The organism is Streptomyces sp. NPDC026377, from assembly GCF_055567715.1.
Genome location: NZ_JBVHPV010000002.1, coordinates 1 through 455,258 on the forward strand (window position 1 = coordinate 1; position 455,258 = coordinate 455,258).

Consider the following 455,258-nt stretch of genomic DNA (forward strand, 5'->3'; position numbering starts at 1 on the left):
GGGGGGTCGAGTTGGTGGTCCATCGCTTCCTGCGATGCCTCAACTCTCGTCTCCCAGGGGCCTCCGCGACATCGGGAGAGTGCCCCATCCCCACGGACGCGGGACCTTAGACGTGCGGCGGGCGGCCATGCGCGCGAACGGGGCCTAAGGCAGCGGGCTTAGTGGGCCGCTGCCGCCCGGTGGATGCCATGAGGGGCGCACCGGTGGAAGAGTGGGCCGCACCCAGCGACCCCAAGGAGCAGAGATGACCCAGCCGTCCCCGCACCTGCCCTACGGCACCCCCGACGCCCCCCGGATCGCGGTCCGGGGCGAGGCCGAGCTCGATGTCGACCCGGAGATCGCCGGGCTCTCGGTGACGGTCACCGCGCGCGGCACCGACCGGCGTACCGCCCTGGAGGACCTCACCCGCCGCAACGCGGCCGTTCTGGACCTCGTGAAGTCGTACGGGGATGCGGTGGAGAAACTGGAGACGGGCTCGTTCTCGGTCGGCCCCGAACTGGGCAGGCACGGCCGGGGCGAGCGCGTGCGCGCCTACCGCGGGCAGGTGCGGGTGACGGTGGAGCTCGGTGACTTCACGGTGCTCGGCGAGCTGGCCGCGCGCCTCGCCGACCTGGAGCTGACGCAGGTCTCGGGCCCCTGGTGGGCCCTGCGCCCGGCCTCACCGGCGTACGGAAGGGCCCGCCGCCGGGCCGTCGAGCAGGCGGTGGAACGCGCCCGCGAGTACGCGGCGGCGCTCGGAACCGAGCTGGTGGCGCTGCTCGAACTGGCCGACGAGGACGCCGGGGAGGCGCGGCCGTACGGGATGGCGGCGCCGGGAATGATGCGCGGGGCGGGGTACGGCGGCGGCGCCCCGGAGAGCGTCCCCGAGCTCGATCTGGCGCCTCAGCGCCAGACCGTGACCGCCACCGTGCTGGCCCGCTTCACGATGGCGCCCCCGGCGCTCTGAGCCCCGGGAGGCGCTGCGGGCCTTCTGGCCCCGGGCCCGGGCCCCCGGTACCCGTGGGCTCAGGTCGCGGCGCGCGCCCGCCACTCGGGGGCCAGCAGCGACCACACCTCGGTGTCCTGGCGCTCGCCCCGGTAGGGGTAGTTCTCCCGCAGCACCCCGTCCCGTGTCATCCCCAGCCGCTTGGCCACGTTGATGCTGGCGGTGTTGCCGGAGGCGGCGAGCCACTCCACGCGGTGGATCCCGCGCTCGTGGACGGCCCAGTCGATCAGCACCCGGACCGCACGGGTGACGAGTCCGCGCCCGACCGCCGCCTCCTCCAGCCAGCAGCCGGCCTCGGCGGTGCCGAGCCGGGCGTCGAACGTGCGGAACAGGACACCCCCGACCAGCGTCCCGTCGGACCAGATGCCGTAGAGGCGTCCGGTGTCGGCCGCCGCCTTGTCCGCGTACGACTGGAGGAAGGCCCGCGCCCCTTCGAGGTCCTTGCTGACCTCGGCGAGCATGATGAACCGCCCGATGAAGTCACGCCCCCGGTCGATGTGCGCGAGGTACTCCTCGGCGTGGTACGGCTCCAGGGGCCGCAGCTCGGCGCCGTCGTCCCCCAGCGATATCGCGAACATCGCGCTCCTTCACGTCTGTTGCGTCGCGCCTGTGCCCGCTACGGGTGGCCGACGGGTTCCTCGGCCCGCTCGGGCGCGCGCCGCGGCAGAATCGTCGCACGGCGGCACTCGGGCGGTTCGATGCTGATCCGGGGAAGCCGCCGGTCCAGCCAGCCGGGCAGCCACCAGTTGGCGCCGCCGAGCAGATGCATCAGGGCGGGCACCAGCAGGGTGCGCAGGACGAACGCGTCGAGGGCGACGGCTGAGGCGAGGGCGATGCCGAACATGGCGATCACCCGCTCGCCGCTCAGCACGAAGGCCAGGAAGACCGAAATCATGATCACGGCGGCCGAGTTGATCACGCGGCTGGTCTCGGCGAGGCCCACCCGGACTGCCCGCCGGTTGTCGCCGGTCTCCCGCCACTCCTCGTACATCCGGCTGACCAGGAACACCTGGTAGTCCATGGAGAGCCCGAAGAGGACCGAGACCATGATCACGGGCAGGAAGGGCTCGATGGGACCGGCCCGGCCCAGGCCCAGCAGCTCGCTGCCCCACCCCCACTGGAAGACGGCGACGACGATCCCGAACGCGGAGGCCACCGCCATCACGTTCATCGCGGCCGCCTTGAGCGGTATGCCCAGGGAGCGGAAGGCCAGGAGCAGCAGGACGCAGCCGAGGGTGATCACCACGCCGACGAAGAGCGGCAGCTTCCCGATGATCACCTGGGCGAAGTCGTCGTAGCTCGCGGTCACCCCGCCCACCCGGACGTCGAGCGAGGTGCCCCGCTCCGCGGCCGGCAGCACCTCCTCGCGCAGCCGGTCGACGAGGGCGCTGGTCTCCCGGGACTGCGGCGACGAGCCCGGCACCACGGTGAGCACGGCGGTGTCCCCGCTCGCGTTGTACGTCACCGGGCCCACCGAGGCGACGCCCTCACCGGCGCGCAACAGGGCGGGCAGCCGGTCCATGGCGAGCCGGTCGTCGGCGCCGTCGAGTTTCGCGGCGAGGGTGAGCGGCCCGTTGACGCCGGGGCCGAACCCGTCGGCGAGCAGGTCGTAGGCGGTGCGGGTGGTCGACTTCGCGGGGTTGTTGCCCTGGTCGGAGGTGCCCAGCTGGAGGGAGAGCGTGGGCAGGGCGAGCAGCAGCATCACCGAGGCGGCGAGGGCGCCGAGCAGCTTGGGACGGCGCTCGACGAACGCGGACCAGCGGGCGGCGAAGCCGGTGGGCGGCTGCGGCTGGGGCCCGTGTTCGGCGAGCCGGCGGCGCTCGCGGCGGCTGAGCGCCCGCGTGCCGATCAGGGAGAGCAGGGCGGGCAGCAGGGTCACGGAAGCGGCGACGGTGAGCACGACGGTCAGCGAGGCGGCGACGGCGACCCCGTTGAGGAAGCCCAGGCGCAGGACGAACATGCCCAGCAGCGCGACGCAGACGGTCGCCCCCGCGAACACCACCGCCCGCCCGGTGGTCGCCACCGCCCGGGTCGCGGCCTCGTCGGCGCCGAGCCCCTGGCGCAGGCCCCCGCGGTGGCGGGTGACGATGAACAGGGCGTAGTCGATGCCGACGCCGAGGCCGATGAGCAGACCGAGCATGGGGGCGAAGTCGGCGACGGCCATGGCGTGCCCGAGCAGCCCGATGCCCGCGTAGGCGGTCCCGACGGAGACCGCGGCGGTGACGAGGGGCAGGGCGCTGGCGGCGAGCGAGCCGAAGGCGAGGAAGAGGACCACGGCCGCGACGCCCACGCCGACGAGTTCGCTCAGGTGCGCGGAGCCGGTCTCGGTGAGCGCGGCGGCGCTGCCGCCGACCGCGACCCGCAGGTGGTCGTCCGAGGCGGCCCTGACCGTGTCGACGACGGCCCTCGCCTGGGCCTCGGGGAGTCTCTCGGCGGCGCGGTCGAAGGTGAGAAGGGCGTACGCGGTGTGCCCGTCGGCGCTGATCCGCGCGCCGCCGTCGCGTCCGTACGGACCGGTCACGGAGGCCACGCCGGGGAGTTCGGCGACCGCGCCGAGGGCCCGGGACATGCGCTGCTGGACGTCGGGGGCGCGCACCGAGCCGGTGGCGGTGTGCCAGACGACGGTGTCGGTGTCGCCGCCGCGGCCGCCGTGGAACCCGGCGTCGAGCAGGGCGGTGGCGCGCCCGGACTCGGTGCCGGGGACTTCGTAGTCGTTGGAGTACGCGGTGCCGGCGACGGCCGTGGCGGCGGTGGCGCCGCCGAGGGCGAGGAGCCAGAGCAGGAGGGTGACGGAGCGGTGGCGGACACACCACCGGGCTATGGCTGCCAACGCGAGTGCTCCCTGGATGCTTCGTGGATCTGTGCCCGGGAAGCCGGTACGGCTACCTGTGCGCGGGTGTCACTCTGGCAGCGAATAGTGATCGTTTGCCCGTTTCGTGGGCTTACTCACAGGGATAGGAGGGATTACGCGTACGCACGCGCGGGCAGCGACGGCGCCCGGCCGGTGGCTCGGCGGCGCCTACTTGCGGCGGGTGCAGGTGACGAGCAGGTCGTCCGCCCCGTCGCCCCTGAAGGCGAGGGTCAGGACGCCCTTGCTGTACCCGGCCTCGACGGCGGTGCCGATGCTGGACCAGCCGCCGGAGAGCGTGAAGAGCTCGGAGAACGACCGGGAGACCTTCTCCGGCATGCTCGTCAGGGTGAACGCCTCCTGCTCCTCGGACTCCGCGTCCCCGGTGGGCGCGTCGGTGCTCACCGAGAGCACGGCGCCGTCGAGCATCCACTGGCCGGACATTCCACCCCATTGAGTGACAGACCAGTGCCCCTCGGGATTGACCGTGAGGACGCCCTGGTGGCTCCGGTTCGAGCGGTAGGCCCACTCGCCCTTCACGAACGCCTTCAGCGCCTGCTTGCGGGGCCCCTCCGCCGCCCCGGCGCCGGTGCACGCCGCCACCGCGCTGGCCGCCGTGCCCAGCGCCAGATACCTCAGCGCCGTACGCCGTCCCAGCACTCTTACCGCTTCTCGCCCGTCCACGCTCGGCACCCTATAGACGTTCCGGAGCGAGGTCACCCGGCGGGAGGGTTTGATTCCGCGTCGCCGCGGAACATGCCCCGGCCCCCGTATCGACGTGGATACGGGGGCCGGGCCGGTCACGTCCAACGGACGCGGGAGGCGGGAGGCGGGGCTCAGCCCTCGACGCCCAGCTTCTCCAGGATGAGTTCCTTGACGCGGGCCGCGTCCGCCTGGCCGCGCGTGGTCTTCATGACCGCGCCGACCAGCGCGCCGACGGCCTGCACCTTGCCGCCGCGGATCTTGTCCGCGATGGCCGCGTTGCCCGCGATGGCCTCGTCCACGGCCGCGCCGAGCGCGCCCTCGTCCGAGACGACCTTCAGACCGCGCTTCTCGACGACCGTGTCCGGGTCGCCCTCGCCCGCGAGGACGCCCTCGATGACCTGGCGCGCCAGCTTGTCGTTGAGGTCGCCGGAGGCCACAAGCGCCGCCACCCGGGCCACCTGGGCCGGGGTCACGGGCAGCTCGTCCAGGGCGACGCCCTGCTCGTTGGCGTTGCGGGCCAGTTCGCCCATCCACCACTTGCGGGCCGCCGCGGCGTCCGCGCCCGCCTCGATCGTGGCGACGATCGCCTCGACCGCGCCCGCGTTGAGGATGGACTGCATGTCGTGCTCGGAGACACCCCACTCCTCGCGCAGCCGGTTGCGGCGCACGCGCGGCAGCTCGGGCAGCCCCTTGCGCAGCTCCTCGACCCACTCACGGGCCGGGGCGACGGGCACCAGGTCCGGCTCCGGGAAGTACCGGTAGTCCTCGGCGTTGTCCTTGATGCGGCCCGAGGTGGTGGAGCCGTCGTCCTCGTGGAAGTGACGGGTCTCCTGCACGATGGTGCCGCCGGAGGACAGCACCGCGGCGTGGCGCTGGATCTCGAAGCGGGCCGCGCGCTCCACGGAGCGCAGCGAGTTGACGTTCTTGGTCTCCGAGCGCGTACCGAACTTCTCGACGCCGTGCGGGCGCAGCGACAGGTTCACGTCGCAGCGCATCTGGCCCTTGTCCATCCGGGCCTCGGAGACGCCGAGCGCCCTGATGAGCTCGCGCAGCTCGGCGACGTACGCCTTGGCGACCTCGGGGGCCCGCTCGCCCGCGCCCTCGATCGGCTTGGTGACGATCTCGATGAGCGGGATGCCGGCCCGGTTGTAGTCGAGCAGCGAGTGCGAGGCGCCGTGGATGCGGCCGGTGGCACCGCCGACGTGGGTCGACTTGCCGGTGTCCTCCTCCATGTGGGCGCGCTCGATCTCCACGCGGAAGATCTCGCCGTCCTCCAGCTGGACGTCCAGATAGCCGTTGTAGGCGATCGGCTCGTCGTACTGCGAGGTCTGGAAGTTCTTCGGCATGTCCGGATAGAAGTAGTTCTTCCGGGCGAAGCGGCACCACTCGGCGATCTCGCAGTTGAGCGCGAGGCCGATCTTGACGGCCGACTCGACGCCGATCGCGTTGACGACCGGGAGCGAACCGGGAAGGCCCAGGCAGGTGGGGCAGGTCTGCGAGTTGGGCTCGGCGCCCAGCTCGGTAGAACAGCCGCAGAACATCTTGGTCTTCGTACCGAGCTCGACATGGACCTCAAGGCCCATGACGGGGTCGTACGACGCGAGGGCGTCCTCGTACGAGACCAGATCAGTGACGGTCACGGTGAAACAATCCCTCTCAGCCCAGCAGGACGTCGTCGTCACCCATGCGCTTGAGCTCGCGCAGCAGGATGGCGACGCCGGTGGCGATGGCGGCGGCGGAGACGACGGCGTCGAGCAGCTGGAGCTTGTCCTGCTCGGTGCGGGCCTTCCTGGCCTGCTTGAGCACGCTGATCGCGCCGAAGGCGGTGGTGCCGATGGACAGGTACGTACCGGCCTTGGACTTCTTGAATCCCTTGGCCTTGGTCAGTGCACTCACAGCGACGGAGCCTCCTCGAGCAGCGGGTGGCCCCACTTTTCCACGAAGGCGGCCTCGACGGCGGCACCCACCTTGTACAGGCGGTCGTCCTTCAGGGCGGGGGCGATGATCTGGAGCCCGACCGGCAGGCCGTCCTCCGGCGCGAGGCCGCAGGGCAGCGACATGGCGGCGTTGCCCGCCATGTTGGTCGGGATGGTGCACAGGTCGGCGAGGTACATCGCCATCGGGTCGTCGGCACGCTCGCCGATCGGGAAGGCGGTGGTGGGCGTGGTCGGCGAGACGATCACGTCGACCTGCTCGAAGGCCTTCTCGAAGTCGCGCGTGATGAGCGTGCGGACCTTCTGGGCGCTGCCGTAGTACGCGTCGTAGTAGCCGGAGCTCAGCGCGTACGTACCGAGGATGATGCGGCGCTTGACCTCGTCGCCGAAGCCCGCCTCGCGGGTGAGCGCGGTGACGTCCTCGGCGGACTTCGTGCCGTCGTCGCCGACCCGCAGGCCGTAGCGCATGGCGTCGAAGCGGGCCAGGTTGGAGGAGCACTCGGACGGCGCGATCAGGTAGTACGCCGACAGGGCCAGGTCGAAGGACGGGCAGTCCAGCTCGACGATCTCGGCGCCTAGCGACTTCAGCAGCTCGACCGACTCGTTGAAGCGCTGGACGACGCCGGCCTGGTAGCCCTCGCCGGAGAACTGCTTGACGACGCCCACGCGCATCCCGGCCACCGAGCCGTTGCGGGCGGCCTCGACGACCGGCGGGACCGGCGCGTCGATGGAGGTCGAGTCGAGCGGGTCGTGTCCGGCGATGACCTCGTGCAGCAGCGCCGCGTCCAGGACCGTACGGGCGCAGGGGCCGCCCTGGTCGAGGCTGCTGCTGAACGCCACCATGCCGTAGCGCGAGACCGCGCCGTAGGTCGGCTTGACGCCTACGGTGCCGGTGACGGCGGCGGGCTGGCGGATGGAGCCGCCGGTGTCCGTGCCGATGGCGAGCGGGGCCTCGTAGGAGGCGAGGGCGGCGGAGGAGCCACCGCCGGAACCGCCGGGGATGCGGGTGAGGTCCCAGGGGTTGCCGGTCGGCCCGTACGCGCTGTTCTCCGTCGAGGACCCCATGGCGAACTCGTCCATGTTGGTCTTGCCGAGGATGACGACGTCGGCGGCCTTGAGGCGCTTGGTGAGCGTCGCGTCGTACGGCGGGATCCAGCCTTCGAGGATCTTGGAGCCGACCGTGGTCGGGATGCCCTCGGTGGTGAAGATGTCCTTCAGGGCGAGGGGCACACCGGCCAGCGGGCCGAGCTTCTCGCCCCGCGCGCGCTTGGCGTCGACGGCGCGGGCCTGCGCGAGCGCGCCCTCGCGGTCGACGTGCAGGAAGGCGTGCACCTTCTCGTCGACGGCCTCGATCCGGGCCAGATGAGCCTCGGTGACCTCGACGGCCGTGAGCTCGCCGGACGCGATCTTCTCGGCGATCTCGGCGGCGGTGAGCTTGATGATGTCCGTCATGGTGATTAGTCCTCCCCCAGGATCTGCGGCACCTTGAAACGCTGCTGCTCCTGGGCCGGGGCGCCGGAGAGCGCCTGCGCGGGGGTGAGCGACGGACGGACCTCGTCCGCGCGCATGACATTGGTCAGCGGCAGCGGGTGGGAGGTCGGGGGCACGTCTTGGTCGGCGACCTCGGAGACGCGGGCGACCGCGCCGATGATGTCGTCGAGCTGTCCGGCGAAGTGGTCGAGCTCTTCGCCCTTCAGCTCCAGACGCGCCAGCCGGGCGAGGTGGGCGACCTCCTCGCGCGTAATGCCAGGCATGCAGCGATCCTCAGGGGTGAGTGTGGGTGGTGTGGGGCCGGGGCCGGTGGTCCCGCGCCCGCCGTCCGCCCGGGGGCGGGCCGCGCGGCGTCCGGTACGTGCGATCGCAGGGCGCCGGAGCGTCCTCGTGACAAGGCCACGTGGACGGTTCGGCGACGCGGCGAGCGTGCGTGCCGGGCGCCGCGCGACAGACGGGCACGGGACCACCGGTCCCAATCCTATGGGGCCGGTACGCCACTCGACTAAACGGTTTGTACGGGGGCCGCTGATCGGGGGCGGACGGGGCCCGATCCCGGCGCCCGGCCGGGTCGGCGTCCCGGTCCCGGGCTGCGGGAGGCAGGGGGCCTCACCGGTCCCCGGCTGCGGGAGACCGGGGTCCCCACCGGCCCGGGGCGCGGGAAGCCCGGGGTCCGTACGCGTCCCGGGCGGGGGCCGGGGCTCGTCGCCGGGCGGCTCCCGAGCGCTCCGGCCCACCGGGAGGGGCCTGCCGGAACCGCCGTGTGCCGTACCTCCGTCGCGAGGTCACGGTGCCACCGGGCGCGGGCGGACTCCCGCCCCGGTCACTGGACCGGAGTTCCGGACGGCTCCTCGGCCGCGGCGGCGATCCTGGCCGCCGCCTCCAGGTCGGCGGGGCGCTGCCAGCCGTTGGAGCCGCGGGCGAGCAGCCAGGCGGTGGCCTCGGCGGGCGGCATCGCGGCCGCGACCAGCCAGCCCTGGACGGCGTCGCACCCGAGGTCGCGCAGCCGCTCCCAGGTCTCGTCGTCCTCCACGCCCTCGGCGACGACGAGCAGGCCGAGGGAGTGGGCCAGGTCGAGGGTGCAGCGGACGATCTCGGCGTCCTCGTTGTCGACGGCGAGCCGGGCCACGAAGGAGCGGTCGATCTTGAGCTCGCTGACGGGCAGCCGGCGCAGGTGCACCAGGGACGAGTACCCGGTGCCGAAGTCGTCCAGGGACATCTTCACCCCGTGCCCGGTCAGCCCCGCCAGGGTGTCGGCGGCGCGCTGGGGGTCCTCCAGCAGGACGTGCTCGGTTATCTCCAGCTGGAGGGCGCCCGCCGGGACGCCGTGCCTGGCCAGCCGGGCCGCGACCGCTCCGGCGAAGCCGGGGGTGTGGACGTCGCGCGGTGAGACGTTGACGGCGACCGGGACCGTGAGCCCCTGCGCCCGCCAGCGGGCGACCTGGGCGAGCGCCGTCTCCAGGACGTACTCGGTCAGATGGGGCATCAGCCCCGAGGACTCCGCGATGGCGATGAACTCGTCGGGAGGGACCCGGCCGCGCTCGGGGTGCACCCAGCGCACCAGGGCCTCCAGCCCGGCCACCTGGCCGTCGAAGCGGACCTTGGGCTGGTAGTGGAGCTCCACGTCGCCCGCGTCCAGCGCCCGCCGCAGATCGCCCAGCAGGCCGAGCCGGTCAGGGGTGTTGGAGTCCCGCTTGGACTCGTACACCTCCACGCCCGTGCGGTCCCGCTTGGCCTGGTACATCGCCACGTCCGCCCGGCGCAGCAGCCCCTCCGCGTCCAGCGCGTGGTCGGGGTAGACCGCGACGCCCGCGCTGGCCTCCAGGACCAGGGTGAGCCCGTCGAGGTCGAGGGGCGAGGAGAGCTCGGCGACCAGGCCGCGGGCTATGCGCATGGTGCTGGTGGCGGAGTCGGCCACGGGCAGCAGCACCGCGAACTCGTCGCCGCCGAGCCGGGCCGCCTCGGCGCCGCGCGGCAGGGCGAGCCGCAGCCGCTCCGCTATCTGCAGGAGCAGCCGGTCACCGGCGAGGTGTCCGAGGGTGTCGTTGACCGAGCGGAAGCGGTCCATGTCGATCAGGACGAGGGCGGCCCGGTTGCCGGGGCCCTCGGCCTCCTCCAGGGCGGCCCAGGTGCGCTCCAGGAGCCAGAGGCGGTTGGGCAGACCGGTGAGCGGGTCGCGCAGCTGCTCCTCCGCGCGGGCGCGGGCGATCCACAGGGTGGAGTCGAGGGCGATCAGCGGCACCGCGAACAGCGGCAGCAGGATCGGCAGGGCCATCGCGACCACGCAGATCAGCGGGGCGATGCCGAGCAGGGCGACGGCGACGAGCCCCTGGCGCAGCAGGGCGGTCCTGGCGACCGTGGGCAGGCCGCCGCCGCGCGGCGCCAGCGCGTACCAGAGGAGTATCCGGGTGACCGCCAGGTATGTCGCGGCGGCCAGGACGACCACGGGGGCCGAGGAGACCGTCCAGTCGGTGGGCCACCAGGGTGAACGGACGCTGGGGTGGTGGCCGAAGAGGGCGAGCACGAGCGCCGCGGCGCCGATGCCGAGGACGTCGACCGCGCCGTGCAGCACACCCTGGCGCCAGCGGTGCCGACGGGCGGCGCCCACCAGCACCACGACCGCCATGGAGACGAGCCCGGCGGGCACCCAGCCGTACAGCAGGAGCACGGCGAGGGTGAGGGCGGCGCCGGAGCCGGTGCCGCCCCACCAGCGGTCGCGCCCGAGCGCGACCAGGTGGCCGACGATGATGCCGGTGAGCACGGCCAGCGCCCAGCCCCGGGTGGAGCCGGGGAAGAGGGCGTCGCCGGTGTCGAGGGCCCGGTAGAACCCCAGGGCCAGGGCGAGGGCGGCGGTCCCCAGGACGCCGGCGGTCAGGCCGGAGGAGAAGCCCGCGAACCCGCGCAGCCGTACGGCCGGGGCGGCGCTCTCGGTCGGTTTCATTCCCGTCCCTCTCACAGCCGGCGGTGCCGATGCCACGCGATGGCCCCGTCGTCATGCCACCACGACACGGGAGAGCTCCCCCGAGCTCCCGTTTCAGCCGTGCACGACTGGCGCTCATCACAACAGTAGGCCGCGGAGGGCTCCGACGGGCAGCGGTCTCCCTCTCTTGCCCGAATGCGAACTGACCACCAAGAGCCGTCTGCTATGAGCCGAACGGGTGATGGCGGGCCGCCCGGGAGGAGCCCTCCACTCCTGTTATGCCCCTTCCTGTGCGCTCGGCACAGCGGCTTCGCGAGCGGCCTCCGGGCCCTGTTCCAGCAGGACAGCGAACCCGTCCTCGTCGAGAACCGGAACCTTCAGCTGCATCGCCTTGTCGTACTTCGAACCAGGGCTGTCACCGACGACGACGAACGACGTCTTCTTGGAAACGGAACCGGTTACCTTCGCCCCACGGCTCTGGAGCGCTTCTTTCGCGCCATCTCTGGTGTGGTGGGCGAGAGTTCCGGTCACGACCACCGTGAGCCCCTCCAGGGGGCGCGGTCCCTCGTCCTCGCCGGAGCGCTCGTCCTCCATACGGACGCCCGCGGCCTTCCACTTGCGCAGGATCTCGCGGTGCCACTCCTCCTCGAACCACTGCTTGAGCGAGGTCGCGATGATCCCGCCGACGCCGTCGACCGCCGCCAGCTCCGCCTCGGTGGCCTGTTCGATGCGCTCGATGGAGCGGAACTCGCGCGCCAGTGCCTCGGCGGCGACGGGGCCGACGTGACGGATCGACAGGCCGGTGAGGAACCGGGCCAGCGGGCGCTCCTTGGCGGCCGCGATGTTCTCCAGCATCGCGACCGCGTTCTTGCGCGGCTCGCCGTTCATGTTGGCGAAGACCAGCGCGGTCTTCTCCTCGCCGGTCTTGGGGTCGCGCTTGGGCAGCCCGCTGTCCTGGTCGCGCACGTACGCCTTGATGGGCAGCAACTGCTCCATCGTCAGGTCGAAGAGGTCGCCCTCGTCGAGCAGCGGCGGCTCGGCCGGCTCCAGGGGCTTGGTGAGGGCCGCGGCGGCGACATAGCCGAAGTTCTCGATGTCGAGGCTCTTGCGACCCGCCAGGTAGAACAGCCGCTCGCGCAACTGGGCGGGGCACGACCGCGCGTTGGGGCAGCGCAGGTCGATGTCGCCCTCCTTCATGGGGCGCAGCGCGGTGCCGCACTCGGGGCACTCGGCGGGCATCACGAACTCCCGCTCGGTGCCGTCCCGCAGATCCGTGACGGGGCCCAGGATCTCCGGGATGACGTCACCGGCCTTGCGCAGCACCACCGTGTCCCCGATGAGGACGCCCTTGGCCTTGACCACCTCCTGGTTGTGCAGGGTGGCGAACTCGACCTCGGAGCCCGCCACCGTCACCGGTTCCACCTGCGCGTACGGCGTGACGCGGCCGGTGCGGCCGACGCCGACGCGGATGTTGAGGAGCTTGGTATTGACCTCCTCCGGTGCGTACTTCCAGGCGATCGCCCAGCGCGGGGCGCGCGCGGTGGAGCCGAGGCGGCCCTGGAGGGGGATCTCGTCGAGCTTGACGACGACGCCGTCGATCTCGTGCTCCACCGAGTGGCGGTTCTCTCCGAAGTACGCGATGAAGTCCCGCACCTCGTCCATCGAGCCGACCACCTTGTTGTGCTGGGCGGTGGGCAGGCCCCACTCGCGCAGCAACCCGTACGCCTGCGAGAGGCGGTCGATGGTGAAGCCCTCGCGCGCGCCGATGCCGTGCACCACCATGTGGAGCGGGCGGGTGGCGGTGACCTTCGGGTCCTTCTGGCGCAGTGAACCGGCCGCCGCGTTGCGCGGGTTGGCGAACGGCTTGTCGCCCGCCTCCACCAGACGCTTGTTCAGCCCCTCGAACGCCTCCATCGGGAAGTAGACCTCGCCCCGGATCTCGACCAGGTCCGGGACGCGGTCGCCCTTGAGGCGGTCGGGGATGTCCGCGATGGTGCGGACGTTGGGGGTGATGTCCTCGCCGGTGCGGCCGTCGCCGCGGGTGGCGGCGCGGGTCAGCCGCCCGTGCTCGTACGTCAGGTTGACCGCGAGGCCGTCGACCTTCAGCTCGCACAGGTAGTGGTAGCGGGCGGTGCCGATGTCCTTGGCGACGCGGTCCGCCCAGGCGGCCAGCTCCTCGTCGTCGAAGGCGTTGTCCAGCGACAGCATCCGCTCGCGGTGCTCCACCGCGGTGAAGTCCGTCTCGTACGCGCCCGCCACCTTCTGGGTCGGGGAGTCCGGGGTGCGCAGCTCCGGATACTCCTCCTCCAGGGCCTCCAGTCCGCGCAGCAGCTTGTCGAACTCGCCGTCGCTGACGACCGGCTGGTCCTTCACGTAGTACCGGAACCGGTGCTCCTCGACCTGCTCGGCGAGGAGCGCGTGCTTCTCCCGTGCGTCCGCGGGCACCACGTCGTTCTGTTCGCCAGCCACTGTCATGTCCTCCCGTTTCCCGTCTTCCCCGTCACTCAGGGTTGTCCGCGAGCGATCTCGCCGCCCGGACGCAGTGGGCGAGCGCCGCGCGGGCATACGCCGGCGACGCGCCCGCGAGCCCGCACGCCGGGGTGATCACGACGGACTCGGCGAGAGTCCCCGGATGCAGCCCCAACCTGCGCCACAACGTCCTGACACCCATGACGCTACCGGCAGGGTCCGACAATGGGCCGTCGGTGCCACCGACCACTCCGGCGAACAGCCGGGTGCCGCTCTCCACCGCCTCGCCGATCACCTCGTCGTCACGCTCGGTGAGCAGGGAGAAATCGAACGAGACGGCGGCCGCGCCGGCCCGGCGCAGTAGGGCGAACGGCACGTCGGGCGCGCAGGAGTGGACGACGACCGGGCCGTCGTGCACCGCCACGACGTCCCGCAGCGCGGACTCGACGACCTGGCGGTCGACGGCCCGGTGGGTGCGGTAGCCGCTGGCGGTCCTGATCTGACCGCGCAGGACGGCGGTGAGCGAGGGCTCGTCGAGCTGGAGCAGGATCCGCGCGCCCGGCACCCGGCGGCGCACGTCCGCCAGGTGCTCGCGCAGGCCCTCCGCGAGCGACCCGGCCAGGTCGCGGCAGGCGCCGGGGTCACCGAGCGCGGCCTCGCCGCCGCGCAGCTCCAGGGCGGCGGCGAGCGTCCACGGCCCGACCGCCTGGACTTTGAGCGGCCCCTGGTACCCCTGGGTGAACTCCTCCAGGGCGTCCAGGTCCTCGCCCAGCCAGGAGCGGGCCCGGCGGGTGTCGCGGCCCGGCCGGTCGCCGAGCCGCCAGCCGCTGGGCTCCACGCGCGCGTACATCTCGACGAGCAGCCCGGCGGTGCGCCCGATCATGTCGGCGCCGGGGCCGCGTGCGGGCAGTTCGGCCAGGAAGGGGAAGTCGCCGGTCGATCCGTCGGCGCCGATGAGGGAGCCGGTGACGGTCTTGGCGGCCTCGCGCGCGTCGCCGCCCGGCAGGGAGCCGACGCCGGTGGCGGAGCCCCAGGGGAAGTCGCTGACGGTGTCGCTCATCGGCCCGGCCGCACCGTCAGGTCGTTGACCTCGGCGTCGCGCGGCAGATCGATCGCCATCAGGATCGTGGTCGCCACCGACTCGGGGTCGATGTACTTCGCCGGGTCGTACTCCCTGCCCTCCTGCGAGTGCACCTTGGCCTGCATGGGGCTGGCGGTGCGCCCCGGATAGACGGAGGTGACGCGCACGCCGCCCGCGTGCTCCTCCTGGCGCAGCGAGTCGGCGAGCGCCTTGAGACCGTGCTTGGAGGCGGCATACGCGCTCCACTCGGCGTGGGCGTTGAGCCCGGCGCCGGAGTTGACGAACAGCACGTGTCCGCGGGCAGCGCGCAGCTGCGGGAGGAAGAGGCGGGTGAGCTCGGCGGGCGAGATCAGGTTCGCGTTGAGCTGCTGGTGCCAGGTCCTGGGGCGGAGATCGCCGACCGGGCCGAGGTCGACGACGCCCGCGATGTGCAGGAGGGAGTCGAGGTGGTCCGGCATCGGCTGCATGCCGAGCGACTTGGAGATGCGGTCCGGGTCGGCGAGGTCGGCGACGAGCGTGCGGGCGCCGGGGAAGAGGCCCGCGAGTTCCTTGGCGCGCCCGGCGTCGCGGGCGAGCAGGACGAGTTCGTCGCCCCGTTCGTGCAGCCGACGCGCCACCGCCGCGCCGATGCCGGAGCCTGCCCCAGTGATCAGGTGTGTAGCCATACCCGCCATGCTCGCACTACTGGACCCCTGCCGACTCCTCCAGGTAGGCGAGGGCCGCGACGCCGTCCTCCGCGAAGAAGACCAGGTCAGTGAGGGGCATCGGCAGGAAGCCCTCGTTCTCCATGCGGCGGAACTGCTCCTTGAGGCCGTCGTAGAACCCCGCGGTGTTCAGCAGCACCACCGGCTTGGTGTGCTTGCCGTGCTTCTTCAGCTCCAGGATCTCGGTGGCCTCGTCGAGGGTCCCGGTGCCGCCGACCATGATCACAACGGCGTCGGCCTTCTCCAGCAACAGCGCCTTGCGCTCGGCGAGGTCCCTGGCGAAGAGCATCTCGTCGGCGTTCTCGCGGGCCGAGACGGCGAGGAAGTCGACGGAGACCCCGACGAGCCGCCCGCCCGCCTCCTGCACCCCGTCCGCGACCACCTTCATCAGCCCGCGGTCCGAGCCGCCCCACACCAGCGTGTGGCCGCCCTTGCCGAGCAGCTCCGCGAAGTCACGGGCGGGGCCGGTGTAGCGGTCGTCGAGGTCGGCGGCGGAGAGGAAGACGCAGATGTTCATGGCTCAACCGTACGCCGGGCAACCTCGGCCACTCGAACGGGTGAACAGTGGCCCGAACGGCGAATCGGGGGAACAAGCGCCGGGCGACGGGCCGTTGACCGGGCATGACGACGACGCACATGACGCACACGATTCTCGCCGAGCCCACCGGCGCCGCGACGCCCCCGCCGGGCCCCCCGCCGCCCTACGACCCGGACCACCTCGTCACGGCCGAGGCCGCCGAGGAGCGCGAGCTGCGCGTCCGCGTGCTGTGGGAGGGGCAGGTGCTCGCCGACAGCACCCGCCCGCTGCTGGTGCGCGAGGACGGTCTGCCCGTCCGCTATTACCTGCCGCCCGAGGACGTCCGCACGGACCTGCTGACCCCGTCGGACACCCGAACCACGTGCCCGTACAAGGGAGTAGCGGCGTACTGGTCGCTGCCGGACGCGCCGGACATAGCCTGGGCGTACCACGAGCCGCTGGCGGCGGTGGCGCTGATCAAGGACCATCTGTGCTTCGTCGGCACGGCGACCGACGCCGCCCAGGAGGGCCCGGCCTAGCCCGGCGGAGGACTCGGCCCAGCCCGGCGGTGGACTGGGTCTCACTTGGTCCGGGCCGGGCCGTGCCGGACCACCCGGCTCCGCTCAGGCCAGTGCCTCGGCGCGGCGCGTGGTCGTGGCGATCGTCGCCGAGCCCACCACCCGCGTGCCGTCGTACAGCACGATCGCCTGGCCGGGTGCGACGCCGCGCACCGGCTCGGCGAAGCTCACCACCAGCTCGTCGCCCACCGGCTCCGCCGTCACCGTCGTCTCGCCGCCATGGGCGCGCAACTGCGCGGTGTACGTACCGGGACCGGCCGGGGCCTCACCGCACCAGCGCGGCCTGATCGCGGTCAGCCCGGTGACGTCCAGGGCCTCGACGGGTCCGACGGTGACCGTGTTGTTCACCGGGGAGATGTCCAGGACGTAGCGGGGCTTGCCGTCGGCGGCCGGGTGGCCGATGCGCAGACCCTTGCGCTGGCCGATGGTGAAGCCGAAGGCGCCCTCGTGGGTGCCGACCTTGGTGCCGGACTCGTCGACGATGTCACCCTCGGCCTTGCCCAGCCGCTGGGCGAGGAAGCCCTGGGTGTCGCCGTCGGCGATGAAACAGATGTCGTGGCTGTCGGGCTTCTTCGCGACGGCCAGGCCCCGGCGCTCGGCCTCGGCGCGGATCTCGTCCTTGGTGGTGAGGGTGTCACCGAGCGGGAACATCGCATGGGCGAGCTGCTTCTCGTCCAGGACACCGAGGACGTAGGACTGGTCCTTGGCCATGTCGCTGGCGCGGTGGAGTTCGCGGCTGCCGTCCTCGTTCAGGACGACCGTGGCGTAGTGGCCGGTGCACACGGCGTCGAAGCCCAGGGCGAGGGCCTTGTCGAGCAGCGCGGCGAACTTGATCTTCTCATTGCAGCGCAGACACGGATTGGGGGTGCGGCCCGCCTCGTACTCGGCGACGAAGTCCTCGACCACGTCCTCGCGGAAGCGCTCCGCCAGGTCCCAGACGTAGAAGGGAATGCCGATGACGTCGGCGGCACGACGGGCGTCGCGGGAGTCCTCGATGGTGCAACAGCCGCGCGCGCCGGTCCGGAAGGACTGCGGGTTCGCGGAGAGGGCGAGGTGGACGCCGGTGACGTCGTGGCCCGCCTCGACGGCTCGGGCGGCGGCGACGGCCGAGTCGACGCCACCGGACATGGCGGCGAGCACACGGAGGGGGCGCGGGGGTGTCTTCGTCATAGCACCCACCAGGGTACGTGGCGTGCGGGGCGCCCGGCTCCCGAGTATCCCGGCGCGGGGGTGCGGGCCGGGCCCGCTTCCCCCTCCCCGGCCGGCGTCAGGTCAGCCCCGCCGTCCTCGCCCGCTCCACCGCCGGGCCGATCGCGGCCGCCACGGCCTGCACGTCGGCCTCGGTGGAGGTGTGGCCGAGGGAGAAGCGCAGGGTGCCCCTGGCCAGGTCGGGGGGTGTGCCCGTGGCGAGCAGGACGTGGCTGGGCTGGGCCACGCCCGCCGTGCAGGCCGAGCCGGTGGAGCACTCGATGCCCTGGGCGTCCAGGAGCAGCAGCAGGGAGTCGCCCTCGCAGCCGGGGAAGGTGAAGTGCGCGTTCGCGGGGAGGCGGCCGCCGGGGGCCGGGTCGCCGCCCAGGATGGCCTCCGGGACCGCCGCGCGGACCGCGTCGACGAGCCGGTCGCGCAGGGCGCCGACCTCGTGCGCGAAGTCGGCGCGGCGCTCGGCGGCCAGCCGCCCGGCCACGGCGAACGCGGCGATGGCGGGGACGTCCAGCGTGCCGGAGCGCACATGGCGCTCCTGGCCGCCGCCGTGCAGCACGGGAACGGGGGTGTACTCACGGCCGAGCAGCAGCGCCCCGATGCCGTAGGGGCCGCCGATCTTGTGGCCCGATACGGTCATCGCGGCGAGGCCGGAGGCGGCGAAGTCCACGTCGAGCTGGCCCACCGCCTGGACCGCGTCGGCGTGCAGCGGGACCTCGAACTCGCGCGCGACGGCTGCGAGTTCGGCCACCGGCAGGACCGTGCCGATCTCGTTGTTGGCCCACATGACGGTGGCCAGGGCCACGTCGGAGGGGTCGCGCGCGATCGCCTCCCGCAGGGAGTCGGGGTGCACCCGCCCGTGGCGGTCGACGGGGAGGTATTCGACGGTCGCGCCCTCGTGCTCGGCGAGCCAGTGCACCGCGTCGAGCACGGCGTGGTGCTCGACGGGGCTGGCCAGGACCCGGACCCGGCGGGGGTCGGCGTCGCGGCGGGCCCAGTACAGGCCCTTGACGGCGAGGTTGTCGGCCTCGGTGCCGCCGGCCGTGAAGACGACTTCGCTGGGCCGGGCGCCGAGTGCCTCGGCGAGCTCCTCGCGGGCCTCCTCGGCGGTGCGGCGGGCCCGGCGTCCGGCGGCGTGCAGCGAGGACGCGTTGCCGGTGGCGGTGAGCTGGGCGGTCATCGCCTGGACCGCCTCCGGGAGCATCGGAGTGGTCGCGGCGTGGTCGAGGTAAGCCATGGTGGGCCCGATTCTACGAGCCACCGGGACCGGCCTCAGGCGCCGAGGCCCCAGGAGACGGTTCCGTCGGCCATGACCAGGGCCGCGAGCACCACGAGGTCGGCGAGGCCGAGGGCGAGTCCCAGCCAGGCGCGGCCCCGGCGGACGGTGCCGTACCGCAGGGCGAGGCCGGCCAGCACGATGGCCATCGGGCCGAGTACGACGTTCATGACCAGCAGGCCGAGCAGTCCGAGGACGAAGGAGGCGACGGCCATGCCGTCGGCGTCCTTGTCACGGGCACGGCGGCGGTTCAGGACGAGATCCATGGTCAGGCCCTTCGGTGCGACGAGAAGCGTTCACGTACGGCGAAGACGATCAGCCAGAGCCCGATGGCGCCGGCGACGGCCAGGGTGACCGGGAGCGGAAGGTGCGCCGCTGAGCCCAGCACGACCCCCAGCAGGAGGAGGGCTGCGACGAGGAAGAGCATGAGTGCCTCTCAAGTCGATTTCGGAGTACGACTGTTAACTGACTACCCAGCCTAGCCTTTTCAAAATCAGCGAACGGTTGTTTACTGAGTGGAATGAGCCACACTCTCGGGATCCGGCAGGCCCAGAAGCAGAAGACGCGCCAGGCACTCCTGGACGCGGCCCTCGTCCTGCTGGAGCACCAGAGCCTCAGCAGCCTGGGACTTCGTGAGGTCACCCGGGCCGTGGGGGTCTCCCCCGCCGCGTTCTACCGCCACTTCAGGGACACGGCCGACCTCGGGGTGGCGCTGGTCGAGGGAGCACTGGGGAGTCTGCACGCGACGATCCGGGCGGTGATGGTGACCACCGGGGAGAGCGAGGAGCGCATCGACCGGGCGGTGTCGCTGATCGCCGCGCATGTGCGGGCGCATCCGGCGCACGTCCGCTTCATCGCGCGCGAGCGGCACGGCGGGGTGGCGCCGGTGCGGGAGGCCATCGCCGTCCAGCTGCGCCGGTTCGCCGACGAGGTGGCGGCGGCGCTGGGGGCGGACCCGGAGTCGCGCGGCTGGAGCGCGGAGGATCTGCTGATGCTGGCGGGGGTGTACGTGGATCACATGGTGATGACGGCCTCGGCGATCCTGGAGGCGGGGGCGGAGGCGGCGTGCGACGGGGAGGAGGCGGCTCTGCGCGCCGAGGAGGCGGTCATCGCCACGGCCCGGCGGCAGCTGCGACTGGTGACGCTGGGGCGGCGCCACTGGCTGGATTGACGGGGGCCGGGCGTTCGTCTGCGGGTGCGTGGGGCCGATGGGGGGCCGGGCGTTCGTCTGCGGGTGCGTGGGGGCTGGTCGCGCAGTTCCCCGCGCCCCTCAAAGTGACCCGGCACGGCAACACCGACAAGCGCCCGCGCCCCGACTACCAAGGGGCGCGGGGAACTGCGCGACCAGCCCCCACCGCCCGCGGACGAAGACCGGGTGCCAGAGCTACCGCTGGGCCCGGGCCAGTTGGCGGGACTGGGCCACCAAGCGGTCCGCGCTGTCCCAGACCTCCGCGTCCTCCTCCAGGAAACCCCCCGCCAGGTTGCGCGTGGTGATGGAGACCCGCAGCGGCCCCGGGGCCGGACGGCAGCGGATGTGGACGGTGAGCTCGACCGTCGGCGTCCAGCCGGTCAGGCCCATCTCGAACGCGGTCGGCGGCAGCGCGTCGACCGCGAGCAGCAGCGAGTACGGGTCGGCGTCGCGCCCGTCGGCCAGGCCGAACCAGCCGCGCATCTCGCCCTTGCCGGAGGGCGCCCCGACCGCCCAGCCGAGCGTGGTCGGGTCCAGCTTCAGCATCAGCCGGTCGGTGATGGCCGAGCTGCCCGGGATCGGCGCGGGGCCGTCCTCGGGGCCGAGGCAGTGCTCGATCGGCGGGATCACGGGCGGCTTGGCGGTGGTGCGCACATCGTCCGGGAGCGCGTCCAGGTCGCCGTAGGAGGCGAGGACGCGGATGCGCTCGACCTCGGCGCCGTTCTCGTCGTACTGGAAGAGCGAGGCCTGGCCGGTGGAGAGCGTGCGGCCGGTGCGTACCCGCTGGGTGCGGACGACGGCCGGGCCCGGGACCGAGGGCGTGAGGTAATGGGCCGTCACGCTGAACGGGTCCGCGTGCGGGAGCGCCCGACCGAGTGTGCGGCCGAGGAGGGCGAGGAGGTAACCGCCGTTCACGGCGTGGATGATCGTCCATCCGGCCGAGAGATGGGCGTCGTAGACGCCGTCTTCGTCTGCGCGCGGGGTGACGGCGGTGTCGCGGTCGAACTCGCTGTCCCCGATGGTTGCCTGTGCCATGCGGACACCGTACACGGGGACGTTACTGAGCGGTAGCTTTTTTTCTGGGACGTAACGGCGGCGGACAGGCGCCTACTCCTCCGCCGCCGCGCTCCTCCTGTTCCACGCCCTCGGGGCGCGCCAGTGGTAGTGCATCGCCGCCAGGCGCAGCAGGAACGCGGCGACGACGGCGAAACCGCTGGTCAGAGCATTGAGGGTGTCGAAGCGGATACAGAGGGCCACGATCGTGGCGCCCACGATCGCCGGCACCGCGTAGAGGTCGCGGTCCCAGCGGAGCAGGGACGGCACCTCGTTGGCCAGGACATCGCGCAGCACGCCGCCGCCGACCGCCGTGGCCAGGCCCAGGGTGGCGGAGGAGGTGAGGCCGAGCCCGTAGTCGTACGCCTTCGTCGTGCCCGTGACGCAGAACAGGCCGAGGCCCGCCGCGTCGAAGACGTTCACCGCGCGCTGGGTCCGCTCGACCTGGGGGTGGAGGAAGAAGACCAGGACGGCGGCGAACAGCGGGGTGAGGAAGTAGCCGAGATCGCTGAACGCGGCGGGCGGCACCGCGCCGATGATCAGATCCCGGAACAGCCCTCCGCCCAGCGCGGTGACCTCGGCCAGGACCGCGATGCCGAACACGTCGAAGTTCTTGCGTACGGCGAGCAGCGCGCCGGAGATCGCGAAGACGAAGATCCCGGCGAGATCCAGCGAATGCTGGACGGAAGGGGTGAACAGTTCGTGGAGCACCCGACATTTTTACCCCGGCGCCTGTTCGGCGCCCGAACGCGCCGGGTGCTCCCGCCCGGCTACCGGGCCCGCTCTCCTACCAGGAAGGCTTTCCGGTCGTGTGGATCCACGTCTGGAAGAGGTCGTCCAGCTGCTGTCCCGAGATCCTCTCGGCCAGCGCGACGAACTGGGCGGTGTCGGCGTTGCCGTACCGGTGCAGCCTGGTCCACGTCGGCAGCAGCTTGAAGAACGCGGCGTCCCCGATGCGCTCGCGCAGCACCTGGAGCGTCAGCGCGCCGCGCCGGTATACCGCTCCGGCGAACATCGTGTCGCGCTGCGGGTCGGCGACCTCGCGCTGCCAGAACGGGTCGGTGGCGGGCACCCGGTTGTAGTAGGCGCGGGCCAGGTCGTGCGCGGTGCCGCGTCCCTTGTGCTCCTCCCACAACCACTGCGCGTAGCTGGCGAAGCCCTCGTTGAGCCAGATGTCCTTCCACTGCGCCACCGAGACCGAGTCCCCGAACCACTGGTGGGCGAGCTCGTGGACGATCGTGGTCTCGGTGCGCACCGCCGAGTACGCGGGCTTGGACTGCACTTCGAGCGAGAACCCCGCCTGCGGCATGTCGTCGACGATCGCACCCGTCTCCTCGAACGGGTACGGGCCGAAGACCTGGGACCAGTAGTCGGTGGCCTCGGCGGTGACCGCGTACACGTCGACCTGGTTCTGGTTCCTCAGGACGGGGTCGACGGCCACGTAGATCGGCGTCCCGGCCGGGGTCCTGCCGCGCTTCACGTCGAACACGCCGATGGTCGCCGTGGCCAGGTAGGTCGCCATCGGCCGGTTCTCGCGCCAGTGGGCGTACGAGCGGCCGCCCCGGTCGTACGAGGAGACCAGGCGGCCGTTGGAGACGCCGGTCAGGCCCTTGGGCGCGTCGATGCGGATGTCGTAGGTGGCCTTGTCGGCGGGGTGGTCGCTGGAGGGGAACCAGGTGGAGGCGGCGTTGGGCTCGCAGGCGACGAAGACACCGTCCTTGGTCTTCATCCAGCCGTAGTCGGACCCGAAGACGATGGGGCCGTTCAGGGCGAGGGGCACTCCGCCGTAGACGACGGTGACCTCGAACTCGCTCCCCTTGCGCAGCTTGTGACGGGGCGTCACGACGATCTCGTCGCCGTCACGGGTGAAGTCGGCGGCTCTGCCGTTCACCCGTATCGCGTCGACGGACAGCTTCTGCAGGTCCAGGTCGAAGCGGGTGAGGGTCTGGGTGGCGCGGGCGGTGATGGTGGTACGCCCGTCGAGCCGGCCGGACTCCGGGTGGTAGCTGACGCCGAGGTCGTAGTGGAGGGCGTCGAAGCCGCCGTTGCCGAGGTCGGGGAAGTACGGGTCGCCGATCCCGGCGGCGCCGGGCGAGCCGCCGCCGGGTGCGGCGGCGATGGTGAAGGCCGAGGCCGCCGCGGTGGCGAGGGCGAGCAGCCGTGAGGTGCGACGTGCCGAACGGGAGAGTGCCATGAGTCTGCCCTTCGAACGCGTTTCCGTGCGTACGGACAGGCAGACTCTGCACTCTCCCGTTTCGGCGTGAACATGACTTTACCGAACCGTCATGCGTTACTTGTCGGTTGACTCCTGAACCGGGGCATCCGGTCCGGCCGCGTCCGGTCCGCCCGCGTCCGGTGTCTCGGCGGGCCCCGCGGGCGTGGCCCCGGTGGTCCCGGCGCCCTTCGCGGTCGCCGTGGCCTCGGGGGTCGCCGTCGCCTCGGGCGTCACCGCGGTCTCGCCGGTCGGCGCCGCCTCGGCGGTCGCCACGGCCGCGGCCGCGGCCTCGACCCTCGCCGTCGCCTCAGCCGCGGCCTCGGCCCCGGCCTCCGCCTCGGTCGTCGCCTCGGCTTCCGGTTCGGCCGTCGTCTCGGCCGCCGCGGCCTCCGCGGCCCCGCCCTTGGTCACCGACAGCTCGACCGCCTGCCGCGCCTGCGGCAGCACCGCCTCGCCCGGGACCTGGTCCGGGGCGTTCTCCGGGTGGTGGCAGGCCACCTGGTGGCCGGTCTTCAGGGCGATCAGCGGCGGCTCCTGCGTCTTGCAGACCTCCGTCGCCTTCCAGCAGCGGGTGTGGAAGCGGCAGCCGCTCGGCGGCGAGATGGGCGAGGGGACGTCGCCCTTGAGCAGGATGCGCTCGCTCTTGACGCCCTTGCGCTTGGGGTCCGGCACCGGCACGGCGGAGAGCAGCGCCTTGGTGTACGGGTGCATGGGCGCGGCGTACAGCGACTTGCGGTCGGCGATCTCCACGATCTTGCCGAGGTACATCACCGCGATCCGGTCCGAGACGTGCCGGATGACCGAGAGGTCGTGGGCGATGATCACGTACGTGAGGCCCAGCTCGCTCTGGAGGTCGTCCAGCAGGTTGACCACCTGCGCCTGGATCGACACGTCGAGCGCCGAGACCGGCTCGTCCGCCACGACCAGTTTCGGGTTGAGCGCGAGCGCGCGGGCGATGCCGATGCGCTGGCGCTGGCCGCCGGAGAACTCGTGCGGATAGCGGTTGTAGTGCTCGGGATTGAGGCCCACCAGCGCCATCAGCCGCTGGACCTCCTTCTTCACCCCGCCCTCGGGCGTGACGCCCTGGAGCCGGAACGGGGTGGAGACGATCCCGCCGATGGTGTGGCGCGGGTTCAGCGAGCCGTACGGGTCCTGGAAGATCATCTGCATGTCGCGCCGGAGCGGACGCATCTTCCCGGCCGACAGGTGCGTGATGTCGTGGCCCTCGAACTCGACCTTGCCACCGGTGGGTTCGAGCAGCCGGGTGATCAGCCGGCCCATCGTCGACTTGCCGCAGCCCGACTCGCCCACCACGCCGAGGGTCTCACCCGCCCGGACGTCGAAGGAGACGCCGTCGACCGCCTTGACCGCGCCGCTCTGCCGCCCGAGCAGCCCCTTCTTGATGGGGAAGTGCTTGGTCAGCCCCTCCACCCTGAGAAGCGGCTCGGGCGAGGCGGCCGACTGCTCCGGGATCGCCTGCTCGGTACCCTCGGTGCCCGGGGTGGGCTTCTTCTCGCTCTCGCTCACAGCTTCGGCGCAATCTCTTCGGTCCAGATACGGGTCCGCTCCTCCTGCGACATGTGGCAGGCCGAGAAGTGCCCTTCGGCGTCGTCCCACTGCTTGAGCTCGGGACGCACGGTGCGCGTGACGTTGTCCTTGGGGAGGTCCGCGTACGGGCAGCGCGGGTTGAAGGCGCAGCCGGACGGCACGTTGATCAGCGACGGCGGGGAGCCCTTGACGGGGATCAGCCGGTCGGTCTCCTCGCGGTCGATGCGCGGCATCGACCCCAACAGGCCCCAGGTGTAGGGGTGCTGGGGCTCGTAGAAGACCTTCTCGGCGGGTCCGCGCTCGATGCACCGGCCGCCGTACATCACCAGGAGGTCGTCCGCCATCTCCGCGACCACGCCGAGGTCGTGCGTGATCATGATGACCGCGGAGCCGAACTCCTTCTGCAGGTCCCGGATGAGGTCCAGGATCTGCGCCTGCACGGTGACGTCCAGGGCGGTGGTCGGCTCGTCAGCGATCAGCAGCTCCGGGTTGTTGACCAGCGCCATCGCGATCATCGCGCGCTGGCGCATACCGCCGGAGAACTCGTGCGGGTAGGAGTCCACGCGCTTGCCGGGCTCGGGGATGCCGACGCGGTCCAGCATCTCCACGGCCCGCTTCCTGGCGACCTTCTTGGAGACCTCGTTGTGGACCCGGTAGGCCTCCACGATCTGCGCGCCGACCGTGTAGTACGGGTGCATCGCCGAGAGCGGGTCCTGGAAGATCATCGCCATCTTCCGGCCGCGCAGCCGCCGCACGTGGTCGGGGTCGGCGCCGATCAGCTCCTCGCCGTCCAGCCACACCTCGCCGGAGATCTTCGCGTTGGCGCTGCGGTGCAGCCCCATCACACCGAGCGAGGTCACCGACTTGCCGGAGCCGGACTCGCCCACGATGCCGAGGGTCTGGCCGGGCTTGATGTCGAAGCTGACCCCGTCGACGGACTTGACCAGGCCGTCGTCGGTGTTGAAGTGGATGCGCAGGTCCCGTACGGAGAGGAAGGCCTCCCCGGCGTCGGCGGGACGCTCGGCCACCGGCTCGCCGACGGCCGCGCCGGTCTTGTTCAGGTCGCTCACGAGAGCCTCACCCTGGGGTCGATCGCGGCGTACACCAGGTCCACCAGCAGATTGCAGAGAACGATGAAGAAGGCGGCGACCAGGGTCACGCCCATGACGACCGGGAGGTCGTTGTTGCGGACGCCGTCGACCGCGTAGAAGCCGAGGCCCGGAAAGGAGAAGACCTGTTCGGTGATGACCGCTCCGCCGATCAGCAGACCGAAGTCCATGCCGAAGATGGTGACGATCGGGGTGAGCGCGGCACGCAGGCCGTGCTTGCCGACGACGGTCCGCTCCCGCAGGCCCTTGGCGCGGGCGGTGCGGATGTAGTCCTCCCCCATGGTCTCCAGCATTCCGGCCCGGGTGAGCCGGGCATAGAGCGCGGAGTAGAGGAAGGCGAGGCTGCACCACGGGATGATCAGGTTCCAGGCCCACTCGGCTGGATTGTCCATGAACGGCACGTAGTGCACACCGGACCAGATGGGCCATTGGACGGTGAACAGTCCCTGGCCCAGCATCCCGGTGAAGAAGATCGGGAGGGAGACGCCGGCGAGGGCGATCGCCATGAAGAAGCGGTCCATGAACGATCCCCGCTTCAGGGCGGAGACGACGCCGACCGCCACACCGGAGGTCAGCCAGATGACTGCCGCACCGATGGCGAGGGAGAAGGTGACCGGGATGCGGTCGGTCAGCTGCGGCCAGACCTCGACGTGGTTCTTGAACGAGTAGCCGAAGCAGGGGGCGTTGCAGACCGAGGCGTCGGGGCCGAACTGGTAGGTGGCGCCGACGAAGATCTGCTTGATGAAGTGCCAGTACTGCTCGTAGAGCGGTTGATCGAACCCGAGGTTCTTCTTCACCGCGGCGATCGCACCGGCGTTGGCGTCCTTGCCCACGTACTGGGCGGCCAACTGGTCCATCGTCTGGCCGGCGAGCCGGGGCACCAGGAAGTAAATCGCGAAGGTGACCGCGCTGACGATCAGCAGCAGGACCACCGCGCCGAAAGCGCGTCGGATGATGTACGCAGCCACAGCTGTCCGGCAGCCGGTGCCCGCCAGGCCGGGGGTCTTCCCGACCCGGCGGGCACCGGAGCCTTCACCTGCCTTTCAAAGAACTCGGGGGCTCAGCCGCTTACTTGGAGGAACCCATCAGCAGGTAGTCGTACATACCGAGGTACGCCTGGGTGACCGTGACGTTCGTCGCGGACGTCGGGCGGAACAGCAGGTTCTTGCGGTAGATCAGCGGAACGGCGGAGGCGTTCTCGGCGACCATCTTGTCGATGTCGCCCCAGGCCTTCTCACGGGCGGTCTTGTCCGTGTTGGCGATGGCGTCGTTCAGCGCCTTGTTGATCGCCGGGTCGTTCAGCTCCTGGACGTTGTTGCCACCGGACGGCTTGATGGCCGCGCCGTTGATGATCTGGTCCAGGAAGCCGAAGCCGGTCGGCCAGTCGGCACCCCACGCGGTCATGATCATGCCGAGCTTGTGGTCGTGCACGTACTGCGGGTTGCCGGCGAAGTTCTGGAAGTACTTACCCGCCGGGAAGGACTTGATCTCGGCGTTGATGTTGAGCTTCTTCAGCGACGCCTGGACCGCGGTGGCCATGGCCATCTCGGAGGGGCGGTCGGAGCGGGCCGTCAGGTTGGTCGAGAAGCCGTTCGGCTGACCGCACTGCTTGAGCTCGTCCTTGGCCTTGGCCTCGTCGCCCTTGTCGCCCGGGGTCTCGTACAGGTTGAACTTGGCGTAACCGTTGACCGACGGCGGCAGCAGCGTCGAGGCGACGTCACCCTTGGGCGCGCCACCCGCGGCGGCCTGGATCGACGCCTTGTCGATGCCCCACTGGACGGCCTTGCGGCAGTGGATGTTGTCGAACGGGGCGACGTTCACGTTCAGACCGATGTACGAGGTCGCGCCGGCGTACGAACCGTCGGTCTGCGACTTGTACTTCGGGCTGGTGAGGACCTTCGGCTGCGTCTGCGGGGAGACACCGGTGCCGGCCGCGTCGACCGTCAGGTTGTCGGCGAGCAGGTCGTTGTCGACCGTGACCGCGTTGACCTTGAACCGGATGCTGATCTTGTCCGGCAGGGCCGGGCGGTTCGGGTCGGTCTTCGGGTCCCACTGCGTGTTGCGGACGAGGGTGGCGCCCTTGCCCTCCTCGTACGACTCGAACTTGTACGGGCCGGAGGAGACGATGTGCTGGACGTAGGTCGCGCCCTTGTCCTTGTCCCTCGGCACCGGCGCCGTCTGCGAGAACGTCGCGAGGTAGTCGAAGTCCGCGAAGGCGTCCTTCAGCTTGAAGACGATGGTGGAGTCGTCCGGGGTCTCGATGGACGCGATGCCCTTGGGGTCCTTGTTCTTGTACGGACCCTCGTACTTGTCGCCGCCCTCCAGGTGCGACTTGAAGTACGTCGGGCCGTTGGACAGGGCCTCGGGGGCGAAGTTCGAGCGCTCGACGGCGTACTTGATGTCCTTCGAGGTGATCGGCGTGCCGTCCTCGAACTTCAGCCCCTTCTTCAGGGTGTACGTCCAGGTCTTCGCGTCGGGGCTGGCCTTGCCGAGCGACTCCGCGAGGTCCGGGACCACGGTCAGGCCGTCCTTGCCGGCGGCCGGCTTGAACGTGGTGAGCGTACGGCCGTACAGACGGGAGAAGTTCTGCACCCAGCCGTAGTACGTGTTGCCCGGGTCCAGGGAGTCCGGAACGTCCGACATGGCGTAGGTGGCGGTGCCACCCTTCTTGTCGGACTTGTTCACGATCTGGCTGAGCGCGGCGTCGGTGACCGACTTACCGCCCTTCTTGCCCCCGTCGTCGTCCTTGGAGTCGTTGCACGCGGTGGCCCCCAGTGTCAGCGCCACGGCGGTAGCGATCAGAACGGTCGCTTTTCTCGTCTTCACCTGAGGAATGCCCCCTCTATGGATGGTTGCGGCAGATGTGTCGTGTGTGGCAGGTGCCGCGTGCTTACTTGCCTCGCGGGTCGAGGGCGTCTCGCAGCCCGTCGCCCAGCAGGTTGAACGCCAGGACCGTGATGAAGATGGCCAGGCCCGGCACGATCATGTACTGCGGGTCCGCCTCGTAGAGGTCGGTCGCGGTGGAGAGCATTCCGCCCCACGATGCCTGCGGCGGCGAGATGCCGACGCCGAGGAAGCTGAGTCCGGCCTCGAACAGGATGTTCGTGGGGATCAGGAGCGTGGCGTAGACCAGGATCGGCGCCACCAGGTTCGGCAGCAGTTCCCTGATCAGGATGAACGGGCCACGGGCGCCGAGGCTCTTGGCGGCCTCGACGAACTCGCGCTCGCGCAGGCTGAGCGTCTGGGCCCGGACGATACGGCCCATGTACGGCCAGCTGAAGAAGCCGATCACGAAGATCAGCACGCTGATCCTCAGGGGAAGTCCGGTCATGCCGAACGCCCCGTCCTGGAGCGACGCGGAGATCGAGATGGCGAAGAGCAGCAGCGGGAACGCCAGGAAGACGTCCATCGCGCGGCTGATCAGGGTGTCCGCCCAGCCGCCGTAGAACCCTGCCGTGACGCCCATGATCACGCCGATGACGACCGAGAGCAGCGTGGCGCCGCCCGCGACGAGCAGCGACACCCAGGAGCCCTCGATGATGCGGGACAGGATGTCGCGCCCGTACTGCGGGTCGACCCCCAGCGGGTGCTCCCAGCTCATCCCGCCCCAGGCTCCCTTGGGTGCCAGCAGAGCCGGGTCGATCAGATCCTGGTGGAACTCGTTCGGGTCGAGCCCGAACGCCCACTGGATGGGCTTGGAGAGAACGGCGAGCAGGACGAGCAGGACGACGACGACGCCACCGGCGACCGCGAGTTTGTCGCGCTTGAAGCGCGTCCAGGCGATCTGTCCGAGTGAACGGCCCTCGATCTGGCTCTGCTTGGCCCCCGTGAGTACTGCCTCCGGCGGCACCTCGGCAGCCGATCCGGTGGTCTCGAGCGGTGCGGTCACAGTGCCTCTGACCCCTCCCGGCCGGCGGTTGGCCGGCCCGTACCAGCCGCTGTGGCGGCTTGTTCCATCAGGTGGTGCGGTGATCTGCGACGGGCCAACCGGCCCTTGTTAGCCGGGAGTCTTCAACGCGTTCGCGATCACCCGCCAGACCTGACGGTGAATGGTTGCCTAAACGTGATGCGGTCAGATGACTTCCGTTATGCGGACGTCGTGATCGTCTGAGCGGACCAGTCAGGCACTAACCGACCAGATCGGTCATGTCGCCCAACTGCCCTGATGAACTGGCGAATTGGGTGGACCAGTCGGTGACAACCGGGACAGGGCCGGCGGTTGGGTACGGGTGGGGCGTGTGCGGCTTGTGCGACTTGCGGGGGCGCGGTCAGTAGGCGCGCGGGGCGGCCGGCGGATAGCCGTAGCCGCTCGCCGGGGCCGCCGGGGCGGCGTGCGCCTCGCGGTCGTAGAAGGGCCGCCCCTTGGCGCGCAGCCACATCCCGACCGGGTCGTACTCGTCGGAGAGGGCGACCGTGGAGACCGGCAGGCCCTCGGGGACGGCGGCGACCGACTGCTGCATCATCGCGCGCACCGCGTCGACGGAGTGCGGCCCGGTGTCGTAGAGGTCGAGGCCGATGGCGAGGTAGGGGGTGCCGAGCGCGGGCTGCACCCAGGCGCGGCGCAGCGCCCGCACGGCCGGGGTGCGGTGCGCGTGCTGCGTGAGCAGGGCGTAGAACTGCGGGATCTCCACGGCCGGTTCGGTGATCCGCAGCGGGCCCGCGGGCATCCGGTCCAGGCCCGTGGCGATCCGGCGCAGGTCGGGCCACGGGATGCCGACCCCGCCGCCGGGGGCGTGCGGGTTGAGCCAGATCCCGTACCGGTCGGGGTAGAGGGCGCGCGCGATGTCCCGGCCGGTGACCACCTCGTGGGCCCGGTTCCAGCCACTGGCGGAGAGCTCCTGGGCGGAGGTCACACAGGGTGCGTACGCCACCCCGTCGATCTCCATGTTCCCGTACTGCGCGTCGGGGGCGCCGGGGCCGCCGTGCCACAGCAGCATCCACAGCCGGCCGGAGGAGGGATCGGCGAGGGCGTGCAGCAGCGCCTCGTACGCGTCGTAGCGCCCGGGGGCCACCTGGCGCAGCATGTGCTCGACCTGCCCGGCCGCCGCGGTGCCTGACGCACTCACCCTGGGTCCCGCCCCTCTTCGGTCCCCCGCGGCGCCGGTGCACAGGCGGGCGGCCGTGGGGGTTCTACGGATTATGGAACCAGCTTATGCGGGAGGGCGGCGCGGCGGCCCGCGCGTGGGCGGACTAGAGGGCGGGGCGCGTGTAGAAGGGGCGCACCCGGTCCCGCATCCAGTCCCCCACCGGGTCCTGGGCGACGTCGAGCAGCACCAGGTTCACCGGCCAGCCCACCGGGACGCGGCCCAGCGCCCGGCCGAGCGCCTCCATGGGGGCGTTGCGCCCGGCCCCGTCCCAGGTGGAGAACTCCACCCCGATGAAGAGCGTGGGCTCGTCCCCTTCGATGGAGGCGAGCGCGCGGCGGGCGGTGCGCACCACGCCGATGGCTTCGAACTCGGCGGAGGCGGCGGCCAGGAAGTCCACCGGGTCCTCCTGCCAGTCGGGCTCGAAGAGCCGCACCCGGGCGCCGGTGGCGGGGCCGTCCAGGGCGGTGCGCCCGGTCCGGCACAGCTCGGCCACGGCGGGCGGCGGCAGCGGTACGCCGACCGCGCCCTCGGGGTTCAGCGCGATGCCCAGCTGCGGCGGCAGACCCCGGGCGAACTCCACGGCCGGCGCGATCGCGAACGACATGTGCGGGCCGACGCACTGGAGGAACTGCTGCTCGGAGCTGTAGACCGGGACGTACGGCGCGCCGTCGATCTCCATGGTGGGCAGATCGAGGTCCCGGCTGTCCTGGCCGCCGCCGTTGGGGAGCGGCACCCAGACGGGGTTGCGGCCCATCACCTCTATCAGGCGGGGGCCCGCCGTGGGGTTGCCCAGCGCCGCCGCCAGGGCCTCCTCCAGCTCGTTGCCCGGCCAGCCGCCGCCGCCCTGCGGGAGCGGGTGCGGGAAGTTCATATGCCGTCCTTCATCTGCGGGTGACTGCGGGCCGTACGGGGCCGCTCGCGCGTGCCCCGCGCGGAAACCGTCCCCGCGCGGAAACTCTAGCCCCGGCCGGGGGGCTCGCCGAAAGCGATGCGGTCCACCGTCCTCGCCGCCTCCCGGTCCAGCAGGACCGCCGACGCGACCCCCCTGGGGAGGCGGCCCGCCGCGACCGCCGCGATCAGGCGCGGCACCGCCCGGCAGTGGCGGGCGAAGGCGTACGCGGAGACCCTGCGGCCGCGCGCGGCCTGGCCCGCGAGCGCCACCTCGGGCGAGACGTCGAGCAGCACCAGATGGAGGGCGCGCCCCCGCCGGGCCGCCCGCCGCGCCAACGACCAGCGCACCCAGGCGTGGGTGCCGCAGTCGTGCACGACCAGGCCCTCGCCCGCCCGCAGGGCCCGGTGCATCCGCAGGAAGTGGGCGACGCGGGCCACCGGGCGGTACAGCGCGTACGGCACCCCGGGCAGCCGGGCCTCCCAGGCCCTGCGGGTGTCCTGGGAGTCGATGCCGAGACCGGGCGCCGCCTGCCGCAGCAGGGTCGTCTTGCCGCTGCCCGGCAGCCCGGAGACCACCACCACGTCGCCCGCCGCGAACCGAAGCGTGCGCGGGGCACGTCCGGCGCGCCCGCGCAGGTCCCGCACCACGGGCGCCGCACCGGGCGCCGTGGCGCGCTGCGCGGGCACCGCCGAGCGGGCCTTCGCCGCCGTGTGCCTGTGCACCGTCATCGGTCCCCCCTTGCCGGGTCGTGCGACCCTTCCCCAATGTACGTAAAGAGATGGTAATGAGAGCTGAGTGATGTGCCGTTCCGCGGACCCGTGCAATGATGTGCCCGCCAACTGCATACCGGCCGCTTGAATCCACGCGGGAGAGTCCCCGGCAGTTCCCCACGGCCCGAAAGGGCCGGGCGGATCGCGGGGCGCCGAAGGAGCAAGTCCCTCCCTTGAATCTCTCAGGCCCCGTACCGCGTGGATGAGGCAGATCTGAAAAGCGGGTCGCGCGTTCCCGGACGGCGCGGCTCCACCCAAGGTGCAAGCCGGGTCTCCCGGCGAACCTCTCAGGTTCCGATGACAGATGGGGAGGATCGTCCTCGCCGTCATGCCCTGGGAGCCACACCCTCATGAGCAACCCCCGTCTCACCGCCCTTGACGCGACGCACCGTTCGCTGGGCGCGACCATGACCGACTTCGCCGGCTGGGACATGCCGCTGCGCTACGGCAGCGAGCGCGACGAGCACAACGCCGTCCGCACCAGGGCCGGTCTCTTCGACCTCTCCCACATGGGCGAGATCACCGTCACCGGCCCGGAGGCCGTCAAGGCCCTGGACCACGCGCTCGTCGGCAACATCGCCACCATCGGCGTGGGCCGCGCCCGCTACACGATGATCTGCCAGGAGGACGGCGGCATCGTCGACGACCTGATCGTCTACCGCCTCGGCGAGAGCGAGTACATGGTCGTCGCCAACGCGGGCAACGCCCAGGTCGTCCTGGACGCGATCACCGAGCGCGCGGCCGGTTTCGACGCCGAGGTCCGCGACGACCGCGACGCCTACGCGCTGCTCGCCGTCCAGGGCCCCGAGTCCCCGGGCATCGTCCAGTCGCTCACCGACGCCGACCTGGACGGCCTGAAGTACTACGCGGGCCTGCCCGGCACCGTGGCCGGCGTCCCGGCGCTGATCGCCCGTACGGGTTACACCGGCGAGGACGGCTTCGAGCTCTTCGTGGCCCCGGCCGACGCCGAGAAGCTGTGGCAGGCGCTGACCGAGGCGGGCAAGGCCGCGGGCCTGGTGCCGTGCGGTCTGTCCTGCCGCGACACCCTGCGCCTGGAGGCGGGCATGCCGCTGTACGGGCACGAGCTGACCACCGGGCTCACCCCGTTCGACGCGGGGCTCGGCCGGGTCGTGAAGTTCGAGAAGGAGGGCGACTTCGTGGGGCGCGCGGCCCTGGAGGCCGCCGCCGAGCGCGCCGCCGCCAAGGCGCCGCGCAAGCTGGTCGGCCTGGTGGCACAGGGCCGCCGGGTGCCGCGCGCCGGGTTCTCCGTGGTCGCGAACGGGGAGGTCGTGGGCGAGGTGACCTCGGGCGCCCCGTCCCCGACGCTGGGCAAGCCGATCGCCATGGCGTACGTGGACGCCGAGCACGCCGCACCGGGCACCTCCGGTGTCGGCGTGGACATTCGCGGTACGCATGAGCCGTACGAGGTCGTGGCGCTGCCGTTCTACAAGCGCCAGAAGTGACCCCTCGCACACGCCCCGCATGACTTTTCCGTTCACCACCACTCCCCCTCGTACAGGAGAATTCAGCTCATGAGCAACCCCCAGCAGCTGCGCTACAGCAAGGAGCACGAGTGGCTGTCGGACGCCGAGGGCGGCGTCTCGACGGTCGGCATCACGGAGCACGCGGCCAACGCGCTCGGTGACGTGGTGTTCGTCCAGCTCCCGGCGGTCGGTGACACGGTGACCGCGGGCGAGACCTGCGGTGAGCTGGAGTCGACCAAGTCGGTCAGCGACCTGTACTCCCCGGTGACGGGCGAGGTGGTCGAGGCCAACCAGGAGGTCGTCGACGACCCGTCGCTGGTCAACTCCGCCCCGTTCGAGGGCGGCTGGCTGTTCAAGGTGCGCGTCGAGGGCGAGCCGGACGACCTGCTCTCCGCCGACGAGTACACCGCGTTCGCAGGCAGCTGACCTTCCGGCGTAAGGACTGATCTTCCGATGTCGCTTCTGAACACCCCCCTCCACGAGCTGGACCCGGACGTCGCCGCCGCCGTCGACGCCGAGCTCCACCGTCAGCAGTCCACCCTCGAAATGATCGCCTCGGAGAACTTCGCTCCGGTCGCGGTCATGGAGGCCCAGGGCACGGTCCTCACCAACAAGTACGCCGAGGGCTACCCGGGGCGCCGCTACTACGGCGGCTGCGAGCACGTGGACGTGACCGAGCAGATCGCGATCGACCGGGTCAAGGACCTGTTCGGCGCGGAGTACGCCAACGTCCAGCCGCACTCCGGCGCCTCCGCCAACCAGGCCGCCCTGTTCGCGATCGCCCAGCCCGGCGACACGATCCTCGGCCTGGACCTGGCGCACGGCGGCCACCTCACCCACGGCATGCGCCTGAACTTCTCCGGCAAGCAGTTCAACGTGGTCCCGTACCACGTTGACGAGGCCGGTCTGGTGGACATGGCCGAGGTCGAGCGCCTGGCCAAGGAGCACCGCCCCAAGGTGATCATCGCGGGCTGGTCCGCGTACCCGCGCCAGCTGGACTTCGCCGAGTTCCGCCGCATCGCGGACGAGGTCGGGGCCCTGCTGTGGGTCGACATGGCGCACTTCGCGGGTCTGGTCGCGGCCGGGCTGCACCCGAACCCGGTGCCGTTCGCGGACGTGGTCACCTCCACCACGCACAAGACGCTCGGCGGTCCGCGCGGCGGCATCATCCTGGCCCGGAACAAGGACTTCGCGAAGAAGCTGAACTCCGCGGTCTTCCCCGGCTTCCAGGGCGGCCCCCTGGAGCACGTGATCGCCGCCAAGGCGGTCTCGTTCAAGGTCGCGGCCTCGGCGGAGTTCAAGGAGCGCCAGCAGCGCACCCTGGACGGCGCCCGGATCCTCGCCGAGCGCCTGGTCCAGGACGACGTCACCGCGCACGGCGTCTCGGTCCTGTCCGGCGGCACGGACGTGCACCTGGTCCTGGTGGACCTGCGCGACTCCGAGCTCGACGGCCAGCAGGCCGAGGACCGCCTCCACGAGGTCGGCATCACGGTCAACCGCAACGCCGTCCCGAACGACCCGCGGCCCCCGATGGTCACCTCGGGCCTGCGGATCGGCACGCCGGCGCTGGCCACCCGCGGTTTCGGCGCGGACGACTTCCGTGAGGTCGCCGACATCATCGCCGAGACCCTGAAGCCGGACTTCGACAAGGACGCCCTCGCCGCCCGGGTCTCCGCCCTGGCCGCCAAGCACCCCCTGTATCCCGGCCTGAAGTAGTTTCGTACCCTTTTGTTCGTACGAACCTTCGGGGCATCGCGCACACTGGACAGTGAGTGCGGTGCCCCGAACCCTTGCACCGCCCGTTCCACCTGCTCGTTCTGCACCACCCGGCAGACAACGGCGTCTACCTCACCAAGGAGTTTTTCCGTGGCCATCTCGGTCTTCGACCTGTTCTCGATCGGCATCGGCCCGTCCAGCTCCCACACGGTCGGCCCGATGCGCGCGGCCCGGATGTTCGCGCGCCGCCTGAAGAACGAGGGCCTGCTGGCCCACACCGCCTCGATACGGGCCGAGCTGTACGGCTCGCTGGGCGCCACCGGCCACGGCCACGGCACCCCCAAGGCGGTCCTGCTGGGCCTGGAGGGCAACTCGCCGCGCACGGTCGACGTGGAGAGCGCCGACGACGAGGTGGAGCGGATCAAGTCCAGCGGGCGGATCAACCTGCTCGGCGCGCACGAGATCCCCTTCGACTTCGACGAGGACCTGATCCTGCACCGCCGCAAGGCGCTGCCGTACCACGCCAACGGCATGACGGTCTTCGCGTACGACAGTGAGGGCGCCCTGCTCCTGGAGAAGACGTACTACTCGGTCGGTGGCGGCTTCGTGGTCGACGAGTCCGCCCTGGACAAGGAGGGGGCCGCCGGGGAGAACCCGATCGTCCCCGACGACACCGTCCTGAAGTACCCCTTCCGCACCGGCGACGAGCTGCTGCGCCTGGCGCGCGAGACGGGTCTGTCGATCTCCGCCATGATGCTGGAGAACGAGAAGGCCTGGCGCACCGAGGACGAGATCCGCGCCGGGCTCCTGGAGATCTGGCGCGTGATGCAGGCGTGCGTCTCGCGCGGCATGTCCCGCGAGGGCATCCTGCCGGGCGGTCTCAAGGTCCGCCGCCGGGCCGCCACCACCGCCCGCCAGCTGCGCGCCGAGGGCAACCCGGACGCGCACGCGATGGAGTGGGCGACGCTGTACGCCATGGCGGTGAACGAGGAGAACGCGGCGGGCGGCCGGGTGGTCACCGCCCCCACCAACGGCGCCGCGGGCATCATCCCGGCCGTGCTGCACTACTACATGAACTTCGTGCCCGGCGCGGACGACGAGGGCGTGGTCCGCTTCCTGCTGGCCGCCGGTGCGATCGGCATGCTCTTCAAGGAGAACGCCTCGATCTCGGGCGCCGAAGTCGGCTGCCAGGGCGAGGTCGGCTCGGCCTGCTCGATGGCCGCGGGCGCCCTGGCCGAGGTCCTCGGCGGCACCCCCGAGCAGGTGGAGAACGCCGCGGAGATCGGCATGGAGCACAACCTCGGCCTGACCTGCGACCCGGTGGGCGGCCTGGTCCAGATCCCCTGCATCGAGCGCAACGGCATGGCGGCCGTGAAGGCCGTGACGGCGGCGAAGATGGCGATGCGCGGCGACGGCAGCCACAAGGTCTCCCTGGACAAGGTCATCAAGACCATGAAGGAGACGGGCGCCGACATGTCGGTGAAGTACAAGGAGACCGCGCGCGGCGGCCTGGCCGTCAACATCATCGAGTGCTGACGGCGGTGAGCGCACCCGACGTCCCCTGACAGCGCCCCGGCTGTCCGCGAAGGCGGTGGCGAGGACCCCTGTGGTCTCCTCGCCGCCGCCTTTCGCCATGCAAGAAAGGAGACGGATTCCGCTTCCCGAACGAAAGGGCGACCCCCGCCCGGCTGCTCGGAATGGCCGATCACCCATTGATCGGAACCCGCCGGTTCAGTTTGGCCAATTACCGTACTCCGCTTGCACGTTACGGACGACTACAGTACGTTATCGCCGTCTTTCCGGCCTTCGTCCGAGGACTCACCTGCTCCACAAGCCGAGGAGTGGAACATGCCGCGCGGGATCGAGTGCGCCGGATCCGACCTCTGCGAAGAACTCGCGGGAGCCCAGGACACGACGTTCTCGATGGTGTACGAGGGCGAGCCACCGAGCCGCATCATCCGCGCGACCGAGAATTTTCGGCTGATGGCCGATCTGTCACCGATGACGCTCGGCCATCTCCTTCTCCTGCCGGTGGATCACTATTTCAGCTTCGCGCAGCTGATAAAGGACTTCGGCGAAGAACTCCGCGGATTCATGGGAACGCTCGAACCGGCGTACCGGGAAACCTTCGGGGCTTTTACGGTACTGGAACACGGGTCGTGCCCCGGCATGGAGTCGAGCGCCTGCATATCCCACGCCCACTGGCACATCCTGCCGGTCGACGGACGGCGCGTGAACGAGCTCATCCTGGCCGACGGGCTCGCGTCCACCGCCCTCACCGACCTGGACCAGCTCGCCGAGTTCGACGACGTCCCGTACTTCATGTGCCGGAACGACGAGGAAGCGCGGGTCTACCGGCCGCGGCGCGGCATGCCCCGCCAGTACCTCCGCTCCAGGGTCGCGAGGACCGTCGGCATCGCGGATCCCCTGTGGGACTACGCCCTCGTCGTCCGCAAGGAACTCTTCCGTGAAACCGTCGCGCTCACCTCGGCCTGGCGCGTGAAAACGGATCCCCACTCGAACTGAACGCAGCCCGGAGGAACCCGCATGTCCGGTGTATCCATTTCCATCGACGGCCCGACCGCCAGCGGCAAGACCACCCTGGCCACCGGCCTCGCGGAGGAACTGGGGCTGGCATTCCTGGATACCGGCGTCACGTATCGCAGTCTGGCTTATGCCCTGAACCACGAACCCGTCGAAAGACTGAGGCGAGAACTGGGATCTCTCCTCGTCCACCAGCCGGAGGTCCACCACCGGGGGCGCGGCGGGGGAATCTGCCAGCACCATCGCGTTCTTTTTCAGGGGGAGGACATCACCGACCGGATCTGGAACGCGTCACTCGACACGAACCTGAAATCGATTGCCCAGGACGAGGGCTGCCGCCGGGAAATCCTCCTGATGCACCGGGACATCGTGGAGAAGTACGAGAACATCGTCGCGGTCGGCCGTGACGTCGCCGTCACCCTGCTCCCCCGGGCCTCGCTCCACATGTATCTCACCGCGGACCTGGCCGTTCGCAGGGAGCGGCGCCGGGCCCAGTACCGGGACCTCAAGGACCGCTCCACGGCCGTCGGTCCCGCGACCGAACGCGACCTGGAGAACCGCGACGCCATCCGGGCCATGCCGAACGCCCTGGAGATCGACTCCACCTACAGTCCCGCCCCGGCCGTCTTCAAGGCCGCTCTGCACGGGCTGCGGCGGTACTCCTCGTGAACGCCCGGGAGGAACGGCCGGCGTACTCCGACGAACCGACCCGGGTGCAGCAGCTCATCAGCACCTTCCTCACCGGCCAGTCGGGAACGAGCCTCGACACGGACGGACTCCACATCCGGCTGACCGCGGGAGCGGACGCCAAGGACGACTGCGCCGTCTACGACCTGAGCTCGCCCATGAGCCTGGTCGTCGGCTCCGACTACGTCCGCGGCCCCAAGTTCGTCCTCTACGAGATGGGCCTGCTCTCGGGGTTCGACATCGGCTACTACCTGGCCGTCGCCAACGTCAGCGACATCGCCGCCATGGGAGCCACCCCGATCGGTCTGCTGAGTGTGGTGCGCTATCCCCACGAGGTGGACGACGCGGAGTTCCGGCAGGTGATGGCGGGCATCCACCAGGGGTGCACGGACTGCGGAACACTGAACGTCGGCGGCGACATCGGCAACGCCGAACGGCTCATCCTCTCCGCGACCGCGTTCGGCGTCTGCCGACCGGGGGCCGCGCTGATGCGCGGCGGCGCCCGCCCGGGTGACCTGCTGTGCGTCACGGGGCCCTGCGGGCTCCTGGGCGCGGCCGTCGCCTACTTCCCCCGTCGGAGCACGTTCGGGAAGGCCCTTCCCGAGGAGGTCGAGCACCGGCTGCTTCAGGCCTGGAAGCGCCCGCGGGCGCGCGTCGCCGAGGGGCGGCTGCTCGGCGCGAAGTCGTATGCGACGGCCTGCCAGGACACCTCGGACGGCCTCAAGGCGACCGTCGAGCAGATCATGCGGGCGAGCGGTGTGGGGTTCCGCGTCATCGAGGAGGACGTTCCCCTGGACCCCGCCGTGGGCATGGTCGCCGACCTCATGGGCGTCGAGCCGCTGGCGCTGGCGATGAGCGCGTCCTCGGACTTCCAGCTCGCCTTCACCCTCGGCGCGGGTGACCTCGACACCTGTCGCTCGGAGTTCGACCTGGCCGGGCTGGACTTCCATGTCGTCGGCGGGGCGACGGATACCGGAAGAGCCGAGTCCGTCAACCGCGCGGGGGTCGCACGTCCGCTTCCGGGAGTCGCCTGGAAGCACCAGAAGGCGGATGTCAGCCTCCTCGCCGCCGGGCCCGTGGAGGATTAGCGCGGGAGTCGCGAAGAAGTGCGGTACCGGTCGGTGCCGCGACCGGGAATCGACCCTACAATCAAGAAATGAGGTCCTTGTCGGCCAAGCTTCTGGATCGCTTGATCCTGCTCGCGGCCAGTGTCTGCATGGTGGCCCGTCAGTACGATTTCCCCGAGCGTAAATTCTGGGCCGAATTAACGGGCGGTCGCCCGTACCTCATAGTGATCCTGATCTGCACGATCGGAATATTCGGAGCCTTCACCCCGTTCCAGGCGCTGTCCGAACGCAATAGGGTCGAGCGCAGGTCGGCCATTCGCCAGGAGGTTCTCACCCACTACGGAAAGATGGTGGGGATCGCCATCCGCGCGCATCCGCCGATCGAATTGCAGGATCTGGGACTCCACGTCTGGCGCGTTCGCAGATCACTCCGCCACCCGCTGCACGGATATCTCCAGCGCGTCGCCACCTATCGGCTCGGCAGCACCCCGGCCACCCGGACTTTCGCGCCTCCCCGCGGCGTGGGCGTGGTCGGTCTCTGCTGGGAGCGCAATACGGAGGTGTCGGTCGACGTGGAGGAACTGGCCGCCGCCCTCACCGACCGGGAGAGGTTCGAGGCTCATCGGGCCGCGCACGGACCCGAGTCCGTCATGAGGCTCAGCTGGGAGGAGTTCCAGCGCGTCCGGCACCGCGGCGCGGTCTTCGCCAGCCCCATCCGGGGCGCGACCGGCGCCTTTCGCGGGTGCGTCAGTGTGGACGCCGGCCGCGGGCACGACGGCCTGGACGTCCCGGACCTGTGGCACGAGGTCAACTCCCTCTGCTCACGCCTCGGTCACGGCGGTCTCGACGACATCTAGGGCCGGACAGGGGGAGGCGGGCTACCTCCGGCCCCGGTGCGCGCCCGCGAGGCCCTCGGCCGCGTCGTCCGCGGAGCACGGCTCACCCGTCCAGGAGTCCGGCTCGCAGTTCGGCACCGCCCGGCGGATCCCGCCCCGCGGATCGTCCACATCTCCGTAATGCCGGGGAATCAGATGGATATGGAGATGGTCGACGGTCCGGCCGGCGGCCCGGCCTTCGTTGACCCCGATGGTGTATCCGTCCGGATGGTGCCGGCCGTCGATGTTCTCCTGCGCGGACCGGATCAGGGAATAGGCGTCCCTGAGCTCCCTCGCCGTCAGATCGAAGAAGGACTCGACATGCCGCTTGGGTACGATCTCGACATGTCCCTCCGCGGCCGGGAAGTTGTCATACCGGACGAAGAACGTCTTGTTCTCCCGCATGATGCGGTTGAACTCCGGCTGATCCCGTCGGCAGAAGATGCACTTCTCGTCCTGCGCATTCCCAGAGCCGGCCGAACGCCGCCCCCTGCTGCCGTCCTGCCCGGCCCAGCAAAAAATATGAGGTACGAAACGACCCCACCCTGCCGCCGGACCCAGTGATAATGAGAAAGGCACCGCCCACTCCTTTTCCTCTTTATTCACTTCATCCCACCGAGCGAGCGCGAAAGCCGACCGGCGAGTAACGTGTCAGAACGGTAGCGAAGTCCTCAGGGAAACGCTAGCGGGTGAGGCGATCGCGAGCTTGTGAAATCGAGGGACCCGACTCATGTTGGGACAGTTCTGTCCCGTTCATTTTTGAGTCGTTTCCTATAATGTCGCGTGCGGGACTCTTGTTGGTCCGGTCGCACGATCGATCATGGTGAAATCGCAGCGGGGGCGGCGCATCGCGAGCGGGCGGAGCCGCGCGGCCCGGCGGAGAACGTCACCGGCCGGCCCGCGTCGAGGCGGGCCGGCCGGCGGGGTCGGGGGTCACTTGTCGAGGGACGCCCAGAACTCCTCGAAGGAGAGCTTGCCGTCGCCGTTGGCGTCCTTGGCCCTGATGATCGCCTGGGCCACGGTCTCGGTGACGTGGAAGTCGCCCAGCTGAGCCATGACCTGCTTGTACTCGGTCGCCGTGATCTCGCCGTTGCCGTCGACGTCGAGCCGCGCGAACGCCTTGCGGGCCTCTTCGATGTCCGCCACTGGGTCCACCCCTATCTTGGTGCGTTTTTGACGGGGGTCAGACTAACCGGCCCGCCGCCCCGCCCCGTACGGCGGTGGGACCCGGCGGACGGCCGATGACGAAGCCGATGACGGGGCGGATGATGGGTGCGAGAGAAGGCAGGGACATGGAACAGGAACTGAGCGGACTGAGCGGACTGAGCGGCATCCTGGCCGCCGCCGCGCGCGGGCACTTCCCGCCCGCCGACGGGACGACGACCGTCGTTCCCCAGCCGAACCCGCGCGACGCGGGCGTGCTGGCGTTCACCGCGCACTCGGTGGTCTTCCTGGACGAGGACCCCACGTGGGTGCGGGACACGCTCGCCGCCACCGACGCCGATCCGCTCGGCGCCTCGATGAACCCGGGGTTCCTGGCCGCGCTGATGGCCCGAACCGGGCGCCGGATGAACTGCGTCGACCTCCTCACCTGCGCGTCCGCCCTGCCCGGCGAGCCGCCGCTCGCCCTGACCGAGCTGCACGATCCGGACCACCCCCGGGTGGCGCGGGCCCACAAGTTCCGCGACGACGTGCGGGTGTGGGCGGCGGACGGCGGGGTGCTGGTGCTCGGGCGGGGTGTGGCCGGGCGCTGGGAGGCGGCGATCGAGGTGGACGAGCGCGCCCGGGGGCGCGGGCTCGGCGTACGGCTCGCGCTGGCGGCGCGGCATCTGGCGCCCGAGGAGGTCGTCTGGGCGCAGCAGTCTCCGGGCAACGCCCGCAGCGTACGGACGTTCCAGGCGGCCGGGTACCGCCCCGTCGGCTCGGAGGCCCTGCTCGTGGCGCACTGACCGCACGGCAATGGCAACGGCAACGGCAACGGCAAACATCGCCCACGGCATGTCGGCGGGGCGAGTTCTCGCCAAAAGTCCGGGACCCCCTTCCCTACGCTCCGCCACCGGGCGATAACTTCTTGCTGTCGCCGCCACACCAGGAGCACAGGGCTCCCAGGGACTCGCGGCGCTGGGGCGATTCAGGAGTGACTGCCACCACTGAAGCAACCACCACCTTCACCTTCCAGCCGTTCACCCGCAGCTGCCGGCTCATCTGGGACGAGGGCGACCACGTCCTCATCGGGGTGAGCCCGGGAAACAGCTACTTCAGCGCCGACCGCATCGCCGGTCTCGTCCGCTGGGCCCGAGCCCGCTTCGACCGGGTCGACCTCGTCTACGCCGACCGCCATGTGGACCGGATGTTCACCACGCTCGGCTACGACGACGAGCACGCGCGCCGCCGGGCCGACAAGGAGCTCAAGGCGGTCCGCAGAAGGATCGTGCGGGGCGTCGAGGAGGCCGGCGGCGCCGGGCTCCCGGTCGGGGTCCACGCCCTCTCGGAGTTCGAGGGGAACCCGGTGTACGACCTGCTCCACCGCCGGGTGCGGCACTTCCTCGCGACCGACCGCGAGTTCCGCGCCGGCTGCGAGGACATGGCCGCCGCGTTCCTGGCCGGAAAGGCCGGCGGACGGCCGAGCCGGGCGCAGACCGCCGCCTGCCTCGACTACATCGCCGCCGAGCTGCCGTTCTTCCTCGACACCCCGGGCATCCTCCAGGTCCCCTCCTCGGTGTCCTGCTACCACGCGCTGATCCCGCTCACCGAGCTCCTCTACGCCAGGGGCGGCGGCCTGCGCGCCTCCCGCAACCAGGCGTACGCCGTCGTGCGCCCGCAGCTGCCGAACCCGCGAGGAGTCGCCGCGTGAGCGCCACCGGCACGGACACCACCACCCGCACGCTCCCCGCCTTCCCGCTCGGCCGGCGCGGCGACGTGCTCCCCGCGGAGTGCGCCGCGCTGCGCGCCGAGACGCCGGTGGCCCGGGTGCGCACCATGACCGGGGACACCGCCTGGCTGGTGAGCAGCTACGCGCTGGCCAGAAGCGTCCTGGAGGACGACCGGTTCAGCCTCAAGGACACCGCCTCCCCGGGCGCCCCGCGCCAGTACGCGCTGACGATCCCCCCGGAGGTCGTCAACAACATGGGGAACATCAACAGCGCGGGGCTGCGCGGCGCCGTGATGCGGGCGCTCAACCCGCGTACCGACGGGCTGCGCCAGTGGCTGCGGGAGCGGGCGGACGAGTTCGTCGACGACCTGCTCGCCGAGGGGCCGCCGGTGGACTTCCGGGCGGGGTTCGCCGACCCCTTCTCGGCGGCCCTGCACTGCAAGGTGATCGGGGTGCCGTTCGCGGACCGGCGGCGGCTCATGAGCGGTCTGGACATCGCGTTCATGACCAGCCCGCACGCCTTCGAGGGCTCCCGCCTCAACTGGTACAAGGACCTCGGCTACATGGTCGACCGGCTCAACGCGCCCGAGGACCGGCGCACCGGTCTGCTGGGCCGTCTCGCGGAGCTGCGTACGCAGGAGGAGTCGGCACACCTCACCGACGAGATGCTGGCGACGGTCGCGGTCTCGCTCTTCGGCGCGGGCGCCGTCTCGACCTCCGCGTTCCTGGTCCTCGCGGTGCTCGCGCTGCTCCAGCACCCGGAGCTGATCGAGTATCTGCGGGCGCACCCGGAGCGGATGGGCCGGGCTGTGGAGGAGCTGCTGCGCTGGAACCTGTCCATCGGGGACGGTCTGCCGAGGCTGGCCACCGAGGACGTGCGCCTCGGTGACGTCCTGGTCAGGAAGGGCGAGCTGGTGCTCGTCCTGGTCGAGGGCGCCAACTTCGACCCGGCGGTCTTCACCGACCCCGAACGGCTCGACCTGGACCGCGAGGTGAACCCGCACCTCTCCTTCGGCGCGGGCCGCCACTTCTGCCCGGCCACGGGCCTGGGCCGGGCCCACGCGGAGATCGCGCTCGGTGTCCTGGTGGAGCGGCTGCCGGGGCTGCGCCTCGCGATCCCGCCCGAACAGCTGGTGTGGCGCACCGGTTTCATCAAGCGCCTGCCCGAACGGCTCCCGGTCCTCTGGTGAGACGCGGCCGCCCCCGGGAGGACATCCCGGGGGCGGCCGTCGGTCCGTACGCGACCGGCCGGCTCAGCGGAAGATGCCGGTGTGGCCCAGCGAGTACCGGCCCGGCTGCGGGTAGACCGCGAGGCCGTGCGGGCCCGAGCCGACCGGGATACGGGCGATCTCCTGCCCGTTGGTGGTGTCGATGGCGTACACCTCGGCGTCGTAACGGCCCGACAGCCACAGCACCTTGCCGTCGGCCGAGACCCCGCCCATGTCGGGGCTGCCGCCGCCGGGCAGCCGCCACTTCTTCGTCAGCTTGTTCCGGGTGAAGTCGAAGATGGAGATCGTGCCCTCGCCCCGGTTGGAGATGTACATCTCCTTGGAGTCGCGGCTGACGTAGAGGCCGTGGCAGCCCTTGCCGGTGGGCAGCAGGGTCGGCGTGCTGAACCGGTCGCCGTCCATGACCCACATGCCGTGCGCCATCATGTCGGCGACGTAGAAGGTCTTCCCGTCCGGGGACATCTTCACGTCCTGCGGCATCGCCCCCTCGAACGGCAGCTTCTGGTGCGCGATGACCTGCATCTTCTCCGTGTCGACCTTGAGCAGTTCGCCGGAGAACTCGCAGGAGACGATGAAGTAGCGCCCGTCCATGGAGAAGTCCGCGTGGTTGACGCCCGCGCAGTGGACCGGGACGGTCTTGACCCGGTTCATGTTGACCGGCTCGCGGAACACCAGCTCGCGGTCCATCGACGCCATCACGACCGCGTACTTGCCGTTGGGCGTGAAGTAGAGGTTGTACGGGTCGGAGACCTGGACCGTGCGGCCCGCCTTGCCGGTCGCCGGGTCGATGGCGGTCAGGCTGTCGCCCAGGTCGTTGTTGACCCACAGGGTCTTCATGTCCCAGGAGGGCACCACGTGCTGGGGCTGGTGCCCGACCGGGATGGTCTCGATGACCTTGTACGTCTTGGGGTCGATCACCGAGACGGTGTTGGAGTTGGTGTTGGGCACGTAGACGCGTTCGAGGAAGTTCTTCACGGCCGGCTGGAGGGCGTTCGGGCGGTCCGCGGCGTAGGCGTCCTTGGGGTCAAGGACCGGCGGCATCCCGGGCAGGCCCTGGGGAACGGCCTGCTTCGGCACGGGCTGGGCGGCGCCCTTGGTGCCCAGGGCCTCGTTCCCGCCCTTGTCCGCGGACGAGGAGCAGCCGGCGAGCGCGGCGAGCAGCAGGCCGCACAGCAGCGCGGCGGTCCTCTTGGTGGGGGTCGGCATCAGGTCAGCAACTCCGTGGTGGTCACCGCGCGCAGTCCGCGGCGGTCGAGGTCGGCGAGGAGGGCCGGCAGCGCGGCGAGCGTGTCCGCGTAGCCGAAGTGCAGGCTCACCACGGATCCGTTGCGGATCCGCCCGGTGACGTTGCGCGTCACGGCCGGGGCGCCGGGCGAGGTGAAGTCGAGCGAGTCGACGTCGTAACCGAGCACGTGCGGGTATCCGGCGCGCCGGGCCAGTCGCTGGACGAGCGGGGTCGCGTACTGGGCACGGGAGGGCCGGAACCAGGTCCCGATGGAGCCGGTGAGCCGGCGCAGCCGGTCCGCGCAGCCGGTGATCTCGGCGTACGCCTCCCGCTCCGGGAGCGCGCAGATGTCGATGTGACGCTGGGTGTGGTTGCCGAGGTCGTGGCCGCCGTCGAGGATGCGGCGGGCCATCGTGGGGTGCTCGTCGAGCCAGCTGCCGACGGCCAGGACGGTGACCCGGGCGCCGGCCCGTTCGGCCTCGGCGAGCACGGCGGTGGCCTCCTCGGGGTCGCCCTGGCCGTGGAAGGTGAGTGCCACCTTCGGCCGGTCGCGGGGGCCGTGGGTGACCTCGGGGGGCTGGGCCGGAAAGGCGCGGGGGGCGGGAGCGGCGCGGACGGTACCGGGGCGGGCGGAGGCGGGGGACGCGGGGGGCGTCGCGGCGGCGGACGGTCCGGCGCCGCCCTCGTCGTGCGTGCAGCCGGCCGCGAAGGCCCCCGCGGCGGCGGCCCCCGCCCCGGCTCGCAGGGCGCTGCGGCGGTCGACTTCACGGGGAGATGGATTGAGCACATGGACATTTAAGTGCGCCGAAGGGCGGAAGGTAATGATTGACCCATTTCAGGACCTTTACGGGTCGCCCGGACACGCCACCGCATCAGGCACCCCATTCGATGAATCACTCAGCGATCCTCATACCTATTCAGTGTTTGGAAGGTGCGTGCCCTAGCTCACCTACGATTCATAGCTAAACTGTCAGGGTATGGGGAAGTTTGTCCGAGTAAGGACTTTTGGCGTGAAGGCCCCCCGTCTGCCATAGTCGGAGACACGACCCCTCATTGACCCGAGCTCGGTCGTCCTCAGTCGCCGTGGATCACACCCCCTCCGGTCCGCGGCGGCGCTCCGCAGAAGCCCCCGCGGGCAGGCCGTATCCGGCCGGCACGGGGGCTTCGGCGCGTTCGGGGACGCTCAGCGGTCGGCGACGCGCATCTCGAACCAGGTGGTCTTGCCGCGCGGCAGCAGATCCACCCCCCAGCGGTCGGAGAGCTTGTCGACGAGGAAGAGGCCGCGCCCGCTGGTGTCCATCTCGTGGACCGGCATCAGACAGGGCAGCCCGCGCGAGGGGTCACGCACCTCGATCCTGATCCAGCCGCGCCGCCGCAGCATCCGCAGCCCGAAGGCCCGGGCGCCGGTGTGGCGCACGGCGTTGCCGACCAGTTCGGAGACGAGCAGGATCGCCTGCTCGGCGAGGGCCGGGGAGAGCGCCCACTGGCGGAGTATCACGCACTGGGTGAGCCGGCGCGCGGTCGCCGCGGACTCGGGCCGGGACGGCAGCCGCACTTCTTCGTCCGTCGGGTTGCCGAACAACTCCAGTGCTTTCAGCGCCCGTTCGTCCTCGACGGCAGGCGACCACCGAGCCGCGGTCGCGCCGCCGCGCTGCCGCGGTTGTTCCACACCCTCCAGCCCCGCCATGCCCCCATCATGGCCGCCCGGAGCCGCCTCCGGGGCCGTTCCTGGGGAAAACGGCCCCCGGAACCAGAGGTTCCGGGGGGCCCGTTCAGCATGCGCCGAGGGCGGTGGATCATGCCCGTACCGCCCGCGAGCTGCGATGACGGCCCGCGATCAACTGATCACCAAGCGTTCACCGACCGCCGCGCTTAAGGCTGGCTTAAGGCCACGCTAATCCACCCGCAGGGTGTACGGCCGGTCCGCCCGACCGGAAGCCGGTCAGAGGAACTTGGCCTTGCCGGGGCCCTCCTCGACGAAGCTGCGCATCCCGCGCTCGCGGTCCTCGGTCGCGAACAGCCCGGCGAACCAGTTGCGTTCGACGGTGAGACCGGTCTCGATGTCCGTCTCCAGACCCGCGTCGACGCACTCCTTGGCGGCGCGCAGCGCGAGCGCCGGTCCCTGGGCGAGCTTCGCCGCCCAGGCGCGCGCCTCCTCGTACACCTGGTCCGCCGCGACCACGCGGTCCACCAGCCCCAGCGCCAGGGCCTCGTCGGCCTTGACCATCCGGCCGGTGAAGATGAGGTCCTTGGCCTTCGACGGGCCGATCAGGCGGGACAGCCGCTGGGTGCCGCCCGCGCCCGGGATCAGGCCGAGCAGGATCTCGGGCTGGCCCAGCTTGGCGTTGTCGGCGGCGATACGGAAGTCGGCGCAGAGCGCCAGCTCGCAGCCGCCGCCCAGCGCGTACCCGGTGACGGCGGCGACGACGGGCTTGGGGATGCGCGCGACGGCGGTGAACGACTCCTGGAGGGCGCGGGAGCGCACCACCATGGCGGCGTGGTCCATCGCCTGCATCTCCTTGATGTCCGCGCCCGCCGCGAACACCTTCTCACCGCCGTAGATCACCACGGCGCGTACGTCGTCACGGCGGCCCGCCTCCTCGGCGAGCTCGCGCAGCCGGTCCTGGATCGCGATGTCCAGGGCGTTCATCGGAGGGCGGTCCAGGCGGAGGGTGCCGACGCCTTCAAGGACTTCGAGGGTCACAGTCATGGCAGCAGGTTAGTGGCCGTTAACGACGGCGGACCCGGTGCCGTTGGTCACAGCACCGGGTCCGTCGCGGGTCGCGCGGGGTCCTACTTCGTCCACTCCGCCCAGGACAGGTTCCAGCCGTTGAGGCCGTTGTCCGGCTGGATCTGCTTGTCCTTGGAGTTCTTCACGACGACCACGTCGCCGATGAGCGAACGGTCGTAGAACCAGGCCGCCGGGGTGGAGGAGTCGCCCGCGCCGCGCGCGTCGCGCAGACCCACACAGCCGTGGCTGGTGTTGGTGTTGCCGAACACCGAGGGGTCGCCCCAGTAGTTGCCGTGGATGAAGGTGCCCGAGCTCGACAGGCGCATCGCGTGCGGCACGTCCTTGATGTCGTACTCGCCGCCGAAGCCCACGGTGGCGCCGTTCATCCGGGTCACCTGGTACTTCTCGCTGATCACCATCTGGCCGTTGTACGTGGTGTTGGCCGGGGAGCCGGCGCTGATCGGGATGGTGCGCAGAACCTTGCCGTCGCGCACGACGGTCATGGTGTGGGCGGCGGCGTCCACCGTGGAGACCTGCGAGCGGCCGACGGTGAACCTCACCGTACGGGTCTGCTTGCCGTAGACGCCGGGGCGGCCCTCGACGCCGTCCAGGTTGAACTTGACGGTCACCTTGGTGCCCGCGGCCCAGTACTTCTCCGGGCGGAAGTCCAGGCGGTCGTTGCCGAACCAGTGGCCCTCGACGGGCACCGAAGGCTCGGCCGTCACCTTGATGGCCTTCTCGACGGCCTGCGGGTTGGTGATGCCGCGGCTGAAGTTGATGGACACCGGCATGCCGACGCCGACGGTGTCGCCGTCCTCGGGGGCGTAGGTGCCGATGAAGGTGTTCTTCGGGACGAGCGTGGTGAAGGTGGTGTCCTTGGCGGACTCGCGGCCCTCGTCGTCCTTGGCGACCGCGTGCACCTTGTACTTGGTGGCGGAGGCGAGGTGCTGGTCCGGGGTCCAGGCGCTGCCGTCGGCGGAGATCTTCCCGGCCACCGCGTTGCCCTTGGTGTCCGCGACCGCGACCGCGGTGAGCCTGCCCTGCGAAGCGGAGACCTTCAGCGCGCCGCTGGTCGCCACGTCGGCGGAGCCGTCCTTGGGCGCCACGGTCACCACCGCGGCCGAGGCCTTGGTGTCCTCGGCCGCCTTGCCGGCACCGGCCTTGCCCTTGCCGTCCCCGCCACCGGAGTCGTCCCCACCGCACGCCGAGACCAGCAGGAGCAGCGCCCCCAGCAGCAGAGCCAGCAGACCGGGCGTGCCGCGCCGCCGTCCCGCCGCTCTGGTCGGAGCCCCCGATATGTGCTGCCCGTTCACGACAGTTCTCTCCCCTCGCACGGCCGGGATCGCGCCACGGCCCGCACTGAAAAACACCCCCGTGCGCGTCCTCGCGCGCACACGATTGCTTAGGTAATCACACCGGACGCGCACGGGACGCCACGCGAATGTCACCGTTCAGTCCCAATGATCCCGTGCGTTCGCCGGACGACATCACGACGTCACCGGGGGTGTGTACGGGTCGGGCCCGGCCGGCGGGGAGAGGGCCGGAGCGCCGGGCCGCCCGTGGCGGAAGGGTCAGAGCGCCGAGCCCGCCCTCCACTTCGCCCAGGGCAGGTTCCAGCCACCGAGGCCGTTGTCGGGCGCGACCGTCCTGTCCCGGGAGTTGACGACCTCCACCACGTCCCCGACCAGCGTGCGGTCGAAGAACCAGCCCGCCGGGGTGTCGGGGCTGCCGCCCTTCACATCGCGCAGGCCCACACAGCCGTGGCTGGTGTTGCTGGAGCCGAAGGTGCCCGAGGGGGCCCAGTAGTTGCCGTGCAGGAAGGTGCCGGAGGCGGTCAGCCGGATGGCGTGCGGCACGTCCGGGATGTCGTACTCCCCGCCGAAGCCGACCGTGCGGCTGTTCATCCGCGTCACGTCGAACATCTCGGTGACCACCATCTTGCCGTTGTACGTGGGGTTCTTGGGCGACCCCGCCGAGACCGGGACCGTACTGACCAGTTCGCCGCCGCGACGCACCTCCATCGTGTGCGCCTCGGCGTCCACCAGGGACTCCTGGTCGCGCCCGATGGTGAAGCCGATCCGCTTCTCCTGGACGCCGTAGACGCCCGGGGCGCCGGGGACGTCACGCAGCCGCATGTCGACCGTGACCCGGGTGCCCGGCTTCCAGTACTCCTGGGGCCGGAAGTCGAGCCGCTCCTTACCGAACCAGTGGCCCACCACCGGCACCGGCGGGCGTGCGGTGACCTTGATGGCGCGCTCCACGGCCGCCCGGTTCTCGATGGGCTGGTTGAAGCTGAACGAGACGATCATGCCGACGCCGACCGTGGAGCGGTTCTCCGGTTTGAAGTAGCCGATGAACCGGTGCTCGGGCACCAGCGTGGTGAAGCTGGTGTGCCGCGCCTGGCGGTGGCCGTGGCCGTCCAGCGCGACCGCGTCCACCGTGTACTTGGCGGCCAGTTCCAGCCGTCCCGCCGCCTTCCCGGCCGGCTCCCACGAGAGGCCGTCCTCGCTGATCCGGCCCGGCACCTCCTCGGGCTGCGCGTCCTCGGCCTTCATGACCCGGACCCGCTCCAGGCGCCCGTCGGGCACCCGCACCACGATCCTCCCGTCCGCCTTGACGCCCTTGGCCCCGTCGTCCGGGGTCACCCGGATGGTGTCCCGGGGCGCGGGCGCCTTGCCCGCCACGACGTCCCTGACCCCGTCGACGCCGGCGATGTCCACATGGCTCCCGCTGCACCCGGCCGCCCCGGCGACCAGCGCCGCCGTCAGTCCCACCCACGCCAGGGCGGCCGCGGTGCTCGCCCCTGCCCGCTTCAGTACGAATCTCACGACCGGTCAACGACTGCGCCCCGCCCGGGGAAACGTGAGTACGAGCCGGGTAACGGGAAGAACACCTGCGAGGACACGCGTGGAGAGCCGCGGCCGGGACGCCGCGCTCCGTCCAGGCGCCGAGCCGCGGGAGGCCGAGGGGTGTCGAGCGCAGCCGAGCAGGAGGCAGAGCGGGGGGTGGGGCGAGTCGCTCCACGCGAGGAAGGGCGCCGGGAACTGAACGGGCACCGCGACCGCCGACTCGGCTCCACCGGGCCACCGCCACCGGTCTGGCCGGGCACACCGACCCCGTTGGGGGCCCGGTTCCGGGTGGGGCCGGACGGGGTGGCGGGCACCAACTTCGCGCTCTGGGCGGGCGGGGCGGAGGCGGTGGAGCTGTGCCTGTTCGACGCGGCGGGCAACGAGACCCGGCTCCCGCTGGTCGAGCTCACCCATGAGATCTGGCACGGCTTCGTCCCGGGCGTGCGGCCGGGCCGGCGGTACGGCTACCGGGTGCACGGCCGCTGGGACCCCTGGACCGGGGCCCGCTGGAACCCGTCGAAGCTCCTGCTCGATCCGTACGCGCGCGCGGTCGACGGCGACTTCGCGCTGCCGCCGCAGGTGTACGGGCACGTACGGGACTGGCCTCAGCAGCACGTGGCCGACACGGTCCGCGACGACCGGGACTCGGCGCCGTACGTCCCCAAGGGGGTCGTCGTCCATGACGACGACGACTGGGCCGACGACCGCCGCCCCAAGACGCCGTGGGCGGACTCGGTCATCTACGAACTGCATGTGCGCGGCTTCACCAAGCGGCACCCGGGGATTCCCGAGGAGCTGCGCGGTACGTACGCCGGTCTGGCGCACCCGGCGGCGCTCGACCACCTCACCGGCCTCGGGGTGACGGCGGTCGAGCTGCTGCCGGTGCACCAGTTCGCCCACGAGGACCATCTGCTGCGCCGGGGCCTGCGCAACTACTGGGGCTACAACTCGGTCGGCTACTTCGCGCCGCACGCGGCCTACTCGGCGTCCGGCACGGCCGGGCAGCAGGTCGGCGAGTTCAAGCGGATGGTGCGGGCGCTGCACGCGGCGGGCATCGAGGTCATCCTCGACGTCGTCTACAACCACACGGCCGAGGCGGGCGAGCGCGGCCCGACGCTGTCGCTGCGCGGGATCGACAACAAGGGCTACTACCGGCTCCAGCCGGACGCCCGCCGGTACGCGGACTACACGGGCTGCGGCAACACCCTGCACGTGGTGCAGCCCCAGGTGCTGCGGCTGATCACGGACTCGCTGCGGTACTGGGTGACGGAGATGGGGGTGGACGGCTTCCGCTTCGACCTCGCGGCGGCGCTCGCCCGCTCGATGCACGACGTCGACATGCTCTCCCCGTTCCTGGCCGTCATCGCCCAGGACCCGGTGCTGCGCCGGGTGAAGCTGATCGCGGAGCCCTGGGACGTGGGGCGCGGCGGGTACCAGGTCGGGGCCTTCCCGCCGCTGTGGACGGAGTGGAACGACCGCTACCGGGACGCGGTGCGGGACTTCTGGCGGGGCGCGCTGCCGGACGTCCGCGATCTGGGCTACCGCCTTTCGGGGTCGAGCGACCTGTACGCCTGGGGCGGGCGCCGCCCGTACGCCTCGATCAACTTCATCACCGCGCACGACGGCTTCACCCTGCGCGACCTGGTGTCGTACGAACACAAGCACAACGAGGCGAACGGGGAGGGCAACCGGGACGGCACCGACGACAACCGGTCCTGGAACTGCGGGGTGGAGGGCGAGACCGACGACGCGGCCGTCAACGCCCTGCGCCGCCGCCAGCTCCGCAACCTCCTGACCACCCTCCTGGTCTCCACGGGGGTGCCGATGCTGGTCGCCGGGGACGAGATGGGGCGGACGCAGGGGGGCAACAACAACGCCTACTGCCAGGACGGGGAGGTGGGGTGGGTCGACTGGTCCCTGCTCGACGAGCCGGGGCCGCGCGGCCTGCTCGCGCTCGCCCGCCGCCTCCTGGCGCTGCGCCACCGCCACCCCGTGCTGCGCCGGCGGGCGTTCTTCTCCGGCCGGGCGCAGGGAGCGGACGGGCTGCGGGACCTGGCGTGGTTCACCGCGCGCGGGGAGGAGATGACGGAGCGGGACTGGTACGCGCCGACGGCCACGCTCGGGCTGTACCTCTCGGGGCGCGACATCCCAGGCCGCGACGCCCGGGGCGCTCCGGTGGTGGACGACAGTTTCCTGATCGTTCTGCACGCGGGCGCCCGCCCGGCGGGTTTCGTGGTGCCGGGCCCGCCGTGGGGCGAGGGCTACGAGGTCGTGGTGGACACGGCGTCGGAGGACCAGTCGCGGGCGCCGGGGCGGGCCCACCGGGGCGGGGCGGAGGTGGCGGTGGGGGCGCGGTCGGTGCAGGTGCTGCGTGTGACGGGCTGACGTCCCCGGGCCGCGCCGACGCCGCTCTCCAGCCAAAAAGCCGGTGGGCGTTGTCGGTGGTGAAGTTTAGGCTCGTTGGTTGATGCCAGACACATATGAACCCCAAGAAGCCCTCACCGGGAACCGGTCGACGGTCCGTACGCTGCTGCGGCTCTGGCCGTACGTACGTCCCGTGCGGGCGCGGCTCTTCAGCGCCGCGTCCGTCGCGGTCGTCGCGTCCTGCCTCGGTCTGGTGATCCCGCTCGTCCTGAAGTGGATCGTCGACGGCCCGGTGAGCGACGGCGACCCCGGCGGGGTCTGGCTGGGCGCGCTCGTCCTGCTGCTGCTCGGGGTGGCGGAGGCGCTCCTCTTCGGCCTGCGGCGGTGGCTGGTGGCGCGGCCGCTGGCCGGCGTCGAGGCGGCGATGCGGGCGGACTTGTACCAGCACGTGCAACGGCTGCCGGTCTCCTTCCACGACCGGTGGCCCTCGGGCCAGTTGCTGTCGCGGGGGACGACGGATCTGAGTCTGGTACGGATGTTCCTGGCGTTCCCGCTGACCTTCCTGCTGGTCAACGGGGTGACCATCCTGGTCGGGTTCGTGATCCTGCTGTCGCAGGAGTGGACGCTGGGTCTGGTGCTGATCATCCCCGTGGTGCCGCTGGTGGCGCTGTGCTCGCTGTTCGAGACGCGGTACTCGCTGGCGGCGCGGCGGGCGCAAGACCAGGTGGGCGATCTGACGACGGTCGTCGAGGAGAGCGTGCTCGGCATCCGGATCATCAAGGGGTTCGGCCGCCATCGCGCCCAGGCGCGGGCGTTCGGGGAGCTGGCGCGCGGGCTGCGCGGCACCGAACTGCACAAGGCGCGGCTGCTCGCGGCGCTGTGGGGCGTGATCACGGCGATCCCCGAGCTGGCGATCGGGGCGGCGCTGGTGCTGGGGACGGTGCGGGTGGCGGACGGAGGCCTGTCGGCGGGGACGCTGGTGGCGTTCCTGTCCACGGCGTTGGCGCTGCGGTGGCCGGTGGACTCGATCGGGTTCCTGCTGGCGATGAGCCAGGAGGCGGGGACGGCGACGGAGCGGTTCTTCGAGGTCCTGGATGAGCCAGTCCCTCCGGCGGCAAAGCCCGCCACCACCCCGGGGGCCACGCCCCCGGACCCCGAGCGGCCGACCCCGCCGGCGGACAAGCCCGCCGTCCCCGGGGCCACGCCCCCGGACCCGGAGCGGGACCTGCGGTCCCCGGCCCCTGGTGCGCGTTCTGTCTGCGGGCCCGTGGGGGCCGGTCGCGCAGTTCCCCGCGCCCCTGAGGCCACTTCCCTGGACCCCGGTGCGCGTCCCGTCTGCGAGCCCGTGGGGGCTGGTCGCGCAGTTGTCCGCGCCCCCGGGGGGACGGGGCCTGCGGACCCTGGCCCGGACGGGGCGCCGCAGGTGCCTTCAGGGGCGCGGGGAACCGCGCGAGCAACCCCCACCGGCCCGCGGACGAACGCCGGGCCGGAAAGGTTCGCGGGGAACCGCGCGACCAGCCACCCGCCGGCCCGTGGACAAAGCCCGGGCCAAGACCTCGGCATCCACTTCCACCGGGTCTCCTTCCGCTACCCCGACGCGCCCCCGGACTCCCCGCCCCTCCTGACCGAGGTCGACCTGCACATCCGCAGCGGGGAGACCATGGCCGTCGTCGGCGGGACGGGGTCGGGAAAGACCACCCTGACCGCCCTCGTCCCCCGGCTGTACGAGGCCACGGGAGGGCGGATCACCCTCGACGGGGTCGACATCGCGGGCATGGCGCGTGAGGAACTGCGCGCCCTCGTCGCCGTGGCCTTCGAGGAGCCGACCCTCTTCTCCGCCTCCGTGGGCGAGAACGTCCTCATGGGCGGCGGCGGCCTGGAGGACCTCGACCGCGCGCTGGACGTCGCGCAGGCAGGTTTCGTACGGGAGCTGCCGCGCGGCGTCGACACCCAGGTCGGCGAGCAGGGCCTCAGCCTCTCCGGCGGGCAGCGCCAGCGGCTCGCGCTCGCGCGGGCGGTCGTCGGGCGGCCCAGGTTCCTGGTCCTGGACGACCCGCTCTCCGCGCTCGACGTGCACACCGAGGCCAGGGTCGAGGCGGCCCTGCGCGACGTGCTGCGCGAGACCACCGCGCTGGTCGTCGCCCACCGCCCGTCGACCGTGATGCTCGCCGACCGGGTCGCGCTGCTGTCCGCCGGGCGCGTCGCCGCGGTCGGCACCCATCAGGAGCTGCTGCGGTCCAACGCGGAGTACGCCTGGCTGATGTCCGGTACCGGGGACGAGGGGGAGAAGCGATGACCACCACCATCAAGGCGGAGCGGCAGGCCGAGCCGGAGGAGCCCGAGGAGCCGGCGGGCCCGGCCGGGGGGCGGTCCGGGGCGGACCCCTTCGACCGCGACGCCCTCCCCTCCGCGCCCGGCGCCACCCGCGCCCTCCTGCTCGACCTGCTGCGGCCCATGCGCCGGCGCGTCGTCGTCACCGCGCTGCTCATCCTGGCGCAGCAGGCCGCCGTGCAGGCCGGGCCGCTGCTGGTCGCCTACGCCATCGACCGGGGCGTCCCGGCCTACCGGGCGCACGACTACGGACCGCTGATCGCCGTCGGCACCGGCTACCTCGTCTGCGCCCTGGGCGCCGGACTGCTCCAGTACGCGTTCATCAGCGCCTCCACCCGCGTCGGCCAGGACGTCCTGCTCGATCTGCGCGGACGGATCTTCCGGCACGCGCAGGCGCTGAGCGTGGACTTCCACGAGCGCTACACCTCGGGCCGGCTCATCTCCCGCTCCACCTCCGACGTGGAGTCGCTGCGCGAGCTCTTCGATGAGGGCCTCCAGGAGCTGATCGGCGTCGTCCTGTCCGCCGTGTACATCTGTGTGACGCTGCTCTGGCTGGACTGGGGCACCGGCGCCCTCGCGGTGGCCTCGTACGCACCGCTGCACCTGCTGATCCGCCGCTACCGGCGCCGCGCGTCGGTGGCCTTCGACGCGCGCTCCACCGCCATCGCGGCCGTGATCGTCAAGTTCGCGGAGACCCTCAACGGCATCCGCCCGGTCCAGGCGTTCCGCCGCGAGCGCGCCAACGACGAGGAGTTCCGGCGGCTCAACCACCACCACGAGCGCACCAACGGCGACGCCATCCTGGAGATGGCCCAGTACGTGGTGGGCTCGCGCCTGGTGGCCAACACGGCCGTGGCCGCGATGGTGCTGTGGGGCGCCTACCGGGTGGCCGACGGCACCATGGCGCTCGGTGTGCTGGCGGCCGCCGTGCTGTACCTGCGACGGCTGTACGACCCGATCGACCGGCTGGGGATGTTCCTCAACTCCTACGAGGCCGCCGTCTCCTCCCTCGGGAAGATCGCGGGGCTGCTCGCGCAGAAGCCGACCGTGCCCGAGCCCGAGCGGCCGGTGCCGCTGCCGGAGCGGTCGGGCGAACTGCCGGGCCGTGAGGTCGTGTTCGAAGGGGTGAGCTTCTCGTACCGTACGGGCGGCGAGGTGCTGCCCCGCTTCGACCTGACGATCCCGGCCGGGCAGACCGTGGCCGTGGTCGGCTCGACGGGCGCCGGCAAGTCCACCCTCGCCAAGCTCCTCGCCCGCTTCTACGACCCTTCCCCGGACCCCGCGACCGGTTCCGGGCAGGGGGCGCCCCGGCCGGGCCGGGTGCTGCTCGACGGCACGGACCTGCGCGACCTCGCCATGCCCGACCTGCGGCGCGGGGTGGTGATGGTGACCCAGGAGGCGTTCCTCTTCTCCGGGACGGTCGCCGACAACATCGCCATCGGCCGCCCCGAGGCGACCCGCGAGGAGATCGAGCGGGCGGCGAAGGCGATCGGCGCGCACGACTTCATCGTCCAGCTGCCCGACGGCTACGACACGGACGTGCGCAAGCGCGGCGGGCGCATCTCGGCGGGCCAGCGCCAGCTGGTGGCCTTCGCCCGGGCGCTCCTCGCGGATCCGGCGGTGCTGATCCTGGACGAGGCGACCTCGTCCCTGGACATCCCGGGCGAACGGGCGGTGCAGCGCGCGATGCACACCGTGCTGCACGGCCGTACCGCCGTCGTCATCGCCCACCGGCTGTCGACCGTGGAGATCGCGGACCGGGTGCTGGTGATGGACCGGGGCCGGATCGTCGAGGACGGCTCCCCCGCCGCACTCGTCGCGGGGACGGGCCGGTTCGCCGAGCTGCACCGGGCCTGGCGCGAGAGCCTGGCGTAGCCGAAAGGGGCGCGGCGGGGGAACCGGTTCGCCGCCGCGTCCGTCACACCTCATCGCCGTGCGCGTCGCACCGTCCGCCTGACGGACACCGGGCGGGGGTGGCGCGGGCAACCGCGAAGGCGCATTGCGGCCATTGTGGAGAGGGGCCCGCGCGATCGCCTCGGGCACCCTTCGCGCTGGTGGGGCGGGGCGCGTATCCGGACACTCCCGTCGATCGCGGCGCACCCGACTCCCCACTGGACACACGGTGTTGACAAAGGAAACGTCCGCTTAACGAACGTCGTCTTTCGTACAACGAACGATTTCCAGCCATCTTCTTGACGCGCTCCTGACAGCGACAGGCCACTCCTGGCACTCTCTCCCCGATCCACGATTCACCGCTCCGCATGCTCCGCCCGGCCGGCCCTACCCAGCCGCCGGTACCCCCCTCGCAGAAGGAGTTCGCGTGAGATCCACGCACCGTCGTCGTGCCACCGCCACCGCCGCCCTGCTCTCCGCAGCCGCCATGCTCACCGTCGGAGTCCAGGCCACCAGTGCCAGCGCACGCCCCGACGACTCCGCGTCCGCAAGCGCCCTCAAGGCGCAGGCCGTACGCAACCCGGGCGCTCTGCCCGCCAAGCTCACGCCCTCACAGCGGGCCGAGCTCATACGCCAGGCCGGCGACAAGACGGCGGAAACCGCCAAGAACCTCGGCCTCGGCGCCCAGGAGAAGCTCGTCGTCCGCGACGTGACCAAGGACCAGAACGGCACGACGCACACGCGGTACGAGCGCACCTACGCCGGTCTGCCGGTCCTCGGCGGCGACCTCGTCGTCGACACGACCGCGAGCGGCCGGACGCAGGGTGTCGTCAAGGCCTCCGCCGCCGAGCTGAAGAACGTCGCAACCACCGCCAAGCAGGGCCCGGCCGGCGCGCAGAAGCAGGCCCTCGCGGCCGCCGCCGACAAGGGCGCCAAGAAGGCCACCGCCGACCGCGCCCCGCGCAAGGTCGTCTGGATGGCCAAGGGCACGCCGACCCTCGCGTACGAGACGGTCGTCGGCGGGCTCCAGGAGGACGGCACGCCGAACCAGCTGCACGTCATCACCGACGCGTCCACCGGCGCCAAGCTGTACCAGTGGCAGGGCATCGAGACCGGTGTCGGCAACACCCACTACAGCGGCCAGGTCACCCTCGGCACCACGCAGTCGGGTTCGACGTACACGCTGACCGACGCCGGGCGCGGCGGCCACAAGACGTACAACCTCAACCACGGCTCCTCCGGCACCGGCACGCTGTTCTCGCAGTCCAGCGACACCTGGGGCGACGGCACCAACTCCAACCCCGCCACCGCGGGCGCCGACGCCGCCTACGGCGCCGGCCAGACGTGGGACTTCTACAAGAACGTCTTCGGCCGCAGCGGCATCCGCGGCGACGGCGTCGGCGCGTACTCCCGCGTCCACTACGGCAACGCGTACGTCAACGCGTTCTGGGACGACAGCTGCTTCTGCATGACGTACGGCGACGGCTCGGGCAACAACGACCCGCTGACCTCGCTGGACGTGGCCGGCCACGAGATGACGCACGGCGTCACCTCCAACACGGCGGGCCTGAACTACAGCGGTGAGTCCGGCGGCCTCAACGAGGCGACCTCGGACATCTTCGGCACCGCGGTGGAGTTCTACTCCAACAACTCCTCCGACGTCGGCGACTACCTCATCGGCGAGAAGATCGACATCAACGGCGACGGCACCCCGCTGCGCTACATGGACAAGCCGAGCAAGGACGGCGGCTCCAAGGACAGCTGGTACTCCGGCATCGGCAACCTGGACGTCCACTACTCCTCGGGCCCGGCCAACCACTGGTTCTACCTGGCCTCCGAGGGCAGCGGCACCAAGGTCATCAACGGCGTGACCTACAACTCGCCGACCGCCGACGGCCTGCCGGTCACCGGCATCGGCCGCGACAAGGCCCAGCTGATCTGGTACAAGGCGCTCACCACGAAGTTCAGCTCCACCACGAACTACGCGGGCGCACGCACCGGCACCATCGCCGCGGCGACCGAGCTGTACGGCGCGGGCAGCGCCGAGGTCAACAACATCACCGACGCCTGGGCGGCCATCGCGGTCGGCGCCCGGCACGGCGGCACCGACCCGGGCGGCAAGGTCTTCGAGAACGGCACCAACGTCAACATCCCGGACTCCCCCGGAGCGGCGGTCACCTCGTCGGTCACCGTCTCGGGCGTCACGGGCAACGCGCCCAGCACCCTCAAGGTCGGCGTCAAGATCGTCCACACCTACATCGGCGACCTCCAGATCGACCTGGTGGCGCCCGACGGCTCGGTGTACGCGCTGAAGGCCACCGGCACGGGCGGCTCGACGGACAACATCGACACCACGTACACGGTGAACGCCTCCTCGGAGGTCGCCAACGGCACGTGGAAGCTGCGGGTGCAGGACAAGGCGTCGTACGACACGGGCTACATCGACAACTTCAAGCTCACGTTCTGAGCCTTCGGGCTGTCCTCACGGTCAGGCGGCTGACCGGGACGTGAAGGCAAAGGTGCCCGGACCCCTGTGGGGTCCGGGCACCATTCGTTGTTGCGCGAGCCGTTCAGTCCGCCATCACAGGATGATTTCCCGACGGCGCAGATCGAGCAGGTCGGGATCCTGGCGGACCAGCTCCTGCTCGAACTCCTGCCAGCCCTTCTCCTTGACGAAGGCCGCCTCCGAAGGGCCGATCGGCACCAGCCACACCACGGAGACCGTGGTGCCGTTCTCCACGACGACCTCGGCGAAGTCGTCGTCGAAGTACACCGGAGAGGACGCGTACAGGGAGCTCAGGACACTGCCCGGGGCCAGCGGCATCGGCAGGGAGATCACGTCCCCGCGCAGAACCGCGTCGCCGCTGGTGACAAGGCGCTCCGACACGTACTCCAGGACTCCCGCGAACGGGCCGTACTCGTCACCCGCGAGCGGCCGGTTGCACCCCAGCAGCTCCAGGTGCTGATGACGGCCCGAGGTGCGGGAGACCAGCGGTGTGCTGAAGAGCCCGACGGTGGCGAAGGACTGGACGCCCTCCAGGGCACCCCCGGTGAAGTATCCGACCTGGGGGGTGCCCGGAGGGGACTGCTCGGCCGCCGACCACGCCCCGGCCATCCGGCCGAGGCGTGCTTCCAAGTGGTTGACGAGAGCAGCCATGGCGATCAGCTAACCGTCCTGTCTGTTTCCGGCTGCGCGATTGCACGGCCTGCATTCGAGCTGGACATCGGTGTTGTAGTTGTCCAGGACTTCTTCACGCGTGACGTTCGGAGGGAACTTGCGGTTGCTCCACGACTCCGGGAAGTGCCCGCCGTCCCACATGCGGGGTCCACCGTTCGGGTCGTACGGATCGTCGTAGACCACACCCTCGCAGCTCGGGCCACCGCGGGAGCAGACTCTACCCTGCGACCCGTGCGGCCCCGGTGCGACCTCGGCGTCGTCCCACATCTGCCGCACGGTGGGGGTACGGAACGAGGGCCGGCTGGTGACGTGCCCGGACTCGTTGGTCCCCCGCAGCATGCCGTCGGGGTGCACCTGACCGGGCTTGATGCGGTCCGGGTTGGCCGCGAACCGGCCTCCGTGGCGCCACTGGCCGTTCCCGTCGGGCGCCGGTCCGCCGGTCGGGCAGACGTCGTCGGCGTTGTGGACCAGGACCTGCGAGTCGCCCGCCGCCACGAAGTACGTGTGCAGGCCCTCAACGCTCAGGTCGTAGGTGATCCGCGCGGCCTTGTAGGACCGTACGTCGAGGATCGGGGTCCGTCCGCCGTCCGCGCCCTGAAGGACATGCTGCTTCTTCAGGTCGGCCGCCTGGGTCCAGGCGTTCGCCGTGGCGTCGTAGAACTGGTGGTGAGCGGTGGTCTGAATCGTCTTGGGACCGGACTTCGAACCCACGACGACGTCGACGTAGTCGCGGTCGGTCTTGGTGACGATGACCGCCTTGACCCGGTGTCTCTCCTTTTTGTCCTTGCCCGGCTCGGCGGTCAGTACGTAGTCACCGACCCGGATCTGCGAGATGGCCTTGGTGGCGGTGGTCGACACCAGCACCGGCGTGTTGCGGGTGAAACTGTGCGGGGTGCACCCCTTGCGGCCGTACTTGCTGAGCGCGGCGCCGAAGATACCGCCGAGCGCGGCACCGGTCACCGTCGCCTTGGCAGCGCCACTGGCACTACAGCCCTCCCGGCTGCTGGAGCAGGAGACGCCGTACGTGGCGGCGCTCTCCGCGGCACCACTGGCCGCGCCTGTCACCGCACCCCGGGTCACGGCGCTGACCGCCGTGCTCAGGGCCCGTCCGGCGACCGCACCCGCGCCCATACCGATCAGGCCGGTGGCCGCGCCGACCGCGGCGGCGCCGAGGAAACCGCTCAGCGTGTGCGGACCGTCACTCATCGCGTAGCCGAGTGAGTTGATCAGCGCACCCGCGCCGACCGCACAGGCCACCGCACCGACACCTGCCGTGGCCGCCGTACAGACGACGGCGGCCGCGATGCCCGCCACGATGGGGACGATGGTCGCCGCGTGCTGCTTCACATAGTTGGCCGTGGCTTTCGCTGCCTTCTTGACCGCTCTGCCGACTTTCTTGGCCGCCTTGACGACCTTGTGCGCGACGCTCTTGACCACCTTGGCCGCGTGCTTCACCGCGCGCTTGACGGTCCTGACCACCTTGTGGACGTAGTGCTTGACGCGTTTGTACGTCCGCTTGACGTATCTCTTGACCCTCTTGACGGCATCATGCACGTAGTGCACGGCCTTGCGGACCGCGTGCTTGACCCGCTTGACCGCCTTCTTGACCGCGTGCTTGATCTTCTTCGCGGCCTTCTTGACCACCTTGGCGACGTGCTTGACGGCCTTCTTGGTCTTGTGCCAGGCGGACTTGGCGGTGTGCTTGACCTTCTTCTTGAACTTCTTCCAGGCACCGCCGATGCTCCAGTGACCGGTGGGGTCGGTCATCGTCATCGGGTTGGCGTCGGCGTAGGCGAACTTGTTGGCGCCGATCGAGGCCGGCAGGCCGTCCACGTCCGCCGTGTCCCGGCTGTTGAACTGGCCGGTCTGCGGCGAGTACCAGCGAGCCGCCATGTTGACCTTGGCCGTCTCGGGGTCGGTCCAACCCGACTGGTAGCCGAGCTGTCCCAGCATGGTGGCGGTCTGGTTGACCTTGCCGAACGGCGAGTAGGTGGTCGACCCCGACAGCGCCTCGCCGCCCGCCGTGAACTGCGCGATCACATCGCTGTGGACATCAGTCATCGCCAGCACCGAACTGGTGCCCGACTTGATGCCGAGCAACCCGCCGTCGGCGTTGCGGCTGTAGACCGACGAGCCGTCGGAGGCCACGTCGTTGCCCAGGCCGCTGTACTGGAAGGTGAACATCGGGCCGGTGCCGGGGTCGCTGGCGGTGAGTACCCGGTCCAGACCGTCGTACGCGTACGTACGGTCGCCCTCGTTGATCACCCGATTGAACGCGTCCGCCTTGATGACGTTGACCTTGTTGCCGTCGTCGGTCATCGAACTCATCGTGCCGCGGGCGGTGTACGCGTACGCGTTGTGCCCGTCCGAGGTGAGCTGGTTGCGGGCGTCGTAGGTGTAGGTGTCGCCGCCCACGCGCGTCCGGTTCCCGGAGGCGTCGTAGCCGTAGTTTTCGGTAGTGCTCCCGTTGTTCCAGGACGTCAGGCGGTTGGCCCAGTCATAGGTGTAGGTGTTGGCGGACGCGCCCGCGACCCCGGTCGTCGTCTTCGACGTCTCGTTGCCGTTCTCGTCGTACCCATAGCTCACCGAGGCCAGCGTCTTGCCGGTCGGGGAGGTCAGGGTGTCCGACTTGAGCCGTTCCAGGGCGTCGTAACCGAAGGCGCGCTTGGCCTTGCCGGTGCCGTAGTCAATCGACTTGACGTTGCTGTTGACGTCGTAGCCGTAGGTCAGCGTCGAGCCGGTGGCGCCGTCGTTGACCGTGGACAGCCGTCCCGCGGTGTCATAGCCGTAGGTGGAGGTACCGGACGCGTCCGTGCGCGTGGTCATCCTGCCGTCGCCGTTGTAGGCGAAGGAGGAGGAACCCGACGCGCCGCTGGCCGACAGGAGCTGGCCCCGGTCGTCGTAGCTGAACGTGTCCTTGCCGGTGTCGGCGTCGGTACCGGTGACCGAGACGATCCGGTCGTCGGCGTCATAGCCGTAGGTGTGGTCGGCCGTGGCCGCCTCGGCACCGGTACCGGTCTGCCTGGTCAGTCGTCCCTTCGCGTCGTAGTCGTCGACGACCTTCACGCCACCGGGCGAACGCTCCTCCTTCACCCGCCCATTGGCGTCGTAGATCGTGGTGAAGGTGCGGTCGGCCGCGTTGGGATAAGCGGGCGTGGCCGGCTCGATCGTCGACTCCGGGCTGCCCCACGAGTTGTACGTCGTGAGGAAGGCGTTGTTGCGGCCGTCGGTGAACCGCGTCCTGTTGCCCGCCGCGTCGTACCCGAAGGTCGCGGTGATCGTCTCGGTCGCGGAAACAGGCTGCACAGCCTTGGTGATCATTCCGGTCGCGTCCACCGTGAAGTCGGTGGTGTGCCCGCGGAAGTCGGTCACAGAGGACTGCCGCCCCATCCGGTCGTACGTCGAGCGCGTGGTCCGCAGCACGTTGCCGGTCGCGTCCAGGTCGCTCATCGAGACCAGCTGGCCGAACCCGTCGTAGGTGTTCTTGGTGCTCGTCCCGTCCGGGTCCGTGGACGTGAGCATCTGCCCGTCCATGTCGTACGTGTACCGCGTGGTGTTACCGGCCCCGTCCGTACTGGACGTGATCTCTCCCAACGCGTTGTACCCGTAGGACTGGCTCACCCCGGCCGGGCTGAGCACCCGCGACAGCTGCTGCCCCGGCGCGTCGTAGTAGTTGATCGCCGTGTACGCCCGCTGGGTCGGCTGGCGCACGATGTCCGTGCTGGTGACCTCGCGGCCCAGGTAGTCGTAGGTCGACTCCTGGCGCGCCCCGTTCGGGCGCGTCGCCGAGAGCTGGTCGCCGTTCGTGTCGTACGTGTACTTCGTGGTGTCGCCGCCCGGCTCCTTCACCGAGGCCAGGTCGCCCAGCTGGGTGTAGGTGTACTCGGTGCGGTTGCCCAGCGGGTCGACCTCCGCGGAGACCTGGCCGAGGTGGTTGTACTCGTTCCAGGACACCGCCTTGATCGGCGCCGAGGCACCCGGCGGGGTGTAGTCGGGCAGCGTCGTGGACGCCTCCTGGCCCTCCCCGTCGTAGGCGGTCACCGTGACGTTGCCGAGCGGGTCCGAGGACTCCGTCTGCTCGCCGAAGGTGTTGTAGCCGGTGAGCGAGACCGGGCGGACCGACGACGGGGTGCCGCCGTTCTGCTCGGCGTTCACGGCCGGCTCGGTGACGCTGGTCTGCTGGCCCGACTCGTCGTAGCCGTAGTCGGTGACCGCGCCGTTGGCGTCCGTCATCGACACCGGCATGCCGCGCTGGTCCAGCTTCCAGCTCGTGGTGCGCACCGAGCTGCCGGCCGCCGGGAGGGTCTTGCCGTACACCGCGGAGACCTGCGTCGCCGTCAGCGCCTCGCCGTAGACCTGGATGTCCGCGAGGGAGCCCTTGTGGTACTCGCCCTGCGTGCCGGCCGACATGCGGCGGCCGATCTGGAGCGGTCCCGTGGCCTCCCACGACCCGCTGTACGGGGTCGTCGCCTTCAGCGCGCCGTTGACGTAGAGGCGGATCTCGCCCGCCGCCGCGTCGTAGACGCCCGTCAGATGCGTCCAGGTGTTGGCCGTCACCGCCGCCGTGCCGGAGGTGGCACGCGCCAGGGTCGGGCTCGCCACGTCACCGGAGCTGCGGTTGAAGGACCAGCCGTACGCCGTGGAGTAGTACAGCTGGAAGCCGTGGTCCGCGGTGCCGTCCTGGGAGACGAAGGTGTGGTTGGCGGTGGTGTCGGCCAGCTTCACCCAGGTGGAGACGGTGAAGCCGCCGTTGGTGTTCACGGCCGGGCCGGTGCCCTGGCCGTAGGCGTTCGCGGTGCCGTCGAAGACGGCGCTGCCGCCCTGCTCGGTGGAGCGGGTGACCCCGCTGCCGAGCGTCACCTTGTTGTTGCCGCCCGAGGAGTCGGCGGCGAGCGTGCCGCTGGTCTCGTTCAGCTTCCAGCGGCCCACCGGCGCGGTGGTGCCGTCGTGGACGGTGTTGCCGGTGACGTTGCCGAGCGCGTCGTAGCGCGTGTCGGTGGTGCTGGTGTCGCCGGTCGGGTCGTAGTCCGTCTCGGACACGACGTTGTCGTCCGGGTCGTAGGAGACCTTGCTGGTCCGCGCGAGCCCGCCCGGGTCCATCGTGGTCGACGTCGTGCGGTCGGCCGCGTCCACCGTGAACGAGGTGGTCGTGGCGCCGTCGTTGGTCACCTGCTTGATCAGGTTCCCGGCCGCGTCATAGGTGTTCGCCTGCTCGGTGAACGCCTTGTTGTTCTGCGGGTCCTTGCGCACCACCGTCGCCGAGAGACCGTCGTCGGTGTAGGTGTACTCGGTCACCCAGCCCATCGCGTCGGTGATCGACGCCAGGCGCCCGGCCGGGTCGTACGCCCGGGACTCCTGCACCAGCTTCGTCGGCGCCGACGGGCTGTTGGGGTCGCCGGTGTAGTTGAGCAGGCTGGTGGTGAGGGGACGGCCCTCGGCGTCGAAGGTGTACTCGTTGACGTTCCCGGCCGGGTCCGTCTCCTTGACCTTGTTGCCGTAGACGTCGTACTCGAACGACGTGGTGTCGCCGCCGGGGTCGGTCCGGGTCGCGACCCGGTTGTAGGCGTCGTAGGTCAGCGACGTGACGCGCGCGGTGTCACCGCCGCTCGCGTCCGCGACCGTCTGCGACTGGACGTTGCCGTCCGGGTCGTACACGGTCGTCGACTTCGCCTGGTGCACCGCGCCGGTGACCCGGTTGGTGACCTTGGGGCTGATCTCCGAGACGACCTGGTCGTCCTTGTCGTACGCCAGCGTGGTCGTCAGACCCGCCGGGTAGGAGTCGGAGACCTCCGTCTTGGTGATCTGGCGGCCCAGGTTGTCGTACGTGTACTTCACCGAGGCGCCATTGGCGTCGGTGACCTGCGCCAGGTCACCGTTCTTGAAGTACGTGTACGAGGTGGTGCGGCCACCGGGAGTGCGCACCGAGGCCACCAGGCCCGCGGGGGTGTAGTTGGTGCCGCCTTCGGCCGCCACCGTCGTCGCGGTGGTGTACGTGGTGGAGGCGGTGCGCCCGCTCGGCGAACCGGGGACCGGCGGGGTGGTCACCGAGGTGACGTTTCCGGCCGTGTCATAGGTGTAGCTGGTGAGGTAGGTGTTGTCGGTGGGCCCGGAGGAACGGCCGTCGCGCTCGGTGAGCATCAGGTCGTTGCGCGCGTCCATCGCCGGGAAGAGCGTGGTCGCGTCCGGGTAGTACGTGTAGTACTCCGTCGCGCACTGGTTGGCGGCCGTGTTCTGGCAGGTGGTCGTGGAGACCGTGTTGCCGCGCACGTCGTGGCCGGTCACCGAGCGGTTGCCGTTGGCGTCCGTCACCGTGTGCAGGAAGCCGGAGGTGTCGTAGCCGTAGGTGGTGCGCTGCCCCCGGGTGTCGATCGCCGCGAGCAGGCGGTTGCCGAGCTCCGCGTCGTAGACGTAGGTCAGCGTCTTGTCGGTCGGGTCGGTCAGCTTCACCGTGCGGACCGGGGCCACGCCCGACGACGACTTGGCGGCCGCGTAGTGCCGGTCGACCTCGTCCTCGCCCAGCGGCGCGTCGTAGAACGCGACCTCGGCGATCGAGCCGTCGAAGTGGCTGACGTCGGAGGGCGAGCTGAACCAGCCCTTGGTGAAGCCGCCGCCGATGAAGGTGCGGCCGGTCGCCTGGGCGCCGGGGGCGCCGGTGAAGTCGGCCTGCTTCGCCCCGTCCAGATACAGCGTCTGGGTGGTACCGGAGGCCGAGAGGACCGCGTGGTGCCAGGCGTTGTCGGTCACCGTGGACTTCGAGCCGAAGTCCTGCGCGCCGTCGGAGCCCGAGCTCCACCAGTGGCCGCGCAGCTTGCCGTCGGCGCCGACGTAGAGCAGCGGCGAGTACGCGCCGCCCACGCCCGCCGGGTCGTTGGGCACCCGCGCCTGGTCGGCCGCGATCACGCCGGGCTTGGCGGTGCGGAACCACAGCTCGATCGCCCGGTTCCCGGAGCGGTGCAGCGGGGCGTAGGGCAGCTCGGCGAACGAGGTGGAGCCGTCGAAGTCCACCGCGGTGGCGTCGTCGGGCCCGAACGGACCCTCCGCACCCTGGGTGACCGTGTTGTACGTGCCGAGGCCGGTGTGCACCTCGTTGGCGGCCTGGGCCGCGCCCTGGACGTCACCGAGACGCCAGTACCCGGAGGGGGCGGAGCCCATCACCGAGGAGCGGTAGACCTGCGAGGAGCCGGTGACGGTGGCGGGGTTGAGCTTCCAGGTGCCGCCGTCGCCGTCGACGGCCTGGGTGACCGTGTCGTCGGCGGTGGAGTAGGTGACGGCGCTCTGGACCTTGCCGTTCGGCGTGGTGATCTTGTTCAGCAGTCCGGCCGGACGGGTCGCCGCCTGGTACTGCGCGGTGATGACGTCCTGGCTCAGCGGCTCGGAGTAGATCGCCGCCTCGGCGAGCTGGCCGCTGAAGTGGCCGAGCGGGTCGGCCGCGTTCATGTTCGGCCAGCCGTCGGTGTTCACCCCGGCGCCGAGGGTGAGGTAGGGCTGGGCCCAGTCGTTGATGGTGCCGGACTTGGTGCCCTGGGCGACGCCGTCGAGGTAGAGCGACATGGTGGTGGCGGCGCCGGTGAGGACGGCCTGGTGCCACTTGTTGTCGTTGACGGCGGCGGCGGAGACGATCGTGGTGTTGCAGCCGGGCGACGAGGCGAAGCAGCCGTGCAGCTTGCCGTCGGTGCCGACGTAGACCGCCGGGGTGTTGTGGGTGGTGTTGCCCACCGGGTCGGGGTCGCTCAGCGGCTTGTCGCCGTAGTAGAAGAGGACACCGCCCGCCTGGGAGGTCTTGAACCAGAGCGAGACCGTCGCGTACGAGGGGGTCGCGCCCGGGGCGCTGGGTATCTCCACATAGCTGCTGGTGCCGTTGAACGACGCCGTCGGCTGGGTGGACCCGGCGAGCACGGCCGTGCCGCCGGTGGTCACGTTGTGGTAGATGCCGTTGTACTTGCCCTGGTTGAGGTCGACGGCGTCCTTGGCGACCGGGTCGCCGGCCGCCTCACCGAGCCGCCAGTACGCGAACGGGTCCTCGTCCAGGACCGTGGTGCGGTAGTGGTTGCCGGTGGCGTAGCCGTAGGTGATGCACTTGGACCAGTCGGCGGGCGGGCACACCGAGGTGAGCTTGTCACCGGTGTAGCCGTACTTCCACGTCTGGGCGGTGCCGGCGTCGCTCGGGACGGACGGGTCGGTGGCGACCGTGGCGACGTGCGCGGCGGTGGCCCCGGCCGGGGTCTGCCAGGCGAGGGTCAGCGAACGGTTGGACGTGGTGTTCGTGATCTTCGTCAGCTGGTTGTTGGTGTAGAAGAACGTTTCACCACGGTTCGCGAAGTCCGTGATCGTCTTGATCGCGTACACCCCCGCCCGGGCCGTGGCCTGGGTGAAGCTGTAGGTGGTGAAGTCCTTGTCGACCAGGGTGTAGCCGCCGGTGACCGCCTGGAAACGGGCGTAGCGGCCCAGCGGCGGCACGAAGGTGCCGTCGCTGTTGCGGCCGAAGGCGACCTGCTCGCCGCCGGGGTAGGTGATGACCACGCTGGTGACCGTGCCGGAGCCGTCCTTGACCTCGGCGGCCTTCATGTCCGCGATCGTCGACCAGCCCGCGCCGAAGGCGCTGTCCTGACGCGGGTCGAGGCTGTTGTAGGAGCGCTCGATGGAGAGTGAGGGCCCGGTGACCTCGACGTCCGCGTCGGTGTCGTCGGTGGTGTAGTTGCCGTCGCTGGGGTCGAACTCGTGGCCGTCGGTGTTCTGGGTGAGGCCCGAGGTGACCGGCGGCTGCGGCACCGCGGTGGTGAACCGGCTGTCGTAGGTGACCGCGTTGGTGCCGTCGCTGACCGTGGCGAACCAGAGGTAGTTCTTGCTCCACTTCAGCTTGCCGGCCGGGATCGCCCAGGCGCCCTTGGCCAAGGTGCCGGAGCTGACCACCGGGGTCTGGCTGGTGGAGTCCGCGTCGAAGACGTCGAAGGAGTACGACAGCGGGTTCGGGCCCTTGTCGGCGTCGGTCGCGTAGACCGTCAGCTCCGGGCGGAGCGTGTTGGCCTGGTAGTTGGCCGGCGGGTACTGGGAGTTGACCTGTGGGGCCACATTGGCGGTGTAGGTCAGGTCCAGCGCCGGGCGGAAGCCGGCGGTGGTGGAGTTGTCCGAGTGGAACTTCTTCCAGTGCAGCCCGTCACTGGTGATCGCGGTCATGGCGAGGCCGTAGTTGGCGCCGCCGCCCGCGATGTCGTTGAACCAGGTGGTGTTGAGCGGGACGGGCATCTTCACGCCGACGCTCGTGGAGCTGGAGGAGTTGGAGCAGGACGCGCCGGGCGCCGGCGTCGCCGAGCCGATGGCCGCGCCGTAGGTCGGGCCGGGGTAGCTGGTGACCGTGGAGGGCGTCCAGGCCTTGGTGACCGGGTGGACGTTGAACGGCTCGGCGGTGCAGGTCGCCGACCAGATCGCGTACACGTTGAGGGTCGCCGCGGTGACCTTCTGGCCCGCCAGCGTGGTGCCGAGCGAGGAGAACTGCAGGAACGAGTTGGCCTTGTTGGTGCCCGAGTCGTAGGACCCCACCTTGATCATGTTCTCGGTGGAGTGGTCCCCGGAGATCGTGTTCTGGGTGTAGGTCGAGTTGCTGGCCGCCACCGTCGGGTCGACGGTGACCGGGAAGACGCGCTTGGGGTCGTCCAGCCACGCGCGGTCGGCGGTCATCCGCAGCGCGGGGGCGCCGTCCAGGGTGGTGAGCTCATAGCTGACCGCTCGCGACTGGGCGGCGTCGCCCGAGCGCGGGTCGATCTTCGAGTCCTCCATGAAGGCGTGCGGCACGGTCGCCGTCACCTTGCCGTCGGCGTCGGTGAACACCACGTCGCCGTTCTCGGCGAGCCTGGGGTTGAGCCCCTTGACCTTGAGCGGGAAGACCCAGGTGTTGGGCGCCGCCTTGGAGCGCAGGACGATCCGCTCCTTGAAGCCTTCGGTCAGCGGGGACAGCTTCAGGTCGGTGTCCTTGAGGACGTCCTTGTACGTGGCGGTGGAGTCGCCGTCGACCACCGGCTCGCTCCTGGCGGCGCCGTGCAGTCCGTACGCCAGCGCGCGCCCGGAGCCGAAGTCGACCGAGGCGAGGTCGGGGGTGACGGCGTCGGGCGCGAAGGTGACGGCGAGCGAGTTGGCGTTCTCCGCAAGCCGCCCGTTCTTCTCCTCGCGCAGCGTGGTGTCGATCTTCTTCCAGGCGCCGTCGGCGGCCTTGAAGTTGGAGCGCCCGGCGTAGTGGCGCACCGTCGTGGAGCCGTCGGCGTTGGTGAAGAAGTCCGAGGTCGCCGTCGACTTCCTGGCGTCGCGCTTGCTGGTGCGCGCGTCGAAGCTCTTGGCGCCCCCGACCGCCTTGCCGGTCTTCGTCAGCTCGGGTCTGTCCTCGGGCCGCCGGTACTCGGCGAGCTCGCCCTTGCCCTTGCCGGGCTTGTGGCCGTTGCCGCCCTTGGCGCGGGTCTGCTTGGCGGCGGCGGTGTGGCTCTTGCCCCTGGCCGTACCGCTCTGCTGGTCCGGGGTGTCGAGCGGGGACTTGTTCGCCCACTCCCACAGACCCGACAGGGACCATTTGGGCATCGACAGCCGGGGCAGGGTGGCCCCGGTCGCCTCCGCCGTCTCCGTGGTGAGCATGAAGGAGAAAGCCAGCAGGACCAGAAGGGCGATCCTTCTGGTCCTGCGGCGCCCGGTACCACCGGGTGGGAACAACAGACGGGACGTTCGAGCCCATCGAGCGCGCATTGAGGCAGCCTTTACTTACACGAGGCTTACAGAAGACAAAGCCTCGTGATCGTGCCTCACGCGTTTTCAGGGGTTGCTTCCACCCCCTGATCTTTTAGCTGTTCTTTGCCATGCTCCGGCGGGTCGGACCGTCAAATTCCGGGCTAACCGGGTGTATTAACGCCCCGCTCGACGGCCCGGGCCACCTCGGCCTTCACTCCGTCACCCGGCTTCACGACCGTCACATTGGCCGCCGCAGCCTGACCGCCGACCACCACGAACCGCACCTTGGGCTGGGTCTTGGCCGCCGCCTCGGCCGCCGCCACCGGGGCCTTGCCGACCGCCACGATCACGTCGCAGGAGCGCTGGAGGAGGCTGTTGACGAACGGGGTGGCGTTGGCCTGCGTCTGCTCGCCCGTCACCGGGACGAAGTTGACCCGGGCGCGCGTGGCCTTCGAGGCGTCCTGCATCCCGGCCCAGGCCGGCGCGCCCTCGGTGCCCTCGGTGACGCCCTTGTCCCCGGTGAGCAGACAGGCGTCGACGTTCTTGTACTGCCGCGCCCGCGGATCCGGCGGGCCCGGCTTGTCGTCCTTGTCCAGCACGGCGTACAGGACCGCGCCGAGGACGACGGCCGCCACCACGCCCGCGGCGATCCACACCCGGCGCCGGTGCGCCCGGGCCAGGGCGGTCAGACGCGCGAACCGCAGCCGGTAGCGCGCGTATCTGCTCTGCTTGTCCTGCTCCTGGCGGGCGGCCTTCGCCGCCTGCGCCTGACGTACCTGCTTGACCTGCTTCACTGCTGTTCACCTTGCGATCGCGGTCCGATGTGCCCCTCTGCCTGCCGGGCCGCCGGCCACGCCCGCCAGGCGTGCACGGCCGCCCCGGCCGTGGACAGCCCGATGAGCAGCACGTCGGCCGCGAACCGCGTGCCATGCGTGGTGTCCGGGGTGGTCGCCAGCTGGAGCACCCAGGACACCCACACCGCGCAGAAGACCGCGAAGGCCACCCAGTCCGCGCCCCGGTGCCGCCGCAGGGCGATCACCAGCGACGGCACCGGGCAGAGCAGCCCCAGCGTGGCGAAGGGGAGCAGCGCGAGGCCCGCTCGCGCCGCCCAGGTCCCATACGGGCGTAGAGGACGAGGCGCGGCGTTCTCGGCAGGGTTCACAATCGGACCTCGCAGTTCCGTACGGGGTGCATGGCAGCGGCCGACGTACGGTACAACCCCTTCGCGCTCAGCGCATCAGCACCCCCGCCCCCTCCCCCGTCGCCTCGGTCGGCAGCGCGACCAGCGCGAGATCGGCGTTGTCGGGGATGAGGCGGTGGGCCGGCAGGACGCGGACCGTGTAGCCGTACGGGCCGGTGCGGTCCAGGGCGAGCGGGCCCTCGTACACCCAGCGCCCCTCCAGGTCCGGGCCGCCCGCGGGCTTCAGCGCGACCGTACGGGCCTCCGCGAGCGTGTCCGCCGCGTCCACCCGCCCCGCGACCGCCTGCACCTCCACGTCGTCCGGCAGAAGCCCGCCGAGGCCGACGCGCACCCGCAGGGCGAGCGTGGAGCCGAGCTCCGCGTGTCCGTTCACGGCCGTCGCGGAGACCGCCTCCACATGGTCGACGGCCACCTGCGGCCAGGCCGCCCGCACCCGGGCCTTCCACTGGGCCAGCTCCCGGGCGGTGTCCGGCGCCAGCTCGCGGTGGGCCCGGGCGGCCGGCGCGTACAGCCGGTCCACGTACTCGCGCACCATCCGCCCGGCCAGCACCTTGGGGCCGAGGGAGGAGAGGGTCTCGCGGACCATCTCGATCCAGCGGCCGGGCAGCCCGTCCGCGCCCCGGTCGTAGAAGCGCGGCGCCACCCGGTCCTCGATCAGGTCGTACAGGGCGGTCGCCTCCAGCTCGTCCCTGCGGTCCTCGTCGGTGGCCGAGCCGTCGGCGGTGGGGATGGCCCAGCCGAAGTCCGGCGCGAACCACTCGTCCCACCAGCCGTCCAGGACCGAGAGGTTCAGGCAGCCGTTGAGCGCCGCCTTCATCCCGCTGGTGCCGCACGCCTCCAGGGGCCGCAGCGGGTTGTTGAGCCACACGTCGCAGCCGGGGTAGAGCTTCTTGGCCATCGCCATCCCGTAGTCGGGCAGGAAGACGATGCGGTGGCGCACCCGGGGGTCGTCGGCGAACCGGACCAGCTCCTGGACCAGCCGCTTGCCGCTGTCGTCGGCCGGGTGCGCCTTGCCGGCCACCACGATCTGCACCGGGCGGGTCGGGTGGAGCAGCAGCTCCATCAGCCGGTCCCGGTCGCGCAGCATCAGGGTCAGCCGCTTGTAGGAGGGGACCCGGCGGGCGAAGCCGATGGTCAGGACGTCGGGGTCGAGCACCCCGTCCACCCAGCCGAGCTCCGCCGTCCCGGCCCCGCGGGTGCGCCAGGACGCGTACAGCCGCTCGCGGACCTCCACGACCAGTTGCTCGCGCAGCTCGCGCCTGAGCTCCCAGATCTCGGCGGCGGGGATGTCGGCGACCGCGTCCCAGCGCGGCGAGCCGCCCACGGTCAGCGCGTCCTCGGCGCGCCCGGCGCCGATCTGCCGGGCGCCGAGCCGGTAGACCTCGGGCGCCACCCAGGTCGGCGCGTGCACCCCGTTGGTGACGGAGGTGATCGGCACCTCCGAGGGGTCGAAGCCGGGCCACAGGCCCGCGAACATCTCCCGGCTGACCTCCCCGTGCAGGGTGGAGACGCCGTTGGCGCGCTGGGCCAGGCGCAGCCCCATCACGGCCATGTTGAAGAGGTTGGGCTCGCCGCCCGGGTAGGTCTCCATGCCGAGCTGGAGGATCCGGGAGACGTCGACGCCCGGCAGTTCGCCGTCGTCGCCGAGGTGGTGGGCGACCAGCTCGCGGTCGAAGCGGTCGATGCCCGCGGGGACCGGGGTGTGGGTGGTGAAGACGGTCCCGGCGCGCACCGACTCCAGGGCCGCGTCGAACTCCAGTCCCTCCCCGGCGAGTTCGCGGATGCGCTCCAGGCCGAGGAAGCCCGCGTGGCCCTCGTTGGTGTGGAAGACCTCGGGCGCGGGGTGCCCGGTGATCCGGCAGTACGCGCGCACCGCCCGCACCCCGCCGATGCCGAGCAGCATCTCCTGGAGGAGCCGGTGCTCGCTGCCGCCCCCGTACAGCCGGTCGGTGACGTCGCGTTCGCCGGGGCCGTTCTCCTCCACGTCGGAGTCGAGCATCAGCAGCGGGACCCGGCCGACCTGGGCGACCCAGACCACCGCGTGCAGGGCGCGCCCGCCGGGCAGCCGCAGCACGGCCTTGGCGGGTTCGCCGCCGGGCTCGCGCAGCAGCGTGAGGGGCAGTTCGTTGGGGTCGAGGACGGGATAGTGCTCCTGCTGCCAGCCGTCGCGCGAGAGGGACTGGCGGAAGTAGCCGTGCCGGTAGAGGAGGCCGACCCCGATCAGCGGTACGCCGAGGTCGCTCGCGCTCTTCAGATGGTCGCCGGCGAGGATGCCGAGCCCGCCCGAGTACTGCGGCAGGGCGGCGGTGATCCCGAACTCCGGCGAGAAGTATCCGACCGCTTGCGGCAGCCCTTCGGGCTGCTCCTGGTACCAGCGCCGGCCGCCGAGGTAGTCGGCGAGGTCGTCGGCGCAGGCGGTCAGGGAACGGACGAAGCGGCGGTCCTCGGCCAGCGCGGCGAGCCGGGCGGCGGAGACCGACCCCAGCAGGCGGACGGGGTCCTCTCCGGCCGCCCGCCATCCCTCGGGGTCGACGGACCGGAACAGTTCTCTGGTCTCCAGATGCCAGGACCAGCGCAGATTGCGGGCCAGCTCGCTCAGGGGCCGCAAGGGCTCGGGGAGGACGGGGCGGACGGTGAACCGACGGATTGCCTTCACGTGTTCCACCTTCGCAGGGGAGGTACGTAACAGGAGGGACGTACAGCTCTGTTCGACCCTCCTTCACCCCCGACGGTAGTGGGAGGGCGCCTCGCACTACCACGGCGCACGGAGGCGACCGCCCCCCTCGGCGCGCTCCCAGGGGGCTCTCCAGGGGGCGGCCGTCCCACGCGGCACGGGGGTGCGGGCCCCGCGCGCCGGGTGTGGACACCCCTTCGGCGTGGAACACGGAACCCATGGCGTACCGGACCGGTTCGGGCACGTCGATGGCCGCCCCGTACGGGCCGCCACCGCGGGGCTCCCCCGCGCCGGGCCGGGTCAGCCCGGCCGGCCGCGGCGGGCGGACGGCCATCGGCGCGCCAACTGAACTTGTGGGTAGGCAAATTCTGGCGCGGTCCCGCCGAAAGACGGGGCCGTTTCCTTGTCCGGAGCGTTACGCCCAGGTAGTTACGAACCACCGGAATGCGCACTCGCCCCGCGTGGAAGGCTCCACCGGTAGGACGCCGTCCGTGCAACCGCTGACCGCCACCCGAGTGAACGCGGACAGGAGCGGCCATGCCCGCAGCCCGTCAAACGCCGACGGAGCAGTTACAAAGAGCAGACCCCGCCACGCCCCGTACCCACCAGCCACCAGGTGAGCCCGTGAATCTGCCCATCGGCCGTATCCCCGTCCTGGACGTCCGCCCCGCCGTCGACTGCGGCAGAAGGCCGGCGAAGGCGGTGGCGGGAGAGACCTTCATGGTCACCGCCACCGTCTTCCGAGAAGGCCACGACGCGGTCGCCGCCAATGTGGTCCTGCGCGACCCCCGCGGGCGCTCCGGCCCCTGGACGCCGATGCGTGAACTCGAACCCGGCACCGACCGCTGGGGAGCCGAGGTCACTCCGACGGCCGAAGGGCACTGGTCGTATACGGTCGAGGCGTGGAGCGACCCGGTGGCCACCTGGCGCCGGCACGCCTCGATCAAGATCCCCGCGGGCCTGGACACCGAGCTGGTCCTGGCGGAGGGCGCCGCGCTGTACGAGCGGGCGGCGCGCGGGGTGCCGAAGACCAAGGGGCGCGAGGCGGTCCTTGCCGCCCTGGACGCGCTGCGCGACGAGGGCCGTCCGGCCCCCGACCGGCTCGCCGCGGCCCTGACCCCCGAGGCGGACGCCGCCCTGGCCCGCTATCCGCTGCGCGAACTGGTCAGCGCCAGCGCGCCGTTGCCGCTCCTTGTCGAGCGCGAGCGGGCACTGTACGGGTCGTGGTACGAGCTGTTCCCGCGCTCCGAGGGCGCGGTCGTCGAGGCCGGGAAGCCCCCGGTGAGCGGCACCTTCCGGACCGCCGCCGAGCGGCTGCCCGCCGTCGCCGCGATGGGCTTCGACGTGGTCTATCTGCCACCCGTGCACCCCATCGGCACCACCTTCCGCAAGGGCCCCAACAACAGCCTCACGGCCGCGCCCGGTGACGTGGGCGTGCCCTGGGCCATCGGGTCGCCGGACGGCGGCCACGACGCCGTCCACCCTGACCTCGGCACCCTCGACGACTTCGACCACTTCGTGCGCACGGCGCGCGACCTGCGGATGGAGGTCGCCCTCGACTTCGCGCTCCAGTGCTCACCGGACCACCCCTGGGTGGACAAGCACCCCGAGTGGTTCCACCACCGGGCCGACGGCACCATCGCGTACGCCGAGAACCCTCCCAAGAAGTACCAGGACATCTATCCCATCGCCTTCGACCGGGACATGCCGGGCCTGGTCGCCGAGACCGTGCGGATCCTGCGGTTCTGGATGGACCACGGGGTGCGGATCTTCCGCGTCGACAACCCGCACACCAAGCCGGTGGTCTTCTGGGAACAGGTGCTGGCGGAGGTCAACGGCAGCGACCCGGACGTGGTCTTCCTGGCCGAGGCGTTCACCCGGCCCGCGATGATGCACACGCTGGCCCGTATCGGCTTCCAGCAGTCCTACACGTACTTCACCTGGCGCAACACCAAGCAGGAGCTGACCGAGTACCTGACGGAGCTGACCGGTGAGGCCGCCTCGTACATGCGGCCCAACTTCTTCGTGAACACCCCCGACATCCTGCACGCCTACCTCCAGCACGGCGGGCGCCCCGCCTTCGAGGTGCGCGCGGTGCTCGCCGCGACGCTCTCGCCCAGCTGGGGGGTGTACGCGGGCTACGAGCTGTGCGAGAACACCGCGCTGCACGACGGCAGCGAGGAGTACCTGAACTCGGAGAAGTACGAGCTGCGGCCGCGCGACTGGGAGGCGGCCGAGCGCGAGGGCCGCTCGCTGGCCCCGCTGCTGACCACGCTCAACCGGATCCGCAGGCGCCATCCCGCGCTGCGGCAGCTGCGCGGCCTGCGCTTCCACCACACCGACAACGACGCGGTGCTCGCGTACAGCAAGCGCTCGGGGTCGAACACCGTTCTGGTGGTCGCCAACCTCGACCCCCACCACACCCAGGAGGCCACGGTCTCGTTGGACATGCCGGAGCTCGGCCTCGCATGGCACGAGCCCGTCCCGGTGCGCGACGAGCTCACCGGTGAGACCTACCACTGGGGCAGGGCCAACTACGTGCGTCTGGAGCCGGGCCGTGTTCCCGCGCACATCCTGGTCCTGCGACCGTCCCCGCCGATCGGAGGGTCACCCACACCATGATCGTCAACGAGCCCGTCCACGACACCTTCGAGGACACTCCCGCCAAGGACCGCGATCCCGAGTGGTTCAAGCGGGCCGTCTTCTACGAGGTGCTCGTGCGGTCCTTCCAGGACAGCAACGGCGACGGCGTAGGGGATCTGAAGGGCATCACCGCCAAGCTCGACTACCTGCAGTGGCTGGGGGTCGACTGCCTCTGGCTGCCGCCCTTCTTCAAGTCGCCGCTGCGGGACGGCGGTTACGACGTCTCGGACTACACCGCGGTGCTCCCCGAGTTCGGCGACCTCGCCGACTTCGTGGAGTTCGTGGACGCCGCCCACCAGCGCGGCATGCGCGTGATCATCGACTTCGTGATGAACCACACCAGCGACCAGCACCCGTGGTTCCAGGAGTCGCGGAAAGACCCCGCGGGCCCGTACGGCGACTACTACGTCTGGGCCGACAACGACAAGCAGTACCAGGACGCCCGGATCATCTTCGTCGACACCGAGACCTCCAACTGGACCTTCGACCCCGTCCGCAAGCAGTACTACTGGCACCGCTTCTTCTCCCACCAGCCCGACCTCAACTACGAGAACCCGGCCGTCCAGGACGAGATCCTGGCCGCGCTGCGGTTCTGGCTGGACCTGGGCATCGACGGCTTCCGCCTCGACGCCGTCCCCTACCTCTACCAGGAGGAGGGCACCAACTGCGAGAACCTGCCCGCCACCCACCAGTTCCTCAAGCGGGTGCGCGCGGAGATCGACGCGAGCTACCCCGACACCGTGCTGCTGGCCGAGGCCAACCAGTGGCCCGAGGACGTCGTCGACTACTTCGGCGACTACGCGGCGGGCGGCGACGAGTGCCACATGGCGTTCCACTTCCCCGTGATGCCGCGCATCTTCATGGCCGTGCGCCGCGAGAGCCGCTACCCGGTCTCCGAGGTGCTCGCCAAGACCCCGGCCATCCCCAAGACCTGCCAGTGGGGCATCTTCCTGCGCAACCACGACGAGCTGACCCTCGAAATGGTGACGGACGAAGAGCGCGACTACATGTACGCGGAGTACGCCAAGGACCCCCGGATGCGCGCCAACATCGGCATCCGGCGCCGGCTCGCGTCCCTGCTGGACAACGACCGCAACCAGATCGAGCTGTTCACGGCCCTGCTGCTCTCCCTGCCCGGCTCACCCATCCTCTACTACGGGGACGAGATCGGCATGGGCGACAACATCTGGCTGGGCGACCGGGACGCGGTACGCACCCCCATGCAGTGGACGCCCGACCGCAACGCGGGCTTCTCCTCCTGCGACCCGGGCCGCCTCTTCCTCCCGACGATCATGGACCCCGTCTACGGCTACCAGGTCACCAATGTCGAGGCGGCGATGGCCTCGCCCTCGTCGCTGCTGCACTGGACCCGCCGGATGATCGAGATCCGCAAGCAGAACCCCGCTTTCGGCCTCGGTTCGTACACCGAACTGCCCTCCTCCAATCCGGCGGTCCTGGCGTTCCTGCGGGAGCACAACGACGACCTGGTGCTGTGCGTGAACAACTTCTCGCGGTTCGCCCAGCCCACCGAACTCGATCTGCGGGCCTTCGCCGGGTGCCATCCGGTGGAGCTGATCGGCGGGGTGCGCTTCCCGGCCATCGGCCAGTGGCCCTATCTGCTCACCCTCGCGGGGCACGGCTTCTACTGGTTCCGGCTGCGCAAGGACAGCGTCGTGATCGGCTGAGCCCGCCCGGCTGAGGAGTGCTTCCGGGCGGGCCCGGACGGGCCGGTTTCCTCCGGCCCGCCCGGGGCACTCTCCTCAGCAACGCTCCGGACCGCTTTCAGTGGCACACCGGAGGCTCCGCGCGCCGCCGGACAGCCAATGCCGCAATCCGGGACACTCTGCGCACATCCTGCTGTGAGCCCGGGGAAAGGACGCGCTGCCATGCCCAAGGCCGCACCCACCCTGACTCCTGTCGCGCTGCTGCCCTCACTGGCGCCCCTGCTGCACGAATGGCTCCCCAGACAGCGGTGGTTCGCCGGGAAGGGCCGCCCGGTCACCGGCTTCCAGCTGGTTTCGGTCACCGAGCTGCTGCCCGGCTGTCTGCATCTGCTCGTCCGGGCCGAGCAACCCGGCACCGCCCCCGAGCCGCCGGACGTCTACCAGCTGCTGCTCGGCGTACGGGAGGTGCTGCCGCCGCCGCTCGCGCCCGCGCTCGTCGGCCATGCCACCGACGGGCCGCTGACCGGTCTGACCGTCTACGACGCCCTCCAGGACCCGCAGGTCGCCGCGCTGCTCCTGGAACGGCTGCGCACCCCGGGCCGGCTCGGCCCGCTGCGCTTCGGCTGCGACGCGGAGCTCCCCGTCCCGGCCGGTCTCACCCCCCGCCTCCTCGCCGCCGAGCAGTCCAACTCCTCGCTGGTGTACGGAGATACGTTCATCCTCAAGGTATTCCGTCGTATCCACTTCGGGATCAACCCGGACCTGGAGCTTCCGCTGGTCCTGGCCCGGCGCGGGTGCGCCCGGGTGCCCGCGCCGGCCGCCTGGATCCAGACCGACCGGCCCGAGGACGCCACGCTCGCCGTGCTCCAGCCCTATCTGCGCGACTCCCGGGACGGCTGGCAGCTGGCGCTGCGCGCGCTCGCCGACGGGCGCGACTTCACCCGGGAGGCCCAAGCGCTGGGCCGGGCCACCGCCGAGGTCCACACCGCGCTCGCCGACGCGCTGCCGGTGGTCACCCTCGGCCGCGCCCAGACCGAGCTGCTCGCCACCGCGATGCGCGAGCGCCTGGAGGCGGCGGCGCAGGCGGTCCCGGCGCTGCTGCCGCACGTGCCGGGGCTGCGCGCCGCGTTCGACGCGGTGACGCGGGTGTCCGGGCCCCGGCCCGCCCAGCGCGTCCACGGCGATCTGCACCTGGGGCAGACCCTGCGGACCGGTGACGGCGAGTGGGCGGTCATCGACTTCGAGGGCGAGCCCGCCCGCCCGCTGGCCGAGCGCCGCCGCCCGCAGCCACCGGTCCGGGACGTGGCCGGAATGCTGCGCTCCTTCGACTACGCCGCCCGCACCCAGCAGCCCTGGCGCCCCGAGTGGGCCGAGGCCTGCCGGGACGCGTTCTGCTCGGGCTACGCGGCGGCGGCCGGCACCGACCCGCGCGACGAACCCGAGCTGCTGCGCGCGTACGAGACCGACAAGGCGGTGTACGAGGTGCTGTACGAGGCCCGCCACCGCCCCGACTGGCTCGCCGTCCCGATGGCGGCGGTCCGCCGACTGGCCCAGGACTGACCCCCGACCCCGCTCCACCCCCGAGGAGGCCGTACCCGTGACCGCCCGCCCGAAGAAAACCGACCCCGCCCGGTCCGGCCGCGCCACCCCAGCCAAGACACCCAAGACACCCAAGACAGCGAATACGCCGAAGACGCCGGCCGCGGACGCCCCGCCGAAGGCGAAGACGGCGAAGCCGTCGACGGCCGACGCGCCGCCGGAGCCGAAGACGGTGAAGGCGGCGAAGACCGCGACGCCGAAGACGGTGAAGGCCGACGCGCCGCCGAAGGCGAAGCGCGGCGGGGGCCAGGGCGTCCCGGCCGTACGGCCGCTCGCCGCCGAGGACCGCGCCCGGCTGCTCGCCGGGGCACACCACGACCCGCACGGACTGCTGGGCGCCCACCGGGTGCGCGGCGGGGTCGCCTTCCGGGTGCTGCGCCCGTACGCGCAGGCCGTGACCGTCCTGGCCGAGGGGGTCCGCAGCGAGCTCCGCGACGAGGGCGACGGCCTCTTCGCCGGGGTGCTGCCGCTGCGGGAGGTCCCCGTGTACTCGCTGCTCGTCACCTACGACGACAACGAGGTGGCGGCCGAGGACCCGTACCGCTTCCTGCCCGCGCTCGGCGAGCTCGATCTGCACCTCATCGGCGAGGGCCGCCACGAGGAGCTGTGGACGGCGCTGGGGGCCCGCCCGATGGTCCACCAGGGCGTGGCGGGCACCCGGTTCACCGTCTGGGCCCCCAACGCCCTCGGCGTCCGCGTCACCGGCGACTTCTGCTATTGGGACGGCACCGCGTACCCGATGCGCTCGCTCGGCTCCACCGGTGTGTGGGAGCTGTTCCTGCCCGGCGTCGGTGAGGGCGCGCTCTACAAGTTCGACATCACCCGGCCCGACGGCTCGCACACCCTGCGGGCCGACCCGATGGCCCGGCGCACCGAGGTGCCGCCCGCGACCGCCTCCATCGTGACCGAGTCGCACCACGTGTGGCAGGACGACCTGTGGATGGCGGCCCGCGGCGACCGGCCGGTCCACGAGTCCCCGCTCTCCGTCTACGAGGTGCACCTGCCGTCCTGGCGGCCGCGGCTGACCTACCGCCAGCTGGCCGAGCAGCTCCCGGCGTACGTACGCGACCTGGGCTTCACCCATGTGGAGTTCCTTCCCGTGGCCGAGCACCCCTTCGGCGGCTCCTGGGGCTACCAGGTCACCGGTTTCTACGCCCCCACCGCCCGGATGGGCACCCCGGACGACTTCCGCTTCCTGGTGGACGCGCTGCACCGGGCCGGGATCGGGGTGATCGTCGACTGGGTGCCCGCGCACTTCCCGAAGGACGACTGGGCGCTGGCCAACTTCGACGGGCGCACGCTCTACGAGCACGAGGACCCCTCCCGCTCCGAGCACCCCGACTGGGGCACCCTGGAGTTCGACTACGGCCGCAAGGAGGTCCGCAACTTCCTGGTGGCCAACGCCACCTACTGGTGCGAGGAGTTCCACATCGACGGGCTGCGGGTGGACGCGGTCGCCTCGATGCTCTATCTGGACTACTCGCGCGAGGCGGGCCAGTGGTCGCCCAACGAGCACGGCGGCCGGGAGAACCTGGACGCGGTGGCCTTCCTCCAGGAGATGAACGCCACCGTCTACCGCCGCTGCCCGGGTGTGATCACCATCGCCGAGGAGTCCACGGCATGGGACGGCGTCACCCGCGCCACCCACCATGTGGGACCCGGCGGCTTCGGCGGCCTCGGCTTCGGGCTGAAGTGGAACATGGGCTGGATGCACGACTCGCTGGACTACGTGGCCCACGAGCCGGTCCACCGCAAGTACCACCACCACGAGATGACCTTCTCGATGGTCTACGCGTACAGCGAGAACTACGTCCTGCCGATCTCCCACGACGAGGTCGTCCACGGCAAGGGCTCACTGGTCTCCAAGATGCCCGGCGACTGGTGGCAGCGGCGCGCCACCCACCGCGCCTATCTGGGCTTCATGTGGGCACACCCGGGCAAGCAACTCCTGTTCATGGGGCAGGAGTTCGCCCAGGGCGCGGAGTGGTCGGAGACCACAGGACCCGACTGGTGGCTGCTCGACCCCTCGTACTCGGCCGAGCCCGACCACCGGGGCGTACGGGACCTGGTCCGCGACCTGAACACGGTCTACCGCGACACGCCCCCGCTGTGGCAGTGCGACACCGACCCGGCCGGCTTCGCGTGGGTCGCGGGTGACGCGGCGGAGGACAACGTCTTCGCCTTCCTGCGCCACGACGCCTCCGGCGCCCCGCTGCTGGCCGTCTCGCACTTCTCGCCGGTGGTCCGCCACGACTACCGGCTCGGCGTCCCCGACACCGTCTCCGCCTGGACGGAGGTCCTCAACACGGACGCCGGGCGCTACGGCGGCGGCGACATCCGCAACGAGGACCCCCTCAAGCCGGACTCGGTGCCCAGCCACGGCCGGCCGGTCAGCATCCAGCTCACCCTGCCGCCGCTGGCGACGGTGTGGCTGCGGCCGGCGTGAGCGCGTCCGCCAGCGCCGGGGGCAGCGGCTCGCCGTGCAGCACGCCGAGCCGCTGGGTGGCCCGGGTCAGCGCCACGTACAGGTCGCTGACCCCGTACGCGGCGGGCTCCACCACCAGGACCGTGTCGAACTCCAGGCCCTTGGCCTGACGCGGGTCGAGCAGGACCACCGGGCGGGTCAGATCGGGCTCGCCCGGCGGGACGTCCGGGAGCGCGGCGCGCAGGGCCGGGTGCAGGGTGCGGGGCGCGATCACGGCGAGGCGCCCCGCATGGGGCGTCTCCCGCTCAACCGCCTCCGCGACGGCTCCGGCCAGCGCGTGCGGGGCCGCCCGGCGCGCCCAGGGCCGCACGCCCGTGGCCCGCACCGAACTCGGCGGCTCGAAGGAGGGGTCCACCGCGCGGCAGACCCGCGCCGCCACCTCCATGATCTCGGCGGGCGTACGGTAGTTGACCCCCAGGCGCACATGCTCCCAGCGGTCCTCCACGTACGGCTGGAGGATCCGCTGCCAGGAGCCGACGCCCGCCGCCTCGGCGGTCTGGGCGGGGTCCCCGACCAGGGTGAGCGAGCGGGTCGGGCAGCGGCGCATCAGCAGCCGCCAGGCCATCGCGGACAGCTCCTGCGCCTCGTCCACGATGATGTGGCCGAAGGCCCAGGTGCGGTCGGCGGCGGCTCGTTCGGCGGCGCTGCGGTGGTCGGCCTCCTCGTGGCGGTCGGCGAACCGCTCGGCGTCGATGATGTCGTGCGCGGCGAGCACCTCGGACTCCTCGTCCTCGAACTCGAAGCTCTCCGAGCCCGCGGAGAGGTCGAGGACGCCCTGCGCGTACGCGATCCGGTCCTGGCGGGCGGCCTCGGCGGCGGCGCGGGCCGCGGAGTCGTCCTCGCCGAGGAGTTCGGCGGCCTCGTCGAGCAGCGGCACGTCGGCCGCCGTCCAGGCGCCGCCCTCGCGGCGGATCAGCTCGGCGTCGTCCCGGTCCAGGTGGACGGGGTCGGCCAGGAAGTCCGCGACGAACCGCTCGGGGGTGAGCGCGGGCCAGAACGTGTCGATGGCGGCGTGGACCTCGTGGCTGGTGGCGATCTCCTTGCCGAGCTGGGCGAGGTCGTCGGGGCCGAGCAGGTTCTCGCCGCCGAGCGGGTCGGCGCCGATCCGCTCGGCGAGCTGCGCGGTGAGCGCGTCGATGATGTGGAAGGCGAAGTACGGGCGGGCCAGGTTGTGCGGCAGCCCGGACTCGCGGGCCCGCCAGCGGGCGTCCTCGGCCATGGCCCGGTCCAGGCTGAGCGTCCCGTATCCCTCGTGCTCGATCTCGGCGGCGGTGTGCGGCACGGTCTGCCGGTCGCGCACGGCCCGGGCGAGGACCCCGGCCATCTCGGCGCGGCCCTTGACCTCGGCGGCGGCCGGGGTGTCGGTGCCCTCCGCGCGCACTCCCGGGAAGAGCTCGCCCACGGTGGCGAGCAGCACCCCGGTCTCGCCGAGCGCGGGCAGCACCTCACCGATGTAGCCGAGGAACGCGGGGTTGGGGCCGACGATCAGCACGGCGCGCCGGGCCAGCTGCTCGCGGTACGCGTAGAGCAGATAGGCCGCCCGGTGCAGGGCGACCGCCGTCTTGCCGGTGCCGGGCCCGCCCTCGACGACGAGCACGCCGCGCTGCGGGGCCCGGATGATCCGGTCCTGCTCGGCCTGGATGGTCCGCACGATGTCGTGCATCCGGCCGGTGCGGGCCGCGTCCAGCGCCGCGAGCAGCACGGCGTCGGCGTCCGCGCCCTCGTGCCCGGTGCGGGCCGCGTCGGTGAGGTCGAGGATCTCGTCGTGGAGCGCGGTGACCGTGCGCCCCTGGGTGCTCAGGTGCCTACGGCGGCGCAGCCCCATCGGGGTGTGTCCGGTCGCGAGGTAGAACGGGCGCGCCACTTCGGCCCGCCAGTCGATCACCAGCGGTGTGCGTTCGGTGTCGTCGCGGCGGATTCCGATGCGGCCGATGTGGTGGGAGCGGCCGTCGGAGAAGTCGAGCCGGCCGAAACAGAGCCCGTTCTCACCGCCGTCGAGCGCGCTGAGCAACCCGGACTGCTCGGCCACCAGCACATCGCGCTCCAGCCGCGCCTGGAGCCCGGTCCCGGCCTGCGCCAGGGCGCGCCGCACCGAGTCCTCGGCCTGGGCGCGCAGGGCTTCGAGGCGCGCGTAGAGGCCGTCGATGAATTGCTGTTCTTTCCGAATTTCCTCGGTTGACAATTCCGCTCCTGACGCGATACAGTGCTTTTCGTGAGGGCTTTACGTGTGTTTCTCCTCAGGAGGCACACGAAGAACCCAATATACGCAGAGAAAAACCCCGGCCGCAATATCGGACCGGGGCTTTTTGTTTCTCGGGGCACTTTCTCCGGCCTGGGGACCGGGCCCCTACAGGACGTCTTCGAGCTCCTGCATCAGACGGCGCTTGGGGCGGGCGCCCACCATCGACTTCACGGGCTCGCCCGCGCGGAAGACCATCAGCGTCGGCATCGACAGCACGCCGTACTTCACGGTCGTCTCCGGGTCCTTGTCCACGTCCAGCTGCACCACCTTGAGCCGGTCGCCCTCCTCGAAGGCGATCTGGCTCAGCACCGGCGCGAGCTGGCGGCACGGGCCGCACCACTCGGCGGTGAACTCCACGAGCACCGGCAGATCCGCCGCCAGCACCTCCTGCTCGAAGGTCGCGTCCGTCACCACGTCCACGCCCGCTGCCTGCACTGTCATACCAACCCCTCCGTCACACCCGTCAGTTCGCACCCGGGGGCCCCGGGCGCGGGCGAACCGGCCTCCAGCTCGGCGCGGGCTGCCTCCGCCCTCGCCAGCTGGGAGCCGACCTGGTCGCGTACGGACCGGAGCTGCCCGATGAGCCCGTCGAGCTCGGCCAGCTTGCGCCGGTACACGGCGAGCGAGGCGGGGCAGGTGTCGCCGGACTCGTGGCCCGCCCGCAGGCACTCCACGAAGGGCCGGGTCTCCTCCAGCTCGAACCCGAAGTCCTGAAGGGTCCTTATCTGCCGCAGCAGCCGCAAGTCGTCCTCGTCGTACGACCGGTACCCGTTCTCCGACCGGCGCGCGGTGAGGAGGCCGCGCGATTCGTAGTAGCGCAGCGCGCGGGTGGTGGTGCCGGCGCGTGCGGCCAGTTCGCCGATTCGCATGGGGTGACGGTAATCCTTGACGCCGGGGTCAAGGCAAGGATGCCCCCACCCCGCCCGTTCCCTCAACCCTCCGGGGGTGGGGGTGGGTCTCTCCCGGGGGCCACGCCCCCGCCCCCGCAAGGGGCTCCGCCCTGGCGGGGCCCGCACCCCACTACGGGGCTGCGCCCCAAACCCCTTCTTTCGTCTGCGGACCGTGCCGGGTTGCTCGCGCAGTTCCCCGCGCCCCTGGGTAGTCAGGGGCGCGGGGAACTGCGCGCTCAGCCACAGACAACCCGCAGACGACCACCGGCCCCCGAAGGGGCGCGAGGAACGGCGCGAGCAACCACCCACCGCCCCGCAGACGACCACCGGGCCCCGAAGGGGCGCGGGGAACTGCGCGGGCGACCCACCACCGGGCCGCAGACAAAGACCGGGCGCACACCTCAGCCCCGAGGCAACAACCCCTTCCCCCCCACCGGGGAAGACAGCACGATCGACGTCGTCGTCCGGCCCAGCGCCGACACCTCCTCCAGCACCTCCTCCAGGTGCCCCGTGTCCGCGACCGCGACCTTGATGATCCAGCAGTCCTCACCCACCACGTGGTGCACCTCCCGTATCTCCTGGCGCTCCATCAGCTCCAGCGTCCTGGGGTGCTTCAGGGTGTAGCCGCCGTGCGGGTTGACCCGGATGAACGCCTGAATGCCGTAGCCCAGCCGGGCCGGGTCGACCCGCGCCCCGTACCCCGTGATCACCCCGGCCCCCTCCAGCCGCCGCAGGCGTTCCGTGACCGCCGCGGGGCTCAGCCGCACCCTGCGGCCCAGCTCGCTCAGCTTGATCCGGCCCTCCGCCTGGACCAGTTCGAGGAGCCGGCGGTCCACCTGGTCGAAGGCCGGTGAGGAATCGTGGGCCGACGCCCTCGAACTCCGTGGTTCCTTCGGTGCGGCAGCCAGTTCTCCCACGATTCCCCCTTCAGTCGCCAGGGCGTCAACGTAACACTGTGTGCATGACATCCCCCACCGCGGGCACCGCCCGCCACGTGCTCGTCATCGGCGGCAACCGCTACTTCGGCAAGCGCCTCATCGAGCGCCTCGTCACCGCCGGTGACCACGTCACCGTACTGAACCGGGGCTCCTCCCCACCCCCGCCCGGCGTCGTCCACCTCGTCGCCGACCGCGACGACGAGGCCGCCCTCGAAGCCGCCCTCGGGGAGCGGACGTTCGACGTCGTCCTCGACCAGGTCTGCTACACCCCGCGCCAGGCCGCCATCGCCCGCCGCGTCTTCGCCCACCGCACCCGCCGGTATGTGATGACCTCGACCGTGGAGGTGTACGAGTACGAGGACTCGGCCACGCCGGTCGCGGAGAACGCCGTCGATCCGCGTCTCGTCGACGTCGATCTCGAACTGCCGTGGGAGGACCCGGAGTTCCTCGACTCCCACTACGGCGAGGGCAAGCGCCAGGCCGAGGCCGTGCTCGCCGCCGCGCCCGACTTCCCGTACGTCTGCGTCCGCGTCGCCCATGTCCTCGGCGGCGCCGACGACTTCACCGGACGCGTCACCCACTACGCCGACCGGCTGCGCGCGGGCGAGCCCATCGCCGTCCCCGCGCCCAACCACCCGGCCACCTACATCAACGTCGACGAGATCGCCGACTTCCTCTTCTGGGCCGCCGGAGCGGACTTCACCGGACCCGTCAACGCCGCCTCGCACGGCCCGCTCACCACCGACGCCCTCGTGACCGCGATCGGCGGCGGGCCCGCGCGCTACCGGACCGTGGAGGTCGGGGAGGTCTCGCCGTTCGCCTTCCGGCGCTCGTACGGCATGGACACCACCCGCGCCCAACAGCTCGGCTTCACCTTCTCGCACACCGGGGAGTGGCTCGCGGACGCCATCGCACAGACGCTCTCGGCCGCCGGGAAGGAGAACTGACATGCTGCATCGCGCACTCGGCCGGCTCGAAGTCGGCGCCATCGGATACGGCGCCATGCCGCTCTCCATCGAAGGGCGCCCCGACGAGGCCCGTGCCCTCGCCACCGTCCACACCGCGCTCGACGCGGGCATCACCCTGCTCGACACCGCCGACTCGTACTACGCCCCCGGCGGCGAACCGGGTCACAACGAACTGCTCCTGGCCCGCGCCCTCGCCTCCTACGGCGCCCCCACCGACCACGTCCTCGTCGCCACCAAGGGCGGGCGCGGGCGGACCGACGACGGGGACTGGAGCGTCGACGGGCGGCCGGAGCACCTCAAGCGCGCCGCGAAGGAGTCACTGCGAAGGCTCGGCACCGAGGCGATCGGCCTCTACCAGCTGCACAAGCCGGACCCGGCCGTCCCGTACGCGGACTCCCTCGGCGCGCTGCGCGACCTGCTCGACGACGGTACGGTCCGGCTCGCCGGGATCTCCAACGCCGACGCCGGACAGATCCGGCTCGCCCGCGAGATCCTCGGGGAGCGGCTGGTGTCCGTGCAGAACCGCTACTCCCCCGCCGTCCGCGACGCCGAGCCCGAGCTGCGGCTCACCGCGGAGCTGGGGCTGGCGTTCCTGCCGTGGAGTCCGCTCGGCGGCATCTCGCGCAGCTCCCTCGACGGGTCCTCGGCCGTGGCCGCGGACCCCGCGTTCGACGGCTTCCACCGGGTGGCCCGCGAGCGCGGGGTCAGCCCGCAGCGCGTCGCGCTCGCCTGGCTGCTGTCGCTGGGGCCGCATGTGCTGCCGATCCCGGGCGGCAGCCGGCCCGAGTCCGTACGGGACTCGGCGGCCGCCGCCGATCTGGTCCTCGGCGAGGAGGAGCGGGCGCTGCTGCCCTGAGCCGCCCCGCCCCCCGTCCGCCGCCGCCTCCGCGTCAGTGCCGCGTTCGCCGGTTGCGGATCTTGCGGACGATCATCCAGATCACCAGGACGATCAGCGCCAGGAAGAGCAGGAAGATCACCAGCAGGAAGATGCCCAGCTTCTTGAAGAAGCCCTTCTTCTTTTTCTTCTTCTTGGGCTTGGCGAGCGTCACGTGCGAGGCGTCACCGGCCGCCTGGTGCGCGGTCGCCGCCGCCGGCGCCGCGGCCGGTGCCAGCGCGTCGGACGCGGGCTGCGCCGCGACCGTCCGCACCACCGCGCTCGGCGCGGCCTCGGCCGCCGCCGGCGCCACCAGGGCGGTGCCCAGGAGCAGGGCCAGTACCGTTGTGAACTTCTTGATCATCCGGGTTCCCTTCACGTCGTCCCCAGGCGAGGCCCGCCGTCGCCTCGACTTCCCTCAGCGACGCGCTGTGCCTCTCCGCCTCAGAGGCTGCCCGCCCTCCCGCAGAGCGAACAGGCGCTTGGTGAGCAGGATGTCAGGGCGCGGGACGTCCAGTCCTCGTCGAAGAGCCCGCGCGCCGCGTCCTGGCTGTCGCCGACCTTCCACGCCGCGGGCGCCACCGGGACGATGTCACCGCTTCCGGACGGACGCCCCGCACGATGGTGGGCCCCTGTCCCCACGCGCTCAGGGGGTGGCGGGTTCCTTCGGCTCGGGCCGGGGCCGGGCAGCGGTTTCCTTGGTGAGCACGACCTCCCGCTCGCGCGGCGGGTCCGCCGGGCCGTGGGCGTCGTCCACCTCGAAGGTCGTCTCGTCGAACGGGACGCGCCCGGCGAGGACCTCCTCCGCCCGTACCGTGTCGATCTCCTTGGTCCAGGTGCCCACCAGGACCGTGGCGACCGCGTTGCCCGCGAAGTTGGTCAGCGCCCGTGCCTCGCTCATGAAACGGTCGATGCCGACGATCAGGCCGACGCCGTCGACCAGTTCGGGGCGGTGCGACTGGAGGCCGCCGGCCAGGGTGGCCAGGCCCGCACCGGTGACCCCGGCCGCCCCCTTGGAGGCGACGATCATGAACAGGAGCAGGGAGATCTGCTGTCCGGCGCTGAGCGGGTCGCCCATCGCGTTGGCGATGAAGAGCGAGGACATCGTCAGGTAGATCGCGGTGCCGTCCAGGTTGAACGAGTAGCCGGTGGGCACGGTGATGCCCGCCACCGCCCGGCTCACGCCCAGGTGCTCCATCTTGGCGATCAGCCGGGGCAGCGCCGTCTCGGAGGAGGAGGTGGAGAGGATCAGCAGGAACTCGCGGCCCAGGTACTTCAGCAGCCGGAAGATGTTCACCCCGGCCAGCAGACGCAGCAGCGTACCGAGGACGACGAAGACGAAGAGGGCGCAGGTGAGGTAGAAGCCGACCATGATGACGGCCAGCGACTTCAGCGCGTCCGTGCCGGTCTCGCCGACCACCGCCGCGATGGCGCCGAACGCGCCGAGCGGCGCCGCCCACATCACCATCGACAGGACGCGGAAGACCAGCTTCTGGATGTGGCCGATCCCGCGCAGCACGGGTTCGCCCGCCGCGCCCATCGCCTGGAGCGCGAAGCCCACGAGCAGGGCGATCAGCAGGGTTTGCAGGACCTGGCCCTCGGTGAAGGCCGAGACCATCGTCTTCGGGATGATCCCGAGCAGGAAGTCGGCGGTCGACTCGCCGGTGCCGGCCGCCTGCTTGGCGCCCGCGTGCCTGGTCGCCTCGGTGATGTGCAGGCCCGAGCCGGGCTCCAGGACGTTGCCGACGACCAGGCCGATGGCGAGCGCCACGGTCGACATCACCAGGAAGTAGCCGAGCGCGAGGCCGCCGACCACGCCGACCTTGGCGGCCTTGCGCACCGATCCCACGCCGAGCACGATCGAGCAGAAGATGATCGGCGAGATCATCATCTTGATCAGGTTCACGAAGCCGGTGCCGATCGGCTTGAGCTCGACGGCCACCCCGGGGGCGGCGAAGCCGACAGTGATGCCGATGAGCACCGCGGCTATCACCGCGGGATACAGATAGTGCGTGCGGGTGCCTCCCCGGCCCTTGAGGTCTTGGGGGCGGTCCCGGCGGGCGGCTGCTGGGGTCACGGGGTCTCCTCCTGCTTCACGTACGCGTCCCGCGTACGTGTGTCTGTGTCCCGATGGCTCGACGGCCCGATGGCTCGACGGCTCGACGGCTCGACGGCTCGACGGATCTCCGCGACTATCGCCCACGCTGTGACGCCGGTCACCCTTGCGTGCATTTCGTTCACACGGCTTGTCCTCACCGTGACGCGCGCGGGTGCACACTGTCCGGCATGCGCATACCCCGACCCCGCAGCCTCGCGGGCCAGCTCTTCGCCATGCAGGTGGTGCTGGTCGCGGCGATCGTGGCGGGCTGCGCGCTGTATTCGTACGTCCACGACCGGACCCAGGCCGAGGAGACCGCCCGGCGCCAGACCACCGCGATCGCGACCGCCGTGGCCACCTCGCCCGCGGTGGCCGAGGCGGTCCGCTCGAAGGATCCGACGGCGGCCCTCCAGCCGTACACCGAGACCCTGCGGCACACCGCCGGGGTCGACTTCGTGGTGGTCCTGGCCCCGGACGGGACCCGCTGGACGCATCCGGTGCCGGGCGAGATCGGCCGCAAGTACCTCGGCGACATCCGGCCCGCGCTGCGCGGCGAGACCTTCAGCGAAACGCACATGGGCGTGCTCGGGCCGTCCGTGCGGGTCGTCGCCCCGGTCCGCGACCACGGCCGGATCACCGCCCTGGTCAGCGCGGGCATCACCGTCGACACGATCAGCGCGCAGGTGCGCGAGCAGATGGCGGCGCTGCTGGTGGTCGCCTCCGGGGTGCTGGCGTTCGGCGGGCTCGGCACCTATGTGATCAACGCGCGGCTGCGGCGGCACACCCACGGCATGAACGCGGCCGAGCTGAGCCGGATGCACGACTACCACCAGGCCGCGCTGCACGCGGTGCGCGAGGGGCTGCTGATGCTGGACGGGCAGCGCAGGATCGCGCTCGTCAACGACGGCGGCCGGGAGCTGCTCGGGCTCGGCGAGGACGCGGTGGGCCGCTCGGTGGCCGAGCTGGGGCTGCCCGCGCCGCTCGCCGGGGCCCTGCTCGCGAGCGAGCCGAGGGCGGACGAGGTCCATATGACGGCCGACCGGATCGTGGTGGTCAACACCCGGCCGGTCTCCAGCGGCGGCCGCCGGGGCACCGTGGTGACCCTGCGCGACCACACCGAACTCCAGGCGCTCTCCGGCGAGCTGGACTCCGAGCGCGGGTTCACCCAGGCGCTGCGGGCACAGGCGCACGAGGCGGCGAACCGGCTGCACGCGGTGGTCTCACTGATCGAGCTGGGCCGCGTCGAGGAGGCCGTGGAGTTCGCCACGGCGGAGCTGGAGCTGGCCCAGGCCCTCACCGACCAGGTGGTCACGGCCGTGGGCGAGCCGGTGATCGCCGCGCTGCTGCTCGGCAAGGCGGCCCAGGCCCATGAGCACGGCGTGGCGCTGGCGCTCACCGAGGGCAGCGCCATCGAGGACGGGCTGCTGCCGCCCACCCTGCCCTCCCGCGACCTGGTCACGGTCCTGGGCAACCTGGTGGACAACGCGGTCGAGGCGGCCCGGGGCAGTACGGGCGCCCGGGTCGCGGTCACCCTCGCCACCGAGGAAGAGGAGCTGGTCGTCCGGGTCGCGGACAGCGGCCACGGGGTCGACCCGGCCGCCGCGGACGCGGTCTTCGAGCGCGGCTGGTCCACCAAGAGCCCGGGGCGCGGCATCGGTCTGGCGCTGGTGCGGATGACGGTGGCCCGGCACGGCGGAAGCGTGGCGCTGGCCGAGGGGCCGTACGGGGGCGCGGAGTTCACCGTACGGCTGCCGCTGCGCCGGGAGGCGGTGCCGGCGTGAGCGCCACCCAGGGGCCCACCGGCGAGCCCATCAGAGTGCTGGTCGTCGAGGACGACCCGGTCGCCGCCGACGCGCACCGGCTGTACGTCGGCCGGGTGCCGGGCTTCGCGGTGGCCGGGGCCGCGCACTCACGGGCCGAGGCGCTGCGGGTGCTGGACCGCGTCGAGGTCGACCTGCTGCTGCTCGACCTCTATCTGCCGGACGGGCACGGCCTCCAGCTGGTGCGCTCGCTGCGGGCCGCCGGGCACGGCGCGGACGTCATCGCGGTGACCTCGGCGCGCGATCTGACGATGGTGCGCGAGGGGGTCTCGCTGGGGGTGGTGCAGTACGTCCTGAAGCCCTTCACCTTCGCCACCCTGCGCGACCGGCTGGTCCGGTACGCCGAGTTCCGCGCGACCGCCGGGGAGGCCAGCGGGCAGGAGGAGGTCGACCGGGCCCTGTCCACCCTGCGCGTCCCGCAGCCCGCGGCCCTGCCGAAGGGGCTGAGCGCGCCCACGCTCCAGGCGGTGACCCGCACCCTGCGGTCCTCGGCGAGCGGGGTCACCGCGTCGGAGGCCGCCGAGGCGGTCGGCATCTCGCGCATCACCGCACGGCGCTACCTGGAGCACCTGGTCACCACCGGCCGCGCCGAGCGGACCCCGCAGTACGGCCAGATCGGGCGCCCGGAACTCCAGTACCGATGGGTCGACTCCCGCCGCTGACACGCCACTTGACGAACCGTCAGGCGATCGCGGCAGCCGACGGGCCCCATTGACCATGGACCGGGGCGGCTTTACGTTCACCGGGCAGCCACTCGTGGCCCGAGGAGGTCGTGCCGTGCGCTCCACCGCCCTAGCCCCCCTGGTCCTCGCCACCGCGCTCGCCGCCGGTTCGCTCACCGCCTGTGGTGGCTCCGGCGGCGGTGCGGACACCGTCAAGGTCGTCTACAACCGTTCCACCGACCACACCGTGCGCTTCAAGGACGACTTCCTGGAGGCGGTCAAGCGGCAGTTCGAGAAGGACCACCCCGGCAAGAGGGTCAAGCTCGTCCCCGTCCAGGCCCCGGACAACGACTACGCCACCAAGGCCCAGCAGATGATGCGCTCGGGCAAGACCGCGCCGGACCTGGTCTACGAGGACACCTTCCGCATCAACTCCGACATCAAGGCCGGCTATCTGAGCCCCCTCGACGACCGGCTGGCCTCCTGGGACGCCTGGAGCCGCTTCGTCCCCACGGCGAAGACGGCCGCCAGGGCCGAGGACGGCAGGACGTACGGCGTTCCGGACGGCACCGACACCCGGGGCCTGTGGTTCAACAAGCGGCTGTTCGCGAAGGCGGGGCTGCCCGAGGACTGGCAGCCCCGGAACTGGACGGACATCCTCGGCGCCGCCCGCACGATCAAGAAGAAGGTCCCCGGCGTCATCCCGCTCAACGTCCTGACCGGCAAGGCGGTCGGCGAGGCCGCGGTGATGCAGGGCTTCGAGATGCTGCTGTACGGCACCGGAGACAACCCCCTCTACGACCCCGCCGCCAAGAAGTGGGTCACCGGCTCCCAGGGCTTCAAGGACGCGCTCGACTTCGTCCGTACGGTGTACGGGGAGAAGCTCGGCCCCCCTGTCTCCGACGCGCTCGACCCGAACGTGAACACCCGCGTCGCCACCGAGTGGATGCCCGAGGGCAAGCTCGCGATCGCGCTGGACGGCTCGTGGCTGGGCCAGTTCTGGAGCGGCAAGGGCACCCGCGACTGGCCGCAGTGGTCGAGCGTGCTGGGACAGGCCGCGATGCCCACCAAGGACGGGCAGGCGCCCGGCCGGGTCTCTCTGTCCGGCGGCTGGACCTGGGCGATCCCGCGCAAGGCCAAGAACCCGTCACTGGCCTGGGAGTTCCTCCAGCAGATGCAGACGCCCGCGAACGCGGTGAAGTGGGCCGTGGCGGACGCGCAGATCGCGGTCCGCGACGACGTGGCGGCCGACCCGGCGTATCTGCGCTCGACCCCCGGCATCTCCTTCTTCACCGGCCTGGTCAAGTACACCCACTACCGTCCGGCGCTCCCCGTCTACCCGCGGGTGTCGACGGCGATCGGCGAGGCGATGGAGGCGGTGACGACGGGTGACTCCGCCACGGCGGAGGCGGCGAGGGCATACGACGAACAACTGGCCACGATCACCGGCGGCGCGGTGACGAAGCGGTGAGGGGGGTGGGGCGGGGGCGCGGCGCGGGGGATGCGGGCGCGGGAAGGGCGGGCCGCGCAGAGGACGCGGGCACGGATCGGGCGAGCCGCGCAGGACCCGCGAGGGCGGGCCGGGTGCGCGGTGGGGGTTCGGGGAGACGCACGGGCCGCGCGGCAGCGCTGCGCTGGCTCCCGCTCGCCCCCGCCACCCTCCTCCTGCTCCTCTTCCTCGCCGGACCCATCGGCTACTGCGTCTACATCGCCTTCACCGACATGCAGCTGACCGGCTCCTCCGGAACCGGCTTCGTCGGGTTCGCCAACTTCCGGCGGGCGTTCGCCGACCCGGGCTTCCGCAACGCCGTGTGGCTGACGCTGGTGTTCACCGTGGTCTCCGCGATCGCCGGGCAGAACACCCTCGGCCTCGCGCTCGCCGCCCTGATGCGGCGGGCCTCCCGGCCGGTGCGCACCCTGACGGGGACGCTGGTGATCGCGGCCTGGGTGCTGCCGGAGATCGTCGCCGCGTTCCTGCTGTACGCCTTCTTCCGCCGCGAGGGCACCCTCAACGCGCTCCTCGCCTGGCTCCACCTCCCCACCCAGAACTGGCTCTACGGCCTGCCCATCCTGGCCGTCTCCTTCGCCAACGTCTGGCGCGGCACCGCCTTCTCCATGCTGATCTACTCGGCCGCGCTCTCCGAGATCCCGCAGGAGATCACCGAGGCGGCCGAGGTGGACGGCGCGAGCGGGCCGCGCCGGCTCTGGCACATCACCCTGCCGATGATCCGCCGCTCCATCGGCACCAACCTGATGCTCAACACCCTTCAGACCCTCTCCGTGTTCGGACTGATCTGGGCGATGACCCGGGGCGGCCCGGGCCGGCGCAGTCAGACGCTCCCGGTGTTCATGTACGACCAGGCGTTCGTGAAGAGCCTGATCGGTTACGGGACGGCCGTGGCGCTGCTGCTGCTCCTGGTGGGAGCCCTGTTCTCGGTGGTGTACCTGCGGCTGATGCGCGTGGAGGTGTGAGCGTGCCCCGACGCGCGAGCCGGCCCGCGCCCCGACACGTCCCCCGTCGCCGGGCCCGGGAGCGGCTGGCCGCCGACGCGGCGCTGCTGGCGGTCGCGGCGGCGTTCGCACTGCCGCTGCTGTGGCTGGTGCTCTCCTCGCTGGACGCGGACGCGGACCTGCGGGTGCGGGTGCCGGGCTCCCCGACGCTGGAGAACTTCTCCGCCGTCTGGACGGACGAGGTCACCTTCACGCCCATGCTCAACAGCCTGGTGCTGTGCGGGGGCGCGACCGTCCTGACGGTGGTGTGCGCGGTGCTCGCCGCCTATCCGCTCTCGCGCTACCGCTCGCGCCTGACCCGTCCGTACCTCCTGACGGTCCTGTTCACCACGTGTCTGCCGATCACGGCGGTGATGGTCCCGGTGTACGGACTATTCGTGCGGGTGGACCTGATCGACACGGTGTACGGCACGGCCCTGTTCCTGGCGACCGCGCAACTCCCCTTCGCCATCTGGCTGATGAAGAACTTCATGGACGGGGTGCCCCGGGTCCTGGAGGAGGCGGCGTGGACGGACGGCGCGTCGATGCCGCAGACGCTGTGGCGCGTGATCCTGCCGCTGATGGGGCCGGGCGTGACGGTGGTGACGATCTACACCTTCATCATGCTGTGGGGAAACTTCTTCGTCCCCTTCATGCTCCTGCTCTCCCCGGACCGCCTCCCCGCCTCCGTCTCGATCTTCACCTTCTTCGGCAACTACGGCTCGGTGGTCTACGGCGAACTGGCCGCGTTCTCGATCCTCTATTCGACCCCGGTGCTCCTCCTCTACGTGGTGATCGCGCGACGCCTGGGCGGCGGTTTCGCGCTGGGCGGGGCGGTCAAGGGGTGACGGGCGGGTCGTGACGCATCCGATAAGTGGAGCCGTACCTTCCTACGGACTGACAGATTTGGGTGAACACACCGTGGTCAGCCGTCACCCTGTGCACCTACGGTGTGCGCGTGCACCCCACCCCCCCGTTCAACGCCCCCGCCATGCGCCGACTGCGCGAGGCGCTGGGTATGGCGCCCGGCCACGTCTCCTACGGTCTGTACGCCCAGTACGGGCTGCGGGTCTCCCCCGAGACCGTCTCCTCCTGGGAACGCGGCTTCGCCACCCCCGACTCGCGTGAGCTGACCGCGCTGGCGGGGGTGCTGTGGTGCTCCCCGGGCGATCTGATGGCCGCGGCGGCCACGCTCCGCGAGCACCGCATGGCCCGCGGCCTCAGCCCCGAGGACCTGGCCCGGCGGGTGGGGCTCGACGTCGGGGCGTACCTCCGGATGGAGGAGTCGGGCCGCTGGCGCGGCAACGAGCGGCAGTCGGAGGCGCTGACGCGGGTGCTGAACCTGTCGCTGCGGGAGTACGTCACGGCGACGGGCCAGCACGAGGACCTCGCGGAGCTCCTGCGCAGCGCGGTGACCACCCGCTGGCAGGCCTACGTCCGTCCCGCGGCCAAACTCCTCCCCCTCCCCCGCCACCACCTCCAGGACATCCTGGAACAACTGCACACGGACTACCAGGGCCGCATGGTGTCGACGATGAGCTGGGGAACGAGCGGGGCTGCGGCGGAGCCGACGGCGGGGGATGCGGGGCGGGAGTTCCTGGACCGCATAGTGGACCACTTCTGGGCCCTGGCCCAGGGGTAGCGCCCCGATGTGCCCGGCCTTCGTCTGCGGCTGAGAGATGGGTTGCCCGCGCAGTTCCCCGCGCCCCTAAATGCCTGTGGCTGAGCCGAGCATTCTGGGGGCGGCGGGCCCCTTCAGGGGCGCGGGGAACTGCGCGAGCAACCCACCACGGTCCGCAGACGAAAACGCCCCCGGGGCGCAGCCCATTGCGGGGGCCCGGGGGCCCGGGAAAACCCTCAGAACACCGACTCCGCCTCAAACATCCGCCCCACCGGCACCGTCTTCAACTCCGTCACCGCAGACGCCAAAGGCGCCATCACCACATCCGTCCCCCGCAACGCCGTCATGTTCCCGAAGTCCCCCCGGTGCACCGCCTCCACCGCATGCCATCCGAACCGCGTCGCCAGCACCCGGTCGTACGCGGTCGGCACCCCGCCCCGCTGGACGTGCCCGAGGATCACCGGCCGCGCCTCCTTGCCCAGGCGCCGCTCCAGCTCGATGGCCAGCCGGTTGCCGATCCCGGCGAACCGCTCGTGCCCGTACTGGTCGATCGCGCCCTTCTCGTACGGCATGGCCCCCTCCGCGGGATGCGCACCCTCCGCGACGCAGATCACCGCGAACTTCTTGCCGCGCGCGAACCGCTCCTCGACCATCTTGACCAGGTCGTCGACCTCGAAGGGCCGCTCGGGCAGGCAGATGCCGTGGGCGCCGCCCGCCATACCGGACTCCAGCGCGATCCACCCCGCGTGGCGCCCCATGACCTCGACGACCATCACGCGCTGGTGCGACTCGGCGGTGGTCTTCAGCCGGTCGATCGCCTCGGTCGCGACCATGACGGCCGTGTCGAAGCCGAAGGTGCGGTCGGTCGAGGAGATGTCGTTGTCGATGGTCTTCGGCACGCCGACGACCGGCATCCCGGCGTCGGAGAGCATCCGGGCCGCCGTCAGCGTGCCCTCGCCGCCGATCGGGATGAGCGCGTCGATGCCGTACCGGCGGGCCAGCTCCGCACAGTTCTCGGCGGCCTCGCGCAGCCGGGCGCGCTCCAGGCGGGCCGAACCGAGGATGGTGCCGCCGCGCGCCAGGATGCCGCTGACGGAGTCCAGGTCGAGGGGGCGGAAGTGGCCGTCGAGCAGGCCCTTGAACCCGTCCTCGAAGCCGATGACCTCGTCGCCGTGGCCGGTCAGGGCGCGGTGCACGACCGACCGGATCACTGCGTTCAGGCCGGGGCAGTCGCCGCCCGCGGTGAGGACTCCGATGCGCATCGTGACTCAGTCTCCTGCTCTGTGGTGCCGTGCCCGTCGGCCGCGAGGAACCGGGCCGACGAACCGATTGTCACACGCACCTCACGGGCCCCGCCCGCCCGGCGCGGCCGTACCCCCGCCCCCACCGGCCTTCCGCCCCCGGGTCCGGGACCTTCCTCCCCGGCGACCCGGGACCTTCGTCCCCCACCTCCGCCCGGCGGGCGCTTTAACCACCCGGAGAGGTATTGTCAAGAGGGCGAGGCCACCCGCCCCGATTTTTTTCGCCCGCGGGAACGGGGGGAAGGACCAGGGGAAGGACCAGCCAGACAGCCCGCCACAACCGCCCGACCCCCCGCCGGCCCCGCCGGGCCCACCGCCCCACCCCTCACCAGTACGACGACGCAGACAGAACGGGAGAGCACGCGTGACGCGCAGCGTGTACGTGACCGGGATCGACCGGGGAGACGGCCGCCAGGTCGTCGAGCTGGGAGTCATGGAGCTCCTGACGCGCCAAGTGGACCGGGTGGGCGTCTTCCGCCCCCTCGTGCACGACGGCCCCGACCGGCTCTTCGACCTGCTCCGCGCCCGCTACCGGCTGTCCCAGGACGAGGCGACGGTGTACGGGATGGACTACCAGGAGGCCTCCGCGCTCCAGGCCGAGCGCGGCACCGACGAGCTGGTCTCCCAGCTCGTCGAGCGCTTCCACAAGGTCGCCCGCGCCTATGAGGTGGTCCTGGTCCTCGGCACCGACTTCGCCGCCACCCAGCTCCCGGACGAGCTGTCGCTGAACGCGCGCCTGGCCAACGAGTTCGGCGCCTCCGTCATCCCGGTGGTCGGCGGCAAGGGCCAGCCGGCCGAGTCGGTGCGGGCCGAGGCGCGCAACGCCCACCGCGCGTACGAGGCGCTGGGCTGCGACGTACTGGCGATGGTCGTCAACCGGGTGGCCCCGCAGGACCGCGAGGCCATCGCGGACGGGCTGAAGACCCAGCTGCCGGTGCCCTGCTACGTCCTGCCCGACGAGCCCGCGCTGGCCGCGCCGACCGTCGCCCAGATCACCGCGGCACTCGGCGGTACGGTCCTGCTCGGCGACGACGCCGGGCTCGCCCGGGACGCGCTGGACTTCGTCTTCGGCGGGGCGATGCTGCCGAACTTCCTCAACGCCCTGACCCCGGGCTGCCTGGTCGTGACCCCGGGCGACCGGGCCGACCTGGTGGTGGGCTCGCTGGCCGCGCACAGCGCCGGGACGCCCCCGATAGCCGGCGTCCTGCTGACCCTGGACGAGCGGCCGGGCGAGGCCATCCTCAAGCTCGCCGACCGCCTCGCGCCCGGCACCCCGGTGGTCGCCGTCACCGGCGGTTCCTTCCCCACGGCCGGTGAACTCTTCGCCCTCGAAGGCAAGCTGAACGCCTCCACCCCGCGCAAGGCGGAGACCGCGCTCGGCCTCTTCGAGCGCCACACCGACACCGCCGACCTGCTGGCCCGGATGTCGGTGGCCCGCAGCGGCCGGGTCACCCCGATGATGTTCGAGCACGAGCTGCTGGAACAGGCCCGCGCGGACCGGCGCCGGGTGGTGCTGCCCGAGGGCGCCGAGGAGCGTGTGCTGCGCGCCGCCGACGTCCTGCTCCGCCGCGACGTCTGCGACCTCACCCTGCTCGGCGACGTGGAGGCCATCCGCAAGAAGGCCGCCGACCTCGGCATCGACGTCACCCGGTGCGAGATCGTCGACCCGCACACCTCCGAGCTGCGCCAGGGCTTCGCCGAGCGGTACGCGCAGTTGCGCGCGCACAAGGGCGTGACGGTGGAGCTGGCGTACGACGTGGTCGCGGACGTCAACTACTTCGGCACCCTGATGGTCCAGGAGGGCCTGGCCGACGGCATGGTCTCCGGCTCGGTGCACTCCACCGCCGCCACCATCCGCCCGGCCTTCGAGATCATCAAGACGAAGCCCGGGGGCACCTCCCAGGCCCTCTCAGGCTCTGGGGGAGCCTCGATCGTGTCGTCCGTCTTCTTCATGTGCCTGGCCGACAAGGTGCTCGTGTACGGCGACTGCGCGGTCAACCCGGACCCGAACGCCGAGCAGCTGGCCGACATCGCGGTCCAGGCGGCGGCCACCGCGGCCCGCTTCGGCGTGGACCCCCGGATCGCGATGCTCTCGTACTCGACCGGCACCTCCGGCTCGGGCGCCGACGTCGACAAGGTCCGCGAGGCCACCAAGCTGGTCCGCGAGGCCCGCCCGGACCTGCGGATCGAGGGGCCGATCCAGTACGACGCGGCCGTGGAGCCCACGGTGGCCGCGACCAAGCTGCCGGGTTCGGAGGTGGCGGGGCAGGCCACCGTCCTGATCTTCCCGGACCTCAACACGGGCAACAACACCTACAAGGCCGTGCAGCGCTCGGCCGGCGCCGTGGCCGTGGGCCCGGTGCTCCAGGGTCTGCGCAAGCCGGTCAACGACCTCTCGCGCGGCGCCCTCGTCCAGGACATCGTCAACACCGTCGCCATCACGGCCATCCAGGCCCAGGCGCAGGCAAAGGGGCAGGAGACCTCCGCATGACCAGCACCGACCCGACCCCGTCGCGCGTCCTCGTACTCAACTCCGGCTCGTCGTCGGTGAAGTACCAGCTGCTCGACATGGCCGGCCCCACGCGACTCGCGGCGGGCCTGGTCGAGCGGATCGGCGAGGAGACTTCCCGTCTGGTGCACACCCCGCTGACCGGCGGCGACCGGCGCGAGGTCAATGGCCCCATCGCCGACCACGGGGCCGCTCTGAAGGCGGTCTCCGAGCAGCTCGCCCAGGACGGCCTGGGCCTGGATTCGCCCGAACTCGCCGCGATCGGCCACCGGGTGGTGCACGGCGGCCTGAAGTTCAGCGCCCCGACCGTGATCACCGAGGAGGTCATGGCGGAGATCGAGCGCCTGGTCCCGGTCGCGCCGCTGCACAACCCGGCGAACATCACCGGCATCCGCACCGCCCAGGCCCTGCGCCCGGACCTGCCGCAGGTGGCCGTCTTCGACACCGCCTTCCACACCACGATGCCGGAGCACGCGGCCCGGTACGCCATCGACGTGGAGACCGCCGACGCGCACCGCATCCGCCGCTACGGCTTCCACGGCACCTCGCACGCGTACGTCTCGCGCAAGACCGCCGAACTCCTCGGCAAGGACCCCTCCGAGATCAACGTGATCGTGCTGCACCTGGGCAACGGGGCCTCCGCCTCGGCCGTGCGCGGCGGGATGTGCGTGGACACCTCGATGGGGCTCACGCCGCTGGAGGGCCTGGTCATGGGCACCCGCTCGGGCGACATCGACCCGGCGGTGACCTTCCACCTGGAGCGGGTCGCCGGGATGTCGACGGACGAGATCGACGTGCTGCTCAACAAGAAGAGCGGTCTGGTCGGGCTCTGCGGCGACAACGACATGCGCGAGATCCGCCGCCGGATCGAGGCGGGCGACCAGCGCGCCGCGCTCGCGTTCGACATCTACATCCACCGGCTGAAGAAGTACATCGGCGCCTACTACGCGGTGCTCGGCAAGGTCGACGCGGTCGTCTTCACCGCCGGGGTGGGCGAGAACGCGGCCCCGGTGCGCGAGGCCGCCGTGCTGGGTCTGGAGGAGCTGGGGCTGGCGGTCGACGGCGAGCTCAACGCCGTACGGTCCGACGCGCCGAGGCTCATCTCACCGGAATACGCGCGCGTGGCCGTGGCAGTGGTACCCACGGACGAAGAGCTGGAGATCGCGACGCAGACGTACGCGCTGGTCCGGTCCGGAGCCTGAGAGGGACCGGTCCGCAGGCCACGCCTGAGCGCGCCTCCGCCCATTTGTACATTCCACCAGACGGAATATTCCGGAGCGAAACAAACCGATAGGATCGCCTCATGCGCCGTTCCAAAATCGTCTGCACACTGGGCCCCGCCGTCGACTCCTACGAGCAGCTCACTGCTCTGATCGAGGCCGGTATGAACGTGGCCCGCTTCAACTTCAGCCACGGGACCCAGGCAGAGCACCAGGAACGGTACGACCGTGTCCGCAGGGCCGCCGAGGACACCGGCCGCGCGGTGGGCGTGCTCGCCGACCTCCAGGGCCCCAAGATCCGCCTGGAGACCTTCGCCGAGGGCCCCGTCGAGCTGGTGCGCGGTGACGAGTTCGTCATCACCACCGAGGACGTCCCGGGCGACAAGTCGATCTGCGGCACCACCTACAAGGGCCTGCCGGGCGACGTCTCCAAGGGCGACCCGATCCTGATCAACGACGGCAACGTCGAGCTCAAGGTGACCGAGGTCGTCGGCCCCCGGGTCAAGACCATCGTCATCGAGGGTGGTGTCATCTCCGACCACAAGGGCATCAACCTGCCCGGCGCGGCGGTGAACGTCCCGGCCCTGTCCGAGAAGGACATCGAGGACCTGCGCTTCGCCCTGAAGATGGGCTGCGACCTGGTCGCCCTCTCCTTCGTCCGCGACGCCGACGACGTCAAGGACGTCCACAAGGTCATGGACGAGGTCGGCCGCCGCGTGCCGGTCATCGCCAAGGTGGAGAAGCCGCAGGCCGTCGAGCACATGGAGGGCGTCGTCATGGCGTTCGACGGTGTGATGGTGGCCCGTGGCGACCTCGCCGTCGAGTACCCGCTGGAGCGGGTCCCGATGGTGCAGAAGCGCCTCATCGAGCTGTGCCGCCGCAACGCCAAGCCGGTGATCGTGGCGACCCAGATGATGGAATCCATGATCACCAACTCGCGTCCGACCCGCGCGGAGGCCTCCGACGTGGCCAACGCGATCCTGGACGGCGCGGACGCGGTCATGCTCTCCGCCGAGTCCTCGGTCGGCGCCTACCCGATCGAGACGGTCAAGACGATGTCCCGCATCGTCGAGGCCGCCGAGGAGGAGCTCCTCTCCAAGGGCCTGCAGCCCCTGGTCCCGGGCAAGAAGCCGCGCACGCAGGGCGGTTCGGTCGCCCGCGCCGCCTGCGAGATCGCGGACTTCCTCGACGGCAAGGCGCTGGTGGCCTTCACCAAGTCGGGTGACACGGCCCGCCGTCTGTCGCGCTACCGCGCGGCCCAGCCGATCATGGCCTTCACCACGGACGCAGGCACCCGCAACCAGCTCGCGCTGAGCTGGGGCGTCGAGTCCTTCGTCGTCCCGCACGTGGACAACACGGACGCCATGGTGGACCTCGTCGACGCGGAGCTGCTCAAGCTCAAGCGGCACAACGAGGGCGACACGATGGTCATCACGGCGGGTTCGCCCCCCGGGGTCCCCGGCACCACCAACATGGTCCGCGTCCACCACTTGGGCGACGGCCGCCAGGGCTGATTCGTCCGGGACCCGGCCGGGCCCCGGCGGGGTCGGCCCCGGACTCACGGTACGAAACGAAGGGCGGCGCCACGGAGTTTTCCGGGGCGCCGCCCTCGCGCATACACCGCCGACGGCGTCTTCGCGCGCCGTTGCCCAGTCGCGGAGTGCCCGCAACAGGATCTACACATTCCGTGGGGTACGTTCGCGTTCATGCGTGCCCCGATAACTGTGCAGTTCAGCCGCCCGCTGGCCATCACGGCCCTCACCGCGGCGGCGGTGGTCTGCGGCGCCGCCCCGGCGGCGGCCCACCCGGTGAAGCCGGGCACGGCCTCGCCCGCGAAGCCGAGTCCCGGGGCGCCGCGCGCCGGATCCCCCAAGCAGCCCCCCGCTGCCATGTCCACCGTCGGCGGAGCGCAGTTGGGCCTCCCGGGCCCCCAGACGGGCGAGGGCGCCCCCGCACTGCCGGCCGGCCTCTCGGCCCTGTCCTGGATGGTCTCGGACGCCGACACCGGCCAGGTACTGGCCGCCAGCAACGCCCACTGGCCGCTGCCGCCCGCCTCCACGCTCAAGATGCTCTTCGCGGACACGGTGCTGCCCGCGGTGCCGGGCACGGCGAGCCACAAGGTGGAGCCGGCGGAGCTCACCGGCGTGGGCGGCGGCAGCAGCGCGGTCGGCATCGTCCCGGGCCAGACGTACCAGGGCGCCGACCTCTGGCGCGGGGTGTTCCTGCGCTCGGGCAACGACGCGGTGCACGTGCTCGCGTCGATGAACGGCGGCGTCCCCAAGACGGTGTCGGACATGCAGGCGAGGGCGGACTCGCTGGGCGCCAAGGACACCCACGTCCTCAGCCCCGACGGCTACGACGCGGAGGGCCAGGTCTCCTCGGCGTACGACCTGACGCTGTTCCTGCGCTCGGGCCTGCGCAACAAGGACTTCAAGGAGTACTGCTCGACGGCGGACGCGAAGTTCCCGGGCGGCCCGAACACCAAGGGCAAGCCGTTCGCGATCTCCAACACCAACCGCATGCTCTCCGGCATCGGCGGGGTGGCGAAGTACCCGGGCCTGATCGGCGGCAAGAACGGCTACACGTCCCACGCCGGCAACACCCTCGCGGAGGCCGCGACCCGCGACGGCCGCACGATCCTGGTGACGGTGATGAACCCCCAGGAGAAGAAGCACGACAAGGTGTACACGGAGACGCGGGCGCTGCTGGACTGGGGCTTCACGGCAGCGGGCAGGGCCAAACCGATCGGCACCCTGGACCCGGCGAAGCCCTCCGCTGCCGCCAGGCCCGCGGCCGCGGCGGCGACGAAGACGGACTCGTCGGGGATGGGCGTCCTGGGGTGGACGGGGCTGGGGGCGGGGGCGGCTGTGGCGGCGGGGGTGGCGTATTGGGTGCTCAGGCGGAGGCCGGTGCGGGCGCGGCGGAGGGGGTAGGGGCAGGGGCGCCCCGCGCACGCGGCCGGACGGCACGACCGGCCGTCGGGTCGGCGCGGCTCCTGCCGAGGACGTCGATGAGCCGACGTCATACGTCGACGTCAATGAATCGACCGTGGCCCGCACCGGAATCGGTGCGGGCCACGGTCGACTGCGGCTCCCGGATGGGCCTTTCGCGGCTGCGTGTTACTCGGGGCTGCCGTCCGTGAGGTAGTTCTGAAGTCCCGGGACCGTCAGCGTGCCGCCGAACTGGCCGGCCTGGCGCACCGTCGCGTTGGTGAAGATGGCGAGCGGGACGTTCAGGGGCGGCGGCGTCTCGGGACTGAAGGTGACCGGGATGAGGCCGAAGAGGTTGCCCTTCAGCTCTTCCGTGTACATCGTCACCTTGCCGTCGCGGATCTCCGACGTGGAGCCCGCGCGCGCCTTGACGTGGGCGGTGGTCGGCTTGCCGTTCACCTCCGGCCCGTACACCAGCTGGTGCAGGTTGTCGATGCCGACGTACGTCGCCGTGAACTTCAGGACCTTCTTGATCTTGCCGCTGCCCGTCTTGACCTCGACGATGCCCTCGTAGTTCAGGCCGGTCAGGGTCAGCTTGGAGGTCTTGAGGATCCACGGCTTGTCCGGCAGCAGCGGGACGCCCGCGTCCAGCTTGGCGTTGGCGAGGGCCTTCGGGTCCGGCGTGGGGCACGGGAAGGGCGGCTTGGCGCCGTCGGGGACGTCGGTGTCCTTCTTGGCGTCCAGGCCCTTGACGCCGTCCGCCAGGTCCTCGACCTTCTGGCCGGCCCGCGCGGCCGCCTCGCGGATCGCGGCGGCGGTCTTGTCCGTTTCGTCAACGGTCTTCGTCACCGGCTTGGTGGCGGGCTTCGTCGCCGGCTTGCTCGGCGTGGTCTTCGGCGCCGGAGCCGTGGTCGTCGGCTTCGTCGTCGGCGCGGAGGTCGCGGTCGTCGACGGCTTCGGGGTCACCGGCGCGGACGACTTGCTCGGGTGTACGCCCAGGATGTCGCCCAGGACGTCTCCCAGGCCCAGCGGGTCCAGCGGGTTGGTGGACTTGGTGGGCGCGGGCGTCGTGGACGGCTCGGTGGCCGGTGCCTTCGTCGGGGCGGACGTCTTCGTCGGAGCGGACGTCTTCTGCTGGACCTTCTCCGCCGACGGGGTGGCCGTCGGGGCAGGCTCCTTGGCCTTGTCCTTCTCCGTGTCCTTGGCGTCCGCCTTGTCCGGGGACGAGGACGAGGCGGAGGACGAGGGGTCCGGGGCCGGCTTCGTCGACTTGCTCGACGACGGGCTCGGCGACTCGCCCGGCTCGTCGGAGCGCGTCACACAGGGGCCCGGCGCGAACGGGATGTCCGGGTTGTCGTCCGCCATCGCGAGCTTGGGCGTGAGGCTCATCCCGACGAACATGGCCGTCGGCATGGCGGCCAGCGCCATCGCCTTGCCCGCGGGCATGTGCAGCTTCGTCAGCAGAGACTTCCGCGGAGCCGCGTGACGCGGCCCGCCTCTCTCACGGGATTTGTCGCCGCCTCCGGTCGAGTCCAGCTGCGTCTCGTCACCCCGCACTGTTCCTCCCGCCATTGGCGTCGACTGTCGTTTCGGTGACGGCGGTTCCGTACTCTCCCTCGCGCGGACCGGGAACGGTTCCCTCTTCGGGCAGTGCGTCCGGTTCGTCGCCCGAAGGCTCGTCGGCCTTGGCGCTCCGGTCACGTCGCCTCGGCTTGGCAGGCACCCAAGAAACAGCGAGCGCGCCTCCGAACATGGCCAGGAGGAAGCCGATGACGAATCCGCCGAAGTTCGCGACGGGCAGGGAAATCAGCGCCAGCAGGATGGACGCGATACCGGCGAACACCCGTACGACGTGGTGGAACCACATGGTCAGGCCCAGCGTGACCAGGAGGACACCGATGATGAGGGAGCCCGCGCCCGCCGTGGTGGACATGGCCAACGTGATGTTGCCGAGGTGCATGTTGGCGTACGGGAAGTACATGATGGGCACGCCGCCCGCGATGGTGAACAGTCCTGCCCAGAACGGCCTGTTACCCCGCCAGGCCCGGTAACGCAGCCGCCAGTAGGTGAACCCGCGGGAACCTTTGGTCTCGGCGCTCATGGAAAACAGCTCCCTGGTACCGCTGTTGCTGTAAGAAGAAAGAGTTCCCCGGCGGCCGAGAGAGCCATACTCCGTCGGCCACCGGGTGAGGTGCCTGCTAGTGCTTCAACTCGCACTCGTTGGCGCCACCGGACAGCCGCAGCTTGAGGCCGTTGAGCTTGAAGCTGGCCGCTGTGGTTGCCCACGCACGCTGCTGCACCTTGGCCAGAACGACCTCGTCAGCGCGCTGCGCGAAGCCGTACGGGCTGGGGTTCTCCCCCGGAGTGCCGGCCTTGCCCTTCTGGATCCCTACGGCTCGGCCGCCGTCAGGGTCGGCCTTGCCCTCGCCTGCCGCGACACCGATGTCGATGTTCTTGAACGTCGCATCGGTGTCGAGCTGGGTCACATCAAGGTAGATGTTGTCCGCTACGACCGGCTTGCCCGCCTGCGTGCCCGCCTCGATCTTCATCGTGACGGCCTTGCCGATGCCCGGGATGTCGAACGGGAGCGGCGTCACGACGGACTGGCACATGTTGGTGATCTCGGCGTGGTTGAAGCCGGACACGACCACCGGGTGGTTCTTGCCCGCGCCGCTGTCGATCGACCCGTACTGAAGCATGTTGTGGCCGACCAGCTCATCCGCCGTGACCTTGAAGTCAACGCCGGAAACACTGAACGACGCCGCCAGCGCACCCTGGGCGAGCCCGATGCCTATCGCCGCCGTGGCAGCCACGCTGGGCACCATGACCAGCGCGAACCGCTTCCATCTGGTCCCGCCACGAACTTGGGACTCCATGACTTTCCTCCTTCTCGGACGTACATCTCCGGGACGGACCCTCGCAGGCTGTCCAGGGATGGGAGAAGTGCTACGTCCTCGGGAAGGAGCGCCCGAGCCTCAGGCGCGTACCGCGTCCGAATCACCGGCGATCACCCCCGAGCGACAACCACTGGTCGCGCCTGACGCATCACGCACAACCTGCTGGACAGGCCCCGCCGGTAGAGCGGAGACCCCCCTGTCCACGGCCGGCACCACTGCCGCCGGCCGGCTCGGTGGGGACCCAGGAAACGCCCCGCCCCACAGGGCTGTCGGGCTGGTGCGTTATTGGACCGAGCGTGGCCGATCGTGGTCCATTCGGGGGAGGGGCGCAAGGGGGTTCGTTACTTGCCAGTAACGGAGGGATAACCGTGGCGCGACAGCCCGGCATCGGGCCACCACACTTCGTACCCTCCAGTCACCAGACAGAAGGGGAAATAGACGTCTCAATACGGACGTAAGAAGCGGTTCAATTTACTGCCAGTAACAGCGACCGCGTTTACCAAGTTTTGGTAAAGCGCGGTCGCCGCTTGTCTCCGTGTCGCCAAATCGTCAGCGCCGCACAGGCACGCGATGACAGCTCAGCGCCCCTGAAGGGGCCCGGAGGCGGCCCGGAATCCGGGCCTTGGTTCAGTAAAGAACTCGCGCCAGCGCGCCCCGCGCCTTGGTCACCCGCGGGTCGTCGGGGCCGACCACTTCGAAGAGTTCCAGCAGTCGCCGCCGCGCCGCGTCGCGGTCGTCGCCCGCGGTGACGCGGGCGGCCTCGACGAGACGGCCGAAGGCGTCCTCGACATGGCCGCCGACCAGGTCCAGGTCCGCCGCCGCGATCTGCGCGGTGACGTCGGCCGGCTTCTCGGCCGCGTCCTTGCGGACCTGCTGCGGGTCCATGTCCTGGACGCGGCGCAGCAGTTCGGCCTGGGCGAGGCCGAGCTTGGCCTCGGGGTGGCCGGGGTCGTCGGCGAGGACGTTCTTGTACGCCTGGACCGCGCCGGCGAGGTCGCCGGAGTCCAGGGCCGTCACGGCCGCTTCGAGCAGGGCGTCGTACGGACCGGCCATCGGCGCGGGGGCCTGCGAGGAGGGCGCGCCCGCGTCGACGGCGATGCCGGTGAGACCGAAGCGCTCCTCGGCCACCTGGATCAGCTGGTCGAGGGTCTCGCGGATCTGGGCCTCGGGGGCCGCGCCCTGGAAGAGGGGCAGCGCCTGTCCGGCGACCACGGCGAACACCGCGGGGATGCCTTGGATCCCGAACTGCTGCATCAGCATCTGGTTGGCGTCGACGTCGATCTTGGCCAGAAGGAAGCGGCCGTTGTACTCGGCGGCCAGCCGCTCCAGGAGCGGGCCGAGCTGCTTGCACGGCTCGCACCACTCGGCCCAGAAGTCGATGACGACCGGCACCTCGGCGGAGCGCTGGAGGATGTCGCGCTCGAACCCGGCCTCGTCGACATCGATCACGAGGGCGGACGGCGCCACCGCCGCGCCCCCACCCTGGCGGGCGGCCTCGGCTCGGGCCTGCTCCGCCTTGGCCTTGGCCTCACCGGCCGCCTTCACCGCGGCGAGGTCGACGACGCCGCTCATGGACATGTTCCTAGGCTGCATGCGTACATCCTCCCCCTTCCGCGCGCGTGTGTGGTCAATCCGTGGCAGGATCCCGGCGCACCTGGGTCCCCACCCGGCGCCTGCGCCCTGCGGTACTGCTGTCGCGGCGTCATGCCGCGTCGTGTGCCGCGTGGTCGTGCTGTGGTCTGTTCTGTGGTCGTCGCTCAGGGCCGCTGGAGCCTTTCGCTACGAGTCGTAGCGTAACTGGAGTCGGTACGGGAGCGCCCTTCCGGGGCCGTGATCTCCCCCACAGCGTGTTCCCCGGCGCATTCCTTACCGGCCGGTATGGTCGTACGTCATGTGTGCCGAACCCAGCCCCGCCAGAGCCGTCCGCGGCCGGCCTCGCAGTGCCGAGGCGGACGCGGCGATCCTGCTGGCGACCCGGCAAGCACTGGTGGAACTGGGGTGGTCGAAGTTGACGCTGGGGGACGTGGCGACGCGGGCCGGTGTCGCCAAGACGACGCTGTACCGGCGCTGGGCGGGCAAGAACGAGCTGGTCGTGGACGCGGTCGCGGTCCTCTTCGACGAGCTCGAACTCCCCGACCTCGGGAGCCTCGCGGCGGACGTGGAGGGCGTGGTGCTCCAGTTCGCCTCCATCCTGGAGCGGCCCGAGACGAAGACGGCGCTGATGGCGGTGGTCGCGGAGTCCACGCGCGACGACGCGCTGCGCGGGCGGATCCGCTCGGCGATCGTGGACCGTCAGAAACGGCTCGTACTGATCGGCCGTGAGCGGGCGCAGGTGCGGGGCGAGCTGCCGTACGAGGACGACCCGGTCGCCTCCGCCCGGCACGCGGACCTCATCTTCGACGTGGTGGCGGGGGCGGTGGTGCATCGGGCTCTGGTGAGTGCGGAGCCGGTGGACCGGGAGTGGGCGCGGGAGTTCGCGGTCCTGATCTGCATGGGCTTGCAGTCGGCCGCCTGATCCCCCCTCGGTGGCCGCGCCCCCGAACCCCCTTTCTTCCCCACCCACCCGCCCTTGCCTTTCCGTTCGCCCACGGGTGGGTGGTGGGCGAAAGATGGGGCCAAGGGGCGAAGCCCCGTAGGCCTTCAGGGGCGCGGGGAACTGCGCGGCCAGCCCACCACCGGGCCGCAGATGGACCCCTGGCCGCCCGGGGCCCCGTTCCCCGGAGGGTTCAGGGAAGGGGCGGGGTGGGGGCTACACCGCGTACCCGGTACCGAGCCCCCGCCCCCGCACCCACTCCGAAGTCCGCCTCAACCCCTCCCCCAGCGACACCTCCGGCCCCCACCCCGCCCACTCCCGCGCCCGCGAGTTGTCCGACAGCAGCCGCTCCACCTCGCTCCCGGACGGCCGCAGGCGCGCGGGATCGGTCACGATCCGCGCCTCACGGCCCGAGGCCGAGATCAGCGCGGCGGCCAGATCACCGATCGCGATCTCGCGGCCCGAGCCGAGGTTCACCACCTCCCCCACCGCCCGCTCGCACTCCGCCACCGCCAGGAACCCCCGCGCGGTGTCCGTCACGTACGTGAAGTCACGCGTGGGAGTGAGCGAGCCGAGCCGTATCTCGCGTACCCCCGCGTGGAGTTGGGACAGGATCGCCGGGATCACGGCCCGCGCCGACTGCCGCGGCCCGTAGGTGTTGAACGGCCGCACCACCGTCACCGGCAGCTCGAAGGCGTGCCAGTGCGACAGCGCCAGCATGTCCGCGCCGATCTTCGAGGCGGAGTAGGGCGACTGCGGCTGGAGCGGGTGGGATTCGGCGATCGGGACCGTCCGCGCCGTCCCGTACACCTCGCTCGTGGACGTGTGCACCAGCCGCCGCACCGAGTGCCGCCGGCACGCCTCGGCGACGTTCTCCGTGCCGACCACGTTCGTCTGCACGTACGCGCCCGGGGAGTCGTAGCTGTACGGAATGCCGATCAGCGCGGCGAGGTGGAAGACGGTGTCGCACCCGGCGACCGCGTCCGACACCCGCCCGGCGTCGCGTACGTCGCCGGCGATCATCTCGACGGACGGGTGGCCGAGCAGATGCGCGAGGTGGCCCTTCTCCGCGTACGGCTTGTAGTGCACCAGGGCCCGCACCCGCGCGCCCCGCTCCACCAGCAGGTCCACCAAAGTCGAACCGATGAAGCCCTCGGCCCCGGTGACCAGGACGGTCCTGTTCTGCCAGCTGTTCATGCGGTGTGCTCCTCGCTGTACGCGTACGAAGGGGTGTGGGGGGTGGGGCGGCCGGCGAGTTCCAGAACCTTCGCCGCCAGCAGGTCCGCCGCGCGGGCGTGCGGTCCGGGGTCGGCCGCGCCCGTCATCGAGGCGAGCCGCGCGGGGTCGGACAGGAGCGGCTCGACCAGCCCGGCCAGCCGCTCCGCGGTGGCCTCGGCGTCGGGCAGCAGCAGCCCCGCCCCGGCATCGACGAGCACCCGCGCGTTGTGCGTCTGGTGGTCGCCGGGCGCGTGCGGATACGGGACGAGGACCGCGGGCAGCCCGGTGCTGGCGAGCTCCGCGACGGTCGCCGAGCCCGCCCGGCACACCACCAGATCGGCGGCCGCGTAGGCGAGGTCCATCCGGTCCAGGTACGGCACGGCCCGCGCGCCCCACAGCCCGGTCAGCCGCCGCCGGGTCTCCTCCAGGGCGGCGGGACCGGTCTTGATCAGCAGCTGGACGTCGGCGCGCCCCTGCCAGCGGCGGGCGAGGCCGACCGCCGCCCCGGTGAGCCGGGCCGCGCCGAGGCTGCCGCCGTTGACGAGCACCAGGCGCGCCCCGGGCGGCACGTCCAGCGCCCGCCGCGCCTCGGCCCGCAGCGTCGGCCGGTCGAGCCGGGCCAGGGCGGCGGAGATGGGCATGCCGGTGGTGACGGCGTCGGCGCCGCCCGCCAGATGTGCCCGGCTGCGGTCGAAGGCCACCGCGATGTTCCTGGTGAGCCGGGCCGCGAACTGGTTGGCCCGGCCCGGCACCGCGTTGGACTCGTGGATGAGGCTGGGCAGCCCGGCGAGTCTGGCCCCGACGATGACGGGCGCGCTGGGATAGCCGCCCATCCCCACGGCCACCTGCGCGCCCTGGGCCCGCAGGATCGCCCGGCACTGCGCGCCGGACCTCAGCAGGGCGGCGGGCAGCAGATAGCGACGGGCGCCGAGCGCCGGGTCGAAGGGGATCATGTCGACGGTGTGCAGCCGGTACCCGGCGGCCGGGATCAGCTCGCCCTCCAGGCCCCGTTCCGTACCGACGAACGAGATCACCGCGTCCGGGACGGCCCGGCGCAGCGCCTCGGCGAGTGCGAGCCCGGGGTAGATGTGGCCGCCGGTGCCGCCCGCACCGATCACGACAGACAGTGGTGTGCGCATGCCCCGAACGGTCGCGGGGTGGCTTAAGAGGCTTCTAAGAGCGGCGTTTGGCACTCTTTGCCCATGAGCACCAGCGCACACGCCCGGCCCCCGGCCCGCATCCTCGTCGTCGACGACGAGCCGGAGGTGCGGGCCGCCGTGGAGGACGGTCTGTCCGTGGAGGGGTACGAGGTGCGGGGCGCCGCCGACGGGCTGGCGGCGCTCACCTCGATCGCCGCCTGGCAGCCGGACGCGGTGGTCCTGGACGTGATGATGCCGGTCCTGGACGGGCTGGCCGTCTGCCGCCGGCTGCGGGCGCTCGGCGACCGCACCCCGATCCTGGTCCTGACCGCGCTGGACTCGGTGAGCGAGCGCGTCGACGGCCTGGAGGCGGGGGCCGACGACTACCTCGTCAAGCCCTTCGCCCTGGACGAACTCGTCGCACGCGTACGGGCGCTGCTGCGCCGGGCCGCGCCGGAGGAGCCGGACCCGGAGCGGCTGGTCTTCGCGGACCTGGTCCTCGACCCGGCCACCCGCTCCGGCCACCGCGCGGGACGCCCCCTGGAGTTCAGCCGCACCGAGTCCGCCCTCCTGGAACTGCTGATGCGCCACCCGGGACAGGTCCTGCCGCGCGAGATGATCCTGGAGCTCGTCTGGGGCCGCGACTTCGGGCCGGACTCCAACTCGCTGGCGGTGTACGTGGGTTATCTGCGGCGCAAGCTGGAGGCGGACGGCGAGCCCCGGCTCGTCCACACCGTCCACGGCGTCGGCTACCGGCTGGACACCGCGTGAGTACTGGACACCGCGTGAGCGCGCGCCGCCGCCTCGGCGCCCGCAGCCCCGGCACCCGTCGGCTCGGCACCCGCTGGCGGCGCCACCGGCCGCTGCGCACCCGGCTGGCGCTGGCCGCGTCGGCGGCGGTGGCGCTGGTCGCGCTGGGCGTCTGCGCGGCCGCGTACTTCGTGATCCGCTACGAGCTGTTCCACCAGCTCGACCTGAACCTGACCCAGTCCGCGACGCTGGCCGCCCAGCAGAACCGGGGCGAGGCCCCCGGGGTGCTGAGCGGGGAGTGCCGCTTCCTCGCCGCCCCTGCCTGCGCCCAGATCGTCCCCCGGAGCCCGGCGGACGACCCGGCCGAGCCGTATCTGCTGCCCGTGCCGCCGCAGGCCCGCGAGGTCGCGGCCGGGCAGCGCCGTCCGTACTTCACCAACCTCCGGCTCTCCGGCCACCCGGCGCGGATGCTCACCACCACGCTGCCGCACGGCGAGGCGCTCCAGGTCGCGCTGCGCGCGGACACAGTCGAGCAGGGCGTACGGCAGGCGGCCTGGTGGCTCGGCGGTGTCGGCGCGGCCGGGGTGCTGCTCGCCGCCGGACTGGGCTACGGGGTCTCCCGCGCCGGCCTCGCGCCGGTCGCCCGGCTCACCGCGACCGCCGAGCACATCGCGGCCACCCGCGACCCCGGCCACCGCATCGAGCTGCCGCCGGGCCCGGCCTACAAGGAGGACGAGGTGACGCGGCTCGCCGTGTCCTTCAACACCATGCTGGGCGAGCTGGAGCAGTCGGTGACCGCCCAGCGCCGGCTGGTCGCGGACGCCTCCCACGAGCTGCGCACCCCGCTCACCGCCCTGCGTACCAACGCCGAACTCCTGGCCCGGGCCGACCGGCTGACCGAGGCCCAGCGCACCCGGGCGTCCTCGGCGCTGGGGCGGCAGATCCGGGAGGTGACGGTGATGGTGAACGACCTGATCGACCTGGCCAGGGACGAGGAGCCCACCCCGCTCCTGGAGGAGGTGCGGCTGGCGCCCCTGGTCGCCCACACCGTGGACACGGCCCGTGCGCACTGGCCCGCCACGCCCTTCCGCCTCGACCTGGCGGACGCCTCCGCCACGCTCCCCGGCGTCCCGGCCCGGCTCGCCCGGCTGCTGTCCAATCTCCTGGACAACGCGGCGAAGTTCAGTCCACCGGGCGCGGAGGTGGAGGTGGCCCTGTCGGGCGGGGCGCTGACGGTACGGGACCACGGGCCCGGTATCGCCCCGGAGGACCTGCCGTACGTCTTCGACCGCTTCTACCGGGCCGACCGGGCTCGGGCGCTGCCCGGGTCCGGCCTGGGCCTGGCGATGGCGCGCCAGATCGCTCGGGCGCACGGGGCGGAGCTGAGTGTGCGGAATGCGGCGGGTGGGGGTGCGGAGTTCCGGGTGAGGTGGCCCGGGTAACCCCGTGCGGGGGTCCCCTTTCCCCTGCGGCCCGGTGGAGGGTTGCTCGCGCCCCTGTTCGGCCGGGGGTTCGTCTGCGGGTGAGTGGTGGGTTGCTCGCGCCGTTCCCCGCGCCCCTGTTCTGCCCGGGGTTCGTCTGCGGGTGAGTGGACGGTTGCTCGCGCAGTTCCCCGCGCCCCTCAACCCGCCCTCGCCCGCGACCCGGTGGACGGTTGCCCGCGCCGGTCCCCGCGTCCCTGAACCCGCCTTCGCCTGCGGACAGTGGACGGTTGCTCGCGCAGTTCTCCGCGCCCCTCAACCCGCCTTCGCCTGCGGGCAGTGGATGGTTGCTCGCGCAGTTCCTCGCGCCCCTCAACCCCGCCCTCGTCTGCGGGCAGTGGACTGTTGCCCGCGCAGTTCCTCGCGCCCCTCAACCCGCCCTCGCCCGCTACCCGGTGGACGGTTGCCCGCGCCGTTCCCCGCGCCCCTTCAGGGGGCTGTGGCTGACGGCTGTGTTCCGGGGGCGGACGTTCCGTCTTTGGGGGCGCGGGGAACTGCGCGAGCAACCCAGCACGGTCCGCAGACGAAAACGGGGCCCGGGGCGCAGCCCCGCAGCGGGTGTGCGGGCCGCAGGCCCGCGGCGGGTACGGGGCCGCGGCGGGTACGGGGCCCCGCACGTCCGGGGTGCGGTGGACCCCCTGGGGGGCGCGGGGAACTGCGCGATCAGCCACACTCCACCCGCACCCGGAAGACGCCCCCCGCACCCCTCAGAACCCCGCCGGCTCCGTATACACCCCCCACTCCTCACGAAGCACCCCGCAGATCTCCCCGAGGGTCGCCTCCGCGCGGACCGCGTCCAGCATCGGGACGATCATGTTCGAGCCGTCGCGCGCGGCGGCCAGCATCGCGTCCAGGGACGCCCGCACCCGCGCCTCGTCCCGCGCCGCCCTGCGGTCCGCCAGGGCCCGCACCTGCTCCCGCTCCACCTCGTGGCTGACTCGCAGGATCTCCAGGTCACCGGTGACCGACCCGTGGTGCACGTTGACGCCCACGACCCGCTTCTCGCCCTTCTCCAGGGCCTGCTGGTACTGGAAGGCGGACTCGGCGATCTCGCCGGTGAACCAGCCGTCCTCGATACCGCGCAGGATCCCCGAGGTCATGGGGCCGATCGGGTGCTGCCCGTCGGGGTGCGCCCGCCGCCCGCGCTCCTTTATCTGGTCGAAGATCTTCTCCGCGTCCGCCTCGATGCGGTCGGTGAGCTGCTCCACGTACCAGGCGCCGCCGAGCGGGTCGGCCACGTTGGCCACGCCCGTCTCCTCCATGATCACCTGCTGGGTCCGCAGGGCGATCTCGGCGGCCTGCTCGCTGGGCAGGGCGAGCGTCTCGTCCAGGGCGTTGGTGTGCAGCGAGTTGGTGCCGCCGAGGATCGCCGAGAGCGCCTCCACCGCCGTCCGTACGACGTTGTTGTACGGCTGCTGGGCGGTCAGGGAGACCCCGGCCGTCTGGGTGTGGAAGCGCAGCCACTGCGCCTTGTCGGACTTCGCCCCGTACACCTCCTTCATCCAGCGGGCCCAGATCCGGCGCGCGGCGCGGAACTTCGCGATCTCCTCGAAGAAGTCGAGGTGGGCGTCGAAGAAGAAGGACAGGCCGGGCGCGAAGACGTCGACGTCCAGACCGCGGCTGAGGCCGAGCTCGACGTATCCGAAGCCGTCCGCCAGCGTGTACGCCAGCTCCTGCGCGGCCGTCGCCCCGGCCTCGCGGATGTGGTACCCGGAGACGGAGAGCGGCTTGTACGCGGGGATGCCGGCCGCGCAGTGCTCCATCAGGTCACCGATGAGGCGCAGGTGCGGCTCGGGCTGGAAGAGCCACTCCTTCTGGGCGATGTACTCCTTGAAGATGTCGGTCTGGAGCGTGCCGTTGAGGATGCCGGGGTCCACCCCCTGGCGCTCGGCGGCGACCAGGTACATGCAGAAGACCGGCACGGCGGGGCCGCTGATCGTCATCGACGTGGTGACGTCGCCGAGCGGGATGTCCTTGAAGAGGACCTCCATGTCGGCGGCCGAGTCGATGGCGACCCCGCAGTGGCCCACCTCGCCCAGCGCGCGCGGGTCGTCGGAGTCGCGGCCCATCAGGGTCGGCATGTCGAAGGCGACGGACAGGCCGCCGCCGCCCGCCTTGAGGATCATCTTGTAGCGCTCGTTGGTCTGCTCGGCGTTGCCGAATCCCGCGAACTGGCGGATGGTCCAGGTCCGGCCCCGGTAGCCGGTCGCGTGGAGTCCGCGCGTGTACGGGTACTCGCCGGGCCAGCCGATCCGCTCGAAGCCCTCGTAGGTGTCGCCGGGGCGGGGCCCGTAGACCGGGTCGACCGGGTCCCCGGAGAGCGTGGTGAAGTCCGCGTCCCGCTTGCGGGCCTTGTCGTAACGGGCCTGCCAGCGTCGGCGGCCCTCCTCGATGGCGTCAGCGTCCATACCCCCGAATTTACTAGGACGTCCAAGTAAATGTCGATGGCCGACCGCCCGCGGTTCTTCGCGGGCGGTGGGGTTAGGCCTGGGCCGTGACCGGCGCCGGGTCCGTGACCAGCGGCTCCACCGCGCGGGAGACCTTGCGCTCGACGAAGAAGGCGGCGGTGGGAATGGTGCCCGCGATGAGCACCCACAGCTGCTTGCCGACCGGCCACTTCGCCTTGGAGCCGAGGTCGAAGGCGCAGACGAGGTACAGGACGTACAGCCAGCCGTGCGCGATGCCCACGATCTTGGTGAAGTCGGCCGCGCCGTCCATGTCCAGCAGGTACTTGGCGATGACGCCGAGGGTCAGCAGGACGAGGAGGACGCCGGTGACGTAGGCCATCACGCGGTAGCGGGTCAGCACGCTCTTTTTCATGCCTACGAGCGTAACGGCCGCGAACCCGCGATCTTGCCCGGGCCCGCCCCCGTCACCCGCCCCGGTCAAGGGGGCGGCGGTCCGCGCCCTACTCGTCCTCGAAGTCGCGCGCGGCCACCCGAAGCGGCCGCAGCAGTGCGAAGATCTCCCCGCACTCCTCCGCGTCGTAGACGCCGAGCCCGAAGTCCATCTCCATCAGGTCCCGGGTCGCGTTCTCCACGACTTCGCGCCCCTTGTCCGTGATGGAGGCGAGGGTGCCGCGCCCGTCGTTGGGGTTGGGCCGCTTGTCGACCAGACCCGACCGCACCAGGCGGTCCACCGTGTTCGTCACCGACGTGGGGTGGACCATCAGCCGCTCGCCGATCTTGGACATCGGCAGCTCACCGGCCTTGGAGAAGGTGAGCAGCACCAGCGCCTCGTACCGCGCGAAGGTCAGCCCGTACGGCTTGACCACCGCGTCGACCTCGGCGAGCAGGATCTGGTGGGCGCGCATGATCGAGGTGATCGCCCCCATGGAGGGGACCGGCCCCCAGCGCTGCTGCCAGAGTTCGTCGGCGCGGGCGATGGGGTCGAACGGGAGGCTGAGGGGCTTCGGCACGCGTCGACCTTACCCACTGGTCACATGGCGGTCAGCACCGTCTCACACTTCGGCCGGCACATCCGCTCCCGGCCGGTCCGTGGCGCTCCCTCGCGCAAGGTGACCGATATGTCACGATTGCCCGCGTCCTGTGTACGCCCGTGACCCCAGGGAGCCGCATGTCCCGGCACGGCAAGGCCCGGCCCGCCCACGCCCGGCACCGCCTCCTGTTCGCCGCCGCCCTGCTCACCCTGGCCGTCGGCTGCTCCGGCTCCCACGAGGACGCAACCTCGGCCTCCGCCTCCGCCCAGCGCCACTCCACCGGCGGCGGCGCCGAGCCGGCCCCCGGCGGGCCCTTCTGGGTCGACCCGGAGAGCAACGCCGCCCGGCAGATCAAGGTCTGGCAGGCGCAGGGCCGCACCGCCGACGCCGAGGCGCTGCGGCGGATCGCGGACCGGCCCGTGGGCGACTGGCCCTCCGGGGACGACCCGGGGCCGGGAATCCGCCGGGCCGTGGCGGGCGCCGCGAAGGACCGGCGCACGGTCCTGCTCGTCGCGTACAACATCCCCCACCGCGACTGCGGCGGGCACTCGGCGGGCGGCGCCGCGGACGCGGCCGCGTACCGCGCCTGGTACGGCAGGTTCGCCGAAGCGATCGGCAACGCGAAGGCGATCGTGGTCCTGGAGCCGGACGCGGTGGCCCACATGGTCGACGGCTGCACCACGCCCGAGCACCAGGACGAGCGGTACCAGCTGCTCAACGAGGCGATCGAGCACTTCAAGAAGCTGCCGGAGACCAAGGTCTACCTGGACGCGGGCAACCCGGCCTGGGTGCCCGACCCGGCCCGGCTGGTCGAGCCGCTGACCCGGGCCGGGGTCGCCCGCGCGGACGGGTTCGCGCTGAACGTCTCCAATTTCCAGACGGACGAGTCCGTGCGCGCCTACGGGGCCAGGGTCTCCCAGGGCCTCGGCGGCAAGCACTTCGTGGTCGACTCCAGCCGCAACGGGGCCGGGCCGCTCCTGGAGGACCCCGCCCAGGCCTGGTGCAACCCGCCCGGCCGGGCGCTGGGCACGCCGCCGACCACCAGCACCGAGGACCCGCTGCTGGACGCGTATCTGTGGATCAAGCGGCCCGGCGACTCGGACGGGACCTGCCGGGGCGGGCCCGCGGCGGGCGCCTGGTGGCCCGAGTACGCACTGGACCTGGCCCGCCGCTCCAAGGCCTGAGCCACCGCCCGGCGCCGCCGTTCGGGATATCGGGCATTCAGTCGATCAGCAGCCACTTCGCCTCGGACGGGGTGCCTTCGGCGTCCGTGACGAAGAGCATGTACCAGCCGGGCGGCACGAGCGCCTTGTCGCTCGGCACCTCCACGGTCACCGAGTTCGCGTCCTTGGTCAGGCGCACGTCGATCGAGCGCTGCTCGACGTCGGTGGTGTGAGTGACGGCGCTGGGCCGCATCAGCCGGGCCCTGGCGATCCGCTCGGGGTGGGCGGCGGGGAAGGTGGCGCGGCGGTCCTGGCCGACCGCCTGCGGGCCGTCCCCGAGCGCCGGGCGCTTGTCCTTGTCGCGGTAGAGGTAGGGCGGGGTGTAGATCTCCATGCGCTGCTCGAACTTGCCGAGCTTGGTGTTGTTCTTGTCGCCGAAGAGCGAGTCGGAGCCGAAGGTGGCGACCCGGCCGTCGGGCAGCAGCAGCGCCTCCGAGTGGTAGTTGCGCCCGACCGTGGGGTCGGCGGCCTCGCGGAAGGCGTTGGCGGCGGGGACGTAGAACTGGGCCTTGAGGATGTTGCTGGAGCCGCGGCCCCGGTAGTCCTCGGAGCCGCCGCTGGTGAAGACGGAGTCGTCGGGCAGGATCACGCTGTTGAGGTAGCGGGTGCCCTGCGGGAGCGCGGGGCCGGCCTGGAAGACGGGGCTGGCCTGCGCGAGGTCGACCAGGGCGGTGCGGGGCGTGGACTTCTTGGACTCGCCGACCCCGCCGCCGCCCAGCAGCATGAACCGCTGCGCCTGGGCCGGCGGGAGCAGCAGCGAGCTGGCCGTCTCCAGCTGGTCGCCGTCGCCGAGCCCGCCGATCTTCTGGAAGGTGTTGGCCGTCAGATCCCACAGGCCCGGCTCGCGGCCCTTGTCGGCGGGCCCGTAGCCCGCGTTGGCGCCGGAGTAGAAGAGCTTGCCGCTCTTGGTGAGGAAGAGCGAGGGGTAGGTCGGGAAGTACCGGAACGGTCCCGTGGACCACTTCTTGGTCCTCGGGTCGTAGATCTCGTTGTCGCCCGCGAGGATCGTGCCCACGTCGTCCAGTCCGGAGACGGCGAGCACCCGGCCGTCCTTCAGGGTGGTGAGCGTCGGATACCAGCGGGCCTCGCGCATGGGGGCGACGGGGACGTACTTCTCCGCCTTCGGGTCGAACTCGTACGCCGAGCGGATCCCCTGGAAGTCCTGCTTGTCCATGGTGATCTTCTCGGCGAGGCCGTAGGTGTTCCCGGCGTCCTCGCCGGAGAGTCCCTCGATCGCGTACTGCGCCTGCCCGGCGGCCACGGACCTGGGCCCCTCGGTGGCGGCCTCCACGAAGACCCGGGCCTCGGCCGCGGTGACCTTGGTCTTCCACGGCCTCATCCGGCCGCTCGCGTAGTAGCCGATCTCGAACTCGCGCTTGGCCGGGGGCACGGTCACGTCGAACCGCGACACGTACACGACGCCCGAGGGGGAGCGGAAGCGGGTGCCCTTCTTGAGGGTGACGGCCTTGTCCGGGTTCTCGTTCTTGACCCGCATCCCCCCGCCCGCCCGCTTGACCTGGTCGTCCAGCACCTCGTAGCGGGCGGTGCCGCCGGCCACCAGGAGGCGGCCGTCGGGAAGCTGGGCGTGACCGGAGCAGAAGAAGTCCTCGGGGGTGGGGACCTTCTTGAAGGTGTTGTCCTTGGGGTTCCACAGCACGGTGTCGAAGGAGCCCGCGTCGAACTTGTCCTGCTTGTTGCCGGACCCGGCGATGATCAGGACCTTGCCGGTGTGCAGCAGGGCGGCGTGGATCGCGTTGGTGCGGTACTCCGCGGGGATGTCGACGGTGTTCCAGGCGCCGTACTTGCGCATGTACTCGGGCCGGCTGATCTTGTACGCGTGGTACTGCTCCTCGGCGAAGGAGAGCGCGGCCGGGGCGTTGAGCCCGGCGAGCAGCAGGACGGCGCCGCCGCCCAGGAGCGTCTTCTTGGTGCGCGCGGAGGGCCGGTGGTCCATGGGTCAGTTCCCTCCGGTCGTCGAGGCAGCCGGTGCGGTGGCGAGCGCGGCCTCCGTCTCGGCGGGCTCGGCCGGCCCTGCCAGGGCGTGGCGGCGGTCGGCCGCGCGCTCGCGCCGGGCGCAGAAGGCCCAGACGGCGACGGGGGCGAGCGCGATGGCGAGGGCGAGCACCGCCCAGGTCCGCATCGCCGCGTGGGTGTGGCCGTAGTGGACCGAGGCACCGAGCGAGGCGGCGAGCACCGCGGCCCAGAAGAGGTGGATGCGGAAGGTCCACAGCCGGTCGGGGCTGGCCGCGCCGCCCTTGGGGGTGACGACGAAACCGCCGCGGGTGCGCAGCACCGCCGAGAGGAAGGACTTGAGGTAGATGGGCGCGCAGAGCGCGGACATCCCCATGCCGGCGAGACCGCCCGAGCCCTCGGGTTCGTGGGGCGAGACGTTGTGGCGGCGGTTCCAGAGGTAGAGCCCGATCTGGAGGGCGGCGGCGTCGCTGTAGAGCATCAGCCAGACGGAGGCGGAGACCTGGGTGCCGGAGGCCCCGAACCAGAGGAACAGGACGCAGCTGACGATGCCGAGCAGCCAGTTGACGGCGGTCATCGGGTAGTAGACGAGCATCAGGGTGTACGAGAGGAGCCGCCCGGGCGGGACCCGGAACAGCGCCTTCCAGTACTGCTTGAACAGCGTCTCGTACGTACCGCGCGACCAGCGCGTCTGCTGGGTGAAGAAGTCGGTCCAGGATTCGGGGCCCTCGCCGACGGCGAGCACGTCCGGGGTGTAGACGGACCTCCAGAAGCGGCCGGTCCTGGGGTTGCGGCGGCGGTGCAGCTCGAAGCCGGTGGCCATGTCCTCGGTGATCGAGTCGTAGAGCCCGCCGACCTGGCGCAGCGCGCTGATCCTGACGATGTTGTTGGTGCCGACGAACATCGGGGCGCGGTAGCGGTTGCCGGCCCGCTGGATCAGCGCGTGGAAGAGGAACTGCTGGGACTCGGCGGCCTTGGTGACGGGCGAGTCGTAGTTGCCGTAGACCTGGGGGCCGACCACGAAGGCGACGTCCGGGTCGCGGAAGTAGCCCATCATCCGCTCCAGGAAGTTCGGCAGCGGTACGTGGTCGGTGTCGACGGAGGCGAAGAAGTCGTAGTCGGCGCCGTGCATGGCGAGCCAGGCGTTGTAGTTGCCGTGCTTGGTGCGGGCCTTGTGCGGGCCCTTCTTCCGGTTCCACTCCGGGACGCCGCTGCGGGTGAAGTGGTGCACCCCCAGCTCCTCGCAGAGCGCCTTGGCCCGGTCGTCGTCGCCCTCGTCCAGGAGCCAGATGTCGAGGGGGCCCACGTGGTGCAGGCGGACCGCGCCCTCAAGGGTGGCCCGGACCATGGCCATCGGCTCCTTGCCGGGCACCCAGGTGGTGAGGAAGGCAACCCGGGTGCCGGGCTCGGGGTACACCGGGACGGGGTCCTGGGCGACCATCGTGGCGTGGGCGATCGAGACGACGTTGACGACCATGAACAGCTCGATCAGACCGATCGCGACGAGCATCGCGATGTCCAGGCCCACCAGCCACTCGTCACCGCCCTCGCGCTCCACCCAGTGGGTGGGCCACACCAGGTAGACGAGGAGGGCCGCGGTGAGCAGGGGCGCCAGGGTCATCAGGAGTACGGCGCGTATTCGGCGGGGTTCGGCGGCGAGGAGGCTCCGGTACCGCACCCGGTAGCCCGTCCTGTCCGGTTCCGTGAGCGGTCCGGCGAGCCGGCTGTGGGCCTCGTAGTCGTAACGCTCCGACGGACTCTCCGACCGCACTGTGCCCTCCAGCTGATCGAGACAGGTAGATATCCCCACAAAAGTGGAGATTCCTCGGCGTGTCGACTGGAGTACTCCGAGTGAGCGGTTCTTGTTTCGACGTGGTGGGCGGCGGTTTCACCGGTCCGCGGCACGGCAGAGCCCCCGGTGCCGGGCGGGCGGCCGGGGGCCCAGGAGGGCACGGGTCAGGCGGAGAGGTGGCGTTCGACCGTCTCCACCTTGGAGGTGAGCCCGTCGGTGACACCGGGCCGGATGTCGGCCTTCAGGACGAGCGAGACGCGCGGGGCACGGGCCTCGACGGCGGCGACGGCCCGCCCGACCACGTCCATGACCTCGTCCCAGTCGCCCTCGACCGAGGTGAACATGGCGTCGGTCCGGTTCGGCAGACCGGACTCGCGGACGACGCGCACGGCGTCGGCGACGTACTCCCCCACGTCCTCGCCGACGCCGAGCGGGGTGACCGAGAAGGCGACGATCACGCTCCGACCACGCCTTCCTTGCGGGCGCGCGCGGCGATCAGGGCGTCCTCGGCCTGGCGCTTGAGCCTGCGCTCGGCCACGAAGCCGCCGAAGGGCAGCACGGACAGGACGAAGTACAGGGCGGCGGTCTTCACCGGCCACTTCGCCTTGTTCCAGGCGTCGGCCCAGAAGATCACGTACAGGATGAAGAGGATGCCGTGGATCGCGCCCATCACCGGGACGGCGTTGACGTCGGTGGTCCGCTTCAGCACCGAGCACACGAGCAGCAGCAGGAAGGAGACGGCCTCCGGGGCGGAGACCAGCCGGAGACGGTGGAGAGCGGATGCGGTCTTGATGTCCACGGGGGCACCTTCGGTGGGAGGGTCGGAGGGTGTTGCTTGTGAACGCAAGCACAAACGTTCCCCATTGTGACACCGGTGGCGCCCGGACCGTGGCGGGGGTCCCCGCGGACGACCGCGATCGGGGGCCCGGGGGCCGGAAGCCTGGCCGGGGCCGCGGCCGGGCGGCTAACGTCAGCGCGTGGCAACGTTCCGACTCCAGGGCAGCAAAGTGCTGGCCGTCGACATGACCGGCGACGCCGTCAAGGCGAAGAACGGCTCGATGGTCGCCTACGACGGCCAGATGGCCTTCAAGAAGATGTCCGGCGGCGGTGAGGGCATCCGCGGCATGGTGACCCGCCGCCTCACCGGCGAATCCATGACCGTGATGGAGGTGAAGGGCAACGGCACCTGCTACTTCGCGGACCGGGCCTGCGAGATCAACCTGGTCTCGCTCCAGGGCGACAGGCTCTGGGTGGAGGCGAGCAACCTGCTGGCCACCGACGCGGGGCTGCGCACCGGCACCACCTTCACCGGGCTGCGCGGGGCGACCCAGGGCAACGGCCTGTTCACGACCACCGTCGAGGGCCACGGCCAGGCGGCGATCATGTCGGACGGGCCCGCGGTGGTGCTGCGCGTCTCCGCGCAGTACCCGCTCACGGTCGACCCCGGCGCCTACATCGCCCACCAGGGCGACCTCCAGCAGCACTTCCAGTCCGGGGTGACCTTCCGCACCCTGCTGGGCGAGGGCTCGGGCGAGGCGTTCCAGATCCGCTTCGAGGGCGAGGGACTGGTGTACGTGCAGCCCAGCGAGCGCAACACGATCGGCGGGGACGTCTGATGCCCTTCCGTGAGATCAACTCCAAGATGGTCGAGGCCACGGTGGCGCCCGGCCAGAAGATGTTCAGCCAGCGCGGCGCGATGCTCGCGTACAAGGGCGAGGTGTCGTTCACGCCCAACGTGCAGGGCGGCCAGGGCGGGCTGATGTCGATGATCGGCCGACGGGTGGCCAACGAGGCGACCCCGCTGATGACGGTGGAGGGCAGCGGGACGGTGATGTTCGGCCACGGCGGCCACCACATCCAGGTCATCAACCTCGCCGGGGACACCCTCTACGTGGAGGCGGACCGGCTGCTCGCCTTCGACGGCACCCTGGAGCAGGGCACGATGTTCATGGGCTCGCAGGGCGGGGTCATGGGCATGGTCCGGGGCCAGGTGACCGGGCAGGGCCTGTTCACCACCACGCTCAAGGGCCACGGCGCGGTCGCGGTGATGGCGCACGGCGGGGTCGTCGAGCTGCCGATCACCCCGCAGCGCCCGGTGCACGTCGACCCGCAGGCGTACGTGGCCCACCACGGCGACGTACGCAACAAGCTGTCCACGGCGCTGGGCTGGCGGGACATGGTGGGCCGGGGCTCGGGAGAGGCCTTCCAGCTCGAACTGTCCGGCAGCGGCGCGGTGTACGTCCAGGCCTCGGAGGAGAAGCTGTGAGCACCCCCCAGCCCGGCGGGCCGGCGGTCTTCGACCCGCACTCGCTGCCCGCCGACGACAACGTCAACAAGTACACCTTCTGCGTGGAGCTCAAGTCGAGCCAGTGGTTCCTCCAGAAGGGCAAGATGATCGCCTACTACGGGCGCATCGACTTCAACGGCATCGGCCACGGCCGCCTGGACCGGCTGCTGCGCACCAGCTTCCACTCGCCGCTGCACGCGAGCGACTGGGTGGTGGCGGAGGGTTCCGGCAAGATGCTGCTGGCGGACCGGGCGTTCGACGTCAACTCCTACGACCTGGACGAGGGCAACCTGACGATCCGGGCCGGGAACCTGCTGGCCTACCAGCCCACGCTCGCCCTGAAGCAGTCGATCGTGCCGGGATTCCTCACCCTGATCGGAACCGGGAAGTTCGTGGCGGCGTCCAACGGACCGGTGGTGTTCATGGAGCCGCCGATCCGGGTGGACCCGCAGGCGCTGGTCGGCTGGGCCGACTGCCCGTCGCCCTGCCACCACTACGATCACGGCTACATGACGGGCGTACTGGGCGGAATCCGGTCACTGACGGGGCTCGGCGGGACGTCCGGCGAGGAGCACCAGTTCGAGTTCGTGGGCGCGGGCACGGTGCTGCTCCAGTCCACCGAGGTGCTGATGGCCGAGCAGGCGACCGGGCAGGTGCCCGCGGAGCCGGGGGTTCCGGGTGGCGGGGCGACGGGTGGGGCGCATGGTCCGGCGGGTTCGGCACCGCGCCTTCCCGGCCAGCTCGGGGACCTCCAGCGTCGCTTCGGCCTGTGAGCGGTAGTCTGCGGAGTGTGACGTCGAACGCGTGCACCCCTGCCGGGCGCTGACCACGACCCTTGTGCCGGTGCGTGCGGGGCGTCACACTCCGACGTTTCGTTCAGTATTCAACTTCTTAGGTAGAATCCACATATGGAGACCGAAACGGCCACCCATTGGCTGACCGATAGCGAGCAGTGCGCCTGGCGTACCTATCTGGACGTCAACAGGATGCTGACGCACCAGATGGAAAAGGACCTGCAGCCGTTCGGCCTGACCAACAACGACTACGAGATCCTGGTCAACCTCTCGGAGGCCGAGGGGCAGCGGCTGCGCATGAGCGATCTCGCCGCCGCGACCCTTCAGTCCAAGAGCCGGCTGTCGCACCAGATCACGCGGATGGAGAACGCGGGGCTTGTGCGGCGGGAGAACTGCGAGTCCGACCGGCGGGGGTTGTTCGCGGTGTTGACGGAGGCGGGGGTGGAGACGATGGAGAAGGTGGCGCCGCATCATGTGGCGTCGGTGCGCAAGCACTTCATCGACTTGCTGTCGAGTGAGGCGCTGGTGGAGCTGCGGGCCTCTTTGACGCCGGTGGCGGAGCATCTGCGGGGGCATCGGGGCAAGCTCTGAGTTGCCCCGCCCCGCCCCTTCCCCCATCCCTCCGGGGGCGGGCGGGGGAGGTCCCTCTTGCCGGGCCCCGGCCCCGCGCCCCTTCAGGGCCGGGACTTCTGCTGCGGACCGTGGGTGGCTGAGCGCGCAGTTCCCCGCGCCCCTGGGGGGTGCCGCTGAGCCGATTTCTCCGGCTGCGGGAAACCTCCTGGGGGCGCGGGGAACTGCGCGAGCAACCCCCACAGGCCCGCAGCCGAAAGCCCGGCCGAAACGAAGTCCTCAGGAGCCCGTCAGGCCCTGGACCAGTTCGTCCGCCGCCGCGTACGGGTCCAGTTCGCCCCCGACGATCCGGGACGCCAGCGCGTCCAGGCGTCGGTCGCCCCGCAGGTCCCCGATCCGCTCCCGCAGCGCCGTCACCGCGATCGTCTCCACCTCGCGGGCCGCGCGGGCCAGGCGGCGCTCCGCCAGGACGCCCCGCTCCTCCATCCACGCCCGGTGCTTCTCCAGCGCCTCCACCAGCTCCTCGATCCCCTCGGAGCGGGCCGCCACCGTCTTCACGATGGGCGGGCGCCAGTCGCCGGGGCCCCGGGACTCCCCCAGGCCCAGCATGTGGTTCAGCTCACGGGCCGTGGCGTCCGCGCCGTCCCGGTCCGCCTTGTTCACCACGTACACATCGCCGATCTCCAGGATCCCGGCCTTCGCCGCCTGGATGCCGTCGCCCATGCCGGGCGCCAGCAGCACCACCGAGGTGTCCGCCTGGGAGGCGATCTCCACCTCGGACTGGCCGACCCCGACCGTCTCCACCAGGATCACCTCGCAGCCCGCCGCGTCCAGGACGCGGATCGCCTGCGGGGCCGACCAGGCGAGGCCGCCCAGGTGGCCCCGGGTCGCCATGGAGCGGATGTAGACGCCGGGGTCGGAGGCGTGGTCCGACATGCGGACGCGGTCGCCCAGCAACGCGCCCCCGGAGAACGGCGAGGACGGGTCCACGGCAAGGACACCGACCCGCTTGCCCGCCCGCCGGTACGCCGTCACCAGCGCCGACGTCGATGTCGACTTGCCGACACCCGGCGAGCCGGTAAGACCCACCACGTACGCCCCGCCCGTCAGCGGAGCCAACTGCGCCATCACCTCGCGCAGTTGCGGGGACGCCCCCTCGACCAGCGAGATCAGCCGGGCCACGGCCCGCGGCCGGCCCTCCCTCGCCTGCGCCACCAGCTCGGGGACGTCCACCATTGCCGCTCCGTTCGGTTCAGGGTCGTTGCGTACGTACAGCGCGAGCGGCCTCTACTTGCCGGGGACCTTGATGATCAGGGCGTCGCCCTGGCCGCCGCCGCCGCACAGGGCCGCCGCGCCCGTACCGCCGCCGCGCCGCTTGAGCTCCAGCGCCAGGTGGAGCACCACGCGCGCGCCCGACATGCCGATGGGGTGGCCCAGGGCGATCGCGCCGCCGTTGACGTTCACCTTTTCCGGGGAGACGCCGAGGTCCTTCATTGACTGCACGGCGACCGCCGCGAACGCCTCGTTGATCTCGATGAGGTCGAGGTCCTCGATGCCGATGCCCTCCTTGGACAGGGCATGCCTGATCGCGTTGGACGGCTGTGACTGGAGCGAGTTGTCGGGGCCCGCCACATTGCCGTGCGCGCCGATCTCCGCGATCCACTCCAGGCCCAGCTCCTCGGCCTTGGCCTTGGACATGACCACGACCGCGGCCGCGCCGTCGGAGATCTGCGAGGAGGTGCCCGCCGTGATGGTGCCGTCCTTGGCGAAGGCCGGACGCAGCTTGCCGAGGGACTCGGCGGTCGTCTCCGCGCGGATGCCCTCGTCCTTGGCGAAGACCACCGGCTCGCCCTTGCGCTGCGGGATCTCCACCGGGGTGATCTCGGCCTCGAAGAGCCCGTTCTTCTGGGCGGCGGCGGCGCGCTGGTGGGAGGCGGCCGCGAACTCGTCCTGCGGGGCGCGCTCGATGCCCAGGCGGGTGTTGTGCTTCTCCGTGGACTCGCCCATGGCGATGTTCTCGAAGGCGTCGGTCAGACCGTCGTACGCCATCGCGTCGAGCATCTCGATCGCGCCGTACTTGTAGCCCTCGCGGGACTTCGGCAGCAGGTGCGGGGCGTTGGTCATCGACTCCTGGCCGCCCGCGACCACCACGTCGAACTCGCCGGCGCGGATCAGCTGGTCCGCCAGCGCGATCGCGTCGAGACCGGAGAGGCAGACCTTGTTGATCGTGAGCGCGGGCACGTTCATCGGGATGCCGGCCTTGACGGCGGCCTGGCGGGCGGGGATCTGGCCCGCGCCGGCCTGGAGCACCTGGCCCATGATCACGTACTGCACCTGGTCGCCGCCGATGCCGGCCCGGTCGAGCGCGGCCTTGATGGCCACGCCGCCGAGGTCGGCGCCGGAGAAGGACTTGAGGGAGCCGAGCAGTCGGCCCATGGGCGTGCGGGCGCCCGCGACGATCACTGAGGTGGTACCGGTCGTTCCAGACATGAGGCACGGCCCCTTGGGGATGAGGAGTGAACGAGGGTTTACATGAATGTACTGAGCGGTACGCGGGGCGTCACCGGGCAGCCGGTGTGATCGCGCGCACGTTGCGTAACCACCTCCCGGAGCGGTGCACTGGTCCCATGCTGACGCGCATCGACCACATCGGGATCGCCTGTTTCGACCTCGACAAGACCGTCGAGTTCTATCGTGCTACGTACGGATTCGAGGTGTATCACTCCGAGATCAACGAGGAGCAGGGCGTACGGGAGGCCATGCTCAAGATCAACGATACGTCCGACGGCGGCGCCTCCTACCTCCAGCTCCTGGAGCCCACCCGGGAGGACTCCGCGGTGGGCAAGTGGCTGGCCAAGAACGGCGAGGGCGTGCACCACATCGCCTTCGGCACGGCCGATGTCGACGGGGACGCCGAGGCCATCCGCGGCAAGGGCGTCCGGGTCCTCTACGACGAGCCGCGCATCGGCTCGATGGGCTCCCGCATCACGTTCCTGCACCCCAAGGACTGCCACGGCGTACTGACCGAACTGGTCACCTCGGCGGACGAGCACTGACCCCGGGATTCCGGGGCCGGTACAGTGGGCCCTTCCGGGCCGGGGTCGGGTCGGGGCCTGGGACCCACGCCCCCTTGTCGATCTGACACCATTCACCGGGGGCCCGTCCGTCGTCGGACGGTGCTCGTACGGGCAGTGTTCGCGACCAGGGGACGGATGGGACCGCGCAGTGCGGGGCTACGAACGCCAGGACAGCCACCGGCCTGACGACCACCTCTCGCGGTTCGAGGCCGAGATGGACCGGCTGAAGACCGAGCGGGAGAAGGCCGTCCAGCACGCCGAGGACCTCGGCTACCAGGTCGAGGTGCTGCGCGCCAAGCTGCACGAGGCGCGCCGCAACCTCGCGACGCGTCCTGCCTATGACGCCGCGGACATCGGCTACCAGGCCGAACAGCTGCTGCGCAACGCGCAGATGCAGGCCGAGCAGGTGCGCAACGACGCCGAGCGCGAGCTGCGCGAGGCCCGGGCCCAGACCCAGCGCATCCTCCAGGAGCACGCCGAGCACCAGGCCCGGCTCCAGGCCGAGCTGCACGCGGAGGCGGTCAACCGCCGCCAGCGGCTCGACCAGGAGCTGGCCGAGCGGCGCGCGACCGTGGAGTCGCACGTCAACGAGAACGTGGCGTGGGCCGAGCAGTTGCGGGCGCGGACCGAGTCGCAGGCCCGGCGCCTGCTGGAGGAGTCCCGCGCCGAGAGCGAGGCGGCGCTCGCCGCCGCCCGCGCGGAAGCCGCGCGGCTGGCCGAGGAGACACGTCAACGCCTGGGCGCCGAGGCCGAGTCGGCCCGCGCCGAAGCCGAAGCGATCCTGCTGCGGGCCCGCAGGGACGCCGAGCGACTGCTCACCGCCGCCTCCACACAGGCCCAGGAGGCCACCTCCCACGCCGAGCAGTTGCGCTCGTCGACGACGGCCGAGTCCGACCAGGCGCGCCAGCAGGCGGCCGAGTTGAGCCGGGCCGCCGAGCAGCGGATGCAGGAGGCCGAGTCGGCGCTGCGCGAGGCGCGCGCCGAGGCCGAGAAGGTGCTGGCCGAGGCGAAGGAGTCGGCGGCCAGGCAGCTCGCGGGCGCCGAGTCCGCCAACGAGCAGCGCACCCGTACCGCCAAGACCGAGATCGCCCGGCTGGTGGCCGAGGCGACCAAGGAGTCCGAGGCGCTCAAGACGGAGGCCGAGCAGGCGCTCGCCGACGCCCGCGCCGAGGCCGAGCGGCTTCTCGCCGAGGCCGCCGAGAAGGCCCGTACCAGCGCGGCCGAGGACACCGCCGCCCAGCTCGCCAAGGCCGCCAGGACCGCCGAGGAGGTGCTCTCCAAGGCCTCCGCGGACGCCCAGGAGACCACCCGCAAGGCGTCCGAGGAGGCCGAGCGGATCCGCCGCGAGGCCGATGCCGAGGCGGAGCGGCTGCGCGCCCAGGCCGAGGAGCGGGCCGACCAGCTCAAGGGCGCGGCCAAGGACGACACCAAGGAGTACCGCGCCAGGACGGTCGAGCTCCAGGAGGAGGCGCGCCGGCTGCGCGGCGAGGCCGAGCAGCTGCGGGCCGAGGCGGTCGCCGAGGGCGAGCGCATCCGGGGCGAGGCGCGTCGCGAGGGCGTCCAGCAGATCGAGGAGGCGGCCAGGACCGCCGAGGAGCTGCTGACCAAGGCGAAGGCCGACGCGGAGGAGCTGCGCACCTCGGCGGGCGCCGAGTCGGAGCGGGTCCGCGGCGAGGCCATGGAGCGCGCCACGACCCTGCGCAAGCAGGCCGAGGAGACCCTGGAGCGCACCCGCGCCGAGGCCGAGCGGATGCGCGCGGAGGCCGAGGAGCAGGCCGAGGCCGTCCGGGCGGCCGCCGAGCAGGCCGCGGCCGTGCTGCGCGAGGAGACCGAGCGGGCGGTCGCCGCCCGCCAGGCCGACGCCGCCGCGGAGTTGACGCGGCTGCACACCGAGGCCGAGCAGCGCCACGCCTCGGCCGAGCAGGCGCTGGCCGAGGCGCGCGGCGCGAGCGAGCGGATCCGGCGCGAGGCCGCCGAGGAGACCGAGCGGCTGCGCGCCGAGGCCGCCGAGCGCGTCCGTACCCTCCAGGCGCAGGCCGAGCAGGAGGCCGAGCGGCTGCGCACCGAGGCCGCCGCCGACGCCGCGACCGCCCGCGCCGAGGCCGAGGGCGCAGCCGTACGGCTGCGGTCGGAGGCGGCGGCGGAGGCCGAGCGTCTGAAGTCCGAGGCGCAGGAGACCGCCGACCGGATGCGCGCGGAGGCCGCGGCCGCCGCCGAGCGGGTCGGCGCGGAGGCCGCCGAGGCGCTCGCCGCCGCCCAGGAGGAGGCCGCGCGCCGCCGCCGCGAGGCGGAGGAGACGCTGGACTCGGCGCGCAGCGAGGCCGATTCGGAGCGGGCGCAGGCCCGCGAGCAGAGCGAGGAGCTGCTGGCCTCCGCCCGCAAGCGGGTGGAGGAGGCGCAGGCCGAGGCGCAGCGGCTCGCCGAGGAGGCCGACCGGCGCGCCACCGAGCTGGTGGCCGCCGCCGAGCAGACCGCCCAGCAGGTCAGGGACTCCGTCGCCGGGCTGCGCGAGGAGGCCGAGCAGGAGATCGCCGGGCTGCGCTCGACCGCCGAGCACGTGGCGGAGCGTACGAAGACGGAGGCGCAGCAGGAGGCGGACCGGGTCCGCGCCGACGCGCACGCCGAGCGCGAGCGCGCAGCCGAGGACGCCCAGCGGCTGCGCGCCCGGGCGCAGGAGGAGACCGAGGCCGCCAGGGAGCTCGCCGAGCGGACCGTCGCGGACGCCATCGCGGAGGCGGAGAAGGCGCGTTCGGACGCCTCCGAGTACGCGCAGCGGATGCGTACCGAGGCCTCCGACGCGCTGGCCTCCTCCGAGCAGGACGCCGCCCGCACCCGGGCGGACGCCCGCGAGGACGCCAACCGCATCCGGGGCGACGCCGCGAGCCAGGCCGACCGCCTGGTCACCGAGGCGACCTCGGAGGCCGAGCGGCTGGCCGCCGAGTCGACGGCGACCGCCGAGCAACTGGTGGCTCAGGCTCAGCAGCTGCGCGACGAGGGCCAGTCGGAGCACGACCGGCTGCTGGCGGAGGCCACCGCCCACGCCGAGCGCACCACCTCCGAGGCCGACACCTATGCCGAGCTGGTCACCACCGAGGCGCGGGCGGACGCGGGCGCGGTCCTGGCCGCCGCGTCGGCCGAGGCCGAGCAGACGGTCGCCGACGCCCGCGAGCAGGGTGAACTGCTCCTGGGCGAGGCGCGTACGGAGGCGGAACGGCTGCTGGACGAGGCTCGCAAGGCCGCCGACAAGCGGCGCGCGGACGCGGCGGCCCAGGCGGACCAGCTCGTCGCGGAGGCGACCGGCGAGGCCGAGCGGATGCTTGCGGAGGCGAACGCGGAGGCGGAGCGGCTGCGCGCCGAGGCCGCCGAGACCGTGGGCTCGGCGCAGCAGGCCTCGGAGCGGATCCGCGCGGAGGCCGAGAAGAGCCGCGCCCGGATCGAGGAGGCGGCCGAGAAGACCCGTGCCGAGGCCCGCGAGGAGGCCGACCGGCTGCTCGACGAGGCGCGTACCGCCGCGGCCAAGCGCCGTGCGGACGCCGCCGAGCAGGCGGACCAGCTCATGGCGAAGGCCCAGGAGGAGGCACTGCTCGCCGCCACGCAGGCCGAGGAGCAGGCCGACACGATGGTGGGCGCGGCCCGCAAGGAGGCCGAGCGGATCGTCGCGGAGGCGACCGTGGAGGGCAACTCGCTGGTGGAGAAGGCCCGTACGGACGCCGACGAGCTGCTCGCCGGAGCGCGCGCGGACGCGACGGCCATAAGGGAGCGCACCGAGGAGATGCGTGCCCGGACCGAGTCGGAGATCGAGGAGCTGCACGAGCGTGCCCGGCGCGAGAGCGCCGAGCAGATGAAGACGGCGGGCGAGCGCGTCGACAAGCTGGTCAAGGCCGCCACCGAGCAGACGGAGCAGGCCGAGGCGAAGGCCAAGGAGCTGCTCTCGGACGCCGGATCCGAGGCGAGCAAGGTGCGGATCGCGGCGGTGAAGAAGGCCGAGGCGCTGCTCAAGGAGGCGGAGACCAAGAAGGCCGAGCTGATCCGCGAGGCGACCAGACTGCGCGACGAGGCGGCGGCCGAGGCCCGGCGCACGGTCGACGAGGGCAAGCGCGAGCTGGACGTGCTGGTCCGGCGCCGGGCGGACATCAACGCGGAGATCTCCCGTGTCCAGGACGTCCTGGAGGCGTTGGAGTCTTTCGAGGCCCCGGCCTCCGGCGGCAAGGAGGCGGCCAAGGCGGGGGCAGCGGCCGGAGGCACCCGTTCGAGTGGCAAGGCTTCGGAGGGGTAGCCACTCAAAAGGCTGGACATTCTCCAGATCAAACGGGCATACGCTCGATGCCACGCCGCCTGGGCCCCTAGGATTCCCCCTATCACCTCACCGGTCTCATTCGACAGGAACCCCATGAGCGACACTTCCTCCCCCTTCGGCTTCGAGCTCGTGCGGCGTGGTTACGACCGCGGTCAGGTGGACGACCGCATTACCAAGCTCGTCGCCGACCGTGACAGCGCTCTGGCACGGATCACTTCTCTGGAAAAGCGCATCGAGGAACTGCATCTCGAAACGCAGAACGCCCAGGCCCAGGTGAACGACGCGGAGCCGTCGTACGCGGGCCTCGGCGCGCGGGTCGAGAAGATCCTGCGTCTCGCCGAGGAAGAGGCGAAGGACCTGCGCGAGGAGGCGCGCCGCGCCGCCGAACAGCACCGTGAGCTGGCCGAGTCGGCCGCCCAGCAGGTGCGCAACGACGCCGAGTCGTTCGCCGCCGAGCGCAAGGCGAAGGCGGAGGACGAGGGCGTCCGGATCGTCGAGAAGGCGAAGGGTGACGCCTCCACGCTGCGCTCCGAGGCGCAGAAGGACGCGCAGTCCAAGCGCGAGGAGGCGGACGCCCTCTTCGAGGAGACCCGCGCCAAGGCCGCGCAGGCGGCGGCCGACTTCGAGACGAACCTCGCCAAGCGCCGTGAGCAGTCCGAGCGCGATCTGGCCTCGCGTCAGGCGAAGGCGGAGAAGCGTCTCGCCGAGATCGAGCACCGCGCCGAGCAGCTCCGCCTGGAGGCCGAGAAGCTGCGTACGGACGCGGAGCGCCGGGCCCGTCAGACGGTCGAGACGGCCCAGCGCCAGGCCGAGGACATCGTGGCGGACGCCAACGCCAAGGCCGACCGCATCCGTTCGGAATCGGAGCGCGAGCTGGCGGCGCTCACCAACCGCCGCGACTCGATCAACGCGCAGCTGACCAACGTCCGCGAGATGCTGGCGACCCTCACGGGCGCGGCGGTCGCGGCGGCCGGCTCCCCGGTCGACGACGAGCCCGTCTCGCGCGGCGTCCCGGCGCAGCAGTCCCGCTAGTCCCGTCCGTGCCGCAGCCCCTCCCCCGTGGGCTGCGTCGGTGACGCAGAGAGCCCCTCGCCACTGCGGTGGCGGGGGGCTTTGTCCGCCCCTATCGTGGCCGCATGATCGAGCTGGCCGGTCTCACCAAGCGCTTCGGTTCCAAGACCGCGGTCGACGACCTGTCGTTCCAGGTGCGCCCGGGCGTGGTGACCGGCTTCCTGGGCCCCAACGGCGCCGGCAAGTCCACCACCATGCGGATGATGCTCGATCTCGACAACCCGACCAGCGGTACGGTGCGCATCGACGGGCGGCACTACCGTGAGCTGGACGAGCCGCTGAAGTACATCGGCGCGCTCCTCGACGCCAAGTCGATGCACGGCGGCCGCAGCGCGTACAACAACCTGCTGTGCCTGGCGCAGTCGAACCGGATCCCCGAGCGCCGGGTCGCGGAGGTCCTGGACACGGTCGGGCTGACGGCGGTGGCGAAGAAGAAGTCCAAGGGGTTCTCGCTCGGCATGGGCCAGCGGCTGGGAATCGCCTCCGCGCTGCTGGGCGACCCCGAGATCCTGATGTTCGACGAACCCGTCAATGGTCTGGACCCCGAGGGAATTCACTGGATCCGCAATCTGATGAAAGCCCTCGCGGCGGAGGGCAGAACGATCTTCGTCTCGTCTCACCTGATGAGCGAAATGGCGTTGACGGCGGATCATTTGATCGTCATCGGTCAGGGCCGACTGCTCGCCGATACATCGATGGCGGATTTCATTCGGCAGAATTCACGGAGTTTCGTCCGGCTGCGCTCGCCCCAATGGGAACACCTGCTCGATGTGCTGGCCCGGACCGGGATCACCGCCGTCCAGACCCCGGACGGCGCCCTGGAGATCGACAACGGCAGGATCGAGCGGCTCGGCGAGCTGGCCGCGGAGCACCGGATCGTGCTGCACGAGCTGTCGGGCCAGCAGGCCTCGCTGGAGGAGGCGTTCATGCGGATGACGGCGGGTTCGGTGGAGTACCACGCGCACTCCGACAGTGCCCACGGCCCGGCCCCGGCGGCGCCCGCGCCGAAGTGGGGCGAGGGCTACCGGGCCCGGACCCGGGGCGGCCCGGCCGGCGACGCCCCGGACCAGGAGGTCTGAGCCATGGCGGCGGTACCCGCGGTCCTCAGGTCGGAGTGGACCAAGATCCGTACGGTCTCCTCCACGTCCTGGACGCTCATCTGCGCCTTCGCCGTCACCGTGGCGGTGAGCGCGGCCCTGTGCGCGCTGATGAAGTCGCAGTTCGACGACCTGAAGCCGGCCGAACGGATGACCTTCGACGCGACCTACATCAGCTTCTCCGGGATGGTCCTCGGCCAGCTGGCGATGGTGGTGTTCGGCGTCCTGGTGGTCGGCACCGAGTACAGCTCGGGCATGATCCGCACCTCGCTGGCCGCCGTGCCGCAGCGGGCCACCTTCCTCTTCGCCAAACTTCTGGTCGCCACGGCGCTCGCCCTGGTCGTGGGCATGGCGACCAGCTTCCTCTCCTTCTTCCTCGGCCAGGCGCTGCTCGGCCCGCACCGCACCACCATCGGTGAGCCGAACGTGCTGCGGGCGGTCTTCGGGGCGGGCCTCTACATGGCGCTGATCGCGCTCTTCTCGATGGGCGTGGCCACGATGCTGCGCAGCTCGATGCTCTCGCTCGGCATCCTGATGCCGTTCTTCTTCCTGATCTCCCAGATCCTGTCGGCGGTGCCGGGCGCCAAGAAGGTGGCCCGCTACTTCCCCGACCAGGCGGGCTCCAAGATCATGCAGGTGGTGCCGAACGCGATGAACAGCGAGCCGCCGCCGTACGGGCCGTGGGCCGGGCTGGGGATCATGGCGCTGTGGGTGGCGGCGGCGCTCGCGGGCGGCTACCTCGTCCTGAAGAGGCGCGACGCCTGAGCCCGCGGCGGGGCCGACGGCCGCCGAAAGGGACCGGCGACCGACCTCCGAGGGGGGGGCCGCGTGTCCTCCGGAGAGGGGCCGGGTGACCTCCGGAAAGTTTGAGGACATAACGGGCGAATGTCGACGTAACCCAACTGTCATCGCTTCGGCGGAACCGTAAAGTCCTCGATAAGCTCCTCACTCATACGGGGGCACCCTGGCGTTCGGCCACCGCCCCGACGACCCACACCGTCGATGGGGCTGGAGAATGATCGAGGCAGTCGGCCTGACGAAGCGCTACGGCGCCAAGACAGCCGTGTACAACCTTTCCTTCCAGGTGAGGCCGGGCGCCGTCACCGGCTTCCTGGGGCCCAACGGCTCCGGCAAGTCGACGACCATGCGCATGATCCTCGGCCTGGACCAGCCCACTTCCGGCCATGTGACCATCGGCGGCCACCCCTTCCGCTCGCTGCCCAACGCGCCCCGCCAGGTCGGCGCGCTGCTCGACGCCAAGGCCGTGCACGGCGGCCGCAGCGCCCGCAACCACCTGCTCTCGCTCGCCCAGCTCTCCGGCATCCCGGCCCGCCGGGTCGACGAGGTGCTCGGGGTCGTCGGGCTCCAGGAGGTGGCGGGCAAGCGCTCCAAGGGGTTCTCGCTCGGCATGGGCCAGCGCCTGGGCATCGCCGCGGCCCTGCTCGGCGACCCCCAGGTGCTGCTCTTCGACGAGCCGGTCAACGGCCTCGACCCCGAGGGCATCCTGTGGGTGCGCAACCTCATGAAGCGGCTCGCCGCCGAGGGCCGTACCGTCTTCGTCTCCTCGCACCTGATGAGCGAGATGGCGCTGACCGCCGACCACCTCATCGTGATCGGCCGCGGGCAGCTCCTCGCCGACATGAGCGTCAAGGACTTCATCTCCCACAACTCCGCCGACTTCGCGCGCGTGCGCACCCCCGAGGCCACCGGCCGGGAGAAGCTGACGGCCACGCTGACCGAGGCCGGCGGCCAGGTCATGCCGGAGCCGGACGGCGCCCTGCGGGTGACCGGCCTGGCGCTGCCGCGCATCAGCGACCTCGCCCACGAGGCGGACGTACGGCTGTGGGAGCTCTCGCCGCACCAGGCCTCGCTGGAGGAGGCGTACATGCGGATGACGCAGGGCGCGGTGGACTACCGCTCCACGGCCGACCAGAAGGCCGGTCTGATGCAGCCGGTGCCCCCCGGCCACCAGCCGCCGCCGGTGATCCCCGAGGTGCCGACGCAGGGCTGGTACGCCCCGCCGCCGCCCGGGCAGAACCCGTACGCGGCCCCGCACGCCCCCGCGCAGGCCCCGGCGGCGCCCCCGGGTGCCCCGGCCGCCCCGGCGCAGGCCCCCGTGCCGCAGGCGCCCGCCGCGGCCCCGCAGCGGCCCGCTCCGGCCGCCCCCGCCACCGCCCCCTCCCTGACCAAGCCCGAGGACGCCCGATGACCACCCCCTACCAGCAGCAGGCACCGGGTGCGCCCCTGGGGACGTACACCTCGCCGATCCCGGTGCGGCCCGCATCCCTCGGCGACGCCATCGCCTCGGAGTGGACGAAGATCCGCTCGGTGCGCTCCACGATGTGGACCCTGGGCGTGCTGATCGTGCTCGTGATCGGCATCGGACTGCTCGCTGCGGTCGCGGTCAACGCCTCCGGCTCGGACATGGGTGACACCCCGCTGCTCGCCCTGGGGTTCTACGGCGTCCTGCTCGGCTCGATCTGCGTGATCACGCTCGGCGTGCTGACCATCGCCTCCGAGTACGGCACGGGCATGATCCGCACCACGCTGACGGCGTGCCCCAGCCGGGCCCGGATCCTCGCCGCCAAGTCGATCGTCTTCTTCCTGCTGTCCTTCGTCATCGTCACGCTCACCACCGGTCTGGTGGCGATGATGCAGATGGGGATGGTGGACGCCATCAGCCGGCCGACCGGCTCCGAGCTGTTCAAGGCGACCGTCGGGGTCGGCCTCTACATCTCCACGCTCGGCCTGCTCTCGCTCGCGGTCGGCGCGCTGATCCGGCACTCGGCCGGCGCGATCACGGTCATGATCGGCCTGGTGCTGCTGCCGCTGGTGCTCGGCCTGTTCATGTTCTCGCCCTCGCTGGAGTCGGTGCGCGACGCCCTGTTCGAGTACTCGATCCCCAGCCAGCTGGCCGTCTTCTACGGCTCCACGGTGAGCGACTCCGGCCCCACCGGCTGGACCCCGCTGCTGATCCTGGGCGCCGTCACCGCCGCGGCGCTCGGCGGCGCCTTCGCGGCACTGACCAGCCGGGACGTGTGAGGCCGCCGCTAGTATCTGGGCGCGTTCCTGGACCGCTGCACCCTGGTGGTGCGGCGGTCCTTCGCGTTCCAGCAGGCCTTGTGCCAGTGGCGGCGGTCGTCGACGCCGCCGTACTCGGGCCAGGCCACCACGTGCGGGACGCCGGAGGGGATCTCCTGGTCACAGCCGGGGCAGCGGTAGCGCTTGCCCTGGGCGCTCGCCCCGCTGACGTGCCGGACGAACCACTCCTCGCCCCGGTACGTCTCGGTGCGCTCCACACCGAAGCGGTCCCCCGGCCCGCCGGTCGGTGCGGTCGGCTGGTCGCCGCCCTTGGGGCGGTTGCGGCGCGGGGACACGGAAAACACCTCACGGGGCCGGGCGGACGGACTGCCTCCAGCGTAGAGGTACTTGCCCCGGGTACCCGGGCCGCACAGAAAGGGCACGGTAACTCGTACGGGGGACACTTACCGGACTATCGCAAGAAGTTCGCGCCCGGCCGTGCCCTTGGCACTTGTCAGACGTTGTTGCCGGTAAGAGGGGGAGCCGCGTCGGCCGCGAGGAGGCATGAAGGCGATGCGTGTCGGAACTTTTGTACTGGCCGCCCAATTCCCGGGCCAGGGCCAGGGGGAGGTGCTGCACCGGGCGGTGCGGTCCGCCGAGGTGGCCGAGGAGGCGGGCCTGGACTCGGTGTGGCTCGCCGAGCACCACTTCGTTCCGTACGGGGTGTGTCCGTCGGCGGTGACGCTGGCGGCCCTGCTGCTCGGGCGCACCCACCGGATCCGCGTCGGGACGGCGGTCAGCGTCCTGCCGAGCGCGCACCCGGTGGCGCTGGGCGAGCAGGCGGCGCTGCTGCACCTGACGTCCGGCGGCCGTTTCTCGCTGGGGGTCGGCCGGGGCGGCCCCTGGGTCGACCTGGAGGTCTTCGGCGCGGGCCTGCGGGCGTACGAGGAGGGCTTCCCGGACTCGCTCGACCTGCTGCTGCGCTGGCTGTCCCAGCCCCGGGTGTCCTCGGTGGGCGAACGTTTCACCTTCCGGGAGGTCCCGGTGGTGCCGAGGCCCGACGAGTCGCTCACGGACGGTCCGGCGGGCCCCGAGGTCATCGTGGCGTGCACCTCGCCGAAGAGCGTGCGGCTGGCGGCCGAGCGCGGCCTGCCGATGCTGCTCGGGATGCACTGCGGCGACGAGGAGAAGGCGGAGATGGTCGCGCTGTGGCGGTCGCACGCGCTGGCGTCCGGGGTCGCACCGGAGACGGTGGCCGCCGCGCCGCACGTGTCGGCCGGGGTGGCCCAGATCGAGGACGACAGCGCCCGGGCCGCCGAGACCCTGCTGAAGGCGATGCCCGGCTGGCTGAAGCAGGGGTTGGACGCGCATGTGACGGTCGACGGCCGCCACCGGGCCATGCGCGACCCTGTGCAGTACACGGAACTGCTCTGCGACCTCCACCCGGTCGGCACCCCACGGCTGGCGGCGGACCGCATCGCGGCGACGGCCGAGAAGACGGGCATCACGCGCTTCGCCTTCCTGGTGGAGGGATCGGGGGACCTGGCGGCGACGGAGGAGAACGTACGGAGGCTGGGCGCGGACGTGCTGCCGCTGCTGGGGTGAGGGGCCCGAGGGGGACGGCGCCCCGAGGGGGCGCGAGGGCGGAGACCGCGAAGGGCCCCCGCTCCGCATCAATTGCACCTCCCGCGATGCGGAGCGGCGGCGAAGGCGTCAGCAGTCCCTCAACTCCGGGGACTGGTTGAGCAGTTGCCCGCGGATGGACGTGAAGCGGGCGAGCCGCTCGTCGACCGACGGGTCCAGCGGGAACACCGCGACGCGATGGCAGTTCTGGAACGCCAGGCGGACACCGAAATGCCGCTGCAGCGCACCGCGGATGGCGTCACTCGCGAGCGCGCGAAGAAGCTGGCCGCGCGCCTGCTCGTCCGGCGGGGGCGTCTGGTTGTCGGCGAACTCGCCACCGTCCACCTTCAGCTGGGCCACCAGAGAACTGATCATCTCCCATGCGTACGGCAGGGAGGTCCGGACGCAGTCGACGAAATCGGCTTCGTCGACCTCGCCTCGCTCGGCCTGTTCGAGTAGGGCCGGTGAGACGTCGAGCGACATGGTTTCTCCTCTCGCGACCCCGGGGAGCGGGGTCTTACGGCCAGGGAAAGGAACGAAGTCGGCCACGCTGTGTGCCTGGCCGACGACCTCCCGCTTACACGGTAGGGGCGCCATGGTGGCTGCGACAGGTACTTGGCACGTAACCGGCCAATAACGAACAGTGCTTTGCCGGGCGAATCGCGTTCGGCGGGGGGATTCGAGTAGCGTTGCCGACCATGCGTCTCGTCATCGCCCGCTGCTCCGTCGACTACGCGGGCCGCCTCACCGCCCATCTGCCCTCCGCCACCAGGCTGATCCTGGTGAAGGCGGACAACAGCGTCTCCATCCACGCGGACGACCGGGCGTACAAGCCCCTCAACTGGATGTCTCCGCCCTGCACCCTCAAGGAGGGGACGGGGGACGGTGTCGACGTCTGGACCGTGGTGAACAAGGCGGGCGAGAAGCTCATCATCACGATGGAGGAGATCCTGCACGACTCCTCCCACGAGCTGGGCGTGGACCCGGGCCTCATCAAGGACGGCGTGGAAGCGCACCTGCAGGAGCTGCTCGCGGACCGGATCGAGACGCTGGGCGAGGGGTACACCCTGATCCGCCGCGAGTACCCGACGGCGATCGGCCCCGTCGACATCCTGTGCCGGGACGCGTCCGGCGGGACGGTGGCGGTGGAGATCAAGCGGCGCGGTGAGATCGACGGGGTGGAGCAGCTCACGCGCTACCTGGAGCTGCTGAACCGCGACCCGCACCTGGCTCCCGTACGGGGGGTGTTCGCGGCGCAGGAGATCAAGCCGCAGGCACGGGTGCTGGCGACGGACCGGGAGATCGGGTGCGTGGTGCTGGACTATGACGCGCTGCGCGGCATCGAGGACGACAAGCTCCGCCTGTTCTGACCCCCGCCCCCCTCGGCGGACCCGGCGAGGCCTGATCGCGCAGTTCCCCGCGCCCCTGAAGCCCGGGGCTGCGCCCTGAGCCCAACGGCCACGGCGACCGGAGTCCCCCCAGGGGCACGGCGAACTGCGCGATCAGCCCCCACGGTCCCGCATACGGCCGACAACCGCCGGAGGCTTTCGGGAAGGGGCGGGGCGGGGGAACCTACGCCGAAGGCGATGCCGCCGGGACGGACGCGCTGCCGCTCGGGGTCGTCCCCCCGGACGAGGTCGCCCCGGACGACGTCGACCCGGACGAGGCCGACCCGGTCGTCGCACCCGTAGCCCCGTCCGTCCCCCCGGTCCCGGACCCACCCGTCGTGGTCTCCCCGCCGGTGCTCGACCCTCCGGTCGTGGTCGAGCCGCCGGTGGTGCCGCCTTCCGAGGTGCCACCGCCCGTCGTCGTCTCACCGCCCGTCGACGACGTACCCCCGGTCGACCCCGTCGTGGTCCCCGTGGACCCCGTGGACCCACCCGTCGACGTACCCCCCGTACTCGTGGTCCCCCCCGTCGTGGACGACCCCCCGCTCGTGGACGCTCCACCGGTCGTCGACGGCTTGCCGCTCGGCTTCGACGGCGACCCCGACGGCGCGGACGGCTGCCCCGAGGGAGTCGACGGCGACGAGGGGACCGAGGACGGAGACGTCCCGGGCACGCCGTGGTGGACCGGGGACGAGGACGGCGGTGTCACGGATCCGCCCCCGGACCGGGGGCGCGCCGTCGCGGGCGGCGTCGGGGTGTCCGCCGGAAGACCCGCCTCCCCGCCGTCCCCCTCGTCCACCGACCGCGGCTGCTGCTCCACCTTGTCGTCGGGCGCGTCCGAACCGGACGTGGCGCCCAGCGTCACCACCGTGCCCAGGACCACCGCCAGCACCGCCCCCGCGCCCGCCGCCACCAGGTTGCGGCGCGTACCGGTGAACAGCGTCCACTTCCCCGCCCGGGGCGTCGCCGCACCGGGGATCAGCACGGTCGGCACGGCCTGCGGGGGCGGCGCCGGGGCCAGGGCGAGGGCCGGGAACGGCACCGGGGCCGGGACGCCCGCGGGCGGCGACTGGGACTCCTCGTGGCGCGCCGCCGGGACCTCGTCGCCGGACGGGGTGCGCCCGCCCGAGACCACCGGACGGCCGGAACGGTCCTCGACCAGGGTCAGCGCGCGGCGGCCCGCGACCGTGCCCCGCTTGTCGGAGAGCGCGCCCTTGAGCCCGATGGACGCCTCCAGTTCGGCCCGGGCGCGGTCGACGTTGCCGGCGCAGAGCGCGAGGACACCGAGCTCATGGTGGAAGTACGCCTCGTCGGCCACGTCACCGGTGAGCCGGGCCGCGGCCGAGCCGATCCGCAGCGAACGCTCCCACGCCCCCCAGTGCAGCCCCGCCGCGAAGGCGGGCGCCGCGCTGCGGGCCAGCCGTACGGCCGTGGCGGGGTGCTCGGCGTCCTCGCCGGGCACCAGGGCGCCCAGGGCCGCGAGCACCGCGTCCGCCTCGGCAGCCGCGCGCTCGGGCGTCACCGAGGGGTGGCCGGTCCACCAGGCGTAGTGCCGGGCGGCGGTGTGCGCCCGCTCCGCGGTGCCCTCCTCGGACTCCCCGTACCCGGCGGCCTCCAGCTGGGTGAGCACGCCCGCCGCGAGCCGGTAGCGCGTACCGACCGGGGAGAGCAGCCCGCAGCCCAGCAGTTCGCCGAGGGCGGCGTCCGCGTGGGTGTCGCCGACGAGCGCGGGCAGATGCGCCTGGTGCGGCACCTCGCCGCCGAGCGCGACGGCGAACCGCAGGGTCTCCCGGGCGGCCTGGCCGAGCCGGGCCGCCAGCGGCGCGGCGGGCGCGGCGCCCTCGCCCAGCGACGGCAGCGGCATCTCGCGGCCCTCGGCGGAGAAGACGGACAGGTCCTCGGGTCCTTCGACCGGCAGCCCGAACTCGTCGAGCGGGGCGCCCTCGCCGCGCAGCCCGTCCCGCTGCCGCAGCAGCGCGCCCGCCTGCACGAACCGCAGGGGCAGGCCCTCCGACTCGAACCAGAGGTCGCCCGCCCAGTTGGCCTCGTCGTCGGTGAGCGGCCGGTCCACGGCCTGTTCCAGGAGTTCCAGGGAGGCGGCGCGCCCGAGGCCGCTCAGCGCGAGCTCTTCGAGCGAGGACTCGGCGAGCGGCGCCACGACATCGGGCGTGGCGGCGAGCAGGAAGGCGCATTCGGGGGCCGCGGCGAGCAGTTCCTCCAGGGCGGCGCCGCCGAACTCCAGGTCGTCGACGACGACGATCGCCCCGATCTCGCGGACCCGGTCGTGGAGCCCGGCCCGGTCGGGCCGGTGCAGCGGGGAGCGGTAGACCGTCGCGTACAGCTCGTGCAGGAGTTCCTGGGGGGTGCGGCGGTGGCCGCTGAGGCGGATCACGCCGTCGGGCGCGAGGCGGGCGCAGTCGCCGGCCACCGCGTCGAGCAGGGCGGTGCGCCCGGAGCCGGCGGGGCCGGTGAGCCGGACCGAGCGGCCCCGGCCGAGCAGGCGCACCAGCCGCTCGCGCTCCTCGTCGCGCTCCAGCAGGACCGGCGCGGGCGCCGCGGGACCGGCGGGCACCGGGGGCTTGAGCGCCCGTTCCCGCTCGGTGCGTTCGGCGGCGGACCGGCGTTCGGGGCGGCCGGGTATCTCGCCCGGCGGGCAGGCTTCGATCTCGCTGCCGTCGACGGGGTTGACGGTGACCAGGAAGTCGCCCGAGACGAGCCGGACCGTGCGCGCGAGGGAGGCGGCGCGGGTGCCGAGCTCGGGGGTGACGGCGGCGCGGTCGCGCTCCTTGCGCACGGCGGCGCCCCGGCCCGGTCCGTCCTGCTCGTCGTCGAACTCGTCCGGTCCCCGGGTGTCCATCGGGTTCATGGTGAAAGCCCCCCAGATACGCCTGCGCAACCTGCCCCACCCGGCCGCTACGCACTGCGCTGTCGCTCTGGTCCGGTCCCCGCCGCAGGGATGTCGACCGGCGGGAGACCGCACCCTAAACCTTCGCCCAGTATCGCCGAACGGGCGGGGTACCGACCCGCCCAGAGCGTCACGGTCCGGTGAGGATTGCGTGCGGAGGACCGGCTTCCACATGATCTGCACCAGTGCCGCACAGACCACGCACAGCGGGGCCGCGGAAGGACGGGCGGTACGGAGGGAGGGGGACGGCGGGGGCGCCGCGCGCGCTCACACGCGCGGCAGCGCCTCCGCGGCGATGCCGCCCTCGATGGCGAGGATGCGGTGCAGCCGGGTCGCCACCAGCAGGCGCTGCATCTGGGGCGGGACGCCCCGCAGCACCAGCCGCCGGCCGCAGCGGCCGGCCCGCCGGTGGGCCCCCATGATCACCCCGAGGCCGGTGGCGTCCCAGGAGTCCAGCTCGGTCAGGTCGAGCACCAGGTCGCCGGCTCCGTCGTCGACGGCCGAGTGCAGGACCGTACGGGCGTCCGCCGCGCTGCGGACGTCGAGGCGGCCCCCGACGACCAGCTCGACGTGGTCGCCCCTGATGTGCATATGAACTCCCCGGAGTGCTCCGTATGCCTGTCTGCCTGTCGTCTCTTACTGCACCAACTGACTGCACAGACCGCAGGGAAGTTGCCGTCTGTAAGCGAACCGATACCTAATTCACCCCATGGAGTGATTTTGGGGCAAGGGGAGGTGAGGGCGCGTCAATCAGTGCTTGTAGAAGCCCTGCCCGCTCTTGCGACCGATGTCACCGGCGTCAACCATCCGGCGCATCAGCTCCGGCGGTGCGAACTTCTCGTCCTGCGACTCGGTGTAGATGTTGCTGGTGGCGTGGAGCAGGATGTCCACGCCGGTGAGGTCCGCGGTGGCCAGCGGGCCCATCGCGTGGCCGAAGCCGAGCTTGCACGCGAGGTCGATGTCCTCGGCGGTGGCCACGCCCGACTCGTACAGCTTCGCCGCCTCGACGACGAGCGCCGAGATCAGCCGGGTGGTGACGAAACCGGCGACGTCGCGGTTGACGACGATGCAGGTCTTGCCGACGGACTCGGCGAACTCCCGGGCGGCCGCCAGGGTTTCGTCGCTCGTCTTGTAGCCGCGTACCAGCTCGCAGAGCTGCATCATCGGGACCGGCGAGAAGAAGTGCACACCGACCACCCGCTCGGGGTTCTCGGTGGCCGCCGCGATCTTGGTGATCGGGATGGCGGAGGTGTTGGAGGCGAGCACGGTGTCCGCGCGCACGATCTTGTCGAGCGTACGGAAGATGTCGTGCTTGACCTCCAGCTTCTCGAAGACGGCCTCGACGACGATGTCGGCGTCGGCGGCGGCGTCCAGGTCGGTGGTGGTGGTGATGCGGCCGAGCGCGGCCTCCGCGTCCTCGGCGGCCAGCTTGCCCTTGCTCACGAACTTGTCGTACGAGGCCTTGATGCCGTCGGTGCCCCGGGCCAGCGCCTCGTCGGTGACGTCACGCAGCACGACGTCCCAGCCCGCCTGGGCCGAGACCTGCGCGATGCCCGAACCCATGAGTCCGGCCCCGATGACGGCGAGCTTCCTGGCCACTTCACACCCCTTTGACGGCTTACTGATACGGCTCTCCGGCGGAGGCTATCGGCCGTGAGGCGTCTTGGGAGCCGTAAGAGATGCGCGTCACGTCTCGGATGACGGACATCACACCAGGACGGGTGAGCGGCGTCTCACCGGCCGCCCCCGGAACCCCACCGCTCGTCCCGTACCGCGTACTTGGGCGGGGAATGTCCGCGGTACCCGGGCGCGCCGTGACGGTCGGCACACCGGCGTGGCGGCGGGCCCCCGCGTAACTAGGCTGACCCCATGGTCAATCTGACGCGCATCTACACCCGCACCGGCGACACGGGCACGACGGCCCTGGGCGACATGAGCCGTACCGCCAAGACGGATCTGCGGATCTCGGCGTACGCGGACGCCAACGAGGCGAACGCGGTGATCGGCACGGCGATCGCGCTCGGCGGTCTCGCCGAGGAGGTCGTCCAGGTCCTCACCCGCGTGCAGAACGACCTGTTCGACGTGGGCGCCGACCTGTCCACGCCCGTGGTCGAGGAGCCGAAGTACCCGCCGCTGCGGGTGGAGCAGTTCTACGTGGACCGGCTGGAGGCGGACTGCGACCGGTTCAACGAGCGGCTGGAGAAGCTGCGCAGCTTCATCCTGCCGGGCGGCACCCCGGGCGCCGCGCTGCTGCACCAGGCGTGCACCGTGGTGCGCCGCGCCGAGCGCTCCACCTGGGCGGCGCTGGAGGCGCACGGCGAGACGATGAACCCGCTGACCGCCACGTACCTCAACCGCCTCTCGGACCTGCTGTTCATCCTCGCGAGGACGGCGAACAAGGAGACGGGCGACGTGCTGTGGGTGCCGGGCGGCGAGCGGTAGGGCGTCGCGGGGAGGCGGCGTCCGGTCCGCCGGTCGGCCGGGAGAGTGGCGTCGGGGCCGCCGGTCAGCGGCGCGGGCGGGCCGGTTCCGCCTTCTTCGGGAACAGCGTGTAGCTGAGCGCGATGAGCACGTTGATGCCGATCAGCCAGAGCATCCGCTGCTGCCACATCCGCAGGGAGTCCACGTTCCCCTCGCCCCCCACGTACCAGATCCCGCCCTGGAGCAGGGCGATGGCGAGGACGGCGGCGAGCGTCCAGCGGGCGGCGGTCCGCCACTCGTGGACCGCGCGGGCCGTGCCGCCCGCCGGTGCCTTGGCGGGGCGCGGCCCGCCCGCGAAGCGGTGGGCGAACCAGGCGTCGCACCGCTTCACCACGTGGTGGCCCATCGCCACCGAGAAGCCGAGGTACACGGCGGCGAGGCCGTGCTTGAAGTCCGGCTCGGCGCCGTTCCTGAGGTCGATCACGGTGACCGCGAGGAGCAGCGCTTCGAGGAGCGGCTCGCAGAGCAGCACCGCCACCGAGGTCCTGGGCATCTTCGCGAAGTAGCGCAGCGCCAGACCGCCCGTGAGCAGCACCCAGAAGCCCACCTCGCAGACGACGATCAGTGTGACGATCACGGCGTTCTCCTTGCTCGGCTCCCTTGTCCCTGCTCCCTCCAGCGTCGGCCCGCGATCGCGCCCGCTCGTCGTCGGCAGTGAGGAGTCGGCACTGCATCCTTCGGTGTACCCGAGGGAGCGGCGGCTCGGCCGGTGCGGGGAGGTCCGGGGCCGTGGCCACGTGTTTCATGGGTACGTGAACCGCTTCCCCCGCCCGCACCGCCATGACGTCCTGATCGCCGCCGTGGGGCTGGCGGGCGGGCTGGTGCTGTGGGCGCTCGGGCTGTTCTCCGGGGGCAGCGGACTGCTGGGCCGGGGCTGGACGCTGGTGCCGCTGGCGGTGACGGCGGCGCTGGAACTGGTGCGCCGCACCCGGCCGCAGACCGCCCTCCTCTGCGGCACGGCCGCGGTCGTCGGCGACCAGTTCACCTCGGGCAGCCTGGCGACGGTCCTGATGTTCACCGACCTCGTCTACGCCGCTGTTCTCTACGGCACCCCGGCCGCGGCCCGCCGCATCCCGGTGACCACCGGTCTGATCACCGTGGCGACGACCCTCGCCCACCTCGCCTGGTTCCGCACCCCGCAGGCCCTGCTCCTCGGCATCGTCACCGGTCTCGTCTGCTTCGCGCCCGCCACCACCGGCGCCCTGGTGCGCAACCACCGCGACACGGCGGAGGCGGCCACCCTGCGCGCCGAGCAGACCGCGCTGCTCGCCGAGATGGACCGCGCGCAGGCGGTGGTGGCCGAGCGCGCCCGGATGGCCCGTGAGCTGCACGACCTCGTCGCGGGCCACCTTTCGGCGATCGCCATCCACTCCACGGCGGCGCTCTCGCTCGACGAGCCGGCCACCACGCGCCGGGCGCTCACGGTGATCCGTGAGAACAGCGTGGACGGGCTCGCCGAGATGCGGCGCCTCATCGGGCTGCTGCGCGACAGCGGCCCCGCCGAGGAGCCCGCCGCCGCGCCGACGCTGGCCGGGCTGGACGCGCTGGTCGCCCAGGCCCGCACCAACGGCGCCTCCAGCGGGCTCGCCTTCACGCTCGCGGACGACCGGCCGGCCGGGGCCGCGCTGCCCGCGCCGGTCGAGCTCGCCGCGTACCGGATCGTCCAGGAGTCGCTGACCAACGCCCTCAAGCACGCCTCCCCCGGCACGGTCATCGCCTCGCTCGCGCACACCGGGCGGGCGCTGACCGTCGAGGTGAGCAGCCCCTACGGTGAGGGACGGCGTCCGGGGCCGCGGGCGCCCGGGTCGGGGGCGGGTCTTGTGGGGATGCGGGAGCGGGCGGTGCTGCTCGGCGGGGCCTTCGCTTCGGGGCCCGAGCCGGCGGCGGACGGCCGCGAGATCTGGCGGGTACGGGCCGAACTGCCCCTTCAGGAAGGCGAGTCGAGTCAATGACGATCCGGGTGCTGGTGGCGGAGGACCAGGCGGCGGTACGGGCCGGTCTGGTGCTGATCCTGGGCAGCGCCCCGGACATCGAGGTGGCCGGGGAGGCCGCGGACGGCGAGGAGGCGGTGCGCCTGGCCCGGGAGCTGCGGCCCGACCTGGTCCTGATGGATGTGCAGATGCCTCGGCTCGACGGGGTCTCGGCGACCCGTCAGGTGGTCGCGGAGCGGCTCGCGGACGTGCTCGTGCTGACGACGTTCGACCTCGACGAGTACGTGTTCGGGGCGCTGCGGGCGGGCGCCTCGGGGTTCCTGCTGAAGAACGCGGAAGCCCGGGACCTGATCGAGGCGGTACGGACGGTGGCGCGCGGGGAGGGCATGATCGCGCCCGCGGTGACCCGGCGGCTGATCGCGGAGTTCGCGGCCCCCTCCTCGGCCCGGCATCCGGCCGAGCGCCCGGCGGCGCTGGACACGCTCACCCGGCGCGAGAGCGAGGTGCTGTCCTGTCTGGGCGAGGGTCTGTCGAACGCGGAGATCGCCGCGCGGCTGGCGATGGCGGAGGCCACCGTGAAGACGCACGTCAGCCGGTTGCTGGGCAAGCTGGAGCTGCGCAGCCGGGTCCAGGCGGCGGTGCTGGCGCAGGAGTTGGGCCTCTGAGGACGGCTTCCGGCCGTTGGTCTGGACCTCTTGACGCTTGGTACAGACCTTTCTACGCTCACGGCACTGCTGCGTGAGCGTGCCCACACCGTGGCCGTGCGCTCACCGGGCGGAGCAAGGTCCCACCCCCACACCCGTCGGACCTCACTCGAGGAGCTTCCTTGAGCACTCCCACGCGCATCCGCACCCGCAACCGCTTCAGAACCCGCGCCGCCGCCACCCTCACCGCGCTGGCCCTTCCCCTGGCCGCGCTCGTCGGCCTGGCCGGCGCCTCCCCCGCCGCGGCAGCCGCCTCCGCGACCGCCACCTACACCAAGACCCAGGACTGGGGCTCGGGCTTCGGCGCCCAGTGGACGGTGAAGAACACCGGCACCGCGGCGCTGAGCTCCTGGACCGTGGAGTGGGACTACCCCTCGGGTACGTCCGTGACCTCGTCCTGGGACGCGGACGTCACCCACGACGCCAACCACTGGACCGCCAAGAACAAGGCGTACAACGGCACACTCGCGCCCGGCGCCAGCGTCACCTTCGGCTTCAACGGCGCGGGCTCCGGCTCCCCCTCGGGCTGCAAGCTCAATGGGGGCCCCTGCGACGGGAGTACGACCCCGCCCGGCGACAGCCCGCCGTCCGCGCCCGGCACCCCGAGGGCGAGCGGCGTCACCAACACCTCCGTGAGCCTGGCGTGGACCGCCGCCACCGACGACAAGGGCGTCAAGAACTACGACGTCTACCGGGGCTCCGCGAAGATCGCCACGGTGACCGGGACCACGTACGCCGACTCCGGCCTGACCGCCGGGACGGCCTATACCTACAGCGTCACCGCGCGCGACACCGCCGACCAGACCGGCCCGGCCTCCGGCTCGGTCACCGTCACCACCACGGGGGGCGGCGGCAACCCGGGCCCCGGATCCACGGTCAAGCTCGGCTACTTCACCGACTGGGGCGTCTACCAGCGCAACTACCACGTCAAGAACATCGTCACCTCGGGCTCGGCGGCCAAGCTGACGCACATCAACTACGCCTTCGGTAACGTCACCGGCGGCCAGTGCGCCATCGGTGACGCCTACGCGGACTACCAGAAGACGTACGACGCCTCCTCCAGCGTCGACGGCACCGCGGACACCTGGGACCAGCCGGTCGCGGGCAACATCAACCAGCTGCGCGAGCTGAAGAAGAAGTACCCGAACATCAAGGTGCTGTGGTCGTTCGGCGGCTGGACCTGGTCGGGCGGCTTCGGCGCGGCGGCGGCCAACCCCACCGCCTTCGCCAACTCCTGCTACAACCTGGTCGAGGACCCGCGCTGGGCCGACGTCTTCGACGGCATCGACATCGACTGGGAGTACCCCAACGCCTGCGGGCTCTCCTGCGACACCAGCGGCCCGGCCGCGCTGAAGAACCTGCTGGCTGCGCTGCGCGCCAAGTTCGGCGCCTCGAACCTGGTGACGGCGGCGGTCACCGCCGACGGCTCCGCGGGCGGCAAGATGGACCAGGCCGACTACGCCGGGGCGGCGAGCCACGTCGACTGGTACAACGTGATGACGTACGACTTCTTCGGCGCCTGGGACGCGAAGGGCCCCACGGCCCCGCACTCCCCGCTCACCTCGTACAACGGGATCCCGATCGCCGGATTCAACACCGACGCGGCGATCCAGAAGTACCTGGGCAAGGGCATCCCCGCGAGCAAGCTCAACCTGGGGATCGGGTTCTACGGCCGCGGCTGGACCGGCGTCACCCAGGACGCCCCGGGCGGCACGGCGACGGGCCCGGCGCCCGGTACGTACGAGCAGGGCATCGAGGACTACAAGATCCTCAAGAACACCTGCCCCGTCACGGGCACGGTCGCGGGCACCGCGTACGCCCACTGCGGCTCCAACTGGTGGAGCTACGACACGCCGTCCACGATCGCGGGGAAGATGGCGTACGCGAAGTCCCAGGGGCTCAGGGGGGCGTTCTTCTGGGAGTTCAGCGGGGACACATCCGGGGGTGAGCTGATCTCGGCGATCGATTCCGGGTTGCGGTAACCGCTCCGGTACGGCACCGGGCGGCCGGCCCGTCCCCGTCCCCCGGTGTCACCCCTTCGCCTGCGGACCGTAGGTGGCTGATCGCGCAGTTGCCCGCGCCCCCAGGAGCGCCCCGCAGGGGCGCATACAAGGGGCGCGGGGAACTGCGCGGCCAGCCGACCACGGCCCGCGGACGCAACGAAACAGGGGTCCGGGGCGAAGCCCCGGCTAAGCCACGTTGACCCGTTGCCCCGGCGGCGCCGCCTCCAGCCACGCCAGGAAACCCGTCAGCGCGTCCTCGCTCATCGCCAGCTCCAGACGCACACCCCGGTGCGTACACCCGAGCACGATCGCGTCGGACAGGAGCGCCAGCTCCTCCTCCCCCGCCGGCTTGCGCCGCGACACGACCTCGATCGCGGAGCGCTCCAGGAGCCGCCGCGGCCGGGGCGCGTAGGAGAAGACCCGGAACCACTCGATCCGGTCACCGCTGTACCGCGCGACTCCGTACACCCAGCCCTTGCCGCCGGGATCGCCGCCCTCGGGCACGTCCCAGCGCAGACTGCAGTCGAAGGTCCCGCCGGAACGCTGGATCAGCCGCCGGCGCAGACCGAAGACGAAGAGTCCCACCAGTACCAGCGCGACGACCAGGCCGCCCACAAGCAGAACGAGGGTCATCTACACCGACCTCCTCGCTCCATTCGGGGCCGGGGGATCGCCCCGGTCACTTGTGCCTGCATCGACCTCAGCCGCGGCCGGGTCCGGAAGATTCCAGACCCGTGACCGCGGCTGAGGGCAAAACTCCTCGGCGGGGTGCTAGCGCACCGACACCGTACGCAGCCGGACCTCGGCGCGGCGCTCGGCGGCGCCGTCCTCGGCCGACTTGGCGCTCTCCAGCGCCCGCTCGGCGCGCTGGACATCGATCTCGTCCGCGAGCTCCGCGATCTCCGCGAGCAGGGAGAGCTTGTTGTCCGCGAACGAGATGAACCCGCCGTGCACAGCGGCGACGACGGTGCCGCCCTCGCTCGTACGGATGGTCACCGGGCCGGACTCCAGCACTCCGAGGAGCGGCTGGTGACCGGGCATGACGCCGATGTCGCCGGACGCGGTACGCGCGACGACCAGGGTGGCCTCGCCGGACCAGACACTGCGGTCCGCGGCGACGAGCTCGACGTGCAGCTCAGCAGCCAAGGTGGGCTCCTCGGGTCACCACCCGGCGGTTGCTGCCGGGTGTTGGGTCAAAGTCTAGTGGGCGTGAGCGAGGGGACGGGACGCACCCGCCCCCTCGTCGTCACGGAAACCGGCTCGGGTCAGGAGACGCCGAGCTCCTTGGCGTTGGCCTTCAGGTCCTCGATGCCACCGCACATGAAGAACGCCTGCTCGGGGAAGTGGTCGTACTCGCCGTCGCAGATCGCGTTGAACGCGGTGATCGACTCGTCGAGCGGCACGTCCGAACCGTCCACGCCGGTGAACTGCTTGGCGACGTGGGTGTTCTGCGACAGGAAGCGCTCGACACGGCGGGCACGGTGGACAACGAGCTTGTCCTCCTCGCCCAGCTCGTCGATACCGAGGATCGCGATGATGTCCTGGAGGTCCTTGTACTTCTGGAGGATCCCCTTGACACGCATGGCGGCCGCGTAGTGGTCCGCCGCGATGTACCGCGGGTCGAGGATGCGGGACGTCGAGTCCAGCGGGTCCACGGCCGGGTAGATGCCCTTCTCGGAGATCGGACGGGAGAGAACCGTCGTCGCGTCGAGGTGGGCGAAGGTGGTGGCCGGGGCCGGGTCGGTCAGGTCGTCCGCGGGGACGTAGATCGCCTGCATCGAGGTGATCGAGTGACCACGGGTCGAGGTGATGCGCTCCTGGAGGAGACCCATCTCGTCGGCCAGGTTCGGCTGGTAGCCCACCGCGGAGGGCATACGGCCGAGCAGGGTCGACACCTCGGAACCCGCCTGGGTGTACCGGAAGATGTTGTCGATGAAGAAGAGGACGTCCTGCTTCTGGACGTCACGGAAGTACTCCGCCATCGTCAGACCGGCCAGCGCGACCCGCAGACGGGTGCCCGGGGGCTCGTCCATCTGACCGAAGACCAGGGCGGTCTTGTCGATGACGCCCGAGTCGCCCATCTCCTCGATGAGGTCGTTGCCCTCACGGGTACGCTCACCGACGCCCGCGAACACCGACACACCGTCGTGGTTGTTGGCGACGCGGTAGATCATTTCCTGGATCAGCACGGTCTTGCCGACACCGGCACCACCGAACAGACCGATCTTTCCACCCTTGACGTACGGGGTGAGGAGGTCGATGACCTTGACGCCGGTCTCGAACATCTCGGTCTTCGACTCGAGCTCGTCGAAGGACGGCGCCTTGCGGTGGATCGGCCAGCGCTCGGTGACCTCGGCGTTGGTCTCCGGGTAGTTCAGCACCTCGCCCAGGGTGTTGAACACCTTGCCCTTGGTGAAGTCACCGACGGGCACGGTGATGCCCTCGCCCGTGTCGGTCACCGGGGCCTGGCGGACCAGACCGTCGGTGGGCTGCATCGAGATGGTGCGGACCAGGCCGTCACCCAGGTGCTGGGCGACTTCCAGGGTCAGCGTCTTGAGCTTGCCGTCCTCGGCCGGGTCGGCGACCTGGACCTTGAGGGCGTTGTAGATCTCCGGCATCGCGTCGACGGGGAACTCCACGTCGACGACCGGGCCGATGACCCGGGCGACGCGGCCCGTGGCGGCGGCCGTCTCAACAGTGGTCGTCATTACTTGTCACTCCCCGCGGTCGCGTCGGCCATGGCGCTCGCGCCACCGACGATCTCGCTGATTTCCTGGGTGATTTCGGCCTGGCGGGCCGCGTTGGCAAGCCGGGAGAGGCTCTTGATGAGGTCCCCGGCGTTGTCGGTCGCCGACTTCATCGCGCGACGGCGGGCGGCGTGCTCGGAGGCGGCCGACTGCAGCAGTGCGTTGTAGATACGGCTCTCGACGTAGCGCGGCAGCAGGGCGTCGAGGACGTCCTCCGCCGACGGCTCGAAGTCGAACAGCGGAAGGATCTCGCCCTTCGCGCCGGTCTCCTCCTCGGGCTTGTCGAGGCTGAGCGGCAGCATCCGGCCGTCGACCGCGTTCTGCGTCATCATCGACACGAACTCCGTGTAGACGATGTGCAGCTCGTCGACGCCACCCTCGGCCGTGTCCGTCTGGATGGCCTCGATCAGCGGCGCCGCGACGCGCTTGGCGTCCGCGTAGGCCGGGCTGTCGGTGAAGCCGGTCCACGAGTCCGTGATCTTGCGCTCACGGAAGCCGTAGTACGCCACACCCTTGCGGCCGACGATGTACGCGTCGACCTCCTTGCCCTCGCCGCGCAGCCGCTCGGTGAGCCGCTCCGCCTGCTTGATGGCGTTCGAGGAGTACCCGCCGGCCAGACCGCGGTCGCTCGTGATGAGCAGGACCGCGGCCCGGGTCGGCGTCTCGACCTCGGTGGTCAGGGCGTGGCTGGTGTTCGAGCCGGTCGCCACCGCCGTCACCGCGCGGGTGAGCTCGGTCGCGTACGGCATCGACGCCGCCACCTTGCGCTGCGCCTTGACGATGCGCGAGGCGGCGATCATCTCCATCGCCTTGGTGATCTTCTTGGTCGCCGTGACGGCACGGATGCGACGCTTGTAGACCCGGAGCTGCGCTCCCATGAGTCAGGTCCCTTCCGTCGTCACTTGGAGACGTTGACGGCCGGCGCGTCGTCGCCCAGGAGCTTGCCGTCCGAGGTCTCGAACTGCCGCTTGAAGGCCGTGATGGCGTCGGCGATCGACTGCAGGGTGTCGTCCGACATCTTGCCGCCCTCGGCGATGGAGGTGAGGAGCTCCTTGCGCTCGCGGCGCAGGTGCTCCAGCAGCTCCGACTCGAAGCGGCGGATGTCGTTGACCGGGACGTCGTCCATCTTGCCGGTGGTACCGGCCCAGACGGAGACGACCTGCTCCTCGACCGGCATCGGCTGGTACTGGCCCTGCTTCAGCAGCTCGACCATGCGCTTGCCGCGCTCCAGCGAGGCCTTCGAGGCCGCGTCCAGGTCGGAACCGAAGGCGGCGAACGCCTCCAGCTCGCGGTACTGGGCGAGGTCCACGCGAAGCCGGCCGGAGACCTGCTTCATGGCCTTGTGCTGGGCCGAGCCACCGACGCGGGAGACCGAGATACCGACGTTCAGGGCCGGGCGCTGGCCGGCGTTGAACAGGTCGGACTCCAGGAAGCACTGGCCGTCGGTGATGGAGATGACGTTGGTCGGGATGAACGCCGACACGTCGTTCGCCTTGGTCTCGACGATCGGCAGACCGGTCATCGAACCGGCGCCCATGTCGTCGGAGAGCTTGGCGCAGCGCTCCAGCAGACGCGAGTGCAGGTAGAAGACGTCGCCCGGGTAGGCCTCGCGGCCCGGCGGGCGGCGCAGCAGCAGCGACACGGCGCGGTAGGCGTCGGCCTGCTTCGACAGGTCGTCGAAGATGATCAGGACGTGCTTGCCGGCGTACATCCAGTGCTGGCCGATGGCGGAACCGGTGTACGGCGCCAGGTACTTGAAGCCGGCCGGGTCGGACGCCGGGGCGGCGACGATCGTCGTGTACTCGAGCGCGCCGGCCTCTTCCAGGGCGCCGCGAACGGACGCGATGGTCGAGCCCTTCTGGCCGATGGCGACGTAGATGCAGCGGACCTGCTTGTTCACGTCGCCCGAGCGCCAGTTGTCGCGCTGGTTGATGATCGTGTCGACGGCCAGCGCGGTCTTGCCGGTCTGGCGGTCGCCGATGATCAGCTGACGCTGGCCGCGGCCGATCGGCACCATGGCGTCGACGGCCTTGTAGCCGGTCTGCATCGGCTCGTGGACCGACTTGCGGACCATGACGCCCGGGGCCTGCAGTTCGAGGGCGCGGCGGCCCTCGGTCGCGATCTCGCCGAGACCGTCGATCGGGTTGCCGAGCGGGTCGACAACGCGGCCGAGGTAGCCCTCGCCGACGCCCACCGAGAGGACCTCGCCGGTGCGCTGCACCGGCTGACCCTCCTCGATGCCGTTGAATTCGCCGAGGACGATCGCACCGATCTCGCGCTCCTCGAGGTTGAGGGCGAGACCGAGGGTGCCGTCCTCGAACTTCAGCAGCTCGTTCGCCATGGCGGAGGGCAGACCCTCCACCTTCGCGATGCCGTCGCCGGCAACGCTGACCGTTCCGACCTCCTCGCGCGAGGCCGCGTCCGGCTGGTACGACTGGACGAAGTTCTCCAGTGCGTCCCGGATCTCCTCCGGCCGGATCGTGAGCTCCGCCATCTGGGTTCCCTGCTCTCCTTGTTGGGCCTGAAGCTTCTTAGGGGGTCTGGGGGCGACCCCCAGGAATCTTCTGCAAGTTCTGCACGGCCCAACCGGGCCGCTGTGTTGCCTGTGTGGTTGGTGACGCTGCCGAGGCAGGTCAGCCGGCCAGTCGCCGGCTCGCCTCGTCGAGACGCTGCGCGATGGTGCCGTCGATGACCTCGTCGCCGACCCGCACCGAGATCCCGCCGAGGACCGTCGGGTCCACGTCGAGGTTCAGGTGCATCTGGCGGCCGTACACCTTCGCCAGAGCGGCGCCGAGGCGCTGCTTCTGTACGTCGGTCAGCGGCACCGCCGAGGTGACCACGGCGACCATCCGCTGCCGGCGCTCCGCGGCGAGCTTGGAGAGGGACTCCAGTCCCGCTTCCAGGCTACGTCCACGCGGCTTGGTCACCAGACGGGTGACGAGCCGCTCGGTGACCGGGTTGGCCTTGCCGCCGAGCAGGCTGCGCAGCAGCTCGCCCTTGGCGGCCTCGGTGGCGCCGCGGTGGGTCAGCGCGGAGCGCAGGTCGGCGTTGGAGGTGACGATCCGGCCGAACCGGAACAGCTCGTCCTCCACGTCGTCCAGCGCGCCCGCCTGCTGCGCCGCGGTGAGGTCGGCGGTGCTCGCCAGGTCCTCCAGCGCGTCCACCAGGTCGCGAGAGCGCGACCAGCGGGCGCGGACCATGCCGCTCACCAGGTCGGTGCTCTCGCCGCCGACCTGGCCGGCGAGGAGGCGTCCGGCCAGCTCGGCCTTGGCCTCGGCGGGCTGCGACGGGTCGGTGAGGACCCGGCGCAGCGACACCTCGCGGTCGAGCAGCGCGGTGACGGCCGCCAGCTCCCCGGCGAGCTTCGCCGCGTCGACGGACGTGTGGTCCATCAGCGCGTCGAGACGCTCGCGCGCGGCAGCCAGTGCCTCGCGGCTCGCTCCGTTCATCGCGTGGCCTCGGCCTTCGAAGCGCTGTCCTCAAGACCCTCGAGGAAGCGGTCGATGGTGCGGCTCTGCCGGGCGTGGTCCTCCAGGGACTCGCCGACGAGCTTGCCGGCCAAGTCGGTGGCGAGCTTGCCGACGTCCTGGCGGAGCGCGTGCGCGGCAGCCTTGCGGTCGGCCTCGATCTGAGCGTGACCGGCAGCGATGATCTCCTCACGCTGCCGCTGGCCTTCCGCCCTCATCTCCTGGATGAGCGCGGTGCCCTGCTCGGTCGCCTCCTGGCGCAGGCGGGCGGCCTCGTGGCGGGCCTCGGCGAGCTGGGCCTTGTACTGCTCCAGCACGCTCTGAGCCTCGGTCTGCGCGGCCTCGGCCTTCTCGATACCGCCCTCGATGGCTTCGCGGCGCTCCTCCAGCGTCTTGTTGATACGCGGAAGCAGCTTCGTGGCGAAGACGAAGAAGACGATGGCGAAGGCGATGGCGCCGACGAGCAGCTCGGGGCCCGCGGGTACGAGCGGGTTCTGCTCTTCCTCGGCCGCGAGTGCAGCCAGGTTGGCGATCACATCAGTGCCTTTCGTCGATGCGTGTCAGTAATCGGTGCTTACTTACCGAACACGAACGGCATAACGATGCCGATGAGGGCGAGCGCCTCACAGAAGGCGAAGCCCAGGATCTGGTTGGCGCGGATCAGACCGGCGGCCTCGGGCTGACGAGCCATGGCCTGGGTGCCGTTACCGAAGATGATGCCGACGCCGACGCCGGGGCCGATCGCGGCGAGGCCGTAGCCGATCGAGCCGAGCGAGCCGGTGACTTCGGAAGCAGCGAGGATCTGGGACATGCCAGTTCTTCCTTCTCTTTCATGGACCGGTGGGGGTTGGCCACCGGACGACTGGGGGGTTGCGGGGCGGACCAGGGCTCAGTGGTGCTCGGCCAGAGCGCCCTGGAGGTACGAGCAGGCCAGCAGCACGAAGACGTACGCCTGGACGGCCTGCACGAAAAGCTCGAAGAGGATCATGACGATGGTCATGACGAACGAGACACCGGCGGCCGGGATCATGTAGCTGTTCATCAGGTACCAGGAGGCGACCGTGAACATGACCAGCATCAGGTGACCGGCGAACATGTTGGCGAACAGTCGCACCGCGTGCGTGAACGGCCGGACGAACAGGTTCGAGAGGAACTCGATGGTCATGACGAGCGGCAGCACGCCGCCGAGCGACTTGTCGTACCCGGTGATGTTCTTCAGGCCGCCGACGAAGCCGTGACGCTTGAACGTCACGCTCACCCAGAGGACCCACACGAGGGCGGCGAGCACCATCGGGAAGGCGATGACCGAGGACACCGGGAACTGCGCCAGCGGAATCACGGACCAGATGTTCATGATCCAGATGAAGAAGAACAGCGAGACCATCAGGGGGACGTACTTCTCGCCCTCCCGCTTGCCGAGCGTCTCGTACACGATGTTGCGGCGTACGAAGTCGTAGCCGGCCTCGCCGACCATCTGGAGCTTGCCCGGGACCACCTTGGCCTTGCCGAAGGCCGCCCAGAAGAAGCTGCTGATGAGCACCGTGGTGATGAGCGCGAGCAGCATCACCTTGTTGAACTCGTAGCCGCTGACGGTGAAGAGCGGCTTGAAGAGGAAGGAGTGCAGGCCCGGAGCCGGAAAGCCACAGCCGTTGTCGGACAGGATGCGGCAGTTCCAGTCGAAGGCGAGCTGGGTCTGGTCAGCACTCACCGCGGGCTCCTTCAGCGTGGCGCATAGGTACGGCAACCTCGTTGTGTCGGCGCGGCGCGCAGCCGCGGTTCGGCACTGGACTGGTGTTACGGATGATGGGGCGGCGGTCGGGCATCATGCCTCGCGTTCGAGCAGGCGTCAGCTCAGATGCCCGCGCCCGCAGTGCCGCAGTTGGCACCGGACGATAGCAGGGTCTCGAACTCGCATTTATTCCGCCCCTACCTTTCACGACGAAGACCCGGATTTCTGGGGCTTCTGAGCCTCCGAATCCGGCTCGACGTAAAGGATCTTGGCCTTCATGTGCGCACGTGCCTGCATGCCGATCCAGACGAGGGTCAGCGCGACGAGGGTGGCGGCGAATGCCTTGGGGTTGAACAGCGTCGTGTCCTTGAAGACCGCGACGAAGATGAAGAGCAACAGCAGTTGGGCCGTGTACAGCATCAACCCCATGGCCTGGAACAGGTGGGGCAGGTTCTTCGCCGTACGTTCCAGGACGAGCAGCCCGACGCCCATGAAGCCGATGACCACGACCGTCGCGAGTGCGGCGCCCACGGCCCCCTTGCCACCCGCGACCCCGGCGCTGACGGCGACGGCGATCGCGCCGGCGGCAGCGGTGGGCAGGGCGGTCCGAAGGAGGGTGCGGGCGTCGTTGGACGGCATGGCGGCAGCTCCGCTTACTGGTGGGGGCAGGGTGTCGTCATGGACGAGCGTAGGCCCCGGCCGAGGGTGTCCCTCGGGCCAATGGGCCGTCGCACTACGGTCCTTCGGCTCTGTTGCCGGGTCTCGTGAACGGTATCACAAACTATTTGATGAGGTCTTTACCAAGATGGTGTGCTGCCCGTCACACATGAGAGTGAACGCGCGCGCATGTGCAAGAATGACGGCGACTTGTCTGGTATTGGGATCCGATGCGGCAATTCGTCAGCGCGAGGCGCCGGTCTTCCGCCGGTCGGGGAAGCGCGAACGGGGGCCGACGGCGGTCGCCCCGTTGACGCCGGAGACGCCCGCGACGACGGGAGCGCGCTTCCCGTCCTCGCCGTCCGCTCCCCCGTCGGCCCCACCCGCCTCATCGGCCTCCCCGGCCACCACCGCCCCGGCGGGCCGCCCGCGGCGCCGGTAGCGCGGCGGGACGAACGCCTCGGCCCAGCGCGGGGCGCGCGGGGTGAACCGCGGGAGCAGCAGCAGGACCAGACCGACCGCGCTCAGCGCCACGATCACGAAGACGATCCACATCGACGCCGAGTGCACCGAGTACGCCAGCGTCCCGAAGGCGATCAGCGCCGCCCAGAAATACATGATCAGCACCGCGCGGCTGTGGCTGTGGCCGATCTCCAGGAGCCGGTGGTGCAGATGGCCGCGGTCGGCGGCGAACGGCGACTGGCCCTTCCAGGTGCGCCGCACGATCGCGAGCACCAGGTCGGCCATCGGGATGGCGATGATGGTCAGCGGCATCAGCAGCGGGATGAAGACCGGGAGCATCGCGTGGGTCGCCTCGCGCTCACTGCCGCTGAGGCTGAGGTTCATCCGCAGCGCGTCCGGGTCGACCTGCCCGGTGATGGAGATCGCCCCGGCGGCGAGGACGAGCCCGATGAGCATCGAGCCCGAGTCGCCCATGAAGATCCGCGCGGGGTGCATGTTGTGCGGCAGGAAGCCCAGGCACATCCCCATCAGGATGGCGGCGAAGAGGGTGGCCGGGGCCGCGGCCTCGATGCCGTACCCGAACCAGATCCGGTACGCGTACATGAAGAACGCCGCGGCGGCGATGCACACCATGCCGGCGGCGAGCCCGTCCAGGCCGTCCACGAAGTTCACCGCGTTGATGGTGATCACCACCAGGGCGACCGTGAGCAGCGTGCCCTGCCAGGAGGTGAGCGAGACCGCGCCGACGCCCGGGATGGGCAGCCACAGGATCGTCAGACCCTGGACGACCATCACACCGGCGGCGATCATCTGGCCGCCGAGCTTGATCAGGGCGTCGATCTCGAACTTGTCGTCCAGGACGCCGATGATCCAGATCAGCGCGGCGCCGGAGAGCAGCGCGCGCGGTTCGTTGGAGCGCTCGAAGACGCCGTTGAGGCTGTCGAGGTGGTCGGCGACGAGCAGGCCCGCGCACAATCCGCCGAACAGGGCGATACCGCCGAGCCGCGGCGTCGGTTCGCGGTGCACGTCCCGGGCGCGGATCGCCGGCATCGCGCCGGCCGCGATGGCGAACTTCCGCACCGGCCCGGTCAGCAGGTAGGTCACCGCGGCCGTGACGCAGAGCGTCAGCAGGTATTCACGCACGGGCTGCCCCAGAGGTATCGCTGGCCATCTCAGCCCCACACACTAGCTTCGCGCTTCCATGGTTGAGGACACGCGGGTACACGAGATGGTTGCAGACGACCCCCTCTAGTGGGGATAGGGGGGAAATCTCCCTGCCAGCTCCCGCACTTCGGCCCGCACCCCGGCGAGGCCGTCGGCGCCGGTGTCCTCGCGCAGCGCCGCGGAGAAGAGCACCGCGAGCCGGGCCATCTCCGCCTCGCCCATCCCCTGGGTGGTCACCGCGGCCGTTCCGAGCCGGATGCCGCGCGCTCCGTCGTAGGGCAGGGCGCAGGCGTCCAGGACGATCCCCGCGCCCGCCAGACGGCCCCTGGCGGCCCGTCCGTCCATCCCCAGGGGGCCCGGGTCGGCCAGGACGATGTGGGTGTCGGTGCCGCCGGTGACGACGGAGAACCCCTCGGCGGCGAGCCCGGCCGCGAGCACGCGCGCGTTGGCGACCACCTGATGGGCATACCCCGTGAACGCGGGAGCGGCCGCCTCCCCGAACGCGACCGCCTTCGCGGCGATGGTGTGCATCTGGGCGCCGCCCTGGGTGAACGGGAAGACCGCCCGGTCGATGCGGGACGCCAGCTCCGCGCCGCACAGCAGCATTCCGCCGCGCGGCCCGCGCAGCACCTTGTGGGTGGTCGCGCACACCACGTCCGCGTACGGGACGGGGCTGGGCGCCGCTCCCCCGGCCACCAGGCCCATGGGGTGCGCCGCGTCCGCGACGAGGTGGGCGCCCACCGAGTCCGCGATCTCGCGGAAGGCCGCGTAGTCGGGGTGGCGCGGGTAGCAGATCGAGCCGCAGACGATCGCCTTGGGGCGGTGGCGCTCGGCCAGCGCCGCGACCTCCTCGTAGTCGATGAGGCCGGTCTCCGCGTCGACGCCGTAGCCCACGAAGTCGAACCACCGGCCGGAGAAGTTGGCGGGCGAGCCGTGGGTGAGGTGTCCCCCGTACGGGAGACCCATGGCGAGCACGGTGTCACCCGGGCGCAGGAGCGCCGCGTAGGCCGCGAGCACCGCCGAGGACCCGGAGTGCGGCTGTACGTTGGCGTGCTCGGCCCCGAAGAGCGCTCTGGCCCGGTCCACGGCGATCCGCTCGGCCACGTCGACGAGTTCGCAGCCGCCGTGGTGGCGGGCGCCGGGGTAGCCCTCGGCGTACTTGTTGCCGAGCGGGGAGCCGAGGGCGGCGAGCACGGCGGGCGAGGCGAAGTTCTCGGCGGCGATGAGCTGGAGCGAGGTGGCCTGCCGCCGCACCTCGCCGAGCAGGACGTCGGCGATCTCGGGGTCCTGCCTCCGCAGGGCGTCGAGCGCCCTCTCGGGGGCGGCCGCGCGGGCGGCGGACACGGCTGCGGTGGTGACCGTCATCGGGGTCTCCGGGCCTGACAGGGAGTGGTTGTGAGGCGTCAGATCCAATGTAGGCCGACGCGCCCCCCGGCGCCCGGCGGATTCCCGTCAGCCCTGGTGGCCCGCCGGGGCCGTCAGTGCGGCGCGGCCACGCCCGTCAGGGCCGTCACCACCGGCTCCAGGGCCGTGTTGATCTCGTCCCCGATCGAGCGGAAGAAGGTGATCGGGGCTCCGTAGGGGTCGTTGACCTCGTCCGCCTCCGCGCTCGGCGCCAGCAGCCAGCCGCGCAGGGCCGCGGCAGCGCGGACCAGGGCGCGGGCGCGCTCGACCATGCCGGCCTCGTCGGGGTCCGGCAGGGTCGTGGGGTCTATGGCGCGCACCAGCCGGGTGAACTCCTTCAGCGTGAAGGTGCGCAGCCCCGCCGAATGGCCCATGGAGATGACCTGGGCGCGGTGGTCGCGGGTGGCCGTGAGGACCAGGTCCGCGGTGATGACGTGCTCGTCCAGGAGTTCGCGCCCGGTGAAGCCCGAGGCGTCCGCGCCGAAGTCCGCGAGGACGGCCGCCGCGTTGGCCTCCATCGGGGCGCCCTCGTGGCCCCAGGTGCCCGCGCTCTCCACGATCAGGCCGCCGGTGTACGGGTCGCGCAGACGGTCGTACAGGGCATGCCGGGTCAGCCGCTCGGTGATGGGCGAGCGGCACACGTTGCCGGTGCTGACGTGGAGGATGCGGAAAGTGGTGCCGGTGAGCCCGGTGCCTATGCCACGCCCCGTCTCCGGGGCTGTCAATTCGCCACCTCGAGGTCGGGTACCACCTTGCGCAGCTCGTCGGCGTCGAGCGCGCCCGCGCGCAGCAGCACCGGCACCTTCCCCGTGACGTCGACGATCGACGACGGGACGATGCCCGGCGTGGGGCCGCCGTCCAGGTACACCGAGACGGAGTCGCCCAGCATCTCCTGCGCGGCGTCGCAGTCCTCGGGCGAGGGGTGCCCGGTGAGGTTGGCGGAGGAGACGGCCATCGGGCCGACCTCGGTGAGCAGCTCGATGGCGACCGGGTGCAGCGGCATCCGGATGGCGACCGTGCCCCGGGTGTCGCCGAGGTCCCACTGGAGCGAGGGCTGGTGCTTGGCGACGATCGTCAGGGCGCCCGGCCAGAACGCGTCGACAAGCTCCCACGCCTGCTCGGAGAAGTCCGTGACCAGCCCGTGCAGCGTGTTCGGCGACCCGATCAGGACGGGGGTGGGCATGTTGCGCCCGCGGCCCTTGGCGTCCAGCAGGGAGGCGACGGCCTCGGCGCTGAACGCGTCGGCGCCGATGCCGTAGACGGTGTCCGTCGGCAGGACGACGAGTTCGCCGCGGCGTACCGCGGAGGCGGCCTCGCGCAGACCGGTCGTGCGGTCGGTCGCGTCGTTGCAGTCGTATCGCCGAGCCATTTAACGGGCCTCCTCGTACACGTACGCGGTCATGGAGCGGTAAGGGGTCGAGACGGTCACGGCAGCGCCTTGCGGGCCGTGGCGAAGCGCGGACGGTTGTTCAGGTCCGGGTGGTCGGCCGCGTCCGCCCAGCCGGCCTCCTCGTTGAAGATCCACGGCACCTGGCCGCCCTGGGTGTCGGCGTGCTCGACGACGACGAGGCCGCCGGGCCGCAGCAGCCGGTGGGCGGTGCGCTCGATGCCCCGGATCGTGTCGAGGCCGTCCTCGCCGGAGAAGAGGGCGAGCTCGGGGTCGTGGTCCCGGGCCTCGGGGGCGACATACTCCCACTCGGTGAGCGGGATGTACGGCGGGTTGGAGATGACCAGGTCGACCTGGCCGTCCAGCTCGGGCAGCGCGGTCAGGGCGTCGCCCTGGTGCAGCACGACGCGCGAGCCCTCCACGTTCTTGCGGGTCCAGGTCAGGGCGTCCTCGGACAGCTCCACGGCGTGCACCCGCGAGCGGGGCACCTCCTGGGCCATGGCCAGCGCGATCGCTCCGGAGCCGGTGCACAGGTCGACGATGAGCGGCTCGACCACGTCCATGGCCCGCACGGCGTCTATGGCCCAGCCGACGACCGACTCGGTCTCGGGGCGCGGCACGAAGACGCCGGGGCCGACCTGGAGCTCCAGATAGCGGAAGAACGCCCGCCCGGTGATGTGCTGGAGCGGCTCGCGCGCCTCACGGCGGGCGATGGCCTCCCAGTAGCGGGCGTCGAAGTCGGCGTCCTTGACCAGGTGCAGCTCGCCCCGCTTCACGCCGTGGATGTGCGCGGCGAGCTCCTCCGCGTCGAAGCGCGGCGAGGGCACGCCGGCGTCGGCCAGCCGCTGGGTGGCCTGGGCCACCTCCGCGAGCAGCACACTGCGGGGGCCTGGGGTTCGCCCCCCAGAATGTTGCGGCACGCTGGTCCTCCGGGCTGCAATGGGCCTCCCCCGCCCGGCGGTCGCGGCGGGGGAAGTACCGGGTGTCTTACGGGTGTCAGCTCGCCGCGGCGAGCTTGGCTGCGGAGTCGGCGTCGACGCACGCCTGGATCATCGCGTCCAGGTCGCCGTCGAGCACCTGGTCCAAGTTGTACGCCTTGAAGCCGACGCGGTGGTCCGAGATGCGGTTCTCGGGATAGTTGTACGTGCGGATCTTCTCGGAGCGGTCCACGGTACGCACCTGGCTGCGCCGGACGTCGGCGGCCTCGGCCTCGGCCTTCTCCTGGGCCGCGGCCAGCAGCCGGGAGCGCAGGATGCGCATGGCCTGCTCCTTGTTCTGGAGCTGGCTCTTCTCGTTCTGGCAGGAGGCGACGACACCGGTCGGCAGGTGCGTGATGCGCACGGCGGAGTCGGTGGTGTTGACGGACTGGCCGCCGGGGCCGGACGAGCGGTACACGTCGATGCGCAGGTCGTTCATGTTGATCTCGACGTCCACCTCCTCGGCCTCGGGCGTGACGAGCACACCGGCGGCGGAGGTGTGGATGCGGCCCTGCGACTCGGTGGCGGGCACGCGCTGCACGCGGTGCACCCCGCCCTCGTACTTCAGCCGCGCCCAGACGCCCTGGCCGGGCTCGGTGGCGCCGTTGCCGCCCTTGGTCTTCACCGCGACCTGGACGTCCTTGTAGCCGCCCTGGTCGGACTCGGTGGCGTCGATGATCTCGGTCTTCCAGCCCACGCGCTCGGCGTAGCGCAGATACATCCGCAGCAGGTCGCCGGCGAACAGGGCCGACTCGTCGCCGCCCGCGCCCGCCTTGATCTCCAGCAGGACGTCCTTGTCGTCGCTGGGGTCGCGCGGGACCAGGAGCAGGCGCAGCCGCTCCGTCAGCTCCTCGCGCTGCTTCTCCAGCTCCTTGACCTCGGCCGCGAAGTCGGGGTCGTCGACCGCGAACTCCTTGGCCGTCTCGATGTCCTCGCCCGCCTGCTTCCAGGAGCGGTAGGTCCCGACGATCGGCGTCAGTTCGGCGTAGCGCTTGTTGAGCTTGCGCGCGTTCGCCTGGTCGGCGTGGACCGAAGGGTCGGCGAGCTTCTTCTCCAGATCGGCGTGCTCGCCGATCAGTTCCTCGACCGCCTCGAACATCGGGGGCTCCTGGGTATACGTGAAAAGGGGCTGCGGGCAACGGCAAAACGCCGGTCCCAGCCGCCCCCTCGGGGGCGGCCGAAGACCGGCGCAGTGGCTCGCTACTTCTTGGCGGCAGCAGCCTTGCCGAAGCGGGCCTCGAAGCGGGCCACGCGGCCACCGGTGTCGAGGATCTTCTGCTTGCCCGTGTAGAACGGGTGGCACTCGGAGCAGACCTCGGCACGGATGGTGCCCTCGGCCAGGGTGCTACGGGTGGTGAACGACGCGCCACAGGTGCAGCTGACCTGCGTCTCGACGTACTCGGGGTGGATGTCGCGCTTCAAGGTGTCTCCTATGTTCATGGAGGGCACCGGGTCGTCCGCGCGGGGATGCGCGCACGTGAACCGGGGCCGACGTACCAGTCTGCCAGGACTGGGCACATCTCCCAAAACCGGGGTGGCCCCCGATCTATTCCACGCCCCGGCCGACCGGACGAAAGCGCAGGTCAGCCGGTTTTGACCACGCCGCCGACGTCACCCTTGTCACCCGCGGAGTCCCGGGTGGCGGAGGCCGGGACCGGCTGGTCCCGCAGCAGGGCGTCCCAGACCTCCTTGGAGTGGGCCTCCTGCGGCAGTACGCGGTTGAGGTCGGCCGGGTCGTACATCACCGGCAGGGTGATCATGTGGACGTCGTCGGCGCCCAGGCCCTTGAGACCGTTGCCGAAGCCGATCAGCTTGTTGATCGAGTTCAGGTCGGAGTCGGTGGTGATGGCCTTGGTGGCGGCGTCCGCGAGCCCGTAGAGCTTGGTGGGGCTGGTGAAGACGCCGACGCCCTTGACGCGCTCGATCAGCGCCTTGATGAAGGCCTGCTGGAGCTGGATGCGGCCGAGGTCGGAGCCGTCGCCCACGCCGTGCCGGGTGCGCACCAGGCCGAGCGCCTGCTCGCCGTCGAGGGTGTGCCGGCCGGGCGGCAGGTCCAGATGGCTCTTGCTGTCCTTGATCGGCTTCGCGGTGGTGACGGGCACCCCGCCGAGCTCGTCGATGAGCTTCTTGAAGCCGGTGAAGTCGACCTCGATGTAGTGGTCCATCCGGATGCCGGACATCTGCTCGACGGTCTTGACCGCACAGGCCGGGCCGCCGACCTCGTACGCGGTGTTGAACATCCGGCGCTTGCCGCCGGGGTCGTCCTTGCCGTCCGTGGTGGCGCAGGAGGGCCGCGTGACGAGGGTGTCACGGGGGATGGAGACGACACTGGCCGTCTTGTGGCCCTCGTAGACGTGGACGACCATCGCGGTGTCGGAGCGGGCTCCGCCGTCGTCCTGGCCGTAACTCTTGTTGGCCCCGGCCCGGGAGTCGGAGCCGAGGACGAGGATGTCCATGGATCCGTTGTCCACGTCCTGGGGGCGGTCGGTGCCGAGCTGGGCGTTGATGTCGACGCCCTTGATGTTGCCGTTCAGCTTGAAGTACACGTAGCCGACGCCGGCTCCGCCGACCAGGACCACGCCCGCCGCGGACCAGGCCGCGATCTTCACCGCGCGGCGGCGCGGGGCCGGGCGCTTGCGGCGCCGGCCGCGGCCACCGCCGGATATTCGGGCGCTGCCGCTCTCGCTCTGGTCGGCCATGGTCTCCTCAGTCCTCGTCGCTGCTCCTGGTGCCCCCCGCCGTGTCTGTCAGGCACGGTTTGTCGACACTTGTCATGACGGAGAAGCACCACGAAGGGTTGCACAGGGTTCTAAGAACCTCTTGAGAACGCCCGGCGCCTGTGGCGAAGCTCTCCGCGCCCCGGATACGCGAAAACGCCCCCGGCACCGAGGTGCCGGGGGCGTTCGCGCAGGTCGCGGCGGTGACGTCAGTCGTTGCCGTTGCCCGGGGTGGTCTTCTGGATCTGGAGCAGGAACTCGGCGTTCGACTTCGTCTGCTTCATCTTGTCCAGGAGCAGCTCGATCGCCTGCTGCTGATCGAGCGCGTGCAGCACCCGGCGCAGCTTCCAGACGACCGCGAGCTCGTCGCTGCCGAGCAGGATCTCTTCCTTGCGGGTGCCGGACGCGTCCACGTCCACCGCCGGGAAGATGCGCTTGTCGGCGAGCTTGCGGTCGAGCTTGAGCTCCATGTTGCCGGTGCCCTTGAACTCCTCGAAGATCACCTCGTCCATGCGCGAGCCGGTCTCCACGAGCGCGGTGGCGAGGATGGTCAGCGAGCCGCCGTCCTCGATGTTGCGCGCGGCGCCGAAGAAGCGCTTGGGCGGGTAGAGCGCCGTCGAGTCGACACCACCGGACAGGATGCGGCCGGAGGCCGGGGCCGCCAGGTTGTACGCACGGCCCAGACGGGTGATCGAGTCGAGCAGCACGACCACGTCGTGGCCGAGCTCCACGAGGCGCTTGGCGCGCTCGATGGCGAGCTCGGCGACCGTGGTGTGGTCCTCGGCCGGACGGTCGAAGGTCGAGGAGATGACCTCGCCCTTGACCGACCGCTGCATGTCGGTGACCTCTTCCGGACGCTCGTCGACCAGGACGACCATCAGGTGGCACTCGGGGTTGTTGTGGGTGATCGCGTTGGCGACCGCCTGCATGATCATGGTCTTGCCGGTCTTCGGCGGGGCCACGATCAGACCGCGCTGGCCCTTGCCGATCGGCGACACGAGGTCGATGATCCGCGTGGTCAGGATGCCCGGGTCGGTCTCCAGACGGAGCCGGTCCTGCGGGTAGAGCGGGGTGAGCTTGTTGAACTCGGGACGGCCGCGGCCGGAGTCGGCCGCCATGCCGTTGGCGGAGTCCAGGCGGACCAGCGCGTTGAACTTCTCGCGGCGCTCGCCGTCCTTGGGCTGACGCACGGCGCCGGTGACGTGGTCACCCTTGCGCAGGCCGTTCTTGCGGACCTGGGCGAGCGAGACGTACACGTCGTTCGGGCCCGGCAGGTAGCCGGAGGTCCGGATGAAGGCGTAGTTGTCGAGGATGTCCAGGATGCCCGCCACGGGGATCAGCACATCGTCGTCGTTGACCTGCGGCTCGGCGCCGAACTCCTCGCGCCCGCCACGACGGCCCCGGCGGTCGCGGTAGCGGCCGCGGCGGCCGCGGCGGCCCTCGTCGTCGAAGTCGTCCTGCGGGCCGTTGTTCTGCTGGCCCTGGTTGCCCTGGCGCTGCTGGCGCTGGCCGCCCTGGCCCTGCTGGTCGTCGCCCTTGCCCCGGCGGTCACCACGGTCGCCCCGGTCGCCCCGGTCCCCGCGCTCGCCCCGGTCACGGTCGCGCTGGCGGCCCTGGCGGTCGCCGCGCTCACCGCGGTCGCGGCGCTCGCGCCGGCCCTCGGCGCCGTCCACGGCCTCGGTGGCCTTGGCCTCGGGCTGGGCGTCCGTCTTCTGCTCGGCGCGGGTGTCCGTCTTGGCCTCGGCCTTGGCGGTCTGCGGCTCGGCGGCGGACTCCGGGGAACCGGCGGCCGCGGTGGCGCGCCGGCGGCGGCGCTCGCCCGCGGGCTGCTCGTCTCCCCCGCCCTCCCGGCCGCGCTCGGCCTGGGGGGCGTCCCCGGCGGGCTGGCCCGGGATCTCGATCTGCTGCTGGGCGGCGGGCTTGCCGTCGGCGTCGTCACCCGTACGGGCCTTGGAGGTGGCGCGGCGCTTGGGCTTGCTCTCGGCCGCGTCGGCGCCCTTGGCCGGGGCGGCGGAGCCGGAACCGGCCTGCGCCTCCTTGATGACCTCGATCAGCTGGCTCTTGCGCATCCGCGCGGTGCCCCTGATGCCGAGGCCGGACGCGACCTGCTGCAGCTCGGCCAGGACCATGCCGTCGAGGCCGGTGCCGGAGCGGCGGCGCCGTGCGGTGGTGCCAGAGGCAGCACCTGCGGCGGGCGCGGCGTCGTCGACAGAAGTGTCGGCTGTCACGCCCATCAGATCGGTGGTGTCGCTCACGAAGGGTCCTTCCCTGGAGCGGACGTCGGCCTGTCTGGCTCGGCGACCGGTTGTGCTGTCCGAACATGGCCCGTGACCTGGGGTCACTGACCGTGCCGGGGCGGTGGTCCGCCGCGTACGGCGGAGAGGTAAACGTGCGTGGGGTCCGGCCCGAGTTCCCCTACTCGGCCCCCTGAGGAAAAGCGGGGGGTGTCGTGCCGGTTCCGGAGCGTGCTCGGAAACTGCTCATGCAGGCTGCGCAGGCGGTTTGGGAGGCTCCCGGAAGAAAGGCGGTCCCTGAAGGGACGAAGCAGCACCGCGCCACCATGACGGCCGATGCAGACTTGAGGTTAACACTACCGGATCCAACAAACATTCCCCCTCTCGTTCACCGGCAAGCCGCGCGTCCCGGCCGGACGGTCCCGGGCCCCGACGGCCTAGGACCCCAGTGGCAGAACACTCGCGCCCGAGGCGTCGAGGCGGAGCCGGTTCGCGGCCCACCCGTCGCCCGCCAGCCGTGCGACCTTGTCGGCCGCACCGTCCTCGACCAGCGCCAGGACCGTGGGTCCCGCGCCGGAGATGACCGCGGGGACGCCGTCCGCGCGCAGCCGGTTGACCAGGGCCACGCTCTCGGGCATGGCCGGTGCCCGGTACTCCTGGTGGAGCCGGTCCTCGGTGGCCGGGAGCAGCAGCTCGGGGCGCCTGGTCAGCGCCTCCACGAGCAGGGCCGCCCGTCCGGCGTTGGCCGCCGCGTCCCCGTGCGGGACGGTGCGCGGCAGCAGCCCCCGCGCGGTCTCCGTCAGCACCGGCCGGCCGGGCACGAAGACCACCGGAACGACGGAGCCGGCGGGGTCCATCCTGATGGCCCGCGCCGCTCCCCCCTCCATCCAGGAGAGCGTGAACCCGCCGAGCAGACAGGCCGCGACGTTGTCCGGGTGGCCCTCGATCTCGGTGGCCAGCTCCAGCAGCGCGGCGTCGTCGAGCCGGGCGTCGCCGCCTATGGTCACCGCGCGCGCGGCGACGATCCCGGCGCAGATGGCGGCCGACGAGGAGCCCAGGCCCCGGCCGTGCGGGATGCGGTTGGCGCAGACGACCTCCAGGCCGCGCGGCTGCCCGCCGAGGAGGTCGAAGGCGGTGCGCAGCGACCGTACGAGGAGGTGGCTCTCGTCGCGGGGCAGCGTGCCCGCGCCCTCGCCCGCGATGTCGATGTGCAGGCCGGAGTCGGCGACGCGGACCACCACGTCGTCGTAGAGCCCCAGTGACAGGCCCAGGGAGTCGAAGCCCGGGCCGAGATTGGCACTGGTGGCGGGGACGCGCACCCGTACGGCGGCGGCGCGGAATGCGGGACCGGCCATCGCTCTGACGACTCTCCTTGTGAGACTGCTGCGGGATGTTCGAAGAGGTACCCAGGAACCCGACGGCCACCGGGGCAACTGCACCGCGGCATATGCGGCGGGGCGGGTTGGGTACAGCCTATCGAAGGAAGGTTCAGTGGCGACATAGGGCGCACAGGAGGCGCACGATGCGTGTCGCGAGCCCCCTGCGCCCCTACGTGCCGAGTCACCCGGGGTTGTACGTGTTTGGCCTAGGCGAGACCGAGGCGCTGGGCCGCGACCGCCGCGTCCACCGGCACCGTGACCGGCTGCGGAGCACCCGCGACGGCCCAGTCCGGGTCCTTGAGGCCGTTGCCGGTGACCGTGCAGACGATCTTCTGGCCCGGGTCCACCAGGCCCTGCTCGGCCGCCTTCAGCAGCCCCGCGACCGAGGCGGCCGACGCGGGCTCCACGAAGACGCCCTCCTGGGCGGCGAGCAGCCGGTAGGCCCGCAGGATCTCACGGTCCGTCACCTCGTCGATGAGACCGCCCGATTCGTCGCGCGCGGCCTCGGCGAACTGCCAGGACGCGGGGTTGCCGATGCGGATCGCGGTGGCGATCGTCGAGGGGTCCTTGACCACCTCACCGCGCACGATCGGCGCCGAACCGGAGGCCTGGAAACCCCACATGCGCGGAGTGCGGCCGGCGATCCCGTCCGCCGCGTACTCCCGGTACCCGCGCCAGTACGCCGTGATGTTGCCGGCGTTGCCGACCGGCAGCACATGGATGTCGGGCGCGTCGCCGAGCATGTCCACGATCTCGAACGCGGCCGTCTTCTGGCCCTCGATACGGACCGGGTTGACCGAATTGACCAGCGCCACGGGGTAGTTGTCGGAGAGGCCGCGCGCCAGGGTCAGGCAGTCGTCGAAGTTCCCGTCCACCTGGAGGATCTTCGCCCCGTGGACCAGCGCCTGGCCCATCTTGCCCAGCGCGATCTTGCCCTGCGGCACCAGGACGGCGCAGACCATGCCGGCCCGCACCGCGTAGGCGGCGGCCGAGGCGGAGGTGTTGCCGGTGGAGGCGCAGATGACGGCCCGCGCGCCCTCCTCCTTCGCCCGGGTGATCGCCATCGTCATCCCGCGGTCCTTGAAGGACCCGGTGGGGTTGGCGCCCTCGACCTTGAGGTGGACCTCGCAGCCGGTGCGCTCGGAGAGCACCTGCGCGGGCACGAGCGGGGTGCCGCCCTCGCGGAGGGTGACGACCGGGGTCGTAGCGGAGACGGGGAGCCGGTCCCGGTACTCCTCGATGATGCCGCGCCACTGGTGGGTCATTGCTCGTTACTCCCCTTCCACACGCATGATGCTGGCGACGCCCCGCACGGTGTCGAGCTCCCGCAGGACGTCCACGGTCCCGGTGAGGGCCGCGTCGGCCGCGCGGTGGGTGACGACGACGAGGGAGGCCTCGCCGTCCTTGCCCGACTGCCGCACGGTGTCGATGGAGACGCCGTGCTCGGCGAAGACGGTGGCCACCTGGGCGAGCACACCGGGCTTGTCGGCCACGTCGAGGCTGATGTGATACCGCGTCACCACGTCGCCCATGGGGCTCACGGGCAGCTGGGTGTACGCCGACTCACCCGGTCCGGTGGACTCGGCGAGCTTGTTGCGGCAGACCGCGACCAGGTCGCCCAGGACCGCGGAGGCGGTGGGCGCGCCGCCCGCGCCGGGCCCGTAGAACATCAGCTGGCCGGCGGCCTCGGCCTCGACGAAGACGGCGTTGTACGCGCCGCGCACGGAGGCCAGCGGGTGGTCCAGCGGGATCATCGCCGGGTGGACGCGCGCGGTGACGGACCCGCCGTCGGCGGCGCGCTCGCAGATGGCGAGCAGCTTGATGGTGCAGCCCATCTCCTTCGCGGAGGCGAAGTCGGCGGCGGTCACCTCGGTCATGCCCTCGCGGTAGACGTCGTCGAGGCGGACCCGGGTGTGGAAGGCGATCCCGGCGAGGATGGCGGCCTTGGCGGCGGCGTCGAAGCCCTCCACGTCGGCGGTGGGGTCGGCCTCGGCGTACCCGAGGGCGGTGGCCTCGTCGAGGGCCTCCTGGTATCCGGCGCCCGTCGAGTCCATCTTGTCGAGGATGAAGTTGGTCGTGCCGTTGACGATGCCGAGCACCCGGTTGACCTTGTCCCCGGCGAGGGACTCGCGCAGCGGCCGGATGAGCGGGATGGCCCCGGCGACGGCCGCCTCGTAGTACAGGTCCCGCCCGTGCTCGACGGCGGCGGCGTGCAGCGCGGCCCCGTCCTGCGCGAGCAGCGCCTTGTTGGCGGAGACGACGGAGGCACCGTGGGCGAAGGCGGTGGTGATGAGGGTGCGGGCGGGCTCGATGCCGCCGATGACCTCGACCACCACGTCGATGTCGCCGCGTTTGACGAGGGCGGTGGCGTCGGTGGTGACGAGGGCGGGGTCGATGCCCTCGCGCACCTTCGAGGGCCGGCGTACGGCGACACCGGCGAGCTCCACGGGCGCGCCGATGCGCGCCGTGAGGTCGTCGGCGTGCGTCGTCATGATGCGCGCCACCTCTGAGCCGACCACTCCACAGCCCAGCAGCGCCACCTTCAGCGGACGCGTACGCATCATCCGACCTCGTCTCCTTCTACCAGCTTGAATGCCGACCAGTCTCACTCACCGGACGGGGGTTTCCGTCCCCCGTCCGGATTCTGAGACACATATTCCACTATGGGTGCATCGTTCTCTTCAGTTGTCCGTCATCCCACGTCGAGCCGCAGGAGATCTTCCTGCGTCTCCCGCCGGACGATGACCCGCGCCTCGCCGTCGCGGACCGCCACGACGGGCGGGCGCAGGGCGTGGTTGTAGTTGCTGGCCATGGAGCGGCAGTACGCCCCAGTGGCCGGCACCGCGATGAGGTCGCCGGGCGCCAGGTCGGCGGGGAGGAAGGCGTCCCGGACGACGATGTCGCCGCTCTCGCAGTGCTTGCCCACGACCCGTACCAGCATCGGCTCCGCGTCGGAGGTGCGCGAGACGAGCGCGACGGAGTACTCGGCGTCGTAGAGGGCCGTACGGATGTTGTCGGACATGCCCCCGTCGACGCTCACATACGTCCGCAGCCCCTCCAGCGGCTTGATCGTCCCGACCTCGTACAGCGTGAACGCGCTGGGCCCGACGATCGCGCGCCCCGGCTCCACGGAGATGCGCGGCGTACGCAGCCCGGCGGCCTCGCACTCGCGGGTGACGATCTCGTTGAGGGCCTTGGCGATCTCGTGGGGCTCGCTGGGGTCGTCGTCGGAGGTGTACGCGATGCCGAGGCCGCCGCCGAGGTCGATCTCGGGCAGCTCGACCCCGTGCTCGTCCCGCACCTCGGCGAGGAGCTGGACGACCCGCCGGGCGGAGACCTCGAACCCGGCCATGTCGAAGATCTGCGAGCCGATGTGCGAATGGATCCCGATGAGTTCGAGCCCATCGAGCTTCAGCGCCCGCCGGACGGCCTCGGCGGCCTGCCCCCCGGCGAGGGCGATCCCGAACTTCTGGTCCTCGTGGGCGGTGGCGATGAACTCGTGGGTGTGCGCCTCGACGCCGACGGTGACCCGGATCTGGACACGCTGGCGCCTGCCGAGGCCCTGGGCGATGTGGGCGACCCGGACGATCTCCTGGAAGGAGTCGAGCACGATGCGCCCCACCCCGGCCTCGACGGCCCGCCGGATCTCGTCCTCGGACTTGTTGTTGCCGTGGAAGGCGATGCGCTCGGCGGGCATTCCGGCCGAGAGGGCGGTGGCGAGCTCGATGCCGGAGCAGACGTCGAGGTTGAGCCCCTCCTCGTGCAGCCAGCGCACGATGGCGCGCGACAGGAAGGCCTTCCCCGCGTAGAAGACGTCGGCGTCCTTGCCGAAGGCCTCGGCCCAGGCGCGGCAGCGGGAGCGGAAGTCGCTCTCGTCGAGGAAGTACGCGGGGGTGCCGAACTCCTCGGCGAGCGCGGCCACGTCGAGCCCGCCGACGTGCACGACACCGTCGTCGTCGCGCCCTACGGTCTGCGACCACACCTTCGGGTCAAGGGCGTTGAGGTCGGCGGGCGGCGCGGAGTAGTGCCCCTCGGGCAGGACGTCGGCGTGCCTGGGTCCGGCGGGATGTGCGGAACGGCTCATGCGGTCACTCTCACAACTCTCACGACTCGTACGGCTCGCACGAGTTCACAGGAATTCAGGGGCGGCGATGCCGAACAGGGACAGGCCACCGGCGAGCACCGCCCCGGCGGCTTCGGCGAGCGCGAGCCGGGCACGGTGGGCGGCCGAGGGTTTCTCGTCCCCGAGCGGCAGCACCCGGTGCTGGAAGTCGAGCAGCGCGTCCGCGACCGCTTCGAGCTGCCGCGCGACCCGGTCGGGGGCACGGAGCTCGGCGGCGCGCAGGAGGGTGGGGGGGTGGTCGGCGAGGAGGGTGAGGAGGGGGGTGGTGGCGGTGTCGTTCTGGTGCGGACCGAGGGCGGCGGGGGTGCTCGCGGGAGGGCGTCCGGCGGTGTCGCGCGGGAGGTCCAGGTCGCCGGGGGCACTGGTGAAGCCGAGGGCGTGGGCGGTACGGGTGAGGGCGCGGGCGCGGGTGTGGGCGTACCGCACGCGGAAGTACGGATTGCTCTCGCGCTGGGCGAGGAGCTCGGCGGCCGGGGCGGGCCGGTCGTGGGCGGCGGCGCGCAGATGGGCCCAGCGGGCGGCGTCCGGGCCGACCAGTTCGGCCAGCGGGGCTACGGCCCGTGGCTCGGGCAGCACGTGCAGCCGCTCACTCCCGTACGGCCCGATCTCGGCGGCGGCCCCCTGCGAGCGCAGGAGCGCGACGACGGCGGAGGTGACGGCGAGGGCGCGGGGCTCGTCGACGGGGGCGAAGGAGAGGTGCTGCCCGGCGAGGGCGTCGCCGCACCCGTAGCGCGGCCCGAGGGCGAGCACCCGGCGTACGAGCTCGGCGTGGCCGGTATCCGCGTCCAGGGTGAAGTTGAGGAACCCGGGCCCGGTGATGTCGACGCGCGCGAGCCCGGGCGCACCGGCGAGCCGCCCGCGCAGGGCCTCGGCGACGGTACGGGGGGCGAGCCCGGAGGCGGCGGCGAGCTGGAGGGCGACGGCACTGGCGTAGTCCCCGCCCCCGCCCGGCCGGGGCCGCTCGACCTTGACGTCCCGGGGCACGTCCACAGCGAGCACACCCTCGTCGACGACGCTGCGCACGGCGCGCGCGACGGTACGGGAGAGCTCTGCGGGGGTCACGGGACCAGCGTATGGGAGAGGGGGGGTGGGGCGGGTAATCGGTTTCGGGATGCGGGATGGGGGGTGCCGGGGGGGCTGGGGCGGCCCGGGAGTGGGGGGGCCGGGGACTCAGCGGTCAGCTCTCCGGGCTCATCCGCACCGGCACACACATCCGCATCCACATCCGCGGGAGGTACGGGAAGTAACAGCGGCTCTCACATGCGGGGGGCGTCTCTCACCCACGGGAGGTTCCGGCGGCCCGCCCGGCGCGTCCGGGGTGCCTGTTGCCGTCGGCGGACGGCGGGGCCTCCCGATGCATCAGCTGCCGTACGACCTTGACCAGCTCGGCCGGCTCGAAGGGCTTGGCCAGGAACGCGTCCACACCGGCCGCGAGCCCGGTCTCGACCTCGTACTGCGTACAGGCACTGATGATCGCGAGCGGCAGACGGCGGGTCCGGGGGTCCGCCCGCAGCCGTGTGGCCGTATGCAGCCCGTCGAGCCGGGGCATCACGACGTCCAGGGTGATCACATCAGGACAGACCTGATGGACCACTTCCAGACACTCGGCACCATCGGCCGCGGTCACGACCTCGAAGCCCTCCAGCTCGAGGTTGACCCTGATCAGCTGCCGGATGACCTTGTTGTCGTCGACAACAAGCACCCGACCGGACGCGCCTGGCACATCTCGAGGTTAGGTCCGCGACCACCGCCGCGTCCGGGTTTTCCCCACTTCCGCCCCCTGCGGGGGACCCCGCCCCCGCCCACCACGGGAAATACCTGTTCACAGCCACCCCACGGGAGCTGGTAGGGTTCTACCCGTCGCCGCCAAGCGCGGCGGACGCCCCCGTAGCTCAGGGGATAGAGCAACGGCCTCCGGAGCCGTGTGCGCAGGTTCGAATCCTGCCGGGGGCACCTTGCACGAGGTGCCCGAAGACCCCGCCACCAGCGCTTTCGCTGAGGACGGGGTCTTGGCGTATACGCAGGCAGATGCAGCCCGAAGCGGCCGTGTGTCGGCGTCTGTGGACGAGGCGTGGACGGGATCTTGGAGCATCGTCGCAGGTCGCCGAACGCTCTCCGACGACAGGGCGACTGGCACGCCCCCGGCCGTGACGTCTGCTGCGGCCGACTGCTTAGATCGCCGGCATGACGGACTGGTCGCAGCTCAACCACGCCTACGGCACGGCAGAAGACATTCCCGGTCTGCTCGACGCGGTGTGCCAAGCCCCGAACGATTCAGACTGGACCGAGCTCTGGTCCCGACTGTGCCATCAGGGCACCGTTTACTCAGCAAGCCACGCGGCCTTGCCGGCCCTACGAGACCTGGCGCGCCAGTGGTCGCCTGCGGACAGACAGCAACCACTCTTGCTGGCCGGCGCCATCGCGGCCAGTACTGACCAGCCATATGGCGAGCAGGATCCCCACGTGGCCTACGCCTCGGAGATGTCCGACCTGCTGCAACTGACGGAGGAAGCTCTTCAGGATCCGAGCCTCAGCGATGACCCCGGAACTTACGTTTACTTGCTCGCCGCACTCCTCGGCTTCGAAGATGTCGCGGTTTGGGGCGAACAACTCGACGGCCTGAACGACGACGAATACGAAGTGCCCTGTCCTGCATGTAGCGCCGAGAACTTCATAGCCTTCGGTGAGTACGGCTTCTTCTCGACCACAGACAGCATGTACATGAACGGGACCGCGGCAAAGAAGATCCCTCTTCAGCCTGCAGACTCCTCAGCGCTGGAGGGGCTTGCCCAAAAACTGCACAGTCGGGCGCTAGCCGACAACCAGGCCCATGTCGCGGACAAGTTGACCTATCTTTTCGGTAAGGCGCAATGCGCCGAGTGCGACGCTGTCTTCAGCGTCGCGGATGCCATTGCAACCCGCTGAAACGGGTGAACACTTCCGGCAGGGAAGACTGACCTCGCGCTGGAACGGGATGGCTCAGACCTGGCTCCAAGCCTGTCGGTGGCGAGCGACGCTGTACACCTGCTCGACCTGCTCGGTCGTCAGCACCCCTGAGAGCGGCGCCAGTGCCGCCACCTGACGCTCCTGATACACGCGCACGCTGAGCTGGGTGGCGACCACTTTCAGATCGGTGATGCCGACGAAGACGAGCACCGGCTCCACCGGTACGGGGAAGCCGCAGTAATGCTCAAGCACTCGGGCCACTCGCTTGGCCTCTGCCCGGCTCTTGCGTGCGTAGGGTGCCGGCTTTCCGTGGTCGACCTTCACGGAGTCGTCGCCGACCCATACGGCCCTTCTGTGGTGGTGCTTTGTGTTGATGCTGAACACCCCGCCCGGCCCAATCAGCAAGTGATCGACATCCACCTTGTCAGCCAGGGGAAGGGAATGCAGGACCCGCCAGCCATGGCGTGCCAAACGGTTCAGCTCGGCGCCCACCCTCTTCTCCCCCGCTAGTCCCTTGCGCCAGGAGTCCCACTCTGTGCGACGACGCAAGAGCTGTGAGACGAGCCGCTCGATCAGACCCACCCCGGATTTGTCGAGCAGGTCCCGGAGGGACTCTCCAGGGCGGTTGGTGGACAGGTCATCGGCCGACGTCAAAGGCGGCAGCATGGGGCGCGATTCAGCCTCAGGTGCCCCCTGCGGCATAACCGACTCGGAGTCGTTCCGTAAGTGGCGTGTTAGCACGGCAATCACATCGTCGCGATACTCGGCGACCAGGACCGTAATGTTCCCTGTCCTGACGTCCGCCCAGGCGACCGCGGTGCCATCCGGCAGGTTCGCGTACAGACGATCCTGTCCGTACCGCTTCCAGCGCGTCACCCTCAGCTCCACGAGCCCCCCTCGTCCGCTCTCGGCTCGAAGCATCGCAGCAGGTAGCGCTCAAAACGAGAGAGGCCCCGGACAAGATGCCCGGGGCATTGGTGGGTGCAGGGTCTCTCACTCGTATTCGCGCAGGAGGTCCTCGATACGCCGGTTGGCGACGTCCTGCCGTCCATCGAGACACTTCGCGTAGCGGGTCAGCAGGACCTCGACGCTGTTGCCGGCGCGCTCGGCGACCTCGGTCGGGTCGACCCCCGCATTGAGCCACGTTGACAGCGCCGAGTGCCGCAGGTCGTACGGGCGGCTCGCGAGCGGCGAGGCCGCGGCGGACGGCGGGAGCGCGATGAGACGAGCCTCCTGCCACACGCGGTAGTACGTCGAGGACGGAACGACCGAGCCCTTCTCGCTGAAGAAGAGCCGTCCATCGTCCGCCGTGCCGAACGTCGCCAGGTGCTCGCGGAATGCGGCGACGAGGTGGGGCGGGATCGGCACCCGCCTGACGTCCTCAACCGGCCGGTTCTTCAGACCGCGGTCGCCGTGGGTCTCCCCCGAATCGGTCCACTGCTTGCCGACCGACGGACGAGTCCGGTGAAGCAGCGCCGATCCCCACCCCTGTTCGGGCAGGTTCAGGTCCGTCTCGACGAGGCCGATTGCTTCAGCTGGCCGGAGACCCCCGAAATACATCGCAGCGAAGAGACCCACCAGACGCCGACCACGGGCCCGCCGGTAGCCGCCCACGTAGGAGACAGCCGCCAGAAGATTCCGGGCCTGCTCGGGGTTCGCGACAACGCGAGGGTCAACCTGGTTGGAGACCTTCGGCTTCTGCCAACGGACAGCGGTGATCGGGTTTTCACGCAGCTCCCCTAGGTCGACCGCATAGTTGGCAGCGTTGACGAGGGTCCGCCTCTTACGCCGCACGGTCTCGGCTACCGCGGCCGTGCCGTCGAGCTTGAGCTTCAGCGAGTCCAGCACCGCGCGCGCCGTGGCAGGTTCGGCGAGATCAACCAGTGGTCGCGATGCCTTCGACACCCAGTGGAGGACGTTCCGCACGTCGTCCGGGACGTCCCGGTCATCAGGCCCCGGCAGGACGAAGGCCCAGTTGCGGAGCGCCTGGCGGATGGCCTGATCGGACGGCCGTCCAGCCCGCTCGTCGAGGAGCTCCACGGTCACGCTGGTGAGCGATTCATTGATGCCGTTGCGCGTATTGGGCGCAGCGTGGGGCCATTTCATGGCGAGGTACCGGAGTGCGAAGTCGTACCAGGACACAGCCGACTTCTTCGGTTCCATCGAGTCCGGAAGCCCGGACGCCCTGTCGAACTCCTCGCCGTCGCGCATCGCCCGCATGAGCTTCGAGCGGTAGTGGTCGGCGAGTGCCTTCGTGCGGAACGAGTCGGAGAAGACGTTGCCCGCCACAGACCACCGCACGCCGTACGAGGGCGTTTTCGTATCCCGCTTCCGTACGGCCCAGACCTTCACGTCGAGAGACTTCACGCCGCGGTCTCCAGCTCTCGCAGCCACGTGGAGAAGTCACTCCGCCACACCCGGAGCTCCCCGTTGGGCAGCTTGAACGCGGCCGGCCCGTGCCCCAGCTCACGCCAGCGGTAGAACGTCCGGCGGGAGACCCCACCAGCTCGTTCAGGACCTGGCGCACGGTCATCGGCTCATCGCGCTGTGGGTTCACGTCGGTTCTCCTTCCGTGCCGAGGGCGGGTTCGAGGGATGCGGCGAGCCAGGCTTCGGCGGAGGACAGACCGATTCCGGCGAAGACCCAGTGCGAAAGGACGAGGGTCGTGTCCGGCTCGTCCTCGGTGATCACTGCGGCTTGGGCGCGGCGCCACTCGGCGCGGGCGGTGCGGAGGGCACCGAGGGTGGTCGAGTAGCGGCGGGACTTGGTGGAGGAGTGGCCGCGGAAGCCGAGCATGTGGGCCCAGGCCCGGAGCCGGAGATCTTCTAACTCCTTGCGAGCACCGAGCGTCCAGGCCGTTCGGATCAGCCGACGGGCGTGGTCGCTGATGTCGAGCTGGGCGAGTTCGGCGAGGAACTTCAGCGGGCGGTCGAGAGCTCCCGTCGCGGTCTCGGCGCCCTTGGTGGCGTACTTCGCGATGTAAGAGGCCACGGCCCGCTCGGTCAGCTCCTGGCCACCGTCGAAGTCGGCGGAGCGAATTGCACGCACGTCGATCTGCTTGCCGAAGGCGAACACGTGCGGGTGTCCGTCGACAACGGGGCCATCGACTCGGGAGTGAGCAGTAGCGGCGCCGATCGCGTCCGTGAGCAGCTCGGCAGTAGCCCAGTCCGGAGGCGGGGTGTCACCACCCTCGGGACCGTCGATGCGGATGACGGCGTGGAAGTGGACGGCTCCGCGCTTCTGGTACTCGGCGACCTTGGCGAAGGAGACCCGGGCGAAGTCGGCGAAGTCCCGCTGGGTGAGGCCGGCCCGCTTGGCTATCTCCCGGCGGAGGTAGATGGAGAAGCGCCGCCAGAGCATTCCGGCGTGCGCGTTCCACAGGACGGCACCCTCGTAGTCGTACGTCACGGGGTCCAGGGGGGTGCCGAGCGATTCGTCCTCGGCGTCGTGCAGGAGTCCACAGCGGCAGGCGCGGACGGTGCCGCGGCGGTCCGTGGGCCGGTTGTGGACGGGACCGAAGCTGGGGGCGGTGAAGGTGGCGAACACCTTCGGGTGCCGGGTGACACCGGCGGGAGTGCCCTTGCCGCCCCGCAGCCCGGCGGTGATCAGGTGGAAGGTGTCCCGGCGGTAGGTCTCCGCGCAGGCCGGGCAGCGGGTCGCCCGGCGGTTGTTGCAGCGTACGAGGAGGTTGCCGGCCGGGAGCGAGGCCGAGTCGAGACGGTGGAGGACACGGCCGATCTCGCCGGTTCGGGTGTCGACCGCGTGCTCGACGCGGTGGCCGTCCAAGCGCACAGGCTGCGTACAACCGTCGATGCCACGGAGTTGTTTGACGAGGGTGGGCATGCCGCCCAGGGAGACGAGCGCGCCCAGTTCTTCGACTGGGGGCGGGACGCGTCCGGTAGTAATGGGAACTGTCCTTTCGGTTTCGGTCGGGAGGTCCGCGCCTGCCGGGGCGGCGGGATGCTTGGCGGTATCGAGGCCGCCCCGGCAGGCTGGTCAGCGCTTGGGCGCGCTGTTGAGCAGGGAACGCAGCACCAGGGCCGCGATGGAGACGGAGACGGCCGTGATGGCGACCGTGGCCAGGAGCGCGGTCAGCACGATGCCGACGACGAGGACCGCAGCGACAGCACTCGCCCCACGGCCGACGAGGGGCGAGACCGGGCGACCGGCGGACGCCATCGGGGCGTTGGCGCAGGAGCAGGCCGCCGGGGCGTGGTGGTGCTCGGCCGGTCGAGCCGGCGTCTGTGCGATCGGCAGCGGAGCGGCGTCGGGCATCTTCGGGCGCAGCAGCATGGGGTTCTCCTTTCAGTGACGGGTGCCGTCGACGACGTCGACCCCGGAACGGGTGCCGGATTCGATGGCCGGGGCGAGGAAGGTCTGAGAGAGCAGGAAGCCGAACAGGGCGATCACGACGGCCACCCACATCCGGACGCCGAGGAACTTGATCGCGGCCCAGGTGATGACGCCGAGGACGAGGACGAGAGGCAGGCTGAGGGTCACGGCGGTGTCCTCAGCGGCCCGAGCAGCGGTGGGTGCGGGCCGCCAGTTCGGCGGCGGCGCGGCTGTTGTAGTCGGTCGAGATGCCGCAGCGCGGTGCCGTGCAGGCGGCGGTGTGCTTCTCGCGGCCCCGGCCGTTGTAGTACGTGGCGACCTGGACGGGGCCGATGCGGATCACTCGGCGGAAGCGGGGGTTGTCGGGCATCAGGGCAGCTCCTTCGGGTTCTCGTGGTTCTCGCCGGTGAAGTCGGCGACGTGGCCGAGCAGCCACCGCCGGATCTCCCCGCCCTCGATGTCGTCGGCGACGAGGATCACGGGTTCGGCGATGAGCATTGCTTCGGTGAGGCGGTTCTGACGGGTCAGCTCGGCGGCGCGGTTGAGCGCGCGGAGCGTGGACGGGCGCATGGGCGGAAGTTCTCCAGGGGTCAGGTGAGTTGGGTGGCGATGGCTTCGGCGAGCGGTCCCGGGACGCCGAGGCGGGCTCGCAGGGTGTCGGTGTCGTTGGGCGCGCCGGTTCGGGTGCGGTGCTCGGCGGCGACCTTTCGCGCGTGGTCGACGAGCGCGGCCGGAAGCCGGTCTGTCGGCGGAGCACCGAGCGCGGGCCGCGGAACAGCGGGGGCAGGCCGGGATACAGCGGCTGGGACCGGCCCCTGTTGCGCCGCATCGGCCGTCCACGCGTCGTGCGGTTCCGGCGTGTCCGGAGTCGGATTGATGGGGCCGTGCGCGAGGAGCGTGCCGCCAAGGAAGGCGACCGCCGGCCATCCGGCCACGGCGATCCGGAGCCATGAGGGAACGTGGTCGAGGTCGAGGAGCCCGGCTGTGGCGATGTTGGCGCCGAGGCTGGCGGCGAGCGCGACGAGGAACCAGGCCCACCCAGAGACTTTGGCGACACCGGTTCGCAGTCGCTTCCAGGCCGCCACCAACAGCAGGTCCACGCTCACCGGGTAGGCCCACGCCTTCCAGCCGTCCTGTCCTGCGGCGACCGCCAGGTCATGGAGGTGGGCGAAGGACAGGGCCGCGGCGATGAGCGCTTGGATCAGTACGGCGTCCACGCGGGCCGCAAGGGTGCGCGACGAGGAGTGCTCGGCCACCCTGATCACGTCCTCTCTTTCGGTTTCGGGCATGGCGGGGGTAGGGACCTGGCACGAGTCGGTCGCGCCGACCGTTGGGGCAGGCGAGTCAGCCGGTCGCCGGACGCGGTTCGGTCACCGCGATCGGAGAGGGGGCGGACGAGGTGAGAGCGCGCGGACGGAACGGAGACAGGACCGGTACGTCGGGTACGAGGTCGGCCGCCTCGCGGCAGATGGCCGCGGCGTCGGACAGCGACAGATAGGGGGTGCGCATGCGCGCCCATCCGCCGGAGGTGTCACCGGCCACGGACAGGCCGGGCCGTTCCGCCGGCATGGTGGAAGCGACGCCGACCGCCTCGGGGGCGATGTCGCCGAGGGCCATCTTCGCCGAGGCTTCGTCGTTGACGCGGTGGCAGACGCGTCCGCTGAGTTGGGCGCGCAGCATGGTCGCGCCCTTGCCCAGCTCGGCGCCGAACCGCTGTCCGCAGATCTCCAGGTAGATGCCCGCGGCCCGCCCGAGCTGGGCGAGTCGGATCAACTGGGTCACCATCTCGTCGCGCCGTTCCTCGTCCTTGCGGCTCGTCACGAGGAAGAGTTCGGCCACCGCGTCGACGAACAGCACGATGGCCGGCGGCCGTTCATCGTCCGGCAGCCCCCACACGTCGGAGGTGAGCTCCTCGTCCGGCGTGCCGGGCGCGATGCCCTGCCGGGCCTTGATCAGGTCGTAGCGGTCCTCCATTTCCTTGACGAGGACGGGCAGCAGCTCGGCGGCCTCGTCGGAGTCGGTGGCCAACGCCGACAGCCTCGGAGCGAACGGCGCGAGCTCCACGCCCCGCTTGCAGTCGATGCCGACCAACGCGACCGGTTGAACGGCGAGTCCCGTCAGCAGATTGCGGAGGAACATCGATTTCCCCGACAGAGTGGCGCCGAGGGCGAGTTCGTGAGGAACGGACCGGTAGTCGCGGACGAACACGGTCGCGTCCTCCCGCAGAGCCACCGGCACGGCGAGAAGGTCACCTCCCGCCCGGCGCGGCATCCTCACGTCGCGCAGCACGTCGAACCCGACCAACCGCAGCTCGACCACACCGGGCTTGATCTCGCGGACGTGGACCGCGTGAACGCCCCAGGCGTGCCGCAGCCGCTCGGACGAAGCAGCCACGTCCGCCGGCTCCTGGCCGGGAGCGAGCCGAAGCCGGACCCGCAACCCCGTGGAAGTGGGACGGATCAGCCCCCGGCGCGGCGGCACCGGCCGAACCTCACGGCGCGTGGTGGCCCGCACAGCCAGCGCCCGCAGCCGGGACGGCTGAACCGTCAGCCCGCACGCGTCCATGGTCGAGCTGTACGAGCCGACCAGCCGGGCCACCGACGAGGGCAGCCCGACCGTGGCCCAGTAGACCGACGGGTGGGCCTTCCTGGCGTAGACCGCCCCGCCCAATAAGGCGAGGGGTCCACCCAGCTCGGCCAGCGTCATCAGCTCGGACACGAGATCAGTTCTCCTGTCCGACGGGGAAAACGCCCGGGACCACCGCGGCCGCCCGGTAGGCGATGCCGTGGCGGGCCTGGCCGCTGAATACGCTCTCCCAGGGACGGGCGACGAGGCCGGGCAGGGAGACCGGAGCTCCGACGGTCAGGCCGTCCGTGATCCCGCTCTCCGGGACGGTCACCGCGATGACCGACGACTCCCCCTCGTCGATGTAGACGACGCCGACCTTCATCAGCGCCTCCCCGCTCACCGCGTCCTTGGCGATCTCGCCCGTCTGCCGGTCCTTGACCTTCGGCTCAGGCGCCTCGGTCAGCAGAATCGTCGCGGATGAGGTCTCAACTCGGATTGCACGCAAAGAACTTCTCCTTCGTAGACACCCGCCAGACGGCCTGACAGGTTGACTTAGCAAGTTCGAAGTTGGAGACGCCAGGTTGACTTGTCAAGTGACTCGAGTGACCTACCACCCAGAGTCGCGGAGCAGCAAGAGCCCCACCCTTGGGGCTAGTTGGACTCAGGCGAGCCGGTATGTGTCTTCAAGCTCCTGCCGATCGGCAGGAAGGAGGACATCCGTGACCTGCAAAGCCTGCCCGGCAACATCACACGCAACGACCAACACACTGAGCACCGGCACCTCTTGAGGCATCGCCAAGAGGTCAGCTTCTTCCTGGCTAGGCAGCCGGGCCGAGACCCGTTCGGTTACGTGGTCGAAGCGCACTTTCTTGCGCGCTTCCAGGTGAGCGCGCTGCCCCTCACGCAGTGGAGACGGGACAGAAAGTTCGGTCCCTTCGGCCAGGCCGGCTGAGAAGTAGGACGAGGAGAGCTCGACCGGCTCGCCGTCCTGCTCCACGAGAAGCCGCCGAACCAAGACCCTTGTCTGCTTGGGGACGCCAAGGAGGGACGCGACCCGCGACGGCGCAGAGACCTGCTCGACTTGGACAAGCCGACCTTGAATCGAGGATTCGTCGCGCTCTAGCGCGTCACGTCCCCGTCGATCCTTCTGCTCGACGACTTCCGGCCGCCCGCGGACGATGGTGCCGAACCCTTGTCGGGATTCAAGCCAGCCATCCCGCTTCAACAGCTCCAACGCGCGGACGACAGTGGGCCGGGACATCCCGAAAGCCTGGACCAGTTGATTTTCACTCGGGACCCGGCTCCCCGGCGGGTACGTACCCTCCTCGATACGCCCTTGGAGCGTCTGCGCCAGCCGCACATACTTGGGTGCAGCCACCTCGTACGCCATAGCCCCGCCTAGTGAGAATCCGCCAAGTCAACCAGCCTACTCACGTGAGTGGGTACTGAACAGCCACGGACTCGCAGACGCCACAGGCCAGGATCGACTTCATGGCTTCCACGCTTCGTCGATCTGGAACCACACGACCGTTCCGCCGAAGCGACTGGGGCCGGCGGCCCAAGAGTCCGCTAGCGCGTTCACCAGGCAGAGCCCGCGGCCGTGCGCATCGCTGGCTTTGGGGCTGCGGAGCCGGACGTCTGCCGGGAAGCCCGGGTTGTGGACGTCGACCCGCAGGGATTCCCCCGAGCGCGACCACTCGACTCGGACCCGCCAGGGTTCTTCCGCCTCCCCGTAGAGGATCGCGTTCGTCACCAGCTCGGAGAGCATCAGTACGCAATCGTCGATAGGGCAGGCCAGGTTGTACGGGGCGGTGAACTTTCGGAACCATCGCCTGGCCCGAGCCACGGACTCGGGCACGGGATAGAGGGTCATACCCCCGATCGGCGTCGGTCCGGCAACCGCGGCTTCGGATTCTTCACGCGCATCCGCCATGAGCACCACTACTCCCTACCGGTGCCGTCACAGTCGAGACAGCGCCGCTTGGACGTAGCACGGACGCGAGTATCAGCGGCGGAGAGAGCCAGGCCGGAGCGGGAGCCAACGTGCTTCCACACCCTCGCCCTCGGCATCCACGGCAGACCGCTTCCCGCGAGACGTGCCGTAACTCCCCGCACTCCTGGCTCACGTCCGTGCCCCCTTCCGGTCAAGTGGCCTTAGCCACTTACTGGATAGTGGCATTAGCCACTCGGAGTCACAAGCGGTTCTCAGAGAGAAGGCCGATTTCTAGCCGATCGGGTAGCCCTGCTCGAACGCCCAACGCCCAGGCGGATACGTGGCCTCGGCGAACTCAAGAGGCCGATCCTGCATGTCGTACACCACATGATGGATAATCAAGACAGCTGCCCCGGGCGCAAGTTCAAGGTCCTCAGCCTCGTCCTCGGTCGCCAGCCGGGCGCACATCCGGTCTTCGGCATAACTGCCCTGCCGACCCGTGACGCTCTCGACGTACATGAGCGTCCCCTCCTGGATCCGATCAGGGTCACAGAGCTTCGGCGCTCGCTCGCCGACATCGGTACCGAACCACGAGGTGGAAATGGTGATGGGGCCGGACTCGTTCTTGGTGACGCGGCGACGGTGAACAGCCCTGGTTCCAACCGCCAGACTCAGCGCCTCGGCCACGTAGTCGGGGGCTTCCAACCAGCCGGCGGAGGTGATGACCGCATACTCGCCCGGCGTGTAGATCTTGCCGGTCTGTTTGGCGCGGCCATAGAGCTCCCGAGCACGCCGATTGACCGCGAGGCCGCGCACGTAAGTACCAGACCCCTGACGCTTCTCCACCAGGCCTTGATGGCTCAGAGCCTCCAGCGACCGAGCCGCCGTAGGCCGGGAAACGCTCCAGTCTGCCGCCAGTTGCCGCTCTGACGGGACCTCGTCGCCAGGCCTCAAGTCGCCTCGCAGGATCTGATCGCGGATGTGGTGCGCGATCTGGAGGTACTTGGGCTGGGTCTCTTCGATCTGTGGCATCGGAGTCCCTCCCTAAGTGGCTATGACCAGTAGCCACTATAGGGTGAGTGGCCAGCAGGCAACCCCGTACGCTGCGAGGGTGACCCGGTTGATCGTGGCAGCAGGAGGAGGGGGCGACGCAGTCGCCGCCGCAATGCTCGACGCGGCCCTCTACGGGGGTGACGACAGTCCGGCAGTGATCCTCACGTACGCCTGGGACCGTCTCCTGATTGACCCGGTGCCGGGCCCCCGAGGGCCGGAGAACTTCACGGGCCTACGTCCCCTCACGAAAAGCGTCTGGACCGTCCCGGCCGACGCGAAGCCCATCGCCCCCGCGGGCTCGACGCTTCCTCGCCTGGCAGCCGAACTCCCCCACACCCTCGCTCTGATCGACCCCGCACACGGCGCCGAGGGCATCACCCGCCAGCTCGAAGAGCTCATCGAGCACCTGACCCCCGAGTCCATCGACCTCCTGGACGTGGGCGGCGACATCCTCGCCAAAGGCGACGAACCCACTCTGCGCAGCCCACTCGGCGACGCCCTCACGCTGGCCGCGTGCTGCCAAGTCAACGCGCCCGTGCGGCTCCTGGTCGCCGGCCCCGGCTTGGACGGAGAGCTCCCAGCCGGGCTTCTGGCCAGCCGAATGGGTCCGCCAACGCTGACACTCACGGCTGAGCACGTCGAACCGATCAGTTCGGTCCTGGAGTGGCACCCGTCCGAGGCGACGGCAATGTTGGCGGCCACAGCTCGCGGGGTACGCGGCCTCTGCGAAGTCAGAGGCGCCGGCCTGCCAGTCCCGCTCACCGACAATGGTCCCGCCATCCACGAAGCAGACCTGGATGACGTCCTCAACCGCAACGAGCTCGCACGCGCCATCCTCGCAACGGAGACCCTCGTCGAGGCGGAGCAATACAGCCGCGAGATCTGCGGCTACTCGGAGATCGACTACGAGCGCAACAAGGCCAGTTGGCTCGGCAGCCAGCCGGAACAGAAGCTCGACCCGGAAGCCGCGCTCCGCCAGCTCGACCAGTTCGAGGCCCAGGCCCGCGACCGCGGCATCACCCACACGACGTTCCGCAGGATCACCGAAGCCCTCGGCCTCAACGGCAAACAGCGCCAGGACCTCAGAGCCCTACTACTCAGCAGCCGCCCAGAGCAGTACGAAGCACCGCTGTGGCGCATCCCCGCCGAGTCCTGAGTAACAACCTTCTTTACTAGTTCAAGGCGGCTCGCTCCGCTCCCCGCGCGCGGCCCGGCCCCCGGCCGGGCCTGCGCTGCTGTCTCCGCCCCGCTCCAGCCCGGCCGGCGCCCGGGCCGCGATCTACAGCGATCAGCCGCTTGAAGTCAGAGAAGGGGTACATCGTGGCTGGGGGGGGGTCGGCTCCACGGCTTTAGGCAGCCACTTTGGCGCGAGCCTCGAAGATCATGGCCCCAACGTCGTGCTTTACCGGGCAGGTCCACAGACTGCCCGACGCGCCGCAAGCTTACGGGGCCATGATCACTCGCGCCAAAGCAGCTCCCGCCCAAAGCCGCTACGCCGACCTGGACGCTTCTGCAGCTGATTGTGCATCCAGACCTAAGAACCGAACGCGCAGTCGTCAGCCACTGCCGCTTCTACCCTCAGCCAGACCTTCTGGTATTCAGCTCGAAGGTTCGCAAATAGTCGCTGTAAAGCTGGGAAACTGACAAAGAAGGATCAAGTCGAGAAGCCACTTGCTGGAATTCTGCGTTTGAATCAGTGACAACGAAGACATGAGTCACCTCCTGCGCACGCGCATCCCGTTTGGCGAGGGAATCAATCATCGCAGACGCCTTGGCAACATCATACAGAACGGCGTAATTGGCCTCATCAGGAGCTGCCCAACCACTCTCGCCATCGATCCGCTCGATACGGCTGCCTTTGGCGCCCGCTTTGAACCACAGAAGAGGGGCGATTGCCTCGAATCTACGGCCAAGCGAGATAAGAGCGGGATCTTCGTACGTGAGATCAAAGAATTCTACATTTTCTGCGAACCCCTCAGCCATCGGAGAGACCTTCGTGAACTTATACTCTCCATTTACCGGCTTGCCTGCAGAATTACTACCCGTGATCGCTGCAGTGATCCTGGGAATGGTTATGTACTTACAGATCCCCATAGCTTCCCACTCATCGTCGCCGGGCTTAAACCCTTGCTTACGCAGTGCGGTAGCTTCACTGGGTGAAACCTCGTTGTTAGTGACGATGATGCTCCGCCTATGTCCGCCGTCTTGATCGTTCAGACGAGCGACGGCGTGTGCCGTGGTACCTGAGCCACCGAAGAAGTCCAGGACAACAGCGTCGGGCTTGTCTCCCACGTAGAAGCGAAGCGCATCCTCAACGGCGTACAGCGACTTAGGGAAAGGAAACTTACGCCCAGGCAAAAGAGCATTAAGCATGATGGACCCATGCGAAGTAGCATTGTAAGCAGGGTTAGTCCATAGAGTACGCCCTACTTGACTACGCTTTCTGCCGTCAGCGTTCTTCACAATCAGAGAACCCTTATCGTCGCGTCCATCAACGACGAGTTCCCCTCGTTCAATAGCCGCCATGTGGCCCGAGGTTAGGAAGTAGAGACCCCACCGACCGGTTGTTTTATTCTTATTTCCGATCCGGATGCGCCCTTCCTCCAGGTACTTCCGGAAGGTAACGTCTGAGAGCTGCCAGCAAGCTTCAGAACCGTCTCGTTTGATCGGCCACTGCGCAATACAACCGTCGGGAGCCGGAGGCGCAGTATGACGGTCGACACCTTCCGGCAGCGCATCGCCGCAGCCGACAACCTTGCCAGCGACCTCGTCGATGTAGACCGGAAAAAACTTGACCTTGGTGTCTTGACGTCGCGAATTTCCGCCTCGCCGCTGGAACGACTCCCAAACGAAAGGCTTTTGATTTCCCTCGGAATCGGCAAGCGTAGAGACGCCCGGAGTTGTGTCAATCACTGTCTTCGCCGGCCGAGCAGCTCCCACATGTACGAACAGCAGGTGCTCGTCCATACGAGCGAACTGATCAATAATGGAGGCTCCAGATGGGTTGATCAGTACGGTCACCATCTGAAGTTTACTTGCGGGGAAGATCTGCTCGATAAGCAGGGACAGTCTGTGCAATTCATTTTCATCGATTGCACAGATGAGTACGGAGTTCGCAGGATTGAGCAGCCGCTTGGCTAGGCGTAGCCTTCGATCCATGAACGACAACCACTTGCTGTGGCGATATGGATCCTTCTCGTCAATGTAGTTGTTGTTGTACTTCCAGTCCCGGGCGCCGCTATTGTAGGGCGGATCGATATAGATCGCGTCGGTGGTCCCTTCGTATGGATACAGAAGGGCCTCGAGCGCATGATGGTTTTCGGCATTGATCACCGCGTGGAAGGGCTTCGCTCCTGGGTCTCCATCCCTTCCTCCACCTCGAATGATCTTCCCCGTCGAGCGAAGACCGGGGTAAATTGGATCTCCGAACTCCCTCGTCGCCACCGCTCGATCTAGGGCGACTTCAAGTCGGGTTCCCTCGTTGTCGGAAAGAAGGGCGCGACCTTGAGCCTTGTCTATGCCGCGTACAAGCCAAACTCCGGTTCCATCCACTTCGCGAGGATCATCGCTGCCCTCGATACGTACCTGAACCTTGTCACCAACCCTAACCGTCACCTCGGGAAGGATGACACTCTCCGGCTGGTGTCGATCGAAAACTAGCCCGAGCTGTCTATGCTTGGAAATTTTCGCATATTCACCACGGATCGCCTCGCGCAATTCTGGATCTTTGATCGCAGAGATTAGATTATCAATGTGTGCCACGTCATCAGCCCTCAGTAGTCGGTTCCATGGCTTCGGAATAGATCAGCTGCGTCCTGCGTCTCCGCGGCGAGGATCGCTTCACGTACTTCCTTGTCACGGTGGTTCAGCATTCGATAGACGGTGCCGATTTTCGCGACAGACTGGATCCGATGATACCTAGAGGAATGCTTCGCTGCGTAAGTCGCCAGACCCTTCAGTTTGGGCACAGCATCTGCCAGGTGTGTTCCGTGCGGATCAATCAACGATGCGACGAGTTCACCACCTACTTGATGAACAAAAATGAAGTCGGGGGCGAGTCCTGCGATGCCTTGAGAGGTCGTATATGGAATCTGCAGCGAATGCCGACCGGATTGAGGGTTCCGGTACCAGGCCTCGGCCCCTGCAGCAAGTTCGGTGCGCAAGACGTGTTCTTCCCAGTCTCTCAACGCCACGTGAAAAAGGCCGGCATCATCAGAAATCAGATGCCTTTCCCATGCCTTTCCCGTTGCATCGTCGATTCGCCTAGTGGGGATGGTGATGGTTGTTGGTAGTGGCCGATCCGACTCACGCTTGATGCGATCAAAACGCTCCTGCTCGACTGCCGGCTGTCGCGTGATCGCCGACCCATAACGGTTGAACCAGTCTTCCACTAGCTGTGACGCTCGTATGTCAATTTCGCTACGAAGAGTGGGTTCACCGGCCAGGGCGATCGTCGTGATCATCGCTTCCAACACGTCATCATCGGTTGTCGCGATCTTATTAACGTATGCGTTGGCCAACCCCTCCGGCAAAATAGCTCGCGCGCGATCCATCAGAATTCTGATTCCGCGAGCATCTAGCTGGATAATAGTGTCGGTATCCACCGCTTCCTTCGCATCCTGGCCGAGGAAGACTGAACGCTCGTAGAGGCGAGTGGACCGGGCACGCTGGATGGCCTCTTCCATCTTCCCAGCTTCGGCCAAGTCAGCTCGCATGGTCTCGAGCACTGCTAGAAGCTGGTTTCGGGCCTTTGTAGGTGCCTGTTCTTCGATACCAGTATTAGCGAGAAGAAGCGCCAAGCTTGTGAGCCTGGTAACGGGGGACCTAAGCGCTCGGCGAGGAATCGTGTAAGAGGGTAGCGATGCCACTAGATCGAAGACATTAGACGGCCCAGATGAACTCAGCTGTTGGACAGGCTCCGCCTTCGCGAACAGCCCCTCGTCCTCTACGTTCGAGACGCTGTCCTGGTCCTCTGATTGATCAGACGAGTTCGCAGGCGCAGGCCGTCCCTCACTGCGTTCCGATCCGTCGTCAGCGGCCAGCTTCATGAAATTCTCATGTGCTGATGACGCAGGCCCATCTGTGCTGACGGTCGTCGGCTCCGTCTGCGACTTAGTCAGCTCAAGCTGAGGATTTCGGGCGAGTTGCACCGGCTCGGTGACAATCTGAGTTCCCCCAGTCAGCGTGTCGTCATCACCCGCTCGAAACTTGGCGGCGATAGCGTCGACGGCGCTCTGGTCGAATTTCGGGAGGATGCAATGGACCGCATTCAAGTCCTCAGCGGAATGGATGCGACGTGCTAGAGGCGTCCGAACCATACGGCCCATCACCTGGGTGATCAGGTCAATGTCCTTGGCGACCCGGAGTGACACTAGCACTTCCGCCCGCGGGCAGTCCCACCCGGTCGTGATGGCAGTCTTGCAGAGAACGACCCGGACTTCGGATCGATCCTGAATGTCTTCCGGGGGACACCAGGAGATTCGAGATTCACCGATCTTTAGATCGGCGTGCTCTCCGAAGACATGCACGATATTGCCGTGATGCACCTCTGGCCACTCATCAAGCACCGTGCCGATTAGGTCGGCCAGCTCCTTCTCCGTAGGTTTATCTGCTACTTGAATAACGAGAGCTGGATGAACGTGAGGCTCATCGCTGGAGTCTGTATAGGAAGCCCAATTCTGCTCGTACTCCCGGACCCTCCGAACAGCGTGTCGCACCAAGGTGGACTCGGCAGCGTCAACGCCGGCCGTATGACCTAGGACAATCTGGTCTTTCAGTAGCCCGGAGGCGCGTACGTCGTCGACTCGGATCGAATGCGTTTTGACAGTACGGCCCAGATCCGTCATAGCCGTGACGAACTTCCGCGGGGTAGCCGAGATGCCCCAAACGACCGGCACAGCCGGCCGTCCCGTGGAACCGCCACCGATAATCTGAGAGACGATCGTGTCCCGCGCCCTGCGGACGGAACTCGTCGCTCCCATTCCGCGGTGAGCTTCATCCACAACGACAGAAAAATCACAAGGCTGCTGCGTTATGGTGTTGGCGATCGTCTCCCACAGGGAGTAGCTCCGCCCATCGACTTGAGACTTGGAAAGAGATGCTTTAGCTGACAGTTTTTGAATGTTGAGGAAGTATACTTTCCCCGGTTCAAATACTTCTGCATCAAAGTCGTTCTCGATAGTTACAAGACGATTGGGCGCCAAGCTTGAGGAGGCAGCCATCATCTTGTGCAGCGTTTGCCGATTCAAGCTCGGATCGTCAGTAACCCAGAGAAAAGTACTTGCCCGCTCACTGCCGACCTTCTCGGGCTCATCAAGCAAAGCCTCTACTACTGCCGTGGCAATCACGGTCTTTCCCGCACCGGTCGGAGCGGCCAAAATCACGGCAGCTTGCTCAGTCGGATCCTCGGCATAGTTCCGAAGTGCTCGCGCAAGGTGCTTGGTGACGCTGCTAGCCGCCTCGGCCTGATAGTCAAACAGCTCAAACTGCACGAGTCGTCCTTCGGTCTAGCTGGGTCTACAGCCTGAGGTTACCTAGTGACAGGGGTGACAGGTGGCTACTTGGTAGTCACCCCTGAGGGTGTTGCCACAGGCTGACCTCCCGAAGCCGCGCCGCTTGGCGGTCAAATTGGGACATATGGTTACCAGCTTCCAGTGCCACGTACCTGTCGGCTAGTGACCCATCTCTGCCAGTACCGAGTGTCGTGCGATGCTCCCGCCGTCCTCGGCGAACCTCACGCGACTGGGGCACGATGCCGTGGACTATCTGTGGACGAGGATCCAGACACCGACGCAACGCGCACCGCCGACCTCGTAGAACCAGGAGCGGTGCAGCCCCCTCCGGAGCCGTGTGTGCAGGTTCGAATCCTGCCGGGGGCACCTGTTAGTAGGTGCCTAAAGACCCCGCCACCAGCCGCTTCGCTGGGTGCGGGGTCTTCTTGCGTGGGGGGGCAGGTGCACGGAAGCCGCTGCATGACAGTGATCACGTAATGACGACGTAATGACCTTGGCAGGTCTCTGGCCAGCTCAGAGCACTCTCCCTTGCCAAGCCCATGAGCCAACGTGCGGCCGAGGTCGCCGGCTCTGGGAGGGCCTCCGTTGATCGAGGCGTTTGAAGTCCACGTGCGCGGGCAGGCGGACGGCCTCGTACGGGTCTGCCTCACGGCGTACTGAGCGGCCCCCGCTGCGAAACCGCCCCCGCCGCGAAGCGGGCCCCGCCGCCGTCGGCGTTCCGACCGCCCAGCCGCGCGACGCGGCAACGCCCCCTCACCCCTCCGCCGACCAGAACTCCGACCGCTCAGTGGGCCGCAGCTCCTCCCCCTTCGGCCCCCCGGGCTTCCCCGGCGTCCCCTTCGGATACGTCATCTCCGCATCCTCCGCGCACGCGAAACTCGCGCTGAGGAAGACATTGCCCACGCTTCCCACCTGCAAGGACACGCTGAAGCCGTCCTCCCGGCTCGCCCGTACCCACGGCATCGACTCGTCGTTCCGCACGCTCGTCACCTTGAAGCCCGCCGCCTCCCAGTGGCGCTGGACCACGCCCAGGAGGCTCCCTCGGCGGTGGGGGGAGACGATCGTCAGGATGTTGCGGCTGCGGGTGACCGTCGTTTTGCCCGTCGGCTCGTTCAGGTCCGTGCTGCATGCCTCCTGCATGGGGGCTCCGTACGCCCACTTCACCGGTGGCTGGATCGCCGCCAGCGTGGCGTCCAGGATCTTCTCCGAGCCCTCGCCCGCCTGCTGCATGTTCATCGCTCGTACCTTCTGCGTCTGCCGTACCTGCTGGTGGTCGTCCTTCGTCTGCCCGCACGCCGTCAGGGCCATCAGCGCCGCCAGCAGGACCACCGGGCCCGCGCCCCGCCTCATCGCGGCCTCGTCGCCGTGATCCGGTCGCCGTGGCCCGTGACCACGCTCGCGATGTTGGGGAGGGAGTCGCCGCCCGCGTCGGGGTCGAAGTAGATCGAGTGTGCGGGCAGGTCGCCCGTCGCCAGGCCGGGCAGGCCGGTGTCCTTCCCCGGGGCCACGGCGAAGTGGTGGCCGCCGAAGTGGTTGTCCGCCGGGTCCGTGCCGAACCAGTTCTTCTTGGGGCCGTATTCGCTTCCCGGTGCCACGTACTCCAGCAGGTTGGGCGAGGGCAAGTACGTCACCTGGTCGTTCTCCGCCGCGCCTATGTAGACGTGGTCCGCCCCGACCCCCAGGTCCGACGCCTTGTTCACCCCCACGCCGGGGCTGCCGACCAGGACCACGTCGTCCGCCGGGATGCCGCCGGGCTGCTGGGTCGCCTGGCCGACCGTGAGCGAGCCGTAGGAATGGCCGATGGCCGTGACGTGCGGGGAGCCGGACTCGTGGGTGGCCCTGATGCCGCTCAGGAACCTGTCGTACGCCGGCGCTCCTGCCTGGGCGTCGTCCTTGCTCATCACGTCCGTCGCCGACCACTTGAAGCCGTCCAGCTGCGGGCAGTCGTAGCCGAGCCAGACCACCGAGGCGGTCGTGGTGTCGGGGTACATCTTGTTCGCCATGGTCGCCACGTTCCGGGCCCGGTCCACGTCCGAGGACGCGAAGTGGCCGCTGAGCTTGGTGTTGAGGCCGGGCACGTAGGCGGAGACGTTCTTCGACGTGTCCGGGTTGCCGAAGGAGACTATGGCGCGGCCCTTGCCCTCCGAGCCGATGCCCAGCAGGTACGGGCGCGGCTCGCCCTCCGTCGCCAGCTGCTTCTGGATGCCCTTGAGACCCTCGATCTTGTCCTTGAGGGCCTTCGCCTTGTCGCCGTCGGCTCCCTCGTACTCCGACTGGAGGCTGTCGAGCAGCATCGGCAGATACGTCCGGTTGGCGCGGTCGCGGTCGGTGGCCGGTATGCCGTCGCTGTTGCCGATCTGCTGCGGGTAGTCCTGGATCAGCTCGGCCTGCAGGCTCGGGGAGAGCTGCGCCCACCACGCCTGCACGTCGGCGGGGGAGCCGTTCTTGCCGGGCATGCCGAGTTCGTGCAGCAGCTCGCGGTTGAGCTCGTCCGCCTTCCCCATCTCCGCGAAGTTGGTGCTCCAGTCGCCCCTGCCGCAGCGGTTGGCCGCTTCGGTGAAGAGCTTGATCGCCGCCGCGTACTCCTTGTCGGCCTTCTGCGCCGCCGCCAGCGCGTCGCCGATCCGGTCGGCGTAGCCCTGGGCGCGGGTGGTCTGGTCGCGCTGCATCATCGCCACGTCGCCGGGCTTCATCCCGCCGGTGTCGACGCTCGGCGCGGTGACCTTGCCGTCGTCCGCGACGTGGTACCCGGCGCCGGTCGCGTCCGCGAGGGCGTGCGCCAGCTTGCCCTGCTGGAGGGAGAGCTCCTCGCCGCAGGCCCGCAACACCGTTCCCACGGCGTCGAGTTCCTGCTTGGCCACCAGCAGGTCGCGCTGCATCCGGGCGAGCCGGTCGGCGGCGGACTCGGCGGCGATCCCGCCCCAGTTGCCCTGCTGGAGGGGCCGGTGCAGGTATTTGCCGCAGTCGGTGGTGTGGGTGGCGAACGTCTGCGCCAGCTTGTCCCACGCGTCGCCCGCGTCCGTCAGCAGGAGCGGCTTGGCGTCGCGCAGTTGCGAGACCCGCATCGGTCAGTGTCCTCCGTCGGACGCCGGGGGAAGGGTCACTCCCGGGGCTTGAGGGGCGTAGGGGATCTGAGGGGCGTACGGGGCGTACGGGGCGTAGGGGGCGTTCGGTGCGTACGGGGGGTGCACTCCCGGGGCCGAGACGCCCGGCGCGTACGGCGTGGACGGGCCGAAGCCGAGGAACGACTGTCCGCGCGCGTGGTCCTCGCGGACAAAGCTCGTACTGGACGAGCCGACCGCGTCGGCCGCCCCCTCCACCATGCCCGCCAGCGAGCGCAGCGTCTTCGCCCACGCCTCCAGGCACTCGTCGATGGCCTTGGCGGTCTCGAAACCGGCCAGCCCCGCCACCGCCGTGTCGGTCGGCTTGTACAGGGTCTTGATCTCGTCCGGGATGTCCTTGGCCACCTTGCGGGCCGAGTCGCCGGCCTTCTGCACTTCGCCCGGCGTGATCCAGAAGCCCCGTGTGGGACCACCGATCGGTGTGGACATGCCGTACGCCCCTCCCGCTTGCTGATCTTCTTTCCGGCAGGGTACTGGGCGAGTTCAGGCCAGCCATGAGTACGGGTACTCAGTCCGCTCCGGGCCGGAGCCGTACTAGCCGCCCGGCAGCGGGCTCCCGATGTCCTCCCACCACAGCCCCGGCCGCTCCGCGACGAACTCCCCCAGCAGCGCCCGGCATTCGGCGTCGTCCAGCACCACGACCTCCACCCCGTGCCCGGCCAGCCACTCCTGTCCGCCGTCGAAGGTCCGCGTCTCCCCGATCACCACGCGGGAGATGCCGAACTGCCGGATCAGGCCACTGCAGTACCAGCAGGGGGCGAGGGTGGTGACCATGGCCGTACCGGCGTACGTGGTCCGGCGCCCGGCCGCCCGGAAGGCGGCCGTCTCGGCGTGCGCGGACGGGTCGCCGTCCTGGACGCGGCGGTTGCGGCCGCGCCCGAGGAGGGTGCCGGACGCGTCGTAGAGCGCCGCGCCGATGGGGATCCCGCCCTCGGTCCGTCCGGCGCGGGCCTCTTCGAGGGCGACGGGGAGCAGGGCGCGTGCCGCTTCCAGGTCCATGGGGACAGTGTGGGACACGCCGTCGGCCCCGGTCCCGCGCCACGACTGGCGGCGGGAGCCGGGGCCGGGGGCGCCCGGGGGCTCAGGTGTTGGGGCGCTTTCCGTGGTTTGCGCCCTTCTTCTTCCGTGCGCGCCGCTTGTTGCCTCGCTTGGACATGGACCGCATCTCCCTCACCAGTACGAAAAGGGGCATATCGTCCACGTCAGTCTATGAGCGGCCCCTCCCGCCCGCATCGCGGCCACCGTCCAGGGACCGGGAACGGCGGCCCGGCGGCCCCTCCCCCGGGTCCCCCGGGCCCGCTCTCCCGGCTCGGTCACCTCCCCACGAGCTCCCGCAGCGCGATGTTCAGCTTCAGCACGTTGACCCGGGGCTCGCCGATGAAGCCCAGGAGGCGGCCCGTGGTGTGCTCGGCGACCAGCTGATCCACCCGCGCCACCGCCAGCCCGTTGCGCTGCGCCACCCGGTGGACCTGGAGCCGCGCGTACGCCGGGGAGATGTCGGGGTCCAGACCCGAGCCGGAGGAGGTGACCGCGTCGGCGGGGACGTCCTCGGGGTCCACCTTGTACGTGGGCGTGGAGTTGTCCTCCACCACCGCCGCCCTGGCGGCCTCGACCCGCCGGACCAGCTCCTCGCTGTCGCCCGCGAGGTTGGTCGCGCCGGACACCAGCAGCCGGTGGCGGGTGTTGAGGGTGTTGGTGCCCAGGCCGCCGGAGGGGCGCGGCTGGAACCAGCGCAGGTCGGGACGGGCCGCCTCCCGCGGATCGGACGGGTCCTTCTTGGGGAGGTCGTACCGCTGGCCGATCAGCTCCGAACCGACCACCCTCCCCCGCGAGGTGACCTCCGAACCGTTCGCCCGGTCCCCAAGGGCCAGTTGGGCGACGCCGGTGACGGCGAGCGGGTAGAGCACCCCGCACACCAGGGTCAGTACGAGCAGGGCCCGCAGGGCGGCGCCGGTCAGCCGGGCGGCGGAGGTTGCCGAGTTGTTCATGGTGATCAGCCGATTCCGGGGATGAGGGAGACGAGGAGGTCGATGAGCTTGATGCCGACGAAGGGGGCGACCAGACCGCCCAGGCCGTAGATCCCCAGGTTGCGGCGGAGCAGCCGGTCGGCCCCGGCCGGCCGGTACCGGACGCCCCTGAGGGCCAGCGGTACGAGCGCGACGATGACCAGGGCGTTGAAGACGACCGCGGACAGGATCGCGGACTGGGAGCTGTGCAGGCCCATGATGTTGAGCCTGTCCAGGCCCGGGTGGACCGCGGCGAACATCGCCGGGATGATCGCGAAGTACTTCGCCACGTCGTTGGCGATGGAGAACGTCGTGAGCGCGCCCCGGGTGATCAGGAGCTGCTTGCCGATCTCGACGATCTCGATCAGCTTGGTCGGGTCGGAGTCGAGGTCGACCATGTTGCCGGCCTCCTTGGCGGCCGACGTGCCGGTGTTCATCGCCACGCCCACGTCCGCCTGGGCCAGCGCGGGGGCGTCGTTGGTGCCGTCGCCCGTCATCGCGACCAGCTTGCCGCCGGCCTGCTCGCGCTTGATCAGCGCCATCTTGTCCTCGGGGGTGGCCTCGGCGAGGAAGTCGTCCACGCCCGCCTCCTCGGCGATGGCCTTGGCGGTCAGCGGGTTGTCGCCCGTGATCATGACCGTCCTGATGCCCATCCGGCGCAGCTCGTCGAACCGCTCCCGCATGCCCTCCTTGACCACGTCCTTGAGGTGGACGACGCCCAGGACACGAGCCCCCTCCGCGTCTTCCACAGCCACCAGCAGCGGCGTGCCGCCGGCCTGGGCAATCCCGTCCGTGAGCCGCTGCGCGTCCCGCGCGACACTTCCGCCCCGCTCCTTCACCCAGGCCACGACCGAGCCGGCCGCGCCCTTGCGTACCTTGCGTCCGGCCACGTCCACACCCGACATCCGGGTCTGGGCGGTGAAGGCGATCCACTGAGCGCCCGCCAGGTCCTCCCGGCGGCGCTCGCGCAGCCCGTACCGCTCCTGGGCCAGGACCACGACGGAACGGCCCTCGGGGGTCTCGTCGGCGAGCGAGGAGAGCTGGGCGGCGTCCGCCACCTCGGCCTCGGCCGTGCCCCGTACGGGGACGAACTCGGCGGCCCGGCGGTTGCCCAGGGTGATGGTGCCGGTCTTGTCCAGGAGCAGTGTCGACACGTCTCCCGCCGCCTCCACGGCACGGCCGGACAGGGCCAGGACGTTGCGCTGGACCAGGCGGTCCATGCCCGCGATGCCGATGGCGGAGAGCAGGGCGCCGATCGTCGTCGGGATGAGGCAGACCAGCAGGGCCGCGAGGACGACCATCGGCTGCTCGGCGCCCGCGTACCGCGCGAACGGCTGGAGGGTGACCACCGCCAGCAGGAACACGATGGTCAGCGAGGCGAGCAGGATGTTCAGGGCGATCTCGTTGGGCGTCTTCTGCCGGGCCGCGCCCTCGACCAGGCCGATCATCCGGTCGATGAAGGTCTCGCCCGGCTTCGTCGTGATCTTGATGACGACCCGGTCGGAGAGCACCTTCGTACCGCCGGTGACGGCCGAGCGGTCGCCGCCGGACTCGCGGATCACCGGCGCGGACTCACCCGTGATCGCCGACTCGTCCACCGAGGCGACGCCCTCGACCACATCGCCGTCGCCCGGGACCACGTCGCCCGCCTCGCAGACGACCAGGTCGCCGACGCGCAGCTCGGTGCCGGGCACCAGCTCCTCGCCGGAGCCGTCGAGCCGGCGGGCGACGGTGTCCGTCCTGGCCCGGCGCAGGGTGTCGGCCTGCGCCTTGCCCCGGCCCTCGGCGACCGCCTCCGCGAGGTTGGCGAAGAGGGTGGTCAGCCAGAGCCAGCCCGCGATCGCCCAGCCGAACCAGTCGCCGGGGTCCTTGAGCGCGAGGAGCGTGGTGAGGACGGACCCGATCTCGACGACGAACATCACGGGGGAGGCGACCATCACCCGGGGGTCGAGCTTCCTGACCGCCTCGGGGAAGGAGGTGAGCAGCTGCCCGGGGTCGAACAGGCCGCTCCCGGCCCGGCCGGGCCGGCCGGTGGGGGCGGTGTCGTGCGGGGCGCGGGCGGCGGTGGCGGTGGCGGTGGCGGTGGGCATGGAGCCGGGCTCCTCGGACTTCAGATGCGTGGTCATGCCGCCAGCCCCTCGGCCAGCGGCCCCAGCGCGAGGGCGGGGAAGTAGGTCAGACCGGTGACGATCAGGATCGTGCCGGCCAGCAGACCGGTGAACAGGGGCTTGTTGGTGCGCAGGGTGCCCGCGGTCTCCGGGACGGCCCGCTGCTCGGCGAGCGCCCCGGCGAGCGCCAGGACGAACACCATCGGCAGGAACCGGCCGAGCAGCATCACCAGGCCGAGGGAGGTGTTGAACCAGGGTGTGTCGGCGCTCAGGCCCGCGAAGGCGGAGCCGTTGTTGTTGGCGGCGGAGGTGTAGGCGTAGAGCACCTCGGAGAAGCCGTGCGCACCGGAGTTGGCCATCGCGTCACGGGCCGAGGGCAGGGACATCGCGACCGCCGTGGACACCAGGACCAGCGCGGGGGTGATCAGGAGGTAGCAGGCCGCGCACTTGATCTCGCGGGTGCCGATCTTCTTGCCCAGGTACTCCGGGGTGCGCCCGACCATCAGGCCCGCCAGGAACACCGCGATGACCGCCATGACCAGCATGCCGTAGAGACCGGAGCCGGTGCCGCCGGGCGCGATCTCGCCGAGCTGCATGCCCAGCAGGGTGATACCGCCGCCGAAGCCGGTGAGCGAGGAGTGGAAGCCGTCCACGGCGCCGGTGGAGGTGAGGGTGGTGGCGACCGCGAAGACGGAGGTGCCGCCGATGCCGAAGCGGGTCTCCTTGCCCTCCATCGCTCCGCGCGCCACGTCGAACGCCGGTCCGTGGTGGGCGGACTCGGTCCACAGCATCAGGGCGGTGAAGGCCACCCAGATGGTGACCATGGTCGCCAGGACCGCGTAGCCCTGCCGGACGCTTCCGACCATCCGTCCGAAGGTCCGGGTGAGCGCGAACGGGATGAGCAGGATCAGATAGACCTCGAACAGGTTGGAGAAGCCACCGGGGTTCTCGAAGGGGTGGGCGGAGTTGGCGTTGAAGTAGCCGCCGCCGTTCGTGCCCAGCTCCTTGATGGCCTCCTGCGAGGCGACCGCGCCACCGTTCCACTGCTGGGGGCCGCCCGTGAACTGGCCGACCTCGTGGATGCCGGCGAAGTTCTGCAGGGCACCGCAGGCGACGAGGACGAGCGCGCCTGCCACGGAGAGGGGCAGCAGGACGCGCACGGTGCCGCGTACCAGGTCGGACCAGAAGTTGCCGAGCTCACCGGTGCGCGCGCAGGCGAAGCCGCGGACCAGGGCGACCGCGACCGCGATGCCCACCGAGGCCGAGAGGAAGTTCTGCACGGCCAGACCGCCGGTCTGCACGACATGGCCCATGGCCTGCTCGCCCGCGTACGACTGCCAGTTGGTGTTCGTCACGAACGAGGCCGCCGTGTTGAACGCCTGGTCGGCGGGGATCGACGCGAAGCCGAGCGAGCCCGGCAGCTGCCCCTGGAGGCGCTGGAGCAGATAGAGCAGGAGGACGCCTGCGACGGAGAAGGCGAGCACGCCCCGCAGATAGGCGGGCCAGCGCATCCGGGCGGACGGGTCCGCGCCGATGGCCCGGTAGATCCACTTCTCGACGCGCAGATGGCGGTCGCCGCAGTAGACGCGGGCCAGGTAGTCGCCCAGCGGCCGGCAGGAGAGCGCCAGGGCCGCGGCGAGCGCGGCGAACTGGAGCACCCCGGAAAGGACGGATGACATCGCGGGGCTCAGAACCTCTCCGGGTACACAAGGGCGAGGACGAGATATCCCAGCAGGGCGGCGGCCACGACAAGACCGACGACGTTCTCGGTGGTCACAGCTTCGCCACCCCCTTGGCTATGAGCGCCACCAGGGCGAATACCGCGACGGTGGTGGCGACGAAGGCCACATCGGCCATCGTGAACTCCAGGACTCGAAGAGGCTCGCGAACGAGCGGGACGGGTACGGACCTCTTGAGCAAACCCGCCCCCGGGGGCCGCGCCGGTTTCGTTGACGGGCCCCTGACGGTCACCGGCGTCTCTTTGACGCTTTCCCTACGCCGCGCCGCCCGCGCGACGGCGGTACGGCGGCGCCGGTGGGGTCCGTACCGGTCCGCGGGCGGCCCGTGGGGCGCTTCGTCACACTTCGGGGCCCGGCTTCGTCAATTCCATGACAGTCGGAGCCCAGGCCACCCAGTGGGTGGCAGCCAGGAGAACAGTCATGGAAGCACGGATGCCGAGCCCGGCGACGCTCGTCCCGGGGGCGATGGAGGCCGTACGGGGACTCCAGAAGGCGACCCACGGCGCCGGAGTGCCCGCCACCACGATGCACCTCGTCCATCTGCGCGCCAGCCAGATCAACGGATGCAGCGCCTGCGTGGACTCCGGCACCCGGTACGCGATGAAGGGCGGCGAGAGCGCGGAGCGCCTGTTCGCGGTGGCCGCCTGGCGGGAGACGCCGTACTTCACGGACGCCGAGCGGGCCGCGCTGGCCCTCACCGAGGCCGTGACCCGGCTGAACGACCGCGAGGAGCCGGTCCCCGACGCGGTGTGGGCCGAGGCCGCCCGGCACTACGAGGAGAAGCCCCTCGCGGCCCTGGTGCTGTGGATAGGCGTCAGCAACTTCTACAACCGCCTCAACGCGGCCACCCGCCAGCAGGGCGGCCAGACCTGGTGAACCCCAACTGGCGCATCCACCAGGGCATCTGACGCTCCGTTCGCCCTGTTCGACCTTGGCACCCGTGACCGCGTGGGGCATGCTCGCCGAGATCGACTCGTACGACATCCACGCACGACGCCGAGGTGGCACCCATGGCAACCGAGACAACCACCTGCTGCATAGTCGGAGGCGGCCCGGCCGGCGCGATGCTGGGGCTGCTGCTCGCCCGGGCCGGCATCGAGGTCACCGTCCTGGAGAAGCACCGGGACTTCCTGCGGGACTTCCGCGGCGACACGATCCACCCCTCCACCCTGGACGTGCTCGCCGAGCTGGGCCTGGCCGAGCGCTTCCTGGAGCTGCCGCACCGCACCACGCCGGGGATCAACATGGTCACCGACACCCGTGATGTGCTCGTCGCCGACCAGCGGCTGCTGTCCGGCACCTACCCGTACATCGCCTTTGTCCCGCAGTGGGACTTCCTCAACCTGCTCGCCGCCGAGGCCGCCAAGTACCCCACCTTCCACCTGCGGATGGGAGCGGAGGTGCACGGTCTGATCCGGGAGGGCGACCGGGCCCGGGGGGTGCGCTTCCGGGACGCCGAGGGCGAGCACGAGCTGCGCGCGCACCTCACCGTGGCCGCCGACGGCCGCGACTCGGTGCTGCGCCGCCCCGCCGGGCTCGTCCCGCAGGGCTTCGGGGCGCCCATGGACGACCTGTGGTTCCGCATCCCCCGCGAGGAGAGCGACCCGCCGGACACCTTCATCCGCATGGGGCAGCAGGGCCTGCTCATCGGCATCTGCCGGGACACGTACTGGCAGTTCGCGTACGTCATCCCCAAGGGCCGGTACGCCGAGCTCCAGGCCGAGGGCATCGAGTCGCTGCGGGCGAGCGTGCGGGCGCTGCTGCCGTGGATGGGCGAGCGGCCGGACAAGATCGAGTTCTCCGACGCCCGGATGCTGGAGGTCCGGGTCGAGCGGCTCAGGCGCTGGTACCGGCCGGGGCTGCTCTTCATCGGGGACGCGGCGCACGCCATGTCGCCGGTCGGCGGCTTCGGCATCAACGTGGCCGTGCAGGACGCGGTGGCCACCGCCAACCTGCTGGCCGAGCCGCTGCGGCGGGGCGCGGTGGGCACCGAGGACCTGGCGGCCGTGCAGCGGCGGCGGCTGCCCGCGGTGGTCGCCATCCAGCGTATGCAGATCCTGCTCCAGAACCAGCTGATCGCGCCGACGCTGCACGGCACCCGCGAGTCCAAGCCACCGCGGTTCCTGGCGGTGGCGGAGCACGTGCGGCCGATGCGACAGCTGATCGCGCGGATGATCGGGTACGGGCCGCGGCCCGAGCACGTCCGGATCCCCGAGCGGGTCTGAGAAGCCTGCCGCCGACGGGCGGGTGCCGGCGCTCACCGAGCCGGCACCCGCCCGTCGGCGTTTCGGGAAACCCCCGTTTCCGAAGCCGTGAATTCCGGGAATTTCGTCGGCGGAATACCCGGACCCGAATCCCGCGGCTTGTCCACCGGTGTTCAACTGCGGAAATCCCGCGGTCGCACAGAGTCCTGCCGGAGCCGGCCGCCGGGGACCTGAGCGCCGCTGGAGCCGCGCCGGACGGGCAAGTTGAGCGCTGCTTGACCCGCCCCTGCGGCCCCGTGCTAAACCCGTATCCACGTGCGGGAAATCAAGCCAGAGAGGGATTCATGACGACCATCATCCACCCCGAGGACCGTCCTGCCGGCCGCCGCGGGTTTGAAATCGTCCTGCCGAGCGGTGCCACGGATGGCGCCGCCGCCCTCGTGGAAGGTGAGATAGCCGCCGCCACTCCCGGACCGCCGCTCCACACCCACGCCGAGTCCGACGAGACGTACTTCGTCCTGGAGGGCTCCCTGGTCATGTACATCGACGGCGAGGTGACCACGCTCGGCCCCGGCGGCATGGCGCACATCTCCAAGGGCACCGAGCACACCTGGTCGACCACGGTCGAGGGCGGCTGCCACTTCCTGACGCTGCATCTGCCGGGCGGTTACGAGCTCTACCACCCGACCGCGCTCGCGGCCGAGCACGAGAAGGGCGGCCCGCTGATCCAGTCCGACCTCTTCGAGCTGGCGGCGAAGTTCGACTGGCGGATGGCGGGCAGCGAGCCGATGCGGCTCACGCCCGAGGGCGTCCTCGTCCCGGCGGGCGAGGCGGACGAGGAGGCCCGGCGCCTGCTCGCCGAACACGGCACGGGGCAGCCGGTCGCCTGAGCGCGCCCCCGGGGGGCGTGGCGGCACGGGCCGCGCGGACGGCCCCGGCCGGGCCGCCTCACCGAGCGGGTGGGCGCCCCTTCAGCGGTGATGTCGTCCTGTCATGGACTTGACATCACCTGCGGGAGAGGCGCTCGCCATGCGCTCTCCCCGCTCCTCCGCGCCGCCGCCCCGCGGACTCGCCCACGCGGTCCGCGGGGCCTTTTTCCTGTGCGGCCGTATCAGGGGTGTGCCCCGCGAACCAGGGGTGTGACCTGCGAAAAGTCACACGCCCGGCTCCTATGTCGTCATCTGAGTGAGGAACCTTTTCCTGCCGCGACGGCAAGGAGACCGCACGCATGGCACGAGTCGCACGTCTCTCAGCACGCTCCATCCGTCACGACCGGGCTCGGACGGCCTCGGTCACCACGATCGGCCAGAGGTAGAAACGCCATGACTCACGACACCCACGCCGGAGCCGACCTGCCCGGCGGAAGCCGCGCGGGAGCAGCGCCCGGTGAAGCGCCGGCGCTCGATCCGCGCCGCTGGCTCGCCCTGATCATCGTCCTGGTGGCCGGGTTCATGGACATGCTCGACGTGACGATCGTCAACGTCGTCATCCCGAGCATCCAGAAGGACCTGCACGCCGACTACACCCAGATCGAGTGGGTCGTGGCCGGCTATGTCCTGGGCTTCGCCGCCCTGCTGATCACCGGCGGCCGGCTCGGCGACATCTACGGCCGCAAGAAGATGTTCCTGATCGGCGTGGCGGGCTTCACGGTCGCCTCGGCCCTCTGCGGTGTGGCCAGTGGTCCCGGCATGCTCATCGGCGCGCGCTTCTTCCAGGGCGCCATGGCCGGTCTGATGGTCCCGCAGATCCTGGCGATCATCCATGTCACGTTCCCGTCCGAGGAGCGCGGCAAGGTGCTCGGCATCTGGGGCGGTGTGCTCGGCTCCGCGTCGGTGGCCGGTCTGATCGTCGGCGGCGTGCTGGTCGACGCGAACATCGCGGACCTGGAGTGGCGTCCGATCTTCCTGGTCAACATCCCGGTGGGCATCGGCGCCTTGATCGCCGCCTGGTTCTTCGTCCGCGAATCCAAGTCGCCCGCCGCGCCCAAGCTCGACCCGATCGGCGTGGTCATCGCCGTGACCGGCATCCTGATGCTGGTCTATCCGCTCGCCGAGGGCCGCACGCTCGGCTGGCCGCTGTGGACGTATCTGCTGATGGCGGGCTCGGTCGTGGTCTTCGGCATCCTGGTCGTCTTCGAGCGCCACCGCACCCGGACCGTGGGCTCGCCGCTGGTGGTGCTCAGCCTCTTCAAGGAGCGGGCGTTCACCGCGGGCATGCTGGTGTGGACGCTGTTCTGGATCGCGCTCGGCGGCTTCTTCCTGGTGTGGACGCTGTACATGCAGCTGGGGCTCGGCTGGTCGCCCATGCGCGCCGGTCTGACCGGCGCGGCCTTCGCGGTCGGCGCGGCCGCGGGCTCCGGTCTCGCGGTGGAGGTGTTCACCCCGCGCATCGGCCGCCTCACCCTCATCGGGGGCGCGCTCCTGAACGCGCTGGGCTTCGCCGCGTACATCTTCGTCGCCCACCACTACGGCCCGGACATCCCGTCCTGGCAGATGATCGCGCCGCTGGTCGTCACCGGCTTCGGCTTCGGTCTGGTGGTGGCCCCGATGATCGACGCGATCCTCACCAAGGTGCCCGCCAAGGACGCCGGTTCCGCCTCCGGTCTGCTCGGCACCACCCAGCAGGTCGGCATGGCGCTCGGTGTGGCGCTGGTCGGTGTGCTCTTCTTCGGCCACCTCTCCAGCGACTCCGACCACGGCGTCGACAAGGTCACCCCGGCCCTGCGCCAGGAGCTGGTCGCCGCCGGGGTCCCGGCGAGCGGCGTCGACGGCATCGTCGACGGCTTCCGGGCGTGTGTGCACGACCGGTCGGCCGAGTCGGACCCGACGAAGGTCCCGGCGAGCTGCCGGCCGTCCTCGGTGCCCGGCGCCGACAAGGTCCAGCCGATCCTGACCAAGCACGGCCAGGAGGCCGTCAGCCACAACTTCGTCAAGAGCTTCGACCTCAGCCTCTGGTACGGGGTGGGCATCCTGGTGCTCGTGGCGCTCGGCATGTTCGCGCTGCCCAGGCAGGTGCGGGCGCGTGACCTGGACGCGGAGCTGGAGGCGCTGGGCGAGCCGGTCGCCCGGGGGGTGTGACGCCCCGGCGCTGACGCGCTCCCGTCTCTTGGCTCCCGGCTCCCCGCGGGCGTACGCCGGTCGCTCAGGCCGACGCGCGCTTGCGGGGAGCCGTCTTCTTCGCGGCCGGCTTCCCGGCCGCCGTCGAGGTGGACTTCTTGGCCCCCGCCGAGGAGGACTTGGGGGACTCGGCCGTCTTCTTGGCGGTCTTCGCACTCGACTTGGTGGCCGTCGCCCTGGTGGCCGCCGGCTTCGAGGAGGTGGACTTGGCGGAGGCAGGCTTCGCCGAGGCCGACCTGGTCGAGGCCGCGCCGGCGGTCTTCGCGGTGGCCCGGCCCGTGCTCTTGGCGGTCTTCTTCGCCGCGGCCGTCCCTCGGGCGGCCGTCTTGCGCGGTTTCAGCTCGGTGACCTCGGCCTCGGCCGGCTCCTCGCCTCCGGCGTCCTCACCGCGCGCCTCCTTCGCGGCGCGCACACTGTTCTCCAGCGCCGCCATCAGGTCGATGACCTTGCCGCCGCGCGGGGACTCGGGCGCCTCGGACGGGGGCAGCGCGCCGCCCGCCTTGGAGGCGATCAGCGCTTCCACGGCCTCCCGGTAGTCGTCGTGCAGGGTGTCCACGTCGACCTCGCCGAGGGTGTCCATCAGGGCGTCGGCCAGATCGAGCTCCGCGTCGCGGACCTTGACGTCACTGTCCGGGGCGACGCCCTCGGGGGCGCGGATCTCGTCCGGCCACAGCAGCCCGTGCATGGCGATGACGTCATCCACGACCCGCAGCATCCCCAGCCGCTCGCGGCCGCGCAGCGCGAACTTGGCGATGGCCACCTTGCGGCTGCGCTTGAGCGCCTCCCTGAGCAGGGTGTACGGCTTGGCCGCCGGGACACCGCTGGCGCTCAGGTAGTACGCCGTGTCGATCTGGAGCGGGTCGATGGAGTCGGACGGCACGAACGCGACGATCTCGATGGTCCTGGCGGTCGGCAGCGGCAGCGCGGCGAGGTCGTCGTCGCTGATGGGCACCAACGACCCGTCGGCGTCCTCGTACGCCTTGCCGATCTCCGAGGCGTCCAGCTCCTCGCCGTCCAGCTCGCACACCTTGCGGTAGCGGACCCGTCCGCCGTCCTCCGTGTGGATCTGCCGGAAGGAGATCGAATGGCTCTCGGTGGCGTTGTAGAGCTTGATCGGAATACTGACCAGCCCGAATGAGATCGCACCGTTCCATATGGATCGCACTATTCGTCCTCTTTGCCGGGATTAGTGGGATTCTCATCCTATGACGCCGATCACATGGGTGGAGGGGCGACGGGTCGCGCTCTCCCGCCTGGAGAAGGTGCTGTACCCGGCGACCGGCACCACCAAGGGCGAGGTGCTGCACTACTACGCGTCCGTCGCGGGCGCGCTCCTGGCCCATCTGCACAACCGGCCGGTGTCGTTCCTGCGCTACCCGGACGGCCCCGACGGCCAGCTCTTCTTCACCAAGAATCCCCCGCCCGGCACACCCTCCTGGGTGAAGACCGCGCCGGTCCCGCGCTCCGAGGACAGCGGCGCGCGCCAGGTGACGGTCCCGGACCTGTCGACCCTGATGTGGGCGGCGAACCTGGTGGTGGAGTTCCACACCCCCCAGTGGCAGGCGGACGCGCCCGCGCGGGCCGACCGGATGGTCTTCGACCTGGACCCGGGGGCGCCGGCGACGGTGGTGGAGTGCTGCGCGGTGGCGCGGTGGCTGCGCGAGCGCCTGGCGGCGGACGCCCTGCACGCGTACGCCAAGACCTCCGGCTCCAAGGGCCTGCACCTGCTGGTCCCGCTGGAGCCGACCGCCTCCGAGCACGTCTCGCGGTACGCCAAGGGGCTGGCCCAGGAGGCGGAGGCGGCCCTCCCCGGCCTGGTCACGCACCGGATGGCGAAGGCGCTGCGCCCGGGGAAGGTGTTCGTCGACCACAGCCAGAACGCGGCGGCGAAGACGACGGCGGCGCCCTACACGCTCCGGGCGCGCGAGCGGCCCACGGTGTCGGCGCCGGTGACGTGGGAGGAGGTGGAGTCCTGCCGCGCGCCGCAGGACCTGGTCTTCCTCCTGGGGGACATCGAACCGCGCCTGGCGGCGGACGGAGACCTCCTCGGCCCCCTGATCAACCTCAACCGGGCGGGGCGGGTGCCGTGAGCGCACCGCGGCCGCCGGTACGGGTGGCGCTGGCCCGGTCGGTACGGGAGCTGCCGCGCGGGCCGGGCTGGTGGTACGAGCCCAAGTTCGACGGCCACCGGATGGTGGTGTTCCGGGAGGCGTCCGGGGTGGTGCTCCAGGCCCGGTCGGGCCGGATCGTCACGGCCGCGTTCCCCGATCTGGTGGCGGCGGCGCTCCGGATGCCGGCGGGGTGCGTGCTCGACGGTGAGGTGGTGGTGTGGACGGGGGGCCGGACGGACTTCGCGGCCGTGCAGCGCCGGGCGGCGGCCACGCCCGCGCGCGCCACGCAGCTCGCGGCGCGGCTGCCGGCGTCGTACGCGGCGTTCGACGTCCTCGCCGACGGGGGCGAGGACGTACGCCGTCTGCCGTACGGGGAGCGCCGGGCCCGCCTCGTGGCCCTGCTGGCCCCGCTGGGCCCCCCGCTCCAGCCCGTCCCGGCGACCCCCGACGTGGACACGGCCCTGACCTGGTACGAGACGCTCCCCGCGAGCGGCATCGAGGGCCTGGTGGCCAAACGGGACGACTCCGCGTACCGGGGCGGGACGCGGACGTGGCGGAAGGTGCGGCACACCGAGACGTGGGAGGGGGTGGTGGTCGGGTACGTGGGCCCGGCGCGGCGCCCCAGCGCGCTGGTGCTGGTGCTGCCGGGCGACGACGAGGTCACGGTCTCGACGCCGCTGTCGTCGGCGCTGCGGGCGGAGGCGGGGCGGGCCGCCCTGCCACCGGGCCCGCCGACGCGGACGGCGGTCGCTCCCGGGTGGGGGGAGGTGGGGTACACCGAGGTGGGGGCGGGGGCTTTGCTGGCGGAGGTGGAACGGGGGTCCGCGCGGCTCGGGGTGACGACGGTCCTGCGCCTGCGCCCCTCCCCCGCTCCGCCCGTTGCCTGAGCCGTCGGGGCGGGGTCGGATGCTTATGCCCTCAGCCATGTGCGGCGGTCCCGTGCCCGCCAGTACAGCCCCTCCACATCCGCCGGCTTCAGCACGCCCCCCGCCCGCGCCAGCCCGCCCACCTCCGAGTCCCGCAGGACGCGGACGTCCCGTGGCGGGGCCGCGATGTCGAGCCGGGACGCGTCCGAGACGACCAGGACTCCGCGCACCCCGACCACCAGCCCCAGCGACACCCGCTCCGCGTCCCGCCGGACCCACCGCAGCACCGGCGACGGAGCGGAACGCCCCACCCCCACCAGGGGGTCGGTGATCCGCACCCGGCGCCGGGCCGCCGCGACCGTACGGAACGTCAGCACTCCGGCCGGTCCGATCGCGAGGTGGTCGAGGAGCCCGCCCCCGGGCAGCGGTACCGAGTGCAGCACCCGCCACCCCGCCCCCTCCAGCGCGTCCAGCCCCGCCCCCACCCGCTCCTGGGCCGCGAGCAGCCCCCGCCGGGGGTCCTGGCGGAAGCGGCGCGGCGGGCCGTGGCCCTCGAGTTCGCCCAGGAGCGCCTCGCCGGGGCGGTTGGGCGCCAGGTCGTCGTCGGGGTGCAGGGTCAGCCGGGCCAGGTCGTCCGAGGTGGGCACGGGCGGCGGACCCACCGTCAGCTCGCCCGTCACAAAGGGCGCCAGTGCCGCGAGGACCGCCTCGCGGCACTCCTCCAGAAGGAGGCTGACGCGTCCGCTGTCCCTGTCGTACCAGGCGGCGTTCCTGCCGTCCGGGAGGCTGACGTACAGCCGTGCCCGTCCGTTCCGGTGCACCGGAACCACCCGCAGTGCCGACATCCCGCATCACCCCCACGCCCATGGGAACAGCACCGGCGGCGCAGGGCAATATCGCGGCTCGTATAGTGCGAGCGCCACCGCGCGCGCCGCGCGCCGCTTCACCTCGGGAGGGGACGTCCAATGCTCATTTGGGGCACCAAGGGATATCTGTACCAGCTCGCCATGATGACGCTCGTCTGCGGGAACTGCGGCAATCCGGCCGCCCACGGCCTGCGCAAGCACGTCACCAAGTTCACGTTCTTCTTCATCCCGCTCTTCCCGGTCTCCACCAAGTACCGCACCCAGTGCACCTTCTGCGGAATGGAGCAGCAGATCGCCAAGGAGCAGGCCGAGCAGCTCCTCGCGATGGCCGCCGGGCCGCAGCCGGGCCACCAGCCGCAGCAGCAGGACCAGATGCAGGGACAGGCGCCGGGGGCCGCGGGAACGCCGGGGCAGAACCCGTACCAGCAGTAACCGAAGTCCTGCCCGGTCATGGCGAGTTGTGACAAACCCGGGAAGGCTCCGCGACACGGCCCTCCTACGGTGGTGGCCATGACCACGCCCACACCCTCCCGCCTCCGCCCCCGCCGCACGGCCCGGCTCGTGGCCGCCGCCGCGCTCGCCCTCACCGCGGGCGGCGGGCTCGCGGCCTGCGGCTCGGGCCCGTCCGGGACCGAGGCCACGGCCAAGGCGCCCGACGTCTCCGTGCGCAGCACCGCCACCACCCGGGCCCGCCAGCAGGTCGGCCCGCTGAAGGCGGCCGAGCCGACCCGGGTGGTCATACCGTCGGCCGGGGTCGACGCGAGCCCGGTGCTGCGGCTCGGCCTGGACGAGAAGCAGGAGCTTCAGGTGCCGCCGGTCGACAAGGCGGAGCTGGCGGGCTGGTACACGGGCAGTGTCACCCCCGGCGAGACGGGCGCGTCCGTGATCGTCGCGCACTATGACACGGCGAAGGGGCCCGCGCTCCTGCGTGACGTGAAGAAGATGCACGTCGGGGACGTGATCAGGGTCGGCAGGGCGGACCACTCCACCGCCGTCTTCACGATCCGCGAGACCCAGCAAGTGGACAAAAAAGACTTCCCTACGAATAAGGTCTATGGGAAGACCGACCGTCCGGAACTCCGCCTCATCACCTGCGGCGGCCCGATCAAGAACGGCCACCGCTCGGCCAACATCATCTTCTACGCCGACCTGGTGAAGGTGGAGTAGCCCGGGGCGGTGCCGCTCGCGGTGCCGCCCGCCGCACGACAGGAGCACCTTGACCCGCCACCGCCGCCCCCTCGGCGCAGCGCTCCCGCTGCTCGCCGCCGGCGCCGCAGCCCTGCTGCTCTCCGGCTGCGGCAACGCGGGCAGCCTGGAGGGCGCGGGCGCGACCCCCACGGCGGTCGGCCCGGTCCACCTCTGGCCGGACCTGCCCAAGCCCACGACGACGCCGCAGGACTACGGCGAGGGCCAGACGGAACGGGTGCCCGGCATCAGGGTCCCGGGCGGCGACGTCCGCGCCCTGGACCCGGTCGCGGTCGTCCAGGCGGAGGTGCGCGCCCACCCGGACCAGTACACCGGCGCCGACGGGCTCTACGAAGAAACGGTTCGTCAGCTCAACAGGTGCCGCCAGAAGCCGAAGGCCTGCCCGGTGCTGCGCGCGTACTACCGCGATCTGACCGGCGACGGCAGGGACGAGCTGATCCTCGGCATCAAGATGCCCGAGCAGCAGCTCGCGGTGCGCTGCTACATGCCCGACCGCGGCGCCCTGACCCGGATCATGTCCACCTCGGACCAGCTGATCGGCGTGGAGCTGGCCGGGCGGGACGTCATCCTGCACTCGGTCTCGGCGGGCATCCCTGGGTACGAGTACCGCACCGCGTGGTCGTGGGACGACCACCAGCGCGCGATGCTGCCCACCCGCGACGAGATCATCCGGGTCGAGCCGCAGCACTCCCCGGGGGCCCGCCCCAAGAGCCCGGACCCGTCCGCCGCCCGTTCGCCCCGCGCCACCGCGAGCGAGCGGTGAGGGGACTCCGGCTGCCGGCCTGGACGGCGACGCTCACCTGGAAGGCCGCGGTCTTCATCACCGTGATGTGCTGCGCGCTCGCGGCGCTGCTCGGTGTGCTCGTCCATGTCTCGGTGACCCGGCAGACGGTCGGCCAGGCCCGCGACAAGGCGCTGGACAAGCTGGAGGAGGTCTCGCGCGCGTACGAGGCGGGCGAGCCGCTGCCGCCGGGTTCGGGCCTGGACCCGCAGGACCTGCCCGCCTCCCTGCGCGCCCTCGCCCTCTCCGGCAGGCGCGGCACGGTCGTGGCCGACGACCGGGGCCGGCCCACCATGTGGGCGGCGGGTCCCGCCGACGGCCGGGCGATCGCCGCCTCGATCGACTACAGCCAGAGCGCCCGCACCATCACCGGCCTCGACCAGGCGATCCTCGGATCCTCGATCCTCGCGATCGGCGCCACCCTGCTGGTCGGCGTCTTCGGCGTCACCCGGGTCACCCGCCGGCTGCACCAGACGGCGACGGTGGCGCGCCGGATCGGCGCGGGCGACCTCGACGCCCGGGTCGACGACCCCCGGACGAAGAACCCCTCCCGGCCCCAGGACGAGGTGGCCACGGTGGCCGGGGCGCTGGACACCATGGCCGGGACGCTCCAGAACAAGCTGCTGAGCGAGCAGCGGTTCACCGCGGACGTGGCCCACGAGCTGCGCACCCCGCTGACCGGGCTGCACGCGGCGGCCGAACTGCTGCCCGAGGGGCGCCCCGCCGAGCTGGTACGGGACCGGGTGCGCGCGATGCGCTCGCTCACCGAGGACCTCCTGGAGATCTCCCGTCTGGAGGCGGGCAGCGAGCGCGTCGAGCTCGACCTGGAGCAACTGGGGCCGCTGGTGGAGCGCGTGGTGCGGATGGCGGGGACGGAGACGGACCTCACCGTGGTCCGGGACGCCTTCGTGGAGACCGACAAGCGCCGCCTGGAGCGGGTCCTGGCCAACCTCCTGGGCAACGCCCACAAGCACGGGGCGCCGCCGGTGGAGCTGACGGTGGACGGGCCGGTGGTGACGGTGCGGGACCACGGCGCCGGCTATCCCGCCTACCTCCTCGACCACGGCCCGCAGCGCTTCAGGACCGAGGGCGGCAACAAGGGGCACGGGCTCGGCCTGACCATCGCGGTCGGCCAGGCCGCGGTCCTCGGGGCTCGGCTGCGCTTCGGCAACGCCCCGGACGGCGGCGCGCTGGCGCGGCTGACCCTGCCGGAGTACGTGGACCCGGACGGCGGTCCGCCGGGCCCCGGGCACCCGGACGGGCAGGCGGGGACGGGTGGCGCGGGAGGGCCGCGTACCCCGTCCGGCGGTCCCCGCACCCCTGAGCGCTTTGCGGGCGGCAACGAGCGAACCTAACGTGAGCGGGGCGAGCCAAGGAGCCGCGGTGCGCGGCCCTCCCCTTTCCAGGAGGCACTGTGTCCCCATATAACCCGCTTGCCCTGCTCGGCCTGACCCTCGCCACCGGAGCGGCCGCCGTCCTCGCCGCCGCCGCTCCCGCCGCCGCCGGCGAATCCGCGCCCACCGCAGTCCACAAGGGCCGGGTGACCGCCTCGTCCGGCCTCTACCTGCGGGACAAGCCGACCCGCAGCAGCAGGGTGGTGGCGTTCGCGCCGTACGGGGCGATCGTCCACCTCTTCTGCAAGACCCGCGGCAGCAGCGTCCACGGCAACGGCGTCTGGTACCTGCTCCAGGACGGCACCTGGGCCTGGGGCTCGGCGTACTACATCGCCAACATCGGCTCGGCGCCCCGCTGGTGCTGAGCCCGGCTCACCGTCCGAGCAGGCGTGCCTTCGCGGCCGTGAACTCCTCGGAGGTGAGCACTCCCTGCTGGGCCAGCTCTCCCAGGCGGCTCAGCAGGTCCACCAGGGCGGCGGAATCGGGGGCGGGCGCACCGGGGCCGGGTGCGGACTCCCCCGAGCCGGGGCCGGACTCGCCGGGGTCAGGGGCGGGCGCACCCGAGCCGGGGGTGGCGCGCGCCGGGCGGGGGCCGCCCACCAGGAGTCCGCGCAGCAGCGGGGCGCCCGCCGGGCGCTCGACCGGTCGTACCGCCGCTCGGGCGGGGCGGATGAACATGGCTCAGCCTTCCTCTCGTACGGTCCCCGCCCGCGCGGCCGCGGCCGCCCTGACCTCCTCCAGGCGCTCCGGCGGGATGCGCACCGACCCGGCGACGTACCCGCCCGCGGCCCGCACCCCCCGGGCGGCCTCCTCGGCCCACAGGTGCTCGATCAGGACGACCAGGGCGCAACTGCCCGGGGCGAGCAGGGCCGCGGCCTCCTCGACGTCCTCCGGACCGATCAGCCGCTCCGCCCCCTGCCCGGCCAGCACCCCGGCCAGCTCCTCGAACGCGTCGAGCTCGGCGGCGGACACCTCGCCCGCGGCGGTCCTGGTGACGACCAGCGCGTCGACCATCCGTACCGCACGGGATCTGCGCACCCCCACGAGCGCGTCGACGGCCCGGACCCGCAGCCGCTCCTCGGGGAAGGCGAGGACGATGAACTCCACAGGCCCCATGGCCGTACTCCTCCGTGACGGTCCGTCAAAAGTCCCACTCCTCGGCACACTATGACATAAGGGGACAGAGGGGCCCCGGCTTGCTACGTTGCCCGACATGACCGCACCGACGGCGGCGGACGCGCCCCCGCCCGCCCCGCCCCCCGCCGGACGCCGGGGCGTCGAGCTCTCTCTGCTGGTCTGCGCCGTCCTCACCCCGGTCTACGGATACGCCGGCGTCGGCCTCGCCAGGAGCGGCGCCGTCCCGCCCGACGCGGTCCGCTACGGCGCGGGGCTCGGGCTGCTGGCCCTCCTCGCCCACCTCGCCGTGCGCTGGCGGGCCCCGTACGCCGACCCGCTGCTGCTCCCCATCGCGGTGCTGCTCAACGGGCTCGGGCTGGTCCTGATCTACCGCCTGGACCTGGAGACCCCGCACAGCACGGCCGTGTCCTCCCAGCTCGTCTGGTCGACGGTCGGCGTCGGGCTCTTCACCGCGGTCGTCCTCCTCCTGCGCGACCACCGCGTCCTGACGCGCTACGCCTATCTCTCGGCCGCCTCCGCGCTGGTGCTGATGGTGGCGCCGATCCCGTTCCCGGCGGTCAACGGCGCCAAGATCTGGGTGCGCCTGGGCGGACTCTCCTTCCAGCCGGGCGAGTTCGCCAAGATCCTCTTCGCGGTCTTCTTCGCCGGGTATCTCGCCGCCAACCGCCACGCGCTCGCGTACACCGGCCGCCGCATCCGGCGGCTCCAGCTGCCCACCGGCCGGGTGCTCGGCCCGATCGTGGCGATCTGGCTGCTCAGCGTGGTCGTCCTGGTCCTGGAGCGGGACCTGGGCACCTCGCTGCTCTTCTTCGGCCTCTTCGTGATCATGCTGTACGTGGCGACCGGCCGCACCGGCTGGATCGCGGTCGGGCTGCTGCTGGCGGCCGTCGGCGCGGCGGCCGTCGGCTCCCTGGAACCGCACGTCCACAGCCGGGTGCAGGACTGGCTCCACCCCTTCGCCTCCATCGAGGCCGGACAGGGCCCCGGCCAGCTCGCCCAGTCGCTCTTCGCCTTCGCGGCGGGCGGGATGCTCGGCACGGGCCTGGGCGCCGGGCACTCCGTCCTGATCGGGTTCGCCGCGAAGTCCGACTTCATCCTGGCGACGGCGGGCGAGGAGCTGGGCCTGGCCGGGCTGTCGGCGGTGTTCCTGCTGTACGGGCTGCTCGTCGCCCGGGGCTACCGGGCCGCGCTGACCCTGAGCGACCCGTTCGGGCGGTTGCTCGCGGTCGGGCTCGCCTCGATCCTCGCCCTCCAGGTCTTCGTGATCGCGGGCGGGGTGACGGGGCTGATCCCGCTCACCGGCATGGCGATGCCGTTCCTGGCCCAGGGCGGCTCCTCGGTCGTCACCAACTGGGTGATCGTGGCGCTCCTCATCCGGGTCAGCGACCGCGCCCGCACCCCGCGCCCGGCCGCCGCCGGTGCGCCCGCCCCCGTCCGGACGGGAAGCCGATGACCGGCCACATCCGGCGGGCCGCCGCCTGCTGCCTGGTCCTGCTGGTGGCGCTGCTGGTGAACGCGGCCCGCGTCCAGGTCTTCCAGGCCGATACGCTCGACGCCGATCCCGCCAACCGCCGTGTCCCGATGGCCCGTTACGGCCAGCCGCGCGGGAACGTCCTGGTGGACGGCGACGCGGTCACCGGTTCCAAGGACACCCGCCAGCCGCTGCGCTACGAGCGCACGTACACCGACGGGCCGCTGTACGCGCCGGTCACCGGATACTCCTCGCAGATGTACGGCACGACGCTCGTCGAGGCAGCCGAGGACCCGGTGCTCTCCGGCACCTCCCCGCTGCTCCGGCCGCTGTGGGGCGGCCTCACCCGCAAGCGGCCGGCGGGCGGGCACGCGGTCACCACCATCAGGGCCGCCGTGCAGCGGGCCGCCTTCCAGGGGCTGGCGGGCCGGCGTGGCGCGGTCGCGGCCGTGGAGCCGGCCACCGGCCGGATCCTCGCGCTGGTCAGCAGTCCCAGTTACGACCCGGGGCGGCTGTCGGGGACCGGGCGGGCGGTCAGGAGCGCCTGGGCCGCGCTGAACGCCGACCCCGGCCGGCCGATGCTCAACCGGGCGATCCGGCAGACCTATCCGCCCGGCTCCGCCTTCAAGATCGTGACGGCCGCGGCGGCGCTGGACGCGGGCGCCGTCACCGACGTGGACGCCCCGACCACCACGCCCGACCCCTACGTCCTGCCCGGCACCAGCACCACCCTGCCCAACGAGGCCGAGGGGTGCGGCCGGGCCTCGCTCGCGTACGCCGTGCTGGTCTCCTGCAACACGGTGATGGCGCATCTGGGGGTGAAGGTGGGGCTGGCGGGGATGCTGGAGGCGGTGGGGCGGTTCGGCTTCAACGACACCGGGCTGCGGATCCCCTCGCCGGTGGCCGCGTCCAACTTCGACCGGAAGATGGGCCCGGACCAGCTGGCGCTCTCCTCCATCGGCCAGTTCGACACCACGGCGACACCGCTCCAGATGGCGATGGTCGCGGCGGCGGTGGCCAACGGCGGGGAGCTCCGGCGCCCCTACCTGGTGGAGCGGACGACGACCGCGCGCGGCACCCCGGTCGCCCTGAACGGCCCGCGCGTCCACCGCCAGGCGATGACCCCGGCCACCGCCCTGCGGCTCCAGCAGCTGATGGTGGACGTGGTGGAGAAGGGCACCGGCACCAACGCGGCGATCCCCGGCGCGCGGGTGGGCGGCAAGACCGGCACCGCGCAGAACGGCGTGGGCAACCGGGGCCACCCGTACGCCTGGTTCATCTCCTGGGCGCGGGCCCACGACGCGGCCCAGCCGGCGGTGGCGGTGGCCGTGGTGGTCGAGGACGCGGAGGCCGACCGCGCGGACATCAGCGGCGGCGGGGACGCGGCGCCGGTCGCGAAGGCGGTGATGGAGGCGGCGCTGACCGGATGAGCGCCGCCTCCCCCGAAGCGTCCACCCGGGGTCCGCCAAGACGTCCACCGCTCCCGCGAGGCGTCCGCCGGGTCCCCGCCAGGGGCGGGCGCGGGTCAGCCCGTGGCGCCGCCCTGGGCGATCGCCTCCTCGACCTCGGCGACCCGCGCCATCTCCTCCCGGCCGAACCGCTCGGCGTCCAGGCGTTCGGCGATCTCCTCGTCCTCGGCCATCAGCAGGTCGAGGTTGGAGTCGCCCATCTCCAGCACGCCCATGTCCACGTACGCCTGCTGGAGGCGCTTGCCCCACAGGCCGATGTCCTTGACGCAGGGGACGATGCGGCTGAAGAGAAGCCTGCGGAACAGGTGCAGGAACTCGTTCTGCTCCGAGAACCGCTCGGCCTCCGCCTTGGGGATGCCGAAGTTCTCCAGGACCTCGACCCCGCGCAGCCGGTCGCGCATCAGATAGCAGCCCTCGATGACGAACTCCTCGCGCTCGCGCAGCTCCGCGTCGCCGAGCTGCCGGTAGTAGTCGCGCAGGGCCATCCGTCCGAACGCCACGTGGCGGGCCTCGTCCTGCATCACGTACGCCAGGATCTGCTTGGGCAGCGGCTTGTCGGTGGTGTCGCGGAGCATGCCGAACGCGGCGAGCGCGAGGCCCTCGATCAGGACCTGCATCCCGAGGTAGGGCATGTCCCAGCGGGAGTCGCGCAAGGTGTCGCCGAGCAGGCCCTGGAGGTTGTCGTTGACCGGGTAGAGCATCCCGATCTTCTCGTGCAGGAACCGGCCGTAGATCTCGGCGTGCCGGGCCTCGTCCATGGTCTGGGTGGCGGAGTAGAACTTGGCGTCCAGATCCGGTACCGACTCCACGATCCTGGCCGCGCACACCATCGCGCCCTGCTCGCCGTGGAGGAACTGGCTGAACTGCCAGGAGGTGTAGTGCCGGCGCAGCTCGCCCTTGTCCTTGTCGGTCAGCTTGGACCAGTAGCGGGTGCCGTAGAGGGTCATCGCCTCGTCGGGGGTGCCCAGCGGGTCGTACGGATCGACCTCGATGTCCCAGTCGATGCGCTTGGCGCCGTCCCACTGCTTGTCCTTGCCCTTCTGGTACAGGGCGAGGAGGCGCTCGCGGCCGGCGCCGTTTTCCTGGCCGGGGTACATGGCCTCCCAGCTGAAGCGGGCCGCCCCCGAGGCGGGGACCTCCCAGAGGGGGTCCTGCGGGCCGTTCACATACAGGTCGTGCGTCGACACGTGCGGCTCCTTCGCGTCGCGGGTTTCCCTGACCGACCGTTACACGCGGGTCCACGGGCAGGCTCACACGGTGGTAGACGCCGGGTCAACAAGTCGGCCCCAAGGGATTGACGAGCTTGCTGACAGGCAGTCTCATAAGAGTTGACCGCCGGTAACCCCCTTCGAGGCCGACTCACCGAGGTGCCCCAGCCATGACGACCGTGACGACAAGCGAAGTGCTCCGCGACGCGCTCGGACTGCTCCGGGACCGCGAGGAGGTCGCCGAGCGGCTCCTCGCCTCGTCCGCCAAGCACTCCTTCGACCCCGACAAGGAACTCGACTGGAGTGCGCCGTTCGAGGACGGCAAGTGGTTCTGGCCGCCGGAGCTGCTCTCCCTCTACGACACCCCGATCTGGCGGAAGATGTCCGAGGAGCAGCGCCAGGAGCTCTCCCGCCACGAGGCCGCCTCGCTCGGCTCGCTCGGCATCTGGTTCGAGATCATCCTGATGCAGCTCCTGGTGCGCCACATCTACGACAAGCCGGTGACCAGCAACCACGTCCGCTACGCCCTCACCGAGATAGCCGACGAGTGCCGGCACTCGATGATGTTCGCGCGCATGATCCAGAAGAGCGGGTCGCCCACCTACCCGGTCCCCCGGCTCTACCACAACCTCGCGCGCGTCCTGAAGACCGTCTCCACCACCCCCGGCTCCTTCGCGGCCACCCTGCTCGGCGAGGAGATCCTCGACTGGATGCAGCGGCTGACCTTCCCGGACGAGCGGGTGCAGAGCCTGATGCGCGGGGTGACCCGGATCCACGTGGTGGAGGAGGCCCGCCATGTCCGGTACGCCCGCGAGGAGCTGCGGCGCCAGATGGTCACCGCGCCCGCCTGGGAGCGGGAGCTGACCCGGGTGAGCTGCGGCGAGGCGGCCCGCGTCTTCTCCACCTGCTTCGTCAACCCCCAGGTGTACGAGAACGTCGGCCTGGACCGCCGCGAGGCCGTCGCCCAGGTGAGGGCGAGCGGGCACCGGCGCGAGGTCATGCAGAACGGCGCCAGGCGGCTCACCGACTTCCTCGACGACATCGGTGTGCTGCGCGGGGTCGGCCGCCGGCTGTGGCAGAGCTCGGGCCTGCTGGCCTGAGCGGCCCGGATGCCCTTCGCTCCCGGCCAACCGCGCGCGAGCACCGGCGTCAAGCCGGGACACGGGGATTACGCTGCCCGTATGACCTCACCGGCCGCCACCCCCGCGTACCGCAGGCTCAGCGTCGAGGAGCGCCGTACCCAGCTCCTCGGCGCCGCGCTCACGCTCTTCGCGCACCGGGCCCCGGAGGACGTCTCGCTCGACGACGTCGCCGAGGCCGCCGGGGTCTCGCGCCCGCTGGTCTACCGGTACTTCCCCGGTGGCAAGCAGCAGCTGTACGAGGCGGCGCTGCGCTCGGCCGCCGACGAGCTCGAACTCTGCTTCGCCCAGGCCCAGAGCGGCCCGCTCACCCGGCGCCTGGCCCACGCCCTCGACCGCTATCTGGCCTTCGTCGACGAGCACGACGCCGGGTTCTCCGCGCTGCTCCAGGGCGGCAGCGTCGCCGAGACCTCACGGACCACCGCGATCGTGGACGAGGTGCGCCGGGCCGCCGCCGAGCAGATCCTCCTCCACCTGGGGGTGGAGAATCCGGGTGCGCGGCTGCGGATGATGGTGCGCACCTGGATAGCGGCGGTCGAGGCCGCCTCCCTCATCTGGCTCGACGAGGAGAAGCAGCCGCCGCTCGTGGAGCTGCGCGACTGGCTGGTGGACCATCTGGTGGCCCTGCTCACCGTGACCGCCGCCACCGACCCCCAGGCCGCCACCGTCGTCCGGGCGGCCCTCGCCCTGGAGTCGGGCGACGGCGCGGCCGGAGTGCTGGCCCGCCGGGTGATCCCCGTCCTCTCCGACGCCACCCACCTGCTCTGACGCGCGCGGCGCGGGCCGTGCGGGTGTGACACTTGAGGCGTGCAGAGCGAGAACACCCTCTTTGTGGGCGGCCCCCTGGACGGGCGCGTGCTGCCCGTCCTGCTCGGCCCCACCGGCAAGCCGCCCCAGTGGTACGAGATCCCGGTCCCGGACGGCGGCGACGGACCGCCGGCCGTCCACGCGTACCGGCTCGAACCCGCCGGGCACAGCCGGCGGCTCGGGCTGCCGCGCGGCTGGAAGTACACCTACGTTCCCGAGGGGCGCGAGCCGCGCCGCTGGCCCTGGAGCAGGCCCAAGCCCCGCGCCTAGGGCGTGCTCACGGTGTCCGTGGGGCGCGATAGGCTCGCTGGTCCACGCCGTGCCGCAGGGGGAGTTGAACCATGGAGGCGCTGACCGCCGAGGAACCGCGCGAGCTCGGTCCGTACCGGATGCGGGCCAGACTGCGCGAGACCGGCACCGCCCGGGTCTACCTCGCCCACGGGGCGGACGGACGCGGGGTCTGCGTCACCGCCGCCCGCCCGGACCTGGCCGCGCTGCCCGCCTTCCGCAGCCGCTTCCGCGCCGAGGCGCGGGCCGCCGAACGGCTCGCCGGACCCTGGGTGCCGCCGGTCCTCGCGACCGGCCCCGAGGAGTGGCTGCCGTGGCTGGCCACCCCGTTCACCGCCGCGCTCACCCTCGCGGAGGCGGTGGCGCTCGCCGGACCGCTGCCCGAACCGGCCGTGCGCACCCTGGGCGCGGCGCTGGCCGCCACCCTGGAGCGGGCGCACGCGGTGACCGGCGAGGCCTTCCAGGGCCTGGGCCCGGACGTCGTGCTGCTCACCGCCGAGGGACCGCTGGTCACCGCCTTCGGCGTGCTCGGCGGCGCCAGTGCGGCGAGCGCCGGGGAGGGCGGCAGGCTCGGGGTCACGGTCGGCTATCTGACGCCGGAGCAGGTTGCCGGGGAGCAGCCGGGCCCGGCGGCCGACGTCTTCATGCTGGGCATGCTTCTCGCGTACGCGGCGGGGGGCGCGGGGCCGTTCGACTCCGGCCCCGCCGACGCGGCCGCCCACCGCATCGCACACGCCGTCCCCGACCTCACGCCGGTCCCGGCCGCCCTGCGCCCGCTGCTCGGGCGCTGTCTGGCCAAGGCGCCCGGGGCGCGTCCGGCCCCGGCCGAGGTGGCCGCCGAGCTCGCCCCCGGCGGGGCCGCCCCGCTGCCGGGCGCCGGGTGGCTGCCCCCGCGTCTGACCGCCGCGATCGCCGAACGGGCCGCGCAGGCCGGCGAGTTGCCCGGTCCGGTGGTCGCGGACCGGGTGCCGCCCGCCGTCGTACCGCCGCTGCCCGCCCCCGGGGCCGACGGCCACCCGGCCGCTCCCCCGCAGCCGCCCGCCCGGGCCCCGCAGCCCCTGCCCGCGCCCGCACCGCCGGAGCGGGCCACGGCGGCGGCCGGGACCGCCGGGGGCGTCCTGTCCCGGCTCACCGGCGACCGGCGCTCGCTGCTGACGGCCGGGCTCGCGGCGGCGGCCGGCCTCGCGGTCGGCGCGGCCGGGGTGCTGGCCTTCGACGGCGACGGCACGGACACCGAGGTCCCCGCCGCCGACAGCAAGCCCGCCGCCCTCCCGAAGCCGGTGCCCGGGGCTCCCCCGGCCGCCCGCTGGGGATACGCGGTGCCGGGCGGCAAGCTCCTGGGCACCCCGCTCGTGCAGGGCGCGGTCCTGGTCGTGCCGGGTACCGCGCTCACCGGCGTCGACCTGCGCACCGGCCGCCAGCTGTGGCACCGCCCCGAACTGGCCGGTGTCGCCCAGCTCCAGCCGGCGGGCGCGGACCCGGCGGTGGCGTTCGGCGTCGGCCCCACCGAGTTCACCTGGTTCGCGGTGGCGGACGGCGCGGTCCGCCAGAAGGTGGCGTACGCCCGGCTCGCGCCCGGCATGGGCACCCCCGAGGTGCGCGCGCACGACGGCACGACGCTCTGGTTCACCGCCACGGCCGGCAGGGACACCGCGCTCTACGCGTACGACATCGCCACCCGCACCACGCTGTGGCGGCGCCCGCTGGGCCGGGGCGAGACGTTCGCGTGGGCGGAGGTGGTCGGCGGCCGGCTGATCGCGCGACGCCCGGCGGCGAGCCCGCCCAAGGGTGCCAAGCAGGTGCTCGCGGAGTTCTTCGCGGTCGACCCGAAGACGGGCAAGGACCTGTGGTCGCGGTCGTACGGCACGGTGCTGCCCACCGACACGGCGGTGCTCTCGCCCGACGGCGTACTGCTCACCACGGCCGGCGGCGGCCTCCAGGCGTTCGACCTGGAGACGGGGAAGCAGCGCTGGCAGCGTGCCAGGGGCACGACGCTCTACGGAACGCCCCTGCTGGACAAGGGAGTCGTCTACGCGCCCGACAACGGCACGAGGGTCGCCGCCGTCGCGGCGGCGGACGGCCGGGAGGTGTGGGTCGGGTCCACGGACCTGGCACCCGCCGGTGCGGTGGAGACCCGCGCGGTGGCGAGCGCCTCCGGCCGTACGGTCCTGGCACTCGACCCGTTCCAGGTGACCGCGCTGGACGCGGCGAGCGGCGAACGGCTGTGGAAGTTCCAGGACGCGGGCACCAGGGAGCAGTCGGCGGACCGGGGAGGCTACCGGGCGGTGGCGGCGGGCGCGGACACGGCGGTGGTGTGGCACGGGGCGACGCTGTACGCGCTGCCGGTGCGGTAGCCGTCTGCCACAGCCGTATCCGTCGACCGCCGCTGTCGGCAAGTGTCCGCGCCGGGGTACGGCCGGACGGGGGAGTTATTCGCATCATTCGCCCGGCTCGACGCGCACCGCCCCGGATCAACGTGCCACCATCCGACCGGAGGTGAGCACGTGTCAATGAGATCCCTGCGTACGGTGTGCACGGCGGCGGCCGTCACGGCGGCGCTCGTGTCCGCGGTCCCCACGGCGCAGGCCGCACCCACGCCGCCCCGGAGCCCGGTGGCCGGTCTGCTGACGCAGTTGCAGACGCTGTACCGGCAGGCCGAGGAGGCGTCCGAGACGTACAACGCGGCCGAGGAGCGGCTCAGACTGCGCGCGGCGGACGAGAAGAAGGTGGCGGCCGGGCTGACGCGGGCGCGGACCGCCCTGGCCCACGCCCGCGAGGCGGCGGGGCGGCTGGCCCGGGAGCAGTACCAGGGCCGCAGCGACCTCTCCACGTACATGCGGCTGCTGCTGGCGCGCGATCCGCAGGGGGCCCTCGACCAGGGCCATCTGATGCGGCGCGCCACGGACGAGCACCGTGTCTCGCTGGCGCGGCTGGCGCGCACGGAGAAGCAGGCGGACGCGCTGGCCCGCGAGGCGCGCAAGGCGCTGGACGAGCAGGCGGCGCTGGCCGCGCGCCAGCGGCAGGCGCGGGACGAGGTGCGGGCGCGGCTGAAGGACGTGGAGGGCCTGCTGGCGTCGCTGAGCGAGGAGGAGCTGGCCGAGCTCGCCGCGCTGGAGCGGGAGGGCACGGCGAAGGCGCAGCGGGACCTGCTGCCGACGGGGGCGCTGAGCGGGGTGCGGGCGCCGTCTCCGGAGGGGGAGGAGGCGGTGCGGTACGCGGTGGGGCAGGTGGGCAAGCCGTATGTGTGGGGGGCGGAGGGGCCGTCCTCGTACGACTGCTCCGGTCTGACCTCGCAGGCGTGGGCGCACGCGGGGCGTGCGATCCCGCGCACCTCGCAGGAGCAGTGGGCGTCGCTGCGGCGGGTGCCGCTGCGGGCGCTGCGGCCCGGGGACCTGGTGGTGTACTACCCCGGGGCGACGCATGTGGCGCTGTACGTGGGGGACGGGATGGTGGTGCAGGCGCCTCGGCCCGGGGCGCGGGTGAAGGTGTCGCCGATCGCGTCGAACCCTCTGCTGGGGGCGGTGCGGCCGGATCCTGGGGTGGGGGGTGTGCGGGGGTACCGGCCCCTGCGGGTGTCTTTGGGGGAGGGGACGGACGAGGGGTACGGGGAGGACACTCCTCCGGAGGAGTAGCCCCCACCCCGCCCCTTCCCCAAACCCTCCGGGGGTGGGGGCCGGGGGGCAGGTGTTTCCTCCGCGGGCCGGTGGTGGGGGCTGGACGGGACCGGTTCTTCCTCCGCGGGCCGGTGGTGGGCTGGTCGCGCAGTTCCCCGCGCCCCTGAAAACCTCGGCTACGCCCTCGCGTTCCCCCGCAGCCCACAAGGGGCGCGGGGAACTGCGCGACCGGCCACAGACAACCCGCAGACACACACCGGCCCGACAAGGGGCGCGGGGAACTGCGCGACCAGCCCACCGCCGGGCCGCAGACAAACACCGACCCCACAAGGGGCGCGGGGAACTGCGCGACCAGCCCACCGCCGGGCCGCAGACAAACACCGACCCCACAAGGGGCGCGGGGAACTGCGCGAGCGACCCACCGCCGGGCCGCAGACACACACCAGGCCCGGTAGGGGCGCGGGCAACACCATCCACCCGCACCCACCCCCGGGCAGCACCCCTACGCCCCCGACACCTCCGCCAGGTACGCCCCCGCCTTCCCCTCCTCGAAGAAGAAGTTCTCGAAGTCCGACGGGTCGTCGAAGCCGTTCGCGAAGCGGTCGGCCACGGGCTGGAGTTCGGACGCCGCGCCGATGAGCTGGAGGACGTGCTCCGGCGGCACCCCCAGCATCGCGTTCGTCCACTTCACCACATGCCGAGCGGTCGCCCAGTACCGCTCGAACGTCTCCCGCATCCACGCCTCGTCGAACGCCTCCTCCCCCCGCTCCACGATGGACGCGAGGTAGGACGCGGCGCACTTGGACGCCGAGTTGGAGCCCTGACCGGTGATGGGGTCGTTGGCGACGACCACGTCGGCCACGCCCAGGACCAGGCCGCCGCCGGGCAGCCTGCCGACGGGGTTGCGCACGGTCGGGGCGTACCGTCCCGCCAGCGTGCCCCCGGCGTCGGTCAGTTCGACCTTCGTCGCCCGCGCGTACTCCCACGGGGTGAAGCGTTCCATCAGCTCCAGCGTCAGCGAGAGGTGCTCACCCGGGTCCGTGACCCCCTGGAAGACGTCCAGCGGACCGCCGGGGATGCCCTCCCAGAAGAGGATGTCGGCGCGGCCGGACGTGGTCAGCGTCGGCATCACGAAGAGCTCGCCCACCCCGGGCACCAGGTTGCACCGGACCGCGTCGAAGTCGGGGTGCTCGGGGCGCGGGCCGAGCCCGTGCACATAGCTGACCGCCAGCGCCCGCTGCGGCTCGGTGAACGGCGAGCGCGAGGCGTCGCGGCCGAACATCGACACCAGCTCGCCCTTGCCCGCCGACACCAGCACCAGGTCATAGGTACGGGCGAAGAAGTCCAGGTCGGAGACGGCCGCTCCGTGGATCACCAGCTGGCCGCCGCGCTGCGCGAACGTCTCCATCCAGCCCGCCATCTTGACCCGCTGATCGACCGACTGCGCGTAGCCGTCGAGGCGGCCGACCCAGTCGATCGGCCGGGAGGCGTCGGGGGCGGCCACCGAGACGCCGAGGCCCTCGATGCGCGGGGCCTGGGACTCCCAGAAGTTCAGGCCGAGGTCCCGCTCGTGCTGGAGCGCCGTGTGGAACATGCACTGCGTCGACATGACCCGCCCGGAACGGATCTCGTCGGCCGTGCGGTTGGACATCAGGGTGACCTCGTACCCCTTCGACTGGAGTCCGAGGGCCAGCTGGAGTCCGGACTGGCCGGCCCCGACTATCAGGATTCTCCGCATGCGAATGTGCTCCGATACTCAGCAGATAGAGAAGCAGATACAGGAAAGGGGGAGGGGAGGGAGGCCGCGCCCCGGACGAGCCGCGCCCCGGACGGACCGCGCCCCGAGGACACCGCCCCCCCACGGGACCGCGTCCCGCTACTCCGGCAGCTCGTCCAGCGCGTGCGCCACCAGCCCCAGCAGTGACTCGATCACCGTGACCCGGTCGCGCGCGTCCATGATCACGACGGGAATGTGCGGCGGCACCGTCAGCGCCTCCCGGACGTCCTCCGGCTCGAAGGACTCCGTGCCCTCGAAGTGGTTGACCGCCACGATGTACGGCAGGCCGCAGCTCTCGAAGTAGTCCAGCGCCGGGAAGCAGTCGGAGAGCCGGCGGGTGTCGGCGAGCACCACCGCCCCGATCGCCCCGCGCACGATGTCGTCCCACATGAACCAGAAGCGCTGCTGCCCCGGGGTGCCGAACACGTACAGGACGAGGTCGTCGTCGAGCGTGACCCGGCCGAAGTCCATGGCCACCGTCGTGGTGGTCTTCTCCGGGGTCGACGACAGGTCGTCCGTGTCCTCGCTCGCCCGGGTCATCACCGCCTCCGTCTGGAGCGGGGTGATCTCCGAGACGGACGACACGAACGTCGTCTTGCCCACGCCGAAGCCGCCCGCCACGACCACCTTGGTGGCGATGGGCGCCCGGGTGCGGTCCTGCTGCCAGGGCCGCAGCTCCTCCTCGGCGGGCGGCGCGGGCGCCGGGGGCGCGTCCGGCACCAGGAGTTCAGAGGCGGCGGAGTCCACTCATGACCCTTTCGAGCAGCGCGCGGTCGGGCCGCCCGGAGCCGTGCCCGGTCCCGTACACACGAATTCTTCCCTGGTCGGCCAGGTCGCTCAGCAGCACCCGGACGACACCCAGCGGCATGCGCAGCAGTGCCGAGATCTCCGCGACCGTACGCATCGCACGGCAGATCTCCACGATCGCCCGCATCTCCGGCATCATCCGCAGCGGCGAGCCGCCCAGCGCCCTGCGCTCCTCGGGCGCCTCGATGGCCGCCACGAACGTCTCCACGAGCAGGACGTGACCGAAGCGGGTACGGCCGCCGGTCAGGCTGTACGGGCGGACCCGCGCCGGTTTGCGGCCGGCGCCTCGTATCGGCAGTTTGGGGGCGGACGAGGTCACTGGACGGCCTCCATCGACTGGCGCAGCTCGCTGCGGAGTTCGGGGGTGAGCACATGTCCGGCGCGGCCGACGAAGAGGGCCATGTGGTACGCGACGACGCTCACGTCGCAGTCCGGGGTGGCGTGCACCCCCAGCAGCGAGCCGTCGCTGATCGACATGACGAAGACGCTGCCCTCCTCCATCGCGACCACGGTCTGCTTGACGCCGCCGCCGTCCATGAGCCGCGCGGCCCCGTGGGTGAGGCTGCCGATGCCGGAGACGATGGTGGCGAGGTCGGCGCTGGAGCCGCGCGGGCCCTCGGGGCGGGGCTCGGTGCGGGGCTGCCGCTGGTCCGGGTCGGACGAGAGCAGGAGCAGGCCGTCGGAGGAGACGACCGCCACCGACAGCAGGCCCGGCACCTCCTCGACCAGGTTCCGCAGCAGCCAGTGCAGATTGCGGGCCTCGCTGCTCAGTCCGAACGTGCCGGTGCCGGTCGCGGTCAACTGCGTGCCTCCTCGACTGTCTCCCCCGTCTGTGGCCTCTGGTTCTTCTGCTCTTCTTCGCTCGGTGTACGCGGGACTTCCTGGATCTCGGTCTCGGCGTGCCGGCGGCCCTCCAGGGCGCCCTGCTGGAATCCGCCGAGCCGCCGCCGCAGCGCGTCGGCCATCTCCGCGCCGCCCTTGCGCGGGGCGGGGGCGGCGGGACCGGACTTGACCACCTTCGGGGTGCGCTTGGGCAGCCCCTTGTCGGTGACGCGCTGGGCCGGGACGGTGGAGGCGGGCCCGGCCTCGGGCTCCGGTGCCGTTCCCGGGGCAGCGTTCGTTGCCGGTTCCGGGGCCGCCTGCGGTTCCGGTGCCCTCTCCTCGGGTGACGGTGCCGGAAGCCGCATCTCGAACGTCGGCTCGTCGACCCGCTGGTGCGCTTCCGCCCCCGCTTCCGCTTCCGCTTCCGTTGCCGCGTCGGCCGGGGCCGGGGCCTGCGCCGGTGCGGGAGTCTGCTGCGGAAGCGGGATCCGCGCGGTGCGCTCGGCCCGCTCGGGCAGCACGTTGGAGTTGGCCTCCGCCAGCGCGCCGGGCAGCGTGAAGCGCGGGGCGTCGTCCTGCGCCGGGACCACGTGCGGCGCCGCCGGGGGTGTCTTAGGCAGGATCGCCTCGGGCAGCACGACCACCGCCGCGAGCCCGCCCTGCTTCTGCTCGCGCAGCTCGATCCGCACGCCGTGGCGCCGGGCGAGGAGCGCGGCGACGTGCAGTCCGAGCCCACCGCTCTCGGTGCCGGGTTCGCCCGGCTCGTGCGAGGAGGGGTCCGCCAGGCGCATGTTCAGCTCGGTGCGGCGGGCGGGGCTCACGCCGATGCCCTCGTCCTGGACCGAGAGCATGACCTCGCCGCTCTCCAGCTGCCAGCCCGAGAGCTGGACCTGCGCGTCCGGCGGGGAGAAGGAGGTGGCGTTCTCCAGGAGCTCGGCGACCAGGTGGCTGAGGTCGTCGGCGGCGAACCCGGCCACCTGGGCGTGCGGGGGCAGGGCCTGGATGACGACCCGCTCGTACCGCTCGATCTCGCTGACGGCGGCCCGCAGCACGTCGACGAGCGGGACCGGGCCCGGATGGTTGTGGTGGTGCTCGGCGCCCGCGAGGACCAGCAGGTTCTCGCCGTGGCGGCGGATGACCGTGGCCATGTGGTCGAGCTTGAAGAGCGTGGCGAGCTGGTCCGGGTCCTGCTCGCGCTCCTCCAGGCCCTCGATGATGCCGAGTTGGCGCTCGACCAGGCCGAGGCTGCGCAGGCCCAGGTTGACGAAGGTGTGCTGCACGGTCCCGCGTGCCCGCTCGACCTGGGCGGTCAGCTCCCGTACGGACTCGGCCAGTTCGGCGCGTTCGGCGGCCAGGGCCGTGCGGTCCTCGCGGGCCTCGTCCAGCTGCGCGGCGAGGGTGTCGGCGCGGCCCGCGTGCTCGCGCAGCCGGTCGTGGAGGGTGTTGAGGGAGCGGACGACCTGGGCGAACTCGTCGTTGCGGCCGGTGAAGCGGACCGGCTCCTCCGTCTCGGGGGCGCTCGCGAGCCGCGCCGCGCCGCGCCGGAGCACCGCGAGCGGCCGGGTCAGGCCGCGGGCACTGGCGGAGGAGATGCCGACGGCGAGCAGCAGCAGCGCGCCGACCAGCGCGACCCGCAGCTCCAGGCCGGTCACGTCGTCGTCGCGCAGCGACGCGAACCGCTTCACCTCGGCGGCGGCCAGCGCCGACTCGGTACCGCGCATCCGGTCGATCCGCGCGGTGAGCGCGGCGGCCACCTTGTCGGCGCCCAGCCTGCGGTCGGCGGAGCCGAGTTGGGGCTGGTCGGTGAGGCGGGCGAGATAGCGCTCGGCCGCGTCCACGTCGGGGCCGGTGACGGTGGTGGAGAGCTTTTCGCGGGCGGCGGCGGGGGCGGCCTGGTCGAAATCGGCGAGCGCGGACTGCTCGCGCACCCGTGCCTGCTGCCCGGCGGCGCTCAGGGCGTCCCGGGTGCGCCCCTCCTCGCCGTCGCCCGTGTCCTTCTGGACGTACCGCCCGGTGATCGGGTCGTAGACCGGGATGGTGGGCTTCTGCGGCACCGAGAGCGCGGCGACCAGCAGGCCCCGGGCGGCGGAGGCCTGTTCGACGGCGCGGCCGAGGTCGGCCGGGGCGCGGGAGGCCCCGGCGGCGCGCGGGGGCGTGCGGGCCGCCAGCTCGTCGGCGAGGCCGAGCAGCTTGCCGATCACGTCGGAGTAGGTGCGGTGCGCCTCCAGGGCCGTGCCCTTGCCGGTCAGCGCGGTGCGGCGCAGCGAGGGCACGGTGGCCAGGTCGCGGCCGAGGGCGGCGGGGGCGGTGGCGCGGATCTCGTCGACGCGCCGGTCGACGCGAGTGGCGCGGTCCTTGAGGGCGGCGTCCTTGCGCGGGTCGCGGCCGCCCGCGATGTACGCGGTGAGGTCGTCGCGTTCGTCGGCGAGGGCGTGGGCCAGGGTGACGGCCTGCTGGTTGAGCTCGGCCAGGGTGACCAGGCGCTGGGACTCGTTGAGGTCCGAGGAGGCGGTGAGCAGCGCGGGGGTGCCCGCGCCCAGGACGGTGAGGGAGACCAGGGCGACCGAGGTGACCAGCCGGGTCCGTACGCGCACGGGACGCGTGGCGCCCGCGGCGCCCTTGACGGTCTCGCCGTCCTTGCCCCGAGGCCGCTTGTTCTGCACCGGTGCTCTCAATCTTGACTCGTCCACCATGAAGCCGAGGTGACGACCGGTCACGCGTCTCTTGCGTCGTGTGCGACGCGTTCCCACCCCTGCACGGCTTCCGACCATTCCAGTGGTTTTGGGAAGGAGGCATGCAACATCCACTCCGCCACCCGAACGAGTGAACAACACTCGGGAGTTGGCGTTCAACTCCCGCGGAATGGCCGCCCCCGCTCTTGTGGGAGGCCGGTTGGAACTTCCGCGCGGGCTTTGGCAGGATGCCCGCCCACAGCTTTCCGGAGGGCCGCCGGCCAGGGCCGCGGCGCCCGGCCCGCCCAACTGGTCCAGGCCAATTGGGTGTCCAGGGGGCGGGCCGGAGCCGTCGTGCAGACTGGCCGCATGCGCATCGAGCTCGCCACGGCCCCCGGAGACCCCGCACGCCCCAACGAGGACTGGGCCGCCACCGCGCTGCCCGCCGCCGGGCGGGGCGGGGTGCTGGTGGTGCTCGACGGGGTGACCCCGCCCCCGGACAACGGCGGCTGCGTGCACGACGTGCCCTGGTTCACCGCCCGGCTCGGCGGCGCGCTGACCGAACTGTCCGGTTCGCGGCGCGACATGCCGCTGGCCGGGATCCTCGCGGAGTCCATCGGGCGCACCGCCGACGCCCACCGGGGCACCTGTGACCTTTCTCACCCGCGTACTCCTCAGGCAACCGTCGTCCTGGCGCGTTGGGACGAGGAGGCGGTGGAGCATCTGGTGCTCTCCGACTCCGCGCTGCTCCTGGAGTCCCCGGACGGCGTGGTCCGGGCGGTCCTGGACGACCGGCTGGAGCGGCTGCCGGGCGATCTGCTCATCTCGGACGAGGTGGCCGACGCCCGCGCCCGCAACAAGGAGGGAGGCTTCTTCACCGCCGCCGCGGACCCCTCGGTGGCCGACCGCGCGGTCACGGGGCGCACCCCGGTACGGGACGTACGCGCGCTGGCCGCGCTGACCGACGGCGCGACGCGGTGGGTGGAGACCTTCCGCGAGGGCGACTGGGCGGGGTGCCTGGCACTGGTGGCCAAGGCGGGCCCGCGGGGGCTGATCGACCGGGTGCGGGAGCTGGAGCGCGCGGACGCCGGCGCGGGCCGTACGTATCTGCGCGGCGGCAAGACGCACGACGACGCCACCGCCGTGTACGTGGAGCTGTGAGGCCGGACCGCCGGGCCGCCGACGGGGTCCGTCGCGCCCACGGGCGCGGCCGCGCGGGGGGCGGCTGCGCGCCGCTGGGACCCGTCGGACAGGCCCTAGGGACGCGGGGCGCCCGGCTCCTGCATGTCCGCCCTGGCGTTCAGCTGGTGCAGCAGCCGCGCCAGCTCCGCGATCTCCCCTCGGTCCCAGTCGGCCAGCTTGGTGACGTACTGGGCGCGGCGGGCGTCGCGGACCCGGCGGAAGCGGTCCAGGCCCTCCTCCGTGAGGCGCACCAGCGAGGCGCGCCCGTCGGCCGGGTCCGGCTCGCGCGCCACCAGGCCCAGGTCCTCCAGGGCGCGCAGCTGGCGGCTCATGGTCGCCTTGCCCACACCGAAGTACGCGGCGAGTTCGGTGGCCCGCTGCGGGCCGCCCTCCTCCAGGCGCACGAAGAGCCCGTAGGCCGCGGCCTCCAGTTCGGGATGGACCGCGCGGGCCATCTCGCCGGAGGATGCCCTGGCACGCCTGAGGAACACCGCCAGCTCGCGTTCGAGTGCGAGAAACTCCTGGTCCGGACCGTGCACATCAGCTCCCATCCCATGCTGCCTGGACGGCACAGTATTTCCCAGTCCCCCGGGGCCGGGGCCCCCGGCGTCGAGCGCCGGGGGCCCTTTGGCTCAATCACGTGTCACGCGTCACGCGCGGAGCGCGTTCAGCAGGTGCCGGCCGGGCGTTCCCGGGTGACCAGGTCCGTCCAGCCGGTGGTGCCGTCCAGCCACACGACCCGGCGGCCGCCCGCGGCGGACGGGTAGAGCTGCTCGCCGCGGTTGCAGGACAGGCGCTCCTTGCGGGTGCCGTCGGCGCTGAACTGCCAGAGCTTGGGCAGCGTCTCGTTGCGGTACTGGGTGTCCGGCAGCGTGGTGTTCACCGTGACCGCCTCGTCCGAGGCCGTCAGGTCGAACGGGATCAGCGCACCGGGCCCGGCCTCGGGGCTGAGGTCCACCGCGCCGGAGCCGTCGAGCTGCGAGCGGCGCACCGCCAGCTGCCCCTGGTCGGCGATGTTCTCGTCGACCAGCCAGAACACGTTCCTGCCGGTGATGCCGGTCTGGCCGATCCCCTGCGGCTCACCGAGCTGCTGGACGAGCCTGGTGGCGCCGGTGGCGAGTTCGTACGTCTCCACGCCCAGCTTGTGGTCGTCGCCGCTGCGGTAGAGCTTGGCGTACGCGATCCTGCCGTCGCGCAGCGAGGGCAGCGCGCTGCCGGTTTCGTACCCGCCGCCGTCCACGAGGGTGGGCTCGCGGTCACCGGGCCTGAGGAAGCCGACGTGCCGCCCGCCGAAGGTGTCGAACATCTCGAAGACCACCGTGCCGTGCTCCACGCGCAGGTTCTGGACGGTGGTGGAGGAGGTGTAGAGCGTCTTGACGGGGCCGCCGGTGAGCGGCCGGGAGAGGATGTCGACGCCGGTGGCGCCGAACGCGGCCCACACCACCGTGCTGCCGTCGGTGGCCGGATACACGTGGTAGCGCCCGTCGTTGGGGCTGATCAGCTTGGGCGTGCCCCTGCCGTCGACGCGTCCGGCGTAGACCGAGTAGGCCTCGGTGCCGTCGTCGTTGGACTGGGAGGTGGCCCACCGGCCGCCGCCCGCGGCCGTGCCCGTCCCGGTGGTGTTGACCTTGCCGAAGAGGCGGTCGGAGTCGATGCCGAGGGCGTTCTCCCAGCCGGGCACGACGCCGTGGGCGCTGAACGACCGCTTGACCGTGTTCTGCTGCCGGGCGGAGAGCCCCATGTCCTTGGCGGCCGCGACCACGGCGTCGCGGGCCTCGGTGTAGCCGTCCAGCGGGGTCAGGTACGTGGAGAGCGCCTTGTAGACGAGCCGGTCCGCGAGGAAGGGGTCCTTCGGGTCGAGGTCCTGGCGGATGTCCCACAGGGCGCCGGAGAAGATCGTCGAGTTGAGGTGGACGCCGCCGTTGTCGGTGGAGAAGGTGACGCCGAGGTAGTCCTTGGACGTGGTGCGGCCGTCGTTGAGGTCCCGGAAGGCGCAGTCGCGGGGCTTGGCGGTGCGGCACAGGTCCTCGCCGAGGAGCCCGGAGTCCGGGTCGTCCATCCCCGTACCGCTCGCGGTGGTGTCGATGGCGTTGCCGAAGTAGTCCGCGAGCGCCTCGTTGAGGGCGCCGGACTGGCCCGCGTAGACGAGGTTCGCGGTGTTCTCGACCACCCCGTGGGTCATCTCGTGGCCGACGACGTCGAGGTCGGCGGAGAGCGTCCGGTACTGCTCGTCGCCCGCGCCGTACACCATCTTGCGGCCGTCCCAGAAGGCGTTGACGAACGGGCCGCCCGCGTAGGTGACGCCCACCAGCGAGTCGATGGCCATGCCGCGCCCGTCGAGGCTGTCGCGGCCGTGCACCTTCTTGTAGTAGTCGTAGACCTGCCCGGCCGCCCAGTGGGCGTCGACCGCGCCCGACTCGGTCGCGTCGCCGCTGTAGTGGGGGGACGGGTTGGTGAAGTCCTTGAGCCCGTCCGGCCAGCGGCCCGAGGCGTCGTCGACGTCGACCGCGCGGGCGTCCCAGGTGTGCAGGGTGTTCTTGCTGGTGGCCGCCATGCGCGCGCGGTCGACGAGGCTGTACTGCCGGGCCGCCCCGTCGTAGGCCACCTCCAGCGGGACGTGGTCGCCGTTGGAGCGGACGCCGCTGCCGCTGCCGCCGGGGCCGGGCTTGCCGGTGGACGCCCGCGGTACGGCGTTCGCCCCCGCCGCCGGGGGCTTGGCCGAGGGCCGGTCCGCGGTGAGGGTCCTGATCAGGCTGTACTGGAGCACCGGGAAGCCCGCGCGGGCGTCGACGTACACGTCCTTCAGGACCGGCCCTCCGGTGGCGGGGTCGGTGCCGCGCACGGTGACGCGGTAGGTGAGGACGCCGGCGCCCCTGGGGACGACGACCAGGCCCTGGGCCCGTCCGGTGAGCGCGGCCGCCGCGGCGGTCTTCGCGCCCTCGGAGGACCGGACGTCCTTCTTGCCGAGGGTGGCGCCGCCGAGGCGGGCGGCGACCGAGGAGACGGCCCGGCGCACCGCGAGGTCCTCGGTGACCGTCGCCGTCGTGGCGGCGGTCAGCCCGGTGAAGTACTTGCCGGAGGTGCCGGTGACGACGCGTCTGCCGTCCTTCTTCTCCATCCGCACCACGTACTGGCCGCCGAGCACCTCCACACCGTGGTGCTTCTGCTGGAGCCGTACGGTCTCGTCCGCGCCCTGGCGCAGGGTCTGGACGGGGGTGAGGTCGCGGCCGGGGTCGGCTATCCGGTAGCGGCTCTCCTCGGCGGCGAGGTGGCCGCGGGCCGCGTCGGCGGGCGCCGCCTTCGCGTCGGCGCTCTCGTGGAGCCCGTCCACGAGAGCGGGCGTCGCGGTGCCGGTGCCGGGCACCACGTCGGCGGCCTGCGCCCGCGGCGCGGGGGCGGCATGGGCCGCCGGTACGGCGGTGGCGAGGAGGGCGGCGGCGCCGAGGAGGGCGGCGGCCCCCGCGCCCCGGGCCGGTGAGCCGGCCGTCCTGTTCCCCCGGTCGGTGCCTGCTCCGGCTCTGCCTGCTCTGGGCTTGTGCAAGGTCGTTCCTCCACGGGCCGTTGCGGGGTGCCCCCCGCGGACGGCGTCGGCCGCGCGGGAGGCCGGTGGCGCCGGTGGGCGCCGACTGGTCATGGTCATGCAAGCCCGTGGGGCCCGGACTCCTCAATGGGGCCTCGGGGCCGGCAGGGGCGCTTTGGCGTGAACGCGACCCGGGCCATCCGCCGGGAGCCGGGCGGCACGGCCGGGCGCGCGGCCGGGCGGCACCGCCCGGCGGTCAACCGCCCACGGCTGAAAGTTGGTTGCGGCCGCGGGCGGTCGGCCCAGCTCGCACCCGCCCCGGCCACCCCGCCACAGGCCTGGGCCAATGACAGTCCGGCAAGCTCTTTCGCGTCACGGTCTACGTGCGTAGCTTTTTCCGTATGACATGTCCACAACGACATGTCGATCCCCCCGCACGTCCCCCCACCCTCGCCTTTCGGAGGCACGCAATGCCCGTGCACAGACCCGGAACGGCCCGTCGCGGCCCCCTCGCCGCGGCCGGAATCCTCCTCCTCTCCCTCGCCCTCCTCCTGACCGCGCCCGGCACCTCGAACGCGGCCCGGACCCCCGCCCGCGGCTCCGCCACCATGGGCATGGGCGTCGCCGCCCACGACGGCACCGGCGGCCTCCCGCGCGACACCCGGACCGTCCAGACGGAGGGCGTCGACACCAGCAGCCACAACGGGAACGTGGCCTGGAGCACCCTGTGGAACAGCGGGGTGAAGTGGGCCTACGTCAAGGCCACCGAGGGCACGTACTACACCAACCCGTACTTCGCCCAGCAGTACAACGGCTCGTACAACGTCGGCATGATCCGGGGCGCGTACCACTTCGCCACGCCCGACACCACGAGCGGCGCCGCCCAGGCCGACTACTTCGTGGACCACGGCGGCGGCTGGTCGCGCGACGGCCGGACGCTGCCCGGCGCGCTCGACATCGAGTGGAACCCCTACGGCGCCGCCTGCTACGGCAAGTCCGCCGCCGGGATGGTCAGCTGGATCCGCGACTTCGTCGACCGGTACCGAGCCCGCACCGGCCGTGACGCGGTCATCTACACCGCCACCAGCTGGTGGACCCAGTGCACCGGCAACTCCGGCGCCTTCGGCTCCACCAACCCGCTGTGGATCGCCCGCTACAACACCGACCCGGGCGCCCTGCCGGCCGGCTGGGGCTACTACACGATGTGGCAGTACACCTCGTCGGGCCCGACGGTGGGCGACCACTCCCGGTTCAACGGGGCGTACGACCGGCTCCAGGCCCTGGCCAACGGCTAGCGCGGGACTGGCCCGTGGCCCCCGGTGCGCTCGACGCGCGCCGGGGGCCTGCCCCTGCCGCGTCCCGTCATACGACAAGATGGTCACCATGCGCGTGCTGCGAACGGTCGGGCGGGTGTCGGCTGCCGGGGTCCTCGCCCTGGTCACGGGGTGCGGCGGGCCGGCCGCTTCGGCGCCCCAGCAGGACCGGCCCGACGAGGTGCCGCCCGCGCCCGCCCCGCAGTCCTCCGCCGCCGCCACCGCCGGACTGCCGTCCGTGGGCGTCCTGGTCGACGGCGACAAGCACTGGTGCACCGCCAGCGTCGTCGCCAGCCCCAGGGGCAACGTCGTCGCCACCGCCGCGCACTGCGCGGACGCCGGCTCGGCGGGCTCGATGGAGTTCGCGCCCGGCTTCTCCGGCGCGGCCGAGAACTCCTTCCCGTACGGGACCTGGAAGGTCAGGGCCGTGCGGACCGACGAGCGCTGGTCCGACCACGGCGACGACTCCTTCGACTACGCCTTCCTGACCGTGGAGCCGGACGCCCGGGGCCGCAGCGTCCAGAGCGTGGTGGGGGCCGCCCAGCCCGACTGGGGCTCGGGGCCTCGGCGCCGGGTCACCGTCTTCGGTTATCCGGACGAGGACCACAACCCGGAGAACCGGCCCATCGCCTGCACCACCGACACCCGCCCGGACCCCGAACTGCCGAGCGACGTACGGATCGACTGCGCCGGGTTCTGGACGGGCACCAGCGGCAGTCCGTGGCTGGCGGACCACCGGGGGCCGGACCACCTGGGCCGTCTCATCGGCGTGCTGAGCGGCGGCGACACCGATGTGGCCTCCACGGCCGTGCTCTTCGACGCGAACGCCCGGCGGCTGTACGAGAAGGCCGCGCGGGCGTAGCGCCCGCGCGGCCTTCTCACACCCCCCCGCTCACACCGCGACCGGCACCGGCACCCGCGCCGGGGACAGCGCGATCCGAAGGACCTGGCGGACGTCGCTGACCGGGTGGACCTCCAGCTTCTCCAGGACCTCCGCCGGGACGTCGTCCAGATCCGGCTCGTTGCGCTTGGGGATCACCACCGTGGTGATTCCCGCGCGGTGCGCGGCGAGCAGCTTCTGCTTCAGGCCGCCGATCGGCAGCACCCGGCCGGTGAGCGAGACCTCACCGGTCATCGCCACGTCGGTGCGCACCAGCCGTCCGCTGAGCAGCGAGGAAAGGGCGGTGACCAGGGTGATGCCCGCGCTCGGGCCGTCCTTGGGGACCGCGCCCGCAGGGAAGTGGACGTGCACACCCCGGTCCTTGAGGTCGGCCACCGGCAGCTCCAGCTCGGCGCCGTGCGAGCGCAGGAAGCTCAGCGCGATCTGCGCCGACTCCTTCATCACGTCGCCCAGCTGGCCGGTGAGGGTCAGGCCCGCCGCCCCCGTCTCGGGGTCGGCCAGCGACGCCTCGACGAACAGGACGTCGCCGCCCGCGCCGGTGACGGCGAGGCCGGTGGCCACCCCGGGCACCGAGGTGCGCCGCTCCGACGGGTCCTGGGCGGACTCCGGGACGTGGTGCGGGCGGCCGATCAGCGCGCGCAGGTCCTCGGGCGTGACCGTGAAGGGCAGGTCGCGCTCGCCGGTCTCGTGCTGGGCGGCGACCTTGCGCAGCAGCCGGGCGAGCGAGCGCTCCAGGTTCCGCACGCCCGCCTCGCGGGTGTACTCCCCGGCGAGCTTGCGCAGCGCGCTCTCCTCCAGGACGACCTCGCCGCCGTCGAGCCCGGCCCGCTCCAACTGGCGCGGGAGCAGGTGGTCGCGGGCGATGACGACCTTCTCGTCCTCGGTGTAGCCGTCGAGGCGGACGAGCTCCATCCGGTCGAGCAGCGCCTCCGGGATGGCCTCCAGGACGTTGGCCGTGGCCAGGAAGACGACGTCGCTCAGGTCGAGCTCGACCTCCAGGTAGTGGTCGCGGAAGGTGTGGTTCTGCGCCGGGTCGAGGACTTCCAGCAGGGCCGCGGCCGGGTCGCCGCGGAAGTCGGAGCCGAGCTTGTCGACCTCGTCGAGCAGCACCACCGGGTTCATCGACCCGGCCTCCTTGACCGCCCGCACGATCCGGCCGGGCAGGGCGCCCACGTACGTACGCCGGTGGCCGCGGATCTCGGCCTCGTCGCGGACGCCGCCGAGGGCGACGCGGACGAACTTGCGGCCCATGGCGTGGGCCACGCTCTCCGCGACACTCGTCTTTCCGACACCGGGCGGGCCCACGAGCGCGAGGACCGCGCCCCCGCGCCGGCCGCCGACCACGCCCAGGCCCCGGTCGGCACGGCGCTTGCGGACCGCCAGGTACTCGGTGATGCGCTCCTTCACGTCCTCCAGGCCCGCGTGCTCGGCGTCCAGGACCGCGCGGGCGCCGCTGATGTCGTAGACGTCCTCCGTCCGCTCCTGCCAGGGCAGTTCCAGGACGGTGTCCAGCCAGGTGCGGATCCAGGAGCCCTCGGGGGACTGGTCGCTGGAGCGCTCCAGCTTCTCGACCTCCTTGAGGGCCGCCTCGCGGACCTTCCCGGGCAGGTCGGCGGCCTCCACCCGGGCCCGGTAGTCGTCGGACTCCTCGCCCTCGGACTCGCCGTTGAGCTCGCGCAGCTCCTTGCGGACGGCGTCGAGCTGGCGGCGCAGCAGGAACTCGCGCTGCTGCTTGTCGACGCCCTCCTGGACGTCCTTGGCGATGGCCTCGGCCACGTCCTGCTCGGCGAGGTGCTCGCGCAGGTGCTCGGTGGCGAGCCTGAGCCGGGCGACCGGGTCGGCGGTCTCCAGGAGCTCGACCTTCTGGGCGGTGGTGAGGAACGGCGAGTAGCCGGAGTTGTCGGCGAGGGCCGAGACGCCCTCGATCTGCTGGACGCGGTCGACGACCTGCCAGGCACCGCGCTTCTTCAGCCACTCGGTGGCGAGCGCCTTGTACTCCTTGACCAGTTCGTTGACCTGGCCGGGCAGGGGGTCGGGGACGGTCTCCTCGACCTGGGCGCCCTCGACCCACAGGGCGCCGCCCGGGCCGGTGGTCCCGGCGCCGATGCGGACCCGGGCCACGCCGCGGATGAGCGCCCCGGGGTCGCCGTCGGAGAGCCGGCCGACCTGCTCCACGGTGCCGAGCACGCCGGTCGCGGCGTAGGCCCCGTCGATACGCGGGACGAGCAGCACCCGGGGCTTGCCCGCCGAGGGGGCGTCGGCCCGGACCGCCGCCTGGGCGGCTTCCACGGCGGCGCGCACCTCGGTGTCGGACAGGTCCAGCGGCACGACCATCCCGGGCAGCACGACCTCGTCGTCGAGCGGCAGCACAGGCAGGGTGAGCGGTGCGGACGAGTGAGCCATGATCTCCCCTTCGGCAGTCAAGTTGAGCTATGCCGACTCAATGCAGGTGAGCCCGGGAATGTTCCCCCCGGCCTGTTCGCTCTGAGCGATCATCTCTTGTAAGAGTCACATAACAGAAAGGACTATTACCACCTCGTACGTTCGCAAGGGGGCGGTCATGGAGTCGGTACCGGAACTCGTCGAGGCCTGGACCAAGGGGTGGGCCGTCTCACGCGGCGCGGCGGCGCCGGTCGCCGGGCCCTGGGGCTGGAGCATCGACGTCGGCCAGGTCACGCAGGTCTGCCGGTACGTCCTGCCCGAGCCCGACGAGGCCTCGGTGCGCAAGCTGGCGGACACGGCGGCCGCGCCCGGCACCTGGCTGAAGCTCTTCGCGGACGACGACACGGTCCGGCCGTGGCTCGGCCCCGGCTGGGAGTACGACCGGCCCGGCTTCCTGATGACGGTGCCCCTGGCCCCCGGCGAGGCGCCGGTCCCGGCCGGCTACACGCTCACCCGCTGGACCACCGGCGGCGTCCTGCGCGTCCTGGTACGCACCGAGGACGGCCACTTCGCCGCCCGCGGCCAGATCGCCCCCACCGGCGCGACCGCCGTCGCCGACCAGATCGAGACGGCACCCGCCCACCGGCGCCGGGGCCTGGGCAGCGTCGTCATGCGCACACTCCAGAGCGGCGCGTACGCGGCGGGGGCCACCACCGGCGTCCTGGTCGGCACCCCCGAGGGCCGGGACCTGTACGGATCGCTCGGCTGGACGACGCGCTCGCCCATGGCCGGCCTGTACTTCGCTCCCACCGATCCGGCATCCTCGGCTGCATGAGCCTCATGGGCAGGACCACCACCACCGCAGCGCTGCTGCTCGCCACCCTGCTCGCGGCGACGGCCTGCGACTCCGCCGACTCGACGGCGGACGGCGCCTCCAAGTCGCCCAGCCCGGCGCCGAGCACGACCCTGAGCGCCCAGCCGCCGACGACCGCGCCGACGCCGGGCACCTCCCCGACGGGCACCTCCCCGGCGGGCACGGCCACGCCGCCCGCCCGCCAGGGACAGTTGCTCCGCCTCGTGGTGAGCGGCGGGTTCGCGGGGGTGCACAACGAGCTGGTGGTCAAGGAGGACGGCTCGTACACCTCCACGCGCCGGGACGGCCAGAAGACTTCGGGCACCCTGGCGCCGGAGGCCCTGGCCAAGCTGCGCACGGCCCTCGCGGACGCGGACTTCGCGCATCTGCCGCCGCGCCCGACCGGGCGCCCCATCGCCGACGCGCTGATGTACCAGTTCACGTACGAGGGACACGTCGTCCTCACCGACGACGTGCACCAGACCCCGGCGCTACGGGCCGTGCGGGCCCAGCTTCCCGTCGGCTACCGCTGAGGGCCCGCCGCCGGTCCGGGCGGCCCGGCGCAGCACCGGCCAGCAGGCGACGCCGACGAGCAGCGCGGTCGGATGGCCCCAGCTGGCCAGCGGGTCGGCCATGTCCAGCAGGTCCTGGGTCAGGAGCACGGCCATCACCCCGAGCACCGGCCACCTCAGCAGCGGGGGCAGCAGCCCGGCGAGCGCGCCCACGCTCGCCATCAGCCCGAAGCTGATGCCGTAGTCCAGGCGGTGCAACGAGGAGTCCGGCAGTTGTCCCGCCGCGACAGAGACGCCCACCGGCACCTCGGTGACCAGCGTCGCCACCACATGGCCGAGCAGGAACACCCCGGCCGTGCGCAGCCCGCCGACGCGCCGCTCCAGGGCGGTGAGGATGAAGACGAAGCCGACGGCCCACGGCGAGGAGATGCCACCCGCGATCCACAGCGCGCTGGCCACCAGCACGAGCACCGGGGTACGCGTGAGGTGCTGCACATCGGTGCTGGAGCTCTCCAGCAGCGTACGGACCGTGTCCGGGTCGCCGAACTCCATGTAGAGCGAGGTCAGGAGCAGCAGCGCGGTGTACACGAAGGTGAAGGGCGTACCGGCCGGGGTCGGTACGAGACGGGCCGCCCGGCGCGGCCAGGCGCGCGCCCCGGGGCCGGCGGGCGCCCCGCGGTCCTCGGCGGCCGCCACCGGGGTCCGTGGGGCGTCGCCGCCCTCCGGTGCCGCGCCGGCCGTCTTCTCCACGTCCGTGGGCCGCTGCCGCGGGATGCCGTCGAGCAGGTCCGTCTGTTCGCGCGTTCTCTCGGGGTGCACCGGTGAGGCCCCTTCCACCGGGTGTCCCGCTCGCACCCGGAACCACAAGCCACGCCGGTGATCGTCCGGCCTTGCCGCCTACGCTTGTACAACGCTCACCCTCTGCGAACGCTCCCGTCCGCGTCTATGACTTGTGCCACACCGGACAACCTTCGACGCAGGCCGTGCGTCGGCCCGTGAGCCGTTCGCTCCGCATTCGAGGAGGTTCTCCGATGTCCATCGCCGACCCGATCGCCGCCCCGGTCGTCCTCGACCGGCGCGAGGGGCCGTACGGGGAGGTGGTCCTGCGCCGGCGCGGCCCGCACTTCGAGATCATCGCCAACGGCACCTTCCTGATGGACACCTCCGACGGGCGCTCCGAGCGGCTGCTGGTGGACGCCGCGTACGAGGCGCTGGCGGACCGCCGCGAGCGGCCCTCGGTGCTCATCGGCGGGCTCGGCGTCGGCTTCTCGCTGGCGCACGCCGCCGCGAGCCGGCGGTGGGGCCGGATCGCCGTGGTGGAGCGCGAGTTGGCCGTCATCGACTGGCACCGCTCGGGCCCCCTCGCACCCCTCTCCGAAGCCGCCCTCACCGACCCGCGCACCGAGGTCCTGCACACCGATCTGGTCGCCTATGTGAGAAGCGCTCCGGACACCTTCGACGCGCTCTGCCTGGACATCGACAACGGGCCCGACTGGACCGTGACCGAGGGCAACGACAGCCTCTACTCCCCCGCCGGCCTCGCGGCCTGCCGGGACCGACTCACCCCCGGCGGAGTGCTCGCCGTCTGGTCGGCGCAGCCCTCGCCCGCCTTCGAGGAAGCTCTCCGTAATGCCGGATTCCACGGGGTTAGGACCGAAGAGATCACAGTTGCCCGGGGCGTCCCTGACGTGGTCCATCTCGCCGTTCGCCCTGCGTAGCCGGGACGCGGCCGGTGCCTCTAGTCTCTGACCGACACAGGGGATCACCCCACGGATCCCCGGAAGCAATATCAGGGCGGGGCGATGGAGCAGGCACACACCACCCACAACGGCGTAGCGGCCACCCCCGGCGCCCAGCGCCGGGTGCTGGTCGTCGAGGACGACACGACGATCGTCGACGCCATCGCGGCACGGCTGAGGGCCGAGGGCTTCCAGGTCCAGACCGCCCTCGACGGCCCCGCGGCCGTCGACACCGCCGAGGCGTGGCAGCCGGACCTGATGGTCCTGGACATCATGCTGCCGGGCTTCGACGGCCTGGAGGTGTGCCGCCGGGTGCAGGCCCGCCGGCCGGTCCCGGTGCTCATGCTGACGGCCCGCGACGACGAGACGGACATGCTGGTCGGGCTCGGTGTCGGCGCGGACGACTACATGACCAAGCCGTTCTCGATGCGGGAGCTGGCGGCCCGGGTGCACGTGCTGCTGCGACGGGTCGAGCGGGCCACGCTGGCCGCGGCCACCCCGCGCACCGGCATCCTGCGCCTGGGCGAGCTGGAGATCGACCACGCGCAGCGCCGGGTCCGGGTGCGCGGCGAGGACGTCCACCTCACGCCGACCGAGTTCGACCTGCTGAGCTGTCTGGCGAACACCCCGCGCGCGGTGCTCTCGCGCGAGCAGCTGCTCGCCGAGGTCTGGGACTGGGCGGACGCCTCCGGCACCCGGACCGTGGACAGCCACATCAAGGCGCTGCGCCGGAAGATCGGGGCCGAGCGCATCCGCACGGTCCACGGCGTGGGGTACGCGCTGGAGACCCCGGCGCCATGAGCCGGGCGGCGGCCGGGGCGGTGCGGGCCCGGCGGGACGGGCCCCGCGCCCGGGCCCGCGACCGGGTGCGCGAGCGGCTGAAGGGCGGGCTGCGGGAGGTCTCCATCTCCATCAAGACCAAGCTCGGCTCGCTCGTCGTGGTCTCGGTCTTCATCACCACCGGGCTGCTGATGGTGGCCGTGCAGACCCGTACCGAGCTGCGGTTCATCACCGTCTTCTCGGTGATCGCCACCCTGCTGATCACGCAGTTCGTGGCGCACGGCCTGACCGCGCCGCTGGACGAGATGAACACGGTCGCCCGGGCGATCTCGCACGGCGACTACACCCGGCGGGTGCGCGGCGCCGACCGCCGCGACGAGCTCGGCGACCTCGCCTCCACGATCAACCGCATGGCGGACGACCTGGAGGCCGTGGACCGCCACCGCAAGGAGCTCGTGGCGAACGTCTCCCACGAGCTGCGCACCCCGATCGCGGCGCTGCGGGCGGTCCTGGAGAACGTGGTGGACGGCGTCTCGGCCGCCGACCCCGAGACGATGCGCACGGCCCTGAAGCAGACCGAACGCCTGGGGCGCCTGGTGGAGACCCTGCTGGACCTCTCCCGCCTGGACAACGGCGTCGTGCCGCTGCGGGCGCACCGCTTCGAGGTCTGGCCCTATCTGTCGGGGGTGCTCAAGGAGGCCAACCTGGCCGCCTCCCGGCGCGGGCTCTCCTCCGGCTCCGGCAACCACACCCGTACCGACGTCCATCTGCACCTGGACGTCTCACCGCCCGAGCTGACCGCGTACGCGGACCGGGAGCGGCTGCACCAGGTGGTGGCCAACCTCATCGACAACGCGGTCAAGCACTCGCCGCCGCACGGCCGCGTCACCGTACGGGCCCGGCGCGGCCCGCAGCCGGAGTCGCTGGACCTGGAGGTCCTGGACGAGGGCCCGGGCATCCCGAAGTCCGAGTGGCACCGGGTCTTCGAGCGGTTCAACCGGGGCGACGCCTCGGCGCCGCACGGGCCGGGCAGCGACGGCGGCACGGGTCTGGGGCTGGCGATCGCCCGCTGGGCGGTGGATCTGCACGGCGGCCGGATCGGCGTGGCCGAATCGGCGCGCGGATGCCGCATCCAGGTCACCCTTCCGGGAGCACCCCGGGCGACGAATTGACGTAGGGTTCGAACCGGAAGCACACGTTCTGCGTGTGGGTGGGTACGAGCACATGGTCTTCGGGCCGCGGGGCACACGGTCCTCGGGGTCGTGGCCGCTGCGAGGCGTACCCATAGGAAGCAGAACCTGATCTGTTTCCCGCCAAATCCTGCCCTGAAACTCGCTTTCCGGTGTGACTTACGCGACTGTGGCACGCCCGGTCTGCACCTCCAGGCCAGGGAGGCGTAGCCTTGATTCCCGCTGTCCATCACCTTGTGAAGCGGAAGAGGGCGGTTGCCGCCGTGTCGTCTCAGTCCCCCAGTAATTCGAGCGTCTCGACCGACCAAGACGGGCAGGGCAAGAACCCTGCAGCCGGTTTTGGTGCCAATGAGTGGCTCGTCGACGAGATCTACCAGCAGTACCTCCAGGACCCCAATTCGGTCGACCGTGCCTGGTGGGACTTCTTCGCCGACTACAAGCCGGGTACCTCCGGCGCGGCGGACAAGCCTGTCGAGGGCGCTCCCGCCGCAGCCGCGGGGGCTGCGGTGAACGCCCCCGCCGCGCAGGCTCCGGCCGCCCCGGCCCCGGCCCCCGCCACCCAGGCTCCGGCCGCGCCCGCGCAGCCCGCGCCCGCCGCCCCGGCCCAGGCTCAGGCGCAGACCCCGGCTCCGGCGCAGACCCCGGCTCCCGCGAAGGCCGCTCCGGCGCCCGCCGCGAAGCCCGCCGCCGCTGCCGCCAAGGCGGCCCCGGCGACCGAGGCCCCGGCCGGCCCGGAGTACGTCACCCTGCGCGGCCCCGCCGCCGCCGTGGCGAAGAACATGCACGCCTCCATCGACGTCCCGACCGCCACCTCGGTGCGCGCGGTGCCGGTGAAGCTGCTGTTCGACAACCGGATCGTCATCAACAACCACCTCAAGCGCGCCCGGGGCGGGAAGATCTCCTTCACCCACCTCATCGGGTACGCGATGGTGCAGGCCATCAAGGCCATGCCGTCGATGAACCACTCCTTCACGGAGAAGGACGGCAAGCCCACCCTGGTCAAGCCGGAGCACATCAACTTCGGTCTCGCCATCGACCTGGTGAAGCCCAACGGCGACCGCCAGCTGGTCGTCGCGGGCATCAAGAAGGCCGAGACGCTCAACTTCTTCGAGTTCTGGCAGGCGTACGAGGACATCGTCAAGCGCGCCCGCCAGGGCAAGCTCACGATGGACGACTTCTCGGGCGTGACGGTTTCCCTCACCAACCCGGGCGGCCTCGGCACCGTCCACTCCGTGCCGCGTCTGATGCCCGGTCAGTCGGTCATCATGGGCGTCGGCTCGATGGACTACCCGGCCGAGTTCCAGGGCACCTCCCAGGACACCCTGAACAAGCTGGGCATCTCCAAGGTGATGACCCTCACCTCGACCTACGACCACCGGGTCATCCAGGGCGCCGCCTCGGGTGAGTTCCTGCGGATCGTCGCCAACCTCCTCCTCGGCGAGGACGGCTTCTACGACGGCATCTTCGAGTCGCTGCGCATCCCCTACGAGCCGGTCCGCTGGCTCAAGGACATCGACGCCAGCCACGACGACGACGTCACCAAGGCCGCGCGCGTCTTCGAGCTGATCCACTCCTACCGGGTCCGCGGCCACGTCATGGCCGACACCGACCCGCTGGAGTACCGCCAGCGCAAGCACCCCGACCTGGACATCACCGAGCACGGGCTCACCCTGTGGGACCTGGAGCGCGAGTTCGCGGTCGGCGGTTTCGCGGGCAAGTCCCTGATGAAGCTGCGCGACGTCCTCGGCGTGCTGCGCGACTCGTACTGCCGCACCACCGGCATCGAGTTCATGCACATCCAGGACCCCAAGCAGCGCAAGTGGATCCAGGACCGGGTGGAGCGCTCGCACTCCAAGCCGGAGCGCGAGGAGCAGCTGCGCATCCTGCGCCGTCTGAACGCGGCCGAGGCGTTCGAGACGTTCCTCCAGACCAAGTACGTCGGCCAGAAGCGCTTCTCGCTGGAAGGCGGCGAGTCGGTCATCCCGCTGCTCGACGCGGTCATCGACAGCGCGGCCGAGTCGCGTCTGGACGAGGTCGTCATCGGCATGGCCCACCGCGGCCGGCTGAACGTCCTGGCCAACATCGTCGGCAAGTCGTACGCGCAGATCTTCCGGGAGTTCGAGGGCAACCTCGACCCGAAGTCGATGCACGGCTCCGGCGACGTCAAGTACCACCTGGGCGCCGAGGGCACCTTCACCGGCCTGGACGGCGAGCAGATCAAGGTCTCGCTGGTCGCCAACCCCTCGCACCTGGAGGCGGTGGACCCGGTCCTGGAGGGCGTCGTCCGCGCCAAGCAGGACGTCATCAACAAGGGCGGCACGGACTTCACCGTCCTGCCCGTCGCCCTGCACGGCGACGCGGCCTTCGCGGGCCAGGGCGTGGTGGCCGAGACGCTCAACATGTCGCAGCTGCGCGGCTACCGCACCGGCGGCACGGTCCACATCGTCATCAACAACCAGGTCGGCTTCACCGCCGCCCCGGAGTCGTCGCGCTCCTCCATGTACGCCACGGACGTGGCCCGCATGATCGAGGCGCCGATCATCCACGTGAACGGCGACGACCCGGAGGCCGTGGTCCGCGTCGCGCGGCTGGCCTTCGAGTTCCGCCAGACGTTCAACAAGGACGTCGTGATCGACCTCATCTGCTACCGCCGCCGCGGTCACAACGAGGGCGACAACCCGCAGTTCACCAACCCGCAGATGTACAACCTGATCGACAAGAAGCGCTCGGTGCGCAAGCTGTACACCGAGTCGCTGATCGGTCGCGGCGACATCACCCTGGAAGAGGCGGAGCAGGCGCTCCAGGACTTCCAGGGCCAGCTGGAGAAGGTCTTCGCCGAGGTCCGCGAGGCCACCTCGCAGGCGGGCGAGATCCAGTCCCCGGAGCCGCAGGCCGAGTTCCCGGCGGCGGTGAGCACCGCGGTCTCCCAGGAGGTCGTCAAGCGCATCGCCGAGTCGCAGGTGAACATCCCCGACCGGATCAAGGTCCACCCGCGGCTGATGCCGCAGCTCCAGCGCCGCGCCGCCTCGGTCGAGGACGGCACGATCGACTGGGGCATGGGCGAGACCCTGGCCATCGGCTCGCTCCTCATGGAGGGCACTCCGGTGCGCCTCTCCGGCCAGGACACCCGCCGCGGCACCTTCGGCCAGCGCCACGCGGTCCTGGTCGACCAGGAGACCGGCGAGGACTACACCCCGCTGATGTACCTCACCGAGGAGCAGGCGCGGTACAACGTCTACGACTCGCTGCTCTCCGAGTACGCGGCGATGGGCTTCGAGTACGGCTACTCGCTGGCCCGTCCCGAGTCCCTGGTGATGTGGGAGGCGCAGTTCGGCGACTTCGTCAACGGCGCGCAGACGGTCGTCGACGAGTTCATCTCTTCGGCCGAGCAGAAGTGGAACCAGACGTCCGGCGTCACGCTGCTGCTGCCGCACGGCTACGAGGGCCAGGGCCCGGACCACTCGTCCGCCCGCCCCGAGCGCTTCCTCCAGATGTGCGCGCAGAACAACATGACGGTCGCGATGCCGACGCTCCCGTCGAACTACTTCCACCTCCTGCGCTGGCAGGTGCACAACCCGCACCACAAGCCGCTCATCGTCTTCACCCCGAAGTCGATGCTGCGTCTGAAGGCGGCGGCCTCCAAGGTGGAGGAGTTCACCACGGGCGGCTTCCGGCCGGTGATCGGTGACGAGTTCGTCGACGCCAACGCGGTCCGCAAGGTCGTCTTCTGCGCGGGCAAGGTCTACTACGACCTGAAGGCCGAGCGCGAGAAGCGCGGCGCGACGGACACGGCGCTGATCCGTCTGGAGCGCCTGTACCCCCTGCCGGGTGCGGAGCTCCAGGCCGAGATCGCCAAGTACCCGAACGCCGAGAAGTACCTGTGGGCGCAGGAGGAGCCGGCGAACCAGGGTGCCTGGCCGTTCATCGCGCTCAACCTGATCGACCACCTGGACCTGGCGGTCGGCGCGGACGTCCCGCACGGCGAGCGCCTGCGCCGCATCTCGCGCCCGCACTCCTCGTCGCCCGCGGTGGGCTCGAAGAAGCGGCACGAGCAGGAGCAGGAGCAGCTCTGCGCGGAGGTCTTCGACGCGTAGCCGTCGCCCGCCGCCGAGCCGGGCGGCTGTGCGCCGAGGCTGTACGCAGGGCCCGGCACCCCGGGGAACCGGGGTGCCGGGCCCTGCGGCGTACGCGCGTCCGCCGGGGCGTGCCGGTCAGCGCCCCTCCTGGCGCAGGGGGGCGGGTGACATGACCCGGCGGCTCGACCCTCGGCGTGGTGACCCCGGCGGGGACCATGGGGCCCGCCCTGGGGGGCCCGCCTAGGCGCCGCCGCCCCGCCCTTCGGCCTCGGTCTCGCCGTCGCCCCCGGTCTCTTCGGGCCTGCCCGGCAGCCGTATGGTGACGGCCCCGCTGGCCAGGTCTATGGGGCCCCGCCCGGGGTCGGCGTCCCCGACCTCGTCGAGCGTGATCTCCAGACGCCGCCGCTCCTCCTCCTCGTGCCGCTTGCCAGGCGCGAAGAGCTCGTTCATGGCCGATCCGAACACGAGCGGTCACCTCCGGTATGTGGTCCCGTACCCACATAACGCCGTGCGGGGGCTGTCAGATCCCGATCATGGCGGGCAATACCGTCCGCCTCACCGTCTCCACCGCGTGCACGGCCGGGCCCCGGGCGCGCCCCCGTCTACAGCAGCCCCAGCGCCTTCTTGCTCTCCACGTACATCTGCACCAGCTGCGGCCGGTGGGAGCGGAACGGGAGCGGGAAGCTCGCGAGGATCTCGTCGTAGCCCTCGGCCTCCCGCGGGTCCTCCAGGAGGCCGAAGACCAGGTGGCCGCCGGACTTGGGGCTGCCCTCGGTGATCGCCGTGCGGAGGCGGTCGACCTCGTCGGCGGGGACGCCGGGGAAGAGGTCGCGGACGACCGGCTCCTCGGTCTCCAGGTGCCCGGCCAGGATGTCGCGGACCTTGCGGGCCGCCGCCGTGCCCGCCTCGGCCGCCCGCGTCACCGCGGCCGACCCCGCCTCCTCGCCCGCCTCGTTGGCCGCCGACAGCAGCTCCACCGCCCGGCTCAGACCGCCCAGCTCCCGGTCCAGCTCCGCGTGCTCGTCGTTGAGGGTGTCGAACGCCGCCACCGACTCGGGGTGGAGCCGGTGCAGGACGGGCCAGAACAGCTCGTCCTCCGACTCGTGGTGGTGGTGGGTGAAGTCGATGAGCCACTGCGTCGTGTCGATCAGTTCCTTGACGCTGACCTGGTCGCCCTCGCCCAGGCGCTCGAACGCGTTCGCCACCAGTTCCGTTCCCCGCCGCAGGATCGCGTGCACGGCGAGGAACTCCTGATACATACGGGCGCCGGGGTTGTCTGTCGCGGCGGTCATGTCGGGTGTCCCCCAGTTATTGGACGCTAATGGACCGATCACTGCCGCGAGGGTACGCAAAGGCGCCGCGCGCCCCATAGGGGTGTTCGACTGCGATCACCCCGCAGTTGAACGCACGCGGTCTCCGTCGCTTTCTTCCGAAAGACGACCGTGTTTCCACCGTACCTATTTTTCCATTTCTTCCACAGAGCCGGGCTCTGTGCAATTCTTGATCCAAGCCGGGAGAAAGTCCGGTGCATTCGAGACGCGCACAAGTGACGCTCTAGTGAAACTCCATTTCGCTGGAATTGGGAAGGACGACATTCGATGACTCGGCCCGTCGTGGCGGTGACCGCCGACCTGACAACGGTGAATTGGAACATCTGGGGAGAGGTACGGGTGGCCCTTCTCCCCTGGGAGTACATGGAGAAGGTGCACGAGGCCGGCGGAGCCCCGGTCCTGGTGCCGCCGATTCCGGACGCGGTCGACGAGGTGATGGCGCGCGCCGACGCCCTGCTGATGAGCGGCGGGGCCGACATCGATCCGGCTCTGTACGGTGCCGAGCGCGAGAAGTTCACGTTCCCGCCGCACGAGGCCCGGGACACCGCCGAACTCGCGGCGCTCGCGGTCGCCGAGCGGCGCGGGATTCCGGTGCTCGGGGTCTGCCGCGGTCTGCAGCTGATCTCCATCATCCGGGGCGGCACCCTCGACCAGCACCTGCCCGAGCATTCTCCGGCCGTGCCCGGGAAGTACGAGCCGCGGGAGATCCAGGTGAAGCCGGACTCCCTGCTCGGCAGCGCCCTCGGGCCGACCGCCACCGTCTACTGCCACCACCACCAGGGCATCGACAAGCTCGGCGCCGGCCTGGTCGCCACCGCCTGGTCGGACGACGGGGTCATCGAGGGCGCCGAGGCCGAGGACCCCTCCGCCCCGTTCCTCGCCGGGCTCCAGGCCCACGGCGAGCTCGGCAGCGACACCCTCCCCCTCTTCGAAGCCTTCGTCGAGGCCGCGAGGAAGCGGCAGAGGTAGGGCGGACAGGGGGAGGGTCCCGCGGCTTCAGCCCCGGGACCCTCCCCCTCTCCCGCGCGCAGGCGGCTCCCCACAGAGGCGCCGCACACACAAAAACGGCCCGTTCACCGCAACGTCCTTGCGGTGAACGGGCCGTCCGCCGTCGAGCCGTCCGCCCGACCGCCGGCCGTCGGGGGTGTCGGCCGGCACCAGCAGCTGTACGGGGGTGATCAGCTGTTGGGGTCGGCAACCTGGCCGATGGCCACGTGCAGACGGTTCCACAGGTTCGCGGTGGCGACCGAGAGGACGATCGCCGCGAGCTGCTGCTCGTTGAAGTGCTTCGCCGCGTCGTTCCACACCTCGTCCGAGACCGCGTCCTCACGGTCCGCGAGGCGGGTCACGGCCTCGGCGAGCGCCAGGGCCGCGCGCTCGGCGTCCGTGAAGTAGGGGGTGTTGCGCCAGGCGGCCACGGCGAACAGGCGCTCGTCCGAGGTCTCCCCCGCCGCCTTCGCCAGACGCGGGTGACGGTCCGCGTTGGCGCCGTCGCCGTTGATCTGGCTCGCCCGCAGATGCAGCAGCTCAAGCAGCTTCACATCGACGCCGGGAACTTCCTTGCTGGCCTTTCCGAGCGCCACCAGAGCGTCAATGGCACCGGGAACGACAAAAGCAGGGTGCTTGGCCCGAGCGGTCATGGTTTGCTCTCCTCAAAAAGATTCACGTAAACGCCGAACACTTCGTACGGGAAACCGCGACGCCGGACGCCGACCGGCCCTGCCAGAACATCCACACCGGTCGGCTTCCTCCGTCACACCTATGACGAAACGTGGCTCGTGAATGTGACGGGAGTCAGGTGTGACCCACGCCACATCCGCACGGCGCGGGCGTCTGTGCGCTGGGCGCTTGCCTAAAGGCGGCGTAAGATCGGGATGCCGGGGCACCAGAGGTACGGGGTGGACACGGGAGCGGGAGCAGGGCGGGGGCGGGGCGCAGAGCCCGGAAAATCCGCCACATCCGGCGGTTCTTTACCCAGAGTCGAGCGGCTTCAATCCGAGCAGAATTCGCTATTGCTACAGGATTTTGACACCGCGGTCAGTTCTTTGACAGGTACGTCAGAGCAGCCACAGACGGGCTTGCCGCGACGGGTGGGTTCGAGCACATGATCAAGCGGGTTGCCGCCGAGGGCCTGCCAGCCGTGCGGACACTTCCGACCCCAATACCCTGACCCCCCGTATTTCCCGACTCTGGGGAGAAACATGGACATCGAAGTGCTGGGTGCACTGTCGGTGCGGAAGAACGGGTTGTCGATCGCGCCCACTGCCCCGAAGCCGCGGCAGGTGCTGGCCCTCCTCGCGCTCCACTGTGACCAGGTGGTGCCGCTGGCGACGCTGGCAGAAGAGCTCTGGGACGACACCCCGCCGCGCAGTGCCCGTACCACCGTGCAGACGTATGTGATGCAGCTCCGCGAGCTCATCGGCGAGGCGCTGGCCCGCCGGGAGGGCGAGCCCCGTACCGCCAAGGACGTCCTGGTCACCCTGCCCGGCGGTTACCGCCTGGAGACCGAGGACGGCGAAGGCACCGTGGACTTCCGCGAGTTCGAGCGGCGCGCCACGGCCGGCCACCGCGCCATGGATGTCGGCGACCACGAGGGCGCCGCCCGGCTGCTGCGCGAGGCGCTCGCCCTGTGGACCGGGCCGGCCCTGACCGGTGTCCACCAGGGCAGCCGGCTCCGCACCGAGGCCGAGCGGCTCGAAGAGGCCCGGCTCGCCGCCCTCGACCGGCGCATCGAGGCCGATCTGCGCCTGGGCCGCCACCGCGAACTGCTCTCCGAGCTGACCGTCCTGGTCAGCCGCTATCCGATGCACGAGGCGCTGCACGGCCAGTACATGCTGGCGCTGCACCGCTCCGGGCGGCGCAGCGAGGCGCTGGGCGCCTACCAGCGGCTGCGCGCGACCCTGGTCGCCCGGGCGGGGATCGAGCCCTCGGCCGCCATCGGCCGGCTCCAGATGGCCATCCTCGCCGCCCGGCCCGGCTCCCCCGTGCCCGGCGGCGCCCCCGCCGCGGAACGGCTCGCCGCCCGCGCGAGCTGACCCCCGCACGCACCCCTCCCCCGGCGGCCCGGCCCCGGGGGGAGACAACGATGTCCCGGCGCACCCCCGCCTTTTACCCGAGAGGAAGCCGTGAAGATCCAGGTCCTGGGCCCCTTGAGTGCCGAAGTGAACAGAGTCTCCGTCGTCCCCACGGCGGGCAAGCCCCGTCAGATCCTCGCGCTGCTCGCCCTGTACCCCGGGCGCGTCATCCCCGTACCGACGCTGATGGAGGAGATCTGGGGCACCGAGCTGCCGCAGAGCGCGCTCACCACCCTCCAGACGTACATCCTCCAGCTGCGACGGCGGCTGGCCGGGGCCATGGGGCCCGATGCGCAACTTTCGGCCAAGGATGTTCTGGCCACCCGCTACGGCGGCTATCTGCTCCAGATCCCCTCCGAGGCGGTCGACGTGCACGCCTACGAGCAGTTGGCGGCACAGGGCCAGCTCGCCTTCGACGAGGGCCACAACGAGCGGGCGGCGGACTGCTTCCGGCGCGCGCTCGACCTGTGGGAGGGCCCCGCGCTGGTGGACGTGCGGGTGGGCCCGATCCTCGACATCGAGGTGATGCGCCTGGAGGAGAGCAGGCTGGTGGTGCGCGAACGCCGGATCGACGCCGACTTACGCCTCGGCCGGCACGCCGAACTCACCGCCGAGCTGACCGACCTGATTGCCCGTCACCCCCAGCACGAGGGGCTGCACTCGCAGGCCATGGTGGCCCTCTACCGCTCCGGACGCCAGGCCACCGCACTCGATGTCTACCGCAAGCTGCGCGGGCGGCTCATCGAGGACCTCGGTGTGGAGCCCTCGCCGCAGCTCCAGCGGCTGCACCAGGCGATCCTCGCCGTCGACCCCCAGCTCGACGTCGTCGCGGGTCCGCGCCGTACCTCCACCTTCGATCTGTACGCGGCCTGAACCCGGCCGTGTGCAACCCGGGCGGCTCGCCGTGCCGCCCCCGCACGGCCATGCTCGAACAGCCCGTGCTCGTATCCATGCGAAGGGGGAGCAGATGTACGAGAACAGGGAAGACCGGGAAGATCACGAGTTTCGGCCGGGTGACCTCGCCGCCGTCGCTCCTCCGCTCCGGCTCGCCGGGGCGGAGGAGGACGGTGACGAGCTGAACATCATCCGGGGGATCGACTGACCGCCCCGTCCGCGACGGGCACGGCCGCCCGCTCATCGGGCGCGACGGCCGTCCCGTACGGCACCACCGGCCGCGAGTGCCGCGGCGAACGACGCCCCCCGCCGACAGGGGGCGCCTTCGTCCGTCCGGCCGCGGGGGCGCTCCGGCCCCCGGGCGGCCCCGGCTAGTTCTCCGTGCCGAACCAGCGCTCCAGCGCCTCGCGGAGCTTGCCGCCGTCGGGCGCGGTCCAGGCCACGTGCCCGTCCGGGCGCAGCAGGACGGCCTCGGGGTCGCCGTCCGCGGCCTTCTCCGCCGGGACCCAGCTGCCGGTGACCACGTCGACCCGGTCCGCCCAGCCCTCGGCCAGTTCGGCGGCCTCGCGGGAGTCGCCGGTGGTGATGAGGACACCGCGCGCGCCGTGCAGCAGCTCCGCGATCCGGACCCGGCCGCCTCCGGCGAGCTCGACCTCGCGGTCCGGCGAGAAGCGCAGGCCCAGCAGGGGGTGGCCGGTGGCGCCCATGTCGTACCGCACGTCCAGGCCGCTGACCTGCCCGGCCAGATGGCGGGCGACGTCCGGGGACTGCACCAGCTCGCGCATCACCGCGCGCAGCGGCTCCATCTCGTCGCCGGTGAGGTAGAGGCGGGTCTGCGCCCGGGTGTTGCGCATCAGCTTCTCGCCGACCGGGTGGCGCTCGGACTCGAAGGTGTCGAGCAGGCCCTCCGGTGCCCAGCCGTTGATGGCCGCGGCCAGCTTCCAGCCCAGGTTCACCGCGTCCTGGACGCCGACGCTCATGCCCTGCGCACCGGCCGGCATATGGATGTGGGTGGCGTCGCCGACCAGGAAGACGCGGCCCTTGCGGTACTGGGAGGCCTGACGGGTGGTGTCGGTGAAGGCGCTGATCCAGCGGACCTCGGCATGGTGCAGGGACTCCCCCGTCATCCGCTGCCAGGCGTCGGCGACGACCTCGAAGGTGAGCTGGCTCTTGTCCTCGTGCGGGCGGAGCTTCTCGTCGTGGATGACGATCCGGTCGACGCCGTTCTCCAGGTTGAACGCCATCACCATGCCGCCGGGCACCTGCTCCCCGATGGGCCGCTGGCGCACCCCGGCGCCGACCAGGTCGGCCATGTACATGCCCCGGGTGGCCTCCCAGCCGGGGAAGTCGATGCCCGCGGTCTTGCGGATCACCGAGCGCGCCCCGTCGCAGCCGACGAGGTACCGGGCCTCCTCCTCGCCCGGCCCGTCGGGGCCCTCGAAGGAGACGACGACACCGTCCTCGGTCTCCCGGAACCCCGTCACCTCGTGGTTGCGGTGGACGGTGACCCCGAGCTCCCCCAGCCACGCCTCCAAAATCTCCTCGGTACGGAACTGGGGGACGCCCCGGACGCTGAAGTGGTTGTCCTCCAGCTGGGAGAAGTCGATGCGCACCCCGCCGAAGTGACCCTGGGCCCACTCGACGTCCCCGAAGCGGGCGAGCAGACCGCGCTGGTCGAAGACCTCCGCGGCGCGGCGGGTGAAGCCGACGCCCCGGGACTCGCCGCTCGGCGCGGGCAGCCGGTCGTACACGGCCACGTCCACGCCGCCGAGCCTGAGTTCACCGGCGAGCATCAAACCGACCGGTCCGGCCCCGACGATGATTGCGCCCTGAGTCATGTCACTCTCCTCGTACACATGTTGAACAGGCCATGGGATAGGTGCCGTTGACCGGTCCGCCCCGGATCGGGCCGGTCAGGCGAGGAACGTGAGCAGCTCGCGGGTGAGCAGCTCGGGCTGCTCCTCGGGGATGTAGTGGATGGACCGGTCCGCGTGGACCACGCGGACGTCCGGCGCCAGCGTCGGCAGGACCTGCCGGAACTGGCCGTAGGTGAGCTGGGAGCCGATGCCGAGCACGGGCGCGGTGACCTTGCCGTAGGTCTTCAGATCCGCGATGTCCTGGTGGGCGGCCTTGTACCAGGCGGTCCCGGCCCGTACGGCGTCGGGCGCGTCGTAGCGCTGGGCGTAGACGGCGCGGTCGAAGTCGGGGACGAGGCTCTGGTCGGCGAGGGAGTGGGCGAAGAGCCAGTCGACGATGTGCCGCATCCGGCCGGCGGCCAGCTGCTCGGGCAGCCCCTGCACCTGGTTGAACGCCCACCACCAGAGGTTGAAGCCCTGGCCGGGGCGGGGCAGCAGCGGGATGTCGTACTGGGTCTCGTCGACGTGCAGGGTGTCGACGAGCGCGAGCCTGCGGGTGGCCGCCGGGTGGTTGGCGGCGAAGCTGTACGCCACCATCGCGCCCATGTCGTGGCCGACGACGTTCACCCGGCTGTGGCCGAGCGAGCGCACCAGCTCGTACACGTCGCGGGCCATCGTCTTCTTGTCGTAGCCGCCCTGCGGCTTGTCGGAGCCGCCCATGCCGCGGATGTCGACCGCGATCACGCGGTGGCCGGCGCGGGCCAGCTCCGGCATGACGTGCCGCCAGGCCCACCAGGTCTGGGGCCAGCCCGCGAGCAGGACCACCGGTTCGCCCGAACCTCCGGCGACGTAGTGCAGCCGTACGCCGCCCCCGTACCCGTGGTGGCTGCGGAAACCGCCGGGCAGGGACCTGGCCAGGGCGGCGTCCGTGGGGACGCGGTGCCTCGGGGCGGCCCCGGCGGGTTCGGCGGCGGCGACCCCGCCGGCCATCGCGAGGGCGGCGGACCCGGCGCCCAGGCTGATCATCTTTCTGCGGTCCAGCGACATGCTGCGTCCTACCTGTCCTACGTGTGCCTGCATGGGGGGACTTGCCGTTGCCTGTGGGGGGTGGCAGGTGCGGGGGCCCGGGGGCCGTCAGCCGCGGAAGGGGCCCGCGTACTCCTCGGCCCACTCGGAGAAGGGCCGCGCGGGGTGGCCGGTCAGCTTCTCGACGTCATCGGTGAGCGGGACGGGAGAGGAGCTGGCCGCCCACAGGTCGAGCAGCGCGTCCGCGATGTCGCCCGGCATGAAGTCGGGCTTGTTCGCGCGCCACACCGCCGGGGGGACCTCGGCGACCGGGATGGACCGGCCCGCGGCGGCCTCGATGGCCGCGATGTGCTGGGTGAAGGTGAGCGCCTCGGGGCCGGTGAGGTGGTACGAACGGCCGCGCAGCGAGGGGTCGGTGAGCACGGCGAGCGCCGCCTCGGCGACGTCCCGCTCGTTGACCGGGTCGGCGTAGCTGTTGGGGTAGGGCAGGCCGACCGTGCCGCGCGCCTTGAGCTGCCAGGCCCACGGCATGGCGTTGCTGGCGAGGGCGCCGCAGTTCAGCGGGGTCGAGGTGATCGAGGAAGCGGCGAGCGCCTGCTCGACGGCGAGGTGGGGCGCGGCGATCGGGTTGACGGCGGCGTCGGGGCGCAGCACCGCGTCGGCGGACATGATGACGACGTGCTCGACACCCGCCTGTTCGGCCCGCTCGACGAACTCGCCGATCGCGGCGGCCTCGCAGTACAGGAACACCGAGGTGACCCCGGCGAGGGCTGCGGGGAAGTCGGCGGGCTCGTCGAGCGCCAGCTTCACGGCCTCGACGCCCTCGGGCAGCGTGAGCTTCTCGGGGCTGCGCGAGCCGGCGCGTACGGCGACGCCCCGCGCGGCCAGCAGCCTCACGAGATGCGAGCCGACTTTGCCGCTGCTGCCGGTGACGAGGACGGTCATGGTGGGGTTCCCTTTCGGACGGTGCTGGGGGTGGGCGTGCGGCCAGGGCCTGTCCGGCGGGTAGGCGCCGGACAGGCCCTCGGCAGGGTGGCGGCCGGTGATGCGCCTTCAGCTTCTATCCGGCCACTTGAGCCGCGCCGAACCACCGCTCAAGCGCGTCCCGGAGCTTGCCGCCGTCGGGCGCGGCCCAGACGATGTGTCCGTCGGGGCGGACGAGCACGGCCTCGGGGTCCTGGTCGGCGGCGGCCGCGGAGGGCACCCAGGCGCCGGTGACCACATCGACGCGGTCCGCCCAGCCCGCGGCGAGCTCGGCGGCCTCGTACGAGTCACCGGTGGTGATCAGGACACCGCGCGCGCTGTGCAGCAGCTCGGCGACCCGGACCCGGCCTCCCTCGGCGAGCTCGACCTCGCGGCCCGGGGCCAGGCGCAGCCCGAGGAGCGGGTGGCCGGTGCCGTCGGTGTCGACGTCGTACCGGACGTCCAGGCCGCTGACCAGTCCGGCCAGATGGCGGGCGGCGTCCGGGATCTGCACCAGCTCGCGCAGCACGGCGCGCAGCGGCTCCATCTCCTCGCCGCTGAGGTAGATCAGGGACTGGGCGAGCGTGTTGCGCAGCAGTTGCTCGCCGACCGGGTGCCGCTCGGAGTGGTAGGTGTCGAGCAGGTCGTCGGGGGCCTGGCCCTTGATGGCCGCGGCCAGCTTCCAGCCGAGGTTGACGGCGTCCTGGAGGCCGACGCTGACGCCCTGGGCGCCCAGCGGCGCGTGGTCGTGGGCGGCGTCACCGGCGAGGAAGACCCGGCCCTTGCGGTAGTCGGTGGCCTGGCCGGTGGCGTTGGTCAGCGCGCACATCCAGCGGGCGCTCGCGCCGTGGATGTCCTCGCCGGTCATGCGCTCCCAGGCGTCCGCGAGCTCGGAGAACTTCAGCTCGCCCTCGCCGTGGTGCGGGCGCACCCCGGGCTCGTGGATGACGATGCGGTCGACGCCCGGCTCCAGGGTGACCGAGAGGACCATGCCGCCGCCCTCGATGCGCTCGCCGATGGGACGCATCCGCAGCCCGGCGCCGACCACGTCGGCCAGGTACATCCCGCGGGTGGCGGGCTCACCGGGGAAGTCGATGCCGGCGAGGCGGCGTATCGTGGAGCGGCCGCCGTCGGTGCCGACGAGGTACTGGGCCGCCTCCTCGCCGGGCCCGTCGGGGCCCTCGTACACGACGACGACGCCGTCCTCGGTCTCCCGGTAGCCGGTGACCTCGTATCCGCGCCGGACGGTGACGCCCAGCTCCTCGACCCAGGCGCCGAGGGTCTCCTCGGTGCGGGACTGGGCCAGGCCCATGATGCCGTAGTGGCTCTCGTCCAGCTCATCGAAGTTGATGCGGACGCCGCCGAAGTGGCCCTGCTTGCCCCAGCGGATGTCGCCGAGCTTCGTCAGCAGGCCGCGCTGGTCGAGGACTTCGGCCGTACGGCCGGTGAATCCGAGTCCGCGCGATTCTCCGCTGGGGGCCGGAAGCTTGTCGTAGAGGGCGACCTCCACACCGGCAAGGCGGAGTTCTCCGGCGAGCATGAGTCCTACCGGACCGGCCCCGACAACAATTGCGCCCTGGGTCATGTGCGCACTCCTCGTGCAGTGGATGACATGGTTCAGCCGATATGGCCGATGCTGGCAGCCACTACCTGAGTACGACTCAAGTCGCTTATGGGGCGCGGGGGTTGTTCCGTAAAAAGGGGAGACGAACAGAAAACGCGGCACCACCGGATTCATCGTCCGGGGGTGCCGCGTTCGCGGAACGTGCGGGGAATTACGGGAGGGGCCTCATGTATTGAGGTTCATGACCCGGTCGACGGCGATCTCCAGAACCACCCGGCCGGGCGGATTCGGCGGCGCCGACCAATAGCGTCTGGCATAGCGCTTCACTCCCTCGGCCACCCGCTCCGGGTCGTCCGAGACCGTGGCCGTGCCCTCCAGGGCGACCCAGGCGAACCCCTCCACCTGGCACAGGACGGCCCGGCCGCCCGGGGCGGCCAGCACGTTGCGGGCCTTGCGCGAGGTGGCCACCGTCATGACCCGCGCGAGCCCCGACGCCGCGTCCCAGGTGAACCGGACGGGCGCCACGTGCGGCGAGCCGTCGGGCCGCAGGGTGGTCAGCGTGGCGACGAGCGGTTCGGCGAGGAACGCCTCCACCGAGGCGGAGACCTTCACAGCGCTCGTGCGCCCCGGGGGCAGCGACATCGCGGACACGTCCTTCCAGGCGTTCCTCGCCGGGCGCGGCCCCGGACGGACCGGCCCCTCAACCGACCGACGGCGCTCCCCCGCGGACAGCGGAGGAGCGCCACGGCCTGCCCGGCCCTATGCGGCGAGCGGGCGGTTCACAGGGGTCATCACTTCTCGACGCCAGCGGCCTCGGGCGTGCCCGCGGCCTCCGGGTCGCCGGTGCCGTGCGCGTGCGCCGAGCTCATCGACTGGGCGCCCTTCGGCATGAAGAACAGCGCGACCAGCAGGGCGCTGAAGCAGAGGATCGCGGCGGCCAGGAAGGCGTGGTGGTTGGCCGTCGCCTGGATGTCGTGGATCTTGCCGGCGTCACCGCCGGTCTTGGCGAGCTTGTCCTCCAGGCCGTTGTACGCGATGGTCGCGATCACGGCGAGACCGAGGGCGCCACCGGCCTCCTGGCTGGTGTTGATGAGACCGGCGCCGACACCCGCCTCCTCGTCCGGGATACCGACGAAGGCGGCGATCTGCAGGGTCACGAAGACCATGCCGCAGCCGAGGCCGAGCAGGATGAACGCGGGGAGCAGGTCGACCACGTAGGAGCCGTCGGCCGGGGCGCGCCACAGCAGGAGCAGACCGCTGGTGGTGAGGGTCAGACCGACGGCGAGCACCGGGCGGGCCGCCACCTTGGCGATGATGCCGGAGGCGGCACCGGCGCCGAAGGCCACCGAGACGGCGAGCGGCACATAGGCGAAGCCGGCCTTCATCGGGGAGTACCCGAACGCCTGCTGCATGAAGAGGCTGGCGAAGAAGAACAGCGCGCCGAACGTACCGAAGACGAGGATCGCGGAGATGTTGGCGACGCGCATCGTCTTGAGGCGGAAGATGCGCAGCGGCATCATCGGCGCCTCGACCTTGGTCTCGATGACGATGAAGGCGGCGAGCAGGACGGCGACGCCGACCAGGCTGCCGATCGTGCGGGTGGTGCCCCAGCCGACGTTGATGGCCTCACCGAGGGTGAAGATCAGGAGCAGCAGACCGGCGGTGAGCGTCCCGGCGCCCGCGAAGTCGAAGCGCTGGCGCGGGGCGTCGGACTTCGACTCGGGGACGATCTTCGGGGCGAGGATGGCCAGCACCACGCCGATCGGCACGTTGATCCAGAAGATCCACTCCCAGCCGGGGCCGTCGGCGAGGACGCCGCCGAGGATCACACCGAGGATGGAGGCGATACCGGCGAGCGAACCCCACACACCGAGCGCCTTGTTGCGCTCGGCGCCCTCGGGGAAGGTGTTGGTCAGGATCGACAGCGCCGCGGGGGCGATCATCGCGGAGCCCAGGCCCTGGAAGCCGCGGGAGGTGATCAGCATGGCGGCGTTCTGCGCCAGACCCGAGGTGAGCGAGGCGAGGGCGAAGATCAGGAAGCCGCTCATGAGGAACTTGCGCCGGCCGAAGGTGTCGGCGAGCCGTCCGCCGAGCAGCAGGAAGCCGCCGAGCACGGTCGAGTAGGCGGTGACGATGTAGTTCAGACTGACATCGGACATGTCGAGGCCGTCCTGGATGGACGGCAGGGCGAGGTTCACGATCGACACGTCGATGAAGACCATGAACTGGCCCAGGCACACAAACGCCAGGATCGCACCGGGCTTGAAACCAGCCCCGGGTCCCGACCGCGCGAGTGAGTCGGCGGCAGCCATTACGAGACTCCTAAACTATGCAGGATCGAGTAGGTGAGAGCGCCCCCGGCGATGCCGGGTGGCTGCCGGACACAACCGCGGTCGGGTACCGAACGCCGCCCGAGAGTTCTGTTCCGGACGCGGGACGAACGTGTCAAAGGCCGCTCTCCATCGGGGGCTTGTCGTACGGGCGCCCCCGAACGAGGGCGACGGAGGCCCCGCCGGCGCTGCCCCCCTCGGCTCACCGGCCCGGACTCGTCCGTCACTGATATGACGGATCGCGCACGACGAATGTGACCGCTGGACGAAAAATAGTTTTAGAACAGCATCTGACCTGCGGCGATGCCTCCCTGGACGGACGAAGGCCCGGGTCCGCCGCAGCGGTCCCGGGCCGTTCCCGCCCGCGTACGCCCTCAGGGGGCGCGGGCTCAGGACTCCAGCAGGACCAGGTCCAGCGCGTCCAGGCGCGCCGGGTCGGTGATGACCTCGATCTCGGTGATCACCGAGTCGGCGAAGCAGAAGCCCATCACCCGGAAGGTCGGCTTGCCGCGGTCGGCCACCACGCCCGGCGAGCCGTCCACCAGGGCGGGCTCGGCGGACTTGGCGAACTGGGCGAAGGTGAGGGCCTGCCGGGCCACCGAGGCGGCGCCGCGCAGCACCGTGCCGCCGGGGCGGTCCGCCGCGTACGAACGGGCCACGACATCGGGGTCGAGCACGGCGACCAGAGCATCGAAGTCGCCGCCGCGGGCGGCGGTGAGGAACGCCTCGACGACCTCGCGCTGGCGGGTGAGGTCGGGGGCGGGCGGGGTGTTCACGCCCTGGACGCGGCGGCGGGCCCGGCTGGCCAGCTGCCGGGCGGCCGCGGGGCTGCGGTCCACGATGGGCGCGATCTCCTCGAAGGGCACCGCGAACATGTCGTGCAGGACGAACGCGAGGCGCTCGGCGGGGTCGAGCGTCTCCAGGACGACCAGCAGGGCCAGGCCCACCGAGTCGGCCAGGAGCGCCTGGTGCTCGGGGTCGGCGCCGTCCTCCGGATCCAGGGCGGGCTCGGTGACCTGTGCCTCCAGCGGGTCCTCGCGCCGGGCCCGGCGCGAGCGCAGCATGTCCAGGCAGACCCGGCCCACGATCGTGGTCAGCCAGCCGACCAGGTTCTCGATGTCGTCCGTCTCGGCGCGGCTGAGCCTCAGCCACGCCTCCTGAACGGCGTCGTCGGCCTCGCTCAGCGAGCCGAGCATCCGGTAGGCCACCGCTCTCAGATGGCTCCGGTTCTCCTCGAATCGCTGCGCCAGCCACTCGCGCTCGTCCATCGGTCACATCCTTCTGGTTCGCGTTCCGTCAATCCCCTGACGAACCGACCCCGGCAAATGTGACAACGTCCGCCGCCGGCGGGCTCGTTCGCCGGTCCCTGCGCCGGCCAACTCCCGCACACCGCCGGGGACATGGACCCCGGCGGTGTGCGCGGCCGCTACCAGGCCTGGCCCGCCTGCTGGTGGGTGGCGGCGTTGAGGCGGTTGAAGAGGTTGACCACACCGATCTGGAGGACCAGGGCGGCCAGCTGCTGCTCGTCGTAGTGCGCCGCGGCCTCGTTCCACACGGCGTCCGGCACGGCGTCCTCGCGGTCGGCGAGCCGGGTGACGTGCTCGGTGAGCGCCAGCGCCGCACGCTCGGCGTCGCTGTAGAACGGCGTCTCGCGCCAGGCGCCCACCGAGAAGATGCGCTCCTCGGAGACGCCCGCCTTCTGCGCGGCCTTCGCCGACGCGTCCAGGCAGGGGCCGCAGCCGTTGATCTGGCTGGCGCGCAGGTGGACCAGTTCGAGGGTGGCGTCCTCGACACCGGCCTTACGGATCGACTTGATCAGGCCCAGGATGGCCGTCATCGCGTCGGGCAGCACCTGCGCCGGGTTCTTCATCCGGGGAGTGGACATCGTTGGTCTTCCTTCAGCAGTACGGGTGGGGAGAAGTGGGGGGAGTCGGGGGGAAAGCCCCTACCAGGGCAGGGCGCCCTGGTCCTGGACGAACGTGGCGGTGGGGCCGTCCGCGTCCAGGGTGGCGAGCTTCACGGCGATCGCCGCGCCCTGTTCGGCCGACTTGTAGCCCTCGCCGCCGGTGATGTCGGTGCGGCACCAGCCCGGGTCGACCGCGTTGACCTTGATCGGGGTGTCCCACAGCTCCTTGGCGTAGGACACCGTGATCATGTTCAGCGCGGTCTTGGAGGAGTTGTACGGCAGGTTGTTCACGTGCCAGATCGGGTGGTCCTGGTCGAGCACGTTGGTGAGCGAGCCCATCTCGCTGGACTGGTTGACGATCCGGCCCGCCGGCGACTTGCGCAGCAGCGGCAGGAAGGCGTTGGTCACCGCGACCACACCGAAGACGTTCGTCTCGTAGACCGAGCGCATCGTCTCCAGCGAGGTGACGCTGGGCTTTCCGTCCTCGTGGGAGACGGTGATGCCGGCGTTGTTCACCAGGATGTCGAGCTTGCCGTAGGCCAGGTCGATATAGGTGGCGGCCTTCTTGATGCTCTCCGGGTCGGTCACATCGATGCGCACGAACGGCTGACCGAGCTCCTCGGCGGCGGCCCTGCCCAGCTTTTCGTCGCGTGCGCCCACGATCGCGGTGATTCCCAGCTCGCCGAGCTGGCGCGCGATCTCGAATCCGATTCCTTTGTTGGCACCTGTGATGAGCGCGATGGTCTTCATGGGGGGAATCCTTACAGTCGAATCTTGAACTCCACTTGAATGCAAGTGGTTCGGAGCGGGTCAGCTCGCCGCGGCCTTGGGGTGCCGGGGCTTTGACCAGTTACGGGTGATGGGGCGCTCGACGAGTGCGTACAGCGCCCAGGAGGCGAGCAGGGCGATCGTGAATTCCACGAGGACGATGCCGATGGTCTGCGGCACCGAGTACAGGTCGTGACCGAGCCACTTGCGCACATAGGCGAGGACGACGAAGTGGACGAGGTAGAAGGCGAACGACACTTCTCCCAGCCAGATCATCACGCGATTGCGGAAGGGTGTGAATTGTTCCCTGGAGTCGGCGATGGCGGCGGCGGCGATCAGGAAGATGATCGGGATGATGGTCATGGACCGCTGCGAGTACAGGAACGGCACATGGGAGCACCACACATAGCTGCCGGCCAGCAGCACGGTCGACCAGGTCATGCCGATGTTCCACCAGCGGCCGTTGAGGACCGCCTGAGCGACGAGCATGCCCAGCGCGAAGTCGAGCAGGCGCACGGGCGGGAAGTTGTAGGCGAACCAGTACTGGTCGGTGGAGGCGCGGGCGCCGAGCGCGAGACCGCCGGGGAAGTTCGGGTCGTCGGGCAGCAGGAGGTAGGTGAAGAACGGCGTCGCGATGATGGCCGCCGTGACCCCGGATATCCAGTACTTGAGGTGCCCGGCCCGGATGCGGCGGAATACCTTGTGCAGCAGCGGGAAGGAGAGATAGAAGAGCAATTCGCATCCCAGCGACCAGCTCGGCTGGTTCACACTGGAGATCACGTCGAATTTAGGGACCCAGACGTGGACCATGAGCAGGTTCAGGATCGCGGTGCGCGTCGGCGTATAGGCGGAGGCGAAGAGGACCATCGCCAGCAGCCAGGTGATCGCGTAGTTCGGGTAGATCTTCACGAGTCGGCGGCGCCAGAAGGCGCGGGTGGTGTCCGTTTCCCGGACGGCCCAGGTGAGCACGAATCCGCTGAGGACGAAGAAGAACGTGACGCCGAGGGCGCCCGCGTTGCGGGTGACGTCGAACCAGTCCATCGCCGCGTCGTCGTCCTTGACCAGGCGCAGGAACGGGAACGGCAGTCCGGTGTGGTTGAGGAAGACCAGGAGGGCCGCGGGGAAGCGCAGTCCCGTCAGGGAGGGCAGCCGGCTCGCCTCGGGGCGCAGCCAGCCGTCGCGGGTGGCGACCGTGCGTAACCCGGTCGCCTTCCCCAGGCGTCCGGTCCGCGCCCGGCTGGGCGCTCCCGCCGCCGCGGCCGGCGGCCCGGCGCCGATCGTGTCGCCTTGAGTCATGGCAAACCCTCCTGGAGGCATGAGGAGTTGGCCTCTCGCCCCGGCAGGAGAGAGGTCCGGCACGTCGAATCGTCGCCCACCGCAAGGGAGCGGCCCTTGAGCGGTGTCCCGGGCCTCATCAAGGATCTTGATGATCGTGCTCCGCTTCAAGACGGGGCCGTGCGCGGCAGCGCGGAGTTCGGCCACGAAGCACAGGAACTGCCCGTCCAGGTACAGGAATCGGCAGCTCCACGTCAGCGGAGTGTCAGAGAAACGTCAAATCCCGGCCAAGGGTGGCCTTGCTCACACTCAGGACGCCCCCGACGGACGGCCGCCCGGCGCCGCCGCCCGGCGCCGGTCACCTCACACCGGCATCGGCTCGAAGTCCCAGTACGGCCGGGCCCCGCTCCTCATGTACGCGCTCTGGCGGTGGTTCTCCCCCAGAGCCGCCGTCAGGGTCGTCACCGCGTCCCGGAGCAGCTCGGCGGCCTGGGCCCGGCGGCCGAGCGCCCGCAGGTCCTGGGCGAGGCCCGCCTGGAGGTTGACCGCGAGGACATGTGTCTGGCCGACCGAGGTGACCGCCCGCACCAGCGCGGAGCGCCCGAGGTCGGCCGCGCCCGGCAGGTCGCCGTCGGCGGCCCGCGCGGACGCGGTGTTCAGGGCGCACCCCAGCGTCCAGGGGTGGACATGGCCCAGGGCCCGGGTGAAGGCCCGCAGATTCCGCTCGGCCAGTTCGCGCGCCGGGCCGTGCTCGCCCATCTCGCGCAGCACCAGGGCCACGTTGTCGTACGCGCCGATCGTGTACGGGTGTTCCGGGCCCAGCAGCCGTTCGTACCCGGCGGCCGCCTCCGAGGCAAGCCGGTGCGCCTCGTCGTGGCGGCCGAGCTCGCGCAGGAGCATGGCGTAGTCGCAGGTGTACGCGGTCGCCTCGGCCCGCCGCAGCATCGCCTCGCGGGCCTCCTGGAGCAGCCCCCTGGCCCGCTCGGGCTCACCGTCGCGGCGCAGGCACAGGGCCAGGTTGTGCTGGGCCATCAGGGTCTGCGGATGGTCGGCGCCCAGCACCTGGCGGTGCAGGCGGTGGTTGTACTCCTGGATGGTCAGCGCCTCCCCGTACCGCCCCATCAGGCGGAGCATCTGGGCGGTGAAGGAGCCGCACTGGAGGGTGAGGTGGTCCTTGCCGCCCAGGACGGAGATGCACTCCTCCAGGACCTCCTCGTGGCGCGAGAGCGACTTGGCGTAGTGCCCCTGGAGGGCCAGGGTGACCGCAAGGTTGTGGCGGATCGCCAGGAGCCGGGGCACCTTCCAGTCGCCCAGCAGGGCCGCGGTCTCCCCCGCCGCCTCCTCGAACAGGGCGCGCGCCTCGGCGTACTTGCCGAGCACCATCAGCGTGCCGCCCAGGCCGTTCTTGGCGCGGACCACCTCGATGCCGCCGCGGCCCTCGGCCATCAGCCGCCGGAGCGTGTCGCGGCCCAGCTCCTCGGCGCGCCCGTACTCGCCCAGCTGGCGGTAGTTGTGCGCGAGCTGGTGGGTGGCGACCAGGACCAGACCGTCGGTGGGGCCCGACACGGGCCGCCAGGACTCCACCGCGAGGCCGCTGAGCCGGCGCCCCTCGCGGAACTCGCCGCGCACCCGCAGGTACTCGACGCAGTTCAGAACCAGGCGGCGCACGTCCGGGTCGGTGGAGGTAAGCGCGCCGGAGGGCTCCAGGTGCGGGATGAGCTCGGCGTAGCGCGGCCAGTTGTGCGAGCCCGCCGGGTCGCGCGGATCGGCGGCGACCAGCACCCGGCAGGCGGTGGCGGTGGCCCGCTCGTGCTCCTGCTCGGGCAGGCTGGCCCGTACGAAGCGGTGCAGCAGCCGGTGGATGCGCAGGGAGCCGACGGTACGGGTGCCGAGCCGGCCGGGGTCGTCGTACTCCAGCGGTGTGGAGGTGACCCGGGAGAGCGTGCGCAGCGCCGAGTTCCAGCTGCTGGGGTCGGTGACCAGGGCGGCGAGGTGCTGGGGCAGATCGCTGACCCGGGCGTTCTGGAGCAGGCGCAGGGGGACGGAGTCCGGGGAGAAGTGGGCGAGGAGCTTGAGCAGCTCCCACGCCTCCGCGGAGGTCTCGTTGAGGCTGTTGAGCGTCCTGGACCAGGCGGCCTGGAAGCTCGCCGGATACTCGCGCGAGGGCATGGTGGAGACGGTGTGCGGGTCGTCCTGGCTGATCCCGCGCACATAGTCGTCGATGGAGGCCGCCGGGTTGTTGGCGATCCAGGTGGCGGTCTGATCGAGCAGCAGCGGCAGGTCCTGGACGGCCTCCGCGAGCCGGTCCGCCTCCTGCTCGCCCAGCCGCTCGGCGCGCCGCCGGGCGAAGGCGACGCTCTCCTCCCGGTCGAAGGGCGGCAGCTGCACCAGCTGGGCGCCCAGGCCCGGCCACTCCGGCGAGTTGGCGGTGACCAGGACGTGCCCGGGGCCCTCGGGGACCAGCTCCGCGACCGCCTCCGGGCTCTCGACGCCGTCGAAGACCACCAGCCAGCGGCGGCAGGACGCCTCCAGCGCGCCGCGCACGGCCGTGATGACCTCGCCCAGCCGGCTGCCCTGGGACAGGCCGAGGGCCGGGGCGAGCGCCGCGAAGCCCTCGCGGGCGCCGGCCTTGGCGGCGGCGCCGACCCACCAGACGATGTCGTACTCGCCGGCGAACCGGTGCACGTACTCCATCGCCGTCTGTGTCTTGCCGACCCCGCTCAGCCCGTGCACCACCACCCGGCCGCCGTCCTCGCCGGCGGCGGCCAGGATGTCGTGGATGCGCTCGAAGGCGTCCTCGCGGCCGGTGAACTGGCGGTTGCGACGCGGCGCGTTCCAGATCGCCGGGCGGTCGTCGGGGAAGCGGATGGGCCGCTCCAGGACCACTCCGTCGGGGCGGGCGGCCGGACCCGCGCACTCCAGGACCCGGCGGCGCGCCTCGTCGGGGCCGACCCCGCGCAGCGCCGTCGGGCGCAGGGTGGCGGCGGCGGGCGGCAGCGGTCTGGCGGTGACGCTGACGGCGGCGACGCGGTCGCGGTGCCGGGGCAGGGTGTCGCGCAGCAGCCGGGCCCAGCCCTGGTACTTCTCCGAGTCGAACCGCAGGTACCAGTCGTCCAGGACGACCAGGATGCGGCCGGGCGGCTCCAGCAGGTCGGCCAGGGCGGAGTCGGCGGGCTTGAGGTGCAGCGGATCCCATCTGATGAGCACGGCGGGGTGCCCCGCCCGCTCCAGCTGCTGGCCGATCCAGTCGGCCCAGGCCTGGCTCTGCCCGGCGAAGAGCACCGTGACGCGGGGTGATTCCTCGGCCGGCTCGGGCGGCGTGGGCTCCACGGCACCCTCGTGGTCGGACATGCGGCGGACTCCCTCGGCTCGGGCCGGAAGCTGCTGGATGTGCGCGCACCTTCAATTGTGCGTCACGCTGCGTCCTCCCGGGGGACAACCCCCGGACCCCCAGCCGGACAAGCGGGAGGGCCGGGCGCCCGGTAGGGCTCTGCCGGGCACATCGGGGTAAGGACGGCTGAGTCGCGTATCACGTGTCGGTGAGCGGGAGTTGACGGTCACGGGCCTCCCCGCCGGGGTCCGTCGGCTTCCGCGAGCCGGGCCGCGATGTGACGGATGAGGCGCTCCAGGTCGGCGCAGTAGACGCTGGGGTGGAGGAATCCGCTGTACGGGGCGTATCGGTGCGCGTAGTTGCCGCCCCCGCACACCTCCCGTACCGGGCACACCGCGCAGTCTTGGGAGAGCCCGGCGGTCCCCGACTGGCGGGCGGCGAGGCCGGGGTGGCGCAGTGCCCGGTCGAAGGAGTGACGGAAGACGTCGAGTCCGGTCGCGGAGGCGCCCTCGTACGCGGAGCGCAGCGCGCCCGTCTGCTCGATCGCGCCGTCGGTCTCCACCACCACCGCCACCATCGGGGAGAGCCCCACCGACTCGACCGTGCTCGCCGCGCCGAGGAGCAGCGCCACGACCTCCTGGAAGAGGCGCACCCCGGTCCGCATCCGGTCGTCGTCCCACCACAGGTCGAAGACCCGCACCAGCCAGTCCCCGTACGGGGTGGGGCGCTGGCGCCGCCCGGGCACCGGGGCCGGGTCGATTCCCGGGGGCGGGGCGGCCCAGTTGCCGTGCGGCAGGAGCAGGTCGATGCCGGGCGGGCGCAGCGCCAGCAGCGAGCGGTAGACGTCCCCCGGGTCGGCGGCGAGGTCGACGGTGCACAGGATGCCCGCGTACGCGCCGGGGCGCCGGGCCAGCAGCCGGGCCGCCTCGGCGACGGCGGGCCAGGAGGGGCGGCCGCGGCGGTCGGTGCGGCGGGTGTTGAGCCGGGCCGCTCCCCCGTCCAGGCTCAGCCCGACCCGGACGCGGGCGGCGGTGAGGCGGTCCAGGGTGCGGGGGGTGAGCAGGGTGCCGTTGGTCTGCACGGTCGCGGTGACCTCGCAGCCGCCGGGCACGACGCCCCGGACCGCCTCGCGCACGGCCCGGCGCACCTCCGCCGTGTACGCCAGGACGGGTCCGGCGCCGCCGAGCAGCGGCTCGCCGCCGTGCAGGTCGATACGGAGCGCGGTGAGGCGGTGGGCGGCGGCGTGCTCGGCGATGCGCCGGGCGGTGCGGCGCACGGTCGCCTCCGGGACCCGGGCCGGGCGCTCGCGCCAGCTCGCGTCCTGGCCGCGGTAGATGTAGCAGTAGTCGCAGGCGAGGTTGCACCGGCTGTGGACCTTCAGGACGAACTGGCGCAGCGGGACGGGCCGCACGGTCTCCGGGTCGAGTTCGCGGTGCGGCCAGCGGGGCTCCCCGGCGGTGGTCACGGCGCCCTCCCGGAACCGTCGCCGGGGCCGTCGACGGGGCGGGCCGAGGGCGTGTCCGCGAAGTACGCCCCCGCCTCGTTGGGGGACGCCCCGGCCGCCGGGGCGTCGCTGAAGTAGGCCCCGGCGCGCCCGCCGGGTGCGGGCCGCCCCCGCAGACCGGCGAGGACGGCGGCCAGGACGGGGTGGGCGCACTCGTCCGGGGCGCGGGCCGCCAGGGGGCGCAGGGCCGGCAGCGCCGCGGGGTCCGGCCGCGCCCTTCCCCCGCCGGTCGCGGTCGCCGTCACGACGCTCCCAGCTCGCCGTCGAGCCGGTCGGTCTCCGCCCGGCTCAACGCCTCGGCCTTGTCGCGCGCCGCCCCCGGGGGCGCGGCGGACAGGACGCGCAGAACCTCGCGGTACTCCTCCCGTGCCCGGGCCGGGCCCGCCGTGCGCTCCAGGAGCAGCGCCCGCGTCCGGCGCGCCTCGGCCTCGGTCAGGGGCTCCCCGGCCGCGTGGCTCTCCTGGGCGGCGCGCAGCGCGTGGTCGGCCGCCTCGCCGAGCCGGGCGGGCGAGCCGGTCCGCTCGGACAGCAGCCGCAGCACCTCGGCGCGCAGCAGCCAGATCCGGGCGAGGACCGCGGGGCGGTCGGTCGCCCGGGCCGCGGCGCCCAGGATCCAGTGGGCCTCGTGCAGATCGGAGAGGACCTCCTCGGCGTGGAAGCGCCCGACGTGGGCCGCGCCCAGCAGATAGCGGCGGCGGGCCAGTTCGGGGTCGGACTCGGAGGTCTCGTCGAGCGCCCGGCGCAGCGCGCGCACCGCGCCCCGGGCGTCCTCGACGGAGTCCGTGTCGCGGGCGCGGGCGGTGAGCGCGTCGCCGAGCTCGGCGCAGGCGGCGGCGCGGCGCGGGTCGTCCGGGCCCATCAGCTCCAGCGCCTCCGACCAGGCCACCACGGCCGAGTCGAGGTGGACGCGGCTGCGGGTCGTCCCGTACCGCTCGCGCAGTACCTTCGCCATCCGCAGCAGGCACACGGTCTGGGCCTCGCGGTCGGGGCCCGCGTAGCGGCGGGCCTGGTCGAGGGCTTCGAGGACGGTGAGCCGGGCGGCGTCGTCGGAGTCGGTCCGGGAGAGCTCCACGGCGTCGGCGACGTCCAGCCAGGCGCGGCTGACCTCGGCGTCGCCCACCGAGCCCGGCGCCAGGGTCTCGAACCCGGCGTAGAGGTCGGCGGCGGCGCGCTCGGCGTACGCGCGGGCGGTGAGCGCGGCTCCCTCGCCCCCGCCCGCGGCGGCGCGGCGGGCGAGGGCGAGCAGCAGCGCCCCGCGCAGCAGCAGGACGTCGGCGGTGCGGCCCTCCTCCAGGAGCGCGTCGGTCACCTGGACCGCGTTGTCCAGGCAGCCGCCCGCCCACGCCGGCTCCAGCTCCGCGAGGCGGCGCAGCACCCGCACCCGGGCCAGCGAGGCGGCCCGCCAGTCGGCACGCTGGGCGGCGGAGGCCGGGGGGATGCCGCTGACGATCGCGAGACTGCTGTGGGCGCGGTTGAGCAGATGCACGGCGACCTCGTGGGGCGAGCGCGCCTGCCGGGGCCGCGGTTCGGCGGCGGTCGCCGCGACGGTCGTGGGCGTCTCGGGGGCCGTGGGCGTCTCGGGGGCCGTGGGGGCCGTGGGGGCCGTGGGCAGCCGCCAGGTCTCGCCCGGCCGTCCCGGCGGCCCCTGGGGCCCGGTCAGCGCCCGTAGCCACCAGGCCTCGTCCGCCCTCGCCCGGCCCGACTCCGCCTCGTCCGCCATCGCCTCCAGGACGCGGGCGAGGGTGAGGTGGGCGCGACGCTCGTAGGGCAGGGCGTTCTCCACCGCCGACAGGGCCTCGCCCAGGTCCTCGCCCAGGCGCCGCAGCTCCCAGCGCAGCAGCAGGGCCCGCGCCAACTCGCCGTACAGGTAGGCCCGTTCGGCGACGCGCTCCTCGGCGCGCACGGCGGCGCTCAGCAGTTGGACGCCCATGTCGAGGTCGCGGACCGTGCCGTACGCGCGGAAGCGGTCGAGGCAGTCGCGGGCCCGGTCGGACAGCTCGCGCGGCCCGGCACCGCCGCCGCCCGGCTGAACGAACTGGTCGGGCCGGCCGAAGCGGCGCAGCACCTGCGCCGAGACCCGGGCGAAGACCCGCAGCCGGGAGTCGTCGGCGGGGCCGGCGGGCGCGCTGCCGCCGGGGTCGACCGAGCCGGCGAGGACGGCCGCGGCCAGGGCGGGGAAGTTGCGCACGGTCCGCCCGTAGCGCCGCTCCACGTACTCCGAGCAGTGCTTGAGGACGAGGATCGCGCTTCCGGCGCCGAGCAGTTCCAGCAGCTCCTCGCGCACCCCTTCCAGGAAGGCGTAGCCGGGCAGGCCCGGCCCGCTCTCCTCCTCGTCGGTCCGCAGCAGCCCGCTGAGCAGCACCTCCGCCAGCACCTCGGGGCCGCTGTCGACCAGCATCGCCCGCTGGACCAGCTGCATCACCGGCAGCACCAGCGGCGCCGCCGACAGGCACGCGGCGAGCTGGGCGGCGTCGGGCGAGGCGGTGGCGCAGAACGCGGCGACCCGCTCGCCGGGCGTGAGGTCCTGCTCGGCGCGGGCGCTCCCGGCGGCGGGGGCGTGGTCGGCGCGGACCCGGCCGACGGCCGCCTCCATGGTCTGCTCGGCGGAGCCGCTCACCAGCCGCGCCCAGGCGCCGAACGACGACTGGCGCAGGGCGAGCACCGGGACCGGCAGCCCGCGGGCGTCACGGCCCCGCTCGGGCCTGCGCGCCTGGAACTCCAGCCGCCCGGCCGGGCCCTCGCGGCGCCGCAGCACCCCTTGCCGGGTGGGCAGATGGGTGGAGCGCCACATCCGCTGCGGCAGGGGCTGGACCACCGCGAGCGGGGCCGTGTGCGCCCAGCCGTACAGCAGCCGCTGGAGCCGGCCGCTGCGCCACATCGGGCCCGCGCAGTCGCTGAGCAGCAGCGTGAGCCGGCGTCCGCCCGGGTCCCAGAACTGGGAGGGGTCCACGAGGTGGCCCCCGTCGACGACGCCGGTGCCCACGCGCGGCCCCCCGTCCTCACCCTGGTGCAGAAAGTGCGTGCGCACCTCGCGGAAGGCCCCGGCCCGTTCGCACACCTGGCGCAGCTCGTCGAGGGTCTGCTCCCACACCACGGTCGAGGAGGAGACGTCCATCACCAGGGCGAGCCGTGCCTGGCGGCGGCGGTCGGGCCGCAGCACCGGCAGGATCAGCCCGGTCTCCGCCGCCCGGTCGGCGGTGGCCTGCTCGTCCAGACGGCGGCCGGTGGTGCGGGCGGGCGGGCGGTAGTGCTGGAGGGGACGTAACGCCCGTTGCAGGGCGAGCGGTTCGGGCAGGGTGGCCGCGGCGGGGGCCGCCACCCGCACCCCGCCCGGGCCGGCCGCCGGGTGCGCGCCCCCGGCGCCCCGGCCGGGGCCGGTGCCGGTGCCGGGCCCGGGAGTGAACAGCTCGGCCTGGCCCCCGTGTCCGGGTGTCGTGGAGCGGCCGGGAACGCCCTGGTCGGGGAGGTGTTCGGCGGGAGCGGGGTCCGCCCCGTCGAGGGGGTCGGGCGGTTTGACGCCGGGGCCGCCCGCGACCGGCGGCACCGACTCGGTCGCCTGGGGCCGGGGCCGGGCGAGCGGCCCGGCGAACTCCGCCAGCCACAGCGCGTCCGCCAGCTCCTGGGCCGTCGGCTGGATCTCCGCCTCCCGAAGGCGCGCCACCAGGGCCGTGAGGGTGGAGCTCACGGCGCTCTGGGGAGGGCGCGGGTCCCGGGCGGCGGTCATCGGGGTCACCGCTGCCTGGTGTCCAGCGGGCGCAGCAGCAGCTCGGCCATCTCCTCGCGCCGCTCCGGCCCCTCCTCGCCCACCTGCTGGGTGAGGAAGATGGCGTTCAGGAGCTGGTCGGTGGGGCGCAGCTCGCCGTCGCCGTCATCGCGGGTGAAGCGGCTGACCAGATCGACGTTGCGCTCGTCGGCGCCGGCCCCGAAGTGGGCCTGGACGAAGGCCGCGAGGCGCTCCTCGCGGGGCGGGTCGAGGTGCAGATGGATGCAGCGGCGCAGCAGCGGCGCCGGGAAGTCGCGCTCGCCGTTGCTGGTCAGGACGGCGACGGGAAAGGCCCGGCAGCGGATCCGGCCGCCCGCCACCGCCACCCGCAGACCGTCGTCGGTGAGGACCTCCACCACGTCGCGGCCGGGCCGGTCGGCGATCCGCTCCAGCTCGGGGACGGGGAACTCGCCCTCCTCCAGCACGTTCAGCAGGTCGTTGGGCAGGTCGATGTCGCTCTTGTCGAGCTCGTCGATGAGCAGGACGCGCGGGCGCGCGGCGGGCAGCAGCGCGGTGCCGAGCGGGCCGAGGCGGACGTAGCGGCCGATGTCGTCGGCCTGGCCGTCGGCGAGCTGCGCGTCGTGCAGCCGCCCGATGGCGTCGTAGGTGTAGAGCCCGTCCTTGAGCTCGGCGCGGCTGGTGATGGGCCATTGCAGGACGCGGCCGAGCCCCAGTTCGTACGCGATCGAGTGCGCCAGTGTCGACTTGCCCGAGCCCGGCTCCCCGGTGATCAGCAGCGGGCGGCGCAGATAGAGCGCCGCGTTGATCAGCTGGAGGGTCTCGGTGTCGTGCGCGGACAGCTCCGAGACGCGGTCGCCGAGCCTGCGCCGGGAGGCGATGTCGATGTCCGGCACCGTGTACGGGCGCGGCTCGCCGTCGAAGGTGCGCCAGCGGGGCGGCGGGGGCAGGGCGCGGATCCGCTCGGGATCCGGTGCCCCGCACCCTCGGTAGATCAGCCAGTCGTCCATCGCTCGCTCCTCGTCGACGGTCGGCGGGGCACCACTTCTTGGCCACGTGTCGTTGCGGGTCGAAGTCTCGTTGCGAGTCGAGGTCCAGTCGGAACGTACCCACTCACGGGCCGCCGAAAGGCGTTCGCCGCTCCCGGTCCGGGCGGGCGGACGCACAGGCGGTCACAGCGGCGCTTGGCCGGGCGCACGGCGGCGCGCGGCGTGCCCGTCGCGGGCACGCCGTCACGGCGTATCACGGCGCGTCCAGCCGCTGGAGGTCCGGCAGCGGCCGGTCCGGGTCGTCGTAGAGCATCGCCACACCCTCCGCCCAGTGCTGGGCATCCTTGGAATCGCTGATCTCCTCCCTGATACGGCGCAGCCGGTCCGGGAGCTCAGTGGGGTCCTTCGCCTGGCCGAGCAGGTCGGCCGCCCCGGCCCGCACGGCCACGCACAGGTCGTGGCAGCCCTGTTCGGGGTGGGCGTCGCTGTGCCAGAGCGCCACCCCGTGGCCGGCCTCCAGCGCCATCCGCATGGCCGCGCCGCCGACCCCGCGCCCGGCGGGCCGGCACAGCACCGGCACCGCGCCCGGCTCCATCTCGGCGAAGTGGTGCGGCCGGGGCGCCCTGCCCGGCTGCGGCGCGGCCACCGCGGTCAGCTCCTCGGCGGCCATCAGCGCGTCCCAGCGCATCCGCCACTCCGGGTCGGGCCCGCCGCGCCGGTCGAGGTCGCGCAGCACCACCCGCCGCTGCACCCCGAGGTAGGGCGGCCGGTACAGGCGTCCGATCTCGGTGAGCTGCCAGCGGTGCACGGCGGTGTCGAAGTGGTCGGCGGGCAGGGCGACTTCGAGGGGGGCCGGGCAGTCGTCGGTGTCGACGCTCTGGAACGCGGTGACCAGCGGCCGGCGCAGCCGCCGGATGAGCTCGCCGGGGGCCACCCCGTCGCCGCGGCACTCCTCGGCCACGGGTCTGGAGCCCTCCCGGTCGCCGTCGTGCACCCGGATGCGCCAGTAGAACCGGTCGGGCGCGTCGGAGAGCGGCTCCAGCTCGACGGTGACGACGGCGCCGCCGCGCTCGCGTGTGGGGTACGGCAGGACGGTCAGGATCTCCTCGGGCGCCCCGGGCCCGAGCACCGGCAGCAGCCCCTCGGGCAGCCGCGCCTCGGTGACCACGGTGTGCACCACCGGCGGGATGCCGCGCAGCCGCTCGTTCACCCAGGCGGCGAGCTGCGCCGGGTCGCCGCCGCGCCCGCGCTCGTACTCCACGACGAGCTTGAGGTAGTGCAGGAAGGCGATGGCGGGCATCGGGCGGTGCGCCTCGTAGAGCAGGCCGTGGCCGTCGCGCCAGGTGCGCGGGTCGGGCAGGCTCGCGGGCGGCGCGATCCCACCGCGGGCCTTGCGGGCCAGCTTCGCGACCGGCGGCACCCCGCCGGGCCCCGGCACGGAGGCGAGCAGGCGCAGGGCCGCGCGCCGGTCGTACGGACTCCACTGCTCGGGGGTGCGGTGCAGCCCGGCGGCGGGCAACTGCTGCTGCCGGTCGACCCAGGTGTTGTAGCCGCTGAGCCGGGGCTCGCCGCCGTGCCAGCGGTCGTGCTCGGCGAGCACCGTGCGGTAGAGGTCGCCGAAACGGCGCAGCGCGGGGAGCGCGATGGCCCGTCCGCCGCCGCGTTCGACCTGGCGCGACTTCATCACGGCGACGACGGCGCCGGTGTGGGGATCGACCACGGGCCCGCCGGAGACCCCTTTGGGGAACTCGGTGGTGTGGAAGCGGAACCCGTAACTGCCGTCGTACGTACGGATGTCGATGGCGGTCTGCCAGCGCTGCGGGCCCTGCTCGGGCCGGAAGGCGTAGACCACGGCGCCGGTGGCGCCGGGCGGGTCGGCGCAGTCGCTGAGCCAGACGCACTCGTGCTCCACGTCCTCCTCGACGAGGCGGACCAGCGCCAGGTCCTGCTCGACGGGCACGGTGTCGCCGCGCAGGTCGTCGTCGACCAGCCAGGCCGCGAGCCGGGCGGGCAGCGGGTCCTCGCCGAGCCGGTCGCCGCCGACGTAGAAGAGGCGCTCGCGGTCCCCGGCCAGATGCGGGCGCAGAACGTGCGCGCAGGTCAGCACCCAGCCGGGGGCGACGAAGAAGCCGCTGCCCCACATCGTGCCGCCGGCGCCCGGGAGCAGGTGAACGGTGGCCGAGCGCGCCAGGTCGTCGATGAAGGGGTCGTGCGCGTGCTCAGGCATCGGCCGGGCCGCCGGGGGCCGGGGGCACGTGCGGCGGGCCGGGCGGCGGTGGGGGGACCGGGGGCGCCGGCTGGTCCTCCCGCCGCCACACCAGCGTGACCTGAAGGGACGTCGTGGCCTCCCCGTCGGCGAGGATGGCGACGGCCGCCCCCGCCCGGACGGCCAGCTCGACGCCGAAGCTGACGCTCGCCTCGTCGGGCCGCGCGGCGGCGGCCGCGTCCAGCACGGACCGCCCGACCCCGGCGATCAGCTCGCCCAGCCGCTCCACGCGGGCCACGGCGTTCTCGATCACGCCGACGTCGTCGTCGTCCGCCGCGTACCCCCCGGCGGCGGAGACCCGGGCGAGCACCACGGCCCCGCCCGGCAGCTCGATCTCCCGTACATGCGCCATGGCCGCCCCCTGAACCAGTCGCAAGCTCCCCTGACTTGAGATGACGAGGGTAATCGGCCCGACGGTTGCAGGGGACCCCTTCGAAAGCGGCGGATACCCTGGAGGGGAACATTCCCGTACGTTCAGGAGCACGTTGTGTACTTCACCGACCGCGGCATCGAGGAGCTGGCGAAGCGGCGCGGCGAGGAGGAGGTCACCTTCGAGTGGCTTGCCGACCAGCTGCGCACGTTCGTCGACCTGAACCCCGATTTCGAGGTCCCGGTCGAGCGCCTCGCCACGTGGCTGGCGCGCCTCGACGACGAGGACGAGTAGCCCGACCCCCTCGGCCGCGCCCTCCCTCGGACCCCGGCCCCCCACGGGCCCGCGGCGCCACCCCGGCGGCGGCCCCGCCGGACCCGTCCGGTGGGCGCGCTCGTCCGCACGTTCTGCGGGGCCGTGGCTGGGGGCTTACGCAGTTCCCCGCGCCCCTGGGGGGTTGCCTTATCTGCGGACCGTGGTGGGTTGCTCGCGCGGTTCCCCCCACCCCTGGGGGGTTGCCCGTTCTGCGGGGCCGTGGCCGGGGGCTTGCGCAGTTCCCCGCCCCCCTAGGAGGTCGCCTGTCTGCGGACCGTAGGGGGATGCTCGCGCGGTTCCCCGCACCCCTGGGGGGGGTTGCCTTATCTGCGGACCGTCTTGGGTTGCGCCCCTTGCGGGGTCGCCGCGACCGGACTGGTTGGCTCAGCCACCGGCTTTTAGGGGCGCGGGGAACTGCGCGACCAGCCACCCACCACCCGCACCCGCAAACCGACCGGCGAAGCCGGAACCAAGGGGGGCGCAGCCCCGTAGGGGTGCGGGGAACTGCGCGAGCAACCCCCCACCCACCGCCCGCAGCCCGCCCCGCGAGGTTGACTTCCCCCACCCGCGATATATCGTGTCTCCCCAGCAGACGCGATATGTTGCGTATGACCGCGCCCAGGGAGGGCAGAGCCATGGCCGAGTCGACGTGGACCGTTTCCGAGCCGCGCACACTCACCTTCGACGCCCCGGTGACCACGCTCAGCGTGCGGGTCGTCAACGGAACCGTGAACGTCGTGGGGACCGAGGAAGGTTCCGCGCGCCTGGAGGTGTCGGCCCTCGACGGTCCGCCGCTGATCGTCACCCAGGACGGCCCGACCCTCACGGTCGCCTACGAGGACCTGCCCTGGAAGGGCTTCCTGAAGTGGTTCGACCGCAAGGGCTGGCGGCGCAGCGCCGTCGTCTCGCTCGCGGTGCCGTCCGGCTGCGGGGTCGAGGTCGGCGTGGTCGGCGCGGGCGCGGTGGTCTCCGGGATCCGCGGCCGCACCGAGGTACGCGGCGTCACCGGCGACACCACGCTGGTCGGCCTCTCCGGAGAGGTCCGCGCCGAGACCGTGTCCGGGAACGTGGAGGCGCAGGCCGTCACTGGCGACCTCCGCTTCCAGTCGGTCTCCGGGGACCTCACGGTGATCGAGGGCGCGGCCGCCTCCGTCAAGGCGGAGTCGGTCAGCGGCGACATGGTGCTCGACCTGGACCCCTCGGGGAAGCCCGCCGACGTCCGGCTGACCACGGTGTCCGGTGAGATCGCCATCCGTCTGGAGCACCCGGCCGCGGACGCCAGGGTCGAGGCGAACACCACCAGCGGCACGGTCTCCAACGCCTTCGACGACCTTCGGGTCACCGGGCAGTGGGGCGCCAAGAAGATCACCGGCACGCTCGGGGCGGGCACCGGCACCCTGCGGGCCACCACCGTCTCGGGCTCGATCGCCCTGCTGCGCCGCCCCGAGCCGCACGACCTGGCGGGCCCGGCCGCCCCGACCCCCGAGAAGGTGCTCTGACATGCCCCCCGTCTTCGCCCACGGCCGCCTGCGCCTCTACCTCCTCAAGCTGCTCGACGAGGCCCCGCGCCACGGGTACGAGGTGATCCGCCTGCTGGAGGAGCGCTTCCAGGGCCTGTACGCCCCGAGCGCCGGCACGGTCTACCCGCGGCTGGCCAAGCTGGAGGCGGAAGGCCTGGTCACCCACACCACCGAGGGCGGCCGCAAGGTGTACTCGATCACCGACGCGGGCCGCGCCGAGCTGGCGGGCCGCAGCGGTGAACTGGCCGACCTGGAGCTGGAGATCCGCGACTCGGTCTCCGAACTCGCCGCCGAGATCCGCGCCGACGTCCGGGGCGCCGCGGGCGACCTGCGCGACGACGTGCGCCGCCAGGCGCGCGAGGCGCGCGCGTCCGGCCCGGCGGAGAGCGATTCCTGGCTCCAGACCAAGGAGGAGTTCAAGCGGGCCAAGCAGGAGTGGAAGGAGCAGGCCCGCCGCGCCAAGGACGAGTCGCGCCGCGCCCGCGAGGACGCCCAGCAGGCGCGCCGCCAGGCCACGGAGGCCCAGGAGAAGGCGCGCGAGCAGATGCAGCGGGTGGCGGAGCAGGTGCAGGACCACTTCGCGCGCGGTGACTGGCCGACGGGCCTACGGGAGGGCCTGGCCGAGATCACCAAGGAGCTCGGCCGCTTCACCCGCCCCCAGCCGAAGGAGCCCGCCGACCCCGCCCGGACCGCCGACCCCGAGCCCGCGCCCCCGGCCTGGGCCGACGCCCCGGCGACGGGCAACCCGGCCCGCGACCTCGACCGCCTCCTGGACCGCTTCCGCGACGACATCCGCGACGCGGCCCGCGACCACGGCGTCACCGAGACCCAGCTCCGCGAGACCAGGCGCCACCTGTCGACGGCGGCGGCCCACATCGGAGCGATCCTGCGGGGCGGGACGGGATAGGGGGCCCGGTGTCCGCCCACGGCCGGTGGGGGCTGGCCACGCAGTCCTGCGCACCCCTGAAGGTCCCGGGGCCGAGCCGGGCACTCCGGCCGCGACCAACCGCCTGAGGGGCGCGGGGAACTGCGCGCCCAGCTCCCACCGGAGCGGCAGACAAACCAAGGGGGGTCCGGGGACACCCCCCCCGCAGCGCCCTCAACTGGCCGCCCGCCAGAGGGGCTTTCGGGAAGGGGCGGGGAGGGGGCCTCCCAGGCGGCCGGCCATCCACCCGCAGACGTACACCCGCCCCCCTCACACAGGCACACTGAAGCCGTGATCGACTTCCTCGGCACCTCCCCCGCCCCCGGCACCCTGCCCGCCCACTGGCACGCCGGCTGGCCCTCCCCCAAGCACGACCCCGCCCCCGAGATCCAGATCCACGCGTACACCGAGCACACCGTGCTCCTGCGGCAGAACATGTCCGTCCACTTCGAGGCGCCCTTCCTCTTCCTCCTCTTCGGCAACGAGCGCGCCCTGCTCCTCGACACCGGGGCCAGCCCCGACCCGGCCCACTTACCGTTGCGCGCCACCGTGGACGCCCTGATCGAGGAGTGGCTGGGCCGCCACCCCCGTACCGGGTACGAGCTGCTGGTCGCCCACACCCACGGCCACGGTGACCACATCGCCGCCGACGCGCAGTTCGCGGACCGGTCCGGCACCACCGTCGTCCCGCCCGGACTCGACGACGTGACCGGCCACTTCGGGTTCACCGACTGGCCGCACCGCGCCACCTCGCTCGACCTCGGCGGGAGAGTGCTCGACCTGGTGCCGGGCCCGGGCCACCACCCGGCCGCCGTCGTCTTCTACGACCGGCACACCGGGCTCCTGCTGACCGGTGACTCGCTCTACCCGGGGCGGCTGTACGTCGACGACGCCGCCGCGTACGCCGAGACCGCCGACCGGCTGATCGACTTCTGCGCCCCCCGGCCGGTCAGCCATGTCCTGGGCTGCCACATCGAGATGACCACCACCCCGGACGAGGACTACCCGCGCGGCACCACCCACCAGCCGGACGAGCCGCCGCTCCAGCTCACCGTCGCGCATCTGCACACCCTGCGCCGTGCGCTCGCCGAGACCGGTGGTCGTCCCGGGGCGCACCCGTACGGGGACTTCGTCCTCGTCCACCGGGGGTAGCGGCCGTCAGGGGCGGGGCGCGACCGTCACGGTCACGGCCGCGCCCGCCCCCGCCCGCACGTCGAGGCCCCGCGCCCGCGCTCCGGTGGCGGTGATCCGCCACCGCCGCGCGTCCGTCGGCAGCGACAGCCGGGTGACGCCGCCGTCGGCGACGTAGCGGAGCCGGTACGTCCGCGTCGCCGGGTCGTACGTCTCGGTGCGCACCCGCCCCGCGACCGCGCGCGCGTACGGCGTGGCCATGAGCCTCTTGTTGCCCCGCAGGCCGCCGCGCTCGTCGGCCGCGCAGTAGCCGCCGCCATAGCACCACACATAGCCCGCCCACCCCGAGGTGTAGCGGGCCAGCGAGGCCAGCGCGTCGGTGTAGAACCGCGCCATGTTCGGCAGTTCGCCGTTGAGCGGCCCCCACTCCCCGACCACCACCGGCACCCGGTACCTCTTCGGATACGCGGTCACGGCCGCCTCGTACGCCTCGATCCACCCCGCCGACGGGTCGTAGTCCGCGCCCGCCTCCATGGCGGTGTTGTAGAAGTGCGGCGCGTACACCGTCCGGGGGTCCTTGATCCGGCCCAGGCCCGTCGGGACACCCTCCCCCACCGCCGGGGTCGGCTCCACGAAGAGCCAGTGCCGCCGGTCCGCCGCGCGCACCGCCCGTGCGAGGCGGTTGTACATCGGGGTGAGCTGCTCGGCCTCGATCCGGCGTGCCGCCGTCGGCGGGTCCTCGCCCGCCCGGAACTCACCCATCGGCTCGTTGATCAGGTCGTAGCCCAGGACCGCCGGGTGGTGGGCGAACCGCCCGGCGAGCACCCGCCACATCCCCGCCTGCGCCCGCCGCAGGTCCTCGTCCTCGTACAGATGGGTGAAGGCCCGCTGCACGGCGGGCTCGTAGTACTCGGAGAACCAGTCGTCCGGGTGCGGGGTGAAGGGCAGTCCGTCCGTCCGCGTCGCCCACGCGGGGATGCCCCGGTGCCCGAACGCGGGGCCGAAGACGTCCTGGTGGGCGTCGATCAGCACCCGGACGTCGTAGCGGTGCGCCCAGTCCAGGACCCGTTCGATCTTGCGGAGGTACGCCCGGCTGTACTGCCCGCGCACCGGCTCCAGGTCGTCCCAGAAGACCAGCAGCCGGGCGAAGCCGAAGCCGTGGGCGCGCAGGTCGCGGAAGGTCCGCTCGGTGATCGCGGAGAGCGCCTGGTCGCCCCGGTGCGTCTTGTCCTCCACATTCCAGCCGCGCAGGGTGAGCGTGCGTCCCTGCTCGTCGGTGAGCCGGGGAACGGGCGGCGTGGCGGGCGCGTCATGGGCGCGGGCGGCGGGGGCGACGGTCGCCCCGGCCGCGAGGACCGCGCAACACCCCGCCGTCACCAGGAACTTGGCCGTACGCATGGGACACCTCCGGCATGTCGTCGGTGAGCATGCCGGATATCGGATCACCAGGACTGACGAACCATCAAGGGGCAGTCGCGAGGTCGTGGCCGGCCCATCGACGGTCCATGACCGGCGGACGCCTAACGGGTCGTCAGGACGATCTTCCCGAAGACGTCCCCCGAAGCGATCTTCTCGAAGCCCTCGCGCGCCCGGTCCAGCGGCAGCACCTCGTCGATCACCGGCCGCACCCCGGTGGCCGCGCAGAACGCGAGCAGGTCCTCCAGCTCCTCCTTGGTGCCCATGGTCGAGCCGACCACCTTCAGCTCCAGGAAGAAGATCCGGGTCAGCTCGGCGTGCGCGGGCCGGTCGCCGCTGGTGGCGCCCGAGATCACCAGCGTGCCGCCGGGCCTGAGCGACTTGACCGAGTGCGACCAGGTGGCGGCGCCGACGGTCTCGATCACCGCGTCCACCCGCTGCGGCAGCCGCGCGCCCGGCTCGTACGCCTCCAGGGCGCCCAGCTCGATGGCCCGCTTGCGCTTGGCCTCGTCCCGGCTGGTCGCGAAGACCCGCAGCCCGGCAGCCTTGCCGAGCACGATCGCGGCGGTCGCGACGCCGCCGCCCGCGCCCTGCACGAGGACGGAGTCGCCGGGCCGCACGCCCGCGTTGGTGAAGAGCATCCGGTACGCCGTGAGCCAGGCGGTCGGCAGGCAGGCGGCCTCGGCGAAGCTGAGCTCCTTGGGCTTGGGCAGCACGTTCCAGGTCGGCACGGCGACCTGCTCGGCGAAGGTGCCCTGGTACTTCTCCGTGAGGATGGAGCGGCCCTCGGCGGGCCCCACGCCGTGGCCGGTCTGACCGATGACGGAGTGCAGGACGACCTCGTTGCCGTCCCTGTCGACGCCGGCCGCGTCGCAGCCCAGGATCATCGGCAGCTTGTCCTCACCGAGACCGACCCCGCGCAGCGACCACAGGTCGTGGTGGTTGAGCGAGGCGGCCCGTACGTCGATGAGGGACCAGCCCGGACGTACCTCGGGGGCGGGCCGCTCCCCCAACTCCAGACCGGAGAGCGGCTGGTCACGGTCGATGCGTGCGGCATAGGCGGCGAACATGCCCCGACGATAGGGGCGCCCGCGCCCCGCCCGGAACCGCCACCGGGTGTGACACGCCGCACCTTGCCCAGCGGGCGGCGGATCACTCGGAGGCTGCCCGCGCCCCTGGGGGCTGTGCGACTGCGGACCGGGGAGCGTACTCGTCTGCGGACCGTGGTGGGTCGCTCGCGCAGTTCCCCGCGCCCCCTGGGCAGACCGTCCGGCTCCCGGAGTGCGGCTCGGCCCGGGGCCTGTCTTAGTCTGCAAACCGTGGTGGGTTGCTCGCGCAGTTCCCCGCGCCCCTTAAGTAGTCCGCCCGCCTCCAAAAAGCCCTGCTCAGCCCCCACCCGCTTGCAGATCACGCGAAGCGCAGTACACGGGCCGCAGGCCGCTTCCCGGGCACCGCGAGTTGCCTACAGGGGCGCGGGGAACTGCGCGACCAGCCACCCACGGTCCGCAGACGCAGGCCGACCGGCAGGGCCGGGGCCGAAGGCCGGGCGCAGCCCGGCGGGGGCGGGGCGTAGCCCGGCGGGGGCGGTACCGGCGTCGGTCAGGGGCGTTGCTGCGGGCCGCACGGGGCCCGCAGCAATCGCTTCCCGGGCCGTCAGCGCCGAGCCACACCCTCAGCCCGCGCCGCCCCCGCCACCGCCGCGGTGACGGCCGGCGCGACCCGCTCGTCGAACGGCGACGGAATCACGTAATCCGCGGCCAGATCGTCACCGACCACATCCGCCAGCGCGTTCGCCGCCGCGATCTTCATCCCCTCCGTGATCCGGGAGGCCCGCACCTGAAGGGCGCCCGCGAAGATCCCGGGGAACGCCAGCACGTTGTTGATCTGGTTCGGGTAGTCCGAACGGCCCGTGGCGACCACCGACGCGTACTTGTGCGCGATGTCCGGGTGGACCTCCGGGTTCGGGTTGGCCATGGCGAACACGAACGCACCCGGCGCCATCGAGGCCACCGCGGCCTCCGGGACCGTACCGCCGGAGACGCCGATGAAGACGTCCGCCCCGGCCAGCGCGGTCTCCAGGGAGCCGGACAGACCCGCCTTGTTGGTGATCGAGGCGAGCTCGCGCTTGACGTCGGTCAGGTCCGTACGGTCCCGGCTGACGATGCCCTTGCGGTCCGCGACCGCCACGTCGCCGAGCCCCGCCTCCAGGAGGAACTTGGCGATGGCCACGCCCGCCGCGCCGGCGCCCGAGATCACGCCCCGCAGCTCCCCGAGCGTGCGCCCGGTGAGTTTCGCCGCGTTGCGCAGCGCCGCGAGGGTGACCACGGCGGTGCCGTGCTGGTCGTCGTGGAAGACCGGGATGTCCAGGGCTTCCTGGAGCCGCCGCTCGATCTCGAAGCAGCGCGGCGCGGAGATGTCCTCGAGGTTCACTCCGCCGAAGGACGGCGCCAGGCGCACGACCGTCTCGATGATCTCGTCCGTGTCGGTGGTCGCGAGCGCGATGGGCACCGCGTCGACCCCGCCGAACTGCTTGAAGAGGATGGCCTTGCCCTCCATCACGGGGAGGGACGCCTCGGGGCCGATGTCACCCAGCCCGAGCACGGCCGTACCGTCCGTGACCACGGCGACGACCTGGGACTTCCAGGTGTAGTCGTGGACCAGTTCCGGGTTCTCGGCGATCGCGGTGCACACCTTCGCCACGCCCGGCGTGTAGGCCAGGGACAGGTCGTCCCGGTCCCGGATGGGCACGGTGGCCCGCACGGCCATCTTGCCGCCCCGGTGCAGGGCGAAGGCCGGATCGAAGGGCTCCTCCGAAGAGGCTCCGTCGGTACTGCTGTCGCTGCGAGGATTGACGATCTCCGCTGCCATGTGATTTGACCCCTTAAGTCTTCATCAGTTGAGGGTGGCCACTCCTTGTTGAGGAGGGGTGGGTGGGCACCACGTACGTGCCCCGCGGGAGGCGGTTGGCCCGCCCCGCGGGGAGGAGGTACGTACGCGCGGGCACGCCGCACAACGCGCCCTGAGCCCCGGATGAGGGGTGTAAGGATCCTTCTTACCGGACGGAGGGGTGCGCCGAGTAGTCCATTTCGACTGCGGAACGCCGTGGTGACACGACTCATAGCGGCATGTCGGGACAAGTGAGCTATGCGGCGTGAAACATGTCCACAACGCGAGATGAACCGCAGATTTTCCGGCCCGTCAAAGGGAAACCCGCACATGGTCCGGCCTTGGCGCACCGGCCCGTTCGGGTTCGGGGGTGACCCGTTATCCGATTTTGACATGCGTGCCCCCCTGAATCCGCAGGTCCGAATGGCAAGATGCCGACACAACACGGTCGTGTCGCCCAAGGACGGGCACCACGGACCGCTGTTCACTCACTGGCCACTCCATCACCCGCCGGAGGAACCCGACCATGACCGCAAGCACCACCCGTCGTACGACCGCCGCCTCGTCCCGGATTGCCGCGGTCGGCGCGATCGCGGTCGCCGGCGCCCTGCTGCTCACCGGCTGCGGAGACCAGACGAAGAGCAAGGACAGCGGCGGTGCCAGCTCCGCCGGCACCAGCAAGGCCCCCCTCTTCTCGAAGCTGCCCAAGGCCATTCAGGACAAGGGCGTCATCAAGGTCGGCTCGGACATCGCGTACGCGCCGGTCGAATTCAAGGACAAGGACGGCAAGACCGCCGGTATCGACCCGGACCTCGCCGACGCCATGGGCAAGCAGCTGGGCGTGAAGTTCCAGTTCGAGAACGGCACCTTCGACACCCTGGTCACCGGTCTGCGCGCCAAGCGGTACGACATGGCCATGTCGGCCATGACGGACACCAAGGACCGCCAGAACGGCGTCGACTCGGAGACGAAGAAGAAGGTCGGCGAGGGCGCCGACTTCGTGGACTACTTCACCGCCGGTGTGTCGATCTACACAGCGAAGGGCAAGGACCAGGGCATCAAGACCTGGGACGACCTCTGTGGCAAGAAGATCGTGGTGCAGCGCGGCACGGTCTCCGAGGACCTCGCCAAGAAGCAGTCCGAGAAGTGCGGCGACAAGGGCAAGATCTCGATCGAGGCCTTCGACACCGACCAGCAGGCCCAGACCCGGCTGCGCTCCGGCGGCGCCGACGCCGGCTCCTCCGACTTCCCCGTCGCCGCGTACGCGGTGAAGACCTCGGGCGGCGGCAAGGACTTCCAGATCGTCGGCGAGCAGGTCGAGGCCGCTCCGTACGGCATCGCGGTCGCCAAGAACAACAGCCAGCTGCGCGACGCCCTCAAGGAGGCGCTCGACGCGATCATCAAGAACGGCGACTACGACAAGGTCGTCGCGAAGTGGGGCGTCGAGGCCGGCGCCGTGAAGGAAGCCAAGATCAACGGCGGCGTCTGAACCTCCCCGCTCCAGGCGCGCTCCGCCCCGTCCCCGGGCGGAGGGCCTGAAGGCTTCTGAAAGGCAACACCCGTGACTGTTGACGTCAACAAGTCGGAGCCGGCGGACACCCCGCCCCCCGCCGCTCCGGAGACCATCAAAGCGATCCCGGTCCGCCATTACGGCCGGTATGTCTCCGCCGTGATCGCGATCGCCCTGCTCGTCGCGATCGTGTACGCGTTCGCCCAGGGCAAGATCAACTGGGGTGCCATCCCGGACTACTTCTTCGACGACCGCATCCTCGACGGCGTCGGCCAGACCCTGCTGCTGACCGTCCTGTCCATGGCGATCGGCATCGTGGGCGGCATCCTGCTCGCCGTGATGCGCCTGTCGAAGAACCCGGTGACGTCCTCCATCGCCTGGTTCTACATCTGGTTCTTCCGGGGCACCCCGGTCCTGGTCCAGCTGATGGTCTGGTTCAACCTGGGCCTGGTCTTCGAGTACATCAACCTCGGCCCGATCTACAAGGACTACTGGTCCTCGTTCATGACGCCGCTGCTCACGGCGCTGCTCGGGCTCGGCCTGAACGAGGCCGCGTACATGGCGGAGATCTGCCGGGCCGGTCTGCTCGCGGTCGACGAGGGCCAGACCGAGGCCGCCCACGCGCTGGGCATGAGCCACGGCAGGACGCTGCGGCGGATCGTGATCCCGCAGGCGATGCGCGTGATCGTGCCGCCGACGGGCAACGAGGTCATCAACATGCTGAAGACCACCTCGCTGGTCTCGGCGGTGCAGTTCTACGAGCTGCTGCGGCAGGCCCAGGACATCGGCCAGACCTCCGGCGCCTCGGTCGAGATGCTGTTCCTGGCCGCCACCTGGTACCTGATCCTGACCACGATCTTCTCGATCGGCCAGTACTACCTGGAGCGCTACTACGCCCGCGGCTCCAGCCGCTCGCTCCCGCCCACCCCGTTCCAGCGAGTGAAGGCCAACCTGGTCTCGCTCCGCAGCACCCCCAAGGTGGTGAGCTGATGACCGCCATGGTGAAGTCCGAAGGCGTGCACAAGTCCTTCGGCGCGACCGAGGTCCTCAAGGGCATCGACCTGGAGGTGGCCGAGGGCGAGGTGTTCTGCCTGATCGGCCCGTCCGGCTCCGGCAAGTCGACCTTCCTGCGGTGCATCAACCACCTGGAGAAGATCAACGGCGGCCGGCTGTACGTGGACGGCGAGCTCGTCGGCTACCGCCAGAAGGGCGACAAGCTCTACGAGCTGAAGGACAGCGAGGTCGCGCTCAAGCGCCGTGACATCGGCATGGTCTTCCAGCGCTTCAACCTGTTCCCGCACATGACGGCCCTGGAGAACGTCATGGAGGCACCGATCCAGGTCAGGGGCGAGAGCAAGGCCGTGGTGCGTGAGCGGGCGGAGAAGCTGCTCGACCGGGTCGGCCTGGCCGACAAGGCGCGCAACTACCCCTCGCAGCTCTCCGGCGGCCAGCAGCAGCGCGTGGCGATCGCCCGTGCGCTGGCCATGGAGCCGAAGCTGATGCTCTTCGACGAGCCGACGTCGGCGCTCGACCCGGAGCTGGTGGGTGACGTCCTGGACGTCATGCGCGGACTGGCCGAGGACGGCATGACCATGATCGTGGTGACCCATGAGATGGGCTTCGCGCGCGAGGTCGGCGACTCGCTGGTCTTCATGGACGGCGGTGTGGTGGTCGAGTCCGGCAACCCGCGGGACGTCCTGACCAACCCGCAGCACGACCGGACGAAGTCGTTCCTGTCGAAGGTGCTGTAGCCGGCGGAGCCGGAGGTACGGGAAGGGGCGGTACGGGCCGAGCGGCCGGTACCGCCCCTTCCGGCGTACCGGGCCACCCGGCGCTGCCGGGATCCGTCCCCGCCGGGCCCCCGTACGTAATACCCTCGGACAGCGCCTAGCCGTTACTGCCCGCCGTAAGGATCACACGTGGAACTGGCCTATTACTCGGACTACGCCGTGCGCCTGGTCAACACCGAGGAGCCGGCCCGTAACAAGGACTCCCTGACGTCCGTCGAGGTGATCCGCGAGCTCTTCACGTCCGAGTCGACGACGGCCCGCCGGGCGACCGAGGCCGACGTGCCCCGGCTGCGGGCGGTACGGGCGCGGCTGCGGGCGGTGTTCGAGGCGGCGGACGCGGGCGAGGAGGTACGGGCGGTGGACCTGCTCAACTCGCTGCTCCTGGAGTTCCCCGTGAGCCCGCAGATCTCCGGGCACGACCACCGGGACGAGGACGGCAGCCCGCTGTGGCACCTGCACCTCGCGGACCACACCTCGAACGCCACGGCGGGTTACGCGGCGCTCGCGTCCATGGGGCTGGCGTTCCATCTGACCGAGTACGGCGTGGACCGCCTCGGCCTGTGCCAGGCGGCCCCGTGCCGCAACGCCTATCTGGACACCTCCACCAACCGCTCCCGGCGCTACTGCTCCGACCGGTGCGCGACCCGGGCGAACGTGGCCGCCTACCGGGCGCGCAAGCGCCTGGAGACCGACCGGTCCGCGAACACCGGCCGCAGCGCCGACACCGCCCAGGACAGCAGCACCCCCACCGAGCGCTGACGCCCGCGCGTCAGCGGCCGGTAGCGGGCGCGCACCCGCCCGAGCACCAGCTCGCACGGCACGGCCCCGAAGGCCCGGCTGTCGACGACCTCGTCGTCCGGGTTGTCCCCGAGCACCCACCAGCCGCCCTCCCGCAGCTCGATCAGCCGTTTGACGATGAGCAGATCCTGCTGGAGCGGATGCCGCAGCACCGCGATGTCCCCCGCCCGCAACTCGCTCCCGTAGTGCACGAGCAGCTGATCCCCGTGGAGCAGCGTGGGCACCATGGAGGTCCCGGTCACCTCCGCGATCCCCAACGGCACCCTCGGCTCCCGCCCCTGATCCGTCATCCGCCACCCACCTCCCGGTACCCGGTCCACTCCCACGGTACGTTCCGCCACGAGTCCCATGGTGACCCTGGACTTTTGTCCTAAGCCCCCGGGGGCACTCGCGAAAACGGGCCTTCCACCGAGTAATGTCCCACCTGAGAAGACGATCACGAGGAAGGACAGCTCAATGCTTTCCCGCCTGTTTGCCCCCAAGGTGAAGGTCAGCGCCCACTGCGACCTCCCCTGCGGCGTGTACGACCCGGCCCAGGCCCGTATCGAGGCCGAGTCGGTCAAGGCCGTGCAGGAGAAGTTCCAGGCCAACGAGGACCCGCACTTCCGTGCGCGTGCCGTGGTCATCAAGGAGCAGCGCGCGGAGCTCGCCAAGCACCACGTCTCGGTGCTCTGGAGCGACTACTTCAAGCCCCCGCACTTCGAGAAGTACCCCCAGCTGCACCAGCTGGTCAACGACACCCTGAAGGCCCTCTCGGCCGCCAAGGCGTCGACGGACCCGAAGACGGGCGAGAAGGCGCTGGAGCTCATCGCCGAGATCGACCGGATCTTCTGGGAGACCAAGAAGGCCTGAACCAGGCTGGTTTCGTTGCGGTTTTCGCGGGTTCGTTCCCGCGTGCCGACGGCGAAGAAGAGGCCCGACCGGGGTTCCCCGGGCGGGCCTCTTCCCGTTCCGCCGCAACGGCACCCGAGCACCTGCCCGGAAACGCCCCCCTCCCGGCCGATACGCGAGGACACTGGGTCCGGGAAGCCGGACGGGCCGGACGACCGGCTGGGACACAGGTGTCATGAGCTACTGGGACGCGGGCGCGCAGCGCTGGGTGGCGGGGCCTTCGGGCGGTGGGGGTGCCTGGGGGCCGCAACCGCCGCCTCGGGGCGGCGGGCCGCGGCGGATGGTGATCGTGGTGTGCGTCGCCGTGTTGCTGGCCGCGGCGGCCGTCACCGGCGTCTGGTGGTTCGCCCACGACCACGGGGGCGGGCCGCGCTCGGCGGGGCCACTCCTGCCGCCTCCGGCGTTCTCGGCGCCGACATCCGCGGTACCGGACGCGACGGACACCGCGGAACCGGTGTCCCCCGGCATCACCGAGCCGGACGCGACCGGGGCGACGAGCACGGCCGGCCCGGCCGAGTCCGGTCGACCTGCCGCCGGGGCAACCCCGTCCACCCCGTCCGCCCCGCCCAACCCCTCCACCGCGGCCCCCCTCGGCCCCGAATCCACCGTGGCCACCTACTACGACGCCCTCAACAGCGGGGACTACCGGACCGCCTGGGACCTCGGCGGGCGGAATCTGGCCACGAGTTACACCGAGTACGTCGACGGCTTCTCCGACACCCGGCGGACCGGTGTCACGGTCCTGTCCACCACGGGCGACACCGCCCGCGTGGACATCACCTCCTACCAGCGGGACGGCACCCGGCGGAGGTACTCCGGCACGTACACCGTGCGCCAAGGCGTGATCACCGAGGCCCGGGTCCGTCGGACGGGTTGAGGCCGCGCGGTAGATTCGCGGCATGTCACCTCTCGAACCCCCTTACACACGGCTCCTGGTGGAGCGTTACGAGCCGACCTTCCGCTTCTACACGGCCGTCCTGCCCAAGCTGACCGGGTGCTCGCTGGCGCGCGGCACCGAGGCGTCGGGGTACGCCAGCTGGGACGACTGCGAGGGGCGCACCGCGTTCGCGGTGTTCTCGCGGGCCGCGATGACCGCGGCCGTCGGGGAGGAGAACGTGCCGGTGGGGGCCTCCGTCGTCATCCGGGTGGACGGGCCCGAGGCGCTCGACGCCGCTGTCGACCTCTGTGAGTCCGCCGGTGCCACGGTGATCGCCCCGGCGCAGGACCGGCCGCAGTGGGGCCCGACGATGCGGGCCGCCCATCTGCACGACCCGGACGGCAACCTGGTGGAGCTGCAGACGTACTGAACCGGGTCAGCGCAGGCCGGTGCGGACCAGGTCGACCAGCTCGTCCTCCGACAGGCCCAGCCTGCGCGCCTCCTCGGCCAGTTCCCGTACCCGCACCAGCAGCCCGGCACGGGCGCGGGAGGACGTCGTGTCGACGACCACCGCGCCCCGGCCCCGCCGCAGCTCGATCAGGCCCTCCTCGCGCAGGCACTGGTAGCCGCGCAGAACGGTGTGGACGTTGACGCCCAGCGAGTCGGCGAGGACCCGGGCCGCGGGCAGCCGTTCGCCCGGCTCCACCGCGCCCTCGGCGATGGCGCGCCGCACGGACGCGGCGATCTGCTCGCCCAGGGCCACCGGCGACCCCGGGTCCACCCGGAACAGCATCAGCGCACCGCCGCCCGCTCGGCCAGCGTGTTGAGCAGGGCCGCGGCCGTCGCGGAGCCGGCCACCGTCACCGCGAACTCGCGTCCGCCCGTACGCCGCACCACGATCGCCTCGCCCGAGCGCAGGATCAGGCCCGAGCGCCCGGACCGCACCCGGTAGCCCCAGCCTCCGTACTCCGCCAGCGCCTTCACCTCCCGGCTCACCGCCCGGTCCACGTCCCCGAGTGGTATCCGCACGCGCGGCCAGGGCAGCACGGTCGGGCGGACGGTCAGACCGCGCCGGTCCACGGTCACGTACGGACAGGAGCAGCCGAGGATGAGCAGCCCGCATACCAGGGGCGCGGCGGCGCTCCCCCAGTCGTCCACGTACGCCAGCGCTCCCCCGAAGACGAGCAGTGCCGCGCCGGCCGCGCAGAGCGGCCGCGAGGGGGCGCGGCGCGCCCAGCCCGCCACCTCCCCCGGCGCCAGGTCGAGCCGCTCGACCGTGCCGGGGCCGGCAGGCGCGGTGACCGGGGGAAGAGCGAGATACCGCACCAGCAGCGCACCCGCCCCGGCGGCGAGCGCGGCCACCCCGAGACCCGCCGCGAGCTGCCACAGCGGCAGCCGGACCTCGCTGCCGTCCTCCGCGTCGAGGTTCGCGCACAGCGCGGCGGCCATCACGTAGCCGGTGAGGCCCGCGGTCGCGTAACCCAGGGCGAGCATCCCGCGCATCGCGCGCACCGCGAAGTCGCCGGTGGCCACGACGAGCGCCCAGACGGCTGCGAGGCCGCCCGCGAGGCCGATGTTCACGACCACGTAGGCATTCCGGTCCGCGTAGCCGTCGGCCGCGCCGCTGCCCGAGAAGTGGGTGGCCAGCCGCGTCGGGAGCCGGTCGCGCAGGGCGGCGAAGAGGAGCAGGTCGACGGCGAGCGCCAGCAGAAACGGCAGCACGGCGACAGCCACCAGGCGGTCAGGGCGTCGTGCACGGTTCCTCAGAAGCTCCATTGTTCTCATAGTAGTAGAACAATCGGGAGACGAGAGGAAAGACCGCAGGTCGTCACCGAGGCAACTCGCCTTCCCGCACGGCTCGCTGACGCCCGGCCGGGGAAGGGGGCGCGGCCGGTGGACGGCCGCGCCCGGGTCAGATGCTTTCGAGGACGGACGGCTGGAGGCTCGCCCCGGACGGGAGTTGACGGCGGATGTCGTCGAGCACCGAGGCGAAGTCCAGCTCGGCGCGCCCGGAGGCGTACACCGCTCCCCCCAGGTGCAGCGCGAGCCCCAGGTCGGGCTCGGGCGGCTTGAGGGAGAGCAGGCAGCTCAAGGTCGCCTGGTGGAGGGCGCCGTCGGGAGAGGCGACCGGAACCGGCATGTCCCATTCCAGGACGAAGTCACGCAGGGTACCGCCGTCGAGCGCGAACGAGCCCTCCGTCGGTATGCCCGGGACCGGGCCGAGCGAGTCGAACCCCGTCCCGGCGAAGTCGACTCCCCTGATACGCGTGTGCAGTTGGGTCCCGTCGGCGGTGATCGTCAGCGCTTCGGATCCATGGCGGTCTCGGTACCAGCCCGCCCAGGACTGTGTGGTCATGGGCGGGAGATTAGCGGCGCTCCCTGCCGTTCGTCACAGGGCGTGACCGAAATGGGAGTTAGCGCTTCCTTGTGCAAGTGGTGACGACTGTACCGTTTTCGAAGAAACGGCTGTCCGCCGACACGAAGGAGCGGGGCGCGAACTCCGCCCGGAGCACAGGGATTCCGGTGCCCCCGCCACGATCGGACAGCTCATGATGACGAGTTTGTCGATCTCCTCGATGAGCTGCGGCTGAACCCCGGTCCCCCGCCGCGGTGGACCGTTCAGCCGCGCGGCTCGCGCCACATCGGGTACATCAGCGGCCCGTCCGGCAGCCGCAGCGGCTCCCCGAGGTGTGCGAAGCCGAGCCGTTCGTAGAGCACGGAGCTGCGCGCGCTGCTGGCCTCCAGATAGGCGGGCAGGCCCTCACGGTCGCAGCGCTCCAGGACGGGTGCGACGAGCGCGGCCCCCGCCCCCTGCCCCTGGCACTCTGGGGCGACCGCGATCAGCAGCAGGTACCGGTGCGCCCGGCCGTGCGGGTGGACCGACGCGGTGAGCCGGCCGATCAGCTCCACCCGCTCGTTCTCCGGGTCGACGGCGGCCCGCAGCTGCGCCGGGCCCTCCTCCCCGTCGTCTTCCGCCTCGGCGGGGACGTCGAGCCACAGGGCGGTCGCCGTGCCGTCCTCGGTGAGGTCGGCATGCCCCTCGTCGAGCGCGAGCTCCAGGAAGGCGCGCATGAGGTGGGGGTGCTTCTCGCGGCGGTGTGCCGGGTCCGGAAAGACCCAGCTGCTCACCGGGTCGTCCTGGAACGCCTCGTCGAGCAGGCGTACCGCCGTCTGAACCGCCTTCTCGTCGTCCCGCTCGACCCGCCGTATGCCCGTGCCCGGTCCGGTACCCATGTCGCCGCCCTTGTCGCGTTCCGTCGATCCTCGACTGACCGCGACGATCCTAGGGTTGGCTCTCCCCGAGTCAGGGCGCGAGGGGCCCCCGGAGGCAGCCCCGGGGCCCCTCGGCCAGCCCCCCTCGGGCCGCTGTCAGTGGGAGCGCCGGGTCACGTACTCCGCCAGGGCCAGCAGGTCGCCCGCCGCCGCGAGGTCCGGGACCGCCCGGGAGAGCTCGCCGACCGCCCGGGCCATCCGGTCGGCCGCGTGGATCTGCGCCCAGTCGCGGCCGCCCGCCCGGTCCACCGCCTCCGCCGCCCGCCGCACCGCGGCCGCCCCCATCGGGCCCCGGTACAGCTCGGCGAGTTCGGCCGCCGCCGGGGTGGCCGAGGTCAGGGCGGCCACCACCGGCAGCGACTTCTTGTGCGAGGCGAGGTCGGCCCCGGCGGGTTTGCCGGTACGGCCGGGATCGCCCCAGATGCCGATCAGATCGTCGATGAGCTGGAAGGCGAGCCCCGCCTCGCGGCCGAAGGCGTCGAGCGCGGACACCTCCTCGGGCCCGCTTCCCGCGTACAGCGCGCCCAGCGAACAGGCGCAGCCCAGCAGTGCCCCGGTCTTGGCCATCGCCATGTCCAGGCACTCCTGAAGGGAGACCTCCTGGGGGCCGCGCTGCTCGAAGGCGCAGTCGGCCTGCTGGCCGGCGCAGAGCTCGATGACGCAGGAGGCGAGCCGGGCGGAGGCGGCCGGGGCCGCCGGGTGGGTGTCCTCGGCCAGCAGCCGCAGCGCCAGGGCGAGCAGCGCGTCCCCGACGACGATCGCGTCGGGGGTGCCGAACACGGTCCAGGCGGTGGGCCGGTGGTGCCGGGTCGCGTCCTCGTCGATCACGTCGTCGTGCAGCAGGGTGAAGTTGTGGACGAGCTCGACGGCCGCGGCGGCCCGCAGCGCCCGCCCGGGATCGCCGCCCAGCGCCCCGGTGGCCGCGAGGACGAGCGCGGGCCGGATCGCCTTGCCCGCCTGCCCGGCGGCCGGGGTGCCGTCGGCCTGCTCCCAGCCGAAGTGGTACATCGCGACCCGTCGTATCGAGCCGGGCAGCGACTCCACGGTGTCCCGCAGCAACGGGTTCACCGCGATCCGGGTCCGTTCCAGCAGGCCCACGGCCTCGCGTCCCTCGACGGCTTCCCCCATGACCAACTCGACACTCCTCTCGCCGTGTCCGACTGCGCGGCCCTTCCCGCGTCGCGGCCGGTGCGCGCGTCCACCGCCGCGCGCGGTGGGGGTCTTTCCGGGCGGGCGGCCGGGGGACCTCCCCGACCGCCGGCCGCCCGCCCGGGGCCGGGGGATCAGCGCCAGCGGCTGACTTCCACGTTCTCCAGGACACCGAGGGCGTCGGGGACGAGGATCGCGGCCGAGTAGTAGGCGGTGACGAGGTAGGAGATGATCGCCTGCTCGTCGATACCCATGAACCGCACGGACAGGCTCGGTTCGATCTCGTCGGGGATGCCGCTCTGCCGGAGCCCGATGACACCCTGCTCGTCCTCGCCCGTACGCATACAGAGAATTGAGGACGTACGGGCGTCGCTGACCGGGATCTTGTTGCACGGGAAGATCGGCACCCCGCGCCAGGTCGAGATGCGGTTGCCGCCGATGTCGATGCTCTCGGGGACCAGGCCGCGCCTGTTGCACTCGCGGCCGAAGGCGGCGATGGCGCGCGGGTGGGCGAGGAAGAGCTTGCTGCCGCGGCGGCGCGCGAGCAGTTCGTCCATGTCGTCGGGGCTGGGGACGCCGTCGTGGGGCTGGAGGCGCTGGTCGTAGTCGCAGTTGGCGAGCAGTCCGAACTCGCGGTTGTTGATGAGTTCGTCCTCCTGGCGCTCGCGCAGCGCCTCGACGGTGAGCCGCAACTGCTGCTCGGTCTGGTTCATCGGCTGGTTGTAGAGGTCGGCGACCCGGCTGTGGACCTTCAGCACGGTCTGGGCGACGGAGAGTTCGTACTCGCGGGGCGCGCTCTCGTAGTCCACGTACGTGTGCGGGATGACCGGCTCGCCGACATGGCCGGAGGCCAGGTCGATGGCCGCTTCGCCGTACTTGTTGGTGCGCTGCTCCGGGATCGCGGCGTAGGCGGTCAGATGGTCGCCCAGGGAGGTGGCGCGCTCGGCGAGGTTGAGCACGTCCGCGCGCCTGAGCGCGAGGACGGTGCAGGCGGTGGCGGCCCGGGCGGTGTCGTCCCAGGTGGCGTCGGACGAGACGAGCGCCTGTTCGCCCAGGTGCGCCCCGTCGGCCAGGACGCCGAGCACCGCCTCGTCGCCGTAGGGCCCGGTGCCGATGCGCTCGACGCGGCCGTGGGCCAGCAGATAGACCGTGTCCACGATGTCCCCGGCGGTGGCGATGACCTCTCCGGCGGCGAACTCGCGCTGCTCGCAGCGGTTCGCCAGCTCGCTCAGCGCCGACTCGTCCTCGAAGCCGCGCAGCGCGGGCAGCTCTCCCAGCTCGGCTGGGATCACGGTGACCCGCTCACCGGTCTGCACGAACGTGATCTTCCCGTCGCCGACCGCGTAGCTCAGTCGCCGGTTGACCCGGTACGTACCACCCTTGACCTGCACCCACGGCAGCATGCGCAGCAGCCACCGGGAGGTGATCTCCTGCATCTGCGGGGCGGACTTGGTGGTGGTCGCCAGATTCCGCGCGGCTGCGGTGCCAAGACTCTGCTGCGCGCGGTTCTCGGGCCCTGCCTCGACCGACATGTGTTTCCCTCTCGATCTTCCGATCATGAGCTGACCTGCGCGAGAAGCCTTCCAGCACGGACCGTGCGTGCGCCATTACACAAATGAGTGGGACTAGAACCCGTTCCGGCGGGGCAGGTTGCGCCCTCCCCAGGAGGGACCCCCCACTTCCGGCCACACATACGCCGAGGGCGTCGCGCCCGTCGGCATCCACGGCGCGGTGCCCGGGCCCGGCCTCCGTCTCGCGCAGGACCGGCCCTCGGTGGGCGGACTGTCCGGGTCGGCTCGCACGCCGCCCGAACAGATCGCCCATAGTGGGAAGTTCCGGTAGAAGCGGGTAGAGCACATTCCGGCTCAACCGCACCAGGTACCGCAAAACGGGGTACCGCTCACCGAAGGAGTCGGCCATGGCCCCACCCATGTCGGCTGACCAGTTCCTCTCCGCCCTGCGCGCCGAGGGCCTCCACGTCGTCGAGGTCGACGGCTGGCGCACCCACAACCGGGCCGGGCACGGCGCCTGGGGGCCGCTCAACGGGGTGATGATCCACCACACGGTGACCCGGGGCGCGAACGCGACCGTTCGCATCTGCTACGACGGCTATGCCGCCCTGCCCGGTCCGCTCTGCCACGGCGTGATCACCAAGGACGGGACCGTCCACATGGTCGGCAACGGCCGCGCCAACCACGCCGGCGCGGGCGACGGCGACGTGCTCCGCGCGGTCGTCGCGGAAAAACGCCTGCCGCCGTGCCACAAGGCCGACACCGACGGCAACCCGCGGTTCTACGGGTTCGAGTGCGAGAACCTCGGCGACGGCGAGGACCCCTGGCCACCGGCCCAGCTCCTGGCGATCGAGAAGGCCGCGGCGGCCGTCTGCCGGCACTACGGCTGGACCGAGCGGTCGGTGATCGGCCACCGGGAGTGGCAGCCGGGCAAGGTCGATCCGCGCGGCTTCGGCATGGACTGGCTGCGGGAGCGGGTCCACGAGCGGCTGAAGTGACGGCCCCGGTCACAATGGACAGGTGACCGAAGAAGCGCTCGACCCCGCCACCGTCCTGCGGCCGCGTATCCCTTCGCCTCTGCAACCGGTCGAGGACGAGCGCTTCGCCCGCCACGGCGTCCGGCTGCTGCTCAAGCGGGACGATCTGATCCACCCGGCCCTGCCGGGCAACAAGTGGCGCAAACTGGCGCTCAATCTGCGCGAGGCGGCCGGGCGCCCGGTGCTGACCTTCGGCGGCGCCTACTCCAACCATCTGCGCGCCACCGCCGCGGCCGGCCGCCTCCTGGGCTTTCCCACCATCGGCCTGGTCCGCGGCGACGAACTCGCCCACCGGCCCCTGAACGCCTCGCTCGCCCGGTGCGCCGCGGACGGCATGCGGCTGCACTTCGTGGACCGCGCGACCTACCGGCGCAAGGCCGAGCCGGAGGTGCTGGCCGCGCTGCGCGAGCGCTTCGGTCCCGGCGCCTACGTCGTCCCCGAGGGCGGCAGCAACGTCCTGGCCGTGCGCGGCTGCGCGGAGCTCGGGCGCGAGCTGGACGGCCGCGCCGACGTGGTGGCGGTGGCCTGCGGGACCGGCGGCACCCTGGCCGGGCTCGCCGCCGGGCTGACGCGGCCCCGGCGCGCGCTCGGCTTCCCGGTGCTGCGGGGCGGCTTCCTCGCGCGCGAGATACGGCGGTCGCAGGAGGAGGCCTTCGGCGCGGCCGGGGACAACTGGTCCCTGGACGAGCGCTTCCACTGCGGCGGTTACGCCCGTACCACCCCCGAACTCACCGCCTTCGCGGACGACTTCGAGGCCCGCCACGGGCTGCCGCTGGAGCGCCTGTATGTCGCCAAGATGCTGTACGGGCTGGTGACGCTCGCCGGGGAGGGGGCGTTCCCCGAGGGGAGTTCGGTCGCCGCCGTGGTCACCGGGCCGCCGCTCCGGCCGTAGCAGCGCTTCCGCCCCGGGGGCCGCCTACGGCTCGGGAGCCGCTCACACCTCGGGAGCCGCTCACACCTCGGGAGCCGCTCGCGCCCCGGGGGCCGCTCACGACTCGCTCTCGCGGTACGCCGCCGCCTCCTCCAGGTCCAGCCGGCGCAGCAGCGTGCGCAGCATCTCGTCGTCGATCCGGCGCGCGTCCCGCAGCTGGACGAACACCTCGCGCTCGGCGCCGATCATCTCGCGCGAGAGCCTGCGGTAGGTGGCGTCGGCCGACTCCCCGGTCACCGCGTTCACCCCGCCCAGCCGCTCCCACGGGGAGTTGCGGCGGCGCTCCAGGACCGTGCGCAGCCGGTCTACCAGCGGCTGCGGCAGCGCGTTCGCCTCGTCCGCGAGCAGCTCCTCCAGACGGCGCTCCGCGGCCAGCGAGGCGTCGCTCTGGGCCTGCGCCTCGGCCAGCGTCGCCGCCCGCGCGTCGCGGCCGGGCAGCTTCAGCGCCCGGATCAGCGGCGGCAGGGTCAGCCCCTGCACCACCAGGGTGGCGATGACCGTGGTGAAGGTCAGGAACAGCACGAGGTTGCGGGCCGGGAAGGGATGGCCGTCGTGCGTGGTGAGCGGGATCGAGAAGGCGATGGCGAGCGAGACCACCCCGCGCATCCCGGCCCATCCCACGATCACCGGCGCCGTCCAGTCCGTGTCCGGCTCGCGGGTGCGGATCCGCTCCGACAGGACGCGGGGAAGGAAGGTCGCGGGGAAGACCCAGACGAACCGCATCGCGACGACCGCGGCGAAGACCCCGGTGGCGTACAGCAGCGCCTCCCCCACCCGGTACTCCCCGAGCCCCCTCAGCACCACCGGGAGCTGGAGTCCGATCAGCGCGAACACCGACGACTCCAGGACGAAGGCGACCATCTTCCAGACCGCCGCCTCCTGGAGCCGGGTCGCGAAGTCCACCTGCCAGGAGCGGTGGCCCAGATGGAGCGCGACGACCACCACGGCGAGCACCCCGGACGCCCCGACGCCCTCGGCCGCCGCGTACGCGAGGAACGGGATGAGCAGCGAGAGGGTGTTCTGGAGCAGCGCCTCCGTCAGCCGGGTGCGCAGCCAGTGGATCGGCACCATCAGCACCAGCCCGATCCCCACCCCGCCGAGCGAGGCCAGCGCGAACTCCCCGATCCCGCCCGCCCAGGTCGCTCCCTCCCCCACCGCGGCCGCCAGCGCCACCTTGTAGGCGGTGATGGCGGTCGCGTCGTTCACCAGGGACTCGCCCTGGAGGATGGTGGTGATCCGGCCCGGCAGGCCGAGGCGCCGGGCGATCGCGGTGGCCGCGACCGCGTCCGGCGGCGCGACCACCGCACCGAGCACCAGCGCGGCCGTGAGCGGCAGATCGGGCACCAGCAGATAGGCGAGCCAGCCGACGGCCACCGTCGCGAACAGGACGTACCCGACCGAGAGCAGCGCGACGGGCCGCAGATTGGCCCGCAGATCGAGGTACGAACTGTCCACGGCGGCCGTGTACAGCAGCGGCGGCAGCAGCAGGGGCAGCACGATGTGCGGGTCGAGCGTGTAGTCCGGAACCCCCGGCACATAGGCGGCGGCGAGCCCCGCCGCGACCAGCAGCAGCGGGGCCGGCACCGGGGTGCGGCGGGCGGCCCCCGCCACCACGGCACTCCCCGCGACCAGTGCCACCAGCGGCAACGCGTCCATCCCAGCCACCTCACAGCCCGACCGTCGTAACCTGGCAATCATGAGCGAGTGCCCCCACGTTGCCGAACTGCCGCGCCCCGAGCCCCCCGCGCTGACGGACACCTGCCCGCAGTGCCTGGCCGCGGGCACCCATCACGTACAGCTGCGGCTCTGTCTGGTGTGCGGCTATGTGGGCTGCTGCGACTCCTCGCCGATGCGGCACGCGACCTCCCACCACCTCGCCACCGGGCATCCGGTGATGCGCACCCTGGAGCCGGGCGAGGACTGGCGCTGGTGCTTCGTGGACAACGCACTGGTGTGAGGCGGGAAGCCGGGAGAATCCGGACGGTTCGACACCCTCCGCCCTGGGTACGTCAACCCGGCGCCGGTTCACAGCAATTGGGCACCGCACACCTCTAGCCACTGTCCGTGCTCATATGCTTACCATGAGTGACACCTGCCGGGAGGGGTCCCGGCGACACGGCACCATGGATCGCGATAGCGTCGCCCTTCCGAGCACCACGATCGCGTGGACGACGCACGATCACCGCATTTCGTACCGCATGGCCCCGGAGGCGTCCCCTCCGCCGGGGCCCGAGAGAGCTTGTGCACCTTGGAGGTGAGGGTGTCCCAGATCGCAGGCGAGCCCGGGAACCAGGACTTCGTGGAAGTCCGGCTGCCGGCCGCGGGTGCCTACCTGTCGGTGCTGCGTACGGCCACGGCCGGTCTCGCGGCACGTTTGGACTTCACCCTCGACGAGATCGAGGATCTGCGTATCGCGGTCGACGAGGCCTGCGCGATCCTGCTCCAGCAGGCCGTCCCCGGCTCCGTGCTGAGCTGTGTCTTCCGTCTCGTCGACGACTCCCTGGAGGTCACGGTCTCGGCGCCGACCACGGACGGCCGGGCGCCCGAGCGCGACACCTTCGCCTGGACGGTGCTCTCGGCACTCGCCGGCAAGGTCGACTCCTCGGTCGCCGACGACCGCACGGTCTCCATCAGCCTGTACAAACAGCGCGGCGCGGGACCCGGACCGGCGTGAGCGGGGACGGTCCGGTGCGGGACGACAGGCGCATCCCCGAGTCGCACTCGGAGGAGCCGCTCTCCATCGGTGTCCCGGAGCAGCAGGCCCGGCCGCACCCGGTGGACGGACTTGACGGCCTTGAGGCCGTGGCGGAGCAGACGCGGCAGGCAGAGCGGGCGGCCCACATGAGCGAGCACATCGAGCACACGCACCACCAGCACGATCCGCAGGACCGCAGCGGGGCGCGGGCGATGTTCATCGAGCTGCGCAAGCTCCCGGACGGTTCGCCGGAGAAGGCCGAGCTGCGCAACCGGCTCGTCCGGATGCACCTTCCGCTGGTCGAGCACCTGGCCCGGCGGTTCCGCAACCGCGGCGAGCCGCTGGACGACCTGACCCAGGTCGCCACCATCGGCCTGATCAAGTCGGTCGACCGGTTCGATCCGGAGCGCGGGGTCGAGTTCTCGACGTACGCGACGCCCACGGTCGTCGGCGAGATCAAGCGGCACTTCCGCGACAAGGGCTGGGCGGTCCGGGTGCCGCGGCGCCTGCAGGAGCTGCGCCTGGCCCTCACCACGGCCACGGCCGAGCTCTCCCAGCAGCACGGCCGCTCGCCCACGGTGCACGAGCTGGCGGAGCGCCTGGGCATCTCCGAGGAGGAGGTCCTGGAGGGCCTGGAGTCGGCCAACGCCTACTCGACGCTCTCGCTGGACGTCCCGGACACCGACGACGAGTCACCGGCGGTCGCGGACACCCTGGGCGCGGAGGACGAGGCGCTGGAGGGCGTGGAGTACCGGGAGTCGCTCAAGCCGCTCCTGGAGGACCTGCCGCCGCGCGAGAAGCGGATCCTGCTGCTGCGCTTCTTCGGGAACATGACCCAGTCGCAGATCGCGCAGGAGGTCGGCATCTCGCAGATGCACGTCTCGCGCCTGCTGGCCAGGACCCTGGCGCAGCTGCGGGAGAAGTTGCTGGTGGAGGAGTAGAGGGGGAGGGCCCGCCCCGGGCCGGGTGCCCGGCCGGGTCCGCGGGTGTCCGGGTCCGGTGTGCGCACTTCGCAGCTCGCGGGCTCCGGTCCTGCCACGGGGGCGCGGCGGCCGGGCGGGCGCCGCTACGTACGGCCGCAAGGCGAGGACGGGCGGCGACGGCAGTGCAGTCGGCCGCTCACATCACCGCGGACGGGCGTCGGCCGGTCACATCACCGCAAGGCGGGCGTGGCCGCCTCCCCGCACTGCGCACGGCCCGCCTACGGCTGCCGGGTCCCACCCGCTCCGCTCACGCCGAGTGCCTCGGCCGTGGCCGGGTTGACCAGCTGGACCAGTCCCGTCACCGCGAGCACGGCCGTCACGATCCCCACCGGGATGGCCGGGCCGTCGGAGGTCAGGAACATCCAGGCCACCGGAAGCGCCAGGATCTGGGTGATCAGCGCGGGCCCCCGGCTCCAGCGGCGCCGCAACAGCAGCCCGCGCGCGGCGACCAGCGGGATGAGCCCGAGGACGATCAGCGTCACCCCGCCCGTCACGGCCTGCCGGGGCTGGTCGGGCTTGCCCACCAGGCCCATCACGAGCATGAAGAGGCCGCCGCCGACCAGGGCCAGACCCTCGATCGCGGCGATCGCGGCGGCCGTCGTCAGCCGCCGGGGACGCGGCCCCTCGGGGGCTCCGGTGCCGGTCTCGCTGTCAGGGTGCTGCTCAGTACTCACCCCAGCAGGGTAGCCCTCGCCCCCGCCCGCCGCCCGGGCCCGGGGGGCCGCGGCGAGGGGGCTGGACTGTGCCCGGTACCACCCGGTAGGTACTCTGGCGACCATGCGTGCACTTCTCGTGGTCAACCCGGCGGCTACCACCACCAGTGCCCGCACCCGTGATGTCCTCATCCACGCGCTGGCCAGCGAGATGAAGCTGGAGGCCGTGACCACGGAGTACCGGGGGCACGCCCGCGACCTCGGGCGGCGGGCGGCGGAGAGCAGTGACATCGACCTCGTCGTGGCGCTCGGCGGTGACGGCACGGTCAACGAGGTCGTCAACGGACTGCTGCACAACGGCCCCGACCCGGAGAACCTGCCGAGCTTCGCGGCGGTCCCCGGCGGCTCCACCAATGTCTTCGCCCGCGCGATCGGGCTGCCGAACGAGCCCGTGGAGGCGACCGGCATACTGCTCGACGCCCTGCGCGAGGGGCGCGGGCGCACGGTGAGCCTGGGGCTGGCGGCCGGCACACCGGGCACCGAGGACGAGGGCGTCCCGGACCGCTGGTTCACTTTCTGTGCCGGACTCGGGTTCGACGCGGGTGTCGTCGGCCGGGTCGAACAGCAGCGCGAGCGCGGCAGACGCTCCACCCACAGTCTGTACCTGCGCCAGGTGGCCCGGCAGTTCTTCGCCGAGCGGCACCGGCGGCACGGCACGATCACCCTGGAGCGGCCCGGGCAGGACCCGGTCGAGGACCTGGTGATGTCCATAGTCTGCAACACCTCCCCCTGGACCTACCTGGGCAATCGGCCGGTGTACGCGACCCCGGAGGCGTCCTTCGAGACGGCCCTCGACGTGCTCTCGCTCTCCAGACTCTCGACCTCCTCGGCGGCCCGCTACGCCACCCAGCTGCTGACCTCGACCCCCGAGAAGGGTCCCCACGGCAAACACGCGGTTTCACTGCATGACCTCACGGCCTTCACCTTGCATTCCAAGGCCCCGCTGCCCTTCCAGATGGACGGCGACCACCTGGGTCTGCGTACGAGCGTGACGTTCACAGGCGTACGCCGTGCACTGCGTGTGATTGTGTGAGTGGAAGGGCCGAAAGTCCTTTAACTCGAACGTTTGGGCTGGGCCCCACCCCATAGAAGTACGACTGTGACTCAGTCGACACCAAGGAATCAAAAAAAACTTTCCGGAAGGGGTTGTATCCGCCGCCGAGGTTTGCGAATCTCTACATGGCGATCGGGACGGCCCGCAACACCAGCCTCCGTGAGAGCCAGAACCCCTCCTCAAACTCCGGACCCACAACCAGTCCAACTGGAAGTCGGCCCTTCCCTTGCGGAGGGATTCGTGAAAGCGTTCACATTCACAAGCACCCATACGTACCACCAAGAGAGGTAGCAGCCATGGACTGGCGTCACAACGCCGTTTGTCGTGAGGAAGACCCCGAGCTGTTCTTCCCCATCGGCAACACCGGTCCTGCGCTGCTGCAGATCGAGGAAGCCAAGGCCGTCTGCCGCCGCTGCCCCGTCATGGAGCAGTGCCTGCAGTGGGCGCTCGAGTCCGGCCAGGACTCCGGCGTCTGGGGTGGCCTCAGCGAGGACGAGCGCCGCGCGATGAAGCGCCGTGCCGCTCGCAACCGGGCGCGCAACGCGACCGCCTGATCCCCCCTCCTGCCTAGGCCCGCGCGGCGCGTACAGCGAGTACGCACTTACCGCCCCCCGAGCCGCAGCGCGCAGCAGAAGTAACCCACAGCATTCGAGCCCCGGACCGTTCTCGGTCCGGGGCTCGCTGCTCTGTGCGGCGCGCTTCGCGCGTTACTTGTCGGCCCGCACCGGTACGTCGAGCACCACCTGGGTGCCCCGCTCCGGCGCCGCCACCATGTCGAACGCGCCGCCGAGCTCGCCCTCGACCAGGGTGCGGACGATCTGGAGGCCGAGGTTCCCGGCCGTCTGGGGGTCGAAGCCCTCCGGCAGCCCCCGCCCGTCGTCGCGCACGGTGATCAGCAGCCGGGCGTCCTCACGGGTGCCGCCGCGCACCGCCGCGACCTCCACCGTGCCCTGCTCCCCCTGGGCGAAGGCGTGTTCCAGGGCGTTCTGGAGGATCTCGGTGAGGACCATCGCGAGCGGGGTGGCGACCTCGGCGTCCAGGATGCCGAAGCGTCCCGTACGGCGGCAGGCGACCTTGCCCGGGGAGATCTCCGCCACCATCGCGAGCACCCGGTCGGCGATCTCGTCGAACTCGACGCGCTCGTCCAGGTTCTGCGAGAGCGTCTCGTGCACGATCGCGATGGAGCCGACCCGCCGTACCGCCTCGTTCAGCGCCTCGCGCCCCTGGGCGGAGTCGATCCGCCGGGCCTGGAGGCGCAGCAGGGCCGCCACCGTCTGGAGGTTGTTCTTCACCCGGTGGTGGATCTCCCGGATGGTGGCGTCCTTGGTGATCAACTCTCGCTCGCGGCGGCGCAGTTCGGTCACGTCCCGCAGCAGCACCAGCGAACCGATCCGGGTGCCCTTGGGCTTGAGCGGGATGGCGCGCAGCTGGATGACCCCGCCGCTGCCCTCGACCTCGGTCTCGCGCGGAGCGTAGCCGCTGGCCAGTTTGGCGATCGCCTCGTCCACCGGGCCGCGCGAGGGGGCGAGTTGGGCGGTGAGCTCGCCCAGGTGCTGGCCGACCAGGTCGGAGGCGAGCCCCAGGCGGTGGTAGGCGGAGAGCGCGTTGGGCGAGGCGTACTGGACGATGCCGTCCGCGTCCAGCCGGATCAGCCCGTCCCCGGCGCGCGGGGAGGCGTCCATGTCGACCTGCTGCCCGGGGAAGGGGAAGGAGCCGGCGGCGATCATCTGCGCGAGGTCGGAGGCGGACTGGAGATAGGTGAGCTCCAGGCGCGAGGGTGTACGCACGGTGAGCAGATTGGTGTTGCGCGCGATCACTCCGAGGACGCGTCCTTCCCTCCGTACGGGGATGGACTCGACCCGCACCGGCACCTCCTCGCGCCACTCCGGGTCGCCCTCGCGCACGATCCGGCCCTCGTCCAGGGCGGCGTCGAGCAGCGGGCGCCGGCCGCGCGGGACGAGGTGGCCGACCATGTCGTCCTGGTAGGAGGTGGGGCCGGTGTTGGGCCGCATCTGCGCCACGGAGACGTACCGGGTGCCGTCCAGGGTGGGCACCCACAGCACGAGGTCGGCGAAGGAGAGGTCGGAGAGCAGCTGCCACTCCGAGACCAGCAGATGGAGCCACTCCAGGTCGGATTCACTGAGAGCGGTGTGCTGGCGTACGAGGTCGTTCATGGAGGGCACGTCAGCGAGGGTACCCGCGCGGGCTACGGCGCCGGGGCGGGACCCTCGGCCCGTCCGGCACCGCAGCCCGGAACTGCCGGCCGACGGGTGTGCGGTGCCCCTCGGCCTTACGGGAGGTCCTCGGCGCTGTCAGGGCAGAGAGCGCCGGGTTCCTCGGTCCGGCCTCCTGTGCGGGGAGGCCGGGGGCCTGCTGGGGCCATTGTGGACTAGACCATTCTCGCTGTCCATCCGTTTGACGGCCCCGCCCAGGCGGTACGAGCCTGCCACGCGCGGGGCGTTACGCCTAGTCCGTTCCACTCCTCGGCCCGTTCCGGCCGGTCAGCGGGTCTCCGTCACCTTCGCCAGGGCGCGGGGGGCGTCCGGGTCCTGGCCCCGGGCGATGGTCACCTCGTACGCGAGGAGTTGCAGCGGAAGGATCTCCAGGACCGGCTGGAGCTCCTCGGGGACGCCCTCGACCGGCAGCACGAACCCGGCCGAGGCCGCCTCCACCTGCGGCTGGGGGCCGACGACGAAGAGGTCGGCGCCCCGGCCGCGCAGCCGGTCGAGCACCGGCTGGAGCGCCTGGCCGCCACGGCCGTCGGTGACGACCGCGATCACCGGCGAGATGTTGTCGACCATGGCGAGCGGGCCGTGCAGCAGATCGGCCCCGGAGTACGCCAGGGCCGGGATGTAGCTGGTCTCCATCAGCTTGAGGGCGGCCTCCTTGGCCGTGGGGTAGCCGTAGCCGCGCGAGGTGATGACCATGCGCTCGGCGAAGCGGTAGCGGGAGGCGAGCCGGCGCACCTCGCTCTGGCGCGCCAGGACCCGGTCCGCGAGCCCGGGCAGCGCTTCGGCCGCCGAGACGTCGCCGCCGCGCAGCCCCTCCACGAAGAGGTAGAGGGCGAGCAGCGAGGCGGTGTACGTCTTGGTCGCGGGCAGCGCCTTCTCCGGCCCCGCCAGGATGTCGATGTGGTACTCGGAGACGGCGGCGAGCGGCGAGTCGGCGTTGTTGGTGACGGCCAGGGTGATCGCGCCCGCGCGCCGGGCGGCCCGGGTGGAGTCGACGAGGTCGGGCGAGCCGCCGGACTGGCTGACGGTGATGACGAGGACGTCGCCGAGGTCGGGGCGGGCGCCGTACGCGGTGGTGGTGGACATCGAGGTGAGCCCGCAGGGCATCCCGAGCCGGATCTCCAGCAGGTACTTGGCGTACAGGGCGGCGTTGTCGGAGGTGCCTCGGGCGGTCAGCAGGACGAAGCGGGGGGCGCGCGCGGCGATCGCGGCGGCCACCTCGCGGATGCGCGGGGCCCCCTCGGCGAGGATGCGGCGCAGTACGGCCGGCTGCTCGGCCATCTCCCCGCGCATGATCCGGCCGGGCTGCTCGCTGTGGGGTGCTCCGGTCTGTGTCGACGCCATACGGAATGCCTCCCAGGGGCGGTCTCTGTACGCGGTGCCGCAACCCTTCAAGTCGACCATGGCAGCCGGTGCGACCGCCAGCGGGAGCGGTGCCCGCTCTGCTAGATTGGTCTATACCACCCTGATCAGTCACGTCCTCTCCAGATCGGCAGGCCCACGTGGAAGTTGTCATCGTCCCGGACGCCAAGGCGGGCGGCGAGCTCATCGCGGAATCCATCGCGGCGCTGTGGCGGCGCAAGCCCGACGCCCTGCTCGGCGTGGCCACCGGCTCGACCCCGCTGCCCATCTACGACGCGCTGACGGCGAAGGTCGCGGCGGGCGCGGTGGATGTCTCGCGGGCGCGGGTGTGCCAGCTCGACGAGTACGTCGGGCTGCCGACCGGGCACCCCGAGTCCTACCGCGCGACCGTGATCCGCCAGGTCGTGGAGCCGCTCGGACTCGGCCCCGACTCGTTCATCGGGCCGGACGGCTCGGCGGCGGACGTCCAGGCGGCGTGCGAGGCGTACGACCGGGCGCTGGTGGCGGCCGGGGGCGTGGACCTCCAGATCCTCGGGATCGGCACCGACGGGCACATCGGTTTCAACGAGCCGTGCTCGTCGCTCGCCTCCCGTACCCGGATCAAGACGCTGACGGAGCAGACGCGGGTGGACAACGCGCGCTTCTTCGACGACGACATCGCGCAGGTGCCGCACCACGTGATCACGCAGGGGATCGGCACGATCCTGGAGGCGCGGCACCTGGTGCTGCTCGCCACGGGCGAGGGCAAGGCGGAGGCGGTGGCCCAGACCGTGGAGGGGCCGGTGGCGTCCGTGGTGCCGGCGTCGGCGCTTCAGTTGCATCCGCATGCGACGGTTGTGGTGGATGAGGGGGCGGCGTCGAAGTTGAAGCTGGCGGACTATTTCCGCCACACATACGCGAACAAGCCGTCCTGGCAGGGGCTGTAGCCCCTACCGCACCCCGCACAGGGGGACGGGGCTGCGCCCCGCTCCCCCGCCCCCTTCACCTGCGGGCCGGTGGGTCTGCTCGCGCAGTTCCCCGCGCCCCCGAACCCTCTTTCGCCCGCGGGCCGGTGGAGGGCTGGTCGCGCAGTTCCCCGCGCCCCTGACCCCGTGCTCTTCTGCGGGTCGTGGTCGGCCGGTCGCGCCGTTCCCCGCGCCCCCAAACCCTCCTTCGGCTGCGGACCGTGCTGGGTTGCTCGCGCGCAGGAGCACTCCCGCCCCGAAAGGGGCGCGGGGAACCGCGCGAGCGACCCTCCACCGGCCCGCAGACGAGCACCCGCCCCGGCAAGGGCCCCCCGCCCGAGGGGTTCAGGAGACGGGCGGGGTGGGGGAAAGAACCTCGGCCGCCGCCCGGCCGCACACCCTCGCCGCCCCATGCGTAGCCACATGCACCGCCCCCCGCGCCACAGCCTGCGGCACCCCCATCTCGACCACCACCGTGTCCGGCCGCGCCGACAACAGCGCGTCCAGGACCGCCCCCATCCACGGATGCCGGTGCTCGTCGCGTACCACCGCCACGATCCGGCGGGACCCGGCCGCGGCCAGCACCGAGGACGGGTCCACGGACGGGCCGTAGGTGCCCGTCGACGTCCCCGGCAGCAGCGCCGCGAGTTCCGCCGCCACCCCCCACGGCGTCTCGTCCCCGACCGCGATGTTCGCGACGGGGGTGAGGGCGGCCACATGGGGCGGCGCGGCCAGCGGCAGCCCGTCCCCGGTGACCCGCAGCGCCCGCCGCGCAGCGACCAGACCGATGTCGGACCCGCCGCCGGTGGCGCATCCGTAACCAGTACCGCTACCAGAGCCCGTACCGGAGCCGTAACCAGTACCGGAGCCGGAGCGAGTACCGGTACCGGAGCCGGGCGCGGTCCCCTCCTGTGGCTCCGCGCCCGGCCCCGCCGCATCCCCCCTCGCCCGCCGGGTCCAGGACGCCAGCGCGCGCACCCGCTCGGCCGCGTCGGCCAGGCGTGACTCGGGCAGCTCCCCGCCGCGTACCGCCGCGACCAGGGCGTCGCGCAGCCGCAGCACGGTGTCCTCGTCCGCCAGGCCGCCGCCGACGCACAGCGCGTCCGCGCCGGCCGCGATCGCGAGGACCGAGCCGCGCTCGATTCCGTACGTCGAGGCGATGGCCTGCATCTCCACCGCGTCGGTGACGATCAGCCCGTCGTAGCCGAGTTCCTCGCGCAGCAGTCCGGTCAGGACGCGCGGGCTCAGCGTCGCCGGGCGGGCGGGGTCGAGCGCGGGAAGCAGGATATGCGCACTCATGACCGACTTGGAACCCGCGGCGATCGCCGCGCGGAACGGCACCAGCTCACGGGCGTGCAGGGTCTCGAGGTCCACGTCGATGCGGGGCAGCGCGTGGTGCGAGTCGACCGCCGTGTCGCCGTGGCCGGGGAAGTGCTTGGTGCAGGCGGCGACCCCGGCGGACTGGAGGCCCTCGATGTACGCGGCGGTGTGCCGCGCCACCAGCTGCGAGTCGGCGCCGAACGACCGTACCCCGATGACCGGATTGCCCGGGTTGGAGTTGACGTCGGCGGAGGGGGCCCAGTTGAGGTCCACCCCGCAGACCGCGAGGCGGCGGCCGAGCTCGTGCGCCACCGCCCGGGTCAGCTCCGTGTCGTCGACCGACCCGAGCGCCAGGTTGCCGGGGAAGGACGAGCCCGTACGGACCTCCAGACGGGTGACGTCGCCGCCCTCCTCGTCGATGGCCACCAGGACGTCGTCCCGCTCGGACCGCAACTGGGACGTCAGGGCGGCCAGTTGGTCCGCCGTGGCGATGTTCCGGCCGAACAGGCCCACCGAGGTGAGGCCTTCGCCGATCCGGCGCAGCAGCCAGCCGGGGGCGGTCGTGCCGACGAAGCCGGGCTGCAGGACGGTGAGGGCGTCGCGCGTGAGTGTGTCGGTGCTGCGTGCGATCGTCGTCATGGGGCGGCGTTATCCCTTCACTGCGCCGGCCGTCAGACCCGCGGCCATCTTGCGCTGGACGAGGAGGAAGAGAGCCACGATGGGGACGGCCATCATGGTGGAGCCGGCCATCATGGGGGCGAACTCGGTGCCGTGCTGGGTGGTGAAGTTGGACAGCCACACGGTGGCGGTCTGGTGGTTCTGGCTCATCAGCATGAGGGCGTAGAGGTATTCGTTCCACGCCTGGATGAAGCCGTAAACCGAGGTGGCCACCATGCCGGGGGCCAGCAGCGGGAAGACCACGCGGACGAACGCGCCGGTACGGCTACACCCGTCGACCATCGCCGCCTCCTCCAGCTCCTTGGGGACGTTGACGATGAAGCCGCGCAGCGTCCAGACCGTGAAGGGCAGGATGAAGGTCAGATAGGTGAGGATCAGACCGGAGAGCTTGTCGTACTGGCCCAGGTCGTTGAGGAGCAGGAAGACCGGGATGATCATCGCGACCAGCGGGACCATCTGGACGGCCAGGATGCCGATGATCACGATCTTCCGGCCCCGGAAGGCGAACCGCGAGATGGCGAGCGCCGCCAGCAGTCCGACCGCGATGCCGATCACCACGACCACGACGGAGACGATCAGCGACCGGCCGATCGAGCCCCAGAAGTCCCCGATGTCCAGCGCGCGGCGGAAGTTCTCGGTGGTCAGCGTGCGGGGGAAGAAGTGCGGGTCCGGGTCGATCGCGTCCTTGGCGGGCTTGAGCGCCGTGTTGAGCATCCAGTAGACGGGGAAGCCGGCGGTGGCGAAGACCAGCAGCCCGAGCAGGTTCCAGCCGAGCTTGGACTTCTTCTTGCGGGGGCGCGCGAGCGCCTGGGCCGAGGAGGCCATGGGTGCCCCGTCCTTTCCGATCACCGCGCTCACTCGACGTCCCCGATCTTCAGCATCTGCCGCATGTACACCGCGATCACACCGAGCAGCAGCAGCACGGTCAGCAGCGCGATCGCCGAGCCCTGCGAGTAGTCGTTGACCACGAACGCCTTGTCGTACGAGTACGTGGTGAGCAGCTGGAACTCCGGCTCGGGGTGGTTGCCGCGCATCACGAAGACCTGCGGGAAGACCCCCATGTCCCAGATGACCGAGAGGGTCGCCAGCATCACGATGATGGGCTTGAGGATCGGCAGGGTCACGTGCCGGAACACGCCCCACGAGCCCGCGCCGTCGAGCCGGGCGGCCTCCTCCAGCTCCTTGGGGACCTGGGTGAGACCGGCGCTCAGGGTGATGACCACGAACGGCACCGCCCCCCAGACCACGAGCAGCATGATCACGGCGAGGCCCTGGGTGCCGCTGGCGAACCAGTTGTGGCCGATCATGTCGACCCCGGGCACCTGGCTGAGCAGCCAGTTCAGTACGCCGAAGTCGCTGTCGAACATCCACTTGAAGATGGTGATGGCGACGACGATCGGCATGCCCCAGCTCGCCACCAGGGCGATGTTGACCAGGGTCTTGACCCAGCCGGAGACCCGCTGGAGCAGCAGGGCGATCAGCATGCCCAGCACCATGGTCAGCACGACCGCGGTGAAGGCGAACAGGACGGTCCGCACGACGACGGTCCAGAACTCGCTGTCGCCCAGGACGTTGGTGAAGTTGTCGAAGCCGGCCGACTCCGGGTCCTTGAAGCCCCACAGCTGAGGCTGGCCGAACTTCTGGAACGACAGGGTGACCAGGCGTACCAGCGGATAGCCGAGGACCAGGGCCAGGGCCAGGAGGCACGGGGCGAGCAGCGCCCAGGGCACCGCCGCCTGTCCCGCTCCGCGTTTGCTGGCCGGCCTCTTCGGCTTCCCGGATTCCCCACCCGGTAGTGGGTCGCGCCGCGCCGGCGGCACCTTGGCGGTGGTTGTCTCTGCGGCACTCATCGCGCGCTCCTAGCGGTCCCTCTTTCGGTACTGGCCGGGCGGGGGCCCCGTCGTTGACCGACGACGGGGCCCCCGCCCACAGGTCACTTGGTGTTGATGACCTTGTCGATCGCGGCGTCCGCGTCCTTCGCGGCCTGCTCGACCGACTTCTTGCCGGTGCCGATGGCCTGGAGCATGTCCTGGAGGACCTTGGCCTTCTCGACCTGGCCCCAGCCCGGGGCCATGGGCACGAACCAGCTGGACTCGGCCGCGGTGGCCGCGACGGCCGTCTTCGGGTCCGACTTCAGCGGGGCGAGGGCCGTCTTGTTGTTGGGCAGGTTCTGCTTGGCGACCAGGCCCTTCTGGCCCTGGGTGCCGGTGAAGGCGTTGATCCACTCGGCGGCGAGCGCCTGCGCCTTGGACTTGACCGGGACGGCGAGGTCGGAGCCGCCGAGGAAGACCGGCATGGCCTTGCCGGACGGGCCGGGCATCACGAACGACTCCAGCTTGTCGGCGAGCTTGCCGACCTTGTCGTTCTCGGGCAGCGCGGCGTTGGCGCCCTCCCACGCGGGGCTGAAGACGAGCGCGGACTTGCCCTGGCCGTAGACGATCGGCCGGTCGGCCTCGTCCTTGGTCTTGTCGCCGTGCATGTACTTGCCGAGGATGTTCTTGTACTCGTTCAGCCCCTTGAGGGACTCCGGCGAGGACAGGTTCCCCTTGAACTTCCCGCCGTCCTCCTTGGCGATGGAGCCGCCGGCGTCGTACACGTACGACATGGCCGCGTACCAGTCGCGGGTCGGCTGGTACCAGGCGCTGAACTTGTCGCCCTTCTTCGCCTGGATCTTGTCCAGGTCGGCGGTCAGCTCGGTGTACGTCTTCGGGGTGGCGGTGACGCCGGCCTCGGCGGCGACGTCCTTGCGCCAGGTCGCCGTGCGGCCACCGGCGTAGTAGGGGACGCCGTAGGTCTTGCCGTCGTAGGTGACCGACGCCTTGAGGCCGTCGAGCCAGGCGGAGGAGTTGTCGAACTTCGACGGGTCGATCTCCGCGAAGGCGCCCTTGACCGAGTAGGCGAGCATCTCGGTGTTGCCCATCTCGACCACGTCGGGGGCCTTGTCGGTGGCGAGCACCGCGTCGAGCTTGGCGTTCTTGTCCGGCCAGCCGTAGTACTCGTGGTTGATCTTCAGGCCCGGGTGCTTGGCGACGATCGCGTCGTCGGCGGCCTTGACCAGGTCCGGCCAGTTCTTCTGCGCGTCGACCGTCAGCCAGACCGTCAGCTGCTTGGCGTCCCCGCCCTCGGCCCCGTCCTTCTTGTCGTCGGAGCCACACGCCGCGATGCTGACCAACATGCCCGCGACGCCGATCGCCGCGATGAGCTTGCGCTTCACGCCACCCTCCTCAGGGATGCTGCAACCCCCCGCCCACCGCGAAGACATACGACGTGTACTGCCTGTGGGGCTGGGACCTGGTCTTTAATGGTTTAGACCAGTACCCGGAGCTTGGCCTAGACCTTTAGGGGTGTCAAGGGTGTATAAGAAGGGCTGTCGCGTCCGTTATCGGACCGACACCTGAGGGAGGGCGACGACCCGTGACCGGTCCGTGCCACCATGTGAGCCGCGACAGACGGAGGAGCCGGTGACGGCAGCAGCGCAGCACTCGGGAAGGCGGGCCATGGCCACCGACGGGAGCGGTACGGAGACAGAGGCGGGCCCCGGCGCCCGGACCGCTCGCGTGCCCAAGTACTACCGCCTCAAGCGGCATCTGCTCGACATGACGGAGACCCTGCCGCCGGGGACCCCGGTGCCGCCCGAGCGCACGCTGGCCGCCGAGTTCGACACCTCCCGCACCACCGTGCGCCAGGCCCTCCAGGAGCTGGTGGTCGAGGGGCGCCTGGAGCGCATCCAGGGCAAGGGCACCTTCGTCGCCAAGCCCAAGGTCTCCCAGGCCCTGCAACTGACCTCCTACACCGAGGACATGCGCGCCCAGGGCCTGGAGCCCACCTCGCAGCTCCTGGACATCGGCTATGTGACGGCCGACGACACGCTCGCCGGGCTGCTCGACATCGCCGCGGGCGGCAGGGTGCTGCGCATCGAGCGGCTGCGCCTGGCGAGCGGCGAGCCGATGGCGATCGAGACCACCCACCTGTCGGCCAAGCGCTTCCCCGCGCTGCGCCGCTCGCTCGTCAAGTACACCTCTCTCTACACCGCCCTCAACGAGGTGTACGGAGTGCGGCTCGCCGAGGCCGAGGAGACCATCGAGACGTCGCTGGCCACCCCGCGCGAGGCCGGACTGCTCGGCACGGACGTGGGCCTGCCGATGCTGATGCTCTCCCGGCACTCCCTGGACGGCGACGGCGAGCCGGTGGAGTGGGTGCGCTCGGTCTACCGCGGCGACCGCTACAAGTTCGTCGCGCGACTGAAGCGCCCGACGGACTGAGGCGGCCCGGCCCGCGACCGGCTGGGGGTCCGGGGGTTACCCCCGGGACAACACAGCGTGGCCCGCCTCAAGCGGCCCACGGACCGACCCTCCTCACCGGCTGACGTCCGGTATCCGGTACAGGTCTTCCATGGCGGGATTCCGTCCCCTAGATTTCGTGCGCATTGCAACAGGTGAGCACTGCGAGGGGACGAAAGCCACCATGCCGGAAACAACGCAAACGCCGAGAGCGGTGATCACGCCGGTGCGCGTGGTCATCGCGCTCTGCCTGATCGCGCCCTTCGTGGCGATGCTGTGGGTCGGTTCGTACGCGAAGGCCGACCCGGCACTCGCCGGGATCCCCTTCTTCTACTGGTACCAGATGCTGTGGGTGGTCATCTCCACCGCGCTCACGATGCTCGCGTACAAGCTGTGGCAGCGCGACCAGCAGGGCCGCAAGGCGGGTGAGGGCAAGTGACTCTCGCAGCAGGCGACGGGGTGAACGGCGTCGCGCTCGGCGTCTTCATCTTCTTCTTCCTCGCCGTCACGGTCCTCGGCTTCATGGCCGCCCGCTGGCGCCGCGCCGAGAACGAGCACAGCCTCGACGAATGGGGCCTGGGCGGCCGCTCCTTCGGCACCTGGGTCACCTGGTTCCTGCTCGGCGGCGACCTCTACACGGCGTACACCTTCGTCGCGGTCCCGGCGGCGGTGTACGCGGCGGGCGCGGCCGGGTTCTTCGCGGTGCCGTACACGATCCTGGTCTATCCGCTCATCTTCACCTTCCTGCCGCGGCTGTGGTCGGTCTCGCACAAGCACGGCTATGTGACGACCTCGGACTTCGTCCGCGGCCGGTTCGGCTCCAAGAGCCTCTCGCTCGCGGTCGCGGTCACCGGCATCCTCGCCACGATGCCCTACATCGCGCTCCAGCTCGTCGGCATCCAGGCGGTGCTCGACGTGATGGGCGTCGGCGGTTCCGGCAACTGGTTCGTCAAGGACCTGCCGCTGCTGATCGCGTTCGCGGTGCTCGCCGCGTACACCTACTCCTCGGGTCTGCGCGCCCCCGCGCTGATCGCGTTCGTGAAGGACACGCTGATCTACATCGTCATCCTGGTGGCGATCATCTACATCCCGGTCAAGCTCGGCGGCTTCGACGACATCTTCGCGGCGGCCCGGCACAAGTTCGAGACGCCCAACGCGGCCGGCAAGCCCACGGGCGCGCTGGTCCCCGGCGACGCGGGCCAGTGGACCTACGCCACGCTGGCCCTCGGCTCGGCGCTGGCGCTCTTCATGTACCCGCACTCCATCACGGCGACCCTCTCCTCCCGCAGCCGCGAGGTGATCCGCCGCAACACCACGATCCTGCCGCTCTACTCGCTGATGCTGGGGCTGCTCGCGCTGCTCGGCTTCATGGCGATCGCCGCCGGGGTCAAGGTCAAGAACGGCCAGCTGGCCATCCCGCAGCTCTTCGAGGACATGTTCCCGGACTGGTTCGCGGGCGTGGCGTTCGCGGCCATCGGCATCGGCGCCCTCGTCCCCGCGGCGATCATGTCGATCGCGGCCGCGAACCTGTTCACCCGCAACATCTACCGGGACTTCATCAAGCCGGACGCCACGCCGAAGCAGGAGGCGCAGGTCTCCAAGATCGTCTCGCTCCTGGTGAAGGTGGGCGCGCTGGTCTTCGTCCTGACCATGGACAAGACGGTCGCGATCAACTTCCAGCTGCTCGGCGGCATCTGGATCCTCCAGACCTTCCCCGCGCTGGTGGGCGGACTGTTCACGCGCTGGTTCCACCGCTGGGCGCTGCTCGCGGGCTGGGCCGCCGGCATGGTGTACGGCACGCTCGCCGCGTACGGGGTCGCCTCCCCCACCCAGAAGCACTTCGGCGGCAGCTCCAAGGAGATCCCCGCCATCGGTGAGATCGGCTACATCGGCCTCACCGCCTTCGTCCTGAACGTGGCGGTGACGGTGGTTCTCACGCTCGTCCTGCGGGCCGTGAAGGCCCCCGACGGGGTCGACGAGACGTCCCCGCGGGACTACACGGCGGACGCGGGCGACCCGGGCGTGGAGGTCGAACTGCCCCCGGCGACGGCGGGCTCGACGCACTGAGCCGAACGACGTTGGACGGGCCGCCGGGGAAACCCGGCGGCCCGTTTTCGTGGCTCCGGGGAATGCCCACGACCGCCTCGCGGTTCCGGCCTACGGCATCCGCAGCTCCCCTCAGGGGCGCGGGGAACCGCGCGACAGGCCCCGGCCGGCCCGCGGTGAAGCAACTACCCAGCACACACACTCCGGTACGGATGCGACACAACATGTGGGGGCACCACGACAGCCCGGCACAAGATGTATGCTCATGCTCGCTGTCGCCGCAGGGGAATCCGGTGCAAATCCGGAACTGTCCCGCAACGGTGTACTGGTACGCATTTGCGTACTTGGTCAGTCCGAGGACCTGCCGACAGCGCACCCTGGCCGTCCGGCCCGGGTGCCAGACGTCCAGGGCCTCGCGGAATGGGCAAGTGGACGCGGCGTACCCCCGAAGGGGTGTGTCCGCGTGCCCGCACGCTCCCCGAGGCCCCGTGCCGAGCGAGGAGTGCCCCCACGTGACCATCGCCCCTGCGGATCCCGCTTCAGCGATCGCCGAGGAGTCGGCCGATGCCCCCGGGACCGCCCTGCTGCGGACCCTGACCGACCTCACCGCCGACCTGCCGGACACCGACCCCGGCCGTGTCGCCGCCGCCGCGCTGCGCGGCCGCAACGCGCGCTCGGACGAGGCGGAGCTGCGTGGGCTCGCCACCGAGGCCGCCGCTGGTCTGATCTCCGAGGACCCGGCGTACTCCCGCCTCGCCGCCCGGCTGCTGACGCTCACGATCGCCGAGGAGGCCGCGGGTCAGGGCTCGGTCTCGTTCTCCGACTCCGTCGAGGTCGGCCACCGCGAGGGGCTGATCGCGGACCGCACCGCCGACTTCGTGCGGCTGCACGCGGCCCGCCTCGACGCGCTGGTCGCGACCTCCCTCGCGGACGGCGCCGACGACCGCTTCGGCTACTTCGGCCTGCGCACGCTCTACTCGCGCTATCTGCTGCGGCACCCGATCACCCGCCAGGTCATCGAGACCCCCCAGCACTTCATGCTCCGGGTCGCGGCCGGTCTGGCCGAGAACGACTCGGTGCGCGCGCTGGACGAGGTCGCCTCGCTGTACGGGCTGATGAGCCGGCTCGACTACCTGCCGTCCTCCCCCACCCTCTTCAACTCCGGCACCCGCCACCCGCAGATGTCCAGCTGCTATCTGCTGGACTCCCCGCTGGACGAGCTGGACTCGATCTACGACCGCTACCACCAGGTGGCGCGCCTGTCCAAGCACGCGGGCGGCATCGGCCTCTCGTACTCCCGCATCCGTTCGCGCGGCTCGCTCATCCGGGGCACCAACGGCCACTCCAACGGCATCGTGCCGTTCCTGAAGACGCTGGACGCCTCGGTGGCGGCGGTCAACCAGGGCGGGCGGCGCAAGGGCGCGGCGGCGGTCTACCTGGAGACCTGGCACTCCGACATCGAGGAGTTCCTGGAGCTGCGCGACAACACCGGCGAGGACGCCCGGCGCACGCACAACCTGAACCTGGCGCACTGGATCCCGGACGAGTTCATGCGCCGGGTGGACGCGGACGGCACCTGGTCGCTGTTCTCCCCCGCCGACGTGCCCGAGCTGGTCGACCTGTGGGGCGAGGAGTTCGACGCCGCCTACCGCAGGGCCGAGGCCGCGGGTCTGGCCCAGAAGACGATCCCGGCGCGGGACCTGTACGGCCGGATGATGCGCACCCTGGCGCAGACCGGCAACGGCTGGATGACCTTCAAGGACGCCTCCAACCGGACCGCCAACCAGACGGCGGAGCCCGGCCACACGGTCCACTCCTCGAACCTCTGCACCGAGATCCTGGAGGTCACCGACGACGGCGAGACGGCCGTCTGCAACCTCGGCTCGGTCAACCTCGGCGCCTTCGTGCTGGCCTCCGGCGAGATCGACTGGGAGCGGCTGGACGGGGCCGTCCGCACCGCCGTGACCTTCCTCGACCGGGTCGTCGACATCAACTTCTACCCGACCGAGCAGGCCGGCCGCTCCAACGCCAAGTGGCGTCCGGTGGGCCTGGGCGCGATGGGCCTGCAGGACGTCTTCTTCAAGCTGCGCCTGCCCTTCGACTCCCCCGAGGCGAAGGCCCTGTCGACGAAGCTCGCCGAGCGCATCATGCTCACGGCGTACGAGGCGTCCTGCGACCTGGCCGAGCGGTCGGGCCCGCTGCCCGCCTGGGAGAAGACCCGTACGGCGCGCGGTGTGCTGCACCCGGACCACTACGACGTCGAGCTGAACTGGCCGGAGCGCTGGGCGGCGCTGCGCGAGCGGATCGCCGCGGTGGGCATGCGCAACTCGCTGCTCCTCGCGATCGCCCCGACCGCGACCATCGCCTCCATCGCCGGTGTGTACGAGTGCATCGAGCCGCAGGTCTCCAACCTCTTCAAGCGCGAGACGCTCTCGGGTGAGTTCCTCCAGGTCAACGCCTACCTGGTGGAGGACCTGAAGAGGCTCGGCGTGTGGGACGCGCAGTCCCGCGAGGCGCTGCGCGAGGCGAGCGGCTCGGTCCAGGACTTCAGCTGGATCCCCGCCGACGTGCGCGCGCTCTACCGCACGGCGTGGGAGATCCCGCAGCGCGGCCTGATCGACATGGCCGCGGCCCGCACCCCGTTCCTGGACCAGTCGCAGTCGCTGAACCTGTTCCTGGAGACGCCCACCATCGGCAAGCTGTCGTCGATGTACGCGTACGCCTGGAAGCAGGGGCTGAAGACGACGTACTACCTGCGCTCGCGCCCGGCCACGCGCATCGCCCGCGCCGCGCAGGCCAGCGCCCCCATCCCCGTCCAGCAGGCGGCCCCCGACGCCGACGCGGTCGCCTGCTCCCTTGAGAACCCCGAGTCCTGCGAGGCCTGCCAGTAATGAGCTCCACCGACAAGAACCTGCTCGACCCGGGCTTCGAGCTGACCCTGCGTCCGATGCGCTACCCGGACTTCTACGAGCGCTACCGGGACGCGATCAAGAACACCTGGACGGTGGAGGAGGTCGACCTCCACTCCGACGTCGCCGACCTCGCCAAGCTCTCGCCGGGCGAGCAGCACATGATCGGGCGGCTGGTGGCGTTCTTCGCCACGGGCGACTCGATCGTGGCGAACAACCTGGTCCTGACGCTGTACAAGCACATCAACTCCCCCGAGGCGCGGCTGTATCTGAGCCGTCAGCTCTTCGAGGAGGCCGTGCACGTCCAGTTCTATCTGACGCTGCTCGACACCTACCTGCCCGATCCGGACGACCGCTCGGCCGCGTTCGACGCGGTGGAGAACATCCCCTCCATCCGCGAGAAGGCCCAGTTCTGCTTCAAGTGGATGGACTCGGTCGAAAAGATCGAGCGGCTTGAGACCCGGGCCGACCGCCGCCGCTTCCTGCTGAACCTGATCTGCTTCGCGGCGTGCATCGAGGGCCTGTTCTTCTACGGCGCCTTCGCGTACGTGTACTGGTTCCGCTCGCGCGGTCTGCTGCACGGCCTCGCCACCGGCACCAACTGGGTGTTCCGCGACGAGACGATGCACATGAACTTCGCCTTCGAGGTCGTGGACACCGTCCGCAAGGAGGAGCCGGACCTCTTCGACGACGCGCTCCAGCAGCAGGTCACCGACATGATCAAGGAGGCCGTCGAGGCGGAGCTGCAGTTCGGGCGCGACCTGTGCGGCGAGGGTCTGCCGGGCATGAACACCGAGTCGATGCGCGAGTACCTCCAGTGCGTCGCCGACCAGCGCCTGACGCGCCTCGGCTTCGCGCCGGTGTACGGCTCCTCGAACCCGTTCTCGTTCATGGAGCTCCAGGGCGTCCAGGAGCTCACGAACTTCTTCGAGCGCCGCCCGTCCGCCTACCAGGTGGCGGTCGAGGGCTCGGTGGGCTTCGACGAGGAGTTCTAGGCTCCGGATACGGCGAAGGGGCCCGCACCGTCGGTGGCGCGGGCCCCTTCGCCGTACGTATGGACGACTAGTCGTTCGGGACGACCTCGTACCGGGGCGTGTTCTCCGCCATCTGCCGCAGCGCGTCCTTGCGGTCGCGCTTGGAGAGGCGGTCGATGTACAGGTAGCCGTACAGGTGGTCCGTCTCGTGCTGGAGGCAGCGGGCGAAGTAGCCGGTGCCGCGCACCCGGATCGGGTTGCCCTCGGCGTCCTGGCCGCGCACCACCGCGTAGTCGGGGCGGGCCAGCTCCGCGTAGGCGGTCGGGACCGACAGGCAGCCCTCGTTGGACTCGTCCAGGACCCGGCGGTCGGCGGGGAGCTCCTCTAGGACCGGGTTGCACACGACGCCGACGTGGCGCACGCCCTCGTCGTCCATGCAGTCGTAGACGAAGACCTTCAGGTCCACGCCGATCTGGTTGGCGGCCAGGCCCACGCCCTCGGCGGTGCGCTGGCTGGCGAACATGTCGTCGATCAGCGCGGCGAGCTTGGCGTCGAACTCGGTGACGTCCTTGCACTCCTTGTGCAGCACCGGGTTGCCGACGACCGTGATGGGCCGGGACGTGCCCCGGGCGCGGTACGCCTGCTCGCGCTCCTCGCAGTCCTCCGTGTCGACGACGAACCCGTCGTTCTCGACCTGCTGGTCCGTCTCCTGCTGCGACATGTCCGCCGTACGCCTTCCTCAAAAACCCGATTCCGAACCCGTACAGCCTACGGGGGCGGTCAGCAGACTTCCTCCAGATCCCGCCACTCGCGGCTGTCGGGGCTGTCCGCGACCCATCCGTCCAGCAGCCCGCGCACCAGCCCCGGCGGCGCCGCGATCCCGCACTCGCGCTCGGGCACCCACAGGTCACCGGCCGTGCGGTGGCCCAGCGGCCCCGGGTGGCCCGGCTCGCTGTGGTCGTGCGGGTCCAGGTGCTCGCCGTCGCCCTCGTCGCTGGGCATCGTCGACTCCGAGCAGGCCCGGCACAGCAGCCGCACCGACGACGACCAGTCCTCGGCGGCGAAGCCCGCGTCGGCCGCGAGGCGCTCCAGGGCGTCCCGGTCGGCCTCGGTGGCGGCCTCCAGGAGCACCACCCAGGTGGGCACCGGCGAGGGCGCCCACAGCTCGATCTCGTCGAAGACGGGGAAGGAGGACCCGGCCGCGACCGTGCGCTCGCCGTGCGGCACCCCGTCGTGCAGGACCACCTCGCCCCAGCGCCGCCCGGAGGACGGCAGCGGGATCGACAGGACCTCGATCCGCGCCGGGTCCAGCCGGCGGCCCCACACCACCTCGGCCTCGCCCTCGGGCGAGAGCCGTACGGCCGCGCTGCCCAGCTCCATTCCCAGCGGCTCACCGGTGCCGGTGGCGCTCTCCTGGTAGCCGCGCACCTTCAGTCCGTACGCCTGCCAGGCCCGCCGCGCCAGCGGCCAGTCCTGGAGCGCCGTGGCGGCGATCCCGACGTTCCACCAGTCGGGGGCGCCCGTCTCCTTGTCCAGCAGCGCCACGGCCCGCAGGCCCGCGGCGCGCGCCTGCTCCCAGTCGTGCCGGAACTTGTGGAGCAGCGCCAGGTTGAACCAGGACTCGGAGAGCCACGGTTCCAGATCCGCCGCGCGCGTCAGCAGCGCGCCGGCGTCCTCGTACCTGCCGTCGCCGATCAGCGTGAACGCACGGTCCGTGGCCTGCCGCCACGAGGCGGAGGGCCGGTGCCGTCCCTTGCCGAAGATCCTCACGATTCCCGCCTGCCCAGACCGACCTGCCTCCGAGCCGGTCTTCGGTCTCCCAGTTTTCTGGGTTCTTTCGCATCCAACCATGCCCGGCCGGAAGGCCGCTCATTACTCCTGGGTTACCCAGGTGCCGCCAGGGTCAGACAGCCCCTGGCCAGGACGCGTGCCAGGGATTCCACGACCTCGGGCTGATGGTCCCGTCCGGTGCCCAGCCGCAGCTGCTCCAGGGCGCTCAGGGAGCTCCCCGGACCGCCCGGGGAGCCCGCGAGGTCGTCGTAGGCGTTGACCGTTCGCACGATCCGGGCGGGCAGCGGCTGCTCGCGGTACGGGTCGGCCTGCCGCTCCACGATCACCGCGACCTCGGCGGGCACCCCCGTCTGGCGCACCACGGCCCCGCCGAGGAGCGCTATCCGGCGCTGCTCGGCGGCGGGCAGGGGGGCGGTGGCCCCGGCGGGCACCGGGTCGACCAGCGAGAGCTGGCCGATGTCGTGCATCAGCGCCGCGTACTCCAGGACGGTCAGCTCGGACTCGGAGAGCCCCAGCTCGCGCCCGACGGCCCGGCTGAGCGCCGCGACCCGGCGGGCGTGGCCGGGCTGGGTGTAGCCGGCGATCTCGGTGGCGCGGGCGAGCGAGGTGATGGTCTGCCGGTAGGTGGTGCGCACCGCCGCGTACCGGCGGAACGCGAGCTGGGTCAGGAGCAGCGGCACACAGAACACCGGCAGCGCCCACAGCCCCGCCACGGCGACCGCGAGGGCGATGACGGCGCCGGTGGCGCAGACCGCCGAGCCGATGCCGAGCAGCGCCCGCAGCTCGTCGCGCAGGAGCGGGCCGTACGGGAAGGAGGTGCGGGCCCGCAGCAGCGCGGCGGCGACGACAGCGTCGCACAGGGCGGTGAGCACCAGGACGAGCAGCAGGAAGAGCGCGTAGTACGGGCCGTGCCCGACCCACAGCTCCAGCGCGCCCGAGTTGTACAGCGGCTGGAAGCAGGCGGCGGCGAAGGCGACGGTCAGCACCCGCCGGGCCATCTGGTCCGGGCTGGGGCCCCGGCCACGCGCCACGTGCGGCACCGCGCCCACCAGGGCGGCGGCCAGCACCACGGCGACGGACTGCGGGACGCCGTGGTGGGTGGCGTGCCCGGCGTTCTGGCCGAGCAGGGCGTAGGCGAGGGCGCCCGCCGAGCCGAGCGGCGCGCACTCGCGGACGGTGTCCCCGTCGGCCCCGTCCGTGCCGTCTGTGCCGTTCCCCCAGCGGGCCAGTTCCCCGACGGTGACCAGGGTCCCGAAGGCGAGGGCGACCCCGGGTTCCTCGACCCCGGACCAGAAGGTGGCGGCCAGCGCCCAGGCGGCGAGGGCGGCCGCGGCCCCGTAGACCACGGCGACGGTGGAGGGCACCGCCCGCGCCCGCGCCGGGCTCATGGGCGCCCGGCCGGGGCGGCGTCGCACGCCGGGACGTTTCCGCGCGCCCCTCCCGCGCCCCGGTCCGGCTCGTCGGCGGTCACCGCGGGGTGCCAGCCGTGCCGGTCGAGGGCGCGTACCAGGGCCCGTACCATCGCGGGGTCGAACTGGCGTCCGGCACACCGCTGGAGCTCCTCGACCGCCGCCCGCACCGGCCGGGCGCGGCTGTAGGAGCGGGTCGAGGTCATCGCGTCGAAGGCGTCGGCGACGGCGACCACGCGGGCGAACTCGGGGATCTGCGGTCCGGCGAGGCCATAGGGGTAGCCGCTGCCGTCGAGCCGTTCGTGGTGGTGCAGGATCGCGGCGCGCGCCTCGCCGAGGAAGCCGATCCCGCGGACCATCTCGTGGCCGTACTCGGGGTGCAGCTCGATCACCGCGCGCTCCTGCGGGGTGAGCGGCCCGTCCTTGCGCAGCAGCCGGGTGGGCACGCCCAGCTTGCCCACGTCGTGCAGGATCCCGGCGAACCGCAGCACCTCCAGGCGGCTCTCGTCCATGCCGAGCTCCCGGGCGATCAGCACGGAGGCGAGGCCCACGCGCTCGCTGTGGCCGCGCGTGTAGGTGTCCTTGATGTCGACGGCCTGCACCAGCGCGCGGATGGTGGCCTGGTGGGCGGCGTGCTCGCGGTGGTACTGCGCGAAGACCCAGCACGAGACGTACATCGGGAGCAGCACCAGCAGGGCGGCGGGCGGGCCGTACGGGCTGCGCCAGAGCACCGCCATCATCAGCCCGGCGAGGCCGTGGACGCAGTACGGGCCCAGGGAGCGCAGCAGCAGCCCGCGCCAGGCGGTCCGGGCGGGCAGCCGCTCGGCGGTCCACAGGATCAGCCCGTCGAGGGCGGCCAGGACCGCGCAGAAGACCAGCGCGGCGGCCCCGGCGGGCAGCAGGACGTACGGGAAGTCGGGGGCCGGGGCCGCCGGGGCGCCGCCGAGCGGGGGGCGTCCGCCGAGCCGTGCGTGCGCCTCGGCCGCGGCGCACACGGCGAGCGCCAGCTGGGCGGCGCGCCACAGGCGGCGCAAGGACCGGGGCTCCTGTTCGGCCCTGGTGAGCAGCGCGCCCGGGACCGCGACCAGCGCGGCCGCGGCGGGCGGCAGCAGGAACGCGGCGGCGAGCAGCACGGGGAAGAAGGAACCGGAGGCGGTCGGGACGGTCACCCTCCCGGCAAGGAAGGGGCAGCGCGCGGGCCATTCGCACAGCGCGTACAGCCCGGCGAGCAGGCCCAGCGCGCCCCAGGGGACGTCCGTGCGCGCCACGGGTGAGGCACACGCTCCGGCGCCCACCACCGCGCCCAGGAGAACGACACGCGCCCCCCAGGGCAGGGTCCGCCACCGCGGTCGGTCCATGGCGCGCCTCCCTCCTGCTCCGGATCGGGAGGATAGGCCCGCGCGGGACGGCGGGTAGGCGCATTGTCGGATTGAACCGTTTAGGTCCCCGCGGATTAGCACCTTCGGGTGACAGAGACGCGGGACAGGCATGCGCGGAACCGGTCCGGAAGGACGGGCGGGACGGGTGCGGCACGGGAGAACGAAAAAGGGCCGCGCCCGTGGCAGCGGCCCTTCCTTCCGCGGGAACCGTGGACGGTCCCCCGGCTCAGCCCTCGGTGACGATGTCCTGGTCCGGCACGGCCTGGCCGGAGCGGATCAGGTCGATCCGGCCCATGACCTTGGAGCGCAGGTCGGCGGGGACGTCGTCAGACCCGCAGCACCGCTTCACCAGCTTCTTCACGGCCTGTTCGAGGCCGTACTTCTCCAGGCACGGCGAGCACTCCTCGAAGTGCACCTCGAACTTGTTGCAGTCACTGTCGGGCATCTCGTGGTCGAGGAACTCGTAGAGATGGTCCAGGACCTCAGAGCAGTCCGTCTCGTGCGGCTCTCCGCAGCTCATGAGCCCGAGCCTTTCGCTTCGTCCGACTCGCCGGCGCCGGCCGGGACGAGCCCGCGGTCACGGGCGTAGTCCTCCAGCATTCCGCGCAGTTGGCGGCGGCCCCGGTGCAGCCGGGACATCACCGTACCGATGGGTGTACCCATGATGTCCGCGATCTCCTTGTACGCAAAGCCCTCCACGTCCGCCAGATACACGGCGATGCGGAACTCCTCGGGGATCGCCTGGAGGGCTTCCTTCACGTCGGAGTCGGGCAGGTGGTCCAGCGCCTGCGACTCGGCCGACCGCAGACCGGTCGACATGTGCGACTCGGCGCGCGCGAGCTGCCAGTCCTCGATCTCCTCGGCGGCGCTGCGCTGGGGTTCACGCTGCTTCTTGCGGTACGAGTTGATGAAGGTGTTGGTGAGAATCCGGTAGAGCCAAGCCTTGAGGTTCGTCCCCTCCCGGAACTGGTGGAAGGATCCGTATGCCTTCGCGTAGGTCTCCTGCACCAGGTCCTCGGCGTCCGCGGGGTTGCGCGTCATGCGCAGCGCGGCCGAGTACATCTGGTCGAGGTAGCCGAGGGCATCCCGCTCGAAGCGCGCGTTGCGCTCGGCGGTCGACTCTTCCACGTGGCCGTCGTCGGTCCCTGTGACCGGACCCACCTCCTCGAACGGTGTGACGAGTCCGAAACCGGACCCGCTCGAATCGGAGAATAGACGACGATCCGGTCCGGCCGCCGCTCGAATAGGAGCGGTCTTGCCTGCCGACAGCACCGTCCTCCCCCAGCTACCGCTGGGAGGTGCCCCCGCGAGATCAGCGGCGCGCGAGCGGCTGGGGCAGATGGTCGAACCCATGCGAAGGACTCCCTGTCCACGAAATACCGGCCCTGCGAATGTTTACGTCCCTGACAACAGCGGGCCGGTACGTGTCATTCCCGCAGCGCGGCCACCCACGGGCCGACGCCTTCGGTGATGACGGCCAGGGCCTCGTCCTGCGTGAGGGGGCCCCGCTTGGGCACGGCGAACCCGTGGTCCCCGGAGGGCACTTCCACGAGCCGGCGGCCCCCTGCGGGGGCCTGCGCGGTGAACTCCCCGGGGAACTCCTGGGGCCGCCCGAAGGGGTCGTTGCCGCCCTGGACGACGAGGGTGGGCACTCCGGTGCCGAGCAGTTCCTCGGCACGGGACTTCTCGGGCCTGCCCGGCGGGTGCAGCGGGAAGCTCAGCGCGAGCACGGCGTGCGCGCCGAGCTCGCGCGCGGTCCGGCAGGCGACCCGGGCCCCGGCGCTGCGGCCGCCGGAGACGACGGGGACCCCGGCTGCGGCGAGGGCGGGCCACACCGCCCGCCACCCCGTGTCGAGGGTCTTGGGGGCGGGGGCCACCTTCTTCCCGGCGACTCGCCAGGGCTGCTCCACCAGGGCGACGGTGACGCCGAGCGGGGGGAGGGCGGCGGCGAGCGCGACGAGGTCGCGTGCCTCGATGCCGCCGCCGGCGCCGTGGCCGAGGGCGAGGGTCAGGTGCGGGTCCTTGGCGTGGTGCCAGGTGATCCGGGCATCCCCGGCGGAAGTCTCGATGAGATCGCTGTGGCTCACACCCCCATCCTGCCGCGCTGAACTCCGCGGGCGGGGCACCCCTGAAGGGCCCGACCTCGTCTGCGGGCCCGGTGGGGGTTGCCCGCGCGGTTCCCCGCGCCCCTGAGGCAGTCCCCCGCAGCCGGAGAACTCAGCTCAGCCATCAACTTCCAGGGGCGCGGGGAACTGCGCGAGCAACCCACCACGCCCGGCGGACAAACGCGAAGCGGGCGGCCGGGGGCGCAGCCCCGTCGGGGTGCAGGGGCGCAGCCCCGTCGGGGTGCAGGGGCGCAGCCCCGCTACCAGCAGGTCCGGCGCCCCCACCCCCGGGGTCCGGCGCCCCCACCCCCGGAGGGTTTGGGGAAGGGGCGGGGAGGGGCTCAAAACAGGGTTCCCTCCTCCGGCCCCGCCAGCTCCTTCAACAACTCCGGCCCGTTGTTCCGCACATTGCTCACCGCCGTCGACACCGCATACGCCCGCATCAACCCCTCCGGCGGAGGCCCCAGCAACCCCCGCACCTCCTCCACAGCCGTCGACGACGGATCCAACCACGCGTCCCACCGCGACCGCGGCAGCATCAACGGCATCCGGGGATGGATCGCGTACAGGGTGGACGGCCCCTCCGGGGGCGCCACCCCCAGCGGCCCCTTCTCCGCCTCCGTCGTGATCACCGAGCACGTCGCCCACCAGGCCGCCGGATGATCGTCCGGCAGCGTACGGTCGCGCCAGAACTCGTACAGCCCGGCCATGGCGAACACCGACCCGTCCGCCGGGGAGATGAAGTACGGCTGCTTGCGCGGCCGCTTCCGCTTCCCCTCGACCTCCAGCTCGCGCTCCTCCGCCCCGGTGACCCACTCGTAGTAGCCGTCCGCCGGAATGATGCAGCGGCGGGCCGCGAAGGGCCGGCGGAAGGACGGCTTCTCGTGCACCGTCTCCGCCCGTGCGTTGATCATCCGGGCAGCCCCGTCCGGTGAGCTCGCCCAGGACGGCACAAGCCCCCACCGGAGCTTGCGCAGCTGGCGAACCGGACGCGGGTCGTCCGCGTCTTTCAGTGGACGCTCCAGGACCGCGTAGACCTCTTTGGTCGGGGCCACGTTCCAGTCGGGCGCCAGCGTCTCGGCCGGATCGGGGTCCCACTTCTCTATCTCGAAGACGCCCGCGAGATCCTCGGGGCTACGACTCGCCGCATACCTCCCACACATGACCGTCACCCTGCCACGCGGCAGCCGACCAAGAGGAACCGTCCCGGAAATGGCCGACAAAATGCCCGACCTGCACGTTTTCGGCACCCAGGCCGCCCCCGCCCAGTGGCTGGTGGTCGCCACCGCGGCAGCCGCCCTCGCCGTCGTCCTGCCGCACGGCCTCTGGCGGCTGTCCCGCAACGCGATCACCATCGCCCACGAGGGCGGCCACGGCCTGGTCGCGCTGCTCACGGGCCGCCGTCTGGACGGCATCCGGCTCCACTCCGACACCAGCGGCCTCACCGTCAGCCGGGGCCGCCCGACCGGCCTCGGCATGATCCTGACCGCCGCCGCCGGCTACACCGCTCCCCCGCTGCTCGGCCTCGGCGGCGCCTGGCTGCTCGCGGCCCACCGCGTCACCCTGCTGCTCTGGGTCGCCACCGCCCTGCTGCTCGCGATGCTGGTGATGATCCGCAACGCGTACGGCGTGCTCACCGTGGTCCTCAGCGGCGCCGCCTTCCTGCTGGTGTCCTGGCTGACCTCGTCCGACGTGCAGTCCGCGTTCGCGTACACGGTGGTGTGGTTCCTGCTGCTGGGGGGCGTGCGTCCCGCCTTCGAGCTCCAGGCCAAGCGCCGCCGGCACCGCGGCGGCGCCGTCAGCGACACGGACGCCGACCAGCTGGCGCGGCTCACCTCCGTACCACCGGCGCTCTGGCTCTTCCTCTTCCACGCCGTCTCGGTCTGCTCGCTCATCGGCGGCGGACGGTGGCTGCTCGGACTCTAGGTTCTCCCCCCACTAAAGTGAGAGCCATGACCGAAACGCCCGTGCACCCCGCCCTCTGGCCCGCCCCCGTCGCGAGCGGAGCCGTCGACGCGACGGTCACCGTGCCCGGATCGAAATCGGTCACCAACCGGGCGCTGGTCCTGGCCTCCCTCGCCGCCGAGCCCGGCTGGCTGCGCCGCCCCCTGCGCTCCCGGGACACCCTGCTGATGGCCGAGGCGCTGCGCGCGCTCGGCGTCGGCATCGAGGAGGGCGTGGGCCCCGACGGCTCCGGCGAGGCCTGGCGCGTGATCCCCGCCGGTCTGCACGGCCCGGCCACCATCGACGTGGGCAACGCCGGTACGGTCATGCGCTTCCTGCCGCCCGTCGCCGCCCTCGCCGACGGCCCGGTCCGCTTCGACGGCGACCCCCGCTCCTACGAACGGCCCCTGACCGGGGTGATCGACGCGCTGCGCGCGCTCGGCGCGCGGATCGACGACGACGGCCGGGGCGCGCTCCCGCTCACCGTGCACGGCGGCGGCGCCCTCGACGGCGGCCGGGTCCGGATCGACGCCTCCTCCTCGTCGCAGTTCGTCTCCGCGCTGCTGCTCTCCGCGCCCCGCTTCAACCAGGGCGTGGAGGTACGGCACACCGGCGCCACCCTGCCGTCCATGCCGCACATCCGGATGACCGTCGACATGCTGCGCTCGGTCGGCGCTCAGGTGGACGAGCCGGAGACCGGCGGCGAGCCGAACGTGTGGCGGGTCTCGCCGTCCGCGCTGCTCGGCCGCGACCTCACGGTCGAGCCGGACCTGTCCAACGCCCAGCCGTTCCTGGCGGCCGCCCTGATCACCGGCGGCAAGGTGACGATCCCGGACTGGCCCGAGCGCACCACCCAGCCGGGCGACCAGCTGCGGCGGATCTTCACCGAGATGGGCGGTTCCTGCGAGCTGACCGAGCGCGGCCTGGTCTTCTCCGGCTCGGGCGCGATCCACGGCATCGACGTGGACCTGAGCGAGGTCGGCGAGCTCACCCCGGGCATCGCGGCGGTGGCCGCGCTGGCCGACTCGCCCTCGACGCTGCGCGGTGTCGCCCATCTGCGTCTGCACGAGACGGACCGCCTGGCGGCCCTCACCAAGGAGATCAACGAGCTCGGCGGCGATGTCACCGAGACCGCCGACGGGCTGCACATCCGCCCGCGCGCGCTGCACGGCGGCGTCTTCCACACGTACGACGACCACCGCATGGCCACCGCGGGCTCGATCATCGGCCTCGCCGTGGAGGGCGTGCGGATCGAGAACGTGGCGACGACCGCCAAGACGCTGCCGGACTTCCCCCGGATGTGGACCGGGATGCTGGCCGGGGCCGGAAACTGAGCGGGGCCTGAGCAGATGCGCCGCTACGGCAAGAACCCCGACGAGGACGACATCCGGGTCCGCCCGAACCGCAAGGGCAACCGTCCCCGCACCACCATCCGCCCCAAGCACGAGGACGCGAGCGAGGGCATGGTCCTCACCGTCGACCGGGGCCGGCTGACCTGCCTCGTCGAGGACCGCACGGTCACCGCGATGAAGGCCCGCGAGCTGGGCCGCAAGGCCGCGGTGGTCGGCGACCGGGTCATGATCGTCGGGGATCTCTCGGGCGAGAAGGACACCCTGGCGCGGATCGTGCGCATCCAGGAGCGCAGCTCGGTGCTGCGCCGCACGGCCGACGACGACGACCCGTTCGAGCGCGTGATCGTCGCCAACGCCGACCAGCTGGCGATCGTCACCGCGCTGGCGGACCCCGAGCCGCGCCCGCGGCTGATCGACCGCTGTCTGGTCGCCGCGTACGACGCGGGGCTCACCCCCCTGCTGGTGCTCACCAAGTCGGACCTGGCCCCGGCGGACGAACTCCTGGAGATGTACGGGGCCCTGGGCGTCCCGCACGTCGTCACCTCGCGCGATGAGCTCTACAGCGGCGACGCGGCGGACCGGGTGCGCGCGCACCTCGGCGGCAAGGCCACCGCGTTCGTCGGCCACTCCGGTGTCGGCAAGACGACGCTGGTCAACGCGCTGGTGCCGGAGGACCGCCGGCGCATCACCGGCCATGTCAACGCGGTCACGGGCCGCGGCCGGCACACCACCACCTCGGCGCTCGCACTGCCGCTGGCGAGCAGCGACGGCGGCTGGGTGATCGACACCCCGGGCGTGCGGTCGTTCGGCCTGCACCACGTCGACCCCTCCCGGGTCATCCTCGCCTTCCCCGACCTGGTGCCCGGCACCGAGAACTGCCCGCGCGCGTGCAGCCACGACGAGGTGGAGTGCGCGCTGGACGCCTGGGTCGCCCAGGGGCACGCCGACCCGGCGCGGCTCTACTCGCTGCGCCGGCTGCTCGCCACCCGGGAGCGCCACGAGGGCGACTGACGGACGCCACGTGCATAATCGCGGTAGCGATGACGAGCAGTCACCTATGTGTTGCGGGAGGGTGTGGACATGGCGTGGCTGCTGGTGGTGGTCGCCGGAATCCTGGAGACGGGGTTCGCCGTCTGTCTCAAACTGTCGCACGGCTTCACCCGGATCGCCCCGACCATCGCCTTCGCGGTCTTCGCGCTGGGCTCGTTCGGTCTGCTGACCCTCTCCCTGCGGAAGCTGGACGTCGGCCCGGCGTACGCGGTGTGGACCGGCATCGGCGCGACGGGCACCGCGGTCTACGGCATGGTCTTCCTCGGCGACGTGGTCTCCACGCTGAAGCTGGTGTCGATCTCGCTGGTGATCGTGGGCGTGATCGGCCTGCAGATCTCGGGCTCGGCCCACTGAGGCCGGCGCGGGGCGCGGCGCCTGCCCGCCCCGGCGCCCGTGCTCAGAGCGCGGGCCGCACCGGGGTGCGGGCCAGGACCGCGCGGACATGGGCCGCGTGGCCGCCCCCGCCGGGCCCCGCGGGCGGCCCCGGGTCCGGTGCCAGCACGTACGACAGGGCGAGCCGCACCACCGTCTCGCAGCAGCGCGCCAGCTCGCCCGGCTCCACTCCGGGCAGTTCCTTCTCCAGCGCCGCCAGCGACCGGTCCCGTACCACCGCCACCAGCTCGGAGGGGCCCGGAATCCCTGCGTCCGCGCGCCGCTGCGCCGGTACGGGAGCGTGCGCGCCCGGCGTGCGGGGTGCGCGCGGGGCGGGCAGCCCTTCGTCTCGGCAGCCGGTGAGCAGCGCCCGGATCAGCGCACTGGCGCGCGCCGAGCGCACGGTCCACTCCACCAGCGCGACCAGCCGGTCGGCCGGTGTCGCCCGTTCGGCGAGGACCCGGTCGACCCCGCGCAGATAGACATCGGCCTCGCGCCGCACCAGGGCGCGGGCCAGCCCCTCCTTGCTGCCGAACTCGTTGTAGAGCGTCTGCCGGGACACCCCCGCGGACGAGGCCACGTCCACCATCCGCACCGCCGACCAGGGCCGTGCCGCGAGCGCCGAGAGGGCGGCGTCCAGTAGGGCTTCCCGCGCTGTGGGCATCGCGCCTCCCCGGGCCGTGCGAGCGGGCCGTCCTCAGAGTTGACGCGCGCCCCGGCACTGTCAAGAGCCGCGGCGGGCGGCAGGGGGACCATGGCCGGTGTCCGCATCCCGGGCCATGTGGTCCCCGCAGGTACTGGTCGATACGGTGTGGCCATGCCCGACTACCACGATGATCTCCGGCTCGCCCACGTCCTCGCGGACGCAGCCGACGCCGCGACGATGGACCGGTTCAAGGCGCTCGACCTGAAGGTCGAGACCAAGCCGGACATGACGCCGGTGAGCGAGGCCGACAAGGCCGCCGAGGAGCTGATCCGCGGCCATCTCCAGCGAGCGCGGCCCCGGGACGCGATCCTGGGCGAGGAGTACGGCCTGGAGGGAACGGGTCCGCGCCGCTGGGTGATCGACCCGATCGACGGCACGAAGAACTACGTGCGCGGGGTGCCGGTCTGGGCCACGCTGATCGCGCTGATGGAGGCGGGCGAGGGCGGCTACCGGCCGGTGGTCGGCGTGGTGTCGGCGCCCGCGCTCAACCGCCGCTGGTGGGCGGCGAAGGGGCACGGCGCGTACACCGGCCGCAGCCTGTCGCAGGCGTCCCGGCTGCGGGTCTCCAGCGTCTCCCGGCTCGCGGACGCCTCGTTCGCGTACTCCTCGCTGAGCGGCTGGGAGGAGCGCGGCAAGCTCGACGACTTCCTGGACCTGACCCGGGCGTGCTGGCGTACGCGCGCGTACGGCGACTTCTGGCCGTACATGATGGTCGCGGAGGGGTCGGTGGACATCTGCGCCGAGCCGGAGCTGTCGCTGTGGGACATGGCGGCGAACGTGATCGTGGTGCAGGAGGCGGGCGGCGTCTTCACCGGTCTGGACGGCAAGGAGGGCCCGCACAGCGGCAACGCGGCGGCCTCCAACGGCCTCCTCCACGACGAGCTGTTGAACCACGTGGGCACCGCGGACTGATCCGCGGCTCGCTCCGGCGCGGCCTCGCGCCTGGGGCGGGGGAGGGGCGTGGGTCGTACTTTTACGCGCCCCTCAACTGACCTCTACCACCCTCTTGTTGACGCGCGTCCCCGGATGCGACTCTATGAGTCCCCACACTTGTGAACTTGTGAATCCGTTCTCGTTTCCCGTACTCCCGTACGGGACCACGGGGGTTCACCAAGGAGGTGGCTCCATCCATGCTCGTCCGTGACGCCATGAGCACGGTGGTCCTCACCATCGGACCCGAACACACCCTCCGTCAGGCCGCCCGGCTGATGGCCGCGCGCCGCGTCGGAGCGGCCGTCGTCCTCGACCCCGACACCAGCGGGCTCGGCATCCTCACCGAGCGCGACATCCTCAACTCCCTCGGCCAGGGCCAGGACCCGGACCGGGAGACCGCGAGCACCCACACCACCACCGACGTCGTCTTCGCGGCGCCGGGCTGGACCCTGGACGAGGCGGCCGGCGCGATGACGCACGGCGGCTTCCGGCATCTGATCGTCCTGGACGGGGCCGGGCCGGTCGGCGTGGTCTCGGTCCGGGACATCATCCGCTGCTGGGCGCCCACCCGGCGCCACCCGGCCGAACTGGTCGGCTGAACCGCCACGGGCGCGCGGGGACACGCGCGTTCCGGCACACACCCGGGCGATACGCGCCCGGACACGCGCGGAGGGCCGGCCCCCTGGGGAACCGGCCCTCCGACTGCCCACGGCAAGCGATCCAGTGCTGTTCAGCCGCGCAGGGCCTGGACCGCGGCCTCCAGCCGCTTGCCGAAGTCCTCGTCCGCCTTGCGGAAGTTCTCGATCGCGCGCTCGGCGATGTCGTCGCGCGAGACCTTGGCGATGAAGCCGGACAGGTTCTCGATCAGCCGGGTCTTCTCGTCCTCGGAGTAGAGCCGGTACAGATTGCCCGCCTGGACGAAGTCGTCGTCCTCGGCGTGCAGCGGGGCGGGGTGGTTGCCCGTCAGGTCGGCGACGGGGACCGGCTGCCACAGCGGGCGCCCGGTCTGCCGCGGGCCGCCGAAGCTGTTCGGCTCGTAGTTCTTCGCGGCCTTGTGGCGGCCGTCGTACAGATGACCGTCGCGGGAGTTGGTGCGCGCCTCGGTGGCGTGCGGGCGGTTGACCGGCAGGTGGTCGGCGTTGATGCCGACGCGGTAGCGGTGCGCGTCGCCGTACGCGAAGAGGCGGCCCTGGAGCATCTTGTCGGGGGACGGGCCGATGCCGGGCACGAAGTGCGCCGGGCTGAAGACCGACTGCTCGACCTCGGCGAAGATGTTCTCCGGGTTGCGGTTGAGCTCCAGCTTGCCGATCTCGATCGGCGGGTAGTCCGCGTGCGGCCACACCTTGGTGAGGTCGAACGGGTTGAACCGGTACGTCGCCGCGTCGGCCGCCGGCATGATCTGGACCTGCACGGTCCAGGACGGGAAGTCGCCGCGCTCGATGGCCTCGCGCAGATCACGCTGATGGCTGTCGGGGTCCTCGCCCGCGAGCTTGTTGGCCTCCGCCTGGGTGAGGTTCTTGATGCCCTGGTCGGTCTTGAAGTGGTACTTGACCCAGAAGACCTCGCCCGCCTCGTTGTTCCACTGGTACGTGTGCGAGCCGTACCCGTTCATGTGGCGCAGGGTGGCCGGGATGCCGCGGTCGCCGAAGAGCCAGGTGACCTGGTGGGTGGACTCGGGGCTCAGGCCCCAGAAGTCCCACACGTTGTCGGCCTCCTGGGAGCCGGTGTACGGGTCGCGCTTCTGGGTGTGGATGAAGTCGGGGAACTTGATGGCGTCCCGGATGAAGAAGACGGGCGTGTTGTTGCCGACCAGGTCGTAGTTCCCCTCCTCCGTGTAGAACTTCAGCGCGAAGCCGCGCGGGTCGCGCACGGCGTCGGCCGAGCCGAGGTTGCCCGCCACGGTGGAGAAGCGCAGGAACGTCTCGGTCTCCTTGCCGACCTCGGAGAGGAACTTCGCGCGCGTCCAGCGCGTGACGTCCCGGGTCACCGTGAACGTGCCGTACGCGCCCGCACCGCGCGCGTGGACTATGCGCTCCGGGATGCGCTCGCGGTTGAAGTGCGCGAGCTTCTCCAGGAGCGCCTGGTCCTGGAGAAGCACCGGGCCGCCGACGCCCGCGGTCTCACTGTTCTGGTTGTCGGCCACCGGCGCGCCGGCCTCCGTGGTGAGCGGTCCCTGCGTCACGTGCGCCTCCTGCGTCATTCCTGCGAGTCCTGTCCCTTGGCCTGTGCCTGTTGCCGATCCTACAATGGACTTTGTCTAAGTCAAACAACCATCCAAAGTCACACCCGTTCGGGATTCACTCCCCCGACTGTTAGGCTGGCCCTCATGAGTGACCTGCTGGAACGACTCCGCGGACGCGGCTGGCGCATGACGGCTCAGCGGCGCGTCGTGGCCGAGGTCCTCGACGGGGACCACATGCATCTGACGGCGGACGAGGTCCACGCGCGCGCGGTGGCCAAGCTGCCGGAGATCTCCCGCGCGACCGTCTACAACACGCTGGGCGAGATGGTGACGCTCGGCGAGGTCATCGAGGTCTCGACGGACCGCCGCGCCAAGCGGTACGACCCGAACGCGCACCGGCCCCACCACCACCTGGTCTGCGCCCTGTGCGGCGCGATCCGGGACGTGCACCCGAGCGGCGACCCGCTGGCGGACCTTCCCGCCGGGGAGCGCTTCGGGTTCACGGTGTCCGACGTCGAGGTCACCTACCGGGGCGTCTGCCCGGACTGCGCGAAGTCCTAGAACGGTCGGCGCGGGGCGGAGGGCGTGTTCGCGCCCGTACTTTCCGTCCCGCGAGGGCTGTGGGCACGCGTTCCGCAAAGTGGGCGGAACGGGCGGGCGCAAACCACCCACCGACCCGCACGGACATACGAAACAGGGCCCGGATCCATTGGATCCGGGCCCTGAATACTTGGTAGCGGGGACAGGATTTGAACCTGCGACCTCTGGGTTATGAGCCCAGCGAGCTACCGAGCTGCTCCACCCCGCGTCGGTGAACCCAACAGTACGTCACCGCGCCGACCAGCGCAAACCCGATCGGCCGCGCGCCCCGCTCACGCGGCGCTACGCCGTCAGCTCCTCGTGCAGGGCCTCCCGCAGCCGCGCCGCCCGCTCCGCCACCTCGGCCGGACCGAGCTCCACCGCCCGCGCGCACCAGCGCTGCCCCTCCGCCAGCTCCCCGCACCGCGCGGCGAGCAGCGCGAGCCGCAACGCGGCCCGCCCGTGCCCCGCCTGGGCGGCCCTGGCCCACCACAGCGCGGCCTCCCGCTCGCGGCCCTCGCGGGCCAGCAGCAGCCCGAGGTTGAAGGCGCCGTTGCGGCTGCCCGCCTCGGCCGCCTCCCGGTACCAGCGCGCGGCGCCCTCCTGGTCGCCCCGGGCCGCCGCGAGCATGCCCACCCGGACCTGGGCGCGCCGGTGCCCCTGAGAGGCGGCGCGCTCGTACCACTCCTCGCACTCCGTCTTGTCGGCCACCGGCTCGCCGAGCACCGGCGCGCCCGCCGGCGGCTGGCGCGCGTCGAGGAGCGTGGCGAGCCGGAACGCCGCCTCCGCGCTGCCGCCGCCCGCGGCGCAGCGCAGGTACCGCTCGGCCGCTGCCTCCTCACCGTCCCGGAGCAGCGCCATGCCGACCTGGAGGGCCGCCTCGGTGTGCCCGGCCGCCGCCGCCCGCTCGTACCACTTCAGGGCGGTCCGGTCGTCGTCGCGGCTGGCGAAGAGGATGCCCAGGTTGAAGGCCGCGTCGACGCTGCCCGCCTCGGCCGCCTTGGAGAACCACGGCTCGGCACCGGTCGCGTCGCCGGCCTGGAGCAGCAGCACGGCGAGCGCGTTGGCCGCCTCGCGGTGGCCCGCGTAGGCGGCGCGCCGGTACCACTGCTCGGCCTGCGCGGTGCGCTCCTGGGCTGCGCAGAGAAGTGCCAGGTTGTACGCCCCGTTGTCGTCCCCCGCGTCCATCGCCGCGCGGTACCAGCGCTCGGCGGTCTGCGTCTCGCCCCGGGCCGCGTGCAGGGCGCCCAGGGCGTTGGCGGCGTTGCCGTCGCCGTCCTGGGCGGCGCGCAGCCACCACACGGCCGCGCTCTCCTCGTCGCCCGCGTCCTTGAGCAGGAACCCGAGCGCGCAGGCGGCCTTGGCCTCGCCGTCCTTGGCCGAGGTGAGGTACCAGCGCCCGGCCTCCTTCAGCTCGCCGCGCTTCTCCAGGATCGCGCCGAGGTGCAGCGCGGCCCGCCGGTGGCCGCGCGCGGCGGCCTGGCGGTACCACTGCTCGGCCTCGGCGCTCCTGGCGTCGGCGTCCGCCTCGGGCTCGACAGCGATGTCAGAGTCGGCGCCGTCGCGCTCGCCGCGCTGGTCGATGAGCCGGGCGAGGCGGTACGCGGCCTCCCGGTGGCCCTGCTCGGCGGCGGCACGCAGCCAGCGCTCGGCGCCCACGTCGCCGCGGTGCTCCAGCAGGTCGGCCAGGGCGTACGCCCCCAGCGCGTGGCCCTGCTCGGCGGACTGGCGCAGCCAGTACTCGGCCGCCGGCTCATCACCGCGCTCGCGGTAGTGGCGGCCCAGCGCGTGGGCCGCGGCGGCGGAACCGGCGACGGCGGCGATGCGCCACCAGCCGGCCGCCTCGTCCGCGTATCCGCGCTGGTGCAGCAGGACGCCGAGGTTGTTGGCCGCGGCGCGGTCGCCCTCGGCGGTGGCGCCGCGCAGATAGGGCTCGGCGCTGTCGAGGTCGCCGCGGCGCAGCAGCAGGGAGCCGAGAACGCTCATGGACACGGCGTCGCCGCCGTCGGCAGCACGCCGGTGCCGTGCCTCGGTCTCGGCATCAGCGGCGTCATCGGAGCGCATCTGCGCAAACCGCCCTGTCTCCAACAGAGTTGCCCTGTCCCCCATAAATACCATCGTCGCACCACCCGCTACCCGCGTACACCTGGTATACCGCAGCCAGTGAGGTCACTTCGGCGTTTTGTCGACATGCCCACAGAGAGATAAGCCAAACGCAGCAGGGGCACATCCGGACAGCGCAAATCGACGAGGGCCCGGATCCTGATGGATCCGGGCCCTCGTCCGTGAGTAGCGGGGACAGGATTTGAACCTGCGACCTCTGGGTTATGAGCCCAGCGAGCTACCGAGCTGCTCCACCCCGCGTCGGTGAATACAACGTATCACGACGCGGAACGGAGCATTTACCGGATTTACCCGCCGCTGCCGGACCCCCCGGTCGCCCCCTTGGCCTTGGCCTCGGCCTCGGCGGCCCGCTGGAGCGCCGCCCGGAGCTCCTGCTGCGCCTTGCCGTACGCCGCGAAGTCGCCCTTCTGGAGCGCCTTCTGGCCGTCGTCGTACGCCTTCTGGGCGTCCTTGATGGCCTGTTCCACCGTGGCGTCGGTGCCGGTCGCCGGCGGCTTGGTGGTGTCCGTCGGCGGCTTGGTGGCGGGCGGCTCGGCCCCGTCCACGCCGAACACCGCGTTCAGCGCCTGGGCCAGGGTGTCCTTGAAGACGGTCTTGTCCCCGTAGGAGACGCCGACCTTCTTCAGGAGCGGGTAGTTGGCGGAGCCACCGCGCGCGTACACCGGCTCGATGTACAGGAACCCGCCGCCCAGCGGCACGGTCAGCAGATTGCCGTAGTCGATCTCGGAGTCGCTGCCCCGCAGGTTGCGGACGAACTCGGCGACCTCGGGGAGGCCGTTGAGCTTGCTCTGCACCTGCTGCGGGCCCTGGACGTTGTCCGTGACCCTGAGCAGTCTGATCGTGCCGTAGTCCTTGCTGGCCGCGTCCGCGTCGATCGCCATGAAGCCGCCCAGGTTGGGCCGTCCGTTCGGGGTGAACGTCGTGGTGAGGGAGAACTTGTTGCCCTCCTTCTCGGCGCCCGGCATCTTCATCGACAGGTAGTACGGCGGGACCGCGACGCCGTCCTTGTTGGTCGGGTCGTCCGGCACCTGCCAGGCGTCACTGCCGGTGTAGAACTGCACCGGCTCGGTGACGTGGTACCGCGTCAGCAGCTCGCGCTGGACCTTGAACATGTCCTGCGGGTACCGCAGATGGGCCAGCAGGTCCTCGGGGATGTCGGCCTTCGGCTTCACCGTGTGCGGGAACGCCTTCATCCAGGTCTTGAGGACCGGGTCCTGGGTGTCCCACTGGTACAGCGTGACCGTGCCGTCGTAGGCGTCGACGGTGGCCTTCACCGAGTTGCGGATGTAGTTGACCTGGTTCTGCTGGGCCACCACCGCGCGCTGACGGGTGGTCAGCGAGTCGGCGGTCGTCTCGCCGAGCGTGGTGCGCGAGGCGTAGGGGTAGCCGTTGGTCGTGGTGTACGCGTCGACGACCCACTGGATCCGGTGGCCGATCTTGGCCGGGTAGGGATCGCCGTCGATGGTCAGCCACGGGGCGACCGCCTCCACCCGCTGCTTCGGGGTGCGGTTGTAGAGGATCTTCGAGCCCTCGCCGATGGCCCCCGAGTACAGGATCTGCGGCTCGCTGAAGGCCACCGCGTACGCGGCGCGGTTGAAGGGATTGGAGAGGCTGACGCCGCCCTTGCCGGCGAAGCTCGTCGTCTTCTGGCCCTTGCCCTCGGCCTCGTAGTCGAGCTCCTTCTGCGGACCGCCGACGATCGAGTACTGCTCGGTCTTCTCGCCGTAGTAGATCCGCTGCTCGTACGTGTTCTTGTCGAACTGGCCCTTGGTGGGCAGGCCGGACTCGGTGAAGTCCGGGGAGCCCGTGGAGTCCACGCTGGTGCCCTTGGCCGCGATCATCCCGTAGCCGTGGGTGTAGGTGAAGTGGTCGTTGATCCAGTTGCGCTTGTCGATGCCGTTGAGGTTCAGCTCACGCAGACCGACGACCGTGTCCTGCTCCTTGCCGTCCTTGTCCGTGTAGCGGTCCACGTCCAGCGGTACGGCGAACTGGTAGTACTTGCGCTCCTGCTGGAGCTGCTGGAAGGCGGGGGTGACCACATTGGGGTCGATCAGCCGGTAGCTGGCCGCCGTGTCGGCGTCGGCGCGCAGCTTGCCGTTGTCCTCCGCCGCCGTCGTCCCCTGGTAGTCCCGCACCTCGGTGCGGTCGATCCCGTACGCCTTGCGGGTGGCGTCGATGTTCTTCTGGATGTACGGCGCCTCCTTGGCCTGCTCGTTCGGCTGGACCTGGAACTTCTGCACGATCGCCGGGTAGAGCCCGCCGATCAGGATGGCCGAGAGGACCATCAGGCCGAAGCCGATCACCGGGAGCTGCCAGGTGCGGCGCCACAGCGTCGCGAAGAAGAGCACCGCGCAGATGACGGCGATGCAGAACAGGATCGTCTTCGCCGGGAGATAGGCGTTGGCGTCCACGTACCGCAGGCCCGTCCAGTTACTGCTGGCCTTGAAGTCGCTGGACTTCACCGCGAGGCCGTACCTGTCCAGCCAGTACGCCACGGCCTTCAGGGCGACGAAGACGCCGAGCAGCACCGACAGGTGCCCGGTGGCGGCGCCGGTGGCGCGCGCGCCCGGGCTGGTGATCCGCAGCCCGCCGTAGAGGTAGTGCGTCAGGGCCGCCGCGATCAGGGAGAGCACGGTCGCCGCGAAGCCGAAGCCGACCAGGAACCGGTACCACGGCAGGTCGAAGGCGTAGAACGACACGTCCAGGTGGAACTGGGGGTCCTTCTGCCCGAACGGCACTCCGTTGACCCACAGCAGCCAGGTGCGCCACTGCCCGGAGGCGGAGGCTCCGGCGATCAGGCCGACGAGCGCGGCGATGCCCAGGAGCAGCCACTTCTTGAACGGGGCGATGCCCATCCGGTAGCGGTCCAGGCTCTGCTGCTCCAGCGACATCGCGCTGAGCGGCGGCCGCAGCCGGTGCGCCAGCCAGATGTTCAGCCCGACGGCCACAGCCATCAGGACGCCGAAGAACGAGAACAGGCCGATCTTGGTCCACAGGGTGGTGGTGAATACGGACGAATAGTGCACCGAGCGGTACCAGAGCCAGTCCGTCCAGAACCCGGCGAACATGACGAAGGCCATGGCCAGCACGGCCAGGATGCCCAATGTCATGAGCAGGGTCCGGATCCGGCGGGACGGCCGGCCGACTCTGATCCGTGGCCCGGACGGGCCTCCGCCGCGGTCCGGCATCTGGAAAGCCAAGGTGCGCACCTCGAAGTTCGCTGTCGATTGAGCAGGCCCCGCGATCGTAGAGCCCACTCATGCAACTTACTGAGGCTTTACTCAGTTCCCGATCCGGGGGTGAAAGAGGGCAGGATGTTGCTCATGTCCAACGTTTCCCCCTCCGGCCCCCCGATGGCCGCGAGCCCCCTCACCCGCGCAGTGCTGGAAATCGACGAGTACGCCTCCGGTCTCGGCTGGGATCAGCCGGCCCGGCTGTTCGCCCTCGTCGACACCGCCAAGCTCCGTACCCAGGAGCCCGGGCTCGCCGCCCAGCTCGGCCTCGACCAGGGCGACGCGGCCGCCCCGCTGACCCCGATCGAACAGGACGAGATCCCGGCCGGCCAGGCCCTCGACGAGTTCCTGGGCACCATCGCCTGGCCCGACGCGGTGGTCGGCTGCGCGCTGACCGTGGAGCGCCTGATGCTGCCGCCGTCGGCCGAGGCGTCCGTGCCCGAGGGCCTGAGCGAGAAGCAGCTGGCGAAGTGGGTGGCCAAGCACCCCGACCGCCAGGAGGTCCGGATGACGGTGGCGGTGCTGCGCGACGGCGCCCGCGACTCGGCCGTACGGCTGCGCGAGAAGGACTCGCCGACCGAGGTGCTCACCGGTGCCGGTCTCGTCCCGGGTCTGGCCGAGGCGCTCGCCGCGACCTTCGCGGAGTAGCGGCCGCTACGGGCAGGGCGCGTCCACGCGCGCGTGGACGCGGCCGGTCACTTCGCCGAGCAGCTCGGCAGACCGGCCGTGTCCCCCTTGCGGAGCTTCTCCAGCGCCTTGGTGGCGTCGCCGATGGTGGAGACCTTCACCAGGGTGAGCCCACTGGGCGTGTCCGCGGCGGCCGCCGCGCAGTTCTCGGCGGGCGTCAGGAAGTAGCGGGCGCCCGCGCCGCGCGCGCCGATCAGCTTCATCTCGATGCCGCCGATCGGGCCGACCTTGCCGGCGTCGTCGATCGTCCCCGTACCGGCGATGAACTTGCCGCCGGTCAGATCGCCGGGGGTGAGCTTGTCGACGATGCCGAGGGCGAACATCAGGCCCGCGCTGGGGCCGCCGACGTCGGCGAGCTTGATGTCGATGGAGAACGGGAAGGTGTGGTCCGTCCCGGCCTGGATCCCGACGATCGCCCGGTCGCCGTCCTTGGCCTTCTCCGTGGTGATCGTGACGCTCTCGCCGCCCTCGGGCTGCTTGCCCGCCTTCTCCGCCGCGGCCGCCTCCTTGGCGGGGACCACGGAGAACACCACGTTCTGGCCGGGGCGGTGCTTGGTGACGAGCTTCGCCACGTCGCCCGGCTCCTTGACGGCCGAGCCGTCGACGGACCTGATCACATCGCCCGCGTGCAGCTTGTTCTCGGCCGGGCTGCCCTTGACCACGGACGCCACGACGACCCGGGACTTCACCGGGATCTTCAGCTCCTTCAGGGCCGCGACCTTGGCGCTCTCCTGGGACTGGCTGAACTCCTCGGCGTTCTCCTGCGAGGACTGCTCCTCGGTCTTGCCGTCCGGGTAGAGGGTGTCGTGCGGCACGACCTTGTTGTCGTGGGCCAGCCAGCCGTAGACGGCCTCGACCAGGTTCATGTTGTAGTTCGCACCGGTGACCCTGACCGTCGTCATGTTGAGGTGGCCGGTCGTCGGGTACGTCTTGTGCCCGGAGATCTGCAGCACGGGCTCGCCACGCGCCTCGCCGAGGGTGTTCACCGTGGGGCCGGGCGACATCTCCGAGTACGGCACTTTGATGAGGACGCCTGCGCAGAGCAGCGCGATCAGGATCAAGGTGGAGGCGAGCATCGTCGCGGTGCGGCGTGGCATGGAACGACAGTACGGGACGTGCCTGTCAGTGCACCGCCGGGGCCGGTCCGTACGGGGAGGGTGGGCATCCGCGTACTTCCGGAGGCGCGAGAGGCGCGCCGAAGAGGGTCAGACGGGCTCGGTTCCGGCCTGGGACTTCTCCATGGCTTCTCGGAACCGGCTGTAGCCGGCGAGTTCCGCGACGTCGCCGGACGTGCGATTGCGGGCGGCCCAGCGCGCCCATATCGCCGCGCCGACAGCAGCGAAAAGCGGAATCAGCAACCAGGTGAGCGCAGCCATTCCGTCCTCCCGTCCCCAGATGAGCGACCGCAACTGACAGATCAGCAGATTAACCATCTGCGAGATCAACGCTCGCGGCAGGGGTGCGGTTACGCAAATCGGGGCGGATCCCCCCGACAGGGTTTCAGACACCTCCCTCGGGCGCCCCGTTCACCCGTTGGAGGCACCCCCTGGAGTCAGCAGGCGCCGACCCATTCGTCCGTACCGTCCGAGAACCGCTGGTGCTTCCAGATCGGGACCTCGTGTTTCAGGTCGTCGATCAGCTTGCGGCAGGCCGCGAACGCCTCCCCGCGGTGCGGGCAGGAGACCGCCACCACGACCGCCAGATCGCCCACGGCCAGTTCGCCCACTCGGTGGACGGCGGCCAGCGCGCGGACCGGGAACTCGGCGACGACCTTGTCCGCCACTCGGCGCAGCTCCGCCTCGGCCGTCGGATGGCACGAATACCCGAGCGCCGACACGTCGGCACCGCCGTCGTGGTCGCGGACGGTGCCGACGAAGAGCGCGGTGCCGCCCGCCGAGGGGTCTCCCACGGCGCGGAACACCTCGTCCAGGGAGAGCGGGGTGTCACGGATCTCGAGGAGCCGGACCGGGTCGTCCGCCCCCTGCTCGCCGGGGTGATCGTGAGGGGTCTGTGCCATGGCCCCATCGTGCCGTACCGCACTGACATCGCGGTATAGCTCTTTCACCCCGTCACCGGCGCTCCCGGTAGGAGGGTCCTACAGGCCCCGGCGCTTGCGGGCCCTGCGGATCGCGGCGGCCGCTCCCAGCAGGGCAACCGTCGCTCCGGCGGCCCCGGCGGCCGTCGCGTCCTTCCGGCCCAGCCTGCGGCCCGCCACGGTGTGCCGCCCCGCGGCCTGCTCCAGGAGCTCCGCGAGGACCTCCTCGTTGGTCCACTGCGGCCGCCAGCCCGCGTCGTGCAGCCGCCCGACGCTGACCACCCAGGGGTGCATCGTGTACGCCAGGTCGCCCGCCGGGGACGGGGTGAGCCCGATCCGGTGCAGCCGGGCGGCGGCACCGAGGGCGACGGCCGAGGGCAGCTCCATGCGCCGGATGCCGCTGAGCTCCTCGACCTCCTCCTGTTCGAGCCACCCGTCGCACCCGACCGCGAACTCGCCGTCGACCTTCCCCAGCGCCGCGTACTCCAGAGCGCTGCACAGGTCCTCGACATGGCAGAACTGCCAGGTCGGACGCGATCCGGCGACCACCAGGAGGCGGGGCGACTCGAAGTACCGGGTGAGGGCGGTGTCAGTACCGCCCACCAGGACGGCGGGCCTCACCACCGTGACGTTGAGGCCGGGGTGGGCGCGCGGGGCGCGGCGGCCCAGCCGCTCGATCTCCAGGAGGTCGCCGACACCGGTCGCCTCGGCGGTGGCGCGCAGCTCGGCGTCCTCGGAGAGCGGGATGTCGTTGTCGGGCAGCGCCCCGTAGACCATGGCCGAGGTGCACAGCACGACCCGGTGGACCCCGGCCGCCGCGGCGGCCGTGAGCACCGTCTGGGTGCCGCGTACGTTGTAGGCGGTCCTGGCGGCCGCGTCGGACTCCAGGTCGAGGTCGAGCGCCAGGTGGACGACGACGTCGGCGCCGCGCAGCTTCTCGGCGATCGCCGGGTCGCGGACGTCCAGGATGTGCCAGGTGGCCTCGGTCACCTCGCCCCGGCGTTCGTCGATGGCGATGACCTGCTTGATCTCCTCGGACGCGGCGAGCCGCGCGGCGAGGAGCGCGCCGATCCCGGCCGCGGCACCGGTGACCGCGACGACGGGACCCCGCGCTGCGGAGGGGGAAGGGTTTCGCGCTGCGCGAACCTGCGGATCTGGGGAACTCACCGGGCGTCTCCAGCGGTTGTCTTCAGTACGTACACGAATGACGCGTACGGACCAGGTGACGTCCATCCTGCCGCAGGCCGAGAGCCGGCGGAGCACCGAGCCCTTATCCGGCGCGGATGTCTACGCTGGTGGTGTTGGTGGGCAGTCGCCGTCGGCAGGAGCCGGCGGCCCTAGGAGCCGAGGAAACCCGTGAGTGACAACCCATTCGGATTCAGCCTTCCGCCGGAGGAGCCGGAGAACGGCGACGAGGGCAAGGAGAAGGGCAAGGGCGACCAGGGCGGCCCGGCGAATCCGTTCGGGTTCGGTGGCGGGACCGGCGGCGCGGACAATCCGTTCGCGGCGATGTTCGGTTCGCTGAACCCGAACGACCTGGGAGCGGCCTTCCAGCAGCTCGGCCAGATGCTCAGCTACGAGGGCGGTCCCGTGAACTGGGACATGGCCAAGCAGATCGCGCGTCAGACGGTCGCCCAGGGCACCGCCGACGGCAGCAAGGACACCAGTGTCGGCCCGGCCGAGCGCGCCGCCGTCGAGGAGGCCGTGCGCCTGGCCGACCTGTGGCTGGACGGGGTGACGTCGCTGCCCTCGGGCGCCTCGACTGCCGTGGCGTGGAGCCGCGCGGAGTGGGTCGAGGCTACCCAGCCCGCCTGGAAGGAGCTCGTCGACCCGGTCGCCGAGCGCGTCGGCGCGGCCATGGGCGGGGTGCTGCCCGAGGAGATGCAGGCCATGGCGGGCCCGCTGATCGGCATGATGCGCTCCATGGGCGGCGCCATGTTCGGCCAGCAGATCGGGCAGGCCGTGGGCGTCCTCGCGGGCGAGGTCGTCGGCTCGACCGACATCGGCCTGCCGCTCGGGCCGGCCGGCAAGGCCGCGCTGCTGCCGCTGAACATCGACGCGTTCGGCAAGGACCTGGGCGTTTCGAAGGACGAGGTCAGGCTCTATCTGGCGCTGCGCGAGGCGGCCCACCACCGCCTCTTCGCCCATGTGCCGTGGCTGCGCTCGCACCTGTTCGGCGCGGTCGAGGGCTACGCGCGCGGGATCAAGGTCGACACGGCGAAGCTGGAGGACGCGGTCGGCCAGCTCGACGTGTCCAACCCCGAGCAGCTTCAGGAAGCCCTTCAGCAGGGCATGTTCCAGCCGGAGGACACCCCGGAGCAGAAGACCGCCCTGGCCCGTCTGGAGACGGCGCTCGCGCTGGTCGAGGGCTGGGTGGACGCGGTGGTGCACGAGGCCGCCAAGCCGCGTCTGACCTCGGCGGACGCCTTGCGCGAGACCCTGCGCAGGCGCCGCGCGAGCGGTGGCCCGGCCGAGCAGACCTTCGCCACCCTGATCGGCCTCCAGCTGCGCCCGCGCAGGCTGCGGGACGCCTCGCGCCTGTGGGCCTCGCTCACGGACGCGCGCGGGGTCGACGGCCGCGACGGTCTGTGGGAGCACCCGGACATGCTGCCGACCGCCTCCGACCTGGACGACCCGGACGGCTTCGTCCACCGCGAGCAGCTGGACTTCTCGGAGCTCGACAAGATGCTCGGCGAGGCCGCCTCCCGCAAGGACGAGCCCCAGGACGGCCCCGCGGCCAAGGGCGACGACGACAAGGACGACGACGGCAAGTGAGTCTGCACGAAGACGCGGTCCTCGTACTGAAGACGTACGAGGACCAGCCCGAGCTGCGCCGGACCTACCTCGACCACCTCTCGGCGCACCCGGACGGGATGTGGAAGGCGTGCGAGGCCGGCCACCTCACGGCGAGCGCGCTGGTGATCGCCCCGGAGCGCGGGCAGGTGCTGCTGACGCTGCACCGCAAGCTGAACAGGTGGCTGCAGATGGGCGGGCACTGCGAGCCGCAGGACGTGTCGCTGACGGCGGCGGCCCTGCGCGAGGCGACCGAGGAGTCCGGTGTGGCCGGTCTCACACTGCTGCCCGGCGGACCCATCCGGCTCGACCGGCACCCGATCCCCTCGCCGTGCAACTGGCACCTGGACGTCCAGTACGCGGCGCTGGCCCCGGCCGGAGCGGTAGAGGCGATCAGTGACGAGTCGCTGGACCTGCGCTGGTTCGGCTACGACGAGGTGGCCAGGGTCGCCGACGACTCGGTGGTGCGGCTGCTGGAGAACGCGCGGGCCCGTCTTTGACGGCCTGACGGCCGGCAACAAGGACGGGTAAGGGGCGGCCGCCCATGGCGGCCGCCCCTTACCGGCGCCGAGTCAGCTCCAGGCGTTGCCCTGGTTCTGGGCGTGGGCGCCCTGCTGGCCCACGCCGTACTGGGCCCGCAGGCCCTGGCCGATCACCGCGTTCTGCGGCGGCAGCACCTCGCTGGGCTGCACGAGCGCGAACCCCTGGCCGAGGAAGCTGAGCTCCCAGCCCTCGCCCGTGTTGCCGCGGCGCCGCCATACGCCCGTGGAGTGCGTCTGCGCCTGCATCTGCACCCGCAGCGAGGTGGACCAGGCCACGATCGCGTCCGCGTCGGCGTTGACGTACTTGTCCGGGGTGACCTGGAGCATCAGCGGCTGGCCCGAGGTCATCAGAACGACCTTGCCGGTGCCGGTGATGTTGAGCTGGAACTTGCCGGTGCCGGAGATGCCGTACTGGCTGTCGACGGCGACGACCTCGTAGTGCAGCGAGGAGTCCATGGCCAGGACGTAGCCGCTGTCCACGGTCAGCCCGTCCCGGTCGACGTCCACCACGTGGACGTACTGGGCGAGGTTGGCGAGGTAGACGGTGCCCTGGCCCGAGACGCGCATCAGGTCCAGGCCCTCGCCGGTGCGGGCGCGGGCGTTCTGGCCGCCCCGCGACTGGTACTCGCCGTCGAACTCCATCAGCCCCTGGTAGGCGACCATCGAACCCTTGCGGGCGAGGATGTCGTCGTGGCCGGTGAGCACCACGCGCAGCAGCTGCGCGTTCTGCGCGCTGTAGCGCTCCTGGGACTGCTGCTCGGTGTAGCTGAAAAGCGGGCTCTGCATGGTGTTCTCGCTCCCCCTCAGCCCCGGGCCCGCAGGCGGTCGGTGCTGTCCTCACTCGGCTGCACGACGACGATCCCCTGGCCCGAGAAGGCCATCTGGTACGCCTCTCCGCTGCCCCGGCCGATCAGCGAGGACGCCTTGAAGCTGCGCTTGCCCTTCACCTTGAGGTTCGGGGACCAGGCCACCAGGGCGTCCGGGTCGACGTACGTCTCGTCCTCGCCGCTTCCGCAGTCGACGACGACCGGCGTGCCGCGGGAGGTCAGGGCGACCCAGCCGGTGCCGGAGATCTTCACGTTGAACAGGCCCTGGCCGGCGAACTTGGCGAGGCCCTTGACCCGTTCGACGCCCCACTGGAGGCTCGCGTCGAAGGCGAGGACGTTGGTGCCGTTGACGGACAGGGCGTCGTTGTTGAGCTGGACGACGACCACATTGGCCCCGTAGTCGGCGAGGTAGAGCAGTCCGTCGCCGGTGCACTTCATCAGCGGGGCGCCCTCGCCGGTGACCCAGTCACGGGCGATCTGGCGCACGGCCGGCGGGTTGGGCTCGTACTGGATGAATCCCTCGTAGGCGACCATCGAGCCCACGCGCGCGAAGAGGTCCTGCCCGGTGGCCATGGCCACCTTGAGCATGGCGCTGCCGTGGTTCTCCATCCGGGCGGTGACGGGGGCGGGGGCGTAGCCCGCGAGCTGCTGGTTCATGGTCCCGGCTCCCTCAGACCTCGTACGGCTGGACGACGATGAAGTTCCCGGGCGCGCCGCGGAACTGCAGGTTGACGGACTCGCCGCTGTGGCCGGGGTAGGCGTTGCGGCGGAGCCTGACCTGGCTGGAGACGATCACCTGTGAGGCCGCCGACCAGGCCACGATCGCGTCGCTGTCCGCGAACGTGGTCGGGGTGACCGGCAGGACCACCGGGGTGCCCTGGGTCATCACCACGAGCGTGCCGGTGCCCTGGAAGAGCATGGTGAAGAGCGCGCCGCCGGGGATGCCGTGGCCTTCGATGCGGCGGACCTCGTACTGGAGCGACTCGTCGAACGCCAGGACGTGCTCGGCGGAGACGCAGATGCCGTCGCCCTGGAGCTCGATCGGGTGCAGATGGGCGCTGTTCTCGGCGAGGAAGACCTGGCCGCGGCCGCTGCAGCGCATCAGCTGCATCTCCTGGCCGGTCGCGTTGCCGACGATCCGCCCGGCGAACCCGGCGCCCTTGTAGCCGAAGTCGACCTTGCCCTGGTACATGACCATGCTGCCCTGCCGGGCCAGCACCGGGGAGCCGCCGGCGCCGAGGTCGACCCGGACGAGCTGCTTGTTCTGCGGGGTCCAGCGCTGACCGGTGGGCAGCTCGCGGTACTGCTGGATGGCGCCCGCGAGACCGCCGCCGGACTGCGGCATCCCCTGCTGCGGCATCCCCGGGGGAAGGCCGGGCTGCTGTCCGTACGGAGCGGGCTGGCCGTAGGGAGCCGGCTGGCCGTGGGGAGCGGGGGCGCCGTACGGGGCGGGCGCGCCGGGCGGCGGGACCTGCCCCGGGTACGGGCCCGGTACCTGGCCGTACGAGGGCTGCTGGGGCGGCTGCCCGTACGGGGCCGGGGCGGACGGGGGCGGCACGGTGCCCGGCGGCATGTTCAGGGGCGCGACGATGGTCGGCGCCGCGTGGATCTGCGGGCTGGGCGCGGGCGCCGGGGGCGGGGGCGGCGTGGACCCGGGCGGGGGCGGCGCGTACTGCTGCGCGGGGGCCGGGGCCGGTGCGCCGAAGTGGGGGGCCGGCTGCGGCGGATGGGGCTGCTGCGGCGTCGCCGGGGCGCCGAACCGGGGCGCCGGGGCGGCCTGCGCGGGCGGGGCGAAGCCCGGGGCGGCCCCCTGCGGCTGCTGCTGCGGCTGGGGCGCCGGCTCCTCCTCGGCGACCTCGCCGCCGAAGTTCTTCAGCAGCGCCTCCAGGCCACCGTCGAAGCCCTGCCCGACGGCGGCGAAGCGCCAGACGTCCTTCAGATAGAAGTCGCCCAGCATCACCGCGCGCTCGGTGCTGAACTCGGCGCCGGTGAAGGAGTACCGGACGACCTCTTCGCCACCGGCGACGACTCTGATGTACCCGGGGCCGATCTGCGACATCTGGCCCGCGCCGTCGATCGTCGCGGTGAACGACAGCTTGTGGATGTGGGCCGGGACGCGGTCCAGGGTGACGCGGAACGACTCGGTGTCACCGGCCTGGGCGCCCAGCAGCTGGACGGACTCCTCGGGCGACTTGGGCTGGTTGAAGAAGATGAAGTACCGGTCGTCGGACAGCTGCTCGTCGGCGTCGAGGCCGAAGCAGCTGATGTCGAAGGACAGCCCCGGGGCACCGATCTGCACGCCTACGTACAGATCCGTCCCCGGTGTCAGGTCACTGATCTTGGCCTTGTGGCCGCGTTGGAATTCCCTGGCCATGCGTAACGACCGTCCCCCATCCCGAGTGCGATTGGTCGCGCCAGGCTAACGGCTGCCTGCGCCAATCACCCAAGCCGGGAAGCACCGGTACGCATTCGGTACACGATCGCCGAGATCACTCTCCGCGAGCGGCCGGCAGATGCGGCAGCCGCTCGGCGGCCACCACCCCTTCGAGGTATCCACGCGCGCGTTCCGTACGGGGGTAGGCCTCCAGCAGCCGCCAGAAGCGCGGTCCGTGGCCCGGCACCAGCAGATGTGCCAGCTCGTGGACCAGGACGTAGTCCACGACGTACTCGGGCATCCCCTGGAGCCGGTGCGAGAGCCGGATGCTGCCTTCGGCCGGGGTGCACGAGCCCCAGCGGGTGTTCTGGTTGGTCACCCAGCGCACCGAGGCGGGGCGCGCACGGCCGCCGAAGTACAGGTCGGACAGGCGCTCGGCACGCTCGGTGAGCTCCGTGTCGCCCAGCATCCGCTTGCTCTCCTGGGCAGCGAGCTTGTCGAGCATCACGCTCACCCAGCGCTGCTCCTCGGCCTCGGACATCCGGGCCGGGATCAGCACGATGGTGCGGTCGCCCTCGCGGTAGGCGGAGACCGTCCTGCTGCGCCGGGCGCTTCTGCGGACCTCGACCGCGCTCGTCGCATGACCGCGGGGCGGCGGACTTGTCGGACTGCGGGGCGGGCTTCCGGCACTCTGCAGTGGGTCGGCGGGCACGCCCCGACGTTACCCGCTGTCAGTGGGGGAAGTCCCGCCTCCGGAAGGGTTCGCCCATGATCCATTCGGCGCTTGCACCATTAGTACGACTAACGCCCGTGGCTGTGGACAACTTTCGGCACGTGTCCGGCGCAGCAGGCATTCTGGCAATGGATCGCAGGACGGGACGGGGCCGGGCGGGCAGCGATCGCGCGGCCCGCGCCCGGCCGCGCACACGCGGAACGACGGGGGATCGACATGCATCCGATTGACCTGCACCCCATGCTGAAACCGGCACTGCGCCGGGCATGGCGGGACCGGCAGACCGTGCAGTTCGGGGTGACCCCGGCACGGGCGGTGGTGCTCTCACCGGTGGACACGGCGACCGGGAGCTTCCTGGAGCTCCTGGACGGCACCCGCGGCCTGCCGCTGCTGTACGAGGAGGCGCGGGCGGTGGGCCTCTCCCCCGCCCAAGTGGACGCGCTGGTACAGCGGTTGACCGAGGCGGGGGTGGTCGACGACCGCACGGCGGGCGGCCCGGCGGCGCAGGCGGCGCGCGAGCGGACCGAGGCGTCCGACCGGACCAGGCCCGACCTCGCCTCGCTCTGCCTGGTCCACCCCGAGCCGGGCGCCGGCGCCCGGCGGCTGGCGGCCCGCCGGTCCCTGCGGGTGCAGGTGCGGGGCGCGGGGCGGGTCGGCGCGACGATCGCCTCGGTGCTGGCCGCGTCGGGGGTCGGGCGGGTGGAGGTGCTGGACGGGGGGACGGTGCGGCCGTGGGACGTGACGCCCGGCGGGCTGCCCGGCCGGGTGGTCGGTGAGCGCCGTGGTCCGGCGGCCCGGCAGCTCGTCCGGGGCGCGGCGCCGTGCCGCCCGCCCCGGGCCGGGGAGGCCGACGAGCCGACAGGGCTGTCACTGGTCGTGGTGGCCCCCAGGGACGGCCTCGATGTGTACGCACCGGATCCGGTGACCGGCGCGGAGTGGGTGGCGGCGGGCGTCCCCCATCTGTACGCGGGAGTCGTGGAGACGACCGGGCTGGTGGGACCGCTGGTCCTGCCCGGCGGCACCGGGTGCGCGGGCTGTCTGGCGCTGGAGCGGGCCGAACGCGATCCCGGCTGGCCCCGGATGCTGGCGCAGTGGCGCTCCGGCCGCCGCGGGGACGCGGTCCCCGCCTGCGACCTCGCGCTGGCGTCCGCCGTGGCGGGCCTGGCCGCGGCGCACACGCTGGCCTTCCTCGACGGCGACCTCCCGGCGAGCACGGGCACGCGGTGGGAGGCGTCGCTGCCCACGCTCGACTGGCGGTCGCGGCGTCTGGCGGCCCGGCCCGACTGTCCCTGCGGCGCCGCCGGCGGGAGTGAGAGGCAGGACACCTCCGGGGGCGCCCGGACGCACGACACAATGGCCCCGGTATCCGCTGTCGACGACGCACTGCCGCCAGGCGCGCGGCACGGCCGGCTGGGAATTGGAGGGGCGCATGTCTGATCTTCCCCGGAAGGCGGTCACCCGGACCGCCAAGTTGGCCGCGCTGCCACTTGGTTTCGCCGGACGTGCCACCTGGGGCCTGGGCAAACGGATCGGCGGCAAGTCCGCCGAGATCGTGGGCCGCGAGCTCCAGCAGCGCACCGCCGAACAGCTCTTCAAGGTCCTGGGTGAACTCAAGGGCGGTGCGATGAAGTTCGGGCAGGCCATGTCCGTCTTCGAGTCGGCGCTGCCCGAGGAGGTCGCCGGGCCCTACCGGGCCGCGCTGACCAAGCTCCAGGAGGCGGCCCCGCCCATGCCGGCCCGCACCGTGCACACGGTGCTCGCCGAGCGGCTCGGCGAACAGTGGCGCGAGCTGTTCCTGGAGTTCGACGAGAAGCCCGCCGCGGCGGCCTCCATCGGGCAGGTGCACCGGGCGGTCTGGCACGACGGGCGCGATGTGGCGGTCAAGGTGCAGTACCCGGGCGCCGGGGAGGCGCTGCTCTCCGACCTGACGCAGCTCAGCCGTTTCGCGCGGCTGCTGGGGCCGCTGATCCCGGGCATGGACATCAAGCCGCTCATCTCGGAGCTGCGCGACCGGGTCTCGGAGGAGCTGGACTACGAGCTGGAGGCGCGGGCCCAGCGGGCGCACGCGGCGGAGTTCGCCGAGGACCCCGATGTGGTGGTGCCGGACGTGGTGCACCAGCGCGACCAGGTCCTGGTGACCGAGTGGATCGAGGGCACCCCGCTCTCCGAGGTGATCGCGGACGGTACGGAGGAGCAGCGCGACCGGGCCGGTCAGCTTCTGGCGCGGTTCCTCTTCTCGGGTCCGGCGCGCACCGGACTGCTGCACGCGGACCCGCATCCGGGCAACTTCCGGCTGCTGCCGCCGGAGAAGGAGGACGGCCCCTGGCGGCTGGGCGTGCTGGACTTCGGGACGGTGGACCGGCTGCCGGGCGGTCTGCCGCGCACGATCGGCGACTCCCTGCGGATGACGCTCGACGGCGACGCGGAGGCGGTCTACGCGCTGCTGCGCGAGGAGGGCTTCGTGAGGGAGACCATAGACCTCGACCCGGACGCGGTCCTGGACTATCTGCTGCCGATCATCGAGCCCGCGCAGGCGGAGGAGTTCACCTTCACCCGGGCCTGGATGCGCGGGCAGGCGGCGCGGATCGCGGACCCGCGCTCCCCCGCGCACCAGTTGGGCAAACAGCTCAACCTGCCGCCCGCGTATCTGCTGATACACCGGGTGACGCTCTCCACCATCGGGGTGCTGTGCCAGCTGGACGCGACGGTCCGGCTGCGGGACGAGCTGGAGAGGTGGGTGCCGGGGTTCCTGCCCGAGGGCGACGAGCTCGTCGGGCCGCAGCGGGCCGCACTGCTCCTGGAGGCCGGGGGCGCGGAGAACGAGGTGGACGAGCAGCCCGCCGGGGCATGAGGTCCACGGCCGGGCGGGGGCGCACCCGTCCGGTCACCACCACACGGAGTCGAGTCTGCTCTCGATCGCCCGGATGTTGGCTCGCGCGCAGGCGTCGCAGAAGTAGAGGCGGTGGCCGTTCTCGATGGAGTAGGTCCACGTGGGCGGAGTGCTCTCGGCACGGGTACCGCAGCGCGAGCACACAACGGTCTCGGCAGCCGGCTGAGTCGGGTCGTCCATTTCGTGACGATACCGCCATGAGGGGCGGTTGCGGGCACAACGCACCGCGGGAGCCGGTCCGTTCGGACCGGCCCCCGCGGGCTGATGTGTCATTTCAGACGAGGTCTGGCGGTGCGGTCGTCACTGCATGACGGCCATGGCCAGGGCGCGGCGGGCACGCATCGACACGCGCTCGGCGCGGCGCTGCATCCGCCGGGCGGCGATCAGGCGCATGGCCTGCCGCTCGGCCTCGGCCTCGCGCATGCGCTCGTGCATATGGGCACGGGCGAGGGCTTCTGGCATGAGTTGCATTTCGAGGGTCCTGTTCTGACGCGAGGCGTTCGCGCCGGTGGTGGTGAAGTCTGGGGTCGCGGAGCCCACGGGCTCGCTGGTGGACGTCGTCATCGGGGCCTGCTTCTGGGGGTCGTTCGTGAGGGGGCGGTCGATGGTTCCCGGGCGGTTCATGCGGAGACCGGGTTCTTGCGCGGGCGGCCGCGGGGCCGCTTGCGGGCAACGACCACGCCCTGGACGAAGAGCTCGCCACCCCAGACGCCCCACGGCTCGCGCCGCTCCTTGGCCCCGGCGAGGCAGGCCTCGACCAGCGGGCAGGTACGGCAGAGGGACTTGGCGTACTCGACGTCGGCCGGGGACTCGGCGAAGAAGACCTCCGGGTCGTACGAGCGGCAGGGGACGGGTACGCCGAGGTTCTCGATGGCGTCGTCGAGCGCGGTGAGCGCGGTGAGGGGAGTCAAGGCGGGGTCCTCCGTGAGACCGGGCGGGGGGATCGTCTGGGCGGGCGGTACGGACGGGGCGTGCGCTTCGAGTTGCACGGTGTTTTCTTCCTCGTCTTGTTGTCGGTCCGGCCGGTCGGCCGGGTTTCGGCTGGTACCGAGACCCCTTCGCGCTGTTCTCCCTGTTCAGGGCAAACAGAAGGGCCGCGGATCCCTGGTGGGGTTCCGCGGCCCTGAAGGCGCCTGCCTGATCCTGGATCAGGCTGGATCGCTCCAGGGTTCGAGCCCACGGAAGGCCCACATGGTGTGGTGCTGCGTCGTCTGCTTCTCGGCTCCGGCACCGGCCGCCGCAAAGGCATAGGCCTGGGCCTGTGCCTTCGCCACCACTGCTTCCGGTGCCTGGGTCGGTCGCTCATTGCCGTTCCGCACGGGGAAGCTCGCCAGGGAGGACGGAATGACGACCGAGAGGCCGAGCAGACCGGAGACACCGGTGGACAGACCGGTGCCCTGGAACGAGGAGCCGAGCGGGCAGGTGGCGACGACCGAGCGAGCGGTCATTTTGGTGGTGCGGATGCGGGTGAAGTTCATGAAGCTGGCCACTGGTCTCGCCTCCTCTCGGCGTCTCGGGGAGCTGGGGCCCGGAGGCCCTGATCCCATGCGTATTCGGATAAGTACAGCAAGTAGAGCACGGACGCAGGGCCTCTGAGAAGCCGCTGTTTCCGTGGTTAAGAACCTATGGGGATTCCTGGGGCGGGCGCAAACTATTTTTCCCACGAGTTTTCACGATGGCTCATCCTCGCCCCCACCAACCTCCTGACCGGCGCAGATGGCCAGGACATCGGCGCCGAACCGGTCCAGCTTGCGGGCGCCGACGCCCGAGATCACCGCGAGCTCGCCGCCGCTGGACGGCACGGCCTCCGCGATCGCCATCAGCGTCTTGTCGGTGAAGACGCAGTACGGCGGCTGCCCCAGCAGGCTCGCCTGTCCCGCCCGCCAGTCGCGCAGGCGCTCGTACAGCCCCTCATCCATGTCGGAGGGGCAGTCCTCGCAGCGCATCAGCTTCATCTCACCGGCCTCGGTGAGCGTCTTGCCGCACACCCGGCACAGGACCGGACCGCGCCGGGTGCGTCTGCGGGCGGCGCCGCGCTCGATCCCGCCGGCGGAGCCCGCCGACGAGGAGCGGGCGCCGGCGGCGGCGGAGCCGGGCCGCAGCCCGTTCAGGAAGCGGCTGGGCCTGCGCGAGGGCCGCCCCCCGGGAGAGCGGGAGAGCGACCACGACAGGGCCAGGTGCACCCGGGCCCGGGTGACACCCACGTAGAGCAGCCGGCGCTCCTCCTCGACCTGCTCGTCGGTCTTCGCATATGTGATCGGCATCATGCCTTCGGTGAGGCCGACCAGGAAGACGGCGTCCCACTCCAGACCCTTCGCCGCATGCAGCGAGGCGAGGGTGACGCCCTCGACCGTCGGCGCGTGCTGCGCAGCCGCGCGCTCGTCGAGCTCGGCCACGAGGTCGGAGAGCGTCGCGCCGGTCTTGGCACGCGCGAAGTCCTCCGCCAGCCGGACCAGCGCCGCCAGCGACTCCCAGCGGTCGCGGACCGCGCCGGAGCCCGCCGGGGGTGCGTCGGTCCAGCCCTTGGTGCCGAGGACGGCCCGCACCTGGGAGGGCAGGTCCACGGCGTCGTCGAGGAGGGAGTCGTTGCCCCCCGCCCGGGCCGCGCCGCGCAGGGCGACGCCCGCCTCCCTGACCTCGGGCCGCTCGAAGAAGCGCTCGGCGCCGCGCAGCTGGTAGGGCACGCCCGCGTCGGCGAGGGCCTGCTCGTAGATCTCCGACTGGGCGTTGATCCGGTAGAGCACGGCGATCTCGCCCGCCGAGACGCCGGAGGCGATGAGGTCGCGGATGCGCCGGGCGACGCCCTCGGCCTCGGCGGGCTCGTCCCCGTACTCCGTGTAGAGCGGCTCGGGGCCCGGCTCGCGCTGGGAGAGCAGTTCGAGGCGGTGCTCGGCGGCCCGGCCGCGCGCCTGGGCGAGCAGCCCGTTGGCGAGGTGCACCACCTGGGGGGTCGAGCGGTAGTCCCGCACCAGTTTCACCACCGTCGCGTGCGGATGGCGGGTGCGGAAGTTCAGCAGGTGGTCGGGGGTGGCGCCGGTGAACGAGTAGATCGTCTGGCTGGCGTCGCCGACGACGCAGAGGCTGTCCCGGTCGCCGAGCCACAGCTCCAGCAGGCGCTGCTGGAGGGGGCTGACGTCCTGGTACTCGTCGACCACGAAGTGCTGGTACTGGGCGCGGATCTGCTCGGCGATGTCGTGCCGGTCCTGGAGGACGCCGACGGTGAGCAGCAGCACGTCCTCGAAGTCGATCATTCCCCGGTCGCGCTTGAGCTCCTCGTACGCCCCGTAGATCTGCGAGATCTCCGCCGGGTCGCGCGGGGCGTCGCGCAGGGACTTGGCGACCGCGGCCGGGTAGTCGGCGGGGACGGTCTGGGTGACCTTCGCCCACTCGATCTCGCCCGTGACGTCCCGCAGCTCGCCCCGGTCCAGCCGGACCCGGCAGCGCGCGCCCGCCTCCGCGACCAGCTGGACCTTGCGCTCCACCAGACGGGGCAGCTCCCCGCCGACCGCCTTGGGCCAGAAGTACTGCAGCTGGCGCAGGGCGGCCGAGTGGAAGGTGCGGGCCTGGACGCCGCCCGCGCCGAGCTGGCGCAGCCGCCCTCGCATCTCGCCCGCGGCGCGGTTGGTGAACGTGACGGCCAGCACACTGCTCGGCTGAAGGATCCCGGCCCGCACCCCGTACGCGATCCGGTGGGTGATCGCGCGGGTCTTGCCCGTCCCAGCGCCGGCCAGCACGCACACCGGTCCGTGCAGGGCCGTCGCGACCTCGCGCTGCTCGGGGTCGAGGCCGTCGAGCACCGCGTCCGCCGACTCGGGGACCTGGGGGAAGAGAGAGGAGTGCGTTGCTGATGTCACCCCGCCATGCTGCCAGGTCGGCGGAGGCCCACGGGACGCGTTGTCCACAGGGGGCGGGATTAGTCGTACTGGCGCGGGAATGGCGGGGCGGTCGCGTAGGTTCAATGCCTTGGCGTTCACCCGTCGAGCCGAACAACCGCGCCGAGCAATCGGGCCGAACATGAGGAGTGCGAGAGCATGCCGGGCACTGTGACGATGTACAGCACCACGTGGTGCGGCTACTGCCGCCGGCTGAAGAGCCAGATGGACCGCGAGGGCATCACGTACAACGAGATCAACATCGAGCAGGACCCGGAGTCGGCGGCCTTCGTCGAGAAGGCCAACGGGGGCAACCAGACGGTGCCGACCGTGCTCTTCCCCGACGGCTCGACCCTGACGAACCCCTCGCTCGCCCAGGTCAAGCAGAAGATCGGCGTCTGATCCGCGCCGCTGCTCCGCCACCGCGCGCGTGGATCGCGTAGCCAGGGCCCCCACCGCGCAGGTGGGGGCCTTTCACGTGCCCGGGGCCGGGGCTCAGTGCGTGGGCCGGGGCAGCGGCTTGCCGTACCAGAGCTCGATGAGGCGGGCCGCGATGGAGATGCCGTAGGGCGGCAGGACCTCGCCGGACTCGAAGGCGGCGCGCAGGTCCTCGCGGGAGAACCAGCGGGCCTCGTGGATCTCCTCGCCGTCCACGTTGATCTCGGACGACGTGGCCTGCGCCATGAAGCCGAGCATCAGGCTGGAGGGGAAGGGCCACGGCTGGCTGGCGACGTACTCGACCTCACCGACCGTGACGCCCGCCTCCTCGAAGACCTCGCGGCGCACCGACTGCTCGATGGACTCACCGGGCTCGACGAAGCCCGCCAGGGTCGAGAAGCGGCCCTCCGGCCAGTGCACCTGGCGGCCCAGCAGCGCGCGGTCCTGCTCGTCCGTGACCAGCATGATCACGGCCGGGTCGGTGCGCGGGTAGTGCTCGGCGCCGCACGCCTGGCAGCGGCGGATGTGGCCGGCGGCGGCGATCACCGTGCGCTCGCCGCAGCGCGAGCAGAAGCGGTGGAGCCGCTGCCAGTTCTCCAGGGCGACCGCGTGGACCATCAGGCCGGTGTCCCGCGGTGACAGCAGCAGCCCGGCCTCGCGCAGGCCCGCCGCGCGCGCGGACTGGTCCATCCGGCCCGGCAGGGAGTCCTTCTGGAGCGCGAAGTAGCTGACGCCGTCGTCGTCGGTGCCCAGGAAGTAGCGGTGGGTCTCGGTGACGGGGGCCTCGAAGGCCGGGGTCATCACCAGTTCCGTACGGCCGTCGGGGGTGTCGTCGATCAGGACCTGCCCGCCGGAGACCACGAAGACCCTGGTCGTCGGGTGGCTCCAGGCAGCGGCCAGCCAGGCCTCGTCCAGGCGGTGGTGGGCCGCGCGGTCGATGCCGCTGGCCTCGGTGAGGCTGATGGGTGTGGTGAGGCCGATCGGCCGGTCCGCGGCGGCCTCACTGCTGGTGGTGCTCACAGGTGCTTCCAACTCCCCCGGGTGGATGGGTGCGGCGGTGTTCGTTCGGCGGTGGTGGCGCGGGGCACGCGGGTGCTCACAGCCGTACGGCGGCGAGGTCGCCCCACAGGTGGGCGGTGGTCTCGACGCCCTTGAGGAGGAGGTCGACCTCGACCTTCTCGTTGGGCGCGTGCCAGCCGTCGGACGGGACGGAGATCCCCAGGAAGAGCACCGGGGCGCCGAGCACGTCCTGGAGGTCGGCGGCCGGCCCGGAGCCGCCCTCGCGCGTGAAGCGGACCTTCTGGCCGAAGGCGCGTTCCATGGAGCGCACGACGGACCGCAGCGCCGGGTGGTCCAGTGGCGTCAGACACGGGCGGGTGCCGGCGCTGAAGGCGATCTCGTGCCGGATGCCGTCCGGGACCTGGGCGGCGGCCCACTCGGTGACCAGCTTCTCGATCCGGTCCGGGTCCTGCCCGGCGACCAGCCGGAACGACAGCTTCACCATCGCCGAGGAGGGGACGACCGTCTTGCCGCCGGGGCCCTGGTAACCCCCGCCGATGCCGTTGACCTCGGCGGTGGGCCGGGCCCACACGCGCTCGAGCGTCGAGTATCCGGCCTCGCCGTGGGCGGCGCGGGACTTGGCCGTACGCAGCCACTCGGCCTCGTCGAAGGGCAGCTCGGCGACGAGCTCGCGCTCGGCGTCCGTGAGCTCCGCCACGCCGTCGTAGAAGCCGGGCACGGCGACCCGCTCGTCGGCGTCGTGCAGCGCCGCGACCAGCCGGGCGGCGGCAGTGGCGGGGTTGGGCACGGCGCCGCCGAAGGAGCCGGAGTGGATGTCCTGGTCCGGTCCGTACAGCCGGATCTCGCACTCCGCGAGGCCGCGCATGCCCGTGCACACCGTGGGCGTCGTCTCCGACCACATGCCGGTGTCGGAGACGATCACGGCGTCGGCGGCGAACCGGTCGGCGTGCGCCTCGACGAGGGCACGGAAGTGCGGCGAGCCGGACTCCTCCTCGCCCTCGACCAGGAGCTTCAGGTTGACCGCGGGGGCGGTGCGGCCGGTGGCGGCGAGGTGCGCCCGTACGCCCAGGGTGTGGAAGAACACCTGGCCCTTGTCGTCGGCCGCGCCCCGCCCGTACAGCCGTCCGTCGCGCAGTTCGGGCTCGAAGGGCTTGGTGTGCCAGCCGTCCTCGCGCGCGGCGGGCTGCACGTCGTGGTGGCCGTAGACCAGGACGGTGGGGGCCTCCGGGTCGCCGGAGGGCCACTCCGCGTAGACGGCCGGGGCGCCCGGAGTCGTGAGGATCTCGGCGACCGGGAAACCGGTCTCCTTGAGCTTGGCGGCCAGCCACTCGGCGCTGCGCCGTACGTCGCCGTCGTGCTCGGGCTGGGCCGACACGGACGGGATCCGCAGCCACTGGGCGAGGTCGTCGAGGAAGGCGGCGCGGTGCTGCTCGATGTACGCGCGCACCGTGTCGTCGGCTGCGGTGTGGACGGCGCTGTCCGGGGTCTCGCTCATGCCATGGAGCCTATCCGGCCGGTGGTGGTGGCTCGCCCGCCGGTGTCCCGGCCGGGCCCCTCCCGCGCGCGAGGGCGGCCTCCTCGCGCGCGTGGCCGCTCCCGGCCCCGCCGCGGCCCTGCCCGAGCAGGATGCGCTCCAGCTCGGCGCGGCCCGGGAGGCGGGCGGGGCGGACCGTCTCCCCGGTGCGTACGTAGAGGAAGGCGGCGGTGACGGACTCCAGCGGGATGCCGTGCTGCTCGGCCCAGGCGAGGCGGTAGACGGCGAGCTGGAGCGGGTCGCCGGTGGCGCCGCGGCCGGTCTTCCAGTCGACGATCTCGTACGTGTCCGGCCGCTCGCCCCGGTAGACCGCGTCGATACGGCCGCGGACCACCCGGCCCGCCAGCGTGACCTGGACGGGCGCTTCGGTGCGGAAGGGGGTGCGCCGGGCGTACGGGGAGCGCTCGAACGCCTCCTTGAGGGCCGCCAGGTCGCGCTCGTCCGCGATGTCCGCGTCGCGCTCGTCGCCGCCGGGGAGCTCGTCGGGGCCGAGCATGGGCAGCGGCAGCTCCTCGAAGCGGGACTCCACCCAGGCGTGGAAGCGGGTGCCGCGGCGGGCGGCGGGCTGCGGCGGCTTCGGCATCGGGCGGGCCAGCTCCTGGGCGAAGCCGTCCGGGTCCGCCGCGAGCCGCAGCAGGTCCGAGGCGGTGAGCGAGGCCGGCACCGGCACCTCGTGGCTGGTGGCGCGGGCGCGGCGGAGCTCGGCGGTGAGGGCCTCCAGGTCGCGGTCCCAGGAGGCGATGGCCCGGCGCTCCTCGGGGGTGAGGACGCGGTGGTCCCCGGGGGCGGTGTCGGGGCGGGTGTGCTGGACGGGCACATCGGGGCGGGGGCGGGGGGCTGCGGGGCTGTCGGCCGGGCCGTCCGCCGGGGCCGGGCGCTGGGTCGGGAGGGCGTCCCAGCCGTCCTCCAGGAGGGCGAGGTCGTCGAGGGCGTCGAGGTCGTCGAAGGCGCCGGGGGAGGCTGCGGCGTCGTTGGCGTCGGGGGGCGTGGTCGCCTGCCCCGCCGTCGTCCCGTCCTGAGTCTCGTCCACCGCCCCGTGCATCGGTCCGTGCATCGGTCCGTCTCCCGGCTCGTCGGGCGGGAAGGGGCCGTCCTCGTCGAAACCGGGATCGAAATCAGGGTCGAAGCCGTGGTCGAAACCGGGATCGAAGCCCGGGTCGAAGGCGAAGGGGTCGTCGGCGAACCCGTCCTCGTACGGGACGTACGGAAGGTCCGCCTCCGCCTCGCGCGCGTGGTGCGGCTCTTCCGTGCCCACCGCGTCCAGGTGGGCCAGGACCGTCTCCGCCGCCGCCCGTCGGCGCGCCAGGGACGTGGGGTCGAGCGGGAGCGGCCACGCGTGCGTGGCGGCGGACTCGCCCAGGGCGGGGTTCTCGGCGCCCTCGGCCGGGGCGTCCGCCCACGCCTCGATCTCGCCGTGCCCCGCCTCGCAGTGGGCGTACAGCGCGTGCAGGAACTCGGACGGGCCCCGCGGCTTCTTCTGGCTCGGACCCCACCAGTGGCCCGAGCCGAGCAGCAGCGAACGGGGGCGCGTGAAGGTCACGTAGCCCAGGCGCAGTTCCTCGGTGTGCTGGTGCTCCTTCAGCTCCTCCTTGAAGGCCTTGATGCCCTTGGCGTCCCACTCCGCAGTGGCCGGGAGGGTCGGGGCGTCGCCGCGCAGGGCGTGCGGCAGGACCTTGGCCTGTGCCGTCCAGGCCTCCCGCGGCTGGGTGGAGGGGAAGACTCCGTTGACCAGACCGGGGACGGCGACCACGTCCCACTCAAGTCCCTTGGACTTGTGGGCGGTGAGCACCTTCACCGTGTTCTCCCCGCCGGGCAGGGCGTTGTCCAGGCCCTTCTCATACTGGGCGGCGGTGCGCAGGAAGCCGAGGAAGGCCAGGAGCGAGGCCTCGCCGTCGAGGGCCGCGAAACCGGCCGCTATGTCGAGGAAGTTGCCCAGGGTCTCGCGGCGGCGCGCGGCCAGGGCGTGCGGTGAGGCCGACAGCTCGACCTCCAGGCCGGTCGTGGTCAGTACGCGGTGGAGCACGTCCATGAGCGAGTCCGCGAGCGAGCGGCGCAGATCGCGCAGCTCGGCGGCGAGCCGGGCGAAGCGGACGCGCGCCTCGGCCGAGAACGGCAGCCCGTCGTCCTCCTCGTCGCCCGCCTCCAGGAAGGTGTCGAGCGCGTCCGCCAGCGAGATCACCTCGGCCGGGTCGACGCCCTCCACGGCGTCCGCGAGCCGCTGGTCCGGGTCGTCGGCCCCGGCCTTCTCGCGCCGTACGAGGCGGCGCGCGCGGCGGCCCAGCAGGGCGAGGTCGCGGGGACCGATGCGCCAGCGCGGGCCGGTCAGGACCCGTACGAGGGAGGCGTTGGCGCCCGGGTCCTGGAGCACCTCGCAGACGGCGACGAGGTCCGCGACCTCCGGCAGGTGCAGCAGCCCGGAGAGGCCGACGACCTCGACGGGGATGTCACGCGCCACGAGCGCGCCCTGGATCTGCGGGAAGTCGCCCGCGGTCCGGCACAGGACGGCGATCTCGCCGGGCTCCTTGCCGGTGCGCACCAGATGGGCGAGGGAGTCGGCGAGCCAGTCGATCTCCTCCTGGTGGGTGTCGAGCAGCGCGATGCGGACCGTGCCGTCGCGCTCGGCGCCGGGGGCGGGGCGCAGCGCCTCCACGCCCGCGTGCATCGCGCGCAGCGGCGCGGCCAGCGAGTTGGCGAGGTCGAGCAGACGGCCGCCGCTGCGGCGGTTCTCGCTGAGCGAGTGGCGGGTGGCGGGGCGGCCGTCCTCGTACGGGAAGTGGCGGGGGAAGTCGTCGAGGTTGGCCACCGAGGCGCCGCGCCAGCCGTAGATGGCTTGGCAGGGGTCGCCCACGGCGGTCACCGCGTGTCCGGTCCCCTCGCCGAACAGGGCGGCGAGCAGCCGGCGCTGGGCGACCGACGTGTCCTGGTACTCGTCGAGCAGCACGACGCGGAACTCGTCGCGCAGGATCCGGCCGACCTCGGGGCGGGTGAGGGCGAGCTCGGCGGAGAGCGCGATCTGGTCACCGAAGTCGAGCAGGTCGCGGGACTTCTTCGCATCCCGGTAACGCTCGGTGAGGTCGAGGAGTTCCAGCCGCCCCTCGGCCGCCTCGGGCACCTTGCGCAGATCGGCGTTGCTGAGCTTCGCGCCCTCCAGGGCCCGCAGCAGCTCCCGGTCGTACGCCCGCAGCTCCTGGGGGCTTACCAGGTGCTCGGCGAGCTCCGCGTCCAGTGCCAGCAGGTCGCTGACGAGGGAGGCGAAGGACTTGGTCAGCGCCGGGTACGGCCCCGGGGCCTCGCGCAGGACACGGGCCGCGAGCTGGTAGCGGGTGGCGTCGGCGAGCAGCCGGGAGGTGGGTTCGAGCCCTATGCGCAGGCCGTGGTCGGCCAGGAGCTGTCCGGCGAACGCGTGGTACGTCGAGATGCGGGGCTCGCCCGGGGGGTTGTCCGGGTCGATCGCGTCCGGATCGGTGATGCCCGCGCGGACCAGGGCCGTACGCACGCGCTCGGCGAGCTCGCCCGCGGCCTTGTTGGTGAAGGTCAGCCCGAGGACCTGCTCGGGGGCGACCTGCCCGGTGCCGACCAGCCAGACCACCCGGGCCGCCATCACGGTGGTCTTCCCGGACCCGGCGCCGGCCACGACGACCTGCGGGGCGGGCGGGGCGGTGATGCACGCCGTCTGCTCCGGGGTGAACGGGATGCCGAGGAGCTCCTTGAGCTCCTCGGGGTCGGTGAGGAGGGACACCCCAGAGAGGCTAACGGGGACCACTGACAACGACGGTCCCCGTCGGGGCCGGTGTGACGCTCCCCGCATCGGCGCGGGGAGGCCACGGGCGACCCGTGCGGCCCGTGCCGGGAGCGGGGCGACCCGTGCCGGGAGCGGGCGAGCCTGCTGGGAGCGGGGTGGGCCCGGCAGGGGCGCACGGGCCTGCCGGGAGCGGGCGGCGCCGGGTCGGCGGGCGGCGGGCGCCGCCCGCCGGGGGTCAGACCTTCAGGCCGTCGGTCTCTTCCGAGCCCGAGCCGCCGCCCGGCTTCATGCCGAGCTTCTCCAGGTCCATGACCTGGTCGGCGGGCGGAGCGGTGATCGTCACCGGCTTGTCGTAGTCGCTGAAGGTGACGGTGCCGGGTTCGTCGCCGCCGGTCTCGGCGACCTTCAGCAGATGCGCCGGCCCCCGCTTGGCGACGTACATCGTCACGGCGGATCCGTCGCTCTTCTTCTTGGTGAGGGTGACGGCGGGCACACCGGCGACGACGGTGTCGGCGCCCTTGGTCATCCCCGTGCGGTCGGCCTTGTCGTCGTCCATGCCGGAGACGAGCTCGGAGAGCACGCAGAACTGGCCCATGTCGTCGCCGGAGCTCTTGCCGTGGCGCTTCTTGGACTTCGAGGGCGCCTCCGTGGGCATCTTCATCCAGCGGCCCTTGAGGAGCTCGACCCCTTCGCGGCCACGGAGACGCCCTTGGCCCCGTCGCCGCCCTCCTTGCCGCACCCGGCGAGGCCGGCGACAGCGGTCGTACCGACCACCGCGACGACCAGGGCATTCCGACTGACCCGCATCTGTCTCTCCTCATGACTGGTGAACGGGAGACATCATGCGCCTGAGGTGCCCCTGTCAGTACAGCGGCCCCCTGTTCCACAACGTCACTCCAGCACCTGCCGTCCCTCCGGCAGGGCGGAGCACGACGTACGGAAGGTGCAGTTCGTGCAGTGCTGGCCCGGGCTCGGGGTGAAGTGTTCGTCGAGGACGCGGCCCGCGGCGGTGGCGAGGAGGTCGCCGACCCACTGCCCCGTCGGCGGCTCCTGCGCCTGGATCTTCGGATACGCCTCGCCGCCCTCCTTCTTGGGCGCGGCCTGGCGCAGATGGACCAGCTCAGCGCCGCCGGGCGCGGGGCGCTCGCCCGCGAACGCCTCGTCGACCGCGCCCCGCTCGACCGCCAGCTGGTAGACCGCCAGCTGCGGATGGGCGGCCACCTCGCTCGCCGTGGGCGCCTGCTTGCCGGTCTTGAAGTCGACGACATAGGCGCGGCCCGCCTCGTCCCGCTCCACGCGGTCCATGGAGCCGCGGATGCGGACCTCGTAGTCGCCCGCCTCCAGCGTCACGTCGAAGTCGTGCTCGGTGGCCACCGGGGTGCGGCCCGTCCGGTCCAGGGTGTGCCAGCGCAGGAACCGCTCCAGCGCCACGCGCGCGTTGCGCTTCTCCTGCTCCGACTTCCAGGGCGCGTCGAAGGCCAGCGCGTCCCACACCGAGTCCAGCCGCTCCATCAGCACGGCCAGATCGGCGGGCGTACGGCCGGAGGCGACCTCGTCGGCCAGTACGTGCACCACGTTGCCGAAGCCCTGGGCCGCGGTCGCGGGCGCGTCGGCCTTCACCTCGCGGCCCAGGAACCACTGGAGCGCACAGGTGTTGGCGAGCTGGTCGAGCGCGCTGCCGGAGAGCACGACCGGGTGATCGCGGTCGCGCAGGGGAACCGCGGAGCGCGTCGGCTCGTTCAACCCCCACCAGCGGTACGGGTGGGCCGCGGGCACCAGCGGCTGGCCCTCGTCGTCGGTGAGGGCGGCGAGGCGGGCGAGACGGCGGGCGGCGGCGTCCCGCAGCGCCTCGGACGCCTCGGGGTCGACCGTGGTGGCGCGCAGCTCCGCCACCAGCGCGGCGACGGCCAGCGGGCGCCGGGGCCGGCCGGTGACGTCCTTCGGCTCCTCGCCGAGCTCGGCGAGGAAGCGGGACGGCTGGTCGCCGTCGTCGGCCGGGGCCCTGACCGCCGTCACCACGAGCCGGTCGCGCGCGCGGGTGGCGGCGACGTAGAAGAGGCGGCGCTCCTCGGCCAGGAGGGCGCCGGGGGTGAGCGGTTCGGCGAGACCGTCGCGGCCGATGCGGTCGGCCTCCAGGAGTGAGCCGCGGCGGCGCAGATCGGGCCAGAGGCCCTCCTGGACGCCCGCGACGACGACCAGGCTCCACTCGAGGCCCTTGGAGCGGTGCGCGGTCATGAGGCGTACGGCGTCGGGGCGCACGGCGCGGCGGGTGAGGGTGTCGGCGGCGATGTCCTGCGCGTCGACCTCCTCCAGGAAGTTGAGCGCGCCCCGGCCGCCGGTGCGCTCCTCGGCGCGCGCCGCGGTGTCGAACAGCGCGCACACGGCGTCCAGGTCGCGGTGCGCGTTGCGGCCCGCCGTGCCGCCGCGCAGCGCCGCCCGTTCGAGGCGCTGGGGCCACGGCGTGCCGTTCCACAGCTCCCACAGGGCCTCGGCCGCGGTGCCTCCGCCCTGGAGGAGTTCGCGCGCCTTGCGCAGCAGCGCGCTCAGACGCTGGGCGCCCCGGGCGTACGCGGGGTCGTGCGCGACCAGCCGCTCCGGCTCGGCGAGCACGCGCGCGAGGAGGACGTCGGAGGGCGGCGGCACCCGGGTGCCCGCGGCCCGCTCCTCGTCGCGCAGGGCCCGGCCGAGACGGCGGATGTCGGCGCTGTCCATGCCGCCGAGGGGCGAGGTGAGCAGGTCGAGCGCGGTCTCGGGGTCGAGCCAGGGGGGCGCGGCGGTGGGGGAGGCGACGGCGGTGGCGGGGGCTGCGGTGTCCGCGGGGGCGCCGGGGGGCGTGTCGTCGTCGGGGGAGGCCTGGCCGTCGACGGACGCCGCGTCCTCCGGGGACGCGGCGCCCCGCGCCTCGCCCCCGTCGCACACCTCACCCTCGTCACCCCCGTCGTCCTCCTCCCCCTCCCCCGCGCCCGCCAGTGCCGCCCGCGCCACCGCGCGCAGGGCCGTCAGCAGGGGCGTCACCGCGGGCTCGTGGCGCAGGGGGATGTCCATGCCGTCCACCTCCACCGGAACGCCCGCCGCCGTCAGGGCCCGGCGCAGGGACGGCAGGGCGCGGGTGCCCGCGCGGGTGAGGACGGCGATGTCGTGCCACGGAACGCCCTCCTCCAGATGGGCGCGCCGGATGATGTCGGCGATGTTCTCCAGCTCCGTGGAGGCAGTCGGGTACGTGTACGCCTCGACGCGCCCGCCCGCGCGGACCGGAGCCAGGTCGCGGTGGGCCCGTACCTTCTCGGACGGCAGACGCGGCAGCGGCATCCGCCGGGTCAGCAGACGGGTCGCCTCCAGCAGCTTCTCGCCGGAGCGGCGGGACGTGGTCAGCACCTCGACCGGTGCCGGGGTGCCGTCCGCCTGCCGGAACGTGTCCGGAAAATCGAGGATCCCGTTGACGTCCGCGCCCCGGAACGCGTAGATCGACTGGTCCGGGTCGCCGAAGGCGACCAGCGTGCGGCCACCGCCCGCGAGGGCCCGCAACAGGCGGACCTGAGCCGGGTCGGTGTCCTGGTACTCGTCGACGAACACCGCGTCGTACGCATCGGCCGGAGCGGGCCCGTGCGGCGGGGCGGAGGAGGAGACGTGGGACGACGTGCCGGAGTGCGGGGGGCGCTCGGCGAGCAGTACCGCCCGGTGGACCAGCTCCGCGTAGTCCAGTACGCCCTGGAGGTCGAGGACATCGAGATATTCGGCCAAGAACGAGGCCGCCGCACGCCAGTCGGGGCGGCCGGTGCGCCGGGCGAAATCGGCCAGCGCGTGCGGCCCCAGGCCCAGCTCGCGGCTGCGGGCGAGCACCGCGCGCACCTCGTCGGCGAAGCCGCGCGTGGTCAGACAGGCGCGCAGCTCGTCGGGCCAGCGCACGGAGGCGAGCCCCTCGCGCTCCAGGCCGATCTGCCCGGCCAGCAGATCGCGGACGGCCACGTCCTGCTCGGGGCCGGACAGCAGCCGCAGCGGCTCCGCGAACAGGTCGGCGTCCTGGTGGGCGCGGACCAGGGCGTAGCAGTAGGAGTGGAAGGTGGTGGCCTGCGGCCCCCGGGCGCCGCCGAGCCGCAGCGCCATGCGGTCGCGGAGCTCGACCGCCGCCTTCCGGCTGAAGGTGAGGACGAGGATGCGCTCGGGGTCGGCCCCGGCCGCCACCCGGGCCGCGACCGCCTCTACCAGCGTGGTGGTCTTGCCGGTGCCCGGACCGGCCAGGACCAGCAGCGGCCCGTGCTCGTGGTCAACCACGGCCCGCTGACGTGCGTCCAGCAAAGGGGGGTCCACCGGCCTCAACGGGGTACGTACCAGTCGGTACGCGCCGGCGGACCGCCGTCGTACCTGGGGGTACGTCGTACGCCCGGTGGAGGAGGAGGAGCTCACGTGGATCGCCGGTCCTGGTGGGTGTGCTGGTGATGAGGGTGCGGACGGGGGCCGTGCCGACTGTCGACGGTACGCCGAAGCGCGGCCGGCACGCAGCGAGTCATCCGTACGGGCCTGCGGCCGCCCCCGGTGGCGTCCGATGGCCGAAGCTGTCAGATATGAGCCGCCTCGCCGCCGACCTCGCGTTCCGCGCCCGTCCGCGCTGCGCCCGCGATGTCCCCGGCACCCGTGGAAAGGCCCCCGGGGCCCGGGTCGCCGCCGTCCCAGCGCGCGCGGCGCATGTCGAGGCGCGGCAGATGCCCCTCGGCGGCGCGGCCCGCCTCGCGCAGCGGTGTGGACTCCTCCCGGTAGTGACCAAGGGCACGCAGCTCGTGGCCGGGCAGCAGCGCGCCGTCCGCGCGCACCACGCGCCACCAGGGCGCGGTGCCCCCGTACAGCGCCATGACGCGGCCGACCTGGCGGGGGCCGCCCTCGCCCAGCCATTCGGCGACGTCCCCGTAGGTCATCACCCGGCCGGGCGGGATCTGCTCGGCGACGTCCAGCACCCTTTCGGCATACTCCGGGAGTTCCGGCAGCTCATCGCTCACCCGGTCCATCCTGCCGTACGCCACCGACAGTGCGGCCGAAAGCGGGCTCCCGCCGGCCGCGCACACCACGGCCACCGGGCGCGCGCCGCACGGCGTACGTCCCCCCGGCGCACCCTGATGCCTCCCGGCGGAGGCCGGTCGTGCCACCATCATGCGGGCGGTGACCGGTGATACGAGAGCACGAAGAGCAGACCGAAGACCAGACCGGCGAGACAGCGGACCAGACGGCGAAGGAGCGGGGCGTGCAGCCACCCGAAGCGGCGGCCGGCAGCACCCCGGAGACGGGGGCGCGGTCCGACGTATCCGCCTCCGACGCCCGGGCCGGCTCCGCGTCCGGCCCGGACGCCCAGGCCCAGGACCCGTCGGGGCCCTCCCCCGCGCCCGGTGCCAGGGCCGTGTCGGTGGCGCCGTCCGGTGCGACGGCCGTCTCCGCGCCGCACGGCTCGGCCCACACGGCACACACGGACTTCGCGGCGTGTGAGAGCGCGGGCGCCATCGAGCGCGTCTCCGTGGACGAACCGCTGCTCCCCGCGCGCGTGCACCGCCCCTCCGACCTCGTACGGCTGATCAGCGGTGTGCTGGCCATCGCGATCGTGCTCACCATCGCCGCCATCGCCCACCACACCACCTCCGGCCTCGAACAGGACATCAGCAAGGGCTCGGACCAGGCGCCGGACGTCCTGATCCGGCTGGCCGGTCTGGTCTCCTCCATCGCCGTGCTGATCCTGCCGGTCGCCTTCGCCATCGAGCGGCTGATCAAACGCGACGGGCTGCGCATCGCGGACGGTGTGCTGGCCGCCGTGCTCGCCCACGGCGCCGCCCTCGCCACCGATCTGTGGGTGGCCAAGTCGGCGCCCGAGTCGATCACCAGCGCCCTCACCCAGCAGTCCGGGTCGGGCGGTCTCACCGACCCCGTGCACGGCTATCTGGCGCCGGTGATCGCCTATATGACGGCCGTCGGCATGGCCCGCAGGCCGCGCTGGCGGGTCGCTCTGTGGGCGGTCCTGCTGCTCAACTCCTTCGCGGTGCTCGTCGGCGGCCAGACGACCGCCTTCTCGATCCTCGTCACGGTCCTGATCGGCTGGACCGTGGCGTACGGAACGCTGTACGCGGTGGGCTCGCCCAATGTCCGGCCCACCGGCCAGACCCTCCTCGCCGGACTGCGGAACGTGGGATTCCGGCCGCTCACCGCCATGCGCGCCGAGGACGTCCCGGACTCCATGGAGCAGGGCGACCGGGGCCGGCGCTACTTCGTCACCCTGGAGGACGCGCCGCCGCTCGACGTCACCGTCGTCGACCGCGAGCAGCAGGCCCAGGGCTTCTTCTACCGGGTCTGGCGGCGGCTGACCCTGCGCTCGATCACCACCCGGCGCTCCATCCAGTCGCTGCGCCAGGCCCTGGAGCAGGAGGCGCTGCTGGCGTACGCGGCGATCGCCGCCGGGGCCCACGCCCCGAAGCTCATCGCCACCTCCGAGCTCGGCCCGGACGCCGTGATGCTCGTGTACGAGCACACCGGGGGGCGGTCCCTGGACTCGCTGGACGACGAGGAGATCACCGACGACCTGATGCGCAGCGCCTGGCGGCAGGTCCGCGCGCTGCAGTCGCGGCGCATCGCCCATCGCCGGCTCGCGGGGGACGCGATCCTGGTGGATCGTTCCGGCACCGTCGTCCTCACGGATCTGCGCGGCGGCGAGATCGCCGCGGGGGACGTGGTCCTGCGCATGGACATCGCCCAGCTCCTGGTCACCCTGGGGTTGCGGGTAGGCGCCGAGCGGGCGGTCGCCGCCGCCGTGGAGGTGCTCGGTCCCGACACCGTCGCCGACAGCCTGCCGCTGCTCCAGCCGATCGCGCTGACCCGTTCCACGCGCGCGACGCTGCGCCGTCTGGCGCGCGAGCAGGCGCAGCGCGAGCGCGAGGCCGTCATCGAGGCGTCGCTCGCGGCCAAGGAGGCGCGCGCCGCCGAGGCGGCGGAGACCAGGCGGCGCGAGGCCGCGACGGCGAGCGTCCCCGAGGAGCAGCCGCTCGCCGCGGAGGAGGAGCGCAAGACCGTACGGGCCGAGAACAAGGCCGTCCGCGCCGAGAAGAAGGCCGAGAAGGAGGCCATCGACGAGGCGCTGGAGAACGCGCGCGAGGACGACCTGCTGACCCAGATCCGCGCCCAGGTGCTGCTGATCCGCCCGCAGGCGCCGGTGGAGCCGGTGCGCCTGGAGCGCATCAAGGTGAAGACCCTGCTGACGTTCGTCGCCGGGGCCATCGCCGCGTACTACCTGCTGGTGCAGATCACCCACATCAGGTTCGGCGATCTCGTCGCCAACGCGCAGTGGGGCTGGGTGGCGGCGGCGGTGCTCTTCTCGGCGCTCTCCTACCCGGCGGCGGCGGCGAGCCTGCTGGGCTTCGTCCCCGAGAAGGTGCCCTTCGGACGGGCCGTGATCGCGCAGGTCGCGGGCTCGTTCGTGAAGCTCGTCGCCCCGGCGGCGGTCGGTGGCGTGGCCCTCAACACCCGGTTCCTCCAGCGCGCCGGGGTCCGTCCGGGCCTGGCGGTGGCGAGCGTGGGCGCCTCCCAGCTCTTCGGGCTCGCCTCGCACATCTCGTTGCTGCTGGTGTTCGGTTATGTGACGGGCACCGAGAAGACTCCGGACCTGTCGCCCTCCCGGACCGTGATCGCGGGCCTGCTGACGGCCGCCGTGCTGATCCTGGTGGTCACCGCCATCCCCTTCCTGCGGAAGTTCGTCGTCACCCGGGTGCGGTCGCTGTTCGCCGGTGTGGTGCCGCGCATGCTGGACGTGCTCCAGCGGCCCCAGAAGCTGCTCACCGGCCTCGGCGGCATACTGCTGATCACCGGCACCTTCGTGATGTGCCTGGACGCCTCCATCCGGGCCTTCGGATCGGGCGACAACTCGCTCAGCTACGCGAGCGTGGCGGTCGTCTTCCTCACCGCCAACGCGCTGGGCTCGGCCGCCCCGACGCCGGGCGGTGTCGGCGCGGTGGAGCTGGCCCTCTCCACGGCCCTGACCATCGCGGGCCTGCCGGCCGAGACGGCGGCGTCGGCCGTGCTGCTCTACCGGCTGCTCACCTTCTGGCTGCCGGTGCTGCCGGGGTGGCTGTGCTTCAACTACCTGACCCGCAGGGGCGAGCTCTGACGGCGCCCGGCGCCCGTCGCTGCCACCCGCATGGCCTGCGGTTTCGCGCGGGCCACGGCTGACGGGCCCACGATGGGGAGCATGGAGAACCCCGCAGCCCTGCGTGCCGCCACTGTCGCCACCGCCGCCCTGCTGCTCGCCGCCACCGGATGCTCCGACAGCGGGACCGGGGAGTCGTCCCCGGCGAAGGCCTCGGCGCTGGCCTCCCAGAAGCTGAGCTGGAAGAAGTGCGGCGCGCCCTCCCAGGCGGAGGGGACCGGGGACGCGCCCTCGCCGCCGCCCGGCGGGGGCGAGTGGAAGTGCGCCACCCTGCGCGTGCCCCTCGACTACGACAAGCCCGACGCCGGGTCCGTCGAGCTCGCGCTCATCCGCGCCGAGGCCCTCGACAAGGACCGGCGCATCGGTTCCCTGATCTTCAACTTCGGCGGGCCGGGCGGCTCCGGGGTGACCACCCTGCCCGCCGCCGCGGGCGACTACGACAAACTGAGGGCCCGCTACGACCTGGTGAGCTTCGACCCGCGCGGGGTCGGCTCCAGCGCCCCCGTCCAGTGCGAGAGCGACAGCCAGCTCGACCGCTACTTCGCCCAGGACTTCACCCCCGACGACGCGGCCGAGGAGAAGTCCCTCACCGGCCACATGAAGGCGTTCGCCGCGACCTGCGCGTCCAACTCGGGGCGGGTGCTGCCCCATGTCGGCACCATCAGCGCCGCGCGCGACATGGACCTGATGCGCCAGGTCCTGGGCGACGACAAGCTGTACTACTTCGGCATCTCCTACGGGACCGAACTGGGCGGGGTGTACGCCCATCTGTTCCCCAAGCACGTCGGCCGGGCCGTCTTCGACGCCGTTGTCGACCCCACCAGTACCTCCGAGCAGGGCGCGCTCGGGCAGGCCAAGGGCTTCCAGCTCGCCCTCGACAACTTCGCCCAGGACTGTGTGGACCGGGGCGACCAGTGCCGGCTCGCCGGGTCGAACGTGAAGGAGGTGGAGGCCGGCGTCGTCAAGCTCCTCCGCGATCTCGACAAGCAGCCCATCCCCGGCAGCGGAGTGCGCATGCTGACGCAGACCGAGGCCACCAACGGCATCGCCCAGGCCCTCTACTCCAAGGAGTACTGGCAGCTCCTGGAGCAGGGCGTCGACGAGGCGCAGGGCGGGAACGGCTCCCTGCTGCTCGCTCTCTCGGACGCGATGAACGGCCGGGCCAAGGACGGCACGTACAGCAACATCCAGGCGGCCAACACCGCCATCAACTGTGCTGATTTCAAGGACCGGTACTCACTGGAGCAAACGAAGGCCAAGCTCCCCGAGTTCCGCAAGGTGTCCCCCGTCTTCGGCGACTTCCTCGGCTGGGGCATGATCGGCTGCACCGCCTGGCCCGTGCCGGGCCGGTGGAGCACACCCGACGTGAGCGCGCCCGGCTCGGCGCCCATCGTGGTCGTCGGCAACACCGGCGACCCCGCGACGCCGTACGAGGGTGCCCGGCACATGGTGGAGAAGCTCGGGGCGGGCGTCGGGGTGGAGCTGACGTACAAGGGGCAGGGCCACGGCGCGTACAACAGCGGCAGCAGGTGCGTGCAGGACACGGTGAACACGTATCTGCTGGGCGGCAGGGTCCCGGCGGCCGGGACGGTCTGCACGTAGCTTTGGGCCTTGCGGGGCGGGCTCGCGAGGGCGTTGTCGGTGGGGCGGCCTACGATGACGGGACTTGATTGGTTCGATCCGATTCCGCGGACCGGGCCGGCCTGGCAGGCCGGTCCGCGGCGGGCCTGTGGGGGGCGTCCATGAACAGTCGTGTACGTGTACGGGCAGGAGCGTCGGCCGCCGTCGCCGTGCTGGCGGCCGGGCTGCTGGCGGGCTGCGATTCCGGCGGGAGGAGCGCGGGCCCGAGCGCCCCGCCCAAGAGCACGGCCTCCGCCGCGCCCCGGCCGGGCACGGACGGCAAGGCGCGGGCGCTTCCGCAAGCGCTCACCGGGCAGCGGCCGAAGTGGAGTTCGTGCGCGGGTTCGGGGTGGCAGTGCGCCGAGGTCAAGGTGCCGCTGGACTACACGAAACCGGCCGGTGACACCATTTCCCTCGCGCTCGTGCGCAAGCAGGCGCGTGAGAAGGACAAGCGGATCGGCTCGCTGCTCTTCAACTTCGGCGGCCCCGGCGGCTCGGGCGTCGAGATCCTGCCGCGGGTGGCGAAGACCTACAGCTCCCTCAACTCCCGCTACGACCTGGTGGGTTTCGATCCGCGGGGTGTCGCCAAGAGCTCCGGCGTGGTGTGCCGCGACGACAAGGAGCAGGAGGACTCCGAGCGGCGGATCGACGCCACCCCGGACACCGCGGCCGAGGAGGCGGCCTTCCTCAAGGACGGCGCCGAGGTCGGCGCGGGCTGCGCGCGCCGCTCCGGGAAGGTCCTGCCGTACGTGGCGACGAGCAACGCGGCCCGGGACATGGACCTGCTCCGCCAGGTCCTCGGCGACTCGAAGCTCAACTACTTCGGAATATCGTACGGAACCGAACTGGGCGGCACCTACGCCCACTTGTTCCCGCGCCAGGTGGGGCGCACCGTATTGGACGCGGTGGTCGACCCGACCGCCGACGCGGTGGGCCATGCCCGCAACCAGGCCACCGGCTTCCAGCGGGCACTGGAGGACTATCTGAAGTCGGTCGGCCAGGACCCGAAGCAGGGCACCGAGCGGATCGCCGCGCTGCTCTCGCGGCTCGACGAGCGGCCGCTGCCGACGTCGAGCGGGCGCAAGCTCAACCAGACCCTGGCGCTGACCGGCATCGTCATGCCCCTGTACTCGAAGGAGAACTGGCCCTATCTGACCCAGGCTCTCGCCGAGGCCGACAAGCGCGGGACCGGCAATCTGCTGCTGGCGATGGCCGACTCCTACAACGACCGTTCCCAGGACGGGCACTACGGGACGCAGAGCCACGCGCAGCGGGCGATCTCCTGCGCCGACAGCAGGGTCCGGCCGACCGCCGCGCAGGCAAAGGCGCTGCTGCCCGAGTTCCGGCGCATATCGCCGGTCTTCGGGGAGTTCCTTGCCTGGGACACGGCCGGCTGGTGTGCGAACTGGCCGGTGCCGGGCGAGCGGGACGTGCCGGAGGCGAGCGCCCCGGGGGCGGGCCCGGTCCTGGTGGTGGGCACCACCGGCGACCCGGCGACCCCGTACGAGGGAGCGAGGAAGATGGCGCGGAAGCTGGGCGCGGGAGTGGGGGTGCTGCTCACGAACAAGGGCGAGGGCCACGGCGCGTACACCGAGGGCAACACCTGTGTGCGGCGGACCGTCGACGCGTATCTGCTGGAGGGCAGGGCGCCCGCGGACGGGACCGTCTGCTCGTCCTAGCGGACCGGGCGGGGGCGGGCTCCGGTCCGGCCGGGCGGCCGTCAGGCGCGGGCGCGCTTGAGGGTGCGCAGGATCAGCCACTGGTCGCCCCAGGCCATCGCCGTGCCGAGCACCGCCATCACGACGCCGACGACGAGGCTGCCGCTCTGCGCGCCCATCGCGAGACCGGCGAGGCCGAGGCCGAAGCGGACAGCGAAGCGCAGCGCGAGCAGCCCGAGGGCCAGGAAACGGGTGCGCCTGTTCTTCCAGAGCGCCTTCATGTACCGCATCCGGGCCCTGAGCACGGTGAAGGTGAGGGCGATGTTCGCGGCGGCCACGACCGGGATCAGCCAGTAGACGACCGGGTACGCGCGGGCGATGTCGAAGATCCCGGCGAAGCAGCCGATCAGCGGGAAGTACCAGGCGGGGAGGCCCTTGATCTCCGGCTGCGCACTGCCCGGCGCCTTGTCCCAGGTCTCCGTCCGGGCCTCCGCCGCCTTCGCGGCGACCTGGTTCTCGACTGCCTCGACTGCCTCGACCGCCACCGTGCTCATGACAGTGCCCCCTTCGCGTGCGCTCACCTGCTGACAGATGAAAGCCTCGCTCAGGGGGCACCGGCCACGGCAGAGATGACCGTCCTCGGTCCCGTGGGACAAATGTCCTACGGGCCGGGATCAGTAGACGGGCTTCTCCGGCTCGATCTGGTTGACCCAGCCGATCACGCCGCCGCCGACGTGGACCGCGTCCGCGAAGCCCGCGGACTTCAGGACCGCGAGCACCTCGGCCGAACGCACGCCCGTCTTGCAGTGCAGCACGATGCGCTTGTCCTGCGGCAGGTCCTGGAGGGCGTCGCCCATCAGGAACTCGTTCTTGGGGATCAGCCGGGCGCCGGGGATGGAGACGATCTCGTACTCGTTCGGCTCGCGGACGTCGATGATCTCGATCTTCTCGTCGGCGTCGATCCACTCCTTGAGCTGCTTGGGAGTGATGGTCGAGCCGAGCGCCGCCTCCTGGGCCTCCTCGGACACGACGCCGCAGAAGGCCTCGTAGTCGATGAGCTCGGTGACGGTCGGGTTCTCGCCGCAGACCGCGCAGTCCGGGTCCTTGCGGACCTTCACCTGGCGGTACTGCATCTCCAGGGCGTCGTAGATCATCAGCCGGCCGACGAGCGGCTCGCCGATGCCGGCGAGGAGCTTGATCGCCTCGTTGACCTGGATGGAGCCGATGGACGCGCAGAGCACGCCCAGGACGCCGCCCTCGGCGCAGGAGGGCACCATGCCCGGCGGCGGGGGCTCGGGGTAGAGGCAGCGGTAGCAGGGGCCGTGCTCGGACCAGAAGACCGAGGCCTGGCCGTCGAAGCGGTAGATCGAGCCCCACACGTACGGCTTGTTCAGGAGCACGCACGCGTCGTTGACGAGGTACCGGGTGGCGAAGTTGTCCGTGCCGTCCACGATCAGGTCGTACTGGCTGAAGATGTCCATCACGTTGTCGGCCTCGAGCCGCTCTTCGTGCAGGACCACGTTCACGTACGGGTTGATGCCGAGCACCGAGTCCTTGGCGGACACGGCCTTGGAGCGGCCGATGTCGGCCTGGCTGTGGATGATCTGACGCTGCAGGTTCGACTCGTCGACCTCGTCGAACTCGACGATGCCGAGCGTGCCGACACCGGCGGCGGCCAGGTACATCAGGGCCGGCGAGCCGAGGCCGCCGGCGCCCACGCAGAGCACCTTGGCGTTCTTCAGCCGCTTCTGCCCGTCCATCCCGACATCGGGAATGATCAGATGACGCGAGTACCTGCGGACCTCGTCTACGGTGAGCTCGGCAGCCGGCTCGACCAAGGGTGGCAGCGACACGGAATCTCCGTCGGTCGGTATGTCAGTACGGTTGTTCTCTCCGTAACACTGCCACGCCACTTCTCATTCCGAGATACCTGGTCCGATACGCGAGACGATTTCGTCCCAGTAGCCGGGCAGCGTCTCGAATGGGTTCATTTGTCCCCCCTCGTCGCCCCGGTCGGTGAAGTAGATCGTTCCCGCGCCCTGCCAGCGGGCGATCCGCAGCGCCTCGTCGAGGTGCGTGCGGGGCACTCCGTGGACGAAGTGGCAGAAGCGCTCCGCCGGGTGGTCGGCGGTCCACTCGGCCACCTGGGACCAGCGGTACTCGCTCCAGGGGCCGGTGAAGGTGACCAGTTGGTCGGCGCTCTCCGCGTAGCCCGGGTACGGGTGGGCGCCCTGGCCGAGGACCAGGTGGGCACCCTCGCACAGGGCCCGCAGGGCGGACACCGCGCGCCGCACCCCGGGCAGGTTGTCCCGGTCCGTGGGACAGCGGTCCAGCAGGAAGCCGTCGACGCGGTACCAGTCGACGAAGCGGTGCGCGTCGGAGATCAGCTTCGCGAAGGGGCGCGTGCCGTACGCGGTGTCGAGGTGGCCGAGCACACGGACGCCCGCGTTGCGCAGCTTTCCGGCGGCCTCCAGGCAGTGCGGGTCCGGGCGGGTGCCCGGCCCTTGCGCGACGTTCAGGACCGCCCAGTGCAGCGGGGTGCCGGGCCGGGTCAGCTCGGCCCACTCGACCGGGGCGACCAGGGGGTGCGCGCAGCCGGGGACGCCGAAGCCGAGCCGGTCCGAGGTGGCCGCACGGGGAGCACCGGTGCGGGTCAGATACGGCACGCCGCCTCCATCCAGATGTCGGCCAGGGACTCCTCCAGGTTGATCCGGGGCCGCCAGCCGAGCCGGTCGCGCGCGGTGCGGACGTCGGCCTGCTGCCAGCTGCCGCAGCCGTCGGGGTACGGGGCCGGGGGCGCCGCCAGATGCTCCATGACGGCGTCGGCGGACGGGCGGGGCGCGCCGATGACGCCCGGCCGGAGACCTGGACCGGCGTCCAGTTCGTGCAGCGCGCCGCCGTACCCGGCGACCCGGGCGAGGACGGCGGCGGCGTCGCGCAGCTTGACCGAGCGGCCGGTCCCGATGTTGACGACGCCCTGGGCGGCCGAGAGGGAGGCGGCGTGCACGGCGCGGGCCACGTCGCGCACGTCGACGAAGTCGCGCTGCACCCCGAGCCCGGCGAGCTTGAGTTCGCCGTCGCCGGACTGCATGGCCCGGCGCATCGCCTCGGCGAGGCGGCCGAGCGGGGACCCGGCGGGGGTGCCGGGCCCGACCGGGGAGAAGACCCGCAGCACGATGGCGTCCAGGCCGGAGCCGAGGACCAGTTCGGTCCCGGCGAGCTTGCTCACGCCGTACGGGCCGCCGGGGCGCGGCACCGCGTCCTCGGCGGTGGAGGACCCCGGCTGGGAGGGGCCGTACTCGGAGGCGCAGCCGAGCTGGACGAGCCGGGCGCCGCAGCCGCTGCGGCGCAGGGCCTCGCAGACGGTGGCGACGGCGACCGTGTTGTGCCGGGTCAGCTCGCGGGCGCCGCCACGGGTGGCGCCCGCGCAGTTGATCACGACCCCGGGGTGGACGGCGTCCAGGAAGCGGGTGAGGGCTCCCGGGCTGCCGGAGGCGAGGTCGAACCGTACGTCGGCGTCGTCGCCGCGGCCGAGCGCGGTGAGCTGCACGGCCGGGTCGGCGAGCAGGCGGTCGGCGACGAAACGGCCCAGGTATCCGTTGGCACCGAGCAGTAGCACCCTCATCGCGCGGCCTTTCCGTACGGGCGGCAGCAGGCCGGGGGCAGGGCGGTCATGTGTCTCGTTCTCCTTCGGGCGTGCACGTGGGTCAGTGCGTGTAGTGCTGTTCGGGGGTCGGTGGGTGTACGGAGTGGGCCGAGGCGCGGGCGAGGACCGCGGTGGCCCGGGCGAGGAGGGCGAGGGCGGCGGCGCCGCAGAGGGCCGCCGGGACGGCTCCGGCGCCGCCCGCCTCGACGGCGGCGGTCACCGGGCGGGCGAGCACGTCACAGCCCGGCAGCCGCCCGGCGAGCACCAGCGCGAGTGCGGCGGCCTCCGCGCAGACGGCCGCGCGCAGCCCGGCGGTGGCGGCCGGTGCGTGGCCGTGCAGGGCGAGCAGCCGTGCCAGGAAGAGCAGTGCGCCGGGGGCGGCCGCGGACGCGAACGAGCCGTGCCCGTACGCGAGTCGGCCGGCCAGCAGGACGGCGGCCAGCGCGGCCAGGAACACGGCGACCGCGCCGAGCAGCAGCGGGCGGGAGCGGTCGGCGAACTCCTCAAGTCCCCGGCTGGTGGCGAGGCCGCGCCGGGCGCGTACGGCGAAGAAGCGGGCGCACCAGGTGGCGGGGGCGACGGCCAGGGCGAGGCCGACCGCGGCCGCCGGGTCGGCGCCCCAGCCGTCGGGCGCGCCGGGGCCGCCGTCCGGGCCGCCCGCGATCAGCGCGCCCAGCAGGCCGTTGCCCGCGACGGCGTAGACGGCGAGCCAGAGCGCCCACGGGAGCCCGGCGCCGCGCCCGGTCCGCAGGGGGCCGCACCGGACGGCGTACGCGAGGGCGGCGCCGACCCCTGCGGCTCCGGCCGCGATCACGGCGAGGCGTGCCCCGTCGACGGTGAGCCGGGCCGCCGTCACGGTGAGCGCGCACAGGGCGCCGGGCAGCAGGGCCCGCAGCATCCGGAAGGGCCGTCCGGCGGGCTCGGGCGCGGGTTCCAGGTCGTGGCGCGGCGGTTCGGTGCCGCGCGGCACGCGCGCGTAGAGCTCCTCGGCGAGCGAGAACACGTCCCGGTGCCGGAAACGGGCGGCGGTCCGGTCGGTCAGCCCGTGCGCTTCGAGCCCGGCGGCGATCTCCAGCGGATCGACGGCCCGCTCACACAGCTCCCGGTGCCGGTGCATGAGCGCCTTCACGGGGTCGGCGGGGCCTCTGCGGGGGCGGGGGCTGGGGCTGGGGGGTGTGTCCTTCGCCGCTGTGGCCGTGGCCGTCGCGGTCGCGGGGGGCTCTTCGGGGGTCGCGGGCGTGGGCCGCCGGGGGTTTGGGGATTCTGGGGGCGCCGGGGAATCGGGGGATTCCGGGGAATTCTGGGATGTCTGGGGCTCGGGGGACGTCAGGGGGTTTCGAGCCTCCGTCGTCTTCGGGAGCTTCGCCTCTTCCTCGGTCGTCGGCCCGGCCGTACCCGTCGAACTCTCCTTGCGCGCGCCCGTGTCGGGCCTCGGGATCGGGAGGCGCTGGCCTCGTACGCCCGTGGGGCGCTTGGGGGGCGGGGCGGCGAGCAGGGCCTCCGAGCGGATGTCCCAGGCGCCCGCGCTCCCGGGGGCGCGCGGGAGGTCGTTCTCGGCGGGGCCGTCCGTCGGGCGGGTCGTCGGCGGGAGGGTCATCGGGTCGCCTCCTCGGCAGGCGTGGCGCCGGGACGGCCGGGGCCGGACGGGGCCGGGCCGGTCAGGGCCGTCCAGCTGCCGGGGACGTGGGCCTCGGCCGGGTGGGCGAACGGCACCGGGTCGCCGCTCCCGTCGACGGCCTCCCGCCGCACCGGGCAGTGGGACATCAGCTCCAGGTAAATGCCGCGAAATGCCGCGAGGTTCTGCTCGACGGTGAAGAGCTCCAGGGCGCGGGCGCGGGCTGCGGCGCCGAGCCGTTCACGCCGTTCGGGGTCGCGCAGCAGCGCCAGGCACGCGTCCGCGAGCGCACGCGGGTTGCGCGGCGGGACCACGAGGCCCGTGCCGCCGATGACCTCCACCACCGCGCCCGTGTCCGTGGAGACCGTCGCCCGGCCGCAGAACATCGCCTCGACCAGGCTGACGGGGAAGCCCTCGACGACGCTGGAGAGGACGACGACGCTGCCGCCGGCGTACGCGTCGGCGAGCTCCGGCGCGCCCGGGCCGCCGATCTCCTCGAAGGAGACCGGGTTGTCCCCTATTGCGTGCGCGTCCACGGCCTCGTCGGGGAAGAGCTGGGCGGCGAGGGCACGGCAGTGGGCGAGGTAGGCGGCGGCCTCGGGCGAGAGCGAGGAGGCGGAGGGGGCGGAGGCGCCGTCGAATCCGTGGGGGCCGCCGCCGTAGCCGCCCGAGGGCACCACGCCGCCGCCCCACCCGTATGTGTGGGGGCCGCCGTAGCCGCCCGGGTGCACCGCGCCGCCGCCGTATCCGTCCGCGTACCCCGGTCCGGCGCCGTGCCCCGCGTCGGCGGCGTACGCCGAACCGGCCGCGTAACCAGGCCCGGCCGCGTAACCAGGCCCGGCCGGGTAACCAGGCCCGGTCGCGTAATCAGCGCCGACTGCGTAACGAGGCCCAGCCGCGTAACCAGAGCCCGCCGTATGAGCAGAACCAGCCGCGTGAGCAGAACCAGCCGCGTAATCAGGACCCACTCCATGGCCGGAGCCGGCCGCACAGCCGGAATCGGCCCCGTAGCCAGAACCCGTCCCACAGCCGGAACCCGTCCCGTGCCCGGCGCCCGCCCCATAACCGGAACGCCCCCCACGCCCCCCTCCGGCCCCAAGGCCCGCACTTCCCCGGCACCTCGCCCCTGCGGACCTCCCCCCGCCGAACCCCCCGAACCCCATGCCTCCGCCCGCGAACGCCGCACCGCCGAACGCCACGCCACCGAACGCCGCCCCGCCGAACGGCGCCCCGCCGAACCCGTCCCCGCCGAGGCCCACCGCCCAACCGCCGCCGGAACCACGACCCGTCGAGCCCGAGCCCCCCGACCCACCGAAACAGCCCTCGCCCACCGCACCTCTGCCGCGCCCCGCGCCCGGCGCGTCCCCGTACGGGGCGGCCCCGGGCGTCCGGCCCGCGTAGAAGATCCGCAGGCGGGCGTCCGGTTCCGCGCGCCGGACCTCCGCGAAGGCGTGCAGCAGGGAGATGAGGTCCTTGGTCGGGTCGACGCGGCCGACCCAGACCAGCGTGGTGGGGTCGCCGCCGTCGGCGCCCTCGCCCACCGCCTGGAAGCGGTCGGCGGCCATGCCGGGGTACACCGTGCGCAGCTTGGCGCGGTCGGCGCCGCACTTCTCCTGCCAGCGGCGGGTGTGGGTGTTGCCGGGGGTGATGAGCGCGGCCCGTTCGTACACCTCGGCGGCGAGCCGCCGGTGGAACCCGGCCGTCAGCGCCCGTACCGGGACGCGCGCGCCGCCGGTCGCGAGGTACTCGGCGCGCAGCCGCACCCCGTACTCGGTGACCAGCAGCGGAACCCCGAAGAAGCGTTTGGCCAGCAGGCCCGGGAGGGCGGCGCAACCGCCTCCGGCCGCGTGGCAGAGGTCGACGTCGCCGAGGCCCGCCGCGTCGTACCAGTCGAGCGAGAGGGGGCGCAGGGCGCGTTCCAGGAACTCCGCGAAGGCGAGGTGGTCCGGGATGCGGGCGGCCTGCACCGCGCGGCTCGCGCCGGGGGTGCGGCAGGCGGCCTCCAGGACACGCACGGCCGTCTCGGAGCGCAGGACGGCGGAGAGTCCGCCGTGTTCCAGGGCGAGGTCGGCCAGGCCGTACAGCGCTTCCGCGAACCGCGAGGAGCCGCCGCCCGTGGGGCCGGATCCCAAGGAGCCCGATCCCTTGAGGTCAGCGCCGAGCGCCCCGTTCGCGACGGTCTCGAAGGTGACCGTGAGCGCCCCCGGGTCTCCGCCCTGGCCGGGCGCGCCCACGTCGGCGCCGACCCGACCGCCACGGTCCGGCCGCCGCTGCCCGGGCCCGCCCGCCACCGCGCCCGCCCGCCCCGGCCCGCCGGGCAGCCCGTGCTCGCCGTCCGCCCCGCCCGGCCCGGCCATGCAGATCGCTCCGGCCAGTTCGCGCAGGCACATGGCGAAACGGTCGCGCTCGCGGCGGCCGAGGCGGCGCGAGCGCGGGGAGCGCGTGCGGACGTGCCCCCAGTCCTGCGCGCCCCACAACGGGGCCGTGCGCACCCGGCGGACATGGGGCGGCAGGGCCACCCAGCCGCGTTCCTCCTGCGCCGCCGTGCGGCTCAGCGCGTATATGTCGAACTCGTGCCGCGCGAGCCCGCGCACGAGCCGGTCGCACCACAGTCTGGACTCGCCGGTCGTGAACGGGTATCCCCCGTCGGTGAGCAGTCCGATCCGCACAGTACGCACCCCCGATCTCCCTGGTGGGCGGCCGCCGTTGCACCGGCGACTCGCAGCGGGAAGAACGTAAGCGGATACGGCGGTGGCGCGATGGACGGTTGTCCATCGCGCCACCGGAAGGGGTGAATGCACGTAACTTTCCCACCGCCGTGGCGTTCCGTCGCGCTACGGGTCGGCGGAGTAACGCAGCGTCAGGCGGCGGCCACCTCACCGAGGTTGTGCTCCCGCGTCTGCTCGCGCAGCTCCTTGCGGGCGGCGCGCCGCACCGCGGCCAGCACCGGGTCGACGGTCGGCACGGCGGCGAGGAGCTGCCGTGTGTACGGGTCCTGGGGCGATCCGTACACCTCGTCCACGGCGCCCTCCTCCACGATCCGGCCCCGGCGCATCACCGCGACCCGGTCGCTGACCTGCCGTACGACGGCCAGGTCGTGCGCGATGAAGACGAGCCCGAGGCCGAGTTCGCGCTGAAGTTCCGCGAGGAGGGCGGTGACCTGGGCCTGGGTGGTGACGTCGAGGGCGGAGACCGGCTCGTCGCAGACGATCAGCTGCGGTTCGGCCGCGAGCGCGCGGGCGATGCCGACGCGCTGGCGCTGGCCGCCGCTGAACTCGTGCGGGTAGCGGTCGTAGCGGTCCGGGTCGAGGCCGACCCGGTCCAGGAGTTCGCCCACGCGCGCGCGGACGCGGTCCTCGTCCCGTACGCCTGCGGCGCGCAGCGGGTCGGCCACCGACTCGCCGATGGACCGCCGGGGGTTGAGCGAGGCGACCGGGTCCTGGAAGACCATCTGCACGGCCGTGCCGTCGCGGTGGATGCTGCCGGAGGTGGTGTCGAGCAGGCCCACCAGCATCCGGCCGAGCGTCGTCTTGCCGCTGCCGCTCTCCCCGACCACGCCGAGCGTCTCGCCGCGCCGCACGGTGAGCGAGACCCCGTCGACGGCGGTGAACGCCGACTTGCCGCGCCCGAACACCTTGCGCAGGTCGCGGGCTTCGAGCAGCGGCTCACCGGCGGCCGCGGCGTCCGGCTTGGCGGCGTCCAGGCGCGGCACCGCGGAGAGCAGCTCCTTGGTGTACGCGGCCTTCGGCGCGCCGAGCACGTCCTGTACGGGCCCCCGCTCGACCGCGCGGCCCCGGCGCATGACCAGGACGTCGTCGACGCTCTCGGCCGCCACGCCCACGTCGTGGGTGACCAGCAGCAGGCCCATTCCGGTCTCCTGGCGCAGTCCGTGCAGCAGGTCGAGGATCTGGGCCTGGACGGTGACGTCGAGGGCGGTGGTCGGCTCGTCCGCGACCAGGAGCCGGGGCTCGCAGGCCAGCGCCATGGCGATGAGCGCGCGCTGGCGCATACCGCCGGAGAACTCGTGCGGGCGCGAGCGCGCCTTGCGCGCGGCGTCGGGGATGCCGACGCGGTCGAGCACCTCCACGGCACGCGCGCGTGCCGCCCGCCTGGAGCCGCCCCGGTGCACCCGGTACACCTCGGCGATCTGGTCCCCGATGGCGTAGTACGGGTCGAGGGAGGAGAGCGGGTCCTGGAAGACCATCGCGGCCACTCCCCCGCGCAGCCGCCGCAGTTCGGCGTCGGAGGCCTGCTGGACGTCGGTGCCCGCGACCTTCACGCTGCCCTCGACCAGGGCGCCGGTGCCCCGGTGCAGGCCGAGCAGGGCGTACGCGGACGCGCTCTTGCCGGAGCCGGACTCGCCGACGACGCCGAGGGCGGCGCCGGGCGCCAGGGTGAAGGAGAGCCCGTCCACCGCCCGGGTCTGCCCGAAGGTGATGGCGAGGTCGGTGACCTCCACCAGAGCCTGCGTCGTGGCCTCGGTCATGACAGCACCACCCGTCGGTCGGCCATCGCGTACAGCGCGTCCGCGACGGCATTGGCCAGTACGACGAAGAACCCGGTCGTCAGGACGACGCCGACCACCACGGGCAGGTCGACCTGGCGGACGGAGTCCACCAGGAGCTTGCCGATGCCCTGGATGCCGAAGAGCGACTCGGTGAGCACGGCGCCGCCGAACATGGAGCCCGCGTCCAGGGCGCTGAGCGCGATGACGGGGGCGACCGCGCCGCGCAGGGCGTGCTTGCCGACGATGGCCCGCTCGGTGAGCCCGTACGCCCGGAAGGTGCGCACATGGTCCTCGGCGAGGGTCTCCAGCATGGAGCTGCGCACCAGGCGCGCGTACTTGGCGCTCTCGATCAGGGCCAGCGAGATCCACGGCAGCAGCAGCCCCCAGAACCACTGCTCGGGGTTGTCCGAGAAGGGGGTGTACTGCGGGAACGGCAGCCAGCCGAGCGTCGAGCAGAAGACGATGATGAGCACCAGGCCGATCACGAAGACCGGGGTGGAGAAGCCGATGAGCGTGAGCCCGGTCAGGGTCCGCTCGACGGTGCCGCCTCGCTTCCACGCGGAGAGCAGCCCGGTGCCGACGCCGAGCACGATCCACAGCACGAAGGCGCCGACGACCAGCGAGCCGGTGACGGGCAGCTTGTTCAGGAGGATGTCGGTGACCGGCGAGTCCTGGCGGTAGGACAGGCCCAGGCACGGCGCGTCGCAGTGCACGACGCCGACGCCGGAGGAGAAGTCCCGTCCGGCGAAGAGCCCCTGGAGGAAGTGCCCGTACTGGACGTACAGGGGGTCGCCGAGCTGGAGGCGGTCGTGCACCTGGGCCACCTGGGCCGGGGAGCAGCGCTCGCCGCAGACGATCTGGGCGACGTTGCCGGGAGCGGCGTAGAAGACGAGGTAGACGACGACGGAGAGGGCGAGCAGCACGAAGACCGCGCCGCCGAGCCGTCGCAGCAGGAAGCCCGTCATTTGGCGGCCTCCTTGAGGGCTGCGGTCTTGCGGGACTTGGCGTCCTTGCGGGAGGTGACGCCGACCTTGAGCCGGGAGGCCGCCCTGGGGTCGAGCGCGGTGCGCACGCCCTCGCCGACGACGGTCAGCGAGAGGACCGTCACGAACAGGAAGCCGGCCGGCAGCAGCAGATACGTGGGCGCCGACTGGTACCAGGTGTTGGCCTCGGTGAGCATCTGCCCCCACGAGGGCGTGGGCGGCTTGATGCCGACGCCGAGGAAGGACAGGGCCGCCTCGATGGAGACGTTGGCGGGCACCAGCAGCACGCCGTAGGTGATGACGGGCGCGGCCAGCGCGGGCAGCAGCTCGCGCCGGGCGACCGCGAGGCGGCCCCAGCCGCTGAGCCGGGCCGCCGCGACGTAGTCGAGGGACTTGAGGCTGAGCGCCGAGGACCGCACGATCTTGGAGGTGCCGGACCAGCCTACGACCGCGATGACACAGGTGATCAGGACCGGGCGCGGCACCGAGTCGGGCACGACCGCGATCAGGCCGAGGCCGATGACGAGCAGCGGCAGCGCCACCACCACGTCGGTGAACCGGCTGATGACCTGGTCGGCCCAGCGCCCGCCGAGGGCCGCGAGCAGTCCGAGGCTCACCCCGATCAGCACCTGCACGAGGGTGGCGATGAAGGCGACGCCGAGCGAGACCCGGGCTCCGTAGACGAGCCGCGCGAACAGGTCGCGGCCGGTCTGGGGCTCCACGCCGAGCCAGTGGTCGCCGCTGACGCCGCCGAACGCGCCCTTGGGCACGCCGCCGGCCGCCGAGTCGACCAGGGCCGGGTGGAAGGCGTTGGGGTCCTGCCCCTCCAGGGCGGTGAGCAGCGGCGCGGTGAGCGCGACGAGCACGAGCAGGACGAAGACGACGGCGGCGACGGTCACGGCGCGCTGGGCGCGCAGCCGCCGCCCGAACTGACGGGCCCCCGAGGCGGGAGCGACCAGGGGGGCCGCTCCCGTCTCCGAGGCCAACAAGGCCTCACTGCTCATGACTACTTGACCGCTACCTGGGAGATGTCGAGCACGCCGGTCCAGTCGCTGATGACCACGTTCTTGATGTCCTTGCCGACGAGGCGCTTGTAGACCGGGTGGAAGAGCGGGACCACCACGGCCTGCTCACCGATCTTCTTGTCGAGGGCGCCCCAGCGCGGCGCGGCGGCCGCCAGGTCGGTGAGCTTGTTGATCTCGTCGACCTCCTTGTTGACGGCCGGGTCGTTCAGGAAGCCGGTGTTGAAGTTGGCTCCGTCCCTGACGATCTGGCGGCCGTCGAAGATCGGCGCCAGGAACGGGCCGCCGGAGGGCCAGTCCGCGCCCCAGCCACGCACGAAGAAGCCGGGCTCCTTGTCGGCGCTCTGGATGGTGTCGTTGTAGTCGTTGGCCTCCAGGCCCTGGAGCTTGACCGTGATCCCGGCCTTCTTCAGGGCGTCCTGGAGGGCGGTCGCGACCTCCGGGCCCTTGGGGCCGCCCTTGGCGTTGGTGTGGGTGAGCGTGACGGTGAGGCCGTCCGCGTGGCCCGCCTCCTTCAGCAGCTCCTTGGCCTTGGCCGCGTTGCCGGAGTCGCCCGCCGGGAAGTGGTCGAAGTCGGCGTGGCCGAACGCCTTCTGGTCCGGCAGGAAGGTGGTGGCGGGCTCGGCGAGCGAGGAGCCGCCGACCGCGTTGATCACCGAGCTGCGGTCCACGGCGTACGCGATGGCCTGGCGCACCTTCGGGTCGTCGAAGGGCTTCACCTTCGGGTTGAAGCCGATGTAGTTGGTGTAGCCGAAGTGGCCGGTGCCCACGCGCGCGGCGAGCGCCTTGTCACCGCCGACCTTGGCGAGCTCGGCGGGGCCGAGGTTGGTGTCGGTGGTGACGGCGGCGGAGTCCGGCCCCTGGGAGGCGGACAGGCGCTGGTTGATGACGGAGGCGTCGAGCCCGGAGCGCACGTCGATGGTGTCCGGGTACGCCTTGCGCTCGGCGTCGGTGGCCTCGGACCAGTGCGGGTTGCGCTCCAGGACCAGGTGCTCGCCGTCGTTCTCGTTCTTGACGACCTTGTACGGGCCGGAGGAGACCGGGTGCGACTCGTACTTGGTGCCGGTGTCCTTGGCCTTGGGGACCGGCGCGAACTGGGTCTGGGTCGCCAGGTACGGGAACTCGCCCTCGGGCTTGTTCAGGTGGAAGACGATCGTCTTGGCGTCGGGCGTCTCGATGGAGGCGAGGCCCTTGCCGCCGTCCTTGTAGGGGCCCTGGTACGCGGCGCCGCCGACCAGCCAGTCGCGCAGATAGGGCGCGCCGCCGGAGAGCTCGGCCGCGAAGGAGCGCTCGATGCCGTACTTGATGTCGGCCGTGGTGATCGGCGTGCCGTCCTCGTACGTGAGGCCGTCCTTGAGGGTGTACGTCCACACCGTGGCGTCGGCGTTGGGCCTGCCGGTGTCGGTGGCGAGGTCCGGGACGACCTTGGTGCCCTCGGCGCCCGCCTCGCGGTTGCGGGTGGTGAGCGTACGGAACACCAGGGACGGAACGTTTCCGCCGCCGGAGGTGTAGAGCCGCGCCGGGTCGAAGTCGGTCTGCGGCTCGTTGTTGAGGACGGAGAGCGTGCCGCCCTTGGCGGGCTTGGCGTCCGAGCCGCCGCCGGCGTTCTTGGCGCCGCTGTCGTCGGGGCCGCAGGCGACGGCGCCCACGGCGAGAACCACGGCTATCGCTGCCGCTCTTGCGACGTTTCCGGACATCTGGCGCATCGGAGTGAAGACCTCTCGGGGTGACTGCCGGGCAGGGACGGAACGGACGCGGGCGTCTGTCCCGGCCCATGACGGCGTCATGGCCTTCGGACAAGAGGGAGTGCCGCGCCCGCGGATGAGCGAAGACGGAAGGACCCGGGCGCGAGGGAGAAAGTGCGCGCGAGTGGGCGTCAGCAACAGTGAATGTCGGCTACGCAGAGCCCGGTCACGCCGATCAGCGCCAGCTCGATGGCGGCGCGTTCGGAGGTGACGGGGCGGTGCGGCATGTCCAGAACTATGCAAAGCCCCGCTGTCCACTGTCAACTGAGATTGAGACAGTCGTCCCACATCGTGGACAGCGGGGCCGGACTGGTCTCAACCGGTCGGGAAGACCCAGGGGTTGGGACGGCACTTGATCCCGTCTATGTCCAAGGACTTGGTCTGCTGCTGCATCACCGGAGCGAGCGCCCCCGGAGTGCGACAGCTCACATGTCCGTGGCCGAGCCGGTGTCCCACCTCGTGGTTGATGAGCATCTGGCGGTAGGCGAACATCGCCTGGGGGCCGAAGGTCTCCGAGCCCTGCGCCCAGCGGAACGCGTTGATCATCACGCGCTCGGTGGCGGCCGAGTCGCAGGAGACGTTCTCCTCGGTGACGTCCAGCTCCGACTTGGCGCACCAGGTGCCGGTGGTACCGGGGCTGGCCAGGGTGACGACGAAGTCGGGCTTGCCGGAGGAGACGCGCTCGAAGGTCTTCGCGCCGTCGTGCGCCCAGCTGCGGTCGTCGTTGAGGGTCTTCTGCACGGCCTCGGCGAAGAGGGCACCGTCCAGTTCGAGGCCCTTCTCGATGTCCACCCGGTAGCGGTACTTGCGCCCCTTGCCCGGCGCCGCCGCGGAGCCCGGCACGGTCTCGAACTCGCCGGAGCCCTTCAGCTTGGGGTCGATCGGGTACTGCAGGGCCATCTTCTGCTCGTACGTGGCGGGCTTGGGCGGGGCCGCCTGCTGGGGCGTGGAGCGGTCCTGGGAGCGGGAGGCGGGCCCGTCGCCGCCGCGTCCGGCGCCGTCGGCGGCCTGGGCGCCGGCGCGGTGGCCGGCGTCGGAGGTGACCTGCCCGGCCACCACGACCGCGAGCACGGTGGTGACGGCCGCCGCCGCGATCCCGGTGAGGGTGCGGCCCTTGACGGACCTGCCCTTCCCGGCGGTCTTCTCCCCGGCTTCCGGCTCGGCCCGCTCGGGGGCGGCGGCCGGGGCGGGGAGGGGTACGGGCGCGGGGGCAGGCCGGGCCGCCGTGGGCGCGGGAACGATCCTGCGCTGCTCGCCCGTGTCGGCCACGACCATCCGGCGGTGGGAGCCGGTACCCGTCGCATCCGGCCCGCGCCGGGCGCCCGGGTCGCCAGGAGCGACCCGCCCGTAGGTGCCGGTGTCGGCGGGTGTGGCCTTGCGGTGGACGCCGGTGTCGGCCGGACCGGCCATGCGGTGGGTGCCGGTGTCGGTGGGCGCGGCCGTGCGGAAGGTGCCCGTGTCCGGGGGGCCGGGCGCGCGGTGGGTGGCGGTGTCGGTCCAGTCGGTGCCGTCGAAGGCGTCCACGTACTCGCGCCGGGGTCCCGGTATTCGGACACCGGGCCCGGGGTGGGCCGGGGCGCCGGGGTGCGGTGCCGGGGGACCGCCCCAGCCGCCGCCGCTCTCGTGGTGCTCGGGGTGGCCGCCGCGGACCGGCACGCCGTGCGCGGGGGTGGTGCCGCCCTGGTGCGGGGCGGAGGTGCCCGGAACCGGACGGCTCGGGGCCTGGCCGGTCGGCGGGCCTTCGGTGCGGCGGCGTCGGCCCGCGGGCTGCGCGCCCTCCGCCACGGGCAGGGGCCCGGTGGCGTCGGCGGCGCGGATGGCATCGGGAGTGCCCGCGGCGCCCCTGGGTCGGCTGTGTCGTCCCACGCCCCGGATCAGCTCCTGTTTCCGCAGTCGTCGAGCAGGTCCCGGAAGGCCTGCGCGACCGCCTCCGGGTACTCAATCATCGCCAGGTGCCCGGCGTCGGGCAGGGTCAGCAGTCTCGATCCGCGGAACGCGGCGGCGGCTCTGCGGGCCATCCGGAAGCCGACGAGCCGGTCACGCCCGCCGTACACCAGCAGGGTCGGGGCGAGCACGCGCTCGGCCTGGCGCCACAGCCCGTGCTGCCCGCCCAGGGTGTAGGCGTTCACCACACCCCGCGCCGAGCGGACCATCGCGTCCCAGAAGTACGGCAGCGCCAGGCGCCGCTCCATCTCCTCGACCGCCGCCCGGAACGCCTCGGGGCTCACCAGGCCGGGGTCGCCGTAACACAGGGCCATCGTGCCGCGCGTGCGCTGCTCGACCGTCCAGTCCTTGGTCATCCGGGCGAACAGCGGGGCCACGCCCGGCACCGCGAGCAGGGCGGTGGGCCAGGCGGCGCGCTGGGCGCGGAGCTCGGGGAGCGCGGGCGACACCAGGGTGAGGGTGCGGACCAGGTCGGGGCGGACCGCCGCGACCCGGGTGGCGACCGCGCCGCCCAGCGAGTTCCCGAAGAGGTGGACGGGGCCGCGCCCCTCGGCGTCCAGCAGCCGGATCACCGCGCGCGCGTGGCCGGTGACCGAGTAGTCGCCGTCGTCCGGCGGCGCGGAGTCGCCGAAGCCGGGCAGGTCCACGGCCTCGCACTCCACCGTGTCCGCGAGCAGCGGCATCAGGGCGGACCAGTTCTGCGAGGAGCCGCCGAGGCCGTGCACGAAGAGGGCGGGGGCGAGTCCGGAGCGGGTACTCGGACGGGTGCGGATGTTCAGCGTCAGCCCGGGCAGACTCACCGGGCGCAGCTCTTCACCGTCCGCCACCCGGACCGCGCCCACCCGGGGTACCGGGGCGGCAGCGGCGGCAAGGGTTTCCGGCAGCTCGGTCGAAGGCATGCGGCAATGTTACGAGACGATCACACCGTGGTTCGTGTGTTCGCCGTCACAGACCGCATAGCGGCGCGCAGACCTAGCCCATAGGCTCGTTACCAAGCCCTCGAAAAGGGAGCAATCATGCCCGTCGACCCCAGTGATCCCGAGATGTTCGAGGAAGATTTCCAGGAAGAAGCCGGCACCGTGGAGCTCGACGAGGAGACGCCGGAGGCGGACGCGGCCGAGCAGCACACCGAGGTGCACCACGACCGCGACGACCCGCTCACCCGCGTCGACCCGGACGCGGCGAACGAGGCGGACGCGGTCGAACAGACGCGTGTGGTCGCCCTCGACGAGGACGACTACCGCTGATTTGTTCGGATAACCGGGCGTATCTCCAGCTACCCAGCGCGTCCGGTCCGTGAAATTCTGCGTGCGCACCGCGCACAGCCGGGTTACCCAAAAGTACGATGGCGGCGCGCGTCCATCGCGCACGAGATCAACTTTTGGGAGGCGGCGTGACAGCCATCGAGCAGACCGAGGCGGCGCGCCCGCGAGGCACGCGCCTGCCCCGCCGGGCCCGCCGCAATCAGCTCCTGGGCGCGGCCCAGGAAGTCTTCGTCGCACAGGGCTACCACTCGGCCGCGATGGACGACATCGCGGAGCGGGCCGGTGTCTCCAAGCCGGTCCTCTACCAGCACTTCCCCGGAAAGCTGGAGCTCTACCTGGCCCTGCTCGACCAGCACTGCGAGGCGCTGCTCCTGGCCGTGCGCACGGCGCTCGCCTCCACCAGCGACAACAAGCTGCGGGTGGCGGCGACCATGGACGCCTACTTCGCGTACGTGGAGGAAGAGGGCGGCGCCTTCCGCCTGGTCTTCGAGTCCGACCTGACCAACGAGCCCGCCGTGCGCGAGCGCGTGGAGCGGGTCAGCCTGCAGTGCGCCGAGGCGATCTCGGACGTGATCGCCGAGGACACCGGCCTGTCCAAGGACGAGTCGATGCTGCTGGCCGTGGGCCTGGGCGGGGTCTCCCAGGTGGTCGCCCGCTACTGGCTCTCCAGCGAGTCGGCGATCCCCCGCGAGAAGGCGGTCCAGCTCCTCACCTCGCTGGCCTGGCGCGGTATCGCGGGCTTCCCGCTGCACGGCTCCGAAGGCCACTGAACAGCGCTTGCGGGGCGCCGGTGTTCGCTCCTAGCGTGCGGCGCCGCGCCCGTCCGGGTCCCCTCTCCGGGCTAATGTGTGCGGGGTACGGCGCGGCTGACCGCGCACCGCAGACCGTCGGAGGGACATAGCCGTGGAGGTCAAGATCGGCGTGCAGCACGCGCCCCGGGAGATCGTTCTGGAGAGCGGGCAGTCCGCCGAGGAGGTCGAGAGCGCGGTAGCCGACGCCCTCGCCGGCAAGGCGCAGCTGCTCAGCCTCCAGGACGACAAGGGCCGCAGGGTCCTCGTGCCGGCCGACCGGATCGCGTACGTGGAGATCGGCGAGCCGACGGTTCGCCGGGTGGGCTTCGGCCAGCTGTAGCCCCGTACGGCAGGAAGAACAGGGCGCGGCCCGGCGGTCATCGACCGCCGGGCCGCTTCTTTTGCGCCCGTCCGCGCGCGACGCGCCGGGCGGGCGCTTCCTGTGCCTTCGCTGTGCTCCACACGGTGAGGTGAGGGTTGCGTTCCGCGAGCCTCGGGTAGGACGGCTGATGACCCGATAGCCCTGGCCACACACCGCGGGAGGGACGTACATGCTCCTGGAAGCGCTCGGCTCCGTCATGCTCGGAATCGCCCTCGCCTGGACTGCCGCGTCCCGTCTGCCCCACCGACTGCCGGAGCGGCGAACCGTTTTCGCGGTGGGCTCGCTCGGCGCCCTGTTCGGCGCCTTCCTGACCCACTCCGCGGTCGGCCCCGGGCACACGGTGACCACGATCGTCGGCGCCACCTTCATCGCGGTGGTCGCGCTGTCGCTGCTGCTGCGCCCGAGGGGCCGTCTGCGCCGCTCAGCGGCGTAGACGGCGAAGCTCCGGCGTCCTGGGAGGATCTGGGCGGATCCCAGGGCGGCGCGGCTCCCTAGGCGGCGAGGCCCAGCGCGGCCATGCGCTTGGTGTGCGCCTTGGTGATGCGGGCGAACATCTCGCCCACCGCGGCCAGATCGAAGCCGTCCGCCATACCGCCGACCAGCATCGTCGACAGCGCGTCGCGCTCCGCGACCACGCGCTGGGCCTGCGAGAGGGCCTCGCCCATCAGCCGCCGCGCCCACAGCGCGAGCCGCCCGCCGAGCCGCGGGTCGGCCTCGATGGCCGCGCGCACCTTCTCCACCGCGAAGTTGCCGTGGCCGGTGTCGTCGAGCACCGCCAGCACCAGGCCGCGGGTGTCCGAGTCCAACCGGGCCGCCACCTCGCGGTAGAAGTCACTGGCGATCGAGTCGCCCACGTACGCCTTGACCAGGCCCTCCAGCCAGTCGGACGGTGCGGTCTGGTGGTGGAAGTCGTCCAGCGCCTTGGCGAAGGGCTCCATCGCGGCGGTCGGCTCCGCGTCGATCTCGGCGAGACGGTCGCGCAGCCGCTCGAAATGGTGGAACTCGGCCGAGGCCATCTTCGCCAGCTCCGCCTTGTCGGCGAGCGAGGGCGCCAGCTTGGCGTCGTCGGCCAGCCGCTCGAAGGCCGCGAGCTCGCCGTACGCGAGGGCGCCGAGCAGATCCACCACCGCGGCCCGGTACTGGGGCTCGGCGGAGGCCGTCGCCCAGTCCTGGGCGGCGATCCCGGTGGGTCCCGCTGTGTTCTCGGTGGTCCCGGCGCTCTCGGCGGTCCCGGCGGTCTCCACCGCGTCGGCAGCGTGCGCGGCGGCTTCGGTTCCGGCCGCGTTGGCGTTGTCAGGCGTCTCCATGGAGCGCACAATAGCCCGCTCCCGGCAGGGGGGAAGGGCCTGGTCAGCCGGAGCACCCGACCGGTTCCCGGGAATTCGCCCAACACACATGCGCGAATCCGGGGTACAGTGGTAATGAGCCTGCCGAGGATCATGTATCGGCGGGCGGCTTGATGAATGAGGATGCCCGGTCGGTCGCCCGGTCGGCTCCGACCCGACAGCCCTCCAGTGCGGCACGTGACAGTACGTAACCGCAGATGAGGGACCCCTCAGCGGCACGAGCGCTTGAGCGACGGCAGTGGTCCCGCGCCACCCGGCCCGGTCGATCCCCGACACCTGGCCGGATGGACCCACGGCACGGTAAGACCCGCCGCGTTCGCCTCCGTACCGCGTCTCACAGAAGAGGCAGCACCCTGACTACGTTCCGAGACCTCGGGATCCTCCCCGAGACCGCCGAAGCCCTCGAGGCCGTCGGCATCGTGTCCCCGTTCCCCATCCAGGAGATGACGCTCCCCGTCGCGCTCTCCGGCTCCGACGTCATCGGCCAGGCCAAGACCGGCACCGGCAAGACGCTCGGCTTCGGTCTGCCGCTCCTGGAGCGCGTCACCGTCCCCGCGGACGTCGAGGCGGGCCGGGCCAGGCCCGACCAGCTCACCGACGCCCCGCAGGCGCTCGTCGTGGTCCCCACCCGCGAGCTCTGCACCCAGGTCACCAACGACCTGCTCACCGCCGGCAAGGTCCGCAACGTCCGGGTGCTCGCCATCTACGGCGGCCGGGCGTACGAGCCGCAGGTCGAGGCCCTCAAGAAGGGCGTCGACGTGATCGTCGGCACCCCCGGCCGGCTGCTCGACCTGGCGGGCCAGCGCAAGCTGGACCTCTCCCACGTCCGCGCGCTCGTCCTGGACGAGGCCGACGAGATGCTCGACCTGGGCTTCCTGCCCGACGTCGAGAAGATCATCAACATGCTTCCGGCGAAGCGCCAGACCATGCTGTTCTCGGCGACCATGCCGGGTGCCGTCATCGGCCTGGCCCGTCGCTACATGTCGCAGCCCACGCACATCAGCGCCACCTCGCCGGACGACGCGGGCGCCACCGTGGCCAACACCGCGCAGCACGTCTTCCGCGCCCACTCGATGGACAAGCCGGAGCTCGTCGCGCGCATCCTGCAGGCCGAGGGCCGCGGACTCGCGATGATCTTCTGCCGTACGAAGCGGACGGCCGCCGACATCGCCGAGCAGCTCGCCAAGCGCGGCTTCGCCTCCGGCGCGGTCCACGGTGACCTCGGCCAGGGCGCCCGTGAGCAGGCGCTGCGCGCCTTCCGCAACGGCAAGGTCGACGTGCTGGTCTGCACCGACGTCGCCGCCCGCGGCATCGACGTCGAGGGCGTGACGCACGTCATCAACTACCAGTCGCCGGAGGAGGAGAAGACCTACCTCCACCGCATCGGCCGCACCGGCCGCGCGGGCAAGAAGGGCATCGCGGTCACGCTCGTCGACTGGGACGACATCCCGCGCTGGCAGCTGATCAACAAGGCGCTGGACCTGGGCTTCCCCGACCCGGTCGAGACGTACTCGACGTCGCCGCACCTGTTCGAGCAGCTCAACATCCCGGCGGGCACCAAGGGCGTCCTGCCCCGCGGCGAGCGGACCCGTGCGGGTCTGTCGGCCGAGGTGCTGGAGGACCTGGGCGAGACGGGCGGCCGCGGCCGCAAGTCCGCCGCCGCCGCGGCGCCGGTCGCCACCGAGGAGCGCGCGCCGCGCACACCGCGTCAGCGCCGCCGTACGCGGAACGGCTCGTCGGTCGAGGCGGACGCCCAGGCGTCCGTGACCCCGGAGCCGGCCGCCGCGCCGGAGGCCGAGGCCGCCGAGACCACCGAGCCGCGCACCCCGCGCCGCCGTCGCCGCACCCGTGTGGGCGTGGCCCCGGTGGAGGCGGCTCCGGCCGCCGAGGCCGTGACCGCCGCGGTGGCCGTCGCGGAGCCGGTGGCAGCACCGGCCGCCGAGACCGTGGTGGAGGCCGACACCGTGGTGGAAGCCGAGACCAAGCCGCGCCGCACCCGGACCCGCAAGACCGCGGCTGCCGCCGAGACCGTGGTGGAGGCCGTGCAGGCCGACACCGTGGCGGAGGCCGAGACCAAGCCGCGCCGCACCCGGACCCGCAAGACCGTCGCCGAGGCGCCCGTCGTCCCGGCGCCCGCCGCCGAGGCTCCCCTGCCCGCCTCCGAGCCGGTGGCCGCCGCCCCGCGCCGCCGTACCCGCAAGGTGGCGGAGCAGGTCGTGGAGGCCGTCGCCGAGGCGCCGGTCAAGCCCCGTCGCCGGGTGCGCAAGGTGGCGTCCTCCTCCGAGGTCGGCTTCCTTACCCCGGAGTCAGCCGCCCTGGAGATCGCCGCCGCGAAGGCCGCCGAGGCCGCCGCCCAGCCGGCCCGATCGCGCAAGACGGCCGTCGCGGCCGAGCCGGAGGCGTCCGCCGCCGCCGAGCCCAAGCCGCGTCGGACGCGCGCGAAGAAGACCGCGGAGGCCGCCCCCGAGGCGGCGGCGGAGCCCAAGCCCCGCCGTACCCGCACCCGCAAGGTCGCGGCGCCCGAGGCGTAAGCACACCGCTTCGTCGGCCCGGCACCCCCCACGGGGTGCCGGGCCGACGTGCGTCCGGGGCGGCGCTCCGGAGCCCGCGCACCCCGGTTACGCTCGGCATATGAGCAAGCCCCGGTCCCTGGCCCTGCCCCCGGGCACGCGCGCGTACCCGCTTGAGACGCCCCGCGGCCGTTTCGCCGTACTCGACTGCGAGCCCGTGGGCCCCCGGGCCGGGACGGCGCTGCTGCTGCCCGGCTTCACCGGCAGCAAGGAGGACTTCCTCGCCCTCCTGGAGCCGCTCGCGCGGGCCGGGTACCGGGCGGTGGCGGTCGACGGGCGCGGCCAGTACGAGAGCCCCGGGCCGCGCGGGGCGTCCGGCTACACCCCGCGGATCCTCGCCGAGGACGCCGTGGCCCAGGCGGCGGCGCTGGGGGACGGGCCCGTGCACCTCGTCGGCCACTCCTTCGGCGGTCTGGTGGCGCGCGCGGCCGTCCGCCTCGCCCCGCGCTCCTTCGCGTCGCTGACGCTGCTGGCGTCGGGGCCGGGGCACGTCGGCCCCGAGCAGCGCGCCAAGATCCGGCTGCTGCGGGCCGCGCTGCCGGTGCTGCCCCCGGCGGTGGTGTGGGCGGTGACCCGGTGGCTGGACAGCCGGGACCCGTCGTACGAGCCGGACACGGCGGAGGTCGCGGAGTTCCTGCGGCGCCGCTGGTTCGCCACACGGCCGGGCCAGCTCATCGCGGCGGGCCGCCAGCTGCGAACGGAGCCGGACCGCACCGAACAGATCGCCGCGCTGCCCGTGCCGCTGCATGTCGCGTACGGGGACGAGGAGACGGTCTGGACGGTGGAGGAGCTGGAGGCGCTGGCGCGGGACACGGGGGCGCGGCACACGGTGGTGGCGGGGGCGGGGCACTCGCCCAATGTGACGCATGCGGGGGTGTTGGCGGGGGCGCTGGTGGGGTTCTGGGCGTCGGTGCCGGTGTCTGTGGGGGGCTGAGGGGGGCGCGCTTTCGCCTGCGGGTGCGCGGTGGGTTGCCCTTTTTGGCCAGGGATTCGTCTGCGGGTGAGCCGTGGTTGCTCGCGCAGTTCCCCGCGCCCCTCTTTGGCCAGGGGTTCGTCTGCGGGTGAGTCGTGGTTGCTCGCGCAGTTCCCCGCGCCCCTCATAGGCCGGGCGCCCACCTGCCGGTGAGTGATGGTTGCTCGCGCAGTTCCTCGCGCCCCTCATAGGTCGGCGTTCGCCTGCGGGGCCATCCGGGGCAGCCCAAAACGCTCCGGTCAGCCACGGGCATTTAGGGGCGCGGGGAACTGCGCGGCCAGCCACAGAGCGTCCGCGGACGAAAACGCGCCTCCGGGGCCCCAGGAACTTGGCCGAGCCGAGTCCCCCCAAGGGGCGCGGGGAACTGCGCGAGCAAGCCTCCACCGGCCCGCAGACAAACCCCTGGCCAAGAGGGGCGCGGGGAACTGCGCGAGCAACCCCCCACCCACCCGCAGACAAACCCCTGGCCAAGAAGGGTCGCGGGGAGCTGCCCGGATGACCCCGGCCCGCGCCCGGGCACCATGCCCCCGCACCCCCTAGTACTGCGACTGCAAGTGCTGCCAGAACCCGTCCCGCAGCGCCCGCCGCAGATCCGCGTGGCCCCGCAGCGACCGCTGGAGCAGGCGTTCCGCCTCCACCAGGAGGTCCTGGTCGACCGGGCCGGGCAGATACGGATGGCCGGGCAGCAGCTGGGCCAGGGACGCCCGGCCCCGCTCCGACAGCCACGTCGCCGCGATCCGTGCCCCCACGAACCGCACATCGTCCCGCGTCGGCGCGGGCCCGCTGTCCTCGTACATCGTCACCGGCCGCCGGGTGACGTACGGCTTGCAGAAGTCCAGGTCGAACGTGCGCTGGCTGTCGACCTCCCACAGCAGCGGCTCCGCCTGGTTGCGCCCCTCCGCCGCCTCGATCCCCCAGAGGTGGACCCGCGCCCCGTACCCCTGCGCCGCCTCGACCGCCGAGACGAGGTCCTCGTCACCACCGATGAGCGCCGCGTCGCTGATCGCGCGGTGGCGGGCGAGGGACTCCAGGTCGGAGCGGATCAGGGAGTCGACGCCCTTCTGCTGGTTGTTGGCGTTGAGGTTGCCCAGCCGCACCTTCACGTCCGGCAGCTCGGCGATCGACTGCTGCTCGGTGGTGTGGATGCGCCGGCGCGCGCCGTCGTACCAGTACACCCGGAGCAGCCGGCTGTCCGCGAAGATCGTGCGGGCCTTGTCGATGAAGGCCTCGATCAGCCCCTCCGCGTCGAGGTCGAAGGCCCGGCGGTCCTCCGTCCCGGTGACCAGGAGACCCGCCGCCGCGTACACGTACCCCGCGTCCACGAAGATCGCGTGCGTGGAGGGCGTCTTAGCCACCTCGGCGAGCATCCGCCGCAGCAGCTGGTTGGTGCGCTCCAGCTGCGCGCCGATGCCGGACAGACCGGCGGCGTCCGGGCCTCCGGTGCCGCCCGCGCCTCCGGAGCCTCCGGAGCCTCCGGAGCCGTCCGGGACGCCGGGGGCGCCGCCGCCGGGGATCTCGCTGTCTGGGATGTCGCCTGCTTTGCTCATTGCCCCCATTCTCGGGGGCGTGAGCGAGCTCTCACAACCGGTGCCTTACCCGCCAGTATTTAGCTCGTGAAAAAATTTCCTTAGCGTAGGGAATGTTTGCCAAGGGCAACCCGTTGTAACAGTCGTAACGGGGCCAGTTCCCCGTGCCACCAGCACCAGCAGTTCTCCTTCAGGAGGATCAGACGAAGGGAGAAGCCTTGCGCTTCGAAATCATGCGCCTCAACGACGTGGACGGCACCGCCGTGGACAGCACCGTCGTGGACGCCGCCTCCGTCAACCGGATCGTGCAGCAGGCCGCCGCAGTCGGCCAGCGCATCTACATCCGACCGGCCGAAAGCTCGGCTTCGTAACGCGTAAGGATCTCCGACGCGACAAGCCGAAGCGCCCCCGCACCGAACACCGGTACGGGGGCGCTTTTCGCTGCGCGGGTACGCGTACGGTCACCCGCCGCGGATCACCTGGGTGACGCCGTTGATGATCTGCTGCACCGCGAGCGCGGAGAGCATCATGCCCGCGAGCCGCGTCACCAGGACCACACCGCCGTCCTTGATGACCCGGATGATCAGCAGCGAGTACCGCATGACCAGCCAGAGCACGATGTGCATGGCGAGGATCGCGGTCCACACCGCGACCTGGCCGCCGAGCGTGTCGTGGTTCTGGACCGCCAGGATCACCTGGACGATCGCGCCGGGCCCGGCGAGCAGCGGCATGCCCAGCGGCACCAGCGCCACGTTGACGTCCTTGGTCTGCTTCGGCTCCTCCATCTTGCCGGTGAGCAGGTCGAGCGCGATGAGCAGGAGCAGCAGACCGCCCGCGATCATCAGCGCGGGAACCTCGATGTGCAGGTACGCCAGGATCTGGTTGCCCACCAGACCGAACACGGTGATCACGCCGAGGGCGACGGCGGCGGCCTGCCACGCCATCCTGCGCTGCACCTTGGCGGCGCGGCCGGAGGTCAGGGCGAGGAAGATCGGGGTGATCCCGGGGGGATCCATGATGACGAACAGAGTGAGGAAGAGGGAGCCGAAAACGGCAGCGTCGAACACGGTGGTGCCTTGCGGGAGAGGGTGTACGGAGCAGGGGAGGGCGCCGCACGGAGCGGAGCCCTCTGGAGGAGGGCGACGGGGGCCGGGGGCCCGGGCTAGCGGCCGGTTCCGCCCGCGCCCGGGACGGGGAACGCGCCCGTCGCCCGGCGGATGATCTCGCCGTAGATCTCGGGGTCGGTGGTGCACTCACCGAGCCGCACGGCCTTACGGTCGCCGTGGTAGTCGCTGGAGCCGGTGGTCAGCAGGCCGAGTTCGGCGGCGAGCGAGCGCAGCTTCGCGCGCGAGGGCGCGTCGTGGTCCGTGTGGTCGACCTCGATGCCGTCGAGGCCGGCCGAGGCGAGCTCGGCTATGACTGTCTCGGGCACGACCCGGCCGCGCTTGAGGGCGAGCGGGTGCGCGAAGACGGTGACCCCTCCGGCGGCCTTGACCAGCCGGACCGCCTCGAACGGGTCGAGTTCGTGCTTGCCGACGTACGCGCGTCCGCCGTCCGCCAGCCACTCGGGCACGAACGCCTGCGAGACCGACCCGACGACGCCCAGCTCGACCATCGCCTCGGCGACGTGCGGGCGGCCCACCGAGCCGTCGCCCGCGATCCGCGCCACCTGCTCCCAGGTGACCGGGACGCCCAGCTCCTGGAGCTTGGCGACCATCCCCCGGGCGCGCGGCACCCGGTCGTCGCGGACCAGCTCGCGCTCGCGCGCCAGCTCCGGCTCCTCGGGGTCGAAGAGGTACGCCAGCATGTGCAGGCCGACGCCGTCGATCCGGCAGGAGAGCTCGGCGCCGGTCACCAGGGTCAGGCCGGCGGGAAGCGCGGCGGTCGCCTGCGCGTGGCCGCGGGTGGTGTCGTGGTCGGTGAGCGCGATGACGTCGAGTCCGGCGGCGGCCGCGTTGCGGACGAGCTCGGCCGGGGTGTCCGTGCCGTCGGAAGCGGTGGAGTGGGTGTGCAGGTCGATGCGCACGCGTGACTCCAGGCGTAGGGACGGACGGCGGGGACAGTCAAGGATAACTGCGCGGGGCCCCGGTCCCGCCCGGCACGGCTGTGGCGGTCACCGCACCCGCCCGGCACGGCTCACCGCGTCCCTCCCGACAGGATGCGCGGCGACAGCGCCCCGCACGGCACCAGCTCGACCTCGGCGCCCGCGTCGCGCAGATCGGTGAGGACCAGCTCGTCGTAGAGCAGCAGCCCCGACTGCTCGGGCCAGACGATCGCCCACAGCCACAGGCCGCGCGCCTCGCCCGCGAAGACCGCGCGGTCGTCGGGTGTGCCGGTGACGTGCCAGAGCGGGGTGGGGCGCCCGGCCGCGAGGACCTTGGCGTGGGGCGGTTTGTCGACGCTCATGTACGGGCCGGGGTCGGGGCCGTCGACGCCCGCGTACCGCGCGCCCAGGCCCACGCCCAGCTCCTCCGCGACGAGCAGCAGCTCGCCGATGCCGCCGAGCGGCGCGGGGCCCGAGCAGGCCACGGCGGTCGCCCGGCCGCCGCTGCGGTCGTCGCCCGCGCACGCCACCCCGGTGAAGAGCCAGCCGATCGGCAGCGGCCACGGCATCCAGACGGGCACCTTCGCCCGGTGCACCACGACGCCGAGCGCCTCGACGCTCGGCGGGACGACCGGCTGGAGCGGATGCACCGTCCCGTGCACGTCGCACTGCCAGGTGTCGGCAAAGAGACCGGGCGCCCGGACCCGGCCTCCGCACTTCGGGCAACTGGGTTCGCCCCTCATACATGCCAACGGTCCTCCCCGTGCCGCGCCGCGTCAAGGACGATCACCCGTCCGGCGTGTGGCAGAAGGGGCGGGCGGGGGCGTCGGCGCGCCGGGGCGCGCCTTCCGGGTCCGGCCACCTCCGGTGCGGCCGCGTGGGCGCGGTGGTCGGCCGGGGGCCGGGCGTGCGCGCCCCCGCGGCCCGCGCACGCTCCGCAAGGCGCGCCCCTGCTAGTCCAGGCGTACCGAGGTGCGCAGGGGATCGCGCAGGTCCGTCCCGTTGGCCAGCCAGCGCTCCTCCAGCTCCTGCGCCCCGCGCACCCGCTTCCAGGCCGCCTCGTTGGCCGTCATCGGCAGCAGCGGCAGGAAGCGGACCGGGTCCATCGGCTCGTCGAGCTCCAGGTCCTCGACGAGGCCGCCGCCCTCCGCGACCAGGACCGAGCTGAACGGCGCCCCGGGCCACAGCGGTTCCCCGATGTCCAGGGAGGCGCCGGGGGCCACCACCACACCCTCGACCTGCGGGGTGGAGGCCAGGACGGCGAGCGGGCGCAGCACCTTGTCCGTGTCGGCGAGCCCGGCCCGTACGGACAGGACCAGCTCGGCGCGCGGCCCCTTGACCGGGTCGGCGAGGGCGGCGGCCGGGTCGGTCATCGGCTGCGCCGACATGCCGAGCGTGGCGTAGCGCACGATGTCCCCGTCGGCGAAGCGCAGCACCTCGACGCGGTCCGTACCGAGGAAGGTCACCGCGGCGCGCGCGTCCGGTTCGCCGAGGGCGGTGCGCAGCCTGGCCTCGACGAGAGCAAGAACATCAACCATGAGTTGAGCATAGAAGCCGTATCGAACGGGCAAAGTACGGACTTGACACCTGCGCCGGCTGATACTCTTGGCCGCTGTTCAGGGCAGCGAAAAGTCCCCCACGGGGGACCGGCCGGAGGAGGTGGGGCTGCGATGGATCGAAGTCGGCCTGGCAGTACCAACCGCTCTTCCGTGCGCCTTCGTTGTTCCCTGTGATCGAGACCTCCATACCCGGCCCAATTCCCGGGAAACATCCGAGTCTCATGGCATGTCGCACGGCGGAAGAGCATCTCGCCTCGCCCAGTCCGTTTCAGTAGCGAACGCCGTCACCGCGCTCGCGGTGCCGCCCGCTTTGCGGACGTACGCAGATGTACGCAGCTGTACGCAGGTCTCGCGTCACGTCCCCATTCCGGGCAGTGCCACGCCCGTCGGCGGCCTCTCCGTGAAGGAGTCCTGCCATGTCCATGATCCGTGACCTGCGCGCAGCGGTCCGCCCCTCCCTGCGCCCGTCGCTGCGCAAGAGCACCGCCCCGCACAGCCCGTACGACCCCACCCGCGACCCCTCCGCGAGCAGCGCCGTCGTCGACTGCGCGGTCTACCGCGACGGGCTGCGCACCGGGGCCGACTCCTGCCTCTCGCCGCGCGAGGCGATGCGGCACGTCCAGGAGGAGGGCGGGTTCGCCTGGATCGGGCTGCACGAGCCCACCGAGGCCGAATTCGCGGGTATCGCCGCCGAGTTCGGGCTGCACCCGCTGGCCGTGGAGGACGCCGTCCACGCCCACCAGCGGCCCAAGCTGGAGCGGTACGACGACACGCTCTTCACCGTCTTCAAGACCGTCCACTACGTGGAGCACGCCGAACTGACCGCCACCAGCGAGGTGGTGGAGACCGGCGAGGTCATGTGCTTCACCGGCCGGGACTTCGTGATCACCGTCCGGCACGGCGGCCAGGGGTCGCTGCGGGCGCTGCGCAAGCGCCTCCAGGACGACCCCGAGCTGCTCGCCAAGGGGCCGTCGGCCGTGCTGCACGCGATCGCGGACCAGGTCGTCGACGGCTATCTGGCGGTCGTGGACGCGATGCAGGACGACATCGACGAGGTCGAGATCGACGTCTTCTCGGCCCCCTCCAAGGGCAGCCCGCGCGGCACCGACGCCGGCCGGATCTACCAACTCAAGCGCGAGGTGCTGGAGTTCAAGCGGGCGGTCTCGCCGCTGCTGCGGCCCATGCAGCTGCTCAGCGAGCGGCCGATGCGGCTGGTCGACCCCGACATCCAGAAGTACTTCCGCGACGTCGCCGACCACCTCGCGCGCGTGCAGGAGCACGTGGTCGCCTTCGACGAGCTCCTGAACTCCATCCTCCAGGCCAACCTCGCGCAGGCGTCGTTCGCGCAGAACGAGGACATGCGCAAGATCACCTCATGGGCGGCGATCATCGCCGTACCGACGATGGTGTGCGGGGTGTACGGCATGAACTTCGACCACATGCCCGAGCTGCACTGGAAATACGGCTACCCGATCGTGCTGGCCGCCATCGTCGGCAGCTGTCTCACCATCCACCGCACGCTCAAGCGGAACGGCTGGCTCTGACGACGAGGGCGAGCCCGCCGAGGATCACCACCAGCGCGGCCCAGGCCAGGGCGGACGGCCGCTGCCCCAGCCAGAGCGCGGCGATCAGTGCCGCGCCCGGGGTCTCCAGGAGGATCGCCGTGGACGTCACGGACGCGCCCAGGCCCCGCACCACCCGGTTGAGCAGCGAGTGGCCCAGCAGCTGGGCCGCGACGGTGAGCGCGGCCAGCTTGGCCCAGGTCGCGCCGGAGTACGAGCCGAGGTCCGCGCCGCTCGCCAGACAGGCGGCGAGCAGCCCGGCGGCGGCCGTCGCGTAGCAGAGGTAGGTGTACGGGACGGTGTCGACGGTCCGCCGGACCTCGGCCCCGAGCAGCACGTATCCGGCGGCGGCGACACCGCCGCCGAGCGCGAGGGCGTCACCGGCGAGGGCGCGCGGCGAGGTGGTCAGGTCGACGCCGGTGAGCATCACCACGCCCGCGCAGGCGACCAGCGTCCCGGCCCAGACCAGGGCGGGCGGACGGTGACCGCGCAGGCGCAGGGCGAGGGTGGTCCAGATCGGCGTGGTGGTGCACAGCGCGGTCGAGGAGGCCACCGACGTCATCCGCAGGCTCGGCAGCCAGAGCCCGAAGTGCACCGCGAGCAGCGCCCCGGCGGCGACCGCGAGCCCCACCTCACGGCGGGTCAGCCCGCGCAGCCGCGCCCGGTACTTCCCCGCGGCCAGCGGGGTGAGCGCCCCGACGGCCATGGCGTTGCGCCAGAACGCGATGGCCAGCGCGGGGGCAGCCGTCGCGGCGATCAGCGGCGCGGAGAGCGACACGCTGGCGATGGCGACGGCGAGCAGCGCGAAGTCGGCCCGGGGGGCGGCCGCGGCGGCGGCCGGGGCCGGGGCGGCGGTGGCTGTGGCGGGGGGCGCGGGGGTGGACACGGCAAGAGAGTAAGGCGCTAAACATATTTTCGGAACTGTCGGACCATGCTGTGGACAACACCGTGGGCCGGGCCGGGGCCGTCCCATAAAGTGGCCCCATGACACCTGCGCTGCTGGATCGGGCCCTCGTCGAGGAGGCCACCAAGAAGTCCGGGCTGATCTGGGTGCGGGGCACCGGGACCGCCGACCGCGCCCTGTGGCACGTGTGGCACGAGGGCGCGGCGTACGTGGTGGGCGGCGGCCCCGGCGAGCAGCCGCTGGAGGGCCTGGCCGACGGCGGCACCGTCGAGGTGACCGTCCGCAGCAAGGACAAGGGCGGCCGTCTGGTCGCCTGGACGGCCGCGGTGAGCGAGGTCGCGCCGCACAGCGAGCTGTGGGAGGCGGTGGCCGCGGAGCTGAAGGCCAAGCGGCTGAACGCACCGGACGGCGAGGCGGTGACGGGCCGCTGGGCGCGGGAGTGCCGGGTGCTGCGCCTGACGCCGGCCGAGATCCGCACCGCGATGCCCGAGGGCTCCCTGGCGGCCCCACCGGTCGAAACCCCGGCCACCACCCGCGAGCCCGCTCCGGCGGGGCTGCCCCGACTGCTGCTGAAGCGCAGGCGGGGCCGCAAGCGGGGGTGAGCGGGGACGGTTACGGCGCCGGACGCGGTGCGGGACGCGGTGTGGGCGGTGCGTATAGGCGGTGCCGGACGCGTTGTCGTGCGTCTGCGGACCGTGCTGGGTTGCTCGCGCAGTTCCCCGCGCCCCTAGGTACTTGGGGGCGCGGGGAACTGCGCGCCCAGCCACAGACAACCCGCAGACGACCACCGGGCCCTGAAGGGGCGCGGGGAACCGCGCGACCAGCCCACCACGCACCGGCAGACGACCACCCGTCCCAACAGGGGCGCGGGGAACCGCGCGAGCAACCCACCACCCCGCAGACGGCCACCGGGCCGGAAGAGCCGCGCGGGAAACTACGTCTTGGGCAGCCTGCTCCCGTAGTCCACCGTCGCATCCTTCGACGGCGCCGCCAGCGCAAAGTCCTGGTTCCAGTCGCCCAGTTCGAGCACCCCCGCACCCCCCGCCCGCTCGAAGCGCAGCGGATAGGGAGTGCCCTGGAGCGACACGTCGAGCGTGCCGCCCTCGCCGTCCTTGCCGGCCCGGACGCGGATGGTGCCCACCTCGCCCACCTTGGACCGGTCCCCCTTGGAGAGCTCGCCCTGGAGCCCCAGCATCCCCTTCAGCAGCGCACCCTTGTCCGTGAAGCCCCGCAGCTCCTGGTAGGAGGGGTCGCCCGAGGGCACCTTGACGTACTTGTCGTCCAGCTGCCTGCCCACGGCCGACGCGCTCCCCGAGCCGCCCTTCTTGCCGTCCCGGCGCGCCCAGAACCCCGCGTCCGCCTTCAGGAAGAGCTCGTCGCCCACCCGCAGCAGTCCGAACGTGGTGTTCTTGGAGGTCACCGTGCCGGTGGCGCCGTTCTTCTTCAGCCGCATGTCGATCTTGTACGTGCCACCCTTGCTGACCAGCGTGCCGCTGAGCCGCACCGCGTCGGCGCCGTCGGCCGCCGTGCGCGCCCTGCCCTCGATCTCGGTGGCGGAGAGCTTGCCGACGCCGTTGGTCCCCTCGTCCGGATCCGAGGAGCACGCCGTGACGGCGGCGGCGAGCCCCGCGCAGAGCGCGACGGGCAGCGCGGCCCGGCGCGCCCGTACGGACAGGGAGCGAGTGGTCACCGGCACACAGCCTTTCGTCGAAGCGCACGGGGTGGGGGCGCGAAGTCGGGGTCGGCAGACCGCACCCTACCGGGGCCGTCCACACCGCCCGGCAGAGAGCCGTACGGACCCCCCACAAGGGCGTACCCGAGGGGCACCGGCTAGCCTGAATCAGATATTCAGCGGCATTTCAGACCAGGACAGGGTCGGATCACGCCCCAGAGGAGGCGCTCGGCATGGCGGCAGGCGCCCCTCGGATCTTCGTCTCGCACCTCTCCGGCGTCGCCGTCTTCGACCCCAACGGCGACCAGGTGGGCCGGGTGCGCGATCTGGTGGCCATCCTGCGCGTCGGCCGCCGCCCGCCCCGGCTGCTCGGCATCGTCGTCGAGGTGGCCGGCCGCCGGCTGATCTTCCTGCCGATGACCCGCGTCACCGGCGTCGAGTCCGGCCAGGTCATCACCACCGGCGTGGTCAATCTGCGCCGCTTCGAGCAGCGCCCCACCGAGCGCCTCGTCCTCGGGGAGCTGCTGGACCGCCGGGTCACCGTCGTCGAGAGCGGCGAGGAGGTGACGGTCCTGGACGTGGCCATCCAGCAGCTGCCGGCCCGCCGCGACTGGGAGATCGACAAGGTCTTCGTCCGCCGCGGCAAGGGCGGCGCCCTGCGGCGCAAGGGCGAGACCTTCACCGTCGAGTGGTCCGCCGTCACCGGTTTCTCGCTGGAGGAGCACGGCCAGGGCGCCGAGAACCTGCTCGCCACCTTCGAGCAGCTGCGCCCCGCCGACCTCGCCAACGTGCTGCACCACCTCTCCCCCAAGCGCCGCGGCGAAGTGGCCGCGGCCCTCGACGACGACCGGCTCGCGGACGTGATGGAGGAGCTGCCCGACGACGACCAGGTGGAGATCCTCGGCAAGCTGAAGGACGAGCGGGCCGCCGACGTCCTGGAGGCGATGGACCCCGACGACGCCGCCGACCTGCTCTCCGAGCTGCCCGAGGAGGACAAGGAGCGCCTGCTCACCCTGATGCAGCCGGACGACGCGGCGGACGTGCGCAGGCTCCTGTCGTACGAGGAGCGCACCGCTGGCGGTCTGATGACCACCGAGCCGATCGTGCTGCGCCCGGACGCCACCGTCGCCGACGCCCTCGCGCGCGTGCGCCAGCAGGACCTCTCGCCCGCGCTCGCCGCGCAGGTGTACGTGTGCCGGCCGCCCGACGAGACGCCGACCGGGAAGTACCTGGGCACGGTGCACTTCCAGCGGCTGCTGCGGGACCCTCCGTTCACCCTGGTCTCCTCGATCGTGGACAACGACCTGCCGCCGCTCTCCCCCGAGACGCCGCTGCCCGCCGTGACCGCGTTCCTCGCCGCCTACAACATGGTGGCCGCGCCCGTCGTGGACGACAGCGGCTCCCTGCTGGGCGCGGTCACCGTCGACGACGTCCTGGACCACCTGCTGCCCGAGGACTGGCGCGAGGCGGAGTTCCACGGCGCCGAGGGGGGCACGGATGGCTGACCGCACCGAAGAGCGCGAGCGCACGCGCGCGGTGGGCGCGAGCGCCCTCTCGCGCGGCCCGCGCGCCCGCCTGGACCAGCCGCGCGCGCCCCGGCGGCGGCTGCTGCCCGAGTACGACCCGGAGGCGTTCGGCCGCTTCTCCGAGAAGATCGCCCGCTTCCTGGGCACCGGGCGGTTCATCGTCTGGATGACCCTGGTGATCATCCTGTGGGTGGTCTGGAACATCTTCGCGCCCGCCCCGCTGCGCTTCGACGAGTACCCGTTCATCTTCCTGACCCTGGCCCTGTCCCTCCAGGCCTCGTACGCGGCCCCGCTGATCCTGCTCGCGCAGAACAGGCAGGACGACCGCGACCGGGTCAACCTGGAGCAGGACCGCAAGTCCAACGAGCGCTCCATCGCCGACACCGAGTACCTCACCCGGGAGATCGCCGCGCTGCGGATGGGCCTCGGCGAGGTGGCCACCCGCGACTGGATCCGCTCGGAACTCCAGGACCTGATCAAGGAGATGGAGGACCGGCGCGTGGTATTCCCGCCGGAGGCCCCGCACGGAAGTGACGAATCAGACCACCGATAGGGCTTTCCGGGGGTGGGACCCGGCGCCGTACCATCTCCGTATGGTTACGGATGACGCGGTGCGCGAGGCACTGGCGACGGTGAACGACCCAGAGATCCACCGCCCGATCACTGAGCTCGGCATGGTCAAGACGGTCGAGATCGGGACGGACGGGGCGGTCGCCGTCACGGTGTACCTCACCGTCTCCGGCTGCCCGATGCGCGACACGATCACGAAGAACGTGACCGAGGCGGTCGAGCGGGTCGAGGGCGTCACGCGCGTCGACGTCACGCTCGACGTGATGAGCGACGAACAGCGCAAGGAGCTCGCGGCGTCGCTGCGCGGCGGCACCGCCGAGCGCGAGGTGCCCTTCGCCAAGCCCGGCTCGCTGACCCGGGTCTACGCGGTGGCGTCCGGCAAGGGCGGCGTCGGCAAGTCCTCGGTGACGGTGAACCTCGCCGCGGCGATGGCGGCGGACGGGCTGAAGGTCGGTGTCGTCGACGCCGACATCTACGGGCACTCGGTGCCCCGCATGCTGGGTGTGGACGGCAAGCCCACCCAGGTCGAGAACATGATCATGCCGCCGTCGGCGAACGGCGTGAAGGTCATCTCCATCGGTATGTTCACCCCGGGCAACACCCCGGTGGTCTGGCGCGGCCCGATGCTCCACCGCGCCCTCCAGCAGTTCCTGGCCGACGTGTACTGGGGCGACCTGGACGTCCTCCTGCTCGACCTGCCCCCGGGCACCGGCGACATCGCGATCTCGGTGGCCCAGCTGGTCCCGAACGCGGAGATCCTGGTCGTCACGACCCCCCAGCAGGCCGCCGCCGAAGTGGCCGAGCGGGCGGGTTCCATCGCGGTCCAGACCCACCAGAAGATCGTCGGTGTCGTCGAGAACATGGCGGGCCTGCCCTGCCCGCACTGTGACGAGATGGTCGACGTCTTCGGCACGGGCGGCGGCGAGAAGGTCGCTGAGGGCCTGACCAAGACGACCGGCGCGAACGTGCCGGTGCTCGGCTCGATCCCGATCGACGTCCGCCTGCGCGAGGGCGGCGACGACGGCAGGCCGGTCGTCCTCACCGACCCCGACTCCCCCGCGGGCGCCGCCCTGCGCGCCATCGCGGGCAAGCTGGGCGGCCGCCAGCGCGGCCTGTCGGGCATGTCGCTGGGGATCACCCCGCGCAACAAGTTCTAGAGCGGCGGATACGAGTAAGGGGCGCCCGGCAACTGCGGGCGCCCCTTACCCATGGGTGCGGCACGGACGGCCAGGGGGCGCGGGGAACCGCCCCGGCGACCCACCACGACCCCGCGGCCGCAGGACGGCCGCGACCGGGGCGTATCTAGGCGTACGAAGTGACGTCCACCACCGCGAACCCCAGCCCGTACGCGCTCATCCCGCGCCCGTACGCCCCCAGGTGCACCCCGCCCCCGGCGGAGCCGGCCAGCACCCAGCCGAACTCGGACTCCCGGTAGTGGAACGGCGTCGCGACCCCGTCCACCGGCAGCGAGAGCGTGGTCCAGTCCGGCCCGGCGAGATCGTCCGCCAGCTCCCACGCGGCCTCGGTCTGCTGGTCCAGCCACTCGCCGCGCAGCACGTGGTCCATCTGGGCGGGCCAGGTGAAGGAGAGCAGCCCGGAACCGGCCAGCCAGGCCGCGGAGGCGACCGTGGTGGCCTCCAGCACGCCCGTACCGTCGCCGCTGCGGCGCGTGGGGTTGGCCGGGACGCTCACGACCACCGCGAAGCGCTCGCGGTCGGCGGCGGAGCGGTCGGCCGCGTCGGGCCGTATCGACGGCTCGTCGCCGTGGCCGGTGGACCCGTGCTGCACGGTGCCGTCGGCCGCCGTGGCCACCTGCATCAGCCAGCGCGGCCCGGTGAAGGCCTGGTCAAGGCCGTACCAGGCGAACGGTGCCCGCAGATAGCCGTTGACCGTACGCCGGGCCGCCGGCACCGCTTCTGGTGTGGACGGGGTGTCCTCGGTGGACCCCTGTGCCGAAACCCGACTCGTCGTCTCCACTGCCCGGCCGCCTCCTCGATCCGTAGGTGTCCGCAGCGGCCCGCCCCCCTCGGGCGTCCTGGCTGCCGGACCTATGGAGGATAGCCACCCCGGTCGCGTCCTTCGGGAATGACGGTGCGGACGTGGCTCGGATTGACGTCCCGCAGTGAATTCGGGGGGTGGTGTCAGGTCGCGTCGGCGTCGAACGGGGGGCGCTCGCCCGGGTCCAGCTTCTCGCGCTTCTTGAGGAGGTCGGGCGCGCCCGGCACACCCGCGGCCGAGCCGTTGGCGGCCGTCGTGGGAGCGGCGGAGGCGCTCTCACGGCCGTGCACCGCGTCCGCGACCTCCTCCATGTCCTTGCGCAGGTCGAAGCTGTTGCGGATCTCCTTGAGACCCAGGTCGTCGTTGTCGAGGAGCTGCTTGCGCACGAACGTCTTCGGGTTCAGGTCCTCGAACTCGAAGTCCTTGAACTCCGGGCCGAGTTCGGCGCGGATGTCCGCCTTGGCGGTCTCCGAGAAGCTGCGGATCTTGCGGATGAACCCCGAGACGTCCTGGATCAGCTTGGGCAGCTTGTCCGGGCCGAAGATGAGCACAGCGAGGACCACGAGGGTGACGAGCTCCATGGGCCCTATGTCGTTGAACACCTGCTGCTCCTCGTGGCTCTGCTCCCGGGTCCAGTCATGGACCGCTCCACGGTACCCGTCGAAACTGTCGAAACGGTACCTACCCGGTGACCTTTGGCCGCCGCTCGCCCCCGGGTGACCGAGAGGTGACCCGGGAGCGGGCGGCCGCGGCGGCCCCGGTGCGGGTCAGGACGTGGCGGAGCCGAGGGTGAGGGTGAGGCGCTGCTCCTGGCCGCCGCGCCTGAGCGTCAGCTCCAGGCGGTCGCCGGGGCGGTGCGCGCGGATCTTGACGATCAGCTCCTCGGCGCTGTGCACCCGCTGGCCGTCGACCTTGGTGATCACGTCCTCGGGCTTGATGCCCGCGGTGGCGCCGGGGCCGCCGGGGGTCACGGAGGGCTTGCCGTCGGCGGCCTTGGCACCGACCCTGGCCCCGTCGCCGGTGAACTTCATGTCGAGGGTGACCCCGATGACCGGGTGGGTGGCCCTGCCGGTGTTGATCAGCTCCTCGGCGACCCGCTTGCCCTGGTTGACGGGGATGGCGAAGCCCAGGCCGATGGAGCCGCCCTGGCCGCCGCTCTCGCCGGTGCCCGCGGCGCGGATCGCGCTGTTGATGCCGACGACGTGGGCGCGCGAGTCGAGCAGGGGACCGCCGGAGTTGCCCGGGTTTATCGGGGCGTCGGTCTGGAGCGCGTCGACATAGCTGACGTCGCTGCCGTCGCCCTTCTCGCCGCCCGCGGTGATCGGGCGCTCCTTGGCGCTGATGATGCCGGAAGTGACGGTGTTGGAGAGGTCGAAGGGGGCGCCGATGGCCACCACCGGGTCGCCGACCTGGACGTTGTCGGAGTTGCCGAGCGGGAGGGGCTTGAGCCCGGAGACACCGGTCACCCGGACCACGGCGAGGTCGTACCCGGAGTCACGGCCGACCACCGTGGCGCGGGCGCTCTCGCCCCCGCTGAAGGTCACGCTGATGTCGCCGGACGAGCCCGCGGGCTGGACGACGTGGTTGTTGGTGAGGATGTGCCCGGCGCTGTCGAGGACGAAGCCCGTGCCGGTGCCGGACTCGCTCTCCCCGCTGACGTGCAGCGTGACGACGCCCGGCAGGGCGCTGGCGGCGATCCCGGCGACGCTGTCGGGGGCGCGGCCGACGGGCCCCTTGCCCGCCTGCGGCAGGCTGACGCGGGTGGTGCCGGTGCGCTCGACGTACGCGCCGATGCCGCCGCCGATGCCGCCCGCGACCAGCGCGAGGACGACGGCCCCGAGGACGAGCACCCCGCGCCGGGGGCCGCGCCCGGCCGGTACCCCGGCGGTGCTCAGCGGCTGCTGCCCGGCCGCGCTCCACGGGTCGTACTGCACCCACTGGGACGAGGGCGGGACCGGCGGCACGGCTTCCGGTACGGCGTACGGGGCCTCCGGCGCCGGGTACGCCCCTTGGTGCGGCACGGCCGCCGGGAGCGGCGCCGGACGCTGGACGGGGGGCGCGGGCGCCCAAGGCCCCGGTCCGCCGTACGGGGGCGTCCCGTACGGATCGGGCTCGTGCAGGGCCCGCCGGGGCGGCACGGCACCGCCGGGACCCTGGTCCGGGCCGTCCACGGGGGCCCCGTCCGGCGCCGAGGGGTCGGCCGAGGGGGCATGGGCGGCGGTCTCGACGGAGGCGGGTCCGTGGGCAGCGGCCTCGACGGAGGTGGGTCCCTGGGCAGCGGCCTCGGCGGAAGTGGGTCCCTGGGCGGCGGTCTCGACCGGCTTCGGCCCGAGGCCAGCGGCGTCGCCGGGCGTCGGCCCGTGGAGGGGTTCGGCGGGAACCGTCTGCGCGGGATCGCCGGGAGGCACCGGCCCGGGCCCAGTGGGCGCCGCCCGTCCCGGTTCGGCGGAAGCCGTCGGCGCCGGTGGTGCCAGTCGGTACGCGGACTCGTCCGCGACCGGGGCTCCCGGCGCGAGCGGGTACGGCGTGTCCTCGTCGGCGGAACCTTCCGGCGCCGTGGCCGTCGGCACGTGCTGGCCGCCCGGGGCGGACGCGTCCGGCATCCCGCCCGCGGGCGGGGCCAGGTCGTACGTCTCCTCGGCCGCGGAGCCGTCCTCGCGCGGGGTGGGACGGCTCCACCATCTCGCCTTGGGCCCGGTGGGCTTCCCGTCGTTCATGCTCTCCCCGCAACTGTCCCGCGTGCCCCGGGGGCACCCCTCCCGGGGATTCAATCAGGTTTGCCGGGAGGAGCGCAGGGCAGGCGGTCAGTGCCGCGGAGCCGCCAGCCGCGTCGGCGACGAGGACGGACTCGTGGTCGGCAGCGCGGACAGCGGCGTGCCCGGCCGCACCGCCAGGGTGGAGAGCACCGGCCGTATCAGCGGAGGCAGCGCCGGCGTGCTCAGCAGAGCCGCGCGGAACGGGTTGCCGAACTGCTGCGGCGAGGGCTGGGACGGTATGCCGTTGAGCCCGGCCAGCCCCATCGGGGCCGGTGCGCTGCTCCGCGGAGCCACCGGCGCGCTCGCCGCGCCGCCGTGTCTGCGCTCCGCTTCCAGGGACAGCGGCACTCCCGACACCCGGCCGACAGCACCGGCGGGGCCGGTTGACGGGCTGGGGGCCCGCACCGGCGTGACCTTGCTGCCCGAGCCCTCGCCCCGGGCGCTCGTGTCCGCTCCCGAGTCCGAAGGAATCGCACCACCGAGCGCGATCGCCGCGAACGAGACCGCGCTGGCCGCGGCGAAGGCGATCCTGCGCCCGCGCCAGGGTGAGGCCGAACGCTCCTCGGCGCGGGCCGCTTCATGGATGCGGAAGCCCCGTCCGGGCGGCCCGCCGCCGAGGACGGCCGCGTGCGGCCCGCCGGGCACATAGCCGAAGCGCCCGCCCGGGTCGCCCGGGTCGCTCAGGGCGCCGGGCGTGAAGACCCCCTCGGCGAGGCGCCCCCCGCCGAATGGTCCCCGACCGTCGTCGTCACCTCCGGGGCCCCCGGGCAGCCCCTGGAGCCGTGCCAGCAGCCCCTCGGAGGGGGTGGGCTGCGCCGTCTGCGCGAAGACGCTCTTGACGCGGCGCTGGGCGTCGGCCTCGGCCTTGCACTTGGGGCAGGTGGCCAGATGCGAAAGGACGCGCTCGCGCGCGTCATGGCTGAGCTCGCCGTCCACCAGGGCGGCGAGGCGGTCCCCCAGGTGCTGCTCGGCGGGGGTCGGACCTGTGCCGGTCACGCGGTCCCCTCTCCGGCCGCCCCCGGGGCGCCGGGCGCCACCCCCGCGAGGGCGCGCTGCTGCTCGGCGCGGGCCTCGGGCGAACGGTGCTTGAGCGCCTTGCGCAGATGCGAGCGGCCCCGGTGGATCCGGCTGCGCACGGTGCCGAGCTTCACGCCGAGGGTGGCGGCGATCTCCTCGTACGACAGGCCCTCGATGTCGCAGAGGACGACGGCCGCGCGGAATTCGGGCGCGAGGGTGTCCAGCGCCTGCTGGACGTCGGCGTCGAAGTGCGCGTCGTTGAAGACCTGCTGGGGGGAGGGGTCGCGGCTGGGCAGCCGCTCGGCCGCGTCCTCGCCGAGCGCGTCGAAGCGGATGCGCTGGCGGCGGCGGACCATGTCCAGGAAGAGGTTGGTGGTGATGCGGTGCAGCCAGCCCTCGAAGGTGCCCGGCGTGTACGTCGACAGGGAGCGGAAGACGCGGACGAAGACCTCCTGGGTGAGGTCCTCGGCGTCGTGCTGGTTGCCCGTCAGGCGGTAGGCGAGGCGGTAGACGCGGCCGCTGTGCGTGCTGACGATCTCCTCCCACGTGGGAGGGGTCCACGCCGGGGATTCCGCGTCGGCGAAGGTCGCGGTGGCTGCGGAAGGTGCGGCGGAACGGTCAGCGGTGTCGGTCACGGATTTCGGCTCACCCGCCGACCTGAGAAAGCGCCGCAGCACTCCTCCCCGATCCACAGGCGCAGCCGCACCTCCCCTGTCGGCTCTGGTGGTGTCCAGCGGAGCCCCTACCATAGCCACCTCGCCCGTTAGCTCCGGATAAGAATCTTTACGCGCATTTGGGACCGGCTTCCCGCCCCCGCGAGCGCGCTGGTTCCCGGACCCCTGAAGGACCGGGATTTCGTACTCGTCCATGTCACCCCCGCCCTTCATAACGCCTGGTCCCATCTGCGGGTTCCCGCGCGCAGCGGATACAGTCACCGTTGCGCGCCAACTACGGGGACAGGAGAGGGCCATTACCGCCAACCGGCAGACGAGCTGGGCGTTCGCCGACGCCTTTGTCGCCGAGGACGACGCGCTGCGCTGGGCCCGCGAGCGGTCCCGGGAGGCAGGACTGCCTTCGGTGTCCCCGGGGACGGGCGCCGCGCTGCGCCTGCTCGCTGCCACCGCCGACGCCAAGGCGGTCGCCGAGATCGGCACCGGAACGGGCGTCTCGGGGATCTATCTGCTCCAGGGCCTGCGGCCGGACGGTGTGCTGACCACGGTCGACCCCGAGGCGGACCGCCAGCAGTTCGCCAAGCAGGCGTTCCGCGCGGCGGGGTTCGCCGGGAACCGGGCGCGTTTCATCCCCGGGCGCGCCCTGGACGTGCTGCCGCGGCTGGCCGACGGCGGTTACGACGTGGTGTTCTGCGACGGCGACCGGACCGAGTCCCTCGACTACCTCGCTGAATCGTTGCGCCTGCTGCGGCCCGGCGGGATCGTCTGCTTCGAAGGGGTCTTCGCCGACGGCCGTACGGTCGACTCGGGCGTCCAGCCCGCCGAGGTGCTGCGACTGCGGGACCTGCTACGGACCGTGCGCGAGAGCCAGGAGCTGGTCGGGTCGCTGCTGCCGGTGGGCGACGGGCTCCTGTGCGCGGTGAAGCGGCCCTAGGGCGCCTGCGGCGAGCCCGGAAAACACTCCGCCCCGGGCCGGTACCTGCGTACCGGCCCGGGGCGGGCACAAATGGGGGTCAAGCCCGCTGAGTCAGCCGACGACCTTCTTGAGCGCGTCACCGAGCGCCTCGGCCTCGTCCGGGGTCAGCTCGACCACAAGCCGTCCGCCGCCTTCGAGCGGAACGCGCATGACGATGCCCCGCCCCTCCTTGGTCACCTCGAGCGGGCCGTCGCCCGTCCGCGGCTTCATGGCCGCCATGCTGTTTCCCCTTCCTGAAACCAGCTCATCGCAGCCGGCGGCCCCATGACAGGATCCGTGTTACCGGCATCGAACACATTGCTTCCAGGTCATTATCCCGCATGGCAGGACCCGATGACCAACATCGGTCCGCATCGCTTGCGCAACGCGCTCTATCAAAACCACCCAATTCGGCGATCCGCCTGCGATACTTCGCCACCCCCGGTCGGGGCGCCGGCCGGGATTGTTTGACGCAGGTCACATGTGCGGCGCCGATGATCTCCGCCATGCTGGGCGGACACGACACCGCAACGGAGGGGATCCAACCCAATGGCCGACACCGTGCTCTACGAGGTGACCGACGGGCTCGCGACGATCACGCTCAACCGTCCCGACGCCATGAACGCCATGAACACCGAGGCCAAGGTCGCCCTGCGGGACGCGGTACGGGCCGCCGCGGCGGACCCGGCGGTACGGGCGGTCCTGCTGACCGCGACCGGCCGGGCGTTCTGTGTGGGCCAGGACCTCAAGGAGCACGTGGCCCTGCTGGCGGCGGACCGCGAGGCGGGCACCCGGGTCACGATGAGCACGGTCCGCGAGCACTACAACCCGATCGTGCGGGCCCTCACCGAGATGCCCAAGCCGGTCGTGGCCGGGGTGAACGGCGTCGCGGCGGGCGCCGGTTTCGGCTTCGCGCTGGCGGCGGACTACCGCGTGGTGGCGGAGACAGCCGCCTTCAACACCTCCTTCGCGGGGGTCGCGCTGACGGCCGACTCCGGCGTCTCCTGGACGCTGCCCCGTCTGATCGGCCAGTCGCGCGCGGCAGACCTGCTGCTCTTCCCGCGCTCGATCTCCGCGCGCGAGGCGTACGACCTCGGCATCGTGAACAAGCTGGTCCCGGCCCAGGAGCTGGCGGCCGAGGCCGCGGCCGTGGCGCGCGCGCTGGCCGACGGCCCGACGCTCGCGTACGCGGCGCTCAAGGAGTCACTGGCGTACGGGGCCGGGCACACCCTGGCCGAGGCGCTGGAGAAGGAGGACGAGCTCCAGACGCGGGCGGGGGCCTCCGAGGACCACGGGATCGCGGTCACGGCCTTCCTGGCGAAGGAGAAGCCGAAGTATGTGGGGCGTTGAGCCATTCGTGGTGAACTGACCCGGCGCGCGGCCGCCGCGGGCCCTCCCGGACCGCCCGCGCGGCTCCCCCGCGCCCCAGGAGGACCCCGCCGGGCCCGTCAGAGGGGGCTCGCCCCGCCTCGGGAGACGCAGTTCTCCAAGTGGTCGTCCACCAGGCCGCACGCCTGCATCAGGGCGTAGGCGGTCGTGGGGCCGATGAAGCGCAGGCCGCGCTTCTTGAGGGCTTTGGACAGCGCGGTCGACTCGTCGGTGACCGGGGGGACGTCCGCCAGGGTGCGCGGCGCCGGGCGTCCGGCGGGGTCCGGGGCGTAGGACCAGATCAGCTCGTCCAGTTCGCCGGGGGCCCAGTCGGCCAGTACGCGCGCGTTGGCGAGGGTCGCCTCGATCTTGGCGCGGTTGCGGATGATCGACTCGTCGCCCAGCAGCCGCGCCGCGTCCTGGTCCGTGAAGGCGGCCACCTCGGCGATCCGGAAGCCCGCGAAGGCGCGGCGGAAGCCCTCCCGGCGGCGCAGGATGGTGATCCACGACAGCCCCGACTGGAAGGCCTCCAGGCACAGCCGTTCGTAGAGGGCGTCGTCGCCGTGGACCGGGCGGCCCCACTCGGTGTCGTGGTAGGCCACGTAGTCCGCGGTGGACAGCCCCCAGGGGCAGCGCGGCCGGCCGTCGGGGCCGGGGATGGCGGCGCTCACTGGCGGGGCTCCTCGTCGCGGCGGGCGTGGGCGGCGCCGAGCGCCTGCTGGAGGCCCGCGATGCGGGCGTCGCGCTCGGAGAGCTCCGCGGCGAGGCGGCTCAGTACGTCGTCGACCTCGGCCATGCGGTAGCCGCGCGCGGCCACCGGGAGCCGCAGGGCGTCGATGTCCGCGCGCTCCACGGGGCGGTCCTCGGGCAGCGGGTCCGAGAGCCGCTCGGGGGCCGTCTCGGGCAGGACGGCGTCGTCGCCGCCGCCCACCACGGCCAGCGTGACCGCGGCGACCACCACGACCATGGCGATCAGCAAGAACCAGAACACGCGCGAAGCCTCTCCCCGCCAGCCGGAAACCGTCGGGTCCGATCGTGCCATGCGGAGCTGGGAGTTAGGGTCTGTCGGGCGGCAAAGCCCGGCCCACCGGGCACGGAACCAGAGGTCACGGGCGTCTTACCCGAGGAGGAGACAGCGGATGCTGCGGCTGGGACGGCGCGAGTTCGACGCGTACGAGCCGGTGATCATGGCGATCGTCAACCGGACGCCGGACTCCTTCTACGACCAGGGCGCGACCTTCCACGACGAGCCGGCGCTGGCCCGCGTGGAGCAGGCGGTGTCCGAGGGAGCCGCCATCATCGACATCGGCGGGGTCAAGGCGGGCCCCGGCGAGGAGGTGAGCGCCGAGGAGGAGGCGCGGCGCACGGTCGGCTTCGTGGCCGAGGTGCGGCGGCGGTATCCGGATGTGGTGATCAGCGTCGACACCTGGCGCCACGATGTGGCGGAGGCGGTCTGCGAGGCGGGCGCGGACGTGCTGAACGACGCGTGGGGCGGGGTCGACCCCAAGCTCGCGGAGGTCGCCGCGCGGTACGGGGCGGGGCTGGTGTGCACGCACGCGGGCGGTGTCGAGCCGCGCACCCGGCCGCACCGGATCGCGTACGGGGACGTGATGGAGGACATCCTCCGGGTCACCGTCGGCCTCGCGGAGCGGGCGGTGGCGCTCGGGGTGCGGCGGGACGGGATCATGATCGATCCCGGGCACGACTTCGGCAAGAACACCCGCCACAGCCTGGAGGCGACCCGGCGGCTCGGGGAGATGACGGCGACCGGGTGGCCGGTCCTGGTCTCGCTGTCCAACAAGGACTTCGTGGGGGAGACGCTGGACCGGCCGGTCAAGGAGCGGGTGATCGGGACGCTGGCGACCACGGCGGTGTCGGCGTGGCTGGGGGCGCGGGTGTACCGGGTGCACGAGGTCGCGGAGACGCGTCAGGTGCTGGACATGGTGGCGTCCATCGCGGGCCACCGGCCGCCCGCGGTGGCCCGGCGCGGCCTGGCCTGACCGGGCCCCCGGCGGCGGCGCCGCGGTACGGGCGCGCCCGGCGCCCCTACCGCCCCACCTCCTTCGTCACCAGGGCCACCGCCTCCTCCACGCTGTCGGTGACGTGGAAGAGGAGTAGATCGGCCTCGGAGGCCTTGCCGCCCGCGACCACCGTGTCGCGGAGCCAGTCGACCAGGCCCGTCCAGTACTCGGAGCCGAACAGGACGATCGGGAAGCGGGTCACCTTGCCGGTCTGGACGAGCGTGAGCGCCTCGAAGAGCTCGTCCAGCGTGCCGAGACCGCCGGGCAGGACGACGAAGCCCTGCGCGTACTTCACGAACATCGTCTTGCGGACGAAGAAGTAGCGGAAGTTCACACCGATGTCGACGTGCGGGTTGAGCCCCTGCTCGAAGGGGAGCTCGATGCCGAGGCCGACCGAGACGCCCCGCGCCTCGCGCGCGCCCCGGTTCGCCGCCTCCATCGCCCCGGGACCGCCGCCGGTGATCACCGCGAAGCCCGCCTCGACCAGGGCCCGGCCGATGCGCACGCCCGCCTCGTACTCCAGCGAGTCCACCGGGGTGCGGGCCGAGCCGAAGACGCTGATGGCGCTGGGCAGTTCGGCGAGCGCGCCGAAGCCCTCGACGAACTCGGACTGGATGCGCATCACCCGCCACGGGTCGGTGTGCACCCACTCCGAGTCGCCCTCGGTGTCCAGGAGCCGCTGGTCGGTGGTTCCGGGCTGCACCTGCTCGCGGCGGCGCAGCACCGGCCCGAGCCGCTGCTCCAGCCGCTGTTCGCCCGGAAACTCTCCCTCGGGATAGGCCATTGCGTGCTCCCTTCCGCTGACTGGGTCATATGACGCGTCCGGCCAGGGTAGGACGACTTACGTGACGAATGATGAAATTCAGGCGGTCAGCCAGGCGTGAAGTCGCTTCTCGCAGTGGGTGATCCGGTCGACGGCCACGTGTTCGTCCCGCTTGTGCGCGTACAGGGCGTCGCCGGGGCCGTAATTGACGGCCGGGACGCCGAGCGCGCCGAAGCGGGCCACGTCGGTCCAGCCGAACTTGGGCCGCGGGCTTCCGCCGACCGCCGCCATGAAGGCCGCGGCGGCCGGGTGTGAGAGCCCGGGCAGGGCCGCGCCCGAGTGGTCGTCGACGGTGAATTCGGTGACGCCGCAGTCCGCGAAGACCTCGTGGACGTGGGCCAGCGCCTCCTCGGGGGTGCGGTCCGGGGCGTAGCGGTAGTTGACGGTGACCGCGCACGCGTCGGGGATGACGTTGGTGGCGACGCCGCCCTCGATCCGTACCGCGTTCAGGCCCTCGTGGTACTCCAGCCCGTCGATCACCGGCCGGCGCGGCTCGTACGCGGCGAGCCTGGCCAGGATCGGGGCGGCCGCGTGGATGGCGTTGGAGCCCATCCAGCTGCGCGCGGAGTGGGCCCGCTCCCCCGCCGTGTGCAGGATGACCCGCAGGGTGCCCTGGCAGCCGCCCTCGACCTGGGCGTCGGAGGGCTCCAGGAGGACCGCGAAGTCGCCCTCGATCCAGTCGGGGTGTGCCTCGGCCACCTGTCCGAGCCCGTTGAGGTGGGCCGCGACCTCCTCGTTGTCGTAGAAGACGAAGGTCAGGTCGCGGTTGGGCTCGGGGACGGTCGCCGCGATGCGCAGCTGCACGGCCACGCCGGACTTCATGTCCGAGGTGCCGCAGCCCCACAGGACGCCGTTGTCGTCGAGGCGCGAGGGCACGTTCCCGGCGATCGGGACGGTGTCGATGTGCCCGGCGAGGACGACCCGCTCGGCGCGCCCCAGATCGGTGCGCGCGACGACGTTGTTGCCGTGGCGGTCCACGGTCAGATGCGGCAGCGTCCGCAGGGCCGCCTCGATCGCGTCCGCGAGCGGCTTCTCCGTTCCGCTCTCGGACGGGAAGTCGACGAGCCACGCGGTGAGCGCGGGGCCGTCCAGGGTCAGGTCGAGTGCGCTGTCTGCCATGGCCACGACCCTAGCGCGGCCGTCCCGGCCAGGGCCGGGGCGTCCATGACCACACGGGTGGCGCCCGGCCCCGGGGGCCTCGCCCCACCCTCCAGTACGGTGGTGCCCGTGTCCCAGCCCCGCACTCCCGCTCGACCCGCACGGCGCGGCCGTCTCTTCCGTTTCGTGGCCGCGGCCGTCGTGCTGCTCGCCGTCGCCGGCTATCTGGTGGTGCAGTACCTGAGCGGGGGCCCCGGGGCGCCGAGATGCACGGTCGGGTCGGGGGACGACACCTACCGCCTCAGCCCCGAGCAGGCCGAGAACGCGGCGACGATCTCCGCGGTCGGCACCACGCGCGGGATGCCCGAGCGGGCGGTGACCATCGCGCTGGCCACCGCGCTCCAGGAGTCGGGGCTGCGCAACATCACGCACGGCGACCGCGACTCGGTCGGGCTCTTCCAGCAGCGGCCCTCGCAGGGCTGGGGCACCGTGCAGCAGATCATGGACCCGGTCTACTCGGCCGGGAAGTTCTACCAGCGCCTGGCCGAAGTGCCCGGCTACTCGCGGCTGCCGCTGACGGTGGCCGCGCAGCGGGTCCAGCGCAGCGGCTTCCCCCAGGCCTACGCCAAGCACGAGCCGGACGCGGCACTGCTCACGGCCGCGCTCACCGGCCGCAGTCCCGCCTCGCTGACCTGCACCATCGCCAAGGACACCCGCCCGGGCGACCCGGCGCAGGTGCGCGCCGAGCTGGCCCGCGCGTTCGGCGCCGGGGTGGTCCCCGACAGGGGCGAGGGGCGCGAGGTGACCGTGCCGGTCCGCACGCCCGCGCGCGCTGGCGCGAACGCCGGGGGCGGCGCCGAGCAGCACGGCTGGGAGCTCGCCCACTGGGCGGTCGCGCACGCCGCGGCCTTCCGGGTGGAGCGGGTGTCGTACGCGGGGCACACCTGGCGCGTGGACGGCTCCCGCAGGGGCTGGCACACCGACGACGCCGAGGCGGGCCCGGGCACCACCGGCCGGGACACGGCCGACGCCACGGGCGGCGCGGGGGATTCCGGCGTGTTCGGCCGGGTCCGTATCCAGCTCGCCCCCTGAGGCGACGCACCCTGGCGCGACACCCGTTCGGGCGACCACCCGGAAGGGGCACAGACGCTCTTCGCGCACACCGTTTCGTACACCCACCCCCGCGCCCGTCCGAAGAATCGTCAATTCCCTTGCGAACAAAGGGCCGTGACGGCGTTCAGCGTATTGTCGCCGCGGTTCGTTTGCCCGTTTTTATCCGAAGCCGATAATGCGACGCATTGCGAACTCTTTACCGGGGCCCTCCGCAACCTGAGCCGCACCCCGAGGAGTTGTCACAGCGTCCGAACGCCGTTCCTCCCGTCTCAAGGAGCATCATGTCCCTCCCCCTGACCCGTCGGATCGCCCGTGCCGCGCTGCTCATCGCGGCGGGTGCAGTTCCCGTGGTCGGCGCGGCCGGCGCGGCGAGCGCCGCCGCGCTTCCGGAGACTGCGAACCTGGGCGGTCTGACCGCCCTCGACGGCGCGAACCTCGGCAACACCGTCGACGGCACCGCGCAGAAGGCGACCGGCCTGGCGGGCGACACCGGCAGCAAGGCCGTCAAGCAGGCCGTCCCGGCCGCGGGCAAGACGGTCGGCAAGGCGGGGAAGACGGCGACCCCGGCGGCCCAGAAGACGGCGGGCGACGCCGCGGGCAACGCGGGCGACCTCCTCGGCTCCACCGCCAAGTCGGCGAGCCTGGACGGCCTTCCGGTCGGCGGCCAGCTGCCCACCCAGGGGCTGCCCACTCAGGGGCTGCCCTCCACCGGCCAGCTGCCGCTCAAGGGTCTGCCCGTCGGCTGAGCCGTCGCCGCCGCGCCTCCCGCGCGGCCGAGCGCCGAAGGGGCCCCGGGATCCTGTCCCCGGGGCCCCTTCCCGTGCCCGTACGTCCGTGGCCGTGCCTCCGTGGCCGTGCGGCGTGCGGCGTGCGGCGGCGCTAGCCCAGGCGCTTCACGGCCGCCTCGACGCGCTCGTCCGTCGCCGTGAAGGCCACCCGTACGAAGCGCGCGCCCGCCTCGCCGTAGAAGTCGCCGGGCGCCACCAGGATGCCGAGCTCGGCGAGGTGGGCCACGGTCTGCCAGCAGCCCTCGTCGCGGGTCGCCCACAGGTACAGGCTGGCCTCGCTGTGCTCGATCCGGAAGCCGTGCTTGACCAGCGCCTCGCGCAGGGCGGCGCGGCGGGCCGCGTAGCGCGCCCGCTGCTCGCGCACATGGACGTCGTCGCCCAGCGCCGCCACGGTGGCCGCCTGGACGGGCGCGGCCGTCATCATCCCGCCGTGCTTGCGGATCTGGAGCAGCTCGCCGAGGACGGCCTCGTCGCCCGCGATGAACGCGGCGCGGTAGCCGGCCAGGTTGGAGCGCTTGGAGAGCGAGTGGACGGCGACCAGGCCCTCGTAGGTACCGCCGCAGACGTCCGGGTGCAGCACCGAGACCGGCTCCGCCTCCCAGCCCAGCTCCAGGTAGCACTCGTCGGAGACGACCAGGACGCCGTGCTCGCGCGCCCAGGCGACGATCCGGACCAGCTCGTCCTTGGCGAGGACCCGGCCGGTCGGGTTGGACGGCGAGTTCAGCCAGAGGAGCTTGAGCCCGGACGGGTCGAGCGCGGTCGGGTCGTCGTAGACGACGGGCTCCGCGCCGCAGAGCCGGGCGCCCACCTCGTACGTCGGATAGGCCAGGCGGGGATGAGCGACCTTGTCGCCCGGGCCGAGGCCGAGCTGGGTCGGCAGCCAGGCCACCAGCTCCTTGGACCCGACCACCGGCAGCACGTTGCGGTGGCCGGCGCCGACCGCGCCGAGCCGGCGCCCGACCCAGCCGGTGAGCGCGTCACGCAGCTCCGTGGTCCCCCACACCGTCGGATAGCCCGGCGAGTTCGCGGCCGCGGTCAGCGCGTCGCGGATCAGCTCCGGGACGGGGTCGACCGGGGTGCCCACGGACAGGTCCACGATTCCGTCCGGATGGGCCGCGGCCGTCGCCTTGTACGGCTCCAGCTTGTCCCAGGGGAAGACGGGCAGGCGTGCGGAGACTGCGCCCACGGAAGGTGCTCACTTTCTGGTGCGGAATGCCGTGCCCGGGCAAACGCCTCGGTCCCGCAGGGCTGCCGGTGGGCGCCGTACGGGACCGGGCGGACACGCGGTGCCGGTGTCAGTGCTCGCTGTCGGCGTTGATGTCGGCGGGCAGCGCGGCGATGAAGGGGTGGTCGCGCTCGATCAGGCCGAGCTTGGAGGCGCCACCGGGCGAACCGAGCTCGTCGAAGAACTCGACGTTCGCCTTGTAGTAGTCCTTCCACTCCTCCGGGGTGTCGTCCTCGTAGAAGATGGCCTCGACCGGGCAGACCGGCTCACAGGCGCCGCAGTCGACACATTCGTCCGGGTGGATGTAGAGGGACCGCTGGCCCTCATAGATGCAGTCGACCGGGCACTCTTCGATGCATGCCTTGTCCTTAAGGTCGACACAAGGCTCCGCAATGACGTAGGTCACGCTGTCGTTCCTCCTCGATAGGGCGCGGCGGGCCGGTCTGCGGCTCCGTCCACGTGGCGCGCGGGAGCGCGGCGTCGTCGATGCCCACACCTAGTATCTCCGTTCCGGGGCGCGATCCGAACAGGAGGGGCGAAGAGAGCTGTGGAGTTCACCACCGGCGGACGGCTGGTCGTCAGAATCACGCCGGAAGATCAGGGCAAACGCGTATCAGTCAGACACCTGGCGAGGCCGGGGGGACGGGGCGAGAAGTTCACCGACACGGTCGGCGTTCTCACATCGTGGGATGCCGGAGTGCTGTCCATCGTCCGCAGGAACGGGGAGGCGGTCCGCGTCCCGGAGAGCGAGATGGTCGCGGGCAAGGTGATCCCGGCCGAGCCCGCCCGGCGCCGCGGCCCGGCCGCCACCTTCCGGGAGTTGGCGCTGGTCAGCGCGCGCGCCTGGCAGCCGGTGGAGAGCGAGGCGCTGGGCGGCTGGACCCTGCGGGCGGCCGGCGGATTCACCCGGCGGGCCAATTCGGTACTGCCGCTGGGCGAGCCGGGGATGCCCCTCCAGGACGCTCTCGCGTACGCGCGCGCCTGGTACACCGCCCGCGGCCTTCCCACGTACGTACAGACGGCCACCGGCGCCGAGGGGACCCAGGAGGCGCTCTGTGTCGATCTTGAAAAGTTTGGGTGGGTTCGCGAGGTAAGCGCCCAACTGCGGATCGCCGCACTTGCCCCGATCGGGGACCTCGACGCGGACGTCTCCCGGGTCGGACTGAGCCGTTCGGCGGGTACCGGCTGGCTCGCCCGCTACCAGCGCACCGGCGCCCCCGGACCCCATGTGCGCGCGGTGCTGGAGAGCGGCCCCTCCACGTGGTTCGCCGCGGTACCCGGGGACGGGGAGGTGCCCGCCGCGATCGGCCGGTGCGTCATCGACGGCCGCTGGGCGGGGTTCATGGCCGTCGAGGTGGACCCGGAGCAGCGCCGCCGGGGGCTCGCCACGGCTGTGATGACCGCGCTGGCCCGCCAGGCGCTCTCCGAGGGAGCCTCGGCGGCCTGGCTCCAGGTGGAGGCGGACAATGAGGGGGCCCGGGCCCTCTACGACTCCCAGGGCTTCGCCACCCACCACACCTACCACCACTTCCGGCAGGGCTGAGAGCTGTCATGGAACCCCGTCCATTGAACTCCGTCGTCCGACGGAGGGGCGGGGGGTTCGAGGACAGGCTCCGAGCCCGCGCCGGACTTTCCGAGCTCCACGAACGGGTACGAGGCGGATATGGACCCCGAAAGCCCCGGCGCCGAGGACTGGCGGCGGCAGTTCACCGAGGAGGCCCGGTCCGCGCGGCCGGACCTGGCGACGCTGTGCCTGCTGATCGGCGCGGTGGCCGATCCTGGCCTCGGCCGGCCCGGCCTGGACGCGGCGCAGATGGAGCTGGACCGGCTGGCCGGCCTGCTCCCCTACGGCGTCAGCGGGGCCGGTCCCTGGGCGCGGGCCCTGGCCGAACTCCTCGGCGGCGGCTGCGGCTTCCGGGGCGGCCCGTCCGCGTACCAGCGGCTGGAGTCCTCCCTGCTGCCGGAGGTGCTGCGGCGCCGCCGGGGGCTGCCGATCCTGCTCTCGGTGGTCTGGATGGAGGTGGCGCGCAGGGCCGGGGCCCCGGTGTACGGGGTGGCGCTGCCCGGCCACTTCGTGGTGGGCTTCGGCAGCCCCGAGGAGCGGGTGCTCGCGGATCCGTTCGACGGGGGGCGGCCGTTGACCGGCGCTGATGCGGAGCTCCTGGTGGCCGGGGCCACCGGCGCCCCGCTCGACCCGTCGATGATCACCCCGGCCGACCCGCTGGCGGTCGTGCTGCGCATCCTCAACAACATCCGCGCCTGGGCCGCGGCCCGCCCGGAGCGCGGCGACGTGGCCCTGTGGGCGCTCGACCTGTCCCTGCTGCTGCCCACCCATCCGGCGCGGCTGCGCTACGACCGGGCCGAGCTCCTGGTCCAGCGCGGTGACTTCCTCGGGGGCGCGGCGGAGTTCGACGTCTACGCGGACATCCTGGAGCCGGTGGAGCCGGGGGCGGCCGAGACGGTCCGGGGCCGGGCGCGGGCGGCGCGGGCGATGCTGAACTGAGGCCGGGCCGGGGTCAGAGCCAGCCCTTCTCGCGGGCGATGCCCACCGCCTCCGCCCGGTTGCGGGCCGCCAGCTTCTGGATCGCCATGGAGAGGTAGTTGCGGACCGTGCCCTGGGAGAGGCAGAGGACGCGGGCGAGTTCGGCGTTGGTGGCGCCGTTCGCCGCCGCGCGCAGGACGTCGCGCTCGCGGTCGGTCAGCGGGTTGGCTCCCTCGGCGAGCGCGGCGGCGGCCAGCGTCGGGTCGATCACCCGCTCCCCCGCCAGCACCTTGCGCACCGCCGCCGCGAGCTGGGCGGCCGGGGCGTCCTTCACCAGGAAGGCGGCGGCGCCCGACTCCATCGCGCTGCGCAGATAGCCGGGGCGCCCGAAGGTCGTCAGGATCACGATCCGCAGCCCCGGCAGCTCGCGGTGGAGGACCGCGGCGGCCTCGATGCCGGTCATCCCGGGCATCTCGATGTCCAGGAGCGCCACATCGGGGGCGCAGGCGCGGGCCGCCTCCAGCACCTCGTCGCCCCGGGCCACCTGGGCGACCACCTCGAAGTCCGGCTCCAGGCCGAGCAGGGCCGCGAGGGCTTCGCGGACCATGGACTGGTCTTCGGCCAGGAGGAGGCGGATCATGCAGGGATTCTAGGGCGGTGCCGTTCGGCCGCGGACCGTAGGTGGCTGGTCGCGCGGTTCCCGCGCCCCTGAGGATGCCGCTGCGCGGCAGTCCCGCAGCAATCCCCCGGGCGCCCCGCAGGGGAGCATGTGAGGGGCGCGGGGAACCGCGCGAGCAACCCGCCACCGGGCCGCGGACGAAGGCCGGGCCGGTCAGGCGCGGACCCGACCCCGGTCACCCCACCGGCACCCTCGCCGTCAGGGTGAAGCCGCGGCCCTTGTGCGCCGACGGCTCCAGGGTGCCGTCCACCTCCGAGAGCCGTTCCGCCAGGCCCGTCAGGCCGTTGCCCGCCGTGACGGCGCAGGCGCCCCGGCCGTCGTCGGTGACCTTCAGCTCCAGGAAGCGGCCGTCCAGGGTCTGGCACTCCCCGAGGGTGATCGCGCAGTTGCGGGCGGCGCTGTGCCGGACCACGTTGGTGACGGCCTCCCGGACCACCCAGGCCAGCGCCTCCCCCGCGCCCGGGGGCAGGCCGGGCGGCAGGTCGGCCGTCACCGGCAGGTCCGCGGCGACCCCCGCCGCCGTCAACGCGGTGCGGGCGCCCGCCAGTTCCCCGGTGAGGGTCGCCCTGCGGTAGCCCGTGACCGCTTCCCGTACGTCCACCAGGGCCTGGCGGCTGACCTGTTCGATGTCGCAGACCTGCTGGGCCGCCTGGTCGGGGTGGTCCGGGAGCATCCGGCCCGCCAGCTCGCTCTTGAGCGTGATCAGGGAGAGCGAGTGGCCCAGCAGGTCGTGCAGGTCACGGGCGAGGCGCAGCCGCTCCTCGTTGGCCGCGAGCTGTGCCACGGTCGCCCTGGCCTCGCGCAGCTCCACGGTCGTACGGACGAGATGGCGCACCCCCGTCATGGCGAAGCCGCCGAGCAGGGCCGGGATCGCCAGGCCAGGCACGAAGTCGCCCCAGTCGCCCCGGGTGGTCAGGCCGGTCAGGGCCATCACGGCGGTGGTGCCCGGGATCGCCCAGCGGGCGAGCGGCAGTGGCAGCACCGCCCCGCAGCCGACCGACACGTACACGAAGAGCACCAGCCAGGGCGCGTCCAGGGTCAGCGAGGTGGCCACCGCGATGCCGGTCAGGAAGACCAGCATCGAGGCGACCGTCGTGCGGGCGAGGGGGCGGGCGGTGTGACGCAGGACCAGGGCCAGATAGACCCCGACGAACGCCACCAGGGCGAGCCAGCCGAGCGCGGTGGCCCCCGTGGTGTGCTCCTCCTTGAGGAGGTCGGTGACCGGGGCGCCGAGGAACGCCAGCCAGATGCCGGTCCAGAGCAGCTTGCGCAGCGCCTCCCGGCGGTTGCGCGGCGGGCGGCCCGGGAGGGGCCCGCGGTCTTCCCTCACGCTCGTCACGCCTTCAGGGTGTCCTTCCGGTACAGCCAGGCCGCGCCGCCCGCGAAGAGCAGGAAGTAGGCGACGAGGACGGCCACGTCCTTGGTGTGCGGGGCGTTGCCCGCCTCGATGGCCTGTCCGAGCGCAGCGTACGCGTGGGTGGGCAGCCAGGTGGCGAGCGACCGCAGCCAGGGCGCGAACGTCGTGGTGGGCATCCACAGGCCGCCCAGGATGGAGAGGCCGAAGTAGATGATCATCGTGATCGGGCGGACCGCGTCGCCGCTGGCGAGGTAGCCGATGGCCACGCCGAGCGCCGCGAAGCAGAGCGAGCCCGCCCAGATCGCGCCGGTCAGCGCCAGCCACTGCCAGGCCGCGAACCGTACGTCCTTGACGGTCGCCGCCACCAGGAAGACCACCAGGATGCACGGCAGGGTGACCACCGCGGCGCCGGCGATCTTCGCCAGGACGTAGCCGCGGCCGGGCAGCGCGGTCAGCCGCAGCTGGCGCACCCAGCCCTTCTCGCGCTCCTTGGCGATCTTCTCGCTGTTGCCCATCAGGACGGCGGTGATCGCGCCGAACGAGGCCATGGAGACCATGAAGAAGGCGGGGAAGGTCAGGTCGGTGTCACCGATCGTGTCCGTGGTGTTCTGCGAGCCGGAGATCAGCAGATACAGCGCGGACGGGTAGATCACCGAGAAGAACATGAACTTCTTGTTCCGCAGGGTGCGGGCGATTTCGAGCTTGATGAGCGCCCCGGAGACGAATCGGTTCAGCATGCGGTTCTGGCCTCCTCGGCCTCGGTGATGGCGACGAAGGCCTGCTCCAGGCCGAGGCCCGCGACTTCGAGGTTGCGGGGGTACAGGCCGAGCCCGTAGACCGCGTGGACGGTGGCGTCGGCGTCGGTCGACTGGAGGCGGACCGTGCGGCCGGAGATGTCCAGGTGCGCCAGGAACGGCAGTTCACGCAGGACCGCCTCGTCGATCGGGCCCTCCAGGTCGAAGGCGATCCGGCGGGCACCGGCCTTCGCCTTGATCTCGGAGGCGGTGCCGTCGGCGAGGAGACGGCCCTTGTGGAGCACCAGGACGCGGTCGGCGATCGCGTCCGCCTCCTCCAGGTAGTGGGTGGCGAACAGGACCGTACGGCCCTGCTGCGCCTGCTCGCGCATGGTCGCCCAGAACGCCTGACGGGCCGTGACGTCCATGCCCGTGGTCGGCTCGTCCAGGACGATCAGGTCGTTGGCGCCGGCGGTCGCGAGCGCGAAGCGCACGCGCTGCTCCTGGCCGCCGGAGAGCTTGTTGACCAACCGGTCGGCGATCTGCGCGACGCCGGCGCGGTCCAGGACCTCATCGACCGGGTGCGGCCGCGGGTGCAGCGCGCAGGCGAGGCTCACCAGTTCGCGGACCCGGACCTCCTCCATCAGACCGCCGCTCTGGAGCATCGCGCCGACCCGGCCGTCCTTGATGGCCTCCTCGGGCGTGGTGCCGAACAGGCGCACCGCGCCCGCGTCAGGCTTGCGCAGCCCGAGCAGCAGGTCGAGCGTGGAGGACTTGCCGGCGCCGTTCGGCCCGAGGAGCGCGACGGTCTCGCCGGGGTGCAGCTCCAGGGAGAGGTCCGCGACGGCGCGGACGTCCCCGTAGCTCTTGCTCACGCGCTCGAAGCTCACCACGGACGTGGTGGTGGAGGTGGTGGTGGTCATGCCCCAAGGGTCGCCCGCGGGGCGGGTCGGAGGGCAGTGCCGGGTGTCGTGACTGTCGGATGACAGATGTCATACGGACGGCATGACACGGCCCCCGCACGCCGGGGCGTACGGGGGCCGCAGGGCCGGTGCCCGGGTCAGCTCGGGTTCAGGTCGATCGTCACGATCCGCTGGGCCGGAGTCTTGCCGCGCAGCGCGCTCTGCATCGCCTGGGCCACGTCGTCCGAGGTCAGCTGGTGCTTCTGACCGTCACCCTTCATGATCATCACGCCGTTGAAGGCGCTGCCCATGAGCTCGTCGATGGCCTTCTTGTCGTAGACCTCGACGAGCTTCCCCTCGACCGGCTTCATCGAGAGGATCTTCGGGAGCGACTTGACCGGACCGAAGTCGATCTTCTTGCCGCCCGCCTTGATGGTGATCAGACCCGACATCGCGGGCTTGGCGAACTCGTTCATCGCCCGGTCGATCTCGGCCTGGGTGACGGTCGGCCGTCGCCCGGTGACCGGCAGCCGCACCTCGTTGGGCTTGCCCGTCTGCACCTGTGCCCGGTAGGCGTCCTTGACCGCGATCATCGAGCGGGCGACGTCGAGGCTCTTGCCCGCCCTGCCCGGTACGGCCACGGCCTTGCCGGGAACGAACTTGATCGTGCCCTCGACCGCCGAGCCCGAGGCGCCCGCCAGGTCGGTGAGCGCGACGCCCAGCTTCTCCTCGTCGACCGGGATGACCGGTTCGGCGACCCGCTGGCCGCCGAAGAGCGAGGAGATGACGGAGACGGGGTTGTAGTCGCTGCCCGCCGCGTTGCGCACGGTCGACTGGCTGTCCAGGCTGAGGCCCGCCTTGTCCGGGGCGAGCGTCTCCTTCTTGCCGTCGACGGTGAGCCGCAGCGGCTGGGCCGCGCGCTTGCCGAGCGTGGCGTCGAGCTTGGCGACGGCCTGCTCCTTGCTGCCGCCGCCGATGTCCACGCCGAGGACCGTGGTGCCCTTGGGGACCTCGGAGTGGTTGAGCAGCAGGCCCGCGCCGTACGCGACGACACCGGCGGCGACGGCCGCCACGGCGAGCAGGACCAGCTTGGAGCGGCCCTTCTTCTTGGCGGGCGGCGCGCTCGTACGGGCCGGGGCGGGCGCCTCCTGGACCGGGCGCGGCCCGTCCGGCGTCCTCGGGGCGAGGTCGTCACCCGCGCCCGCGCCGGGCGGGAACGAGGAACGGTTCTCCTCGGAGACGACCGGGATCCCGCTGGTCAGCGTGTCGCCCGAGACATGGCCCGCCGCAGGGGGCGCGGAGACGCCCGGAGCACCCGGCGCCGGGGCCGGGGCCGGGGCCTGCGGGGTCAGGATCGCCGTGTCGTCGGACAGCTGCGGCACCGGCGCCACCGGGCCGGGACGCACGCCGGGCGGGCCCACGACCGGGGTGCCGTGGCTGGGTGTACCGCCCGGGCCCGGCGCGCCCGGGAACGGGGTGCCGTGGCTCGGCGTGCCGGGGCTCGGCGTGCCGGGGCTCGGCGTGCCGGGGCCGGGACGGGGCGCGCCGCCGAGCCGCTGCTGGCCCTTGCGGGGGCCGACCGGGCGGGTGGGCAGCGCGGAGGTGCCGGTGACGGGGCCGGTGGTGGGTCCCGCGGGGCCGCCGTTCCCGCCGAGGGCGGCGCGGCCCGAGCCGTTGGCCGAGGCCGGGCCGGGGCGGAAGCCGCCGGTGGCGTCGGGACCGCCGGAGACGAAGCCGTGGTCCTCGGCGGCGCCGGGCCCGGCGGGACCGACCGGCCCGGAGGCGGAGCCGCGGCCGTCGCTGCCGCCCGGGAACGGGTTGCCGTCGCCGGACGGGAAGCCGTCGCCGCCGCTCCCCGGCCGGGCGGACGAGCCCGTGGCCGAGCCGTCGGCGGGCGCGCCCTGCGGGCCGTCCGAGAAGTACGGGAGGTCCGAGCGCGGGGTGCCGGCGGGCGGGGTCGCGCCGGAGCCCGCCTTGCGGGGCGCGAACCAGTCGCTGGTCTTCTCCTCGGCCGCGGCGGCGGGCGCCGCCTCCTCGGCCTCCGCGGCGGCCCGCTCCCGCTCGCCGCGGGCGGACGCCTTGTCGGCCTCGCTCACCGGCGTTCTCATCACGACCGGCGGGATGGGCCGGGACCCGGGGATGTTGATCCGGATACGCGTCGTCAGCGTGGTCTCGGTCTTCGGCTCGTCCGGCTGGGCGGCGGCTTCCGGGGCGTCGTGCGCCGGAGAGTGCGGCGTTCCGTACGGCGGGGTACCCGACGGGTACGCGGATCCGCCGCGCCCCTGGGGGCCGGAGGTCGAACTGTCAGTTTCACGACTCAAGGCAGGTTCTCTCCCGATCGGCTCCGCCACCCGCTCTTGTCTCGTGTGCCTGTGCGCGGACGGCTCGGCGGCGCGCACCACCATACTGGCCGCCGTCGGCACGCACCGGACGGCCCGGGGAAGCGGGGCACCACAGCCCGTACTGCGCCGCCGGAGCCGTGCACGTCACTGGCCCGTTCGGGCCGAATCTCCGGGCGGCCGCACGAGGTTGCCGACCGTGGCACAGATCACAGCCGCGGCCATCCCGCCGAGCAGGAAGACGTACGAGCCGAGGCCCGCGCCGAAGACGAAGTCGCCCTCGGGGCGCGTGGCCGTCAGGAACAGCACCGCGACCAGCCAGCCGGCGCCCGCGGAGCCGACCCCGGCGCGGCTGCCCGTCAGGGCCGTACCGGTCCAGAAGAGTCCGGCGGCGGCGGCCAGCGCGAGCAGCAACCCGCCGGGGAACCAGGCGGCTTGGACCAGCGCGCCCGCGGCACCGGTGAGCGCGCCGAGCAGGAAAAGCCCCAGGAAGGCGGCGATCCGCCCGGGGCGGGCGGCCGCGTTACGGGAGTTGACGGACGCAGGGGACGTACGGGACGTAGTACTCATCACACACCCAGCCCGGCGAACAGATCGTGCTCGCGCTCACCGGCCGGGGCACCGGACTCGCCGTCCACCAACTCGTAGTACTCGACCGTGAAGAGCGGCTGGGCCAGGTCGTTGGAGAGCGCGAAGAACGGGCCGTCCACGGTGATCTGGGTGGCGTGCGCGCGCATCGCGGCGGCCTTGGCCCCGGCGTGGGCGGCGCCGTCGATCTCGGCGGTGATCCGGGAGTCCTCGACGACGCCCGGGACGTCGCTCACCTCGGCGACGCCGGGGAAGGAGGTTCCGGACTCCCGCAGCCGCGCGAACCCCGCCTCGGCCGCCGAGCGCGGCACCCGGTTCCAGTAGGTCTTGGCGATGGCGTGCGGCTCGCCGAGCCCGGGGCGGTAGGCGGGGTCGGCGGCCAGCTCGGCGGCGCGCATGGCCACCCGGTGGGCCTGGATGTGGTCGGGGTGGCCGTAGCCGCCGTCCGGGTCGTAGGCCACCAGGACCTGGGGGCGGACCTCGCGGATCACCTCGACCAGATGGGGGGCCGCGTCGTCGACGTCGGTGTGCCAGAAGGCCCCGGGGCGGTGGTTCTGCTCCAGACCCATCATCCCGGAGTCGCGGAAGCGGCCGGGGCCGCCGAGGAAGCGGTGGTCGGTGACCCCCAGCTCCTTCATGGCGGCCGCGAGTTCTGCGACGCGGTGGGCGCCGAGACGGTCCTCCCGGTCGGCCGTCAGATGCGCCAGGTCGGCCGGGATGACCTCGCCCTCCTCGCCGAGGGTGCAGGTCACCAGTGTGACCAGCGCGCCTTCGGCGGCGTAGCGGGCCATGGTGGCGCCGTTGTTGATCGACTCGTCGTCGGGGTGGGCGTGCACCAGGAGCAGCCGCCGGGCGGGGAGATCCGTCATACGGGACAGCCTACGAGGCATGCCGCACGGCGGCATGCCTCGGGTCCCCCGGCCACGCCGGGTGGCGGCGATGTCTCAGAACTTGATGTCGCTGATCATGCCCGCGACGTTGTTGCTGAGGTCGTTGATGGTGGGCGCCATGGACGAACTGGCGAGGTAGAACCCGAGCAAGGTGCAGACCACCGCGTGTCCGGCCTTCAGTCCGGACTTCCTGACCAGCAGGAAGACGATGATCGCCAGCAGCACCACCGCCGAAATCGAGAGTGCCACGGCGGTTCACCTCCATCTGTCGGTCGGGCAGAGCCAGTCGGTCGGGCAGAACAGCGTGCCCGGGGGCATGCAGATGTCATACCCACCCCCCACTATGGATCATAACTATCCGGCGGAACGCATTGATCGGTGCACGGGCGCACAAGGGGCGCACACCCCCCACGTACGAGCAGGTGCGAGCGGGTGCCGCTAGGTTCGCACCATGACCTCAATTTCCCCCGGAGCGACCTCGTTTCCCCGTCAGTACGCCAGGACCCAGCGCTTCACGCTCGGTGCGCCCCGCGCCTTCACGGTGGCCCCGGACGGCGGCCGGGTGGTCTTTCTGAGGGCTCCTGGGGGTACGGATCCGGCCAACAGCCTCTGGGTGCTCGACCTGGAGGACGGCGCGCGCGAACGGCTCGCGGCCGACCCCCGGGCGCTGCTCGGCGGGGCCTCGGAGGAGCTGTCGGACGAGGAGCGGGCGCGGCGCGAGCGCAGCCGCGAGGGCGCGGCGGGCATCGTGGGATATGCGACGGACGCGGCGGTGGAGCTGGCCGCCTTCACGCTCTCGGGCCGCCTCTTCACGGCCGAGCTGCGCGCCGGGACCACCCGTGAACTGCCCGTTCCGGGACCGGTGATCGACCCGAGGCCCTCGCCCGACGGCCGGCTCGTCGCCTATGCGGCGCGGGGTGCCCTGCGGGTCACCGGGGCCGGCGGGGAGGGCGACCGGGCGCTCGCGGAGCCGGAGTCGCCCGAGGTCACCTATGGTCTGGCGGAGTTCATCGCGGCCGAGGAGATGGACCGCGCCCGGGGCTTCTGGTGGTCGCCGGAGTCGGACGCGCTGCTGGTGGCGCGGGCCGACGAGAGCCCGGTGCGGCGCTGGTGGATCGCCGACCCGGCCAACCCCGACCGCGAGCCGCAGCGGGTCGCCTACCCGGCCGCGGGTACGCCCAACGCCGAGGTGCGGCTCTTCCGGTACGGGCTCGACGGGACCCGGACCGAGATCGTCTGGGACCGGACGCGCTATCCGTACCTGGCCCGGGTGCACTGGTCGGCGGCGGGCGCCCCGCTGCTTCTGGTGCAGGCCAGGGACCAGCGCGTCCAGCTGCACCTGGCCGTGGACACCGCCTCGGGGACGACCCGGACGGTCCACGCGGACGAGGACGCGGTGTGGCTGGATCTTTTTCCCGGTGTTCCGGCCTGGGCGCCCGACGGACGGCTGGTGCGGATCGCGGACGAGGGCGGGGCGCGCGTCCTGGCCGTGGGCGACCGTCCGCTGACCGGGGACCAGCTGCAGATCCGGGCCGTGCTCGACATCGGGGACGACGACATCCTGGTCTCGGCGTCGGCCGGGGAGGCCGCCCGTGCACCCGAAACCGGGGAGCTCCATGTGTACCGGGTCAATGAGCTGGGTATCGAGCGGGTTTCGGAAGGTGTCGGGGTGCACTCGGCGGTCCGGGGCGGACCGGTGACGGTCCTCACTTCGGCCCGTCCGGACAGCCCCGGTACCACGGTCCGGGTGGAACGGGACGGCAGGACGGTCGCGGTGGTCGACTCGTACGCCGAGACCCCGGTGCTCACGGCCCGGGTGCGGCTGACCGAGGGGGGCGCGCGGCGCATCCCGTGCGCCGTACTGCTCCCCACCGATTACTCGGAATCGGACGGTCCCCTTCCCGTGCTGATGGATCCGTACGGCGGGCCCCACGGCCCCCGCGTCCACGCCGCGCACAATGCCCATCTCACCTCGCAGTGGTTCGCGGACCAGGGCTTCGCGGTGATCGTGGCCGACGGACGCGGCGCCCCCGGCCGCTCCCCCGGCTGGGAGAAGGCGATCCGGGACGACTTCACCCTCACCCTCGACGACCAGATCGAGGCGCTGCACGGCCTGGCGGGCGCCTTCCCGCTCGACCTCGGGCGGGTGGCGATGCGCGGCTGGTCCTACGGCGGCTATCTCTCGGCCCTCGCGGTGCTGCGCCGCCCCGACGTCTTCCACGCGGGGATCGCGGGCGCGCCGGTGACCGACTGGCGGCTCTACGACACCCACTACACCGAGCGCTATCTGGGCGACCCGCAGGGCAGCCCCTCGGTCTACGAGGCGAACTCGCTGGTCACCGACTCCGGTCTGTCCCAACCGGCCGAGCAGCACCGGCCGTTGATGATCATCCACGGTCTGGCGGACGACAATGTGGTGGCCGCGCACACCCTCCGGCTCTCCTCGGCCCTGCTGGCGGCGGGCCGCCCCCATGAGGTGCTGCCGCTGACGGGCGTGACCCATATGACACCGCAGGAACAGGTGGCGGAGAATCTGCTGTTGCTCCAAGTGGACTTCCTGAAGCGCTCGTTGGGCATCTGACCCGCTCGCCCCCCGCCGCCTCGCGCCCTCACCAGCCCGGCGGCGGCGAGGAGGGCGGCGGAGGCGGCCCGAAGCCCGGGGGCGGCGGGCCGAAGCCGCCGCCGCGGGCGTCGTGCGGGGCCTGGTGCGAGTACGGCGAGTACGGCGGCTGTCCCGGGGCCCACGGCGCCCCAGGCGTGCCCGCCGGGTCCTCGGGCCCGCGCCGCGCGAGTACGGGCACCAGCAGAAGACCGGCGACGAGCTGGAAGAACCACGTCACGATCTGCAGCTGGGGGCCGGTGTCCAGGTCCCCGAAGCGGTCGAGCAGGTCGAACCGCGTGGCGAGCGCCACCCCGGCGGCACCCGCGGCGACCAGGATCGCGGCGGTGATCAGCCCCAGCGGCCGTACGTGCGGGGCCCGCGCCGGGCCCCCGGCCGCGGCCGCCAGCGCGATCGCCGCCAGGACCACGGCCACCCAGCCGCCCGGCATCCACAGCAGCGGCAGATGCGGCCCGGTGAACCGCGCCCGGTACTGCTCGCCCGACAGCTCCACGGCCCAGTAGATCTCCCAGGCGGCCATCACCAGCCCGGCCGCGCCGAGCACCAGCAGCGCGGTGACCGCGGCGCCCGGGCCCGGCCTCCCGCGCGGCCCCGGCGGACCGGGCCGGCGTCCGGCGGCGGCCGTGATCACCAGCGCCGGCCCGGCCGCCAGCGCCGCGAAGGTGCTGAGCAGGGCCCGCCGGTGCAGATCGTGCAGGGCCGTCGAGTCCGTCCAGTCGTCGTGGTGGAGCACCCACAGGGACGAGACCCGCAGCAGCGCGGTGACGGCCCCGACGCAGCACAGCACCGCGGCGGCCGAGGGTGCGCGCGGGACGACGGCCGCCGCCACCGCGTAGACCAGCAGGAGGACCGGGTCGAGGATGCCGGTGGTCAGCGGGGAGCGGGGGCCGCGCCGGGGCGCGCCGACCCAGAACCACCACAGGTCCGTCAGGCTTCCGGCGGCGTGGACGTCGCGGGCCAGCCACGCGGCGGTGATCAGCGCGAGCAGGGCGCACAGGACGGCACCGGTCAGCCGGGCCCCGGCCGTGAGTGTCTGTGGCTGCGTCATGCCCCTGTGCCGTCCCCCCGGTTGGCGTGGCGAGCGCCTGCTCGGCGAATCCTCCACCCACGGCGCTCGGATGGACAAGAGGGGCGCGCGGCACGGGCGTTGGGCGGGGGCCGGACAGGGAGGCTGACCGCCCCGTCCGGCCTACGGCACCCGCACGGCCGTACGGTGTTCAGCGTGGCGTGTTCGTATATCGGTGTTGCTTCCGTCAAGTTGCTTGCTTGTTAACGAAATTGATGGGCATTTATGGAGCCATGTCGCCCGCTCCGACGGACTGTCAAGCACGCAGGCGCCTCAATGTGCGCAATCTTGTGCCAAGTTCTCCCTTGATCACACACCAGCATGCTCAAACCTCTTGACGCACAAGGCCGGGCCCATGAATGTTCCGGTCAATCAATGACGCTTTCGGGCGCCGTTCGACTCTCTCGGTGCGGGGGCTATGCGCGATGACGAGTTCAACCCAGGCCGCCACTGAACCAACCGATCCCCTTCCGTCCGGCGGGGATCCGGGCACGGGCACGGGACTCAACGCGACCGAACTCATGGGACGTTCTCCCGGCCGCCTCGCATGGGCGCGGTTCAAACGCGACCGGGTGGGGATCGCCTGTGCCGTCACGGTGCTCGCGTTCCTTCTCCTCGCTTTCGCCGCGCCCTTGATCGCGAAGGTGTACGGGAAAGATCCTTATCAGCTCTACGGCCAGGACCGCGGGCTGCTGAACAGCTACGGCATTCCGCTCAAGCCCAACGGCGGAATCGACGGGGACTTCTGGTTCGGTGTCGAGCCGAACCTGGGCCGCGACGTGTTCACGCTACTGATCTACGGGATCCGGACCTCGCTGTTCATCTCGCTGGCCGTCACCGTGGTCTCGGTGGCCACCGGTGTGCTGATCGGCCTGGTCCAGGGCTATCTGCACGGCAAGACCGACTACTTCCTGGGCCGGTTCTCGGACCTGATGCTGTCCTTCCCCCAGCAGCTGTTCTTCATCGCCTTCACCCCGGTGATCGTCGCGCTCTTCGTCTCGCCGCGCGACGAGGAGCCCACCTATGTGCGAATCGTGGCGCTGATCCTGGTGCAGTTCCTGCTCGGGTGGATGGTGGTGGGCCGGCTGGTGCGCGCCCAGGTGCTTTCGCTGCGCGAGCGCGAGTTCATCGAGGCGGCCCGGCTCAGCGGCGCGTCGAACTGGCGGATCATTCGAAAAGAGATCTTGCCGAACATCTGGTCGACGGTCCTCGTCCAGTCCACACTCCTCCTCCCGGCCAATGTCACGGCGGAGGCGGGACTTTCCTTTCTGGGCGTCGGCATCCAGCCGCCCACCCCGGACTGGGGACTGCTTTTCCAGTCGGGCGCCTCGTACTTCGAGTCCGACGTCACCTTCATGTTCTTCCCCGGCATCGCGATGCTGATCTTCGTCGTCGCCTTCAACCTGCTCGGGGATTCGGTCCGGGACGCACTCGACCCCAAGACCGTCCGCTGAACCGTCCACATCCTGACAGGCAGGAATCAATGAGAATTCGCAAGGCGCGCTACGCCTCCGCGTTTCTGGCGGTGGGTGCTCTGACACTGTCTGCTGCGTGCAGCAGCGGCGGGGCCGACGACGAGAAGAAACCTGCGGGCGACGAGAAGAAGGCGTCGGTGCAGAACTTCGGCCTGGGCACCAAGGCCGACTCCACCGGCCCGGCGGTGCCCGTCGCGGGCGCCAAGCCGGGAGGCACGGCCTACGACCTGGACCAGGCGGGCTTCGACTACCTCGACCCCGGCCAGCAGTACGTGAGCGACATGCTCTCGCTCCAGCTGCTCTACAACCGCTCGCTGACCGGCTACAAGATCGACGCCAAGACCGGAAAGACGATTCTGGTGGGCGACCTCGCCACCGACACCGGCACCTCCTCGGACGGCGCCAAGACCTGGACGTACACCCTCAAGGACAACCTGAAGTTCGAGGACGGCACGCCCATCACGTCCAAGGACATCAAGTACGGCATAGAACGGCTCTTCGCGGACTACCAGACGCAGGGCCCGCAGTACGTGCAGAAGTGGATGCTCGGCACCGACTACCGCAAGGCCTACAAGGGGCCGTACGAGGGCAAGGAGCTGCCCGACACGGCCCTGGCGACCCCGGACGACAAGACCGTCGTCTTCCACTTCAAGGAGCCGCACGCGGACGCCCCGTACGCGATGTCCATGCCCAACGTCTCCCCGGTGCCCAAGGCCAAGGACGACAAGCAGAAGTACAACAACCACCCGGTCGCCTCGGGCCCGTACCGGATCGCCGACTACAAGCCCGGCAAGTCCCTCTCCTTCGTGCGCAACACCAACTGGGACCCCAAGAGCGACCCGATCCGCAACGCCTACCCCGACAAGTGGGAGTTCCAGCTCGGGATCTCCGAGCCGGGTCTCACGAACCGGATGACCGCCCAGTCCGGGCCCGACAAGTACGCCGTGAACATGTCCGGCTCCGCCGACCCCTCGAAGATGCAGACGCTGACGACGGACTCGCAGTACAAGTCGCGGATCGTCAACGAGTACCAGCCGTACGTCGAGGTCATCAACATCAACACCAAGCGGATCACCAACCCCAAGGTCCGCCAGGCGATCATGTACGCCTTCCCGATGCAGCAGATCCAACAGGCCTTCGGCGGCGGCGCGCAGGGCGAGCTCGGCACAACGCTGATCAGCCCGACGGTGGCGGGCTGGAAGAAGTTCGACCCGTTCGGCAAGCTCGACAAGCCCATGGGCGACCCGGAGAAGGCCAAGCAGCTCCTGAAGGAGGCCGGGGTCAGCACCCCGGTCAAGCTCTCCTACGCGTACGCCAACACCCCGCGCTGGCAGAACGTCTCGCTGACCCTGCAGAAGGCGCTGGAGAAGGCCGGCTTCCAGGTGGAGCGCAAGGCCATCGACCCGACCTCGTACTACACGGTGGTCGGCAAGGTGGACACGCCGTACGACATCTACCGCACCGGCTGGGGCGCCGACTGGCCGAGCGCCTCCACCGTGGTGCCGCCGACCCTGGACGGCCGCAACCTCCAGGACGGCACCAACAACTACTCCTTCCTCAACGACCCGAAGGTGAACTCCGAGATCGACCGGATCATGGCGCTCACCGACATCACCAAGCAGAACGACGAGTGGCGCAAGCTCTCCGAGTACGTGCTCCAGACCGACACGTCGCAGATCCCGTTCATCTACGACAAGTACTTCAACCTGCACGGCGACGGCCTCGGCGGCGTCACCTACAACCAGGTCTTCGGCACCATCAACCCCAGCACCATCTTCGTGAAGCAGTAGCAGTGGCGGCCCGGTCCCCGGCCCGCCTCACGGGCCGGGGACCGCATACAGACGGAAGAGTCCGATGCTCCGTTTCCTCGTGCGACGACTGCTCGGCGCCGCGGTCATCCTGCTGCTGATCAGCGCCATCACCTACTTCCTCTTCTTCTTCCTGCCCTCCGACCCCGCGCTGCTGTCCTGCGGCAAGAACTGCGACGCACAGAACGTCGCCCTGATCCGCAAGAACCTCGGGCTCGACCATCCGATCTGGGTGCAGTACTGGCACTTCATGGTCGGCATCTTCGCCGGGCGCGACATGCCCGTCGGCAACTGCCCCGCGCCCTGCTTCGGCTACTCCTTCGCCGACCAGCAGCTGGTGTGGAGCACCATCTCCGACCGCTATCCCACGACGCTCTCCCTCGGCGTCGGCGGCGCCGCGATCTTCCTGACCGTCGGCGTCGGGCTCGGCCTGGTCTCCGCCTGGCAGCAGGGCCGGCTCTTCGACCGGGTCGCCAGCGCGGTCTCGCTGCTCGGCCAGTCCGTGCAGATCTACTTCATCGGCCCCATCGCCATCCTGGTGCTCTCCACCAAGACGCACCTGCTCGACCGCGGCCACGACCCGCACTGGACCAGCGACCCGGCGGACTCGGTGTCGGGGCTGCTGCTGCCCTGTCTGATCCTCTCGGTGATCTTCTGGTCCAACTACAGCCGGCAGACCCGTTCGCTGATGGTCGAGCAGATGTCGGAGGACCATATCCGCGCGGCCCGCGCCAAGGGCATGAGCTCGGCCTACGTCTTCCTGCGGTACGCGATGCGCGGCGCGATGGCCACCGTCGTCACCATCTTCGGCGTCGACCTCAGCGCGGTGCTCGGCGGCGCGATCATCACCGAGGTCACCTTCGGCCTCCACGGCCTGGGCTCGCTCTCGGTGCAGGCCGTGCTCCGCAGCGACCTGCCGCTGGAGATGGCGGTGATGCTCATCGGCGCCACGATCATCGTCCTCTGCAACATCGTCGTCGACATGGCGTACGCCTTCATCGACCCGCGGATCCGGCTCTCCTGATCCTCCCGAGAGCACGTCGACCCTCACGGTCCCGCAACCTCGGGACCCCGGCACCTGCGGAGGAGAAACCGTCCGTGAGCACCCTCAGCCAGCCCGAGGCGAAGCCGTCCGCCGGCGCGTCCCGCGGCTTCCTCTCGGTCCGTGACCTGTACGTCCACTTCGCCACCGAGGACGGTGTCGTCAAGGCCGTCGACGGGCTCTCCTTCGACCTGGAGCGCGGCTCGACGCTGGGCATCGTCGGCGAGTCGGGCTCGGGCAAGTCGGTCACCAACCTCGCCGTCCTCGGGCTGCACAACCCGCGCAACACCACGATCCGGGGCGAGATCCTGCTCGACGGGCAGGAGCTGACCGGGGCCTCGGAGCGCCGGCTCGCCCAGCTGCGCGGCAAGAAGATGGCGATGATCTTCCAGGACTCGCTCGCCGCGCTCTCGCCGTACTACACGGTGGGCCGCCAGATCGCCGAACCGTACATGAAGCACATGGGCGCCTCCCGCAAGGAGGCCAGGGAGCGGGCCGTGCAGATGCTCGGCAAGGTCGGCATCCCGCAGCCCAGGGTGCGGGTCGACGACTATCCGCACCAGTTCTCGGGGGGAATGCGCCAGCGCGCGATGATCGCGATGGCGCTGGTCTGCGACCCCGAGCTGATCATCGCGGACGAGCCGACCACCGCCCTCGACGTGACCGTCCAGGCGCAGATCCTCGACCTGCTCAAGGACCTCCAGCAGGAGACCGGGTCGGCGATCGTCATCATCACGCACGACCTGGGCGTGGTGGCGAAGACCGCGGACCGGGTGATGGTGATGTACGCGGGGCGCTGTGTGGAGCGCGGCACGGTACGGGAGATCATGCGCACCCCGCGCCACCCCTACACCTGGGGGCTGCTCGGCTCGATCCCCCGGCTCGACTCGCCCGTCGACCTGCCGCTGGTGCCGATCCCGGGCACCCCGCCGAGTCTGCTCTCACCGCCGCCGGGGTGCCCCTTCCATCCGCGGTGCGCCTTCCCCGACCGGGTGCCGGGCGGGGTGTGCGGGTCGGTCCGCCCGGTGATCGAGGAGGACGAGCCGCACGGGGCGGCCTGCCATCTGACGTCCGACCAGAAAACCACCATCTTCGCCGAGCAGATCCGGCCGCGGCTGCGCTGACCCCGAGCAGGAGTCGAGAACACATCATGAGCGAACAGCTGAGCCTCACCAAGGTGCCGGGGCCGCGCGACGAGGGAGGCGGGCCGGGCCCGGAGCCGTCCGCGCCGCTCCTGGAGGTGGCCGGGCTCGTCAAGTACTTCCCGATCACCAGCGGTCTCGTCCTCAAACGCCACGTCGGGGACGTACGGGCGGTGGACGGCGTCGACTTCGGTATCGGGCAGGGCGAGAGCCTGGGCCTGGTGGGCGAGTCCGGGTGCGGCAAGTCGACCACCGGGCGGCTGATCACCCGCCTCCTCGAACCGACCCGGGGCACCATCACGTACGACGGGCGCGACATCAGCCACGCCTCGCGCAGGGAGCTGGCGCCGATCCGGTCCGAGATCCAGATGATCTTCCAGGACCCGTTCGCCTCGCTCAACCCGCGCCAGACCGTGGGCGACATCATCTCCAACCCGATGGCGGTCAACGGCGTCAGTCCGCCGGGCGGCCGGGAGAAGCGGGTGCGCGAACTGCTGGAGATCGTCGGGCTCAACCCCGAGCACTACAACCGCTTCCCGCACGAGTTCTCCGGCGGCCAGCGCCAGCGCATCGGGGTGGCCCGGGCGCTGGGCCTGCGGCCGCGGCTGATCGTGGCGGACGAGCCGGTCTCCGCGCTCGACGTCTCCATCCAGGCGCAGGTCGTCAATCTGCTCCAGGACCTCCAGCGGGAGATGGGGATCGCCTTCCTGTTCGTCGCCCACGACCTGGCGATCGTGCGGCACTTCTCGCAGCGGGTGGCGGTGATGTACCTCGGCCGGATCGTGGAGATCGGTGACCGGGACTCCATCTACAGCGGCCCCCGCCACCCCTATACGCACGCGCTGCTGTCCGCCGTGCCGGAGGCGGTGGTGGACGACGAGGGCGAGGGGCGCGAGCGGATCCGGCTGGCCGGTGACGTGCCGTC

At 71.8% G+C, this 455,258-nt stretch carries 397 protein-coding genes, 3 tRNA genes, 1 pseudogene and 2 riboswitches (1 of these 403 running past the window's edge); of the genes and pseudogenes, 154 read left to right on the forward strand and 247 right to left on the reverse strand.

What is annotated here, in order from left to right; genetic code table 11:
* The first annotated feature begins 244 nt into the window (after positions 1 to 244).
* On the forward strand, positions 245 to 946 hold the full coding sequence (locus ACZ4MU_RS04150) for an SIMPL domain-containing protein (protein ID WP_467870685.1): 702 nt from the start codon (positions 245 to 247) through the stop codon (positions 944 to 946).
* A 59-nt stretch (positions 947 to 1,005) separates the two neighbouring features.
* On the opposite strand, the gene ACZ4MU_RS04155 is transcribed toward ACZ4MU_RS04150, so the two are convergent.
* From ACZ4MU_RS04155 to ACZ4MU_RS04210, 12 genes are all read right to left on the reverse strand, one after another.
* Complete coding sequence (locus ACZ4MU_RS04155; protein ID WP_467870688.1) at positions 1,006 to 1,563, reverse strand: GNAT family N-acetyltransferase; 558 nt, start codon at positions 1,561 to 1,563, stop codon at positions 1,006 to 1,008.
* Between the two features lie 38 nt (positions 1,564 to 1,601).
* Entirely contained in the window at positions 1,602 to 3,815 is a 2,214-nt protein-coding gene (locus ACZ4MU_RS04160) for an MMPL family transporter (protein WP_467870691.1), read from the reverse strand.
* A 189-nt stretch (positions 3,816 to 4,004) separates the two neighbouring features.
* Positions 4,005 to 4,493, reverse strand: a complete 489-nt coding sequence (locus ACZ4MU_RS04165; RefSeq protein ID WP_467870693.1) for a hypothetical protein — start codon at positions 4,491 to 4,493, stop codon at positions 4,005 to 4,007.
* A 176-nt stretch (positions 4,494 to 4,669) separates the two neighbouring features.
* Positions 4,670 to 6,178 (reverse strand): Asp-tRNA(Asn)/Glu-tRNA(Gln) amidotransferase subunit GatB, encoded by a 1,509-nt coding sequence (gene gatB / locus ACZ4MU_RS04170; RefSeq protein ID WP_467870696.1) that lies wholly within the window; start codon positions 6,176 to 6,178, stop codon positions 4,670 to 4,672.
* Positions 6,179 to 6,194: 16 nt separating this feature from the next.
* Complete coding sequence (locus ACZ4MU_RS04175) at positions 6,195 to 6,434, reverse strand: hypothetical protein (protein ID WP_344070060.1); 240 nt, start codon at positions 6,432 to 6,434, stop codon at positions 6,195 to 6,197.
* Positions 6,431 to 7,924 carry an Asp-tRNA(Asn)/Glu-tRNA(Gln) amidotransferase subunit GatA gene (gene gatA / locus ACZ4MU_RS04180; protein ID WP_467870699.1) on the reverse strand — a complete coding sequence of 498 codons (1,494 nt, stop codon included), beginning with the start codon at positions 7,922 to 7,924 and terminating at the stop codon, positions 6,431 to 6,433. The genes ACZ4MU_RS04175 and gatA overlap by 4 nt, the downstream gene beginning before the upstream one ends.
* A gap of 5 nt (positions 7,925 to 7,929) precedes the next feature.
* On the reverse strand, positions 7,930 to 8,226 hold the full coding sequence (gene gatC / locus ACZ4MU_RS04185; RefSeq protein ID WP_003966094.1) for an Asp-tRNA(Asn)/Glu-tRNA(Gln) amidotransferase subunit GatC: 297 nt from the start codon (positions 8,224 to 8,226) through the stop codon (positions 7,930 to 7,932).
* Between the two features lie 560 nt (positions 8,227 to 8,786).
* Positions 8,787 to 10,904, reverse strand: coding sequence for a putative bifunctional diguanylate cyclase/phosphodiesterase (locus ACZ4MU_RS04190; RefSeq protein ID WP_467870702.1), 2,118 nt, complete (start codon positions 10,902 to 10,904; stop codon positions 8,787 to 8,789).
* A gap of 255 nt (positions 10,905 to 11,159) precedes the next feature.
* Positions 11,160 to 13,358, reverse strand: coding sequence for an NAD-dependent DNA ligase LigA (ligA, locus tag ACZ4MU_RS04195; protein ID WP_467870704.1), 2,199 nt, complete (start codon positions 13,356 to 13,358; stop codon positions 11,160 to 11,162).
* A gap of 25 nt (positions 13,359 to 13,383) precedes the next feature.
* Positions 13,384 to 14,412 carry a methionine synthase gene (locus ACZ4MU_RS04200; RefSeq protein ID WP_467870706.1) on the reverse strand — a complete coding sequence of 343 codons (1,029 nt, stop codon included), beginning with the start codon at positions 14,410 to 14,412 and terminating at the stop codon, positions 13,384 to 13,386.
* Entirely contained in the window at positions 14,409 to 15,107 is a 699-nt protein-coding gene (locus ACZ4MU_RS04205; RefSeq protein ID WP_467870709.1) for an SDR family oxidoreductase, read from the reverse strand. The genes ACZ4MU_RS04200 and ACZ4MU_RS04205 overlap by 4 nt, the downstream gene beginning before the upstream one ends.
* 7 nt (positions 15,108 to 15,114) lie before the next feature.
* Entirely contained in the window at positions 15,115 to 15,654 is a 540-nt protein-coding gene (locus ACZ4MU_RS04210) for an LOG family protein (protein WP_467870712.1), read from the reverse strand.
* Between the two features lie 119 nt (positions 15,655 to 15,773).
* Here ACZ4MU_RS04210 and ACZ4MU_RS04215 point away from each other — a divergent pair, with 119 nt between their 5' ends.
* On the forward strand, positions 15,774 to 16,193 hold the full coding sequence (locus ACZ4MU_RS04215) for a DUF427 domain-containing protein (RefSeq protein ID WP_467870714.1): 420 nt from the start codon (positions 15,774 to 15,776) through the stop codon (positions 16,191 to 16,193).
* An 84-nt stretch (positions 16,194 to 16,277) separates the two neighbouring features.
* Here the strand turns inward: ACZ4MU_RS04215 and mnmA are convergent, their stop codons facing one another.
* The 4 genes from mnmA to ACZ4MU_RS04235 form a co-directional block, all read right to left on the reverse strand.
* Positions 16,278 to 17,402: a tRNA 2-thiouridine(34) synthase MnmA gene (gene mnmA / locus ACZ4MU_RS04220; RefSeq protein WP_467870715.1), complete on the reverse strand. Its 1,125-nt coding sequence runs from the start codon at positions 17,400 to 17,402 to the stop codon at positions 16,278 to 16,280.
* Positions 17,403 to 17,499: 97 nt separating this feature from the next.
* On the reverse strand, positions 17,500 to 18,669 hold the full coding sequence (locus ACZ4MU_RS04225; protein ID WP_467870717.1) for a cysteine desulfurase family protein: 1,170 nt from the start codon (positions 18,667 to 18,669) through the stop codon (positions 17,500 to 17,502).
* Positions 18,670 to 18,704: 35 nt separating this feature from the next.
* Positions 18,705 to 18,974: a DUF4190 domain-containing protein gene (locus ACZ4MU_RS04230; RefSeq protein WP_467870720.1), complete on the reverse strand. Its 270-nt coding sequence runs from the start codon at positions 18,972 to 18,974 to the stop codon at positions 18,705 to 18,707.
* A 2-nt stretch (positions 18,975 to 18,976) separates the two neighbouring features.
* A complete protein-coding gene (locus tag ACZ4MU_RS04235; protein ID WP_467870722.1) occupies positions 18,977 to 19,135 on the reverse strand; it encodes a hypothetical protein in 159 nt (52 codons plus the stop codon).
* A gap of 93 nt (positions 19,136 to 19,228) precedes the next feature.
* Here ACZ4MU_RS04235 and ACZ4MU_RS04240 point away from each other — a divergent pair, with 93 nt between their 5' ends.
* Complete coding sequence (locus tag ACZ4MU_RS04240) at positions 19,229 to 19,879, forward strand: TetR family transcriptional regulator (protein WP_467870723.1); 651 nt, start codon at positions 19,229 to 19,231, stop codon at positions 19,877 to 19,879.
* A 213-nt stretch (positions 19,880 to 20,092) separates the two neighbouring features.
* Here the strand turns inward: ACZ4MU_RS04240 and ACZ4MU_RS04245 are convergent, their stop codons facing one another.
* From ACZ4MU_RS04245 to ACZ4MU_RS04295, 11 genes are all read right to left on the reverse strand, one after another.
* Complete coding sequence (locus tag ACZ4MU_RS04245; RefSeq protein WP_467870726.1) at positions 20,093 to 20,932, reverse strand: thioesterase family protein; 840 nt, start codon at positions 20,930 to 20,932, stop codon at positions 20,093 to 20,095.
* 72 nt (positions 20,933 to 21,004) lie between these two features.
* A complete protein-coding gene (locus tag ACZ4MU_RS04250) occupies positions 21,005 to 21,661 on the reverse strand; it encodes a trimeric intracellular cation channel family protein (protein ID WP_467870728.1) in 657 nt (218 codons plus the stop codon).
* A 76-nt stretch (positions 21,662 to 21,737) separates the two neighbouring features.
* On the reverse strand, positions 21,738 to 23,144 hold the full coding sequence (locus tag ACZ4MU_RS04255; RefSeq protein WP_467870731.1) for a M1 family metallopeptidase: 1,407 nt from the start codon (positions 23,142 to 23,144) through the stop codon (positions 21,738 to 21,740).
* Positions 23,145 to 23,240: 96 nt separating this feature from the next.
* Positions 23,241 to 24,692: an ABC transporter ATP-binding protein gene (locus ACZ4MU_RS04260; protein ID WP_467870734.1), complete on the reverse strand. Its 1,452-nt coding sequence runs from the start codon at positions 24,690 to 24,692 to the stop codon at positions 23,241 to 23,243.
* Positions 24,689 to 25,783 (reverse strand): ABC transporter ATP-binding protein, encoded by a 1,095-nt coding sequence (locus ACZ4MU_RS04265; protein ID WP_467870736.1) that lies wholly within the window; start codon positions 25,781 to 25,783, stop codon positions 24,689 to 24,691. Before ACZ4MU_RS04265 ends, ACZ4MU_RS04260 begins: the two co-directional genes overlap by 4 nt.
* Positions 25,780 to 26,790 carry an ABC transporter permease gene (locus tag ACZ4MU_RS04270; RefSeq protein ID WP_467870739.1) on the reverse strand — a complete coding sequence of 337 codons (1,011 nt, stop codon included), beginning with the start codon at positions 26,788 to 26,790 and terminating at the stop codon, positions 25,780 to 25,782. The genes ACZ4MU_RS04265 and ACZ4MU_RS04270 overlap by 4 nt, the downstream gene beginning before the upstream one ends.
* A 100-nt stretch (positions 26,791 to 26,890) precedes the next feature.
* Positions 26,891 to 28,648, reverse strand: coding sequence for an ABC transporter substrate-binding protein (locus ACZ4MU_RS04275; RefSeq protein WP_467870742.1), 1,758 nt, complete (start codon positions 28,646 to 28,648; stop codon positions 26,891 to 26,893).
* Between the two features lie 64 nt (positions 28,649 to 28,712).
* The gene (locus ACZ4MU_RS04280) at positions 28,713 to 29,711 is read right to left on the reverse strand and encodes an ABC transporter permease (RefSeq protein ID WP_467870744.1); all 999 of its coding nucleotides are present in this window, start codon (positions 29,709 to 29,711) and stop codon (positions 28,713 to 28,715) included.
* A gap of 379 nt (positions 29,712 to 30,090) precedes the next feature.
* Entirely contained in the window at positions 30,091 to 30,888 is a 798-nt protein-coding gene (locus ACZ4MU_RS04285) for an enhanced serine sensitivity protein SseB C-terminal domain-containing protein (RefSeq protein ID WP_467870746.1), read from the reverse strand.
* Positions 30,889 to 31,012: 124 nt separating this feature from the next.
* Positions 31,013 to 31,780 carry an enhanced serine sensitivity protein SseB gene (locus tag ACZ4MU_RS04290; protein ID WP_467870749.1) on the reverse strand — a complete coding sequence of 256 codons (768 nt, stop codon included), beginning with the start codon at positions 31,778 to 31,780 and terminating at the stop codon, positions 31,013 to 31,015.
* Positions 31,781 to 31,866: 86 nt separating this feature from the next.
* Positions 31,867 to 32,529: an AAA family ATPase gene (locus tag ACZ4MU_RS04295; protein ID WP_467870751.1), complete on the reverse strand. Its 663-nt coding sequence runs from the start codon at positions 32,527 to 32,529 to the stop codon at positions 31,867 to 31,869.
* 127 nt (positions 32,530 to 32,656) lie between these two features.
* Positions 32,657 to 32,778: riboswitch (glycine riboswitch) on the forward strand.
* A 143-nt stretch (positions 32,779 to 32,921) separates the two neighbouring features.
* Here ACZ4MU_RS04295 and gcvT point away from each other — a divergent pair.
* From gcvT to ACZ4MU_RS04335, 8 genes are all read left to right on the forward strand, one after another.
* Positions 32,922 to 34,034: a glycine cleavage system aminomethyltransferase GcvT gene (gcvT, locus tag ACZ4MU_RS04300; RefSeq protein WP_467870754.1), complete on the forward strand. Its 1,113-nt coding sequence runs from the start codon at positions 32,922 to 32,924 to the stop codon at positions 34,032 to 34,034.
* A 69-nt stretch (positions 34,035 to 34,103) separates the two neighbouring features.
* Complete coding sequence (gene gcvH, locus ACZ4MU_RS04305) at positions 34,104 to 34,481, forward strand: glycine cleavage system protein GcvH (RefSeq protein ID WP_467870756.1); 378 nt, start codon at positions 34,104 to 34,106, stop codon at positions 34,479 to 34,481.
* A 27-nt stretch (positions 34,482 to 34,508) separates the two neighbouring features.
* Positions 34,509 to 35,771, forward strand: a complete 1,263-nt coding sequence (gene glyA, locus ACZ4MU_RS04310; protein ID WP_467870759.1) for a serine hydroxymethyltransferase — start codon at positions 34,509 to 34,511, stop codon at positions 35,769 to 35,771.
* Positions 35,772 to 35,921: 150 nt separating this feature from the next.
* Positions 35,922 to 37,307 (forward strand): L-serine ammonia-lyase, encoded by a 1,386-nt coding sequence (locus ACZ4MU_RS04315; protein ID WP_467870761.1) that lies wholly within the window; start codon positions 35,922 to 35,924, stop codon positions 37,305 to 37,307.
* 312 nt (positions 37,308 to 37,619) lie between these two features.
* Positions 37,620 to 38,297 (forward strand): HIT family protein, encoded by a 678-nt coding sequence (locus ACZ4MU_RS04320; protein ID WP_467870764.1) that lies wholly within the window; start codon positions 37,620 to 37,622, stop codon positions 38,295 to 38,297.
* Between the two features lie 21 nt (positions 38,298 to 38,318).
* Entirely contained in the window at positions 38,319 to 38,984 is a 666-nt protein-coding gene (locus ACZ4MU_RS04325; RefSeq protein ID WP_467870767.1) for a (d)CMP kinase, read from the forward strand.
* Complete coding sequence (thiL, locus tag ACZ4MU_RS04330; protein ID WP_467870768.1) at positions 38,981 to 40,090, forward strand: thiamine-phosphate kinase; 1,110 nt, start codon at positions 38,981 to 38,983, stop codon at positions 40,088 to 40,090. Before ACZ4MU_RS04325 ends, thiL begins: the two co-directional genes overlap by 4 nt.
* Before the next feature lie 77 nt (positions 40,091 to 40,167).
* Positions 40,168 to 40,926 carry a hypothetical protein gene (locus tag ACZ4MU_RS04335; RefSeq protein WP_467870771.1) on the forward strand — a complete coding sequence of 253 codons (759 nt, stop codon included), beginning with the start codon at positions 40,168 to 40,170 and terminating at the stop codon, positions 40,924 to 40,926.
* Between the two features lie 21 nt (positions 40,927 to 40,947).
* Here the strand turns inward: ACZ4MU_RS04335 and ACZ4MU_RS04340 are convergent, their stop codons facing one another.
* Positions 40,948 to 41,550, reverse strand: a complete 603-nt coding sequence (locus ACZ4MU_RS04340) for an HIT family protein (RefSeq protein ID WP_467870774.1) — start codon at positions 41,548 to 41,550, stop codon at positions 40,948 to 40,950.
* Positions 41,551 to 41,877: 327 nt separating this feature from the next.
* Positions 41,878 to 42,090 carry an EF-hand domain-containing protein gene (locus ACZ4MU_RS04345; RefSeq protein ID WP_467870777.1) on the reverse strand — a complete coding sequence of 71 codons (213 nt, stop codon included), beginning with the start codon at positions 42,088 to 42,090 and terminating at the stop codon, positions 41,878 to 41,880.
* Between the two features lie 146 nt (positions 42,091 to 42,236).
* On the opposite strand from ACZ4MU_RS04345, the gene ACZ4MU_RS04350 reads away from it, so the two are divergent.
* From ACZ4MU_RS04350 to ACZ4MU_RS04360, 3 genes are all read left to right on the forward strand, one after another.
* Entirely contained in the window at positions 42,237 to 42,893 is a 657-nt protein-coding gene (locus ACZ4MU_RS04350; protein ID WP_467870779.1) for a GNAT family N-acetyltransferase, read from the forward strand.
* 188 nt (positions 42,894 to 43,081) lie between these two features.
* Entirely contained in the window at positions 43,082 to 43,798 is a 717-nt protein-coding gene (locus ACZ4MU_RS04355) for a tRNA-dependent cyclodipeptide synthase (RefSeq protein WP_467870782.1), read from the forward strand.
* On the forward strand, positions 43,795 to 45,006 hold the full coding sequence (locus ACZ4MU_RS04360; RefSeq protein ID WP_467870785.1) for a cytochrome P450: 1,212 nt from the start codon (positions 43,795 to 43,797) through the stop codon (positions 45,004 to 45,006). Before ACZ4MU_RS04355 ends, ACZ4MU_RS04360 begins: the two co-directional genes overlap by 4 nt.
* 63 nt (positions 45,007 to 45,069) lie before the next feature.
* On the opposite strand, the gene ACZ4MU_RS04365 is transcribed toward ACZ4MU_RS04360, so the two are convergent.
* The 6 genes from ACZ4MU_RS04365 to ACZ4MU_RS04390 form a co-directional block, all read right to left on the reverse strand.
* Positions 45,070 to 46,251: a YncE family protein gene (locus tag ACZ4MU_RS04365; protein ID WP_467870787.1), complete on the reverse strand. Its 1,182-nt coding sequence runs from the start codon at positions 46,249 to 46,251 to the stop codon at positions 45,070 to 45,072.
* Complete coding sequence (locus ACZ4MU_RS04370) at positions 46,251 to 47,057, reverse strand: polysaccharide deacetylase family protein (protein WP_467870790.1); 807 nt, start codon at positions 47,055 to 47,057, stop codon at positions 46,251 to 46,253. Before ACZ4MU_RS04370 ends, ACZ4MU_RS04365 begins: the two co-directional genes overlap by 1 nt.
* 396 nt (positions 47,058 to 47,453) lie before the next feature.
* Positions 47,454 to 48,095 (reverse strand): ATP-binding protein, encoded by a 642-nt coding sequence (locus ACZ4MU_RS04375; protein ID WP_467872202.1) that lies wholly within the window; start codon positions 48,093 to 48,095, stop codon positions 47,454 to 47,456.
* Positions 48,096 to 48,212: 117 nt separating this feature from the next.
* Positions 48,213 to 48,980: an enoyl-CoA hydratase/isomerase family protein gene (locus ACZ4MU_RS04380; RefSeq protein WP_467870792.1), complete on the reverse strand. Its 768-nt coding sequence runs from the start codon at positions 48,978 to 48,980 to the stop codon at positions 48,213 to 48,215.
* Positions 48,981 to 49,063: 83 nt separating this feature from the next.
* Positions 49,064 to 50,314, reverse strand: a complete 1,251-nt coding sequence (locus ACZ4MU_RS04385) for a L,D-transpeptidase (protein ID WP_467870795.1) — start codon at positions 50,312 to 50,314, stop codon at positions 49,064 to 49,066.
* Positions 50,315 to 50,572: 258 nt separating this feature from the next.
* Complete coding sequence (locus ACZ4MU_RS04390) at positions 50,573 to 51,829, reverse strand: L,D-transpeptidase (protein WP_467870797.1); 1,257 nt, start codon at positions 51,827 to 51,829, stop codon at positions 50,573 to 50,575.
* A 216-nt stretch (positions 51,830 to 52,045) separates the two neighbouring features.
* Between ACZ4MU_RS04390 and glgX the strand changes: the two genes are divergently transcribed.
* The 4 genes from glgX to ACZ4MU_RS04410 all read left to right on the forward strand — a co-directional run bounded on the left by glgX (position 52,046) and on the right by ACZ4MU_RS04410 (position 60,905).
* The gene (glgX, locus tag ACZ4MU_RS04395; RefSeq protein WP_467872204.1) at positions 52,046 to 54,235 is read left to right on the forward strand and encodes a glycogen debranching protein GlgX; all 2,190 of its coding nucleotides are present in this window, start codon (positions 52,046 to 52,048) and stop codon (positions 54,233 to 54,235) included.
* 82 nt (positions 54,236 to 54,317) lie between these two features.
* On the forward strand, positions 54,318 to 56,510 hold the full coding sequence (locus ACZ4MU_RS04400) for an ABC transporter ATP-binding protein (RefSeq protein WP_467870800.1): 2,193 nt from the start codon (positions 54,318 to 54,320) through the stop codon (positions 56,508 to 56,510).
* Complete coding sequence (locus tag ACZ4MU_RS04405) at positions 56,507 to 58,420, forward strand: ABC transporter ATP-binding protein (protein ID WP_467870803.1); 1,914 nt, start codon at positions 56,507 to 56,509, stop codon at positions 58,418 to 58,420. Before ACZ4MU_RS04400 ends, ACZ4MU_RS04405 begins: the two co-directional genes overlap by 4 nt.
* Before the next feature lie 445 nt (positions 58,421 to 58,865).
* On the forward strand, positions 58,866 to 60,905 hold the full coding sequence (locus tag ACZ4MU_RS04410; protein WP_467870805.1) for a M4 family metallopeptidase: 2,040 nt from the start codon (positions 58,866 to 58,868) through the stop codon (positions 60,903 to 60,905).
* Positions 60,906 to 61,019: 114 nt separating this feature from the next.
* Here the strand turns inward: ACZ4MU_RS04410 and ACZ4MU_RS04415 are convergent, their stop codons facing one another.
* The 5 genes from ACZ4MU_RS04415 to glgP all read right to left on the reverse strand — a co-directional run bounded on the left by ACZ4MU_RS04415 (position 61,020) and on the right by glgP (position 76,180).
* Positions 61,020 to 61,595: a suppressor of fused domain protein gene (locus tag ACZ4MU_RS04415; protein ID WP_467870808.1), complete on the reverse strand. Its 576-nt coding sequence runs from the start codon at positions 61,593 to 61,595 to the stop codon at positions 61,020 to 61,022.
* A gap of 9 nt (positions 61,596 to 61,604) precedes the next feature.
* On the reverse strand, positions 61,605 to 72,233 hold the full coding sequence (locus tag ACZ4MU_RS04420) for a LamG-like jellyroll fold domain-containing protein (protein WP_467870810.1): 10,629 nt from the start codon (positions 72,231 to 72,233) through the stop codon (positions 61,605 to 61,607).
* A gap of 251 nt (positions 72,234 to 72,484) precedes the next feature.
* Complete coding sequence (locus ACZ4MU_RS04425; protein WP_467870813.1) at positions 72,485 to 73,117, reverse strand: type 1 periplasmic-binding domain-containing protein; 633 nt, start codon at positions 73,115 to 73,117, stop codon at positions 72,485 to 72,487.
* Positions 73,114 to 73,485 carry a hypothetical protein gene (locus ACZ4MU_RS04430; RefSeq protein ID WP_467870815.1) on the reverse strand — a complete coding sequence of 124 codons (372 nt, stop codon included), beginning with the start codon at positions 73,483 to 73,485 and terminating at the stop codon, positions 73,114 to 73,116. The genes ACZ4MU_RS04425 and ACZ4MU_RS04430 overlap by 4 nt, the downstream gene beginning before the upstream one ends.
* 67 nt (positions 73,486 to 73,552) lie before the next feature.
* A complete protein-coding gene (gene glgP, locus ACZ4MU_RS04435) occupies positions 73,553 to 76,180 on the reverse strand; it encodes an alpha-glucan family phosphorylase (protein ID WP_467870817.1) in 2,628 nt (875 codons plus the stop codon).
* Positions 76,181 to 76,822: 642 nt separating this feature from the next.
* Between glgP and ACZ4MU_RS04440 the strand changes: the two genes are divergently transcribed.
* The 4 genes from ACZ4MU_RS04440 (at position 76,823) to glgB (ending at position 84,550) form a co-directional block, all read left to right on the forward strand.
* Positions 76,823 to 78,820, forward strand: a complete 1,998-nt coding sequence (locus tag ACZ4MU_RS04440) for an alpha-1,4-glucan--maltose-1-phosphate maltosyltransferase (RefSeq protein WP_467870820.1) — start codon at positions 76,823 to 76,825, stop codon at positions 78,818 to 78,820.
* The gene (gene treS, locus ACZ4MU_RS04445) at positions 78,817 to 80,526 is read left to right on the forward strand and encodes a maltose alpha-D-glucosyltransferase (RefSeq protein WP_467870822.1); all 1,710 of its coding nucleotides are present in this window, start codon (positions 78,817 to 78,819) and stop codon (positions 80,524 to 80,526) included. Before ACZ4MU_RS04440 ends, treS begins: the two co-directional genes overlap by 4 nt.
* A 201-nt stretch (positions 80,527 to 80,727) precedes the next feature.
* The gene (locus ACZ4MU_RS04450; protein WP_467870824.1) at positions 80,728 to 82,065 is read left to right on the forward strand and encodes a maltokinase N-terminal cap-like domain-containing protein; all 1,338 of its coding nucleotides are present in this window, start codon (positions 80,728 to 80,730) and stop codon (positions 82,063 to 82,065) included.
* Between the two features lie 37 nt (positions 82,066 to 82,102).
* Complete coding sequence (gene glgB / locus ACZ4MU_RS04455) at positions 82,103 to 84,550, forward strand: 1,4-alpha-glucan branching enzyme (RefSeq protein ID WP_467870827.1); 2,448 nt, start codon at positions 82,103 to 82,105, stop codon at positions 84,548 to 84,550.
* On the opposite strand, the gene ACZ4MU_RS04460 is transcribed toward glgB, so the two are convergent.
* The 4 genes from ACZ4MU_RS04460 to ACZ4MU_RS04475 form a co-directional block, all read right to left on the reverse strand.
* The gene (locus tag ACZ4MU_RS04460; protein WP_467870828.1) at positions 84,507 to 86,771 is read right to left on the reverse strand and encodes a HelD family protein; all 2,265 of its coding nucleotides are present in this window, start codon (positions 86,769 to 86,771) and stop codon (positions 84,507 to 84,509) included. The genes glgB and ACZ4MU_RS04460 overlap by 44 nt on opposite strands.
* A gap of 165 nt (positions 86,772 to 86,936) precedes the next feature.
* Positions 86,937 to 87,272: a thioredoxin gene (gene trxA / locus ACZ4MU_RS04465; protein ID WP_467870830.1), complete on the reverse strand. Its 336-nt coding sequence runs from the start codon at positions 87,270 to 87,272 to the stop codon at positions 86,937 to 86,939.
* Positions 87,269 to 87,700 (reverse strand): MerR family transcriptional regulator, encoded by a 432-nt coding sequence (locus ACZ4MU_RS04470; protein ID WP_467870833.1) that lies wholly within the window; start codon positions 87,698 to 87,700, stop codon positions 87,269 to 87,271. Before ACZ4MU_RS04470 ends, trxA begins: the two co-directional genes overlap by 4 nt.
* Before the next feature lie 422 nt (positions 87,701 to 88,122).
* A complete protein-coding gene (locus tag ACZ4MU_RS04475) occupies positions 88,123 to 88,638 on the reverse strand; it encodes an Lrp/AsnC family transcriptional regulator (protein ID WP_467870835.1) in 516 nt (171 codons plus the stop codon).
* Positions 88,639 to 88,682: 44 nt separating this feature from the next.
* Between ACZ4MU_RS04475 and ACZ4MU_RS04480 the strand changes: the two genes are divergently transcribed.
* Both ACZ4MU_RS04480 and ACZ4MU_RS04485 read left to right on the forward strand, forming a co-directional pair.
* Entirely contained in the window at positions 88,683 to 89,606 is a 924-nt protein-coding gene (locus tag ACZ4MU_RS04480; protein ID WP_467870838.1) for an NAD-dependent epimerase/dehydratase family protein, read from the forward strand.
* Position 89,607: 1 nt separating this feature from the next.
* Positions 89,608 to 90,483 carry an aldo/keto reductase gene (locus ACZ4MU_RS04485; RefSeq protein ID WP_467870840.1) on the forward strand — a complete coding sequence of 292 codons (876 nt, stop codon included), beginning with the start codon at positions 89,608 to 89,610 and terminating at the stop codon, positions 90,481 to 90,483.
* Between the two features lie 34 nt (positions 90,484 to 90,517).
* On the opposite strand, the gene ACZ4MU_RS04490 is transcribed toward ACZ4MU_RS04485, so the two are convergent.
* Complete coding sequence (locus ACZ4MU_RS04490; RefSeq protein WP_467870842.1) at positions 90,518 to 90,865, reverse strand: hypothetical protein; 348 nt, start codon at positions 90,863 to 90,865, stop codon at positions 90,518 to 90,520.
* A 282-nt stretch (positions 90,866 to 91,147) separates the two neighbouring features.
* Entirely contained in the window at positions 91,148 to 92,578 is a 1,431-nt protein-coding gene (locus ACZ4MU_RS04495; protein ID WP_467870844.1) for a cation:dicarboxylate symporter family transporter, read from the reverse strand.
* A 209-nt stretch (positions 92,579 to 92,787) separates the two neighbouring features.
* On the opposite strand from ACZ4MU_RS04495, the gene ACZ4MU_RS04500 reads away from it, so the two are divergent.
* From ACZ4MU_RS04500 to ACZ4MU_RS04525, 6 genes are all read left to right on the forward strand, one after another.
* Positions 92,788 to 94,380, forward strand: a complete 1,593-nt coding sequence (locus ACZ4MU_RS04500; protein WP_467870846.1) for a sensor histidine kinase — start codon at positions 92,788 to 92,790, stop codon at positions 94,378 to 94,380.
* A complete protein-coding gene (locus ACZ4MU_RS04505; RefSeq protein ID WP_467870848.1) occupies positions 94,377 to 95,081 on the forward strand; it encodes a response regulator in 705 nt (234 codons plus the stop codon). Before ACZ4MU_RS04500 ends, ACZ4MU_RS04505 begins: the two co-directional genes overlap by 4 nt.
* Before the next feature lie 115 nt (positions 95,082 to 95,196).
* Complete coding sequence (locus tag ACZ4MU_RS04510) at positions 95,197 to 96,552, forward strand: extracellular solute-binding protein (RefSeq protein WP_467870851.1); 1,356 nt, start codon at positions 95,197 to 95,199, stop codon at positions 96,550 to 96,552.
* 113 nt (positions 96,553 to 96,665) lie between these two features.
* Positions 96,666 to 97,553, forward strand: coding sequence for a carbohydrate ABC transporter permease (locus tag ACZ4MU_RS04515; protein ID WP_467870853.1), 888 nt, complete (start codon positions 96,666 to 96,668; stop codon positions 97,551 to 97,553).
* 2 nt (positions 97,554 to 97,555) lie between these two features.
* Entirely contained in the window at positions 97,556 to 98,419 is an 864-nt protein-coding gene (locus ACZ4MU_RS04520; protein WP_467870856.1) for a carbohydrate ABC transporter permease, read from the forward strand.
* A gap of 143 nt (positions 98,420 to 98,562) precedes the next feature.
* Complete coding sequence (locus tag ACZ4MU_RS04525) at positions 98,563 to 99,213, forward strand: helix-turn-helix domain-containing protein (protein WP_467872206.1); 651 nt, start codon at positions 98,563 to 98,565, stop codon at positions 99,211 to 99,213.
* 215 nt (positions 99,214 to 99,428) lie between these two features.
* Here the strand turns inward: ACZ4MU_RS04525 and ACZ4MU_RS04530 are convergent, their stop codons facing one another.
* Positions 99,429 to 100,454, reverse strand: a complete 1,026-nt coding sequence (locus ACZ4MU_RS04530; RefSeq protein WP_467870858.1) for an ATP-dependent 6-phosphofructokinase — start codon at positions 100,452 to 100,454, stop codon at positions 99,429 to 99,431.
* A gap of 403 nt (positions 100,455 to 100,857) precedes the next feature.
* Here ACZ4MU_RS04530 and pta point away from each other — a divergent pair, with 403 nt between their 5' ends.
* The 4 genes from pta to ACZ4MU_RS04550 all read left to right on the forward strand — a co-directional run bounded on the left by pta (position 100,858) and on the right by ACZ4MU_RS04550 (position 107,155).
* A complete protein-coding gene (pta, locus tag ACZ4MU_RS04535; RefSeq protein WP_467870860.1) occupies positions 100,858 to 102,984 on the forward strand; it encodes a phosphate acetyltransferase in 2,127 nt (708 codons plus the stop codon).
* Positions 102,981 to 104,204 (forward strand): acetate kinase, encoded by a 1,224-nt coding sequence (locus ACZ4MU_RS04540; protein WP_467870863.1) that lies wholly within the window; start codon positions 102,981 to 102,983, stop codon positions 104,202 to 104,204. Before pta ends, ACZ4MU_RS04540 begins: the two co-directional genes overlap by 4 nt.
* Positions 104,205 to 104,305: 101 nt before the next feature.
* Complete coding sequence (pyk, locus tag ACZ4MU_RS04545; protein ID WP_467870865.1) at positions 104,306 to 105,736, forward strand: pyruvate kinase; 1,431 nt, start codon at positions 104,306 to 104,308, stop codon at positions 105,734 to 105,736.
* 192 nt (positions 105,737 to 105,928) lie between these two features.
* On the forward strand, positions 105,929 to 107,155 hold the full coding sequence (locus tag ACZ4MU_RS04550) for a D-alanyl-D-alanine carboxypeptidase family protein (protein ID WP_467870867.1): 1,227 nt from the start codon (positions 105,929 to 105,931) through the stop codon (positions 107,153 to 107,155).
* Positions 107,156 to 107,341: 186 nt separating this feature from the next.
* On the opposite strand, the gene ACZ4MU_RS04555 is transcribed toward ACZ4MU_RS04550, so the two are convergent.
* The 4 genes from ACZ4MU_RS04555 to ACZ4MU_RS04570 all read right to left on the reverse strand — a co-directional run bounded on the left by ACZ4MU_RS04555 (position 107,342) and on the right by ACZ4MU_RS04570 (position 111,642).
* Entirely contained in the window at positions 107,342 to 108,709 is a 1,368-nt protein-coding gene (locus ACZ4MU_RS04555) for a hypothetical protein (RefSeq protein ID WP_467872208.1), read from the reverse strand.
* The gene (locus ACZ4MU_RS04560; protein WP_467870870.1) at positions 108,699 to 109,253 is read right to left on the reverse strand and encodes a DUF6114 domain-containing protein; all 555 of its coding nucleotides are present in this window, start codon (positions 109,251 to 109,253) and stop codon (positions 108,699 to 108,701) included. Before ACZ4MU_RS04560 ends, ACZ4MU_RS04555 begins: the two co-directional genes overlap by 11 nt.
* A gap of 97 nt (positions 109,254 to 109,350) precedes the next feature.
* Positions 109,351 to 110,028, reverse strand: a complete 678-nt coding sequence (locus ACZ4MU_RS04565) for a DUF6230 family protein (protein WP_467870873.1) — start codon at positions 110,026 to 110,028, stop codon at positions 109,351 to 109,353.
* A gap of 648 nt (positions 110,029 to 110,676) precedes the next feature.
* Entirely contained in the window at positions 110,677 to 111,642 is a 966-nt protein-coding gene (locus ACZ4MU_RS04570) for a tetratricopeptide repeat protein (protein ID WP_467870876.1), read from the reverse strand.
* Positions 111,643 to 111,940: 298 nt separating this feature from the next.
* Between ACZ4MU_RS04570 and ACZ4MU_RS04575 the strand changes: the two genes are divergently transcribed.
* Positions 111,941 to 112,564, forward strand: coding sequence for a TetR/AcrR family transcriptional regulator (locus ACZ4MU_RS04575; RefSeq protein ID WP_467870879.1), 624 nt, complete (start codon positions 111,941 to 111,943; stop codon positions 112,562 to 112,564).
* Positions 112,565 to 112,798: 234 nt separating this feature from the next.
* On the opposite strand, the gene ACZ4MU_RS04580 is transcribed toward ACZ4MU_RS04575, so the two are convergent.
* Positions 112,799 to 113,779: an SDR family NAD(P)-dependent oxidoreductase gene (locus tag ACZ4MU_RS04580; RefSeq protein ID WP_467870881.1), complete on the reverse strand. Its 981-nt coding sequence runs from the start codon at positions 113,777 to 113,779 to the stop codon at positions 112,799 to 112,801.
* On the reverse strand, positions 113,776 to 114,939 hold the full coding sequence (locus tag ACZ4MU_RS04585) for a UDP-N-acetylglucosamine--N-acetylmuramyl-(pentapeptide) pyrophosphoryl-undecaprenol N-acetylglucosamine transferase (protein WP_467870883.1): 1,164 nt from the start codon (positions 114,937 to 114,939) through the stop codon (positions 113,776 to 113,778). Before ACZ4MU_RS04585 ends, ACZ4MU_RS04580 begins: the two co-directional genes overlap by 4 nt.
* 63 nt (positions 114,940 to 115,002) lie before the next feature.
* Between ACZ4MU_RS04585 and ACZ4MU_RS04590 the strand changes: the two genes are divergently transcribed.
* Positions 115,003 to 115,710, forward strand: a complete 708-nt coding sequence (locus ACZ4MU_RS04590; RefSeq protein WP_467870886.1) for a response regulator transcription factor — start codon at positions 115,003 to 115,005, stop codon at positions 115,708 to 115,710.
* Positions 115,707 to 117,131 (forward strand): sensor histidine kinase, encoded by a 1,425-nt coding sequence (locus ACZ4MU_RS04595; RefSeq protein WP_467870888.1) that lies wholly within the window; start codon positions 115,707 to 115,709, stop codon positions 117,129 to 117,131. The genes ACZ4MU_RS04590 and ACZ4MU_RS04595 overlap by 4 nt, the downstream gene beginning before the upstream one ends.
* A 746-nt stretch (positions 117,132 to 117,877) precedes the next feature.
* On the opposite strand, the gene ACZ4MU_RS04600 is transcribed toward ACZ4MU_RS04595, so the two are convergent.
* The 3 genes from ACZ4MU_RS04600 to ACZ4MU_RS04610 all read right to left on the reverse strand — a co-directional run bounded on the left by ACZ4MU_RS04600 (position 117,878) and on the right by ACZ4MU_RS04610 (position 120,588).
* Positions 117,878 to 119,578 carry an acyl-CoA mutase large subunit family protein gene (locus ACZ4MU_RS04600; RefSeq protein WP_467870891.1) on the reverse strand — a complete coding sequence of 567 codons (1,701 nt, stop codon included), beginning with the start codon at positions 119,576 to 119,578 and terminating at the stop codon, positions 117,878 to 117,880.
* A gap of 73 nt (positions 119,579 to 119,651) precedes the next feature.
* Positions 119,652 to 119,990 (reverse strand): DUF3817 domain-containing protein, encoded by a 339-nt coding sequence (locus ACZ4MU_RS04605; protein ID WP_467870894.1) that lies wholly within the window; start codon positions 119,988 to 119,990, stop codon positions 119,652 to 119,654.
* Positions 119,991 to 120,078: 88 nt separating this feature from the next.
* On the reverse strand, positions 120,079 to 120,588 hold the full coding sequence (locus ACZ4MU_RS04610; protein WP_329401795.1) for a MarR family winged helix-turn-helix transcriptional regulator: 510 nt from the start codon (positions 120,586 to 120,588) through the stop codon (positions 120,079 to 120,081).
* A gap of 158 nt (positions 120,589 to 120,746) precedes the next feature.
* On the opposite strand from ACZ4MU_RS04610, the gene ACZ4MU_RS04615 reads away from it, so the two are divergent.
* Entirely contained in the window at positions 120,747 to 121,793 is a 1,047-nt protein-coding gene (locus ACZ4MU_RS04615; protein ID WP_467870897.1) for a glycoside hydrolase family 6 protein, read from the forward strand.
* A gap of 37 nt (positions 121,794 to 121,830) precedes the next feature.
* Here ACZ4MU_RS04615 and glxA read toward each other — a convergent pair whose 3' ends face one another.
* The 4 genes from glxA to ACZ4MU_RS04635 all read right to left on the reverse strand — a co-directional run bounded on the left by glxA (position 121,831) and on the right by ACZ4MU_RS04635 (position 126,394).
* Positions 121,831 to 123,786 carry a radical copper oxidase GlxA gene (glxA, locus tag ACZ4MU_RS04620; RefSeq protein ID WP_467870900.1) on the reverse strand — a complete coding sequence of 652 codons (1,956 nt, stop codon included), beginning with the start codon at positions 123,784 to 123,786 and terminating at the stop codon, positions 121,831 to 121,833.
* 3 nt (positions 123,787 to 123,789) lie between these two features.
* A complete protein-coding gene (locus ACZ4MU_RS04625; RefSeq protein WP_467870902.1) occupies positions 123,790 to 125,613 on the reverse strand; it encodes a glycosyltransferase family 2 protein in 1,824 nt (607 codons plus the stop codon).
* Between the two features lie 146 nt (positions 125,614 to 125,759).
* Entirely contained in the window at positions 125,760 to 126,053 is a 294-nt protein-coding gene (locus tag ACZ4MU_RS04630; RefSeq protein WP_467870905.1) for an MTH1187 family thiamine-binding protein, read from the reverse strand.
* Positions 126,050 to 126,394 carry a DUF3817 domain-containing protein gene (locus tag ACZ4MU_RS04635; RefSeq protein WP_344069882.1) on the reverse strand — a complete coding sequence of 115 codons (345 nt, stop codon included), beginning with the start codon at positions 126,392 to 126,394 and terminating at the stop codon, positions 126,050 to 126,052. The genes ACZ4MU_RS04630 and ACZ4MU_RS04635 overlap by 4 nt, the downstream gene beginning before the upstream one ends.
* Positions 126,395 to 126,572: 178 nt before the next feature.
* Here ACZ4MU_RS04635 and ACZ4MU_RS04640 point away from each other — a divergent pair, with 178 nt between their 5' ends.
* The 4 genes from ACZ4MU_RS04640 to ACZ4MU_RS04655 all read left to right on the forward strand — a co-directional run bounded on the left by ACZ4MU_RS04640 (position 126,573) and on the right by ACZ4MU_RS04655 (position 129,267).
* On the forward strand, positions 126,573 to 127,211 hold the full coding sequence (locus ACZ4MU_RS04640) for an AIM24 family protein (RefSeq protein WP_467870908.1): 639 nt from the start codon (positions 126,573 to 126,575) through the stop codon (positions 127,209 to 127,211).
* A complete protein-coding gene (locus tag ACZ4MU_RS04645) occupies positions 127,211 to 127,861 on the forward strand; it encodes an AIM24 family protein (protein ID WP_467870910.1) in 651 nt (216 codons plus the stop codon). Before ACZ4MU_RS04640 ends, ACZ4MU_RS04645 begins: the two co-directional genes overlap by 1 nt.
* Complete coding sequence (locus ACZ4MU_RS04650; RefSeq protein WP_467870912.1) at positions 127,858 to 128,655, forward strand: AIM24 family protein; 798 nt, start codon at positions 127,858 to 127,860, stop codon at positions 128,653 to 128,655. Before ACZ4MU_RS04645 ends, ACZ4MU_RS04650 begins: the two co-directional genes overlap by 4 nt.
* 135 nt (positions 128,656 to 128,790) lie before the next feature.
* Positions 128,791 to 129,267, forward strand: a complete 477-nt coding sequence (locus tag ACZ4MU_RS04655; protein ID WP_467870914.1) for a MarR family winged helix-turn-helix transcriptional regulator — start codon at positions 128,791 to 128,793, stop codon at positions 129,265 to 129,267.
* Positions 129,268 to 129,525: 258 nt separating this feature from the next.
* Here the strand turns inward: ACZ4MU_RS04655 and meaB are convergent, their stop codons facing one another.
* Together meaB and ACZ4MU_RS04665 are read right to left on the reverse strand one after the other, a co-directional pair.
* Entirely contained in the window at positions 129,526 to 130,482 is a 957-nt protein-coding gene (gene meaB / locus ACZ4MU_RS04660) for a methylmalonyl Co-A mutase-associated GTPase MeaB (protein ID WP_467870917.1), read from the reverse strand.
* A gap of 51 nt (positions 130,483 to 130,533) precedes the next feature.
* Positions 130,534 to 131,736, reverse strand: a complete 1,203-nt coding sequence (locus ACZ4MU_RS04665) for an acetyl-CoA C-acetyltransferase (protein WP_467870920.1) — start codon at positions 131,734 to 131,736, stop codon at positions 130,534 to 130,536.
* A 137-nt stretch (positions 131,737 to 131,873) separates the two neighbouring features.
* Here ACZ4MU_RS04665 and mce point away from each other — a divergent pair, with 137 nt between their 5' ends.
* The 7 genes from mce (at position 131,874) to ACZ4MU_RS04700 (ending at position 141,830) form a co-directional block, all read left to right on the forward strand.
* Positions 131,874 to 132,302: a methylmalonyl-CoA epimerase gene (mce, locus tag ACZ4MU_RS04670; protein ID WP_467870923.1), complete on the forward strand. Its 429-nt coding sequence runs from the start codon at positions 131,874 to 131,876 to the stop codon at positions 132,300 to 132,302.
* A gap of 169 nt (positions 132,303 to 132,471) precedes the next feature.
* The gene (gene scy, locus ACZ4MU_RS04675) at positions 132,472 to 136,599 is read left to right on the forward strand and encodes a polarized growth protein Scy (RefSeq protein ID WP_467870925.1); all 4,128 of its coding nucleotides are present in this window, start codon (positions 132,472 to 132,474) and stop codon (positions 136,597 to 136,599) included.
* Between the two features lie 114 nt (positions 136,600 to 136,713).
* Complete coding sequence (locus tag ACZ4MU_RS04680) at positions 136,714 to 137,652, forward strand: coiled-coil domain-containing protein (RefSeq protein WP_101390172.1); 939 nt, start codon at positions 136,714 to 136,716, stop codon at positions 137,650 to 137,652.
* Positions 137,653 to 137,756: 104 nt separating this feature from the next.
* Positions 137,757 to 138,770, forward strand: a complete 1,014-nt coding sequence (locus ACZ4MU_RS04685; protein ID WP_467870927.1) for an ABC transporter ATP-binding protein — start codon at positions 137,757 to 137,759, stop codon at positions 138,768 to 138,770.
* Positions 138,771 to 138,773: 3 nt separating this feature from the next.
* On the forward strand, positions 138,774 to 139,553 hold the full coding sequence (locus ACZ4MU_RS04690; RefSeq protein WP_467870929.1) for an ABC transporter permease: 780 nt from the start codon (positions 138,774 to 138,776) through the stop codon (positions 139,551 to 139,553).
* A gap of 250 nt (positions 139,554 to 139,803) precedes the next feature.
* A complete protein-coding gene (locus ACZ4MU_RS04695; RefSeq protein WP_467870932.1) occupies positions 139,804 to 140,997 on the forward strand; it encodes an ABC transporter ATP-binding protein in 1,194 nt (397 codons plus the stop codon).
* Positions 140,994 to 141,830, forward strand: a complete 837-nt coding sequence (locus tag ACZ4MU_RS04700; RefSeq protein ID WP_467870934.1) for an ABC transporter permease — start codon at positions 140,994 to 140,996, stop codon at positions 141,828 to 141,830. The genes ACZ4MU_RS04695 and ACZ4MU_RS04700 overlap by 4 nt, the downstream gene beginning before the upstream one ends.
* Positions 141,831 to 141,838: 8 nt before the next feature.
* Here ACZ4MU_RS04700 and ACZ4MU_RS04705 read toward each other — a convergent pair whose 3' ends face one another.
* Complete coding sequence (locus ACZ4MU_RS04705; protein ID WP_467870936.1) at positions 141,839 to 142,165, reverse strand: ATP/GTP-binding protein; 327 nt, start codon at positions 142,163 to 142,165, stop codon at positions 141,839 to 141,841.
* Positions 142,166 to 142,382: 217 nt separating this feature from the next.
* On the opposite strand from ACZ4MU_RS04705, the gene ACZ4MU_RS04710 reads away from it, so the two are divergent.
* Positions 142,383 to 143,414 carry an LLM class flavin-dependent oxidoreductase gene (locus ACZ4MU_RS04710; RefSeq protein WP_467870938.1) on the forward strand — a complete coding sequence of 344 codons (1,032 nt, stop codon included), beginning with the start codon at positions 142,383 to 142,385 and terminating at the stop codon, positions 143,412 to 143,414.
* A gap of 108 nt (positions 143,415 to 143,522) precedes the next feature.
* Here the strand turns inward: ACZ4MU_RS04710 and ACZ4MU_RS04715 are convergent, their stop codons facing one another.
* Positions 143,523 to 143,915 (reverse strand): SCO5389 family protein, encoded by a 393-nt coding sequence (locus ACZ4MU_RS04715; protein WP_351666312.1) that lies wholly within the window; start codon positions 143,913 to 143,915, stop codon positions 143,523 to 143,525.
* A gap of 215 nt (positions 143,916 to 144,130) precedes the next feature.
* On the opposite strand from ACZ4MU_RS04715, the gene nucS reads away from it, so the two are divergent.
* Positions 144,131 to 144,802, forward strand: a complete 672-nt coding sequence (gene nucS, locus ACZ4MU_RS04720; RefSeq protein ID WP_467870941.1) for an endonuclease NucS — start codon at positions 144,131 to 144,133, stop codon at positions 144,800 to 144,802.
* Between the two features lie 202 nt (positions 144,803 to 145,004).
* Here the strand turns inward: nucS and ACZ4MU_RS04725 are convergent, their stop codons facing one another.
* The 3 genes from ACZ4MU_RS04725 to ACZ4MU_RS04735 all read right to left on the reverse strand — a co-directional run bounded on the left by ACZ4MU_RS04725 (position 145,005) and on the right by ACZ4MU_RS04735 (position 149,324).
* Positions 145,005 to 147,686, reverse strand: coding sequence for an ATP-binding protein (locus ACZ4MU_RS04725; protein WP_467870944.1), 2,682 nt, complete (start codon positions 147,684 to 147,686; stop codon positions 145,005 to 145,007).
* 306 nt (positions 147,687 to 147,992) lie between these two features.
* Positions 147,993 to 148,316, reverse strand: coding sequence for an STAS domain-containing protein (locus ACZ4MU_RS04730; RefSeq protein ID WP_067163978.1), 324 nt, complete (start codon positions 148,314 to 148,316; stop codon positions 147,993 to 147,995).
* A 159-nt stretch (positions 148,317 to 148,475) separates the two neighbouring features.
* Positions 148,476 to 149,324, reverse strand: coding sequence for a 3-hydroxyacyl-CoA dehydrogenase family protein (locus ACZ4MU_RS04735; protein ID WP_467870947.1), 849 nt, complete (start codon positions 149,322 to 149,324; stop codon positions 148,476 to 148,478).
* A gap of 270 nt (positions 149,325 to 149,594) precedes the next feature.
* Here ACZ4MU_RS04735 and ACZ4MU_RS04740 point away from each other — a divergent pair, with 270 nt between their 5' ends.
* A complete protein-coding gene (locus ACZ4MU_RS04740; RefSeq protein ID WP_467870949.1) occupies positions 149,595 to 150,167 on the forward strand; it encodes a cob(I)yrinic acid a,c-diamide adenosyltransferase in 573 nt (190 codons plus the stop codon).
* 64 nt (positions 150,168 to 150,231) lie between these two features.
* On the opposite strand, the gene ACZ4MU_RS04745 is transcribed toward ACZ4MU_RS04740, so the two are convergent.
* On the reverse strand, positions 150,232 to 150,783 hold the full coding sequence (locus tag ACZ4MU_RS04745) for a hypothetical protein (RefSeq protein WP_467870951.1): 552 nt from the start codon (positions 150,781 to 150,783) through the stop codon (positions 150,232 to 150,234).
* A 175-nt stretch (positions 150,784 to 150,958) separates the two neighbouring features.
* Between ACZ4MU_RS04745 and ACZ4MU_RS04750 the strand changes: the two genes are divergently transcribed.
* The 3 genes from ACZ4MU_RS04750 (at position 150,959) to ACZ4MU_RS04760 (ending at position 154,823) form a co-directional block, all read left to right on the forward strand.
* Positions 150,959 to 152,158: a sensor histidine kinase gene (locus ACZ4MU_RS04750; RefSeq protein ID WP_467870953.1), complete on the forward strand. Its 1,200-nt coding sequence runs from the start codon at positions 150,959 to 150,961 to the stop codon at positions 152,156 to 152,158.
* On the forward strand, positions 152,155 to 152,802 hold the full coding sequence (locus ACZ4MU_RS04755; protein ID WP_467870955.1) for a response regulator: 648 nt from the start codon (positions 152,155 to 152,157) through the stop codon (positions 152,800 to 152,802). The genes ACZ4MU_RS04750 and ACZ4MU_RS04755 overlap by 4 nt, the downstream gene beginning before the upstream one ends.
* A gap of 161 nt (positions 152,803 to 152,963) precedes the next feature.
* Positions 152,964 to 154,823 (forward strand): glycosyl hydrolase family 18 protein, encoded by a 1,860-nt coding sequence (locus tag ACZ4MU_RS04760; protein WP_467870956.1) that lies wholly within the window; start codon positions 152,964 to 152,966, stop codon positions 154,821 to 154,823.
* A gap of 207 nt (positions 154,824 to 155,030) precedes the next feature.
* On the opposite strand, the gene ACZ4MU_RS04765 is transcribed toward ACZ4MU_RS04760, so the two are convergent.
* The 25 genes from ACZ4MU_RS04765 to ACZ4MU_RS04885 all read right to left on the reverse strand — a co-directional run bounded on the left by ACZ4MU_RS04765 (position 155,031) and on the right by ACZ4MU_RS04885 (position 181,014).
* On the reverse strand, positions 155,031 to 155,477 hold the full coding sequence (locus tag ACZ4MU_RS04765; RefSeq protein ID WP_467870958.1) for a DUF2550 domain-containing protein: 447 nt from the start codon (positions 155,475 to 155,477) through the stop codon (positions 155,031 to 155,033).
* A gap of 138 nt (positions 155,478 to 155,615) precedes the next feature.
* A complete protein-coding gene (locus tag ACZ4MU_RS04770; protein ID WP_358833298.1) occupies positions 155,616 to 155,990 on the reverse strand; it encodes a F0F1 ATP synthase subunit epsilon in 375 nt (124 codons plus the stop codon).
* A gap of 119 nt (positions 155,991 to 156,109) precedes the next feature.
* Positions 156,110 to 157,552 carry a F0F1 ATP synthase subunit beta gene (gene atpD / locus ACZ4MU_RS04775; protein WP_358833299.1) on the reverse strand — a complete coding sequence of 481 codons (1,443 nt, stop codon included), beginning with the start codon at positions 157,550 to 157,552 and terminating at the stop codon, positions 156,110 to 156,112.
* Positions 157,552 to 158,469 carry a F0F1 ATP synthase subunit gamma gene (locus ACZ4MU_RS04780; protein ID WP_365102374.1) on the reverse strand — a complete coding sequence of 306 codons (918 nt, stop codon included), beginning with the start codon at positions 158,467 to 158,469 and terminating at the stop codon, positions 157,552 to 157,554. The genes atpD and ACZ4MU_RS04780 overlap by 1 nt, the downstream gene beginning before the upstream one ends.
* Before the next feature lie 20 nt (positions 158,470 to 158,489).
* The gene (gene atpA, locus ACZ4MU_RS04785) at positions 158,490 to 160,085 is read right to left on the reverse strand and encodes a F0F1 ATP synthase subunit alpha (RefSeq protein WP_467870960.1); all 1,596 of its coding nucleotides are present in this window, start codon (positions 160,083 to 160,085) and stop codon (positions 158,490 to 158,492) included.
* Positions 160,086 to 160,224: 139 nt separating this feature from the next.
* Complete coding sequence (locus ACZ4MU_RS04790; RefSeq protein ID WP_467870962.1) at positions 160,225 to 161,040, reverse strand: F0F1 ATP synthase subunit delta; 816 nt, start codon at positions 161,038 to 161,040, stop codon at positions 160,225 to 160,227.
* Complete coding sequence (locus ACZ4MU_RS04795) at positions 161,037 to 161,594, reverse strand: F0F1 ATP synthase subunit B (RefSeq protein WP_358833303.1); 558 nt, start codon at positions 161,592 to 161,594, stop codon at positions 161,037 to 161,039. Before ACZ4MU_RS04795 ends, ACZ4MU_RS04790 begins: the two co-directional genes overlap by 4 nt.
* 38 nt (positions 161,595 to 161,632) lie before the next feature.
* Positions 161,633 to 161,869, reverse strand: a complete 237-nt coding sequence (atpE, locus tag ACZ4MU_RS04800) for an ATP synthase F0 subunit C (protein ID WP_067163944.1) — start codon at positions 161,867 to 161,869, stop codon at positions 161,633 to 161,635.
* A gap of 78 nt (positions 161,870 to 161,947) precedes the next feature.
* Complete coding sequence (gene atpB / locus ACZ4MU_RS04805; RefSeq protein ID WP_467872210.1) at positions 161,948 to 162,718, reverse strand: F0F1 ATP synthase subunit A; 771 nt, start codon at positions 162,716 to 162,718, stop codon at positions 161,948 to 161,950.
* A 273-nt stretch (positions 162,719 to 162,991) separates the two neighbouring features.
* Positions 162,992 to 163,426: a hypothetical protein gene (locus ACZ4MU_RS04810; RefSeq protein WP_467870964.1), complete on the reverse strand. Its 435-nt coding sequence runs from the start codon at positions 163,424 to 163,426 to the stop codon at positions 162,992 to 162,994.
* Between the two features lie 261 nt (positions 163,427 to 163,687).
* Positions 163,688 to 165,061, reverse strand: a complete 1,374-nt coding sequence (locus ACZ4MU_RS04815; protein ID WP_467872213.1) for an MraY family glycosyltransferase — start codon at positions 165,059 to 165,061, stop codon at positions 163,688 to 163,690.
* 93 nt (positions 165,062 to 165,154) lie between these two features.
* Complete coding sequence (locus tag ACZ4MU_RS04820) at positions 165,155 to 166,435, reverse strand: serine hydroxymethyltransferase (RefSeq protein ID WP_467870966.1); 1,281 nt, start codon at positions 166,433 to 166,435, stop codon at positions 165,155 to 165,157.
* A 113-nt stretch (positions 166,436 to 166,548) separates the two neighbouring features.
* Positions 166,549 to 167,199 carry an arsenate reductase/protein-tyrosine-phosphatase family protein gene (locus ACZ4MU_RS04825; protein ID WP_467870969.1) on the reverse strand — a complete coding sequence of 217 codons (651 nt, stop codon included), beginning with the start codon at positions 167,197 to 167,199 and terminating at the stop codon, positions 166,549 to 166,551.
* Positions 167,196 to 167,843, reverse strand: coding sequence for an L-threonylcarbamoyladenylate synthase (locus tag ACZ4MU_RS04830; RefSeq protein ID WP_365102388.1), 648 nt, complete (start codon positions 167,841 to 167,843; stop codon positions 167,196 to 167,198). The genes ACZ4MU_RS04825 and ACZ4MU_RS04830 overlap by 4 nt, the downstream gene beginning before the upstream one ends.
* A 56-nt stretch (positions 167,844 to 167,899) precedes the next feature.
* The gene (prmC, locus tag ACZ4MU_RS04835) at positions 167,900 to 168,781 is read right to left on the reverse strand and encodes a peptide chain release factor N(5)-glutamine methyltransferase (RefSeq protein WP_467870972.1); all 882 of its coding nucleotides are present in this window, start codon (positions 168,779 to 168,781) and stop codon (positions 167,900 to 167,902) included.
* A 76-nt stretch (positions 168,782 to 168,857) separates the two neighbouring features.
* A complete protein-coding gene (gene prfA / locus ACZ4MU_RS04840) occupies positions 168,858 to 169,937 on the reverse strand; it encodes a peptide chain release factor 1 (RefSeq protein WP_467870974.1) in 1,080 nt (359 codons plus the stop codon).
* A 101-nt stretch (positions 169,938 to 170,038) separates the two neighbouring features.
* A complete protein-coding gene (rpmE, locus tag ACZ4MU_RS04845) occupies positions 170,039 to 170,260 on the reverse strand; it encodes a 50S ribosomal protein L31 (protein ID WP_101390144.1) in 222 nt (73 codons plus the stop codon).
* 161 nt (positions 170,261 to 170,421) lie between these two features.
* A complete protein-coding gene (locus ACZ4MU_RS04850) occupies positions 170,422 to 171,537 on the reverse strand; it encodes an LCP family protein (protein ID WP_467870977.1) in 1,116 nt (371 codons plus the stop codon).
* 227 nt (positions 171,538 to 171,764) lie between these two features.
* Positions 171,765 to 173,810, reverse strand: coding sequence for a transcription termination factor Rho (rho, locus tag ACZ4MU_RS04855; protein WP_467870979.1), 2,046 nt, complete (start codon positions 173,808 to 173,810; stop codon positions 171,765 to 171,767).
* 416 nt (positions 173,811 to 174,226) lie between these two features.
* The gene (gene thrB / locus ACZ4MU_RS04860; protein ID WP_467870982.1) at positions 174,227 to 175,144 is read right to left on the reverse strand and encodes a homoserine kinase; all 918 of its coding nucleotides are present in this window, start codon (positions 175,142 to 175,144) and stop codon (positions 174,227 to 174,229) included.
* Between the two features lie 230 nt (positions 175,145 to 175,374).
* On the reverse strand, positions 175,375 to 176,433 hold the full coding sequence (thrC, locus tag ACZ4MU_RS04865; RefSeq protein WP_467870984.1) for a threonine synthase: 1,059 nt from the start codon (positions 176,431 to 176,433) through the stop codon (positions 175,375 to 175,377).
* A gap of 6 nt (positions 176,434 to 176,439) precedes the next feature.
* Positions 176,440 to 177,729: a homoserine dehydrogenase gene (locus ACZ4MU_RS04870; RefSeq protein ID WP_467872216.1), complete on the reverse strand. Its 1,290-nt coding sequence runs from the start codon at positions 177,727 to 177,729 to the stop codon at positions 176,440 to 176,442.
* 131 nt (positions 177,730 to 177,860) lie between these two features.
* Positions 177,861 to 179,252, reverse strand: a complete 1,392-nt coding sequence (lysA, locus tag ACZ4MU_RS04875; protein ID WP_467870987.1) for a diaminopimelate decarboxylase — start codon at positions 179,250 to 179,252, stop codon at positions 177,861 to 177,863.
* Between the two features lie 45 nt (positions 179,253 to 179,297).
* Positions 179,298 to 180,353, reverse strand: a complete 1,056-nt coding sequence (gene nrtL, locus ACZ4MU_RS04880) for an ArgS-related anticodon-binding protein NrtL (protein ID WP_467870989.1) — start codon at positions 180,351 to 180,353, stop codon at positions 179,298 to 179,300.
* 214 nt (positions 180,354 to 180,567) lie between these two features.
* Positions 180,568 to 181,014 carry a response regulator gene (locus ACZ4MU_RS04885; protein WP_467870991.1) on the reverse strand — a complete coding sequence of 149 codons (447 nt, stop codon included), beginning with the start codon at positions 181,012 to 181,014 and terminating at the stop codon, positions 180,568 to 180,570.
* A 158-nt stretch (positions 181,015 to 181,172) separates the two neighbouring features.
* Here ACZ4MU_RS04885 and ACZ4MU_RS04890 point away from each other — a divergent pair.
* A tRNA-Arg gene (locus tag ACZ4MU_RS04890) sits at positions 181,173 to 181,244 on the forward strand.
* Between the two features lie 231 nt (positions 181,245 to 181,475).
* Entirely contained in the window at positions 181,476 to 182,216 is a 741-nt protein-coding gene (locus tag ACZ4MU_RS04895) for a hypothetical protein (RefSeq protein WP_467870993.1), read from the forward strand.
* Between the two features lie 54 nt (positions 182,217 to 182,270).
* Here ACZ4MU_RS04895 and ACZ4MU_RS04900 read toward each other — a convergent pair whose 3' ends face one another.
* From ACZ4MU_RS04900 to ACZ4MU_RS04965, 14 genes and pseudogenes are all read right to left on the reverse strand, one after another.
* Positions 182,271 to 183,158: a nuclease-related domain-containing protein gene (locus ACZ4MU_RS04900; protein WP_467870996.1), complete on the reverse strand. Its 888-nt coding sequence runs from the start codon at positions 183,156 to 183,158 to the stop codon at positions 182,271 to 182,273.
* Between the two features lie 72 nt (positions 183,159 to 183,230).
* On the reverse strand, positions 183,231 to 184,604 hold the full coding sequence (locus ACZ4MU_RS04905; protein ID WP_467870999.1) for a tyrosine-type recombinase/integrase: 1,374 nt from the start codon (positions 184,602 to 184,604) through the stop codon (positions 183,231 to 183,233).
* Positions 184,601 to 184,770 (reverse strand): annotated as a pseudogene (locus ACZ4MU_RS04910) (helix-turn-helix transcriptional regulator). Before ACZ4MU_RS04910 ends, ACZ4MU_RS04905 begins: the two are co-directional and overlap by 4 nt.
* A gap of 20 nt (positions 184,771 to 184,790) precedes the next feature.
* A complete protein-coding gene (locus ACZ4MU_RS04915) occupies positions 184,791 to 186,080 on the reverse strand; it encodes a replication initiator (protein ID WP_467871001.1) in 1,290 nt (429 codons plus the stop codon).
* Between the two features lie 153 nt (positions 186,081 to 186,233).
* On the reverse strand, positions 186,234 to 186,527 hold the full coding sequence (locus ACZ4MU_RS04920; protein WP_467872219.1) for a SpdD protein: 294 nt from the start codon (positions 186,525 to 186,527) through the stop codon (positions 186,234 to 186,236).
* A gap of 15 nt (positions 186,528 to 186,542) precedes the next feature.
* Positions 186,543 to 186,737 (reverse strand): hypothetical protein, encoded by a 195-nt coding sequence (locus tag ACZ4MU_RS04925; protein ID WP_467871004.1) that lies wholly within the window; start codon positions 186,735 to 186,737, stop codon positions 186,543 to 186,545.
* 10 nt (positions 186,738 to 186,747) lie between these two features.
* Complete coding sequence (locus ACZ4MU_RS04930; RefSeq protein ID WP_467871007.1) at positions 186,748 to 186,939, reverse strand: mobile element transfer protein; 192 nt, start codon at positions 186,937 to 186,939, stop codon at positions 186,748 to 186,750.
* Positions 186,939 to 187,139 (reverse strand): hypothetical protein, encoded by a 201-nt coding sequence (locus tag ACZ4MU_RS04935; RefSeq protein WP_467871009.1) that lies wholly within the window; start codon positions 187,137 to 187,139, stop codon positions 186,939 to 186,941. The genes ACZ4MU_RS04930 and ACZ4MU_RS04935 overlap by 1 nt, the downstream gene beginning before the upstream one ends.
* Positions 187,140 to 187,159: 20 nt before the next feature.
* Positions 187,160 to 187,858, reverse strand: coding sequence for a DUF2637 domain-containing protein (locus ACZ4MU_RS04940; RefSeq protein ID WP_467871012.1), 699 nt, complete (start codon positions 187,856 to 187,858; stop codon positions 187,160 to 187,162).
* A 55-nt stretch (positions 187,859 to 187,913) separates the two neighbouring features.
* Positions 187,914 to 189,287: an FtsK/SpoIIIE domain-containing protein gene (locus ACZ4MU_RS04945; protein ID WP_467871014.1), complete on the reverse strand. Its 1,374-nt coding sequence runs from the start codon at positions 189,285 to 189,287 to the stop codon at positions 187,914 to 187,916.
* Between the two features lie 4 nt (positions 189,288 to 189,291).
* Positions 189,292 to 189,642, reverse strand: coding sequence for an SCO3933 family regulatory protein (locus ACZ4MU_RS04950; RefSeq protein WP_467871017.1), 351 nt, complete (start codon positions 189,640 to 189,642; stop codon positions 189,292 to 189,294).
* A 156-nt stretch (positions 189,643 to 189,798) separates the two neighbouring features.
* Positions 189,799 to 190,527 (reverse strand): GntR family transcriptional regulator, encoded by a 729-nt coding sequence (locus tag ACZ4MU_RS04955; protein WP_467871019.1) that lies wholly within the window; start codon positions 190,525 to 190,527, stop codon positions 189,799 to 189,801.
* Between the two features lie 99 nt (positions 190,528 to 190,626).
* Positions 190,627 to 191,070, reverse strand: a complete 444-nt coding sequence (locus ACZ4MU_RS04960) for an ATP-binding protein (RefSeq protein WP_467871022.1) — start codon at positions 191,068 to 191,070, stop codon at positions 190,627 to 190,629.
* 291 nt (positions 191,071 to 191,361) lie between these two features.
* Positions 191,362 to 192,102, reverse strand: coding sequence for a GntR family transcriptional regulator (locus tag ACZ4MU_RS04965; protein WP_467871025.1), 741 nt, complete (start codon positions 192,100 to 192,102; stop codon positions 191,362 to 191,364).
* Between the two features lie 79 nt (positions 192,103 to 192,181).
* Here ACZ4MU_RS04965 and ACZ4MU_RS04970 point away from each other — a divergent pair, with 79 nt between their 5' ends.
* Positions 192,182 to 193,279, forward strand: a complete 1,098-nt coding sequence (locus ACZ4MU_RS04970) for a DUF1152 domain-containing protein (protein WP_467871027.1) — start codon at positions 192,182 to 192,184, stop codon at positions 193,277 to 193,279.
* Between the two features lie 422 nt (positions 193,280 to 193,701).
* Here ACZ4MU_RS04970 and ACZ4MU_RS04975 read toward each other — a convergent pair whose 3' ends face one another.
* From ACZ4MU_RS04975 to ACZ4MU_RS05030, 12 genes are all read right to left on the reverse strand, one after another.
* Positions 193,702 to 195,885 carry a DNA methyltransferase gene (locus ACZ4MU_RS04975; RefSeq protein ID WP_467871029.1) on the reverse strand — a complete coding sequence of 728 codons (2,184 nt, stop codon included), beginning with the start codon at positions 195,883 to 195,885 and terminating at the stop codon, positions 193,702 to 193,704.
* Positions 195,886 to 195,896: 11 nt separating this feature from the next.
* Complete coding sequence (locus tag ACZ4MU_RS04980) at positions 195,897 to 198,614, reverse strand: DEAD/DEAH box helicase (protein WP_467871032.1); 2,718 nt, start codon at positions 198,612 to 198,614, stop codon at positions 195,897 to 195,899.
* Between the two features lie 774 nt (positions 198,615 to 199,388).
* Positions 199,389 to 199,985, reverse strand: coding sequence for a hypothetical protein (locus tag ACZ4MU_RS04985; RefSeq protein ID WP_467871034.1), 597 nt, complete (start codon positions 199,983 to 199,985; stop codon positions 199,389 to 199,391).
* Positions 199,982 to 201,700 (reverse strand): alpha/beta hydrolase, encoded by a 1,719-nt coding sequence (locus ACZ4MU_RS04990; protein WP_467871037.1) that lies wholly within the window; start codon positions 201,698 to 201,700, stop codon positions 199,982 to 199,984. The genes ACZ4MU_RS04985 and ACZ4MU_RS04990 overlap by 4 nt, the downstream gene beginning before the upstream one ends.
* A gap of 3 nt (positions 201,701 to 201,703) precedes the next feature.
* On the reverse strand, positions 201,704 to 202,186 hold the full coding sequence (locus ACZ4MU_RS04995; RefSeq protein ID WP_467871039.1) for a hypothetical protein: 483 nt from the start codon (positions 202,184 to 202,186) through the stop codon (positions 201,704 to 201,706).
* A 105-nt stretch (positions 202,187 to 202,291) separates the two neighbouring features.
* On the reverse strand, positions 202,292 to 202,756 hold the full coding sequence (locus tag ACZ4MU_RS05000) for a nucleoside deaminase (protein WP_467871042.1): 465 nt from the start codon (positions 202,754 to 202,756) through the stop codon (positions 202,292 to 202,294).
* An 82-nt stretch (positions 202,757 to 202,838) separates the two neighbouring features.
* Positions 202,839 to 202,913 (reverse strand): 50S ribosomal protein bL37, encoded by a 75-nt coding sequence (locus ACZ4MU_RS05005; RefSeq protein ID WP_372460710.1) that lies wholly within the window; start codon positions 202,911 to 202,913, stop codon positions 202,839 to 202,841.
* 157 nt (positions 202,914 to 203,070) lie between these two features.
* Positions 203,071 to 203,745, reverse strand: a complete 675-nt coding sequence (locus ACZ4MU_RS05010) for a potassium-transporting ATPase subunit C (RefSeq protein ID WP_467871044.1) — start codon at positions 203,743 to 203,745, stop codon at positions 203,071 to 203,073.
* Positions 203,746 to 203,750: 5 nt separating this feature from the next.
* Positions 203,751 to 205,889, reverse strand: a complete 2,139-nt coding sequence (gene kdpB, locus ACZ4MU_RS05015; RefSeq protein WP_467871047.1) for a potassium-transporting ATPase subunit KdpB — start codon at positions 205,887 to 205,889, stop codon at positions 203,751 to 203,753.
* Positions 205,886 to 207,550: a potassium-transporting ATPase subunit KdpA gene (kdpA, locus tag ACZ4MU_RS05020; protein WP_467871049.1), complete on the reverse strand. Its 1,665-nt coding sequence runs from the start codon at positions 207,548 to 207,550 to the stop codon at positions 205,886 to 205,888. Before kdpA ends, kdpB begins: the two co-directional genes overlap by 4 nt.
* Positions 207,551 to 207,558: 8 nt before the next feature.
* Positions 207,559 to 207,648 carry a K(+)-transporting ATPase subunit F gene (gene kdpF, locus ACZ4MU_RS05025; RefSeq protein ID WP_365102456.1) on the reverse strand — a complete coding sequence of 30 codons (90 nt, stop codon included), beginning with the start codon at positions 207,646 to 207,648 and terminating at the stop codon, positions 207,559 to 207,561.
* Positions 207,645 to 207,791 (reverse strand): hypothetical protein, encoded by a 147-nt coding sequence (locus tag ACZ4MU_RS05030; RefSeq protein ID WP_467871053.1) that lies wholly within the window; start codon positions 207,789 to 207,791, stop codon positions 207,645 to 207,647. The genes kdpF and ACZ4MU_RS05030 overlap by 4 nt, the downstream gene beginning before the upstream one ends.
* A gap of 239 nt (positions 207,792 to 208,030) precedes the next feature.
* Between ACZ4MU_RS05030 and ACZ4MU_RS05035 the strand changes: the two genes are divergently transcribed.
* The 4 genes from ACZ4MU_RS05035 to ACZ4MU_RS05050 all read left to right on the forward strand — a co-directional run bounded on the left by ACZ4MU_RS05035 (position 208,031) and on the right by ACZ4MU_RS05050 (position 212,891).
* Positions 208,031 to 208,486: a carboxymuconolactone decarboxylase family protein gene (locus ACZ4MU_RS05035; protein ID WP_358833878.1), complete on the forward strand. Its 456-nt coding sequence runs from the start codon at positions 208,031 to 208,033 to the stop codon at positions 208,484 to 208,486.
* Between the two features lie 134 nt (positions 208,487 to 208,620).
* Entirely contained in the window at positions 208,621 to 209,835 is a 1,215-nt protein-coding gene (locus tag ACZ4MU_RS05040; protein WP_467871055.1) for an FAD-dependent oxidoreductase, read from the forward strand.
* A 323-nt stretch (positions 209,836 to 210,158) separates the two neighbouring features.
* Complete coding sequence (locus ACZ4MU_RS05045) at positions 210,159 to 210,704, forward strand: cupin domain-containing protein (RefSeq protein ID WP_467871057.1); 546 nt, start codon at positions 210,159 to 210,161, stop codon at positions 210,702 to 210,704.
* Positions 210,705 to 211,136: 432 nt separating this feature from the next.
* Positions 211,137 to 212,891 (forward strand): MFS transporter, encoded by a 1,755-nt coding sequence (locus ACZ4MU_RS05050; protein ID WP_467871060.1) that lies wholly within the window; start codon positions 211,137 to 211,139, stop codon positions 212,889 to 212,891.
* A 64-nt stretch (positions 212,892 to 212,955) separates the two neighbouring features.
* Here the strand turns inward: ACZ4MU_RS05050 and ku are convergent, their stop codons facing one another.
* A complete protein-coding gene (ku, locus tag ACZ4MU_RS05055; RefSeq protein ID WP_467871063.1) occupies positions 212,956 to 214,095 on the reverse strand; it encodes a non-homologous end joining protein Ku in 1,140 nt (379 codons plus the stop codon).
* A 40-nt stretch (positions 214,096 to 214,135) separates the two neighbouring features.
* Between ku and ligD the strand changes: the two genes are divergently transcribed.
* Both ligD and ACZ4MU_RS05065 read left to right on the forward strand, forming a co-directional pair.
* The gene (gene ligD / locus ACZ4MU_RS05060; RefSeq protein WP_467871065.1) at positions 214,136 to 215,020 is read left to right on the forward strand and encodes a non-homologous end-joining DNA ligase; all 885 of its coding nucleotides are present in this window, start codon (positions 214,136 to 214,138) and stop codon (positions 215,018 to 215,020) included.
* Complete coding sequence (locus ACZ4MU_RS05065; protein WP_467871068.1) at positions 215,017 to 215,928, forward strand: ATP-dependent DNA ligase; 912 nt, start codon at positions 215,017 to 215,019, stop codon at positions 215,926 to 215,928. The genes ligD and ACZ4MU_RS05065 overlap by 4 nt, the downstream gene beginning before the upstream one ends.
* A gap of 23 nt (positions 215,929 to 215,951) precedes the next feature.
* Here the strand turns inward: ACZ4MU_RS05065 and ACZ4MU_RS05070 are convergent, their stop codons facing one another.
* Positions 215,952 to 216,752, reverse strand: a complete 801-nt coding sequence (locus tag ACZ4MU_RS05070; RefSeq protein ID WP_467871070.1) for an NERD domain-containing protein — start codon at positions 216,750 to 216,752, stop codon at positions 215,952 to 215,954.
* A gap of 120 nt (positions 216,753 to 216,872) precedes the next feature.
* Here ACZ4MU_RS05070 and ACZ4MU_RS05075 point away from each other — a divergent pair, with 120 nt between their 5' ends.
* The 5 genes from ACZ4MU_RS05075 (at position 216,873) to ACZ4MU_RS05095 (ending at position 220,519) form a co-directional block, all read left to right on the forward strand.
* Complete coding sequence (locus ACZ4MU_RS05075; protein WP_467871073.1) at positions 216,873 to 217,205, forward strand: zinc-ribbon domain-containing protein; 333 nt, start codon at positions 216,873 to 216,875, stop codon at positions 217,203 to 217,205.
* Positions 217,206 to 217,283: 78 nt separating this feature from the next.
* Positions 217,284 to 217,940: a class F sortase gene (locus ACZ4MU_RS05080; protein WP_467871075.1), complete on the forward strand. Its 657-nt coding sequence runs from the start codon at positions 217,284 to 217,286 to the stop codon at positions 217,938 to 217,940.
* Positions 217,941 to 217,989: 49 nt separating this feature from the next.
* Positions 217,990 to 218,742 carry a hypothetical protein gene (locus ACZ4MU_RS05085; RefSeq protein ID WP_467871078.1) on the forward strand — a complete coding sequence of 251 codons (753 nt, stop codon included), beginning with the start codon at positions 217,990 to 217,992 and terminating at the stop codon, positions 218,740 to 218,742.
* Positions 218,739 to 220,115, forward strand: coding sequence for an ATP-binding protein (locus ACZ4MU_RS05090; RefSeq protein WP_467871081.1), 1,377 nt, complete (start codon positions 218,739 to 218,741; stop codon positions 220,113 to 220,115). The genes ACZ4MU_RS05085 and ACZ4MU_RS05090 overlap by 4 nt, the downstream gene beginning before the upstream one ends.
* Before the next feature lie 59 nt (positions 220,116 to 220,174).
* On the forward strand, positions 220,175 to 220,519 hold the full coding sequence (locus ACZ4MU_RS05095; RefSeq protein ID WP_467871084.1) for an SH3 domain-containing protein: 345 nt from the start codon (positions 220,175 to 220,177) through the stop codon (positions 220,517 to 220,519).
* Positions 220,520 to 220,526: 7 nt separating this feature from the next.
* Here ACZ4MU_RS05095 and ACZ4MU_RS05100 read toward each other — a convergent pair whose 3' ends face one another.
* Together ACZ4MU_RS05100 and ACZ4MU_RS05105 are read right to left on the reverse strand one after the other, a co-directional pair.
* Positions 220,527 to 220,832, reverse strand: coding sequence for an SHOCT domain-containing protein (locus ACZ4MU_RS05100; RefSeq protein WP_467871087.1), 306 nt, complete (start codon positions 220,830 to 220,832; stop codon positions 220,527 to 220,529).
* Positions 220,833 to 220,835: 3 nt separating this feature from the next.
* Entirely contained in the window at positions 220,836 to 221,270 is a 435-nt protein-coding gene (locus tag ACZ4MU_RS05105; protein ID WP_467871089.1) for a DUF6325 family protein, read from the reverse strand.
* Positions 221,271 to 221,367: 97 nt separating this feature from the next.
* Here ACZ4MU_RS05105 and ACZ4MU_RS05110 point away from each other — a divergent pair, with 97 nt between their 5' ends.
* Positions 221,368 to 222,744: an FtsW/RodA/SpoVE family cell cycle protein gene (locus ACZ4MU_RS05110; protein ID WP_467871091.1), complete on the forward strand. Its 1,377-nt coding sequence runs from the start codon at positions 221,368 to 221,370 to the stop codon at positions 222,742 to 222,744.
* Positions 222,741 to 224,192 (forward strand): penicillin-binding transpeptidase domain-containing protein, encoded by a 1,452-nt coding sequence (locus tag ACZ4MU_RS05115; RefSeq protein ID WP_467871093.1) that lies wholly within the window; start codon positions 222,741 to 222,743, stop codon positions 224,190 to 224,192. Before ACZ4MU_RS05110 ends, ACZ4MU_RS05115 begins: the two co-directional genes overlap by 4 nt.
* A gap of 95 nt (positions 224,193 to 224,287) precedes the next feature.
* Here ACZ4MU_RS05115 and ACZ4MU_RS05120 read toward each other — a convergent pair whose 3' ends face one another.
* Positions 224,288 to 225,418, reverse strand: coding sequence for a ferritin-like domain-containing protein (locus tag ACZ4MU_RS05120; protein WP_467871095.1), 1,131 nt, complete (start codon positions 225,416 to 225,418; stop codon positions 224,288 to 224,290).
* Positions 225,419 to 225,609: 191 nt separating this feature from the next.
* Here ACZ4MU_RS05120 and ACZ4MU_RS05125 point away from each other — a divergent pair, with 191 nt between their 5' ends.
* The 5 genes from ACZ4MU_RS05125 (at position 225,610) to ACZ4MU_RS05145 (ending at position 231,305) form a co-directional block, all read left to right on the forward strand.
* The gene (locus tag ACZ4MU_RS05125; protein WP_467871097.1) at positions 225,610 to 226,539 is read left to right on the forward strand and encodes an AurF N-oxygenase family protein; all 930 of its coding nucleotides are present in this window, start codon (positions 225,610 to 225,612) and stop codon (positions 226,537 to 226,539) included.
* Between the two features lie 81 nt (positions 226,540 to 226,620).
* Positions 226,621 to 227,346 (forward strand): TetR/AcrR family transcriptional regulator, encoded by a 726-nt coding sequence (locus ACZ4MU_RS05130; protein WP_467871099.1) that lies wholly within the window; start codon positions 226,621 to 226,623, stop codon positions 227,344 to 227,346.
* A gap of 39 nt (positions 227,347 to 227,385) precedes the next feature.
* On the forward strand, positions 227,386 to 227,655 hold the full coding sequence (locus tag ACZ4MU_RS05135; RefSeq protein ID WP_467871101.1) for a hypothetical protein: 270 nt from the start codon (positions 227,386 to 227,388) through the stop codon (positions 227,653 to 227,655).
* Between the two features lie 71 nt (positions 227,656 to 227,726).
* The gene (locus tag ACZ4MU_RS05140; RefSeq protein WP_467871103.1) at positions 227,727 to 230,027 is read left to right on the forward strand and encodes an outer membrane protein assembly factor BamB family protein; all 2,301 of its coding nucleotides are present in this window, start codon (positions 227,727 to 227,729) and stop codon (positions 230,025 to 230,027) included.
* 150 nt (positions 230,028 to 230,177) lie between these two features.
* Positions 230,178 to 231,305, forward strand: a complete 1,128-nt coding sequence (locus tag ACZ4MU_RS05145; protein WP_467871106.1) for a C40 family peptidase — start codon at positions 230,178 to 230,180, stop codon at positions 231,303 to 231,305.
* Between the two features lie 484 nt (positions 231,306 to 231,789).
* Here the strand turns inward: ACZ4MU_RS05145 and ACZ4MU_RS05150 are convergent, their stop codons facing one another.
* The 5 genes from ACZ4MU_RS05150 to ACZ4MU_RS05170 all read right to left on the reverse strand — a co-directional run bounded on the left by ACZ4MU_RS05150 (position 231,790) and on the right by ACZ4MU_RS05170 (position 237,356).
* Positions 231,790 to 233,025, reverse strand: coding sequence for a styrene monooxygenase/indole monooxygenase family protein (locus ACZ4MU_RS05150; protein WP_467871108.1), 1,236 nt, complete (start codon positions 233,023 to 233,025; stop codon positions 231,790 to 231,792).
* 138 nt (positions 233,026 to 233,163) lie between these two features.
* Positions 233,164 to 233,811, reverse strand: coding sequence for a GTP-binding protein (locus tag ACZ4MU_RS05155; protein ID WP_467871110.1), 648 nt, complete (start codon positions 233,809 to 233,811; stop codon positions 233,164 to 233,166).
* Positions 233,792 to 234,190 (reverse strand): DUF742 domain-containing protein, encoded by a 399-nt coding sequence (locus ACZ4MU_RS05160; RefSeq protein ID WP_467871113.1) that lies wholly within the window; start codon positions 234,188 to 234,190, stop codon positions 233,792 to 233,794. The genes ACZ4MU_RS05155 and ACZ4MU_RS05160 overlap by 20 nt, the downstream gene beginning before the upstream one ends.
* Positions 234,187 to 234,672 carry a roadblock/LC7 domain-containing protein gene (locus tag ACZ4MU_RS05165; protein ID WP_467871116.1) on the reverse strand — a complete coding sequence of 162 codons (486 nt, stop codon included), beginning with the start codon at positions 234,670 to 234,672 and terminating at the stop codon, positions 234,187 to 234,189. The genes ACZ4MU_RS05160 and ACZ4MU_RS05165 overlap by 4 nt, the downstream gene beginning before the upstream one ends.
* The gene (locus ACZ4MU_RS05170) at positions 234,669 to 237,356 is read right to left on the reverse strand and encodes a sensor histidine kinase (protein WP_467872222.1); all 2,688 of its coding nucleotides are present in this window, start codon (positions 237,354 to 237,356) and stop codon (positions 234,669 to 234,671) included. The genes ACZ4MU_RS05165 and ACZ4MU_RS05170 overlap by 4 nt, the downstream gene beginning before the upstream one ends.
* A gap of 378 nt (positions 237,357 to 237,734) precedes the next feature.
* Here ACZ4MU_RS05170 and ACZ4MU_RS05175 point away from each other — a divergent pair, with 378 nt between their 5' ends.
* Positions 237,735 to 238,526: a hypothetical protein gene (locus ACZ4MU_RS05175; RefSeq protein ID WP_467871119.1), complete on the forward strand. Its 792-nt coding sequence runs from the start codon at positions 237,735 to 237,737 to the stop codon at positions 238,524 to 238,526.
* A 95-nt stretch (positions 238,527 to 238,621) separates the two neighbouring features.
* Here ACZ4MU_RS05175 and ACZ4MU_RS05180 read toward each other — a convergent pair whose 3' ends face one another.
* Together ACZ4MU_RS05180 and ACZ4MU_RS05185 are read right to left on the reverse strand one after the other, a co-directional pair.
* Positions 238,622 to 239,098, reverse strand: coding sequence for a MarR family winged helix-turn-helix transcriptional regulator (locus ACZ4MU_RS05180; protein WP_406554249.1), 477 nt, complete (start codon positions 239,096 to 239,098; stop codon positions 238,622 to 238,624).
* A gap of 116 nt (positions 239,099 to 239,214) precedes the next feature.
* Complete coding sequence (locus ACZ4MU_RS05185) at positions 239,215 to 242,088, reverse strand: M4 family metallopeptidase (RefSeq protein WP_467871123.1); 2,874 nt, start codon at positions 242,086 to 242,088, stop codon at positions 239,215 to 239,217.
* 449 nt (positions 242,089 to 242,537) lie between these two features.
* On the opposite strand from ACZ4MU_RS05185, the gene ACZ4MU_RS05190 reads away from it, so the two are divergent.
* Both ACZ4MU_RS05190 and ACZ4MU_RS05195 read left to right on the forward strand, forming a co-directional pair.
* Positions 242,538 to 243,362, forward strand: coding sequence for a lysozyme (locus ACZ4MU_RS05190; protein WP_467871126.1), 825 nt, complete (start codon positions 242,538 to 242,540; stop codon positions 243,360 to 243,362).
* Between the two features lie 88 nt (positions 243,363 to 243,450).
* Positions 243,451 to 244,242, forward strand: a complete 792-nt coding sequence (locus tag ACZ4MU_RS05195) for a trypsin-like serine peptidase (protein WP_467871129.1) — start codon at positions 243,451 to 243,453, stop codon at positions 244,240 to 244,242.
* 30 nt (positions 244,243 to 244,272) lie between these two features.
* Here the strand turns inward: ACZ4MU_RS05195 and lon are convergent, their stop codons facing one another.
* Positions 244,273 to 246,684 carry an endopeptidase La gene (lon, locus tag ACZ4MU_RS05200; protein ID WP_467871132.1) on the reverse strand — a complete coding sequence of 804 codons (2,412 nt, stop codon included), beginning with the start codon at positions 246,682 to 246,684 and terminating at the stop codon, positions 244,273 to 244,275.
* Positions 246,685 to 246,841: 157 nt separating this feature from the next.
* On the opposite strand from lon, the gene ACZ4MU_RS05205 reads away from it, so the two are divergent.
* Together ACZ4MU_RS05205 and ACZ4MU_RS05210 are read left to right on the forward strand one after the other, a co-directional pair.
* Positions 246,842 to 247,498, forward strand: coding sequence for a GNAT family N-acetyltransferase (locus tag ACZ4MU_RS05205; protein WP_467871135.1), 657 nt, complete (start codon positions 246,842 to 246,844; stop codon positions 247,496 to 247,498).
* Complete coding sequence (locus ACZ4MU_RS05210; RefSeq protein ID WP_467871137.1) at positions 247,495 to 248,049, forward strand: hypothetical protein; 555 nt, start codon at positions 247,495 to 247,497, stop codon at positions 248,047 to 248,049. Before ACZ4MU_RS05205 ends, ACZ4MU_RS05210 begins: the two co-directional genes overlap by 4 nt.
* Here the strand turns inward: ACZ4MU_RS05210 and ACZ4MU_RS05215 are convergent.
* The gene (locus ACZ4MU_RS05215; protein WP_467871140.1) at positions 248,008 to 248,847 is read right to left on the reverse strand and encodes a rhomboid-like protein; all 840 of its coding nucleotides are present in this window, start codon (positions 248,845 to 248,847) and stop codon (positions 248,008 to 248,010) included. The two genes, ACZ4MU_RS05210 and ACZ4MU_RS05215, sit on opposite strands and share 42 nt — an antisense overlap.
* A 212-nt stretch (positions 248,848 to 249,059) precedes the next feature.
* Here ACZ4MU_RS05215 and ACZ4MU_RS05220 point away from each other — a divergent pair, with 212 nt between their 5' ends.
* The 4 genes from ACZ4MU_RS05220 to ACZ4MU_RS05235 all read left to right on the forward strand — a co-directional run bounded on the left by ACZ4MU_RS05220 (position 249,060) and on the right by ACZ4MU_RS05235 (position 255,831).
* Entirely contained in the window at positions 249,060 to 249,746 is a 687-nt protein-coding gene (locus ACZ4MU_RS05220; RefSeq protein WP_467871143.1) for a spermidine synthase family protein, read from the forward strand.
* Between the two features lie 84 nt (positions 249,747 to 249,830).
* A complete protein-coding gene (locus ACZ4MU_RS05225; RefSeq protein ID WP_067163879.1) occupies positions 249,831 to 250,568 on the forward strand; it encodes a response regulator transcription factor in 738 nt (245 codons plus the stop codon).
* Positions 250,565 to 251,719, forward strand: coding sequence for a HAMP domain-containing sensor histidine kinase (locus tag ACZ4MU_RS05230; protein ID WP_467871146.1), 1,155 nt, complete (start codon positions 250,565 to 250,567; stop codon positions 251,717 to 251,719). Before ACZ4MU_RS05225 ends, ACZ4MU_RS05230 begins: the two co-directional genes overlap by 4 nt.
* A 281-nt stretch (positions 251,720 to 252,000) precedes the next feature.
* The gene (locus ACZ4MU_RS05235) at positions 252,001 to 255,831 is read left to right on the forward strand and encodes a multifunctional oxoglutarate decarboxylase/oxoglutarate dehydrogenase thiamine pyrophosphate-binding subunit/dihydrolipoyllysine-residue succinyltransferase subunit (RefSeq protein ID WP_467871149.1); all 3,831 of its coding nucleotides are present in this window, start codon (positions 252,001 to 252,003) and stop codon (positions 255,829 to 255,831) included.
* Positions 255,832 to 256,053: 222 nt separating this feature from the next.
* Here the strand turns inward: ACZ4MU_RS05235 and ACZ4MU_RS05240 are convergent, their stop codons facing one another.
* Positions 256,054 to 256,278: a DUF6191 domain-containing protein gene (locus tag ACZ4MU_RS05240; protein WP_467871152.1), complete on the reverse strand. Its 225-nt coding sequence runs from the start codon at positions 256,276 to 256,278 to the stop codon at positions 256,054 to 256,056.
* A 137-nt stretch (positions 256,279 to 256,415) separates the two neighbouring features.
* Positions 256,416 to 257,105, reverse strand: a complete 690-nt coding sequence (locus tag ACZ4MU_RS05245) for a hemerythrin domain-containing protein (RefSeq protein WP_467871154.1) — start codon at positions 257,103 to 257,105, stop codon at positions 256,416 to 256,418.
* A gap of 306 nt (positions 257,106 to 257,411) precedes the next feature.
* Here ACZ4MU_RS05245 and ACZ4MU_RS05250 point away from each other — a divergent pair, with 306 nt between their 5' ends.
* Positions 257,412 to 258,113, forward strand: a complete 702-nt coding sequence (locus ACZ4MU_RS05250; protein WP_467871157.1) for a gamma-glutamyl-gamma-aminobutyrate hydrolase family protein — start codon at positions 257,412 to 257,414, stop codon at positions 258,111 to 258,113.
* A 209-nt stretch (positions 258,114 to 258,322) separates the two neighbouring features.
* Here ACZ4MU_RS05250 and ACZ4MU_RS05255 read toward each other — a convergent pair whose 3' ends face one another.
* Positions 258,323 to 258,784: a carboxymuconolactone decarboxylase family protein gene (locus ACZ4MU_RS05255; protein ID WP_283141628.1), complete on the reverse strand. Its 462-nt coding sequence runs from the start codon at positions 258,782 to 258,784 to the stop codon at positions 258,323 to 258,325.
* Positions 258,785 to 259,345: 561 nt separating this feature from the next.
* Between ACZ4MU_RS05255 and ACZ4MU_RS05260 the strand changes: the two genes are divergently transcribed.
* The 3 genes from ACZ4MU_RS05260 (at position 259,346) to ACZ4MU_RS05270 (ending at position 261,320) form a co-directional block, all read left to right on the forward strand.
* Positions 259,346 to 260,179: an AfsR/SARP family transcriptional regulator gene (locus ACZ4MU_RS05260; protein ID WP_467871159.1), complete on the forward strand. Its 834-nt coding sequence runs from the start codon at positions 259,346 to 259,348 to the stop codon at positions 260,177 to 260,179.
* A 90-nt stretch (positions 260,180 to 260,269) separates the two neighbouring features.
* The gene (locus ACZ4MU_RS05265; RefSeq protein ID WP_467871162.1) at positions 260,270 to 261,091 is read left to right on the forward strand and encodes an AfsR/SARP family transcriptional regulator; all 822 of its coding nucleotides are present in this window, start codon (positions 260,270 to 260,272) and stop codon (positions 261,089 to 261,091) included.
* A gap of 94 nt (positions 261,092 to 261,185) precedes the next feature.
* The gene (locus tag ACZ4MU_RS05270) at positions 261,186 to 261,320 is read left to right on the forward strand and encodes a hypothetical protein (protein WP_358835023.1); all 135 of its coding nucleotides are present in this window, start codon (positions 261,186 to 261,188) and stop codon (positions 261,318 to 261,320) included.
* A 163-nt stretch (positions 261,321 to 261,483) separates the two neighbouring features.
* Here ACZ4MU_RS05270 and ACZ4MU_RS05275 read toward each other — a convergent pair whose 3' ends face one another.
* From ACZ4MU_RS05275 to ACZ4MU_RS05355, 17 genes are all read right to left on the reverse strand, one after another.
* The gene (locus tag ACZ4MU_RS05275; RefSeq protein ID WP_467871165.1) at positions 261,484 to 262,950 is read right to left on the reverse strand and encodes an FAD-dependent monooxygenase; all 1,467 of its coding nucleotides are present in this window, start codon (positions 262,948 to 262,950) and stop codon (positions 261,484 to 261,486) included.
* Positions 262,951 to 263,025: 75 nt separating this feature from the next.
* Complete coding sequence (locus tag ACZ4MU_RS05280; protein ID WP_467871168.1) at positions 263,026 to 264,015, reverse strand: alpha/beta fold hydrolase; 990 nt, start codon at positions 264,013 to 264,015, stop codon at positions 263,026 to 263,028.
* 87 nt (positions 264,016 to 264,102) lie between these two features.
* Entirely contained in the window at positions 264,103 to 264,939 is an 837-nt protein-coding gene (locus ACZ4MU_RS05285; protein ID WP_467871171.1) for an NAD(P)H-binding protein, read from the reverse strand.
* Between the two features lie 115 nt (positions 264,940 to 265,054).
* On the reverse strand, positions 265,055 to 266,542 hold the full coding sequence (locus ACZ4MU_RS05290) for an FAD-dependent monooxygenase (protein ID WP_467871174.1): 1,488 nt from the start codon (positions 266,540 to 266,542) through the stop codon (positions 265,055 to 265,057).
* Between the two features lie 204 nt (positions 266,543 to 266,746).
* Positions 266,747 to 267,163, reverse strand: coding sequence for a pyridoxamine 5'-phosphate oxidase family protein (locus ACZ4MU_RS05295; protein ID WP_467871176.1), 417 nt, complete (start codon positions 267,161 to 267,163; stop codon positions 266,747 to 266,749).
* A 149-nt stretch (positions 267,164 to 267,312) separates the two neighbouring features.
* Positions 267,313 to 268,833 (reverse strand): MFS transporter, encoded by a 1,521-nt coding sequence (locus tag ACZ4MU_RS05300; protein WP_467871179.1) that lies wholly within the window; start codon positions 268,831 to 268,833, stop codon positions 267,313 to 267,315.
* Between the two features lie 407 nt (positions 268,834 to 269,240).
* Entirely contained in the window at positions 269,241 to 270,119 is an 879-nt protein-coding gene (locus ACZ4MU_RS05305; protein ID WP_467871182.1) for a sigma-70 family RNA polymerase sigma factor, read from the reverse strand.
* A 158-nt stretch (positions 270,120 to 270,277) separates the two neighbouring features.
* Complete coding sequence (locus ACZ4MU_RS05310) at positions 270,278 to 270,736, reverse strand: carboxymuconolactone decarboxylase family protein (protein ID WP_467871185.1); 459 nt, start codon at positions 270,734 to 270,736, stop codon at positions 270,278 to 270,280.
* Between the two features lie 60 nt (positions 270,737 to 270,796).
* Positions 270,797 to 271,507 carry an SDR family oxidoreductase gene (locus ACZ4MU_RS05315; RefSeq protein ID WP_467871187.1) on the reverse strand — a complete coding sequence of 237 codons (711 nt, stop codon included), beginning with the start codon at positions 271,505 to 271,507 and terminating at the stop codon, positions 270,797 to 270,799.
* A gap of 60 nt (positions 271,508 to 271,567) precedes the next feature.
* A complete protein-coding gene (locus ACZ4MU_RS05320) occupies positions 271,568 to 272,821 on the reverse strand; it encodes an acyltransferase family protein (RefSeq protein WP_467871190.1) in 1,254 nt (417 codons plus the stop codon).
* A gap of 342 nt (positions 272,822 to 273,163) precedes the next feature.
* Positions 273,164 to 276,151: an FxSxx-COOH system tetratricopeptide repeat protein gene (fxsT, locus tag ACZ4MU_RS05325; RefSeq protein WP_467871193.1), complete on the reverse strand. Its 2,988-nt coding sequence runs from the start codon at positions 276,149 to 276,151 to the stop codon at positions 273,164 to 273,166.
* A gap of 206 nt (positions 276,152 to 276,357) precedes the next feature.
* Positions 276,358 to 277,596 carry an FxsB family cyclophane-forming radical SAM/SPASM peptide maturase gene (locus ACZ4MU_RS05330; protein WP_467871196.1) on the reverse strand — a complete coding sequence of 413 codons (1,239 nt, stop codon included), beginning with the start codon at positions 277,594 to 277,596 and terminating at the stop codon, positions 276,358 to 276,360.
* Complete coding sequence (locus tag ACZ4MU_RS05335) at positions 277,593 to 277,880, reverse strand: hypothetical protein (protein WP_467871198.1); 288 nt, start codon at positions 277,878 to 277,880, stop codon at positions 277,593 to 277,595. Before ACZ4MU_RS05335 ends, ACZ4MU_RS05330 begins: the two co-directional genes overlap by 4 nt.
* On the reverse strand, positions 277,877 to 281,320 hold the full coding sequence (locus ACZ4MU_RS05340) for an SAV_2336 N-terminal domain-related protein (RefSeq protein WP_467871201.1): 3,444 nt from the start codon (positions 281,318 to 281,320) through the stop codon (positions 277,877 to 277,879). The genes ACZ4MU_RS05335 and ACZ4MU_RS05340 overlap by 4 nt, the downstream gene beginning before the upstream one ends.
* 44 nt (positions 281,321 to 281,364) lie before the next feature.
* Positions 281,365 to 282,366: an AAA family ATPase gene (locus ACZ4MU_RS05345; protein WP_467871204.1), complete on the reverse strand. Its 1,002-nt coding sequence runs from the start codon at positions 282,364 to 282,366 to the stop codon at positions 281,365 to 281,367.
* A gap of 232 nt (positions 282,367 to 282,598) precedes the next feature.
* Positions 282,599 to 284,572, reverse strand: a complete 1,974-nt coding sequence (locus tag ACZ4MU_RS05350; RefSeq protein ID WP_467871207.1) for a VMAP-C domain-containing protein — start codon at positions 284,570 to 284,572, stop codon at positions 282,599 to 282,601.
* Positions 284,565 to 284,963: a CU044_2847 family protein gene (locus ACZ4MU_RS05355; protein WP_467871210.1), complete on the reverse strand. Its 399-nt coding sequence runs from the start codon at positions 284,961 to 284,963 to the stop codon at positions 284,565 to 284,567. The genes ACZ4MU_RS05350 and ACZ4MU_RS05355 overlap by 8 nt, the downstream gene beginning before the upstream one ends.
* A gap of 135 nt (positions 284,964 to 285,098) precedes the next feature.
* Here ACZ4MU_RS05355 and ACZ4MU_RS05360 point away from each other — a divergent pair, with 135 nt between their 5' ends.
* From ACZ4MU_RS05360 to ACZ4MU_RS05375, 4 genes are all read left to right on the forward strand, one after another.
* Positions 285,099 to 285,275: a DUF6104 family protein gene (locus tag ACZ4MU_RS05360; RefSeq protein WP_467871213.1), complete on the forward strand. Its 177-nt coding sequence runs from the start codon at positions 285,099 to 285,101 to the stop codon at positions 285,273 to 285,275.
* A gap of 656 nt (positions 285,276 to 285,931) precedes the next feature.
* Positions 285,932 to 286,795: a DUF4097 family beta strand repeat-containing protein gene (locus tag ACZ4MU_RS05365; protein WP_467871216.1), complete on the forward strand. Its 864-nt coding sequence runs from the start codon at positions 285,932 to 285,934 to the stop codon at positions 286,793 to 286,795.
* 1 nt (position 286,796) lies between these two features.
* Positions 286,797 to 287,723 (forward strand): PadR family transcriptional regulator, encoded by a 927-nt coding sequence (locus tag ACZ4MU_RS05370; protein WP_467871219.1) that lies wholly within the window; start codon positions 286,797 to 286,799, stop codon positions 287,721 to 287,723.
* Positions 287,724 to 288,032: 309 nt separating this feature from the next.
* Positions 288,033 to 288,893: an MBL fold metallo-hydrolase gene (locus ACZ4MU_RS05375; protein ID WP_467871222.1), complete on the forward strand. Its 861-nt coding sequence runs from the start codon at positions 288,033 to 288,035 to the stop codon at positions 288,891 to 288,893.
* A gap of 6 nt (positions 288,894 to 288,899) precedes the next feature.
* Here ACZ4MU_RS05375 and ACZ4MU_RS05380 read toward each other — a convergent pair whose 3' ends face one another.
* The 3 genes from ACZ4MU_RS05380 to ACZ4MU_RS05390 all read right to left on the reverse strand — a co-directional run bounded on the left by ACZ4MU_RS05380 (position 288,900) and on the right by ACZ4MU_RS05390 (position 293,156).
* On the reverse strand, positions 288,900 to 290,270 hold the full coding sequence (locus ACZ4MU_RS05380) for a cellulase family glycosylhydrolase (protein ID WP_467871224.1): 1,371 nt from the start codon (positions 290,268 to 290,270) through the stop codon (positions 288,900 to 288,902).
* Between the two features lie 122 nt (positions 290,271 to 290,392).
* Complete coding sequence (locus tag ACZ4MU_RS05385) at positions 290,393 to 291,358, reverse strand: zinc-binding dehydrogenase (RefSeq protein WP_467871227.1); 966 nt, start codon at positions 291,356 to 291,358, stop codon at positions 290,393 to 290,395.
* 583 nt (positions 291,359 to 291,941) lie between these two features.
* Entirely contained in the window at positions 291,942 to 293,156 is a 1,215-nt protein-coding gene (locus ACZ4MU_RS05390; RefSeq protein ID WP_467871230.1) for an NAD(P)-dependent malic enzyme, read from the reverse strand.
* 544 nt (positions 293,157 to 293,700) lie between these two features.
* Between ACZ4MU_RS05390 and ACZ4MU_RS05395 the strand changes: the two genes are divergently transcribed.
* From ACZ4MU_RS05395 to ACZ4MU_RS05410, 4 genes are all read left to right on the forward strand, one after another.
* Positions 293,701 to 294,663 (forward strand): ABC transporter substrate-binding protein, encoded by a 963-nt coding sequence (locus ACZ4MU_RS05395; protein ID WP_467871233.1) that lies wholly within the window; start codon positions 293,701 to 293,703, stop codon positions 294,661 to 294,663.
* Positions 294,664 to 294,735: 72 nt separating this feature from the next.
* Complete coding sequence (locus ACZ4MU_RS05400) at positions 294,736 to 295,674, forward strand: amino acid ABC transporter permease (protein ID WP_467871236.1); 939 nt, start codon at positions 294,736 to 294,738, stop codon at positions 295,672 to 295,674.
* Positions 295,674 to 296,435 carry an amino acid ABC transporter ATP-binding protein gene (locus ACZ4MU_RS05405; protein WP_467871238.1) on the forward strand — a complete coding sequence of 254 codons (762 nt, stop codon included), beginning with the start codon at positions 295,674 to 295,676 and terminating at the stop codon, positions 296,433 to 296,435. Before ACZ4MU_RS05400 ends, ACZ4MU_RS05405 begins: the two co-directional genes overlap by 1 nt.
* A 168-nt stretch (positions 296,436 to 296,603) precedes the next feature.
* The gene (locus ACZ4MU_RS05410; protein ID WP_467871240.1) at positions 296,604 to 297,233 is read left to right on the forward strand and encodes a CGNR zinc finger domain-containing protein; all 630 of its coding nucleotides are present in this window, start codon (positions 296,604 to 296,606) and stop codon (positions 297,231 to 297,233) included.
* Here ACZ4MU_RS05410 and sodX read toward each other — a convergent pair.
* Entirely contained in the window at positions 297,137 to 297,562 is a 426-nt protein-coding gene (gene sodX / locus ACZ4MU_RS05415; RefSeq protein WP_467871243.1) for a nickel-type superoxide dismutase maturation protease, read from the reverse strand. The genes ACZ4MU_RS05410 and sodX overlap by 97 nt on opposite strands.
* 166 nt (positions 297,563 to 297,728) lie before the next feature.
* On the opposite strand from sodX, the gene sodN reads away from it, so the two are divergent.
* From sodN to ACZ4MU_RS05430, 3 genes are all read left to right on the forward strand, one after another.
* Positions 297,729 to 298,124 carry a superoxide dismutase, Ni gene (gene sodN, locus ACZ4MU_RS05420; protein ID WP_067163856.1) on the forward strand — a complete coding sequence of 132 codons (396 nt, stop codon included), beginning with the start codon at positions 297,729 to 297,731 and terminating at the stop codon, positions 298,122 to 298,124.
* Positions 298,125 to 298,338: 214 nt separating this feature from the next.
* Positions 298,339 to 299,040 carry a hypothetical protein gene (locus ACZ4MU_RS05425; protein WP_467871247.1) on the forward strand — a complete coding sequence of 234 codons (702 nt, stop codon included), beginning with the start codon at positions 298,339 to 298,341 and terminating at the stop codon, positions 299,038 to 299,040.
* A gap of 22 nt (positions 299,041 to 299,062) precedes the next feature.
* Positions 299,063 to 299,470, forward strand: a complete 408-nt coding sequence (locus ACZ4MU_RS05430) for a VOC family protein (RefSeq protein ID WP_467871250.1) — start codon at positions 299,063 to 299,065, stop codon at positions 299,468 to 299,470.
* Between the two features lie 6 nt (positions 299,471 to 299,476).
* Here the strand turns inward: ACZ4MU_RS05430 and ACZ4MU_RS05435 are convergent, their stop codons facing one another.
* From ACZ4MU_RS05435 to ACZ4MU_RS05460, 6 genes are all read right to left on the reverse strand, one after another.
* The gene (locus ACZ4MU_RS05435; protein WP_467871253.1) at positions 299,477 to 299,833 is read right to left on the reverse strand and encodes a GntR family transcriptional regulator; all 357 of its coding nucleotides are present in this window, start codon (positions 299,831 to 299,833) and stop codon (positions 299,477 to 299,479) included.
* Positions 299,833 to 300,816 carry a DUF1648 domain-containing protein gene (locus ACZ4MU_RS05440; protein ID WP_467871256.1) on the reverse strand — a complete coding sequence of 328 codons (984 nt, stop codon included), beginning with the start codon at positions 300,814 to 300,816 and terminating at the stop codon, positions 299,833 to 299,835. The genes ACZ4MU_RS05435 and ACZ4MU_RS05440 overlap by 1 nt, the downstream gene beginning before the upstream one ends.
* Before the next feature lie 136 nt (positions 300,817 to 300,952).
* On the reverse strand, positions 300,953 to 301,396 hold the full coding sequence (locus ACZ4MU_RS05445; RefSeq protein WP_467871259.1) for a DUF6304 family protein: 444 nt from the start codon (positions 301,394 to 301,396) through the stop codon (positions 300,953 to 300,955).
* 263 nt (positions 301,397 to 301,659) lie between these two features.
* Positions 301,660 to 302,274: a GNAT family N-acetyltransferase gene (locus ACZ4MU_RS05450; protein ID WP_467871262.1), complete on the reverse strand. Its 615-nt coding sequence runs from the start codon at positions 302,272 to 302,274 to the stop codon at positions 301,660 to 301,662.
* Between the two features lie 135 nt (positions 302,275 to 302,409).
* Positions 302,410 to 303,441: a family 2 encapsulin nanocompartment cargo protein polyprenyl transferase gene (locus tag ACZ4MU_RS05455; RefSeq protein ID WP_467871265.1), complete on the reverse strand. Its 1,032-nt coding sequence runs from the start codon at positions 303,439 to 303,441 to the stop codon at positions 302,410 to 302,412.
* Positions 303,442 to 303,596: 155 nt separating this feature from the next.
* Entirely contained in the window at positions 303,597 to 304,994 is a 1,398-nt protein-coding gene (locus ACZ4MU_RS05460; protein WP_467871268.1) for a family 2B encapsulin nanocompartment shell protein, read from the reverse strand.
* 386 nt (positions 304,995 to 305,380) lie between these two features.
* Between ACZ4MU_RS05460 and ACZ4MU_RS05465 the strand changes: the two genes are divergently transcribed.
* Together ACZ4MU_RS05465 and ACZ4MU_RS05470 are read left to right on the forward strand one after the other, a co-directional pair.
* Entirely contained in the window at positions 305,381 to 305,971 is a 591-nt protein-coding gene (locus ACZ4MU_RS05465; RefSeq protein ID WP_467871271.1) for an N-acetylmuramoyl-L-alanine amidase, read from the forward strand.
* A gap of 22 nt (positions 305,972 to 305,993) precedes the next feature.
* Positions 305,994 to 306,902 carry a 1-aminocyclopropane-1-carboxylate deaminase/D-cysteine desulfhydrase gene (locus tag ACZ4MU_RS05470; RefSeq protein WP_467871273.1) on the forward strand — a complete coding sequence of 303 codons (909 nt, stop codon included), beginning with the start codon at positions 305,994 to 305,996 and terminating at the stop codon, positions 306,900 to 306,902.
* Positions 306,903 to 306,998: 96 nt separating this feature from the next.
* On the opposite strand, the gene ACZ4MU_RS05475 is transcribed toward ACZ4MU_RS05470, so the two are convergent.
* Positions 306,999 to 308,597 carry a Na+/H+ antiporter gene (locus ACZ4MU_RS05475; protein ID WP_467871275.1) on the reverse strand — a complete coding sequence of 533 codons (1,599 nt, stop codon included), beginning with the start codon at positions 308,595 to 308,597 and terminating at the stop codon, positions 306,999 to 307,001.
* A 40-nt stretch (positions 308,598 to 308,637) separates the two neighbouring features.
* Between ACZ4MU_RS05475 and ACZ4MU_RS05480 the strand changes: the two genes are divergently transcribed.
* From ACZ4MU_RS05480 to ACZ4MU_RS05490, 3 genes are all read left to right on the forward strand, one after another.
* A complete protein-coding gene (locus ACZ4MU_RS05480) occupies positions 308,638 to 308,898 on the forward strand; it encodes a UBP-type zinc finger domain-containing protein (protein WP_467871278.1) in 261 nt (86 codons plus the stop codon).
* Positions 308,899 to 309,201: 303 nt separating this feature from the next.
* Positions 309,202 to 309,615, forward strand: coding sequence for an ATP-binding protein (locus ACZ4MU_RS05485; RefSeq protein ID WP_067163834.1), 414 nt, complete (start codon positions 309,202 to 309,204; stop codon positions 309,613 to 309,615).
* A 14-nt stretch (positions 309,616 to 309,629) separates the two neighbouring features.
* Positions 309,630 to 310,577 carry an RNA polymerase sigma factor SigF gene (locus ACZ4MU_RS05490; protein ID WP_467871281.1) on the forward strand — a complete coding sequence of 316 codons (948 nt, stop codon included), beginning with the start codon at positions 309,630 to 309,632 and terminating at the stop codon, positions 310,575 to 310,577.
* A gap of 260 nt (positions 310,578 to 310,837) precedes the next feature.
* Here the strand turns inward: ACZ4MU_RS05490 and ACZ4MU_RS05495 are convergent, their stop codons facing one another.
* Positions 310,838 to 311,293, reverse strand: coding sequence for a hypothetical protein (locus ACZ4MU_RS05495; protein ID WP_467871284.1), 456 nt, complete (start codon positions 311,291 to 311,293; stop codon positions 310,838 to 310,840).
* Between the two features lie 103 nt (positions 311,294 to 311,396).
* On the opposite strand from ACZ4MU_RS05495, the gene ACZ4MU_RS05500 reads away from it, so the two are divergent.
* Both ACZ4MU_RS05500 and ACZ4MU_RS05505 read left to right on the forward strand, forming a co-directional pair.
* Positions 311,397 to 312,365, forward strand: a complete 969-nt coding sequence (locus ACZ4MU_RS05500) for a diacylglycerol/lipid kinase family protein (RefSeq protein ID WP_467871287.1) — start codon at positions 311,397 to 311,399, stop codon at positions 312,363 to 312,365.
* A 317-nt stretch (positions 312,366 to 312,682) separates the two neighbouring features.
* Complete coding sequence (locus tag ACZ4MU_RS05505) at positions 312,683 to 312,940, forward strand: WhiB family transcriptional regulator (protein WP_004937597.1); 258 nt, start codon at positions 312,683 to 312,685, stop codon at positions 312,938 to 312,940.
* Between the two features lie 153 nt (positions 312,941 to 313,093).
* On the opposite strand, the gene ACZ4MU_RS05510 is transcribed toward ACZ4MU_RS05505, so the two are convergent.
* A complete protein-coding gene (locus tag ACZ4MU_RS05510) occupies positions 313,094 to 314,560 on the reverse strand; it encodes a sensor histidine kinase (protein WP_467872224.1) in 1,467 nt (488 codons plus the stop codon).
* A 327-nt stretch (positions 314,561 to 314,887) separates the two neighbouring features.
* Positions 314,888 to 315,961, reverse strand: coding sequence for an SIS domain-containing protein (locus ACZ4MU_RS05515; RefSeq protein WP_467871289.1), 1,074 nt, complete (start codon positions 315,959 to 315,961; stop codon positions 314,888 to 314,890).
* Between the two features lie 158 nt (positions 315,962 to 316,119).
* Between ACZ4MU_RS05515 and nagB the strand changes: the two genes are divergently transcribed.
* Positions 316,120 to 316,905, forward strand: a complete 786-nt coding sequence (gene nagB / locus ACZ4MU_RS05520) for a glucosamine-6-phosphate deaminase (protein WP_467871292.1) — start codon at positions 316,120 to 316,122, stop codon at positions 316,903 to 316,905.
* Positions 316,906 to 317,268: 363 nt separating this feature from the next.
* Here nagB and ACZ4MU_RS05525 read toward each other — a convergent pair whose 3' ends face one another.
* From ACZ4MU_RS05525 to ACZ4MU_RS05540, 4 genes are all read right to left on the reverse strand, one after another.
* Entirely contained in the window at positions 317,269 to 318,882 is a 1,614-nt protein-coding gene (locus ACZ4MU_RS05525) for a glycoside hydrolase family 3 protein (RefSeq protein WP_467871294.1), read from the reverse strand.
* Positions 318,883 to 318,891: 9 nt separating this feature from the next.
* Positions 318,892 to 319,746: a carbohydrate ABC transporter permease gene (locus ACZ4MU_RS05530; RefSeq protein WP_467871297.1), complete on the reverse strand. Its 855-nt coding sequence runs from the start codon at positions 319,744 to 319,746 to the stop codon at positions 318,892 to 318,894.
* A 29-nt stretch (positions 319,747 to 319,775) separates the two neighbouring features.
* Entirely contained in the window at positions 319,776 to 320,771 is a 996-nt protein-coding gene (locus ACZ4MU_RS05535) for a carbohydrate ABC transporter permease (RefSeq protein ID WP_467871299.1), read from the reverse strand.
* 83 nt (positions 320,772 to 320,854) lie between these two features.
* Entirely contained in the window at positions 320,855 to 322,135 is a 1,281-nt protein-coding gene (locus ACZ4MU_RS05540) for an extracellular solute-binding protein (protein WP_467871301.1), read from the reverse strand.
* Between the two features lie 283 nt (positions 322,136 to 322,418).
* On the opposite strand from ACZ4MU_RS05540, the gene ACZ4MU_RS05545 reads away from it, so the two are divergent.
* The 5 genes from ACZ4MU_RS05545 to ACZ4MU_RS05565 all read left to right on the forward strand — a co-directional run bounded on the left by ACZ4MU_RS05545 (position 322,419) and on the right by ACZ4MU_RS05565 (position 329,151).
* Positions 322,419 to 323,183 carry a GntR family transcriptional regulator gene (locus tag ACZ4MU_RS05545; protein ID WP_358832380.1) on the forward strand — a complete coding sequence of 255 codons (765 nt, stop codon included), beginning with the start codon at positions 322,419 to 322,421 and terminating at the stop codon, positions 323,181 to 323,183.
* A 202-nt stretch (positions 323,184 to 323,385) separates the two neighbouring features.
* Positions 323,386 to 323,640 (forward strand): DUF3311 domain-containing protein, encoded by a 255-nt coding sequence (locus ACZ4MU_RS05550; protein WP_467871303.1) that lies wholly within the window; start codon positions 323,386 to 323,388, stop codon positions 323,638 to 323,640.
* A 20-nt stretch (positions 323,641 to 323,660) separates the two neighbouring features.
* The gene (gene mctP, locus ACZ4MU_RS05555) at positions 323,661 to 325,268 is read left to right on the forward strand and encodes a monocarboxylate uptake permease MctP (protein WP_467872227.1); all 1,608 of its coding nucleotides are present in this window, start codon (positions 323,661 to 323,663) and stop codon (positions 325,266 to 325,268) included.
* A gap of 238 nt (positions 325,269 to 325,506) precedes the next feature.
* Positions 325,507 to 325,630: riboswitch (cobalamin riboswitch) on the forward strand.
* 129 nt (positions 325,631 to 325,759) lie between these two features.
* Positions 325,760 to 328,138 (forward strand): ribonucleoside-diphosphate reductase subunit alpha, encoded by a 2,379-nt coding sequence (locus ACZ4MU_RS05560; RefSeq protein WP_467871304.1) that lies wholly within the window; start codon positions 325,760 to 325,762, stop codon positions 328,136 to 328,138.
* Positions 328,138 to 329,151: a ribonucleotide-diphosphate reductase subunit beta gene (locus tag ACZ4MU_RS05565; RefSeq protein ID WP_467871306.1), complete on the forward strand. Its 1,014-nt coding sequence runs from the start codon at positions 328,138 to 328,140 to the stop codon at positions 329,149 to 329,151. The genes ACZ4MU_RS05560 and ACZ4MU_RS05565 overlap by 1 nt, the downstream gene beginning before the upstream one ends.
* A 67-nt stretch (positions 329,152 to 329,218) precedes the next feature.
* Here ACZ4MU_RS05565 and def read toward each other — a convergent pair whose 3' ends face one another.
* From def to ACZ4MU_RS05605, 8 genes are all read right to left on the reverse strand, one after another.
* Positions 329,219 to 329,851, reverse strand: coding sequence for a peptide deformylase (gene def, locus ACZ4MU_RS05570; protein ID WP_467871308.1), 633 nt, complete (start codon positions 329,849 to 329,851; stop codon positions 329,219 to 329,221).
* Positions 329,852 to 329,910: 59 nt separating this feature from the next.
* The gene (locus tag ACZ4MU_RS05575; RefSeq protein ID WP_467871311.1) at positions 329,911 to 330,900 is read right to left on the reverse strand and encodes a tetratricopeptide repeat protein; all 990 of its coding nucleotides are present in this window, start codon (positions 330,898 to 330,900) and stop codon (positions 329,911 to 329,913) included.
* A gap of 113 nt (positions 330,901 to 331,013) precedes the next feature.
* Positions 331,014 to 332,309, reverse strand: a complete 1,296-nt coding sequence (locus ACZ4MU_RS05580) for an HD-GYP domain-containing protein (protein ID WP_467872229.1) — start codon at positions 332,307 to 332,309, stop codon at positions 331,014 to 331,016.
* On the reverse strand, positions 332,306 to 333,688 hold the full coding sequence (locus ACZ4MU_RS05585; RefSeq protein ID WP_467871314.1) for an HD-GYP domain-containing protein: 1,383 nt from the start codon (positions 333,686 to 333,688) through the stop codon (positions 332,306 to 332,308). The genes ACZ4MU_RS05580 and ACZ4MU_RS05585 overlap by 4 nt, the downstream gene beginning before the upstream one ends.
* Positions 333,689 to 333,935: 247 nt before the next feature.
* On the reverse strand, positions 333,936 to 334,229 hold the full coding sequence (gene rsrA, locus ACZ4MU_RS05590) for a mycothiol system anti-sigma-R factor (RefSeq protein ID WP_358832388.1): 294 nt from the start codon (positions 334,227 to 334,229) through the stop codon (positions 333,936 to 333,938).
* Entirely contained in the window at positions 334,226 to 334,870 is a 645-nt protein-coding gene (locus tag ACZ4MU_RS05595) for a sigma-70 family RNA polymerase sigma factor (protein ID WP_180357259.1), read from the reverse strand. The genes rsrA and ACZ4MU_RS05595 overlap by 4 nt, the downstream gene beginning before the upstream one ends.
* A gap of 266 nt (positions 334,871 to 335,136) precedes the next feature.
* Positions 335,137 to 335,796, reverse strand: coding sequence for an alpha/beta hydrolase family protein (locus tag ACZ4MU_RS05600; protein WP_467871317.1), 660 nt, complete (start codon positions 335,794 to 335,796; stop codon positions 335,137 to 335,139).
* Between the two features lie 359 nt (positions 335,797 to 336,155).
* Positions 336,156 to 336,977 (reverse strand): SOS response-associated peptidase, encoded by an 822-nt coding sequence (locus tag ACZ4MU_RS05605; RefSeq protein WP_467871320.1) that lies wholly within the window; start codon positions 336,975 to 336,977, stop codon positions 336,156 to 336,158.
* A 49-nt stretch (positions 336,978 to 337,026) separates the two neighbouring features.
* Between ACZ4MU_RS05605 and ACZ4MU_RS05610 the strand changes: the two genes are divergently transcribed.
* From ACZ4MU_RS05610 to ACZ4MU_RS05625, 4 genes are all read left to right on the forward strand, one after another.
* The gene (locus tag ACZ4MU_RS05610) at positions 337,027 to 337,740 is read left to right on the forward strand and encodes a M50 family metallopeptidase (RefSeq protein WP_467871323.1); all 714 of its coding nucleotides are present in this window, start codon (positions 337,027 to 337,029) and stop codon (positions 337,738 to 337,740) included.
* A gap of 26 nt (positions 337,741 to 337,766) precedes the next feature.
* Positions 337,767 to 339,092: a 3-phosphoshikimate 1-carboxyvinyltransferase gene (aroA, locus tag ACZ4MU_RS05615; protein ID WP_467871326.1), complete on the forward strand. Its 1,326-nt coding sequence runs from the start codon at positions 337,767 to 337,769 to the stop codon at positions 339,090 to 339,092.
* A 15-nt stretch (positions 339,093 to 339,107) separates the two neighbouring features.
* Complete coding sequence (rsgA, locus tag ACZ4MU_RS05620; protein ID WP_467871329.1) at positions 339,108 to 340,121, forward strand: ribosome small subunit-dependent GTPase A; 1,014 nt, start codon at positions 339,108 to 339,110, stop codon at positions 340,119 to 340,121.
* 69 nt (positions 340,122 to 340,190) lie between these two features.
* Complete coding sequence (locus ACZ4MU_RS05625; protein WP_467871331.1) at positions 340,191 to 340,514, forward strand: DMT family transporter; 324 nt, start codon at positions 340,191 to 340,193, stop codon at positions 340,512 to 340,514.
* 43 nt (positions 340,515 to 340,557) lie between these two features.
* On the opposite strand, the gene ACZ4MU_RS05630 is transcribed toward ACZ4MU_RS05625, so the two are convergent.
* Positions 340,558 to 341,196 carry a TetR/AcrR family transcriptional regulator gene (locus ACZ4MU_RS05630; protein WP_467871333.1) on the reverse strand — a complete coding sequence of 213 codons (639 nt, stop codon included), beginning with the start codon at positions 341,194 to 341,196 and terminating at the stop codon, positions 340,558 to 340,560.
* Between the two features lie 153 nt (positions 341,197 to 341,349).
* Between ACZ4MU_RS05630 and hisN the strand changes: the two genes are divergently transcribed.
* Both hisN and ACZ4MU_RS05640 read left to right on the forward strand, forming a co-directional pair.
* Complete coding sequence (hisN, locus tag ACZ4MU_RS05635; RefSeq protein WP_467871336.1) at positions 341,350 to 342,150, forward strand: histidinol-phosphatase; 801 nt, start codon at positions 341,350 to 341,352, stop codon at positions 342,148 to 342,150.
* A gap of 218 nt (positions 342,151 to 342,368) precedes the next feature.
* Positions 342,369 to 342,770: a CBS domain-containing protein gene (locus ACZ4MU_RS05640; protein WP_467871338.1), complete on the forward strand. Its 402-nt coding sequence runs from the start codon at positions 342,369 to 342,371 to the stop codon at positions 342,768 to 342,770.
* A gap of 131 nt (positions 342,771 to 342,901) precedes the next feature.
* Here the strand turns inward: ACZ4MU_RS05640 and ACZ4MU_RS05645 are convergent, their stop codons facing one another.
* Complete coding sequence (locus ACZ4MU_RS05645; protein WP_467871341.1) at positions 342,902 to 344,371, reverse strand: catalase; 1,470 nt, start codon at positions 344,369 to 344,371, stop codon at positions 342,902 to 342,904.
* A 126-nt stretch (positions 344,372 to 344,497) separates the two neighbouring features.
* On the opposite strand from ACZ4MU_RS05645, the gene ACZ4MU_RS05650 reads away from it, so the two are divergent.
* Positions 344,498 to 344,914, forward strand: a complete 417-nt coding sequence (locus ACZ4MU_RS05650) for a Fur family transcriptional regulator (RefSeq protein ID WP_467871343.1) — start codon at positions 344,498 to 344,500, stop codon at positions 344,912 to 344,914.
* A 170-nt stretch (positions 344,915 to 345,084) separates the two neighbouring features.
* Here the strand turns inward: ACZ4MU_RS05650 and ACZ4MU_RS05655 are convergent.
* The 4 genes from ACZ4MU_RS05655 to ACZ4MU_RS05670 form a co-directional block, all read right to left on the reverse strand.
* A tRNA-Met gene (locus ACZ4MU_RS05655) sits at positions 345,085 to 345,161 on the reverse strand.
* A gap of 74 nt (positions 345,162 to 345,235) precedes the next feature.
* The gene (locus tag ACZ4MU_RS05660; RefSeq protein ID WP_467871346.1) at positions 345,236 to 347,050 is read right to left on the reverse strand and encodes an SEL1-like repeat protein; all 1,815 of its coding nucleotides are present in this window, start codon (positions 347,048 to 347,050) and stop codon (positions 345,236 to 345,238) included.
* A gap of 172 nt (positions 347,051 to 347,222) precedes the next feature.
* Positions 347,223 to 347,296, reverse strand: a tRNA-Met gene (locus tag ACZ4MU_RS05665).
* Between the two features lie 47 nt (positions 347,297 to 347,343).
* Entirely contained in the window at positions 347,344 to 350,244 is a 2,901-nt protein-coding gene (locus ACZ4MU_RS05670) for a UPF0182 family membrane protein (protein WP_467872231.1), read from the reverse strand.
* Between the two features lie 126 nt (positions 350,245 to 350,370).
* Here ACZ4MU_RS05670 and ACZ4MU_RS05675 point away from each other — a divergent pair, with 126 nt between their 5' ends.
* A complete protein-coding gene (locus ACZ4MU_RS05675) occupies positions 350,371 to 350,937 on the forward strand; it encodes a PPA1309 family protein (protein WP_358832402.1) in 567 nt (188 codons plus the stop codon).
* A gap of 47 nt (positions 350,938 to 350,984) precedes the next feature.
* On the opposite strand, the gene ACZ4MU_RS05680 is transcribed toward ACZ4MU_RS05675, so the two are convergent.
* The 4 genes from ACZ4MU_RS05680 to ACZ4MU_RS05695 form a co-directional block, all read right to left on the reverse strand.
* Positions 350,985 to 352,073: a YlbL family protein gene (locus ACZ4MU_RS05680; RefSeq protein WP_467871349.1), complete on the reverse strand. Its 1,089-nt coding sequence runs from the start codon at positions 352,071 to 352,073 to the stop codon at positions 350,985 to 350,987.
* 108 nt (positions 352,074 to 352,181) lie between these two features.
* On the reverse strand, positions 352,182 to 352,352 hold the full coding sequence (locus tag ACZ4MU_RS05685; protein WP_467871351.1) for a hypothetical protein: 171 nt from the start codon (positions 352,350 to 352,352) through the stop codon (positions 352,182 to 352,184).
* A gap of 176 nt (positions 352,353 to 352,528) precedes the next feature.
* The gene (locus tag ACZ4MU_RS05690) at positions 352,529 to 352,993 is read right to left on the reverse strand and encodes a molybdenum cofactor biosynthesis protein MoaE (RefSeq protein ID WP_467871354.1); all 465 of its coding nucleotides are present in this window, start codon (positions 352,991 to 352,993) and stop codon (positions 352,529 to 352,531) included.
* A 78-nt stretch (positions 352,994 to 353,071) separates the two neighbouring features.
* Positions 353,072 to 354,178 (reverse strand): SDR family oxidoreductase, encoded by a 1,107-nt coding sequence (locus tag ACZ4MU_RS05695; protein WP_467871356.1) that lies wholly within the window; start codon positions 354,176 to 354,178, stop codon positions 353,072 to 353,074.
* Positions 354,179 to 354,367: 189 nt separating this feature from the next.
* Between ACZ4MU_RS05695 and ACZ4MU_RS05700 the strand changes: the two genes are divergently transcribed.
* Both ACZ4MU_RS05700 and ACZ4MU_RS05705 read left to right on the forward strand, forming a co-directional pair.
* Positions 354,368 to 355,786 carry a zinc-dependent metalloprotease gene (locus tag ACZ4MU_RS05700; RefSeq protein WP_467871359.1) on the forward strand — a complete coding sequence of 473 codons (1,419 nt, stop codon included), beginning with the start codon at positions 354,368 to 354,370 and terminating at the stop codon, positions 355,784 to 355,786.
* The gene (locus tag ACZ4MU_RS05705; protein ID WP_467871361.1) at positions 355,783 to 356,304 is read left to right on the forward strand and encodes an NUDIX hydrolase; all 522 of its coding nucleotides are present in this window, start codon (positions 355,783 to 355,785) and stop codon (positions 356,302 to 356,304) included. Before ACZ4MU_RS05700 ends, ACZ4MU_RS05705 begins: the two co-directional genes overlap by 4 nt.
* Before the next feature lie 72 nt (positions 356,305 to 356,376).
* Here ACZ4MU_RS05705 and ACZ4MU_RS05710 read toward each other — a convergent pair whose 3' ends face one another.
* The 4 genes from ACZ4MU_RS05710 to ACZ4MU_RS05725 all read right to left on the reverse strand — a co-directional run bounded on the left by ACZ4MU_RS05710 (position 356,377) and on the right by ACZ4MU_RS05725 (position 360,259).
* Positions 356,377 to 357,132, reverse strand: a complete 756-nt coding sequence (locus ACZ4MU_RS05710; RefSeq protein WP_467871364.1) for an AIM24 family protein — start codon at positions 357,130 to 357,132, stop codon at positions 356,377 to 356,379.
* A gap of 17 nt (positions 357,133 to 357,149) precedes the next feature.
* The gene (locus ACZ4MU_RS05715; protein ID WP_467871367.1) at positions 357,150 to 357,830 is read right to left on the reverse strand and encodes an AIM24 family protein; all 681 of its coding nucleotides are present in this window, start codon (positions 357,828 to 357,830) and stop codon (positions 357,150 to 357,152) included.
* Positions 357,831 to 357,843: 13 nt separating this feature from the next.
* On the reverse strand, positions 357,844 to 359,547 hold the full coding sequence (locus tag ACZ4MU_RS05720) for a TerD family protein (protein ID WP_467871370.1): 1,704 nt from the start codon (positions 359,545 to 359,547) through the stop codon (positions 357,844 to 357,846).
* Between the two features lie 115 nt (positions 359,548 to 359,662).
* Positions 359,663 to 360,259, reverse strand: coding sequence for a M48 metallopeptidase family protein (locus tag ACZ4MU_RS05725; RefSeq protein WP_467871373.1), 597 nt, complete (start codon positions 360,257 to 360,259; stop codon positions 359,663 to 359,665).
* Positions 360,260 to 360,511: 252 nt separating this feature from the next.
* Here ACZ4MU_RS05725 and ACZ4MU_RS05730 point away from each other — a divergent pair, with 252 nt between their 5' ends.
* Positions 360,512 to 361,717, forward strand: a complete 1,206-nt coding sequence (locus ACZ4MU_RS05730; protein WP_467872234.1) for a TOMM precursor leader peptide-binding protein — start codon at positions 360,512 to 360,514, stop codon at positions 361,715 to 361,717.
* Positions 361,710 to 363,131 carry an ABC1 kinase family protein gene (locus ACZ4MU_RS05735; RefSeq protein ID WP_467871376.1) on the forward strand — a complete coding sequence of 474 codons (1,422 nt, stop codon included), beginning with the start codon at positions 361,710 to 361,712 and terminating at the stop codon, positions 363,129 to 363,131. The genes ACZ4MU_RS05730 and ACZ4MU_RS05735 overlap by 8 nt, the downstream gene beginning before the upstream one ends.
* Before the next feature lie 33 nt (positions 363,132 to 363,164).
* Here the strand turns inward: ACZ4MU_RS05735 and ACZ4MU_RS05740 are convergent, their stop codons facing one another.
* The 5 genes from ACZ4MU_RS05740 to ACZ4MU_RS05760 form a co-directional block, all read right to left on the reverse strand.
* Positions 363,165 to 363,350, reverse strand: a complete 186-nt coding sequence (locus ACZ4MU_RS05740; RefSeq protein WP_467871378.1) for a hypothetical protein — start codon at positions 363,348 to 363,350, stop codon at positions 363,165 to 363,167.
* Between the two features lie 120 nt (positions 363,351 to 363,470).
* Positions 363,471 to 363,794: a hypothetical protein gene (locus ACZ4MU_RS05745; protein ID WP_467871380.1), complete on the reverse strand. Its 324-nt coding sequence runs from the start codon at positions 363,792 to 363,794 to the stop codon at positions 363,471 to 363,473.
* Positions 363,791 to 364,159 carry a WhiB family transcriptional regulator gene (locus ACZ4MU_RS05750; RefSeq protein ID WP_358837513.1) on the reverse strand — a complete coding sequence of 123 codons (369 nt, stop codon included), beginning with the start codon at positions 364,157 to 364,159 and terminating at the stop codon, positions 363,791 to 363,793. The genes ACZ4MU_RS05745 and ACZ4MU_RS05750 overlap by 4 nt, the downstream gene beginning before the upstream one ends.
* Before the next feature lie 159 nt (positions 364,160 to 364,318).
* Entirely contained in the window at positions 364,319 to 364,648 is a 330-nt protein-coding gene (locus tag ACZ4MU_RS05755) for a hypothetical protein (RefSeq protein WP_467872236.1), read from the reverse strand.
* Positions 364,649 to 364,840: 192 nt separating this feature from the next.
* The gene (locus tag ACZ4MU_RS05760) at positions 364,841 to 366,967 is read right to left on the reverse strand and encodes an ATP-dependent DNA helicase UvrD2 (protein ID WP_467872239.1); all 2,127 of its coding nucleotides are present in this window, start codon (positions 366,965 to 366,967) and stop codon (positions 364,841 to 364,843) included.
* A 234-nt stretch (positions 366,968 to 367,201) separates the two neighbouring features.
* Between ACZ4MU_RS05760 and ACZ4MU_RS05765 the strand changes: the two genes are divergently transcribed.
* Positions 367,202 to 367,444, forward strand: a complete 243-nt coding sequence (locus tag ACZ4MU_RS05765; protein ID WP_358836176.1) for a mycoredoxin — start codon at positions 367,202 to 367,204, stop codon at positions 367,442 to 367,444.
* Between the two features lie 93 nt (positions 367,445 to 367,537).
* On the opposite strand, the gene nudC is transcribed toward ACZ4MU_RS05765, so the two are convergent.
* From nudC to ACZ4MU_RS05800, 7 genes are all read right to left on the reverse strand, one after another.
* Positions 367,538 to 368,500 carry an NAD(+) diphosphatase gene (nudC, locus tag ACZ4MU_RS05770; protein ID WP_467871384.1) on the reverse strand — a complete coding sequence of 321 codons (963 nt, stop codon included), beginning with the start codon at positions 368,498 to 368,500 and terminating at the stop codon, positions 367,538 to 367,540.
* A 76-nt stretch (positions 368,501 to 368,576) separates the two neighbouring features.
* Positions 368,577 to 369,995, reverse strand: a complete 1,419-nt coding sequence (locus ACZ4MU_RS05775) for a dipeptidase (RefSeq protein ID WP_467871387.1) — start codon at positions 369,993 to 369,995, stop codon at positions 368,577 to 368,579.
* Between the two features lie 10 nt (positions 369,996 to 370,005).
* Positions 370,006 to 373,842 (reverse strand): UvrD-helicase domain-containing protein, encoded by a 3,837-nt coding sequence (locus ACZ4MU_RS05780; protein ID WP_467871390.1) that lies wholly within the window; start codon positions 373,840 to 373,842, stop codon positions 370,006 to 370,008.
* Positions 373,843 to 374,011: 169 nt separating this feature from the next.
* Positions 374,012 to 374,437, reverse strand: coding sequence for a hypothetical protein (locus ACZ4MU_RS05785; protein WP_467871393.1), 426 nt, complete (start codon positions 374,435 to 374,437; stop codon positions 374,012 to 374,014).
* Positions 374,434 to 374,583, reverse strand: coding sequence for a hypothetical protein (locus ACZ4MU_RS05790; RefSeq protein WP_467871395.1), 150 nt, complete (start codon positions 374,581 to 374,583; stop codon positions 374,434 to 374,436). Before ACZ4MU_RS05790 ends, ACZ4MU_RS05785 begins: the two co-directional genes overlap by 4 nt.
* A gap of 84 nt (positions 374,584 to 374,667) precedes the next feature.
* Positions 374,668 to 378,180, reverse strand: a complete 3,513-nt coding sequence (locus ACZ4MU_RS05795) for an ATP-dependent helicase (RefSeq protein ID WP_467871398.1) — start codon at positions 378,178 to 378,180, stop codon at positions 374,668 to 374,670.
* Positions 378,181 to 378,332: 152 nt separating this feature from the next.
* Positions 378,333 to 378,776, reverse strand: coding sequence for an MGMT family protein (locus ACZ4MU_RS05800; RefSeq protein WP_467872242.1), 444 nt, complete (start codon positions 378,774 to 378,776; stop codon positions 378,333 to 378,335).
* 233 nt (positions 378,777 to 379,009) lie between these two features.
* Here ACZ4MU_RS05800 and ACZ4MU_RS05805 point away from each other — a divergent pair, with 233 nt between their 5' ends.
* From ACZ4MU_RS05805 to ACZ4MU_RS05815, 3 genes are all read left to right on the forward strand, one after another.
* A complete protein-coding gene (locus tag ACZ4MU_RS05805; RefSeq protein ID WP_467871401.1) occupies positions 379,010 to 381,907 on the forward strand; it encodes a lysylphosphatidylglycerol synthase transmembrane domain-containing protein in 2,898 nt (965 codons plus the stop codon).
* 81 nt (positions 381,908 to 381,988) lie between these two features.
* Positions 381,989 to 383,548: an alpha/beta hydrolase gene (locus tag ACZ4MU_RS05810; RefSeq protein WP_467871404.1), complete on the forward strand. Its 1,560-nt coding sequence runs from the start codon at positions 381,989 to 381,991 to the stop codon at positions 383,546 to 383,548.
* A 140-nt stretch (positions 383,549 to 383,688) separates the two neighbouring features.
* Positions 383,689 to 385,245 (forward strand): alpha/beta hydrolase, encoded by a 1,557-nt coding sequence (locus tag ACZ4MU_RS05815; protein ID WP_467871406.1) that lies wholly within the window; start codon positions 383,689 to 383,691, stop codon positions 385,243 to 385,245.
* A gap of 41 nt (positions 385,246 to 385,286) precedes the next feature.
* Here the strand turns inward: ACZ4MU_RS05815 and ACZ4MU_RS05820 are convergent, their stop codons facing one another.
* The 13 genes from ACZ4MU_RS05820 to ACZ4MU_RS05880 form a co-directional block, all read right to left on the reverse strand.
* The gene (locus ACZ4MU_RS05820; RefSeq protein ID WP_467871409.1) at positions 385,287 to 385,778 is read right to left on the reverse strand and encodes a hypothetical protein; all 492 of its coding nucleotides are present in this window, start codon (positions 385,776 to 385,778) and stop codon (positions 385,287 to 385,289) included.
* A gap of 120 nt (positions 385,779 to 385,898) precedes the next feature.
* The gene (gene moeZ / locus ACZ4MU_RS05825; protein ID WP_467871412.1) at positions 385,899 to 387,077 is read right to left on the reverse strand and encodes an adenylyltransferase/sulfurtransferase MoeZ; all 1,179 of its coding nucleotides are present in this window, start codon (positions 387,075 to 387,077) and stop codon (positions 385,899 to 385,901) included.
* Positions 387,078 to 387,140: 63 nt separating this feature from the next.
* Positions 387,141 to 387,890 (reverse strand): spherulation-specific family 4 protein, encoded by a 750-nt coding sequence (locus ACZ4MU_RS05830; protein ID WP_467871416.1) that lies wholly within the window; start codon positions 387,888 to 387,890, stop codon positions 387,141 to 387,143.
* Positions 387,878 to 388,849 carry an NAD-dependent epimerase/dehydratase family protein gene (locus ACZ4MU_RS05835; protein ID WP_344075203.1) on the reverse strand — a complete coding sequence of 324 codons (972 nt, stop codon included), beginning with the start codon at positions 388,847 to 388,849 and terminating at the stop codon, positions 387,878 to 387,880. The genes ACZ4MU_RS05830 and ACZ4MU_RS05835 overlap by 13 nt, the downstream gene beginning before the upstream one ends.
* Before the next feature lie 82 nt (positions 388,850 to 388,931).
* Positions 388,932 to 389,987 carry a hypothetical protein gene (locus ACZ4MU_RS05840; protein WP_467871419.1) on the reverse strand — a complete coding sequence of 352 codons (1,056 nt, stop codon included), beginning with the start codon at positions 389,985 to 389,987 and terminating at the stop codon, positions 388,932 to 388,934.
* A 476-nt stretch (positions 389,988 to 390,463) separates the two neighbouring features.
* Complete coding sequence (locus ACZ4MU_RS05845; RefSeq protein WP_467872245.1) at positions 390,464 to 393,154, reverse strand: DUF3492 domain-containing protein; 2,691 nt, start codon at positions 393,152 to 393,154, stop codon at positions 390,464 to 390,466.
* Between the two features lie 191 nt (positions 393,155 to 393,345).
* Entirely contained in the window at positions 393,346 to 394,971 is a 1,626-nt protein-coding gene (locus ACZ4MU_RS05850; protein WP_467871421.1) for a dipeptide ABC transporter ATP-binding protein, read from the reverse strand.
* Entirely contained in the window at positions 394,968 to 395,957 is a 990-nt protein-coding gene (locus ACZ4MU_RS05855; RefSeq protein ID WP_467871423.1) for an ABC transporter permease, read from the reverse strand. The genes ACZ4MU_RS05850 and ACZ4MU_RS05855 overlap by 4 nt, the downstream gene beginning before the upstream one ends.
* Positions 395,954 to 396,979: an ABC transporter permease gene (locus ACZ4MU_RS05860; protein ID WP_467871426.1), complete on the reverse strand. Its 1,026-nt coding sequence runs from the start codon at positions 396,977 to 396,979 to the stop codon at positions 395,954 to 395,956. Before ACZ4MU_RS05860 ends, ACZ4MU_RS05855 begins: the two co-directional genes overlap by 4 nt.
* Positions 396,980 to 396,981: 2 nt before the next feature.
* Positions 396,982 to 398,703: an ABC transporter substrate-binding protein gene (locus ACZ4MU_RS05865; protein ID WP_467871429.1), complete on the reverse strand. Its 1,722-nt coding sequence runs from the start codon at positions 398,701 to 398,703 to the stop codon at positions 396,982 to 396,984.
* Between the two features lie 170 nt (positions 398,704 to 398,873).
* The gene (locus tag ACZ4MU_RS05870; protein WP_467871431.1) at positions 398,874 to 398,969 is read right to left on the reverse strand and encodes an Ms4533A family Cys-rich leader peptide; all 96 of its coding nucleotides are present in this window, start codon (positions 398,967 to 398,969) and stop codon (positions 398,874 to 398,876) included.
* Between the two features lie 88 nt (positions 398,970 to 399,057).
* Positions 399,058 to 400,608: a DUF3152 domain-containing protein gene (locus ACZ4MU_RS05875; RefSeq protein ID WP_467871434.1), complete on the reverse strand. Its 1,551-nt coding sequence runs from the start codon at positions 400,606 to 400,608 to the stop codon at positions 399,058 to 399,060.
* A gap of 8 nt (positions 400,609 to 400,616) precedes the next feature.
* On the reverse strand, positions 400,617 to 401,585 hold the full coding sequence (locus tag ACZ4MU_RS05880; protein ID WP_467871437.1) for an alpha/beta fold hydrolase: 969 nt from the start codon (positions 401,583 to 401,585) through the stop codon (positions 400,617 to 400,619).
* 117 nt (positions 401,586 to 401,702) lie between these two features.
* Here ACZ4MU_RS05880 and ACZ4MU_RS05885 point away from each other — a divergent pair, with 117 nt between their 5' ends.
* From ACZ4MU_RS05885 to ACZ4MU_RS05900, 4 genes are all read left to right on the forward strand, one after another.
* Positions 401,703 to 401,933, forward strand: a complete 231-nt coding sequence (locus tag ACZ4MU_RS05885) for a hypothetical protein (RefSeq protein ID WP_467871440.1) — start codon at positions 401,703 to 401,705, stop codon at positions 401,931 to 401,933.
* A gap of 146 nt (positions 401,934 to 402,079) precedes the next feature.
* Positions 402,080 to 402,721 carry a TetR/AcrR family transcriptional regulator gene (locus tag ACZ4MU_RS05890; protein WP_361387214.1) on the forward strand — a complete coding sequence of 214 codons (642 nt, stop codon included), beginning with the start codon at positions 402,080 to 402,082 and terminating at the stop codon, positions 402,719 to 402,721.
* 133 nt (positions 402,722 to 402,854) lie between these two features.
* Positions 402,855 to 403,082, forward strand: a complete 228-nt coding sequence (locus ACZ4MU_RS05895) for a DUF3107 domain-containing protein (RefSeq protein ID WP_467871444.1) — start codon at positions 402,855 to 402,857, stop codon at positions 403,080 to 403,082.
* A 211-nt stretch (positions 403,083 to 403,293) separates the two neighbouring features.
* Positions 403,294 to 403,557, forward strand: coding sequence for a hypothetical protein (locus ACZ4MU_RS05900; RefSeq protein ID WP_467871447.1), 264 nt, complete (start codon positions 403,294 to 403,296; stop codon positions 403,555 to 403,557).
* Between the two features lie 58 nt (positions 403,558 to 403,615).
* Here the strand turns inward: ACZ4MU_RS05900 and ACZ4MU_RS05905 are convergent, their stop codons facing one another.
* Positions 403,616 to 404,440: a ferritin-like fold-containing protein gene (locus ACZ4MU_RS05905; protein WP_467871450.1), complete on the reverse strand. Its 825-nt coding sequence runs from the start codon at positions 404,438 to 404,440 to the stop codon at positions 403,616 to 403,618.
* A gap of 314 nt (positions 404,441 to 404,754) precedes the next feature.
* On the opposite strand from ACZ4MU_RS05905, the gene ACZ4MU_RS05910 reads away from it, so the two are divergent.
* The gene (locus tag ACZ4MU_RS05910) at positions 404,755 to 407,001 is read left to right on the forward strand and encodes a DEAD/DEAH box helicase (RefSeq protein WP_467871453.1); all 2,247 of its coding nucleotides are present in this window, start codon (positions 404,755 to 404,757) and stop codon (positions 406,999 to 407,001) included.
* A 100-nt stretch (positions 407,002 to 407,101) separates the two neighbouring features.
* Positions 407,102 to 407,974: an alpha/beta fold hydrolase gene (locus ACZ4MU_RS05915; protein ID WP_467871455.1), complete on the forward strand. Its 873-nt coding sequence runs from the start codon at positions 407,102 to 407,104 to the stop codon at positions 407,972 to 407,974.
* Between the two features lie 575 nt (positions 407,975 to 408,549).
* Here ACZ4MU_RS05915 and ACZ4MU_RS05920 read toward each other — a convergent pair.
* Complete coding sequence (locus tag ACZ4MU_RS05920; RefSeq protein WP_467871458.1) at positions 408,550 to 409,560, reverse strand: NYN domain-containing protein; 1,011 nt, start codon at positions 409,558 to 409,560, stop codon at positions 408,550 to 408,552.
* A 197-nt stretch (positions 409,561 to 409,757) separates the two neighbouring features.
* Between ACZ4MU_RS05920 and ACZ4MU_RS05925 the strand changes: the two genes are divergently transcribed.
* Entirely contained in the window at positions 409,758 to 409,910 is a 153-nt protein-coding gene (locus ACZ4MU_RS05925) for a hypothetical protein (protein ID WP_467871460.1), read from the forward strand.
* Between the two features lie 90 nt (positions 409,911 to 410,000).
* Here the strand turns inward: ACZ4MU_RS05925 and ACZ4MU_RS05930 are convergent, their stop codons facing one another.
* The 4 genes from ACZ4MU_RS05930 to ACZ4MU_RS05945 form a co-directional block, all read right to left on the reverse strand.
* Entirely contained in the window at positions 410,001 to 410,606 is a 606-nt protein-coding gene (locus tag ACZ4MU_RS05930; protein WP_467871463.1) for a MarC family protein, read from the reverse strand.
* Positions 410,607 to 410,701: 95 nt separating this feature from the next.
* Positions 410,702 to 411,565 (reverse strand): PHP domain-containing protein, encoded by an 864-nt coding sequence (locus tag ACZ4MU_RS05935; RefSeq protein ID WP_467871466.1) that lies wholly within the window; start codon positions 411,563 to 411,565, stop codon positions 410,702 to 410,704.
* A gap of 110 nt (positions 411,566 to 411,675) precedes the next feature.
* The gene (locus tag ACZ4MU_RS05940) at positions 411,676 to 412,326 is read right to left on the reverse strand and encodes a DUF6758 family protein (RefSeq protein WP_467871468.1); all 651 of its coding nucleotides are present in this window, start codon (positions 412,324 to 412,326) and stop codon (positions 411,676 to 411,678) included.
* 210 nt (positions 412,327 to 412,536) lie between these two features.
* Positions 412,537 to 413,121: a suppressor of fused domain protein gene (locus tag ACZ4MU_RS05945; protein ID WP_467871471.1), complete on the reverse strand. Its 585-nt coding sequence runs from the start codon at positions 413,119 to 413,121 to the stop codon at positions 412,537 to 412,539.
* Positions 413,122 to 413,558: 437 nt separating this feature from the next.
* On the opposite strand from ACZ4MU_RS05945, the gene ACZ4MU_RS05950 reads away from it, so the two are divergent.
* Entirely contained in the window at positions 413,559 to 414,686 is a 1,128-nt protein-coding gene (locus tag ACZ4MU_RS05950; RefSeq protein ID WP_467871474.1) for a magnesium and cobalt transport protein CorA, read from the forward strand.
* On the opposite strand, the gene ACZ4MU_RS05955 is transcribed toward ACZ4MU_RS05950, so the two are convergent.
* Positions 414,664 to 415,590 carry a DMT family transporter gene (locus ACZ4MU_RS05955; RefSeq protein WP_467871476.1) on the reverse strand — a complete coding sequence of 309 codons (927 nt, stop codon included), beginning with the start codon at positions 415,588 to 415,590 and terminating at the stop codon, positions 414,664 to 414,666. The two genes, ACZ4MU_RS05950 and ACZ4MU_RS05955, sit on opposite strands and share 23 nt — an antisense overlap.
* A gap of 98 nt (positions 415,591 to 415,688) precedes the next feature.
* Here ACZ4MU_RS05955 and ACZ4MU_RS05960 point away from each other — a divergent pair, with 98 nt between their 5' ends.
* The gene (locus ACZ4MU_RS05960) at positions 415,689 to 416,210 is read left to right on the forward strand and encodes a hypothetical protein (protein ID WP_467871479.1); all 522 of its coding nucleotides are present in this window, start codon (positions 415,689 to 415,691) and stop codon (positions 416,208 to 416,210) included.
* 332 nt (positions 416,211 to 416,542) lie between these two features.
* Here the strand turns inward: ACZ4MU_RS05960 and ACZ4MU_RS05965 are convergent, their stop codons facing one another.
* Complete coding sequence (locus ACZ4MU_RS05965; RefSeq protein WP_467871482.1) at positions 416,543 to 417,298, reverse strand: hypothetical protein; 756 nt, start codon at positions 417,296 to 417,298, stop codon at positions 416,543 to 416,545.
* A gap of 215 nt (positions 417,299 to 417,513) precedes the next feature.
* On the opposite strand from ACZ4MU_RS05965, the gene ACZ4MU_RS05970 reads away from it, so the two are divergent.
* The 3 genes from ACZ4MU_RS05970 to ACZ4MU_RS05980 are packed head-to-tail and all read left to right on the forward strand — an operon-like array spanning position 417,514 to position 420,533.
* Entirely contained in the window at positions 417,514 to 418,785 is a 1,272-nt protein-coding gene (locus ACZ4MU_RS05970) for a magnesium transporter MgtE N-terminal domain-containing protein (RefSeq protein WP_467871484.1), read from the forward strand.
* On the forward strand, positions 418,778 to 419,359 hold the full coding sequence (locus tag ACZ4MU_RS05975) for a DUF1003 domain-containing protein (protein ID WP_467871486.1): 582 nt from the start codon (positions 418,778 to 418,780) through the stop codon (positions 419,357 to 419,359). The genes ACZ4MU_RS05970 and ACZ4MU_RS05975 overlap by 8 nt, the downstream gene beginning before the upstream one ends.
* A gap of 40 nt (positions 419,360 to 419,399) precedes the next feature.
* Positions 419,400 to 420,533 carry an Mrp/NBP35 family ATP-binding protein gene (locus tag ACZ4MU_RS05980; RefSeq protein ID WP_467871488.1) on the forward strand — a complete coding sequence of 378 codons (1,134 nt, stop codon included), beginning with the start codon at positions 419,400 to 419,402 and terminating at the stop codon, positions 420,531 to 420,533.
* Between the two features lie 145 nt (positions 420,534 to 420,678).
* Here the strand turns inward: ACZ4MU_RS05980 and ACZ4MU_RS05985 are convergent, their stop codons facing one another.
* The 5 genes from ACZ4MU_RS05985 to sigE form a co-directional block, all read right to left on the reverse strand.
* On the reverse strand, positions 420,679 to 421,353 hold the full coding sequence (locus ACZ4MU_RS05985; protein WP_467871491.1) for a hypothetical protein: 675 nt from the start codon (positions 421,351 to 421,353) through the stop codon (positions 420,679 to 420,681).
* Positions 421,354 to 421,517: 164 nt separating this feature from the next.
* Positions 421,518 to 421,976 (reverse strand): sec-independent translocase, encoded by a 459-nt coding sequence (locus ACZ4MU_RS05990; protein ID WP_467871493.1) that lies wholly within the window; start codon positions 421,974 to 421,976, stop codon positions 421,518 to 421,520.
* Between the two features lie 165 nt (positions 421,977 to 422,141).
* The gene (locus tag ACZ4MU_RS05995; RefSeq protein ID WP_467871496.1) at positions 422,142 to 424,091 is read right to left on the reverse strand and encodes a S1C family serine protease; all 1,950 of its coding nucleotides are present in this window, start codon (positions 424,089 to 424,091) and stop codon (positions 422,142 to 422,144) included.
* An 87-nt stretch (positions 424,092 to 424,178) separates the two neighbouring features.
* Complete coding sequence (locus ACZ4MU_RS06000; RefSeq protein ID WP_467871499.1) at positions 424,179 to 425,126, reverse strand: anti-sigma factor family protein; 948 nt, start codon at positions 425,124 to 425,126, stop codon at positions 424,179 to 424,181.
* Complete coding sequence (gene sigE, locus ACZ4MU_RS06005; RefSeq protein WP_467872248.1) at positions 425,123 to 425,896, reverse strand: RNA polymerase sigma factor SigE; 774 nt, start codon at positions 425,894 to 425,896, stop codon at positions 425,123 to 425,125. The genes ACZ4MU_RS06000 and sigE overlap by 4 nt, the downstream gene beginning before the upstream one ends.
* 151 nt (positions 425,897 to 426,047) lie before the next feature.
* Between sigE and ACZ4MU_RS06010 the strand changes: the two genes are divergently transcribed.
* Positions 426,048 to 426,752, forward strand: coding sequence for an O-methyltransferase (locus tag ACZ4MU_RS06010; protein WP_467872251.1), 705 nt, complete (start codon positions 426,048 to 426,050; stop codon positions 426,750 to 426,752).
* Between the two features lie 93 nt (positions 426,753 to 426,845).
* Here ACZ4MU_RS06010 and ACZ4MU_RS06015 read toward each other — a convergent pair whose 3' ends face one another.
* Entirely contained in the window at positions 426,846 to 427,013 is a 168-nt protein-coding gene (locus ACZ4MU_RS06015; protein ID WP_009997451.1) for a DUF3117 domain-containing protein, read from the reverse strand.
* Between the two features lie 309 nt (positions 427,014 to 427,322).
* Between ACZ4MU_RS06015 and chcB the strand changes: the two genes are divergently transcribed.
* Complete coding sequence (chcB, locus tag ACZ4MU_RS06020) at positions 427,323 to 428,123, forward strand: 2-cyclohexenylcarbonyl CoA isomerase (protein ID WP_467871502.1); 801 nt, start codon at positions 427,323 to 427,325, stop codon at positions 428,121 to 428,123.
* Positions 428,124 to 428,221: 98 nt separating this feature from the next.
* On the opposite strand, the gene ACZ4MU_RS06025 is transcribed toward chcB, so the two are convergent.
* Both ACZ4MU_RS06025 and ACZ4MU_RS06030 read right to left on the reverse strand, forming a co-directional pair.
* On the reverse strand, positions 428,222 to 428,812 hold the full coding sequence (locus ACZ4MU_RS06025) for a DNA-3-methyladenine glycosylase I (RefSeq protein WP_467871505.1): 591 nt from the start codon (positions 428,810 to 428,812) through the stop codon (positions 428,222 to 428,224).
* The gene (locus ACZ4MU_RS06030) at positions 428,809 to 429,132 is read right to left on the reverse strand and encodes a DivIVA domain-containing protein (RefSeq protein ID WP_467871507.1); all 324 of its coding nucleotides are present in this window, start codon (positions 429,130 to 429,132) and stop codon (positions 428,809 to 428,811) included. Before ACZ4MU_RS06030 ends, ACZ4MU_RS06025 begins: the two co-directional genes overlap by 4 nt.
* Positions 429,133 to 429,280: 148 nt before the next feature.
* Between ACZ4MU_RS06030 and folP the strand changes: the two genes are divergently transcribed.
* The gene (gene folP, locus ACZ4MU_RS06035) at positions 429,281 to 430,141 is read left to right on the forward strand and encodes a dihydropteroate synthase (protein ID WP_467871509.1); all 861 of its coding nucleotides are present in this window, start codon (positions 429,281 to 429,283) and stop codon (positions 430,139 to 430,141) included.
* Positions 430,142 to 430,187: 46 nt separating this feature from the next.
* Here the strand turns inward: folP and ACZ4MU_RS06040 are convergent, their stop codons facing one another.
* The gene (locus tag ACZ4MU_RS06040; protein ID WP_467871512.1) at positions 430,188 to 430,946 is read right to left on the reverse strand and encodes an LOG family protein; all 759 of its coding nucleotides are present in this window, start codon (positions 430,944 to 430,946) and stop codon (positions 430,188 to 430,190) included.
* 78 nt (positions 430,947 to 431,024) lie between these two features.
* The gene (gene dapE / locus ACZ4MU_RS06045) at positions 431,025 to 432,104 is read right to left on the reverse strand and encodes a succinyl-diaminopimelate desuccinylase (protein WP_467871515.1); all 1,080 of its coding nucleotides are present in this window, start codon (positions 432,102 to 432,104) and stop codon (positions 431,025 to 431,027) included.
* A gap of 108 nt (positions 432,105 to 432,212) precedes the next feature.
* Between dapE and ACZ4MU_RS06050 the strand changes: the two genes are divergently transcribed.
* Both ACZ4MU_RS06050 and ACZ4MU_RS06055 read left to right on the forward strand, forming a co-directional pair.
* A complete protein-coding gene (locus tag ACZ4MU_RS06050) occupies positions 432,213 to 433,175 on the forward strand; it encodes a hypothetical protein (protein ID WP_467871518.1) in 963 nt (320 codons plus the stop codon).
* A gap of 302 nt (positions 433,176 to 433,477) precedes the next feature.
* Complete coding sequence (locus ACZ4MU_RS06055; protein ID WP_467871521.1) at positions 433,478 to 433,942, forward strand: ATP-binding protein; 465 nt, start codon at positions 433,478 to 433,480, stop codon at positions 433,940 to 433,942.
* A 133-nt stretch (positions 433,943 to 434,075) separates the two neighbouring features.
* On the opposite strand, the gene ACZ4MU_RS06060 is transcribed toward ACZ4MU_RS06055, so the two are convergent.
* Together ACZ4MU_RS06060 and fdxA are read right to left on the reverse strand one after the other, a co-directional pair.
* Entirely contained in the window at positions 434,076 to 435,170 is a 1,095-nt protein-coding gene (locus ACZ4MU_RS06060; protein ID WP_467871523.1) for a bifunctional succinyldiaminopimelate transaminase/glutamate-prephenate aminotransferase, read from the reverse strand.
* A 109-nt stretch (positions 435,171 to 435,279) separates the two neighbouring features.
* On the reverse strand, positions 435,280 to 435,615 hold the full coding sequence (fdxA, locus tag ACZ4MU_RS06065; RefSeq protein ID WP_188276063.1) for a ferredoxin: 336 nt from the start codon (positions 435,613 to 435,615) through the stop codon (positions 435,280 to 435,282).
* A gap of 141 nt (positions 435,616 to 435,756) precedes the next feature.
* On the opposite strand from fdxA, the gene ACZ4MU_RS06070 reads away from it, so the two are divergent.
* Positions 435,757 to 436,752 (forward strand): GNAT family N-acetyltransferase, encoded by a 996-nt coding sequence (locus ACZ4MU_RS06070; protein WP_467871525.1) that lies wholly within the window; start codon positions 435,757 to 435,759, stop codon positions 436,750 to 436,752.
* A gap of 120 nt (positions 436,753 to 436,872) precedes the next feature.
* Entirely contained in the window at positions 436,873 to 437,712 is an 840-nt protein-coding gene (locus tag ACZ4MU_RS06075) for a transglutaminase-like domain-containing protein (RefSeq protein WP_467871527.1), read from the forward strand.
* Between the two features lie 13 nt (positions 437,713 to 437,725).
* Here ACZ4MU_RS06075 and ACZ4MU_RS06080 read toward each other — a convergent pair whose 3' ends face one another.
* From ACZ4MU_RS06080 to ACZ4MU_RS06115, 8 genes are all read right to left on the reverse strand, one after another.
* Positions 437,726 to 438,331 carry a response regulator gene (locus ACZ4MU_RS06080; RefSeq protein ID WP_467871530.1) on the reverse strand — a complete coding sequence of 202 codons (606 nt, stop codon included), beginning with the start codon at positions 438,329 to 438,331 and terminating at the stop codon, positions 437,726 to 437,728.
* Positions 438,332 to 438,545: 214 nt separating this feature from the next.
* On the reverse strand, positions 438,546 to 439,709 hold the full coding sequence (locus tag ACZ4MU_RS06085; protein ID WP_467871532.1) for a sensor histidine kinase: 1,164 nt from the start codon (positions 439,707 to 439,709) through the stop codon (positions 438,546 to 438,548).
* A complete protein-coding gene (locus ACZ4MU_RS06090) occupies positions 439,706 to 440,464 on the reverse strand; it encodes an ABC transporter permease (protein WP_467871534.1) in 759 nt (252 codons plus the stop codon). The genes ACZ4MU_RS06085 and ACZ4MU_RS06090 overlap by 4 nt, the downstream gene beginning before the upstream one ends.
* On the reverse strand, positions 440,458 to 441,384 hold the full coding sequence (locus ACZ4MU_RS06095) for an ABC transporter ATP-binding protein (RefSeq protein ID WP_467871536.1): 927 nt from the start codon (positions 441,382 to 441,384) through the stop codon (positions 440,458 to 440,460). The genes ACZ4MU_RS06090 and ACZ4MU_RS06095 overlap by 7 nt, the downstream gene beginning before the upstream one ends.
* Before the next feature lie 137 nt (positions 441,385 to 441,521).
* Positions 441,522 to 443,684 (reverse strand): peptidoglycan binding domain-containing protein, encoded by a 2,163-nt coding sequence (locus ACZ4MU_RS06100; RefSeq protein WP_467871539.1) that lies wholly within the window; start codon positions 443,682 to 443,684, stop codon positions 441,522 to 441,524.
* 165 nt (positions 443,685 to 443,849) lie between these two features.
* Positions 443,850 to 444,272, reverse strand: a complete 423-nt coding sequence (locus ACZ4MU_RS06105) for a DUF6113 family protein (protein WP_467871541.1) — start codon at positions 444,270 to 444,272, stop codon at positions 443,850 to 443,852.
* On the reverse strand, positions 444,272 to 445,159 hold the full coding sequence (mshB, locus tag ACZ4MU_RS06110) for an N-acetyl-1-D-myo-inositol-2-amino-2-deoxy-alpha-D-glucopyranoside deacetylase (protein WP_467871544.1): 888 nt from the start codon (positions 445,157 to 445,159) through the stop codon (positions 444,272 to 444,274). Before mshB ends, ACZ4MU_RS06105 begins: the two co-directional genes overlap by 1 nt.
* A 75-nt stretch (positions 445,160 to 445,234) precedes the next feature.
* Positions 445,235 to 445,429, reverse strand: coding sequence for an SH2 domain-containing protein (locus ACZ4MU_RS06115; protein ID WP_101389912.1), 195 nt, complete (start codon positions 445,427 to 445,429; stop codon positions 445,235 to 445,237).
* Between the two features lie 202 nt (positions 445,430 to 445,631).
* Here ACZ4MU_RS06115 and ACZ4MU_RS06120 point away from each other — a divergent pair, with 202 nt between their 5' ends.
* The gene (locus ACZ4MU_RS06120; RefSeq protein ID WP_467871547.1) at positions 445,632 to 447,761 is read left to right on the forward strand and encodes a prolyl oligopeptidase family serine peptidase; all 2,130 of its coding nucleotides are present in this window, start codon (positions 445,632 to 445,634) and stop codon (positions 447,759 to 447,761) included.
* A 28-nt stretch (positions 447,762 to 447,789) separates the two neighbouring features.
* Here the strand turns inward: ACZ4MU_RS06120 and ACZ4MU_RS06125 are convergent, their stop codons facing one another.
* Positions 447,790 to 448,848, reverse strand: a complete 1,059-nt coding sequence (locus ACZ4MU_RS06125) for a hypothetical protein (protein WP_467871549.1) — start codon at positions 448,846 to 448,848, stop codon at positions 447,790 to 447,792.
* A gap of 443 nt (positions 448,849 to 449,291) precedes the next feature.
* Here ACZ4MU_RS06125 and ACZ4MU_RS06130 point away from each other — a divergent pair, with 443 nt between their 5' ends.
* The 5 genes from ACZ4MU_RS06130 to ACZ4MU_RS06150 all read left to right on the forward strand — a co-directional run.
* A complete protein-coding gene (locus ACZ4MU_RS06130) occupies positions 449,292 to 450,320 on the forward strand; it encodes an ABC transporter permease (RefSeq protein WP_467871551.1) in 1,029 nt (342 codons plus the stop codon).
* Between the two features lie 29 nt (positions 450,321 to 450,349).
* The gene (locus ACZ4MU_RS06135) at positions 450,350 to 452,131 is read left to right on the forward strand and encodes an ABC transporter substrate-binding protein (protein ID WP_467871554.1); all 1,782 of its coding nucleotides are present in this window, start codon (positions 450,350 to 450,352) and stop codon (positions 452,129 to 452,131) included.
* Between the two features lie 64 nt (positions 452,132 to 452,195).
* Positions 452,196 to 453,173, forward strand: a complete 978-nt coding sequence (locus tag ACZ4MU_RS06140) for an ABC transporter permease (protein WP_467871557.1) — start codon at positions 452,196 to 452,198, stop codon at positions 453,171 to 453,173.
* 74 nt (positions 453,174 to 453,247) lie between these two features.
* Positions 453,248 to 454,315, forward strand: coding sequence for an ABC transporter ATP-binding protein (locus tag ACZ4MU_RS06145; RefSeq protein ID WP_467871560.1), 1,068 nt, complete (start codon positions 453,248 to 453,250; stop codon positions 454,313 to 454,315).
* Positions 454,316 to 454,341: 26 nt separating this feature from the next.
* Positions 454,342 to 455,258: the 5' portion of an ABC transporter ATP-binding protein gene (locus ACZ4MU_RS06150; RefSeq protein WP_467871562.1), read on the forward strand. The gene runs 226 nt beyond the window's last position; the window shows 917 of its 1,143 coding nt (coding positions 1-917); the start codon lies at positions 454,342 to 454,344; the stop codon falls past the right edge of the window.

Bases quoted from the DNA above. Each gene is read 5' to 3' on its own strand.
- sigE (WP_467872248.1), bottom strand. From the start codon at position 425,896: ATGGTAGGGGCTCCGCTGGACACCACCAGAGCCGACAGGGGAGGTGCG.
- ACZ4MU_RS05050 (WP_467871060.1), top strand. From the start codon at position 211,137: ATGACTCACGACACCCACGCCGGAGCCGACCTGCCCGGCGGAAGCCGC.
- ACZ4MU_RS05610 (WP_467871323.1), top strand. From the start codon at position 337,027: ATGGCCGACAAAATGCCCGACCTGCACGTTTTCGGCACCCAGGCCGCC.
- ACZ4MU_RS05460 (WP_467871268.1), bottom strand. From the start codon at position 304,994: ATGTCGGTCGAGGCAGGGCCCGAGAACCGCGCGCAGCAGAGTCTTGGC.
- prfA (WP_467870974.1), bottom strand. From the start codon at position 169,937: ATGTTCGAGGCGGTCGAGGAACTGATCGGCGAGCACGCCGATCTGGAG.
- ACZ4MU_RS04690 (WP_467870929.1), top strand. From the start codon at position 138,774: ATGGCGGCGGTACCCGCGGTCCTCAGGTCGGAGTGGACCAAGATCCGT.
- glxA (WP_467870900.1), bottom strand. From the start codon at position 123,786: ATGGACCACCGGCCCTCCGCGCGCACCAAGAAGACGCTCCTGGGCGGC.
- ACZ4MU_RS04695 (WP_467870932.1), top strand. From the start codon at position 139,804: ATGATCGAGGCAGTCGGCCTGACGAAGCGCTACGGCGCCAAGACAGCC.
- ACZ4MU_RS04405 (WP_467870803.1), top strand. From the start codon at position 56,507: ATGACCACCACCATCAAGGCGGAGCGGCAGGCCGAGCCGGAGGAGCCC.
- ACZ4MU_RS05920 (WP_467871458.1), bottom strand. From the start codon at position 409,560: ATGAGCAAAGCAGGCGACATCCCAGACAGCGAGATCCCCGGCGGCGGC.
- ACZ4MU_RS05365 (WP_467871216.1), top strand. From the start codon at position 285,932: ATGGCCGAGTCGACGTGGACCGTTTCCGAGCCGCGCACACTCACCTTC.
- lon (WP_467871132.1), bottom strand. From the start codon at position 246,684: ATGGCTCACTCGTCCGCACCGCTCACCCTGCCTGTGCTGCCGCTCGAC.
- hisN (WP_467871336.1), top strand. From the start codon at position 341,350: ATGCCCGACTACCACGATGATCTCCGGCTCGCCCACGTCCTCGCGGAC.
- ACZ4MU_RS05350 (WP_467871207.1), bottom strand. From the start codon at position 284,572: ATGCCTGAGCACGCGCACGACCCCTTCATCGACGACCTGGCGCGCTCG.
- ACZ4MU_RS04500 (WP_467870846.1), top strand. From the start codon at position 92,788: ATGCGCATACCCCGACCCCGCAGCCTCGCGGGCCAGCTCTTCGCCATG.
- ACZ4MU_RS05650 (WP_467871343.1), top strand. From the start codon at position 344,498: ATGAGTGACCTGCTGGAACGACTCCGCGGACGCGGCTGGCGCATGACG.
- ACZ4MU_RS05205 (WP_467871135.1), top strand. From the start codon at position 246,842: ATGGAGTCGGTACCGGAACTCGTCGAGGCCTGGACCAAGGGGTGGGCC.
- ACZ4MU_RS05885 (WP_467871440.1), top strand. From the start codon at position 401,703: ATGCCCGTCGACCCCAGTGATCCCGAGATGTTCGAGGAAGATTTCCAG.
- ACZ4MU_RS06040 (WP_467871512.1), bottom strand. From the start codon at position 430,946: ATGGCCTATCCCGAGGGAGAGTTTCCGGGCGAACAGCGGCTGGAGCAG.
- ACZ4MU_RS04155 (WP_467870688.1), bottom strand. From the start codon at position 1,563: ATGTTCGCGATATCGCTGGGGGACGACGGCGCCGAGCTGCGGCCCCTG.
- ACZ4MU_RS04605 (WP_467870894.1), bottom strand. From the start codon at position 119,990: ATGAAAAAGAGCGTGCTGACCCGCTACCGCGTGATGGCCTACGTCACC.
- ACZ4MU_RS05810 (WP_467871404.1), top strand. From the start codon at position 381,989: ATGGAGAACCCCGCAGCCCTGCGTGCCGCCACTGTCGCCACCGCCGCC.
- ACZ4MU_RS05260 (WP_467871159.1), top strand. From the start codon at position 259,346: ATGGACATCGAAGTGCTGGGTGCACTGTCGGTGCGGAAGAACGGGTTG.
- ACZ4MU_RS04400 (WP_467870800.1), top strand. From the start codon at position 54,318: ATGCCAGACACATATGAACCCCAAGAAGCCCTCACCGGGAACCGGTCG.
- ACZ4MU_RS05455 (WP_467871265.1), bottom strand. From the start codon at position 303,441: ATGGGGGAAGCCGTCGAGGGACGCGAGGCCGTGGGCCTGCTGGAACGG.
- ACZ4MU_RS04550 (WP_467870867.1), top strand. From the start codon at position 105,929: ATGCGTGCCCCGATAACTGTGCAGTTCAGCCGCCCGCTGGCCATCACG.
- ACZ4MU_RS05290 (WP_467871174.1), bottom strand. From the start codon at position 266,542: ATGACCCAGGGCGCAATTGTTGTCGGGGCCGGTCCGGTAGGACTCATG.
- ACZ4MU_RS05210 (WP_467871137.1), top strand. From the start codon at position 247,495: ATGAGCCTCATGGGCAGGACCACCACCACCGCAGCGCTGCTGCTCGCC.
- ACZ4MU_RS05870 (WP_467871431.1), bottom strand. From the start codon at position 398,969: ATGCCGCACCGCCCCGTCACCTCCGAACGCGCCGCCATCGAGCTGGCG.
- ACZ4MU_RS05765 (WP_358836176.1), top strand. From the start codon at position 367,202: ATGCCGGGCACTGTGACGATGTACAGCACCACGTGGTGCGGCTACTGC.
- ACZ4MU_RS05585 (WP_467871314.1), bottom strand. From the start codon at position 333,688: ATGGACCGACCGCGGTGGCGGACCCTGCCCTGGGGGGCGCGTGTCGTT.
- ACZ4MU_RS04940 (WP_467871012.1), bottom strand. From the start codon at position 187,858: ATGCCCGAAACCGAAAGAGAGGACGTGATCAGGGTGGCCGAGCACTCC.
- ACZ4MU_RS04765 (WP_467870958.1), bottom strand. From the start codon at position 155,477: ATGACCCTCGTTCTGCTTGTGGGCGGCCTGGTCGTCGCGCTGGTACTG.
- ACZ4MU_RS06105 (WP_467871541.1), bottom strand. From the start codon at position 444,272: ATGAGTACTACGTCCCGTACGTCCCCTGCGTCCGTCAACTCCCGTAAC.
- ACZ4MU_RS05980 (WP_467871488.1), top strand. From the start codon at position 419,400: ATGGTTACGGATGACGCGGTGCGCGAGGCACTGGCGACGGTGAACGAC.
- ACZ4MU_RS05190 (WP_467871126.1), top strand. From the start codon at position 242,538: ATGCCCGTGCACAGACCCGGAACGGCCCGTCGCGGCCCCCTCGCCGCG.
- ACZ4MU_RS04365 (WP_467870787.1), bottom strand. From the start codon at position 46,251: ATGCCGACCCCCACCAAGAGGACCGCCGCGCTGCTGTGCGGCCTGCTG.
- ACZ4MU_RS05970 (WP_467871484.1), top strand. From the start codon at position 417,514: ATGGCGGCAGGCGCCCCTCGGATCTTCGTCTCGCACCTCTCCGGCGTC.
- ACZ4MU_RS05785 (WP_467871393.1), bottom strand. From the start codon at position 374,437: ATGAAGATGCCCACGGAGGCGCCCTCGAAGTCCAAGAAGCGCCACGGC.
- ACZ4MU_RS05900 (WP_467871447.1), top strand. From the start codon at position 403,294: ATGCTCCTGGAAGCGCTCGGCTCCGTCATGCTCGGAATCGCCCTCGCC.
- ACZ4MU_RS05710 (WP_467871364.1), bottom strand. From the start codon at position 357,132: ATGCAGAGCCCGCTTTTCAGCTACACCGAGCAGCAGTCCCAGGAGCGC.
- nucS (WP_467870941.1), top strand. From the start codon at position 144,131: ATGCGTCTCGTCATCGCCCGCTGCTCCGTCGACTACGCGGGCCGCCTC.
- ACZ4MU_RS04870 (WP_467872216.1), bottom strand. From the start codon at position 177,729: ATGCGTACGCGTCCGCTGAAGGTGGCGCTGCTGGGCTGTGGAGTGGTC.
- ACZ4MU_RS04790 (WP_467870962.1), bottom strand. From the start codon at position 161,040: ATGAACGGAGCGAGCCGCGAGGCACTGGCTGCCGCGCGCGAGCGTCTC.
- ligA (WP_467870704.1), bottom strand. From the start codon at position 13,358: ATGACAGTGGCTGGCGAACAGAACGACGTGGTGCCCGCGGACGCACGG.
- gatC (WP_003966094.1), bottom strand. From the start codon at position 8,226: ATGCCTGGCATTACGCGCGAGGAGGTCGCCCACCTCGCCCGGCTGGCG.
- ACZ4MU_RS04215 (WP_467870714.1), top strand. From the start codon at position 15,774: ATGACGCACACGATTCTCGCCGAGCCCACCGGCGCCGCGACGCCCCCG.
- ACZ4MU_RS04755 (WP_467870955.1), top strand. From the start codon at position 152,155: ATGACGATCCGGGTGCTGGTGGCGGAGGACCAGGCGGCGGTACGGGCC.
- ACZ4MU_RS05995 (WP_467871496.1), bottom strand. From the start codon at position 424,091: ATGAACGACGGGAAGCCCACCGGGCCCAAGGCGAGATGGTGGAGCCGT.
- ACZ4MU_RS05380 (WP_467871224.1), bottom strand. From the start codon at position 290,270: ATGCGTACGGCCAAGTTCCTGGTGACGGCGGGGTGTTGCGCGGTCCTC.
- chcB (WP_467871502.1), top strand. From the start codon at position 427,323: ATGGCCGACACCGTGCTCTACGAGGTGACCGACGGGCTCGCGACGATC.
- ACZ4MU_RS05395 (WP_467871233.1), top strand. From the start codon at position 293,701: ATGACCGCAAGCACCACCCGTCGTACGACCGCCGCCTCGTCCCGGATT.
- ACZ4MU_RS06120 (WP_467871547.1), top strand. From the start codon at position 445,632: ATGACCTCAATTTCCCCCGGAGCGACCTCGTTTCCCCGTCAGTACGCC.
- ACZ4MU_RS05550 (WP_467871303.1), top strand. From the start codon at position 323,386: ATGCCGGAAACAACGCAAACGCCGAGAGCGGTGATCACGCCGGTGCGC.
- ACZ4MU_RS04240 (WP_467870723.1), top strand. From the start codon at position 19,229: ATGAGCCACACTCTCGGGATCCGGCAGGCCCAGAAGCAGAAGACGCGC.
- atpA (WP_467870960.1), bottom strand. From the start codon at position 160,085: ATGGCGGAGCTCACGATCCGGCCGGAGGAGATCCGGGACGCACTGGAG.
- rsgA (WP_467871329.1), top strand. From the start codon at position 339,108: ATGCGCCGCTACGGCAAGAACCCCGACGAGGACGACATCCGGGTCCGC.
- gatA (WP_467870699.1), bottom strand. From the start codon at position 7,924: ATGACGGACATCATCAAGCTCACCGCCGCCGAGATCGCCGAGAAGATC.
- ACZ4MU_RS05715 (WP_467871367.1), bottom strand. From the start codon at position 357,830: ATGAACCAGCAGCTCGCGGGCTACGCCCCCGCCCCCGTCACCGCCCGG.
- ACZ4MU_RS05680 (WP_467871349.1), bottom strand. From the start codon at position 352,073: ATGCCACGCCGCACCGCGACGATGCTCGCCTCCACCTTGATCCTGATC.
- ACZ4MU_RS05255 (WP_283141628.1), bottom strand. From the start codon at position 258,784: ATGACCGCTCGGGCCAAGCACCCTGCTTTTGTCGTTCCCGGTGCCATT.
- ACZ4MU_RS04655 (WP_467870914.1), top strand. From the start codon at position 128,791: ATGGAGACCGAAACGGCCACCCATTGGCTGACCGATAGCGAGCAGTGC.
- ACZ4MU_RS05835 (WP_344075203.1), bottom strand. From the start codon at position 388,849: ATGAGGGTGCTACTGCTCGGTGCCAACGGATACCTGGGCCGTTTCGTC.
- ACZ4MU_RS05175 (WP_467871119.1), top strand. From the start codon at position 237,735: ATGCGCATCGAGCTCGCCACGGCCCCCGGAGACCCCGCACGCCCCAAC.
- ACZ4MU_RS04780 (WP_365102374.1), bottom strand. From the start codon at position 158,469: ATGGGAGCGCAGCTCCGGGTCTACAAGCGTCGCATCCGTGCCGTCACG.
- mshB (WP_467871544.1), bottom strand. From the start codon at position 445,159: ATGACGGATCTCCCCGCCCGGCGGCTGCTCCTGGTGCACGCCCACCCC.
- ACZ4MU_RS05685 (WP_467871351.1), bottom strand. From the start codon at position 352,352: ATGGCTGCGCTCACCTGGTTGCTGATTCCGCTTTTCGCTGCTGTCGGC.
- atpD (WP_358833299.1), bottom strand. From the start codon at position 157,552: ATGACGACCACTGTTGAGACGGCCGCCGCCACGGGCCGCGTCGCCCGG.
- ACZ4MU_RS05245 (WP_467871154.1), bottom strand. From the start codon at position 257,105: ATGACCGCCGCGACAGACAACCCCGGCGCCCGTATGTATCAGGAGTTC.
- ACZ4MU_RS05430 (WP_467871250.1), top strand. From the start codon at position 299,063: ATGTCACCTCTCGAACCCCCTTACACACGGCTCCTGGTGGAGCGTTAC.
- ACZ4MU_RS05860 (WP_467871426.1), bottom strand. From the start codon at position 396,979: ATGAGCAGTGAGGCCTTGTTGGCCTCGGAGACGGGAGCGGCCCCCCTG.
- ACZ4MU_RS05790 (WP_467871395.1), bottom strand. From the start codon at position 374,583: ATGCGGGTCAGTCGGAATGCCCTGGTCGTCGCGGTGGTCGGTACGACC.
- ACZ4MU_RS05385 (WP_467871227.1), bottom strand. From the start codon at position 291,358: ATGTTCGCCGCCTATGCCGCACGCATCGACCGTGACCAGCCGCTCTCC.
- ACZ4MU_RS04725 (WP_467870944.1), bottom strand. From the start codon at position 147,686: ATGAACCCGATGGACACCCGGGGACCGGACGAGTTCGACGACGAGCAG.
- ACZ4MU_RS06015 (WP_009997451.1), bottom strand. From the start codon at position 427,013: ATGGCGGCCATGAAGCCGCGGACGGGCGACGGCCCGCTCGAGGTGACC.
- sodN (WP_067163856.1), top strand. From the start codon at position 297,729: ATGCTTTCCCGCCTGTTTGCCCCCAAGGTGAAGGTCAGCGCCCACTGC.
- ACZ4MU_RS05075 (WP_467871073.1), top strand. From the start codon at position 216,873: ATGCTCATTTGGGGCACCAAGGGATATCTGTACCAGCTCGCCATGATG.
- ACZ4MU_RS05625 (WP_467871331.1), top strand. From the start codon at position 340,191: ATGGCGTGGCTGCTGGTGGTGGTCGCCGGAATCCTGGAGACGGGGTTC.
- ACZ4MU_RS04700 (WP_467870934.1), top strand. From the start codon at position 140,994: ATGACCACCCCCTACCAGCAGCAGGCACCGGGTGCGCCCCTGGGGACG.
- ACZ4MU_RS05230 (WP_467871146.1), top strand. From the start codon at position 250,565: ATGAGCCGGGCGGCGGCCGGGGCGGTGCGGGCCCGGCGGGACGGGCCC.
- ACZ4MU_RS05780 (WP_467871390.1), bottom strand. From the start codon at position 373,842: ATGCGGGGAGCGTCACACCGGCCCCGACGGGGACCGTCGTTGTCAGTG.
- ACZ4MU_RS05850 (WP_467871421.1), bottom strand. From the start codon at position 394,971: ATGACCGAGGCCACGACGCAGGCTCTGGTGGAGGTCACCGACCTCGCC.
- ACZ4MU_RS05645 (WP_467871341.1), bottom strand. From the start codon at position 344,371: ATGACGCAGGAGGCGCACGTGACGCAGGGACCGCTCACCACGGAGGCC.
- ACZ4MU_RS05670 (WP_467872231.1), bottom strand. From the start codon at position 350,244: ATGCCGGACCGCGGCGGAGGCCCGTCCGGGCCACGGATCAGAGTCGGC.
- rsrA (WP_358832388.1), bottom strand. From the start codon at position 334,229: ATGAGCTGCGGAGAGCCGCACGAGACGGACTGCTCTGAGGTCCTGGAC.
- ACZ4MU_RS06140 (WP_467871557.1), top strand. From the start codon at position 452,196: ATGCTCCGTTTCCTCGTGCGACGACTGCTCGGCGCCGCGGTCATCCTG.
- ACZ4MU_RS05975 (WP_467871486.1), top strand. From the start codon at position 418,778: ATGGCTGACCGCACCGAAGAGCGCGAGCGCACGCGCGCGGTGGGCGCG.
- ACZ4MU_RS05675 (WP_358832402.1), top strand. From the start codon at position 350,371: ATGTTGCTCATGTCCAACGTTTCCCCCTCCGGCCCCCCGATGGCCGCG.
- ACZ4MU_RS05500 (WP_467871287.1), top strand. From the start codon at position 311,397: ATGCGTGCACTTCTCGTGGTCAACCCGGCGGCTACCACCACCAGTGCC.
- ACZ4MU_RS05280 (WP_467871168.1), bottom strand. From the start codon at position 264,015: ATGTCGCTGGACCGCAGAAAGATGATCAGCCTGGGCGCCGGGTCCGCC.
- ACZ4MU_RS05125 (WP_467871097.1), top strand. From the start codon at position 225,610: ATGACGACCGTGACGACAAGCGAAGTGCTCCGCGACGCGCTCGGACTG.
- meaB (WP_467870917.1), bottom strand. From the start codon at position 130,482: ATGGTGGACGTCCCCGAGCTGGTGGCGCAGGCGAGGGAGGGCCGGCCG.
- ACZ4MU_RS05840 (WP_467871419.1), bottom strand. From the start codon at position 389,987: ATGCACCGGCACCGGGAGCTGTGTGAGCGGGCCGTCGATCCGCTGGAG.
- ACZ4MU_RS06075 (WP_467871527.1), top strand. From the start codon at position 436,873: ATGGACCCCGAAAGCCCCGGCGCCGAGGACTGGCGGCGGCAGTTCACC.
- ACZ4MU_RS05740 (WP_467871378.1), bottom strand. From the start codon at position 363,350: ATGGACGACCCGACTCAGCCGGCTGCCGAGACCGTTGTGTGCTCGCGC.
- ACZ4MU_RS05515 (WP_467871289.1), bottom strand. From the start codon at position 315,961: ATGGCGTCGACACAGACCGGAGCACCCCACAGCGAGCAGCCCGGCCGG.
- ACZ4MU_RS04665 (WP_467870920.1), bottom strand. From the start codon at position 131,736: ATGTCTGGAACGACCGGTACCACCTCAGTGATCGTCGCGGGCGCCCGC.
- ACZ4MU_RS04290 (WP_467870749.1), bottom strand. From the start codon at position 31,780: ATGAACTTCCCGCACCCGCTCCCGCAGGGCGGCGGCGGCTGGCCGGGC.
- ACZ4MU_RS04685 (WP_467870927.1), top strand. From the start codon at position 137,757: ATGATCGAGCTGGCCGGTCTCACCAAGCGCTTCGGTTCCAAGACCGCG.
- ACZ4MU_RS05565 (WP_467871306.1), top strand. From the start codon at position 328,138: ATGAGCTCCACCGACAAGAACCTGCTCGACCCGGGCTTCGAGCTGACC.
- ACZ4MU_RS04200 (WP_467870706.1), bottom strand. From the start codon at position 14,412: ATGAGCGACACCGTCAGCGACTTCCCCTGGGGCTCCGCCACCGGCGTC.
- ACZ4MU_RS04235 (WP_467870722.1), bottom strand. From the start codon at position 19,135: ATGCTCTTCCTCGTCGCAGCCCTCCTCCTGCTGGGGGTCGTGCTGGGC.
- ACZ4MU_RS04205 (WP_467870709.1), bottom strand. From the start codon at position 15,107: ATGGCGGGTATGGCTACACACCTGATCACTGGGGCAGGCTCCGGCATC.
- kdpA (WP_467871049.1), bottom strand. From the start codon at position 207,550: ATGTCATCCGTCCTTTCCGGGGTGCTCCAGTTCGCCGCGCTCGCCGCG.
- ACZ4MU_RS04540 (WP_467870863.1), top strand. From the start codon at position 102,981: ATGACCAGCACCGACCCGACCCCGTCGCGCGTCCTCGTACTCAACTCC.
- ACZ4MU_RS05035 (WP_358833878.1), top strand. From the start codon at position 208,031: ATGGAAGCACGGATGCCGAGCCCGGCGACGCTCGTCCCGGGGGCGATG.
- folP (WP_467871509.1), top strand. From the start codon at position 429,281: ATGCTGCGGCTGGGACGGCGCGAGTTCGACGCGTACGAGCCGGTGATC.
- ACZ4MU_RS05910 (WP_467871453.1), top strand. From the start codon at position 404,755: ATGGACCCACGGCACGGTAAGACCCGCCGCGTTCGCCTCCGTACCGCG.
- ACZ4MU_RS04960 (WP_467871022.1), bottom strand. From the start codon at position 191,070: ATGGCGGATGCGCGTGAAGAATCCGAAGCCGCGGTTGCCGGACCGACG.
- ACZ4MU_RS06080 (WP_467871530.1), bottom strand. From the start codon at position 438,331: ATGATCCGCCTCCTCCTGGCCGAAGACCAGTCCATGGTCCGCGAAGCC.
- aroA (WP_467871326.1), top strand. From the start codon at position 337,767: ATGACCGAAACGCCCGTGCACCCCGCCCTCTGGCCCGCCCCCGTCGCG.
- ACZ4MU_RS04255 (WP_467870731.1), bottom strand. From the start codon at position 23,144: ATGGCACTCTCCCGTTCGGCACGTCGCACCTCACGGCTGCTCGCCCTC.
- ACZ4MU_RS05720 (WP_467871370.1), bottom strand. From the start codon at position 359,547: ATGGCCAGGGAATTCCAACGCGGCCACAAGGCCAAGATCAGTGACCTG.
- fxsT (WP_467871193.1), bottom strand. From the start codon at position 276,151: ATGTCCGACCACGAGGGTGCCGTGGAGCCCACGCCGCCCGAGCCGGCC.
- ACZ4MU_RS04710 (WP_467870938.1), top strand. From the start codon at position 142,383: ATGCGTGTCGGAACTTTTGTACTGGCCGCCCAATTCCCGGGCCAGGGC.
- ACZ4MU_RS05945 (WP_467871471.1), bottom strand. From the start codon at position 413,121: ATGGTTGATGTTCTTGCTCTCGTCGAGGCCAGGCTGCGCACCGCCCTC.
- ACZ4MU_RS04895 (WP_467870993.1), top strand. From the start codon at position 181,476: ATGACGGACTGGTCGCAGCTCAACCACGCCTACGGCACGGCAGAAGAC.
- ACZ4MU_RS05580 (WP_467872229.1), bottom strand. From the start codon at position 332,309: ATGAGCCCGGCGCGGGCGCGGGCGGTGCCCTCCACCGTCGCCGTGGTC.
- ACZ4MU_RS04810 (WP_467870964.1), bottom strand. From the start codon at position 163,426: ATGCCGTCCAACGACGCCCGCACCCTCCTTCGGACCGCCCTGCCCACC.
- ACZ4MU_RS05305 (WP_467871182.1), bottom strand. From the start codon at position 270,119: ATGGACGAGCGCGAGTGGCTGGCGCAGCGATTCGAGGAGAACCGGAGC.
- mnmA (WP_467870715.1), bottom strand. From the start codon at position 17,402: ATGACGAAGACACCCCCGCGCCCCCTCCGTGTGCTCGCCGCCATGTCC.
- ACZ4MU_RS04580 (WP_467870881.1), bottom strand. From the start codon at position 113,779: ATGAACAGCTGGCAGAACAGGACCGTCCTGGTCACCGGGGCCGAGGGC.
- ACZ4MU_RS05450 (WP_467871262.1), bottom strand. From the start codon at position 302,274: ATGGGTACCGGACCGGGCACGGGCATACGGCGGGTCGAGCGGGACGAC.
- ACZ4MU_RS05800 (WP_467872242.1), bottom strand. From the start codon at position 378,776: ATGGACCGGGTGAGCGATGAGCTGCCGGAACTCCCGGAGTATGCCGAA.
- lysA (WP_467870987.1), bottom strand. From the start codon at position 179,252: ATGAGCCGTTCCGCACATCCCGCCGGACCCAGGCACGCCGACGTCCTG.
- ACZ4MU_RS05425 (WP_467871247.1), top strand. From the start codon at position 298,339: ATGAGCTACTGGGACGCGGGCGCGCAGCGCTGGGTGGCGGGGCCTTCG.
- atpE (WP_067163944.1), bottom strand. From the start codon at position 161,869: ATGTCCCAGATCCTCGCTGCTTCCGAAGTCACCGGCTCGCTCGGCTCG.
- ACZ4MU_RS05735 (WP_467871376.1), top strand. From the start codon at position 361,710: ATGTCTGATCTTCCCCGGAAGGCGGTCACCCGGACCGCCAAGTTGGCC.
- ACZ4MU_RS05195 (WP_467871129.1), top strand. From the start codon at position 243,451: ATGCGCGTGCTGCGAACGGTCGGGCGGGTGTCGGCTGCCGGGGTCCTC.
- ACZ4MU_RS05820 (WP_467871409.1), bottom strand. From the start codon at position 385,778: ATGAGCACGGTGGCGGTCGAGGCAGTCGAGGCAGTCGAGAACCAGGTC.
- ACZ4MU_RS04585 (WP_467870883.1), bottom strand. From the start codon at position 114,939: ATGCGCACACCACTGTCTGTCGTGATCGGTGCGGGCGGCACCGGCGGC.
- ACZ4MU_RS06130 (WP_467871551.1), top strand. From the start codon at position 449,292: ATGACGAGTTCAACCCAGGCCGCCACTGAACCAACCGATCCCCTTCCG.
- ACZ4MU_RS05010 (WP_467871044.1), bottom strand. From the start codon at position 203,745: ATGAACAACTCGGCAACCTCCGCCGCCCGGCTGACCGGCGCCGCCCTG.
- ACZ4MU_RS05535 (WP_467871299.1), bottom strand. From the start codon at position 320,771: ATGAGTGCCGCAGAGACAACCACCGCCAAGGTGCCGCCGGCGCGGCGC.
- kdpB (WP_467871047.1), bottom strand. From the start codon at position 205,889: ATGACCACGCATCTGAAGTCCGAGGAGCCCGGCTCCATGCCCACCGCC.
- ACZ4MU_RS05315 (WP_467871187.1), bottom strand. From the start codon at position 271,507: ATGAAGACCATCGCGCTCATCACAGGTGCCAACAAAGGAATCGGATTC.
- ACZ4MU_RS05530 (WP_467871297.1), bottom strand. From the start codon at position 319,746: ATGGCCTCCTCGGCCCAGGCGCTCGCGCGCCCCCGCAAGAAGAAGTCC.
- ACZ4MU_RS04900 (WP_467870996.1), bottom strand. From the start codon at position 183,158: ATGCTTCGAGCCGAGAGCGGACGAGGGGGGCTCGTGGAGCTGAGGGTG.
- ACZ4MU_RS05960 (WP_467871479.1), top strand. From the start codon at position 415,689: ATGACACCTGCGCTGCTGGATCGGGCCCTCGTCGAGGAGGCCACCAAG.
- ACZ4MU_RS04295 (WP_467870751.1), bottom strand. From the start codon at position 32,529: ATGACGGTGCACAGGCACACGGCGGCGAAGGCCCGCTCGGCGGTGCCC.
- ACZ4MU_RS05660 (WP_467871346.1), bottom strand. From the start codon at position 347,050: ATGGTATTTATGGGGGACAGGGCAACTCTGTTGGAGACAGGGCGGTTT.
- ACZ4MU_RS05310 (WP_467871185.1), bottom strand. From the start codon at position 270,736: ATGTCCACTCCCCGGATGAAGAACCCGGCGCAGGTGCTGCCCGACGCG.
- ACZ4MU_RS05465 (WP_467871271.1), top strand. From the start codon at position 305,381: ATGGCCCCACCCATGTCGGCTGACCAGTTCCTCTCCGCCCTGCGCGCC.
- ACZ4MU_RS05525 (WP_467871294.1), bottom strand. From the start codon at position 318,882: ATGACGACGATCGCACGCAGCACCGACACACTCACGCGCGACGCCCTC.
- ACZ4MU_RS05130 (WP_467871099.1), top strand. From the start codon at position 226,621: ATGACCTCACCGGCCGCCACCCCCGCGTACCGCAGGCTCAGCGTCGAG.
- ACZ4MU_RS04225 (WP_467870717.1), bottom strand. From the start codon at position 18,669: ATGGCTTACCTCGACCACGCCGCGACCACTCCGATGCTCCCGGAGGCG.
- ACZ4MU_RS05250 (WP_467871157.1), top strand. From the start codon at position 257,412: ATGACTCGGCCCGTCGTGGCGGTGACCGCCGACCTGACAACGGTGAAT.
- ACZ4MU_RS05445 (WP_467871259.1), bottom strand. From the start codon at position 301,396: ATGACCACACAGTCCTGGGCGGGCTGGTACCGAGACCGCCATGGATCC.
- ACZ4MU_RS04325 (WP_467870767.1), top strand. From the start codon at position 38,319: ATGTCCGGTGTATCCATTTCCATCGACGGCCCGACCGCCAGCGGCAAG.
- ACZ4MU_RS05100 (WP_467871087.1), bottom strand. From the start codon at position 220,832: ATGTTCATCCGCCCCGCCCGAGCGGCGGTACGACCGGTCGAGCGCCCG.
- gcvT (WP_467870754.1), top strand. From the start codon at position 32,922: ATGAGCAACCCCCGTCTCACCGCCCTTGACGCGACGCACCGTTCGCTG.
- ACZ4MU_RS05040 (WP_467871055.1), top strand. From the start codon at position 208,621: ATGGCAACCGAGACAACCACCTGCTGCATAGTCGGAGGCGGCCCGGCC.
- ACZ4MU_RS05000 (WP_467871042.1), bottom strand. From the start codon at position 202,756: ATGGACCTGGAAGCGGCACGCGCCCTGCTCCCCGTCGCCCTCGAAGAG.
- glyA (WP_467870759.1), top strand. From the start codon at position 34,509: ATGTCGCTTCTGAACACCCCCCTCCACGAGCTGGACCCGGACGTCGCC.
- ACZ4MU_RS04245 (WP_467870726.1), bottom strand. From the start codon at position 20,932: ATGGCACAGGCAACCATCGGGGACAGCGAGTTCGACCGCGACACCGCC.
- ACZ4MU_RS04645 (WP_467870910.1), top strand. From the start codon at position 127,211: ATGCCCTTCCGTGAGATCAACTCCAAGATGGTCGAGGCCACGGTGGCG.
- ACZ4MU_RS04485 (WP_467870840.1), top strand. From the start codon at position 89,608: ATGCTGCATCGCGCACTCGGCCGGCTCGAAGTCGGCGCCATCGGATAC.
- ACZ4MU_RS05220 (WP_467871143.1), top strand. From the start codon at position 249,060: ATGTCCATCGCCGACCCGATCGCCGCCCCGGTCGTCCTCGACCGGCGC.
- ACZ4MU_RS05545 (WP_358832380.1), top strand. From the start codon at position 322,419: ATGGCCACCGACGGGAGCGGTACGGAGACAGAGGCGGGCCCCGGCGCC.
- sodX (WP_467871243.1), bottom strand. From the start codon at position 297,562: ATGACGGATCAGGGGCGGGAGCCGAGGGTGCCGTTGGGGATCGCGGAG.
- ACZ4MU_RS04820 (WP_467870966.1), bottom strand. From the start codon at position 166,435: ATGACGGTCACCACCGCAGCCGTGTCCGCCGCCCGCGCGGCCGCCCCC.
- ACZ4MU_RS05440 (WP_467871256.1), bottom strand. From the start codon at position 300,816: ATGGAGCTTCTGAGGAACCGTGCACGACGCCCTGACCGCCTGGTGGCT.
- ligD (WP_467871065.1), top strand. From the start codon at position 214,136: ATGACGCCGATCACATGGGTGGAGGGGCGACGGGTCGCGCTCTCCCGC.
- ACZ4MU_RS04480 (WP_467870838.1), top strand. From the start codon at position 88,683: ATGACATCCCCCACCGCGGGCACCGCCCGCCACGTGCTCGTCATCGGC.
- ACZ4MU_RS05950 (WP_467871474.1), top strand. From the start codon at position 413,559: ATGTCCATGATCCGTGACCTGCGCGCAGCGGTCCGCCCCTCCCTGCGC.
- ACZ4MU_RS04150 (WP_467870685.1), top strand. From the start codon at position 245: ATGACCCAGCCGTCCCCGCACCTGCCCTACGGCACCCCCGACGCCCCC.
- ACZ4MU_RS04915 (WP_467871001.1), bottom strand. From the start codon at position 186,080: ATGCCCACCCTCGTCAAACAACTCCGTGGCATCGACGGTTGTACGCAG.
- ACZ4MU_RS05505 (WP_004937597.1), top strand. From the start codon at position 312,683: ATGGACTGGCGTCACAACGCCGTTTGTCGTGAGGAAGACCCCGAGCTG.
- ACZ4MU_RS04450 (WP_467870824.1), top strand. From the start codon at position 80,728: ATGCCCAAGGCCGCACCCACCCTGACTCCTGTCGCGCTGCTGCCCTCA.
- ACZ4MU_RS05405 (WP_467871238.1), top strand. From the start codon at position 295,674: ATGACCGCCATGGTGAAGTCCGAAGGCGTGCACAAGTCCTTCGGCGCG.
- ACZ4MU_RS05745 (WP_467871380.1), bottom strand. From the start codon at position 363,794: ATGAACCGCCCGGGAACCATCGACCGCCCCCTCACGAACGACCCCCAG.
- ACZ4MU_RS05940 (WP_467871468.1), bottom strand. From the start codon at position 412,326: ATGAGGGGCGAACCCAGTTGCCCGAAGTGCGGAGGCCGGGTCCGGGCG.
- ACZ4MU_RS04955 (WP_467871019.1), bottom strand. From the start codon at position 190,527: ATGGCGTACGAGGTGGCTGCACCCAAGTATGTGCGGCTGGCGCAGACG.
- ACZ4MU_RS05755 (WP_467872236.1), bottom strand. From the start codon at position 364,648: ATGAACTTCACCCGCATCCGCACCACCAAAATGACCGCTCGCTCGGTC.
- ACZ4MU_RS04230 (WP_467870720.1), bottom strand. From the start codon at position 18,974: ATGGATCTCGTCCTGAACCGCCGCCGTGCCCGTGACAAGGACGCCGAC.
- mce (WP_467870923.1), top strand. From the start codon at position 131,874: ATGCTGACGCGCATCGACCACATCGGGATCGCCTGTTTCGACCTCGAC.
- ACZ4MU_RS05480 (WP_467871278.1), top strand. From the start codon at position 308,638: ATGAGCGAGTGCCCCCACGTTGCCGAACTGCCGCGCCCCGAGCCCCCC.
- ACZ4MU_RS04490 (WP_467870842.1), bottom strand. From the start codon at position 90,865: ATGATCAAGAAGTTCACAACGGTACTGGCCCTGCTCCTGGGCACCGCC.
- ACZ4MU_RS04740 (WP_467870949.1), top strand. From the start codon at position 149,595: ATGGTCAATCTGACGCGCATCTACACCCGCACCGGCGACACGGGCACG.
- ACZ4MU_RS05815 (WP_467871406.1), top strand. From the start codon at position 383,689: ATGAACAGTCGTGTACGTGTACGGGCAGGAGCGTCGGCCGCCGTCGCC.
- ACZ4MU_RS04560 (WP_467870870.1), bottom strand. From the start codon at position 109,253: ATGAGCGCCGAGACCAAAGGTTCCCGCGGGTTCACCTACTGGCGGCTG.
- gcvH (WP_467870756.1), top strand. From the start codon at position 34,104: ATGAGCAACCCCCAGCAGCTGCGCTACAGCAAGGAGCACGAGTGGCTG.
- ACZ4MU_RS04415 (WP_467870808.1), bottom strand. From the start codon at position 61,595: ATGGCTGCTCTCGTCAACCACTTGGAAGCACGCCTCGGCCGGATGGCC.
- ACZ4MU_RS04565 (WP_467870873.1), bottom strand. From the start codon at position 110,028: ATGGAGTCCCAAGTTCGTGGCGGGACCAGATGGAAGCGGTTCGCGCTG.
- ACZ4MU_RS04995 (WP_467871039.1), bottom strand. From the start codon at position 202,186: ATGTCCACACCGATCGGTGGTCCCACACGGGGCTTCTGGATCACGCCG.
- ACZ4MU_RS04830 (WP_365102388.1), bottom strand. From the start codon at position 167,843: ATGGCTCGGCGATACGACTGCAACGACGCGACCGACCGCACGACCGGT.
- ACZ4MU_RS05915 (WP_467871455.1), top strand. From the start codon at position 407,102: ATGAGCAAGCCCCGGTCCCTGGCCCTGCCCCCGGGCACGCGCGCGTAC.
- ACZ4MU_RS04930 (WP_467871007.1), bottom strand. From the start codon at position 186,939: ATGCCCGACAACCCCCGCTTCCGCCGAGTGATCCGCATCGGCCCCGTC.
- ACZ4MU_RS05070 (WP_467871070.1), bottom strand. From the start codon at position 216,752: ATGTCGGCACTGCGGGTGGTTCCGGTGCACCGGAACGGACGGGCACGG.
- ACZ4MU_RS05150 (WP_467871108.1), bottom strand. From the start codon at position 233,025: ATGCGGAGAATCCTGATAGTCGGGGCCGGCCAGTCCGGACTCCAGCTG.
- ACZ4MU_RS05370 (WP_467871219.1), top strand. From the start codon at position 286,797: ATGCCCCCCGTCTTCGCCCACGGCCGCCTGCGCCTCTACCTCCTCAAG.
- ACZ4MU_RS04190 (WP_467870702.1), bottom strand. From the start codon at position 10,904: ATGAAACCGACCGAGAGCGCCGCCCCGGCCGTACGGCTGCGCGGGTTC.
- ACZ4MU_RS05270 (WP_358835023.1), top strand. From the start codon at position 261,186: ATGTACGAGAACAGGGAAGACCGGGAAGATCACGAGTTTCGGCCGGGT.
- ACZ4MU_RS05630 (WP_467871333.1), bottom strand. From the start codon at position 341,196: ATGCCCACAGCGCGGGAAGCCCTACTGGACGCCGCCCTCTCGGCGCTC.
- ACZ4MU_RS04615 (WP_467870897.1), top strand. From the start codon at position 120,747: ATGTCCCGGCACGGCAAGGCCCGGCCCGCCCACGCCCGGCACCGCCTC.
- ACZ4MU_RS04570 (WP_467870876.1), bottom strand. From the start codon at position 111,642: ATGCAGCCTAGGAACATGTCCATGAGCGGCGTCGTCGACCTCGCCGCG.
- ACZ4MU_RS05140 (WP_467871103.1), top strand. From the start codon at position 227,727: ATGGAGGCGCTGACCGCCGAGGAACCGCGCGAGCTCGGTCCGTACCGG.
- ACZ4MU_RS05045 (WP_467871057.1), top strand. From the start codon at position 210,159: ATGACGACCATCATCCACCCCGAGGACCGTCCTGCCGGCCGCCGCGGG.
- ACZ4MU_RS04575 (WP_467870879.1), top strand. From the start codon at position 111,941: ATGTGTGCCGAACCCAGCCCCGCCAGAGCCGTCCGCGGCCGGCCTCGC.
- ACZ4MU_RS05225 (WP_067163879.1), top strand. From the start codon at position 249,831: ATGGAGCAGGCACACACCACCCACAACGGCGTAGCGGCCACCCCCGGC.
- ACZ4MU_RS04680 (WP_101390172.1), top strand. From the start codon at position 136,714: ATGAGCGACACTTCCTCCCCCTTCGGCTTCGAGCTCGTGCGGCGTGGT.
- ACZ4MU_RS05285 (WP_467871171.1), bottom strand. From the start codon at position 264,939: ATGACCGTCCTCGTCACCGGCAGCAGCGGCAAAGTCGGCTCGCATCTC.
- thrB (WP_467870982.1), bottom strand. From the start codon at position 175,144: ATGGCCGGTCCCGCATTCCGCGCCGCCGCCGTACGGGTGCGCGTCCCC.
- ACZ4MU_RS04715 (WP_351666312.1), bottom strand. From the start codon at position 143,915: ATGTCGCTCGACGTCTCACCGGCCCTACTCGAACAGGCCGAGCGAGGC.
- ACZ4MU_RS05320 (WP_467871190.1), bottom strand. From the start codon at position 272,821: ATGACTCAAGGCGACACGATCGGCGCCGGGCCGCCGGCCGCGGCGGCG.
- ACZ4MU_RS04990 (WP_467871037.1), bottom strand. From the start codon at position 201,700: ATGCGGGTCTCGCAACTGCGCGACGCCAAGCCGCTCCTGCTGACGGAC.
- ACZ4MU_RS05475 (WP_467871275.1), bottom strand. From the start codon at position 308,597: ATGGACGCGTTGCCGCTGGTGGCACTGGTCGCGGGGAGTGCCGTGGTG.
- ACZ4MU_RS05180 (WP_406554249.1), bottom strand. From the start codon at position 239,098: ATGGGAGCTGATGTGCACGGTCCGGACCAGGAGTTTCTCGCACTCGAA.
- ACZ4MU_RS04420 (WP_467870810.1), bottom strand. From the start codon at position 72,233: ATGCTCACCACGGAGACGGCGGAGGCGACCGGGGCCACCCTGCCCCGG.
- ACZ4MU_RS04850 (WP_467870977.1), bottom strand. From the start codon at position 171,537: ATGGCCGACCAGAGCGAGAGCGGCAGCGCCCGAATATCCGGCGGTGGC.
- ACZ4MU_RS05105 (WP_467871089.1), bottom strand. From the start codon at position 221,270: ATGGGGCCTGTGGAGTTCATCGTCCTCGCCTTCCCCGAGGAGCGGCTG.
- ACZ4MU_RS04530 (WP_467870858.1), bottom strand. From the start codon at position 100,454: ATGCGCATCGGAGTCCTCACCGCGGGCGGCGACTGCCCCGGCCTGAAC.
- trxA (WP_467870830.1), bottom strand. From the start codon at position 87,272: ATGACAGTGCAGGCAGCGGGCGTGGACGTGGTGACGGACGCGACCTTC.
- ACZ4MU_RS05300 (WP_467871179.1), bottom strand. From the start codon at position 268,833: ATGGCTGCCGCCGACTCACTCGCGCGGTCGGGACCCGGGGCTGGTTTC.
- ACZ4MU_RS04525 (WP_467872206.1), top strand. From the start codon at position 98,563: ATGCGCCGACTGCGCGAGGCGCTGGGTATGGCGCCCGGCCACGTCTCC.
- ACZ4MU_RS05775 (WP_467871387.1), bottom strand. From the start codon at position 369,995: ATGAGCGAGACCCCGGACAGCGCCGTCCACACCGCAGCCGACGACACG.
- ACZ4MU_RS04730 (WP_067163978.1), bottom strand. From the start codon at position 148,316: ATGCACATCAGGGGCGACCACGTCGAGCTGGTCGTCGGGGGCCGCCTC.
- ACZ4MU_RS05880 (WP_467871437.1), bottom strand. From the start codon at position 401,585: ATGCCTTCGACCGAGCTGCCGGAAACCCTTGCCGCCGCTGCCGCCCCG.
- ACZ4MU_RS04935 (WP_467871009.1), bottom strand. From the start codon at position 187,139: ATGCGCCCGTCCACGCTCCGCGCGCTCAACCGCGCCGCCGAGCTGACC.
- def (WP_467871308.1), bottom strand. From the start codon at position 329,851: ATGTCGCAGCAGGAGACGGACCAGCAGGTCGAGAACGACGGGTTCGTC.
- ACZ4MU_RS04470 (WP_467870833.1), bottom strand. From the start codon at position 87,700: ATGCGAATCGGCGAACTGGCCGCACGCGCCGGCACCACCACCCGCGCG.
- ACZ4MU_RS06090 (WP_467871534.1), bottom strand. From the start codon at position 440,464: ATGCTGAACCGATTCGTCTCCGGGGCGCTCATCAAGCTCGAAATCGCC.
- ACZ4MU_RS05855 (WP_467871423.1), bottom strand. From the start codon at position 395,957: ATGACGGGCTTCCTGCTGCGACGGCTCGGCGGCGCGGTCTTCGTGCTG.
- pyk (WP_467870865.1), top strand. From the start codon at position 104,306: ATGCGCCGTTCCAAAATCGTCTGCACACTGGGCCCCGCCGTCGACTCC.
- ACZ4MU_RS04380 (WP_467870792.1), bottom strand. From the start codon at position 48,980: ATGACTGTGACCCTCGAAGTCCTTGAAGGCGTCGGCACCCTCCGCCTG.
- ACZ4MU_RS04985 (WP_467871034.1), bottom strand. From the start codon at position 199,985: ATGAGGCGGGGCGCGGGCCCGGTGGTCCTGCTGGCGGCGCTGATGGCC.
- ACZ4MU_RS04350 (WP_467870779.1), top strand. From the start codon at position 42,237: ATGGAACAGGAACTGAGCGGACTGAGCGGACTGAGCGGCATCCTGGCC.
- treS (WP_467870822.1), top strand. From the start codon at position 78,817: ATGATCGTCAACGAGCCCGTCCACGACACCTTCGAGGACACTCCCGCC.
- ACZ4MU_RS06135 (WP_467871554.1), top strand. From the start codon at position 450,350: ATGAGAATTCGCAAGGCGCGCTACGCCTCCGCGTTTCTGGCGGTGGGT.
- ACZ4MU_RS05605 (WP_467871320.1), bottom strand. From the start codon at position 336,977: ATGTGTGGGAGGTATGCGGCGAGTCGTAGCCCCGAGGATCTCGCGGGC.
- dapE (WP_467871515.1), bottom strand. From the start codon at position 432,104: ATGGCAGACAGCGCACTCGACCTGACCCTGGACGGCCCCGCGCTCACC.
- ACZ4MU_RS05390 (WP_467871230.1), bottom strand. From the start codon at position 293,156: ATGGCAGCGGAGATCGTCAATCCTCGCAGCGACAGCAGTACCGACGGA.
- ACZ4MU_RS05435 (WP_467871253.1), bottom strand. From the start codon at position 299,833: ATGCTGTTCCGGGTGGACCCGGGGTCGCCGGTGGCCCTGGGCGAGCAG.
- ACZ4MU_RS05510 (WP_467872224.1), bottom strand. From the start codon at position 314,560: ATGAACGACCTCGTACGCCAGCACACCGCTCTCAGTGAATCCGACCTG.
- ACZ4MU_RS04590 (WP_467870886.1), top strand. From the start codon at position 115,003: ATGAGCACCAGCGCACACGCCCGGCCCCCGGCCCGCATCCTCGTCGTC.
- ACZ4MU_RS05640 (WP_467871338.1), top strand. From the start codon at position 342,369: ATGCTCGTCCGTGACGCCATGAGCACGGTGGTCCTCACCATCGGACCC.
- ACZ4MU_RS05355 (WP_467871210.1), bottom strand. From the start codon at position 284,963: ATGGCGCATGTACGGGAGATCGAGCTGCCGGGCGGGGCCGTGGTGCTC.
- ACZ4MU_RS05110 (WP_467871091.1), top strand. From the start codon at position 221,368: ATGACCGCACCGACGGCGGCGGACGCGCCCCCGCCCGCCCCGCCCCCC.
- ACZ4MU_RS06055 (WP_467871521.1), top strand. From the start codon at position 433,478: ATGTCCCTCCCCCTGACCCGTCGGATCGCCCGTGCCGCGCTGCTCATC.
- ACZ4MU_RS04965 (WP_467871025.1), bottom strand. From the start codon at position 192,102: ATGCCACAGATCGAAGAGACCCAGCCCAAGTACCTCCAGATCGCGCAC.
- ACZ4MU_RS05295 (WP_467871176.1), bottom strand. From the start codon at position 267,163: ATGTCGCTGCCCCCGGGGCGCACGAGCGCTGTGAAGGTCTCCGCCTCG.
- ACZ4MU_RS05345 (WP_467871204.1), bottom strand. From the start codon at position 282,366: ATGGACGACTGGCTGATCTACCGAGGGTGCGGGGCACCGGATCCCGAG.
- ACZ4MU_RS04600 (WP_467870891.1), bottom strand. From the start codon at position 119,578: ATGGACGCTGACGCCATCGAGGAGGGCCGCCGACGCTGGCAGGCCCGT.
- ACZ4MU_RS05865 (WP_467871429.1), bottom strand. From the start codon at position 398,703: ATGCGCCAGATGTCCGGAAACGTCGCAAGAGCGGCAGCGATAGCCGTG.
- ACZ4MU_RS05275 (WP_467871165.1), bottom strand. From the start codon at position 262,950: ATGACTCAGGGCGCAATCATCGTCGGGGCCGGACCGGTCGGTTTGATG.
- ACZ4MU_RS05690 (WP_467871354.1), bottom strand. From the start codon at position 352,993: ATGGCACAGACCCCTCACGATCACCCCGGCGAGCAGGGGGCGGACGAC.
- ACZ4MU_RS06095 (WP_467871536.1), bottom strand. From the start codon at position 441,384: ATGACCACCACCACCTCCACCACCACGTCCGTGGTGAGCTTCGAGCGC.
- thrC (WP_467870984.1), bottom strand. From the start codon at position 176,433: ATGACCCACCAGTGGCGCGGCATCATCGAGGAGTACCGGGACCGGCTC.
- ACZ4MU_RS04210 (WP_467870712.1), bottom strand. From the start codon at position 15,654: ATGAACATCTGCGTCTTCCTCTCCGCCGCCGACCTCGACGACCGCTAC.
- ACZ4MU_RS05080 (WP_467871075.1), top strand. From the start codon at position 217,284: ATGACCACGCCCACACCCTCCCGCCTCCGCCCCCGCCGCACGGCCCGG.
- ACZ4MU_RS05115 (WP_467871093.1), top strand. From the start codon at position 222,741: ATGACCGGCCACATCCGGCGGGCCGCCGCCTGCTGCCTGGTCCTGCTG.
- ACZ4MU_RS06125 (WP_467871549.1), bottom strand. From the start codon at position 448,848: ATGACGCAGCCACAGACACTCACGGCCGGGGCCCGGCTGACCGGTGCC.
- ACZ4MU_RS04320 (WP_467870764.1), top strand. From the start codon at position 37,620: ATGCCGCGCGGGATCGAGTGCGCCGGATCCGACCTCTGCGAAGAACTC.